This is a genomic window from Cellulophaga baltica 18 (genome assembly GCF_000468615.2).
GTDB classification, from domain to species: Bacteria; Bacteroidota; Bacteroidia; order Flavobacteriales; family Flavobacteriaceae; genus Cellulophaga; species Cellulophaga baltica.
The window spans coordinates 1,211,100-1,672,472 of the sequence record NZ_CP009976.1 but is presented as its reverse complement, the minus strand read 5'-3'; the positions used below and the strand labels follow the sequence as shown (position 1 = coordinate 1,672,472).

Below are 461,373 nucleotides of genomic sequence, written 5' to 3'. Positions count from 1 at the left end.
AGGCGGGACACTCACTTCCTATATCGCATATACCATAGATGCTACAGATCCTTCTGGCACCAATGTATACGGACGAGTTGTTTTCTGGAAAAACAGTCTAGAACAAACTTTAGTACAAATTTCTGTTTACAATACCGAAACAGCAGAAATCTACCCTGCCCTACTTTTAGAAGGAGCTATAGGCAGCGAAATAACAACTTTAGAAGATCTTGGAACCGTTTCCGGTGATACGGGAGAATTAAGTGATAGCAAATTTTATGTTATCAGCGATACTACATTTTATGACTCCATTTTAACCTTAGATGCTCACATAAGTATTTACCTAAACACCATAGATGGTACTCTTATAGCAGAAGGGGGCTTAGGATCTAATGCTGAGCCCGTAGAACAGAATTAATTTTTTAACTTAATAAGCACGTAATATGAAAACAACAGTAAACAGAAGAGATTGGCTCAAAAGAGGCGTTCTCACAGCAGCAGGAGTTGTAGCAGCTCCCTATTTATCCTATGGAGCATTTTCATCAGAACCTTTAAAATTAGATCCTCAAGGCAATTTACCGTACACTCCTTTTTTCAAAGAGTTTCTGCCCCTTAACGCAACACTACCCCTGGAGCTTGCTGCAAAACTAAATGCAAATGAAAACCCTTACGGCCCTTCCTCTAAAGCTATTGCAGCCGTAGGAGAAAATGCGTTCAGAGGAAACAGATATGCTTGGACAGAATTGTTTGATTTAATGGATAAAATTGCCCTACAAGAAGGGGTAAAGCAAGAAAATATAATGATGGGTCCTGGATCCTCTGATCTGTTAGAAAAAACAGCGATGGTATTCTTCCAAAATGGAGGAAACATTGTATCGGCAGACCCGTCTTACATGTCACTTATTAAAGTGGCTGAGGCCACTGGAGCAACTTGGAAAGCTATTCCTTTAAAATCTGATTGGTCGCATGATTTAGCGGCAATGGAGGCTGCAATAGATGCTGAAACAAAATTGGTATATATCTGTAATCCCAACAACCCTACAGGAAGTATGACAGAACATGCCGAATTGGTAGATTTCTGTAAAAGAGTCGCAGATAAGGTTCCTATTTTTGTAGATGAAGCCTACTTAGGCTTTTTAGAAGATAGTGCACAAAAAAGCATGGTTTCCTTAATTAATGAAGGAAAAAATGTAATTATAGCCAGAACATTCTCAAAGATTCATGGCATGGCAGGTTTACGTGTAGGATATGCCGTTGCTTTGCCGGAAACATTAGGTATCATTCAAAAAATTACGAGAGGCGGAATGGGGATTTCTTTTCCTTCTATCTATGCAGCTACTGCCAGCATGGATGATCTAGCCTTTCAAAACAAATCAAGAAAATTAAATAAAGAATGTAGAGAATATGTCTATAAAAACTTAGACAGAATGGGTTTCAAATATGTTCCTTCTTCTACAAGTTTTATCATATTCCCCATCGAAATGGATGGTAAAGAGTTTTTAGAAAAAATGACGGCACAGAAAGTTGGCGTTCGTGCATTTGAGTTCTTTGATAAGAATTGGTGTCGTGTTAGTATGGGCACGATGGACGAAATGAAATTATTTACTGCAGCCTTAGAAAAAGTGCTTATCTAAGTTAGTAAATTGGCCCGGGAGCCTGTTGTTACTTGCATTGCCTTGATTCAAGTAACACGTGCTCTTTAGGGCCTATTCTCTTTTAGTATTCAAAAAACAAACTATCAATTTTTTAAAATCCTTGTATATGAATATTGCATTTCAAAAAACACTGGAACTCTTGCTCATAATTGGCATCGGCGTTTTTTTACAAAAAAAAGTCGCAAAGAGTGATTTAAAAGGAATAAAGGTGTTAATCTTAAGCGTTGCTCTACCTGCGGTAATTTTTGTCGCCTTACTAAAAATTAAATTGGAAAGCTCGCTTTTAATATTTCCTGTTTTAGCACTTAGCTTTAACCTACTTATGCTACTTGCTTCTAAATATTACATTAGTAAAACGCTACCTACTAAAGACAATGCTAGGAAAAGAACTATGATGTTATTATTACCATCATTAGCTCCTGGACTATCCTGTTTTCCTTTCATTGTTGTTTATTTAGGTGATGATTATTTGGCTTTATCTGCCCTAGCCGACGTTGGTAATAAAATATTTGTGTTAATCATGTTATACATGCTAGCGATGCATTGGTACAACATAAGAAGCATTAAGGATGCCAAAACCTCCATGAAAAATAAGCTAAAAGGCTTGGTTTTATCGCTATTAAACGAGCCTATTAATCTTGTCATGATTATAGCGCTACTATTATTAGCATTTGGTTTAAACCTTTCTAGTCTTCCAGATTTTCTTGGAAACACTATAACCAGTTTAAGTACTATCATGGCCCCTCTGGTATTATTATTCATAGGAATGGCTGTTAGAATAAACGCAAGCGAATTTTCATTAATCCTTACCTTATTAGCCAGAAGAGCCGGAGTAACATTTCTAATTTCAGCCGTGGTTGTCTTAGCATTTCCTGTACTAGCCACAAGTATGATTCTTTTTATAATAGTCTTCCCTCAAAGTTCTTGTAGTTTTTGGCCCTTTGCTCATATGAGTGCCATAGCCAGTTTAGAAGATAAAGACAAACAAACAAAACCAACATTTGATATCGATTTTGCCGTAAATGTGCTTGCATGTTCTCTACCTTTTTCTACACTATTAATTATTGGTGTATTTTCTTTTAGCGAATTATTTGTCAATCCTTTCACTATTTTAATTTCTGGAGTTTCTTTGCTTGCTATTTCCTACACCCCTACTCTTTTCAAGGTGTTAAAAAAAGTGAAGTCTCATTCTGACAATCATATAGATGCAATGTCTTTAAACTTAGAAGCGCAGAACAATGAAAATAAAGACTGAGCCAGGAAACCAAGTATTAGAGGCAATAGAAGCCGTTGAAAATAGTATCTTTGAATTAGTTATTCAATTGTAAAACACAATAACTAATTCAAAGCTATTAAACTTACCATCATGGAACGCAACAACCTATACCCTATTTTTTTAAAAGTCTCTAATCTGAACATTCTTATTGTAGGTGGAGGAAATGTAGCGTTAGAAAAGCTTAGTTTCTTATTAAAATCTAGTCCTGATGCCAATGTAGAAATGGTTTCTCCTATGTTTAGAGAAGAGACTATTGCGCTTGCGGAGAAGTTCAATATAAAAATGCATCTTGATCTTTATAACAAGAAATACTTAGCACACAAACATATGGTGGTTGCTACTACAGATAATATACCCGTGAATGAACAAGTCTATCATGATTGTAGAGCGCAAAACATTTTAGTGAATGTAGCAGATAACCCTCCTTTTTGTGATTTTTACATGGGCGGTATTGTTACAAAAGGAAATGTAAAAGTTGCCATCTCTACAAATGGAAAATCGCCGACGACAGCCAAAAGATTACGTCAATTTTTTGAGGATGTTATTCCTGATAATATTGATGATTTAGTTAAAAACTTAAATGAATTCAGAAAAACAATTAAGGGCGATTTTGAAGAAAAAGTAGAAACCTTAAATGAATTTACCAAAGGCTTAGTCAACAATAAAGACGTAAAATAAAATTACAATTAATTAGAGGGTTGTATGGCCTCAACCAGAGCTTTAATTTTCACCGCTTTTTCAAAATGATCTAATTTATGTTCCATAATCCACCATTGGGCTACTTCTAGCAAGAGTTCTGGTTGGTCATTTTTATTGGCAAAAAACGCATAAAAAGAGAGTCCTACATTGCTGCCTTTTTTTTCAATTTTATCCGTACACACGGCTATTATTTTATTCTTTATCGCTGCTGTCATTTACTATTGTAATAAATTTAAAAGTAGGATGCCAAATCTGTATTCTCTTTGATGGCATCTATACACGTTACGGATAATGGCTTCTCTACAAACTTGAACACTTGCGGATAATCATCTGCTTTACCTCGATCAGAAGAATCAATGGAAGAGGTCAATATAACCACTTTATAGATGGCGGTAATAGACATTTTATGCAATGCATCTAGCAACTCCCAACCATTCATTACGGGCATATTTATATCTAAAAAGATTAAAAACAAAATGTCTTCGTCTTTCTTTTCAAGAATATAATCCAATGCTAGTGCCCCATTTTCAAACAGTAGTTGTTTTGGAAAATCGCATTTCGTAAGGATGTTGTTATGTAGATACTGTCCTACAGGATCATCATCTACCAGTAATATCTCCAAAATCATAATCCGTATTATTAATTTCTATTTTAGAAGCTTTATCAGAAATATCTCTTATAATATCATCTAACTCATCTGCAGAATTTAGCAGCTCTTTGTAAATGAAGTTCTTATCTTTTTCAGGAACATCATTACCACCATCCAAAATCTTAACAAGCCCCATTAGCCTAGCTAAAGGCGCCCTTACCACATGAGATTGCACCCATGCAATTTCTTTTAATTTTTCGTTCTGATCTATAATCGCTTTTATATACTGTACCCGATCTGTAACATCGTTGGCTAAAATAATCCGAACTGTTTTTCCTACACGTGAGACAAGATTACTGGTAATTTCTACTTCTATAACCGTACCGTCTTTCTTTTGATGCTTATAAAAACCTTTGATTTTCCCACTATGATTTAGTGGCATAGACTGCAACACTTTATTCAAAGTCGGTATTTCCTCTTTTGGTCTTATCTCCAAAATGGTCATGTCTAAAAATTCTTCATAGGAATAGCCATAATGCTTCGTTGCTGCATCATTAACGTCTAAGAATTTTAAGGTGTCTATATCATAAATCCACATAGGTTGTGGACTTAAATGAAATAAATCTATATATCTTTTCTCTGACTGTTCTAACTGAACTAGGTACTTGCCACGCTCAATATTATAACGTAAACTTTTATAAAGTGCTAAGGCCGTAAGTTCGTCTTTGATTAAATAATCTGAAACTCCCAAGTGTAAAGACTCTATACTAAATTGAATATCTGAATAGCCCGTTAACACTACAATGGGAACCTTTTTACCTATTTTAAGTATTTCATGTATTAAGGTTGCGCCTTTTTTATCGGGCAAGGACAAATCTAAAAATACAATATCAAATTTTTGAGTATCGTCCTTCAAAATCTTTGAAGCCTCCTCAAAACTATGCGCAGAAACAATAGTAGGATTCAAAATTTGATCTCTTAAATACTCCTGAAAAATAAAAAGATCTCCAGGATTATCCTCAATAATTAGAATAGAATAGTTTGATTTATCTTTAATCATAAATAATTATTATGGCAATTTCACAATGTTGATCCAGAAATTTTCTATTTGCGCTACTGCAGATAAAAAATCTGTAGGCTCAACAGGCTTGGTTATATAGCAATTCACGTAATGTGAATAGGCTTTTTTAATATCTAAGGTTGATGAAGATGTGGTTAGCATCACAACCGGGATATGTTTATAGGTACTGTCTGCTTTTAAAATTTGCAATACTTCGTGTCCGTTTTTCTTCGGAAGATTCACATCCAGCAAAATTAAATCTGGTGTTTTCTCCGTAGCAAATGGCCCTTTTTTGAATACAAAATCTAATGCTTCCTCGCCATCATTAACAACTTTTAGGGTGTTAGTGATTTTACAACTCTCTAGCGCTTCCGTTGTTAATAAAACGTCGCCCTCATTATCTTCTACTAATAATATGGTAATACTTTTCATAGGAGGATTAATTAATTTTCTTTTTTAATAGTGAAATAAAAGGTAGAGCCTTCACCCTTTTTACTTGTTACCCAAATCTTACCTTTTAAATTTTCAATAATTTTTTTCACTAGCGCCAAACCAATCCCGGTACCGTTGTATTGGTTTCTGCCGTGCAAGCGTTGAAATATAACGAATATTTTATCAAAATACTCAGAATCTATCCCTATTCCATTATCAGATACAGAAAATTTATGATGAGTGACTAACTCTTCATAGGTAACCTCAATGACAGGTTTAACTCCCTCCTTTTGATATTTTATAGCATTCCCTATAAGGTTTTGAAAAAGCTGTAGTATTAATAAACTATAACTATTAATGGTAGGTAGTTCTGGTATAATCAAAGTAGCCTCCTTATCTATAATTTCTTGTTGAAAAATTAAAGTTACTTCTGCTAAAATTTCATTTAAATCTAGAGCTACTAATTCCTCTTCTGATTTACCCACTCTAGAAAAATCCAGTAAATCTAGAATTATTTGTCGCATTCTTTTAGCGCCATCTACCGCAAAATGAATGTATTTTTTTCCTTCATCCTCAATGACATGATTGTATTTTTTTTCTAGCAACATTAGAAAACTAGAAATCATACGTAGCGGTTCCTGAAGGTCATGAGAAACCACATAAGCAAACTGCTCTAATTCTTCATTATACCGCAGTAATTCATCTGCTTGCTTTTCTAAATTTAAATTAAGCTTTTGTAATGATTCTTGATAATTTTTATTTTCCGTAATATCTTGCATGGCACCAACCATACGGACTACGTCTCCATCATCATTTCTAATTACACTACCCCGATCTATCACATAGGCATATGTATCATCAGATTTTAAATATCGGTATTCAGTTTTAAAATAAGTCCCCGTCTTCTGTTTTAAAAGGTTTTCCGTACTTGCAATGGCATGTTCTAAATCTTCTGGATGTACTTTAGTTCTCCAGAATTCAAAGGTTACATCGCCTTCAGAAGAATCATAGCCAAATAAGGTTTGATACCCTTTTCCTTGATACAGGGTATTATTTACCAAATCCCAATCCCAAATAGCATCTTGTGTTGCCTCTGCAATTTTTTCAAAACGCTCATTAGCATTCTTAATTTGGGTAGTATATTGCACCCTATCTGTGATATCTTGTGCAGCGCCAACAATACGAATCACATCTCCCTGATCATTTTTCATGACACTACCTCTGTCACTTACATGGGCATACTCACCATTGCTTTTTAGATAGCGGTACTCACAGTTAAAGTATTCCTCTGCTTTTAATTCTACCAAATCATTAACCAGTTTCAAAATTCTAGGTTTATCTTCTGGATGAATCCGACTTATCCAAATCGCAGGATCTGCTTTTCCTTCATTTTTAGGATAGCCGAATAATTCTGCATATCCTGGGCCATGGAATACAATATCATTAACAAGATCCCAATCCCAAATCCCATCATTAGTAGCTTCAGATACTTTTACAAAACGTTCATTAGATCTTTTAATATCTTCAATAGCTTGAAGTTTTTCCGTGACATCTTGCATGGAACCCACCATTCTTAAAGCTTCTCCATATTCGTTCCGAACAATGAAGGCTTTATCTACTACATTGGAATAGTCCTTATTCACATTAAGAAAACGATACTGTTCTTCCCAAAAGTAATCTCCTTTTTCAATGGATGAATTAAAAGAATTAACCACCCTATCATGATCTTCCGGATGTATATGCCGTTCCCAAAGATTAGTATCCTTGCTTGACATGTTTTCTTTAGAATAGCCAAAAAGCTTTACATAATTCTCACCTCTAAAAATTTCTCCTGTTTTAAAATCCAAATCCCAAATAGCATCAGAAGTGGCCTTCGTCACTAAATTATAGCGCTGAATAGTATCCTCTAGGCTTAGAGAAACTAATTTACTCTCAGTAATATCTTGAATAGTGCCTTCATAAAAAACGGGTACTCCATCTTCATTTTTCACATAAGTCCCTTTTTGTCGTATCCAAATAATAGACCCATCTGGTCGTTTTACTCTATTTTCCAGTATATATTCTTCACCTGTAGCAATAGACTTTTTTCTTTTTTCTTCTAATAAAGAAATATCTTCCTCAAACAATAAAGTTTTCAAAGACTCAAAAGATGACAATATAGAATCTTTACCTAAACCTAAAATACGATATACCTTGTCTGACCAGTAAGAAGTTCCTTCAATTAGATCAAATTCCCAATACCCGAGTCCCGCAATTTCTTGGGCTTGATTTAATTTTTTATTTAAATTACTAAGTTCCTCTTTTTTACTTTTTTGATCCGTAATATCTATAATTACGGTATCAATACTTACACTGCCATTTTTATTTTTAACAGGAACACCTTGGCCTTTATGCCAACGGATGCTGCCATCAGGATGCTGAATTCTCCATTCGGCTTCCCATTGCTCAAGAGTTATAATAGAAGTATCTAATATAGCTTTGATACGTGGTTTTTCTTCCTCAAGTAGTAAGTTCCAAACTGGATCAAAATTAGTATAAACTTCCTGGGCAGTTAAGCCCCACAATTTTTCAGTCCCTTTCGTTAAATGAACAATTTCCTGCGTCCCATCGGGAAAAAAAATATGCCGGAAAGCAACGCAATCTATATTATCAATAATAGAATTAAGCTGAAACTCTACTGTTTTAAAATCATGGATATCTAACATGGTACCTCCAATAACCTCTGGAGCTCCACTGGCGCTCCACTTGGTTACCTTCCCAATAATTGTCGTCCAACTCCAATACCCTTTTTTATGGCGTACCCTAATTTCATGAGTGTAGTCTTCAATTTCTTTATTTTTAATTTGATTTAAAAAGGAAATTGACTCTTGAACGTAATCTTTGTAAATAATTTTAAGGAAGGTCTTAAAACTAAAATCTTTAAAATCGTTCTTACCGTACCCCAAGATATTCATGGACACATCATTGAGCTTAAACTCAGATGTATTTACATTAAGCTCCCAAAGTCCTACCTTATTCTTTTTTAAACAGCTTTCGTAAAATGCATCTTCTGCCACAAGTAACGATTGAAATTGATTTTCTGGAATGAGCTTATTTTCAATTTGCCGAACTAAAGCCTTTAGCGCATTTAATTGCGACTCTTTAAGTTCTATATTCGACTCATGCCACAAACTTAAGACTCCAAAAGAATTTTGGTCTTTTGTTTTAAGGGGAATTCCTAAATAGAAATCAAAAACATTTGCGGCATCAGCTGCTCTTAAATTAGATTCTATGAGGATATCGTCGGTTGTATTGAATAGAATATTTTGATAGAAAGAACTTTCAAATCCTCTTTTCCCGTGGCTAGATTTTACCTGAATAATTTTACCATCCGTAAGACTTATTACCGCAGCAGAACAGTTTAAAAGTGAGGTTGCCATTAGTGCAAAATCAAACAATTCTGGATCAGGATTCTGAAAATTAAAGCTCACGGTTACTGAATTTAATTTAAAAAATAGAAAATAGGAAGTATCTTTAACCGTGTTACACTTTTAAAAATGAAGCTCTTATTTCTGTATCATGTAAATAGGAGCCTGCACAAAGCATGTTAAATGGTACTCTTATTAAGGTAAATTTAAGACTTAGAAACTACAATAACAATATTATATTTCTAAACCTGTAAGAATTTGGAATCAAAATTGACGCTTTTAACAATTACCCTTTAGCGTATTTACTTCTTTTTATTACAAGTTTCTAACCTTAAAAGCCTATAACTTAGTAAGGCCTTTTTAATTGTATTGTATATAAAATACCAAGAGTTACCGTATTCCATGCGGCTTCATCTAATTGTATTCCGGTATACGAAAAGTTTAATTCCGTACTAGGCCCCATTAAAAAACCTATTTGAGGTCTGTAATAAAAACCTCCGTCATTACCATCATTTAAACCTATGGCTGTACCTATATCTCCGCCGAAAGAAAAAGAATTAGACCCCCAGATGCGCAATGATGCTGCCACTGGTAAAAATTGGATACTCGGTAAGGTAATGCTAACATCCTCTGTTCCAAATTTTTCTGGAAAGCCATGTATATACCCGGTCATTACTCCTAAATCAACAGTTTCACTCAAAGCCCACATATGACCGAAATCTGCCCCCAAAACGACCCCCACTTGATCATTAAAATTCTCAAGAGGTAAACCGCCTTGAATTCCAATTTTTAACCCTTCCTGAGCGCTACTTGTTCCAAAACATATAATAGCTGCTAGTACTAATAATTTTTTCATCTTAATATTTGTATGGTTGATTATTATCAGACAAATCTAATATTGCTATGACATCAACTGCTATTTATGTTGTAAAACCCTACAAATTGGTTGTAGAAGAAATAAATTGCTTTAAAAGCAGCATAAGAATACATTAAACATGAACGCTTTGTTTAAAAAAAAGGCTCAAAATAGCGCCTGAACAAAAAAAAACTTACTCCACTGCGGTTTTCCGCAAGGAAATAAGTTTTAAGTCAAATATTTTTGTTCTCGAAAAAAAATAAACCATTAAGAAATTATCTACCACTGATATTGGCCTGCTTTTGAATACATGAATCCGGGGGGAACTTTCTATATTCTTAAGTATGGCCTTTATTTGTTTACTTTCGTATCTAAAGACCAGTAATTATAATTAATAACTAGCAAAAGCCCAATAAATATAAACGCGTGTATCAATTGAGAATCTATAATCCCCCAATTCTCAATCATAGTACTTCCAAAAACTAACATAATCATTAGAATTGCCCCTAATACTAATGCTTGCCTTGTAAACAATCCTATAATAAGTAAAATACCTACCATAAATTCTAAAATGGGTAACGTATAGGCAAAAGGTGTAACCAAAAATTCTGGAACCATAGAATTCTCAAAATTTTGAACCATGAAATTTTTGAACCCTTCCAATTTTGGAAGTCTTACCAAACCATGACCAAACATACTTACTCCTATTGCTATTCTAGCCAATACATACCCTAACCTATACTCCTTCATTGCTTTTATTGTTCAGTAGTTAATTACTCGTATTGTATAAATTTAATGCATTACCTCCGTAACTTACAAAACGGCAGTTATTACAGGTAGCAAAAAAATGGAAAGAATTAAGAATTAAAAAACCTTAATAAAATTCTACACCATCACATACTATATTGACGTTTTTGTCCTCTAGAACTTACAACTCATAAGTAAAAACATAAAGATCTCTTACTTCTTATTACGGCCACATAAAAAGAACCTAAGTACTTAGTAATCAGAACCAAAAAGACAATTCTAAGAGTTACAATCGATGAAAGTAGCAAAAAATCAGTTTGCTCATCGACAATAATTGTGTATTCAACGCTTGATACTTACGTTTCAGCTACAAACAGCAAGGCGCTAGAAAACCCTAAGATACCTTTGTCCTTTAATGTGAGCCCAACTCGCCTAAAAACCTACTTTTATGCTACAAATAAGACCCATAAAAATACGGGATAGTGTTATTGCACTATGCTGTGTTATGTTTTTTAATCTATATACCGCTTATAGTCAAAAAACCATAAAAGACAGTTTATATCAAAAAATAGCCTCTTTTAAATTAAAACCGAACTACCAAAAAGATACGCTTTACATCAATTCGTTGTACACGTATGGCAAAGCATATGGTTTTTACAATTTAGATAGTTTAAATAGTTTAGCCAACGAAACTATTGAACTTAGTAAGGCAATTAACTTTGCTAAAGGCGAGGCGAAAGGATATATTATCTTAGGAAATTATTATTCTGAAACGGGCAAAAAAGAACTTGCAATAGAAAATTATAGTAAAGCAAAAGCTATTGCAGAGGCAAATAGGTACATTGATGTAACCCTACTCTCAAAAAGTAGCTTAGCAACAGCTTACACCTATAATGACGAATACGCAAAAGGGCTCAAAGAATATCTTGGCGGAATTGAAATAGCCAAACAACATAAGGACGAAGCCACTTTAGCCATCTTATACATCAACATTACGGTTATTTATAGCTTGCAAAATGAATATAAGCAATGTATTCATTTTTTGACCAAGGCCATGGAGTTAAATAAACGGACGGGTAACGAAAGATTAACAGCTGTAACGCTAATTAATTTGGCAGCCACGTACATTGACAATAATGAGTTAGAAAAGGCTTCCAAAAAAATTGATGAAGGCCTACCCCTTTTAGAAAAATTAGAATTACAAGATTGGCTAACCTATGCCTATGAATTAAAAGCTAACATTTTTCTTAAACAAGATAAAGCCTCTGAAGCTTTAAAGTGGTTTCAAAAAAGTGAAGTTATTCATCAAGACATTGCCCAAACTAGATATAAAATATCTTTATACAACGGCATGTCTAAAACCTACCTACAACTTAGAGATTACAAAAAAACGGAAGCTTATGCCTTAAAGGCATTGACCTTGAGTACCGATTTAAATGTACTAGATGAGCGTGATGAAATTTTAAAAACACTTTATGAACTAAAAAAAGAAACGAATCAAGCTTTAGCTGCATTGGGATATTTAGAAGCATATAAAGCTATTTCTGACACCATAAACGAGAAGAACAACCAGAAGGAATTAAAAATTTTAAAATCCAATCTTGAGTTCGATCAAGAAAAAGAACGCTATATCTTAGAGAATGAGAAAGTAGCCGCAAAACAACGATTGTATTTTTATGGAGCACTTTTAGTCATCATCGCTTTTTCTATTATTATATATATTCTCAAAAGAAACAATAAAACTCAAAACACATTAAACCGAAGACTAACCATAAAAACAAAGCAACTGCAAAATAAGGAAAGACATTTGGTAAACTCTAATCATACAAAAACCAAATTGTTTGCCATAATTGCACATGATTTACGTGGCCCCATAAATTCTTTCAAATCGATGTTTGATTTGTTTACCAACAAGCAAATTAGTGATGCTGAATTTATTGAACTCGCACCCACCATGGGAGAGAGTATAGACAGTATTGCTTTTACCCTAAATAATTTGCTCTCCTGGGGACAAACCCAAATGAATGACATTATTACGGAACCAGAACATACCAATATAAGCGATTTAATAAATCAAAATAATTCGCTATTATCAAAAATGGCAGAAAAAAAATCGATTTCTTTTGAAAACAAAGTAACGGAAAGTGCATTGACTTGGTCTGGCAAAAACCAAATCAGTATTGTCATTCGGAACTTAACGAGTAATGCCTTAAAATTTACCCCTGAACATGGGAAAATTACCTTTGGAGCCACTGACAAACAAAACCATTGGGAGTTCTATATAAAAGATACCGGCGTAGGACTAACTGAAGAGGCTTTAGATAAGATTTTCAGCACCAAAGAGGCATTTACGACCTACGGAACAAATAATGAAAAAGGAACAGGCTTAGGCCTTGTATTGTGTAAGGAAATGATAGAAAAAAATAATGGTAGCATTTGGGCAGAAAGCACCATTAATGTAGGAACTAGTTTTTATTTTACACTACCAAAAGCAAGTTAAGAAGCCCTCATGTAAAAATTGCATCATTAACCATCAGGGAAATTTAAAAGAGAAACATGTTGCGGTTACCAAATACTTAGGTCTTAAAACCCAAGAAAGACCATTGTTTTCCTTAACTATAAAACAAAAAAAATCCTCAACTATATGTTGAGGATTTGTTGGCGGTCCGGACGGGACTCGAACCCGCGACCCCCTGCGTGACAGGCAGGTATTCTAACCAACTGAACTACCGAACCGTTGCTTTAAGCGGTTGCAAATATACGCCGCATATTTAATTACGCAAACTTTTTTGACTAAAAAATTCAGTTTATTTTAAAATAATTTTGAAAATAAATGATTCAACTTAATTATCAGATACTTACAAAATAAAAAAAATCAAACTTTTTCATCACCTAAAAACAAAACGTGCGTCTTTTCACTAAATATTTTAAAATCACTCGCACTTAATTGATCTGGATAAGGCACAAAAAAATGATTTTTAGAATCATTTCGCCATAAAAGCACCCAAGCGATACCCGTATTTGCGATGGTAGCATCAAGAATTGTGCTCCACCACAATGGTTCTAACACCCTATCTAATCCTATTTCTGTTAATGCATAAGGTTTTTTTACCGTTTCTGCCACCATTCTCAACACCTCAACATTGGTTTTTAATGTTTTTTGAAATGCTTTTGCTGTTCCATGTTGATACAGATCTAAACCTAACATATCTACCACATGATCTCCTGGATAATTTAAAAGATATTCTCCTGTGGTACCAACCAAATTAGGAGCATATACATATAGCAAGTTGTGAACTTCAAATTCTACGGATAGCAATTGCAATGTTTGCAACCACAAAGTCTTATATTCTTTTGGACTACAGTGAGGGTTTCCCCACCAAAACCAAGCACCATTCATTTCATGAAACGGACGAAAAGCAATCGGAATCAGCATTCCGTTTTCATCTTTTAATTGCAATACAAAATCGGCCACTTTTTTAAGCCATTCTTTATACACCTCAAAATAGCTACCTCCTTTTAAAATATGTTTCACAGCAATTGTAGTCTCCCAACTATCGCCTTTAGATACGGGATTATCGGCATGCCAACTTATTGTAATAATCCCACCTTCCTTATGCGCTTTCTGTATCAGTGCGCACATCGTATTAAAAGGCACATCATCTAAGTTCTTTTCTCTTCCGTGCTCTATCTGGCCAATATCAAAACCATAAACCAAAGGAAAGTCTCCTACCACTTTATACACATCACTCGTATACGAATCGTGGTTATGGCGCCACCCTACTCCATAGGACGTCGTATCTTGATGCCCAAAAGCATATCCTCTTTCTGAAAGATGTTCTATTTTTCGTTGTAAGGCAAAAACCTGAGGCAGTGCTCTCGTATCTGCTAAAGTGAGATTCGTCATAATTATGGGTTATAGGAATTTTTGCCTTTCCGTCATGTAGGTATTTAGAATTTTAGAAAAATCACTGCCCACATCTACTGAAACATACTTGATTTTGTATTGTGCACATTTTAATTTTAAGCCTTCTTGGTAATTCTGAACACGTTGTTGATACCCTTCTTTAACAGTATCAGCATAGAGATCTATTTTTTCTCCAGTTTCTACATCTACAAAGCGTTTAGGTGTATTATCAAAATCGAAATTCACTTCATGCTCCGCATCTAATACATGAAAAAGCACCACTTCGTGCTTGTTATATTTCAAATGGCGTAGCGCATCAAATAATTTATCATCTTCTGTTTCGGTTTGAAACATATCTGTAAATAGAAAAATTAAACTCCGCCGTTTCATTTTTTCTGCAATCAAATGCAAATAGGTATACGTTTCTGTTCTATTTTCCAGCCTAGAAGATGCGCTAATCTCATTGAGTTTAGCTAACAACATCTGATGATGGCGCTCACTACCTTTTTCCGAGGCGTAGTATTCGTAATGATCAGAATACACACTTAGACCCACAGCATCTCGTTGTTTCTTCAAAATAGCCATTAAAGCTGCAATAGCTAATACTCCAAAACCTATTTTATTTAAATGATCAATTCCTAGATTTTTTACCTCTGGATAAAACATAGAAGCAGAATTGTCTAAGATCATGTGGCACCGAAGATTGGTTTCTTCTTCATAGCGCTTGGTGTACAATTTATCAGTTTTCGCAAATAGCTTCCAATCTATATGCTTTGTGCTTTCGCCATTATTATATATTTTATGCTCTGCAAACTCTGCAGAGAATCCATGAAACGGACTCTTATGAATTCCGCTAATAAATCCCTCCACTACTTGATTAGCTAGGAGCCCAAGGTTTTGAAATAATGAAGATTTATGTAATTCTGATTGTACATTCATACCACTAAAGATAGGTGTAAATTAAAAAAATCCCATTTTTATGGGATTTTTGTTTAGATTTTAAAAATAAGAACTAGTTATAAACCTTATTGCTTAACTTCTATTCCATTACTAGGCTTTCCTACTATTTCTATATAACTATTTACATCTAAATTTTCTAATTCATCTTTACGATTAACTGGAGCAACCCATAACTGAGCCGTATCAAACGGTACAACAACACCTCCCACACTAACTCCTGTGTTGCCACTAAATATATCAACATAAGTTACTGTTATCGTATTCGTTAAAACAAAAGGACTAAAAACAGATGTAGACCCAACTGCACTATTACCAGATTTAATCAACTTTTTAAACACTCTATATGCATCTACACTTACAACTTCTTGCCAGTCGATTGTAACACTTGTATTATCAGCTGAATTTTCAGCATTTATTGTTTCTGTTCCTGAAAAACTAGAAATAGGCACCGTATAATTTAAAGTCCCCAAATCTGCAGAGCTAAGAACAACATCAACTCCTTTAGCAGCATCAATTTCTTCTAAACTCAACACATCATATTCGTTAAAAAAATCATTATACACCAAAGGCGTATCATTAATTTTAATTGATACATCGGTAATATTAGTGTCACTAGATTTATCCTTTAATTCAACTGAAAAATCCCATTTCTTTGAACTTATATTGTACAACGCATCTACTTTTAACAAAATAGACGAAGCATCTGTTGTTACATCTGCTTTAAAAACCGCCGTGACCTCATGGTCTTTATCCATAACCACAGTCAATTCTGAATTATCGCCAGACATTGAACCCGTCCATTTAGAAAAAGTATATCCGCTTTTTGGACTAGCAGTTAGTAGAACATCTTCACCACTATTATACCCATCTTTCATTGGCGAAATAGTTACAACTCCTTCACTATCATTAAAATTAACAGCCAATTTATAAGCCATTTCTTCTATCGCTGCCTCAAAAAGAGCTTTAATAGCTATATCAGCGTTTATCGTTACTATGATTTCTGTTTTTGTACTATCTTGATCATCTGAAAGTCCTTCCCAATTTAAAAAAGCATAGCCTTCTTTTTCCACTACAGTAATTGTAACGGTTTCTCCTGAGAGGTAAGCTTCTTTTTTTGGTGTAACTTCTACACTTCCTTGTTTCTCATCAAACGAAATATCAAGTTTAAACATTTCGCCATCTGTAGTGGTTTCATCTGTTTTATCACATGAAAATAAAAGAAACATTGAAACCACAGCTATTAATACTCTTTTCATCTTTTTAATTTATTTGGTTTAAGCAATAAACAAGCCAAAACGTAAATACCCTACTACAAAAACTTTATTTAACATTTTTTTTAGAAGTTATACCTACTAAAGCCCAACTTTTGAATATTACTTCCCCAAAAAAAAGAGGGTTTCACATTTGTGAAACCCTCTTTAAAATATAAAATATCTTTTTTTACTATAATGCAGCATCAATTGCATCTGTGTACACTTTCTTAGGAGAAACTCCTACTTGTCTACTTACAATTTCACCTCCTTTAAAAACTAATACTGTAGGAATGTTACGTACACCGTACTTAGCTGCAAATTCTTGATTTGCATCTACATCTACCTTACCTACAACAGCTTTACCATCATATTCAGTACTTACTTCATCAATAATTGGACCTACCATTCTACATGGTCCACACCATGCTGCCCAAAAATCAACTACTACTGGTTTATCACTTTTTAAGACTACTTCGTCAAAAGTTGCGTCTGTTATCTCTAATGCCATTTTTTTCGTATTTATTGTTATACAAATTTAGTCAAATATTATTCTTTTTCCTTACTAACGTTACATTCGTTTTAGCTATTGCCCTATCGAGAAACTTTATCAATTTAATTTAAACAAGATATCTTGTTTTTCTAAAAGATGCAACAATTCACTAGAAATCTGTACTTTTTGCTTCCTGCTCACCAAATCTACCTTAATCTCTTCTTCCATCTCGTAAATTACAAAGTTTAAAGAATGCTCTCCTCGGTGTGCATCAATAGTTTCTTTGAGCTCGTAAATTTTCTCTTCTTTTAATTCATCAATCTTTAAATTGATGGTAAGTTTTTTCGCATAGGTCTCCATTACTTCTTGCAGTAACATAAAACTATTGAATTGCATTCGCGGATCTCCTTTTTTACCCGTATCTCTGTTTACCCAACCTTCACGCACAAATAATTTAACATACGCAAAAGAGTTGATCATCAGGAAGTGGCGAAACTTTAGATACTCTTCTCCAAAAATTCTAAACTCAAAGGTATCCGTATAATCTTCCATAGTAAACATGGCCCAACCTTTTCCATTCTTAGAAACCCTATGCTGAACATCTGCTATAACCCCAGCAAAAGAAACTTCTCTATTTACAATACTTTCTAGATCATTTAAATTAGAAAGACTTGCATTGCAGAACGATTTGACTTCAGCCTTAAAATCATCTAACGGGTGTCCTGAAATATAAATTCCCACCACTTCTTTCTCACGACGTAATTTTTCCATCGTTCCCCATTCTTCACATGGCGGAACAACCGGCTCTTCAATTTGCACTTCGCTGGCATCACCAAACAAACTTACTTGGCTAGAATTCTCATTTTCTTGAAATTTAGAACCGTATTTCACGGCTTTCTCCAAAAAAGTAATTCCGTCTCCTTCATCCGCGAAGTATTGTGCTCTATGGGTGTCACCAAAAGAATCAAAACCACCAGCAACGGCTAAATTTTCAAATGCTTTTTTATTTGCTGCTCTTAAATCAATGCGTTTTGATAAATCGAAAACAGATTTAAAAGGACCTTTCTCTTTCCTATTTTCTACAATGGTTTCTACAGCACCACGACCTACACCTTTGACAGCTCCCATTCCAAAACGAACTGCACCCGCGTCATTTACCGCAAATTTGTAGTATGATTCATTTACATCTGGCCCTAATACATCTAAGCCCATACGCTTACATTCCTCCATAAAGAAGGTAACCTGCTTTATATCATTCATATTATTGGAAAGTACTGCAGCCATATATTCCGCAGGATAATGCGCTTTACAATAGGCTGTTTGGTATGCAATCCAAGCGTAACAAGTAGAGTGAGACTTGTTAAAAGCATAAGCTGCGAAGGCCTCCCAATCTTTCCAAATCTTCTCTAATTTATCTACCGCATGCCCTTTTGCTGAAGCCTGCTCAATAAACTTAGGCTTCATTTTATCGAGTACATGCTTCTGCTTTTTACCCATAGCCTTACGCAAAACATCGGCCTCACCTTTGGTAAAGTCTGCCAGTTTCTGCGATAGCAACATCACTTGCTCTTGGTATACGGTAATTCCGTAGGTTTCTGCTAAATATTCTTCATTAGCATCAAGGTCATAAATAATTTCTTCCGTTCCGTGTTTCCGCGCAATAAAGCTTGGAATATATTCCATTGGCCCCGGACGATACAAGGCATTCATGGCAATTAAATCCGCAAAAACTGTAGGCTTCAAGGCCCTCATATGTTTCTGCATTCCGGGAGATTCATATTGAAACACCCCTACGGTCTCTCCACGCTGGAAAAGTTCATATGTTTTAAGATCATCTAGAGGGAAATTCTCTGGATCTAATTCTACGCCGTGTTTTGCTTTTACAATTTTTACGGTATCTTTAATCAGGGTTAATGTCTTTAACCCCAAGAAATCCATTTTTAGTAAGCCCGCATCTTCTACCACCGAGTTATCAAACTGGGTACAATACATCTCAGAATCTTTCGCCAATGCTACCGGAACGAACTTGGTAATATCATCTGGCGTAATAATTACGCCACAAGCATGTATTCCCGTGTTTCTCACAGACCCTTCTAAAATGTATGCTTGGTTCAAGGTTTCTGATTCTAAGCCATCACCCTCAGAAATGGATAAAAGCTCATTAATTTTTAAAAGCTCTTCGCTGTTGAATTTAGCTTTTAGTACTTTTTCATCGATCCCTATAATCTTTTTTAGCTTAGACATGTTAGGAATCAACTTCGCCATACGATCCGCGTCACCCAAAGGTAAGTCTAAGGCACGGGCCGTATCTCGAATAGATGATTTTGCCGCCATGGTACCATACGTAATAATCTGAGCCACTTGGTTGGCCCCATATTTATCAATCACATAATCCATTACACGGCCACGACCCTCATCATCAAAGTCAATATCAATATCGGGCATACTTACACGATCCGGATTCAGGAAACGCTCAAAAAGCAAATCGTACTTAATAGGATCCAAATTGGTAATCCACAAACAATACGCCACTGCAGAACCTGCTGCAGATCCACGACCCGGCCCTACAGATACATCCATAGCTCTAGCAGCGCGAATAAAATCTTCTACAATTAAGAAATACCCAGGATATCCTGTTTTCTCAATTACTTGAAGTTCAAAATCTAGTCGCTCATCAATCTCAGGAGTAATTTCACCGTATCTTTTCTTAGCACCTTCATAGGTGATATGGCGTAAAAATTTATTTTCACCACGTTTACCACCATCCAATTTATCTTCTGGAAATTGAAATTCTTCAGGAATATCAAACGCCGGTAACAATACATCTCTAGCTAAGGTAAATGTCTCTACCTTATCTACCACTTCTTGAATATTAATAATAGCTTCAGGAATATCCTTAAAAAGCTCCTTCATATCATCAGAAGACTTAAAATAGTATTCTTGATTAGGCAAACCGTAGCGATACCCACGACCACGACCTATTGGCGTAGCTTGTTTCTCCCCGTCTTTAACACACAAGAGAATATCATGGGCATGTGCATTTTCTTTCTCTACATAATACGTATTATTGGTGGCAACCAATTTTACATCATGCTTTTTCGCAAATTGAATCAGAACTTGATTTACACGATCTTCATCTTCTTGACCGTGACGCATGATTTCAATATACAAATCATCTCCAAAGGTTTCTTTCCACCAAAGCAAAGCCTCCTCTGCTTGATTCTCTCCAACATTTAGTACCTTACTAGGCACTTCCCCATATAAATTTCCTGTTAAAACAATAATATCTTCCTTGTATTGTTCAACAACTTTTCTATCAATTCTCGGCACATAGTATTTACCGCTTACAAAGGCGATAGAAGACATTTTTGCCAAGTTTAAATATCCTTTTTTTGTTTTGGCCAGCATTACAATTTGATAGCCATTATCTTTCTGAGACTTATTGGTATGATCCTCACAAACCTGAAATTCACAACCAATAATGGGGGTAATTTCTACTTCCGGTTCTGGCAATTCTTCCAAAGGCTCTTCTCCTTCTGCTAAGGTTCCGTTTTTTGTTGCTTCAAAACGCTTTAAGTTTTCTTCATTGCGAGAAACAACTCCCTTATTATGATTTAGAACACCACTCACAAAATGAAATGCTCCCATCATATTGGCGTGATCTGTCATGGCTACTGCCGGCATTTTTGCTTTAGCGGCAGCAGAAATTAAGGCAGGGATACTGATGGTAGACTGTAATATAGAAAACTGGGTGTGATTATGAAGATGCGCAAAACTAGCATTCTCTAAGGTGGCTAAATTTTCTTTAATCTCTTCTTGAGAAACTCCACCTGTATCTTTATCCCAAAGGGCATCTGCTATTTTTTTAGAGGCCTTTTTTAGATTGATATGTTTTAAACCAATTAATTGAATTTCTTGCGGATTTGCCTCAGAGAAATTCTTAAAATAATCTGGCTGAACATCTAACTGTTCAATCGTATATTGCTGCTTACGTACAAGCTCTAAAAAACAACGTGTAGTTGCCTCCACATCGGCGGTAGCATTGTGCGCTTCTCCAAACGGCGCACCAAATAAGAATTGATGCAACTCTGTTAAGGTAGGAAGTTTAAACTTACCTCCACGCCCACCAGGAATCTGACAAAGTGTTGCAGTATGTTCTGTACACGTATCTAACACCGGAAGTTCTTGTAACGGGTTTTCTACCCCCATTCTATGAAACTCCGCTCCCATAATATTCAAATCAAACCCCACATTCTGGCCAACAATAAATTTTGTCTTTGCCATGGCCTCATTGAATTTCTCCAAAACTTCCGCTAAGGGGATCCCTTTCTGTTCTGCCAAAGCAGTAGAAATACCATGAATTTGCTCTGCATCGTAAGGAATGTTAAACCCCTCTGGTTGTACCAAGTAATCTTGATGCTCAATAAGATTACCCATATCGTCATGCAATTGCCATGCAATCTGGATACATCTAGGCCAGTTATCGGTATCGGTAAAAGGAGCATCCCAACGTTTAGGAAGTCCTGTAGTTTCTGTATCAAAAATCAGGTACATAAATAGGAGTTTTTCTTTCTAAAAAAGCAGTCTGTAAAAATACAAAAAAGAGGTGTTTCCTTGAAAGATAGTTCCAAAGAGTTATTAACGTATAATAACAGATACTGCAATCAAAAAAAAGTGTTGTTAATTTACCAAAAAAAGGTATATTTGCACCCGCTTAGCGATAAGCATGTTTTGGATTTTCATCATTATGGAAATGAAAACAAAATTTTGAATTAATAATCAAGGGTCGGGCACCCTACAAATTAATGTGATATGCCAGTAAAAATTAGATTACAAAGACACGGTAAAAAAGGAAAACCATTCTATTGGGTAGTTGCAGCAGATGCAAGAGCTAAAAGAGATGGTAAATTCTTAGAAAAATTAGGAATCTACAATCCTAACACAAACCCTGCAACAATTGATATCAACGTTGATAACGCAGTAACTTGGTTACAGAATGGTGCACAACCTACTGAAACTGCAAAGCGTTTATTATCTTACAAAGGTATTTTAATGAAGCATCATTTATTAGGTGGTGTTCGTAAAGGTGCTTTAACTGAAGAGCAAGCTGAAGAAAAATTCAACGCTTGGTTAGAAGAAAAAGGTAAAATAGTAGGATCTAAGCAAGATGGTTTAGACAAAGCTAAGGCAGAAGCTAGAGCAAAAGCTTTAGAAGCTGAAAAATTAGTGAATGAAAAGCGTGCTGCTGAAGCTGCTGCTGCTGCATTACCAGAAGAGGTAGTTGCTGATGCTGAAGCTGCAACAGAAGAAGCTGCTCCAGTTGCTGAAGAAGCTCCTGCTGCTGATACAGAAACAAAAGAGTAATAAATTAGGAACGGTATGCTAAAGTCAGATTGCTTCTACTTAGGTAAAATCGTTTCTAAATATAGCTTTAAGGGTGAGGTTCTAATTAAATTAGATACCGACGAACCCGAAGAATACGAAAATTTGGAATCAGTGTTTATTTCTTTAGGAAATAACCTGATTCCTTTTTTTATTAAAAAATCTAGGCTGCACAAATCGACACTTCTACGTGTTCGTTTTGAAGAAATAGCCGATGAGTCTGATGCAGACCGTATCATGGGCTCTGAAATCTACCTTCCATTAACGTTATTACCAAAACTAACAGGAGATAAGTTCTATTTCCACGAGGTTATTGGTTTTACATTACTAGATAGTGTTCATGGAGATATAGGTGTTATTGAAAGTGTGAATGACAGTACTTCTCAAGCATTGTTTGAAGCTTTAAAAGATGGTAAACAACTATTGATTCCTATCAATGACGAAATTATCACTAAAGTAGATCGGGAAAATAAAACTATTCATGTTACCACACCATTGGGGCTGGTAGATTTGTATTTAGAATAGTCTCCATCTCAAAAAAAACCATTCTTACATCAAAGAATGGCTTAGCAATTATACATAGCATAAACAGAATTAGTCGAAATCTATAGACTGGTTTTTAAGCATGGTATCTAAACGCAATTGAAAAATTGTTCCCGTTATTAAATCTTTAATTTTTTCAAGTTCAGCATAGGTCAGCGCAAAGCTTAATTGCCCTAATGGAGTTTGCAGCAAATAAGACTTGCAAGTTTCCTTATTTTGACAATCATAGCATAAACATAAATTATCTAAGGTATCATCTACTTTAGATGAAAAATGCATCAGCTCACCAGGAGTTAGATACATTCCTGTATCCTTAAAAACTAACTGCACTTTTTTAAAATCTTTACCTAGATTTCTTTTCCATTGGAATGCTATTCCAAAATCATTATAATAAATAGTGTTAATATCGTTCATGGGGCATCATTTTATTTATAAACATTCTAAATAACTAATTTATATAGAATCATTCTAAATAAAAAATGAATGGGCAATTAATTTTAAAAATAAATTAGTAACAATCTGATCGCACTAAATGTTTAAAGGACTCAAAATCAACCTTATTCATTTTACAAATCGCTTTAAGCACCTCCAAAACCCCTTGATACATCTTTAATGAACCACACACCATAAAGATTCCTCCCAAGGATAAGGTTTCAAATATAAAATCAGCATCACGCATTAAAAGATCTTGAACATATACCTTTCCTTGTTCTTGAGAGAGCGCCAAGTTAAGTTTCGTTAAATGCCCATTAGACAAACTAGCATTCAATTCGTACTCGTACAAAGCAAAAGATTGCTGGTTGCGCAAGCCACAATACAAATACGTTGGAATATTTTTTGTGTTCTGATCTAACATTCCTAAAAATGGCAATATTCCCGTACCATTACCAATCATCACAACACGATCAGATTTCTTAGGGAAATGAAAATTTTTGTTTTCTATAATTCGAGCAGAAAAACTATCATCTTTCCTCAAAGCATTTAAAAACCCAGAACCTAAACCATGCTCATGAAGCTTTACGCTTAGATGAATCGTATCCTGAAGCTTTCCAATAGAATACAAACGCTCTTGATAATCACCTTTAGGATAAATAGCTAATAAATCTCCCGATGTAAACTGGAGCCGCTTACGCGGCTTTAAAGCAAGTTTAAAAGTATCATCAGGATTATCCTTTGCGGCCGTAATAGAAACGACCTTAAATTCTTTTAATTGTTTAGGTTTTACGTCTAGACTACTGGAAGGCACCGCAATAGTTACTCCCGCAGCTTTAGACCACAGACTTACCCACTGCTCAAAACTGCTGAAAGATTTGTCATTAATAGTAAACACGGGTAACAACTGATGATTGCCCTGCTGCTGTAAGCTCGCATCCACATCAAATGCAAATTTGCAGAACTCAGGATATGCTAAAGACCCAAAACCAAGTACAGAAAAACTGTAATTCTTTTGTTGTGATGTAGTACTTAATAGTTTCAAAAAATTATTAGCATTTACAGGAGCTTCTCCTTCTCCATATGTAGAGGTCATGACTATGACGTGCTCCACATTTTTATAGGTAGCATACTTATTCAGTTCCGATAAAAACACGCTATGTCCAGAGGCAATCAGTTGTTCTTTTAACGCATTGGCAAAAACCAAGGTACTTCCATTTTCTGAACCTACTAAGATTACATAGGTGCTAGAATTTCTTGTAAATTTATTTTTAATGCGTGCTTGTCTTCTTTTAAACGTCATGACAAACCCTGAATAGATAAAAAACAAAATATTTATCGTTGCCACCGCTAAAATTAAAGACCAAACAATACTGCCTTTACCGGTATGTAATTGAATACTAAGATTGGACAATATAGCGGTAAGTGGACTCTGAACCTCACTTAAAATTTCTCCAGTAAACTGATTCACTAAGAACGCTCTGTCTTCTAATTTCACCGTATAATAATCTTCTACATCGTCTGAAAAAGGAAATTCTACGGAACTAAGCTCAGAAAGCTTAACACCTTGGAATGCAGGGAAATCATTTTCTGCTAAGATTGGCATAGCGGCGATAGACTCATAGTCTACATTATGTGACGTTTTATCTTCTGGAAAAACATTAAATTTTTCTAAGGACAAATACACTCCCGTAACTGTAATAATGATAATTGGAATTAAAGACCATCTCCCCAGCACTACATGCCAATATTGAGAAAAGTTTTCATTTACAATTTTAGCAAAGAATTTTTTAAATCCACGTTGCCTTTGCAACACCAAAACAGCTCCTGAAATAGAAATTAAAAATAAAATAAAAGAACAAAAACCCACCAAAAAACGCCCTGTGCTTTTTAAAAAAAGGGAACGATGCAAATTGGTTACAAACTGAAAAAACTTTGAAGGCTCGGGTTTTTCCCCAAGGAAAACCGCTGTTTTTGGGTTAAAATAACCCGACAAAGATTCGCCTTCCTCTGTAATAACGCTAGCTAATACAAACTCATTCGCATCTACTTCTAATTCTATAACTTCAGGGTATGCATCCTTAAATACCGTAACGGTTTCCCCGAGAGAAACTTCTTCAAGGTCTGCCATTTTATACGGCTGAGTTTGTTCCAAAATAGGCTCAAAAGCCAATATAATTCCGGTAACCGATGCCAATAAGATAAAAACAAAAGAAGATATAGCCAGGGTAAGGTGGCTATATCTCCAGATAGAAATTGTCATATACTTTATTTAATTAGGCAATAAACGTACATAACGTAAAAAACCCGTGCCTTCTACTTTACTCTTTACAGATGCCGTTGTAAGCTCAAATTGCACATCTTTTGTGTAATACTCTTGATCTTCTACGGCCGTTTCAAAACGAATACTGTAACCGCTATTTATTTTTGAATCATCAATTTCAATAACACTCACAATACGTTCTCCCCCAGCAATAGTTGCTCCAGTTATGGCATCAATTCCAGAGCGCTTTTTCCCATAAAACTTCCACCATTCTGTTAGATCATGATACCATTCACTATCATCTCCTTGCACGTAAAGCGTCTTTTCATAATCTCCTTTCGGGTTGATTAACGACACTACCACATAGGCACCTTCACCTGTGTAATTTACCATCTGCATCATACATTTATACTTTGTTGCAGAGGCTGCAGCACTAAAAGAATATACGGATAAGACTACAAATCCAACCAATGCTATTCCCGCTATTTTAAATACGTTTTTCATACTATTTTAAAAATTCAATTGATATATTATTTTCTTGTAACAACTCGTTCTCAGCTGCTAAATCATAAACAGATTCCTCAAAATCTGTTACTGCAGCTTTCTTTGCTCCTATACTCAATAAGTATTTTAAAATTTGATCATCTTTAGCTTTCATAGCAGCTAAATGCAAAGGAGCTATACCTTCTTTATTTTTGGCATTAACATCAACACCGTACTCATTTACGCGTTTTAGCAAAGCAACATCATTATATTCCAATGCTATATGAAATAAGGTATTTCCGTTTTTTTGTGTTTTAGCAAGATCAAAACCTGCCGCTTTTAACACGTTTAATTTTTCTTCAAAATCTGGCTTCTTATGAGCTTTTAAAAGATAATAAGCTAAGGTATTTCCGTCATTATCAGCACTAGATATAGCTGCTTTATTTTTAAGCAAGTAAGACACAACCTCTGGTGAATTGTACGCAACTGCCAATGCCAATGCAGACTCTCCTTTTTTATTCGCGTGATTGACATCATTTACCATAGGCAACAAATAAGAAATAATCTCCAATTTATTTCTCCCTGCAGCATTTAAAAAGGCAGTATTTCCATTAACATCCTCTAAGTTAACAGCCACACCTTTAGCCATAAAATAATCTAGCACCTCTTTGTTCTGTTCGTAAGATGCAAGATTATGTAAAGGCGTTTTCCCTTCCGAGTCTATAACATTAGGGTTTAAATCTAACGATTCTAAAAATTTGTAAAAGCTCAATGGTTTCGCTTTTGCTCTGCGCCCCGCTTGGGTCGCAAAAATAAAAGCATTATCTGTTCCTTTGATACCTTTCTGATGTAATTTTTTTAAATGTTCTATATTACCTGTTTTAGCTACATAATTAAAAGCATCATTCCCATCATAGTCAACACTAGTGATTGCTAAGCCTTTTGAAGAAAAATAATCTAGTAGTTTAAATTCTGGATCGTTTTGGGATGATAACAACAACGCATTTGCCCCATTAGGCGTTAGGTCTTTGGCCAAATCGGCTCCATTAGCTAAGCAAATATCATACACTTTAGTATTCTGTTGTCCTGAAGAAGCCGCAAAATTTAATATGGTACTCCCTTTATCATCGGTAATGGTTGTTTCTGCCCCTTTCGAGATTAGATAGTCCATAATTTCTGTATTCCCTATATAAGCAGCCCAGAACATATAAGTTCTACCATCATGCGTTAATTTATTTACATCATTGCCTTCCTTTGATTGCACGTATTTGATAACAGCATTATCATTTTCTTGCAAAATAGCATACACAACAGCATCAAAATTATTAGCTGTTTTTGCGGTAATATCATTCCCCTCTTTAATCTTTAATTCGATACTTTCGATAGTAGGTTTACTATTCCAATAATCCCGCTCCAAAAAAATATTTTCTTGCGCACTTAATTGAAGTCCAAATAAAAGCACTAGACCTAGTAGTAATTGTTTTTTCATCTTTATTTTATTTTACAAATGATTCTATAACTGGATTTATTTGTTCTGCCGTGTTGTAGTTTTCGTCATCAAACAAATATTTAAATAACACCTTATTGTCCACTTTTTCTTCTAATAACAAATCTTTATTCCTGGCAAAAACCTCATCCCATTTTATACGTACAATTTGCCATTTAGCTTCATGACTCGCCCAGTACTCCTGTGCCGCTTTACATTTGCTATCTGCCACCTTTACATACGTATTGTGTCCTTTTTCTTGCGCAAGTAAAACATCTTCCCTACCATCTTCGCGAATTACTTTGTTATTATCCTGGTCATGAATCCAACCATTAGCAACAATTTCCTGTCTGTTTGTTCTGGTCGTTACATTATAGTCACTACGCGTTGTATATTCTCTTCTTGGTAATGGCGCATCTGTTGTGTTCTCCCAATAACTTTTACCATCTACATGTACCCAAGTAGCTGTGCCCTCGTAACGCGGACTGTCATCTACCTGAAACACTTTCTGTGACCATTGCCCTTCTACTTCTTTTTTGGGCAAACTAACAAATTTCCATTTATTATCATGGTCAAACTCGTACAAATTAGTATTCTGATACTCCCAATCTTGTCTCCAATGTTTTACGATATAAGGTTGTTCTGACGGACCAACAATAAGCAAATGTTGTAACATAATCTTATCATCCGTATCCGTTACTAACTGTACCCATTCTAAACCTTTATCATGTTTTGTTTTGGAAGGCGTATAAGTAGAATCATTTGAATATTCAAAAGTTTCTGCAAAATTAAACGCCACTTCAAAACATCCACACATGCTTTTGATAGCCTTCTGGTCTTGCTTCTTTTTTTGTTGAGCCTGTAGCACCCCAACAAAGACAAAGCTTAATAGGACAAGAGAGATAGATTTTTTCATTTCATTAAAATTTAAATTGATTTCTTTTAAAAAACATTAATCTTATTTAGACTCAATTAAAATAAGATTCTATATTTGCCACAAATCTAATCAAGAATGAGTCTAAATAAAAATTATTGCTGCCTTTTTTTTACCCTAGTATTGACCGGATTTCTTTTTTCTCAAACTATAGTGAATGATACTGCACAAATACAAACCTTAAAAGAGGTTGTTATTACGGGGCAATATAATCCCACGACGATAAATAAGTCTATAAATAATGTAATCGTTATTACTAAAACACAAATAGAAAATCAAGCAGCAAATAACCTTGCAGACGTTCTAAATTTTAATTTGAACCTTACAATTTTACCAAGTTCGCAGACCGGAAAATCTACCATTTCTTTCTTCGGCCTAGATGGCCAATACTTTAATATTCTAATTGATAACATTCCATTAGTAAGTGATAGTGGAATGGGGAATAACATAGATCTAACCCAGATAAACCTTGATGATATTGAACGAATAGAAATTGTAGAAGGTGCCATGGGCGTAGAATATGGAGCCAATGCTGTTTCTGGAGTTATCAATATTATTACCAAAAAATATTCTGAGGAACCTTGGAAGATTCAATTTCTAACACAAGAAGAAACGGTGAGCAATGAATATGCTTGGTTTGATAAAGGAAGACACATTCAGGGCCTGAATATATCTCATAACCTAAGTGATAAGCTATATGCGCGCATTGGCTTTAACAGAAATGACTTTGCTGGTTTCTTTGACAACAAACAAGGGCAAAGTTATTATCAAAATGATGGTTTAAGAGGTTATGAATGGCTGCCTAAAATACAATACAACACCAATGCGTTTCTTACTTACAAACGGGATAATTTCACGCTATTTTATAAGTTCGAATACTTCAATGAAACTTTAAGCTATTACGATGAAACAGTACGGTCCAATATTGATGTAGAAAACCAAACAAGCAACCCTTCTTCAACAGATAAAATCTTTAAAACCAATAGGTACGTAAATAATTTAAGTGTCAATGGTACTTTTAATTCTGGAGCAAGGTATGACGCTTCTCTTTCCTATCAAGAGCAGAAAAGAGACCTAAATCAGTTTAACTATTACATCGTCACACAACAAAAAACCGATGAAACCGATGAAACCTATCAATCTAGCAAAGTATTGTTCTCAAAAGGAACTATAAATAATCTGGTTAAGAATGATCATTACAATTTTCAATTAGGGTATGAAGCAAGATATAATAAAGGATTTGACACACAAGCGTCTGGCGCAGTCACCCAAGAAGACAAAGAATACACGCAAAGCAACGTAGCGTTGTTTACTTCTTCTGAATGGAAAATAACAAATGATTTATCTGCTAGACCTGGATTTAGGTACGAGTACAATTCAAAGTTTAACAGCCAACTTTTGGCATCTCTAAGTCTTAGGCAGCAATTAAAAAATAGGCTTGAGTTACGAGGAAATATAGGCACTTCATACCGCACACCAAATTTTCAAGAACTCTATTATTATTTTGTAGATTCTAACCATGATGTACGGGGGAATGAAAATTTAAATCCTGAAAAAGGATATACCGCATTTATCAACCTAAAAAAAACAACTGCAATCCCTAATGGGGTAGTGACAAACACGCTAAAAACAAGCTATATAGATATTAATGACAAAATAGATCTTGCCGTTATTAACAGCACCCCTTTGCAGTATGAGTACATCAATATTAATGCCTATAAACTTTGGGGGGTAACCACCGAAAACCGTATTAAAAAAGAACAATGGAATTTTAATTTTGGAGCCACCATACAAGGCATCTCTAGAATAGCTGAAAACGAAGCAAATGCTTCTAATGATTTCTTATACTCCTTTCAAATAAATACAAGTGGCACCTATAGCTCCAAAAAATGGGACACTGCATTTAGTCTCTTATTTAAACATAATGGTGCACAATATGACTACACCGCTTCTGATGTAGATGAAGAAGGCAATTCTGTTTTCTCAAAATCTAAAACCAATGCCTATAGCTGGATGGATGCTTCCATTAGAAAATCTTTTTTGGACAAAAAAATCCAAGCAACTATAGGCGCTAGAAATATACTAGATGTAACCAGTGTAGCCATCAGTAATACCACTTCTGGAGGCGTACATTCTACGACTAACAATGGACTTTTACTTGGTTACGGTAGGTCTTTTTATCTCAAACTATTATACAATCTAAACTTTTAAAAATTACTCGTATGAAACACAATGCATTTACTTTTTTTGCCGCACTAGCCGTCCTATTATTTTCTAGTTGTTCTGATGACGATACTCCCGCAGCTCCTATTGAAATAGTCATTGAAGGAGCCGCTATTTCTCCCGAAGTTGGAGGGTCTAACGAACCTAACCAAGTCTATATAGACTTAAGTACCGAAACTAGTACCGTTGTAAAAAGAGACTCTTGGGATTTAGGTTTTTATAGCGGCTCAGAATTTCAAGTTACGATTAACGGCGCTATATACATGGCCGTCGCTGCTCTAACTACTACGGATATTGATGCCGTAAATAGCACTACCGAAGAGGTGATAAATTTGCAGCCACAAGTTGCCATTGGCACTTTTCAAGCAACAAATGCGGCCTATATAGACCATCCAAATGGAGCAATTACAGGTACCGCAATAGCCACAATAGAAGATGCAGATGAGAACAATCCTGTATACTTACTTAATTTAGGTGAAGCTATTGCTACTACACCGGCCACCACTGGTAATGTAAAAATTACTGAAGGTGATGGTGAAGGTAAAAGAGGTTGGAAAAAAATACGGATCTTAAAAGAAGGTGCTGATTATATTTTACAATATGCCAACTTAGAGGATACCACCCACCAAGAAGTGACCATTACCAAAAATTCTGCTTATAATTTCTCTTACTTTAGTTTTACCACAGAAACCATGGTTCCGGTTGAACCAGAAGCGACAAAGTGGGATTTAAACTTTACTGTATTTACCGACATTATAGAAGGTTTTGGCTCGTATGGTTATGCAGATTATGTGGTGAACAATACAAAAGCAGCTGTTAGTGTATATATGGTAGATACAGCAGAAGCTACTTTTACCTATGACAATTTTACACTGACCGACATAAACCCCGCTAATTTTTTAATTGACCAACGTGGTATAGGTAGCACTTGGAGAAACGGTGGCGGACCAAGCACATTACCTTCTTTAAAAGAAGATGTATTTTATGTGCTTAGAGATACGGATGACAATTACTATAAAATAAAATTTTTAGCCCTAACCAATGAAGCGGGCGAAAGAGGTAATCCAGAATTTATTTATAGCCTCCTTCAATAGTAGTCAAGATGCCATAAAATTAGTATAATTTAATTTTAGGTCCCTTAGCGTAATTGTTAAGGGATTTTTTTATGCCCAACAAATAAGCCTTAATTTTGAAATTAAATTTCTTTTATGAAACCTTTTCGCTTCAAACAGTTTACCGTTAACCAAGATAAATGCGCTATGAAAATAGGCACAGACGGAGTGCTTTTAGGTGCTTGGGCAAGCGTAAACAACTCCATGCATACTATCTTAGATATTGGAACAGGAACAGGCGTTATTGCCTTAATGCTAGCACAACGTTCTATTGCAGATACTATTGAAGCTATAGAACTTGACGGAGACGCTTTTGAACAATGTACCGATAATTTTGAAGCTTCAGATTGGAGAGATCGTTTATTTTGCTTTCATGCTGGTTTTGATGAGTTTGTTGATGAATATACGGAAGAGGAACCTGAGGAAGCTGAGCTGTATGATTTGATTGTTTCTAATCCGCCTTTCTACAGTGAAGAAGTTTCTAGTGGTAATGATGCTCGTGATCAAGCCCGTCAAAACTCATCACTCCCTTTTGACGAATTAGTTGCCGGAGTTTCCAAGCTACTTTCTCCTACAGGTGTATTTGCTACTATCATACCGTATAAAGAAGAAGAAAATTTTATCGCTTTAGCCTTAGAAAACAATTTATACCCAAACAGAATTACACAGGTTAGAGGAACAGAGAATACCGAAATTAAGAGAAGTCTACTTGAGTTTTCACTTACAGAAAGTGAGTACACACCTAAGGAGCTTATTATAGAATTAGAACGAAATGTATACACCAAAGAATACATAGAACTTACCAAAGACTTTTATTTAAAAATGTAACTTTTGAGCGTTGTCATGTTATAAATCTTTATTTATCTTTGGTAAAAACCCATAGCTATGCGACCAGATTTATTTGAAGCTCCTGATTACTATAACATTGATGATCTTTTATCAGAAGAACATAAATTAGTTCGTGACGCTGCACGACAATGGGTAAAACGTTCTGTTTCTCCTATTATAGAAGAATATGCTCAGAAAGCAGAGTTTCCTAAAGAGATTATTGGTGGCCTGGCAGAAATTGGCGCTTTTGGCCCTTATATTCCGCAAGAATATGGTGGCGCTGGTTTAGACCAAATTAGTTACGGCCTTATTATGCAAGAGATAGAACGCGGCGATAGTGGCGTGCGCTCTACAGCTTCCGTACAATCTTCTTTAGTCATGTATCCTATTTTTACCTATGGGAATGAAGCACAGCGTAAAAAATATTTACCAAAATTAGCGTCTGGAGAATTTATGGGTTGCTTTGGGCTAACAGAACCCAATCATGGTTCTAATCCAAGCGGCATGGAAACCAAGTACAAAGATATGGGTGACCATTATCTATTGAATGGTGCTAAACTTTGGATTTCAAATTCGCCATTTGCAGATATTGCTGTCGTATGGGCAAAAAATGAAGAAGGCCGTATTCACGGACTTATTGTAGAACGTGGTATGGAAGGTTTTACCACCCCAACAACACACAACAAATGGTCTTTACGAGCAAGTGCTACTGGGGAGCTTATTTTTGATAATGTAAAAGTACCCAAAGAGAACATCCTTTTGGGAAAAACAGGATTAGGTGCTCCGCTTGGATGCTTAGATTCTGCTCGATACGGAATAGCTTGGGGTGCTATTGGTGCCGCAATGGACTGTTATGATACTGCCTTACGGTATGCCAAAGAGCGTATACAGTTTGGTAAGCCTATTGCGGCAACACAACTACAACAAAAAAAATTGGCAGAAATGATTACCGAAATCACGAAAGCACAATTAATGGCACTCCGCTTAGGCCAACTTAAAAATGAAGGCAAAGCAACTACCGCTCAGATTTCTATGGCAAAACGCAACAATGTAGAAATGGCTATAAACATTGCTAGAGAAGCCAGACAAGTTTTAGGTGCTATGGGTATTACAGGCGAATACAGCATTATGCGCCATATGATGAATTTAGAAAGTGTAATTACCTATGAAGGCACGCATGATATTCACTTATTAATTACAGGTGCAGATATCACTGGGTTTCCAGCTTTTCAATAAACGTGCGATAGCTTTAACATAAACTTAGTACACTTGAAAAAACAAGTGCGCTAACTTTGCACGTATATAGATGAACTAAATATACAGAAAATGAAAACACTAAAATATAGTATACTTTTTTCTCTTCTTTTTGTTTTTGCAGGACAAGCACAAACCGTTAAAGATCAGAGAATTATTGATGACGCTCAAGAAGCAAAAGAACTTTTAATAAAAGCCGATGAAGGCTTAGATACGTTCTTTAAAGAATCTGCCGGATATGTTATTTTCCCTAATGTTGGAAAAGGCGGATTTATTATTGGAGCTGCCTCTGGAAATGGTGCCGTTTATGAAAGTGGTAACTTAATAGGAATGGCAGATCTTAAAAAATTAAATATCGGTTTTCAAGCAGGCGGACAAGCAATTATAGAAGTTATCTTTTTTGAAAATACCGCAGCTATGAACGACTTTAAAGAAGGGAAATTCTCTTTTGCGGCAGAAGCTTCTGCTGTAGCAGTACGATCAGGAATTGCATTTAACGCAAAGTACAAAGACGGTGTGGCTGTTTTTGCATTACCAAAAGCAGGACTAATGGCCGATGCTTCTGTAGGCGGACAAAAATTTAAATTCACTTCTTTTGAATAAGTATTTAAAAAAATAAAAGATAAAAAAAGGGAGCCAAATGGCTCCCTTTTTTATTTACTTAACTTTTTCTACCGTAACCACTACAGATTTACTAATAGGGGTATAACTCCTATCTGCAAAATGATTGTAAGGTACCAATACATTTGTTTCTGGATAATAAGCCGCAATATCTCCTTTAGGAATAGCATACGGCAAAACTTTAAAATTAAAAGCCACCCTTGGTGTATGATCGTAATTACTCCGTAGGTTCACCACATCAAGTTTTGTTAAGCCTTTTTCTTTCATGTCTTCTGCATTCATAAAGACCACTCGGCGTTCATTATATACTCCCCTGTAGCGATCATCTAATCCATAAATTGTTGTATTAAATTGATCATGAGAACGGATGGTCATCAACATAAATTCATCTGAGTTTAAATGATGTTCTGGTAATTTATTTAGGGTAATCTGTGCTTTCCCGTTAGGAAGCATACTAAAGTCTAAATTGCGCACATTATTAGGTAAATAGTACCCCACACCCTTAGATTGCTCATTAGTGTTTTTAAAACCTTTCACTACTTTATCTATAGTTTCACGCATCAAATCATAATCGGTCCCTAAGGCCAACCAATCAACAGCATGATTGCCTTTAAAATAGGCATCTGCAATACCCGCTATTATATCTGGCTCACTTTGTAAATTCCCTGAAGTTGGTTTTAGCACACCTTTAGATTGGCGCACACGTCCCATACTATTTTCAACCGTAATAAAACGTTCTTTCCCGTCTTTCACATCCTTTTCTGAACGCCCGTATGTTGGTAAAATTAAAGCTGTTTTACCTGTCACTAAATGACTTCTATTCAACTTAGTACTCACCTGTACTGTTAGACTACAAGCCTCAATAGCTTTTGCAGTATAGACCGTATCTGAAGCGGCCATTAAAAAATTACCTCCTAGACACATGAATACTTTGGCCTTACCATCATGCATGGCTTTCATCGCTTTAACCACATCATAACCTGGTTGATCAGGAGCCGTAAAACCTAAATGTTCTTGAATACGCTGATTAAGTCCTTCATCTACAAAATGCATAATCCCTACACTCCTATCGCCTTGCACGTTAGAGTGCCCACGAACCGGACAAGTACCGGCATTTGGCTTCCCAATTGCCCCTTTCAATAATAATAAGTTTATAAATTCTCTTATGGTTTCTACCCCATTTTTATGTTGGGTAAGTCCCATTGCCCAACAAACTACAATTTTAGATTTCTTAGCAAGAAACGATACTGCTACATCTATAAGCTTTTCATTAACTCCAGTTTGCTGTATTAAATCTTCAAGATCAAAATTTTCAATATCTGCAAGTAACGTCTCATACCCATCTGTATACTGGTTGATAAAATCATGATCAAAGACCGTAGTATCAAGCTGATCTAAAGCGGCTAATTTTTTAATTATCGCTTTCATTAAAGGTATATCTTGATTGATGCGCACTGGCAAATGTAAATCTGCAATATCTATAGGCTTGCCAATCCACCCCTCTACATGTTGTGGATTTTTAAAATTAACAAGACCTGATTCTTCTAAGGGGTTTATACTGATAATCTTTCCGCCATTTGCTTTACATTTTTCTAAAGCAGAAAGCATTCTAGGATGGTTTGTTCCTGGGTTTTGTCCCGCAACAATTACCACCTCTGCTTCATATAAATCCTCTAATTTAATAGACCCCTTACCAATGCCTAAGGTTTCTCCTAAAGCGACACCACTAGACTCATGACACATATTAGAACAGTCTGGCATATTATTAGTTCCTAAAGCCCTAGCGAACATACCGTATAAAAAAGCCGCTTCATTACTGGAACGACCTGAGGTATAAAAAATAGCTTCATTAGGATCTTCCATAGCTGCAAGCTCTTCTGCTACCAACTGATATGCTTTCTCCCAAGAAATGGGTTGATAATGTAAACTTCCAGGCTCCAATAGTAAAGGCTCTGTAAGTCGCCCAAATTTATTTAATTCGTAGTCCGTAAGTTGTGATAAATCTTCTATAGAGTTTTTCGCAAAAAAGGAAGCGTCTATCTTACTAGTTGTTGCTTCATCAGCTAAGGCCTTTGCGCCATTCTCACAGTATTCTGCAAATTTCGAGGATTTTTCTGGGTCAGGCCAAGCACAACTCGGACATTCAAATCCGTCTACCTGATTCATCTTCAGTAAGGTACCCATGGCACGAATTACACCCATTTCTTTGAAACCATGGCGCAATGCTTCTTTTACACCCAACGCCCCTGCTGCAACAGTAACCGGAGCTTCTACTTTAATATCATTAAATGCTAAACTTCCTGTTAACGATACTTTTCTTTGTGCCTTAACCTCACCCATGTTTCCTTTTTTTTGAACGATTAATTTATCTAGAATATCTCTACTTCTAAACAAGTAGTTAAATTTAAGGCTTTATCCACTATATGAATAGGATATGCCGTTCAAAAAATTGACTCCTTTAAAAATTATAGTAATTTTATCCTTCATTGATTAATGTTACGTTTATGAAATATTATGCATTGCTGATTGCGCTGCTTCTTCTAGGTTGCAAAAACGAGGTCAAGAAAGTTCCCGAAAAACCTATTACAGAAACTCCAGCTAGAGAACTCAAAATAATTACAGCTCCTGATGAGTTATTAGGAGATTTATTTGCTGAAATTCAATTAAATCAGGTTTTTGAAGATGGAAAAACATTTGTGGATTGTACCGCAAAATTTCCTTACGATGAAATTAAACGCAACTACGAACAAAAAAAAAATGATTCCACTTTTAATTTAACAACGTTTGTTCATGCTAATTTTGAAGTTCCTACAGCTATATCTTCTGATTTTAAATCCGACACTACAAAAACTGCCGTAGAACATGTAACTGCATTATGGCCTGTATTAACAAGAGCATCTGATCAAGAAAATGAACTGAGCTCTTTAATTCCCTTACCAAAATCTTACATTGTTCCTGGTGGGCGCTTTAGAGAAGTATACTATTGGGATAGCTATTTTACAATGCTAGGCTTAGTAGAAAGCGGCGAGTTTGAGCTTATTGAAAATATGTTAGATAATTTTGCCCACCTTATTGATACCGTTGGTCATATCCCAAATGGAAATAGAACATATTACATCACTAGGTCTCAACCTCCATTCTTTTCCCAGATGGTGAAATTATTAGCGGCGCATAAAGGAGAGCGTGTTTATCAAAAATATAAAGAACCTCTTAAAAAAGAATATGAATTCTGGATGGATGGTGCGGAATCTACTTCCTATGCTATCAATCATGCGGTACTAACCCCTGTTGGAGTTTTAAATAGGTATTATGACCAAGGAGACACTCCGCGGCAAGAATCATATAGAGAAGATTATACCCAAGTAGAAAAAACTTCTGGAGGAACAAAAATGTATCGTGATTTACGCTCTGGAGCAGAATCGGGCTGGGATTATTCTTCCAGGTGGTTTGCTGATGGAAAAACAATGGAGACCATAGAAACTACAGATATACTCCCTGTAGATTTAAATGCACTTATGTACGGTTTAGAAGAAGTGCTTCTTACCGCTTTTCAGGACAATTCTGAATTTACCACAACATTAAAAAAGAGCATGGAAAACCGCAAGGAATTTTTAAATAGATATAGCTATAATGAAACTTTGGGGGTCTTTGAAGATTATAATTGGGTTGCTAGTGAGCCTACTGGCGTAATTTCTTTAGCCACCGTTTATCCTTTATTTTTTAAAATGACTACGCAAGAACAAGCAGATGGAGTAGCCACTTATATCACTCAAAACTTCTTGAAACCAGGAGGTGTTGTTACGTCTGCTAACCATACAGGGCAACAATGGGATGCGCCAAATGGCTGGGCACCCTTACAATGGATGACTATTGTGGGTCTCGAAAACTACGGACATCATGAGTTAGCAAAAACTATTGCTACACGGTGGATTGCCTTAAATGAAAAAGTCTATGAAAACACGGGGAAGTTTGTAGAGAAATACAATGTAGAAGACATGACGCTAGATGCTGGTGGCGGAGAATACCCTGTTCAAGATGGATTTGGCTGGAGTAATGGTGTTTATTTAGCCTTAAAAAATCACTACAAAAAAGATAAAAACAAATTATAAGCAGTTCACCACAAGTTTTACTGCTTACGCATCAATTCTTTTAAAAAAGCAACTAACCGTCATACCTTTGACACGAGTTAGTTAGTTAATTATTTAATAATAATTTTTCATTTTCATATAGTGTTCTCGTAAAAGAGCCCAATCTTTATAGATTTGGGCTCTTTTCTATTTAGCATCATCTAGACTATTTATTACTAACTCTTTAACTTGTAAAAAATAAACTACAGTTGTCTTTCGTACACCCAATAATACCGTTATTTTTACCGTTATTATTTTATTTTACTGATGTAAACAATTATCGATTTAATTAATGTTAATCGCAATTACAAACATATCATGCTCCCGCTAAAGAATAGAATACACCATCCAATATTTGTGGTCCCATTGTCGCTTTTTTTATCGGTGTCTGGATATGTAATCAGTGATTTCTTTGCCCACTGGCAAAAATTCTGGCTCGGCATGTACTTAGCGGTACTCCTGCCTATCATTATATCTTTACCTCTCGCTTTAATCATGGACCGCTATTTCAAAAAATTTCAGTCTCAAAAAAAAGAATTAGAGCATTTAGATACGATCAATAAAAAGCTATTCCTATTAATTTCACATGATGTACGATCTCCGCTGGCAAGTTTAATTGGTACCATTGATTTAGTAACCGATAATGATTTAGATCCGCAAGAGGCTAAACTCTATTTTTCTGAACTCTCCCGTAAAATTAAAAATGTAAATTCCTTTTTAGACGGTTTGCTTAATTGGGCAAGGAGACAAACGCAAAACAAACCTTTAGAATTTTCATTATATGATAGTAGTGATATCATAAAGCTTACTCATGATTTATTGGAGCCTGCTGCCAAGCTAAAAAAAATTAGAATTGCCATGAACATTGGTACGCACAAAATATATTCGGACAAAGAGAGCTATTCTTTTGTACTAAGAAATGTTTTACACAACGCCATCAAATTCACTCCAATTGATGGAGAAATTACCATTGAAACTTTTGTGAAAAATAAACAGATCTTTACCACCATACAAGATTCTGGAATTGGCATCACAAAAAATGAAATCAAAAAAATTCTAGATGGTGAAAATTGGCACACCACCAAAGGCACCTCAAATGAAAATGGATCTGGCTTTGGTTTAAGAACCTGTCTATATTATTTAAAGCAAAACAACGGCGTATTATTAATTGATAGCGAAATAAATACCGGAACAAAAATAACTATTGTACTACCCGCTGAAAAATGAGTTTTTTAAAACATATTTAGGTTTCACCACAAGTTTTGATAGTTACACATCAATTGTTTTAAAAAAGAATATAACGGTTATACATTTGAAATGTGTTAGTTATTTATTGAGTAATAATAAAATTTTTCATTTTCATATAGTGTTCTCGTAAAAGAGCCCAATCTTAATTGATTTGGGCTCTTTTTTATGGTATCAAATTTAATTGAAGTCTTTACTCTCATTGAAGTAACAGCAAAATTGCTTATATTTAAACTACACTATCGTGACATTCACCGACCCAAAACTACAAGCTAACTAACTTGTAAGTTTTTTCTTTCAGTTTGATTCTATTTTTGTACTTATAAAGGGCTAGCGTTTTATTTAAGATGGCTATACTTTTCTTAAAACCCAAATTATGTACTTTTTAAAAAATAAATTACATCATCCTTTCATAGTAGTATTGTTGTGCGTTATTTTATCTGTTTCCGCATTTCTGATAACCGACTATATTGTGGCATGGGAAAAATTTTGGAAAGGACTTTACTTAAGTATTTTTCTACCCATATTCATATCTACACCTATAGCATTAGTTCTTGATCACAACTTCAAGAAGATTACAGCGCAAAATATTGAATTAGAACATCTAGATACGATTAATAAGAAGCTATTTTTATTAATATCTCATGATGTACGATCTCCTTTGGCAAGTTTAAAAGGATTGATAGATATGATTGCTAACAATGAGTTAGATGCAGAAGAAAGCAAAAAATACCTTAATCAACTTTCTACCAAATTAGACCATCTCAATGATTTTTTAAACGGACTCTTTGAATGGTCACAAAAGCAAACACAAAACAAACCTTTAGACTTTACCAACTTTGATCCTTTTGAGGTAATTAACCCAACTATTAACCTGCTAGAACATGCCATTGAAAAGAAGGACATTATCACAACCGTAAAAAGTACTAAAACCTATCTCTACGCTGATAAAGAAAGTTTCTCATTCATTTTTAGAAACATTCTACACAATGCTATAAAGTTTACCGATAAAGAAGGTGAAATTCACGTAGAAACAAAAGCTCACAATGGAGAAATACACATTACTATAAAAGACAATGGTGTTGGGATCACGGAAAAAGAAATTGATAAAATTTTAAATGGAAGTAATTGGTACACCACTAAAGGAACTTCCCAAGAGAATGGTTCTGGTTTTGGTTTACGCACCTGTTTTTACTACTTGGAAAAAAACAATGGGCGTTTAAAAATTGAAAGTGAAATTGGGAACGGTAGTACATTTACTATTGTGCTACCAGAAGCTTCATAATACTTAAATAATATAAAGAACAGCAATAAATAAGCCTTAACAACAAAATGTAACAGATAAACCACATGTTTTGCTACTTACACATCAATAGTTTTACAAAAGTGAGTAATCATACTATATTTGACATGAGTTAGTTAGTTAAATAGTAAATTTTCATTTTCATATAGTGTTCTCGTAAAAGAGCTCGGTCTTGATTGACTCTGGGCTCTTTTTTTTGCCCTAGAATCAGTCTTTTTTTAGACTACTAGGTAAAAAATTATAGACTTTTTTAAAAGCTACCGTAAAGTGTTGCGGGTTTTTATATCCTATTTCATAAGCTGCTTCGGCTATAGTAAAGCCCTCATCTACAATTAAACTCTTGGCTTTTTCCATGCGTAAATTTGTCACGTACGAAAAAATTGGTTTTCCAAAGATTATTTTAAAATGCTTCTTTAATTTAAATTGATTGACGCCTGACACCATAGCTAGTTGAGCAATAGTGAACGGGTTTTTAATATGATCTCTTAAGATGGTTTCCGCATGTATGATTTTTAGATAATCCTCTTTACATATACCCTCTGGACACTTATTTTCTTTATTTTTTAAACGATTAAAAAAAATAGCGAGAATCTCTGTAATTTTAGATTCTAAATAAGCTTTTTTTAAACCTCCTTCAAAATCACACGTCATAATTTCATTAATTATATTATGAAGTTGCGGTGTAATAGGCTTACTATTTTCCCACATCAAGAAGGGATGATTCTGTTCTAGGGCTATACCAAACTCAGAACATTCTTTCTTAAACGAAGTACCAAATACGCGCTTCAAATATTCTTTTGTAAATAAAATTTCTAAAGTTTCTCTTTGGGGTTTATCATAACGCAAAGTTCCATTTACTTCTGGTAAGAAAAAAAAATTATAATGCCCTCCTGGAATTGCGACCACAACACTTTTATCATTGTTGGGAGTATAAATACTGCTGCCTTCAATTTCAAAATGAATTTTTAAAAAAGGAAAATCATGAACTACATCAATACTAAGAGGCGGATTTATTTTCCCACTACGCATATTAACTTTAATCCCATCAAGTAGTATTTCTCGCGTTTTACCTACTATAAAAGGATTTTCTGAAACTAGCGTATGATCCTCAATCGCCTTCTTTTTAAAACCTTCTGTAAAAACCTTGGTGGTCACTTTATGAGGGTAAACGTGATTCCGATATACTGATTTCATAAAATACTTTTTACGGCTTTAATAATACTTTTCGCGTTACCCTAGTCGTGAAGCATTAGAATACTTTTGCAGCTATTATTATTTAAACTAAATATAAATAACGAAAATACTAGAATATTATGAAAATATCAAAACTATTAGGAGCAATCCTCCTATTGTTTTTTGCAGCTACATTAAATGCCCAGAACCAGACCGCCACTATATCAGGAAAAATTATTACATCAGACGGTGCTCCTGCCCCATTTATCAATGTCATCATAAAGGAGCTTAACGCAGGATCAATAACTAACGCATTAGGAACGTACGAACTACAAAATGTAGCCTATGGTTCTTACACCATTGAATATTCGCTTATCGGAATGGAAAAAAAGGCAATGACAATTCATGTAAATACCCCAAATATTACGGTACAAGATGTACTACTAAATGAAAGTAGTGAAAAGCTCAGTGAGGTGGTTGTAAGTGCCCAAAGACTGAATCAGTTTGCACATAAGGAATCTGAATATGTAGCCCGTGTACCCTTAAAAAACATCAATAACCCACAATCCTATTCTGTGGTAACCAATGCCCTTTTAAAAGAGCAAATTACAACTGATCTACCTTCCGCCTTTAAGAGTATCACAGGAGGAGGTTACGTGGAATCAAATGACGGAAATGTAAGCGTTTATTTAAGAGGATTTAGGTCTGATGTTCATTTGAGAAATGGAGGAATTGCATGGATAAAAGCCCCTTTAGATCCGCAAAACATAGAACGTTTGGAAATTGTAAAAGGACCAGGATCCTTATTACACGGTACAAATGTAAATAACATCGCAAACTTTGGTGGCGTTGTAAATAAAGTTACTAAACAAGCCTACGATGGTAAAAAGCTAGATCTTGGATTTGTTACTGGCCGTTGGGAACAAGAACGAGCAACAGTTGATTATAATACTGTTTTAAGTAAAGAAGATAGAGTGTATTTTAGATTAAATGCTGCTTATAATTCTGAAAATAGTTTTCAAGACCAAGGTATTATTAGAGAGTTTATGGTAGCACCATCTATAACAGTTGATGTATCTGATAAATTAAGTGTAAAAGCCAATTTGGAATACAACAAGAGTAAACGTAACTTAAACTTTGCTAGAGGCCTCGCAGGAAGTCTTATTTCAGATGACGTTAATTCTTGGGACGATTTAGGCTGGGACTACCACACCAACTATGGCACTAATGAAATGGCTGGTTACTTTTCTACTTTAGCTTCTCAAATAGCCATTGACTATACATTATCCGATACTTGGTCCTCAAAAACAAAATTTACGAAAGCCACCACCTTCACTGATGCCAATTACCTCAGAGTTGTTATGTTAGATGAAACATCAGTTGGCAGATATTACCTTCAACTAGATCCAAGAGAAACGGGAAATACTCACGTACAACAAGATTTTTTAAACATATTTGAAGGTGATAAAATTGAGAATAAATTTATTGCAGGACTAAGCTACTTACATAATTTTGACGATACACAACGTACAGGTGTTTGGAATACTATAGATGCTGTTGATACTACTAATCCAATAATTACAGGGCTAACAAATGAGCAATTTGAAGCTAATTTAGCTGATGAAACTAAAAATAAAACTATTACAAAGTTTCAAACCTTAGGTTTTTACGCTTTTGATGCCATCACGGTAAACAAGCAATTAACCCTTACGGGAGGTTTGCGCTTTGATCGTTTTATGGCAGATAATACTATCGCAAATGGTCTTGAAGGAACTAATGGGTGTAATCAAAATAGCTTGAGTACCAAACTAGGCTTAGCCTATAACCCTTTTGACGATAAAGCATCTGTATTTGTAAATTATATGGATGGATTGAGTAATAACGCTCCTTCTGACAATGGTAATGGGGAAATCATTACTTGGGATGCTGAAAGAGCTAAGCAATTTGAAGCAGGGACTAAACTCAACTTTTTTGATGGTAAATTAGTAAGTACTATTAGTTACTATAACATTAATATTGATAACGATATTATTGTAGATGAAAACGGAATAAGTTCGCAAACAGGGGAAACCTTAAGCAAAGGCTTTGAAATAGACTTAATTGCAAATCCCGCTCCTGGCCTAAATATTGTCGCTGGATATACTAAGAACAATGCTACTTTTGAAAAAGTTGATTTTGGGAATGAAGCTATTTTAGGGAACAGTTTAACATACACTCCCGAAACGGTATGGAATTTCTGGATGAGCTACCAAGCTTTAAAAGGTAATGCTAAAGGCTTAGGTTTTGGTTTTGGAGCCAATCATATGAGTGAAATATACAATAGCACCCTAAATAATTTTGGTTCAGAAGCATATACTACTGTTGATGCCACTGTTTTTTACAAAAAAAACAACTATAAAATTAGCCTAAAAGCTGATAATGTTTTTGACCAAGAATATTACAACGGTTACGGAATACCACAAAAACCTTTTAATTTTAGAATAGGCATATTTTATAGTGTATTCTAAACACATCATATCAAGAAAGAGGATACCAACCAGTATCCTCTTTTCTATTTCCTAAAAAAACAAAGCAATGAAACTATTATTTTACATCCTTTGTCTCTTTACTGTTTTTTCAAATGCTCAAAAAATAGAAATCGGAGACGTAAAAAAGATCCAGTCTACCATTTTAAATGAAGAGAGAACATATTGGGTATCCTTACCCGAAAACTATACAAATGAAAAATTTGAAACCCAAAACTACCCGGTAATTTATTTATTAGACGGAGAAAAATATTTTCATACGGTAACAGGCATGGTTAAAAATTTAGCTAATGGGTACTATCCTCAAATTCCAGAATGTATTGTTATTGCTATTAAAAACACCAATAGATCTAGAGATTTAACCCCAACAACCGTTACAGATCTATCTTATGAATCTGGTGGTGCAGATAAATTTGAAACTTTTATTACTGATGAGTTAATTCCTGAAGTAAATAAAAATTACAACACTTTAGATTATAAGATTTTAATAGGTCATTCTTTTGGAGGACTTTTTGCTTTTAACCTGGCACTAAAAACACCATCTCCCTTCAACGCTTATATCGTGATAGACCCCAGCTTATGGTGGGACAATAATACCACCGTACAAAAATTAGAGCGTACTTTAAAAACCAAGGATTTTAAAGGAACCACATTATTCTTTGCCAATGCTAATTCTATAGGAAACCAAAAAGAGCCTAGTACGCAACATTATGCCCATTTTGAAGCTAAAAAAATTAGCCTCAAATTAGTAGAAGAAAATCTTCCTAAAAAATTAAATTTTCACAGTAAATACTACAAAGAAGAAGACCATGGTAGTGTTGTACTACCTTCTTTAATTGATGGGCTTAGAACCGTCTTTGAAGGATTTAGACTTAATGTAAAGGAGCTGATTAAAAACCCATCTTTATTAGAACATAATTATCAATTATTATCAGATAAGATAGGGTTTGATTTTAAACCCCAAAGTTCTTACTTAGATAGGGTGGTTGATTTAGCCTTAAAACAAGGTGAAAAGGAAAACGCTGAAATTCTACATAATTTAAACAAAAAATTACATCCTCAGAACACGTATTTAGAACACAAATTTGATTTTTAAAATGAGAAGATACACTTTTAGAAAAATAATAAACGACATACACCTATGGCTAGGAATCATCAGTGGTATTGTCTTATTTATAGTTTGTCTAACAGGAACTATTCTAGCCTTTGAAGCCGAGCTAATTTTACTTTTTGATAAGCAAGATTATTATTCTGAAAAAACAGGAGAACCACTTTCGTTTGAAGAAATCATAACAGCTATTGAGAAAGAAAATCATGTAGTGAAAGATTTCATTTACTTAAAAGATGAAAATCAGAACTTACAATTTACTTTACTCACTAAAGATGAGGCACACTCTGGTAAACCAGCGAGAGGTAGATCTGTTCAAATCAATCCATTCACCGGAGCGGAAGTTAAAACAACAGGGAAAACAAAAGCTTTTATTCATTCCGTTGAAGAGTTACACCGTGTATTACTTCTTGATCAAAAAATAGGGAGGCCAATTGTTGGTATTTGTACTATTATTTTTATAGTGTTATGCATCTCTGGATTAATACTTTGGATGCCAAAAAAAATAAAACAATTCAAAAAACGGAAGTTTTGGAAACAGGGTTTTACTTTGAAAACAAAAGCTAATTGGAAACGCGTAAATTATGACATTCATAATACTTTTGGATTTTACGCACTTGCTCCTATGTTATTAATGGGGCTAACAGGTTTGCTATGGTCTTTTCAGTGGTATTATGACGGGCTAGAAAATGTACTGGGAGACAAATTGGGTAAATCAAGGTTTGATAAGACCCTACCCTTAAAAACAGCTTATGATCAAATTCCAACGATAGATTACGCAGCGCTACTAAACAAAACAGATAGCATCTTACCTCATAAAAATGCAGCTACCAGAATTACACTACCCTTAAAACCAAATGAAAGTGTCATGATCAGAAAAAAAAGTGATGGCTTTTTTGCTTATGACGCTGCAGATAAACTACAATTTAACCCATATACAAATACACTCATTTCAAAATCGCTTTTTAAAGATGAAAAGCTTGGCGGAAAAATAGCTAGTCTTATCAGAGGTATTCATGTAGGTTCTTTTGCAGGTACATTCACTAAAATTATTTACTTCTTAAGTTGCCTAATAGCAACTTCGCTACCCATAACAGGCATCTTAATATGGATTAATAAGATGAAAAAAAATAAGCCCTCGAAGTAACCTTATATCATTAATTTATATGGCATATATACCTGAAGTGTACACTTAATTTAGGTTTTCAGAGAGGCACTATCGCCCAAATGTGTTTATTCTAAACAGGATTGACTTAAACGAAGGAAGCTTTCTTCTTTCATTTAATAATCATCATACTTTACCCTTTCAATTTTTACTTCAATTAATACTTAAAAAGTAGCCTTATTTAAAAGCTACAATGCCTTTATATTCTCAATAGAATTACAAGGTACCTTTGAAAATCAATCTATTAAAAAACACTCAATTACGATAGCTTAATTCTGCCTTAAGTCTTTATTTACAAAACATTAATTCGTATGAAACTCCTTTAACTGGTATTTTCTTTTTATTTTGGAAGCTAGACAGACTAAGCAGGACTACTAAAAACAGTCTTGACTATTATGAATTCCGTAGTTGGTGCTAAAAAGACCGCAATTGAAATGCAATAGCGATTAAATAATACAACCCCATTTTTTATGAAAAGAAAAATACTTACCGTTCTTGTTATTTTTATATTGGGAAAAGCGGTTGCACAAGTAGACAGCACTAGCGTGAAACCAAAGACGAATCTGTTAAAGAAAAGTTTGGTACCCCTATCACTTATCGGTGCAGGGATCTTGTTATCTGATAGCGGCTTTGAGAAATCATTTAACACAAGCTCTAGAAATTGGATAGGAAACGATTTTGAAACAAACTTAGATGACTATACAAGATATGCACCCGTGGCCACCATATTTATGGCAGACGTTGCAGGAGTTCAAGCAAAAAACCATTGGTTTGATCAGACAAAAAATCTTACTATATCCATGATTCTGACAGATGTATTTACAAGGGCACTAAAAAAAAATATTTACAAACTTAGACCCGATGGCTCTAATGAAAATGCTTTCCCCTCTGGGCATACTTCCATCACCTTTGCCTCTGGTGCTGTCGTTTATGAAGAATATAAAGACACTAGTCCACTCTTAGCGTATTCTGGATACGGTTTTGCAACCCTTACTGGTGGTTTACGATTGGCAAATAACAAACATTGGATTTCTGATGTCTTAGCTGGTGCTGGCCTGGGTATTCTTGTCACCAAGTTAGTCTATCATTTTGACTACTTATTCAAATGGAATCCATTTATCTACTCAAAAGACATGTCTCTTATTCCAAGATATTCTGAAGGAAAAGTCGGAGTCTATTTTTCAAAAAGGTTTTAAGGTCGTTCCGTTCTTTGTTTGGTAGGATAAAAGAAGGTCAATAGTGGGCATATTTACCAAGATGATATACTTTTTAAGCCGTCTTATTGCCATTGCATTACCGATAATGGGTAGAAAAATGCAGGTTAACAAGATGAAAAAGAATAAGGTTCTCCAATTATTCGATCAGTTCATTGAGACTTACACCCTTAAAAAATAATATAAATCGACTAAAAAACTTAATATAAAGATCTGGAAATTCGTGAAATCAAAGTGTTCAAAAAAGATTATAAACACAAAAAACCCCTGTAAATACAGGGGTTTTTTACTTTCGTACTCGAGGTGGGAATCGAACCCACACTCCAGAGGAACTGGATTTTGAATCCAGCGCGTCTACCAATTCCGCCACTCGAGCTGTTAAGGAGTGCAAAACTATAAAATATATTTCTGTTTTTGACAAAAAATTTAAGAATAATCCTTTATCACGCCAAATAAATATCTAAATTTGCACTCCTTAAAGAAATTGAAGTCCAATAAACTAAAAAACAAGAGATTAACAATGTCTTATCAAGTTCCAGAACCTAAAATTTTTGGCTGCACTCAAAGTACAGCTTTAGCAGAACGAATTGCAAAGTCTTACGGTACGGAGCTAGGTAAAGTTATTTTCTCTAGATATAGTGACGGAGAATTTCAACCTTCTTTTGAGGAATCTGTAAGAGGGACACGAGTTTTTATTATCGGGTCTACGAATCCTAGTTCGGAAAATTTGATGGAAATGTTATTAATGCTTGATGCTGCAAAACGCGCATCTGCTAGACACATTACCGCAGTTATGCCTTATTTTGGTTGGGCTAGACAAGATAGAAAAGACAAACCTAGAGTTCCAATTGCTGCAAAGTTAGTAGCAAAAATGCTTGAAGCTGCTGGAGCAACACGTATTATCACCATGGATTTACATGCAGATCAAATACAAGGTTTCTTTGAAAAACCAGTAGATCATCTTTTTGCCTCTACGTTGTTTCTACCTTACTTAAAAAATTTAAAATTAGATAATCTAACCATTGCGTCACCAGATATGGGAGGTTCTAAAAGAGCTTATGCCTATTCTAAAGCACTAGAATGTGATGTAGTAATTTGCTACAAGCAACGTGAAAAAGCGAACATAATTTCGCACATGGAGCTAATTGGTGATGTAAAAGGTAAGAATGTTGTCTTGGTAGATGATATGGTAGATACTGCGGGTACATTAACCAAAGCTGCCGATTTAATGATAGAACGTGGCGCACTTAGTGTTCGTGCTATTACTACTCATGGTCTTTTATCTGGTGATGCTTATGAGAAAATAGAAAATTCTCAATTATCAGAACTAATTATAACAGATTCTATTCCTTCAAGAAAGGATAGTAAAAAAGTACGCGTGTTGAGTTGTGCAGATTTATTTGCTGATGTTATGGAAAGAGTACATAGCAACACCTCAATTAGTTCAAAATTTTTAATGTAGGTAAAACTACCAATTAAGTGCCCTTTATTTTAATGGCAGTTAACATAAAATAGAATAATTAATAGTTAAATATATATAATGAAGTCAATTACAATCTCAGGATCTAAAAGAGAAAGCGTAGGCAAGAAAGCAACAAAAGCCTTACGTAATGCTGGAAAGGTTCCTTGCGTACTGTACGGAGGGGAAACACCATTACACTTTTCAGCGGATGAACCAGCATTCAAAAACTTAGTGTACACCCCAAACGCTCACACTGCAGTGATTGAAATTGAAGGTGGAAATAAATTTGATGCTGTTTTACAAGATATTCAATTTCACCCAGTTACAGATGCTATCTTACACATAGATTTCTACCAGTTATTTGCTGATAAAGAAGTTACTATGGATATTCCTGTACGTTTGGTAGGTAACTCTCCAGGGGTAAGAAATGGTGGTCGTTTATTATTTAGAAAACGTAAATTAACAATCAAAGCTTTACCTGCTAAATTACCAGATTTCTTTGATATTGATATTTCTAAGTTAAAAATTGGAGCAAACATTGCTGTTGCGACTTTATTAAATGACGAATTTTCAATCTTACACCCGGAAAACACGGTTGTTGTTCAAGTTAAATCTGCACGTAATGCAGTTGTTCTTGACGAAGAAGAAGAAGAAGGTGCTGAAGGTGCTGAAGGAGCAACAGAAGCTGCTGCTGAATAAACTTTCAACAAAGAATCTTAAGAAGCATCTCAGCATATTTGTTGAGATGCTTTTGTATTTTTAGCCATTAATAAGCTAAAACCACATTGGATGTTTAAGTTATTAAAGTTCTTTTTTAAAAAACCTAAAAGCTATCTAGAAGAGCAGAATACTATGAAAAAATATTTAATCATTGGCTTAGGAAACATAGGTCCAGAATATGCCCAAACAAGGCATAATATCGGTTTTAAAGTCCTAGACAAATTTGCCCAACAAGAAGACTTAAGTTTTGAAACCGCCAAACTAGGAGATGTTACTACCTTCAAAATAAAAGGAAGAAGTGTTTTACTCTTAAAACCATCTACCTATATGAATTTGAGCGGTAAGGCATTACACTATTGGATGGAAAAAGAAAATATACCTTTAGAAAATGTACTTGTTATAACCGATGATATCAATTTAGACTTTGGCGTAATCAGAGTAAAAACTAAAGGAAGTAATGGCGGACATAATGGCTTAAAGGACATTCAAAACACCTTAAATTCCTCCAATTACAACCGGTTTAGATTTGGAGTTGGCGCTGATTTCGGAAAAGGTAGGCAGGTAGATTATGTTCTTGGAAAATGGAATGACGATGAAAGAGCCGCAATGCCAGAGCGTTTAGAGCGCTCAGCAGAAGTTATAAAGTCTTTTGTACTCGCGGGTATTACCATCACCATGAACCAATACAACAACACCTAAATTACTCTAAAACTTTAAAACTATACACGCCTGAGCTAGAAGAGTTCCCGGCAGCATCTATTGTCTTGATACGCCAGTAATACACTGTATTCTCGACTACAGAAACGTTTAACTCGCTTGTATTTTCAGGTAGCGTAGCCATAAGCGTTGGTGTACTATTCAATGAAAAATACACTTCATAACTCACAATGTCTGAATCTAAATCAGCTCCAGACCATGTTAATTTCACCTCATTATTTGTGTCTCTTATTACCGTTTCTCCGGAAATAGGCGACGTAATTGTTGCTGGAAAAGGAATATAGGAACGTACGGTTCCTGCATTATAAAAATTCCATGTCTCACTTTTAGCTGTAGCACTAGATTTAGCATTTTCAGAAACAACACTCCAAGAGTAAGGTGTACCCTTTGCCACTTGCACTTGCGCAGATGTCTGGTTTGTACTTACAATTTGCGGGGTACTCGTCAATAAATTCTCTACGGTTAACTTGTAACTCTGGGTATTATCTGAAGCCTCCCATTGAAAAGTAATTAATCTTGTGGTCTCATTAATATCTGCTCCTGTAGTGCACTCAGAATCTTGAAGTGGAAAAACAAGCAAAGCACTTGAAGGCGATTTTACTTCGTCTTTTGAACAACCAAACACTAATAGGAAAAAACCAAATGCAATTATTTTTCTCATTGTTTAATTAATTTAAAAGTCTCTGTTAAATGATCGCTTTGTAACTTTAAAAGATAGACTCCCGACGGTAAATCGTTCACCGAAATAGTCAATTCCGTAGTTCCCTCGGGAATGGTACTAGTTTTTACTAACCTTCCATTTAGAGCAAAGATATTTACCACATTATTTGTAGTGACGATTCCCGTAAATATTTGCACCTTATCACTTGCCGGGTTTGGATAGACAAATGGTTTATCAAGAACAATATATTCCATTTCAAAAGAGCCTTGACACGGAAGATTGGTCTCTACCTTTAAAGTATTAACACCATTGGCCAATGCCACTTTATAAGAAGGACTTATAACCGTCTGCGCTACGCCATTAAGACGAACTATATACTCCTCTGCTCCTAGTAAGTTTAAATCAACATTTTTTCCATCATCAGAAAGCACAGCAAAAACTTCCAAGTTATCTGGTTGCGTTACCACAGCATCAAAACAATATTCCTCGTACGTAACTACACCGTCTGTTCCTGTAATGCAAACTTCGTAAGCACCAGAAGCCAAATCTCCAAGAGTATAGGTTGTGGTAAAATTACTTGTTTCATCAACTCCATTTCCCGTAACCGCAATTGTATAGGCTAATGATGTATTTGCCGTGATCGCAATGGCACCATCGTCATTAGTTCTACAAGACTCACTATTTAAAGCAACCTCAAAATTAGAAGGTTCAAAGTAGTAAAGCGGACATCCTTGCGTATCTACCTCTAAGCCCTCTGGTGTTCCTAAGCACATATCATCTCCATCATCAAAAACACCATCATTATCTGCATCTGGCCTAAATAAACCCTCTACACATAATTCTAAAGAGAAACCATTTAAAGAGCCACCATCGCCTCCCGCACCGTCACTTATCGTCAAAACCCAATCTCCTTTAGAAGATTCTCCATTAAATGCATTTAAAGAACCTAAGGGCTTTACTAGTCCGCTTATCGCAGGGTTTGTTCCACAAACAAAACTGCTAGCACTTTGATCAAAGGTGGCATTAACATTCCTATTTTCTCCGCAAGAATTCGCCATTAAAACTACAGTCGTCCCTTCTGGAGAAGTCAATGTAACCGTAAGATCTGCCAAATAAGAGTGCGTAAGATCTAGCATTACATTCACATCTGAAAGTGGCAAATCTTCAATAAAAGAAATCGTTGAGGAAATGGTAGGAGAACCCGATGACGATATCGTAATCGGTAAACTTTTTGCCGAAACTATTTTACAATCAATATTAGTAGTCGTAAAACTAAATGCGTTTCCAAAAACTCCTTCACCACAATTATTCTTGGGCTTTACACGCCAATAATATGTAGTATTAGGTATGAACCCTAAGGAAGTATATGTTGTTACTAATACATTCGCAGATTCTACCACATTGGTAAATGCTGCATCTGTAGCAATTTCAATATCATAAGTGGTACCCGAAGGTTCTTCTTGCCATTCAAATACTTGATTAATACCAGCGTCTACCGCTGCATCGGTTGGTGCAATTAATAACACAGGAGTAAAACTTGTATTTTCAACAGAGACCGTTAAACTAACTTGCTTTGTAATACTAGCACTAGTCGCCACAACACCTAACTGATACACTCCAACTGCTGCCGCTCCACTATTACTAAAAGTAAGGTCTACTAGCGTGCCATTTGCTGTTGCCGTAGCAGGAGAAAAACTTGCTGTTAACCCTGTTGGCAATCCAGATACACTAAAAGTTGCTTCCTCGGAAAAACCTCCATTAGTTTCATAAGTAAATGGAATAATTAGGTCTGAAGGCTGACAAATAAAATATTCTAATTCTGAAAAGTTTAAAACGATAGCACTACTTGTAATCGAAAAATTAGCCTCATTTACCGCAAAGAATACATTGGAACTAGCTTTAACCATAATTCTAGCCTGAGTAGTAACCACATTAGGTAACAGTACAGTATGAGCACCATCATTAGCTACATCTTGCGCCAGAGTAGTCGTAAAAGTAAGTCCACCATCTGTAGATAATAAAATATCTACTAACTGAGCGTTAATGGTAGAGTTTGTAGTATTAGCTACATCCCATAAAATTTCTTGAGAGCTTCCCGCCTCAAAACTTGCTGTGGTATTTTGAGAAAGCACCAGAAAAGGTCCTGCCGTCTCTACGACACTAATTTTCATAAGGTCTGAAACAACTTGCCCTCCGCCAACACCGTTATCACGAACGGTAAGCGCAAAGTTCAAATCTCTTTCTACGGTAGACAAGGTTTCCCAAGCAGAATTTACAACAGGATTAGACTGTGTTAGGTTTCCACTAATTACACTTGATAACTTAGGAAAATAACGACTGGGCGACACACTAGGTTTTTGCGATCTAAATGTAGCTCCAGATGGATTTGTAGGCCCAAAAGTTGTATTCGTTACTACACCATCATCTACTTGCTCCCAGGTATAAGTTAAAATATCGGAGACATCCGTATCCGAAGCATTCCCTTCAAGCACAAATGGTGTTCCCATAGGAATGGTATAATCCGGAAGCCCTATTATAGAAGGCGGTGTATTTACAATTGGAATTTCTGTAGCACAACTGGTCGTAGCCAAATATTCAGAAATTTGTTTGATACTATAATAATGAAAATAATCTTGCCCGTTAGATGCTACATTATTCACTCCAGAAATACCTGCATACCCCATAATGGTAGTTCCACTTCCTGGTTCTGCTTGCACCTGTGTTCCTTCAGATTCAAAAGACCAGGTATGATTTGCCCCTAGTTGGTGCCCCATTTCATGGGCTACAAAATCTAAATCGAACAAATCTCCTTCGGGAGTTGTTCCCGAGGAATAAGCACTTCCTTTTTGAGCATCTTTACAAACAGACCCTATAAAGCCAGCATCTCCGCCATTTGTATCTTCATTTAGCAAATGTCCAATATCATAATTAGCAGCTCCAATAACACTCGTTAGAGTACTTTGCACTTGTGTGTTTAAGTTTCCTGTATAAGGATCAGTGGTTGCCGAAGTATAAATCACAGCATCTGTATTTGCTACTAGTTCAAGAGTGACTCCTAAATCTGTTTCAAAAACCATATTGATCCTAGTCAACGTTGCATTAATAGCCGCTAAAGCATCTGCTTTTGTTCCTCCATGGTATGCCGTGTATTCTCCAGTCGCAGAAATAGCCACCCTATATTTTCGCAATACCTGATCATCTACCAAACGAGCTGTAGACGCATTTTTACTACTTAAACTCAGTTCTTTGGTGTCGCAAATAAAATCAGCATCAACAACATCTGTAGTTTTTCTCGTATACAAGATATACTCCTCTCCGTCTGATTTCTGCATGAATGTAGCTTCAGAAGATTTGGCATCTACCATCATACTTTGTACACCTTTAGAAGACACACTAAACCGAATACTTTTAGAACGATCAGCAGCCCCTACACCTTTGTATGATTTTATATTTGGATATCTCTTAGCTAATTCTGGTGCCATTACAGAAGACTCCTGAACATTAAAAGGCATTAAGTTCCCATCTTCATCAGGAAAATAGAGCACTTGAGATTGTTTTGAGCTCGATTTATTTTCTAACCGCGCTAAAAAATCTTTATCGTTTAAGGTGTAAGTTTTAGCATCGAGCACAGATAGTTTCTGTAATTTACCAGAAACCTTTGAGGTAGTAGAAGTTGTTTGTTGCCAAAAAACATCTTGACCAAACCCAGAAAACGAGAGAAAAAATATGGGAATTGCAAAAAGTAGACGTAAGTTTGCTTTCATTAAAACGAATTAACAGATTATAAAAGTAAGGCTTTTTATTATTTAATTTTTGTGATAACGATTCAAAACATAAGTAAATTCGATGACCAACAACCTACAGCGGTTACTATTGGCACATTTGATGGTGTGCATATAGGTCACAGAAAACTATTAGATAGACTCATAAATGATGCCAAACTTTTAAATTTAAAAGCCACTGTACTTACCTTTTTCCCCCATCCTAGGATGGTCTTACAGCAAGATGCCAATATTAAGCTTTTAAATACTATTGACGAGAAAATAAAAATTTTAGAGCATATTGGACTAGACTATTTAATGATCTATCCGTTCTCAAAAGAATTTTCTAGACTATCCGCTACAGATTTCGTAGAATCAATTTTAGTAAAAGGCTTAAACAGTAAAAAGATTATTATTGGTTACGATCACCGATTTGGCAGAAATAGAAATGCAGATATTAAAGATTTAATATCGTTTGGCAAAACCTACAATTTTGAAGTAGAAGAAATACCTGCTCAAGAAATAGATGAAGTTTCCGTAAGCTCTACCAAAATTAGAAAAGCACTAGAGGAGGGTGATATTGCCACTGCTAATGCATATCTAGGGTATAATTACATGTTAACCGGTACTGTAATTCACGGAAAAGGTTTAGGCAAGCAATTAAGTTTCCCTACCGCAAACATTCTTATTGAAGAATCCTATAAATTAATTCCGTTAAACGGAGTGTATGTTGTTAAAAGTGAAATTAACAATCGTACGGTTTATGGAATGATGAACATTGGTTTTAACCCAACTGTCTCTGGCAAAGAAAAAAGCATCGAGGTTCATTTCTTTGATTTTGACCAAGACTTATACGGCAAGAAAATTCAAGTTGATATTCTAGAACGTCTTCGGGATGAACATAAATTTAGTTCTGTAGAAGAATTAAAGAAGCAATTAGATAAAGATAAAAAAACCTCTTTATCCCTTCTTTCTAAATAAGCGTTTCTTCTTTTAAAATATCCCAAAAAATAGAAATTGCAGGCATAACCAAAAGCTTCACAATAAATAGCCTCTACATCTTATCTATACTGAAAAAAACCATTAAATTTGTGCTCTTAAAATAGAAATCATGTTACAGCTAAATGTTATTAGAGAAAATAAGGATGCCATTATCGAAGCTTTAAAAAAGCGAAATTCTGATGCCGCTTCCCTTATTGATTCTGTACTAGTTCTTGATGAAAATAGAAGAGCTACACAAACTCAATTAGACAAAACTTTAGCAGATTCTAACAAGCTTTCTAAAGAAATTGGGATTCTATATAAAAGTGGTAAAGCTCAAGAAGCAAACGCGCTAAAAGAAGAGACTGCCAATTTAAAAGAAAGCTCAAAAGATTTAACAGAAGAATTAAATACTATTGCCACTGAACTTCAGCAGGCATTATACCTAATTCCTAACGTTCCTCACGACTCTGTTCCTACAGGCAAGTCTGAAGAAGATAATGAAGAAATATTTAAAGAAGGTGATATTCCTGTTTTGGCAGATGGTGCTTTACCACATTGGGAGTTAGCCAAAAAATACGATATCATCGATTTTGAATTGGGTGTTAAAATTGCTGGAGCAGGTTTTCCTGTTTACAAAGGTAAAGGTGCACGTTTGCAACGCGCCCTTATTAATTATTTCTTAGACAAAAACACAGCAGCCGGATACAATGAAATTCAAGTACCTCATGTAGTCAATGAGGCATCTGGTTACGGAACAGGGCAATTGCCAGACAAAGAAGGGCAAATGTATTATATGCCTGCAGATGATTTATACCTAATTCCTACTGCAGAAATCCCTGTTACGAATGTGTTCCGAGATGTAATTCTTAATGAGAAAGATTTTCCAATTACACATACCGCTTACACCCCTTGTTTTAGAAGAGAAGCAGGTAGTTACGGCGCTCACGTTCGTGGCTTAAATAGATTGCATCAGTTTGATAAAGTAGAGATTGTTAGGGTAGAACACCCAAGTAAATCATACGAGGCATTAGACGGCATGGTTGAGCATGTAAAAGGTATTTTACGCGAGTTAAAATTACCTTACCGAATATTACGCCTTTGCGCTGGAGATTTAGGCTTTACTTCTGCTCTGACCTTTGATTTTGAAGTATTCTCTACCGCGCAGGACCGTTGGTTAGAAATTAGTTCTGTTTCTAATTTTGAGACCTTTCAAGCAAATAGATTAAAACTTCGGTACAAAGATGAAGACGGTAAAAGCCAATTAGCACATACCTTGAACGGAAGTGCTTTAGCCTTGCCACGTGTATTGGCAGGGATATTAGAAAACTACCAAACACCAGACGGAATTATAATTCCAGAGGTACTAGTCCCTTATTGTGGATTTGATAAAATCGATTAAAAAAATTACAAGCGCTATAGGAAACTATAGCGCTTTTTTTATACCATCACTCTAAAAATTACTTCACTTAAAAATAAATAAGTTTCTGCGTATCTTTGAGTAAAAAGCGCCCTTGAAACTTTTCCTATCCTTATTTATTTTTCTATGCGTACAATGGTCGTCCGCACAAGAAAACTATGTTTTAGCCAAACAGTATTTAATTGATGGAGATTTTGATAAAGCAGTAGTATATTTTGAAAAGCTTGTCAAACAAAACCCCTACAGAAGCGATTATTCCGAAGATCTAATTACGTGTTATCAGCAATTAGAGCAATATGCCGATGCAGAAAGAATTCTTATCAGCAGATTAGAAAGCAAAAAATCACACCCAGTTTTAATTGTAGATCTAGGTTACAATTACACCTTACAAAAGGAAGACAGTAAAGCTACAGAAATGTATGAACAAGCATTAGCAGTGATTCCTAAAAACCCCAATTTCGCCTATAGTATTGGTTCAAGGTTCCAAAAATATACGTTATTAGACTATTCCGAGAAAGCTTTTTTAAGCGGAATGGAAGCGAGTCCGGAGTTAGATTTCAATTTCCCATTGGCTAAAATTTACGGAGAACAAGGGAAAATTGAAGAGATGTATTTGGCCTTTATCAACCTTCTAAAAAACGGCAGCACTTCTATGTCTAGCGTTTTAAGAAATATAGACGACTTTGTTACAGAAGACTCGCAAGCCGAAAACAATATCCTTTTTAAAAAATTACTTTTAAAAAATGCACAAAGAGACCCCGATATACTTTGGAATCAATTATTAAGTTGGCTATTTGTTCGCCAACTACAATACAGAAGTGCTTTCACCCAAGAAAAGGCTATCTACAAAAGGTCTGAAGACAGTTCTTTGTCAAGGATTCAAGATTTAGGGAAACTTGCTTTAACACATAAAGATTATGAAACTGCAGATGCCATTTTTGACTTTATCATATCCAATACCAGCAATAGTGAGTACAAATTAGATGCCCAATTAAATAGAATAGCTATTCAACTCTTAGAAACCGATGATAAAAAATTAGATGAACTAGAAGCATTATTTGAAAAAATGATAGCAGAATATGGATTTAAAAGCAATACACTACAATTACAAATTGCATATGCTAATTTTCTAATCTTCCAAAAAAACAATCCTGAAAAAGCCATAAGTATTCTAAAGGAAAGTTTAGAGCTTCCTTTAAATACATACGGTAAAGCGTATTTGAAAATGGCCTTAGGAGATATTTTAGTGTATGATCAAAAATTTAACCAAGCATTGATCTATTTTTCTCAGATACAGCAAGATTTAAAAAATGATGTCTTAGCACAGAACGCCCGTTTTAAAGTGGCACAAACAAGTTTTTACAAAGGAGATTTTGAATGGGCTTTAACACAGTTAAAAGTACTACGCAGTTCTACCTCACAACTTATTGCTAATGATGCCATGCAACTTAGCTTATTAATATCAGACAACTCCTTAGAAGATTCTACGCAAACGGCCTTAAAAATTTATGCAAAAGCAGATTTATTAGCCTATCAGAAAAAAAATAAAGAGGCCATTGCTACGCTAGATCTTATACTTAAAGATCATAAAGGAGAAAAAATTGAAGATGAAGCATTATTAAAACAAGGACAACTTCTAGAACAAATGAACGATTTTGATACTGCAAAATTCAACTATCAAAAAATCATTGAATTTTATGGTACAGATATTTTAGCTGACGACGCTTATTTTGCTATCGCACAATTGTATGAAAATAATTTTAATGATATGGAGAAGGCCAAAGAAAGCTACGAAAAAATCATATACAACTATCAGGACAGCTATTATTTCCCACAAGCTAGAAAAAACTACAGGCGTTTACGTGGTGATGCCATGGAGTGAGGTTTGTACATTAGTTCAAGACCGTCAAAATCACCAGATAATCCGCTGAAATACGAAAGCTTTTCTTAACTCATTTAAAAATAGGTTTAAAATAAGCATCGCGTATACTTGCGTTTGTTCGTGTACTTTTTAACTTCTACCTTTGCCATCAATACTTTACCTTAATACAGAAATCTCAATGTACATATACAACGTTACTTCAAACATAGATGAATCCATCCACGATCAGTGGTTAGGATGGATGAAAGAAACACATATTCCGGACATGCTTGCTACAGGAAAATTTAGTGCTGCCAAATTATGTCGTGTTTTAATCGAAGAAGAAATGGGAGGCGTTACCTACTCTGTTCAATATACCACAACGTCAAAAGATGAACTTGAAAAATATTACAAAGAAGATGCACCGAGATTAAGGCAAGAAGCGATGAAACTTTTTGCTGATAAAATACTAGCCTTCAGAACAGAATTAGAAATTATTAGTGAGCATTAACACCTATTTATTCTCCTACGGAAGTCTTCAAGAAATTGAAGTTCAACTTAAATTATACGGGAGAAAACTAATAGGAGTCAAAGATAGCTTGCAAGGATATCAGATTTCTGATGAAAAAGTTGCTGCTTTATATCCTATACTTATAAAAGCAACCGAAAAAAACAGTTCAGTGAATGGGCTTGTTTTTCAAATCAGCGCTAAAGAATTAGTAGTATCAGATGATTATGAAGGTCATGAGTACCACAGAATAGCGATAACACTTACATCGGGCAAAAAAGCTTGGTGCTATGTAAAGCCCCAATAAAAGTCTAAAATTATGGCTAAGAAAGATTTCAAAAAAAACAAAGCGATGTTTAATGCTAAGAAAGGCACTAAACCAAGCAGCCCTGTAAAAGCCAAAAAACATTTAGGACAACACTTTCTAAAAGATGAAGATATTGCCAGGCAAATTGCAGAAACACTAACTATAAAAGGCTATAAAAACGCTATTGAAATAGGCCCTGGAACAGGAGTACTAACTAAATATTTATTAAAGGAAGACGTAAATTTGGTGGCTATGGATTTAGATTCAGAATCTATAGTATACCTAAACAATAGTTTCTTTCTAGAGCATCCTGAATTTATTGGTAGAAAGCAAGAATTTAAGGTTATAGAGGCCGATTTTTTAAAGTATGATGTTACCACTTTGTTTGGTGATGAGCAGTTTGCAATAACAGGAAATTTTCCTTATAATATTTCTACGCAAATTGTATTTAAATTACTAGAAATACGGCATCTAGTACCAGAATTCTCTGGAATGTTCCAAAAAGAAGTGGCACAACGTATTTGTGAAAAAGAAGGCAGTAAAGCATATGGTATCCTATCCGTACTTGTGCAAGCATTTTTTGACGCCGAATATTTATTTACGGTACCGCCAACCGTTTTTGACCCACCACCAAAAGTAGAATCTGGAGTATTGCGTTTAACACGAAAAGAAAACCAAACATTGGCTTGCAATGAAAAATCGCTCTACAGAGTGGTTAAAGCTGCATTTGGGCAGCGTAGAAAAACAATTCGTAACAGTTTAAAAACATTCAACCTTTCTGATAGTCTTAGAGAAGATACTATCTTTGACAAGAGACCAGAACAGTTATCTGTTACTGACTTTATTTCACTTACAAACAAGATTGACAATGATACCGTTTAAACTCACTGAAGAGCTCATCGCTGACATAGAGAACTTTATCGAAACTAAAAACAATAGTGCTTTACTATCGCTTTTGGAAGATATTCACTATGCAGATATTGCTGAGATCATCAATGAGTTAAATGAAGACGAAGCTACTTACATTATCAAGCTTTTAGAGAGCGATAAAACATCTGATATTCTTACGGAATTAGATGATGATGTGCGTGAAAGTATTCTAGGAAATTTATCTGCGAAAGAAATTGCAGAAGAGCTAGATGAACTAGATACGGATGATGCTGCCGATATTGTTGGTGAGCTTCCAAAGGAAATGGTTCAGAGAGTTATATCTGAATTAGAAGACAGAGAGCATGCAAAAGATATTGTAGATCTTTTACGTTTTGATGAAAATTCTGCCGGTGGTTTAATGGCAAAAGAATTAGTAAAAGTAAACGAAAACTGGAATGTACTTACTTGTGTTAAAGAAATGCGGGTACAAGCAGAAAATGTGACACGCGTGCACTCCATCTATGTTGTAGATGACGAAGGTAAATTAAAAGGAAGACTCTCTTTAAAAGATTTATTGACCACCTCTACCAAAACACACATTAAAGACGTTTACATCGCAAAAGTAGATTATGTGAATGTAAATGAAAAACCAGAAGAAGTAGCTCGAATCATGTCTAAATATGATTTAGAAGCTATTCCTGTTATTGATGAAATTGGTCGTTTGGTAGGCCGTATTACTATTGATGATATTGTAGATGTTATCCGGGAAGAAGCAGAAAAAGATTATCAAATGGCTGCGGGTATTTCTCAAGATGTAGAAGCCGATGATAGTATTTGGGAATTAACTAAAGCACGTTGGCCTTGGTTACTTATTGGAATGATGGGTGGATTAGGAGCCGCTAGTATTATTAGTGGTTTTCAAGAAGCACTCACCAAATTTCCTGTCTTATTAATATTTATTCCCTTAATGCAAGCAACTGCTGGTAATGTGGGGGTACAATCTTCCGCAATTGTGGTACAAGGTTTAGCCAATGACACCATTAAAGGTGCTATTTGGGGCCGACTAGGAAAAGAACTTCTTTTAGGTTTAGTAAATGGCCTAGCTTTAGCCTTTGTTTTTCTAATCATCAGCCATTTTGGATTTAAAACCACGTATTTAGAATCTATTGCTGTAGGCATAGCCCTTGTTACTGTTGTTGTAAATGCCGCAGTAATTGGTACCTTTATTCCTATTTTCTTAAACAAAAGAGGCATTGATCCTGCTATTGCAACCGGTCCTTTTATTACCACCAGTAATGATGTTTTAGGGATTCTTATTTATTTTTCTATCGCCAAGGTTATTCTAGGGTTTTAAAAGCCAACAACTCTTTAAGCGTCAAGCAATCAGCGCATTTTATAGTAAATTTATATAAATAGCATTATTTATTAAATCTTTAATAAATACTATTGAAAAAAGTTGTAATCTTTGCGCAATAATTGCTTGCCTTATGATACGAAATATTGAAAATATAGAATTAGAATTCTTAACCATTGACGATTATCAAGCTTTGAAATCTGCAATGATTGAAACCTACCCCAATATGGAAAACTCCTATTGGAAAGAAAATTTAATTCAGAAGTTAATAAATGATTTTCCTCAGGGGCAAGTGGTCATAAAAGTGAATGGAAATTTAGCAGGCTGCGCGCTATCTTTAAGAGTAGATTACGCACAGTTTGACAGACCACACACCTATAGAGAAGTTACAGGTAATTACACCTTCAACACCTTAAAAAAAGATGGGGATGTGCTGTATGGGATTGAAGTATTCATAAAATCTGAATTTAGAGGCTTGCGCCTTGGAAGACGTTTATATGATTACCGTAAGGAACTTTGTGAGAGAGAAAACTTAAGAGGTATCATTTTTGGCGGTAGAATTCCTAATTATCACAAATACTCCAACGAACTTTCGCCTAAACAATATATTGAAAGTGTTAGACGCAAAGAAATTCATGACCCCGTTTTAAACTTTCAGATCTCCAACGACTTTCACCCTTCAAAAATCATGAAAGGGTACTTAGAAGGCGATGCACAATCTAATGAATATGCCGTTCTTTTAGAATGGGACAATATCTATTACCAAAAAACAAATACTAAAGCTGCTACCAATAAAAAAGTTATTCGCCTTGGACTTATTCAATGGCAGATGCGTAGCTATAAAAATCTTGAAGATTTAATGCAACAAGCAGAATTCTTTATCGATTCTGTATCTGGATACCGTTCAGATTTTGCTTTATTCCCGGAGTTTTTCAACGCTCCATTAATGGCAGAGAATAACCACCTAAAAGAATCTGATGCCATTAGAGAGTTGGCAAAGCACACCTCAGAAATAGTTAAAAAATTCTCAGAACTAGCTATAACTTATAACATTAATATTATTACAGGAAGTATGCCTGAAATTATTGATGACCGTTTGTACAATGCAGGTTATTTATGCAAGAGAGACGGTACTACAGAGCGTTATGAGAAATTACATGTTACTCCAGACGAAGCCAAAGTTTGGGGCATGCAAGGCGGCTCTGAGCTCCGCACGTTTGATACTGATTGTGGTAAAATTGGAATTTTGATTTGTTACGATGCTGAGTTCCCGGAACTAAGTAGACTTCTTGCAGATGATGGTATGGATATTTTATTTGTTCCATTTTTAACCGATACTCAAAATGGATACTCAAGAGTACGTCATTGCGCACAAGCAAGAGCTATTGAAAATGAATGTTATGTAGCCATCGCTGGTAGCGTAGGTAATTTACCTAGAGTAAATAACATGGACATTCAATACGCACAGTCCATGGTCTTTACTCCGTGTGATTTTTCTTTTCCTGCAAACGGAATAAAAGCAGAGGCTACGCCAAATACCGAAATGATATTAATCTGTGATGTAGATATAGATTTACTTAGAGAGTTAAATCAATTTGGAAGTGTAAAAAATTTAAGAGATCGCAGAAAAGATTTATTTGAATTAAGAAAAAAATAAATTAAAACACCGCACTATAGAAAGCATCAACATACTACAGTTGATGCTTTTTTTTATGCACCTTTATTAGCCACAGAGCCAATATTGTATAAAAAAATCGCTCTTATAAGCTCCCTGAACATTGCGCCATACTTTTACCATACAATCCAACAATTAAAATAATAATTTTTCATTAAATTTATACATCCTCCTATACCGCAATAACCAAAATACAAGCATTATATTTAAGGAATGTCTCTAGATCTTTTAAAGCAAAATATCACAAAAAACGTTCAACTCAATGATTCAGATCTTGAGACATTTTCTAATGCATTTTATCCCAAAACTATCGCTAAAAAGCAATTTTTATTAAAACAAGGGGAAATATGTAAGTTTGAAGGCTTTGTCACTAAAGGTTGTTTCAGGGTCTTCACCCTTGACTCTCAAGGTAAAGAACATGTATTATATTTCGCTATTAAAGATTGGTGGATTACAGATATTGATAGTTTCACTAATCAAAACAAATCTATATTATCCATACAGGCCATAGAGGATAGTGAAGCTTTATTGATAACTCACGAAAATAAAGAGCAGCTTTATCAGCAAATACCTTCCATTGAAAAACTTTTCAGAATCATGACACAAAAAACTTTAGTGTCATTACAGCGTAGGATGATTAGTAACTTAAGTCAAACAGCAGATGATCGCTACTTAAATTTTATTACCAAATACCCCCAAATAGCCCAAAAATTAACCAATCTTCAATTGGCCTCATATCTAGGAATATCGCATGAATTTTTAAGTAAAATTAGAAGTAAAACTGTTTCCAAATAATTTTTGTTTTTTCATTTATTGAACTTGTTCAATGTTTTCTTTTGTTCATCTATGCAATTTTGTAGCATCAAATTAAAACAACATACAATGAAAAATCTTATTTCAACAATAGTATTAACTACTTTAATTTTATGTAACATGGAAGCACAAGAAACACAAACAATTGCCACGAATAATTTTACACTACAGATTTACAATGCATCGGAAAATAGCTTTGGCGTTGCCTCTGTACTTGTTTCTGGCAAAAAAGATGCAATTTTAATAGATGCTCAATTTACATTGGCAGATGCAGAAAACGTTGTAAAATCTATTAAAGATTCAGGTAAAAATCTAAAAACAATTTTCATATCACACAGTGACCCAGATTTCTATTTTGGCCTGCAAGTATTTAAAAAATACTATCCAGAAATTACTGTATATGCAACACCTGCTACTGTAGACAACATTAAGGCTACCGCCCAAAAAAAATTGGATGTTTGGGGAGCTAAATTAGGTAGCGCAATCACTACAAATGTAATTTTACCTCAAGTATTAAAAGGAAGTTCTTTAGAATTAGAAGGCGAAAAACTAGAAATAATTGGCTTAGATAATTTCCCTGCAAAAACTTTTATTTATATCCCATCTAGCAAAGCTGTTCTTGGTGGCATCAATATATTTTCAGACAATTTTCATCTATGGATGGCAGACGCGCAAACTACAGAAGCTCGCAATTCATGGATATCAATTTTAGAAAAAATTGAGACCTTAAAACCAACAATAGTGATTCCAGCACATGGGAATTCTAAAACAACACTTAACTTATCTTCCGTAAAACACACTAAAGAGTACATTCAATTTTATGAAGAAGCACTCAAAACAAAACCTACTTCCACAGATTTAATTTCCATATTAAAAAAGCACTACCCAAAAGCTACTTTTGAAACGGCATTACAAATTGGAGCAAAAGTAAATACTGGAGAAATGAAATGGTAAGGTATCTAACAATAGGCATCTTGACAATGCTTTTATTCGCATTGTCAAGTTGTACTTTAAAATCTAAAAAGATGACAAACTTAGAAATAATTAGAAGTACTTACGAGGGTAAAACATCAGAAGAAAATGGAGCCAATTTAGAAAAATTTGTTGCGAGTGATATTCGTTGGACAGAAGCCAAAGGCTTCCCATACGCGGGTACCTATGTTGGAATAAAAGATATCACCAAAAATGTATTTTCAAGATTAGGGTCTGAGTGGGATGCCTATAAATTTACCCCAGAAGAATATGTGGCAACAGACAATACTGTTGTCGCTATTGGCACTTACTCAGGAGTCTATAAACAAACTAACAAGGCATTCTCTGCACGAGTAACACATATCTGGAAACTTAAAAATAGTAAAATTGTAAGTTTTGAACAGATTGTAGATAGTAAAACCGTCGTAGATGCTATGATTTAATTTAGCGCTATTATTGCGCATTAACAGCCACACCCTATAGTGGACCAACAACGATAGTCGATTTAGATCTGATTCAAACAGATTTAAATCGGCTATTGCTTTTTTCTCTTGTATTACAAATTTCATTTTTCATAGCGCTAAAATTATCGTATATTCTTATCCCACTTGCTTTATATTTAGAGATTATGACATCTATAGAACAGAACAAAAAAAATGCAGTAGCTTTCTATAAAACAGCATACGAAGGCAATCCAAAAATAGCTGTTGAAAAATATGTTGGAAAAGAATACATTCAACACAACCCTGCAGTTGCCAATGGTACTCAAGGCTTTATCGCCTATTTTGAAAAAATGCAATTAGCGTATCCAGAAAAATCTATTGAATTTGTTCGAGTGATCGCTCAGGATGATTTAGTAGCCCTCCACACCCATCAAGTATGGCCAGATAACGACCAATATGTTACGATGGATTTTTTTAGATTTGATCCTCAGGGTAAAATTTGTGAACACTGGGATGCTATTCAGCAAATACCCAAAACTTCAGAGAATCCAAATAAAATGTATTAGTCTATCGTTATTAAAAGAAGTATCGAATCTCAATTACGTATTTTAAGGTTGAAAAACAGCTTGACCTTACCAAAATCAGCAATTGTTGATTATATTTAGATTCTTTTTTCACGGAACTTAGTACTAAAAATATAACCAAATACAAGAATGCGCGTATTACATTTAGATGTGAATCACCCTTTAATTATCGAACAATTTAATGAATTAGGGTTTATAAACGAGGAAGATTACACCTCAAGCAAAGAAGAAGTAGAAGCAAAAATACATTTATACGATGGTATTATCATCCGCAGCAGATTTAGTCTTGACCACACTTTCTTAGAAAAAGCTACCCAGCTAAAGTTCATAGGAAGACTAGGCGCCGGCTTAGAAAATATAGACACAGCATATGCAAAGGATAAAAATATATTCTTAGCCGCAGCTCCTGAAGGAAATAGAAATGCCGTAGGAGAACATACTTTAGGCATGCTTTTATCTCTTTTCAACCATTTAAATAAAGCAGACCAAGAGGTAAGACACGGTAAATGGGACCGAGAAGGAAACCGTGGAATAGAATTAGATGGTAAAACCGTTGGTATTATTGGATACGGAAATATGGGGAAGGCTTTTGCCAAAAAACTCAGAGGGTTTGATGTAGAAGTACTATGCTATGATATTAAAGGCGGTGTTGATGATGATAATGCACGCCAAGTGGGGATTATGGAAATCAAACAAAAATGTGATATCATTAGTCTTCATGTACCGCAAACACCAAGTACCATAAATATGATAAACAAAGAATTTATCGATGGTTTTAGTAAAGACATTTGGATTTTAAACACCGCTCGAGGTAAGTGTATTGTAACGCAAGATTTAGTAGAAGCCTTAAAAAGCGGAAAAGTGTTAGGAGCAGGATTAGATGTATTAGAATATGAAAAAGCATCATTTGAAAACATGTTTTCAGAGAATGAGCTGCCCGAGGCGTTCAGCTATTTAATAAAAGCTCAAAATGTGATACTATCTCCGCATGTGGGCGGATGGACCGTGGAGTCTAAAATAAAACTAGCACAAACTGTAGTAGACAAAGTTAAAGCTAAGTTCAGCGCTTAGCTAGTGCTAAGGAAGAGCTTTCTAAACTCCCATATAGCGTAGTATTACAAAAACATCTTAAAGTGACGATCTAATAACAATTAATAATGAAAAATAGAGTTACAGGTTTAGGTGGATTCTTTTTCAAGACGAAAGACCCAGATGCTATTAAAAAATGGTACAACAACCATTTAGGATTAAATACAGATCAGTACGGCTGCACTTTTTGGTGGAAAGATAAAGAAGGTAATGATTGCAGTACGCAATGGAGCCCAATGAATCAAGACACCGATTACTATGAACCTAGCAAATCATCATTTATGATGAACTTCAGGGTAGAAAATTTAGTGGAGTTGTTAGCCATTTTAAAAGAGGAAGGAGTTACTATTGTAGGTGAAATTCAAGAGTTTGACTATGGAAAGTTCGGATGGATCCTTGATCCAGACGGCAATAAAATAGAACTTTGGGAGCCAATAGACGCTGAATTTCTGTGAGTTAGAAATTATTATTACATTTAGCACAGTTTAACAACAAATAACAATTCAACCAATGTCAGAAGAACAAAACAAATCAGAAAAAAATGCAAACGAGTTTGCAGATGAAGCCAACAAAACCGCTAATGAATTTGCAGCAGGTGCAAAAGAAGCTTTTTCAGGAGCAGCTGCAGGAGACGAAAACAAGAAAGTACTTGCTGGATTATTAGCAATATTTTTAGGAAGTTTTGGCGTACATAAATTTATATTAGGATACCAAAAAGAAGGTATTATACAACTTATTGTATCCGTAGTAACTTGTGGTTTCGGAGGCATTATTGGTCTTATTGAAGGAATCATCTATTTAACAAAATCTGATGAAGAATTTTACAATACATACCAAGTAGGAAGAAAGCCTTGGTTCTAATAGCACCACAACAGCTCAAAATAAAAAAAGCCAAATCGCAAGATTTGGCTTTTTTTGTACTATCCAAAAGATCTTAATTTTCAGGATCATTAGTAGTTAAATCTTGACCTGCCGCCATTTTTCGTTCTAGCTCTGCTTGAAACTCTTCCATTACTGGTCTAACCGTGTCTTCCGGTAAATCGGCTATCTTGATATACATCAATCCGTCTACAGAATTATTAAATAGCGGATCTACATTAAAAGCAACCACTTTAGCATTCTGTTTTATGTACTTTTTTATCAATACAGGCAAACGTAAACTTCCTGGTTCTACTTCGTCAATTAATTTATCAAACTTGTTTAAATCAGCCTGAGTTTCGTCAAACACAAATTCCTTATCAGCATCTTTAAGCTTTACCTTAAACTCCTTTTTAGGTCTTATGTACTGTGCCACATACGGATCCCAGTAGTTAGATTTCATAAACTCAATCATAAGAGATTTAGAAAAATTAGAAAACTGATTACTGATACTTACCCCACCAATTAAATACTTATATTCTGGAAAACGTAGTGTAGTATGTACAATTCCTTTCCAAAGCAAGAATAGCGGCATGGGTTTCTGTTGGTATTCTTTAACGATATAGGCACGTCCCATTTCTATAGACTCGCTCATCATCGCATACAGCTCTGGCTCTACTCTAAACAAATCTTGCAAGTAAAACCCATCAATGCCATACGCTTTGAATATTTCTGCGCCTAAGCCCATTCTATACGCTCCTACAATAGCTTTCTCTTGCTCGTCCCAAAGAAACAAATGATGGTAATAGGCATCAAACTGATCAAGATCAATAGAATTATTAGTTCCCTCCCCTATAGCTCTAAAAGTAACTTCTCTCTGTCTACCTATTTCTTGTAAAATGTTAGGCATATCACGCTCTACCGCTAAGAAAACTTCATAGTTTTTGCTCTGCAATAGCCTACATCCTTTGTCTCTTAATTTAATAATTTCTTCTTCCATCAGTTCTGGACTAATGGCCGAAGCAATTTTTCGAGGTGCCTTAGGCAATTTTAAAGAGGTGGGTATTTGCTCTCTTATTCTATCGGTTAAGCCTTCCTTTTCGTAGGCATTAGAAAGCATATAGGTTTTTCTACGAAGCAACTCCGTATACTCTTCTAAGCTCTGTTGTTCTTTCTGTACTTTGACCGCGATAGGTTGCCCTATTCGTACCTTTATAGGTCTATTCTTTTGTGTGAATACCTCTGATGGTATTTTGGCGGTTCTAAAAACATCATTCAATTTTGCCAAACGATAGAAAAGTCTACTGTTCTTAGCGTGAAAATAAATAGGCACAACAGGGACTTCTGCTTTTTTTATCAATTTTAAAGCAGCTTCTTCCCAAGGTCTATCTACAAGAAGTTTTCCATCTTTTAAGGTAGAAACTTCTCCTGCAGGAAATATACTTAAGGGATGGCCGTCTCTTAAATGCTGAAGCGCAGTTTTAAATCCTGACAAACTACTTTTTGCATTTTTATGAGACTCGAACGGATTTACAGGAACAATATAAGGCACTAAAGGCTCCATACGCTGCAGTAAGAAATTGGTCATGATTTTAAAATCAGGACGGTATTCCATCATTAACTTTATTAAGATAATACCATCAATAGCTCCTAACGGATGATTAGAGATAGTGATAAAAGCACCATCTTTTGGTAATCTTTTGAAATCCTCTTCGGGAATCTGAAAATCAATATCAAAATGTTTTAAAATAGCATCCGGATAGGCCTGACCTTCTAAATGTTTGATTGTGTCATAAAACCGATTAATACTAGAAATTCTAGTCACTTTCATAAGAACCCATCCTATAAAAGTGCCTAGAAAGCCATATTTATCTATATTTATTGCTTTTGCAACTTCTTTTGCGGTTACTAAACCCATATTATCTTACCCATTTTCCTGAATGCTAATATAGGAAAATCGTTACTTGGCAATTAAGTTTTAATTTCTTTTTTGAAAAAAGAAGACTTTTTACATGTTTACTATTGATAGTCAAAAGGTTACTTCACAACTAATTGCACCGTTTCTTTACCGCGCTGTTCTAATAAAATTTCCTTACCATTTTGCAAGGAGGTAATAGCCTCAGTATCAAAGTGACGAATCGTATATAAAGAAACCTCTTCTTGATGGTTTACTTTAAATTTTCTTTTTAAAATCTCTAGTAAATCATTTAAGCGCCCAAATTTATTATCGACACACACAGAAAAACTGATCGCAGAATTCTGAATAAGATCTACTTTCATTTTATGGTCATGAAATAATTTAAACAGCTCACTGATACTATCTTCTACAATGAATGAGAAATCTAAAGAAGATAACTTCATTAAAACTTGATTCTTTTTCACGATAAAACATGGTACTTTTGGCTCTATGCCAGGACCTTTCCCCACCGTAGTTCCTGCATTTTTAGGTTCTAAAAAAGACTTTACAAGTAAAGGAATTTCTTTTCGTTGTAAGGGCTGTAATGTTTTAGGGTGAATTACTGATGCACCATAAAAAGCTAATTCAATAGCCTCCCTATAAGAGATTTGATTTAATAATTGAGCATTATCAAAATATCTAGGGTCTGCATTCAACACTCCAGGTACATCTTTCCAAATGGTAACCGCAGTGGCGTTCAAACAATAGGCTAAAATAGCCGCAGAATAATCGGAACCTTCTCTACCTAAAGTAGTGGTAAAGTTATTGTCATCGCTGCCAATAAATCCTTGAGTTATATAAAATTTACTTTTATCAATTCCTTTTGAAATATTTTCCTGCGTTTTTTCCCAATTGATAGCAGCATCTCTATAATTATCATCCGTTTTAATATAATCACGAACATCTAACCATGTATTATTAATACCTACTTCATTTAAATACGCACTTAAAATAGTGGTAGAAACCAATTCTCCATACCCTATAACTTGGTCATAGACAAAGCTGTGCTTTGGCGATTTATTCCACGCAAGAAATCCTTGAACTTCATCAAAAAGTTCCTTTATTTTTTTAAATATAGGATGTTTGTCATTTTCAAACAAATCCATTAAAATATCATTGTGGTATTTAAGAACATCTTGGATTGCAGCAGCAACTTCAGATTTATCTCTAAAATAACTCGTAACAACCGTTTCCATAGCATTGGTTGTTTTACCCATTGCAGAAACTACTATTAGTGTATGCTCATAACCTACTTGCTCTAAAACACTCACTAAATTTTTTACCCCATCAGCATCTTTTACAGATGCACCTCCAAATTTAAAAATTCTCATATATTGGCTATATAATTTTTAATACCATTTTCATCTAATTGAACCACGTCCCAATCGCGCATTACATTTGCGCCTTTACTTTCGTAAAATTTAATAGCGGGTTCATTCCAATCTATAACTTCCCAGTTTATTCTTTTTACACCTAAGCCATGACCGTATGTAACCACCTCATTTAACAATGCAGTTCCCATACCAGTTCCACGCATAGACTCCGTTACTATTAAATCCTCTAAATGAATAATAGGTCCTTTCCAAGTAGAGTATCTATTATAGACCAATGCCATTCCTTTAATTTCATTACCTACTTCACCCACAAAACAGTGGAATAGTGGATTAGCACCAAAACCATCTCTAATTAAGTCGTCTAAAGTAACCTCAACGGCATTTTCTTCCTTTTCAAACACAGCAAGCTCGTTAATCAAGGATAAAACTTGATCCATGTCTTCTTTTTTTGCTTCTCTTATTGAAAATTTCATCACTCTTTTTTTTAGATTTTAATAATCATAGGCTAGATTTATTTCTCTATTCTCAATATAGCGCCCAACCTCTTTTTTATTGTTACAAATATAACATGAAGTTACAAATTTAAAAAACATAAATTGAACGAAAACGTTGTAGTATCACAAAAAAGACGATATTTGTAGGTAAATAAACACTACAATCATGACTAAACAATACAAAACTCTTGGAGAGTTTATTATTGAAAATCAAGACTCTTTTAAATACTCATCTGGTGAACTATCTAGATTATTAAACGGATTACGATTAGCAGCTAAAGTTGTAAATCACGAAGTTAATAAAGCCGGATTAGTAGATATTCTTGGAGAAGCAGGAGATCAAAACATTCAAGGTGAAAATCAACAAAAATTAGATGTTCTAGCTAATGAAAAGTTTATACAAACTTTAAAAAAGAGAGAAATTGTTTGCGGAATTGCTTCTGAAGAAGAAGATGACTTTATAAGTATTAATAGTTTTGACAATCAACATCAAAACAAATATGTGGTACTTATAGACCCACTTGACGGCTCTTCAAATATTGATGTCAATGTCTCTGTTGGAACTATATTTTCTATTTACAGACGTGTTACTCCAGTGGGCACGCCTGTAACCATTGAAGACTTTCTTCAACCAGGTGTAAACCAAATTGCAGCAGGTTACATTATTTATGGTACTTCTACTATGTTGGTCTATACTACTGGTGATGGCGTAAACGGATTTACATTAAACCCAGCATTAGGTACGTTTTATCTATCGCATCCTAACATGAGTTTCCCTGAGAATGGTAACATATATTCTGTAAATGAAGGTAATTATGTACATTTTCCACAAGGTGTAAAAGATTATATTAAATATTGCCAAAAAGAGGAGGATGACAGACCTTATACATCTCGTTACATTGGATCTTTAGTTTCCGATTTTCACAGAAACATGATCAAAGGAGGTATTTACATGTACCCTAAAAGTAGTGTTGCTTCTGAAGGAAAACTTAGATTATTATATGAATGTAACCCTATGGCTTTTATTGCAGAACAAGCTAATGGATTAGCTAGTGATGGAAAAAATAGGATTATGGAGGTAAAACCAACAGAACTACACCAACGTGTTCCTTTCTTTTGCGGTAGCCGAAACATGGTGGAAAAAGCAGAAGAATTTATGAAAAATGCAAATGCATAATTTAATAAGTTGAAACTAAAAAAGGGGCTAAAAGCCCCTTTTTTTTATTCCTATATTATCTTATTTCTTAACTAAATAAAGGTAATCTTCAAAATCTAATCGACCACCAAAAATCTGCACTGAGCGCTTAATTAATTTGGTTGCCGCTTCCGAAGAGTATCCTAAGCCAATAGCATACTTATTCACCAAGGTCATTTCTTCTTCATCTATCTCGTGATCTGCAAAAACAATTCGAAACAAATCATACAAACGCTCTAAACGTTCTTCTGATGTAGAAGGAGGATTAATAGGGTATTTATTATCAGACTTTAAAACCTCAGCATATTCTGCATCCGTAATATCTAATTTTCTAGCAAACCGATCTAATAAAACTTTTTCCTGAGGATTAACTTCACCATCTACAGCTGCTAAAGATGCAATTGATGAAAAATGAGCTAAATTTCTTCTATGCTCGCCACTGCTATATAAATCTACAAAAGACATAATCTATTTTTTATTTGAGCACAAATATAATTTTTTAGGAGTCATTTTTTACAATAAAACCGATTATTTTGGCTCTTAGTAAGTTGTACGGTGGTTTCCTCAACTATTTACTACCAATAGACTTTAAGTCAATTATCTAAATAATCATCAAAGAAATAATTTTGTAATTTCACAAGGCTATGAAAAATCCATTACTACAATTTACCGATAAAGGTATTTATTGCAGTGTCGCCAAAGTATATCTAGATCCTTGGAAACCCGTTGATAAAGCTATTATCACTCATGGTCATGCAGATCATAGCCGCTATGGACACAAAAGCTACATTACACATCATAGAAATGTACCAATTATAAGGCACAGACTAGGGGAAATAAATGTATCTGGAGTAGCATGGGGACAAACCTTTACTATAAATAATGTGAAATTTAGCCTACACCCAGCAGGACATATTATTGGTTCTTCACAAATACGCGTAGAACACAAAGGAGAAGTGTGGGTGTTTACAGGTGATTATAAAACTGAAAACGACGGAATATCTACACCCTATGAAGTCGTAAAATGTGATTCGTTCATTACAGAATGCACTTTTGGATTACCTGCCTTTAAATGGACACCACAAGAGGAAGTGATGGATTCTATTAACAATTGGTGGCTAGAAAACCAAGCAGAAGGAAAAACATCGATACTTTTTGGATACAGCCTAGGTAAAGCGCAACGTCTATTAAAATATTTGAATCCCGATATAGGCAAAATATACACCCACGGTGCCATAGAAAACATGACCGAAGTATTACGGCCACTGGTAGATTTCCCGGCAACAACACTAATCACTAAAGAAACCAAAAAACAAGATTTGCTGGGCAACATGGTACTAGCCCCTCCCAGTGCACACGGCAGTACGTGGATAAAAAAAATGGTGCCTTACGTTACAGGATCTGCCAGTGGCTGGATGACCTTTAGAGGGGCAAGACGCCGAAGAGCAATAGACAAAGGATTTGTCCTCAGCGATCATTGTGATTGGACAGGTTTATTAGAAAGTATAAAAGCTACTGGTGCCGAAAAGGTAATTTGTACACATGGCTATTCAGATATCTTTTCAAGATACTTGCGAGAACAAGGGTATGATGCCAGAACCGAAGAAACACAATACGGAGAAGAAGAAACCACAGAAATAGAAGAAAAAATAATTGCTTAGAACACCTTAGCTTGAATTTTACCGCATGAAGAATTTTGCATCACTTATTAAAACCTTAGACAGCACAACCAAAACAAATACAAAGGTTGCTGCTCTAGCTGAGTATTTTGCAAAAGCGAGTGATACAGATAAGGTGTGGACCATCGCTATCTTATCACATCGAAGACCTCCAAGACCGGTAAATACCACCTTGTTGAGACAATGGGCTTCAGAATTATCCAATATCCCTTTATGGCTTTTTGAAGAGAGTTATCATATTGTGGGTGATTTAGCAGAAACTATAGCCCTAGTAATTCCATCCAATCCTTTACAAACGGACAAATCGCTCACGGAATTTTTAGAAGAAATGATTCTTTTAAAAAAGAAGTCCGAAGAAGAGAAAAAAGAATACCTCTATAACAACTGGAAAGCATTAGATTATTATGAACGTTTTGTTTTTACCAAATTAATTACTGGAGGTTTCCGAATTGGTGTAAGTCAAAAATTAATGACAAAGGCCTTATCTAAAGCTACAGAAATAAATGAGGATATATTAGCCTATAAATTGATGGGGAATTGGGATCCTAAAACAATTACTTTTCAAGAACTGATATTAGAGGAAAATGAAAATGACTACCTATCAAAACCATATCCTTTTTATTTAGCTTATGCTATTGAAAATGAAGTACATGATCTGGGTGATGTGCAAGAATGGTCTGCAGAACATAAATGGGATGGTATACGCTCACAAACCATATTTAGGAATGACGAATTATTTGTATGGAGTCGCGGAGAAGAATTAGTAACCGATAAGTATCCTGAATTAGAAAAACTTGTTGGTATTATTCCAAACGGGACCGTCATTGATGCGGAAATTTTACCCTACGCCAATAACATCATCGGCACTTTCAATGATTTGCAAACTAGGATTGGAAGAAAAACGGTTTCTAAAGCACTGCTAAAAAAAACACCCGTAATCCTTAAAGCCTATGATATTTTAGAATGGGAAGGGAATGATATTCGCCAACTACCATTTATAGAAAGAAGGGAGCTATTAGAGAAATTATTTCAAACTATTATAACTATAGAGGGCCTACCTTTCCAAATTTCAGAAACAATAAATTGCTCCACTTGGGAAAAGGTTGCGAAAGAAAGGGAACGGGCACGAGAAATGCATAGTGAAGGTTTAATGCTCAAAAGAAAAGATTCTCCCTACTTGGTAGGTAGAAAAAAGGGCGATTGGTGGAAGTGGAAAGTAGACCCACTAACAATTGATGCCGTATTAACCTATGCTATGCGCGGACACGGAAGAAGAAGTAATTTATTTACCGATTATACTTTTGCGCTCTGGAATACAAACGAGGAAGGAGAAAAAGAGCTGGTCACTTTTGCAAAAGCCTATTCCGGACTTACAGATGCAGAGTTCCGTAAAGTAGATGCTTGGATTAAAAAGAATACACTTGAACGTTTTGGCCCCGTAAGAAGTGTTACCCCACATCATGTATTTGAAATTGCTTTTGAAGGAATCGCTTTATCAAAAAGGCATAAAAGCGGCATTGCTACGCGATTCCCTAGAATTATACGCTGGCGACATGATAAAAAAATAGAAGATGCCAATACTATTGAAGATTTAAAAAGCTTAATCCCAAGTACAAGTATTACGACTACCGAATAATTACAGTACCCTAACCGTACTATGAATAGAGACGAATTATATACTATTGCACAGAATTGGTTTCAAGAAAACAATTGGAAACCATTTAAATTCCAAAAAGATACTTGGAAAGCTTTTTTGCAGGGTAAAAACGGATTGTTAAACGCTCCCACAGGAAGCGGAAAAACCTATGCCCTATGGTTTCCTATAATTCTAAATTACATAAAATCTAATCCTGAGTACAAAACCAACCATAAAAAAGGTTTGAAAGCTGTTTGGATTACTCCCCTGCGTGCTTTATCTGACGAGATTAGACAATCTGCAGAACGAGTTGCTGCTGATTTAGGCACACAGATGACGGTAGGGATTAGGACTGGAGACACCAGCACAAAAGAGCGGACTGCTCAGAAAAAGCAAATGCCCGATTTGTTAATAACCACTCCCGAAAGTTTACAGTTACTCTTGGCTTCTAAAGGTTACGACAAACTGTTTAAAGGGTGTACCGCCATCGTCGTAGATGAATGGCATGAACTGTTAGGCACCAAAAGAGGGGTACAAATGGAACTGGCTCTTTCTCGTCTAAAAACAGTTTCTAAAGAACTTCGAATATGGGGAATCTCTGCAACGATAGGCAACCTAGACCAGGCACGAGAAGTGCTATTGGGCACCGATTCTAAGGCACTTGAAAATTCAGTTCTACTAAAAGCTAAACTGAATAAGAAAATTACGGTAAAAAGCATCATCCCTAAAAAAATGGAGACCTTTCCGTGGCGCGGACATTTAGGCTTGCATTTATTAGAAGAGATTATCCCTATAATTAACAATAGTAAAACCACCTTACTATTTACCAATACCAGAAGTCAGTGCGAAATCTGGTTTCAAAAAATTTTAGAAAAACATCCTGAGTATGCTGGCGAAATTGCCATGCACCATGGAAGTATTAATAAAGAAACCCGACTTTGGGTAGAACAAGCCATCCGTAATGCAAACTTAAAGGCCGTTGTCTGCACGTCTAGTTTAGATTTAGGCGTAGATTTTGCTCCCGTAGAAACGGTAATACAAATTGGAGGTCCCAAAGGGGTGGCACGTTTTTTACAACGTGCTGGTCGCAGTGGCCACCGACCAGGAAAAGAGAGCGTCATCTATTTTTTACCCACTCACGCTATAGAACTTATCGAAGCTTCTGCTTTGCAAGAAGCGGTAAAACATACCGTAGTAGAAGACCGGATTCCGTATTTGAATAGTTATGATGTGCTACTGCAATACCTCACCACGCTCGCTATTTCCGATGGCTTTTATCCGGATGAAATTTACCAAGAAGTAATTAAAACCTTTTGCTACCAAGCACTCTCCAAAGAGCAATGGCAATGGCTACTCAACTTTTTAGTCTTAGGAAGCCAAAGCTTGCAGACCTATGATGAATACAAAAAAGTAGCCCTTGAGGAAGATGGTAAATTTAAAGTCAATAATAAAGGTATTGCCATGCGGCATCGCTTTCAGATAGGAACTATTGTTAGCGATGCCAATTTAACGGTACGCTATCAAAAAGGAGGTTTTATTGGATCTATTGAAGAGTTCTTCGTTTCCAAATTATCTCCTGGAGATATCTTTACATTTGCTGGAAGAAATCTAGAGTTTATTCGGATAAAAGACATGCAAGTACATGTGCGCAATTCTACTAAAAAAACAAACAAAATACCAAGTTGGATGGGTGGGCGTCTCACTTTTTCTGCTCAAATGTCTGAATTGCTACGTGAAGAATTATACAAAGCATCGGCAAACCATTTAACCAAAAAAGAAATAGGCCCAGAGCTAATCGCACTAGAGCCTGTATTTACTCAACAACGTAAAGAAAGTATTGTTCCAAAACCCAATGAATTCTTAATAGAAACATTTAAAACTCGTGATGGTTACCACCATATTTTTTATCCCTTTGAAGGTAGGTTTGTGCATGAAGCCATGGGAAGCCTTTTGGGCTACCGCATAAGTTTGCTTTCACCGATAACTTTTTCGCTGGCGTTTAATGACTACGGATTTGAATTGCTCTCAGATCAAGAGATAGACATACAACAGGTTCTAGATAATGATTTATTTTCCACAGACTTTATGCTGAGTGACTTACAGAAGAGTTTAAATGCCACAGAAATGGCGCGTAGAAAATTTCGTGACATTGCCGTAATCAGTGGAATGGTGTTTACAGGATATCCAAATAAGGGTGTAAAAATGAAGCATTTACAAAGCAGCTCACAACTCCTTTTTGATGTCTTTAGAGACTATGAAGCTGACAATTTACTTTTTCAACAAGCCTTCACGGAAACATTTGAACATCAATTAGAAGAAGGGCGTTTACGACTGGCACTAGAGCGTATTTCACAACAAGAAATTGTCTGGAAAGCATGCCAGAAACCAACACCATTTTCATTCCCTATAATTACAGATAGATTACGAGAAAAATTATCTAGTGAAAAATTAGCAGACCGTATCAAACGTATGACCGCTATTCTTACCAAAAAGTAAAAAGCACTTCGCTTTTTCTTATTTTTGTCATGAATGACAGAATCTATACAAGTAAACAATCAGACATTTACCATGCATTGTTCGGGTGCGCTTTTTTGGGAAGAAAAAAGCACACTTATTGTTAGCGATATTCACTTTGGAAAAATATCGCATTTTAGAAAACACGGTGCTGCCGTTCCGCATAAAGCCATACAGAAAAATTTTATGCTTTTAGAGGCTATTGTTACTCAATTTAAACCTAAAAGTATTTGTTTTTTGGGTGATTTATTTCATTCCTCTATGAATACAGAATGGAATTTGTTTGAAGATTGGGTAGCGAAAACAACTGCAAAACTAGTTTTAGTTGCCGGAAATCACGATATTATATCGCCCTTAAAATATGAAGCTTTAAATATTGAAGTGATTCAAGAAATTGTAACGCAAGGGTTTCTATTTACACATCACCCTGAAGAACGCAAAGGACTATTTAATTTCGCAGGACATATTCACCCCGCTATAAAATTAAAAGGTAGTGGGAGACAGATTTTAAAATTAGCCTGCTTTTATAAATCAGACCACCAAATGATATTGCCTGCGTTTGGCGAATTTACAGGAACATTTTCATTACAACCTACTAAAGAACACGAGGTGTTTGTTATTACAAAAGACGAAATATTTAAAATAGATATTGCTTCTTACGTTATCTAAGTTCATTTTAAATTGGATATCATCAACAACTAAATTTCAAGGCACTTAATTTTATCCTATGGAAAAGAAATTAGCATTAGTAAACTCGGCCTCTGTACTCTTCGTGATTATCGTTAACTATGTATCACAAGCGTTAAAATTTAACGATACCACTATAGGCCAAATAAGTAAACAATACGACAATTTATTTACGCCAGCAGGTTTTGCATTTGCCATTTGGGGCCTAATCTTTTTGTCTTTAATAGGATATGCTATTTTTCAAGTGCGAAGAGCTTTTTTTAGTGTTAAGAAAACCGATTTTATCTTACAAACAGGATATTGGTTTGCTATCACTAATTTTCTAAACGGGTTATGGGTCTTTGCCTTCGTGTATGATTATACAGGGCTATCTGTTTTAATTATGTTTGGGATCTTATTTTCCTTAATAAAGATTATCCTAAATACCAATATGGAACGTTGGGATGCTCCGATAGAAATTATTGCCTTTGTATGGTGGCCTATTTGTTTATATAGCGGTTGGATTACTGTAGCGACGATTGCAAATATTACCGCCTATCTAGCGAAACTTGGCTGGTCTGGTGGGTTTTTATCAGAAGCTACTTGGGCCATACTTATGATTGGTATTGCTACAGTGATAAATCTTTTGATGACCTATAAACGAAACATGAGAGAATTTGCACTTGTGGCTGTTTGGGCATTTATCGCTATCTACGTTCGTCAAATTGAAGACTATCCTGAAATAGCATATACAGCCGTAGTGGCCAGTGTTATACTATTCTCATCTACTTTTTATCACGCCTACAAAAACAGGGCCACTGGCCCTGCTATCAAATTGAAGGAACGTTTACATAACTAATTTTATAACATTCTATTTACATCATAACCCCAAGAAGGATACGTAAATACGATAGCCTTCATATCATCTACGGTCATCTCTTTCCGGATGGCCAATGAAAATAAGTTAATAGTTTCTCCTGCATGCGGTCCAATAATATGCGCACCGACAATTGCTTTTGTACGTTCGTTGATTAAAATTTTATAAGCATATATCGGTGCGTTTATTCGCCTTGCGTTAAACCAATCTGCGGCAGACTCATGATTTACGAGTACGTTTTTATATCTTTTCTTAGCTTCTTCTTCACTCAAACCCACACTAGCTAGATTAGGTAAGGTATAGACTACCGAAGGAATCACGGGGGTATGTACCTTTACTTTGTTTCCTTTAATAATATTTGCCGAAACGGTATTTGCTTCTGGCCCCGTCATAGAAGTTAATGGTAATCCATGGTCTGTAACATCCCCGCACGCGTAGATATTCATATTTCCAGCGTTTTGAAGGTATTCATTTACGTCAATTCCTTTTTCGCTAAAAGAAACCTTTGCCTTCTCTAAATCAAGTTGGTCTATTGCAGGTACACGCCCAGCGGTATTAAAGACAATATTCGCCTTAATGTGTTTGGTTGTATCCTCATGCTCATAATATACTTTTAACTTATTTTTCCCTTCTTTTACTTTATTCACTTTCGCCTTAAATAAAAATTTAACCCCTATTTTTTTAGAATAAGCAACCAAGGTATCTACTAAGTCAGGATCAAAACCTTGCAATGGTCTTTCATGAGAGTGAATAACAGTCACCTTTGCTCCTGCCCTTGCCGCCATATGAGCAAATTCCATTCCTATATACCCCCCACCCACAAATACTAAATGTTCTGGAAGCTTTTTTAAATTAAGAAAGTCTTCACTGGTCTTCAGTAAGGCAGCGCCTTCAATTGGTAATTCAATGGGCTTCAGACCTGTAGCTATAACAAATTTATCGGCCTCAATAATTTCGTCGCCTACCGTAATTGTTGTTTCTGATAAAAAAGAAGCTGCACCAGAAAAAACTGTAATGCCCAACTCTTTTAAGCTGTCTTTTGAAGCCTTAGGAATGGGTTTCGTAAAGGTTTTTTTAAATTTTTGCATATCACTCCAAAGTAGTTTGGGTAATTTTACAATCCCATTTCCATTCATATGTTTAGCAAATTCTAAAACTTCTGTCGATGCTAAAAGTGCTTTTTTTGGATCACAACCACGCAATGGGCAAGTACCGCCATAATCACGGCGTTCCGTGATTGCCACACTCATTCCTGCTTCCGCACATGACTTTGCTACAGCTTGCCCTGCACTACCACCTCCTATTACAAATACATCAAATTTCTTGTTTGCCATCTTCTTAATTTTATAGAGCTACCAAGTTCTGCACTTTTTGAGACAAAAAGTGATTCATATTGATTAAAAATGAACGCAATGCATTTACGAGGTATGTTTATATTTGCACAAAAGTTTTAAGTTGAGCCAAAAAATCATTCAACAACTCTACGAACAGTCTCCGCAATTGCAGAAACTGCGCACTGCTATTTCCAATTTTGAACATACAAAAGGTACTATCAACATAAAAGGTCTCATAGGATCTTCCTTATCGTTTGTGTTAACCGATGCGTTTAAGACCGCAAAGCAGCCTTTTCTTTTAATTTTTAACGACAAAGAAGAAGCGGCGTATCATTTGAACGATCTGGAACAAATGATTGGTGAAAAAGATGTGCTATTCTATCCGGGAAGCTACCGTAGACCTTATCAAATTGAAGAAACCGACAATGCAAATGTTTTACTACGGGCCGAAGTTTTAAACCGAATTAATTCACGTAAGAAACCCGCAGTTATTGTCACGTATCCAGATGCCCTCTTTGAAAAAGTAGTCACCAGAAAAGAGTTAGATAAAAACACGTTAAAAATAAAAATTGAAGATTCTTTATCGCTCGATTTTTTAAACGAAGTGCTCTTCGAATATAAATTTAAACGAGTAGATTTTGTCACAGAGCCAGGAGAATTTTCTGTTCGTGGGGGTATCGTAGATGTATTCTCTTTTTCTAATGATGAACCCTATCGTTTAGAATTTTTTGGTGATGAAGTAGAAAGCATCAGAACCTTTGATGTAGAAACACAACTTTCGCTTGAAAAATTAAACAAGATTACCATTATTCCCAATGTAGAAAACAAATTTTTAGATGAATCTAGAGAGAGTTTTCTTCAATATATCGCATCAAACACTTTAATTTTTAACAGTGATATTGATATTTTACTAGACCGCTTAGATTCTTTTTTCGAGAAAGCCACAGAAGCTTTCAGCAAGCTCTCTACAGAAATTAAACATGCAGAACCAAAAGCCCTCTTTGTAGATTCTACCTTATTTAAAAAAGAATTAGAGGCTTTTAGTTTAATTATTGGCGGCAACCCTTCGCAAAAAAGTATCGAAGAAGAAATTCAATTCAACACAAGACCTCAGCCTTCTTTCAATAAAAAGTTCGATTTACTTATTGATAGTTTAAACGAACAAGAAAAAGCTGGGTTTACTAATTATATTTTTTGTTCCACAGAGCAACAAGCGCAACGTTTTCATGATATTTTTGATGAAGTTGGAAAAAAAGTACATTACAAAACAGTAGTCTATTCTCTTTTTCAAGGTTTTATAGATGTCGATTTAAAAATAACCTGTTTTACAGATCATCAAATTTTTGAGCGCTACCATAAATTTCATGTAAAAAATGGCTACTCTAAGAAACAAGCCATTACGCTTAAAGAACTTACTCGTTTAGACATTGGCGACTATGTAACCCACATGGATCATGGTGTTGGAAAATTTGGAGGCTTACAAAAAATAGATGTCGAAGGTAAAAAGCAAGAGGCTATAAAATTAGTATATGGCGAGCGTGATATTTTGTATGTCAGCATTCATTCTCTGCATAAAATATCTAAGTTCACAGGCAAAGATGGTACGCCTCCCAAAATATATAAGCTTGGTTCTGGTGCTTGGAAGAAAGTAAAAGAAAAAGCGAAGTCTAGAGTTAAGAAAATTGCTTTTGATTTAATTCAAGTCTATGCCAAACGTAGGTCAGAAAAAGGATTTCAATATGCTCCCGATGGCTACTTACAACATGAATTAGAAGCTTCCTTCATCTACGAAGACACGCCAGACCAGAGTAAAGCTACTGAAGACATTAAGCGCGATATGGAAAGTGAGCGACCAATGGATCGTTTAATTTGTGGGGATGTAGGTTTTGGAAAAACAGAGGTGGCTATTAGAGCTGCCTTTAAAGCGGTAGCAAATGGCAAGCAAGTAGCCGTTTTAGTACCCACAACAATTCTTGCATTTCAGCATAGTAGAACTTTCAGCGAACGGTTAAAAGATATGCCAGTAACGGTAGATTATTTAAACAGATTTAGAACTGCTAAAGAGAAAAAAGAAACACTTGAAAAATTAGCTGACGGTAAAGTTGATATCATTATAGGTACCCACCAGCTGGTAAATAAAAACGTGAGATTTAAAGACTTAGGCTTATTAATTGTTGATGAAGAGCAGAAGTTTGGCGTTGCCGTAAAAGATAAACTAAAGTCTATTAAGGAGAATGTAGATGTCTTAACCTTAACGGCCACTCCTATCCCGAGAACGTTACAATTTAGTTTAATGGCCGCTCGTGATTTATCGGTTATAAATACAGCACCACCAAACAGATATCCTATTCAGAGTGATGTTATTCGCTTTTCTGAAGAAACCATTCGGGATGCGGTTAGTTATGAAATTCAACGTGGAGGACAAGTATTTTTCATCCATAACCGTGTAGAAAACATCAAGGAAGTTGCTGGTTTATTACAGCGTTTAGTGCCTGATGCCAAAATTGGTATTGGTCACGGCCAAATGGATGGTAAAAAGTTAGAGAGCCTAATGCTTGCTTTTATCAATGGAGAGTTTGATGTCTTAGTGTCTACAACCATTATAGAAAGCGGATTAGATGTTTCTAATGCCAATACCATTTTTATAAATAATGCCAATAATTTTGGATTGAGCGATTTGCATCAAATGCGTGGTAGAGTTGGGCGTAGTAACAAAAAGGCGTTCTGTTACTTTATCACTCCGCCGTATGAGGTCATGACCTCTGATGCCCGCAAACGTATTGAAGCCTTAGAGCAATTTACAGAATTAGGTAGCGGATTTAATATCGCAATGAAAGATCTAGAAATTCGCGGTGCAGGAGATATTCTTGGTGGTGAACAAAGCGGATTTATAAATGATATTGGTTTTGATGCCTATCAAAAAATATTAGCAGAAGCTGTTGATGAACTAAAAGAAAATGAGTTTAAAGATCTATATGAGGAAATTGATGGGCGCGAACATGAAAAGGTCTTCGTAAAAGAAACTCAGATTGATGCTGATTTTGAATTGCTATTTCCTGATGACTATATCAATAATATTACAGAGCGTTTAAATTTATATACCGCACTAAATCAAATTAGCGATGAAGAAGGCTTAAAGAAATTTGAATTGGACTTAATAGACCGTTTTGGCGAGTTGCCAATTGAAGCAGAGGACTTATTAAATTCTGTTCGTATAAAATGGATAGCCAATGCTATTGGTTTGGAAAAAATTGTCATGAAGCAAGGAAAAATGATAGGCTATTTTATTGCTGACCAACAATCTGCATTCTATCAAAGCGCTAATTTTACTAGCGTTTTACAATTTGTACAAGCGCATCCTAAATTATGTAAGATTAAAGAAAAGCAAACTAGAAACGGACTCCGATTGTTATTAGTTTTTGAAAACATAAGATCTATAGACAAAGCATATTTAGCCATGCAACCTTTTGAAAAAGAAAATAAATTAGCTTCAAATTAATTATTGGAGTGATTTTTGTAAAATACAAAACATGAAAAAGATTCTTTTACTATTATCAACGTTCGTTGCTTTAAGCGCAAACGCACAACATACCATATCCGGGACATTTACGCCTGCTGAAGATTATACGTGGCTTATTGCATACCGCATAAAACCTGGAACACAAGCATATACCACAGATACAGCCATCCAATTTGGAAAAGCTACTTTAGATATGCCAGAAAATGCAGAACCGGGCATGTATCGATTAGTATATGCCGTACCACAGGAGGAATATAACTTTGATGTCATCTATAACGGAAAAGAAGATATTGTCTTTACCTTTAATTCAGATGATGGTGCAGCTTACACCAACTCTATAGAGAATAGTACTTTGAGTGACTATCTAGCAGAAATTAGCGCTGTGGAGCAGGATATTATTACCTTTTATAGCAAGCAAAAAACCAATAAAAAGGAATTTAATTCGCTTCTAAAATCTCTTACTAGTATTCAAAAAAACTACGAAACTAAATCTGAAGGTTTAATAGCCAATCATTTTATTACAGCTAACGCTCCTTATATTCCTGAGGCTTATAGTACTGCTGAGGCCTATGTTGCTGGTAAGAAAGAAAATTATTTCAAGGCAATAGATTTCAGTAACCCTGTCTTACAAAGTTCTGTTTTCTTGACCGATAAATTAACGAATTATGTTTTTACAGCATTACCACTTACCCTTAGCGGTACGGATGAATTAGAGCAAGAGGTAATCAAAAATGTAGGTAATATTTCTACTCCTTTAGGGAGTTTAACGGATGATTTTAAGTTTTATACATATTATGAATTATGGAATACGGCAGTAGCCTATGATTATAATACTGTATCAGACTATATCTATACTCATTACTTAAAAGACTTAGCTATTGCCACAGAAAACCTAGAGGCAAAGAATACTATTGAAGCACATAATAGACTCCGAATTGGAGAAGTAGCACCAGAAATTACTTGGAAGACGGGAAAAGAGCTTAATAAACTTAGCGGCTTAGCTCCTGCAAAAAACTATGTTTTAATTTTCTGGAGTAGTACCTGTGGGCATTGTTTAAAAGAATTGCCTGCACTACACAAGGAGTTTAAAAACCAAACAGATCTTACCGTTTTAGCCGTAGGATTAGAGGATGAAGTAGAAAATTGGGAAATTGAAGCTGCAAAATTGCCTAATTTCAAACATGCCATTTCTTTAGGAAAATGGGATAGTGAATATGCTGAATTGTACGATGTACATGCTACACCAACCTATTACATATTGGACAGCGAAAAAAGAATTATCGCCAAGCCAGAAGATGATAAAGCAGCCGTAGAATTTCTAAAGAAAATCTACTAACTGCTTTTAATAGCTATACGGTATTACGGTATTATAATGTTTTTAAATCTTTAATGGTTTTAAAAGCAATATCTACATGTTCATCATCTACTAAGATGGTGAACTCATTGGTAGTAGAGATTACTTCATAAAGTACAATCCCTTCCCATGCCAAGCGCTGGAAAATAAAATAGTAAATTCCAGGAACTGTAACGTTTTCCGAAGGTAACTTCACAGTAATCGAAGACAAGTTTTCTGCTTTTTGAGTACAGCGCTCTCCTTCAAATAACGCTTCAACAGTTTTATCTAAACTATTGCTCACTACAATGTTCAATTCATTTACACCCCTTGAAGAAGTATAAAAAACATCCTTGTCTTTATTTACTTCTTTCAGCAACAAGCGCTGATTTTCTAAAAGACTATCCGATAATAAAAAAGTAAAATCAGTTAAGGAAGAACGTACTGTAATCTCACCAATATTTTTAAGTACTTTGATAATTTTGTGAGTTGCCCTAAACTCTAAGTCATCCGATAACCTTTTTAACGCCATTACAATGGCGCCATTCCGAATGTCTTTCCCCAATTCGGCTTCAATCTCTGGCTTAACAATCCTAGATAATGAGGTAAGGTTAATAATTCCTTGTGCTAATGCACTTTGTAAAAAGGGTTTTTTCTTAATGTAATGTTCTACGACAGAAGATATTGTTTTCATGATTCCGGTTGTGAGATGCAAATATAACAAATTGTTATAAATAAAACAAATATTTAGAAATGATAAAAAGCACCTTCTATGTGATTGATTTCCAAGCCTCCTTTTTGTTGTACAACGGTAATAATATCAAAGCGTACCTCTACATCTAAATCATGGAAAGTGACATATTGATGTGCTGCAGCAATAAGCAGGTTTATTTTTTTTTGATGTATTAAATCAGATAGGTCGGCAATAAAGCCGGTATTTCTAGATTTCACTTCTACAATCACCAAAATATCTTTACTTCTCGCAATAATATCAACTTCAGCTTTTAGATAACGATAATTTTTTTCCAGTACCGTATATCCATTTTTCTCAAGGTGCTTTACCGCTTGTTCTTCCCCTAATTTGCCAAAATCGTTATGAATTGCCATAAATTTTATCACTTTATTTCAATAATTACGCACTTCATCGAAAATATAGGTACTTAGACGTCCAAAACACCTAGTGCTACGTAATTTTATTGCTATTGTTGAGTTATATGTAATATACATAACATTTTACATATATGAATTCCCCCAAAATAACCAATTTTAGAACTTCAGTATGGAATACTTTATAAATTGTAATACCGCTCCGCTTAGTCCCTACACAACGCCATTGGACAAGCAAAGAGCAGAACATTTTTACCGAAGAATAGGACTTAGTGCCTCAGTAGCTACTATTGAAAGTGCAGTAGGCCAAACAGCAGAGTCTTTAGTAAATGCGATTATTAATGAAGCTACTTCTATGCCAGAAAGTGCCGCTCCCATATGGGCAGATTGGACACGAGCAGATTATCCTGAAGACAGTGAAACACGTAACCCTATTGTAAACGCGCAATATGAGGAATGGCGACAAACATATACTAGGGCAATTTTATCTAATAATTTAAGAGATCGATTAAGCTTTTTTTGGAGCAATCATTTTGTTACCGAATTAAGAAAATACGATGCTCCTACCTATTTATACCATTATACAAATTGTCTACAGCGTAATGCTCTAGGGAATTTTAGAACATTCACAAGTGAGATTGGTCTTGACAATGCCATGCTGTATTATTTAGACGGTGTTTATAATAATGGAAACAACCCTAATGAAAATTATGGTCGTGAGCTTTACGAGCTATTTACCCTAGGAGAAGGAAACAACTATACAGAAGAAGACATTATAGAAACGGCACGTGCACTTACGGGTTACGTAGACAGGCCAGATATAGCTTGGTCTCCGGTAAATTTTGACCCAACAAAATTTGATGATACGCCAAAAACGATCTTTGGACAGACGGCTAACTTTGATTACGATGGCGTCATAGATAATTTGTTTACGCAAAGACCAAATGAAATAAGCTACTTTATCTGTAAAAAATTATATGAGTTTTTTGTGCATCCAGATTCTACAGACCAAGCAGGAAATGCTCAGGTTATTATAGATGGGCTGGCTGCTACCTTTCGAGCAAATGATTTTGAAATTGCTCCGGTACTATCACAATTATTTAAAAGTCAACACTTTTTTGATGACGAAGCTATAGGCGTAATCATCAAAAGTCCTTTTGATTTATTCTTGAGTTTAATTAATGAAACAAGTTTTAGCTATACTGATAGTATTATCGCTAATATGTATAGCACAAGTGAATTACTAGGGCAAGAGGTTTTTAACCAACCTGGTGTAGAAGGCTGGTACAGAAACAGACAGTGGATTAATAATAATTTTATGATTGGCCGTTGGTTATCTTGTGAAATGTTTTTAGAATTGTTCTATACCGCTGATTCAGAGCAGTTTTTTGATTTGGCTGTTTCGCTGGTTCCAAACGCAGTGTCTGTAAATAATCCAGATGATATCACCAATGCGCTTTTAGCAAAATTATTTCCAAAAGGTATTGCAGAAGATCAGTTACAAAACGCCTTAGATGTATTTAGAGATGCATCACTAGAACAGTATTATGCGCCAGATGGCGATGGTAGTTGGTCTGTTTATAATTATGCAGATTCAGCAAAACAACAACTGTACTTTTTACTACTCCACATCATTAGACAACCAGAATTTCAATTAAAATAAAAACCTACCACTATGTGTGATACTCATAATAAAACTCCCCATAAAGGACTAGAGCATGAAGGTCATGATCTAGAGCATAAAGCTTGGAGCAGACGTTCCTTTTTACAAGCTATGGGATTAGCTGGTTCTGGTTCTATTTTACTAGGAAGTAATCTTGTAAGTGCTTCAGCTCCTTCGCCCTTAGCCAATGCTATAGCAGACACGGAGACTGATAAAATTGTAATTTTAATACGATTGGCTGGTGGTAATGATGGTCTAAGTACTGTTATTCCTATAGAGCAATATGATTTGTATGCCAATGCAAGACCTAACATATATATTCCTGAAAGCAAAATATTACGTCTAACCGATGATTTTGGCGTTCCTACTTACATGAAATCTTTAGAATCCATGTGGGGTGAAGGCCAGTTCAAAGCGGTACATGGCGTAGGGTACGGAAACCAAAGTTTATCTCACTTTACCGGTGATGATATTTTTTCAAATACAGATCTAACGACTTCTGGATTTTCAGGAGAACGTACCGGTTGGATGGGAAGACATTTTGAAGATATTTATGAAGATTATTTAATAAGTCCGCCTGCATCTCCTGCTGCCATCCAAATAGGACAATATGGAAGTTTGGTTTTTCAAGGAAACGAGACCAACTATGCATTCGTAACTAGTAATATAGATCAGTTAGAAAAAATTGCAGAAACAGGAGAACAATATGCAATTTCAGATCCTACAAATACCATATTTGGTGATTGTATGTATGGAGATCAATTGCGTTTTTTACGAGGTGTTGCCAATACCACATATGAATATTCAGGCACCATCCACGAAGCACACGAACGTGGAAAAGATTTACAATGTGTAGAATACCAAGACAATAGTTTTGCCAAACAATTGGAAATATTAGCTCGCTTAATTAAAGGAAATTTAGGTACGAAAGTATACATGATCTCCATGGGTGGTTTTGACACTCACGGAAATCAGCCTTTAGTGCACGAACGCCTAATGTCTAATTTATCTATTGCTATTAATGATTTTTACGAAGATTTAAAGTGTACCAATCAAGATGATAAGGTTTTAAGTATGACCTATTCAGAATTTGGTAGACGTATATTTGAAAACGGTTCTAACGGTACAGATCATGGTAAGGCGGCTCCAACATTATTCTTTGGTTCTGGTTTAAATGGTAGTGCTTTTGTTGGCGAACACCCTTCATTAGAAGATCCAAATGAGCGTGGTAACTTAGAGTATACTATGGACTTTAGAGATCTTTACGGAACTGTTCTGGCAGAATGGTTGTGTGTAGATAGAACTTTGGTTGAACAACATTTATTAGGACACCCTTATAAAGCTGTTAATCTTGGTTTTAATTGTAGTGGTGAAGTTTTTGATGAAATTGTTTATAGTGATGGAGAACCTACGCCACCAACACCACTAGACCCAAGACCCGAAGATCCTGTAGCAGAAATTCCTACTCCAGAATTATTAGAGGCTATTATTCATAAACCTTATTACCCAACAGATAAAACCCCACATATCTATTTAGAGATGCCATTTACGGCCCATGTAGATATTCAATTATACAATATTATGGGACAAAATGTGGGTACGGTTTACAATGAAATAATGACCGAGGGTTCTTTAGAAATAAACATACGGGAGCGCATGAGTAATTTCATCGCCTCTGGAAAATATATATACAGAATTAGAGTGCAAAATAAAAAAATGAGCAAATCCGTAATGGTTGCTTAATGCCATATTACACACCCCATTAACACCTACTTACTATGGCATCCATTTCATCCGTTTTTAACAGATGAAATGGTTTTTTATTTTAATTAAGCAAGTTTAGGCTTATCTGCATCAGTTTTGAACGCCAAAGCCTTTTTGGTTTCATAGTTTTGATCTTTATAAACCCGCGTAACTTCTTCTTTTGTGGTTTCTTCTGGCTTTTGAGCATTAGAAGTGTCTAAGGTCATTTTCTTGAAAGGTTTTTGATTACTCATAAGATTGTCTTTAGTAAAGTAACGTAAGAAAAAACCTATAATTGTGATGATACATACATTTGTAGCTATAAACTCTTGTAGTTTTTAAAAACAAAGCATACCTCTCCATTAAAAATCTTTATTTTTGTGAGCTAATTACAGAAATAATGTCCGAGAATCAGAAAAACCCTTCTAGATATACGATTACCGCAGCTTTACCTTATACAAATGGTCCAATACACATTGGTCATTTAGCAGGGGTGTACGTCCCTGCAGATATTTATAGTAGATATTTACGCCTTATTGGTAAAGATGTCGCTTTTATATCTGGTAGTGATGAGCATGGTGTTGCTATTTCTATGAAGGCAAAAAAAGAAGGTATTTCCCCTAAAGAGGTGATTGATAAATACAATGCAATCATCAAAAAGTCTTTCGCTGATTTCGGAATCACTTTTGATAATTACTCTAGAACATCTGCAGAAATACATCATGAAACTGCTTCTGAGTTTTTCAAAACAATGTATGATCAAGGAGATTTTATTGAAGAAACTACAGAACAATTATACGATCCAGAAGCAAAACAATTTTTAGCAGACCGTTTTGTTGTAGGTACTTGCCCTAAGTGTGGCAATGAAGAAGCCTATGGAGATCAATGTGAGAATTGTGGTTCTACGTTGAATGCTACCGATTTAATCAATCCAAAATCTACTATTTCTGGTGCTGTTCCTACGGTTAAAGAAACCAAACACTGGTTTTTACCTCTAGATCGTCACGAGGCATTTTTAAAAGAATGGATTTTAGACGGACATAAAAATGATTGGAAGCCTAATGTTTATGGCCAATGTAAATCTTGGATTGATGACGGACTTAAACCAAGAGCAGTAACCCGTGATTTAGATTGGGGAATTCCTGTTCCTGTTCCCGGTGGCGAAGGCAAAGTATTATATGTATGGTTTGATGCACCAATTGGATACATTTCTTCTACCAAAGAATGGGCAGCCAGAGAAGGAAAAGATTGGGAACCATATTGGAAAGATGAAAATACCAAATTGGTTCATTTTATAGGTAAAGACAATATTGTTTTTCACTGTATTATTTTCCCTAGCATTTTAAAAGCACATGGTGGATATATCTTGCCAGATAATGTACCTGCTAACGAGTTTTTAAATTTAGAAGGCAACAAATTGTCTACTTCTAAAAATTGGGCCGTATGGCTGCATGAATATCTAGAAGATTTTCCAAACATGCAAGATGTGCTACGTTATACGTTAACCGCTAACGCTCCGGAAACAAAAGATAATGACTTTACCTGGAAAGATTTTCAAGCTAGAAACAACAATGAGTTGGTGGCTATCTTTGGTAATTTTATAAACCGCGTGGTGGTCTTAAGCAATAAATACTACCAAGGGGTTATCCCTGCCCCTGGAGCATTTTCTAAAATTGATTTAGAAACTTTAGCGGAAGTAAAAAAATATCCAGAGATTATAGCTAGCTCTATAGAACGGTATCGTTTTAGAGAAGCTGGCCAAGAACTAATGACTTTAGCGCGTTTAGGGAATAAATATTTAGCTGATGAAGAGCCATGGAAAGTTATCAAGCAAGATGAAGAGCGCGTAAAAACCATCATGTTTGTAGCCCTACAAATTGCTTCTGCATTAGCTGTATTAAGTGAGCCCTTCTTGCCTTTCACCTCTACCAAATTAAAAAATATATTAAATACGAGTTCTGGCGATGCCGTAAATGGTACTACTTGGAATGATGTAACCACAAAAGAGGTTTTAATTCCTGCAGGACATCAAATAGGACAAGCAGAATTATTATTCTCTAAAGTAGAAGATGACGCCATACAAGCACAGTTAGACAAACTAGAAGCGACTAAAAAAGCGAACGAAAACGCAAACAAAGAAGTTATGCCACAAAAAGAAACCATCACTTTTGAAGATTTTTCAAAATTAGACATGCGTGTAGGTACCATTATTGAAGCGGAGAAAATGCCAAAAGCAAAAAAACTATTAGTTTTAAAAGTAGACACAGGTATTGATGTACGTACCATCGTTTCCGGGATTGCAGAAAGCTTCACCGCAGAAGAGATTATAGGTAAAAAAGTTACCGTATTGGTTAATCTTGCTCCAAGAGCCTTACGTGGTGTAGATAGTGAAGGAATGATTTTAATGACCGAAAATGCAGATGGTAAATTAGTTTTTGTTAATCCTGATACTGAAGGTGTTGGTAATGGAGAAACTATAAATTAATTAGTAACTTTAAAAAAAAGAAAAACATGTTATCAAAAACTATAGAGAACGCATTAAATCATCAAATAAAAATAGAGGCAGAATCTTCTCAGATATATTTAGCTATGGCCTGTTGGGCTGAGGTTAAAGGTCTTGAAGGTGTTGCTGGTTTTATGTATGATCAATCTCAAGAAGAAAGAGACCATATGCTAAAACTGGTAAAGTTTGTTAACGAACGTGGTGGTCATGCACAAATATCAGAATTGAGCGCCCCAAATGTAACTTTCAATTCCTTTAAAGAAATGTTCGAAAAATTATTTGAACATGAAGTTTTCGTTTCAGGAAGCATCAATGAATTAGTACATATTAGCCTTCAAGAAAAAGACTATGCTACGCACAACTTTTTACAGTGGTACGTTGCAGAACAAATAGAAGAAGAGGCGATGGCCCGGACTATTTTAGACAAAATAAATCTAATTGGTGATGATAAAGGCGGACTTTATTTATTTGACAGAGATATACAACAACTTACAATTACCTCTGCCTCAATAGATACACCTCAATAATTTAACATTTAATCTTATTTAGATTAAGTAAAAATAAGTTAGCTTTGTCTCGCAATACTTATCACGTTTGTTGTGGGCAAAAAAAAGCAGAAAAAGAAAGAAGAAAAGGCATTGAAGAAATTATCGAAAATGACTAAGGTCAAAACCGATAAAGTTAAAAGTAAGTGCTGTTCTAAATATAAAAAGTCAGAAAGCAAGCGTTGTAAAAAATGCCCTTGTTTTGATTTGATGAAAAAAGTTGCTTAATCTATTTATAAAATTCACTTAAAACCTATGCAGTTTTCTATCTTGCATAGGTTTTTAATTTATAGACTTTATGCAACTTATTCCCTACTTATTAAAGCATACCCAACTCTTAGAGAAAAATATAGCCAATACGGTAGAACTTCTAGATCAGGACTGTACCGTACCTTTTATTTCTAGATACCGAAAAGAAAAAACTGGCGACTTGGATGAGGTTCAAATTGGTGAAATTGTAAAGTACAAAGAATTATATGAAGCTTTAGAAAAGCGAAAATTGGCAATCATTAAAGCTGTTGATGAACAAGAAGCTCTTACCCCAGAACTAAAAAAGAAATTTGAAGATGCTCCAGATCTAACTTCACTAGAAGATTTGTATTTACCTTTTAAGAAAAAGAGAAATACAAAATCTGAAGTAGCTATTAAAAATGGCTTAGAGCCTTTAGCTAAAATCATCATGGCACAGAAAAATGATGATATTGATTACATCGCATCGCAGTATTTGAATGATGCCGTAGTCAATGAAGATGATGCTATTGAAGGTGCCCAGCATATTATTGCAGAGTGGATTAATGAGCGCACCGATGTTAGAAATCAAATTCGTCATCAATTAGAAAAATTTGCGCAGATTACTACGAAGGTTGTTGGCACCAAAAAAGACGATGAAAAAGCTCAGAAATTCCGTGATTATTTTGATTGGAGCGAGTCTTTAAATCGCTGTCCTTCCCATAGATTACTTGCCATTTTACGGGCAGAGAATGAAAAATTTATCCGTGTAAAAGTTGTAATTGAAGACGAACGTACGATAGAAAAAATAGAAGACCGAATTATAAAAAATCGAAGTTCTAGTACTACGTATATAAAAGCAGCCATAGAGGATGCCTACAAACGTCTTTTATACCCTTCCCTATCTAATGAAACCTTAAAGCTGGCTAAAGAAAAAGCAGACGCAGAGGCTATAGAAGTCTTTTCTAAAAACTTAAAACAACTCTTATTAGGCGCTCCTTTGGGAGAAAAACGTATTCTCGCTATAGATCCAGGCTTTAGAAGTGGTTGTAAAGTAGTTTGCCTAAGCTCTCAAGGCGATTTAGTTCATAATGAGAATATCTATCCGCATGCCCCACAAAATGATAGTACAGGCGCTATAAAGAAAATAAGTAGTTTGGTAGATGCGTATAAAATTGAAGCTATTGCTATTGGGAATGGCACCGCATCTAGAGAGACCGAGCAATTGGTTAAACGCATCATTTTTAAAAACCCAATAGAAGTTTATGTGGTTAGTGAAGCAGGAGCCTCTATCTACTCGGCCTCTAAAATAGCACGTGATGAGTTTCCTAATTATGATGTTACCGTCCGCGGATCTGTTTCTATCGGAAGAAGACTAGCAGACCCATTGGCAGAATTGGTAAAAATAGATCCAAAATCTATTGGGGTTGGTCAATACCAGCATGATGTAGATCAGTCTAAACTAAAAACATCTTTGGACACCGTTGTAGAAAGTTGCGTAAATGCCGTTGGTGTAAATATTAATACAGCAAGCGTGCCTTTGCTGAGTTATGTTTCAGGAATTGGGCCAAAACTTGCAGAAAATATTGTTGCCTATAGAAATGAAAATGGGGCTTTTACCAGCAGAACAGCAATTAAAAAAGTACCACGCCTAGGCGGAAAAGCTTTTGAACAAGGGGCTGCATTTTTAAGAATTAAAGATGCCAAAAATCCGTTAGATGATTCTGCCGTACACCCAGAACGTTATGATTTGATTAAAAGCATGGCGAAAGACAAGGGTATTTCTATCAAAGAAATTATAGGAAATAAAAGTGTCTTAGAAAGCATAAATCTCAATGCCTATTGTAGCGAAGATATTGGTTTACCTACGTTAAAAGATATTATAAAAGAATTGGAGAAGCCAGGTTTAGATACCCGCGAAAAAGCCAAAGTATTCACTTTTGATCAACAAATAAAATCGATTACCGATTTACATGAAGGACTTGTACTTCCTGGTATTGTAAACAATATCACCAATTTCGGGTGTTTCGTAGATATCGGAATAAAGGAAAGTGGTCTTATTCATATTTCAAACCTATCTGATACTTTTGTAAAAGATGTAAATGAACATGTAAGTTTACAACAACAAATAATTGTAAAAGTGATGGAGGTTGATGTGGCTCGTAAACGCATTCAGCTAGCCCTACAGAAATAACAGTACATGCTTAAAATTGCTTGTCACCCGATATACAAACATCATTTGCCAGACGGACACCGGTTCCCCATGGCGAAGTATGATTTGTTGCCACAACAATTACTGTATGAAGGTACTTGCCAAAAAGAAAATTTCTTTGAACCAGAAATCCCCAATGATAAGTATATTCTAGCCGTTCATGACGCGGAGTATTATTATGATTTATTGAATATTAAAATAGATCCTAAAGCGGCACGAAAAATTGGTTTTCCGCTTTCCGAAGATTTGGTGGAGCGTGAACGGATTATTGCAGATGGCACTATGAAAGCATGTGATTATGCATTAATACATGGAGTTGCTATGAATATAGCGGGCGGCACTCACCATGCCTATTCTGATCATGGGGAAGCTTTTTGCATGCTAAATGATCAAGCCATTGGCGCCAGATATTTACAGGCAAAAAAATTAGCTATGCAAATATTGATTGTTGATTTAGATGTGCATCAAGGTAATGGTACCGCAGAAATTTTTCAAAACGATACTTCTGTGTTTACATTTTCCATGCATGGCAAGAGTAATTACCCTTTTAAAAAAGAGGTCTCTGATTTAGACATTGCATTAGAAACAGGTACTCAAGATAAAACCTATTTAGCCCTCTTAAAAAAAACCTTGCCAGAACTTATTGAAAAAGTACAACCTAATTTCATTTTTTACTTATCTGGAGTAGACGTGTTAGCCAGTGATAAATTAGGCACTTTAGCTTTGAGTTTAGAGGCCTGCAAAAAACGGGATGAAATTGTACTCCAAGCCTGTTTTGATCACAAAATTCCTGTTCAATGTAGCATGGGTGGTGGCTATTCTCCAGATATAAAAATCATAATTGAAGCACATGCTAATACGTTTAGAATGGCACAACGCATCTTTTTTTAACATTCTCTTTAGATTTCAAAAGCACCCGCACGCAATCAAAAGAAGTATCTTAGTTTCCGAATTAATTAACGGGAACATTATGAAAACAAACAACTTATTTACCGTACTCCTGTTACTCTTTTCTTTTACAGCGAGTACGGCACAAACTACAGATGCAATTGTAGAAAAAATGGTTACGGAAGCCAATGACAATTCTCAATTAGAGGTATTGGCCCATGAACTTATGGATGTAGTGGGTCCACGACTGGTAGGAACCCCACAAATGAAAAAAGCAAGTGACTGGGCTATTGCCACTTACAAAAAATGGGGTATAGATGCCCGTATGGAAGAATACGGCAAATGGCGCGGTTGGGAACGTGGTATTACACATGTAGATTTAATTGCTCCTCGCGTGGTAAGCTTAAGCGGTATGCAATTAGCCTGGAGTCCTAGTACCGGAAAGAAAGGAATTACGGCGAATTTAATTACGATACCAGAAGTAGCAGATTCTATTGCCTTTCAGAAATGGTTACCTAATGTAAAAGGTAAGATTGTTTTGGTATCTATGAACCAACCTACTGGTAGACCTGATTACAACTGGGAAGAATTTGCAACTCCGGAATCTTTTGAAAAAATGAAAAAAGATCGCGATGCATTAGAAGATTCTTGGCGTGACCGTATGCGTAAAACAGGGTTTACGTCCAGAACCATTAATCAAGAATTAGAAAAAGCTGGAGCTTTAGGTATCATTCAGTCCAGATGGTCTAATGGATTTGGTGCAAACAAAATTTTCAGTGCCAATACCAAAAAAATTCCAGTTGTAGATTTATCCCTAGAAGACTATGGGCTAATTTATAGAATGACTGAAAATGGGGATCAGCCAAAATTAAAAGTTGTTGCCGAATCTAAAGAACTAGGAACTGTCCCTACTTTTAATACACTAGCAGAAATAAAGGGAACAGAATTTCCTGAGGAATATGTAATTCTATCTGCGCATTTTGACTCTTGGGATGGTGCTACGGGAGCCACTGATAATGGTACCGGAACCATCACGATGATGGAAGCCGCTCGTTTGCTAAAAAAATTCTATCCAAACCCAAAAAGAACTATTTTAATAGGACTATGGGGAAGTGAAGAACAAGGTTTAAACGGGTCTCGTGCTTTTGTTGAAGATCATCCAGAAATTATTGCAAATGTACAAGCAGTATTTAATCAAGATAACGGAACAGGGAGAGTGGTGAAAATTTCTGGACAAGGTTTCTTACATGCCTATGATTATATTGGAAAATGGTTAGAAGCCGCTCCAAAAGATATTACAAAACAAATTGAGACTACTTTTCCTGGCGTTCCTAGTACTGGTGGCTCTGATTATGCTTCTTTCGTTGCTGCGGGTCTCCCTGCTTTTTCTTTGAGTTCTTTAAGCTGGAGCTATTGGAATTACACGTGGCATACTAACTTAGACACCTATGATAAAATTGTTTTTGATGATGTGCGAAATAATGCCATATTAACTGCTATAATGGCGTACAAAGCAAGTGAAGATCCTGAAAAAACTTCTCGAGAGAAATCGGTTTTACCAATAAACCCAAGATCAGGAGAACAACGTACATGGCCAGAACCACGATCTCCAGAACGCGATGGTGGCAAAATTGAATAACTATTGGATATAAAAAAAGCGGTCTATTTAGACCGCTTTTTCATTCCTGAAATTAATTATAAAATTCCAACTCCTACACGTACAGATGGCACTCGTACGCTAGTTCTTACGGTTGTCCTATTAGAAGGACGGTAATAATTTCTGTTGTAGCCATAATAGTAATAGGTAGCATGGCTGTAATAATGTGTGCTATGATGGCAATGATCATCACAATGGTTATAATGTTCTGCATACGCATCACGTTTGCCTTTCATATAGGCGCGGTATGCTTTTCTATCACGCTTCTTTAAATCTTTCTCATAAGCTTGTTGCTCATCCCAAAATTCTTCTTCAGTAATTTTATCGTCTGCCGTAAACTCTTGTTCGTATTTAGCATCTTCCAATGCCCGTTGCTCATAATAAGTTTTAGCAGCTATTTTTTCTTCTGTTTGTGCTTGTAACCCTAAAGTTGCGAATACCGCTAAAAAAGGTAGTAGGTGTATTTTTTTCATGCTTTAGTTATTTAAATTAAGAAATGGTTTAAATTTCCTGTTCTGCTTCTAAAACAATTGAAATGCAAAATACCCTACTTTTTATCTCTCACTGATCCACGATATGCAATAAAATAATAAAGGATTTGTTCTATGTTTAAGTAATATATAAATAGACTTTTTAAAATGGGATTCAACTTATCTGGTATTGCAATTAATAAAAATTTTGAGGCTGATTTTGATTACCTACAAGAAAAACTTGGATGGAATCTAGAAAAACAATCTGAAATTGACTTTGAAACTGCATCTTCCAATTGGAAAGATGAAGGAATCTGTGATGTGTATTTTTCTGAACAGGGTACTTTATTATTCATTAGTATGGATCGATGTACGGAATCTTTTTCTATTGAAAACCAGAATGTATTAACCTTTGCGCTCTCTGAAACTTCCATGGCATTTAATATTATTTACACGGAGAACTGCATCGAAAAAAGGTCTATCATGCAGGTTGAAGATCATAGAATGCATGATGAAGGAGAGAAATTAGCTGTAGAATCTACCTCTGAAGATCCTTCAGAAATAATTTGGAACCAAATGGGAGTAGTACTCGGCAAACCTTTTTGGGATATTGCACCCGATGCTAAAGCCACCCGATACATTTTTAGCATTTCCAAAACCCAATTAAAAAAAGAAGCAAAATCTACGAAATCAGAAATAACAGTTCCAAAAGACGGGAAAATCACTTATGAAAGTGAAAGTGACCAAGGATCAATAAAAACAAAAAAGCAAGCCCCCAATCCTATAAAGACACCAGCAACCGAAAAAAAATGGTGGGAGTTCTGGAAGTAAGGAACTTTTTATACTTTAGAGTGTAAACAACCAAACTATTAAAAACCAAAACTATGAATATAGCAGCTTACTTAATACTAGGAGGAATTATCTTAGCCTTAGTGATAAACTTCGCAATTAGCTCAAACAATATATTTAAAATAGTCTCATATTGTTTAGAACAAAATTCTGTTAGTAACTATTGGACTATGTTTTTTAAAAGTAGTTTCAGTTTTAGAGCTTTAATTTCTTCAACACTTGGATTAATCGTTGCTTTAATGATTTTTCTAGTAATTACACCCTATATTCTAATCCGTAGTTTTTCTAAAAAAGAATCCCTTATTAATGCCGCAGAATTATCTGAACCAGTAAAAGAGTCTTATTTAAATTCTGAAGTTCAAAAAACCAAAGAAGACCCTAACAGGTTTATGCCGAAATAAATAATTAGAACAAACTAAATAAAATAACACATGGGACTACTCAATAAAATATTAGGTAATGCAAGCGAAGTTTCGATAGACAAGCTTCAAGAAAAATATGGTCGACTATTATTAGACAATGAAATGGTAGAATTAGGGTTTAAACTCTTCCGCGATACGTTCATGTTTACTAACAAACGTTTAATTCTCATAGACGTACAAGGATTAACGGGTAGTAAAGTACAGTACCAATCTTATCCTTATAAAAGTATATCTAGATTCTCTTTAGAGACTGCAGGAACTTTTGATTTAGATGCCGAATTAAAAATTTGGATTTCTAGTGAAGACATTCCGTCTGTAAGTAAAAAATTTAATAAGAGTATTGATGTTTATGAAGTACAGAAATACTTGGCTAGTAAAGTGATGTAAAGCAAAGATGAATGTCCATTTTTACAGTTTTTATAATTGCCTATGAAAACTTGATGGGTTCGTAGTGAAAGAATTAAGATACTCAAATTATGGTAGCATTACGAGAATACACTTTAGACGTTGTAGAAGCTTATGCCTCTTATAGAAATAACAAAATCATTTTTGATAATGGGTATGATAAAGTACCTAATCCGTTTACCTTAAAAGACGCTGAAGATTTTATAAACCTACAAACTGATAAAGCGATACCCGAACGGAAATTAATTTATTGGAAAGATCAATTTGTAGGTGAAATTGGGATAACGATCAATACGGATGTATTTAGATTAAGTGCTGAAATGGGCTATTTTATTGCAGCGCCTTTTTGGGGCAATGGTATTGCTTCTGAAGCAATAAAATTGATGGTTGATTATAGTTTTAAAACCTTTGAAATTATAAGAATCGAAGCCGGAGTATTTTCATTTAACAAAGCATCAATGCGAGTACTAGAAAAAAATGGTTTTTACCTTGAATCCATTAAAAAAGACGCTGTAATCAAAAACGGTGTAATTCTCGATGATTATATCTGGGTACAATTAAAAAGAAAACGTAACTAAAAACATAAATTACCATGGAAAAATCTGAATCTGGATCTCCTATCTATAGGTATACAAACGAAGATAAAAACGAATTTAAAGGAGCCGGTGGCGATTCTTCAATGGATGAAATATCTGATCATATTGAAGCCCATATCGGTGAAATACATATGGTATTTCATGAAATAGTATCAGAACAAGTACATATAGATGTGCACTGGGTTAAACCTACAAAAGAACACCCTTTTCATACTTTAATTACTTCTGGAATGAGTGATAAACCAATGAATACCCCCGAAGGTGTAGAAGGATGCGATTATGCAGAATTGAGTATTTGCTTGCCAGAAGAGTGGAAAATATCAGAAGAAGATTTTAAAGATGAGAACAATTATTGGCCCATTAGGTTTTTAAAATATCTTGCTAGGTTTCCGCACGAATACAACACATGGCTTAGTTACGGGCATACCATACCTAATGGAAACCCACCCGAAGCCTTTGCCGAAAACACAAAGCTAAATACTATGATTTTATTGCCGTCCATACTGTTTGGCGATAAGTTCCCTATCCTTGAACTGGAAAATAAAACAATCACTTTTTATACTCTTATCCCTTTGTATGATGAGGAAGTTGCCTTAAAAATGGCCAAAGGAGTAGACGCACTTTTTGATGGTTTTGACAAATTTGGACTTACCGATGTACTTCAAATTAACCGGCCAAATACTATTGTTAAAAAGAAGTTTTTAGGACTCTTTTAAAAATAAGAGAGGAGCTATTTTCCTTAACTTTGGCACTAATTTAGTAATATCATTTTTTTGCATGTCTATTTATAAAAAGATCGCTGACATAGGAAGTAAATACATAGAAACCGCCACCCTATTTAAATATGGCTTTAATTTCTCTCCTATGTACCGAAGAACTACGGCGAGAATTGTTTTAATTTCTAAAGACTTGCTGCATATCCGTATCAAACTCCCAATTAGTTATAAGAACAAAAACTATGTAAGTTCTATCTTTGGCGGAAGTATGTTTGCTGCTGTAGACCCCATTCCTATGGTTCAATTAATGAACTTAATTGGAGATGATTATGTAGTTTGGGATAAAGCTGCAGAAATAAAATTTAAAAAACCAGCAAAAGAAAATTTATATGCGGACTTCAATTATACTTTAGCCGAAGTAGCAGAAATTAAAAAGCGAGTTAAAGCTAATAACGAAATAGAAATTGTGAAACATACCGCCTTGACGGACAAAGAAAATACGGTTACTTTTTGTGAAGTGACGAAGACAATTTACATTGCTGACAAAGCGTATTTTAAAGAAAAAAAAGAGCGCTTAAATCGCTAAATAATCATTAAGCACCTCTAAACTGCTTCAGAATTTCAGTTTTCAATAAAACAACAAGACCTTAGTCTTATACATCCCATGGTGAAACGAATTTTAAAAAAAATAATCATCATCGTTCTAGCCATCATCGGCTTCGCAATCGTATTCTATTTTTTATTCACGAACTTTTACCCAAGTTTTGGCGGTGAAGTTTCTAAGGCGCGTAAACTGGTCTATCAAAAGTCTCCCCAATTTAAAAAAGGAATATTTAACAATCATAGAGCAGTTCCTAAAGATTTAAATTTTTCTGAAACACTGAAGCTTAGCTATACGTTTTTAACTACAAAAGTGCCTAACGGCAGACCTAAGAAAGATTTAAAAGTTCACAAACTAGATTCGGCAGCAGTTGCTGATTATGCGAAAGAGGCGCGTTTGGTGTGGTACGGGCACTCCTCATTCTTATTACAACTACAAGGAAAAACTATTCTTTTAGATCCTATGCTAGGTAAAGTTGCAGCCCCTCACCCATTATTAGGAGAAAATCGGTTTAATAATAATTTTCCGTTAGCTGTAGACAAATTAGGAACTATTGATGCGGTTCTTTTTTCACACGATCATTATGATCATTTAGATTATGAAACTATTTTAAAGATAAAAGATAAAACCAAACAGTTCTATGTTCCCCTAGGCTTAGGAGTGCATTTAGAAGCATGGGGCGTTTCAGAAGATCGCATAACCGAATTAGATTGGTGGCAAGAAACCCACTTGGAAGAACTGACTCTTGTCTGCACGCCAGCGCAACATTTTTCTGGACGTAAATTTAATACTACCCAGAGTACACTTTGGAGTTCTTGGGTGATACAATCAGAAGATGAAAATATTTATTTTAGTGGCGATAGTGGTTATGCTTCACATTTTAAAGAAATAGGTGAAAAATATGGCCCTTTTGATATTGCATTAATGGAATGCGGACAATACGACAAAATGTGGCCAGATATACATATGATGCCTGAAGAAACGGCACAAGCAGGAATAGATATAGATGCTAGAAAAATAATGCCTATACATTGGGCAGGATTTAAACTAGCTTTACATGACTGGACAGACCCTGTAACGCGTCTGAAAGTAGCCGCAGACAAATTAAACTTACCTATACTTACCCCGGAATTAGGAGCCGAAATTAGGGTAAAGGATAGCATCAATACAACCTCAAACTGGTGGCAAGGCTTGTGAAAATTGCGGCTTCTTTAATTTAGTAAAATAAAAAGACATCTTTATAGCCTTATGTGACTTTAGTCACTTTATAAAACATATTCATTCGTGATCTTTGATAGTAACATTATCTACTAAATAATATATCATGAAAAAAAATATGGGAACTACAGACAAAACAATCAGAGTACTTCTTGCAGCTTTAATTGCTGTACTCTATTTTACCAATGTAATTACTGGTACACTTGGCATCATCCTACTAATTCTTGCCGGTGTTTTTGTCATCACAAGTCTGGTTAGTTTTTGCCCTTTATACCCTTTATTAGGCTTTTCAAGTTGCCCCCTAAAATCAAAAAAGTAACACGGTTACATGTTTCAACACTCCTTTAATTAGACGCTAATTATTTTATTCTACTTAAACTATAGGAATACTATTTTTTATACATTTGTTCCTATATTTAATATCGATGAAAATAGGAGTACGTGCACTACCCATAGTGCTATTCAGCTATCTCAATACCTTTTGTGCATTAGGACAGAAGCATATTATTAATCAAGATGCACTATGGACTAGCTATTCTTTAAAACTTAAGTTGAATGACAACTATCAAATTAGGCAAGAATTAGACCAGCGAAACTATCATAATCCTTGGCGCCAACAACAAGTGCTTTCTAGAACAAATCTAGAATATCAATTAGGTAACGGCTGGACAACCGCCGTTGGTATCACAGGTGTACTGCAAGCACTACCCAACGACCCTGAAGTGAAGGATTATTACACTCAAAAAGAAATCAGACCACAGATAGAACTTGCCTACAAACAAATACTATCTGAAAAGTTTCTAGTGCATCATCGATTTTGGTCAGAATTTCGATTTTTAGAAACAGAACCTGACTCTTATACCTATGCAAACGCTAGATTACGCTATAAACTTGAATTAAAATATATACCCCTAAAAAAAGTGAGCCTAAAAGCCTTTGATGAACTCTTTATAAACGCAGGTAGTTCTATTGTAAACAATATATTTGATCAAAATAGGATAGGTACTAGTATCCAGTTTATGCCTCTTGATCATCTAGGTTTTGAAATAGGCTATTTTAATCTATTTCAACAGCAGAAATCTGGTGTAGATTTCTATAACCGCGACATTATAAAATTTACCATACATCACACTATAACTGTAAAGAAAAATAAAGCCTAATCTGTAGTTACTAACTATTTTTTGTAGTATTGTTTAAACAATAGCATCCTCACGATACAACCATGACAGATTTAGTTCTTGATACTACTTTTAAAGGAGAAAACTACAGCATTACTAGATTGCCCAAAGCAGAATATGAGAATTGTATCTTTGAAAATTGCAATTTCTCCAAGGCAAACTTAAGTAATAGCACCTTTTCTGAATGTGAATTTATAGACTGTGATATTAGCAATGCTACTCTTGCGGAAGTAACTTTAAAAGAGACGCTTTTTAAAGACTGTAAATTATTGGGTGTTAACTTTCAATACTGCAATACCTTTATTTTATCCTTCAGCTTTGAAAATTGCAACTTAGACTTCGCATCTTTTTACAGCTTAAAAATTAGAAAAACACGGTTTACTAACTGTAAAATGAGTCAGGTAGATTTTACAAATACAGATGCTAGTGAAGCCATTTTTGATCAATGCGATTTGAGTGCTGCTATCTTCAGCAATACCATTTTACAAAAAGCAGATTTTTCTTCTGCCCTCAATTTTTCTATAGACCCCGAAGCTAATGTTCTAAAAAATGCAACGTTCTCCAAAGATAATCTTGCGGGCTTACTCACAAAATACCGTATTTCAATTCATTGATATTCAACATGTCAAATAAATTGTATATTAGATCTTTGTAAATAACACACTTATGAAACCATTCTACCTTCTATTACTCGTTACAAGTTTCTGTACGGCACAAAACACATTTTCTTTAGGAGAAGACGAAACGTCACCAAAAGCTACGCTTGAAGATGCTAGCTTTATGACGGGCCACTGGGTGGGTGAAGCCTTTGGAGGTATTAGTGAAGAAATCTGGACCAAAGCAGAAGGAGATTCTATGATGTTCTCATTTCGCTTAGTTATTGAAGGCAAAGTAGATTTTTACGAACTGGGCCATATTATTGAAGAAGGAGAAACCATTCATTTACAATTAAAGCATTTTTCAGGAGATCTTGATGGCTGGGAAGCCAAAGATGAATTTCAAGATTTTCCTTTAGTAAAAAAGGAAAAAAACAAACTGTATTTTGATGGTCTTACCTATGAAAGAATTAGCGACCAGGAAATGATAGCTTATGTACTTACAGAGGAAGAAGACGGCAGCACACAGGAACTAAAATTTACGTTTAAAAAACAATAATTTGGAGAAGCTTTGTCCTGAGTGTGGAGAAAAAATCATTGGTCGGGTAGATAAAAAATTCTGCTCTGACTATTGCCGAAACTCTTTTAACAATAAGTTGAACAAAGATTCTAAAAACCTGATACGCAACATTAATAATAGATTGCGAAAAAACCATCGTATCCTAGAAAGTTTTTCATTAAAAGACGGCAAAACAAAAACCACGCGCTACAAGCTCCTAGACAAAGGTTTTGACTTTGAAATTTTCACGAGTATCTACACTACAAAAAAAGGAACGATATACTATTTTATTTATGACCTAGGCTATTTGCCTTTAGACAATGATTACTATATGATTGTAAAAAGGGAATAAAAAAACCTCACAAGAAGCGTGAGGTTATTGCTAATGGTTACTACATTTTTTAATTACCAATTTTGTCCACTTAATTTAAGTGCAGCTATAACGATATCTTTTCTACTAATTTGACCTACTAACAACCCATTTTTGAGTACAGGCAACCTACGTCTATTATTCTTGTGAAAGATTCCTGCCGCATCAAAAATACTGATATCATTACTGATGGTTTCAACATTTTTAGTCATGTAATTATCTACTCTTTTATCTAATATAGGTTGATTAAAGTAACGACTTTCAGAAATGGTTTTCATACAATCAGCTTCAGAGATAATCCCAACCAGAAACCCATTAGAATCTAGAACAGGCCCACCTGAAATATTATGCTTAGTAAATAATTCCATTACTTCTAAAATAGATTGTTCTGGGGAAAAAGAGACTAGCTTTCTGGTCATGTAATCTTCGACCAAAATGGGTGCATCAAATTCTTTTTTAATGACTTTACGAATGCCTTGAAAACTTTTGATTCCCATATGTAGTATTTTTAGGTTGATCTTAAATATAACACTTATTCTTAATAAAACAATAACTACTTGACATATAATCGATTAAATAATCATAATTTTAAGAAATAGCTTGCCAAATTAGGATTCTAAACCTTAGCGACGGTCGTTCTGAACATCCCACTATATTTTTATACATTTACAAAACCCATAAGATAGCAACACAATTACTACCGAATGAAAACAAGCACTTCTACCCTAACTCTTATTTTAATAGGCTTCATAATATATTTTGGATTTAAATCCTCCATGCCAAGTGATGCTATCTCTGAAGCAGTAAATACGAACCAATTTGATACAGAACGCGCTTTGGCTCATGTAGAAAAAATGGCGAGCAAACCACATGCTGTTGGTTTTCCAGCTCATAAAGAAGTTCAAAATTACATCCGTAGAGAATTAGAAAAATTAGGTTTAAAAACAAGCTTACAAGAGGGCTACACGACAGGAGATTGGGCAAACCTAAGTAAGGCAGAAAATATTGTAGCCAAAATAGAGGGTACTGAAAAAGGCAAAGCATTAATACTTTTATCACATTATGACAGTAACCCACATTCTTCCTTTGGCGCAAGTGATGCTGGTAGTGGTGTGGCTACAATCTTAGAAGGTGTACGTGCCTTTTTATCCGAAAATAAAAAACCAAAAAATGACATCATAATCTTACTATCTGATGCAGAGGAATTAGGACTAAATGGCGCCGATTTATTTGTAAACAACCACCCATGGAGCAAAGATGTAGGGTTAGTTTTAAATTTTGAAGCCAGAGGTAGTGGTGGCCCATCCTATATGCTGATAGAAACCAATAGAGGGAATAGCACTTTAATCAAAGAATTTACCAAAGCAAATCCGGATTACCCTGTTGCAAACTCTTTAGTATATAGTATTTATAAGATGCTCCCGAATGATACAGATTTAACTATTTTTAGAGAAGATGGTGATATTGAAGGTTTAAATTTTGCATTTATAGATGATCATTATGATTACCATACTGCGAAGGACACTTACGAACGCTTAGATAAAAAAACACTAGCCCACCAAGGAAGTTACCTAATGCCGTTGTTGCATCATTTTAGTGAAGCCAACTTGACCAACTTAAAAAGTCTAAGCGATTACAATTATTTTAATGTTCCGTTTTTTAAACTCGTATCCTACCCTTTTGATTGGGTTTGGCCGCTTTTCTTTATCGCATTATTATTATTTACAGTCTTAACTATTTATGGTTTTAAGAAAAAATCTCTAGACCTAAAAAATAGTTTCTTAAGTTTTGTTCCTTTATTAATTACTATACTCATAAATGGTATCGTCGGGTATTTTAGTTGGACGGTTCTAAAAAGCATCTACCCTCAATATCAAGATATACTACATGGATTTACATACAACGGGTACACTTACATTACGGCATTTGTTCTTTTCTCATTAGCCGTATGCTTTTTTGTATACCATAAATTTAGAAAAATTAATACCGCGGCTATTTTGGTTGGTCCATTAGTATTTTGGCTTGCCTTATGTGCAGGCTTAACAGCATACTTACCTGGAGCTAATTTTTTCATTATTCCGGTGTACGCACTCCTAGCAGCATATCTTATCATCATACATCAAGAAAAACCCAATGCTTTATTATTAGTCTTCTTAATTATACCGGCTTTGTGGATTTTCACTCCCTTTATTAAAATGTTTCCTGTAGGTCTTGGATTAAAAATGATGGTGGCCTCTACACTCTTAACTACATTAGTTTTTGCATTAGGTTTACCCTTGTTTTCTTTCTACAAGCATAAAAACAGAATAGCGCTCGTTATGAGTTTACTGTTTATTATAGCCATGGTTTCTGCTCATATTAATTCTGGTTTTTCAGAAGAAAATGCAAACCCTACAAGCTTGGTCTATGTCTATAACAGTGACAAGAACACAGCACAGTGGGCCACATATGATCATGTATTATCTGATTGGACAGCACAATTTATAGGAGAAGACAAAGAAGATGCTTCCACGCTCGATAAAAATACTATTAGCAGCAAGTACAGAACAGCCTTTACTTATGTTGCAAAAGCTCCTACAAAAAACATCTTAGGCCCTAAAATTGAAAAGACTAGAGATACTATTGTTGGGAATGAACGCTTGGTTAAAATTTGCATCACCCCCCAACGAAATGTAAATAGGTTGGATATCTTTACACCACAAACCAATATTATAAAAGCTAGTGTTAATTCAGTTCCCTTATCAGACTATTTTCTAAAAGAAAGAACTGCAGGTAAATTAGTAACCCATTACATAAGTAACAATACGTATACAGAATTAAGTTTAACGCTGCCGGTAGGAGAAAAATTTGAATTCGAAATTTATGAAGCGTCCAACGATTTACTAAATAATGCTCTTTTTACGATACCCGTACGACCAAAAACTGCGATTCCGAAACCCTTTGTTCTTAATGATGCTATATTGGTAACAAAAACGATACATATTGAATAAGACAATTGGAATTCTAGGATGTGGCTGGCTTGGCCTACCCTTAGCTAAATCACTTATAGCAAACAACTACCCTGTAAAAGGAACGACCACTTCTGAGGCTAAATTAAAGCGCTTAGCTGAGCTTGGTATTGAGGCTTCTCAAATTGTCTTAGCTGAAAAAGGAATAACAGGTCCTATAGAAGGTTTTTTAGAAAATATTGAAACACTTATTATAAATGTGCCTCCAAAATTACGTGGAACAACTAAAGAAAATTACGTAGCAAAAATGGAACATTTGGTACAGAAAATTGAAGCCTCTGCTGTTCAGCATATTATTTTTGTCAGTAGCACAGCCGTATATGGCGAAGTTGATGGCATAGTTACTGAACAGACTTTACCAGCACCTGCTACAGAATCGGGCATTCAGATTTTGGCTTCCGAAAATATCTTTAAAAACCATTCTTCGTTCAAAACTACCATTATTCGTTTTGGAGGATTACTCAGCGAAGATCGGCACCCCGTTACAATGCTGGTGAAAAAGGAAGGTCTAAAGAATGGGGAAATGCCTGTTAATTTAATCCACAGAGATGATTGCATCCGTATTATTGAAAGAGTTATAGATGAGAATTGGGGTGCTGTAATTATTAATGGAGTATACCCTGAACATCCTACCAAAAAAGAATTTTATACTGACGCAGCACTACAAAGAGGATTAAATGTACCTGATTATGAGTATGATAAAACAAAAAAAGGGAAGATTATTAGTGCTGATTATCTCTTAAATGTTAAAAATTTCAAATTTCTTACCTCAATAAAGAAATAACTTACAACAACTTTAAGTGTTTTGACAACAAAAAATAAGGCAAACTGTTAATAACCTGTCGATTTTATCATTTAAACTATACATTTACGATATAATCTTAAATCGGTTAACATGGTAAATTCAAGTTTAAAAATGAGGATTATTTCCGAATTGGAAAGCCTTATTACTCAAAGTTGCCCAAATCAAAAAATTCAAAAAAAACAAAAAGACCTACACGTTGCACTATTAAAAAGGTACTATAATGCTTATGATGTTTCTATTGACTATTTCCGAAGAAGGATAACCTTAAATATTGTTATTGACGACACTGCTTATAATCCTAATATAATAAACACATATTTACCCACATTCCGCGCAGATATACACTTTATCAGTTTAAAATATTTTTTAAAAAAATGCCTAGAACAAGATGTAAGAAGTCTTGCCTTTTATGCAAGCCTACTCCGAATGTTCTCTAAAGAAGAAAGAGAATTATTGGTCGTTTAAAACTACTTAAACAAAAACAGAAAAGATGCCTAATAGGTATCTTTTCTGTTTTAAAGCTTTCCTTAACAGCACGCTATGAATAATTTTTATAGATTAGCGTTCCTAAAATTTAAGAGAAAGAGAAAAATGAAAAAAATATTAGTTGCTTTATTAATTGGTTTTTGCTTCGCAGGAACTGCACAAACCAAATCTGAATTACAAAAACATTATGAGGCATTCTATAAGCAGATGCGTTTGCAAGGAGATGTTGAGGGCATCATTAATGCTTTAACTCATTTAAACGTTCTTAACGCTTCACAACAAAGAAATGATACCCTAGCATATATTTATGCAAATGACAATAAGCATATGCAAGCTTTAAATACTATTGGTATTGAAAAGAATGATGCTGATTCTGATTTAGCCGTTCAAGTAAAGGCAATTTCTTTAAAAGCTTTAAACCAGCCAAAACGTGCTATTGAGCAATTTGAAGTTCTATTTAAAAGAAATCCTAATCCGTTTTTAGCGTATGAATTAGCCGATTTAAAAATACAAATTGGAGACCCTAATGGCGCCATGGGAAATATTGAATATGGTATTGCCAATGCAAAAGACGAAATGAAATATGCTTTTTATGAGCGCCAACAGCCTTACGAAGTACCTTTAAAAGCTGCTTTCTTACATTTAAAAGGTTTAGTAACTTTCAATTTAAACAGAGAAGACGTGGACGGGGCTTTAGTTTTTATGAACGAGGCATTACAATTAGACCCTAACTTTAATTTAGCTAGCTTAAGCAAACAAGCTTTGGAGAATAAGAAAAATCCTCCAGTAGCAGAACCTGCTCCAGTAGTTTCTGAAAAGAAAGGCAAAAAGAATAAACAATAGTATTTACGGCTATTGTATAAAAAAAGCGAGCCTAGGCTCGCTTTTTTTATATCATTATATTTTAGTGCGCTTTCAACTTTTTAGTAAGTAGACTGTCCGATTCCTTTTTTAAGGCAATCAAGGCATCTACCTTATCATTAGGCACGGCTATAGACAATACATAATGTGCTATTTTCCATTCGCCATTAATCTTCTTTAGGACCCCAGAACCCCGGCAAATTTTCATTTGCGTATCTAGCAACTCATCAAACCAAGCAAAATCTTCCGTACTGTTCACATATACATTACGTTCTAAAGCCGAAAAGCTCCAAGCTTTCCCTTTGTCAAAATAAGGTTTTGAAAATTCCTTAAAAGCATCGTTCTGCCAATTTTCAGTAGCATCTGTACCAATGAAAACTCCATCGGTTGTCATCAAATTAAAGTAAGCATCAAAATCTGCTTCAGCCGCAGCTTTATGCCATGCGTCCATTACTTTATTCACCTCTTTCTTTGCATCATTTTGTTGTCCAAAACTAAAGGAGAATACGAATATGAAAAGGAAAAGTAACTTATTCATCAAACAAAATTTCAGGTTTTAACGTACTTTTTATCACTACCGAAAATTGATTATTAAAAGCATTGTAAGCTTTGACTAATTCAATCACCGTTTTTCTCGGATCTTTATCATACTCCAAATCAAACTTAACCTGTAGCACTTTGGTCTTAAATACCTTCTGTCTACTTTTTATATCTGCCCTATCAAATACTTCAGGGTAGGCAGATGCTTCTAGCAATTTTTGCTTTTCTACTAAATCTTCTAGTACTACAATTAAATCCTCTTTGGTATCTATAGTATAAACCGCATTGACCGCAGCATTCAATGCATTGTACTCGGTCCAGTCTTTTAAAATTTCAGTAGCACCAAAACTTGCATTCACTTTCTTTGGAAGCTTTTTAAGTGCTACCAGTCCCGCAGCAGGATCTTCTTTGACATCCTCTGTCTTTTTTTCTCCACAAGCAATACATCCCAAAAAAACAAGGACAATTAAAAATGATTTGTTCATAAAGCTAAGGTACAAATTTTAGGTATTTACAACGATTCTATTTTTATTCTAAAGGAAAAAGGCTACTTTTCTACAAGCCAAAAAATCCATTTATTTAGCCGCTAGATTGAAGCTATATAACTATGAGAAATGATAAGTCCGTTTTACTATAAACTAAGAATCATTCAAAAGAGATGGCTATTTTTTAATCCGATTTATGATTCCTTTAAAAAAATGCCTATTGGATTAAAAATAATTTAATAGAGCTGCATAAATATTAAAATTTCTAACGATTTTTGCAGACCTATTTTCTGTATAGAATTAGGCAAACTATAACTTTTAAGATGTATTAAATGCAGAAGTCTATTTTAATTATTGGTGCGTGTGGGCAAATAGGAACAGAGCTTACCTTTGCACTACGGGAAAAACATGGAAATGAAAATGTAATTGCCAGTGATATACGTGAAGGCAAGGCCGATTTAATGGCTTCAGGACCTTTCGAAATTTTAGATGCTACTAATTATGAAGCCATTGAAAATGTGGTGATGCATTACGAAATTGAAGAAGTATATCTTATGGCAGCTATGCTTAGCGCTACCGCTGAAAAATTTCCGATGCGCGCTTGGAATTTGAATATGAATTCGCTTTTCAATGTATTAAACTTAGCTAAAGAGAAAAAAATTAGTAAATTATTTTGGCCCTCTTCTATTGCTGTTTTTGGTCCTAATACGCCAAAAGACAATACGGCGCAAAATACGATTATGGAGCCTAGTACCGTATACGGGATCAGTAAGCAATCTGGAGAACGTTGGTGTGAATATTACTTTAACAAATTTGGTGTAGATGTGCGTAGCGTGCGTTACCCTGGCTTAATAAGTTGGAAAACATTACCGGGTGGCGGCACCACTGATTATGCGGTAGAAATTTATCATAAAGCTTTAGAAGAAAAACAATATTCTTGCTTCTTGAAGGAAGATACTTTATTACCAATGATGTTTATGGACGATGCCATTAGAGCAACCATAGATATTATGGAAACCCCTGCCGAAAAAATCAAAATAAGATCTAGCTATAATTTAGCAGCAATGAGCTTTAATCCTTCAGAAATTGCGAAAAGTCTTCAACAGCATATTCCTGAATTTAAAATAAGCTACGCGCCAGACTTTAGACAACAAATTGCAGATTCTTGGCCTTCTAGCATTAATGATACCGAAGCCCAAGAAGATTGGGGTTGGAAACCGGCCTTTGATTTAGAAAAAACAACACACGAAATGTTGAAAAATTTAAAATAAATGTATGTAAAAAGCCCTTAACAAAATTGTTAAGGGCTTTAGTATTAACGGAGGTTATCACCTATTTAATAGTAACTTTCAGCTTAGATTCTATAGCCATAATCATACTATTCGCAATATCTTTTCCTGTAGCATTTTCAATACCTTCTAATCCTGGGGAAGAATTAACTTCAAGTAAAAGTGGCCCTTTATTAGAACGGATAATATCAACCCCTGCAACTGCTAAGTTCATCACTTTAGCCGCTTTAATTGCTAGTTTTTTCTCTTCTTGCGTAATTTTTATAATAGATGCCTTACCACCCTGATGAATGTTGGCTCTAAATTCTCCTTTTTCTGCTTGGCGCTGCATAGAAGCAATAACTTTGCCATTAACTACGAAACAGCGGATATCCTGACCGTTTGCTTCTTTAATAAACTCTTGTACCAAAATGTTTGTTTGAACGCTCTTAAACGCATTAATAACACTCTCTGCTGCTTTGTTGGTTTCTGCTAACACAACACCCTTACCTTGTGTACTCTCTAATAATTTAATGATTAATGGCGCCCCATTAACCATTTTGATTAGATCTTTTGTGTCCATAGGCGATTTTGCAAATCCGGTAATTGGAATATGAATATCGTTCTTAGAAAATAATTGAGAAGCAAATAGTTTATCGCGCGATTGCGTAATAGCCTCTGCTGAGTTTAAACAGTAGACTCCCAAATTGTCAAACTGGCGAATAAGTGCACAGGCATAAAAGGTAACTGCTGGTTTTATTCTAGGAATAATAGCATCAAATTCATTCAAAATATTTCCACCACGGTAGCGAATTTGTGGAGAATGGGCATCTAGTTTCATATACGCATGTTCCACATTTAAGAATACCATTTCATGACCACGTGCTTCTCCTGCTTCTACTAATCTTTTATTGCTATACAGTTCTGGATTACTAGCTAAAATAGCAATTTTTAGACCTGTTTTTTCTTTGAAATAATTAGAATATTTGCTGGTAACTTCTGCTGTTGTAAATTCTTGAATAATAAAATTCTTCGCAGGGTTTACCACATACCTATTGTTTAGAGCTTCTCTTCCTAAAAGCATTCTAAACTCCATCGTATCTCTACTAGCTAGAGTTAATTCTACTTCAAAAGAATCTTCACCAAGTGTCATGGGTGTTTTAATCACGAAGCGCTCTTCTGATATTCCTGAAGAACTCTTTACAGTTCTTCGGTCTATTAACTTTGCCTCACACTCTATCGTGATACTTCTGTTATCTTGAATTGGGTTTACTTCAAATTTCACCCATTCCTGAGCTCCTCTAATAAACACTTTCATGTTCGTAGCTTGTATAGACGAGGTTTTGGCGCCAGAATCTACTCTAGCTTTAATGGCAGGTATCCCTAGACCTTCAAAAACACACCACTCTTCACTACCAACTATTTTTAAATCTTCCAAATTAATATTATTTCCAATTAAATCTACATTCAATACAAAGACCAATCTTTTACAGATTGGTCCTGTTATTATCTAAAAGAATTATTCTTAATCCTCATCATCCAAATCTCCTTCTTCCGGAATAATATCTGGATCTACTACTGCATCTGGATCGTCATCTTCAAAGTCTTCATAATCATCCTCATCGTAATTAGCCATGGTAGTTTCTAATTTGGCACTAATTTTTACCAAATATTTCGTATCTTCTGTAGTCACTTCTACGGCTTCAATACGTTCTCCTTGTGCATTCTTAAACGTAATAATGTTTAAATCATCATAACCATCAGGATACTTCTCTACCAAAAGCTTTAATACTTCTGGCGTAAGCTTTTTAAAATCAACGATAACTCTTTTTAAATTGTCCATATAATTACTGGTCTAATAGGTATGCGAAAATTAATGGCGCCACAATTGTAGCATCACTCTCAATTATAAATTTTGGGGTATTTATATCTAGTTTTCCCCAAGTTATTTTCTCATTTGGTACAGCACCAGAATACGAACCATAACTTGTTGTAGAATCACTAATTTGGCAGAAGTAACTCCAAAACGGAGTTCCTGTGCGTTCCATATCTTGGTATAACATTGGTACCACACAAATTGGGAAATCTCCTGCGATACCTCCGCCTATTTGAAAGAAACCAATCCCGTTTTCAGAATTGTCTGTATACCAATCTGCTAAAAAGGTCATGTATTCTATACCAGATTTCATGGTACTCGCTTTCAACTCACCTTTCAATACATAAGAAGCAAAAATGTTACCCATAGTACTATCTTCCCAGCCTGGGCAGATAATCGGTAAATTTTTCTCTGCTGCTGCATACATCCAAGAATCTTTCAAGTCTATTTCATAGTACTCCTCAAGAACCCCTGAAAGCAACATTTTGTACATATATTCATGCGGCAAATAACGCTCTCCAGCCTCTTCTGCATCTTTCCAAATCTTGAAAATATGCTCTTGCAATCTTCTAAAAGCTTCTTCTTCAGGAATACAAGTATCTGTTACACGGTTTAATCCTTTTTCTAATAAATCCCACTCATCTTGCGGAGTTAAATCACGATAGTTAGGTACACGCTTGTAATGAGAGTGCGCCACCAAATTCATGATATCTTCTTCAAGGTTTGCGCCGGTACAAGAAATAATCTGAACCTTATCTTGACGAATAACCTCAGCAAATATTTTACCAATTTCTGCGGTACTCATGGCTCCTGCAAGAGAAACCAACATTTTGGCACCGTTGTTTAATTGGTCTTCATACCCTTTAGCTGCATCTACCAAAGCGGCTGAGTTAAAGTGTAAGTAATACTTTTCAATAAAATTAGAAATTGGTCCTTTAGTCTTCGTCATCTTCGAATTTTGAATTATTAGTGGAGCCAGCTTTGAAATCTACATCATACGTATTATCGTATGCATCATCCGCCGCTTCACCCATAAATTTATAGCTTAACATTTTATAATACAACTTAGCCGCTAAGAAATCTGATGATTTATCAACCTCATTAGGACAAAGTTCAACAATATCAAAACCAACAACGTTCTTCTCAGCAAAAACTCTCTTTAAAAATTCTAAAGTCTCATACCAAAATAAACCTCCTGGCTCTGGCGTACCTGTTGATGATAATATACTTGGATCTAATGCATCTAAATCAAATGTGATTAATACATTGTCTGTCAACAATTCAATAACGTTATCCATCCAATATTCATCATTAACCATATCGTGAGCAAAGAATGTTTTCTCCTCATCCATGAAGGTTTTTTCAATAGCATCCATACTACGGATTCCTACTTGAATAAGATTGGTAGTTTGGCTAGCTTCATGAACAGCACATGCGTGGTTACACGTAGTTCCATCGTAAGACTCACGTAAATCTGCATGCGCATCTATATGTAATACCGTTAGGTTATTAAAACACTCATTGAACGCTCTAATAGTACCTATAGAAATAGAGTGCTCTCCACCAAAAAGAGTTACAAATTTATTTCTCTTGATGTAGTCTTTAGTTACTGCATGAACGGCATCTACCATACTTTCTGGAGAAGCATTTTCTGTTACAGCATCTGCCAAATACACACCTTGTTGGTATACTTCAGTAGCAGTTTCAATGTCGTAAAGCTCCATGTTTTCAGAGGCTTTCAAAAAGGCTTCTGGCCCTTTATCTGCTCCTTTTCCCCATGTACTTGTTCCGTCATATGGCACAGGTATTAAAACCACCTTTGCCGTTTCCAATTGCGCATACTTATCAGGTATTCCCGCGTAATTGTTAGTTGTCATCATAGCCTAAAATTTTTAGCAGGTCTGCTGCTTTTTGTTGTTCGTTAAATAGTTTAGTTGTTATTGTTCCGTTTTCATCTCTGTCTATAAGAATATGCTTTGGCTGCGGTATCAAACAATGCTGCAAACCTCCGTAACCTCCTATAGATTCTTGATAAGCTCCCGTATTAAAAAAGCCGATAAACAAGGGTTTATCTCTTCTATATTTTGGTAAATAAATAGCGTTCATATTTTGTTCGCTATTGTAATAATCATCACTATCGCATGTTAAACCTCCTAAAAGAACACGCTCATACTCATCTTGCCAACGGTTAATTGGCAACATCACAAAACGCTTGTTAATTGCCCAAGTATCTGGCAAAGTGGTAATGAAAGATGAATCTATCATATTCCATTTCTCACGGTCGTTTTGTTGTTTTTGGTACAATATTTCATAAATAGCTCCACCACTCTCCCCTACAGTAAAGCTACCAAACTCGGTAAAAATATGAGGCACTGGTACTTCAGCTTCTTGACATGCAATATTGATTTGATTGATAATCTCATCAATCATATATTGATAATCATACTCAAAAGCTAAAGAGTTTTTTATAGGGAAACCACCACCAATGTTTAAACTATCTAAAGACGGACACATTTTTTTCAGTCTGATGTATACCTTTAAACACTTGACCAACTCATTCCAATAGTAAGCATTATCACGAATACCTGTATTGATAAAAAAGTGAAGCATTTTAAGCTCTACTTTTTCGTTATCTTTTATTTGATTCTCATAAAAAGGAACAATATTCTTATATCCTATTCCTAATCTAGACGTGTAAAATTCAAATTTAGGCTCTTCTTCTGAAGCGATACGAATACCTACTTTAAACGTGTCATCAATAACCTCCGATAACAAATCTATTTCTTCGTAGTTGTCAATTATAGGAATACAATTGCGGTGTCCTTCATTTATTAATCTACCAATATTATCTATGTATTCGTCTCTTTTGAAACCATTACAAATAACATAAGTATCGTCTTTAATCTTACCCTTCTTCTTAAGTTTTTCTACAATATTGATATCATATGCTGAAGAGGTTTCAATATGCACATCATTATTTAATACCTCATTTAAAACGGGTTGAAAATGTGAGCTTTTTGTACAGTAACAATAATGGTATTTACCCTTATAGTTATTTTTTTCCATGGCGATCTTAAACCAATCTTTTGCTCTGTTTATGTTTTCAGAGATTTTTGGTAGGTACGTAAATTTCATTGGACTGCCATACTTCTCGACCAAATCCATTAAAGGAATGCCGTGAAAGTTAAGGTTCTCTCCCTCCAAAGTAAATTCTTCTTGAGGGAAATAATACGTTTGATCTATTAAATTGATATATTTTGTATTCATTAAAATGGATTGTATCTGTTAAAACTAATAAACTGAATTAAAAACATTGCTGTTTTCACCAAATAAATTGACACAATCCCTAGATAATGATTTGACGTTGGGTAGTTGGAATAAAAAAGTAATCGTGCTGACTTCTCACGATTCTAGGTACTAAGGAAGAAACTAGTAGTATTCGATTGCCTTTTTTCAAAACTGGCATTGGATTCGCCTTCCCATTTTCCAATACCTCGAACATAAAATTAATACGCATTATATGTAGCTAAAAGCTTAGTTGCCAAACCGCTTATTTTATATTGGTTTGAGATGACAAATGAAAACAAAAAAAATGAAAAAACAAGAAATTATTTAAAAATTGAACGTTAAAAAATTAGTAATCAAAAATACACAACAACTATTTGAAATACAACGCTTTAAAATTAATTTAACCTTAAATTAATTTGACATCAATTTATAAGGAAAGCGCTATTTAAACGGAGTTTAAATAAACAAGAAAAAGAAAGCGTCATTTTATAATATGTAGGTGCTGAAAAATTTAAACCTTGAAGTGCATGCATCCCATTTTTTTGATATAGCTAGTCTACTTAAATATGATTTTCGTCGACAGTAAATGTCTTTTCACCTAAGGACTACAAAATATTTTACAGCGTAAGAATACCTTTACAATCAGAACCTTGAACAAGTACTAATGAAAAAAGATATGAACACACAAAAACACGGATCAGTAGACCTTAAAAGATTAGGAATTAGTATAGTTGTAACTATTTTATTCTTTATTATAGTAGTGGTATGTAGTTACTTCGCTGGACTTGTACTCTGCAGGTAAGCGATGCCTTTAGCACTTATTTATGGAATAAAACATCTTGTGCTTCCATAGCGCCTACCACAAGATTCACATATTCGTCTATAGACTTATCTATATTTTTAGGGTCTGTTAAATCTATACTGCCGCGCCAAACCATAGATTGCTCTTTACCTTCGCAAATGCAATACAAAGTGGTCTCTGTATGATACACTTTAAATTGATCATAACTCCCGTCATTATTATAAATATCTTGGTGCTGAAAATAGTCATCTCTGAATCTACCTGTATAATTCCCCCAATCAGAAATCTTTTTACGAAGTGTTTGCTTACTTTCGGACCCCAGAACCTTAGCAAATAAAACGGCATCAAAATCTTTGTCTAGCAATTGTCTTTCTACTGCTTTTAACTCCTCTTCTGTTTTAGCGGAAGCTGTAAAATTCACATCAAAAAGATCTATACTACGCATAGATTCTATTTTGCGTTTATCAAACTCTTCTTTCAATCGATTTTCAAAGGCAACTCTACTTTCCTCATTTGGCGTCATTCCTACCAAAAGAACTTTATATGCTGTAAAAACTACATTTTCAGGATTCTTATATTCATCTACTAACTTCGTAGTTTTACAACTAGCCAGTGCAAGCAAAACTACAAACAGGAGTATTTTTTTCATATTTCTTACGCTTTAAAAAAGCATCCGTATTTAAGGATGGTCTTACAAAAATACACTTCCCGGGATAAACCATCAATGACCATTATCACCTTTTAAGAACAGTCCCCCATTTATTGAAGAAATATATTATTTGATACAGTTAAGCTTATTAAAATTTCAAGAGTACATTTCGCCACAATTACTAATGCTCAGTACCTATGGCAGAAAATAACGAGAGAAAATTTAAACTTAAAGATTTACCGTCTTTAATCGTAGATACTTATAAGGCTTGGGACAAAGCAAACCCATGGCGCCTAAGTGCTGTTGTGGCCTATTACGCTGTATTGTCGCTCCCCGCTTTGCTTATTATTATCATAAATATAGTAGGCTCTATTTGGGGCACGGATATTGTTCAAGGCCGACTAACCTCTGAAATTTCTACGGCTTTGGGCAGTAATGCTGCAGAATCTATAGAAACCATCATCGCTGGAACTCAAAACAAGGAGGAAAACTTAATTTCTACCATCGTCGGCATAGGAACTCTTCTTTTTGGAGCCACTGGAGTATTTTATCAATTAAAATTATCCTTGAATGAGATTTGGCAGATTAAACCAAATCCGGATGCCAATTTTTGGAAATTGGTTACCGATAGGGCCAGAAGTTTTGCGTTCATTTTAGTTATAGGCTTTTTATTACTGGTAAGTTTTATAGTTACCGCGGGGATTTCTGCCTTAAATGAATACATACGAAGAGTTTTACCGGATATCCTAATCTACATTGCGTACTTCTTAGATTTTACGGTATCCGTAAGTATAATTACTGTCTTATTTGCTCTTATGTTTCGGTATATGCCAGACGCTAAGATCAGATGGAAAACTGTTTGGATAGGCGCACTCATTACGGCCGTCTTATTCGTCATCGGTAAATCGCTTTTAGGATTTTACTTTGGCGAGGCCAATCCTGGATCTACCTATGGCGCAGCAGGCACAATAGTCTTAATTCTTTTATGGGTTTCTTACTCCTGTCTCATCTTATTTTTCGGGGCAGAGTTTACTTATATCTATGCTAAAAGATACGGTCACAAGATTACCCCAAGCTACTTCGCATTAGACAACAACGACACAAATTCTGAACAACAATCTAAACCTTAATACCATGAATGCTATAAACCCCAAAGTAATTAGGCAGTTATTTATTATCCTGCTCATCTTATTAATGTCATCCTTAATCTTTAAAGAAATGCTGCCCTATTTATCTGGCGTTCTGGGAGCCATTACTTTTTATGTATTGCTGCGCAAGCCTATGAGTAAATTGGTGAAACGCGGTTGGAATCCAGATTTAGCCGTGAGTTTATTATTGATTGCCTCAGTGATAGGTATTCTCATTCCCGTCGGAGGAATCGCGATGATGTTAGCTAGCAAAATAGAAAATACAGTTGCCCATTCTGAAGAAGCTATTAAAGCGAGTAAAGAACAATTAGGAACCTGGGAAGATAAAATAGGATATGATATAACCTCTAAAATTGATGCTTCTGCTTTTTCTAATTGGTTGTCAGAAAACCTACAGTCATTTGCCGGTGGCACTTTTAATATTCTAATTGCCTTAGGCTTAATGTATTTTATGTTATACTACATGCTTACCAACCGTAGGCAATTAAGAGAATCTCTTTATGAGTATATCCCAATAGGAAATGATAATTTGAAGGTCATTGGTAAAGATGTACAAACTATGGTGCGATCAAACGCATTAGGCATCCCATTGGTTGCCTTGGCGCAAGGAATTGTAGCCTTAATTGGTTTCCTAATTTTTAATATAGAACAACCTTTCTTTTGGTCTATTGTTGTATTTATTGGGTCTATGATTCCGTTTGTAGGAACTTTTATAGGAACTTTACCCGTGTTTATTCTTACCCTATCCTCAGGAAATGATTTCCAGGCTTGGGGAATCTTAATTTATGGTATTGTAATTATAGGGTCTACAGATAACTTACTGCGTTTATTTATTTTAAAAAAAATAGATAACGTACACCCATTAATCACTCTTCTCGGAGTCATAGTAGGAGTTCCTCTCTTTGGATTTATAGGTTTAATTTTTGGCCCGCTACTAATTAGCCTCTTCCTAATTGTACTCCGTATTTATAAAGAAGAGTATGGGCAAGAAGTACACAATAAAGAGCAATTATAGTCGCTTTTTTTTAACATCTTGATTTTCAAAAGAATCAATGTAATATGGGTTAGCGTCAAGAGAAAAATGGCTGTTTTTGTAATTTTGGTAGTGAAAAAGAAAGTTAAAAAAAAGAAAGTTATGACATCACCGGAACAAATACAGTTAGAAAATATTGCAGAAAGTGATTACGAAATATTTGCACTTTTAAAGCAACGCTATAGCCCTAGAACATTTAAAGATGTAAGAGTTAAAAAACAACATTTAAATCAGCTATTTGAAGCTGTGCGATGGTCTCCTAGCAGTAACAATATACAACCTTGGAGATTTATCTATGCAGAACGTAATTCTGATGCATATCAAGATATATTATCCTGTTTAAGCGATTTTAACAAAGAATGGGCTACCAATGCACCACTACTGATGCTTACAGCGTATTACAAAAAGACTCAAGATGATAAAGATAATTTTCATGCTTTGCATGATTTAGGTCTTGCTGTTGGTAGCATGACCACACAGGCACAATACATGGGAATAGCCATGCACCAAATGGCCGGTGTAGATCATGAGAAAGCGGAAAAATTATTTGAAGTGCCAGAAGACTATCATATTACTTCTGCAATAGCCCTTGGATACTATGGCGGGGAATTAGATAAATTATCTCCTGAACTACAAGAGGCAGAATTAAAAGAACGACAACGAATTGATCAAAGTCAGTTTGCGTTTATGGATCGTTGGAAAAACATAAGACATGATGAAAATTAATCTATAAAAAAGGGTCGCAATTTGCGACCCTTTTTTAATAGTATAAGCTTACATCTATTTTAGGAATCAAATAAAATTCCAGAAACCACAATTCCTACGATTAGCACAAGCAAAAATGCGATGATGATTCCTGTGCCTAATTTTGTCTTTTTATTTTTCTGAAGTACGTAGTGTTCCGTATCCTCGTCAGATTCTTTTATAAATTTTGTCTTTGCGTCATTTTCCTTGATATCCATTTTATATTTTTTTAGTTGTTACTACCCACAATATACGCTCAAAATTAAGCGCTACTTGCTGCAATCCATTCTATTCTTAACGCTTTTAAAAACATAGCATTACAGTCAATCAAATACGTAATTAAGACAACTTTAATCATACTTATTACCTAACTTTGATATAGATGATTGAGATACAATTATCATATTAATTTAAAAACATGTAAAATGAATAATAACAGTAATACATTATTAGGAATATTAGCAGGTACCGCAATAGGAGCGACCTTAGGAATTTTATTTGCACCAGATAGAGGCGCAAATACAAGACAAAAAATAGCAGATCAAGCAGCGTCTACTAGAGACACACTTGCGGAAACGGCTTTAGATTTAAGAGATAGAGCAGCACATTCAGTTGCTTCTAAAAGAGAATCTTTAGATACACAAATAGAGCACATTGTTTCTGATGTTAGTCATAAAACAGAAGATGTGATCAATACATTAGAAAGCAAGCTATCTGAGTTAAAAGCAAAGAATAAGAAATTACAGAAATCATAACATGAGCATTTTAAAGTCTTTAGACGATACTACAAACAGCGCAGCCGAAGCAGGGGAAGCATATGTAAAATCTACTAAAAAATACTTTGAATTAAAAGTATTTCAACAGTTGACTACATTGTCTTCATACTTGTTGAAAATTGTTCTTTTTGGAAGCTTATGCGTTTTAGGTCTAATTTTTATAGCTGTTGCAGGAGCCGCCGCTCTTGGAGCCTATTTTGACAGTATGGCTTTAGGGTACTTAATTGTTGGAGGAATCTTCTTTCTATTGGTATTGCTTATCTATTTAGTTAGAAAACGCATTGATAGAATCATTATTCAGAAATTATCTAAAACGTATTTTGACTCATGAGAAATAAAAATTATACTTCATTCGAAGAAATTGAGCTTGACTTGAAGCTTTTGAGCTTAGAACGAAAAATTGCTATTGAGGAGTTAAAAGGTCTAAAGCACAAAGTTCAGGAAGATTTATCACCATTAAATTGGGTGCAAACCGGATTTAAAATGGCTAGTAAGTTTAGTACCTTACTGTTGGTGAAAAAGTTATTTAAATAAAGAGAATTAATTCTCCTCTAAAAGCCACAACAATTAATGTTGTGGCTTTTTTTTTGACATCAGAACAACTTTAATAACACTTCCTTATCCGCTGCGCTATCTATATGCTTAGCCACAGTAGTTTTGATAAGCATGAGTTCTGATACGATACTTTTCTTATTGTCTTCAGAGATATTTGGATTTGTCAAACAGTATTTTAAAGCTTTTATTAATTGATACAACACCGTACAATCTTCTTTTGCATAGAAGCGAATTGGCTGTACCACAATACGCATCAATTCTTCAATGGCTATATTATGCGATACCACAATCCATTTGGTATCTGCTATATTTTCTGAGGTTGCATTGGCAAATGCTACAGCTTGATACAAAAGCTTTCCTAATTTTGTTATGGCTTCAATGGCAGTACCAGGATCATTAATCCCCGGAGACATTGCTTTTACCGCTATTTCCATTAGTTTTATCATACCTCCAACACCTTCGTCTCCAGAATGTCTGTTAGTAGATAAGCTAAAACCGAATAATAAATCATCTACCTGTTGATCGGATAAATTCTTTGAGACCGTAGCTATCACATCTCCTTCCCACAAATGTTGATTTAAATAAGGCAGTACATTTATCTGTAACTCTTCATCTTTATAAGAATCTGATAATAACGAAACATCAAAACTTAAATAATAACCCGTCTCCTTAACCATTAAAGGTTTAAAATCATCGGTCTCTAAAACACTTAATGTTGTTTTTTGGTGCTGTTCATTATACGCCTTTTGTAAAGATTTTGAACTAGAAGTGTAAATACGATCTACAATAGTATTTATTTGAATGGAGGTTGATATATTGTGAATAAAATCAACAAAAAGTACAATACAAACCACACTAAAAACTGCAGCTAGCATCGTAGAAAAACCTATAGCATTAGAGTCTACCCCTTTTGCTCCTAATGTAATTAAAGAGAAAATACAATACAGTAAAGTTCCAATATAAAAGCCCAAAATTAATTGGTGTTTTTTATTAGATATTAAACTAGGCAATACTCTAGGAGAAAAGTTAGAAGAGGCTTGGTTGAGTACCACCATCACCATGGAAAAACTAAACACGGTTAACGATAAAATTCCGGCAACCAATGTATTTAAAATTGCTCTAGAAGTATCATAGTCCGATATGAAGAGATACGGTACCTTCTCTTTAATCTTTATGATGAAATCTAAACTCTCTACACGGTTGGTGATTGCCGCCACAATTAAAAACAATACACTTAATAAAACAGGGTAAAATGCAATACTATAAAGAACCTTATAATACCAAGCTCTTAATTTTTTTATTATAGATTTTATCATCGGTCAAAATTTTAAGTATGCAAAGCTCCTCTTTTCTCTTAACTTTTAAGATACGCAATACATTTATTATTAGCACTATCGTGAAATTTCATAACCGTTAATGATACAATGGATATAGCACATACATACCATATTGCTAAAGTATCTTTGAGTACATTTTATAATGTTGGTTGATGAAGCATGGTTTCAATGATCCTAAAAGTTGAAGCCATGTTTTTCTTTTTCTCCGTTTCACATCAACCAAACTAAACTAAGTAGTTTCAAATAAAATGCACCACTAATTAGTGCATTCAAAGAAAAATATATGAAAATTGAATTAGCAGATGCCTGGAACAAGATGGCCAGTAGATTAGAATCATGGTTAAATAATATCATTATTAATTTACCCAATATCATAATTGCCATAATAGTATTCACCATTGTTATTTTTCTTTCAAAATACATCAGTAGATTAACCTTAAAACTTCTTAGCAAAAGCAGCCTTCAAAAATCAATGAAGAATGTAATTGCAAAATTGATTTCTGTTTTAGTAATTCTTGCCGGTTTATTCTTGGTCTTAGGAATCTTAGATTTAAGTAAAACACTAAATACCATCTTGGCAGGAGCCGGAGTTGCCGGATTAGCAGTTGGTTTAGCCTTACAAGGAGCATTATCAAATACATTTTCCGGAATTGTATTATCCTATATTAAGCAGATAAAATTCGGAGATTGGATAGAGAGCAATGATTTTGAAGGTGAAGTGGTAGATATAGATTTACGCGCCGTAACCATACGACAGCCTGATAATAACTTGGTGTATTTACCTAATAAATTAGTATTAGAAAATCCTATTAAAAACTTCTCATCAACTGCACAGTCTAGAGTTATCTTAACATGCGGCGTTGGTTACTCATCAGATTTAGAATTTGTAAGAGATTTAGTTAAAGAAACCATTAGCTCCAATTTTGATCCTGTAGAAAATAAAGATGATGTTATCTTTTTGTATTCCGAATTTGGAGACAGCTCTATTAATTTTGAAACTAGATTTTGGATAGATTCTACATCAGCTCTAGAGGTAGCAAAAGCAAAGACAGAAGCTATGATTTATATCAAAAAAGCATTTGACGAAAATAATATAAATATCCCATTCCCTATTAGAACTTTAGATTTTCCAGAAAATTTTAAGTTCACTAAGGAGCAAAATGAAGCCTAACATTTTTTTAACGAAACAAATCTTTTAGCGGCAATCTAAACTTCTAATGCATTAATCGCAATGAAGTTATGAAAGTAACTTTGAGATATGCTAAAGGGGTAGCATTACATAACCCCATCACATTAATACAATAACTATGAGTACATATACAGAGGAAGTAGGAAACAAATTAAATGCATTACTAGAGAAAACTTATGATGCAGAAAAAGGATATAAGAAAGCAGCCGAGAACACAGATAATGTGGTTTTAAAATCTTTCTTCACTAGAAAAAGCCAGCAACGCTATGATTTTGGCCATAATTTAAAAACAGAAATCAATAGTTTTGGACAAAACATTGATAAAGGCGGAAGTATAGCTGCAGCTGCACACAGAACCTGGATGGATGTAAAGGCATTTGTATCTTCTAACACTGCAGAGTCTATGTTAGAAGAAGCTATTAGAGGTGAAAAGGCTGCCATTGATGAATATAAAGATGTACTATCGGAAACTAACTTACCATCTAGTACCGTTACCTTGCTTACACAGCAAATGAATCAAATTGAATTAGATCTAGCAAAAGAAAAAGTGATGGAGAACATCAGCTAATTCTTTAAGCATCAAAAATTTACCTAAAAAGGAATACCTTAAAGTATTCCTTTTTTTATGCGCTATATCCTAAAGAATATCAATTGTTTATGGAGCAACAAATTAACCGATTACGTTAATCAAAACTCTAAAACGGTTGCATCTTTGTATCAGAGAGTTGGCAAGGAGCTAACTTCTATTTAACCTAAAAACAAACACTATGTTACGTTGGACAATCACATTTATAATATTAGCAATAATAGCCGCAGTATTCGGCTTCGGAGGAATCGCAGCAGGTGCAGCAAGCATCGCTAAAATTCTATTCTTTATATTCTTAGTACTTTTTATTATCTCCCTATTAACTGGAAGAAAAAAAGTCTAAGCACTAAATACAAGTATTAACTTAAAATTAAAACAATGAAAAAGCCAGTAATACATACCCTATTAATTTTATTTCTTGGAGCTTCTTTTTTAACCGTTTCAAGCTGTAGAGATGAGGAAAAAACTACAGAAGACAAGATTGAACAAGTTGGAGACGATATCGAAGAAGGCGCTGAAGAAGTAGGAGATGAAATTGACGATCATACAGATGACAATTAATAAAGAGCATCTGAAACACTAATTATTTAAAAAGGACAGAACTCAATTTATTGATTTTGTCCTTTTTTTAAACCTTTAAAAACTACACTATGGAATATGCAAAAAGTGAAAAAGAATACATAAAGGAATATCAACAAAAAGGATATACACACAATTTTAGAGCCCAGGATAATGTTTTAATAGACTTAGAAACTAAAACAAACTACGCTCCAGAAAGTATTTTCATCAAGAAAGAGTTTCGTTTTGAAGGGATGAGTAATCCGTCAGACATGTCTATCTTATACATCATTGAAACAAATGATGGCGCTAAAGGTACCGTCTTGGCTAATTATAGTCCGTCTAGTGATACGGTCATGGCAGAATTTTTCAAAGAAATTCCTAAATCCAATTTTGAGCATAACTAATTAGCAAACTCATTTTTAGTGGTTAAATAAAACTTAAACAAAGAAAGGGTACATTCAAAAATATACGATATTTGTAAAACTCACCTTTGGCCTTAGTAAAGTTGCTTTTATGACAATAAATGTAAAGTTTGAATATAACACCTTATGCAGAAAAGTGCTCTGTGAGCAATTAGACGCTATGGGGTTCACCTATACTTTACTAGGTACTGGAGAAATAGATTTTAAGCAAACTCCTAGTAGTGCTCAAATGTTAGTTCTATCAGAAAAACTTTCAGCATACGGTATAGAAATCATCAGCAACCAACAAACAGCATTAGTACAGCGCATAAAAGATGCTGTTACTCTTGTTGTCAATGGCGATGAAGAAGCTCAAAAATATAATGTATCTACTTATTTGTCAGAAAAGCTAGACTATTCCTATGCCTATCTTTCAAATCTATTTTCTGAAATAACTCATACTTCCATTGAGAATTTTGTTATTTTAAAAAAGATTGATGTAGCCAAAACTTTAATTATTGAGAATAATCTAACCCTTACTGAAATTGCGTATAAGTTAAATTACAGTAGTGTTGCTCATTTATCAACACAGTTTAAAAAAACAACCGGACTAACTCCTTCTTCTTTTCAAAAAATTATCAAAAAGAGAAAAGAAAAGGCAATAGATAGAGACTAATAAATTATCCATGGCATTCCAAACACTGAACATTGCATTAGCAGATGACGATGAAGACGATAGACTTTTGTTTAAAGATGCTATCGAAGAAATAAAAATAAAGACAAAATTATCATTATTTACCAATGGTAAAGAACTTATGGATTACCTAGTGTTGCCCAATGTAATACTACCAGAAGTTATTTTTTTGGATTTAAATATGCCTATTAAAAATGGGATGCAATGCCTAAAGGAGATTAGAGAAAATCCTAAACTCAGTGACTTATCAGTTGCTATATACTCCACATCCTCTTCGGAGAGAGATATAGAAGACACCTTTATTAATGGTGCTAATGTCTATATCAATAAGCCTAATAGCTTTGGAGAATTAAAAACTGTGATTGAAAAAGTTTTGCAGCTTAATTGGCAATACCAAACATCTGCCTTAAATAGAGAGAATTTTTTATTAAGAATTTAAGAACAACATCGTGGCTAAAAAGCTAATATTATCCCCAAAACTCTATGTAGTATTACTAATTATTGCAGCGGCTTTACTCACCTTTATTGGTAGTATAAGCTACAAACAAATATCGGAGTTTAAACAAGCTGCCAATTCTGTAACACATACCCTCGAAGTAGAGACTGAAATAAATAACCTTTTCGCTATTTATTCACAAATGGAATCTGCACAGTTGACTAATTTACTGCGGAAAGATACTTTGGTTACTTCTATTTCTTTTCAAAAGTATATTGATGAATCTAATGCTACCTTTAAAAGGTTAAATGAATTAGTCCTAGACAATCCTATACAGGAGACACACTTGACGCGTATAGGAGAATTACAAAATAACTTGGTAACCGCATTGAAAGCAATTGCCGTTTCCCCTAAAGTAAGACTTAAGTATTCCGTAAATGAGCGCAACAAGCTAGACGAAGTTTCTCACATTATGGCAGAGCTTAATCAACGTAAAAATTTTATGTTGATTAAAGAAGAAAAGCTTTTAAAAGAACGTAAAGAAGAGTTTAATTCCTACGCTTTCCTATCTCCTTTCATGATTTTGGTTCTTGGAGCATTTGCCATGTTTGTATTTGTTTTATCTTTTATAAAAATAAATAACGAGCGTAAAAGTAGATCTAGAGCAGAAGCATTTCTTTCTAGCGTCATGGCCAAAACAGAAAATATAGTAAACTTTTATGAACCTATTTTTAATGATAATGGGGAAGTAACTGATTTTAAATTAGTCTATGCCAATGAACGTAATAAAACTGATTTTGGTTTAGATCCTGAAGTTATTGTTGGCCAACCGATTTCAAAAATATTTCCATTTACTGTTCTGAATGGGGAATATGACGTATTAGCGCAATCTTTTATAGACAAAAAAGAGGGTAATCTAAGTCGGCAAGTACTTTTAAATGGGAAAAAAATATGGTTAGATTCTTTAATCAGGCCTTTGAATGATGGTTTGTTGGTTATTGCTAAGAACACCACTCATGAAAAAGAGTCTGTTGCAAAACTTAACACCTTAAATTTAGAACTGCAGGAGCAATATGAAGAGATAAAAGAAACTGATGAGTTCTTACAAAATGTAATTAGAAGTACCAATAATGTTATTAGTTACTTTGAACCAATACTAGATAAGGAAGGTACTATTATAGATTTCTCTATCCTATACACCAATGAAGAAATTAAAAATACAACGGGTCAATCTCCCGATGAATTAGTACAAAAGAAGATCTCGGAAGCCTACCCATTTCTAATGGAAAATGGGGTTTTTGAATTCTTTGTAGAGGCGATTTTAACTGGTAAACCTGTGGAATTTGAAAGAGATTACATCTTTAATGGCGTTCATATGTGGTTTGACACCTATGCCATTAAAACTGGTGATGGGGTATGTGTTACGTCTAAGAACATTTCGAAACAGAAGCAAGATGAGCAGAAAATTTTAGAGGTGAACGACCAGCTGAAAATACAAAATGCTATTCTAAGAGATGCTAAAACATTGGCAAAAATAGGGAGCTACCGCTGGGATGTTTTAAGTGATGATGAAGATAATTCTGAAATATCAGATAACCTATACAGTCTCTTAGACTGCGAGCCTCAAGAATTTTTACCGACGCATGAAAATTATAAGAAATTTATACATCCAGAAGACCTTGCGGGGTACAAGAAAAATCTTAAGGAGGCTATTGATAAAAAGAAATCTGTAGATTTTTCTTATCGCATTATTAATAAGTCAAGAAAAATAAAACACTTTAGAACTACAGGTCACTTCCAAGACAATGCCTTAATTGGGGTAATACAAGATATTTCTACTCAAATAAAAGATGCACTCAAATTAAAAGAGAAAAATCAGGAGCTCAAAAGATCTAATGAAGAGTTAGAATCCTTTAACCGCGTTGCCAGCCATGACTTACAAGAGCCTATACGGAAAATTCAAATGTTTATCTCTAGAATAGAAGATAGTGATTATGAGAATTTGTCAGAGAAAGGGAAAGAGTTTTTTACCAAGATTAGTTCCTCTTCTGAACGTATGAGAATGCTTATCAAATACCTATTGTCTTATTCTCGGATCAATAAAACAAAAAGTGAGTTTACTTCTGTTAGTCTAGTAGAGATCATAGATAAAGTACAGGAAGATTTAGAAGCACGTATAAAGGAGTCGGGCGTAGAAATTATCGTAGATAACCTACCTACCCTTAATGCGGTTCCCTTTCAGATGGAACAACTATTTAATAATATTATTTCTAACGCTATTAAATACGGTGGCAAAGAAGACCCTAGGATCATCATTGATTGTAAAAAATTAAAACGGAATGAGATTCCAAACAATTTTATAAAAAAACACAAATCCTATTACCGCATATCTATTATAGATAATGGTATTGGTTTTGAACAAGAACATGCTGATAAGATTTTTGAACTTTTTCAGCGTCTTCATCAAAAAACAGAATATTCTGGCACCGGTATCGGTTTAGCCATCTGTAAAAAGATTGCTCAAAACCATGGCGGACATATATTAGCCGAAAGCGCACTAGGAAAAGGATCTACTTTTTGCGTTTTTTTACCTGCCTAAAGTGCTGAGAGAAATAACAATCCTATAATGATGTAAATCGTACATTATTTCAAAAACCCCTGTTTATAGCTATAAACAGGGGTTTTTCTATTTAGATAATAGCGCTTTCCAATAATTATATAACACTATCAAATAATTGTGTAACAAACAAGGCTCCCTGTTTGCCGAAATTTGTCATGTACAAAACAACCATGTACCACAATTGTTAACTCAATCAGAAAAACAACTACTATGAATCAGAATAACTATAAATATCAGACAAATTCCAGAGTTGGAAATATAAGAAGTGCCATAGGAACTACTATTGAATCTTTAAACGACTACATCTCTAACAACATTGGAAATAGTGTTGTAGACAAGAATATAGAACAAACAGATTAGCATGCTCAGATACTTTAAAATTCTAGCAGCAATATTATTAGCGCTGTGGGCCATAGGGTTTTTCTTTTTTGATTTCGGCCTATTAATTCATCTAGTATTAATAATGGCAGCAGTGCTTCTTATTATTAGTGTTTTAAAAGAGAACAATTATTAACGTAAAAACAGCATTATGAAAACGATACAACTAAAAACAAATACAATATCTCAAATGTTTAATGACCTACAGAATGAATTAGGTGGGAAATTAAATAAAACAAGTCAAGAATTTAAATTAGAATTGAATAGTGATTTAGCTATCGGTTCTATCTCAGGGATCACTTTTAAGAACGATATTACATTTATGAAATATGATGTTACTTTTAAGCAAGATACCATCATAAAAAGCACAACAAGCGCTACTAACCCAATTAACTTTATGTATTGTTCTAACGGACAATTATCATACGGGTTTAGTGAAACTTCTGTAAAAAAATCATTAAATCAGTTTCAAACAGGTATATTCTCAAGCGACCCAAATAGAGATTCTATTTTATTCTTCAGAAAAGACCAAGCTGTGAAATTTACCAACATAAAAGTTGATGCATTACAGGTGTCTGATGATGAAAGTATTGATTTATTAAAAAATCAGTTGATAAAAAACTTCATGCCTAAAAATGGTGAAGAAATGTATACGTATGTTGGTTCTTACAACTTAAAAATTGCTGAGAAAATTCAACAAATAGATGCAATTAGCCAAAAAGGTATTGTACGTAACTTATTAATAAATGGTACCGTACACGTAATTTTAGCTTTAGAAATTCAACAACATAAAGAAGATTTAAAGAATCTTAAAAACAACTTCGGTTCATTAACCAGAAGTGAAATGGAAGATATTAAAGAAATCTCAAGTTTTATTAAAAACTACCCAGAGATTCAATATAGCTTAAAATACTTGAGTAAAAAGTCTGGTTTATCTCCTTCAAAATTACAAGAAGGTTTTAAATTATTACATGATAGAACGGTGACTGATTTTATTAGAAACGTACGTGTAGAAACTGCTGAAAACTTAATTAAAACTACAGATCTAAATATTTCGGAGATTGTTTATACCGTAGGATTAACTAGCAGAAGTTACTTCTCTAAAATTTTCAAAGAAAAGTATGACTGTAGTCCAAAATACTACCAAGACAATCAACATAGATTAGGTGTTACTGCATAATCTAACACACATAGAATAGTAAAAGCCAGCTTATATAGCTGGCTTTTTTTATACGTTACATTTAATTCACGATCCTCGGCAGAAAAACTCCAGGTATTAAAATCACATAAACATGCTGATTGTAGTTAAATTCAATGAACGTCTATCTGTAATGCCCATAACTAAAGCTTATCAGCCCAGTAAGAGGCTATGAGAAATTCAATAATTTACAAGCGTACTATTCTTTACAGTACATTAATTCTAATTTGGAATCATATAACTGAAACCACCTTTTATGCTAAGGACGACCTTGGTAGGCTGTATTAAAAATTCAAAGCATAAAAAAAGCGTTAAGACTATCGTCTTAACGCTTTTTACTATTTTTTTTTAAGCTCTTAGAACTTCTTCACTGACGCTCTTAACATCCAAGCCATTTCCTCATGTTGTTGCATGATTCCTGTAATAAAATCTGCGGTACCTTCATCATTATGCTCTTCTGCATTTTCACCAATACTTTTTCTAATAAAAGTGATTACCTTTTGATGATCCTCTAATAATATTTCCATAAAACTAATACTATCATTTTGTTCTGGGCCGTTTTCGTCTAATTGAGACAACTCTATAAAACGTTTCATAGATCCTGGAGAATAAAATCCTAGCATACGGATACGTTCCGCTACGGCATCTAGAATAGTTTCTAATTTACCATATTCTTCTTCAAAATACACATGCTTGGTATGAAAGTCATGTCCTTCAACATTCCAGTGTGCATTTCTATATTTTGTATACATCAAATATTCATCTGCCAATAGTTGCTCTAACATTTCAACTACTGCTTTTCTATTTGATTTTTTAATTCCGATTTCTGCTGTTTCTGATTTCATTATATATATGTTTTAATTATTATCTACCACTAAATTAAGGGTTTACCCCTACTTTCATTAATGGTAATCAATGAATAATTAATCCAAAAGCGGCCCCGTATCCACCTGTTGCTAGAATTGCTTCAAAAGCTAAAATAATTGGCTCAAAAAAAACATAAACCCCTGATAATCTGCTTTTAATTGTAATTTGAGGTATAAAAAATTAAAACATGCAAAAACCTAATAATAGACTTGAAAATCAAACCTGTATTGTATCCGGATCTAGCTCTGGAATTGGTGCCGCTATAGCCAAATCAATTGCAATGGAAGGTGCCAATATGGTAGTCAACTATCACAGTAGCAAAGAAGAAGCCGAAGAGGTGGCTCATTGGATTGAGGAAAACTCTAATTGCGGAGACGCCATCGTTGTTCAATGCGATGTAGGAAAGGAAGCTGATGTAAAAAACTTATTCAAGCAAGCCATCTCAAAATTTGGTACGGTAGATATATGCGTAGCTAATTCAGGAATACAACAAGATTATGCTCTGCATGAAATGCCTTTAAGTGCTTGGCAACAAGTTATAGATACCAATTTAACTGGACAATTTTTATGTGCTAAAGAAGCGCTTAATGAATTTATGAGACGTGGTATGCGCCCAGAAGTTTCCAATTCTCTTGGTAAAATCATCCATATAAGTTCTGTACATGAAATTATTCCATGGGCAGGCCATGCCAATTACGCCACCACCAAAGGAGGTTTAAAAATGTTGATGGAAAGTATCTGTCAAGAATATGCTCCTAAAAAAGTACGTTGTAATTCTATTGCGCCAGGAGCTATAAAAACAGACATTAACAAAGAAGTATGGGAAACTAAAGAAGGCTTAGAGAACATCTTAAAACTTATCCCCTATGACCGCATGGGGTTGCCAGAAGATATCGGAAGCGTAGCCAGCTGGTTGGCATCAGATGAATCTGAATACGTAAATGGCACTACAATTTTTGTGGATGGCGGAATGACCTGTTACCCTGGTTTTTCTTCTAATGGATAATCAAAAAAAAGGGAGAATTACAAGTGTAATTTCTCCCTTTTCCAAACAGCTAACAATTATATTTTTTAATTTTTATCTTTCTTATTTTCTTTCTTAGAGCTCTTATCGGCCTCTTGCTCTGCATCCTCAAAAGTAATCTCATCATCTACAGTACCTTTAAACGCTTTAATCCAACCATTTTTTATAATATTGGTGAATGTGGGCCACACTTTAGACTTGACACTATTCAAATCGCCCTCCATAGGCACCTTTGTTGCTAAAGTATTATTTCCTTTATTCTTTAACACAAACTTGAAGAAGCCTACAAAGCCCTCCCAAAGAGTGTCAAAAAAATTATCTTGTTCTTTACTAATTAGCTTTGAATCCTTTAATAATGGTTTTACATACCCTTTCAAGTAACCATCTGCAATAGCTATTTCACTAAAAATATTGAAATTCCCAGAAGCAAAGTCTATACCTGCATAATGGTTCGTAAAATCATTTAATGCCGTAATAGAAGCATCTTCTAATGAAAAACCAATATCCACATCTGGAATAGGCTTTACTAAATTCATCTTTCCATTAAGGGTAAATTTTCCGTCACCTATAGAGACTGCTGTGGCATGCAAATCTGAGGGTAGCGTTCTGTCTTCTTGTACAATATTTCTTAGATTGGTAGCTTGGAGATTTACCTTATTCATATGCAGATCTATTGTTGGTTCTGCAGTAACCTCAACAAAGGCTACTTTTCCTTCTACAATCTCTAAATTATTAATATCAATAGGCACTAAGTCTGTCAAAGCCTTTGTCCAATCATCAATATCTGGATCTTCTGCAACCCCTTCTTTTTGATCTTCAAAAACATAAATAACTTCAGGATGTACCATAGTAATTTCACTCACCACCTTACCTTTTAAAAGCGATTTCCATTCTATAGAGATATCTGTCTTTTCAAAATTTAAAAAAGGCACTTCCGAACCTGCATTTACTTTATTTAAATATAGATCGTGAATTACATAGGCTCCTCGAATCAACGAAATATCTATTCCCTCTACATGGCCATAATATCCAGGAATATCTGCAAGGACATTGTTTACATATTTCTTAACGAAAACTGGCAAAAGTAGCCTAGCGATAATCACAACAGCGATTATAACTATAGGCACCACATACCTTTTCTTTTTATATACTTTTCTATGTTTTTTCTGATTCAAAATAAGTTGTTTACTTTTTTTCTATACCAGCGCTATTTGCTTCAAGATACTTTTTAAAATCAGCACCAGAGGTTAGTTGGTAATAGTTCTCACCAAATACTAAAACAGGAAATTGTACTAATTTTGGATTCTTATCTAAAATTTTTATCCAGTCATGAGCTTCCATGTCAATAGCTTTATCGCCATATAACTCTACAAAATCTGGGTGTTCTGTATCTATGAGTTGCTTTACAGGAATTTCTAGTTTCTCGGCCAGCTCTGCCCACTGTGTACCGGTAATATTTGTTTTAGAAATATCTATTCCTAGAACTTCTTTATCAGAAGCCTGTACATAGCCATAACATTGTTTCCCTATGCTATTTTCTGAATTGTAAAACAGCGTAATCTTATTTTTATTTGTTGAAATGACTCCCATATCTTCCATGTCTAGTATTTTGAATAAAGGTAGCTTAGAACCCTTATGGGTAGTATCTTGTTCCGTTTTATTATTAATCCGATTACATCTATTCTTTTTTACCGTTCCCCACCATGGTATGCAAGATTCCATCCTTTACATTAATCCATAAATAATTGAAGAATGATTTTGTAGGATCTCTTTCCACTTTTATTTGCCCATGTCTAAATCCGTATTGATCCGTATTAGAGCCATCATTTGTAAAGAGGTTTACCACTGTGGTCAAAAATTTATTCACCCCTAGACGGTCTTTTTTCAAGACAACAAAACTAAAATCGGAGTAATTCATTTTTATATCTCCAGAAGATACATATTCATCTCCGCTAATGGTAAAATATAAAGCATCAATGGTGCCCTTTGCCTCTGCTCTTAAGTTAGGTCTTAAAAAAGCATCTAATTCTTCGGTGTTGAAATTAGAAATAACCCCAGAAGCTTTAAACAGATGCTTACCGTTTTCTTCATAGAAAGACCAATTTAATTCAATAGGGGCTGCCCCCATAATTTTGGCCTTATTTTTAATAGTAAGTGGTTTTGAACCCACACTCGAGATGTTCTTCATTACAGAAGTCACCTCTGTAAAAATTAATTCTCCTGGTTTTGTAGTTGGCGCTACTAACTCTGAGTAAGAGACGCTCCCGTTCTCTATCATTAAGCAAGGAATAGTTAAACCAAACGGTAAGTTCCTGATTGTTTTTCCAAACATATCTGTTAGGGTATAATCATCGGGCATTAATTTATTTCTAAACATTTCTAAAGCCAATCCTTTTAATACAACAGAAGGTATATTTACATTAAGTGAATCTTGTTCCATCTTAAAATCGAACTTAGAGAGAGTCACCTCGGGTATTTTCAGGCAAATCCAATCGCGCTCTTTCGAAATATGCTTTTGCAACGCCACTTTAGTATACTTCGTCTTTAATTCTACCCCATTAAGCACTACTGCACCATCAGATTTAAGAGTATCTATATGCAAATTTTCATACGGCCCCAAAACTGTTTTAATAGAAGTTGCTGTTAAAGTATAAGAGGAATATGTAAAAGGAATTTTGTCCTGTAAGGTATTGGAAGACAACTTAATATCGCTCACCTCCATAGCAATAGCTTCTGCAGAAAATAACAAACTATCTGTTTGTCTATCTACAAGTCTCAAGTCTGCGTCCAATAATTGAAAATTCTGAACGGCTATTTTTTCTTTAAAATTTGATGCCGTAGATTTTTCTGTACCAGTGCTATCTCTCGTTTGGAATGCCGCAGTTACACCATCTATTATTATATGATCAACGGAAATAGTACCATGCCTAAAATATTCCAAATACCCAAAACCGTCTAAGCTTAGCCTACCAATTTTTGCAGTCTCCAACAAAGATTGATGCGCTAAAGTTATGTTTTCTAAACTAAGGTGACTAGAAAGTATATTCAAACTCAATTCGTCATACTCCACATTCAAAGTAGACTCAAGTTCATCCTGAAATACTTGTGCTATCTTGTTCTTAACATAGAAATGTACCGCACTATACACTAGAATAAGTAGCGCAATGGTTCCGAGTGTCCAGAAAATATGTTTTTTACTTACGATTGGTCTCAAGGGAAAATATGGTTTTATTTTAGGCTGTAAACTTCCTTAATTTATGTAGTAAACCACACCCCTATCCGTTTTATAATTAACTGTAATAACAGCAATAGCAGCAAATGTCCTTAAAAATTGAGTACTTTGATTTAGAATTTAAAATTCCAACCACTATATGATTAGAACAATACTTTTAATTGGTTACCTGATATTAACCCTCTGGGCATTTGGAAGCATTGTTCTGCATGGTTCTAGGCCTACAAAATCATTAAGTTGGTTATTAACAATTATAGCGATTCCTTTTGGAGGACCCATACTTTACTATCTTTTTGGTGTCAACAGGAGAAAATTCCGTTTTTTTAGACTAAGACAAACAGAAAGAAGGCGTTTGTATGATGAAAACTATCAAAGTCTGTCTACAACAGAAGATGACATACATGTTCATGAAAATAAATATAAAAAACTATCTAATTTAAATAAGGAGAATACCTTTTTCCCTTCCTATAAGGGGAACAATGTTACGGTGCTAAATGACGGAGAAGAGACTTTTGAGGCTATTTTTAAAGCGATAAAAAATGCAAAATCTTTTGTACACCTTCAGTATTATATTTTTGAAGAAGGCGAATTAACAGAGCGTTTTTATGAATTGTTTAAGGCAAAAATAAAAGAAGGGGTAGAAATACGTTTAATTTATGATTCTGTGGGAAGTTTTTCTTTTAGAGGTAAAACTATAAAACGCTTTAAAGATATTGGGGTCCAAGCTTACCCTATGATGCCCTTACGTTTTGGTAGCTTGCTTTTTACCTTAAATTATAGAAACCATAGAAAAATTCTAATTATCGATGGTTGTTTAGGATTTACAGGCGGTGTAAATGTATCTGATAAGTACATAAAAAAGAGTTCGCCACTTGGTATCTGGAAAGATTTACATGTGCGACTAGAAGGTCCGGTGGTCAATAGCTTACACCGTATTTTTATCAAAGATTATCATTTTGCCAGTAGTAAAGAGATGCTTATAAATGAGAAATACTTACCTAATCTTAAACCTATTGGGAATAGCACTGTACAGATTGTCGCTAGTGGTCCAGATTCTAAACAACCTGCTGTAATGCAGCAATATATTTCTATGATCAATAGCGCTACATCATCAATCTATATTGCCAATCCTTATTTTATTCCTGGTACCACGGTATTACAAGCTATCAAAATTGCTGCCCTAAGTGGAATTGAAGTAAGTCTCTTAATTCCGAATAAATCAGATTCGCTAATGGCAAAATATTCTATGTTTTCTAGGTTTGAAGAGCTTCTTGCTATTGGTGTAAATATATATTTACGAGAAGACTTCTCTCATAGTAAAGTTATATTGATTGATAATGAAGTTGCCTCTATAGGATCTGGGAATTTTGACTATCGCAGCTTCGAACATAATTTTGAAGCCAATGCCGTTATTTATGATAAAAAGATTACCGAGGCTATTTGTAAAGAATTTACAGAATATTGTGAAATTAATAAAAGCTTAGATTACAAAACGTTTAAAAACCGTCCATTTTATCAGCGTTTTATAGAAGGAATCGCTAAATTTTTCAGTCCGCTACTCTAAATGTAAAAAATGCATAAGAGTTAATATATTCGTTGAACTGAGCAATAGCCTATGCAAGTTTGCTATATATTTGTCTCGAATAATTTTTAAACAAACAACAATGAAAAAAATATTAGGTGTATTTGCAATCATTCTACTTGCCAGCATTTCTGCACAGGCACAAAGTATCTCTAAAAATGCTTTAGGTCTTAGATTAGGAGACAATGACGGATTTGGCGGTGAGATATCATACCAAAGATATTTGAAGGAAAACAACCGTTTAGAGTTTGATTTAGGATGGAGAGATTCTAACAATGTAGACGCGTTTAAACTAGTTGGTTTATACCAATGGGTAATGCCTATTGAAGGAAACTTTAATTGGTTTGTAGGTGCTGGTGCAGGTATTGGATCTTTTGATGCTGGCGAAAACGATGGTACTTTTGCTTTAATTGCAGGTGATATAGGTATCGAGTATAATTTTGATTTCCCTTTGATACTATCCTTAGATATGCGTCCTGAACTAGGATTCAATGACAATTATTCTGATGATTTAGATTTAGATATCGCCTTGGGGATCAGATATCAATTTTAAATACATGAAAAAGAGAATAAAAAATAAAAAGTGGCAATTTGCCACTTTTTTGCTTTTAGCACTAGCCACACTTATAATCTACGAAAATATGATAGAAAAAAATCCAGAACATATTATCCCAGATGCTATACGTAAGGAAGCGGAGTTTGCCTTATCTCATTATCCGGAATTAAAAAATACCCGAATTGAATTTAAATTTAAAAAGGATATTAAAAAATCAATCATGCAAGCTCAGCCTTCCTTTTTGAGCTTATTACTGCCTAAAAAGAAACGAAGCTACTATATTTTTATAAGTGAAAATTTTGAAATAGAAGGGCAGAAATTTGCTACCAAAGATATTCCTGAAAACGTTATGATAGGATGGCTAGGGCACGAGTTAGGACATGTCATGGACTATAGAAACCGCAGTAGTATAAATCTAATTTGGTTTGGCATAAAATATTACTTTATTGATGCATCAATCAAAGAAGCAGAAAGAGCTGCAGATTCTCATGCGGTTGCTAAAAATTTAGACGGATATATTCTTGACACTAAAAACTTTATACTGAACAACACTAACTTATCGGAAATCTATAAAGCTCGAATTAGAAAATATTATTTATCTCCAGATGAGATTATGATTCTTGTAGAAGAACGTGACAAAGCAAAACAATAGTTACGTATAACTACTGTTTTGCAACAAATTCTTCCCAAGTTTTAAACTTCTCTTCATTCATTACCCGCTCCATTTTTACTTGCCCACCTTTCTTCTTATTGGCTCCACTCCACTCATGAAAAACGGAAGGAGACACTACGGCCACTTTTACTCCTTTTAATGCCTTAGAACGGGCCACCCTATAGTTCTTATTAGCTTCTTTTAAATGTTCATCTAAAGCTGCAACAACCTCTTCCGTAACCAAATTGCTTTCACACCCCAGATACCAACTATGGTAAAAATCGTCCTCAAAACGTTTAGCACACAAGGTATATTCAGGTATTTTTACGTTAAACACTTCTTCTATATGATTAACGGCGTCGTCTAATTTATTTACGGACAACTGAGAACCAACAGTATTTAAAAAGAATTTAGTTCTTCCCGTAATTTTAATTTCTGCACGCGCTACGTCCGTAAATTCAATAGTATCCCCAATAAGGTAACGCCACGTACCCGAAACGGTACTTATAATTAAGGCATAGTCTTGATCTTTCGCTACTTCCGATAACCTTAAGGTAGGAGCATCACTGGTCAAGGAACCGTCTTGATTAATGTATTCTGGTTTAAAGGGTACAAACTCAAAATAAATTCCGTTGTTCGTTGCTAATTTCATTGCATCGGTTTCTGGTCTAGATTGGAAAGCTATAAAACCTTCTGAGGCCAAATAGGTATCTATAACCGTCATAGGTTTCCCCATTAAAGCCATAAAACTTTTTTCGTATGGCCCAAAAGCTACTCCACCAGAAGTATACACTTGTAAATTTGGCCAAATTTCATGTATATTTTTTAAGTTATGATCTGCTATGACCTTTTCCAACATTAATTCTATCCATGAAGGTATACCGCTTAAAGCACCAATATCCCAATTTTTGGCATTATCAGATATTTTCTGAACACGCTCATCCCAATCCTCTATTTGTGCAATTTCTTCCCCTGGTTTATAGTAATCTCTAAACCAAAACGGAATATTACTTGCACTTATTCCACTTATTTCGCCTTCCAGGTGTGTGTCTTTTTCGGTTAAATCTGTAGAACTCCCCAACATTAAAATTCCTTTTTCAAAAAATTCTGCCGGCAAATCAAAATTCGCTAACGCAGATACTTGATCAATACCTGTACTTTTTATAGCAGCAATCATGTCATCTGTTACCGGTATTTTCTTGCTAGATTTCCCCGTAGTACCAGAACTCAATGCATAATAATCTGGTCTTCCTGGCCATGTGATATTTTCACCACCTTCATGAAGTTTATGCCACCATTCTGCATTCATTTTGTTATAATCAAAGAAAGGAATAGTTTCTGAAAACTGCTTAGATGTATTTTCAGAAGCTAAAAGCTCATCAAATTTATAATGAATTCCAAACGCTGTATCCTTTGCTGTATCAAGCAAATCTTTCAATACTTGTTCTTGTTCTTCTATTGGGTTAGACTCTGATGTTAGTATATCTTTTAAATCTATAATCCCTTTTATTACTGCTCCTAAAATTGCCATGCTGTTTTTTTTTTATAATGTTGGTTAGAAAAAAATCGGTCAAGAAAACTCCCAGACCGATCCTTAAATACGTACGATATGTTAGTATCTAATACCTAAGCATTAGCAACTTGCTTATCATGCTTGCCCTCTCCAATTTCTTCAATTACTTTGCTGATAAAAGCTGGTAAATCGTCCGGATTTCTGCTGGTTACAAGTCCGCTGTCTACCACAACCTCTTTATCCAACCAAGTTGCTCCTGCATTTAAAACATCATCCTTAATGCTTTTAAAAGAAGTTACCTCTCTATTTTCTATAACTCCTGCGCTAATTAACAACCAAGGAGCATGGCAAATAGCTGCTACTGGTTTGTGACTCTTAAAAAAACTTCTAATAAATTCTAAAGAATTTTCATCTGTTCTTAAGGTATCTGGATTAGCAACACCACCTGGTAATACTAACGCATTGTAATCTGCTTCTTTAGCATCTTTTACAAGTTTAGTAACTGAAATGGCTTCACCCCAGTTCTTATCTTCCCAACTTTTTATTTCACCCTCTTTGATTGAAATTATATCGACAGATGCTCCTTCATTCTTTAAAGCATTTAGGGGCTCAAATAATTCAGATTTTTCGAATCCGTCTGTAGCTAGAATAGCTACTTTTTTGTCTTGTAGTTTCATAGATATATTTTTTAATTCATTAGTTTTTTACATACTACTCTTGCGAGTATACCACGTAAAATTACAACCGAAGCGAATAAAAAATGTGCTCTAATACATGTATAATGAACGCATAAGCAAAGAGTTAGCGTTAACAATTACTATAAACAACCAATAAATGTGCGTACTACTCTAAGGGCGTTCCTCTTAAACGCTTAAATTGCTTATAAGCTTCCTCTATTTGTTCTTGTGAGGCTTTCTCAAATTCTCTATCTGTGACCTTATATACTTTCTGAACACTATCTAACTTTTTGTGCATCATAGCACGAACATACCTATAATTAAAATCATTAATTAAATTATGAAGTTCTTTCGGGTCATTTTCAAGGTCATAGAGCTCCCATGCATCAATATCATCAAAAAAATGAATGAGTTTGTATTTTTGAGTTCTGATACCGTAATGCTTTTTCACCATATGAAAGGCCGGATAATCATAATAGTGATAGTAAACCACCTGTCTAAAATCATTTTCGTTCAAACTCCCGTCTAGCAAACCTCTAAATGATTCTCCTTGCATCTCTGACGCGTATTTTGATATCCCTGCAAAATCTAGAAATGTTGGCGCAAAATCTAAATTCTGTACCATAGCGTTAATAGTGGTATTCCCTTTTATCGTTCCTGGATGCTGAATTAACAATGGAGTTCCAAAAGATTCTTCGTACATAAACCGTTTATCAAACCAACCTTTTTCTCCTAAATAAAACCCTTGATCAGAGGTATAAACTACTATAGTATTCTCTTCTAGCTTATTTTCTTTTAGATAGTCTAATAACTGCCCTACGCCTTCATCTACAGCCGCAATCGTCCCCATATAATCTTGGAGATACCGCTGTCCTTTCCATCGTGCCAAAGCTTCTCCATGCAAGTTTGCCGTATGGAATGCATTATTTTTAGAGCGATAGGCCGCATCCCAAGCTTCTCTTTGCGACAAAGTCATCCGATCAAAATCTGTTGGCCATGGGTTGTGCGCCAAAGAAGCATTCCCATATTCTTGTGTCATTTTTAAATCATGGCCCTCATACATATCTTTATAAATGGTTTGCCATTGCGCCGCTCCTGCTAATTGATCCTCAAAAGTTGGAAAATACGTATGAGGTAGCGGAAAATGCACACTATCATATTTATTAGCATGACGAAGCGCAGGCATCCAATTCCTATGAGGAGCCTTATGCTGTACCATCATAAAAAATGGTGTGGTGTCCTGTTCTCTGTTCTTTAACCAATGTAACGCATCATTGGTAATTATATCTGTGGCATATCCTTCAATACGGGTCGTATCGCCATTCTGAATAAAATCTGGATTGTAGTAGTTGCCTTGATCCACAATTATTTTCCAATCATCAAAACCTTCTGGATATCCATGCAAGTGCCACTTACCAAATAAAGCAGTTTTATACCCTGCTTGTTGCATCATCTTTGGCAGGGTAGGCTGACTACCATCAAAATGATCTCCGTTTTGCCTGAAACCATTCATATGACTATGCTTCCCCGTTAATATTACTGCCCTACTGGGGCCGCAAATAGAATTGGTGACATAACTATGCTTGAAAAGCGCGCCATTCTCCGCAATCCTATCAATATTAGGAGTGGGTGCTATTTTACTTATGGGATGACCATAAGCGCTAATGGCCTGCATAGCATGATCATCTGACATGATAAATATAATATTTGGCCTTTTCTTCTCTTTAATTTTTTCCTTATCAGCACAAGATGCCAACCATACAACTAGAAAAGAAAAGACCAGATATTTCATTAAAATACTTTTAGTTCAAGCTAAACTTAGCGGTTAAAGTAGCCTCTGAATTTGTTCCTACATAGATCTCAAAATCTCCAGGCTCTGCAACAAATTCTAAATTGGAATTATAGAATTTCAAATCTTCGGGAGTTAGCGTGAGGGTTACCTGTTTGGTTTCTCCTTTTTTAAGCATTACTTTTTTAAACCCCTTCAACTGTTTTACCGGTTGCGTAATGCTTCTTACTACATCTTTGAGGTACAATTGCACCACTTCTTCCCCATCAAAATCGCCCGTATTTTTAACACTTACGGTAACGGTCAGGGGCTCATTTTGGTTTATTTGAGCAGTAGTAACTTTCAAATTACTATATTCAAATTCGGTATAACTTAGTCCGTAACCAAAAGGCAATAAAGGAGTATTCGGAGCGTCTAAATAGTTAGATTTAAACTTTTCAAATTCGGCCGTAGGTTGTGGTCTACCTGTATTCTTTATACTATGATAGATAGGAATCTGCCCAACATTTCGAGGCCAAGTAGCAGTTAATTTACCAGACGGATTGTAATCTCCAAACACCACATCTGCAATGGCATTCCCTGCCTCTACACCAGGAAACCACACTTGAAGAATACTAGCTGGTAAAGCAAGCTCTTCTTCTAAAACCAAAGGCCTACCACTCATTAAAACAAGCACCAAAGGTTTGCCTGTAGCTGCTAAAGCTCGTATTAATTTTTTCTGACTTTGAGGAATAGAAATATCTGTTCTACTAGAAGATTCTCCTGTAAACTCGGTGGCCTCACCCACAACAGCTACCACCACATCTGCTTCTTTTGCCAAGGCTATTGCCTCAGCAAGCATAACTTCTGCACTGCGCTTATCTATAGTTACGCGTTCACCAAATACATTAATTTTCTTTGCAAGTGCAGGATCATCCGTGATATTAGCCCCCTTGGCATGAGAAATTATTGCATTAGGAGCTACATTTTTAAATCCTTGAAGAATAGAAACAGAGAGTTGAGGGTCTCCGGTAGGTGCCCATGTACCTAACATATTATCTTTACTATTTGCTAAATCGCCTATCAATGCAATTGTAGCATTTTTTTGAAGTGGTAAATTTTTAGGCTCGTTTTTCAATAATACGAATGATTTTTTTGCCGCCTCTCTTGCTAGAGCTCTATTTTCATCTTTCAGAATATCTTTAGCAGGTCGTTTTTTATCTATATATTTATAAGGATCATCAAACAGTCCTAAATTAAATTTAGCCTCTAAAATTCTTCGGCAAGCAGTGGTAATTTCTTCCTCTGTAACTTTTCCTTCTTCTAAGGATTTTTTTAAGGTGGTCAAAAAACCTTCACCCACCATATCCATATCTAAACCCGCTTTTAATGATAAAGCAGAGACGGCTTGTAAGTCTCCCAAACCATGTGCAATCATTTCATTTACCGAAGTATAATCTGAAACCACAAAACCGTTGAACTCCCAATCATCTCTCAGCAAATCTGTTAACAACCATTTGTTTCCAGAGGCAGGAATACCGTCAATATCATTAAAAGAACTCATAACACTACCTACTCCCGCATCTATAGCTGCTTTGTATGGCGGTAGGTACTCATTAAACATTTTAAGTCGACTCATATCTACAGAATTGTAATCTCTACCTGCTTCTGCAGCCCCATAAAGGGCAAAATGTTTTACCGTAGCCAACATGGTATTCTTAGCCATAAGATCATCCCCTTGATACCCCGTCACCATTGCTTTGGCAATCTGAGAACCCAAGTAAGGATCTTCCCCAGCGCCTTCAGAAATTCTTCCCCAACGAGGATCGCGAGAAATATCAACCATTGGAGAAAAATTCCAGTTAATTCCGTCAGCCGTAGCTTCCAATGCCGCGATCTGTGCTGTTCTTTTCATTAGTTCCATATCCCAAGAAGATGCTAATCCTAAAGGAATGGGAAAGGTGGTTTTATAGCCGTGAATAATATCAGATCCAAACAAAAGAGGGATTCCTAAACGTGTTTTTTTTACCGCAAAATCTTGTGCTGTCTTAATTTTCTCAGGTCCAGAAATTCCGAATAAACCTCCAACTTGGCCGGCTTTAATTTTTTCCTCTACATTAGAACTCACTACAGAACCTGTAGCAATACCCCCACCTGGAGTAACGAGGTTGAGCTGCCCAATTTTCTCCTCTATGGTCATCTTTTTTAATAATGCTTCTACCTCTGGAATTGTACGCTGTGCTTGTATTGAAGGAACTGCAAAAAATGCCGCTAGTGCTAAAATATGTAAGACTTTTAATTTCATTTTTATTCTGCTATTTAAAATTGTAACTGACTTATTTTTTTTGTGCAAATAACCAAGGGAGTAATTCTGGCTCTGCGAATGTTGAATCCCAGCTATTATGATTAGCCTCACTATAGATGGTAACATTAGGATGCCCTCCATAGGCTATGATTTTCGAAGCCATTTCTAGGGATAATTGCGGGTCTACGACATCATCTTTAGCCCCATGGAAAATCCATAAAGGCACTTTCTTTGCAAATTCTTCAGAACCTTTCTCATCACCACCACCACAAATGGCAATTGCTGCTGCAAATGTATCTGGCTTTCTATGCAAAATTTCATAGGTACCCATTCCGCCCATAGATAAGCCCATGACATATATTTGATCTTCTTTCACAAAAGGTTTTCCTACCAACTCATCTACCAATTCCATCACCATATGCATGGCCTGTGTTGGTTTTCTATGATATTTAAATTTTAAAGAAACAGGTCTTGATTTTCTATTCACTTTAGCGTTTGACCAATAATCTTCTTTTGGGCATTGTGGAAAAACAACAATTGCAGGGTAGTTTTCTAAACTTTCTTCACTAGCGAACAATGCACTACCATGTGCCAATTGCGTTTCATTATCTGCACCACGCTCTCCTGCTCCATGTAAAAAAAACACGATAGGGTATTGATTGGTATCTATGAAATCTTTGGGGAACATAATGCGATACTTTAAAGTATCTCCATCTTGAATAAAACTTTCTTTTTGATAGTTCTCCTTTTGTGCTTGTGCATAAAAAGCAACAAACAAAAAAAGTACCGCGCAAGCTAATTTTTTAATTTCCATATGTGAATCCTAATTTAGTTAAGCCGACTTGTACCTCATCATTCTGCATGAATAACTGCCAAAGTAAACCGGTTCTATAATTCTCTATCATGATAATTTGTGGCCCTTGATCTATCGCTAAATAGGCATCTGCTACCCAATTGTATTGCGGACTAAAAGCATCATAAAAACCAGCAGTTCCTAAGAGCTCCTCTTTTTTTCCGTAGAAGTAATGTAATGCTTGTAAAGATTCCTCAGGGGTATACACTATTGAACTAATTGCAGCCGTAGGAGAAATAACGCCTAAATCATTATTAGGGGCATGAGCTGCATATCCTAAACTACCATCTGTATTTCTAGAATAGCTCGCCGTTAAACCCCAACAATCTTCACCGTAGTCTTTATAATTCTTAGGATTGGCAATGGCATAATTATAATTAATTTTACTATGGTTTATACTTAGCTCTCCATAATTCACATAGGTATCTGCCAGGCCATTTGGGTTTAAGCCTAAAAAGGAATAGTGTGAGAAAAAAAGTGGACCACCGAACTGTTCCGCCCCAGCATGATTCAACAATAAAGGGAATCCGTAAGCACTATTGGAAGATATAAACGTGCCGTTGGAAGCCCATCCGCCATCATACACAGATTTTGATATGCTGTAATCAGGAGAGGCTGCGGCTAATACATAGGTTATTAACGTTTCGTTATACCCTTTTAAAGCTAAGTTAATGGCAAATCCGTTCGCGGGACTCCAATGCCAAAACAAAGCATCTTCTCCTTGTGTGTACCAGTTCCATTCTACCCCTTTCCAAAGTTCTTCTGCTTTATTCGCTAATGCTTTTTCTGCTTCAGAGCCATCTTTAAAGTATTCTTTTACACAGATAAGTCCTTGTACCAAGAAAGCCGTTTCTACTAAATCTCCACCGTCATCTAAGGCGCTAAATGGCTTTACTTTTCCTGTATTCCCATCTACCCAATGCGGCCAAGCACCATGAAAACGATCTGCTGTATCTAGAAAAGCAACCATTTTAGTTAAGCGATTTAACGCCTCTGCTCTTGATACATAGTTTCGTTCAATACCCACTAAAATTGCCATTAAACCAAAACCTGTACCGCCAATAGTTACCGTATTGGCATCATTATCCGGATTACTAGGATGGTATCTTTCTTTAGCGGCTCCAGAATTTGGATGTGCATAATCCCAGAAATATTTAAACGTAGTTTCTTGAGTAATATCTAACAACTCTTCATCTGTAATTGAAACAACAGGTTCTTCTGGAGTTATTGGAGTTTCCGGTAATTCTGATATCCCCGTTGGACCTTGAGAATCGCTTTTAGAACAAGAGAAAACAAGGACTAAAAAAGAAGATAATATGATATATTTTATGTAACTCATCTGGATGAAATAAAAGTCTTAACCACAATGCATAATTAGCATAGAAGCTCCTTATAAATTTAACACTTATTCTTTAGGCATTACATAAGTAAACTCCAAAGCATTCAGGCCTCTATGTACATCTTCATTTTTCATGAAATAATACCATAACATACCACTTCTGTAATTTTCTATCATTACTGGAATTGGTCCTTGGTCTATGGCTAGATACCTAGGCAAGCTCCAATTATCTGTTAAGCTATACGCATCATAAGGGCCATATTTGCCAATAAGACTATCTTGTTCTGTATATAAATATCTTAAGAATGCTAAACTCTCTTTTGGAGTATATGGCATTGAAGATAAGGCTGCTGTTGGTGCAATAACCCCTAAATCATTATCTGGTCGATGGCCCGCATAACCTTTCATAGAATAACTAGAGGTAAAGCCCCACGCTTTTTCACCGTAACCTTTAAATTTATTTGGGTTAGCAACAGCATGCTTATAATGAATCAAAGCATGGTTTTGATTCAGTTTCCAATAATTTCCATACTTATCTGATAATCCTTTTGGGTTAAGACCTAAATATGAATAGTGTGCCCAAAATAAAGGCCCTACTGGAGACTTGTCATGCTCATAATGATTTAATTCTGTTTCTAAACCATAATAGGTTGTATCCTTGGCTATATTCCCATTTAAAGCCCAACCTTGATCGTACACTTCTTTTTTGATAGGATGTGTCGGTGATGCTGCCCCTAAAATATACATGATTAAAGCTTCATTATACCCACCTACCGGAAAATTCATATCCCAACCATGGTTTGGAGACCAATGCCAGTACAATACATTTTCACCTTTAGTATACCAGTCAAATTCTACTCCTTCCCAAAGTTTTTGAATTCGTTCTCTAATGGCTAATTCCTTATCATTAGATGAATTGAAATATTCTTTAGCCGTCAGCAATCCTTGAATCAAGAAAGCCGTTTCTACCAAATCTCCTCCATCATCTTTATTACTAAAAGGCGCTGTTTTTCCTGAAGGTTGCAACCAATGAGGCCAAGCCCCATGAAAACGATCTGCTTTCTCTAAAAAGCTCAGCATTTTTTCATAACGCGCTATAGCTTGTTCTCTAGTTATAAAACCTCTTTCTACCCCCACAAGAATAGCCATTAAGCCAAAACCAGATCCTCCAATAGTAATAATATTTCTATCATGAGATGGATAAATACTATCTAAATGAATACGCTCTCTTGCCAAGCCAGAGGTTGGTTCTGCGCCTTCCCAGAAATAGTCAAAAGTTTGTCGCTGTATTTTGTCTAGCAATTCATTATCAGAAATTACAACTTGTTCTTTTTCTGAAGTATTTATTTCTTTTTCATTTTTAGTCTTGCGGCCATTGCATCCCTCAACTACAGATACAATAGCCACTAACACTAAACTCACTATCAACTTTACTAAATTCTTCATATGTACTATCAACGTATATTATTATCGCTTTAACAAAAGCGTTCTAAACTTACTTTTATAGGGTACTTATTTTAATTCGCATTCATCACTGCGGTTACCTGTTCTGGCGTCAAGGCTTTATCAAAAAATCGTAATTCATCCATATAGCTTAGATCTGCACCATGACCCCACTCTGTAAATCTTGGTGCACCAGAACCTATGGATACCAAATCACAATTTGCCCAACTAATTCCTGTTTCTGCGTTAGCAACGGCTACACCGTTAATATATACCACGGTGGTCGTCTCGGAGATTGTAAATGCTAAATGCACCCATTCACCCGCCGCTGGATCAATATCTGCTGCTGTACCTCCGTCTGCCCATTCCTCTCCATCACCATTTCCAACATTAAGTTTAATACGTTGTAGGCCGTCAGCATTCTCCCTTAACAATCTAAACCCGCTTGTACGCAAGTTTTGAATCTCTGGAAAACCGGCATTTTCTGTATCCGGAGGTCCTACGGTTAGAATACCTGCTCTATCTGGAGTATCATTTACTTTATACCACATTGCGGCACTAAATTCTGAAGTAGTAAGCCCTGTTGTTGGCACTGTCAAATACGAATCTGTTGCTCCCGCATAGGCGTTGTCACCAACTTTAGCCTCGCCTGCAAAACCTGCGTTACCAACTATTGTAGCTTCATTAGTACTAAATAAATCTATATGATCACCATCAAATGGCATGTAAAACATTTCCCCATCAAAAGTACCGGTGTATGTATCTGGACTTATACCAGAATCATCTTGAATAATAGTTTCAATTTCTGCTTGAGAAAGCGATTTATTAAAGATCCTAAGTTCATCCATAAAACCTAAATCTGATTTATGATCCCAACCACTAAAATTAGGAGCTCCAGACATAATAGATAGCACATCTACATCGGTCCAATCTATACCGTTGAAAGGTACTTGCTGCACCAATTGCCCATCAATATAAACACTAGCCTCGGTGCCTGACACGGTAAATGCCATGTTCACCCATTTACCAGCAGAAGGATCTACGTCTGCTGCCGCACCACCATCTACCCAGGTATTATCTGCTCCTGATCCTGCATTTAATTTAAATCGCTGTAGACCATCAGCATTCTCTCTGAAAAAACGATATCCTGAAGTTAATACGTTTCCTCCTGAAGCATCTAATGGCGGACTCATAACCAACAAACCTGCTCTATCTGGAACAGCATTTAATTTTGTCCAAAAGACAGCACTAAATTCTTGTGATTTTAAATCCTCTGCTGGAAAAGTCAAATATGAATCTGTTGCTCCTGCATAGGCACTGGTTCCATTTAACGCATCGTCAGTGAAACTCGGTGTACCTACTATAGTTGCTTTTTGAAAACTAATTAGATCTACATAATCCCCATCAAAAGGCATATAGAATACCTCTCCGTCATACTTTTTAACGTAAGCAGGTACTTTTTCGAAGCTCACAGAACTTGTCGTATTTTTTCCTTCTATATCTGTAGCAGAAATTGTCATTACGTGAGTCCCATCTTCTAATCCACTATACACCAAATCATCAATTAAAACCCGACGATAATCTTTAAAAGAAGTAAACGTACCCACTACTACATCGTCTAAAAGAACCGTAATATCTTTTACCTCAATATCATCTGTAACTTCAAAATCTATTGTAATATCTGCCAACGTTGCTAATACGTTAACTTCAATGCCCTCTTTTGGGTAATTTATTTTTATAGCTGGAGCTGTAGCATCTACTCCGGGATCTACTTGCGTTATTCCGTCTATACCCTGATCACAAGAATAGATAAAAAGTACTGCAACCAAAGCCAATAGACTGTATCTTAATTTTTTCATGGTTTTTGTTTTTAGTTGGATATGTTACCTAGTATTGGAAATTCATCGATCTGATTTTGATGGTATGTGACAAATGCCTTATCTGGTGTAAAAGTTCTTCCTTCATAACTCAATTCATCATTTCTACCTAACCTTACCATGTCAAAAAATCGCTTTCCCCATTCCATAGCCAATTCTGCATACTTTTCATCTACAATTTGATCAAGAGTAACACCAGACAATGGAGGCATACTAGCACGAGCACGTACTAAATTAATCGCTTCATCTGCAGAAATTGAAGTTTGATTTGCTCCCTGCGTTATAGCTTCAGCATACATTAGTAGTGTTTCTGCATAGCGATAAACGATATAGTTTTTATTACTACCGTACTCAACACGACCAGGAATTAATTGATTTGTTGGCAAGTAGTGTTTTCCACTCGCAAAAATAGCTCTCGCATTATCTGTCAAATTATCACCATCTCTTGTAGTAGATGAAACAAATGAAGGTAATGTAGCTTCTGTATAGGTAGATGTAGAAATAATACTATCAATTCCTTTTTGAGTAAACAAAACTGTGGTTTCTAAACGGTTTGTTTCTCCTCTGTCTAACATAAATTTTACATATTTCATACTAGGTTCAAAAAAGCCCCATCCAGCACTCGCACCAGCTACGCTAGGTGTCCAACCGTTTGGACCATAAGGAGCATACAAATGACCTACTCTTTCGCCAGTACCGCTATTGAAATCTGAATATTGAAATTCATATAAGGTTTCATTACTTAATTTTCCAGGGGTTTTAAACAGCTCATAATAGTCATCCATAAGATTAAACTTTCCTGAACTTATAATTTCACCTGTAGCCTCTGCTACTGCTTGATAATTCTTCAATTCTTGATTTGCCAATGCTTTGATTTGTAATGCTGTATATTTAGTTACACCACCTGGCAAATCTGTTCTTTCATTAGGTCTAAGGTTTAATAAGAACGGAATAGCCTCATCCATCTGATCCGATAAATGTTGCATCACTTCGTCTTTAGAAGGTACAGACGTGACATCTGCAAAATCATTTAAATTAGAAGACTCTGGAATAAAAACAGATCCGTATACTTGCGATAATTGAAAAAGCAGAATGGCACGCAAAACTTTAGCTTCAGCAATATACTGGTTCGCCAAAGCTACGCCATCTTCATCTGCAAATTCTTGATATCTAGCTATTTGCTCCATTCCTGTATGCGCTTTAATGATATCATCATAATAGGTTTCCCATAAAGTTCTAGAACCAAAAAATGAATTATCATAAGAGTAACGATCTTGGTTTTTTAGGCCTTGTTGATCTCCGGCAGCATTTACATCATCACCTCTTGTAGAAACTACTAGCGGTTGTTCCCAACCTCTGTCTCCAACGGATTGATAAACTCCAATAAGGGAAAATATCATATCGTCCGTTTTAGAAAAATCTGTTCCACCAGCAAAATTATTATTAAGTTGTGGTTGATCTAATTCATCTGAACAACTTGAAATCACCATAGCTAATAGGGCAAAAAGTCCAAGTATTTTGTTTGTTTTTATATGCATCATAGCTGATTTTTTTAAATTTTAATATTAACTCCTAATGTATATACTCCAGGAATAGGATAGGTTTGGGCATCTACACCGTTTGACACCTCTGGGGTAAAGCCATTATATTTAAAGAATGTCAATGGCCTTTCTGCTGTCATGTAAAACCTAATATTAGGATTAAATTTTCCTTTTAAACTTGGCAATGTGTAACCTACAGTTATATTCTGTAATCGAATAAAATCCCCGTCTTCAACAAAAAAGCTATTCAAAAACTGATTGCTCCATGGATTACGTATACCTCTTGCAGAAGGATAGCTATTGGTAGTACCCTCACCGTGCCATCTATTTATTGCAAAATCGCTATCAATATTAGCATCCGGCGTTTGACGTATTGCAAATCGTTTTGAATTGGCAATAACATTACCCCCCTGACCAATAACATTTAATGAAAAGTCCCAAGCTTTATAGTTTAGACCTAGATTGAAACCAAAATTATAGGTTGGTAAATAAGAACCAAGATCTACTCTATCTTGTGCATCTATCACCATATCACCATTATGATCAACAAATTTGAAATCTCCTGGTTGTATGTAGTCAGGAATACCAGAACTTGCAATTGCCGCTTGTGCCGCTGGATCTGCCGCTATTTCTTCAGCTGTTTGATATACCCCTGCAACATCTAACCCAAAAAATGAGTTTATAGCACCTCCAACAACAGATCGTTGTTCGATATCACCGCCAGAAGTTAAATTCTCCTGCCCAGCTAAATCTAAAATTTCATTATTTAACGTAGAAAAATTACCTCCAATAGAATAGCTAAAATCTTCTGAAACTTGTTTTCTCCAATTGATAGCTACCTCTATACCTGAGTTTTTTATAACTCCAACATTTTGCCTAGTTTCTCCAGGTACTAAAAGTCTTGATACTGGAATAATAGCATCTCTAGTTTCTCTAGTAAAATAATCTGTTTCAATCGATAAATTATTATCAAATAATCTTGCTGTTAAACCCACGTTTGTTTCTGCAGTAACCTCCCACTTTAAAGCTTCAAAATCACTATTAGTTACTAAACCAGGATACCTTGTGTCTCCAAAAACTCCATTTACCTCGGTAGAAGTTATACCACCTGTACTAGCGTTTACATTAGCATTTCCTAATTCACCCCAGCTAGCTCTTAACTTTAAGAAATCAAAAACACCGTTAGATTTCATAAAAGACTCTTCTGAGATTACCCAACCTGCCCCTATAGTTGGAAAATAACCCCATTTCTCTTGATACTTGCTTGTACCATCTGCACGGAAAGTACCATACAAAAGGTATTTATTATCAAAATTATACGCTACACGGCTAAAATAAGAGAAGAAGTATTGACTTACTCCATCGTCACCTACATTATCTAAGTCAATACTCTTCGCTAAATCTAAATAATATGATTCATCACCAATTCCTGTACCATTCGGAAAATTTAATCCTTTCACTTCTAATTGCTCAAAAGATCTATTTCTGAAAGAAGTACCTGCTAATACCGTCAAATTATGCTTTCCAAAATCATCATTATAGGTCAATGTATTATCCCATGTTTGTTCAGAAAAAGTTTCATTTTTCTTCACTAACTCTGCATTCTCCCTAAAAGCATCTCCAATACCATAAAAATATGGAAGCCTAACCACTCTAGTTTCTTTAGCCTCAAAATTGTGAGAATAGGCTGTTCTTAAGTTCAGCTTATCTGGAATTAATTGATATTCTAAATTAAAATTTACTAAGTTGTTTCTAATTTTATCTCTGTATTCTGAATTTTCAAGTAAAGGAAAAGGGTTCTGTGGTTGTCTATATCCTAAATCCTGAGCATTTGCATATGGTCTTGGATACGCCTCTGTTTTTGATTCATCTAAAACTGGCATTATTGGCACAGCAAAATATGCCGAACTAAATGCTGCATTTTCAGGACGATACGTTGTAGAATTGCTGAAAATAGTAGAAACCCCAGCTTTCAATCGGTCACTTATATCTACACCAACCTTTGCGCGAATATTAAAACGTTCATAATCGTTTTTCATTTTTAATATGCCCTCTTGCTCAAACTGGCTAATTCCTAAAGAATATGTAACACTTTCAGTACCCCCAGTAACTCCTAGACTGTGATTTTGTATCAATGCATGTCTCAATATTAAATCATACCAATCTGTATTGACATCTGGTACATTAGGATTTATTCTGCTACGGCCATAACGTTGCATTGCATTGTCTATATAGCTAGCTTCTGCAGCAGAACCAGATTCTCTAGCCAGTGTAGAAAACTGCTCAGCATTTGAAAGTTTGACCAAATTTTGCGCTATTTGAACTCCTTGGTAACCACTATAGGTGATTTGTGCTTTCTGATTTACTTTACCTGATTTTGTTTCGATTAGAACGACCCCATTAGCAGCCCTTACTCCGTATATTGCCGAAGCTGATGCATCTTTAAGAACCGAAATTGTTTCAATGTCCTCGTTATTTAAAAAACCAATATCATCATAAAAAGTACCATCTACAACATATAAAGGATTAGAAGCCCCATCACCAGTGTAGGAACCTAGACCACGGACTCTAATTGTTGGTGCACTTCCAGGCGCACCGTTACTTACTACTTGTAAACCCGCAACTTTACCTTGCAACGATTGCATTGGAGCTCCAGATGGTGTCCTAGCAATATCTTCAGAGCTTACCGTAGTGATAGATCCTGTTAAATCTGATTTTTTTTGAGTTCCATACCCGACCACAACAATTTCATCTAATGCTTGCGCATCTTCTTGCAATGAAATAGTCAGCGTAGTCTGGTTGTTTACAGCAACCTCTTTCGACGTATACCCGATAAAGCTAATGACCAAAACACCATCAGCAGAAACATTATCTAAAGTAAAATTACCATCAAAATCTGTTTGAGTTCCGGTAGCGGTACCTTTTAATACTACCGATGCTCCTGGCAAGGGTATATTATCACTATCTGTTACTGTTCCTGATACAGCAGAAGCCTGACTGTATAAGAGCGATTGAAACAGCAAAAACGAAATCGTCAATATTACATTGCTTATTTTCATAGTTCTTTATTAAATTGAGTTAGAATGATGCTAAAGTATAAAACAAGCCTTGTTGTAGTGTTTGTTTCTAGATACATAATAACTACATCAAACTAATTTACAGCGTTAGATGCAGTGTTTACTAGGTAGTTGCTGTAGCGTGATGCACTGTTGAAGTTAAAATTTTAACACAATGATGTAGTAATGATGTAACTTTAAAAATGCAAATAAGCCATATTTAAAGCTTAAATATGCTATTTATAAATTATTACACCATAATAATTGAGGTATTGCTAATATAAAGCTCCTATATTTCGTATTTGGCTCCCAATCTTTAAAAAGTGATTAAAAAACTAGAAAGGTATTCTGATGTATCTATTTGTAGTTTTTTTCGCAATCGATACCTATGAATTTCTACTCCACGGAGTGATATTCCCATCAAAGGCGCAATCTCCTTAGATGACAAGTTCATTTTAAGATACGCACAAAGTTTTAGATCTTTAGGTGTTAGCTTGGGGAACTCTTTAAGTAACCGCTCAAAGAAATCTTCATGTAGTTCTTTAAAGTTGACTTCAAAGCGCTTCCAATCCTCAGAATCGTTCACCGATTTGTCTAACTTTTTTATAAATGCTCCGTAACGTGATGAACTTGGAAATTTATCCTTATTCATGACTACCATATTTTTTAACTCTAGAATAACTTCATTCTTTTTAGCAATATTTAACGTAGTACTTGTTAACTCTTGCTGTTTTAGTTTTATTTCTTTGGCCAGTTTTTCTTTTTCTATAGTAGCTAAATGCTCCTCTTGCTTGCGGTCCATTTTTTCTTCAAAGTTCTTCTGTTTACGTTCTAATTTCTTTCGATTATAGCGTCTAACAAGAAAAATTATCATCAGAAAAATGAATGCATACACCACTTTACTCACTACCGATAGATACCATGGAGGAGCTATCGTAAAAGAAATAACCCTTGGTTCTGAAATTTTACCATCAATACTCACCGTAGAAATCTTAACCATATAAGCTCCGTGTGGTAAATTTTCAAATTGAAGCGTACCAGTATCCACATAATTAATTTGCTCCTTAGCCCCTGATAATTCATAAAAATATCTAGGCTTTGTTAAGTTAGGAGAAGCTACTTGAAAGCTTATATGCTGAGAATTCTTGTAATCAACCTCAAAATTTTCTTGCGTTAGCGCAAAACGATGCTCTTGGTCTTTAAAATAACTAAGTTGCGGTTTAGGAACATCAAGATTTTCAAGGTAACTGTTTAATTTGGTCAAGTTTATTTTAGCAAATCCATCACTAAGGGTAAGCATAAAATTAGAGTCGTTTAATCTCACCACATTCTCTGCATCAGGTACCAAACGTTTTTTTAATGCATTCTCCGCAATAGAAAGATTATCCTCTCTTAAGTTTGTATAAAAAATTTCTTTACTATTCTCATTATCTATAAACCAAAAGTAATCGCCATCATTATACATAAGTTCATTGCCCTTATATTTTGTGAAATCATCAAATACTTCAATTTTATTTAGAATAGCATTATAGGTATACCAGATGCCATCTGCATATAACACAATCTGATTTTTCACATTGTATACCTTAACATTATAATTATTTGGGATGGCATCATGAGAAAACTCTTGAACTTCCTCTACGCTATCTAAGGCATCATTGAGCCGCAACCTAAAAAAACCTTTATAAGGGTGCGCTGCCCAAACAACATTTTTAGACTCAAAACACAATTGTTTTACCGGAAATTGTACGCCATTAATAGGCTGAACCTCCCAAGTACCTTCCGTATTTTTGGAGAATTTAGAAATCCCTATATATGTACCTTGAAGATAACTGTTCTCTTCTTCAGGAACTTTTACAATTTGATACCCTCCGGAAACCGAAGAAACCAATTCTAGCGTATTTTTAGACACCTTAAAGGTTCCGGTATTATGCCCAGCAAATAATTCGCTATCAATTACCTTTAAATCCCATACATGACCTTGAGAATTTTCTACGAATTGCAGCACATCGTCTTCAAAAAAATAAATTCCAGTATTGCTCCCTAAATACAAAACATCATCTACGTAAGCAATATCATAGGTAGTACCTACAGCACCCGAAAAATCTGTATAATAGGTAATTGGCGCATTTGTTCTTATCCGATCTATACCATTATCCAAGCCCAACCATAATTGGTTATCAAAATGAAAAATAGACAATACCGTATTGTTTTGCAATCCCGTTTCTCTATCTAAATTGATGTATGAGTCTTGTAATTTATCATAAAGAAACACTCCTTTCTTTATGGTTCCAAAAGCTATCTTGTTTTCTGGGTAAGGTACAATATCATTAAGTTGGTGCTTTTTTAACTCTCTATTTATAGGATGATCCCATTCTTGTAGAATCCCATTTTCAAATACAAAGCATCCATTAAGTTTTGTACCGATAAAAAGCTTATGGTCAATACTCGCCATGGCTATAATGGTCTTACCCAAAAGTGCTTCTAGATTTGGGATGGAAATAAACTTATTTTCATGAAATTTATAAATACCTGTTCCTCCGCCCGCAATATAGAGTTGGTTATTATATGCGGCCATATCTGTAACAACTCCATCCACATCAATCACCTCGATCTTATCATCTTTATACTTATAAACAGTAGAGAAAGATCTAAAAAAAATGGCATCATCAAATGAAATTATTTGCCAAAATTCCTCATTGGTGAAGGTGTAATTTTTAATTAAGTGGGTTAATGAAGTATAATCTAAAAGTCCAAATTCATTCTTCTGCCAATACCCAAATTCCTCATAAGAACCCGTGAAAATTTTATCATCCAAAACACTAACAGACCTAATAATGGTATTATTGGGTAATTTATTAAGTATCCATTCTTCACCATTGTAATAAAGAAGGCCTTTATTATTTGCGGCATAAAGAGCACCAGAATCATCTACTGCTACATCCCAATTCTGACTAGCCGCTTGATAGTCAAATATTTTATAATTGTAAATTGGAGGCAATACTTTTTGTCCAAAAAGTGCATTGGAAAATGATAAAAAGAATAAAATAATGCCGTAATAATCCTTCATTTTGCAATTAAATTATTTAATGGTAGTTCTAAAAATGGAGATAGGTATTGATAACACCTTAGATTACAAAAATACTAAATCTATAAACGACAAAAGACGCTTAAGTTAATTAGCGCCTTTACATCTAAATGCTTCTTATTCGTTAGTTAAATCCGAAGTTCTTAATGCCCTCATGACTAGTTTTAATAACCTCTAATGGCTTCATTCCGTCAAATGTCATATCTTGCTCTACCATATAATATTCCATCCCTGAAAGGTCTTTCTTTGCTAATATTTTAGCAAAATCTATTGTCCCTGTGCCAACAGGTGCAAACCTGCCTTGCTCATCCATATCTTTTACATGCCAGATTTTGAATCGTCCTGGATATTTTTCAAAATAAGCTAATGGATCTGCTCCTGCCTTTGTCACCCAAAAAAGGTCCATTTGAAAATTTACAAATTTAGGATCTGTATGTTCCAACATATATTCAATAGGCACAATCCCGTCCGCATCTTTCTTAAATTCAAAATCGTGATTATGGTATAACAGCTTAAGACCCGCTGCATGGGCCTTTTCGCCCAAGGTATTTATAATTTTTGTTAAATTTTCTGCTCCACCCGTCATACTCATAGTACTTGTGGCATCATCATAATGAAATAATCCCATTGGAGGAATTGGCACCACAAAATATTCAAAACCTGCGGCTTTTACATCAGCCATCATAGCATCAGCATTTTCTAATGTTACATCGCTATGGTGCGTACTTATAGGAACAAGTTCTAAGCTATCTAATAATGCTTTAAAATCTATTGGAGACATGTTGTAAAATTTACCTTGGCTATATCCGGCTGCCTCAATATTTTTATACCCTGCATCTGAAACTGCTTTCAAGGTAGCTTTGGCATCTACTCCCATATCATCTCTAACCGTATAAAGTGCTAGGCCGCCAAAATTACTTTCAATTACAACTTCCGGAGTACTTTCTGGAGTTTCTACTTTTTTTTCTTCCTTACAAGAAGTGAAAAATACGGTCAACGATACTAAAACCGTATAGATTGCTATTTTTTTCATGATTTAAATTTTGAGTTTATTTTTTAGTGTATAAACTAAGATAATTTATTATCAAGAGAACATGACGGTATTCTAAGAATAATACCAGAATAAATCTACTATAACGATTGATTAAGGGTATAGCTACTTTTGATAAGAATGGTGCTTATTTAAGCAATGAAAACGTTTTACTCCCTAGATAAGAAGGGCCAGAAATGAGACTAAAAAGGATCAATATCTAAAACCAAAAAAGCCTCTACATTTCTGTAAAGGCTTTCTGTCGCTCTGCTCCCCCTCTTGGGCTCGAACCAAGGAGAGTAACACTATGCCTTTCAACTAATTATCAATATTTAAAAGTAATGGGTAACCGAATTATATGCCTTATTAAAAATATACTATATAAAAAACATAATTAATATACAGCTATTTCGCCTGTAAATACAAATCTTATACAACTTATTGAAAATCCTATATTCAAATTAATAGATTGATTGTTACAAAAAATGTCAATTTTAGAGTATTTTAGCTTTGCCATAGCATAAGTAGGTTAAGTTTATGGTAAGATTTGGGATGAAAAGGGTGGAAGTAATTTCACCCTTTTCTATGTATTAAATTTTAATTTTGCAAAAAATAATATTTTAAGGTTTTAATAGTTATTTAAAATTATTTATTATAGTAAAGTCTTTTAAATAAACATCTAAACTGACATCATTTTTTTTAACAGCTATAATTAATCTATTGTCTTGTGTTATAATTGATTTTCCATTAAAATCTTTAAAACGGTCTCGTACATAATTAGGGAACTCTGACGATTGAAGTGTACATTGATAAAATGTAAAACCACAATCTTTTGTACTATTAAAATAATCTATAAACCCCTTTCTAAACTTCTTCTTAACATCACCTCTAAAAGACTTTAATTTATAGCTATTATATGCTGTATATGATTTTAAAACAAAAAGAAAATTTATTGAATATTGGTGAACAAATAACGTGTCTCTATCGAATAACCTATCTGACCAATGGTAGGATACTTCTGGTTTAACTGTTTTTTGAATTATTTTAGGATTTTCAAAGTCGTTAGGGTCTTCAATATGACCATAGATAAAAAAGTTGGGTGTAATATTGTAGCCTTCTGTTTCATCATCTCTATATCTAATACTTTGATTATGAAATTGACCTTTTGTGTTCCATAAGTCTATATTATATTGTATGATATTTTTAGCATAGGTAATTTGCTTGTATTTTGAGTTTTGACTCGCTGTATTATCGGATTTGTAGTATTTGGAATCACCAATAAAAAATATATTGCTTCTATCTATTAAAGATTTATCCTCATAAATATGGTCTATGATTTTACCATCCTTATTTTTCTTTAAATTTTGAATGTCTTCATCTACAGCTATTGTATCAGTAAACAGTTTATCAATCATATCCTCGAAAATAATATTGTAATTATTGGTACATAGAAACTCTTCTTTTTCTTTTTTGCTACTTGCATAATCATTATTAGAAAAATACAATTCGCATAACTGATACATTCGCTTTAAGGTATCATTAAAGTAGCGGTATTTTATTTTTTTAAGTTTTCTTAAACCATATTCATCTTCACATAAATTAATAAAAGCATCGTCTTTAAACAGCTTATAAGATTTATCTATTTTAAGATTTAAGTTATGATGATTATTCAAATGATTAAGGATTGAAAAGAAATATGTAATTAATTCTTCCTCTTTGTTAACCATCTTTTTTTTATTACGAATATTTAAGTAAATAGGTGTTTTAGAATTAGCCATAAAAGGCAATGACTTTCTAATAGTTTTTTCCCATTTAGGTTTTGATGCATTATTAGTAATCTGCTCTATGTGACAATATAAAATATGAGTTTTATTCTTTTTGTAGAAGTTTACAATACTCAAAAGTATATCTAAATATGAGTAATTATCTTCACCTAGATTGGAATTTAATTCAAAGGTACGAGATGGTGAGATTAAACCATTTTGATTCCATCTGTTGTTATACTCAACCAAACTATCATAAAAATGAATGCTCAACTCTCTTAACCATTGGTATTTTGAGTCGTGCTTAATTGATGAATGCTCAAGAGAATTATAAAGCTCATCTTTAGTACCCTTAAAAACAGTTTCAACCCCATTTTGCATAAAAACTTTAGGCAGCATTAAAACCAACTCTTTCTTTTTATAAGAGTGGTAATAACCTACCGTTTTTACAGTAGCCTTTAAACCATTTTGTTTGTAAAACTTTAAATCATCAAAGATACCTTCGAGTAAATCAATTGGATATTCTTCTTCCTCAATTAGTAACTTCATCTTCTACTGTTCCTGAATTTTCTGTTGAGATATTTACAGTAACTTCTACACGTTCTAATAATTCTATTAGCTTTTGTACCCCCTCTATTTTAATTGGGAAAAAAGATTCATAAGCTACTAATTTACCTTCCTCATCATAAAAGACAATATTTTTTTCATCTTTGAACACATCGTTCCATAGATAAAAAATAGCCTTATTTATAAAGGTATCAACATCTATAGTGGTTTCCCCTTTTTTCGGTTTTACAAAATAATTACCTATACATTTATCCATTCCCAAAACAGGGTTTTGTTGGATATGATTAAGGTTTACATTTGATATAAACTCATTCCATTTGAAAGTCGCTCCATTCCCTAAATCTATTATGTAATTATAAGATGGATTTGAATCTCCTTCATCAGTAGTCTCGTCATAACATATAGGTATATATTCCCAATCCCATCTTCTTTTAAAAGCACTATCCATAGGGAACAATGATTGGTCTGATGTATTCATTGTTGCATAAATAGTTAAGTTGTTTGGCAGTTTCAATTTACCACTTTCTAAACCTTTTTGTTCATCAGTAAGTACTGATTTTAAATGATTCTCAAGCTCTAATGCAGGTGTAATATTATAATTTGAATCTCTATCTAGCAATTGAAAAATATCGCCAAATATTTCCGCACAATTACCCCTATTAATTTCTTCAATTACTAAATAAAAATCCTTATGAGGATTATTCCATGCTTTTGTATAAATATTAATAAAAGCTTGAGGTACAAATTCATATTTTATATTATCTCCATCCATTTTAGGTTTGTAACTACCTATAAATGTGGCATAATCGTATTCAGGATGAAAAGTTATTCTCTGTACTCTATTATCTTTGCCTTTGACCAGATTATTTACTTTATGTGATTTACCTGTACCTGGTGCTCCATAAAAAATCTTATTAATAGGCTTAAAAAAATAGTTGCCTTTTGATATTAAATGAAACACACTTTCATTCTTAACAATCCGCAAATTGTCTTCTGTTACATCAGATAAGAATTTATTGAAAGAATTTAATGAGCGTGCATTATCGCCTTCTTCACTCCATTGATTACTTAAATAAGTATTGCTGTTACCGAGGATAGAAAAACTATTAGCAAAAAACCTTTTAATACCACCAGATTTTAAACTTTCATCATCCTTTTGAGATGTAAACTGTCCTAGTAAATGATTAGAACCAAAATATTGATCTATACAAATCCCTTGAAATGAATTACTGTTAATCCTAAACTCTCTAAAATTAATATTTTTAAACAAAACATCCTCTCTAAAGTTTTCATGTATATATACAAATGATTTATAAATTATTTGGTTTAAAACATTATCCGATAAAATTGTTAGGTCTTCAGGTTGCTCTTCATTGGTATTACTTTCAATAAGAGAAACTTCATGGTTTGAATTATTTAATAACAAGTGAAAAAAACTATAATTGCCAGATGATTGAGGAACAAATTTGAACTCAAATGATGTATCACTTCTTTTTTTAGTAAAAACTATTATATCATCTATTTGCGCATTTAAAAAATCTTTTAAAAATTGTTTTAATTCCCCATCAATTCTTGATTCACTACCTGCTGCATATAAACGTGTATTTATAAGTTTACCAGTAAAACTATAATTAGAAGAAGTAGAATCATCTTCTTTAAATTTAAAACTTATTTGTCTGTCAGAATCAGCTGGATTATAACTGAAGTTAAAAAATTGATTTGAAGGTTCTTTTGGAAAAGCTATTTGCTTTCCATCCCTTAAATCTTGTCTGAATATTTTTCTTATGTAAAGCATAAAATTAAAAGTTAGACCATTGTAGAGCTATTGCATCAGCAAAACCTTGGAAAGTTTTACTTCTTAAAGTTCTTCTCAACTCTGTTGGGATTGAAGTATGAAACGAATCTGAATACCATTTTGGTAGAGACCTACCGCTAGACAAAACAACTCTTTCTCCTTCACCCACAATATTAGTTGGAACTAAATCAGGTAAGTTTTTTAACCAAAGACAAGTTTTTTTTGATGCTTCATCACCAAACATCCATGGTTGAACAGTTTGGTCTGGTTTTCTATATTTAGTATTTACAGTACCAACAGGGTTTTCTACAGCTATCCTTTCAATTGGCGACTCACACAATTTTATAAAAAACTCTAAAGCCTCATCTCTTTTTTTTGCTCTGTCAGGAAACCTTGGATGAGGTCTTCTTTTTGAGGTAGGCAAATGTTTATCATCAGGATGATAAAACCATCTAGCTCCACTTACCGCTAAATAAGTACATGGAGGATGAGCAATCATTAAATCCCAATTACCATCAATAAAATGTTCTTCACCATTTTCTAATATGCCACCATTATTATCAATTATTTCAAAAACATTAGAATTAAAATGCCATTCAGGATAACCACCGCTAGACGGAAGAATATCACAACTAAAAGCTTCAATACCTAAATTTCTAAAAGCTTTACAAACAGTTTGACTTTCTTCACACGCTATCAATACATTCATATTCTTTATTTATTTCTTTATTTATTTCTTTATTAGAAAACACTTCATATATAGATTGACCAAGAGCTTTTGCAAAAGTTACAGGAACAGCATTACCTATCATCTTATAACAGTATGCGTTAGAGCCAATAAATTTATAATCAATTGGAAAAGTCATCAATAATGCTGCTTCTCTAATTGTAATACTTCTGGCTTGTTCTGCATCAGGATGGATAAATGTTAAACCATCCTTTTGTAAATGAGCTACAATTGTATATGACTGTTTGTCCCATTCTAAACTTCTATATTTACTATATAGAGTTTTCTTTTTAGTCATTTTATAGTAAAAATCAATCTTATCTTGATGAGGTATATAGTTCATCTTATTTCTAACCCACTCTTTAAAAATTTCTATATCCCTACTATTATTATATCTTGGAATATGTTGTAATATATTATTCTCAACAGCCCTATGAGATATATTTTTTTTACCTTCTTTAATTGATGTTTTTAAAGGATAAATCGCTGGTAAAAAGCCGATAGCATCTCTCACAGTTTTCTTATTATCTTTATTACTTCTCCTTTTTATGGACTCATAAAAATCATTCAATTCAAAGACTGAATCTTTTTTAACACCTATTATCAAGACTCTTTTTCGATTTTGTGGAACAGAATATTCAGAACAGTCAAATACTGAATTGTGAATATCAGTATTATCTAATATTTTGTAACCTATAGAATCAAAAGCTTTTGAGATTCTTTCTATAATTGGAATACCCCCAGGTTTTGAACTTAAAATACCTGGTACATTTTCAAAAACAAACAGCTCTGGCTTGAAATTTTCAACAATTTTTGCAAAACTTTCAAATAGATAATTACGATAATCATCTTTCATTGAATTTGGGTCTGTAGCTCTACCATGTATAGAATAAGCTTGACAAGGTGGACCTCCAACAATTATATCGATTTTCTTATCACCAATAAGTCCTTTCAGACCTTTATTGACAACTAACTCATCATTATCAGATGCAAATTTTTTTTTTGATTCGCTTCCCCAATCACCATTTATCAACTCTTTGGTTTTTTGAATATCAAAAAAAATAGCTCTTTTTCTTGCTTCTTCAAATGAGTGGTTCCAAGTGTCAACTAGTCTGTTTCTTAAGGTCTTAATCATTGGTAATTCCCATTCTACATGAGCTACCAAATCAAAATGTTCAAATTGCAGTAAACCTTCGCTTAAACCACCACAACCAGAAAATAAGTCTATAACATTCAATTTATCCTTCATGTTCACTTTTGATATTAGAAACTATTAAATCCTGTACCTCTATATTTAAAATTTTAGCTATTTCAAATAATACTTCCAAACTAGGTTGTGCTCTATTTTGTACATACCCATTAACCGTATTAAAACTTTTCCCTAACTTATCCGCTAACCAAACTTGTTTAATACCTTTTTCTTCAAGTACTTCTTTTATTCTGTTCATAAATAATTATGATTTAAAAATGTAAATATATATTAATTACTTTGTGTTTATAGAACGTATATCATTATATTTTTATAAAAAATTTATTGTAAAAAACACATTAAAGACAACTAATTATTTAACCCTATATATTTCCAAATAAAACCACTACTTTGATTTCTTTCTCCCCTACAACATCTAGCTATACAGGTTTTTGAAATGCCTGTTACTTTTGATGCTTCTGAAACTGAAGAATATTCTCCTACCTTATATCCAGTCATATTTGATTGAATAACAGGTTTTTTTCTTTCATCTTTATTCCAAGAATTTTCATCAACTAACCTATAACTCCAATAATACCCCTTATAAGTTTTATTGTTACCTAAACATGCATTGGAAACTGATTTTTTTCTCCCACACACCATCCATGCAGCATTATGTAAACCATGATGTTCCATAACCATCAATCCCCAAATTGTGTATTGATAAATTTTCTTATTGAACCCTCCACCCCTGTCACTGTTATATCCATTATTTCTACAATCGAACTTAGAAATAAAATAACTTTCCTTGTCGGCTAAATCATTTATAGATTCTGTTTCATAGATAACCTCCCATATGAAAGCCTCTGGACCAAATGTTCCGAGTGCTACTTGAAATACACTTCCTTTATTTTCTTTTGACTTCTGAATATGATCTATTTTACGAGCTTCTAATGACTTTGTTGTCGCACCAACATACACTTTACCATTTTCTCTATTTGTCGCTTTATATATTATTCCTATAGCCTCCATAACCCTTATCTAAATTATTTTACTTGTGTAAATACTCCATTATCAATTACCGCCTTATTCAAAATCTCTTTTACTATATTTTTATCACTCTTTTTACAATACAGTGCATCATAAACATATATGACATAAACATTTCGCTTGTTCAAAGCTTTTATACATTCCGTCATAATTTCTACTTCTTTATTGAATAATAGTTTTGAGGTATTCTTATAATTATTTCGATGCTTATCTTGTATTATTCTATTGAGCATTAGAGGTTCTTTACTAGAGTAGTACCTATAAAGAATACTTTTTTTCATCTCGTTAGGGTGTTTATTAAAAAAAGATAAGTGTTCAATTTTAACTTCTTGGACATTTTTGTCAAGATCTTTAGCAACTTGTTGATGGGTCAAAAATTGAGTGTTACCCTCAAAAATTGATAAAGCAATATTTGGATGAAAGGCTGAATAATCTAACTCAACAATTTCCTCATTATCAATTAAACACATTTGTCTAATCCATGATGGCATTAGATTAAAACTATCTACAACTCTACCTCCTGATTTAATATCTCCAATATTTGGAATCATATACCCACTAGACGTAAGATATTTGAACTGTTTTAAATTTTCCTCTATAAAACTTCTACTTTCAAAATCACTAAAGTAATCTTTCGATCTTTTATTTAGATAAGTTAGAAGTTTCCCTTTCTTTGTTCGATATCCTTCTTTAACTAGTCTCCTTCCTTCAATTAATATTTCATTTTCTGTTGGAAGTTCAATTCGACCGTACAGCGAAATCAAATTTTTTCCAATAGGGTTTTTTGAAGCTCTATTAAGCTTAGAATATAAATATCGAGTTCTCTTTTTTATACTATCACCATCTTTTAAATTGTACTTAACAACATTACTAAATTCATAATGTGATGAAAATTTATATTGTTTAGCGATAATACCTTTTTCGTAAGTATCAGTATTATAGCTGTTTTTTTTACATTCAATAATAGGTAATGTACTATTAGTATGATACTCTAAAGCTCTAATAATATGTTTGTATATATAGGTATTATCATTACCTCGCTTGGTTTGCTCATGTAAAACCTTAGAAGATAAACTTTTCCATTTGTTATCTTTAAAGATTGTTGGTGTTAAATTAGAAACGCTTATTAAGCATTTTTCAACGGCTACACTTTTCTCCTGATCAATTTTCTTAAGTATGTTTTTTGGTAATCTTTCTAAATCTCTTTTAATTCTCCTTGGAATTGTAATACTAGAACATTCAGAAAGGAATATCGGATAAGTGTCATCATTTTTCCATCGATAATAGTCACCTCCTTCGTTCGATACACCAGTAAATTCAGACACCTTATTGCCCACGTCATCTTCATCTTCATCAGTAACATAATTGATAGTATAATTATTAGTAATTGAATTAAATAAATAATATTCATCTTCTTTTTCTCTACTACTTAATTTCATTTTATATAATTTTTTAATAAAAAACCTTTTTTACTTCATTCTATCCTTCGTCATAACTTCGCTCTAGGTTTTATTAAGCGCTTACTTTAACTAACTTTATGTTAGAAATTGAGCTCCATGATAAATTACATTCAATTTTTTATGGAATTTTTTGACCTCTTATTTTTTCGTCAATTCATTGTTCAAAATATTTACTCATTCAGTTATCTAAATTGGATGCAGTTGATTTTACGTGAGTTTGAAGTACTGAAACAAAAAAGCCATACTCTCTGAATTTGAGTATGGCTTGTATTCTATAAATTAAGATGCAGTTATCTTAATCAGTTGTAATATGATCTACTAGTTGTGCAGTAATTATAATGTTATTCCTTCGGTTGTAATCTTAATTTATGGCTTCAAACCATTAATTCTTGCAACAATACGAAAAATAATTGGATTTTCCTAATTTTTTTAAACATATTTAACCGAAAAAGACTCTATTAACTATTATAAAACTTTTTAAATCCAAAAAAGATGCGAAATATTCAAAAAACTATCTCGCACCAATTTTGATTTAACTAGTAACATTTTCAGGGGATTTTCTTTAAAGAGTAAATCCGTCTCAAAACCTAATTGATTAGGGAAAATACAGCATAAAACTCTAAAAATTAATCAATCAAAATTTCAAAATGATTGTAGAAATAAGGTGTATCATCTATAATGTAAACGACATGAAGATTTGTAGATAGTTTTACATAAGTGACTATACACATTTCACCAGTAGGTATTTTACCCACATTCCTAATTGCTAAAACCATAAAAGGACATTTTAATTCAATTAATTTATTCTCAAATGTAACTACCCAAATACTCCATGGCGTAGAGTACCTGAGTAGTTCAACTAACTCACTATTTTTCATGTAAACGCTATGTATATATAATATGCAATGAAGTAATTTGGGTCCTTAAAACAATAAATATGGGCTTATATATTAAGTTCAATCTGAATTATTTAGAATTCTGAATCTGGTCAGAATTAATAATTTGATTTTTTAAAGCTTCTATTTCAGCCTTTCGCTGAAGTATGCGTTCTTTTATTTGATTTTTAAGATTTGGATATTTTGAATAAATATGTTGCAATCCTTCAAGCGCAGAACAGCTATCTATCTCAATAAAAATTTCAGATAAATTAATATTCTCTTTTGACCATTCTGCAAGCTTCTTTCCTGTAGTTGTATTTATAATAAAATCGTTCATTTCCTTAAAAAGTCCAGTTCTATCTTTTGTAACTCTGGCAAGATGCTTTTCATTTAGGAGTTCAAAATTGAGCGTTAAATCATATTCAAATCCATTTCGCATTTCTTCCTTTGTTCCTAGTTTGGTTACAGTCATTTTACCTCTACCATCCAAACCTGTAACATATTCTATTTTACGTCTAACGGTTGTTATAATATGCACATTAGAATGAATTATTTTATCAACAAACGCTTGATGTTTTGGCGTTACGGTGCTCCAATCTTGGAATCTCCCTCCTAACTTTCTGTGAATATCTAAACACCCACCAGACCCTTTCCATTCATTCGACACTGAATCAATGATAATAACTTCCATTGCAGCCTTTTCACAAGCTGTAATAGCTTCTATATACTTTTCTGGACTATAAGGTGCTATCAACGATAACACATTGAAATTACCTAAGTGAGCATACAGATTTGAGCTTCCATTTTCAGTATCTATAATTGCTACTTTGGACCAATCAGTTGTAATTCCATATGCTAATAGTAATGCTGAGTAAGTTTTACCTACCCCAGAAGCTCCACTTAAACCGATTTTAAGTTTTGTGTTACCCCTTTTCGCTTGATGTAATTGCATAATTATATTAATTAAATTTTATACTAATTTTAAATTGTTCAACTAACAAAAAAAGAGAGCTGATATAGCCCTCTTTAATTATTACTTAATATTTTTTTAAAGAACTTCGTCTTCTGGTATTAGATGCTTTTCAGTCATATCTAGTTCTTCATTCACATATTCATATCGAAATAAAAGTTCTACTGTTTCCCCTGTCTCCTTAAAAGTATAATCATAAGGTTCACATGGAACTTTAGCCACTTTACCTTCAAACGATGTTCCAATAAGTTGTTTACAAGTGTCTTCATCAAAAGTTGAAGGTACTGATGCCGTCCTCGTAGAAAAATAAACTTTTCCTGTAGTTCTACTTTTAATAGGTTCTACCCCACCTTGAACAATTAATACATTAAACTCCTTTCCTTGATCATTAGATCTTGTTCTGTAATCAATAATTTTTACCATGATTTTATTTTTAAAATTATAATTTGATATGTGGGGATATTCCCCCAATCCCTAGAAAGGGCGGGGATGTTTGTGGGTTGGTTTGACCAATAGGCTACACCAAAAAAAAATTCAAAAAAAATTCAAAATTTGAAGAAGAAAAATAGGATAAAATTTAAATTATCAATTGACACAACCTACACCTAACATTTAAAATTTAAGAAAATGAAAAATTTGAAATTTGAAGATTTACCGAACGCTGTAGAACTAATTTTGGAAAAATTAAATATGCTTCAAAGTGAAATCAATTCATTAAACGAAAATTTCCAACCAAAAGAACTCATTGAATTGATGTCAAGAGAAGAAACTGCTAACTTCTTTCAAATATCTTACCCCACTCTTAATAACTGGACAAAAAATGGGATTTTAACGGGGTATAGGGTCGGAAATAGAATTTATTATAAAAGGAGTGAGATTGAAAGTCAAGTTCAGAAAATTATCTAGAATTTTCTAATATAACTTTTTTAAATATAGACTTTGAGTTCCCATACTTGTATGAAAAATTAGCCCCCCATCTTTATTAATATAATTACTACCGTATCTATGATTTTTAAAAAATTGCTCAAAACCCATAACAAACCTGTTGGTAGCTTTAACATCCACAGGCAATAAATTATCATCATTTAAGCCAATTCTTATACTTCTAAATTTACTATCATGATCTCCTTGAAAGTATTGTAATAGTATTTGTTTAATAAACCCCCTATCCTTATCATTGACTAAAATAGTATTACCTAAGTCAATCAATTCGTTTTCTGAAATTAGTGATATTTCACAAACAATAAGATCATCAAAAGATTTTACTGATAAAATGTGAATGCTATAATTTAAATAATCTAGCAATTGATTCTTATACTTTCTTCTTAAAAAATAACCATTAAGCATAGCCCAAAATTTTATAGAAATACTACTTAACCCTACCAATGATGTAACCTATAATTCCCCAAAATATTGGTCCAAAAACAACTGCCGATGTTAAATTTCCTCTAACTAACTCAACTATGAAAACCACACCTCCTGGGAAAACAAATCCAAAAATTAAAATGCTAGAAATAATATTTGATTTCTGATTTTTATCGTTCATTACATATTTTTTACTAATAGAATCTACCAAAGATTTTTTATTGACTTAATAGTGTCATAATCCTTTTCCGTTTCAATAAATGATATTAATTTTTCATTAGATGCAGTACACGTTTTATTAAATTCTCCAGTATAGGAATATCTTATTGTTTTTATTTTAGTGAGCCTTAATTCTTCAATATTTTTAGCTGTTAAGGTATAAGTACCCATATTTGAATCATCAACATAATCTCTATTTCCATTTGAATAGATTCTAATTATCTCCCCGTTTTCAAGGTAAATTGTTAATTCGTCGGAAAAACGCATCTTAAAGGGTTTCCATATCTCCATTAATAATATTCCTGATGTATCATTTTTATACCTCCCTAATGTAATTTTTACCTTGGCAAATCCTTTTTCACAATTATCCATAAACTCCCAAGTATCAGAAGTATTATATGATTTATTACCTTCATATATTAACCCTTGAGCAATTGTTGAACCAGTTAAAAAAAACATTAGCATGATACTTAATTTGAATCCTTTCATTTTTTACGTCTATTTAAGTTAAAATTAATGAAAATAGGCATATTTGCCTATATACTAAATCTTATTCTCCACGAATTTTAAAACGTGGATAATTTAGATGAAAAAGCGTTTTTAATAGCATTTGGGAAAAACCTAAGACTTCTAAGAAAAGCCAGAGCTTTAACCCAAGAAGAGTTAGCAAATGAACTTGATATTGAAATATCTCAAATTAGTAGAATCGAAAGAGGAGTAATCAATACTTCTATTTCTAACTGTAATAAAATCTCCCAAGTATTAAAGATTTCTCTAGCTGATTTATTTACTATTAAAGGTTAGCTACTACCTAATTTTTTCGAAAGCCTAACCATTTCCCTTCCAATACTTTTCTGAACCACTTTACCATAATACTCTTGAGTAATATTCATGTTAGAATGACCTAATAGCTCACTAACAATTTCCATAGGAACATCATTATATAATAGTACTGTTGAAGCAAATGTTTTTCTAGCAGTATGATGGGTAATTTTTTTACTAATACCAACAATCCAAGCAATTTCTTTTAAATATGAGTTTATCTTTTGGTTACTAAACTTAGGAAGAACATAGTCTGAAATAGAATCATATTTGTTGATTAGAATTTTAACCTTCGGTAGTATTGGAACTGAAATCAACTTACTTGTTTTCTCTCTTTTAATTTGTATCCACTGATTTCCATCAAAACCATTTACCAAATGTTCTTTTTTAAGATTAGCCATTTCATGATATGCTAACCCCGTATAACAACAAAAAATAAATAGGTCACGAACCAATTGCAACCTAGCCTGTTCAAAATGATGCTTTTCTAATAAAATTAATTCCTCTGTAGATAGAAAAACTACTTCTTTCTTAGCTCTATTAGGCTTATGATTTACAAAAGGATCGTGATTTAGATAACCTTCTGATACAGCCAATTTAATAGGCTTTCTAAAGCGTTGAATTACTTTGTTGACAGTTACCTGCTTCTGATCTTTTTCAGTCTTTAAATAGTACTCAAAATCATTTAAAAATTGTTGGTTCAGTTTATTTAAAGGGAAGTCTTTTTTATGATATTTAAAAGAGATAAATGACGCTACATGATTACATACATATTCAAATTTCTTCCATGTTACAGGCTTAATATCCTTGTTGATTAGTTTATACTGCGCTAATAAGTACCTCTTAAAATAACTAACTACGTTGTCCTCTTTCTTTATTTTTTTGTTTGAATATTTATCTAAAATATCATCAACATTAAATTCTGTATTTTGAACTTGTAAAAATAAATAGGCTTGATTGATTTTTTGACTTATTAAAGATAGTTGCCCATTTTTATTTTGATTCTCAATATCTCGATCAAGCACTAATTGTTTCTTAGCACTCCAACAATCAGGAGCAACAAAAAGACTAGTGGAAAATGACTTTCTTTTATTTTCAAAAGTAATTCTGCATGAGATTGGACATAAGCCCCTTTGATTGAGTTTCGCTTTACTTATTACAAAGCGAATTGATAGTTTTTTTTGATTCATTACTAATTGATTTTTAGTTAAACAATTAGCATACTTTTCGATTTTAAAAATGGGAACCTTAAAGATTTAAGTAGGAACCTTCACGGGAACCTTTTTTCACCTAAAAACTTGACCAGTTGACTATAGTTGGAAGTGGAGTTACATAATAAAATTCAGCTAAAAAAAGCTATACTTGATTAAACCAAAAAAGCCTCTACATTTCTGTAAAGGCTTTCTGTCGCTCTGCTCCCCCTCTTGGGCTCGAACCAAGGACCCTCTGATTAACAGTCAGATGCTCTAACCAGCTGAGCTAAGGAGGAGTGTACTCTATCGCGTTAGCGGCTGCAAATATAATTGTTTTTTCAAACTAGCCAAACAAAAAAAATAGAAATTTTAATTTTTTTTTTAATTGCTCTAAAACATTAGAAAAAACGCTTGATAATATTCCAAATATCGTTTCCAAAAATAACTGCCATTAAGCCCATAATAATCACAAAACCAATTATTTGCCCACGCTCTAATGTTTTTTCACTCGGAGCTCGTCCAGAAATCATCTCATAAAGTAAAAACATTACGTGTCCGCCATCTAAAGCAGGAATCGGTAATAAATTTACGAATGCCAACCAAACAGAGAACATAGCCATAAAATTCCAGAAGAACATCCAGTTCCATTGTGGAGGCATCATTTCTACGATTCCAATAGGTCCTTTAACAGATTTATACGCTTCAGTTTTAGGTTTGAATATAATTTTAAATTGTTTGATCTGCTTTGTAAGCACGTTTATAGTTTCATTAAACCCTGCTGGTATTGCTGCAAGAAAACTATACTCATCTGTCACTATTAAATCATCTGCATTTAAATACACACCAATTATACCTTCTTCTGGCACTACTAAGTTTAAGTTCTCTATACGATCATCTCTATTTACTGCTAAAGCAATAGATTTTCCTTTTGAACTTCTAATTGCTGTTGTAAAATCGTTCCAATATTCACTAGGGGTATTATTGATAGATATAATTTGGTCTCCTGAAACTATACCTGCTTTAGCAGCTATGGAATTAGGCACTACACTATCTATAAGTGATTTTTGTCTGTACCTTAAAAAGTTTTTTCCTTGTGTAGATAATACTTGCTTAATTCCTTCATCAGGAACCGGAAAGGTAACTTTTTGCCCATCTCTCTCTACGGTAATCTCATCTCCTAATAAGATATCTAAAGTAGCATCTGTGAACTTCTTAGATTTTACACCATCAATAGATAAGATTTTATCTCCCGTTTTTAATCCAATACCTTCTCCTATAGAATCTACTAAAATTCCGTATTTTAAATTATCTGCAGGAATGTAACTATCTCCATTGGTCACTATAAGCATGGTATAAATAATCCAAGCTAGAAAAAAGTTAACGGTTACCCCGCCCAACATTATGATTAAACGTTGCCAAGCTGGTTTAGAACGAAATTCCCATGGTTGCGGTTCTTTCTCCATTTGTTCCGTGTCCATGCTTTCATCAATCATGCCCGCCATTTTTACGTAACCTCCTAATGGCAACCATCCAATACCATATTCCGTATCTCCTATTTTCTTTTTAAATAAAGAGAACTTGACATCAAAGAATAAGTAGAATTTTTCAACTTTAACTTTAAAATATTTTGCGGGAAGAAAATGCCCCAACTCGTGTAAAATAACCAGTATTGATATTATTAATATAAAGGTAAGTATCTGTGTAACTACGCCCATTTAGTGCTAATTTTAACTTTTTTGTGCGCCAAAAGTAAGCTTTTAGAAGGTCTAAAAAAAGTAAAGTATATTCCGCTCAAATGTTTTAAGAAATATTTAGCAGCAAAACTAAGGAATGTCTTGAATGGTTAAGAGCACGTTAGTATCTTTGCATAAAAAATATGCGTTCTTTTTTTGCAAAATATAAGTTATTCGGAATTGTTTTTCTCTGCTTGTCTGCCGTAATCATGTATTTGTTTTATAACGCCCTGCAACCAAAAAAAATACTTCCCATTTACCAACCTGCAGATTTTAATCCAGAATTGGTAGACACGTCATTACTCCACGTAAAAAAATACCACACTATAGCCGATTTTTCTCTGACCAATCAAAACGGAGCACTGATCACTAATGACGCCTACAAAGACAAAATTTATATAGCCGATTTCTTTTTTACCACCTGCCCTACTATTTGTCCAATTATGACAGATAATATGGGGACGATACAACAAGAAATTTTAGACGACGACGAGGTGATGTTGCTTTCTCATTCCGTAACTCCAGAAATTGATTCTGTTGCACAACTAAAAGCTTACGCTATTAAAAAAGGTGTTGTCGATAGAAAATGGAACTTAGTTACTGGCGATAAAAAACAAATTTACGACCTAGCCAGAAAATCGTATATGGCTGTCAAGACTGATGGTGATGGTGGGCCTTTTGACATGATTCATACAGAAAACTTCATGTTGATTGATAAAGAACGCAGAATTAGAGGCACTTATGACGGTACCAATCCTGAGGAAATAGAGAAACTTCTGAAAGATTTAAAGGTTTTAAAAGATTCCTATAGAGACAAAGAAGCTTCTAAATGAAATTAATACTCTTTTATGACTACAAAGGTCTCTATTTTATTGATTTTCCCTATTTTTGTTCTTAATTAAAATCAATCTAAATAAACATTGATCAAAACGGTAGCACAATTAAAGCGCGGAGAACGAGGCATCATCAAAGAATTTGCAGATGACATCTTGCCTATCAAGTTACTTGAACTTGGCTGCCTGCCAGGCAATGAAGTTGAACTATTGCAAGTTGCCCCTCTAAAAGATCCTATCTACATCAATGTAAACGGATCGCACATAGCCATACGCAGAGCAATGGCAGAACTCATCGATTTAGAAATCATAGATAATACTACCTTTTTATAATGAGTAAGCAAATTAAGGTAGCATTAATTGGAAACCCGAATACAGGAAAAACCTCTGTTTTTAATCAATTAACAGGCTTAAACCAAAAAGTAGGGAATTACCCAGGAATTACAGTAGAAAAAAAAGAAGGGGTTTGTAAGTTACCTCGTGGTGTTAAAGCACACATTATAGATTTACCCGGAACGTACAGCCTTAATACAACATCATTAGATGAGAGTGTTGCCGTAGAACTTCTTTTAAATAAGAACGACAAAGACTTTCCTGATGTTGCCGTGGTAGTAGCCGATGTTGAAAACTTAAAAAGAAACCTTCTTCTTTTCACACAAATAAAAGATTTAAAAATTCCGACCATATTAGTAATTAATATGGCTGATAGAATGTCTAGGAAAGGAATTACAATAGATATTCCCTTATTAGAAGAAAAATTAAACACCAAAATAGCTTTAGTAAGTACCCGAAAGAAAATTGGAATTGAGAAACTTCGCGAACTTATAACCGATTACAAATCGCTATCTATAGAACCAAATATAGATGCTACAGTTATTTCTCCAGAATATTTTGATCGCTTACGCAGTGCGTTTCCTAAAGAAGACATTTATAAGTTATGGCTTGTAATTACGCAAGACGTTAACTTTATGCCTATTGAAAAGACACTTTATCAAAACGCAGCTTCTTTCGCCACAAAATCTAAACCTGAGCTAAAACGCTTACAACAAAAAGAGACTATTTTAAGATATCAATTTATAAATGGTATTCTTAAACAAGCGCATAAAGTAGACTTAAATGCTGCAAAAGGCCTTAGAGCTAGCCTAGATAAGTTACTTACTCATAAAGTTTTTGGGTATCTTATTTTCTTCTTAATCTTACTTACCATTTTCCAAGCCATATACGTTTGGAGTGCGTACCCGATGGAATTTATAGAAAATTCTTTTGCAAGTGCTACAGAATGGGTAGAAAACTCACTACCACCGGGCGTATTTACAGATTTACTTGCCGAGGGAATTTTAGCCGGCATTGGTGGTATTGTAATATTCATACCACAAATTGCATTTCTGTTTTTATTTATATCATTGTTAGAAGAAACTGGCTACATGAGTAGAGTTGTATTTCTAATGGATAGGCTGATGCGCCCATTTGGATTAAGCGGAAAGAGTATTGTACCTCTTATCTCTGGAACGGCATGTGCCATTCCTGCAATTATGGCAACTAGAACCATTGAGAACTGGAAAGAACGCCTGATAACCATATTAGTAACTCCCTTTACCACCTGTTCTGCCAGACTACCTGTTTACCTTATTATAATTACCCTCGTAATTCCTGATGGCAGATTTTTTGGACTCAGTTATCAAGCATTAACCCTAATGCTACTTTATCTATTAGGTTTTTTTACTGCCATTATTTCTGCCATGATCTTGAATAAAATATTGAAGATTAAAAGCAAATCGTTTTTTGTTATTGAAATGCCTAACTACAAGCTACCGCTTCTAAAAAATGTAGCTTATACGGTTTTGGAAAAGACAAAAAGTTTTGTATTTGGTGCCGGTAAAATTATACTAGCGATATCTATTATCCTATGGTTTTTAGGATCAAACGGTATCTCTAATGAATTTAAGAATGCAGAAGAGATTGTTACAAACAAAATAAACACTTCTGGGTTATCTGACTATAACCAGCATGCCATTGCCTCAGAATTAGCTAGCTACGAAAGAGCTTTGAATGATAGCATCATTGAAAAAGTATACACCATTGACCAACTTGCCATAGCAGATTCTATTACTGCCAAGTCTGCAAATTTATTTGAGCATGCTAAGAGGCAAGAAATATCTAGCTTTAAATTAGAAAACTCCTATATGGGGTATATGGGTAAGGCCATTACACCTATTGTAGAACCTCTAGGTTATGACTGGAAGATTGGTATTGCCATATTAACTTCATTTGCTGCACGTGAGGTATTTGTAGGAACATTAGCAACTATTTACAGCGTTGGTAGTGATGAAGAAGAAACTATAACAAACCGTATGGCTGCAGAGATAAATCCTGCAACACAAATGCCCTTGTTTAACCTAGCTTCTGGGATTTCATTATTGTTATTCTACGCCTTTGCTATGCAGTGCGCAAGTACTTTAGCAGTAGTAAAAAAAGAAACAAATACTTGGAAATGGCCAATGGCACAATTAATTTTCATGAGTGTGTTTGCCTATATAGTTTCCTTAATCGCTTATCAAATATTAAAGTAGTATGGACCTATTACAAAACATATTAATGTATGCCACCTTACTCATCGCAGTAGGGTATATTGTGAAAAAATATTTCTTACCTAAAAGATTATTTTCCTCTAAAAAGCAAGCTACAAAAAGCTGCGGATCAAGCGACTGTGGTTGCCACTAACATCCTAATTAAAAAATAAATAGTCTTTTAGGCAACTATTTTAAACGTAGTTGCGTCTATTGTTTTAGAGAAGGTGATCTCATAAATACGCAGATCATTTCATTAGCCTATAAAACAGTTAAATAAGTATTAAATAGCTCACAAGAAAATCAAAAAGTTGCTTCTTTAATGCTTTTCTATTCCTTGTTTTGTTTTGGCTCACTTAAAACAACACTATGATCAAAACTACTACACTTGGATTATTTTTTATTTTATTACTTTCCGTAAACTACAACTTTGCGCAAACTATTAGCGCTAAAGTTATAGATTCTGTTACCCAAGAACCAATACCATTTGCAACTATACAATTTGCTGATGATATGGGCGTAATCACCAATGGGGAAGGCACTTTTACTATTCTTCTAAATACTAAAAATAAGGTAACAGATTCTTTATTTGTTTCTAGTATGGGCTACAAAACCTACAAAACTACCTTAGGAGAATTTAAAGATTCTATACTAACACTAAGTCCTCAGAATATTGAATTAAAGAACGTGGTGGTCTCTAATAAGAACTATTCTGCAGACGAGATTGTTGATTTTATAAAAGATAACGTAGATAAAAACTACACAAAATCATTTAGCAAAAAAAGACTCTTTTTTAGAGAGCACTACCACCAATATTTGAACAGAACTAATTATTCAAATTTTGAATCTACCATTGATGCTTTCAATAAGAATTTTGTTGATGAAATCATAAGCTCTATACCCCGTAGTGATGATTATTATGTAGAAGTACTTTGCGATCTATATGGCAATTACAACAGTGAAAAACAGAAGATTGATGTTATTAAGGCATCTAAAATGTATGATAAAAACAGTGAGATAAACCTTGATCAGCTAGAAGAGCGCATGGAGAAAATTCTAAAAGAGAATGTAAAGCCAGACTCCTATTTGAAAATTAAATCAGGCATATTCGGAACAAAAATTGACAATGAAGAACTTTTTAGAACACAAGTAGACTCTTCTGACGTAGCCGCATTAAATAAAAAATTAGAGGAAGACAAAAAACGTAAAGAAGAACAGAAGTTACATTTTGCGGCAGGTAGAGCGAATAAAATATCGACCCTTTATGAAGATCTGTTTTTTATGGATGATTCTAAGCTTAATTTCTTAACAAAATCTCGAAAGTATGATTTCTCCATTCGTGAACTCACATATCTAGGTCAAGATATTGTCTATATTTTAGATTTTGTTCCTAGCGGAAATGCAGATTATAAAGGAACACTCTACGTAAATGCCGATGATTTCGCTATAGTACGAGTGGATTATGAAAACGTAAAATCTTTAAAATCATTTAAACTACTAGGAGTATTCATGAATGATTATCTAGATAAAGGTAAAATGATATTTTATAAAGGGCCAAACGATAAATATAACTTAAGATACATTGAAAAAGAACACGGCGGAATGGGCGGTGCAAAAAGGCCTCTAAAAATAATTGAATTCAACAAAGTAGTAAAAGGAAAGAATAGACAAAACGAATTATCCCTAGATTTTGATTTTGCCGCTACGAATATAAATAGCTATGAAATTGTAATTTACGACACTGAAGAAATTAGCAGTAGCACCTTTGAAAATAAAAATTTTGACAATAAGATTACGCCTACATATTTAACACGTTATGACCCTGAGTTTTGGAAAGGCTACAACATTATAGAACCTAACCAAGCCATAAAGACGTATACGGCAAAAGAAGAATCTTCAAAATAAGTAACAATCTAAATGTTAAAGATGTCTTAAAATAAATACATTGCTGTAACGATTAAAAATACGATAAGTCTTTCATACATAATCATCAATCATGAAAGCCACCATCACCAGTATTTTTCTAATCGTTAGCGCGCAACTGTATGTGCATGCGCAAGATTCTACCACGGTAATCCCTAAACGGATATATACCACAAAAGCCTTGACCTCTGAAAACGGTCTATATATAGATGGCATTATTGATGAGGAAGCATGGAATACCGTGGACTGGGATAGTGACTTTATTGAACAGCAGCCCAATGAAAATACGGCACCAGACCATCAGACTAAATTTAAAATTGTCTATGACAAAAATTACATATATGTAGCTATCCGATGTATAGATGCTACTCCTGAAAAAATTGTTAAGAGACTTTCCCGTAGAGATGGCTTTGAAGGAGACTGGGTAGGTATATTCTTTGATAGTTATAGTGATAAACGAACATCATTTAATTTCATAGTCACAGCCGCGGGAGTAAAAGGAGACGAGTTTTCTACAAATAATGGAAATGATTCTGATGAAAGCTGGAATCCTATTTGGTATACAAAAACCAGTATTGATACTGAAGGCTGGTCTGCTGAAATGAAAATCCCGCTGAGCCAATTAAAATTTGGCAAATCTCAGGAACAAGAGTGGGGGTTACAATTAATGCGAAAATTATTTAGAGAAGAAGAACGCTCTATATGGCAAAGAGTACCACAAGACACCCCTGGTTGGACAAGTGAATTTGGTGTTTTAAAAGGATTAATAAATATCGAACCACAAAAACAGTTAGAAATACAACCGTATACAATTGCCAAATTTGAGACCTATGAGGCGGAACCTGGAAACCCGTTTAAAAAAGGAAATGACACCAAATTTACAGGAGGTGTAGATGCAAAAATTGGAATCACAAATGATCTAACCTTAGACCTCACTATTAATCCCGATTTCGGGCAAGTAGAGGCAGATCCTTCGGCTATTTCTTTAGATGGTTTTCAAATTTTCTTTGAAGAACAACGCCCCTTCTTTGTAGAAAACAAGAATATTTTTGACTACCGAGTGTCGCGTTCAGAAGCAGGAAATACGTTTGGCTCTGATAATGTTTTTTACTCAAGACGAATAGGAAGAAGTCCACAAGGCTACCCCAATACAACCGATGGAGAATTTGTAAATCATCCTGAAAATACCGAAATTATTGGTGCCGCTAAGTTCAGCGGAAAAACTAAAAATGGATGGTCTATTGGTGTTCTGGAGAGTGTTACTGCTAAAAAATATGCGGTTATTGATAACAACGGAGCTCAGAGAAAAGAACTTGTAGAACCACTGACTAATTATTTTATTGGGCGGTTACAGAAAGATTTTAATAACAGAAATACTTTTGTTGGCGGTATGTTTACTGCAACAAATAGAAACAACCTACCCGATAATTTAAATTTCTTACACGAAGCAGCGTACACCGGTGGCTTTGATTTTAAACACCAATGGAATGATAGAGATTGGTACCTAGGAGGCAATTTACTTTTTAGCCACGTCTCGGGTAGTACAGAAGCAATAACAAGAACCCAGCAATCTATTACCCACTTGTTTCAAAGAGCATCTACCAGTTATTTAAATATAGATGAAAATGCAACGTCACTAACCGGAACGGGCGGTAATATGCAATTAGGAAAAGTTGGTAATGGTCATTGGAAATTTGAGACTGGCGCTACATGGCGTTCTCCAGAATTGGAACTTAATGATGTGGGGTTTCAAAGGCAAGCAGATGATTTAAGACATTATACTTGGGTAGGATACCAAACATTAAAACCAGACAACACTTTTAGAAGAGTAGGTATTAACTATAACCATTGGAGTGTTTGGGATTTTGGCGGCAACCACAACAACTTGCGCTTTAACACCAATAGCTGGCAAAATTGGAAAAACAATTGGTTCTCAAACGTAAGCTTCAATTATGCTCCTACGCAATATGATAATTTTGCTTTAAGAGGCGGACCAAGGTTACGAAAGTCCTCTGAAATCAGCTATGCCAATGGGATAGAATCTGATGGCAGAAAAAAATTACAATTAAGCATTTTTCAATCAGGTACAAAAGGCGTAGACAACTCGTATAAAAATTATGAGATTGAATTTGGCGTTCGGTACCAACCCATAAATGCTTTGAGTATCTCTGCTTACCCTAGTTACGGCACCAATAAAGACCAATTGCAATTTGTAGATAATATAGCGTACAACGGCGGAACAAAATATATAAACGGCACCGTAGATCAAGAAACTATAAGCATGTCTTTACGTATAAACTATACGATAAATCCTAATTTATCTATACAGTATTGGGGCCAGCCTTTTGTCTCAAATGGTGTGTATTCTAATTTTAAAGAAATCGCAAATCCATTAGCCAAAAATTTTGAAGATAGAATAACATCGTACACTCCAAATCAAGTTTCATTTAGCGATAGTCGCTATAGTATTGATGAAGATATAGATGGCTCATCGGATTACAGCTTTGATAATCCAGACTTTTCTTTTACCCAATTTAGATCCAACCTCGTGGTACGTTGGGAGTATAAGTCTGGCTCAGAAATATTTTTAGTATGGTCACAAGATTTATCTAGTGGCGGAAACCCTAATGATGGCTTATTTGCTACTTTAGATAAAAATCTTTTCGGAGACTTACAGCCTAAGAATATTTTTCTATTAAAAGCAACCTACCGTTTTGTTTTTTAAACGCAAGGTTTAATCAAGGTATGAAAAAAGAAGCAATCCCCAGCCTATAACCAAAAATAAACCCCCAAGAGGTGTAATAGGCCCCAGCATTTTTATCTTTTTATTCTTCGCAGCACTTAGGCAGAGGCCATATATACTGAAAGAAAATAGCAAAGTTCCAATACTAAAGCAGTAGACAATATAAGGTTCTAAACTACTAGAAAAATCAAAATTATACCCAATTACAAGTAAAACAATGGCGTGATACATTTGATATTTAACGCCAGTTTCAAAACTCTTCAATTGCTCTTCTGTAAATATTTTTTTAAGGGCATGCGCACCAAAGGCACCAAATACTACTGCAAGCATTCCATAGAGCGCACCTATCACTTGTGTAAAAACAATCATCGTGTCAATTTTTCAACGAAGATAGCAAATACGGTAGAATCCGAATCCCTACCAACCATGTACTCTTTAAAAAAATAAATAGCGTTTAATATGAATTAACTAGCTAGCAGAATAAGTCGTTAAAATCATCTTAGAAAACAATAAGCCAATCTATGAATTAGATTATGTTTCTGATAATATTTATTACAGTAAAGGTAAAGAAGTAAGAATTTTCAAAGGAAAGTAATTCCTTTAAATTCATATTAAAAAAGGGATGCTAATAAGCATCCCTTTTTTATTTAATAGTTACCTTTATTTCTTTATCTTCTTGTATTACAAAGGAACAATCCTCAAAGCTAGGCGGACCGAAGGTTTTCATTTTAGAATTTGAAAAACCAACATGTTCTTTAGGAATTCCTAAAAAATTAGTGTCTAATTTCTCATTAGAATTCTCATCATGAAAAACGGCCAAAGCATAAGTACCTTCTAAAATTCCACCTATAACAATAGTAGTTTTCCCCTTTACAGCAGCTCCTGTTTTAGATGCATATACTTTATCAAAAGCCAGAAAACCATCAGATGAATTATACATAGCTATTCTAATATGTCCGTTAGAATTTGTTACATTTTCAACATGTACCTTTAAAGTATGTTGTGACCACATCGCCATAGGTAAAAAGAAAAGTGCAAATAAAATTTTTTTCATAGGGTTGATTTCTTATACTATATACTTCTGATAAACAATAGCCTTGCCAAATTTGAGAATATCTAAATAATTATGGAATACGTATGTACCTCTAATCGCATTTTACATATAAATTAGAAGCAATTAGGTGCGAGATCAAAATAGACCTATCATTGATATTGATTTGTAATGAGCCATCAAAATCTTCTTTATCAAGCACCGTAATTTTATCGCCTAAAGCAATACCATGTTTGTCTAAAAATTTTAAGAAAGGAGCCGAAGAATCTTTAACACCCACACAAATGCCTGTTTGTTTTAATTCCACTTCATTAAGCAATCGCTTAGTGGTTTTCATTAATTCCCCGTTTTTTGAAGGAATAGGATCTCCGTGCGGATCAAACTTGGGGTAATTTAGATGTTTATCTAAACTGTCTATTAATTTTTCGCTTTTAATATGCTCCAATTGTTCTGCGATTTCATGCACCTCATCCCAAGAAAAATCTAACTTATCGACTAAAAAAACCTCCCACAAGCGATGCTTCCTAACGATAGACAAAGCTTTTTCCTTCCCATCATCGGTTAAACTCACCCCTTGATATTTCTTATAAGAAACATATTCTTTTTCTGAAAGTTTACGAATCATATCTGTTACGGAAGAAGGTTTTGTATCCATCTGTTCCGCTATGGCATTTGTAGATACTGTTTCGTTCTCCGTACCTCCCAAATGATAAATCGCTTTTAAATAATCTTCTTCAGAATGTGTCATCAACAAAATTTACCCAAAAGTACATTTTTATTTCACACATCAAAATAATTTTTGTAATTGTAAATATATTTTTAGATTTGTCTAAAAATTAAATTAGTCTACAATAAATACATAAATGACAGCACCAAAAAACCTATTAATTGCTATTTGTTTGATACTATCATCTGCCGCAATAAGTCAAACCGCCAAAATATCAGGGGTAATTCTAGATCAAAAAACACCAGTGCCATTTGCTACTATTTTAATTGCAGGCACTACCCTGGGAACATCCTCTGATGCGGACGGAAAGTTTTCCTTTGATCTTACTCCAGGATCATACGTCTTTAAAGTTTCTGCCATAGGCTATACCTCAGCGATACAAAATGTTACACTAACAGAAAACAGTACTATAGTCATAAATCTAATAAGCCACTCTGAGCAATTAGAAGAAATGGTAGTCACAGGAACTTTAAAAGCTGTCAGCAGGTCAGACAGTCCAGTACCCGTAGAAGTATACAGTCCCACTTTTCTAAAACAAAACCCTACAGCCAGTATTTTTGAAGCATTACAAAATGTAAACGGAGTACGACCACAAATAAATTGTAATGTATGCAACACGGGCGACATACATATTAATGGTCTTGAAGGGCCCTATACTCTGGTTCTAATAGACGGAATGCCCATTGTTAGTGGTCTAAGTACGGTTTATGGTTTATCTGGGATTCCTAACTCCTTAATAGAACAGATTGAAATTATAAAAGGTCCTGCCTCCAGTTTATACGGGAGTGAAGCCGTTGGAGGTCTTATAAACATCATTACAAAAAACACTCGACAAGCACCAATATTTTCTATGGATGGTTTTACAACTAGTTGGGGTGAATATAATTTAGACGCTGGCGGTAAAATTAACATCGGTAAAAAAACAAACGTTTTACTTGGCATCAACTACTTTAATTTTAATTCCAAGATCGATAATAATGGGGATAATTTTACAGATCTAACGTTACAAGATCGAATTTCCGTATTCCAAAAGTGGAATTTTCAACGAGATGAAAATCGGGTTTTATCACTTGCCGGACGATTTTTCTACGAAGACAGATGGGGCGGAGAGTTACAATGGACTCCAGAATATCGTGGTGGAAATGAAATATATGGGGAAAGCATCTACACGCGAAGATTTGAAGTATTAGGAAAATATGAGCTTCCCATAAAAGAAAAAATGATGTTTTCTTTTTCCTATACAGATCATGATCAAAATTCTGTCTATGGAGATGTTGCTTATTTAGCAAAACAGCGTATTGGTTTTTCTCAATTAACTTGGGATCTAAGTAAAAACAAGCATGATATTTTAATAGGAACGTCTTTACGATATAACTATTATGATGACAATACTACTGCTACCGCAGAGTTAGATAAAAACAAGCCAGATGAAGTTGTAATCCCTAGTGTATTTGCTCAAGATGAGATAGCTTTTACAAGGCAACAATCCCTACTCTTAGGGCTTCGCTATGACTATGATAAACGCCATGGTGCAATTTTTACCCCAAGAGTGGCATACCGCTGGAAAATGACCGACAATGATATCTTACGTTTAAACGCCGGAACAGGGTTCCGTGTGGTTAATATATTCACAGAAGAACATGCCGCACTTACAGGATCTAGAGATGTTATTATAGAAGAAGCTCTTAAACCAGAGCAATCTTTTAATATCAACCTTAATTACCTAAAAAAAATATATAGTACCAGCGGGTTATTTCTCGGCTTAGATTTATCTGTATTTTATACCAACTTTAGCAATGCCATACTACCTGATTATGATACCAACCCCAATCAAATTATCTATGATAATTTAGAAGGCAAATCTATTGCACAAGGTATAAGCGGAAATATTGATATAGCCTTCCCAAATGGAATTAAAGTACTATTAGGAGCTACATTACAAGAGGTAACTACTACAGAAAACGGCATTAAGACACCACAAATTCTTACGGAGAAATATTCTGGTACCTGGAATATATCATACACTATACCTAAAAGTAAATTAAGCATTGATTATACAGGAACTATTTATGGTCCCATGCGCTTACCGCTTTTAGGTAATTTAGATCCGCGAAATGAATATTCTCCAACATGGAGCATACAAAACGTACAACTCACCTATAAAGGAATAGATAAATTTGAAATCTATGGCGGATTGAAAAATTTATTGAATTGGACACCCAACAAAGGAAATCCTTTTATTATAGCGCGAGCAGAAGATCCTTTTGATAAAAATGTAACTTTTGATCCTAACGGAAATGCCATGGCAACACCTGATAATCCATACGCATTAACTTTTGATCCCACCTATGTTTATGGACCCAATCAAGGTATCAGAGGATTTCTTGGCCTACGCTATGGAATAGATTAATAAAAGCTAGCGTATTGTTACTTTATTACGGATAATTTAAATTGGTATCTTTGAAAAAAATAGCTAATAATGAAACCTACATTTTACCTAATTATCTTTTTGATTGTTTTTAGCACCCAGGCACAAACCTCTAATAGCGAAATTGTAGCTATAGGTCCAGATGAAGAAAAAGAAATCTTGATTCCCGCTTATGAGAATGATGTGGTTACTATAAGTATAACACCTAAGAGTAAAAAAGCAAAAAAGAACAATTTTCTACTATACCAATACCCGAGCAAATTATTAGTAAAGGTAGAGGGCGAGAAAACCTTCTCGCAAACCATTACAATTTCTAACAACGGTATTTATAAGTTAGTTCTTAGAAATAATAATTCTAAGCTTAGTGATTATCAGCTTAACTATGAAATAGTATCCTCGCGGAAAAAGAAACCACAAATAGGCTATAAAGTAAAAAAAGATACTACCTACGGTTTTCCTACAGAGCGTTTGGTAGATAAGAAAAAACTAGAATCTGTTTCTATTCAAAATGAGAAGTTTTATTTGAATAGCACCTCCAACGCATTATTAAAAGGTGGTAAAAATAGAATTATTATGCCCGTAAGTTTACCAAAAAACACGGTAGAATGGTATTATGTATTTAGCGCCTCAAGAGAAGAAAATGACATAAAAAACACCTTGTCATCATTTAATTTTGCATCACAACTTACAAAGTTTATCAAAGAAGATAATGAAATACAGAGTGCAGTAAGCAATTTAAATCCTCCTCCTGGAGCTAATATTTGCGATATCTATGTGATAAATTCTGATAAAGATGCCGAATTATTTAAAGAAAAAGAAGATTTCAAATCTAATTTAGAAGGTACTCGTGAAAATTTCAAGTCTGGTATTGTAAAAGTATCTACAACAGATAAAAGCTACTTAGGCATCAGAAACCCTGATAATATTTATGGAATACATATAGCTATTGAAATAATAGCTTTGGTAGCAAAAACAGAAAAAGTAAAAGAGACTGTAAATATTCCAATCATTAAAAGTTACCAGATACCCTATTTAATAGACTAATGAATTCTTTTGATTACATAATCATTGGTGCAGGAGCAGCTGGTTTATCGTTAGCGAATGCTATGGGTAAGGATTCTTTTTTTTCTAAAAAGTCTATTTTACTTCTCGATAAAAATGCTAAGCAAACTAATGATAGAACATGGTGTTTTTGGGAAAAAGGTGAAGGAGATTTTGATGATATTCTACATAAAAAATGGAGCTCAATACAATTTGCTGGACAGCAGATTGATCAAAGATATCCGATTGCGCCCTATGAGTATAAAATGATTCAAGGGTTAGATTTTTACGCCTATATGTTCAAAAAGTTGGATGAATATCCGAACATTACTTTTTTAAACGAAGAGGTGATATCTGTAATTAATACTGCCACCGTTAATACGGTAAAGACTGCAAATAACACTTTTATAGCCGCTACCCTATTCAATAGTATCTTTGATTATAAAGAAGCTTTACAGCAGCAAAAATATCCTGTTTTACAACAGCATTTTATTGGTTGGTTTATTAAAACAGAGCAGCCTGTATTTGATCCTAAAGTGGCTACATTTATGGACTTCTCAATTCCTCAAAGAGGAAATACGCGTTTTATGTATCTGTTACCAACCACAGCACATGAAGCGTTAATTGAATACACTTTATTTTCTGAGCACTTATTAAAGGCATCTGAATATGAAGAGGCAATAAAAAAATACATCTCCCAGAAAATTGGAGTAAATAACTATGAAATTGTAGAAAAAGAACAGGGCAGTATCCCTATGACTTCTTATAATTTTACAAGCAAAAATACTTCGAAACAAATATTCATTGGTACCGCTGGCGGATGGACAAAAGCGAGTACCGGCTACACTTTTAAAAGCACACAGAAAAAAGTAACCTTATTAATCCAACATTTGAAAGATCAAAAGCCACTTCAAAATTTTGGAAGAAGAGATAAATTTTGGTTTTATGACCTTTTACTGCTAGATATTCTACACCGCAGAAATGATCTTGGTCAGTCTATCTTTGAGGCGCTCTTTAAGAATAGAAAACCACAACTCATCTTCAAGTTTTTAGATGAAGAAACAAACCTTTTAGAGGATGTAAAATTTATTTCCGCACTTTCTCCTATGCCATTTATTAAAGCCTTGCTACGTCGTATCTTTTAATTATACCTTTCGTTGCATTAAACTTTCTCCAAATTTCTTAAGAAGCAATTTCTTTTCTTCAGAAATCTCTAATTTGGTCAACACCACAAAAGCCTTTTCAGTATAGATAGCTATTTCTTCTTGAGTACGTTCTGCAGCACCGCTGTCTATAAAAATACTTTTTACTGTTTCAATTTTTTCGGTAGCATCTGCAGGTTGTATTGAAAATAAATGCTCTAATTCTTTTACTTGTTCTGGAGCAGAATGCTCTATTGCTTTTAAATATAAAAAAGTCTTTTTATTCTCTATAATGTCTCCTCCTACTTGTTTTCCAAATGTTTTTGGATCTCCAAAGGCATCTAAATAATCATCTTGTAGCTGAAATGCAATCCCTAAATTTCTTCCAAATTCATAAATACTATTTTGACCCTCTAAAGAAGCATTCGCGATAATGGCTCCCATTTTCATAGCTGCTCCTACCAGAACTGCCGTTTTGTACTCAATCATTTTCAAATACTCCGGAATTGTAACGTCATCTCTAGTTTCAAAATCCACATCATATTGTTGCCCTTCACAAACCTCAATAGCTGTTTTACTAAATAGTTTCGCTAGACTTCTAAATACCTCTCCTTCGTAATTTTCAAAAAGCTGATAGGCATTAATCAACATGGCATCTCCTGAAAGTATCCCGGTATTGATATCCCATTTCTCATGAACGGTAGCTTTTCCTCTTCGCAAGGGAGCATCATCCATAATATCATCATGCACCAGTGAAAAATTGTGAAAAACCTCAACAGCCAAGGCAGCATCTAATGCTTTTTTATAATCTGAACCAAAAATATCAGCAGTCATTAACGTTAAAATAGGTCTCAAACGCTTCCCTCCTAACGCTAAAATATAATTGATAGGTTCATATAAATTAATAGGCTCTTCAAGTTTGGTATGCGCTTCTAAGTAAGCTATAAATTCTTTACGGTAATCTTCTATGCGTTGCATCTGGCAATTTTTTATCAAAAATACATTAAACCTTCCAAATAGTACAAAAGTGTTTCTTAAAGGAAGCTTACCATAAATCAAATGTTAAATTATCGTAAATACTTTGGAAACTTTTTTTGTTTTTAAAGTTTCCGAATTACATTTGCAACCAATTATGAAAGAAAAAGTTTTAGATAAAGCAACTGAAATGTTTTTGACCCTAGGGTTCAAAAGCGTTACTATGGACGATTTAGCCCATGAAATGGGTATCTCTAAAAAAACCATATATGCTCATTATGAAAATAAAACCAAATTAGTAGAAGAGTGTACACTGCAATTATTTTGCTTCATATCAACAGGTATTGATGCTATTTGTACGTTACAAAAAAACCCTATTGAAGAGCTTTTAGAAATTAAGAAGTTTGTGATGCAGCACCTAAAGGACGAAAAATCTTCTCCTCAGTACCAATTACAAAAATATTACCCTAAAATATATGCTTCACTAAGATCTAAGCAATATGACGCGATGCGATCATGCGTCATTAACAATATCAAGAAAGGTATAGACCTGGGTATTTACAGACCTAATCTAAATATCGAATTTGTCTCTAGAATATATTTCACCGGAGTAACTAGTATAAAAGATTTTAGCTTATTTCCGCCAGATTTATTTCCTGTTAATAAACTACAAGATGAATATTTAGAATATCACCTTAGAGGAATTGTAACTCCGGAGGGAAGAAAAGTTTTAAATGAACTTATTAATTCAAATCAAGAATAAAACAAACAATAGTAGAAAACCCAATAACAATCAACGTATGAAAAATCATTTCTTAACCTTCCTAGCCTTACTATACCTTTCTATAGGCATGGCGCAGGAAACTAAAAATAGCTTTACGCTAGATGAGGCTATTAATTTTGCTCTAGAGAATAACTATAGCGCTATTAATGCCAATAGAGATATCGCTGATGCCAAAAAACAAAAATGGGAAACCATTGCTGCTGGCTTACCGCAAATTAATGGAGCCGTTAGTTATCAGAACCAATTGAAGCAACCAATATCTCTGATTCCGGCAGAATTTTTTGGAGGAGAAGAAGGTACTTTTGCCCCTGTAATTTTTAGCGAACCTCAAAGTTTAACAGCAACCGCTACCCTTAGCCAACAAATTTTTGACGGCTCGTATATCGTTGGGGTTCAGGCTACAAAAACCTTTATTGCTTATAGTAAAAACAATCAAGAGAAAACCAAATTAGAGGTTAAAAAAGCCGTAGTACAAGCTTATGGTAATGTACTATTAGCAGAAGAGAGTGTTAAAATTTTAGAAAACAACATTGCTACTTTAGAGAAGAATCTTTTTGAAACAAAGAAGATTTATGAAAATGGATTAGGAGATGAAGAAAGTGTTGAACAGTTACAGATCACCTTATCTTCTGTTGAAAATCAGCTCAAAAATGCCGAACGTTTAAAAATTATTACGCTTCAAATGTTAAACTTAACGATGGGTATTGCAACAGACAGCCATACGTTATTGTCTGACAATTTAGATGATTTGGCGCAACAAGAAACAGATTTAGCCTTTGCAGACACCTCGTTTAATCTCAATAACAATGTAGACTACAAAATGGCCTTAAATCTAAACGAGCAACGTGCTCTAGAGTTAAAGTTACAACGCAGTAAAGCATTACCAACCTTAAATGCTTTTATAAACTACGGTAGTTCTTCCTATAGTGATCAATTTAATTTTTTCAAAGACGAAACAGAATGGTTTGATTATTCCGTTGTTGGAGTAGACTTAAACATTCCTATTTTTAGCTCCCTAAAAAGAAGTGCAAGTACGCAGCGTGCTAAAATTGCTTTAGAGAAATCAAAAACACAATTAACAGAGGCCGAACAGCAAATAAAACTTCAGCTCAAAAAAGCACAAAGTGATTATATTTTAGCTATTGAACAATATGCAACATATAAAGAAAACTTAGCCCTTGCAGAACGCATCGAAAACAAAAATCAGATTAAATATTCTGAAGGTATTGCCAGTAGTTTTGAGCTAAGACAAGCACAACTACAACTATATGATGCTCAAAACACTTATCTACAATCTATGGTAGATGTTATTAATACCAAGACAGAACTAGAGGTAGTTCTTAACAATTAAGCCCATTACAATAAAACAATCAACTAGAAAAAATATACAATGAAAAAATTATTAATTGCAAGCGCAGCCGCCTTCCTACTTGTAGCATGTGGTGGAGATAAAAAGAAGTCAGTTGAAGATGTTATCGCAACTACAAACCCTGAAGAAATTAGAACTAAACGTGCTGAATTGGTTGGAGAGCAACAAACAATTCATGATAAAATTAAACAGCTAGATGAAGCTTTAACGCAATATGATACGGTTAAAAAGGTTCCTTTAATTACCACCATTACTGCTAAAAACGAAGTATTTAATCACTATTTAGAATTACAAGGAAATGTAACTACGAAAGACCTTTTAGTAATTACTCCTGAATATAACGGCATTCTAACTAACATATACGTTAAGGAAGGTCAAAATGTCCGCAAAGGTCAAATCTTAGGAAAAATTGATGATGGTGGCTTAAGTCAGCAAGTTGCCCAGTTAGAAATTCAAGCAGAATTAGCTAAAACTACTTTTGAGCGTCAAAAACGTTTATGGGATCAGCAAATAGGAAGTGAAATTCAGTACCTACAAGCAAAATCTACTTACGAAGCTCAATCTAGAGCAGTAGCGCAATTACAACAACAAATCGCTAAAACAGTTATTAGAGCTCCTTTTTCTGGTACTATTGATGATGTTATTACCGAGCAAGGTAGTGTTGTAGCTGCAGGGCAATCTCAAATAATGCGTATTGTTAATTTAGACCATATGTATATTGAAACAGATGTACCTGAAAATTACATCACCAATGTTTCAAAAGGCAAAAGCGTAGAAGTAGAGTTTCCTATTCTTGGAAAAACAATTAGCACTAAAATTAGACAAGCAGGAGATTTCATTAATCCATCTAATAGAACGTTTAAAGTAGAGGTTGGTATTCCATCAAAAGAATCTGGCGTAAAACCTAATTTAACAGCTCGTCTAAAAATTAATGATTATACAAATGAAAATGCCGTATTAATTCCTCAAAGTATTATTTCTGAAAATGCAGACGGAGAACAGTATGTGTATTTAGTAAGTGATAAAAAAGCGAATGAAGAAGGGGTTGCCAAAAAAATCATTATAAAAACAGGTAAAACTCAAGGTGATGTTATTGAGGTGTTAGAAGGTTTAGAAAATGGTGCTGAAATAATCAAAGAAGGTGCGCGTAGTGTTGAAGATGGCCAAACTGTTAAAGTAATTAATCTTTAAACCAAAAAACGAATGACTAAAAAGAAAAAACAAGTCGAAAAAGAGTTTGGATTATCCTCTTGGGCCATTAACAATAAGACAACCATGTATGTACTTATTGCTGTAATTTTCTACTTAGGTATTGCTGCATTTTTTAGCATGCCTAGAGAGAATTTTCCAGAGGTGAATGAAACTAAAATATACATCAGCTCTGTGTTCCCTGGAAATACCGCTGAAGATATAGAGAAACTTATTATAGATCCTTTAGAGGATAAACTTAAAACGGTAAGTAATGTTGTAGAAATAACTTCTACCTCCCAAGAAGATTACGGGATGGTCATTGTTGAGTTTGACGAAAACATCACTGTAGAGCAAGCAAAACAAAAGGTTAAAGATGAAATAGATACAGAAACTTCTAGTGAAGACTGGCCGACGTTTAATGGTGCCAAAGTAGAACCAGATGTTTTTGAGCTTAGTTTATCTGAAGAAATGCCTATTCTAAATATCAATATTACGGGTGATTATCCAATTGAAAAATTAAAAGAATATGGCGAGTTTTTACAAGACGAAATAGAAAATCTTTTAGAAATAAAAAAGGTAGACATTCGAGGAGCTCAAGAAAAAGAAGTAGAAGTAGCTGTAGATATCTATAAAATGATGGCTGCCGAGGTTACTTTTAATGATATAATTGGTGCTATTAATAACGGAAACGTTACGATGGCTGCTGGTAATTTAATTGCAAGCGGTCAAAGACGTACCATTAGAATTTTAGGTGAAATTGAAAACCCTAATGAATTAGAAAACTTTGTTGTTAAAGCGGAAAGTGGAAACCCTATATATTTAAAAGATGTTGCCACTGTTGCTTTTAAAGAAGAAGACAAAACCACTTTTGCTCGTGAATATGGTAAGCCTGTAGTGATGTTAGACGTTAAGAAACGTGCTGGTAAAAACATGGTTGCTGCTGTAGAGCAAATTCGCGTTATCGTAGATGATGCTATAAAAAATCAATTTCCTCAAGATTTAAAAGTAACGGTTACTAATGACCAATCTTCTGTAACCATCGGTCAAGTAGATGATTTGGTGAACAACATTATTTTCGGGGTTATCTTAGTAGTTACCGTATTAATGTTCTTTTTAGGATTTAAAAATGCCCTGTTCGTAGGTTTTGCAATCCCGATGTCTATGTTCATGTCATTAATGATATTAGGTTGGCTTGGTCAAAGTTTAAATACCATGGTATTATTTGGTCTTATTATGGGGCTAGGTATGTTGGTAGATAACGGTATTGTAGTCGTAGAAAACGTTTACCGTTTAATGGAAGACGAAGGTATGAGCAGAATAGAAGCTGCTAAAAAAGGAATTGGAGAAATTGCTTTTCCTATAATTATCTCTACTGCAACAACAGTAGCTGCCTTTATTCCATTAGGCTTATGGCCCGGAATTATGGGAGAGTTTATGAAAATCTTACCCATAACTTTATCGGTAGTATTGGGGTCTTCGCTATTTGTTGCAATCTTCTTTAACTCGGTATTGGTATCGCGCTATATGACGATTCAAGATAAAGACATGCCACTACAACAAATCATTAAAGTTACAAGCATCGTTGCTGCTGTTGGTATCTTAATTCTACTTGTGGGCGGTGCTTATCGTGGACTAGGAACTGTAATGATTTTTACCGCCGTGATGCTTTGGTTGTATCGTTGGTTTATCCGTAAGTGGGCCAATACCTTCCAAGATAAAACACTAGTAAAATTAGAGAATTGGTATGAACGCCAATTACGCGGTGCCCTTTCCAATAAAATGCCTTACATATTATCTATAGGTACTTTTGTGCTGTTGATCTTATCTTTTATTGCTTTCGGTGCTTCATTAGCTTCTCAACGAACTAAAGTAGAATTTTTCCCAGATAATAAGCCCAATCAGATTATTGTATATATAGAATACCCACAAGGTACTGATATTAAGAAAACCAACGCAATTACCAAAGAAATTGAAGAACGTGTGTACAAGGTTATCAATGACAATCAATATAAAGATGGAGATTATAACTTTTTGGTAGAAAGCGCAGTTTCTCAGGTTGGTGAAGGTGCTGGAAATCCTCAAACAGACGGTGGTTCTTCTGCAGAAATGCCCCATAAAGGGAAAATTACAGCCTCTATGCGCGAATATAAATTTCGTAAGGGAGAAGATAGTGAATTGCTGCGTCAAAAAGTACAAAAAGCCTTAGTAGGAATTTATCCTGGTGTTTTAATTTCTGTTGAGAAAGATGCTGCCGGACCTCCTGCGGGATCTCCAATAAACATTGAAATTCAAGGTGATGATTACAATGAGCTAATTAATACTGCTGAAAAAATGCGAGAGTTTATCAATACTAAAAACATTGCAGGTATTGATGAGTTGAAGATTGATGTAAATAAAGACAAGCCCACCATGCGTGTGGTTATTGATCGTGAAAAAGCTGGAGAATTAGGAATTAGTGCTGCTCAAGTGGGTACACAATTACGAAATTCTATTTTTGGTTCTAAAGCGGGTATTTACAAAGAAGATGGTGAAGATTATGACATCTATATTCGTTTTAATGAAGAAAACCGTTATAATACGAGCGCTTTATTCAATCAAAACATTACGTTTAGAGACAATACCGGACAAATGAAAAGTGTTCCACTTTCTACTGTTGCAAAGCAAGCTAATAATTCTGGATTTAGTGCTATTAAACATAAGGCTACTCAACGTGTAGTAACTGTTTATTCTGCCTTATCTCCTGGATTTACAGATGCCAGTGCTATTGTGGCTCAAGTTCAAAACGAAATGAAAAGTTATGAAGGGCTGCCTTCCAATATCAAAATTGATTATACAGGCCAGATTGAAGAACAAAATAAGCAAATGGCCTTTTTAATGGGCGCCTTTTTTACAGGACTAGGATTAATATTCTTTATTCTTATTTTTCAATTTAATTCTATTTCTAAGCCTACTATCATTATGCTAGCCATCTTTTTAAGCTTCATTGGCGTATTTGGGGGTATAGTAATTACAGGAAGTGCCTTTGTTATTATGATGACCATGGTAGGTATTATATCATTGGCCGGTATTGTTGTAAATAACGGAGTAGTATTGCTAGATTACGCGCAGCTGTTAATTGATCGTAAAAAGAACGATTTAGATTTAGAAGATGCTGATTATTTAGAGACTGAAGACCTTTATGAAAGTATTGTAAAAGCTGGTAAAGCACGTTTAAGACCTGTATTACTAACCGCAATAACGACCATTCTTGGTTTAATTCCTTTAGCAATAGGTTTAAACATTAACTTCTTTACCTTGTTTGCAGATTTTAATCCAAACATATACATGGGGGGTGATAATGTTATCTTTTGGGGACCTTTAGCGTGGACCGTTATTTATGGTTTATTAATAGCCACTTTCTTAACCTTAATTTTAGTACCCGTACTATTCTTTCTCGTTATGAAATTAAAGATGTGGTTGCACACTAAGTTCTCTAGTGACTCAGAAACACCAGCTTTAGAAGAAAACGTATCGTAGCATACACTTAACTAATTGAACAAAACACTCCCTTAAAAGCTGCGCTTTTAAGGGAGTGTTTTGTTTTACATCCTAGTTATTTATAACTGTACGCCATTAAAGCAGTAAGTTCCTTGTAACGAATAACTCTTCTTTTGACACTACTATCCTTAGATTCACAAGATAGCATACATGACTAGCCCTAAAAGGGGATGGAAGATTACTATGGCATACGTAGTTTTAATAAAAAACAAGGAGGTATATCTAGAAACAAAAAAAAGCCCTGATAAAAATTATCAGGGCTTTTACTATATCTTAAATAGTACTATTTGTTACTCACTACAGCTCCTTTTGAGTCTAATTTAGTAACACCAACTATTCTACTATCTTCAAAATCTACTTGTTGTAATTCTTCACCTTTCCAGAAGAACCAAGTACCTGTTTTTCTACCATTTAAATATTCTCCACTAGCAACTTTCTCACCAGCTTCGTCAAACATCGTCCAATCCCCATGTAATTTACCTTTTAGAAATTCTCCAGTTTGTGCTATTTCTCCATTATCATGAAAATACGTAGCAATTACTTTGTTACCATCCTTTGTAAAAGTTGGCTTAGTTTCTTGTGCAGATATGGCAACTGTTAAGAACAGTGCTAAAAAAAATGTGAATGTTTTCATGATATATATTTTTAATATTATTACTCCTTATTTATACTAACGTATCAAATATACAAATATTTTACCTTAAATACTCATTTTATTTACATTAACTTTACATTGCAGCAATAAACAATTGTAAACCAACGCTTTAACACATCAACAATTATAGTTTAATACAAAAATTCAAATATAAATCTGTACTAATTAAATTCTAATAAATAGAAGATACTTACTAAATTTGCCATCAAAATAATTTAGCATGTACAGAAGTCATAGTTGTGGCGAATTAAGAGCCTCAAACAATAATCAAGAAGTTGTTTTATCTGGTTGGGTGCAAAAAGTAAGAGATAAAGGTTTTGTCATATGGGCAGATTTACGCGATCGTTATGGTATAACACAATTAATTTTTGATGAAGAACGTACTTCTAAAGAACTATTAGAACAAGCAAGGTCTCTAGGAAGAGAATTTGTCATCCAAATAAAAGGAACGGTGATTGAACGTTCTTCAAAAAACCCAAATATTGCTACTGGAGATATTGAAGTTTTAGTAAAAGAATTAAAGGTTTTAAACAAAGCTTTAGTTCCTCCCTTCACCATTGAAGATAAAACAGATGGTGGTGAAGATCTAAGAATGAAATACCGGTACTTAGATATCCGAAGAAATCCTGTAAAAAATAACTTAATATTCAGACATAAAGTTGCCATGGAAGTGCGCAAGTTTTTATCTGACGAAGGCTTCATTGAAGTAGAAACGCCATATTTAATTAAGTCTACTCCAGAAGGAGCACGTGATTTTGTGGTGCCTAGTAGAATGAACGAAGGGCAATTTTATGCCTTACCACAATCTCCTCAAACTTTTAAGCAATTGCTTATGGTAGGAGGAATGGATAAATATTTCCAGATTGTAAAATGTTTTAGAGATGAGGATTTAAGAGCTGATAGACAACCAGAGTTTACACAAATAGATTGTGAAATGGCGTTTGTTGAGCAAGAAGACATTCTTAATGTTTTTGAGAACCTTACCAAATATCTTTTAAAAGAAGTAAAAGGCTTTGAAATAGAGAACTTTCCTAGAATGACGTATGACGATGCTATGCGTACATACGGGAATGACAAACCAGATATTCGTTTCGGAATGGAATTCGGTGAGTTAAATGAGGTTGCACAACATAAAGAATTTGGTGTTTTTAACGATGCTGAATTAGTAGTAGGTATTGCTGTTCCTGGTGCTGCTACGTATACAAGAAAAGAAATTGATGCATTGATTGATTGGGTTAGAAGACCACAAGTAGGCGCCAAAGGAATGGTGTATGCTAAATATAACGAAGATGGAAGCTTTAAATCTTCTGTAGATAAATTTTACGATCAAGAAGATTTAGCAAAATGGGCAGCAGCAACTGGTGCTAAACCAGGAGATTTAATCTGCGTACTTTCTGGTGATGCCAACAAGACAAGAACACAACTTAGTGCTTTACGTATGGAGCTAGCAGAACGTTTAGGGCTAAGAAATCCTGAAGAATTTGCTCCATTATGGGTTATTGATTTCCCATTATTAGAATTAGATGAAGAAACAGGGCATTACCATGCGATGCACCACCCATTTACATCCCCAAAACCAGGTCAATTAGAATTATTAGATTCAGATCCAGGTGCGGTAAAAGCTAATGCATATGATTTAGTATTAAATGGTAATGAAATAGGCGGAGGGTCTATTCGTATTCATGATAAAGACATGCAAGCTACCATGTTCAAGCATTTAGGTTTTACTCCAGAAGAAGCAAAAGCTCAATTTGGTTTCTTAATGGATGCCTTTCAATACGGGGCGCCACCACACGGAGGTTTAGCCTTTGGCCTAGATAGATTAGTTGCTATTTTAGGAGGACAAGAAACCATTAGAGATTTTATTGCGTTCCCTAAAAACAATAGTGGTCGTGATGTCATGATTGATGCTCCTGCAAAAATTGATAATGAGCAATTAAAAGAATTACATCTAAAACTAGATTTAAAAGCTTAAATTATAATCCCGAACTATTTCGGGATTCTTTATATAATGGAAAAACTTAAAAAAACTTGGTTTACCATATTTTTGGTTTGGAGGGTAAAGCACATTTCTGAACGCCAGTTTATTTATTTTTTAAGTATTCTTGTAGGATTTACATCAGGTGTAGGCGCTGTCATACTAAAAAACTTAACACACTTTTTTCAGCATTTGCTAGAAGGTAAGCTTGTTAATGACTACCACCAAGCTTTTCTATTCGTGTTTCCTATTATTGGGCTTATACTCGTTTACCTCGTTATAAAATTTATCATTAGACACAAGGTAAGCCATGGGATCCCTTCTACCCTTCATGCGATATCTCAGCATAAGGGTATTATGCGCAAATATCAAATGTTTGGATCACTCCTCACCGCGCCGTTAACGGTAGGTTTTGGAGGTTCTGTGGGGTTAGAAGGACCAACAGTAGCTACTGGAGCCGCTATTAGTTCCAACATTTCTAGGATGTTCCACATGAACCAAACCAACAGGAACCTCTTGATTGGTTGCGCGGCCGCAGGCGCATTGTCGTCTATATTTAAAGCTCCTATTGCTGCCATAATTTTTGCTATAGAAGTTTTTAGTTTAGATTTAACCATAGCCTCTATGCTTCCCTTACTTCTAGCATCTATATCTGCTATTATCACATCCTATTTTTTCTTTGGAGATGATGTATTACTTCCTTTTAAAACGAAAGATGCCTTTGTATTGGCTGATGTACCCTTCTTTATATTCTTAGGAATCATTGCTGGTTTGACCTCTATTTATTTTACAGAAGTATATGATAGAATTCAGAAATTCTTTGACAAGATTGGGTCTCCCATAAAGCGTTTGTTGATTGGAGGAATAGGAATAGGAATTCTTGTTTATTTTATCCCACCCCTGTATGGAGAAGGTTTTGATGTAATAAACAGCCTTGTACAAGGGAACCCTGAAAAAGTTTTAAAAAATAATATTTTCGAATTAGATCTTACCAATGTTTGGATGGTGATTATCCTTTTAATTGGTTTGGTTCTTTTCAAGATTATTGCAAGTGCACTCACATTTGGTGCAGGCGGAGTTGGTGGCATATTTGCTCCTACCCTCTTTATGGGAAGTATCATGGGAAACTGTGTCGCTAAAATTATCAACACCCTCAATCTCTTTGGCAGTAAAGTATCTGAGAGTAACTTTACCTTGGTAGGTATGGCTGGCCTAATGGCCGGAGTATTGCATGCTCCGCTTACCGCAATTTTCTTAATCGCAGAAGTTACGGGCGGCTATGAGCTATTTATCCCATTAATGATCACCGCAGCTATCTCTTATTCCATAACTAAATATGCACACCCACATTCCGTTTACAATATGGAATTAGGAAGAAAGGGCGATTTAATTACACATGATAAAGACCATGCAGTATTAACCTTGATGGATATTGATAAAGTAATTGAAGATAACTTTGCTATTATTCATCCAGAAATGTCTTTAGGAGACATGGTTCATAACGCGGTAGTAAAATCTAACCGAAATATTTTTCCTGTAGTTGACAAGGAAGATAATAGTTTATTAGGCGTGATATTGCTAGATGATATTAGAGCAATTATGTTTAATCAGAAACTATATAATGAAGTTTTTGCTAGTGATGTTATGCATACGCCGCCAGAAATTATAGAATTGGAGAAAGATAAGATGACAGAAATAATGCGTAAATTTCAAGATAGTGGCGCTTGGAATCTCCCTGTTATTAAAAACGGATCTTATATTGGATTTATTTCTAAATCTAAACTTCTTACCGCCTACCGAAGAAAACTAATAAATTTTACAAAATAAAAGGTCTAATGAAATTAAAATATTTTATCTCCCTTGTTTTACTAGCTTCCTTAGCATCAATCATCTATGGTTTTACTATAAAAGAAACCCAAGTTGCATTTGCGCATAAATGTATTGGCCTAGGCACAGTGGGAATTTTTTTAGTTGCTATGCCTTTATTTCTTATTAAAGAAAGCAAGGGGAAAAAAGTAAAAGACTACATGCTCACTGAGGAAAATATCCTTAAAATGCAAGGTAAAAAGCCCAAAAAGACTGATAACCAGTAGTCTATAAGGCTGTTTTTTTGTTCCGAATTGTAAGAAATTCGTAAAAAAGTATACATTTGTATATAATATTATTTTAATTTTTATACAAATGACTGGAACAGTAAAATTTTATAATGTATCTAAAGGCTACGGATTCATTACCAACGACAACACAGGAAAAGACATTTTTGTTCATGCAACTTCATTAAATGGTGCTGAACTTAACGAAGGAGATCAAGTAGAATACGAAGAAGAGGAGGGCAAAAAAGGTATTGTCGCAGGACAGGTACAAGTAATAGGCTAATCCCAACGTATTTTTAAAAAAATTAATAAGCTCTAAGTATTGCTCTTGGAGCTTTCTTATTTTAATTAAGATTTCTTCTTTGGGCAAAAAATCGCTTTAAAAGTGCAGAAGCTTCCGCTTCCAATATACCCCCTTCTATTTTAGTTTTAGGATGTAAGGTGGTCCCCATGGCCCCGCAACCGCGATTTACATCTGTTGCTGCATATACAATTTTAGAAATCTGACTCCAGTACAAAGCTCCTGCACACATTTGACAAGGTTCTAGGGTTACATATAAAGTACATTCTTTAAGATATTTACCTCCTAAGAAGTTAGCCGCTGCCGTAATTGCCTGCATCTCTGCATGTGCCGTAACATCATTGAGTTGCTCTGTTAGGTTATGTGCTCTAGCAATTATCTTATCTTGGATTACAATGACAGCTCCTACAGGGACCTCTCCCTTTTCAAAAGCATATTCTGCCTCTTGCAAGGCTTTTTTCATGTAGTAAGTATCATCAAAAGGTGCTATCATAAGTCAAAAGTATTAAAAGATAATTATTCAAGAACTATTTGAAGTTAAAACCTAAAAAGTAAGGAAAGAATTCAAATTAAAACATATAGTGCATAATTCAATCAAAATCTAACTGAAAGAGTATCGCAAAATAGGTATTTTTGCGTGATTTTATATATGATATGAATAGCTCCATTTTGCAACATATTAATTCTCCTAAAGAATTAAGAGAACTGTCTCCTAAACAGCTTCCTAAACTTGCCCAAGAATTAAGGGAGTTTATTATTGCTGCCGTGGCCGCTAAAGAAGGACATTTAGGAGCTAGTCTTGGTGTAATAGAATTAACTATTGCCTTGCATTATTGTTACAATACTCCCGTAGATAATTTAATTTGGGATGTAGGTCACCAAGCCTACGGACATAAAATTTTAACAGGCAGAAGAAATGTTTTTGAATCCAACCGACAGTTAAATGGTATCAGTGGATTCCCTAAACGAAGTGAAAGCGTGTATGACACTTTCGGAACAGGCCATAGCTCTACGTCTATTTCGGCAATTCTAGGAATGGCCATTGCCTCTAAATTAAAGGGCGACCTACATAAAAATCATATTGCCGTAATTGGCGACGCCTCTATTGCTAGCGGAATGGCTTTTGAAGCACTAAACCACGCAGGTGCCACAGATGCTAATGTTCTCATCATTCTTAATGATAATGCTATTGGAATTGACCCTAGTGTAGGTGCCTTAAAAAAGTACCTAACCAATGTTAAAAAAGGGACAGCAAAAGATGAAAACATTTTTGAATGCTTAAACTTCGACTATACAGGTCCAATAGATGGACACAATCTTGATGTAGTTATTTCTACGTTACAAAACCTACAAAATAAGAAAGGCCCTAAATTATTACACCTAATTACTACGAAAGGCAAAGGCCTTAAACAAGCTGAAGAAAACCAAGTGACCTACCATGCCCCTGGAAAATTCAATAAAGATACGGGAGATTTACTTCCAAAATCTAACGAGTTTCAGCCTTCAAAATATCAGGATGTATTTGGCCTTACCCTAGTAGAATTAGCACAACAGAATGAAAAAATTATAGGCATTACTCCAGCTATGCCTACGGGTAGTTCTTTAAAATACATGATGGAAGAGATTCCTGAAAGAGCTTTCGATGTGGGTATTGCAGAACAACATGCCGTGACATTAGCAGCAGGCATGACCACGGAAGGGTTTATACCTTTTTGCACTATTTATTCTACTTTTCTACAACGCGCCTATGATCAAGTAATTCATGATGTTGCCATACAAAACTTACCTGTAATCTTCTGTCTGGACAGAGCAGGGTTAGTAGGGCAAGATGGTGCTACACATCATGGCCTATATGATATTGCATTTTTAAGATGCATACCAAACTTAATACTCGCAGCTCCAATGAATGAACTGGAGCTTAGAAATATCATGTATACCGCACAATTGGGTTTAAACCATCCTATAGCCATAAGGTACCCTCGAGGACGCGGTGTATTAAAGGAATGGAAATTACCTTTTGAAAAAATTGAAATAGGAAAGGCGCAAAAACTAAAAACTGGAACGAAAATTGTGGTGCTTTCCATCGGTCATATTGGTAATATGGTCAGTAATGTTCTTGAAGAAGTTGAGGACATGGAAAAAATAGGACACTATAATATGCGCTTTATTAAACCCTTAGACCGCAAAGAATTGGAGCAGATTTTCACCTCTTACGATCATATTATTACGATTGAAGACGGGTGTAAAACGGGAGGTTTTGGAAGTGCGATTATAGAATTTGCCAATGAGAATTTATACCAAAAACCAATAACTGTTTTAGGGATAGAAGATAAAATTATCGAACAGGGGACCACCGAAGAACTGTATCAGATCGCTAAAATTGATGCTTTATCATTAAAATTGAAAATCAACACCATATTAAATGCAAGCAAATAACCTAAAATTAACTGCACTACTAGTCGTTTTCTTATGCTTTGCTAGAGTTAATGCGCAAGATAGTATTCCAGAGCCACAAGAAATAGATTCCATAGCTATAGACACCATTGTAATCCGTTCTTTTCAAGATCGGATTAAAAATATTCCGAGAGGCGCTAACTTAACTAACCCTGTCATCTCTTTTAAAAGAACAAAACCCCTAAAAAACAAATACAACCGGTTTAAAATTCCGTCTTTCTGGGATAATGAGAATAAAATTGGTTTTAATTTTAGTGAGGTAGCTTTTATCAATTGGAATGCCGGTGGAAATAATTCAATTGCCGGAGCTGCAAATGCAAAATTTGTTAGAAACTATAAATTTAGATACGTCCAATGGAATAATGATTTGGAAGTTCGTTACGGGTTAAATGCGCAGGAAGACCGGGAACTTAGAAAAACGGAAGATGTCATTAGATTCAGTTCTACTTTTGGTTATAGAAAAGACACCATTACCAATTGGTACTATTCTGTAAAAACCAATTTTAATACGCAATTTTCTAACGGATATAAGTATCCAGATACTGAAACCCCGATCTCTACTTTTATGGCACCAGGTTATCTATTTTTAGGTGCAGGTACCTCCTACATACCTGAAGGCAAAAAATTTAATCTTTATATTTCACCAATCACACAAAAAGCCACCTTTGTTTTAGATCAGGACCTTGCCAACAACGGTTCTTTTGGGGTTAAAAAAGCCGTAAAAGATGCGGATGGCGCTATTATTGAAGAAGGTGAAAACGTCTTTATGGAGCTCGGTTTTCTCATCACTAATACTTGGGAAAAGGAAATAATGACCAACGTACTGATGAATCACAGGATTAGTTTATACACGGATTACCTCAACAGCTTTGGGAATATTGATGTAGATTGGGAGCTAAATTTCAATCTTAAAGTCAATAAATACATCACGAGTAACATAGGAACACAAGTTATCTTTGATAATGATATTTTGTTTGACGAAGTTGTAGATGACGCTGGCGTGGTCACCTCAAAGGGAGTGCCTAAAATTCAATTCAAACAAATTTTAGGCATTGGTATTACATATGATTTTTAGATTCTTAAAGCTGTTTTCCCATAATTTTATTATGAATATGCACTGCAGCACTGTCTGATAAGCTAGCAACATAACAGCAGGTGTTTAATAAAATAGCATAGGCAGAACCATCGGTATCCTTATAGTTTCCAGGAAGTGTTTTAATTAAGAGCTTATCATAATTAGAAGCATTGTCTTCTTTCTTATTCATTAAAGCGGTGGTATACACCTGGAGTATATCAGAGATGATTTTATACCCTGCAATCTCTTTTTCTATGACCTCTTGTGATTGGTAAATTTTATCAATACTAAGTTTGATGATATCATCAATTTGCGCTTTATAATCGCTCTTATCTAATAAAGCTACATGAAACTCTCCTGCTAGAATAGCGGATTCATTTTCAACAAATATCCGCACAGCATCTGTAATAAGCGTATTAATCGCTAATGCTCTTAAATAACTCAAACGATCTTCCATGTGCCCCATGGAATTGTATTTTTTAGTATTGATACTGTTTTTAACCAACTTAATTAAGTACTCTAAAGCAAATTCTTCCGATATCAAACCTAAATTAATACCATCTTCAAAATCAATTATCGTATAACAAATATCATCTGCCGCCTCTACTAAAAAGGTCAAAGGGTGTCTAGAATAGCTAATAGATTCTCCTGCACTTGTTTGCACCAAGCCTAACTCCTGCGCAATAGGAATAAATTCATTTTTATCGGATTGAAAAAAACCAAACTTTTTATCCGCAATATGGCGCGTTGGTTTCTTAGGTAATGATTCTTTTGGATACTTCATAAAAGCCCCTAACGTCCCATAGCTTAACCTTAGTCCGCCTTCCACACCTTTTCTAGAAGCAGTAAGTAACCTAAAGCCATTAGCATTTCCTTCAAAATCTATAATATCTTGGTATTCTTTATCGGAAAGTAGTGGTTTAAACTTTTTGCCCTCGCCAGTTTTGAAAAATTCACCAATAGCTTTTTCTCCACTATGGCCAAATGGCGGATTTCCGATATCATGCGACAAGGCAGCTGCAGCAACAATGGCTCCAAAATCATTCATTTGATAGCCGTGAACCTCACTTAAATACGGATGCTTTTCTATTATTTTTTTTCCCGCTATTCTTCCCAAACTTCTTCCTACTACAGAAACCTCTAAACTATGCGTAAGCCTAGTATGCACAAAATCTGTTTTTGATAAAGGAATAACTTGGGTCTTATCTTGCAAGGATCTAAAAGCTGAAGAAAATATAATTCTATCATAATCTACCTCAAACCCTAATCGTGTTTCATCTTGCTCTTTACGCAATCTTTTATGATGATCTCCTTGTCGTTTCAATGAAAGTAGCTGCTCCCAGTTCATAAGCTCAATAATTTGATGCAAGATACATTTTTTTCAAAGCAAGCCCGCGTAGAAACGGAGCTCCTTTAAACCATAAACATAACATACTGGAAATATATCTTTAACTTGGTGGTAACTTTAAGTTTACATTCTGTCTTTTAATTTGCATTGCAATTTAAAAGCATTTAATCAGCGATGAACAAAGTACTTAGCATCTTACTATTTTTAGTTACAATAGCTAGCTTTTCACAGAACAGTGGAAAAATTATGGGGAATGTTTCTGATGCAGAAATAGAAAATGAAGCCTTATTATTTGCTTCTGTAAAAATTAAAGACACTCCAAATGTTGCCCAAACTAATTTTCATGGAAATTACGAATTTGAAAATATAGCTTCCGGAGAGTACACCTTGGTATTCACTTTTCTTGGATACGAGACAAAAGAAGTAGCTGTTTCTGTAAAAAATAATGAAATTTCTAGAGTAGATGGAGCACTAAAATCTAAAACTATAGCAATAGATTTACTTTCTGATGAAGAAATTGCCGCTACAGAAAAATCAAAAAATACTGTTTCCAGAAGAAATTCTTCCTTAAAATAAGCCCCTAAACGATTAGTTTTCGAATTTTGAACGACATTTAGGGCATTACAAATCGAATTTGCATATTTTAGCCCTAAATAAGGTAGGTCTTATATCATAACCTTATATTAACTTTAATACCAGATATTAATGGCATTTTTGCCGTTAGATACACGAATTAATGGGTGAAAATATTTATTTATTCATGATTGTTGCCTTAGCGGTATTGGCAATCACGGATTTAGTGGTTGGCGTTAGTAATGATGCCGTTAATTTTTTGAATTCAGCAATAGGATCTAAAGCAGTTTCTTTTAGAACCATTATGATTGTTGCCAGTGTTGGTATTGCACTTGGAGCAGTGTCTTCTAGTGGTATGATGGACATTGCAAAAACAGGTATTTTTAATCCGAATAATTTTGTTTTCTCAGAAGTCATGATCATTTTCATGGCGGTGATGATTACCGATATTCTGCTTTTAGATTTCTTCAACACCCTTGGAATGCCTACCTCAACGACAGTTTCTATTGTTTTTGAACTATTAGGAGCCGCTGTTGCCATTTCTATATTAAAAATCTTTGCTGTTGATGGTAGTTTATCTACCCTTGGTGAATACATTAATACAGATAAAGCTACCGAAATTATTATAGGAATTTTATTATCTGTAGTCATAGCATTTACCGTTGGAGCTATTGTACAATTCTTTTCTAGATTACTTATTACCTTCAAGTTTGAAAAGCAAGCCAAATGGGTAGGTGCCGTATTTGGTGGCTTTGCAATTACTGCCATTATCTATTTCATAATCGTAAAAGGATTAAAAAGTGCTTCCATATTAGATGGCCCTATCTCTGAATTTATAGCTACCCAAACCAATGCCTTTATCCTTATAAACTTTGTCTTTTGGACCTTATTATCACTACTATTAACCACCGTATTTAAAACAAATATTTACAAGTTAATTATCCTTTTAGGAACCTTTGCCTTGGCAATGGCTTTTGCGGGTAATGATTTAGTAAACTTCATAGGTGTGCCTATCGCTGCATTACAATCGTATCAAGATTGGAGTGCTTCAGGTGTTTTAGCTACAGAATACGGGATGTCTGGTTTGACCAACGCAGTACAAACACCTATACTACTCCTATTACTATCTGGCGCTATTATGGTTTTAACCATTTGGTTTTCATCTAAAGCTAAAAACGTTGTTAAAACTAGTGTAGACCTTTCAAGACAAGACGAAGGAGAAGAACGTTTTGAGCCTAACTTCATGTCGCGTCAAATAGTGCGTTTATCTGTAAAAGCATCAGAATCTTTTTCTGCTATTTTACCCAATAGCCTGCACAACCGTGTTAATGCACGTTTTGAAAAACCAGCACCATCTGTATTAAAGGTAAAAGAACAAGACAAACCTGCATTTGATTTAGTTAGAGCAGCCGTAAACCTTATGGTAGCAAGTATCTTAATATCATTGGCTACCTCTATGAAATTACCATTGTCTACCACGTATGTAACTTTTATGGTTGCCATGGGTTCTTCCTTAGCTGATAAGGCTTGGGGCGCAGAAAGTGCAGTTTACCGAGTTGCAGGGGTATTAAATGTTATTGGCGGATGGTTTTTTACTGCGATTATAGCTTTTGTAGCGTCTGCGATTATTGCTATTTGTATTAATTATGGTGGTACCATCGCTATAGGTATTTTCTTAACCTTAGCTTTTCTAATGATTTTTAGAAATTACTTTAAACAAAGCAAGAAAGCACAAGAAATTAAAGCAGAAGATAGCCTTAGAAAATCTGAAAGCAGCTCTATACAAGGAGTTATAGAAGAAAGTGCTAACAACATTTCTACGGTAGTTAAACGCAGTAACAAAATTTATACGATAGCTATTGATGGTCTCGCACGCCAAGACTTAGACTCTCTTAAAAAGAACAAAAAACAGGTCAACAAACTCTCTACAGAGATTGATGAACTACGAGACAATATCTTCTATTTTATTAAAAATTTAGATGAAGCTAGTGTAGGTGCGAGTAATTTTTACATCAGCATATTAGGCTACTTGCAAGATATGGCTCAATCTTTAGAATACATCAGTAAAGTAAGCCATAAACACATTCACAACAACCATAAGAAGCTTAAATACAACCAAATTAAAGAATTGAAAGAGATTGATTCAAAACTAGAAAGCGTTTTTAATGAAACTAAGCTAGCCTTTGAAACTAGATCTTTTGAAAAGATTGGAAATATTATCAAACATAAACATGAAGCTTTTGATTTGGTTTCTCAGAAAATTAAGAAACAAGTAGAACGAACTAGAACGGAAGAATCTAGCCCTAAAAACACTACGTTATACTTTTCTTTATTGCAAGAGACAAAAGACTTACTAACGGCTTTAATGAATCTTTTAGAACTGTATTACAATGAGCACGATAGCTCTGTTGAACCAGCTAAGGTTGATTTATCTAATCAGAACAATAAATAAGAATCACTTAGATTTTTTAAGCATATATAAAAAGGAAAGGGAGAAATTGTTCTAATTTCTCCCTTTCCTTTTTTGCTTATTTTGATGACGTATCTAAATACGTATCAATCCTTGCTATAGCATCATCATAATGATAGCGCGTTACGGTATTAACCCCTGCTTTTCTAGCAGTTTTGAGCTTAGAGCGTAAACTTGTAAGCTCTCCCCTGACCAATGCTCTTAGATCAGACGCAGCAACCTCATAATTTATAGCTCCTTCAAAACCTCCTCTATTAAAACGTCTTGGCGTATACTCCTCTTTTAGTAAATACCCCATCCGATCAATATAGGAACGCTGTAAGTTTCTCCTATATATAGCTACATTTTTTGCACTATTGGCCTCACTCCAAAGCCCAGTACGTAAGTCTTTCAACATCTCTAAAGCACTATAGTAATTTACAGCAGTAGTTTCTGCATCCATTAATCTACCAAGACGATCAAAACTCAAAAGCGAATTTAAATGACGTTCTTGTAGTTTTCTCACCTTTTCAAAATATCCAGCATGGTCAATATTCTGAAGGATACTTTTATCAATCAACCATTCTGGCGTAGCAAAAATATTTTTCTGCAACCATTGCATGGATGCCCTCTGTGATTTTTCATCTAAACGCGTATACACGAATCCGCCTTGTTCTGGCTTTTTTAGATCTTCAAAAACCCCACCAATATTGGTAACTACATGACCAATATAACGACTATAAACTCCTAAAAGCTCACCATACAATTCCTCTAAATCATCATAATTATTTGTTTTATCAGAAGTCCAAGCAGGTAAATTTGCGGCTACATATTTTAAGTTTTTTAATCCATAGGTACTCGCTGCAACAGGGTCATCCCCTACGCCTTCGGTCTGAGACTGAGGATCAAAAGTACTTGACTGTCTCCCAAATTTATACTTAGGGTCATTAGCCTTTTCTGCAATCCATTGATCTAAAACAGGAACTTCTTCTTCTGCAGAATTTGCTTCTGCAATGTACCGATATCCCCAATTGGCGGCGTAATGATCATAAGGTCCCATTTGACGTATAAAACGAATATTTTTATCTCCCGGTTGCGCTACATAATTGTACCGTGTATAATCCATTAAACTTGCAGCTAAACCAAATTCTTGGGTAAAAGCACCATCTCTTAAAGACTCTACCGGATAGGAATAACTAGCCGCCATATTATGAGGAAAACCTAACGCATGCCCCACTTCATGCGCAATTACCATACGCATCATCTCTCCAATTTCTTCCTCTGGTGTATCTAAGGTTCGTGCAGAAACATTTGCAGCTCCTGTCTCTAATAAATATCTATTTCTATAACTCCTTAAGTGATTGTGATACCAAATAATATCACTCTCTATAATTTCCCCACTTCTAGGATCAGAAACACTAGGACCTACCGCATTACGAGTAGTACTAGCTACATAGCGCACTACAGAATACCGAATGTCTTCTGGACTAAATTCTGGATCTTCTTCTGGAGTAGGTGCATCTTTTGCTATAATGGCATTTTTAAATCCTGCCGTTTCAAAAGGTTTTTGCCAATCTTCTATTCCTTGCTTCATGTAAGCCTTTAGGTTCTCTGGAGTACCAGGATCTAAATAATAAACAATAGGCTTTACGGGCTCTACTAATTCCCCACGAGCATACGCCTCAGGATCTTTTGGTTCTAACCTCCAGCGTCTAATGTATGTTTTTTCATCAGCCTTTAACTGCATACTTCCAAAATCATTCTGGCTTACCGTAAAAAATCCTACACGAGGATCATACAATCTTGGTTGCATAGGCACTTCAGGTAAAAGAATCATAGATTGATTCATTTGAAGACTTATTGATTCTGACTTGGCCTGGGTTGGAGGCTCTGAAGCACTATAGGTAAAATCTTGTTTAACTTCAATATTTTCAGGAAAACTCTTTACACTATTCACAAAACTCCTAGAGGCATCTAATTTTTTTACTTTGTATTCTTTTCGCAATCTACTAGACAGACCACTAATAGCAGGTACATCTTCAGAGAAGAACTTAGTTACATTAATAACAACGGCTGTAGAATCAGCATTGAAAGCTTCAATATTAAAAGCATATAAAGTGGGCTCATAATTATTTACCTGAACAGACTTAGCAATTGCTTTAGTATCTGGTGCAATATTCGAAAACGATTTTATTTTCAAGAGAATTTTATCCTGAAACCGCAACCAATGCACCACTTGCTCGTTGGTTTTAGAACCGGCATTCATATAACCGCCACCCAAACCTTCTGGAATCTGAGCAATTCTACTCACCCAAAGCATGTCTTTATTTAAAACATTGAAGGGTATTTAATAAAAATATTCTTTTTTAACTTGATGCGTTTTAAACAAACCATCATCTGTAATGGCTTCTTTTGTAATTACATCCGCATACGATTTAATGGCATCTTTATCTTTTGATTTTGCCGTAGGTGCCGCTACCGCTTTAGATTTTTTACCTTTCTTTTTTTGTGCTTGAGCATTTTCTAAGGAAATTACAGATAGACAAATGAACAGTAGTAGTAGTTTTTTCATATATAAGATTGATTATAGTTTCTAAATTTAGAAAAACACTATTCAAAACTTAAGGTTTTTAAAAAACCTTAACATTTTTAACCTGCAGTAGGCTAGCTAACACATCCAATATCCTAAACAAAAGTGCATACTATACACTATTTACTAAAAAGCATACATTTTAACGGGTCATCTATACGTCTATTTCTTAACTTAAAGTACGTTTACAATTACACCTATGACTTCTCAACTAAATAGAACATTAATTAAAAGATACCAACTAACAATTGGTACGTTTTATTTTTATGAAAATTACGTGGTCTCAGAAGTTAATGAAGGGATTGCATTATCTTTTGAGACCTCACAGGAAGCTATACAATTAGGAAAAGAACATTATGGAAAACATACACCCTTTGTTTTTATATCAAACCGCGTAAACTCTTATTCTTTTAATCCGACATCTCATTTCAAAACAGTGCCTATATTCCCAAACCTCAAGGGGTTCGCCGTTGTTGTCTATGATAGTATTAATAAAGAAATTGCCGAAATGGAACAAACATTTGTTCACAAGCCCGTACATATATTTGATGATTTAAGCGATGCTATAACTTGGGCTGAGAAGCTTATTATAGCAGATTAATCTATTTTTTGTAGAAATTCATTTCGTCTATATACTTCCAGACCTCTAGGGGTAATAGCGGCTTAATATTCTTCCCTTCTTTGTGTTTCTGACGTATAAATGTGGATGATATTTCCATAATAGGAGCATCATCAACAATAGTAATCTTAGGGTGCCCATCAAATTGATGTTCAATCTTACCCTCGGAAATTCGAGGGTAGACATGAATAGAATAGTTTTCTAAGATAACCTCATAATTTTTCCATTTATGAAACCCTTTTAGGTTGTCTTCACCCATAATCAACGAAAAATCATATCCGCTAGGATATTTTTCTGATAAATAAGCTAAAGTGGTTACTGTGTAATTTGGCTGCGGCAAATTAAACTCTATGGTACTTGGTTTTAAATGATCATAAGCTTCTATAGCTTCTAAAACCATTTGGTACCGATGCTGATTATCTACTAATGATTTTTTAGTTTTAAACGGACTCTGAGGCGTGATTACAAACCAAACCTCATCAAGGTCTGAAAATTCAACCATATGATTAGCGATAATCAAATGACCTATGTGTATTGGATTAAATGTTCCGAAATATAAACCAACTTTTTTCAAACTACTCCTCGTTTTTAGAACTCAAAAAATCTTGTACTAACTCATAAGATTCTGCCAATGCCGTATCTAAGTCATAGTTCTTGATAATCATATCAAACTGCGGTGCTGTTGCTAACTCTACAGAAGCCTTAGCAATACGCATGTTTATCTTATCATCACTTTCAGTACTACGCTTTTTTAAACGTATTTTAAGCTCATCTACACTTGGTGGCTTTACAAATACTGCCAAGGTTTGATCTGGAAATTTCTTTTTAATTCTTAAACCTCCAACAACATCAATATCAAAAATAACATTTTTACCCTCTGCCCATAAACGTTCTACTTCCGTTTTAAGGGTGCCGTAAAAATTATCTCTATACACTTCTTCCCACTCTAAAAAGTCATCATTTTTAATATGTCTTTTAAATTCTGAAAGCGACATAAAATAATAATGTTCTCCATTTTTTTCTTTCCCTCTTCTAGGTCTAGAAGTCGCTGAAATAGAAAATGCTAAGTTTAAATCGGTTTTTTCTAATAAATGTCTAACAATAGTTGTCTTTCCACTTCCTGAAGGAGCAGAAAATATGATAAGTTTTCCTCCCTTCATTACAATACGTTTAGCATTTGTTCTTTAATCTTTTCTAATTCATCTTTCATTTGCACTACTACTTGTTGTAATGGTGCAAAATTGGCTTTAGAACCAATAGTATTAATTTCTCTTCCTATTTCTTGGCAGATAAACCCTAATTTTCTTCCGTTAGAATCTACAGATTTCAAGGTAGTAATGAAATAATCTAAATGATTGGTCAAACGTACTTTCTCTTCTGTGATGTCGTATTTCTCTAGATAATAGATAAGCTCTTGCTCAAACCTATTTGCATCTAGATTTACAGCAAGGTCTGCCACCGCTTTTTCTAAACGCTCACGAATAGTACTTAAACGGTCTACGTCTAATTTTTCTACATCGATAAGCAAGTTTTTGATGGTTGTAATTCTAGTAACAAAATCATCATCTAAAACCTGACCTTCTTCAGATCTGAAGATATTAATTTCTTTCAAGGCAACAACTAAAGCTTCTTCTATAGCGACAAATTCTTGCTCGTCTATATCTTCACGCTCTGTTTTCATAGCATCTGGCATTCTAATTGCCATTTCTAACAAATGAGCATCTTCAACATTAGCTATAGCGCTAAGTTGCTTCATATATTGACGCACAACAACCTCGTTGATTACTGACGTAGTTTCATCTCCAGTATTCTCAACATACAAACTAAAATCAACCTTACCTCTAACCAGCGCAGTTGCTATAGTTTTTCTAAGTTGAAGTTCTTTTTCTTTGTATGAAGATGGTATTCTGGCGTTTAAATCTAAACTCTTACTGTTTAAAGATTTAATTTCGATGGTTATCTTTTTACTAGGAAGCTGTATCACATGCTTCCCAAAACCCGTCATAGACTGAATCATAAATAGCTATTAATTTAAGCAAAGGTAATTAAAAAATCACCTTTACTTATTTCCCATCTATGCAAAGTTCTAATCTGTTCTAAAAAACTGATTAGTTTAAGGCTCTAACCCAAATATTTCTAAAGCTAACTCCGCTTTCATCTCCATGATCTTGTAAGATGATTGGCGCTTTGCCATGTGCTTCGTTTTTAGGCCAACCAATATAAGGCGTAGTTCCTTTAATTTCCACATGATCTTGCACTAGAATACCATTGTGTAGCACTGTAATAGTGCCAGATTGTGTTTTTTGTCCATTTTTATTGAATTCAGGTGCGTGATAAATAATATCGTAGGTATTCCATTCACCACTAGGAACAGAAGCCTTGGCTAAGGGTACGTGCTGCTTATATATAGCTCCTACCTGCCCATTTACATAAGTATCGTTATCATTATTATCTAGGATTTGCACCTCATACCGTCCTTGAAGAAAAACCCCGCTATTTGCCCTACTTTGGTTCTTACCTTTTATAGTAGCAGGAGACTTCCATTCTAGATGCAATTGTATATCGCCAAATTCCTTAACAGTTTTAATATCTCCCGATTTATTCTTTACGGTAAAGCTACTATCCGGATTAATAATCCAATCTGCGAGTTTATCTTCATCCTTAGCGCTCACCCATTCATTTAAGCTATTGCCGTTAAATAGAATAATAGCATCACTTGGAGCCGTATTAGCATCAGAAGGTTTAACTACAGGAGGAACAGGAGTGTAAAATTCCGTTTGTTCAGGTTTAGTAGGTTCTTCTCCTGTGTATTCTTCATACGTAATTACAGCACTCTCTTTTTTAACCTTAGTTTCTTTAACCTGAGCATTACAAGAAAATAAAGTAAGCACCGTAATTAAATAAAAATATTTCATGGGTAGTTGTGTTAAGTTGCGTTTGATTAAAGTTTTTTGATTTTAATATTTCGATATGAAACCATGTCTCCATGATCTTGCAAACCTATTTTTCCTGTAGGATGCTTTCCAAAAGCTTCCCAATCCGCAAATTTCGATTTCGAAACCATAGTGCTCCATTCTGGATCATTAACAGCAAAGTCTACCAGATCAACACCATTAAGCACTACTTTACCAGTGTTTGTTTTATGGTTAATGGTTATCTCGCATAAATTCCATTCTCCAACAGGTTTGGTAACATCTTTAGAGGGTGCCACCATATCATACAAAGCCCCTGCTTGGTGTGTAGTTCCTGCTTTAGCATCAGGATGCTTTGTATTGTCTAAGACCTGTATTTCTGGACCTGTTTGGTAGGCTTCAGAAAATTTTGGATCTTCTTTTACTCCCCAAAAAATGCCGCTATTACCGCCTTCTGCTATTTTCCATTCTAAAGACAATACAAAATCTGTATATTCCTCCTTGGTCACTAAGTTGAAAGCATCTCCAGAAGGCCTTTCTTCCGGCGGATAAAATACCATGGCTGAACCTTCCAATTTCCAATGTTTAGAAACACCTTCTTTACCATACTCTTTCCAGGCATCAAAATTAGTCCCATCAAATAATACAACCCACTCTTCTTCCGCACTCTTTTCGGGAACCGGCTCTTCCGATTCTATTACTTTCTTTGCCTCTTCTTTACAACTGATAATTATCGTCAGAAAGGCAAGCATCATAACTTTTCTCATCGCACTGCAATTAAATTCCTAAAATTTTCTTTAATACCTCGTTGTCAATTTTTGAACCCGCAAAATCATCAAATGTTTTTTCTGTTGCCTCAATAATATGGTCTTGAATAAACTTAGCACCTTCTCTTGCGCCTTGTTCTGGACTTTTAATACAACACTCCCATTCCATAACCGCCCAAACATCACAACCATATTGTGTTAGTTTAGAAAAGATTGTTTTAAAATCTATTTGACCATCACCTAAAGACCTATAACGCCCTGCTCTATCTCCCCAATCATTGTAACCACCAAAAGCTCCTTTTTTCCCCGTTGGATTAAACTCAGAATCTTTAACATGGAATGATTTAATAAACTCATGGTAATGATCTATATAGGCAATATAATCTAGCTGTTGCAAAACAAAATGACTAGGATCATAAAGAATGTTTACACGCTTATGATTGTTTGTCGCCTTTAAAAAACGCTCAAACGTATCGCCATCATGTAAATCTTCTCCTGGATGAATTTCATAACATACATCTACCCCTTGTTCATCAAAATGATTTAAAATAGGCATCCAACGTTTTGCTAATTCTTCAAAGCCCATTTCTACTAAACCAGCTGGTCGCTGTGGCCACGGGTGCATGGTGTGCCAAAGTAAAGCTCCGGAAAAAGTAGCGTGGGTATTTATCCCTAAACGTCTACTAGCTGTGGCTGCTTTTTTTACCGTTTCTACCGCCCAAGCTGTACGCGCTTTAGGATTGTTTTTAACCTTATCTGGCGCAAAATTATCAAACATTATATCGTAAGCCGGGTTTACAGCTACTAACTGCCCTTGTAAGTGTGTTGAAAGTTCCGTAATCTCTAATCCATAAGAGTTAATCTTGCCTTTAAGTTCATCACAATAGGTTTGGCTTTCTGCCGCTTTATCTAAGTCTATTAAGAAATCTACCCAAGTTGGAATTTGAATTCCTTTATAGCCTAAATCTGCCGCCCATTTACACATTCCATCAAGAGAATTAAACGGTGCTTTACTATCTACAAATTGTGCTAAAAAAACTGCTGGTCCTTTTATTGTTTTCATCACTATTTTATTAATTATTTAAAAAATTACTGTTTGAATGATTTGATTACTAAAAATTTAAGAATTAATCTCTTATATTTAATGTTTGATATGCTACTACCATTTCAAATTGACAATGACTAAATATACTAATTACAATAGAATAATAACACATATACAGCAATGAATCAGCATGAGAAATACGACGCAATCGTTGTAGGAACAGGAATTACCGGAGGATGGGCTGCAAAAGAGCTTTGTGAGAACGGATTAAAAACATTAGTTCTAGAAAGAGGACCAATGGTAGCGCACATTAAAGATTATAAAACCATGAATGATGATAATTGGGATTATGATTTAAAAGGCGAACTCTCCAAAGAAGACAAGAAAAAATACCATATTCAGAAAAGGATTGGCTGGGCGCCCACCGAAGATTCAAAACATTTTTTTGTAAACGATTTAGAGCACCCTTATGAGGAAACCAAACGTTTTGATTGGATTAGAGGGTACCATGTAGGTGGTAGATCATTGACCTGGGGAAGACAGTCTTACCGTTGGAGCGATTTAGATTTTGAAGCAAACAAAAAAGATGGTCATGGTGTTGATTGGCCTGTACGTTATAAAGACATTTCTCCTTGGTATGATAAAGTGGAAGAATACATTGGTGTAAGCGGACAAAAATTAGGGCTCAAACAATTACCTGATGGAAAATTTCAACCTCCGATGGATTTGAATTGCGTAGAAGAAGACCTTCAAAAATCCATGACTGAAAAATTTGATGACGGACGTTTATTAACCATTGGACGTGTGGCTCATATTACAGATAAAGAAAAACCTATTGAAGGCAGACAACCCTGTCAATATAGAAATAGATGTTGGAGAGGTTGCCCTTTTGGAGGATACTTCAGCAGTAACTCTTCTACCTTACCCGCAGCAGAACGTACCGGAAACATGACCCTAAGACCTAATTCTATTGCGTACGAGGTTATTTATGACGACACTACGAAGAAAGCTACCGGGGTAAAAATCATAGATGCAGAAACCAATGAAAAAATAACATTTAATGCTGATGTGATTTTCTTATGCGCTTCTTCAATGGCTTCCGTTGGCATCTTGCTACAATCAAAATCTGAACGTTTCCCGAACGGATTGGGGAATGATTCTGATGCTTTAGGAAGAGGAATTATGGATCACCACTATCAACTTGGTGCCAATGCAAAAGTAGAAGGCTATTTAGATAAATATTATAAAGGCCGAAGACCTAATGGGTTTTACATTCCGAGATTTGTAAACTTAGATGAATCATCTGAAAAGAAAGATTACTTAAGAGGCTTTGGATATCAGGGTGGCGCAAGCCGTGGCAGCTGGACAGACGCTGTTGCAGAGATGGGATACGGTGCCGCTTTAAAAGAAAATATTTTAAAACCTGGACAATGGCAAATTGGCGCCACAGGTTTTGGAGAGTTTTTACCTTATGACGAAAATCGTGTTACGCTAAGTGTGAGCAAAAAAGATAAGTGGGGCTTACCGCAATTAAATTTTGATGTTGAATTCAAAGAAAACGAATACAACATGCGTGAAGATATTAAAACGCAAATCGCTGCTATATTAACCGAGGCTGGTTTCAAGGATGTAAACGTATATGACAAGGAAACAGGACCAGGATTAGGCATCCACGAAATGGGAGGCGCTAGAATGGGACACGATGCTAAAACATCTATGGTAAATAAATACAATCAAATACATACCGTACCCAATGTCTATGTTACGGATGGTGCTTTTATGTCATCTTCTAGCTGCGTAAATCCATCATTAACTTATATGGCTTTTACAGCAAGAGCTGCAAACCATGCTGCAGAACAATTCAAATTAGGTAAATTTGCATAAGTAATAGACAAGAATTTATGGACAATGCTTCAGCCCGAAACATGTGGGGCGATTATTTAGATAAACATTTAGAAGATGCTTTTGTTAGCGCACCAAAGACCATTCACTTTTGCGATAATGAAAAAGATGCTAACGAATGTGTAGAATTAGTTTTAAAAAACACGAAAAAAGCTACCTCCCCTTCACTCTTAGGGTTGCAATTACGAAATGAACCGCTGCCTAAAATAGGTGATTTCCTAGTAATTACAGATTGGGCTGGTAATGCTAAATGCATTGTAAAAACTACCGCCGTAAAACTAAAGCCATTCTTCAGCATAAATGAAGCGTATGCCCGTTTAGAAGGTGAGGGTGACAAGAGCTTAGCACATTGGAAAAAAAGCCATTGGGATTATTATACGCGAGAACTAGCTCCTTTTAAAAGAGAACCTAGAGACAGTATGATTGTCGTCTGTCAAGAATTTGAAAAAGTATACGAATAAAAAAAGCCGCATGATGCGGCTTTTTCTTTTACGGTATATTTCTTAATCTAATACCACCCATGTATTCCCATCTTTATGAGAAGCCACAGTGCTTTCTATGAAGTTTAGCCCTCTTACACCATCCATCATGGTAGGAAATTCACCATCGTTATATTCTTGCCCTCTAATAGCTTTTGCCACCCCTAAGTAGATATTAGCCATAGAATCAAAAATACCTTCTGGGTGTCCTGGAGGCAATTTTGTACCGTTTAAGGATAGTTCAGAATTATACGCATGACCTGGTTTGTAGACCTGTAACGGCTTGTCATCACTCATAACGTATAAGTAGTTAGGATTTTCTTGTTCCCATCTAAATCCGCCTTTATCGCCATAAATAGCAATTGCTAATCCGTTTTCTTCCCCTGTTGCAATTTGACTTGAACGAAGCACACCTTTTACATTTCCATCAAAACGGACCAATACCGTACCATCAATATCCATTTGATTGTCTTCATACAAGTAATTCAAATCGGCTAGGATAGATTTTACTTGCATTCCTGTGGTATATTCAATCATATTAAAAGCATGCACCCCTATATCTCCCATGCAACAGCTAATTCCTGCTTTCTCAGGATCTAATCGCCATGTAGAAGATCTTTTTTCCTTGTCGTGAATTACCGGATTTAACCAACCTTGGTAATAACGCACATCTACTTTCTGGATCTTACCCAAAGCACCTTGCTTAATCATTTCACGCATTTGACGCACCATAGGATACCCGGTATACGTATGTGTTACTGCGAAAATTGTTCCTGCTTTTTCTAAGGTAGCTTGTAAAATTTTAGCTTCTTCATACGTGGTTGTCATTGGTTTTTCACAAATAACGCTGAAACCGTTTTCCAACAATTTCTTCGCCATTGGAAAATGTAAAAAATTTGGCGTAAGCACAGAACATACTTGAATACGTTCTGATTCCGGAAGCTTTAGCTCTTCTTCTACCAAGGTATCAAAATCTTTATAAATACGATTTGTTGGTATATCTATTTCTTCTGCAAATGCAACACTATCTTCTAAATTTGGATTGAAAACCGCACCTACAATTTCATAATTATCATTAATCTGTGACGCAACTCTATGTAATATTCCAATAAGAGAGTCGCCACCTCCGCCTAAAATTCCTAATCTAATTTTCTTTGCCATTTTTGTGTTTTAATCTTTTCTACTAAATAATTCTAATTAATGTGCCGCTGCTTGGTTTACTCTTTTTTCTTCTATTTTTTTACGAATAACAAATAGAATTCCGAATAAAACTATCAAGGCTACTGGAAAGTATACCATAAACCCTAACACTGCTTTTCCTGCAGCAACTTCTGCCACTTTTCCTACCAAACCAGAAGCAATTGCACTTTCTTTTTCCGCATCTAATCTTGAACCAATGATTGGATTCCAAATAGAGGTTGCAAACATTCCTGCACCCCCTACCAATGACATTCCTAAAGCTCCTGTTTTAGGCGTATATTCTGATATAAACCCTATCATTGTTGGCCAGAAATAACAAACACCTAGAGCAAATAAAGCTGCCGCCACATAAATCATAGAACCGTCTGCGACACTCATAAAATAAATTGCTGTAGCCGTAATTATGGCAGACATTAGCAAAACGCCAATAGGATTAAGCCTATGAATAATTGGCCCTGCAAAAAATCTTCCTAAAGCCATAATCCCTGTAACTAAAGCTAATACTAACATTGGACTTGCTCCTGAGCTACCTAAAATTGTTTCTATCCATTGTTGTGGTATAAATTCTGAAGTTGCCGTAAGGGTCATACACACCATCATGAATAAAAATAATGGGTTTGCAAGCGCCTTTATATTAGATGATGTATTTGATTCAATATTCTCACTCTGAGGAAATTTCTGGGTAAATATTAAGAAACCATAGATAGCGGTTGGTATTAACATGGTTGCAATTTGTAACTGCCAATTTAAACCCCCGTCTGTCATGAATTTAGAAACTAAAGATCCTATTACTAGACCTCCAGGAAACCAAACATGAAATTTATTCAACATAGCTGTTCTATTGTTGGTATACATATCTGCAATCATAGGGTTACATGCTGCTTCTACAGAACCATTTGCAAAGCCAATAAAGAAGGTAGAGATAATCAACGTCCAGAAACCACCAGCAAATATGGTAAGTACCAATCCTAGTAAGTGACAAACAAAAGCCACAATTAATAATTTTTTAGCCCCTAAAGAATTAAACAAAAGTCCTCCAAGCAACATTGCCAAAGGAAACCCTAGGAATGCCATACTATTAATCCAACCCAACTCTTGATTGGTAATTCCAAAATCTTCTCCTAACTGCGTTAAAATACCCGCTCTAATTGCAAAAGTCATAGACGTTACAATTAATGCCATACAGGCCGCTAAGAAAACTTTACTCTTATTTATTTGTTCCATGTTGATAATATATAAATTGGTTGTTTGTTCTATTGTTCTCCTTTTTGAGTTTCTGCTTTCAATTCTTGTATCAAAATTTTCTGCCTAAGTAATTATATCGAAGGTAGTTCTTTGGTTTTGATAATGAATCTCTTCTAGCCCATCTAATTCATCTATCTAAATACATAGATCATTAGTATTATAACTCTTTAGCCACCTTAAGCAACAAATCTCTAGTCGCTATAATCCCTTCTTCTTCCGTCAATACATCTCCTTCATATTCTACGCCAACAAAACCTTCATAACCTGCCTCTTTTACAATTTTCATCATTTTATAAAAATCGATTTTAGTTTCATTTCCTTCCGCATCAAAATTGTAGGACTTTGCACTTACACCTTTCGCATAAGGCATTAATTCCTTCACACCTTTATACATATCATACTCTTCTGCACATTCACCGTTATAGATAGAACCATCTTTTCTTTTCATACAGAAGTTTCCAAAATCTGGAAGCGTACCACAATTTGGCATAGCAACAGTACTCATTACCGCAGCCAAATCTGACGCATTTGAAGAATACCCTCCATGATTTTCTACCAGTACATTTATATTTTTATCCTTCGCATAAGTTGCTAATTGGGTTAAGCCATCTACAGCACTTTCCAACCATTTTTCTTTAGTGGTTCCGCCAGCTAAATTTACACGGATAGAGTGGCATCCCATGGCCGCCGCAGCATCTACCCATTTGTAATGGTTTTCTACCGCCGCTTTACGTTCTTCGGCATCCTCCGTAGCAAGATTACCTTGACCATCAATCATGATAAGAAGATTTGTCATTCCATGTTTCTTACTTTCTGTATTACATTTTTCAACGAAAGCCGCCATTGCCTCTTCAGAAAAATTTTCTTTTTCTAATTCCTCATAATACAAACCGCTCACATATTCCAATCCAGAAAAACCTAAAGCTTTGGCTTTTTCTGCAAATGTATATGGGCTTACCTTATCATCAAAAACCATTTTATGCATGGACCATTGTGCTATTGATAATTTAAAAAATGGAGTGACTACAACCTCTTCTTCTATTTCCGGAATTACCTCCTCTTTTTTCTTTTCTTCTTTACACGATAAAAAGAATAAAAAAAGTGAAAAATAAATGAAAAGTAAACTGCGCTTATTAAAAATTAAATCTTTCATATTGTATAAAATAGTCATTTGTTAAATTATCAGCCCACTACAACGTTATAGTGAGATATCCTTGTATTCTAAGCGTTTAAATGTAAAAAATTTATTTTATATTTAATAAATTTACGAAATAAACAATTTTACTGCATGAGCAAATTTTTTTACAACGAAGAACAAGAGTCGTATGACGCGATTGTTGTTGGTACTGGTATAAGTGGTGGATGGGCTGCTAAAGAACTATGCGAAAACGGTCTTAAAACTTTGGTTTTGGAGCGTGGAAAAATGGTCACACATATTAAAGATTATCCAACAGCAAATATGGATGATTGGGATTTTCCAAATAATGGAGAATTACCTAAAGAAGAGCGAGACAAACAACTTAAACAAGCAAGAACAGGGTATACTGTTAAAGCACCGCACAACTTCTGGTTTGTAAATGATTTAGAACACCCATATAGCGAAACAAAACGATTTGACTGGATGCGTGGTTATCACGTAGGAGGTAGATCTATTATGTGGGGTCGTCATAGCTACCGCTGGAGTGATATTGATTTTGAAGCTAATAAAAAAGATGGTATTGCAGTAGACTGGCCTGTTCGTTATAAAGATATTGCTCCTTGGTACGATAAAATAGAATCTTACATAGGCGTAAGTGGTGAAAATTTAGGATTAGAACAATTACCTGATGGTCAATTTGGCCCTATGATGGAATTGAATTGTGTAGAACAAACCTTTAGAGAGAAGGTAGCAGAAAACTTTGACGGTAGAGTTGTTACCGCTGGTCGTGTTGCACATATTACAGGCGATAAGAAATTTGATGGCAGAAGTAAATGTCAATTTAGAAACCGTTGTATTAGAGGGTGTCCTTTTGGCGCTTATTTTAGCTCAAATTCTTCTACACTGCCTGCTGCAGAGAATACTGGAAACTTAACCTTACGTCCAGATTCTATTGTTTCTGAAGTTATTTATGATGATGCCACCAAAAAAGCAATCGGAGTTAAAGTTATTGACCGTTTAACAAAAGAAGAACTTGTTTTTAAGGCAAAAGTTATTTTCTTATGCGCTTCATCAATGGCTTCTACCCAAATTTTGCTACAATCAAAATCAGAACGTTTCCCTAATGGACTAGGAAATGATTCTGACCAATTGGGAAGAAACATCATGGACCACCATTTAGGTGTTGGTGCTAACGGTAAGTTTGATGGTTTTGAAGACAAGTACTATAAAGGCCGTAAACCAAACGGTGTTTACATACCACGTTTTAGAAACATTGGGGGCGATACCGACAGAAAAGACTATATTAGAGGCTTTGGTTATCAAGGTGGCGCAAGCAGAGGAAACTGGGAAGAATCTATTGCTGAAGTATCTTTTGGTAAAGACTTAAAAGAAACTATTTTGAAGCCTGGCGGATGGAATATGGGAATTATGGGCTTTGGAGAAGTTTTACCTTACGAGGATAATAGAATGACTCTTGACTATGATAATTTAGATAGTTGGGGCTTACCTACTGTTGTCTTTGATGCCGAATTCAAAGAGAACGAATGGAAAATGCGTGAAGACATTAAACAACAAGCAGTAGAAATGCTTGAAAAAGCTGGACTACGAGATGTTAAGGCTTATGATAGGCCTGGTGCTCTTGGATTAGGAATACATGAAATGGGAACTGCTCGTATGGGTAGAGATCCTAAGACATCTGTACTAAACGGAAACAATCAAGTACATGCAGTACCTAACGTTTATGTTACCGATGGTGCTTTCATGACATCAGCTAGTTGTGTAAACCCTTCATTAACCTATATGGCATTTACTGCAAGAGCTGCAAACCATGCCGCAGAACAACTTAAAAAAGGAAACTTATAATGGATAGAAGAATCGCCCTCAAGAACATAGGATTATCACTTGGTTATGTGGTAGCTACCCCAACATTAATAAGCTTAGTACAAAGTTGTAATGAGCAAACTGCTGTAGAATGGACACCGGACTTTTTATCTAAAGAAGAAGGTGCAGCATTACATAAGTTGGTGGACATTATTCTACCTAAAACAGACACACCTTCTGCATCTGAAGTAAATGTTCATGTATTTATAGACAAATTTGCTAAAGAAATCATGGAAGTAGAGGAACAAAATTTCCTAAGAATGTCTATGAGCAAATTCTTAAGCAAAGCAGTAGCTGATTCTGGCAAAGAAACTATTGCAGATTTAACTGCTGAAGATTTAGAGCCTGTATTAGCAAGTGCTTTTAAAGTAACTAAGGAAGATGAGGTTAAAAACTTCAAAATGATTAATACCTACAATAAAGCTATTGAAAACGGCGAAACACCAGAATTAGATGACACGGTATCTAGATTTGCCTTTGCTAATAATTTAAGAGGTATGGTTATTTGGGGATACAAAACATCTGAATATGTAGGTGAAGAAGTTTTAGCTTACTTGCCGGTACCTGGTGAATATATTGGTTGTGGAGATTTACAAGAGTTAACTGGGGGTAAAGCCTGGTCTATCTAGTAGAAACCACCTTTAAAATAAATAAAGCCCTATAATTTTAGACTTCTAAAATCATAGGGCTTTTTGCAACCTGCTCATTTTTAACTATGTATTAAAATCCAAGCCAGAATAAAGGCTCGTATATAAAGTAGAGGATTGTCAATGACGCACGACTATGGAAAAACACTATATACTTTTATCGATCTATATCATTGCTTTTATATCAATGGCGGTATTAAAGCCTTATTTTAAAAAATAAACACACATTATCACTAGTCATAAAAAAAGCCCTTAGAATTACTTCTAAGGGCTTTTTCGTACTTATATGTGGGCTATTAAGAACCACACATTAAACAATCATCATCTGCTTGGCCTTCTTTAGCCCTTGCGATCATCTCTTTCATCTCCTGAGGCGTCATTGGCTGAATATCTACCTCCTGCTGTACCGCAGGAGTGGCAGCCACCTTAATCTCTGGCTTAAGTACTGGTGTCGCCGCTACAGTTTCTGCGTCTGCAGCAACACTAACTGGAACTTCTTTCTTCTTGGTATTATCTAAGGTAAACTTAATAGCATCTACAGCAGATTTAGTTCTTAAATAATACATCCCCGTTTTTAAACCACTCTTCCAAGCATAAAAATGCATAGAGGTTAACTTAGAAAAGTTTGCACCTTCCATAAATAAGTTAAGAGACTGGCTTTGGTCAATAAAGTACCCTCTTTGTCTAGACATATCAATAATGTCTTTCATACTTAATTCCCAAACTGTTTTATACAATTCTTTAATATCTTGAGGAATGATATCTATGTGTTGAATAGAACCATTTGCTCTCATTAACTCTTGTTTTAAGTTTTCATTCCATAAACCAAGATTTACTAAATCTTCTAATAAATGCTTGTTTACCACAATGAACTCACCAGACAATACTCTTCTCGTATAAATGTTAGATGTATAAGGCTCAAAACATTCATTATTTCCTAAAATTTGAGAGGTAGAAGCTGTTGGCATTGGCGCTACTAATAAAGAGTTACGCACACCGTTTTTCTTCACTTCTTTACGAAGTTTATCCCAGTCCCAACGACCAGAAAGCTCTTCGTCTTTTATACCCCATAGGTTGTATTGAAACTCTCCTTGAGAGATTGGAGACCCTTCATAACTAGAATATGGCCCTTCTTCTTTCGCCATTTCCATTGAAGCGGTTACTGCTGCAAAGTATAAGGTTTCAAAAATCTCTTGGTTCAATGCCTTTGCCTCATCACTGGTAAAAGGTAAACGCAACATTATAAAAGCATCTGCTAAACCTTGCACCCCTAAACCAATTGGTCTATGACGTACGTTAGAATTTTCTGCTTCTTTAACTGGATAATAATTTCTATCAATAACCTTATTTAAGTTTCTTGTTACACGTTTGGTAACTTTAAACAATTCTTTATGATCAAACTCTCCATTCTTAATAAACATTGGCAATGCAATAGATGCCAAGTTACATACTGCAACCTCATCTGGAGAAGTATACTCCATAATTTCAGTACATAAGTTTGAAGATCGAATAGTCCCTAAATTCTTCTGATTACTCTTCCGGTTTGCTGCATCTTTATACAACATATAAGGTGTACCCGTTTCTATTTGAGATTCAAGAATTTTTTCCCAAAGCTCTCTAGCTTTTACTGTTTTGCGACCTTTATTTTCAGCTTCGTATTTTAAATACATTGCTTCAAAAACATCACTATGATGCTTAAATAAATCTGGACATTCATTAGGACACATTAGGGTCCACTCTTCATTAGCCTCTACTCTTCTCATGAATAAATCTGGAATCCACATCGCATAGAATAAATCTCTAGCACGCATTTCTTCTTTACCATGATTCTTTTTAAGATCTAAAAACTCATAGATATCTGCATGCCATGGCTCTACATAGATAGCAAAACTACCCTTACGTTTTCCTCCACCTTGATCTACGTAACGTGCGGTATCATTAAACACCTGCAACATCGGTACAATCCCGTTCGAAGTTCCGTTAGTTCCCGCAATATAAGAACCTGTAGCACGTACATTATGAATAGACAATCCTATACCACCCGCCGATTGAGAAATCTTTGCCGTTTGCTTTAAGGTGTCATAAATACCATCAATACTATCATCTTTCATTGCTAAAAGGAAACAAGAAGACATTTGAGGCTTTGGTGTTCCTGAATTAAACAGGGTTGGCGTAGCATGTGTAAAATACTTTTTAGACATTAATTCGTACGTTTCAACGACAGCATCTAAATCATCTAAATGTATCCCCACAGATACACGCATTAACATATGTTGAGGACGCTCTGCTATTTGCCCATTAATTTTTAATAAGTAAGAACGTTCTAAAGTTTTAAAACCAAAATAGTCGTAGCCAAAATCTCGGTTATAAATTATAGTTGAATCTAAAAATTCTGCATTTTCAGAAATTACTTTAAACACCTCATCAGATAATAAAGGTGATTTTTTACCATTTCTAGGGTTTACATATTCATAAAGATCTTTCATGGTATCTGCGAAAGATTTCTTTGTGTTTTTATGTAGGTTAGACACGGATATTCTTGCTGCTAATTTAGCGAAGTCCGGATGTGTAGTAGTCATGGTAGCCGCAATTTCAGCTGCTAAATTATCTAGCTCTGAAGTTGTTACTCCGTCATACAATCCTTCAATCACTCTCATAGAAACTTTTATAGGATCTACTAGCTCATTTAGTCCGTAACAAAGCTTACGAACTCTTGCCGTAATCTTATCGAACATCATTGGTTCTTTTCTACCGTCTCTCTTTAGTACATACATGGGCTACAATTATTTTTAGTGATACAATGGTCTGGTCATGCCTTTTTCAAAGCACAACAAGTGGTGTTTATAATTCCTTAGTTCTGCAAGAAAAGGCTGCGGAACTAAGGATAATTTATCGTTTATTTTTAGAAATCTGCGTCGAAGCTAATTTTCTGAGAATCACCATCTTTATCGTTATTTAAAACGCCGGCTTTTTGATACTCCGAAACTCTTTTTTCAAAGAAATTAGTTTTACCTTCCATACCAATCATATCCATAAAATCAAATGGATTGGTTGAGTTATAAACTTTATCGCACTCTAATTCTACCAATAATCTATCGGTTACAAATTCAAGATATTGGGTCATTAATTTAGAATTCATTCCAATTAGGCTAGCTGGTAATGATTCTGTAATAAATTCTCTCTCAATATTTAAAGCATCTACAAGAATCTCTGTAATACGCTCTTTAGGCACTTTATTTACAATATGTTTGTTATGAAGGTGTACTGCAAAATCACAGTGCATTCCTTCATCACGAGAGATTAACTCGTTGGAGAATGTTAATCCTGGCATTAAGCCTCTTTTCTTCAACCAGAAAATAGAACAAAAAGATCCAGAAAAGAAAATACCTTCTACTGCTGCAAACGCAATTAAACGCTCTGCAAAACTTGGAGAATCTATCCACTTTAAGGCCCAATCTGCTTTTTTCTTAATTGCAGGGAAGTTTTCTATCGCCTGAAAAAGAACTGTTTTTTCTTTTTCATCTTTAACATACGTATCAATCAATAAAGAATAGGTTTCCGAATGGATGTTCTCCATCATTATTTGAAAACCGTAGAAGAACTTAGCTTCAGAATATTGAACTTCATTTACAAAGTTCTCTGCTAAATTCTCATTTACAATACCGTCAGATGCTGCAAAAAAGGCTAAAATGTGTTTTATAAAATAGCGCTCATCATCATTTAACTTATTATTCCAATCGTTAGCATCTTCACTTAAATCAATTTCTTCCGCCGTCCAGATACAAGCTTCTTGCTTTTTATACCATTCCCATAAATCATTATGTTGGATTGGAAAAATTACAAATCTATCTTTATTCTCTTGCAAGATTGGCTCTATTGCTGACATATATTTCTTCTATTTCTAATTAAAAATTCGTAAGTGGAAAAACTCACGAGACAGGTTAACAAAGATTGGAAATAATCGGCTGTAAAGAAAGGAAGTTTACTCTTTTCTAACACAAAGTTTTTAACACAGATTGTTGAAATGTACTCTTAGAAGTGATGTTTGTTGAGCTTAGACAGGCTTTAGCTTTCTTCAAAAAAAAATCAATAATTCAACAAGAGTATCCTCCATAAAAAAAGACCGAAAAGTATTTAAAAAAACATACTCTTTGGTCTATTTCTAAAACCCGTAGGTTTCTATAAAATCCTGCCTAACCTAGCTACTCCTATGACCTTATTTTACAACAAAAAATTACTTGTTGGTTTAGGAAGTTCCCCCCGAAACCTAAAAACCTAACTAGAACAGAATTAAAAACTCAGTTTTATAATTAATTGTCGTCATAAATAATGTCCTTCCGCCGCATTTGCAGCAACACATATTCTAACTATTCATATGCATTAATAGAGTAGCACTATGGTCTGACAGTTTACTTTTATTCCTTTATTACATTAGCATTAAAATTGCCGGAAATTAAAATTTTATTATTTCGAAAATTTTCTAAGGTTAAATGTACAAAACCTTTGATATTATTCTCATTAATTTTAGAAATAATTATTTTTCCGTCAGTCGCGTAGTAGGGCAATTCATTAGAATTTAAAATATTAAAAAAGCCTAAAGCTCCTTCTTCCCTATATACAGAGCCTTCATTATTATAGGTGATTTTATACACCCCTTTCTCTATCGTATCACTCTCCAATTTCTGAGATATTAAAAATGAAAACATGCTATCTTCTACATCTTTCACTTCCGCCGTAAGTGTTATAAAATTCTCTCCAAGGCTATTTTTCTTGGAAGTGGTCTTAAAAGTCATTTCACCAGACACTTCATTGGTATAGTGCCCGCTAGTTTTTAATACATATTCTGAATTGCTTACAAAAGCGCTACTATCTAATGTAGCATCTGGAAGGTAAGAGGTCAGCAATACCAGCGCAAACAAACCACCTGCAACTAATTTGAAGTTGGAAATACTACGCCGTAAATAGTTTACTAGTAACACCCTTTATTGTTTTTTAATTTGTTCACTTGTCAAAGCCGCATAATCATCATTCTGATCATAATTGAGTTCTCGCTCTATTAATGCCGCTACCGTTATAACTATAATTAACACTACAAATAGAATAAATGATTTTTGCATGATTTCTGTTTTTTAATGGAACGCTTATAAATTTTCTATCAAATTCAATGAACCGAATAAAGATGATGAACCATCTTTAAGGGGGACTTCGTTTTATTAAACAACAGGACTAAATTATGACAATTACAGACCCTTCTAATCTGTAATGTACCAATGGTGAAGAAAACTGTATAAATGGTATATTTAACATTTTAGGCTATTTACAAGACTATAAATAACAATAGCTATTGAAATACCTTCAAAGATTTAAGACAAAGCATGATGAAAACATTTTATCCATATGTACTTAAAAATACACCATTGATACATTAAGGGTAGCCAACAAATGAATTTACTCGTATTTTTGATTACATTTAAGATCCTATGCTCGAAGCCGTAATTGTTGATGATGAAATTAAAGCCCTCCAAAGTCTAACTTGGGAGCTAACGAATTTTAGTGATGAGATTGAAGTTGTGGCGTCTTTTACAAACCCCATTGAGGCACTAGAATACCTTGAAAAAAAAGAAAACACCCCAGATTGTCTTTTTTTAGACATTGAAATGCCTACTATGGACGGTTTTCAATTTATCCAAAAATTAAAAAACAAGGAGTTCCCCGTAGTTATTACTACAGCTTACAACCAATACGCTATTAAAGCGATGAAACACGAGGCTATAGATTATCTTTTAAAACCGATAGACTCCGATGATTTAAGTGACACCATTGCAAAGATTAAAAAATTTAATGCCAGGACAATTACTAGTGAAAAATTAGAAAAAATCTTACTAAATTTTAACGCCACATCGCTTCAAAAGAAAATTACCATTAATACGGATGGAAAACTTGTTTTCTTACAGAGTGATCAAATTTTATATGTGGAGTCTGACGGCAACTACAGCACCATTTACCTTACCGACGGTCATAAAATTGTGCTCACCAAAAAACTAAAAGAAGTTAATGAAATTCTACCAAGCGAATGTTTTTACAGAATTCACAATTCTTATATCATTAACTTAAATAAAATTAAAGAATTTATTAAAACTGACGGCTATATTATACTAGAATCTAACCACAAAATACCAGTCTCAAGACAGAAGAAATCAGACTTCTTAGATTTAATATAACATGATTTTATGCAGGGGACAAAAAAAACCAAACCTAAATCCTTTCGTTCTTATTCTTGGAGTATTTTTAGTATAGCATGCTTTTTATTTACATGCTCATCTTTTTATGCTTACAGCCAAAATATTCCAGAAAAATTCATCCATACAACCGATAGCCTGATTGCAAAAGCACCATCAGAGTATAGAAGCATAGACAAAGCCTTAAGGCCTAGCCGGAAAGACACCTTGTTAATGTTATATTTTGCAAATAGCGCCTCCAAAAAAAAATATTTAGACGGGCAAGTTTACGCTCTAAATCAAATAGGGACAAGCTACCGCAACATTTCAAAATTTAACCAAGCAATTGAATACCATAAAGAAGCACTAGAGCTCGCCAAAAAATCAAACAACTTAGAACTCAAGGTGTACAGTCTAAACATGTTAAGCGTTGTATACAGGCGTATTGACGCTGTAAAAACAGCTTTAGATTACGCGCAAGAAGCCATAGAATTGGCAGAATCGGCCCCAGTTCTAACGGAAGGCTTAAAACACAGTAAAAATGTATCTTTAAATGGCATTGGAAACATTTACCAAAACCTGAAGCAATATAAAGTTGCTATTGAAATTTTTGAAAAATCTTTGCTTTTAGAAGAAGAACTCCATAACAAACTAGGGCAAGCTATTAACAACCAAAATATTGGAGAATGCTATGAAGAACTTGGAGATTTAAAAAGCGCTTTAAATTACTACAGAAAATCTTTGGCATTTAATGAAGAGATGGATAATGAAATGGGCCGCATTATCTGTAATAATAGTATCGCGCAAGTTTTTATAAAGCAGCACAAAACTTTAAAAGCCAGACAAATTTTAGAAACCACCTTATCTAAATCTATAGCTTTAGGTGATAAATTCATAAGCTCTTCGGTGTTTATAAATTTAGGTTGGGCGCAGATGGAGCTAGGAGCCTATGAAGAATCTGAAGAAAATTTAATCGAAGGTATACGCTTATCTGTTAAGTATGATCTGCCCCGCTCTCAAACCATTGGCTATAATCATCTTTCTAATCTTTACATTAAAAAAGGCGATTTTGAGAAAGCCTTGACCTTCTACAAAAAATCAAAGGAAATAGAAGATGCCATTACCAATGAAACCAATGTTAGGTATGTGAATGACGTTTTGTTCCGATATGATACTGAAAAGAAAAACAACCAAATTGAAGCGCTTGCTCGCGAGAATGAACTTGTAAGACTCAAGTTAAGAAAAAACGAAAACACCTTATTAATAAGTACCCTTTTACTTGCTCTTACCTCTTTAATACTTTACATCTTATACCGCCAATTTCAGCTCAAAAATGAAAAAAAACTACTGACTTTGGAGCAAAGTATGCTTCGAAGTCAAATGAATCCCCACTTTTTATTTAATTCCCTAAATTCCATCAAACTTTATATTATTAACAATGAAAAGAAAAATGCAGTTTACTACCTCAACAAATTTTCTAAATTAGTACGTAAGATACTAGAAGCCTCTTCCTTAAAAGAAATATCATTAGCCGAAGAACTAGAGACTATTGAACTCTATATGAATATTGAGAATATTAGATTCTCTAATGAAATAGATTTTCAGATAAAAATAGACGATGGTATTGATGCTAATGACATTAAAATACCTTCTTTGATCCTGCAACCCTTTTTAGAAAATGCTATATGGCACGGCCTTTCCACTAGAGAAGAGAATAAGAGCATTGTTATAGAAATAAAACAAGAGAATGATTATTTCACTACCATAGCGATAACAGACAACGGTATAGGGCGTGCCGCCGCAGAAGTTATAAAAGAAAATAAAGTGCTCAAAAGAAAATCTATAGGTATCGATATTACAAAAGAGCGTTTAGCCAATTTCTCTAAAGACTTCCAGAATACTTTTGAGGTTCAGATTATTGACCTTTATGATGACCAAAAAAATCCTGCCGGCACCAAGGTCATTGTTTCCATACCTACTATTTAGTATGTTCAGCTGCTGCAAGTTCTAGCTCTGTATACCATTGTTCTCCAAATTTTCGAATTAAAGCTTCTTTCAAAAATTTATAAACAGGCACTTTTAATTCTTCCCCTAAAGAACAAGCAGGGTCACAAATATGCCATTTATGATAATTTACAGCCGTAAACTCCGTATACTCACGGATACGCACTGGATACATATGACAAGAAACTGGCTTCTTCCAATCAGTAACCCCTGCATTATACGCATCTTCTAAACCACATTTAGCAGTACCGTTATCTGAAAAAACAACATAAGCACACTCGCTACCATTTACCAATGGAGTTTCCCATTCACCATCTTCACCTTTTACAAAAGCCCCCTCTTCTTCTATGACAGCGATACCTTCTGCCCTTAAAAAAGGTTTTACTTTTTGATAAATATCAACCAGTATTTCGGTTTCCTTGTCTTCCAGTGGTGCACCAGCATCACCATCTACACAGCAAGCACCTTTGCAAGCGGTTAGATTACAGACAAAATCGTTATCTATTATTTCTTCAGAGACTAAAGTTTTTCCTATTTGAAACATAACTGTATTTAAAAGCTCAAAGATACCCTTATCTTGATTTATTTTGTATTAAAACGGCTAATACTTGATTTAAACCGTAAATTTGCACATATTTTTAAGTTATGGAATTTCATTTCGATTTTAAAGAAATTGCTACAGCAACAATGGTTCTGTTTGCTGTCATTGATATATTAGGAAGCATCCCAATTATTATAGGTTTACGAAATAAAGTAGGTCATATACAATCTGAAAAAGCCTCTATTGTTGCGGCTATTATCATGGTAGCTTTTCTTTTTATTGGAGATGAGATCCTAAATTTAATTGGAATAGATGTAAACTCCTTCGCCGTTGCTGGTTCTTTCATTATCTTCTTCCTAGCTATAGAAATGATTTTAGGGATTACACTTTACCGAGATGATGCTCCAGAAAGCGCTTCTATCGTACCTATTGCTTTTCCGTTAATAGCAGGTGCCGGTACTATGACATCCATCTTATCATTACGTGCAGAATATTTTGTAGAGAACATCATAGTTGCTATTATCATCAACATTATCTTTGTATACTTAGTCTTGAAATCTTCTAAGAGAATTGAAAAACTACTAGGACAAACAGGATTAAGTGTCATCAGAAAAGTTTTTGGTGTTATCTTACTGGCCATTGCCGTAAAATTATTCGCAGCGAATATTAATGAACTTTTTTAAATAAATTTCAAAATTCTGAAACATGACTAAAATCGTAAGTATTGTATTGATCGTTATAGCTGTTGCCTTAATTGTTTATAATGCAACCGTTATAGATTTTAATAACCCACTACAAGGAGACAGCGTTATTGCGCTTATAGGAATCGTGGCAGCACTTTGCGCTATTGTTTTAATTGTAATCTTTATGATGTCTAAGAAAATTCAGCAAAAAGTAGAAGGCAATTAGTTTACCGCTTCTACTCTTTCCTCCTGATTTAAATTTCTATTTGGGTTATCCAAATCTAATACCTTAAGAAGCATACTATCATCTTGTCCTTTTATGATAGCGTATGCATTAGGATTAAATATTTGCTCTGCAATAGATGCTTTGATATACAGTTTTATTTTGCCTTCAAAATCTTTATAATTAAAAGCATTATATCCTTGTGCACCAAATTGAACCATATAATCCACAAATTTCTGAAATAGGATATCATCTACCTTAAAGTTTTTGATAAACTGATCTTCGGTATAATCCTTATAACGCCTTCTATCTTCTTCTAAATGAGTAAATGCAAACCTAGATAAGATGCCTACACTTTCTAAAGAAGAAATAGTTTCTTCATCATAATCTCCTATAGGCACAAAAACGTCTGGAATAATACCGCCGCCGCCATATACTACTTTCCCTTTAGGGGTTGTAAATTTCAAAGAATCGGCCACTTTAATACTATCTACAGATACCAACTCACCACTTGAATAACGATCTGTAAATTTCTGATAGTAATCTTTATGTCCTTTGGTATAATCTTTTTGAATAGAACGCCCTGTAGGGGTATAATATCTAGAAATGGTTAAACGCACTGCAGAACCATCACCTAATTCCATTTCTCTTTGCACTAAGCCTTTTCCAAAAGATCTTCTCCCTACTATAGTCCCCACATCATTGTCTTGCAACGCCCCTGCAATAATTTCACTAGCAGATGCGGAACGCTCATTAATCAGCACATAAATAGGCTTATTTTCAAAACTTCCTTTATCGGTTGCAAACGCTTTATCTATTTCTCCTTTTTTATTTTTAGTAAATAAAATTAATTTACCATCTACCAAAAACTCATCGGCCATTTGCTCTGCAATACCTAAGTATCCCCCAGGATTATCTCGCAAGTCTAACACTAGTTTCTTAGCCCCTTGTTGCTGTAACTTCCCTAATGCTTGCTTAAACTCTTTGAAGGTAGATTCTGCAAACCTATTTACTTTTATATACGCAATATCACCTTCTAGCATATAAGCGGCTTCTACACTCTTTAAAGGTATATTGCCTCGCTTTATGGTGATAGAAAATGTTTTATCGTCTTGCTTACGGTAAATTTTAAGCTTTACGGAAGTTCCTCTCTTTCCTTTGAGTTTTTCAATAATAACTTCATTCGGAATGTCTTTTCCAAACAAGGTGTCATTATCTGCCATTAAAATACGATCCCCTGGTTTTATGCCTTTATTAAAACTGGGTCCATCTTCTATAGTTCTCACTACAGAAATAGTATCTTTTTCCATAAAAAAGCTCACTCCGATTCCTACGAAATCACCTTTCATACTCTCAGATACTTTAGCCATATCTTTTTTAGGAATATAAACAGAGTGCGGATCTAATTTATCTAGAATATTATTTACAGCAACATCAACAATACTATCTGTATTTATCTCGTCAACGTACTCGTAATCAATATAATCTATTAACCTGTTTAGCTTATCTTTTTTTGAATTGGTTGAAAATAGTTTCTCTGGAGAGTCGTTAAAATGAAGTTTTCCACCAACAAAAACACCTATTGCAAGGGATCCGGCTACTATAATAGGCCATAAATACTGTTGTTTATTCTTCATTTAGTGCGTGATTACTTAGGATATATTTTCTTTAATTTCAGACAAATGAACTAATTCTACTCCTGCTTTTTGTAAAAATTGAAGCCCAGAATCGTCTTTATATCCATTTTGATATACAACACGTTTTATGCCAGATTGATGTATTAACTTACTACACTCCTTACAAGGTGATAAAGTAATGTATAATGTAGCGCCATTGCAAGACTGTGTAGATGAGGCTACTTTAGAGATTGCATTAGCTTCAGCATGTAACACATACCATTTTGTATACCCCTCTTCATCTTCACAATGATTTTCAAAACCAGTCGGGGTGCCATTATATCCATCGGAAATAATCATCCTGTCTTTTACGATTATAGCTCCAACTTGTTTTCTTTTACAGAAAGATAATTTTCCCCACTCACTAGCCATTCTAAGGTAGGCCTTATCGTATTTTTTTTGTTTGCTATCTTTCATAAATGCGGTAAAGGCTATTTAAATAAAGTACTAAGATACCTGCTTTGCGCTATCTCTACAACCACAAAGGGTTAATTTTAAGTGAAAATCAAAAAGGGAAAGTAGCTACCAACATTGGAATTGTGATTAAAAGTACGGCAATAGAAGCGATTATAATATATATTGACTGCTTTACCTTGAGCACATTCTGCATTAGCCAAGCTACTATTAAAACGGAAATAACAATTACTAATTGTGAAAGCTCTATACCAAATGCAAAACCCAGCAGGGGTGTTATTTTATCTTCTTCCTCTGCCATTAGCATTTTAAAATAGTTTGAAAATCCAAATCCGTGAATTAATCCAAAACAAGCCGTTGCTATACTATGCAAAAACATGCTTTTGTGCTGCACATCTGCTTTTACATATACTAAATTAAAAACAGCAGTAATAAAAATGGTCACAGGAATTAAAAACTCTATAAAACCTACATCTACAACTAGTATTTCATAAGTAGATAATGCCAAAGACAAGCAATGTGTTGCTGTAAAAATTGATGCTAAAAGCAATACTTTTTTCCAACTCTTAAAGCTAAAAGGAATGGTGAGCGCTGCCAGAAATAAAATATGATCATAAGCAGAAAGGTCTAATACATGCTCTAATCCCATTTTAATATAAAACCAAAAATCTCCCATAACCACATCTTAATAAGCGGCGAAATTACAATTTTTACTTTTTAATACTTACAGATTTGAGACATAAAAGAACTCAACTAAAAAAGGCACTAGGTTATTTCATTATACCTTTTTAAGATTTTTCCTTAGGCTATTCCTAGCTATTCATTAGTTAAGGCCACGTTCTTTTTGAATTGTTTCGTAGGCCATTTGCACTTCTTTAAATTTTTCTTCTGCCCCTTTTTTAATCGCTTGATCATCTGTAATCACCCGATCTGGATGGTATTTTTTAGCCATAGTTCTATAGGCCTTTTTAACATCATCATCTGTAGCAGACTTTTCTATTTCTAAAATCTTATATGCATTGTCTGCAGATTTGATAAACATAGCCTTGATACTCTCAAACTCATTACCGCCAATTCGTAAATAACCAGCAATTTCTTGAATTTTACTTACTTCTGCCCCACTTACATTACCATCTGCTTGTGCAATAGAGAAAAGAAAGTGAATTAATTGTAACCGCACCTCTACACGCGTTCTTTGATTCATGTAATCACAGATACGTTGTGCAGATACCTCTCTTTTTTTTATCACATCATTAAATGTTCTAAAAATGGCATTGGCTTTATCTTTTCCATAGGTAGCCACAAAGTAACGTTGCACATACTCCATTTCACTCGGACTCACCTTACCATCTGCTTTAATTACGATGGAACAAAGCGAAAGTAAATTAAGTTCAAAATCTGCAGGACTAACCGTTTTAGAAGTTGTAGAAAAAGTTGTTATTTTAGTTTTACTGAATACTTTTCGAAGGATATAAAATATAACGATAAGAAAAATCCACTTCATGCTTTCAAAAATTTAGGCCAAAGATATAATTTTCCATTACAAAAAATGCTGTAATGAAAAGTTAAGGAGTTAAGAAGAACTACGACAAATTGGTTATCTTTGAATAATTATATAAATAGATTAAAAAATAAGACTATGTATCCTGCAGAATTAGTAAAACCGATGAGAGAAGACCTAGCATCTGCTGGGTTTGAAGAATTACATACCGCTGAAGCAGTTGAAAAAGCTGTTAATGCAGAAGGCACAACATTAGTAGTTGTAAATTCTGTTTGTGGTTGCGCCGCAGCTAACGCAAGACCAGCAGCAAAATTTAGCTTAACCAATAGTAAGAAACCAGATCATATTGTAACGGTTTTTGCTGGTGTAGATTTTGACGCTGTTGATAAAGCAAGAAGCTTAATGGTTCCTTTTCCTCCATCATCACCATGTATGGCATTATTTAAAGATGGCGAATTGGTTCATATGATTGAGCGTCACCATATTGAAGGTAGACCAGCAGAAGTTATTGCAGATAATTTAATGGCTGCTTATAACGAATTCTGTTAATTTTAAAATGCGGTTTATTCCTGCATTTTAAATGAAACAATAAAATTTTATTTGAAAAACCGTTCTATATAGAGCGGTTTTTTATTTTTGTACCATGCAAAAAATTCTGGCATATCCGTTAAGTGCACTCTACCTCGTTTGTTTTGGGTTGACACTTTTATTTTTTCACCCCATACAGTGGCTCGCTAATAACCTGTTTGGTTATCCGGGGCTTAAAAGAGTGGTAAGTGTTCTGAACTTTAGTTTAATGAAATGTTCTCATATTATTGGAACAAGGTATAGCTTTAATAACCCCTACACACTGCCAACAGATCGTTCATTAATTCTGGTAGCAAACCATCAAAGCATGCTAGACATTCCACCTTTAATTTGGTATTTTCGAAAGAATCATCCAAAATTTGTTAGTAAAATAGAGCTAGGAAAAGGAATTCCTAGTGTCTCTTACAATCTAGTTCACGGGGGTTCTGTTTTAATAGACCGAAAGGATAGCAAGCAAGCACTTAGTCAGATTATAAAATTAGGAAAGTACATAGAAACTCATCAAAGAAGTGCCGTAATTTTCCCCGAAGGAACAAGGAGCAGAACAGGACATCCTAAACCTTTCCAAACTACAGGATTAAAATTACTAATGAAAAATGCACCTTCCGCATTGATCGTTCCTATTAGCATTAACAACTCTTGGAAAACCCTTCGTTACGGAAAATTTCCTAACGGATTGGGAAGTCATATTACCTTAGATGTACATCAACCTTTAGAAAACACAGGAAATCTTGATGAACTAATCGTACAAATAGAAAAAGTAATAACCACAGGAGTACATATTTAAATGACCAACACCACTATTGTAGAAGAAACTATTGCTTTTGTAAAAGAAACGTTACAAGGCGCAGAAGGCGGACATGATTGGTTTCATATTCAGCGCGTATTTAGAAACTCATTATTAATTGCTAAGGATGAAAAAGACATTGATATTTTGGTGGTGAGCCTTGGGGCCCTACTCCATGATATTGCTGATGCAAAATTTCACGATGGCGATGAGACAATTGGTCCTAAACTTGCCAAAGAGTTCCTTGACTCTTTAGGAGTTGACAAGGCTATTACAAAGCATGTGGTACAAATTATAGACAATATTTCCTTTAAAAAAACTTTAGAAAAAGGCGGCGTAAAATTCTCTTCTAAGGAATTGGACATCATTCAAGACGCAGATCGTTTAGATGCTATTGGAGCCATAGGTATTGCCAGAACATTTAACTATGGTGGGTTTAAAAACAGGGAAATTTATAATCCTGATATTCCTCCTAATTTACATATGACCAAAGAAGAATACAAAAAATCTAGTGCGCCTACCATAAATCATTTTTACGAGAAATTATTGCTTTTAAAAGATAAGATGAATACCAAAAATGGGAAAATCCTTGCAGAGCAGCGACATCAGTTTATGTTAGATTACTTAGAGCAATTTTCTCATGAATGGAATCCGCAATCGCTTTAACCTCAAATACAATCTTATCAATAAATAGATCTAAAATCTAATTTTATTCATATCTCGCATTTACAAATTGCATAATTAGCAAAATATCGTGTATTTTTAATACACATACTCAAACTAACTTATTATGCAAAGAAGAAAATTCATTAAAAATGCCGCTGCAACAACCGCTGCATTCTCCATTGTACCTAGTTTTGTTTTAGGTAAAAATCACATTCCACCAAGTGACACCCTTTACATGGCCGGTTTTGGAATTGGAGGTAGAGGTGGCGGTGTCATTAACGACTTAACCAATACTAAAAAAGTAAAATTTGTTGCGTATGCCGATGTAGATTACCGCCAAGTCAAAGACAGCCAAAAACTACATCCGAAAGCAAAATTATACAAAGATTTTAGAACTGTTTATGACAAGCATCTAAATGATATTGACGCCATCATGGTGGCCACACCAGATCATACCCATGCCACAATAGCCCTACCTTTTATGCGCGCAAAAAAGCACGCCTATGTAGAAAAGCCACTTACCCATAACATTCATGAAGCGCGTCTAATGACCACAGTTGCTAAAGAAAACGGTATCGTTAGCCAAATGGGAAACCAAGGCGCTTCTAGTGATGGTAGTAGACAAGCAAAAGAATGGATAGATTCTGGATTCATTGGCAAAATACACAAAGTAGATTGCTGGACCAACAGACCCGTTTGGCCACAAGGAATACCCTTGCCAAAAGGAGGAGACCCCATCCCAAAAGAATTAGATTGGGATCTATGGCTAGGCCCTGCCGCAGACAGACCTTTTTATTCGGGATACTTGCCTTTCAAATGGCGCGGCTGGTGGGATTTTGGCACTGGAGCTTTAGGAGATATGGGCTGCCATATTATGGAAACCCCGTTTAGCACATTAGGATTAGGATATCCCACAGAAGCAGAAGCCAGTTGTACCACTAATTGGGTAGGAGATTTTATAGAAGCAGATTACCACCAATCTTGTCCTGCATCATCTATCGTACGCTTAAAGTTTAATACAGAAGCACACGGTGATATTGCATTGAATTGGTATGATGGCGGACTAAAGCCAGACCTACCAGATGAATTAAAAACTGGAGAAACTATTGGTGATAATGGGGGTGGAAGCATTTTTTACGGTACCAAAGGCATCTTAGTTACGGATACGTATTCTAGAAATGCCAGATTATTACCGTCTGAAACCATGCGCATGTTTAATCCTCCAAAACCCACATTAGCCCGAATAGAAGGTGATACTGCAGGTCATGCGATGAATTTTGTAAATGGATGCATAGAAGGCACACCCACCTCATCAGATTTTGCAAAATCTGGACCCTTGACAGAGGCCGTTTTAATGGGCAACTTAGCCATTAAAGCTTACCAATACAAGGAGTTAATTCCCGGTAAAAAAATTGGTGACTGGGAACCATTTGCTTACCCTGGAAGAAGAAAAATTTTATGGGATGGTGCGCAAATGCGGGTCACTAATTATGACAAAGCCAATGAATGGATCAAAGGAAATTACCGTAAAGGTTGGGAGTTAAAATAATAAACTAAAAAAAGGCTTGGAGAAAACCCCAAGCCTTTTTCACCTAAACATAAAAACACTTAACTACAATTACCATCAACATCACAAGAACCACCAGTTTCACCAACAGGTAAAATAGTAAGTTTCTCTTCATTGTGTTTTTTCCATGCTTGGTCTAAAGCCTCAGCAAAAACTTCTGTAGGTTGTGCTCCTGAAATACCATATTTATGATCTAAAACAAAAAACGGCACTCCATTAATTCCTAGATTCCTAGCCTCTAGTTCATCCTGTCTCACTTCATAGGTGTAGTCATCAGAATTAAGCATTTCCCTTACCGCATCACCATCCATTCCTATCGCTTTTGCCAATGCAATAAGGTGTTCTTTATCGTCTATATTTTCAGCATCTACGAGCTGTGCTTTTAACAAAGCTTCTTTAGTCGCATCTGCATATCCTTCTTTCTTTGCATAATGCAATAATCTATGAGCATTTAAAGAATTAGCAATGACCCCATCTTTTATATTAAAAGCTAATCCAACCTCACGAGCCATAGTCGTTACATTATTAAACATACCCAAAGCACTGTCTCTGTCTACATTCTTATGCTCTATAAAATATTCGGTATAATCAACCTCCGGCTTTGTTTCTAAATTAGGGTCTAACTCAAAGCTTTTCCAGTGAACCGTTATCTGGTCTTTATGAGGAAAATTTACCAAAGCGGCTTCAAATTTTCTTTTGCCGATATAGCAAAAAGGACATCTAATGTCTGACCATATATTTATTTCCATTGTCTTATTTTTTTAGTGCTATTGTATTGGACGTGAAGATGTTTAAAACCTTTCTATGGCCTCGTGCCAATTTTATCTTAAAATAATTTAAGTTGCCCGTCCTTATGTAATTCATGTAAGTTAGTATTTAAAGGAAGTGTATTGCTATTCTTAAAATAAGTTCTTTTTGCTAAACGCATTAAATCATGAATTTGCGTCGCTATTATACCTTCTCCTCTGCTCCGTAAACCAAAGCGACTATCATTTAATGTTCCTCCGTGACATTCTTCTATCTGATGAAGCACTTTTGAAGCCCTATCTGGCATTGTTTTTTGTATCCAATCCGTAAAAATTTGTCCAATGGCGCCATTTAATCTCACAACAGTAAATCCAAAAGAGCTTGCCCCATTTTCTGCCACAGTCTTTGCCAGATTTAAAATTTCATGGCTATTTATTCCAGGGATAATGGGGGCCAACATAGCGTTTACTGGAATTCCGTTTTTACTTAATACCTTTATAGTCTCTAAGCGCTTTTTAATTGTAGTAGTTCTAGGCTCTAGAAGTCTTCTTGTTTCTTCAGACAAAGAAGTAACAGAAACATTTACGTATATTAAATTGTCTTTAGCTAAGGCTTTTAAAAGCTCTAAATCGCGCAGAATTAATGCATTTTTAGTAATAATGCTCACAGGATGTTTGTACTTCAAAAATAGCTCTAGACAAGATTTTGTTAATTCAAACTGCTTCTCCGCAGGTTGGTAACAATCTGTATTTCCTGAAAGAACAATAGTTTGTGCCTTCCAGTACTTATTCTTGAGTTTTGCCTCTAGGAGTTTTGGCGCATCTTTTTTAACTAAAATAGTTCGTTCAAAATCGAGCCCTGGACTATACCCCCAAAATTCATGCGTATTACGTGCATAGCAATAGATACAGCCATGTTCACATCCCTGATAGGGATTCATACTATATTCCATTCCAATATCAGGACTGGTGACCTTATTCACAATGGTCTTAGGAAAGATAGGAAGGTACTGAGTCTTGTTCGTATCTGCTTCCTCACCTTCTATGCGACAGAATTCAAGGAAATCATCACGCGTTTCATACTTAAATTCCGAAAATTTATTGGTGGCATTGTGCTGCGCACCTCTACCTTTAATATAGTTTTTTGAATGCAATGAATTGGATTTATTCCAAAATTATGGAATAAATCCAATATATAATTTTAATTGTTGTTAAAATTAGCCTTTGTAATTTGCTTTAAAAATTAACTTTAACCAACTGTTTCTTTGTGCCACGTTTTGCATAGAAAATTAAATTTTCATCAGCTTTGTTAATCAATGGCATAGACACCATTAAAGGCAGACGAGCTTCTTGGTTATCAATTACTTTTTCGTAACTCATTTTACCTTGTGCATCCAATTTGATCAGAAAAATGTTTCTGTTTCTTCCAAGACCTTGCTTAAACATGATACGTTCATCACTCAACAATTGTGGATTTTCACTAGCGGTACTGATAAAGAAAAAGGTATCTCCGTCTTTCGTATAAGAACAATAGGAGGTATATGCTGGATCTCCTTGTGTAACTTCGGTCTTATTAATATTTCTTGCCCATAGCATGGCGCCATCTGCTGCCAATTTTACACTTACAATATCATTATAGTGGTATCGGCTAATTTTAACACTAGAACCTGTAGGGTCTCTTTGTATGCTAGACGTCACAAAATACTCTTCTGCATTAAACAAAATATCATTCTCTTTAGTTACCTCAACACCTTTAAACACTAAATTTTTAATGTCTTTGTCTTCATCTCTACCAAATTTATCTAACATAAATTGTTCTGAGAACTCATGATATTTGTTGGTAGCGATTTCCATGGTAGCTGGATTGATATCAAAATACGCGATGCCGTTATAGCGGTTGTCTCTCCTGTTAGAATAAAAACCTACACACACCACTTTATCCGCAACAAGCAATGGCTGTAATGCTTCTGGAAACTTTCCTGGATCTGCAAAATTCTGAATTTTACCTCCATCATTGGTTACCTGTAATAATTCATACTGAAACTTACGCTCGTTTGCTGCAAAACGTTTCTTTTTAAAATACGCTTTGGCCGTTAAGTACACTTCTTGTTTATCTTTTGAAATCACTAAATTTTCAAAGGCATAGTTTTTTTCTTCTATTTCATCCGAAAAATCATAATGCATTAACTCTTTTAAACCAGCATCAAAGACATAAATATTATGTTTGTTATCTTTTCCTTTTTTATGATGCGCACTGATGGCGAAAGCAGATTTTGCTTTGTCAAAAAGAACAGTTGTTGTAAAACCTGAACCAAAATTTCTATTGTAATAATTACGATCTAAAGGCTGTTCTACAGGGTCAGATTCAATCTCTAGTATTTTCTGAGTTTTGAAGTCAAATTTTTCATATGGACTCTGATGGATAACATAATCATACGTTTTCTTGCCATGGTTATAATCCAAGAACAACAAGTAAACCTGACCATTTCTCACAAATGCATCAACATAATTTGCATCTTTAAGCTTATAATTAAATTCAGAAACCAATTCTAAATTAGCATTATAATGTTCTATAAAGTACCCTCTTGGTTTTAAAATAATACCCGTGTAATAAGACCGCACCATAATACTACCACCATTACCATCTGGAGCAATAGTTAATAAATTTGAATACTTGTACCGGTCATGGTATTTTTCTCCAAAGGTGTATTTAACCGGCATTTCTTGAGCATTCATGAGGCTGAAGAAAGCAAAAAAGAGCAATAAAAATATATTTTTAGTAGGCATACTATATATAATTAAGTTATTTGATACGCGGCTAGTTACTCAAAATGTGCTTTTCTTTTTTCTAAAAATGCTGTAGTTCCTTCTTTAAAATCATCGGTTCCAAAACATTCTCCAAAAGCCTTTATTTCTTTATCGAAGCCATCAGTATCAGTACTAAAACCAGCATTTACTGCTTTTATTGCGTAGCGGATGGCAACAGATGAATTATTCGTTATCTTACCTGCTAACTTCTCACAAAGTGGCATTAATTCTTCTGGTGTTACCACATAATTTACCAAACCATAAGAAAGTGCCTTTTGAGCATCAATCATTCCAGCCGTCATTATCATTTCATTAGCACGCCCTTTTCCAACCAATTGTGGTAAACGTTGCGTACCTCCATATCCCGGAATTACTCCTAACGAAACTTCTGGCAAGCCCATTTTAGCATTATCACTAGCTACTCTAAAATGGCAGGCCATAGCAAGTTCTAATCCGCCACCCAAAGCAAAACCATTTACTGCAGCAATCACAGGGGTCGCTAAATTCTCTACATAGTCAAACAATAACTTTTGACCTTTTGCAGCAAGCTTGCCACCTTCTTTTACTGAAAAATCTGAAAATTCAGCAATGTCTGCTCCAGCAACAAAAGCCTTTTCGCCACTTCCGGTTAGTATAATTACTTTGACTGATTTATCCTTATTCAGGGCTTTAAAAGCATCATGTAATTCTTGTATGGTATCTCTATTTAATGCATTTAATTTAGTAGGACGGTTAATGGTCACCGTAGCCATATTCTCTTGTTGATTTACTAATATATTTTCGAATTCCATAGGTAGTTATTTTAATAATCCATTTAAAGATAAGTGCTATATAGCATATGGTACAAATTTAGGCTAAGATTTTTGAAATAGCATTGAAACACAATCTGACTCCTACTCGTAACATTAAAATATATGTCATACGTAGGTATGACAAAGACCAGAAAACCTCTTAAAAACAAGGCTTAGCCGCTAAGAACACACTAACAAAATCTTAACGTTTTATTTTTGGAATCTTCTTTCTTTATGATATACTATAGCCTTAATCCATTACAATTTTATGAAGTTAATACACATTAAGAGAGAAACAAAAACAGAACAAAGACACACTACAAAAATGGGGAGTTTACAGACAAAAGTAACCTACATAAAAAAATACTTTTTAGGCTTTCCTGTAAAGACCCTACACAAATACAGAGAGACCTACTATGGGGAAATAAAAAACTGTGAAGACTGCTTTTTATTCGTTTAGAGGTTTCGCAATAAAATCAAAAAAAGCCAAGACACTTTAGTTTAAAGTATCTTGGCTTTTTTTATATAAATTAATGATCAATTATTTACGGATATAGATGCTTCTTTCTGTTTCCGTCTCTCCATTCGACTCATACTCATTGATAATTGTAAGTGTATTCCCATCAATGCTGTACATTCCTTGTTCTACATCTCCTTCGCTATATGTAATAGCTAACAAACCTTCAGAGAGAATAGCCCAAGTTCCTGTATCGCTATCACTATCTTTCTCACATTCATCGGGATCTCCAGTAATACTTCCATAAGCTTCAAGCTCAAAAGACATATCTTCTCTAAAAATCAATGTTAATTTTTTAGAACATTCATCTCCTTCTTCTAATTCTCCATTTGCATTTTCATCTTGAAAAAAGCCCCAAGAGCCTATTAATGGGTTTCCAGAATCATCATCATCGCTACTACAAGAAGTAAAGAAAATACCAAGTAATGCGGCTGATAGTACTAATAATTTTTTCATGCGTAAGTTGTTTAGGTTTGCTATAAATGCCTACTCATCTTTAAGGTCTTTTTCAGCTTATTCAGACCTTAAAATTCTTTATTTCATGACTTTAATTTGCCTAGAATTTAAAGAACTTTAAGTCTCTCTAACGCAAGTGTCCTAAAAATATTCTATTATAAAGTAGCCTAAAGTTTCAAAAAAAAGGTTCCGAATATTACATCCCAAACATTTTGCCATAATAAGATTCTCAGAATCAAATTATTATGCAGTATCTGAGGTAATTTGAAATAATGTATTTGCTATTTTTTTTATTTAAGGGAAAAATGCCACCAATTCATATCCCGTGTTAACTGATACCCTAATTTTTCATACAAGGGTATTGCCGCATTCCCTTTTGTAGTGTGTAGAATGGGTTTCTTATTATTTTTTAAAATTTGCTGAGTTACATGGTATACCAATTGCTTAGCCAACCCTCTTCGTCCGTAGTCTGAATGTGTTACTACTGCGCTTACCTCTACGAAATCATCGGTTTGCATGCGCTGCCCAGTAACGGACACTAATTTACCTTCTTTAAATATCCCGTAATATTCGCCCATTTCAAAGGTTCTTTTGCGGTAATATCCTGGCATTACAAGCCATACTAAATTATAAATATCCTCCATATCATCCTCTGTAAGGCGCACTATCGTTTCAGTTATTGGCGTTTCAATCAAAGAATTAAGTACCATTTGACAGCCTTCTATTTTTCGATTTAAAATAATATGATTGCTATCATAGGTAGGAATATCAAATTCAGAAACCAGAAAGAAACTATCACACGATTTCGCATAGGCATTTAAGGCTTCGGCTGTGTTGGCAGCATCTGTAAAGGCCCCAAACGGACAAACTTCTGGATCATAAAACTTAACTCCGTTATATGTAACCGATAATTTCTCATGTGCTTCACTAAGTGCAAACCACACCGGATTCTTCAACGTTTCTTTAAAATGACTCATGATAAGAACAAATAAGAAACAAATATAGGTATAGCAGAAAACACTTTAGTCTCACTATACCTATACTTCGCTTAAGAAATAGAATTATTTCTTTGCATTCCAATTTTTAATTTCGGTATGGATTTCTTTTGGTGTACGCTGTCTTCGCTTCGCTAAGTTTTCTATTATGGTATTGAAACTTCCTTTTTCATATTGAGTTTCAGATTCTAATATATCTGGATAGTGCGCCAAGTACTCATCGCGTACTGCTAACCACTGTTCTTCTAAATCAAAATCTAGGATTGATGCTTCTACTCCACCATTATTAACAGGCTGCGCCACATCTTCTCCTAAATTATTAGTAGATTCTTTATCCTCTAATGGTTGATCTAAACTATGGTTTTGCTGCACCGTATTATCTAGGCCACCGTATTTTCTGTCTTTATGTTGATTTTTATTTTCTGTGATCATCTGTTTCTATTTTAATTCTTAGAAATTAAAATTACAAAATGATGACACCGCTACTTGCTCTATCGGGTTTATAACTACCCTAAAAGCGTATGGATTGGCAACTAGCGGCTCTCCTTGTGATAAAGCATAAGGATTTACTCATGCATGTGCTTAGCTACCAACCACCAATTTTCTTACGTTCTGCTTGTTGTTCTTTTGTAGCTTCTGGCGTAGGTATATTGCTTGGATATAAGGGTTTAGGAAAACCTTCTGCCTTTCTGCGTTCAAAATCTTGCAACCTGTATTCATCAAAAGCAGTGCCTGGGGGTAAGGGTCTGTTTTTATCCATATACCAATTCATAAAACACCAATCTTCCAAAATATCTGCACCCATAACATCTGTACTTGTAAAACCATTAGGATGTAATAGTGATAGCATAGGTGCCGTAGAATTTTTAACGGACCATGCTACTAAGCAATCTTCAAAAGGCATGGTGAAAGGTTTGAAATAAAAATAATTTGGGAACGTAATCATCCCATTCATTCTATCTAAAATTAGTTCTTTTTTTGGGTGCCTGTAATCATAAAAAATAAACAGAATTCCAATTAAAAATAAAAGAAAGGATGAAAAAAAATTTATTTCTTCACCCACAGAAAATCTTAAAATGGTAGTAAATAATAATAATCCACAAAGTAGAAATCCAAAATATTTATAAATATCACTTCCTAGAGCTTCATTTTTTATAAAAAACTGATCATCTACTCGAATATAATATTCAGGGTTATTTGCCTCTTCTTTTTTTATGCGTCTAGTAATATCCCTGTCCACACAATGGGGTAAATAGCCACCATGTTTACCATATCTTTTTTTTATTTTCATTTTATGACTATTTAAAAAGCCCTTAGCCCGCTTACCGCTGCTGATCTCAATTACTAATTTTAAGCTTACTGTTGTTCTTCCACTTCAACATCCTCCACCCTGCGGGCACTCCCTTCAAAGGGGGAATTGTAGGTATTGAAAATGTATTTTGTAGTGAATAGAAAAATTAAGAAGCTTCATATATACTTAGGTATAAATTACACTATCCTAGGGAATTTCACCGTAAAAACAGTTCCTTTTCCCGGTTGCGAGGTAAGGTCAATAGACCCATTATAGGTTTCCACAATGGTTTTAACCATGCCTAAACCAAGACCCATTCCGCTAGATTTAGTCGTAAATTTTGGTTCAAAGATTTTTTCTTTAAACTCATCTTCTATCCCAATACCATTATCTGCTACAGCAATTTTTACATAATTACCTTCTGAAGATACGGTTACCAATATTCTTGGATCTACAACGTCTGGAACAGCTTGGATGGCATTTTTAACCAAATTAGTAAGCACTCTAATTAATTGCGTACGGTCTAGTTTAGCGATAATCTCTTCTTCATCGGCAATAAAATGAATATAGTTTTCATTAAATATATCTAAACCTAACTTCACAATTTTCACCACATTAAGGGTTTCATTTTGCTGTGCAGGCATTTCGGCAAAATTGGAAAATGCCCCAGCAATACTGCTCATGGTATCTATTTGCTGAATTAATGTTTTTGAGTATTCCGTTAGCTTAGACCTAACGTCAGGATCTTCAGGATCAAACTTACGTTCAAAGCTCTGCACGGTTAAACGCATTGGCGTAAGCGGATTTTTAATTTCATGTGCCACTTGCTTTGCCATTTCTCGCCATGCTTGCTCCCGTTCACTTTTTGCTAATTTTACAGCGCTAATCTCTAGTTCATCAATCATCGCATTATAGGCATTAATTAATTTCCCGATCTCTTCTGATGGATTACCGACACTAATTCTTTTATTCTGTTTGGTTAAGAATGTGGCATTCATCTTATCAGAAACGGTCTGTAAAGATCTGGTGATGTATTTTGAGATGATGTAGGATAAAAGAATTGCTATCAACAACATAAAAACATAAACACCTCCTAAACGCAATAAGAACTCTTTTAATTCGTGATCATTAAAAGAATTGTCTTCAAAATACGGCAGATTTAAAATCCCAATAGGCTTAAACTTACCATCTGTAATATAGGTGTATGAAGCTTGATATTTATCTCCTGCTGCAGATTTCTCTTCTAAATACCTAGAGTTTACGCTATTCTTAAGGTTATTTAAAACCTCTGGCGTTAAGCACATCGATATCGAATCGTTTTGGAATTTAGATTTTGGCCTAGAGCTTCTTATGAGTCCGCCTTCTAAATCATAAATATTGAAATTTACATTCAGCACATCGGCAATTTGATAAATTTCATCTTTGAAAATAAGATCTAAATTGTCTGTTGTAGGGACGTAGGTAGTACGCTGTAATGTATAGCGTATATTTTCTTTGATTTGCTCCTCTTTACGCTCTAAACGATCTTCATGGTAATCTTTAGATTGTTCCCCATATTGATAGATGGTAACCCCAGCAATTAGGACTGATGCCAATAACACCAAAACAATCATTGAAATAAAAATACGGGACCTGAGAGAAACTTTATTGAACACGCTTTATTGTTTGAATTTGCTGAATTTTAAAGGTAACAATAATCACACCAAAAGGCTTTTAAGGTCAAAACCAATTAAGCATCTGGATTTTTAGCTCTAATACGTTTGTATAATTTAATACCCAACATAAGTAATACCCCTAAAGCTATAATTCCTACAACGCCATAAACCCAACTAATCGTACTTTTTAAGACCACTAAAAAAACCACAGCAAATAAAATAATAGTAGCACCCTCATTCCAAATACGCATAAAGTTAGACGTATACCTTATATCGTCGCGCTGTAATTGTTTAAAAATTTGGTGGTTTTTAAGATGATACAAAATAAGCAGTACTACAAAAGCCAGTTTCACATGCATCCATGGTTGTTGTAACCAAGCCGGAAGGAGCACTAGCAACCAAATTGCGAATACTATGGCTAAAATGGCCGAAGGCCAGGTAATGATATACCATAGCCTTTTGGTCATTAATTTAAATTCTTTTGTTAAGATTTCTTTTTCTGGAGAAGGTCTTAAGGAAGCTTCTATATGATTTATAAATAGTCTTGGGACATAAAAAAGCCCTGCAAACCATGTGATTACAAAAATTAAATGCAATGCTTTTATATAACCGTATAGTTCTGTCATTATTCCTCTACAAATAAATAGTTAAGTTTTAGCTGATTGAATTCTTCATTAAACTGTTTCATCTCCTTACTTATCAGCGCATCAAAAGTACTTAATTGTGCTTTTATTTCGGCAGTCAATTCATTTTTAACTGCGATATCTTGCGCCGTAGGCGGAAAATCATCAATAGCTACCAAGCTATTTAAATGCCCAAGTTTATTGGTTAACTTAATTGGAAAGTTCAAAGGGTCTTGCCCGCTTCTGTTTTGCGTTTGATATAAGGCCTTTTCTACTTCGCCAAATTTCTCTTTCATTGCTTTAGCTTTCTCCAATAAAGCCTTTGTTTGCTCATTGCCTTTATATTGCTTTGAAAAAGCATCTAGCTGCTTCGTAATTGTTCTAATTTTTTCAATAGAGCTATGCGCTTTATCAATAGTAGCATTAATATCTGCTATAAAATTAAACTGTTCTTGCATAGCTGCTACTGAAGCTTCTGCTCTAGGATCTGGTAAAATTTTAAAGTCTTCCGTAGCTATTTTTCCATTCACCGATAGGCTTACTTTATAGGTTCCGGGAACTGCTTTTGCTCCGTCTAAATTAGCCCACCATAAAATCATCCCATCTAATTTCTTTGCTCCTTTTCCACGCGTATCCCAAACATGCGTATTCCCTCCTTTTTTAAGATCTAATTTTTGCTCTTTTTCTTTTGTTGTATTGGAAAAAGAAGCAAGGGTATCACCTTTCATACTCAAATAGGTTAAAGCAATACTATCTTTTTCATTTAAACTGTTTAAATAGAAATGTGTAATTACCCCGTTAGGATGGTTTTGGCCCGCAGTTTTAGATGGTTTTTTACTTGCACGCCCTTTTGTTCTGTAAGCGTCTTTAGGCTGAAATAAAATAGTCGCTTTATCTTTATCAGAAGTATTGAGTTGGTGCAGTACGGTTAAGTCGTCAATAATCCATAAGCTTCTACCCTGTGTGGCCACAATTAAATTATCATCCTTGATCGCTAAATCTGTAATAGGCACAATAGGCAAGTTCATTTGAAACGGATTCCAGTTGGCCCCATCATCAAAGGAAATATACATTCCTGTTTCCGTACCAGCATAGAGCAATCCTTTTCTTTTAGGATCTTCGCGCACTACTCTCGTGAAATGCTCTTCATCAATCCCGTTTGTAATTTTACGCCACGTTTTACCGTAATCTGTAGTTTTATATAAGTAAGGTTCAAAATCGCCCAATTTATATCGTGTTGCTGCAACATAGCATGTACCGGCATCAAATGCCGAAGGCTCAATGCTATTGATCATAGCCCATTCTGGCATATTCGCAGGAGTAACATTAGTCCAAGAAGTACCACCGTCTTTAGTGACATGCACCAAACCATCATCACTACCTACCCAAAGCAAGCCTTCTTTTAGCGGACTTTCATTAGCCGCAAAAATGGTACAGTAATATTCTACACTCGTATTATCTTGTGTTATGGGGCCACCACTAGAGCCTAGTTTCGTAGGATCATTTCTAGTCAAATCATCACTCAAAAGCGTCCAACTTTGTCCTTCATTTTCCGAAACATGCACATGGTTAGAAAAAGTATATAATTTTTTGGGATTATGCTTACTGAATATAATAGGGAAGTTCCATTGAAAACGATACTTCATGGCTTCGGCCCCAGCACCCATAGGATTATCTGGCCACACATTTATACCTCTTACCGTTTTTGTTTTATGATTAACACGCGTTAAAAAGCCATCATAACTACCTCCATACACAATATCATCATTGGTAGGATCTACGGCAATCCAAGCAGATTCTCCCCCTGCCGTTTCTTCCCAGTCATTTTCATCTATACTACGCCCATCACTTCTGTGATTGATGCGAAGTGTAGAATTATCTTGCTGCGCTGCATAAATCCGATAAGGAAAAGCGTTATCTGTTGTAACTCTATAAAATTGTGCGGTAGGTTGGTTGTAATAGGTACTCCATGTTTCACCGCCATCATAAGAAATTTGCGCACCACCATCATCTCCAATAATCATGCGATTAGAATTTTCTGGAGCAATCCAAAGATCATGATGATCACCATGCGGCGCATTAAACGTCGAGAATGATTTTCCGCCATCACTAGATTTATGGTAATTTACATTTAAAACATATACCACATCTTCATCTTCTGTATCCGCATAAAGACGCGTATAATACCAAGCACGTTGGCGTAATTTACGTTCATCATTAACTTGCGTCCATGTACTACCCGCATCATCGCTGCGGTACAAGCCACCTTTTTCCTTATTTTCTACAATGGCCCATACACGATCAGAATTTTTCGGTGAAACGGTTACGCCGATAATCCCTAAAGTATCTTTTGGGAAGCCTTCATTTTTAGAAATCTCTGTCCACGTCTCTCCACTGTCTGTACTTTTCCACAACGCAGAGCCATCACCACCACTACTTAAACTATAAGGTGTACGTTCTGCACGCCAAGTAGAAGCATACAAAATTCTAGGATTATTAGGATCAAATACCAGATCTACAGCTCCTGCTTGCTCATTAACAAAAAGTGTTTTTTTCCAATTTTTACCACCGTCTATACTTTTGTAGATACCCCGTTCTTGTGTTGGTTTATAAATATTACCTAAAACCGCTGCGTAAACAATATCAGAATTGGTTGGATGCACCCGGAGTCTAGGCACGTGCCTACTTTTTTCAAGGCCTACAGAGACCCATGTTTTTCCTGCATTTTCAGTTTTCCAAACGCCGTATCCAGAAGATACATTACCGCGAAGTGTTTTTTCACCACCTCCTACATAAATCACATTTGGGTCGCTTTTAGAAACCTCAATAGCCCCAATGCTCCCTCCAAAAAAGCCATCAGAAATATTCTCCCATTCCCGACCCCCATTTGTCGTTTTCCATACACCACCACCTGTTGCTCCAAAATAAAACAAATTTGGTTGCCCTGGAACGCCGGTTACGGCAGCAGAACGCCCCCCACGAAACGGCCCCAACAATCTATATTCTAAGCTAGAATACAAAGTCTCTGGAATTTGAATAGTAGCTTGTTTTGATTTTTTGTTTTTTTGTGCCAAGGCCGTAAGCGGCAGTACACAAAGTAATAGCAGGATCATGCTATTTTTGAGGTAGTTGGTTTTCATTGTATGTTCATTGAAATTAGTCGTTTCTAAATTAAGGAGATTTGAACGTAACTGAAAATATAATTTCCTTTATCGGTAACAAGACCGCTAAAAGATGTAACAATTGTGTACTTTTCACTACCTATATACTACATTAATAAATTACTGAACACATGTCAAAACTTATATCAAACCCTAAACTCACGGAAAACGATTTAAAGATTTTAACCAAGGCTAAGCAGCAGATGGAAGAAATTGGATGGGCCATGAAAGGATTAAATAGTGTTGGAAATATCATTCAAAATAAGGTAGAGCTGCTGCCACAAAAACAGCAAAAATGGTTACAAGAAGCAAGTTATAAGACCTTACAAAAAGTAGTTAAAACCAACTTGCTCTCTATGAAAACAAATAAGCCACTAACAACCCCATTGAATAACACCTATAAAGCACTCGTTACTTCTTCAGGTATTTTAGGAGGCACTTTTGGCATCGTTGCTTTTTCTGCAGATTTAGCGGTTGCTACTAAATTTATGATGCGTTCCATTATGGATATTGCTCGTAGCGAGGGTGAAGACCTTACGGAGTTAGACACACAACTTGCCTGCTTACAGGTTTTTGCATTAGGAGGAAAAAGCACACATGATGACCACCTTGAAACGGGATATTATGCCACCCGAATTACCCTAAACTCTACAATAAAAGGCGCAACAAGTGGCGCTGGAAAATTAGTAGGCGGAATGTTAAAGGGAAGTTCTAATCCGTTGTTACAAATTTTAGGAGCTATTGCCTCCCGATTTAGCATACAAGTTTCTGAAAAGTTTGTAGCGCAAGCCATTCCTGTCTTGGGCGCTGCAGGTGGTGGTGCTATAAATTTAGCCTTCATTCATCATTTTCAACGCATGGCGCATGCACATTTTGCTATCCGAAAGTTAGAACGTACATACGGCGAAGAACTAATTAGACAATCTTATGAGGAAATTACCATCAGCTAAAAACTAGCTCAATTCTCGTTTCATCTCTTTTCTTAAGTAGTATCCCGTGATCACAGTGGCCAAGACATCTGCTATAGGAAACGCAAGCCACACGCCTAATTCACCTAGATAATTAGGTAAAATTATAATTAACGGTATAAAAAAGAAACCTTGCCTTGTTAAGGTTAACAAAAGCGCAGGAATAGCTTTCCCGATTGCCTGAAAATAGGCAGCACCAATTAATTGTAAGGCGATAATTGGCGTTGCAGCAAATACCAAACGCATGGCCGTTGGCGTATGTTCTAAAACATAAGCATTAACAGCCAACTCACTAGCTGGAATACCCTCTTTAGAACTTAAAAATAAGGACGCTATCTCTCCCGGAAATATCATTAGACCAACAAACACAACGCTTGCCATAATAGCAGCATATTTAATGGCCGTGACAATACTCTCTCGTACCCTTTGGTATTTTTTTGCACCATAATTGAATCCGGCAATAGGTAAAAAACCTTGTGTTACTCCAAATACTGGGAACAGCGCAAACATCAGCATTCTACCTATTATAGCATAAACAGCTACCATAGCTTCTCCTCCTAAACCAAACAGTATATTATTCATTAATAAATAAACGATACTGGTAGTCGCCTGTCTTGCTAAGGTTACAAAACCTAGCGAACTGATTTCCTTTAAAACTGGAAAATCAAATTTTAAATGATGCCACCCAATTTTTAGTTCTGAATTTTTTGAAATAAAGAAATACAATACATAGGAAAAGCATAATAAATACCCAATGGTCGTAGCCCAAGCAGCACCGGCCATTCCCCAATCAAAAATGTAGATAAAAACATAATCCATCACTAAATTTCCGATAGATGGTATGATCATGGCAATCATGGCAAATTTAGGCTTCCCTTCTGCCCTAATCACGGTATTCCCCATCATACAAAGTGCCAAAAAAGGAACTCCGTATAACACAATCGTATAGTAAATTTTTGCGGGTTCAAAAATACTGCCTTTACCACCAAAGGCCGGGATAATGGCGTCTACATACGTTAACCCCAGTATAACCATACCGATAGTTATAAAAAGTGTTAACGCTATTTGATTCCCAAATGTTTTTAAGGCTTTTTCTTTATGATTACTCCCTAAAGCCCTAGAAATTATACTGGATCCGCCGATACCCACAGACATTCCGAGAGCTGCGATAAAGAATGAAACAGGTAATACTACATTAATAGCAGCAATTGCAATAGACCCAATCCAATTACCTACAAAAATAGAATCTACCAGAACATTAAGAGACATCACCAAAATACCAATAGAGGCAGGTACGGCTTGCTTGATAAGTAATTTACCTATAGGTTCTGATCCTAATTGATCTGCAGATACATTTGCCATTATGCTGGCAGTTTATCTGTTTTTTCCCAGTCTTTTAACCATGCTGCCATAACTGACACCCATGAATCATCATCATTTAAGCAGGGAATATGTTTATAGGTATCACCGCCTGCTTCCTGAAACTGTTCTTTCCCTTCCATAGCAATCTCTTCAAGAGTCTCTAAACAATCGGATACGAAGGCTGGTGTAATAACCGCCAGGCGCTTCTTCCCTTCTTTAGGAAAACGCTCAAACTCAAAATCGGTGTAGGGTTTTAACCATGGATCATTAGGCAGCCTAGACTGAAAAGATACACTAACTTTATCTTCTGGTAAGCCTAAGTATTTTTTTACACTTTCTGTGGTATCGTAACACTGATGGCGGTAGCAAGTGTGGTGTGCTACCGAATTTGTTTGACAACAGCTACCGTCTATTTTACAATGAAATTTTGTTGGATCTGATTTACGGATATGGCGCTCTGGAATACCATGGTATGAAAATAAAATATGATCGTACTCAAAGCCTTCTAAATGTTTGGCGATATTTTCTGAAAGCACCTTTATATATTCTGGATTTTTATAAAAAGCGGGTAAGGTGGTGATCTTCATTTCAGGAAAATACGCGTCCTTTACCTCCATTGTTTTAACCACCACTGTTTCAAAAGAAGACATGGCATAATGAGGATAAAGCGGCACTAAAATTACATCATCTACGCCTTTTTCTTTCAGTTCCTGCATTGCGTTTTTAATTGTCATCTTACCATATCGCATACCAAGAGCTACGGGCATTTGAATTTGCTTACTTACTTTTTCTGCAAATCTTTCCGAAATAACAACTAGAGGTGAGCCTTCTTCCCACCATATTTTGGCATACGCTTCAGCAGATTTTTTAGGTCTTGTTTGAAGAATAATTCCTCGTACAATAATGTTTCTAAGAATATTATTAACATCAATTACTCTTTCATCCATCAAAAACTCGTCTAAATACGGCTTAACATCTTTAGCCGTAGGACTTTCTGGTGAACCCAAATTAACCAATAAAACGCCTTTCATAATTTTAATTTTTCTTTTTCAGACCACAAAAATACTACATGCTGATTTCAAATCCTTTAAAACCACCAATTAGTTTATTTATGATATTATAGTTAAATTCAATTTTCACATCGATTTAACACCAAAAAAGTATCATTTTCTTATGTTGCAAGACCCGTAAATTAAACCTAAAACAATTATGCTTAAAAACTTATTAGAAAAGCCAAACGCCTTAGTGTATATAGTTGTTGCCATTTTAAGTCTATTTGCGTTACAATACATCACCGTTAAAATATTACGCCAATTTGGCAAGAACCCTAAATACCTGTTAGACCGACAGAGTATTTCGAGAATTACGAAACCCATATTTCTTCTTTTTATAGGTATTCTAATTCGGATTAAGGTTATTCATCAAAACCTTGGCATAAGTGAAGTAACCTTTGTGCTTCAAAAATTGAGTACTCTTCTCATAATTTTTGCCATTACGTGGCTGCTCATTGCCAGTATCAGAATTATCAAGAAAAAAGTAATTGAAAACTATGACGTTAGCGCATCGAACAACCTAAGAGCACGAAAAATATATACCCAGTTTAATATTTTAGAGCGAATTGTGATTTTCTTATTAATCATCTTTGCAGTTGGCATTGCTCTGATGAGCTTTGATAGCATTCGCGAAATTGGAGTAAGTATTTTTGCTTCAGCAGGAGTTGCAGGAATTATTCTTGGTTTTTCTGCTCAAAAGATGCTCGCTAGCATTTTAGCAGGAATTCAAATTGCCATAGCACAACCCATAAAAATTGATGATGTTGTTATAGTAGAAGGTGAGTGGGGCCGCATTGAAGAAATTACACTTACCTATGTGGTTGTCAACATTTGGGACAAAAGACGATTAATTGTCCCAACCACCTATTTCATTGAAAAGCCTTTTCAGAATTGGACCAAAACATCCTCAGATATTTTAGGAACTGTATTCTTATACACAGACTATAATGTGCCATTTGATGAAATGAGGGCAGAGCTTACCAAAATACTGCATAGTACGGAGTTATGGGATGGCGAAGTGAACGTATTGCAAGTAACAGACTCTAAAGAACACACGGTAGAAATTAGGGCTTTGATGAGCGCCAAAGACTCTCCTACTGCATGGGATTTACGTGTATTAGTCAGAGAGAAACTTATTTCATTTTTACAAAAAAACTATCCGGATAGCCTACCGCATACCCGCGTCATTTTAAAAAATTTAAACGACTCAAAAATACAAACGGAATAGTACCGTTATAAGTAGTAACCACAACGCTTACAAACCTTTTTAAACCAAAATTATCAATGCGTTTATTCTTTAGTCTACTATTTGTTATCTGCTATGTTACCTGCAATGCGCAAGAGAAAAATAGCCTTCTTTGGGAAATTTCTGGGAATGGCTTAAAACAAAGTTCGTATCTCTATGGCACCATGCACGTAAGCAAAAAAATTGCTTTTCGCTTAGATGACGTTTTTTACGAGGCTTTAAATAGTAGTGCGGTAATTGCCTTAGAATCAGACCCAAATACATGGTTAGAAAATGAAGACAGCATGGGTTTTGGCTTTGGAGAAAGCTTTATGGCAAAAGGGTTTTATACCAATGCGTTTAAAATTGACAATCCTCAAAAAGTAGAAATCTCAAGTTATTTAGGTTTTGAAGATCAGATGATTAACAACATCTTATACCGCTCTGATGGAACATCTCAAAATTTTGAAGAGGACACGTATTTAGATATGTTCATTTATCAGGCAGGGAAAAAATTTAATAAACCTGTGATCGCCTTAGAAGATCTTGAAGAATCTACAGCCCTTGTAGGCCGTGCGAGCTTTAACAGCCTAAAAGAAAAACCTGCAGAATGGCTTCAAAAGAAAATGCAACAACAAGAACCGTTGCAACTATTACAGGATGCGTATAGAGAACGAAACATTAATTTATTAGATTCTATTGATAAAGGCATGTACACCCCGTATTATTTGGAAAATATGCTGTACACAAGGAATAGCAACATGGCTACCAAATTAGATTCTCTCATTACCTATTCTAAAGTATTTGCAGGCATTGGCGCAGCTCATTTACCCGGGGAACATGGTGTTATTGCTTTGTTGCGTAAAAAAGGATACACGGTAAAAGCTCTTACTTCTAAAACGAGCTCTAAGGGAACTACATTAAAAGAAGAATTTGAAGACAAAATCAAAGAAAATAACTATATATACCAATCGGTAGATGATTCTTTATTCTCAGTATCGCTGCCTAATAAGCTATACCCAATAGCCGAGTTCTCTAATACGTTCTACGTCTCGCCAGATTTAGCCAACGGAAGTTTCTTTACAGTAAATAGAATTCCTACGTACTCTTATTTGAAAAAAGACGACCTCTACAGTATAGAAGATATTGACCAGCTCTTATTTGAAAATATACCCGGGAAAATTGTATCGAAAAGCAGAATTTCCAAAAATGGCTTTAAAGGAATTGATGTAAAGAATCTTTTAAAAAATGGCGAACACCAGCGGTACCAGATTTTTGTGACTCCTTTAGAGATCATCATTTTTAAAATGGGTGGTCAAGGTACTTTTGTACAGCAGTATTCTGATACAATATTCAATAGCTTACAATTTAAAACAATCACTAATACTATGAAGAAGGTTTCTTCTGTTTATGATGATTTTGAAGTAGCAATGCCCTCTAATTACACGTTTACCAATACCAAAAGAACTGGCAATAGATTTATACAAGGCGTAGATCTTAAAAATAATACCTATCGGTTTCTAAAAAAAGCTACGCTTCATGACTACAATTACATTGAAGAGGACAGTTTTGAATTGAAACAAATTCAACATCGTTTCTATCAGAACTTAGAACTAGAAGGAACTTATAAAAACTTTACCAATAACAGTTTAAAATCTTTTGCCGCAACCGATACTTTAAGTGGAGAAAAACTTCACTTAATGACAAAAATTAAGGGTGATGAATATTATTTATTGGGAATCTTAACTACAAAAGATGAAGACGCTGCTAGTTACTTTGATTCTTTTAAAATTAAACCTACTATATATAAAGAAACCTTTTCTAAAGTAAAAGATACCGCACTGTTTTTTACTACCGTTACTTCTATAAAGCCTCCCCTATTTGTAGTGAACAGTAATGGCTACAATAAAAAGGAGATTAAACCTTACAATGCATACACTAAAAGAAGCGTTTATCAGAACAAAAATAATGAAGCCATTACTGTTCAGTTAAATAAATCGCATGATTTTTTAATGTTTAGCAGTATTGACTCCGTTTGGTCTTTACGAAAAAAACTATACGCCCATAAAAAATTTAATACCCGTCATGAAAAAATCACCCATGGTGAAAATGGATATAGTGAATTTGAGATAACTTTAACCGATACTGCAAGTACACGAGGCATCTTAATCAAGAATATTCTTAAAGGGGGAGCTTTATATGAAATGCAAGCTGTGGTAGACACTGTTAGTAAACCCAGCAAGTTCATCCGTGAATTTTTTGACAATTTCAAACCTTTAGATACCATTCTAGGGAAAGATATTTTAGCAGATAAAACCAATCAGTTTTTTAAAGCTTTAAGAAATAATGATAGCATTGTAATCAATGGCTATCCTTTTATTCAATTTGAGAAAAAGCATATTGATTCACTGAAGAATATTATAACCGAATTTCATTTCAAAGAAAGTCAGAAAAACATCCAGAGTTACTTAATAGAACGACTAGCAGCCATTGATGAATCTGAAACCATTGATTTTTATACTAATTTTTATCAAAAATCTTACAACAACTCTTCTTCTCAGACTAAAGTGCTACAGGCTATAACAAAAAAAAGCACTACGGAATCTGCCGAGCAGCTTTTAGAGCTGATGGCGGTAGACCTCCCATTAGTTTCTAGTTCTTATGAAATTTATCAAATATTTAAACCTTATATGGACAGCTTGCCACTAGCCAAAAAGCTATATCCTGAAATTTTAGACTATAGTGCTATTGAAGAATACAAATCATCAATATTTTCTCTTTTAGCTAAATTGAAGGCAGAGGGCTTGGTAAAACCAAGCAGCTATAAAAAATACCGCAAGCAAATGTTGAATGATGCCAAAATTCAACTTAAAAGGGAATTAGGAAAAAACAGCAAAAGAAATACCAATCAGTATTATGATAATTTATACGTCAGTTCTAAAAGCTCTGTCTTAGAAGACTATGTACAGCTACTACATCCTTTTTCCAAAGAAAAAGATGTGCAGTTGTTTTTTGAAAAGTTAGACTTATTGGAAGATGCAGACATACAAACCACTAAAGCTGCACTTTTAGCCCATACACCTAATGCTATAAATAATGAAGCACTCCATGAGCTAGCAGAAAATATGGAGAGTAGAAATTTATTATTCACCAAATTAAAGGCAGTAGAAAAACTATCTTTATTCCCTTCTCCATACAAAACTCAAAAACACTTAGCCGAAGCACAATTATTTGATAGAAAGAATATTGACAAAGAGAAAGACTCTGTCTTATTTATTGCTAAAAAAGAAATAACCTACCGAGACAAAGCCTATGTTGGATATCTGTTTAAACACAGTGATGGTAGTGATTACGACAAGAATTTTAAAATGTATATAGCTGTATACGAACTTAGCGATCAATTAAAAGCGAAGCCATTTTATAAAAATAGCGGCTACCGTATTGAGGATACGGACACCGACCAGGAAATTGCAGACGTTGTGATAGAAGAGTTTCTTTTAAGAGAGCGCCCAAGAGCCGAAGTGTACAGACCCAACCAAGGAAATAACTTTGGTTATTATGATTATTAAAAATACTTATCTTTAAAGCCCCAAAAGCAACGTATTGCTTAGCACCAACAAAATGAACCAAGACCACGATACTATTACGCCTGAATTTATAGATGTATTGAGAAAAGAAGGAAACAAAGCCTGGAGTATTTGTCTTTCATTAAATGCTGATCATAAATTTAAAAGCGCTTTGAAAGGAATTACTGATGAAAGTTTTTCTGGAACACAATACAAAGTAGAACATTTGGTTCTGAGAGATATTGTTACTTTATACAATACCTTTACCTTAACTTATAATGCAAAATCAAGAATACCAAACAAGATAAAATTTACCCTTATTTTTCTTTATGAAAAGCTTCAAGGAAAAGATCTTGCTCAGTCTTTTGATATTCAAAAATTAGCAAAGTTACCCTTAGCGAAACATTTTGATGCTAATGTGCAGCTTATCCAGGACACCTCTTTTTTTCAGCCTAAAGAAGCCCTCAAAACAGAATACATTTCTACTTTAATTTTAGATAAAATAAAAAGTAATGAGTTTGATGCCATAGCTTCCTTTTTAAATAGGATTGCGTTATTAATGGCACAAGCTGATGGTGTGGTCGCCGAAAAAGAGGAGCTGTTATTAAAGACTATTTCTAAAAAAATTACCAACCCAAAAAGAAGCTTAGACCATTCTAACTACATAGAAGTTCCTGAAGATGATACGATAGAAAAAGTCTTAGAAGAGTTAAACGAACTTGTTGGTTTAGAAGAGATAAAGAAAGATGTAAATGATCTTATCAATTTCTTAAAAGTTCAAAAAATACGAGAAGAGAATGGTTTAAAAGCCAATAAAACGTCACTCCACTTTGTTTTTATGGGACCTCCTGGAACAGGAAAAACCACGGTAGCAAGAATGTTAGGAAGAATTTTTAAACATTTAGGGTACTTAAAGAGGGGGCATTTAGTAGAAACAGATAGATCTGGTATGGTTGCAGGCTACGTTGGGCAGACCGCACTAAAAGCCGATGAAATTATTAGCGCTGCTTCAGACGGAGTTCTTTTTATAGACGAAGCATATTCTTTAACCTCTGGCGGATTAAATGACTTTGGATCAGAAGCCATTGAAGTTCTTTTAAAACGTATGGAAGACTTAAGAGACAGCCTCGTTGTTGTGGTTGCTGGATATCCTGATGAAATGGAGATTTTTATCCAATCTAATCCTGGGCTACAATCTCGCTTTAATCGCTATTTAAATTTTGATCATTACAAACCAGATGCTTTATTAGCCATATTTAAGTTAATAACCAAGAAATCTGATTTTACACTTACCCCAGATGCTGAAGACAAACTTTCTGAAATTATCATAAGCGTTTATGATAAAAGACATAAAAGCTTTGGTAATGCTAGAACCATGCGTAATCTATTCGAAAAAATAATTCAAAGGCAAGCCAATAGAATTGTCAATATTACTCCGATAACTGAAGAAATCTTAATCACGATTACTGAAGAAGATATTCCTGAAATAGCTGTCGCCGTAAAAGAGATTAGCGTTTTTGATACTGAAAATTCCTAAAATATATGAGCATACAAGATATTATTACCTGGTTTGACTCGCACCATGCTGCTGTTCTCTACTATTTTGGGATAGCACTGGTGCTGGCGCTACTTTGCACCTACATCGTAAATGCAAAAAATATTAGTACGATAAAATATGTCATGTCTTTTTTAGTATATGCGGTGACTATTCCTGGCGTTTTAGCTTTATTCTTATTACTATATAATATTTTATTTCTGGGCTCAAGCATGTTTCAACTAGGTTTGGTTACCTATTTTTTACCCATAGTAGCCATGATATTAATTCTTCTAATTTTAAATAGAAAAATTAAAATGTCTAAATTACCAGGGTTTACGCGCTTATCTAGTTTAATTATTATCATAGGGATATCATTTGTCCTATTATTCATACTTCAGAGGTCATACTTTGGAGTGATATTCTTAGGAGGCTTTACACAACTTTTGCTAGTCTTTGCAGTTATAATGATAGTATTGAGAGTTGCTTGGAATAAATTTGCAAAATAATTTGTAACAAAGTTGAAATATCGAATACCTATAAAAAGAGAAGAAAATAGCATTTAACAAGTAGTAAATAAGCTATAATAGGTAAAATTACCTAATTTTATAGCCTAATACTGCAACAATACATATTTTAACAGTAAAAGATAACCACCCTTGCCATGGCAAAAGAAAAATTTAATTGGAAATCACTTTTTGTAAATGACGAAAATGCGTCAACGACCACTACTTCTAAATCAGAAGAAAAGATTGATTTTCCGAATGAACCAACACCAACATCATCTAGCACTCAGTTTCCACAAAGTAGTGCTCCTCAGCGCAGCCAAGTAACATCTTCTAACATCGATAACGCTATTTTAAATAGTGTTATTGAAATGTATGAATCTGGATTTGAATCATTAAACCTACCTGGTTATGATTTTTATGAATTTTTTAAAGCGATAAAAGCCGTAGGTTCTAACGACCCTAATGTATATAAAATGGCTTTTACTATGGCCCAAAGTGTTGATGCTAAAGTAACCAAAGAGTCGCTTTTAGATGGTGCAAATTTTTACATCAAAGAAATTAATGATGTGCACGAGCAGTACCACACCAAGGGGAATGCCAAAAAAGAAGAATTTCAATCTAGCTTATTACATCAGAAAGAAACCTTATCTACGGAGATAGCCGAATTGGAAAAACAAATTCTTCAATTACAAACTCAGGCTAGTGATAAGAAAAATCAGTTAAATGCGCTGGAAAATGGCACTTCTACTGAGATGACCGATATAGAACAAAAAATTACTGCGAATGATATCGCGAAAACAAAAATTCTGGAGATTATTACAACAGTAGCAGACGGAATTAAAATCAACCTATAAATACCCTTAAATGAATACTGAAGAATCAAAAAGTCATGTATTAGACTTACCTATTTTAAAGCATTTTGATGACGAAAAGGGTGAAATTTCATTAAACCCTAACAACTGGAGAAATGGTGAAAAAGGGTTAAATACCGCTATAAAACTAGCCTTGTTTGCTGCCGTTGGTTATGGCGCTTGGGTTTACATCCTACCACCGCTTTTCACTGCCTTAGGACAAATCATTGCCCTTGCCGGTGTTGCTATCTTTGTAGTATTCTTTATCCTTATGCTTCCTGTTATTTTCAAAGGGCTGCGTAGGTTAACAAGAGCGTTGCATAAATCGCTAATAAAATACGATCCATTTGGGGAGCTGCACGAGCAAAAGCAGAAGATGCTTAGAAACCGAAAAGTTTTTAAAGAGTCTAAAGCAAAAATAAAAGCTTTAAAAAGCAATATGGAAGCAGAGTCTTTCAAAGCTGAGAAAGAAGCAAAAGAATATCAAGACCGTGTTGTAACCTTACAGAAACAAGCTCAGAAGATTAAAACTGAGATGGAACGTTTAGTAGGAGAGAAAGGCTCTGCAGGAAAAGATACCGATGAGTATGTAGAATTACATAGTGCGTTGGCTAAGAAATTATCTGAATCACAACGTGTAACTCATCAACTAGAACAAAGCAAAAGCTTTATTCAAAAATATGGAAGCCGTGCTAATGTCATGGGGAAATTAGACCGCAAACTTACTTTAGCAGGAACAGCAATAGATATCAAGATATCAGATTTTGAAGTTACTATTCAGATGCTAGAGAAAGAGTATGCTTTTGCAAAATCTGCAAGAGAAGCTACAGAAGGAGCAAAATCTGCCATGCATTTTACAAAAGACTGGGAGTTAGAATATGCTTTAGACGTAATTACAGAAACTATTGCTATGGATATTGCCAGAACGCAAGAGAACTTATCAGACATAGATATGCTTACCAGTAAGTATGATATAGATAGTGATGAATTGTATTCTCAATTAGACACCTTAGCTGATAAAATAAAAACAGGAAAAGATTATGTTCCTGATTCTAAGAAATACAAGAATCCAAATTACAAACTAACACAAGAAGACAAGCAAGAGAGTGGCGGTTTTGGAAATATGTTTGATTAACTTTTAAATACTAAATAACTAAACACAATAACAATGGGTAAGATTTTACGAACAAAAAAACTCACCACCTTATCAGAATTATTAATCGTAGTCGTCTTATTAGGCGGTATATTAGGTGCAGTCTATTATTTTGCACCAGGATTGCGAGTTGGTGAAGCTAAAACATTAGACGAGCTAAATGTAGATAAGAATGAAGTAAACAATGTAATTACTTCTGCAAAGCTACCATTACCATCTACTAGTACCTCTAGTGATGTTAAGAATAAACCACTAGTACGTATTGCCGCTTATGCATGGAATGCACAATCTGGTATTATTGTAGCTAACGGAGGTCCTAAAACTACCAAAGGTTCTTTAATGGAGCGCAATGGGGTTAATCTTGAAATTATTCGTCAAGATTGGTTATCAGAATTACGTAACATGCAGATGAAATTCGTTGAAGAATTTGATCGAGGTGAAGAGTATCCTGATGCCGATAAAAGTGCTTTTGCTATTATCATGATGGGAGATGGTGCTCCATTTTACATCAGTACTATGCAACAAGCATTAGATGATAAATTTGGAAAAGATAAATACCACGTACAAGTAGTTGGTGCAGTAGGTATCAGTTATGGTGAAGATAAATTAATTGGCCCACCAAGCTGGAAAGTAGATCCTAAAAGCATGAAAGGTGCTTTAATTTCAACTGTTCTAGGTGATGGTGACTGGGTTACAGCACTTAACTATGCTTTTGCAAACGGACTTAAAGTAAATCCAGATTCTAATACGTATGATCCTGAAGCGGTAAACTTCTACCCTTCTCAAGATGATGATTATATAAAATCTGCTGAAGAACTTATTAAATCTCAAAAATCTGGATGGACAGTACCTTTAAAAGAGGTTAAAAACGGAAAACTTACCGGAAAAACAATCAACAAAAAGATTGATGGTTGTGCTACGTGGACTCCTGGTGACAAAATGGTTTTTGATGCTTTAAGCGGATTTACAGATGTTGCTTCTACCAAAGAATTCAATAACCAAATGGCTACTACAGTTATTGCGGTTAAAGAATGGTCTACTCAACATCCACAAATTGTAAGTAATATATTGAAGTCGGCCTTAACAGCTTCAAACCAAATGAAACAATATGACGAGTGGCAGGTAAGAGCTTCTGAAGCTGTTGCAGATACTTATGATCTTGAAAATGCCAAGTATTGGTATGACATGTTTAAAGGTCAGAAAGGAAGTAAAAACGGAATTGATTACAACATGGGTGGATCAAGAGTTTTTAACTATTCTGATGTTATGCAATATTACGGGATTACAGATGGTACAAACCGTTACAAGGCAGTATACAACCAAGTATCTACCTACTTAAAGGAATTAAATCCTTTTGGTTTCAATGAATCTGTAAAACGTATTGTTCCTTATGAGGAAGCTGTAAACTTGTATTTCATTAAAAACATTAATGACATTGAGTCTGGTACAGCGTACAAAGCAGATTATACGAAAGAAGCTAGTGAAGTAATGGCCTCTGGAGAATGGAATATTAGTTTTGATACGGGTAGCGCAAATATTTCTGCGTCTTCTCAAAGTACTTTAGAGACCATTTACAACCTTTTAATCCAAGCAGAAGACACCAAGCTTAGCTTAGAAGGCCATACAGATGACACAGGTTCTAGCGAAGCTAACTATGACTTATCACAACGAAGAGCACAAGCTGTCGTAAACTTCTTAAGAAGTAAAGGCATTCCTCAGTCACGTTTTCAAAACGTAATTGGAAAAGGAGAAGATGAGCCTGTTGAAAGTAATACAACAAATTCTGGAAGAGCTAAAAACCGTAGGGTAGTTATTGTTCTTTTAAAATAAAATAATTTTAAAATTCACAAAACCGCTCCAATATTGCAATAGTATTTTGGCGCGGTTTTATGTTTATACTAACTTGTAATCATCATGAAAAATATATTCACACCCTTTGAAAATGTAAGCAAGAACACCCGGCTTATGATTATTCTTGTTTGGGTATTAGCCCTTTTTGGAATTTGGTTTGCCTCAAGCATGGGCGATAGGCATTTATTCCCTTCTCCTCAACAAGTCCTACAGGGTTTTATAGAACTTTACAATGAAGGCCTGGTGGTACATATCGGAAGTTCTCTTCTATTGTGTTTTTCGGCTATTATTATCGCCATCCTTATCTCACTAACATTTAGCTACCTGTCTACCGTTCCGGTAATTCAACCCGTAGCAAAGGCACTGAGTAAATTAAGATATTTACCGCTTACCGGTATCACATTTTATTTAGCGATACTAATTAGTGATGCTAGAACCATGCAAATATGGGTTTTAGTTGTGTTTATGAGTACCTACCTAACCACCTCACTTTTGAGTATGGTAAATAGCATTCCCCAAGAAGAGTTTGACCATGCTAGATCTCTAGGATGTAACCGCTGGGAAGTTTTATGGGAAGTTGTCGTAAAAGGAAGAATAGATTATGTTATTGATGTTATCCGTCAAAACCTAGCTATTGTTTGGATGATGTTAGTTACGGTAGAATCTATATTGGTTGCCGCAGGAGGATTAGGTTTCCTAATTAAAAACTCTGATAAGTTCATGAATCATGGAAGAATTATAGCTCTACAAATTGTGATTCTAGCCGTAGGTCTATCTATTGATTTTGTATTAAACTATTTAAGAAAAAGCTTTTTCAGATATTCAAAAATATAATTAGAGATGAATTACAGCAGTGAAAATACATTACTCTATGTTGAAAACCTAAGCGTGGCTTATGGTGATAAAACAATCATAAAGGATATTAACCTTGTTGAAAAAGATGTTATTAGAACAGGTGAAGTTACAGGGCAAGTTATTGCCGTTGTAGGCCGTTCTGGAACAGGAAAATCTACCTTCTTCAAAGCTTTAACAGGTTTAGTAAAGCCTACTTCTGGAAAAGTATTAATTGCAGATACCACCACCGAGAATGCCCAAAATGATGCCAAAGAGGTACATGAAGGAGATATCGGTTTTGTAGATCAAAAATATACCTTGTTTAGAAACAAAACAGTCTATGAGGCCTTACTTTTTGCCTTGCGCAATAAAGAGATGCCTAAAGAAGCTAAACACGAGCAAATTCTCACCTATTTAAAAGACTGGGGACTTGAAAAAGCAAAGGACCAATATCCTTGTGAGCTTTCTGGTGGGCAACGCCAAAGAACCGCAATTATAGAACAGATATTTTCATCGGGGCACTACATGGTCTTAGACGAACCTTTTTCTGGTTTAGACGTTGGTAATATTGAAGATGTAAAAAATGCCTTTAAATTGATTACTAAGAGTCATGAATACAATACTATCATTTACTCTACGCACGACATTGAACTAGCAGTAGAATTAGCAGACAGTATTTATGTGATAGGATATCCTGAAATAGACGGTAAGAAAATGACGTACGGAAGTATCGTAAAGCATTTTGACATGAAAGAAATTGGTCTAGCTTGGAAAGAATTTGGACTAGGACATCTAGACATTGTTAAGCAAATAAAAAATATAATGCTTCAATCTTAGCATAGCGCAATGCAAGCTGCTTCAAGAGCAATGAAGGATATTTCAGCGCAAGCAGAGCAGATTATATAGGACAAACCGAATATTGTAGCCCTTGAAAAATTTGCCATCTATCCTACAGCTTTAAAAGCGTACTTAGTAAGCAACATAGATGATGCTTTTATCTTAAGTCAAGAAAATTACAGATTTAAAACTAGAAGCAGCTAAAGGAAGAATCGTTAGCGGTATGCTTCTGCATCGGTACTATTGAACAATTATTTTGAATAAATCATATTACATTATGAAGATACTATTTCTTATAGCGCTATTATTTACAAACTTCAGTTTTGCACAACAAATTACCTGCTCTCCTCAAAGCAAGGAAGCTGTTCATGCTAAGATTAAAGAAGTGAAGGCGCTTAAAAAATTAGAAATAGGCAATACCATAGTAGCTGTTGGAAAAACATTTCTAGGAACTCCATACGTTGCCAAAACATTAGAAATTGGAACCACAGAATCTTTAGTGGTGAATTTAGAAGGTTTAGATTGTACCACCTTTGTTGAAAATGTTTTAGCCTTCTCGCTCTTAAAGAGAAGTGATAGCACAAGTTTTGATGCATTTACCAAAGCTCTTGAAACCATTCGGTATAAAAATGGAACACTAAATGGTTACCCATCACGTTTACATTACTTTACAGAATGGATAGCAAACAATCAGTTTAAAGGATTAGTAACAGATATAACTGCTAAAATTGGCGGAACTCCTGTGCAAAAGGAAATAAATTTCATGAGTACACACCGAGAACTGTACCCTTTTTTAAAAGATGATAATGCCAACCTAGCGCAGATACAAGCTTCTGAACAGTATTTAAATAATCAGGAGTTTTGCATTTTAGAAAAGAACACTATTGCAGCCAATGAACACCTCATACAATCTGGAGATATCATAGCCCTGACCACTTCTATAAAAGGTTTAGATATTACTCACACCGGAATAGCTACTAGAGAAAAAGATGGTCGCATTCACTTATTACACGCTTCTACTTCAGGAGTGGTTAAAATATCTGAAAAGCCTTTAGTAGATTATTTAAAAGGGATTAAGAGCAATACTGGGATTATGGTTGTTCGGGTCAATTAACGCTCTTATTCACAAGAATAATTCATAACTAAGTTACAAGCAATTTTAATAACGAATAAATGAGACAGAATTTGTTAGAGAAATATATTGAACAACATCCTGATTTCAATTCAGAATTAGAAAAATTATCCGGCAAGAATAAAGAGAAGTTTATTCGATATTTTAAAAATGAAAAGCAGAAAGTAAACTTCCTATCATTACTTTCCGAATTTAGATTTGCTCAATTTTTAGAAGGAGAATCATTTGTCTATGAATATGAACCTACCATTGGACTAAAAACACCAGACTTTGCGTTTGAACTAACCAATAAGAACTTGGTTTATTTTGATGTCAAAAGATTTAACATCTCCGATCTCGATAAAAAAAACGATAAAAAATTATATGACTTAGCAGAACTTTTAAAAACGATAGAGAAACCATATTACGTGTATCTTGAGCAAATAGAAAAAGAATTAGACTTTGATTTAGAAATAACATTTGAAGTAATAAAAAAATGGCTACTTCACAACAATCTAAATAAAGGTGACTCTTTCAACTATGAAAACCTGTTCAGAGTGGAAATAGGTATTGAAAATAAAAATAGGAATCATGTGCTATATTCTTACATTTGTAAAAATCCAAACATACACATTAGCAAACTAGCATCTGATGTCTTATCTAAGGTGAGGACCTATCAGAAAGATATAATTGATAATGGACTTCCTTTCTTCGTTGGCATAGACCTAACGAGTGATACATTAAAAGACCCCTTAGACTATTGGATTCAATTCCTTGGAGGCTCTAGCATGAACAATGATACGAGTATAGACTCATTTTACACTAATTCAGAGTTTAATGGATTAACTGGTTTGTTGATAAAATATTGCGATCAATTTTATTGGCTTAATAACCCAAAAAACAATACGCAAATTAAATTTCAAAATGCTAAAACTAAATACAAATAAAAGCTAGTCTACAAGTATAATATTAATTGCTTTGGTTTTTCTGTAACCGTCATAACTTCCTAAATTTAAAAGCATTGAATAAACAACAGACTTCCTAAAACAAAATTCGGCATACTAATCAAGAGATGAGCACACCGAATTTATATATGGTATTAAACCGTTAATAGTTTATCGCTTCAAACACCATTCTATACCCCCTAATAAATGTTGTCTAAAATTAACGTCATCAAAAGCAGCATTGGTATGACCTAAACCAGTATAAAATGCTCTACCACCATCAAATTCGTGAAACCAGGCAATAGGATGATTATCACCATTTTTACCACCTTCGTAACTTGTTTCATCTAACTTAAGTAACACATTTAAAGATGGATTTATATTTTTAAAATTATACCACTCATCAAAATGGCTCCATGTACCCTCTAAATGTTGTGTTGCCGCATGATCACCATTGATAACATCTAATGTTGCTTGCTGTTGTTTTGGATGATTTAAAAAATACGCCCCCACCAATTTACCATACCAAGGCCATTCATATTCCGTATCGGTTGCAGCATGAATACCCAAGTAACTACCGCCGTTTTTGATATAATTCTCAAAAGCTACTTGCTGTTCATCACCTAAAACATCTCCAGTAGTGCTTAGAAATACAACTAATTGGTATTTTTTAAGATTTGCGGCATTAAACTGCAATGAATCATCGGTTTGGTAAACCTCAAATTTATTGGATAGACCTAATTCTTTAATAGTAGCAACCCCTTTTTCTATAGATCCATGCCTATAGCCCGCGGTTTTAGTAAATATTAAAACTTTAGGCTTTAATGCTTCTAATTTAGTTTTTGAAATTTTTAAAGGTTCCGGGTGATTTAGCACCACTTGCTGATCTACAACCTTCGTTGTAGCACAAGAACCTAAGATTAAAAATAGAGCTCCCAGAAGAATACCAGAAAAAACAGATTTCATAATGTGTGTATTTAATGAACTCTAAATATCGGTATTTCTAAGATACAAGACTATAACTAGTGTCCCAAAATGGAGCAAAATTGTGTTTATCCGGCCAATGCCATTAAATATTTCTTTGGTGTAGTACCATACTTCTTCTTAAAAGCCGCTATAAAGTGACTCGAAGTACTGTAACCAACTTTTAGACCTACTTCATTAACATTATGCTGACCGCTTTCTAACATTTTACGCGCATATTCCATTTTATAATCGAATAAAAAACTAAAAACAGAATCGCCATAAATTTGTTTAAAGCCTTCTTTTAATTTTTTTATAGGCAGCCCTATTTCATCCGAAAGTTCGGTGAGCGTAGGTGGTTCTGCCATTCTGGAAATAATAATTTCTTTTGCCTTACGGATTCTCCGTACATTGTCCTCGTCTACCAAGAAAGGACATTGTTCTAAATCTGCATCTGAACTTTTATTAAAATAGAGAGAAATAAGCTCATAGACCTTTCCTTTTATATATAGTTCTTTTATAGAAGGATGAAGATTGTAATTCATCATCTGACTAAGAATTACTGCTATTGCAGGACTAAAACCTTCTTGACTGTAATATTTTTTGTCTTTATTATCCTTATTCAAGAACGGAATGTAATCTGCTTCTTTAGAGAATAAAGAATGAAACTTACGAATGGTCATTACTACAGATACAATCCAAGAATTTGGACTCAGTTCTAAATTAAGAGGTAAATCTATTTGCGTGTTATAGAGCAAAAGCGAATTCTCCTCTGGCACTTCTAAAGCATAGCGCCCATCATTAAAAATAAACTTAGCACTACCCTTTAAACAAAAATGAAACTGAATAAAGGAACTGTCTATTTGCTTGCTAACTTTTTGAATATCAATGCTATCATTCTGAATTTTTAGTGCAAAAAAACCTTCATCAATTAACACCTCTTTAAATGAACCTTGAGCGTCATTTATTTCATCCATAACCGTATAAATTATATTTATCACCAATTTAGAAGTATTCTAAATTGGCAGACCTATGGTCATATATTCCCTATAAAATTAAGCTAAATAGTAGAATTAGCATGGAAAAAGCTGCAAAATTCTTGAAACGACACTAATTGTTCCGCTAGCGTTACTTTTATCAAAACCATGGAAGTACTTTTGCCACGATTGCAAAGATTACATGAAAGATTATCACATTTCTAAACACAACTCGTTTTATACGATTGGACTTAACTACAAAAAGGCGGATGCCAAAATTCGTGGTAAGTTCAGCTTAAACGAATTAGCTATAGACAGTTTACTGATACAGGCTAAAGGCCAAGGTATAGATGGACTCTTAGTTACATCAACATGTAACAGAACTGAACTATACGGTTTTGCACAACACCCTTTTCAACTTATAAAATTACTTTGCGACAATACTTTAGGTACTGTTGAAGAATTTCAAGAGGTAGCCTATGTCTATAAAAATAATGACGCCATAAGTCATTTATTCAAAGTAGGTACAGGATTAGATAGCCAAATTCTTGGAGATTTTGAAATTATAAGTCAATTACGACAAAGCTTTAATCGCTCTAAAAAATTAGAAATTGCCAATCCGTTTATAGAACGCCTTTGCAACTCTGTGATACAAGCTAGTAAAAAGATAAAAAACGAAACTGAAATTTCTTCAGGAGCTACTTCCGTATCCTTTGCTTCGGTTCAGTACATCATGAGAAATGTACCCGAAATTTCAACAAAGAATATTTTATTATTCGGAACAGGAAAAATAGGAAGAAACACTTGTGAGAACTTGATTAAACATACAGCAAACTCTCACATTACGCTTATCAACAGAACAAAAGATAAGGCAGAGAAAATTGCAGGCAAATTCAACTTAGTTGTAAAAGACTACGGGGATTTACAAACAGAGATTAGAAATACCGATGTATTGATTGTCGCTACAGGAGCACAATCACCGACAATTTCTAAGGAGTTAATATACACCAAGAAACCGCTATTAATTTTAGATTTATCTATTCCGAAAAATGTATCTGATGATGTTACTGAGTTACCAAATGTAACCCTAATACATCTAGATCATCTTTCGCAAATGACGGATGAAACACTAGAAAAAAGAAAGCAGTTTATTCCTGAGGCAGAAGCTATTATTGAGCAAATAAAAGAAGAATTTATCCAGTGGTTAGAAACTAGAAAATTTGCTCCCGTTATAAAAGCATTAAAAAAGAAGCTTAAAGTAATGAAAGATGAAGAACTCAACTTTCAAAGCAAGAAGTTATCTGATTTTAATTCCGTTCAAGCAGACATTGTTTCTGAACGTATTATTCAAAAAATCACCAAACAATTCGCAAATCACTTAAAAGGCGATGATATTGATGCTGATAACAGTTTGGCATTAATTCAAAAAGTGTTTCAATTAGAAGTAGAAAGTAAATGAGTAAGATAATCCGCATTGGAACACGTGATAGTGAATTGGCACTATGGCAAGCAAAAACCGTACAGAAACAATTAAAAGAACAAGGATACCAATCGGTATTAGTTCCTGTTAAATCTATAGGTGATTTGGTTTTAGACAAGCCACTTCATGAATTAGGTATTACGGGTGTCTTTACAAAAACATTAGACATTGCAATGCTAAAAGGTGAAATTGATATTGCTGTACATTCTATGAAAGATGTACCAACAGTATTGCCAAAAGGTATTGTACAAGCAGCTGTTTTAAAGCGCGGTAATTACATGGATATTTTAGCTTTTAAAAATAACGAAGAGTTTCTTGGACAGAAAGAAGCGGTTATTGCCACCGGAAGCTTACGAAGAAAAGCACAATGGCTTAATAGATACCCAAGTCATGAGATTGTAGACTTACGTGGTAACGTTCAAACACGAGCAGAGAAACTAGACAACAATGACTGGAACGGCGCCATATTTGCGGCAGCTGGTCTAGAACGTGTTGGTTTAGAATTTGAAAATACTATAGGATTAACATGGATGGTTCCTGCCCCTGCTCAAGGTGCAGTGGTTGTCGTTGCTTTGGAAGATGATGAGTTTTCTAAAAATGCATGTAAGGAATTAAACCATAAAGAAACTGAAATCTGTACTACTTTAGAACGAAAGTTCTTAAACCTTTTAGAAGGTGGTTGTACCGCTCCTATTGGAGCCTTAGCTATAATTAAGGATACCAACATAAGTTTAAAAGGAGTTTTACTAAGTGTTGACGGAAAGAAAAAAATTGAAGTAGAGTTCACCTCAAAATTAGGCAAACACGAAAACTTAGCCGAAGCATGTGTAGAACGCATATTTAGCCGTGGTGGAAAATTATTAATGAGTGAAATTGCAGGAATCACGAAAGAACCTATTGTTTTCTCTACTAAAAAATTAACTACGGAACAAGCAGAGCGTTTTGATTCTAAAATAGCGGTGGCTTCAGAAGATTTTATTCAAATTAGCTTAAATAGAATTCCAAGGCTTACCTTAAAGGCAGCGCATAAAAACGTAATAATTACAAGCCAAAATGCTGTTGAAGCGTTAATTGCTAGTATTAATCCTGAAGAGCTCAAATTTGAAAATATCTATTGCGTGGGTCGAAAAACCAAGCGCTTAATAGAAAGAAGACTTGGAAAGGTTACTCATTTTGAAAGCAGTGCAAAAGAGCTAGCAGACTACCTCGTAGAACACATAGATGGAACTACAGCAAGCTATTTCTGTAGCAATATACGCTTAGATGAATTACCTAGCATCTTAGCAGAGCATAAAATTGAACTTACCGAGATAGAAGCCTATAGCACCAAAAAATCACCCGTAAAAGTAGCAAACTCTATTAAAGGCGTGCTCTTTTACAGCCCTTCAACTATAGACAGCTATCTTCAAGAAAATAGTTCTGATGTAGTTGCTTATTGTATTGGAGACACTACAGCTACGGAAGCTAAAAAACATTTCTCAAAAGTTTACACCGCTAAAATGCCTACCTTAGAGTCTGTTATTGACTTAGTTAATAAAGACTACGAGTAATTTAGACCGTTTATCATGTGGAATAAAGTCAGGTTATCTAGCCTTGCCGTTCTATTTTTAGATCTTGGCTTGGTAATCTTTTTAATTTACGACTTTGGTTTTAAAGACTATCAGGATTTAAGACAGTACAAATTAATTGTGCTGCCAACCTTAGTATTAGCGTTAATCCTATTTAATCTCTATAAGTATAGGCTTTTTAAAAGGCAGCGCAAATCAAACATTAGCCCCAAAATAAATCTCTACTACCTCTCCCTACTCGTTATAGTAGAGGTGGTTACTATCATTAGCGATTTTGAAATCTCTTTGTTTGATAGCTTTTTTAATGTGCGTTATGTTATTGAGTACGGCCTTTTATTTTACTTTTTCATTCGAATCTCCTTTTTGGTACGTAAAATATATGCCATCTACTTTAACCCTGCGATTTTGTTTGTTGGAAGTTTTGCCATCATCGCATTAGGAGGAACATTTCTATTAATGCTACCAGCCTCTACTACTCATGGCATATCATTTATAGACGCTTTGTTTACCGCCACAAGTGCTACCTCTGTTACCGGATTAATTGTAGTAGATACTGCCAAAGATTTTACGTCTTTTGGGCAAACGGTTATCATGGTAGTTTTTCAATTAGGAGGCTTGGGGATGTTAACGTTTACTTCCTTTTTTGCTTATTTTTTCAAAACAGGATCCTCGTTTAGAGAAAGTCTTTATATGAAAGACATTATGGGAAATAATGATGAACTAGGCGGAATCATGAAAAGAGTAATGCAAGTTGTTGCTTTTTCATTGCTAGTTGAAGCATTGGGCGCTGTTTTGATTTACACCTCCTTACCCAATTCTGACACCATACCCAATCAAGGATTTTTTGCCGTATTTCATGCCGTATCAGCATATTGTAATGCAGGCTTCTCCTTAGAGTCAATGGGCTTGTACGATATTAATCTTAGGTTTAATTATTATTTACAATGGATACTAATGGCCCTCATCATTTTTGGAGGATTAGGGTACCACATTGCCTTTAATGTCATACAATACGTAAAAAGGTTTATCACCAACCTCTTTAGATCTAAAAACAAAATTTTTATCTCTAGAGTCATTCTACTGAATACCAAGATTGTTTTATACACATCCGCTCTGCTAATTGTTTGCGGAACCGGATTTTTCTTAATTTCTGAGCAACATACCAATTTAATAGAACATACCACTTGGTTTGGAAAATTAACTACCTCGTTATTCTCTTCTGTAACCGCAAGAACAGCGGGGTTTAACACCGTAGACTATGCTAATTTTAGTATTCCAGGCATCCTGTTTATGATATTTCTGATGTGGATAGGAGCATCACCCGCCTCTACCGGTGGAGGAATTAAAACCACTACGTTTGCCATTGCCACATTGAACGTGTTTTTTGTCGCTAAAGACCAACCACATATAGAAATAGGGACACGAAGAATCGCAGCACAATCTGTACGTAGAGCTTTTGCTATTATGGCTATTTCATTAGCTAGTATTGGAACAGGTATCTTATTTTTGCTCATATTTAACCCAGAATTTAGTTTGCTACAAATAGCCTTTGAAGTATTTTCTGCCTTTAGTACCGTTGGTGTATCTATGGGAATTACCGCTTCACTTTCAGACCTAAGTAAGTTGGTCTTAATTTTATTGATGTTTTTAGGAAGAATAGGTCTTTTAAATCTAATGATTGGATTATTGAAAAATGTGAGTCAGGCAGACTATAGTTATCCTGAAGAAAATATATTAATAAATTAACCAAAATTGCTCGTATGAAAATTATAGTTATCGGACTTGGAAATTTTGGAATGTCGGCCGCCATCAACCTATCAAACACTAACAATGAAGTGATTGCGGTAGATGTGGACCCTGAGAAAATCAGTCAAATAAAAGATCAAGTTGCACATGCAGTAGCCTTTGATGCCAAAAAAGAATCTGCGTATAACTCACTACCCTTAAAAAATACAGATTTAGTAATTATTGCTATTGGAGATAGAAACGGTACGGCTATTATGAGTACCGCCATTATAAAGAAATTAACCAATGCTAAAATAATTGCTAGGGCGTCTTCCCCTATTGAAGATACCATTTTACAAGCCATGGGTGTAGATCAAATTATACATCCTGAAAGAGAATTTGCAGAGAAATTCACAAAAACCATTAATTTAGATGGGAGCATTGATAATTTTGAAGTAGATGAGGACCATTTAGTTTCGGAAATTGAAGTCCCGAAAGACCTGATAGGCACAACTATACTAGCCTCTAAATTTAGAGAAAATTACGATGTAAATATTATTACAATCATACGGCAACAAAAAAAGAAAAACATTTTAGGAAGTACCTACACGAAGAAAGACGTACTAGGCACACCAGATCCTAACACCGTCTTACAAAAAGGAGATATCCTTGTTGTATTCGGTAAGGACAAAAATATCAAAAGAATATTAAAATAATTTATACCAATTGTTTTTTTCTAATAAATTGAACCTATGCTACACGCAATTCATCCTAAATTACCGATGCGCAATAAAACTGTAACAAAACAGTACTACATTGACCAATTAGGCTTTAATGAACTGGGCACTGTAGCGTATGATGATTATCTTATGATTAGTAAAGATGCTATAGAGATTCATTTTTTTAAGTTTGAAGCACTTAAACCTAAGGAAAATTACGGACAAGTATACATAAGAACAACTAACATTACTAAAATATACCAAACGTTTTTAAATAAGAAAATTTCTATTCACCCTAACGGTTCCTTAAATTTGAAACCTTGGGGCCTAAAAGAATTTTCAATCTTAGATCCTGATCATAATTTAATAACCTTTGGAGAACAACTATTAAAAAATAGCTTATAACATGATAAAAAACGATTTATTCTTACGCGCATTAAAAGGAGAAACAGTAGAACGTCCACCTGTATGGATGATGCGCCAAGCAGGTAGGTATTTACCTGAATTCATGGAAATTAAAAAAGAATATGATTTCTTTACAAGATGTCAAACTCCGGAGTTAGCCTCTGAAATCACCGTACAACCAATTCGCAGATATGGCATGGATGCCGCTATTTTATTCTCTGATATCTTAGTGATCCCGCAGGCGATGAATATAGAGGTACAAATGAAGCCAGACTTTGGCCCGTATTTACCAAACCCTATTCGCACACAAAAAGATGTAGACGCTGTTATTGTTCCGGATGTAGAGATAGCCTTAGACTATGTAATGAAAGCTATTAAGGCTACTAAAGAGAAATTGAATAACGAAGTGCCTTTAATTGGATTTGCGGGCTCTCCGTGGACTATTTTGTGTTATTGCGTTCAAGGCCAGGGAAGCAAGAATTTTGATAAAGCTAAAGAATTTTGTTTTATGCAACCTCTTGCAGCACACCAATTGCTACAAAAAATCACAGATACCACTATAGCCTACTTAAAAGCAAAAGTAAAGGCGGGTGTTAATGCCGTTCAGGTATTTGATTCTTGGGGCGGAATGCTATCGCCTACAGATTATACCGAATTTTCATGGAACTATATTCAACAAATCATAGATGCTTTAAAAGAAGAAACGCCAGTGATTGTTTTCGGAAAAGGTTGTTGGTTTGCCCTAGGTGATATGGCAAAATCCGGTGCAGCTGCCTTAGGTGTTGACTGGACCTGCTCTGCTAGAAATGCACGTTACCTAACAGGTGGGAATATTACCTTACAAGGAAATTTTGATCCTGCACGTTTGCTTTCACCACCAGCGGACATCAAAAGAATGGTTACCCAAATGATTAATGAATTTGGTAAAGATAAATATGTGGTGAATCTTGGTCATGGTATTTTGCCAAATGTTCCTGTAGATAATGCTAGAGCATTTATAGATGCCGTTAAAGAATACAAAGGATAAAATATTAGTTGCCATTATAATTGTTAGATTTATAGAACTGAACCTTAAAAAGTAAGCGTATGTTAAAAAATATTCTATTAGGTATAAAATCATATTCCGGCACATTTAAACTCATGAAAGAGCTTAAACTATGGAAGTATTTTTTTATACCAATGGTTATTAGTTTAATCACAGCATCGCTTATAGGAGTGGCTGCTTGGAGCCTATCAAGTAGTTTTGGAGAATTTATAGCTACTTTGTGGATTTGGGATTTTGGTAAAGATACCTTCACCTCTATCTCCACATTATTTAGTGGACTCATAATTCTAGTCTTAGGTTTTATCCTTTACAAGCATATTGTAATGGCGCTTTCCGCACCGTTTATGAGCCCTGTTTCAGAAAAAATTGAAGCACATTTAACAGGTGTTGAAAATCATGATCACAAAAAGACATCGTTTAATGAACAATTATGGCGCGGAATAAAAATCAATATTAGAAATTTAGGAAAAGAACTATTATATACTCTTCCGTTGCTATTATTGAAACTCATTCCGGTAGTCAACATATTTTCAGCAATAGCGCTCTTTCTGTTACAAGCCTATTATGCAGGTTTTGGGAGTATGGATTATACCTTAGAGCGTCATTTTAATTATAAAGATAGCATAGATTTTGTACGAAAAAATAGAGGAGCTGCCATAGGAAATGGAATAATTTTTATGCTGTTTTTATTTATACCTGTAATTGGTATCATCATCGTCCTACCACTTTCAGTTACTGCCGCATCAATAAAAACAATCGGTACAATACAAAAAAACCAATTAGAACAAAATATTATAAATAATTAAATTATAGTACGTTACATACATTTAATTAAATAACTAAATTATGATAATTGATTGCGAAACACATACTATAGAAAGCATTTCAATGAAGGATAATTGGAGAATTTGTAATTTTGCAGTAACGAATACAGACCGGCTAAAGCGCTATTTTCCGAAAACCCTAAAACAAAATCTGACACCAACCCTTTCAGAAATATTTGTTTCCCAAAAAGTTAAAGACTTTAAAGAAAAAACAGAATTTCTTTTTACTTTAAAAGAAAAAGAGAAGAGGACGATTATAGGTTTGGTTTACGTAAAAAATATAGATTACGAAATAAAGCGTGCAGAATTGGCTTATGGTATTGATTATGAATATGAAGGCAAAGGAATTACCTCTAAAACCGTACGGTATATTTCTGATTGGGCAAATAAAGAATTAGGAATAGAAACGTTACAAATAATTGCCCACAAAACAAATACAGGTAGCGTAAAGGTGGCAGAAAACAACCATTATGTTTGGGTAAAAACACTGCCAAAAGAACACACACCACCAAATGAAGCTCCATTAGATATGGAACTATATGAATTACATTATGAAAGATAAGTTTTACGCATATATTCAAACATTACAAGATACCATTACCTCAAAATTAGAAGAAGTAGATGGGGCTGTAAAATTTCAAGAAGATATTTGGGAACGTCCAGAAGGTGGTGGTGGCAGAACACGTGTCATAGAAAATGGCGCTGTTTTTGAAAAAGGAGGTGTCAATATCTCTGGTGTACATGGCGCCCTACCAGAAAGTATGCAAAAATATTTTGGCGTAAAAGATGCCGACTTTTTTGCTTGTGGACTAAGTTTAGTACTGCATCCTAAAAACCCAATGGTACCAACAGTGCATGCCAATTGGCGTTATTTTGAAATGTATGATAAAGAAGGTACTATTGTAGATCAATGGTTTGGCGGCGGTCAAGACCTAACACCTTATTATCTTTTTGAAGAAGATGCCGTGCATTTTCATTCGACATGCAAGAAGGCATGTGATGCTCATAATCCTGAATTTTACAGCAAGTATAAGAAACGATGCGACGAATATTTCTGGAACACCCACAGAGATGAAGGTCGTGGTCTAGGCGGACTCTTTTTTGATTACTGTAAAGCTACCGATGAGATGCAAATGCAAGACTGGTATAACTTTGTAACCGAAGTGGGCGATAGCTTCCTAGAAGCATATGTACCAATCGTTATAAAAAATAAAGAAAAAGCGTACACCCCTGAACAACGTACGTGGCAAGAAATTCGCCGAGGCCGTTACGTTGAGTTTAATTTAGTACACGATAAAGGCACCTTGTTCGGACTAAAAACAAACGGGCGTATTGAAAGTATTTTAATGAGCCTACCACCGCACGTTCAGTGGGTGTATGATCATCAACCCGAGAAAGGTAGTGAAGAAGAAAAATTATTAGCTGTGCTTAAAAATCCTAAAGACTGGATTTAACCTATTCATATATCAAAATAAAATTACATGCTTGAAAGTTTATTAGAAGCCTTAAAGTTTTCCCCGAATAATGTTGCTCTAAAATTGCAAATTGCCAAGTTGTATGCGCAAAATGGTGATTACACCAATTGTGAGAAACAGCTTTATGAATGTATTGATCTAGATAGTACGCATAAAGATGCTAAATATGAATTAGCCAATTGTTTTTACAAGCAAGGAAAAACCTCAGCAGCAGAAGTGCTATTAGAGGAAATTACCAAAAACTCCAATAACATTAAATACTTAGAGCTACTTTGCTATTGCCAATTAAAACAGGACAATTATAATGATGCTCAAGACACTTATAAAGACATTTTAACCATAGATCATTCTTACATCAACGAAGATTTTGATCGAAAACTCAAAATCACTACCACTTCTTCTTTTGATGACGATGACGACGATGATTTTGCAGACGAGGATGCTATTTCATTTATGAAAAAGCCAGAGGTTAGCTTCAAAGATATTGGAGGCATGCACAATGTGAAAAAAGAAATCTCCCTTAAAATCATTAAACCTTTAGAACACAAAGATTTATACAAAGCCTACGGAAAGAAAATAGGAGGCGGTATATTACTTTATGGTCCTCCAGGATGTGGTAAAACCCACTTAGCTAGAGCTACAGCGGGTGAAATCAATGCCAACTTTATTAACGTAGGAATCAATGATATCTTAGATATGTGGATCGGGAGCTCTGAGCGTAACCTACACGAGATATTTGAGACGGCACGAGAGAACACTCCTTGTGTAATCTTTATTGATGAAATTGACGCGCTAGGCGCCAATAGAAACGATATGAACAAAAATTCTGGCAGAACAGTAATCAACCAGTTTTTAGCAGAATTAGATGGTATTGATGCAGATAATGATGGAATTTTAGTGATCGGCGCTACAAATGCCCCGTGGTATTTAGACCCAGCGTTTAGAAGACCAGGGCGTTTTGACCGTATTATATTCGTTTCGCCTCCAGATACCGAAGCACGTGAAGAGATATTTACCATTCAGCTAAAAGACAAGCCTATTGAGACTATTGATTATTCTTCATTAGCAAAAGTAACCAAAGAGTTTTCTGGTGCGGACATTAAAGCTACCATAGACGTGGCCATTGAGAGCAAATTAGAAGAGGCTTTCAAAGACGGCATCCCAAAACCATTATCAACAAAAGATATTTTGAAGGCAGCAAAAAAAATGAAGGCAACCACTAAAGAATGGTTTAGTTCTGCTAAAAATTATGCATTGTACTCCAATGATGGCGGTCTATATGACGAAATACTGACATACTTAAACATCAAAAAATAATGGAATCAGTACATAAAGATAGAGGGATTCAATTATTTGAATTAGGACGCATTAAGGATGCCATTGATCACTTTAAAAAAGCAATTTCTGAAGATCATGAAGATTGGACGAGTAAGTTTTATTTGGCCATTTGTTACTTAAACGAAAAGCAATTAGAAGAAGCTGAAAAAATTACAGAACGCCTTTTAGAAGATACACCTAATGATGCCAATGTATTTTATCTAAAAGCAAAAATTAAGTTACAAAAAGATGAGTACGACGCATCTCGCAAATTCATAGACATGGCCATTGCCATAAACCCTTATGATGCAGATTACTTTGGACACAAAGCAGGCCTATTACTACAAAAGAAAAAATTTGAAGAAGGTTTAGAAGCGGTTAATGAAGGTTTAAGGATTGATGCAAAAAATGCTTATTGTCTAAACCTAAGAGCACAGATCTTAACCAAACTTAATAGAATACCTGAAGCAGACCAGACGGTTGAAGATATATTATATGACAATCCAGAAGACAGTTATTCTCACGCCAATATAGGCTGGGTGCAATTAGAAAATGGCAATCATAAAAAAGCTTTAGACCATTTTAAACAAGCCCTACAGTTTGACCCTAACTTTGAGTATGCCCGTGAAGGGATGACTACAGCCCTAAAAAGCAAGAATTTTATCTATAGATGGTATCTAAAATATTCTTTTTGGATGGCCAAGCAGTCATCAAAAAACCAATGGGTATTTATTATTGGTTTATACATTGCCTATCGCGTAGCGGTTAAATTATTGGATAGCGCGGGACTTTCGTACGTAGCGATTCCGCTTATCATAGCCTATTTGCTTTTTGCCCTTGGCGGGTGGATTATGGAACCACTTTCTAATACCATTCTTAATTTTGATAAGTATGGCAAATTTCTCTTAGATAAAAACGAAAAAATAAGTGGCTTTATTTTCGGAAGCTTAGCACTATTGGGAGTTATCTCCATTACCCTATTTTATGCATTTGGCTTTCAATACGGCTTAACTTTAGCCATAGCTTTCATCTGCACTTTGATACCGCTTCCAGGAGCATTTTTAATCACAAAAAAGAAGCCAAGAGTATTTGGCATTGCCTATGGCTGCACTATGTTAGCCATTGCCTTTATAGGCCCCTTATTTACCACCCTTATGTTCACACAGCTCATCATATTTTTTATGATGGTTGGCTATACTTGGATTGGTAATATTGGAAAATAATAAAATGATTACGCCTAAAGCACTTAAGATCTTTCTGCTTTAGGCTTCAGGTTAATGTAAACTACAGAGATTAATATTATCAGAATTCCCACCCACTGCAAAGAACTAATCTCTTCCTGCAAGATGAAGTAAGCACTCATTACAGAAATAGGAATTTCTAAAGCAGATATAATACTTCCTAAACCTGTGCCAATAACAGGGATGCCTTTATTAAATAATATAGGCGGTAAAATTGTACCAAAGAAACCTAAGAAAGCTCCCCATTTTAAATATACCCACCAATCAAATTCATTAATAATTTGAACATTCCAAAACAACATCGTAACCATCAAACCGCCCAAAATTAAATACTTACTTCTAGTAAATAACGGAAGCTCTAGCGCAATGCTACTCGTAGCATACAAGGTACCGGTATAACATATAGCAGCGAGTAAACCAAAAGCTAAACCCTTGAAATTTAAAGCGGCATCTACTTCAAATATTTTTGCTGCCAATAAGGTTCCAATAATAACCGCTATAGCACCAATAATTTTCTTTTGAGTAACTAAATGTCGCTTTATAAAAAACTCTAACACCACACCCATCCATATGGTTTGCATTAGAAGTATGATTCCAACAGATACAGGAATGTATTGTATAGACAAGTAGTAGAAACTACTAGTAAGTCCTAAAAAGCTACCAAATGCGACAAGTTTTAGCTTATTCTTTCTTGTTTGTTTTTTGTCCGTAGGCGCCACATTCTTTTTCGAAAATAAAAAAGACAACAAGCTAAGCACAACCACTCCAACAAAATATTGGGCAAAAGCAAGACCTGCAGTTCCAGATCCATTATTGTTAGCAAACTTTACAAAAGTGGCGAGTATTCCATAACTTGCAGCTCCAACACCAACATACAAGACCCCTTTTAAATGATTATTCATTTTAAATTTTTAAGGCTGCAAATCTCTGAATAATTAACCAATTACGACTGCAACAAAACAACTATTATGATAAAATGTCCTTGCGGATCTAACCAGGCTTATAGCAACTGTTGCGAAATAGCTCACCAACAGCTTTCTGCAGTAGAAACGGCAGAACAATTAATGCGATCTAGATATACGGCTTTCACTCTAGCCGATGGAGACTACTTAATGAAGAGTCACCATAGCAGTACACGCCCCGTAAAAGAAAAAAAGGCTATTGAAAAATGGGCTAAATCTGTGAATTGGATACGTCTTGAGATCATCAACAGCGCTAAAGGAAAGGCTAGCGATACCGAAGGTACCGTAACGTTTAATGCCTACTATTTTGATCAAGGAGCTGTTGAAGTAATCCATGAAAAATCTGCCTTTGTGAAGGAAGAAGGCAATTGGATGTATTTAGGCTTAGCTGAAAACGAATAAAAGCAAGGAACCTGTCCTTGCTTTTATGAAGCTATAACACTAATATTTCTACTATTCTTCTACAGATAATAAATTGTCATCTGAATTACGATCTATTAACTTATTATAAGGATCAATCCCGGCCTTTAATGGCTTTTCATCTGTAATAGCCGTAATAGTATTATCACCAGCTTTTAACCAATCTAACTTAAAATAAAGCGGATTCTTAATGGTCACCCCTTCATCATTGGTCGTGTCTTCCCCAAACAAACCAACATCAACTAGGTTCTTTTTGTCATCTACACTTTTTTCTTTACCATTGTCATCATAATAGATTTTTTTAGAATTAACGGTAAACGTTGTTTCCCACTTACCTGTCTCTAATTTTTTAGTTTTGGCGCTCATCACTCTATTTTCATATAAAACAATCTCTTTAAACCCATCATCAACTTTATACTTCAAAGAATCTGGAGTAACAGCATATAACGCATTGTATAAATCTTCCGAAGTAGCATAATACCCTTTTTGATTGTATTTATACGCTTCCAGAAAAGACTTAAGACCTCTGTTTACAACGTCTTCGCCTAATACATCCTGCAAATCATACATCACCATTGATCCTTTTTCATACCAAATATACTGACCGGTTTCTACATTCATTAAAGAGCGTTCTGGTTTAAAACTAAACTGCCTACCTCGCAAATACGTATCCAAAGAATTTTTCAAGAAAGATTTAATTCCGTTTTCTCCATACTCTTGCTTCATTGTCATTAAAGAAGCGTATTCTGCCAAGGTTTCAGAAATAATATTCGCACCTGATGTTTTACTAGGCGTTACAATATGACCCCACCATTGGTGCGCCACTTCATGAGAAGTAACTCTAAAGGCATAATTGTAGGTCTGCGCTCCAGAAAAATCTGCTACAAAACCGAAATCTTCAGAATATGGTATGGTCGTCGCAAAAGATTGCGCATAATTAGAATGAGCCGGAAATTCAATGATTCTTAACACGGAATAGGGGTATTCATAGAAATTCTCTGAATTATAGTCCAAAGCAACTTTTGCTCCTTTTATAAAATAACTCAAATTCTTCTTGTGCTTAGGAGAATGGTAAATTTCAATAGACACTTTTTTTCCACTAGGAGCAGTCCATGTACCTTTTTCTACGGCGTAAGCAGCAGATACAAAACTGAAGAAATAATCTGTTTTATCTTCTAATTTATAATTGTAATAAGCACGCTCACCTTTGTCCCATTTTTTTATTAAGGTACCTGGAGCAATAGCAATCTGATCTTTGCTCGTACTTACCGTTGCCTCAAAACTCATATAATCACCATCTTCATTAAAAAGGTTCTTCTTTAAAGCAATACTATCTGTTCGTGGTGCATTTAAATAATCTAATTCTTCTAAACCATATTTTTTTCTAACTCCATTATCCGTTAAAGCACGATCATAATGAAAAGAAGGAAAAATGGCATCTGTAAAAAAGGACCCATTATCTAAAATTGCTGTTTCCCTATCATTAGAAAAACCATGCGTACTAGCAGATGTTTTGATAACTAATTGCGCGGTATCTTTTGGTTGTAATGTAGCCGGCAACTTATACATAAATAAGCGGTAAGCTTCATCTTTTAGAAATGGTTTTAGCTCTTGTCCGTTATACAATACCTGCTCAATTTTTGTGTCAGCAATCGGGAATTTCAATTCCATTAAGAGCGTATCAATAGGTACATTAAATTTATTAGTCACGGTAAACTCTCCCTTAGCGTTAACACTTCGCTCCTTAGGGTAGATATCTATAAATGCTTTTAAGGCGATTACCTGAAGATGTGGCTTATCTATATACTTACCATATTTCTTTTCAGCTTCAGCATTAAGCTTTTCTGCATAATTACCATCTTCTAATTGGTTCAAGACTTTTAGGTTGTAATAGGCATACCCCCCAACAGCACCAAAAGCTAATAAAAAGAATACTGCTAGCGCTGTAATTTTCCCTGAAAAGCGCGACTTTGCTATTCGCAAGCGCTCTTTCGCAGAAGAATAGAACCCTCTATTCCAAAACACAATACCTATAGTAGCCAAAATACACGTAAACAAGATCCAGTATAGGTTTAACCAAAACTCTCCCACCATATAATGACCAAAGCCATTTAAATCGCTTAAGAACCCTCCGGGTGTTTCTCCAAAAATTACTAATGGATTGGAGGTTTTAAAGGCTAAGCCAAACAAGAGAGGCAATCCTATGTAAATGACAATGACTAAAAAGTGTCCTAAAAATTTATTATTCACTAGTACATGAATAAAAAAGGCCAACAATAAAGTCATCAAATAACTCGGGAATATATTACTAAAATTATAGGTTAAATACATCCCCAACTCATAGTTAAAATAACCACTAAAGGTTTGGTATAACATACCTACCACTACATTTAATAGCGTTAACACAATAGCCACACCTATTAATGCTACAATTTTAGAAACGTATAAGGTTAAGTTACTTACCGGTAATGCGTCATAAAATTCAAAAGTTTTATTTTTTCGTGTTCGATGAACCGCCTCGCCAGCATAAAGAACCAGTATAATCACAGAAAATAATGAGATACCCCCGGAAATTTGTGATACCATATACCGCGTTAGTGGTAGAGATGGCGTACCGTAAGTCTGGTTAGATTGGTAGGTAATAAAGCCAGCAACAATTACCCCGATTACAATTAAAATCACAAAAACAGTTTCTTTTACTATAGAAAGAAATTCTATTTTACTCAAAGACAAAAGATTTTCCCAACGTGATTTTTCTGTAAAAACCTGATTTATTTTTTCTGAAATAGCAGCGGGTACATATGCTTCGTTACTTTCAACAGATTTCTTCTTTTTTGAAGAATTTAAAAATCCTTTATATGAAAAGCGGAATAAGGTGGTAAAGAAAATAACTAATGAAATCCCCAACCAAAGTAATCTGTTGATCGCTAATTTTCCTGTAAGTGATAGTTGTGTGGTATTTAGTTCATCAATAGACCAGTATTTGGTCAAATACCCATGTGCAGTTTCCCCAAATGGATCTACATAAACACTTAACCATTCCGTATCCAGGCTAGCTAACAACTGAGAAGAAGCAATCGTTAAAATAAGTAATATAATACCGCCCAAGTATAAAATAGACATCCGCTTAAAAAAGGTCATCAAAGAGAAGAATAAGCTTCCTATGAAAAACGCGTTAAACATCATAAAATATAAGAAAGGCCAAAAATAGGAGGCAAAATTAAACGCCGTATACGTACCATAATCTGGCCTATCTAAAAGAGCTCCAAGAACAAAACCAATTATTGCACCTACCATGGCAGCAACATTCATAAGAGTAACAATGGCAAAACTACCAAAGAAACGACCTAAAATATAGCTCTTCTCCGTAATAGGAAATGTAAAATAGGTTTGTGCAGTTTTATGATCTTCATCTCTATACACCGCTACTCCCATTATCGCTGCATAAAAAAATAGCCCCAACATACTCATTCCTCCAAGAACACCTATAATTGCGTTTGGACTATTGGTGAACTGGGCAGTTGATGAATCTGAAAATACCGCTAATAATAACGGAATTACAAACATTAAAAAGATATAGATATAGGTAGCCGGTCTTCGCAATCTATATTTGAGTTCAAATAAGAATATCTCTTTCATAATTACACGGCTTGAGGTTGGTTAATACTGTAAAAATAGAAGTCTTCTAAATCATTATTTACTGGCTCAAACCCATCAGCTAAAGGTATATCACTAAACACATTTACATTCATATTACCGCTGCGCAAGTAGGAGGACAACACAGTATATTCCGATTGGTATTTTTCAACTTCACTTTTATCAATACTCTTTCTAAAAACTTTTCCGTTTAACGAATTTGATAACTCTTGCGGATGTCCTTGCACTACAACAGACCCTTCATTAAAGACAGCCATGTTAGTACATAAGTTTACCACATCATCTACAATATGCGTAGACAAGATAACAACCGCATCTTCACCTAATTCACTCAATAAATTATGAAAACGGTTACGCTCTAATGGATCTAAACCTGCAGTAGGCTCATCTACAATAATAAGCTTTGGATTCCCTATTAAGGCCTGAGCAATACCAAAACGTTGGCGCATACCTCCAGAATAATCTCCCAAATTTCGTTTTCTAAACTTATATAGGTTTACTTTATTTAATAAGTCCGACACATAGGCTTTGCGATCGCTGGTATTATGAATTCCTTTAATTTTAGCAATATGATTTAGCATCATCTCTGCTGAAACCTTAGGATATACTCCAAAATCTTGTGGTAAATATCCAAGCACTTTTCGCAACTCTTCTGGTTGATTAAAAACATTTATCCCATCAAATTCTATTGTCCCACTATCTGCAACTTGTAATGTAGAAATGGTACGCATTAACGTAGATTTTCCTGCACCATTTGGCCCTAGCAATCCAAACATACCCTTACTAATTTCAAGGTTTACATTATTAAGCGCCTTTGTACCGTTGGGGTAAGTTTTGTTCAAATCTTTGATAGAAAGCATAGGATATTGGTTTAAGTTAGTATTCTACTGATGTATCGTTAGTATCCTCCATGACAAAATTGTTACAGAAAAAATGCTTTTTTTAAAACCACGTATCTTAAGAATTATACTCTTGGTTACTTTATCTTTGTAGCTGTTTTAAAATTATCAGATTATGTACCCATTAATTAGAAATAGAAGACTTAGAACATCTGAAGCGATACGCAGTTTAGTTCGTGAAACCATCCTAACTCCAAGTGATTTTTTAGTACCACTTTTTGTTACGGAAGGAAAAGGTATAAAAGAAGAAATTTCATCCATGCCAAATTACTTTAGACTAAGCTTAGATCAATTAGAAAAAGAAGTAAAAGAATTATGGAGCATGGGCTTAGGTTCCGTGTTACTTTTTGTAAAAGTACCTGAAAATTTAAAAGACAATAAAGGTACAGAAGCATTAAATGCTGAGGGATTAATGCAACGCGCTATTAAAACGGTTAAAAATGCATGTCCAGATATGTTGGTAATGACTGATGTAGCTCTTGATCCTTATTCTTCTTACGGTCATGATGGAATTGTTGCTAATGGACAGATATTAAATGATGAATCTGCCGAACTATTAGCAGAGATGAGTGTTTCTCATGCAGCAGCAGGAGCAGATTTTGTAGCTCCTAGTGATATGATGGATGGCAGAATACTAACAATTCGTGAAGCTTTAGAAGATGAAGGTTTTATAAATACTGGAATTATGAGCTATAGTGCAAAATACGCTAGTGCTTTTTACGGTCCGTTTCGTGATGCTTTAGATTCTGCTCCTGTAGATCAAATAGATGTTCCTAAAGATAAGAGTACCTATCAAATGGATTACGCCAACCGTTTTGAAGCCATCAGAGAAACGCAAATGGATATTGAAGAGGGTGCAGATATTGTCATGGTAAAACCAGGATTGTGCTACTTAGATATTGTTCGTGAAATAAAGAATGAAGTAGATGTTCCTGTGGCAGTGTACCAAGTAAGTGGTGAGTATGCCATGCTAAAAGCGGCTGCCGAAAAAGGTTGGTTAGATCACGATGCGGTTATGATAGAACAATTAATGGCTATGAAAAGAGCTGGTGCTAACATAATAGCAAGCTACTTTGCAAAAGACGCTGTTAAATTAATGTAGTATCGGCAAAGCTAATTGTGATAAAATCAATTTTATCCTAATTAAAGCACAATTGAGTTTTTAAATAAATGGTATCTTAGTCTTTCAAATATAGTTTTATGGGTTTATTGATTTTTTATGCAGTAATATCAATCTTCTTTTCTTTTTTATGCTCTATTCTAGAAGCGGTGTTGTTGAGCATCACACCTACGTTTATCAACGTAGCAAAAAAAGATGGTAAGTCATACGCAGAAACCTTTGAAGAATTAAAGAAAGACGTAGATAAGCCACTAATCGCCATTCTTACCATAAACACTATCGCCCATACCGTGGGAGCCATTTTAGTGGGGGTTCAGGCAAAAGTTGCTTATGCTGAGCTCTACGGTAATACACAACGTTCTATTTTAGGCATTACATTTACAGAAGACCTTATGGTAGGTATCGTTTCTACTGTAATGACCATACTAATTTTAATTGCCTCAGAGATTATTCCGAAAACTATAGGGGCAACCTATTGGAGACAATTAGCAAACTTCACCGCAAAGAGTTTAAAAATAATGGTCTTAGGATTAAAATGGACCGGCCTCCTTTGGATTCTTCAATTGTTTACCAAGTTAGTAGGTGGAAAAGGGCATCACGGCAGTGTATTGAGTAGAGAAGATTTTACAGCGATGACTGATATTGCCCATGAAGAAGGGGTGTTTCAAAAATCAGAATCTACCATTATCAAAAATTTATTACGTTTTGATGAAGTTTTGGTAAAAGACGTAATGACCCCACGAGCAGTGATGAAAATTGCTTCAGACCAAAAAACAATTCGCACCTTTTTTGAGGAGAATCCTAAATTAAGATTTTCACGTATTCCGGTGTATACAGATAAAGTAGATAACATTACTGGGTTTGTTCTTAAGGACGTTATTCTTGAAGAGATTATCAATAAGAATGACGATATTCCTTTAGCTGAGATCCGCAGAGAACTTTTGATTACAAAAAGAGACACACCAATCCCGGAGCTTTTTGAGACCTTTATTGCCAAAAGAGAACACATAGCCTTGGTCGTGGATGAATACGGTTCTGTAAGCGGGCTAGTAAGTATGGAAGACGTTATAGAGACCTTACTAGGACTTGAAATTATGGACGAAAGTGATAATGTCGCAGATTTGCAATCTCTCGCTCGTAAAAATTGGGAGAATAGAGCAAAGCAAGCCGGCATATTAGATCCTGAAAATAATAATTAAATGGAAACTGCCTACATAAAGACCCCATTAGGAATAGCAAAGTTAGTAGGCGATGAAAAAGGGATATCAGAATTTATAGTTTTAAATACCGATGAGCCCCTTACCGATGTAATTCCGGAAGCATTGGAAGATGCCGTTTATCAAGTCAATGAATATTTTGAAGGTAAACGTGAGCATTTTAATTTAGATTTAAACCCAGAAGGAACCGATTTTCAAAAACGAGTTTGGAAAGGCTTACAGGATATTCCTTTCGGAAAAACTACCTCCTACTTAGAATTATCAAAAACTTTAGGAGATGCAAAAGCTATAAGAGCCGTGGCTAATGCCAATGGTAAAAATCCATTGTGGATTATTGTGCCTTGTCATCGGGTGATAGGAAGTGATGGTTCTCTCACCGGTTATGCAGGAGGATTGTACCGAAAACAGTGGCTTTTGGAACACGAAAGTCCGCTTAAACAAACATCCCTATTCTAAACTAAACAAACTAATTAGTTTGTACTTTCTTAAATATTACTCCTCGAAATACAAAAGATGTAGTTCATCGATACATAGCAGTAAACTAGCGATATCATCCGTACCTATTGATTGGTTTAAAAAACAAAAAACCGACTAACAAGTCGGTTTCTATAGTTATAATACCTTAACACAAATCTCTTTAATTTTTACACGTAATAGTACTTTTACTAACGGTATCTGAGGTAGCATCAGCCAAAGAAATGGCATCCGTAAACAACACGAACTCATCAATTGCATGTCCGGAAGAACGTGCAGAAATTTCCATAGTATAGGTTCCAGCAGCACTAAAAGTTACAAAAATATCATGCGCATTATTATCAAATGTACTAGACTGCCATTTGAAATCTAGATTACTCCCGCTTCTGTAAATCTTAAACCATCCATCTTTAGTCGCCCCTTCAGGATTAGGCGTTTTTCCAGAATCTGCAGGATACACAATACTTTCTCCTTTTTGAGCAAAGAAATCACTTGCATCATTAAAACGCAACCATGTATCATTATGATCAGAGCCACTATCGCCTGTTTTCACGGCAGACTTCCAAACGAATCTATAGGTGCCTGGCACAGTAACTTGAAGTGCATAAGTAGCTAAACCCATTCCCGGTGTACCCAAAGATTGGTCGCCCTCCCATACCATATAACCTTCACCAGAAGCTGCAGCATCATCGTTCTTTAATTTCCAATCGCTGTCAAAAACAGCGTCTTCGAATTCAACTCTTAGTAAGCCCCCATTTTCATTGAAAACATACTTAGCTACATCTGTACAATTCGTTGCACTTTCTCCAGGACCTTCCGGTGAAATAATATCAATATCTTCTTCGTTATCAGAAGAGTCATTAGTGCATGAAAAAAGGCCCATCGCTAAAAAAACAAAGGCAATATTCTTAAATTTCATTATAATAGATTTAGGTGTTTTCTTCATAACTTAAATCTTAATGAAATATTGAATTACAGCTGCTGTTTTCGATAAAATGCTATGAATTAATCATTTTTGAGTTACATTACTACAAAAGATAATAGTGTAGGCACTTTAGAAACCCCCTATTCAGGGTAGTGGTCTACTAACAAGATTCATAATTTTGACTTATATTTAACTGAATTATGCTTATGAAAATACCTTCTATCTCCGAAATTACTTCTAAAGCACAAAATGCGATTCTTCGTTTTCCATTAGCCCTTCTTTGGGCAGTTGGCGGAACCACATTTTTTATAAAGATTATAGAAGACGATAAGTATGATTATTTAAGAAATCATAACGATGAGATATTAACGTTAATCGTAGGATTAAGTTGGCTCATAGGCATACAGTTTTTTATAGAACAGTTTAAAAATCCAAAAAAATGGCAATGGCTAAAGCTTATAGTCCTAGCATTATTAGGCCTGTTTTATTGGTACCTTCCGGCTATACAGTATTACGGGGATTCTCCCATTTACCTCGTCAGATTTTTTCTTTATTTAATTGCGGGGCATTTATTTTTACTGTTTGCACCCTTTATATTTAAATGGGATAAAAATGCCTACTGGAACTACTTAAAAAATACAAGTGTCGCTATTATACGCAGCTTATTTTATTCTGGAATTCTCTACTTGGGTTTAATATTGGCCTTAGCTGCAATTAGTGCTTTATTTGATGTTCATATTAAAAGTAGTAGATACGGACAACTCTATATTTTCTGTCTAGGTACAGTAAACACTTGGATTTATCTTTCTGATTTTCCTAAAGACATTTTTCAAGAAACTACAATTTATTTTGAAAAAACACTAGAGGTATTGGTTAAGTTCATTCTAATTCCTTTAGTTATTCTTTACCTATTAATTCTGTATGCCTATAGTGCCAAAATAATCATAGAATGGGAACTTCCTAAAGGTTGGGTATCCTATCTGGTCATTGCCTTATCATTTTTGGGTTACATTATTCAAATTATCATAAACCCAATACAGAAAGAATTAAAATCCTGGACGATTAATAAATTTTACCCTTGGTTCTATATACTTCTAATTCCTTTAAACATTCTATTGTTTATTGCAATTTTACGAAGAGTAAGCGATTATGGCATTACAGAAAATAGGTATTTTGTATTAGCTATTGCCTTGTGGAATGTAGGGATTATCTTGTATTTGTTATTTAGCACTAAAAAAGCCCTAAAAGTACTTCCCATCTCTTTATTTATCATAGCCATAGTATCCTCTGTGGGCTTTTGGAGTGCCTTTTCGGTTTCAGAAAAAAGCCAAATACAGCAATTTGAGGAGATCTTTACCGAAGTTAAGAATAAGAATAATGTTGCCACAAATGAAGAAATAGGACGTTTACAAGATATTCTAGATTATTTAGAAAAACGTAAACAAGTCTCTAGTTTAAATAGTATTACAAAATTAGATTTAGAAAGTTTCAGAGATCCTGCGGTAGACGAAGATTATAAAGCCGGCTGGCTAAATACTACAAAAATATGGGATAGCATCGCTTTTGAAGTGGATGCCTCCTCAATACCAGAAAATGAGCATGATTTCTATTACAGCTTATACTCATCTGACCAAAGAAATACCTATACGGCTATAAACGATTTTGACTCTTTTGCTTACTTAAGCTTTTATATGAATTCTGAAAAGCGCATCGCATTGGATTCCCTTTATCTAGAACTTTATCCAGAAAATAATAGTTTAAAAATTTACTTCACAAAAGATGATACTGTAGCCTTAGAGATCCCTTTGACAGAAAAGCTTACGGAACTATCTAAATACGGAAATAATTTAAACAACGCTTCTTTAGACGACTTAACAATAGAAATTACAGGAACTACACACTCCTGTAAATTAGTATTGTCTGAGTTAAGTTTTAGAAAGACTAAAGAGGGTATCGAATTACAAAATATTAATGCCTTTTTATTTTTAAAGCAAAACTAGTATGCTCCAAAAACTAAACTTAGAACATATTTTGTTTTTAGACATTGAAACTGTTCCTGAAAAACAAAATTTTAATGATTTAGACGACGAAAAAAAAGACTTATGGGATCACAAATCTCAATACCAGCGCAAAGGAGAATTTACCGCTGAAGAGTTTTATGACCGCGCAGGAATTTGGGCAGAGTTCGGTAAGATAGTATGTATTTCTGTTGGATATTTTAAAATCAATGGCGAAACAAGGAGCTTTAGGGTTACCACGTTTCACGGAGATGAGGCGGAGCTTCTAAATGAATTTAAAAATTTACTGGATGGTCATTTTAGTGCTTCAAAATATATGCTTTGTGGCCACAATGCTAAAGAGTTTGATTTTCCATATATCGCTAGAAGAATGCTAATCAATAGCATAGATCTACCCTACAAGTTAAACCTGTTTGGAAAAAAACCATGGGAGATTACCCATTTAGATACTATGGAATTATGGAAGTTTGGAGACTTTAAACATTATACTTCTCTAAAACTTATGGCGAATGTTTTAGGGATACCCTCACCTAAAGGAGATATTGACGGGAGTATGGTTAAAAGTGTTTATTATGAGGATAAAGATTTAGACCGTATTGTAACCTATTGTGAGTTAGATGTCGTAACCACGGCTCAGGTATTCTTACGCTTAAGAAATGAGGACTTGTTAGAAGATAAAGAGATCAAAAAAATCTAAATAGAAAAGGGAAGCATCTTACTAAAAAGCCTCCCTTTAACTCCAAATCTAATTTAATCTAATCTAATTTTTTATAAACTTTACAGATTGTTGTTCACCGTCTTCAAAAATGGTTAATGAATAAAAACCAGAAGACAAATCATCAACCTTAATATCATTATACGCTGCTCTACCTTTTTTAAGTAATGTTCCTGTGCTAGACACAATGCTGTAATAAGCGTTATCTCCTAGTGGACCATCAATAGTAATTTGATCCGTTGTTGGGTTAGGATGTACTGAAAATTTTAATTTATCTGCGGCAACCACAACATCTTCTTTTTCTGTTTCTTGAAAAGGATCATCTGTGAGCACGCCATCAAAAATAAATTTGAAGGTATCAGAATATTCAGAAAAAATATTTGAGGTACAGTTAGTTCTAAGTTGTACCATGTATGTGCTACCCATTGCTAAATTATCTAATGCCACCGTATTTGTTTCAGAGAATGTAGTATTCCATTCTACATCATTTTCTTTTTTGTATTGCACTTCGAAGAAAGAATCTTCAATACCATCCCAACTAATAGTTATAGCAGCTTCAGAAGTAGCATTCATTGTTAATCCTGAAGGAATAACTGCTTTACAATTAGAAGTAGATGCCCCTGAAACAATTAATGAAAACATTTGATTTTCATTGGTTAAACTCCCTTTATGAGAGATTGTAATGGTATAAGTACCCGATGCATTTGGAATTTGTATTTGTTCAAACGGATCTACAAGGTTATCTCCTTTTACTGCAGGTGCATTAGCATTTCTTGGATCTAATTTCCATGGCAAAGAAACCACGTTATCTTTAGTTACTCTGATATCCAAGTCATTCACTAAAGCCGAAGTCATATCATTTAAACTTCCTTTATTTACAAAATTTCCTGCTGGGTCTGTCCAAGAAACAGATGCTAAAAACTCTTCTCCACTTCTGGCATCAACAGTAATACTGTAGGTCTCTCCTTGCGCTAAACTTTCTTCGATAATTAACGAGGAGTATTCATCATTTACAATCAGTTCCGCTGCTTTTTTAGCATTCATAACGCCCCATCCCATTTTATAGTCAGGACCCGGTGCCGCAACATCATCTGCACTGTGTAACACTAAACCTTTTAAAGTGGCTGCCTTCATAAAAGAACCATTTATTCTATCATAATATTCTTGCAATAAAAGCATTGCACTAGTAATACCTGGTGCCGCCATAGAAGTCCCAGAATATGTGTCATAATTTTTTTCTCCTGTAGACTGTGTAGATAAAATATTTGCTCCGCAACCCGCGATGTCTGGCTTAATACGGCCATCATCTGTAGGACCATGGCTGCTATAACTTGCTACAGCAGCATTTTTTAAATTTCCGTCCATATCTATTTCAGACTCTACTGCCGCTACATTCATTCCGTTTTTAGAAGTAGAAAAACCTAATAACAAATCAAACCCATCTACAGATTTTCCAGAAATAGGAGCGTCATTAAATTTCAATTTTTGCGAGTTTCCCGCTGCTGTCACCATTAAATAATAAGGTGCATTGTACATGATTCGATCCCAGTCTTTAGAAACTTGTATGTAAGCGCCAAAATACCAGTCTGGAACAAAATCTGGTCTGATACCATACGAGTGGTTGGATAATAATAATCCGTTTGCTGCAGCGTCTATAACTTCTACTTTATCTGCTTTCCAATCGCTAGAAATTGCTGTAGCATTGTAAGCCACGCCTTTAGCTTGTGTTTTAATTCCTTTGGCAATCATGCTTCCTAATACCATAGTGGCATGAGGACTTACAGATGCCGTATGATCTCCTTGCGTTGCTCTTGAATTATATTCTTGATGTGTAAGTAATGCTTTACCGGAATCCCATACCCCAACTTTCATTCCTTGTCCACTGATGCCTAAATCTAGTGCACCACCTGTATACAACGTATTTGCTCTTGAAACCATACTTGTATTATCACTAAACGTGCTATAGTACAAAGGAGTACCGTCTGCTCCTATGTCTACAAGTTCTATTTGATTGCCATCTTTTAAAGTACTAGATACCTCTAGCCCTCTTTCTTTGGCAAATGCTTTTAGCGTAATGCTTTTTTTTGTAAAATCTTTAGAAAATTCTTCTTGTACGGTGGTTAACGTACGCGCATCATACTTAGATTGAATATGTTGGATTTTAGACGTTGACTGTGCCTGAATTGTTGAAAGACTCAACATGGTGATGGTCATTAAAACACACGAATAAACCCGGTTTGGGAAAAGTTTACTGTAGTCCATAATAATTAGTTTAGTAAGATTTGGACTACAAACATACATCAAACCAATTGAACTATCGATAAGTAACGCATTTTATTCGACGAAATGCATTTATCGATTTTTTGTGCTTAATCTTCTTATTTATTGAATTTTAATTGTAAGTACACCGGAAAGTGATCACTATAACCGCCCATATATCGCCTACCCACATAGGTTCTAAAGGGGCTTCCTTTAAATTTACCTTTAAATTCTGTTAGAAAATGATCATCAAAAATATTGGAAGAATTATAGCTATGGGTCTTCTTCTCATAATTCAAAAAACTATGAGATATCAGGATTTGGTCAAACAGAGACCATTTAAATTTGTAGTTCGCACTACCTCTTTTAGGGGTTAAAAGCTTCTCCATAGGATTAAAAAGGTGCTTTTCTCCTACAAGTTTTTTAACGCTTGCGGTGTGGGGGCCATCATTAAAATCGCCCATAACAATATAATTAGGATTTGCATAAGTTTCCTCAAGCACATTCATAAACGCTACGATGGTATCTGCAGCTTTTATTCTTTTATATTCTGTTTCATCCCCACCATCACGACGAGAAGGCCAATGGTTAACAAAAAGGTGAACTTCCTCTCCGTTTAATACGCCACGAACGTATAAAATATCTCGCGTCATATCTTGTTGCCCATCCAAATTAAATACTTCAAGGGGTATCGCTTCTGAATGTAAAACCTTAAAAAATCGCTTATCAAATATTAATGCATTATCTATTCCACGCTCATCCGGAGAATCATAATGTATGAAATCATATTCGCAGGACGCCAACACGGGCTCCGCTAACAAGTCTTTTAAAACCTTCTTATTTTCTACCTCTACAACACCCACTAATACTGGAGGTTTACCAATAGCATCTACGCCAATTTTCGAAATAGTAGAGGCTAGTTTAAAAAGCTTGGATTTGTAGCGCTTAGGTGTCCATTGCAGTTTACCATTGGGTGTATAATCACTATCTAATTTATCGGGATGATCTTCGGTATCAAAAAGATTTTCTAAATTGTAGAATGCAATCGTGTGCATACTATCCTGTACTTTTTTCTTGAAGAATTTTGAGAAGAACATAAAAAGAAATGATGTTTTGTCTGCCTAGTGCAGTATCCTGTTATTGTATAGTTAAAGACATCATACAAAAGAGAATAGCAATTAATAATTTAATAGGCTCTTTTTCAAAAATACAAAATAGCTACACTAGTATTCCGTAAATTTGTACTTTAATTTGACATATGTTAGAACAAAAAGAAATAGATTATGAAAGAACGGTACTTATTGGTGTTATCAATAAGGATCAAAATGAACTTAAGGTTAAAGAATATCTGGACGAGCTAGAATTCTTGACCTATACTGCCGGTGGCGAAGTTTATAAAAGATTTGTTCAAAAAGTAGACTTGCCTAATCCTAAGACGTATATAGGAAGCGGTAAGATGAATGATGTGGAAGCTTATGTAGAAGAACACCAAATTGGTTGCGTTATTTTTGATGACGAACTGTCTCCTGCACAACAACGAAATATAGAAAAACAACTGAAGTGTAAAATTCTAGATCGTACACACCTAATTTTAGATATTTTTTCACAAAGAGCGCAGACTAGTTATGCTAGAACTCAAGTAGAGTTGGCGCAATATGAATACTTACTACCTCGCTTAACTGGTTTATGGACCCACTTAGAACGACAAAAAGGGGGTATAGGTATGCGTGGACCTGGTGAGACAGAGATTGAAACAGACAGACGTATTGTACGTGACCGCATCACTTTATTAAAGAAGAAGCTCCTAAAGATAGACCGTCAAATGGAAACCCAACGAGGTAACCGTGGCGCGCTTGTCCGTGTAGCTTTAGTAGGATATACCAATGTTGGTAAATCTACCTTAATGAATGTAGTGAGTAAAAGTGATGTATTTGCAGAAAACAAATTGTTCGCAACTTTAGACACTACTGTTCGTAAAGTAGTTATTGGAAACCTTCCGTTTCTTTTAAGTGATACTGTTGGATTTATTCGTAAGCTACCTACCCAATTGGTAGAAAGTTTTAAAAGTACCTTAGATGAAGTAAGAGAGGCAGATTTACTGCTCCATGTGGTAGATATTTCTCACCCTCAGTTTGAAGAGCACATTGCTTCCGTAAATAAAATTTTAGGGGAAATTGGAAGCGGAGATAAGAAAACTATTATGGTTTTCAATAAGATTGATCAATTTACACATGAAACTATTGATGATGATGATCTTATTACAGAAAGAACAGAAGAGCATTTTACCTTAGATGAATGGCGAAAAACTTGGATGCGTAAAGTAGGAGACCGCGCCTTATTTATCTCCGCATTGAATAAAGATAATTTAGACGAATTTAGAAAAAGAGTCTATGACGAGGTAAGAGATATTCATGTGACGCGTTTTCCGTATAACAATTTTCTTTACCCAGAGCATTTGGACGAATATTAGTGTAATTTTCCTACTTCATAAAAGTATGAAAATTGGTATTTAATCGAAGAAATGATACCGTTTACATTTTCGCAACAAAATAGTAGGGGTTGACAACATAAAAGTGGCACTTACGGTATTTGCTTCTATCTTTGACCTGTAGTTAACGTGTAGTGTTTACCCCAAGTTGCACTTTATGAATTAACCAAAAAGCATTGAGATTCCCAAATCATGTGCTTGACCTACGAAAGCTTATAAAAAATTATTAGTCCCCCAAGACTAGCTAAAAATGTAGCCTGTTTCGTTTAAGAAATTAAACGAAACAGGCTTTTTTGCATCCAAACATTTTAAGACTGCCCTTTTCGTTTGTAGGAAAAATAGACGCAATCTTACCGCTTGTCGGAAAAAATAAACCATTCATATGTTTTACAACAAAATAGGATAGCTTCACAACAAAATTTGCTCAAAATCTTAGCCTACTCACTACCTTTACATCATATTTAATAACGGAGTTTTTCCCCAAATTAATGAAGTTATTAAATTAAATAACCCGTGTAACGGTTCCCCAATCGAAGCACAGAATTAACAATAAGTATAGTTCCAAATCACCAAAGACCTACTTTACAAAGCAAAAAAACGCCCTTCTTACGAAGGGCGTTTTTTGTTATATTACGCTTTAAAGAAATACGTGTTTAGAACGAATAGTTCAAACCAGCCATCCAGTACGTTTGTAATTTATTGTCAACATCATCAAAGCTAGTTGCTGTTGCAGGATCTTGATTTAACGCATAATTAAGTGCTTCTTGTTTGTTGCTTCTTAAACCAAAGTCAAAACCAACTCCGATACCTTTCCATAATGTATAACCAAAAGAGTTTGTCCAAGTTACGTTAGACAAATCACTACTCTTGTAGCTTTGAAACATTGATAAGTTAGTCTTAAAGCTTATAGCACCAATTTTTCTAGTATAATCTGCTACTATTTTAGCACCTAAAGAAGATTCAAAAACAGAATCATCACCTTTACTAAATACAAAATTGTAGTTTAAAGGGTGAATTACCACTATTAAATCTTGAATTGGAGTCCATGTAGCACCAATACCTAAGTCCAAGTATCCTGGATCGTTAAAGTTGTTTAAAACCGTAGTTCTATACTCCGCTAACCCTGAAGCTGCTAAAGTTTTTGTAATGTTACGACCATATAATGACGTAAGTTGAAACACATCTGTAGTCGCTTCAAAGTTATCACTATCAGTTGGGTCATTCTTATCATCTAATTTTACCCAAGCAAAATTTACGTTTGCAGAGTTTCTCCAGAAGAATTTTTCTTCTTTAAGGTTTGCGAATGCATTAACTGTAAAGCCAATGTTTCCTGAGCTATTGTCTGGTGTTCCTTGTGCGTACCAGTTGCTAAAGCTAGAAATACTACCACCGATAGTACCAAAAGCACCAATTTTCCAACCTGGCATGGCATCAATTTGAGCTTGAAGCGCATCTACTTTACCTTGAAGGGCAGCAATAGAATCTTTTTTTGGAGCTTGTTCTGCTTTAAGCTCTTCAACAGTTTGCGAAAAACCTGCTGTGATTGCAAAACTTGCAACCAATGTGAATACTAATTTTTTCATAATTTAATGTTTAGTGTTTAAAATTTTGAAGCGCAAATTTACTAATAGAATCGATAAATCAGCGCTCAAACACCTATTTTCTTTTAAATAATGGCACAGAAGAGCAGGCCTCACCATACATTATACTCCTTGCAACGGTCTGTATTTTCGCAGTTGCTTGCAAGTATGCATTGGCAGGAACAGGTTTTTTACTACATCCTTTTATAATCACCGGAAGGTCTTTAAAAGGAGTAACATCTATATGCTCTATAATGGTTTGATAGAGGGAAGTTTCTAAATCTTCCAAACTACCTACCACCACCTTTTTAGCAAAAGGCTGAAGTCTCGTGGTAATAAGCATATAAGCCCAGCCAGGAATAATAGCGTCTGTTGAGCAGGTTAGTGCTACGAACACATCTTGATACTGGCTCCAATCATGTTGTTCTATTTCTGCCCTAAAATCTTTCTCACGAAGAATAAAACCTTCGTAAAGCCAATCTTTAATATCTAAAAGTACGCGCTCCCCTTTTGGGTAGAAATCTTCTAAATCAAAAGTTACAAGCTTACTCTCAGAAACCTTATTTATTATTTCATCCATAAAACTGAATTTAATACCATCACAGTGAAAAAAAAAGAATTAAATGCTTCGTAATCTTAAAGCATTCCTAATTCTAATTTAGCTTCTTCACTCATTAATTCTTGTGTCCATGGTGGATCAAAAGTAATTTCTACCTCTGCATCTTTAACAGCATCTAAAGATTTTACCTTCTCTTCTACCTCTGCAGGCAATGATTCTGCCACAGGGCAGTTTGGAGAGGTTAAGGTCATTAGAATCTTAACTTCATTGTCTTCATTTACAAAAACATCGTATATTAAACCTAATTCGTAAATGTCTACTGGTATTTCAGGATCATAGATTGTTTTTAACACAACGACTATTTGTTCTCCTAATTCTGCTGTATCTATTGTTGCTTCTTCGCTCATCTTTAAAATTTTAAGGTTTTATAATTAACCTACTTGCGTTTGATACGCAATTGCGTATAATTTTATTTGTTTTATCATGCTTACTAATCCATTGGCTCTCGTAGGGGACAAATGCTCTTTCAACCCTATTTCGTCAATAAATGCAGTATCTGCGTCGATAATATCTTTAGGCTTTTGGTTGCTAAATGCTCGGATTAGAATAGCAATAATTCCTTTGGTTATAATAGCATCACTATCTGCCGTAAAAACGAGTTTATCGTCCTCTAAATCTGCGTGCACCCAAACTTTACTTTGACACCCTTTGATAATATTATCCTCTGTTTTGTATTGTGATTCAATCAAGGGTAAAGATTTCCCTAAATCTATCATATACTCATAACGTTGCATCCAATCATCAAACATTGAAAACTCATCTACGATATCGTCTTGTATTTCTTTAATGCTCATGTTTTAATATTTAATTTGCCTTACCCTGAAAAGGGTAGCTTAAACTATTGTACAAAAATACAATAAGTATTCATTGGTTTCAGTTGCTTAATAAAATGATTAAAGTATTGCTACAAGCGCACTACTCCAACATAGATTTCGCTTTTTTAACGGCTGCTACCAAAACATCAACCTCTTCTTTGGTGTTATAAAAACTAAAGCTGGCTCTCACAGTGCCAGGTATTTTATAGAAGTCCATAATTGGCTGTGCACAATGATGCCCTGTACGAACTGCAACCCCTAATTTATCTAATATTGAGCCTATATCATAAGGGTGTATTTCCCCTACATTAAAAGAGATCACCGCTGTTTTTTCTTTGGCAGTACCATAGATTTTTAATCCGTCAATCGCTAACAATTCTTCTGTAGCATATTCTAAAAGCTCATGCTCATAAGCGGCTATTTCGTCAAAACCAATGGCATTCATATAATCTAAGCCTGCTCCCATTGCAATACCTCCACAGATATTAGGAGTGCCTGCCTCAAACTTATGCGGAAGATCTGCATAGGTTGTTTTTTCAAAAGTTACCTCAGCAATCATTTCCCCACCTCCTTGGTATGGTGGTAATTTATTTAGCCACTCTTCTTTTCCGTACAATACTCCTGCGCCCGTTGGTCCACAAATCTTATGAGCAGAAACCGTATAAAAATCTGCGTTTAATGCCTGTACATCTGCTTTAATATGTGGTGCCGCTTGCGCCCCATCTATAAGCACCGCTGCACCCACTTTATGTGCTGCATCGATAATTTCTTTTATAGGATTTACGGTTCCCAAAGCGTTAGAAACGTGGTTACAGAATACTAGCTTTGTTTTATCTGATAATAACTCATGATAAGCACTCAAAATAAGCTCCCCATTCAAGTTCATAGGAATCACTCTTAAAATGGCCCCAGTACGCTCACACAACATTTGCCAAGGCACAATATTAGAATGATGTTCCATAGCAGAAACAATGATTTCGTCTCCCTTTTTTATTAGCGATGAAAAACCATTAGCTACAATATTAATACTATGGGTGGTTCCTGAAGTAAAGATAACCTCATATGATTTTGCCGCATTAAAATGCTTTTGAATCTTTATTCTTGCTTGCTCATATTTATCTGTCGCTTCCTGAGATAAAGCGTGAACACCACGGTGAATATTTGCATTATAGTTGCTGTAATAATCTACAATCACATCAATCACCTGTTGCGGTGTCTGTGATGTTGCTGCATTATCAAGATAAACCAAGGGTTTTCCATTAACTTCCCGTTTTAAAATTGGAAAATCTTTACGAATTTTAGTAACGTCTATCATAGCTCAAATAATTGAATACAAAGATACCGACTAAAGCTTAGATAACATTAAAAATTGACTGGTTTCTAAGGAATATGGCCACAAAAAAAGGCTCAAGAATATACCTTGAGCCTTTTTAAATTATTGTATTGATTGTGGTTAAAACCTAAAACCTACACCTAATTTTAAGGTGCTAAATTCATTTATTTTATATTCTTTAGCATCTTCAAGAAAAATAACATCATATTGAATTTGAGCAAAAAATGATTTCGTAATGTCATAGCTAGTACCTAGTACAAAATTGAAGCCCTTATTGTCAACATCATAATCAAAATCACCAAAATTACTACTAGTACCCTCAATCTTTGTATTTACAAAAGAATAGCCAAGTCCGACACTAGGCCTAAGTTTTTCAAGCCCCGGAATACTTACCTCTCCAAAAATCTTAGGTTGTATAAAATAATTTTTAGTTTTAGAGGGGCTTCCAAAGGCATTATCTTCATCGTTTTCTGTAAATAGGCTACCATTAATACCCACGCCTATTTTTACTATTTGTAAATCAAGAAAACGATACTTTAAACCTATATCTAAAATACCATTACTAAGAAATCCATCATTCAGGGACGTTGGATAACTAGCCTCCACACTAAATTTTTGATCAGAATCATCTTGCGCGGTTAATGAAATTGAAACCAATGCAAACGAAATTAGTAGTAATAATTTTTGTTTCATGTTTTTTGTATTTAAGTTGTTTTTATAGTTCCCAAATTTGGATAATAAAACAACACAAATAGACTATATGCGCTATAAAAAATTGTTAATTGGCTAATTTTAAGAAAAAAGCCTCGCATCTTAAAAATAAGATACGAGGCCTGTAACGTATTATCTATTAAATCTAATTACAAATCAAATCCAAGATTAACTCCCAATTTGTTGGCAATTAGCTTATTAATTCTTGTTTTAAGCTCTGGAATGCGAACGCTTTCTAAAACATTATTTGCGAACGCATACATTAATAAAGCCCTAGCCTCCTTTTTAGGAATACCACGGGACTGTAAGTAAAACAATGCATCTTCATCTAACTGACCAATAGTACAGCCATGAGAACACTTAACATCATCTGCAAATATCTCTAGTTGCGGTTTTGTATTGATAGAGGCCTTATCACTAATTAAAATATTGTTGTTTTGCTGAAAAGCATTGGTTTTTTGAGCCAATTTTTCTACGATAATTTTACCGTTAAAAACTCCCGTAGAACTGTCTCCATAAATACCTTTATAATCTTGGTGACTTTCACAGTTTGGCTCTATGTGATGTACCAACGTATGGTGATCTACATGTTGTTTATCTCCTAAAATAGTAACCCCTTTCATGGTAGAATCTAAATATTCACCATTTTGATAAAAGTTAAGATTATTTCTAGTCAACTTTCCACCAAAGCTAAAAGTATGAAATTTCACATCACTCTTATCTTTCTGATCTACATAGGTGTTATCAATCAATGAGGCATTTGCTGCATCATTTTGAACCTTGTAATAATCAACAATAGAACTTTTAGCTGCAAATATTTCTGTAACACAATTGGTTAAAACTTCGTTTGAAGTTAAACTCTGATGACGCTCAATAATTTGAACCTCAGCATTTTCTTCTACGATAATTAAGTTACGTGGCTGCAACATTAAAGAAGCTTCATTACCGGTTGCAAAATGCACAATCTCAATGGGCTTCTTCGGCATTTTATTCTTAGGAATATAAATGTACGCCCCTTCTTTACTAAATGCTGTATTTAAGGTAGTAAGTGATTCATCTTTAGAAGCCACTTTATTAAAATACACATCAATAATTTGCTTGTACATTGGCTTATTTAAAGCAGAACTCATTAAGCAAATATCTACACCGTCATGGGTGGTTTCCGATAAATTTGAGCTAAAAATACCATCTATAAAAACAATTTTATAGGTATCAATTTCATTGATAAAGTACTTTTTTACTTCTTTGTATTCAAGCGCATTTAATTCTTTAGGAAAAATACTGAAATCTACTTTCTGTAAACTATTTAAAGAAGTGTATTTCCAAGCTTCTTCTTTTTTAGAAGGGAAGCCTTTTATCTCGAAATTCTTCATAGCTTCCATACGCACTTCATGAACAGGATGATCTACATCAACATTGTTCTCAAAGGCCATGAATGAAGAAATTAATTTATCTTTTAAATCCATTATTATAAGTATTAAGTATGGAGTATTAGGGTAATAAATGATAAGGACATTTACTAGGTAATACTATTTACTTCTTTAAACTACAGCTTCATTTTTAATCCAATCGTATCCTTTTTCTTCCAATTCTAGCGCTAATTCTTTACCACCAGATTTTACAATTTTTCCATTGTGTAGAACATGAACAAAATCAGGAACGATATAATCTAACAAACGTTGGTAGTGTGTGATTAAAATTACAGCGTTGTCTTTACTCTTTAATTTATTCACCCCATTTGCTACAATACGTAATGCATCAATATCCAAACCAGAATCTGTCTCATCTAAGATGGCTAATTTTGGCTCTAACATTGCCATTTGAAAAATTTCATTACGTTTTTTCTCTCCACCAGAAAAACCTTGATTTAGCGAACGAGATAAAAACTTACGGTCTATTTCTAGCATTTCAGATTTCTCACGAATTAATTTCAGCATATCTTTTGCTGGCATATCTTCTAATCCTCTTGCCTTACGCCCTTCATTAATAGCTGTTTTCATGAAGTTAGTTACAGATACTCCAGGAATTTCTACAGGATATTGAAAAGAAAGAAAAATACCTTTATGAGACCTTTCTTCTGGAGAAACATCTTCTAAATCTTCTCCTTCTAATATAACTTGACCTTCAGTAACATCAAACTCTTCTTTCCCTGCAATTACAGAAGATAAGGTGCTCTTACCAGAACCGTTAGGCCCCATAATTGCATGAACTTCTCCTGCTTTAACTTCTAAGTTAATTCCTTTTAAGATTTCTTTACCTTCTACACTTGCATGTAGGTTTTTTATTTGTAACATCCTGATTGTGATTTAATATCTTTTCCTAATTATTTTTTTATCCTACTGAACCTTCTAAACTAATTTCCAATAATTTCTGTGCTTCAACAGCAAACTCCATTGGTAGTTTATTTAAGACCTCTTTACTAAAACCATTTACGATTAACGCAATAGCCTTTTCTGTAGGAATACCTCTTTGATTGCAATAGAAGATCTGATCTTCACCAATTTTACTAGTGGTAGCTTCATGTTCTATTTGCGCCGTTTTGTTTTTAGCTTCAATGTATGGGAACGTATGTGCACCACATTCATTACCCATCAATAGTGAATCACACTGCGAGAAGTTACGCGCATTGTCTGCTCTACTATTAATTTGAACTAAACCACGATAGCTATTTTGAGATTTACCCGCTGAAATACCTTTAGAAATAATAGTACTTCTTGTGTTCTTCCCTAAGTGAATCATTTTTGTACCCGTATCTGCCTGTTGGTAGTTATTGGTAACAGCTATAGAATAAAATTCTCCTATAGAATTATCTCCTTTTAAAATACAAGAAGGATATTTCCATGTTACGGCAGAACCCGTTTCTACTTGCGTCCAAGAAACCTTTGCATTTTTCTCACACAATGCTCTTTTGGTGACGAAGTTATACACCCCACCTTTACCTTCTTTATTTCCAGGGAACCAGTTTTGTACGGTAGAATATTTAATTTCAGCATCATCTAAAGCAATAAGCTCTACAACTGCTGCATGCAATTGGTTTTCATCACGAGATGGCGCCGTACAACCTTCTAGGTATGATACATAACTACCTTCATCTGCAATTACTAAAGTTCTTTCGAACTGACCCGTACCTGCTTGATTAATTCTAAAATAAGTGGATAATTCCATTGGGCAACGAACACCTTTTGGAATGTAACAAAAACTACCATCTGTAAAAACAGCAGAATTTAATGCTGCATAAAAGTTATCTGTTGTGGGAACGATAGAACCCATATATTTTTTCACCAATTCTGGATGCTCTTGAATAGCTTCTGATATTGGCATAAAAATAATTCCTTTTTCTCCTAAGGTCTTTTTAAACGTAGTTGCTACAGAAACAGAATCTACAACAATATCTACTGCAACATTTTGAAGCTTCTTTTGCTCATCTACAGAAATCCCTAGTTTTCTGTACATCTCCAATAATTCAGGATCTACATCATCAAGAGATTTATTAGGATCATTTTTTTTGGGAGCAGAATAATACGATATAGCTTGAAAATCTGGCTTTTCATAATGAACATTTGCCCATTCTGGTTCCTCCATTTTTTCCCAAACACGATATGCTTCAATACGCCAATCAGTCATCCATTCTGGTTCGTTCTTCTTTTTAGAAATAGCACGAACAATATCTTCATTTAATCCGATTGGGAATGTATCTGACTCTATATCTGTATAAAAACCGTATTCATATTCTTTGGTTTCTAATTCTTTTTTTAGCTCTTCTTCTGTATATGCCATAAGCCCATTTTACTTCCCCAAGGGGAAATTTAATTTTCTATTCTATCTATTCTACACTTAGTTTATAATGAAAAACTTTCGCCGCAACCACAGGTGCGTTGTGCATTAGGGTTGTTAAAAACAAAACCCTTCCCGTTTAGTCCTCCAGAATATTCTAATACTGTTCCTGCCAAATAAAGAAAACTTTTCTTTTCTACAATAATTCTTACATTATTATCTTCAAATACTTTGTCTGTCTCCCCTATTTTATCATCAAATTTTAGCTCATAGGATAGTCCGCTGCAACCACCACTCTTTACGCCAACGCGTACATAGTCCTTTGTTGCATCAAAACCCTCATCTTCCATAAGCGAAATGACTCTTTTTTTTGCCGTCTCCGATACCTGAATCATATTAATTGGATTTGTTCTAAATAATTTACAAATATAAGGTATATGTCGCTTTTTTCCATATTAACTAACATATATATAATACATGACACCATAATGCTTCTCTATACCGAGTTTTATAAACGTTTATATCTCGCTAGTTTATCTGTAAAGCATTTTATTTTAAGGGAATACTATGTACTTTTGCAGCATGATAGAAGATAAAAATCAGAAAAAAACTTCATTAGAGGAATTGGGCGAATTTGGTTTGATAGAACACTTAACAAAATCGTTTGAGAGTAAACAAAAATCAACACTTAAAGCTATAGGTGACGATGCTGCAGTATTGGATTTAAAAGATAAAAAAACTGTCATATCTACTGATTTACTCATTGAAGGAGTTCATTTTGATTTGAGCTATATGCCCTTAAAACACTTGGGATATAAAGCAATCATGGTAAATTTATCTGACATCTATGCCATGAACGCAATTCCTACGCAAATTACAGTTTCCGTAGCAGTATCTAACAGGTTTCCACTAGAAGCACTAGAGGAACTTTATGCCGGAATTGAATTAGCTACAGCAACCTACAATGTGGATTTAGTAGGTGGCGACACAACCTCATCAAAAACAGGATTGCTAATTAGCGTTACCGCAATAGGTGTAGCTAATGAAGCAGACATTGCTTACCGTAATGGAGCCAAACCAAATGATTTGCTAGTAGTTACTGGAGATTTAGGTGGCGCGTATATGGGACTTCAAGTTTTAGAACGCGAAAAAGAAGTGTATAAAGTAAACCCAAACAGCCAACCAGATTTAGAACCGTACTCTTACATCATAGAGCGCCAATTAAAGCCTGAGGCGCGAAAGGATATCGTGGAACTTTTAGAACAATTAGAAGTTAAACCAACAGCGATGATAGACATAAGCGACGGACTCTCTTCTGAAATACTGCATTTGTGTAAGCAAAGTGCCGTGGGTTGTGATTTATATGAAGATAAAATACCTCTAGATCCTACTGTAATTTCGTCTTGTGAAGAGTTTGGAATAGACAGTACATTAGTTGCCTTAAGTGGTGGTGAAGATTATGAACTATTATTCACGGTAGATCAAAAAGATTTTGACAAAATAAAAGGCAATCCTAACCTAACCGTTATTGGTCATATGACCGACAAGAGTTTAGGAGCAAATATGGTGACCAGAAGCGGTTCTAAAATTGGCTTAACAGCGCAGGGGTGGAACTCTTTTAATGCGGAATAAAAGAAGAATTCCCGAGAATAAACGACATACTTTAGCTAGGTCTTAGGGCACAAGACAGATAGCGGTGTATCGAATACAATCAGGAATTACTTTTAAATTTCTAAGCCATTGAGGGCTGAAATTCATTTGCCAAGCATAATTACGCCACTTGTTGGTGTGACGTTCGATGTCTTTTTTGATATAAATTTTCTAAAGTTGCATTAATGTCTTTCATTTCCGGTGTTAATCGTGCTAATTTTCCGTTAGCATCTGTAGTCACCTGTTTTTCACAATGAAGACATTTGTATTCTTTTATATGAGAAGTTACTTTTCTTGACATGGTATAATGGTGCCCAAAAATTGAGCAGCAAAACGCATTGAATCTTGAGCCGCAGCTAAAAATTACTTTCTTCATAGTTAAGGTTTTTTATGACGCACGTAAGCTTTGGGAACTTATGATATTGCAATTAATTAATATAAAATGATGTAGCAAAAAACAAATTGTAATTGCTCTTTTCTTAGAACGATGTTCTTAGTGATTTATTGAATGCTACGCTATGAATTATTAGTAAAAACGACAAATCACATTATTTTTCGATTAAAAGCAATAATCATCGATAAAATGCATTCTGAAAACAATATTTTTTCTAGTATCTTTCCTCCATATATTTCCTACCTATGCAAAACACCAAAGAAACGTTAGTAACCGCCTTTGCGCTTTTCTCTTTATTTTTTGGAGCCGGCAATTTAATCTTCCCTCCCCTATTAGGATTTCAATCAGGAAACATGTGGTGGCTAGTAGCTTTAGGCTTTTGCGTATCTGCAGTTTTAATTCCTCTATTTGGAATTTTAGCACACGCTAAGATTCAAGGAACCATATTCGACTTTGGAAAGAAAGTATCCCGCACATTTAGTTTAATGTACTCTATTTTAATATATGCCATCTCCGTAAGCTTGCCTTCTCCGAGAACGGCATCTGTTACGCACGAAATAGCAGTACAACCATTTTTTGACTCCCCTTACATCGTCACTAGTATAATTTATTTTGCACTAGTATTTGTATTTGTCATGAACAGATCAAAGCTTTTAAATATTCTAGGGAAACTCTTGACCCCTGCAATTATTTTAATATTATTAGCGATTATAGGTATTACGGTATTTTATTTCGATTTTAATTTTGGAACTACTCATTTTGACAGCCCATTTACTCACGGAATTTTAGAAGGTTATCAAACATTTGATGCTATAGGCGCTGTGGTGGTAGGGGGCGTAATTATCGTTTCGGTAAACATCAGTAATAAAGAAAAGACATTTGAAGAAAAAAAATCTTTAATACGAAAAGCAGGCTGGTTAGCTGGTACTGCTTTATTTGTTATTTATGCGGGGCTTATATTTACTGGAGCTGTAATGCACAATGAGTTTGATGCAGATATTACTAGAACCACACTACTAAATAGCATTAGTATAAAAACACTAGGCAGCACGGCCAATTTGTTTCTAAGTATTTTAGTAAGTCTAGCCTGCTTTACCACCGCAGTGGGTATTGTTACAGGAACAGCCGATTTTATTAGGCATTTATTTAACGACTCTAAAGTAGCTTACACCGTTACAGCTATCTTAGGTTGTATTTTAGGTGTGGTAATGGGCCAGTTTAATGTCGCATATATAGTTACTGTAGCCCTGCCAGCTTTAATGTTTATCTACCCTATTACTATTGTCCTAATCTTACTAAACATTCTACCAGCAAAATATGCTTCTACACTAGTTTTTAGAAGCGTAGTAATTGTTACAGCCGTATTTAGTATCCCAGATTTTCTAAGCACCATAGGGTATGCCAATGAAGTAATCAGCATTAAAGAGTTAGTACCTCTAAGCACCTACAACATGGGATGGGTACTTCCTGCTTTTCTAACCTTCGCTATTGTAAATGTATTAGGCAGTAAAAAACCTATCCGTGAATAGTCTCAGACTTGCCATAATTTTTGATGATTTCGCCCTCTGCAACTAATAAGTCTTTCCAGAGTGCATCCACATCAATACCGCCACCATATTTACGAGCAAAACCAAGGAATGTGGTATAATGACCGGCTTCACTAATCATCAATTCTTTATAGAATTTTGAAAGCTCTTCATCTTTAATGTTTTCAGAAAGCACTTTAAAACGCTCACAGCTACGTGCTTCTATCATCGCAGAAAACAACAATCTATTTACCAAGGCTTGCTGACGACTACCGCCTTTCATTTGAATCTTGAATAGTTCATTCACGTAACTATCCTTACGCTCTCTTCCTAGCGTATACCCCCGCTGCTTAATAATATCATGAACCATTTGAAAGTGCTCTAATTCTTCTTGCGCCAACTTTAACAGCTCGGTAACTAATTCTTCGTGCTCAGAATTTAAAGAAATTATTGTAATAGCATTGGTGGCAGCTTTTTGCTCACACCATGCATGGTCTGTCAATATTTCTTCAATATTGGTTTCAACTAATTTAGCCCAACGAGGATCTGTTGCCAATTTTAAACCAAGCATAATTTTATTTTTTTGAATTAGATACTACCGCAAAGATACAGCATCAGAAGCGGAAAACCATTTGCAACCTAACATTACAGATATACTGAAATGGTTAAGGATACCATTGCCAGTAGCGTCAAAATTAATAGCAGGGGCCAAACAAATTTAAGCCACTTATCATAACCAATTTTAACCACAGAAAGTGCCGCTAAAATCATACTCGTAGGGTTTATAAAATAAAATAACCCTATCCCGTACAAATAGGCATTTACCACAACTTCACGGCCCACACCAACGGTATCAGCTAGAGGAGACATGATAGGCATGGTCAGTACAGCCATTCCTGACTGTGAAGGGATAAAAAATGCCAAGCCAGAATAGATAAACATTAATAAGTTCGCAAAGATTCCTTTATTCATACCATCTGTAGCTGTACTTGCATAAAACAATACGGTATCACTAATTAAGCCGTCATTCATAAGAATAGTTACACCACGTGCAATTCCAATAATAAAAGCAACACTCAATAATTCTCCCGCACCTTTAGCAAATGCAGCAACAAATTTATGTTCTTTAATTTTCCCAATAAACCCAATTACGATAGCCGCTACTAAAAATGTACTGGTCATTTCTACAAACCACCAATCTAAAAAAGACACACCTACAATCATAACCACAAACGATAATGAAAATACAAGGAGAATTAATTTTAATCTTGCTGTTAATTCTTTTTGATTCTCTGCCTTTAAGCCAAAAGCTTCATTCATTTCTTGCTTCTGATCATAAATCAAAGACTTTGTAGGGTCTTTTTTAACCTTCTTAGCATATTGCAGGATGTAAACAATACAGACGATTAAACAGAGTAATAGCATTATGGAACGTCCCGTCATCCCGGTGGTCCAACTAATACCGGCAGCATCAGAAGCAATAATGGTCGCAAAAGGATTGGTAATACTAAATAAACAACCAACAGCAGAACCAACAAAAATGCATGCCAGCCCCACTAAAGCATCGTATTTTGCTGCCAAAAAAACAGGAATTAATATAGGATAAAAAGCCATAGTCTCTTCAGACAGCCCAAAAGTTGTTCCGCCAATAGCTACTAAAGTGGTGACAACGATGATTAATATATACTCCCTACCATTCAGCGTTTTTGCCAAACTAGCGATACCCGCATCAAAGGCACCGGTATGATCCATAATCCCAATTAAGCCACCGATAATCAAAACAAGGAATATAATATCCGATGCTTCAATGATCCCTTTTATTGGCGCCTGCACAAATTCTGAAAAACCCTGGGGCTTTGAGGCCAACTCTTTATACGTATCGGGAATATTGATAGGCTTGTAAATAGCACCACTAGTAAATTTCACTAAAGGAATCTGAATGTTTAATTGATTTAGACTCTCTTGTGTTGCAGGTAGCGTATGTGTTTCTAAAGCACTGCTTATTTCAAATGTGGCATCCGCATCATTGTATTTTAAAGAATCATATTTTCCCGCAGGAATAAACCAGGTTAAAACAGCCACCAATAGCGCAATAACAATCAAGATAGTTTGCGCTGTAGGGAATTTTAGATTTTTCATTAGCTAACAGATTAATGCAGTATCGTAAAGAATTCTCTTAAACCTGTTAAAATACTTTGGATAGCATAAGATGCTAAGATCAACCCCATCACTTTACTAATTACAGTAATTCCGTACTCGCCAACTTTTTCTTGCACCACATTTGCCGCCAATAACAAAAGACACGTTAAGATGACCACAATAAGTACTAAAACGGTAGTTACCGCCTGTTGCTCTATGGAGTATAGATTATTATTCGTCATTAACACCACGGCCATAATTGCACCAGGAGAAGCAATAGAAGGTATGGCTATGGGAAAAATAGACACATGTTTATAATCTTTAATTTTACTTTTTTCATTCTCCGGCTTCCCATCGCCAAAAATCATGGTGAGAGCAAACAAAAATAGAATGACACCCCCAGAAATTTGAAAGGCATCTAAAGAGACCTCCATCCCTTCTAAAATAAACTGACCGATACCAATAAAGAAAAGTAATATAACAAAAGCTACTAATGAGGCTCTGACCGCTATTTTTCTTTTATGCCTTGTATCAAAATTTTTAGTTGCCTCTAGATACACTGGCACTGATCCCAAAGGATCTATTACAGCAATCAAAAAAAATATAGTCGTAATTATTTCTTTCATATTTTATAGATATAGTACATTAAATGCTGAACGCTCAAAATAAACAACTTTTTAGTAGGACTTCAAATTAAAAAAACATAATTTAAAGAGGTACTTCGCACATTGTTAAACTCTTCACAAAGGTAATTTAAATACAAACCTTAAAGAGAAAAACTCCGTAGATAAGACATAATCAAACAAAGTAGTTGTTCATGAAAACCAATTCATTTTTTAAATCTGCATTTTCGTCGGTCTTTATTCTAGCCACAAGTTTCTCTTTTGCGCAAGATATGCCAACCTCAAAAGATATAAAAATGGATGAGAACACAAAAATTGATAAAAGTACAGAGACCCACCCGTCTAAAGATATTGTTTTCAATACACAAAACACAAAAGACCTTACTACTTTAACTGCCGCTATAAAAGCCGCAGATCTTACAGAAAAGTTACAAGGAGAAGGACCATTTACTGTTTTTGCTCCAACAGATACTGCTTTTGAAAAATTAGCTCAAGGCACCGTAAATGGATTGCTCGAAATTGAAAACAAAGAGAAATTGCAAGCCATATTAACCTACCATGTTTTGGCTGGAAAATTTACTTCTGAAGACTTAATAAAAGCGGTAAAAAAAGGAAAAGGAAAAACAGAATTTAAAACCATCAACGGGAAAATTTTAAAAGTCATGTTTGACGGAAAAAATCTGAAACTTATAGATGAAACAGGTCATATGGCTACAGTAACTATTACCGATGCAGACCGATCTAATGGCATCCTACATATTATTAATACGGTATTATCCCCAGGACTTTAATACACTTATAAAAAAACGACCCTATCCGGGTCGTTTTTTATTTTTTCAATTTCGAAACATCAATTTTATACAATTCTGCCGCATTTTGCCACAGTATTAACTCTTTCTTATCCTCTGAAATATTCAAATGCTTCATAAACTTTAAATACGATTTCATATTAGAGATGGGCCAATCTGTACCATATAACAAGTATTTTGGATTTCCCGCATACGTAATCATTTCTTCAATACCTTTTTTCATGTATTTTTCGAACTTCGTAGAAAAATCACCTAACACAAGACCAGAAATATCTGCGTAGACATTCTTATTCTTGTAGACCACCTCCATACAATCTTTTATCCACGGATTTCCTACATGGCAAATAACAATCTTTAAATCTGGATAATCAACAGCCAAATCATCTATATGAATGGGGTGGGAGTATTTAATTCTGCCCGTTGGCGCATAAGTATCTCCTGAATGAAACATGACCGGAACATCATATTCTAAGGCCATTTCATAGACCACTTTTAACCGTATATCATTTGGATAAAAAGGCTCATACCCCGGATAAAATTTCAATGCTTTTATAAGGCCCTGTTCTAAATAATCTCCTATTTCTCTTAAATCTCTATAATTGTAATTCAAATAACTAATGCCCGCAACCACACCAAGATTATCTCTTCCTTTTATAGCCTCTACTACTTGTTTGGTACTTGGCCGATGTTCATTTACCTTATACGAAGTGAGCACCAAAGAATAATCTACCTGATTATCAATCATGGTTTGCGTGAGCTTATTCAAACACTCGTCAAGAGAAACTACCCGATCTTCGTGATAGTTATTTATATGGGTATGAACATCTATAATCATTGGCTACTACTTAATTTTTATTCATTAATTCTTCAATCTCATCTGCCTCGATAGGGATGTTTTGCATCAAATTAAAAGGAACTCCCTTTTCTTGAATCACCACATCATCTTCTAAACGAATTCCCATATTTTCATTTGGGATGTAAATTCCTGGCTCTACGGTAAAAACCATATTTGCTTTCATAGGAGTTTTAAGCGCTCCATAATCATGCGTATTTAATCCTATATGGTGACTAGTACCGTGCATGAAATATTTTTTATAGGCTGGCCATTCTGGATTTTCATTTTGAACATCTGCCTTATCTAACAAGTTGAGCCCTATTAATTCCGAAGTCATTATTTTACCCACTTCTTTATGATACTCTGCCCAGATAGTTCCCGGAACCAACATTTTGGTGGCTTCATTTTTAACACGAAGGACCGCGTCATACACTTCTCTTTGTCTTGGCGTAAATTTTCCGCTAACGGGAATTGTTCTAGATAAATCACTAGAATAGTTGGCATATTCTGCCGCAACATCCATCAGAATTAAATCTCCCGATTTACATTGCTGATTGTTCTCTATATAATGAAGTACGTTAGCATTATTTCCCGAGGCTATAATTGGGGTATACGCAAAACCTTTTGACCTATTACGAATAAACTCATGTAATAATTCTGCTTCAATTTCATATTCCCAAACATCTGGCTGAACAAACCCAAGCAATCTTCTAAAGCCTTTTTCTGTGATATTACACGCCGTTTGCATTAAGGCTAACTCCTCTGGTTCTTTTACACCTCTAATTTCCTGTAAAATAGGATTGCTTTTTGCATATTGATGTGCTGGGAATTGCAATTTACATTTTTGAATAAAACGATCTTCTCTTGTTTGTGTTTCTACCGCCTGCCTGTAATGCTCATTTGTATTAAAGTAAACCGTATTTGCTTCCGTCATTAGATCAAAGAAAATCTTATCAAAGTCGGTTAACCAATATACCGTTTCTATTCCCGACACAAGTGTAGCCTTTTCCTTCGTTAGCTTTTCTCCCTCCCATACAGCAATATGCTCATTGGTTTCTCTAACAAATAAAACCTCACGATGCTTTTTATTTATGGCGTCTGGAAATAATAGTAAAATAGTTTCTTCTTGATCTGCTCCTGAAAGATAAAAGATATCACGGTGTTGTTCAAAAGGCATGGTACTATCCGCACTTATAGGATACACATCATTAGAATTAAAAACAGCAATACTTTTTGGAAGCATAGCCGCCATAAATTTCTTTCTGTTTTTTATAAAAAGGGTATTTTGTATTAAATCGTATTTCATTTTGTAACCGGTGTTTTTTATTAAAATAAGCAATAAACGCTTTGCTAGCTTAATTCTGAAGATTATAGCGCTTAACGCATATCACATTAATCACCTCAAAAATAAGAATTAATACACACAAGCCTTATTAATGAAAAGGTAATATTTCCTCATTTACCAGAAAGACCCAAGAATCTTTCCGCTAGATTTCTTAACTTTCCGATGACTAATTACAACCAACACATCATGAACAAACTTATAGGCTTACCCCTACTACTTTCCGCTACATTTATCTTTGCTCAAAATGCCCCCTCAAGCTCAGAAGCTGTATTAAATGCATTACATCAAAAAGAACAATTAGCAAATAGCTCTATTGTTAAGAACATTCCTTTTACTAATGTAGGACCTACTGTAATGAGTGGGCGCGTAGTTGATGTTGACGTAAATCCTCAAAATCCAACAGAATTTTATGTCGGCTATGCCTCTGGAGGTGTTTGGCATACTAAGAACAATGGCACCACTTTTACTCCCATTCTAGACAACGCACAAACTCAGAATGTTGGTGATATTGCCGTAGATTGGAAAAACGGAATTATCTGGGTAGGAACAGGAGAAAATAACGCTTCTAGATCTTCCTATGCAGGAATAGGTATTCTAAAATCCTCAGACAATGGTGAAACTTGGAAAAATGTTGGCTTATTAGACGCACAGCATATTGGTAGAATATTAATAGACCCGAACAATTCCAATACTATTATTGTAGGCGCTACGGGCCACTTGTATTCCGACAATGAGGAACGCGGAATTTACAAAACTACTGATGGCGGTACCTCATGGAAAAAAACCCTTTATATAAATAGCAGCACTGGTATTATAGATGTAGCTTTTGCTCCTGACAATTTTAATACGATGTATGCTGCGGCATGGGAAAAAGGCAGAAAAGCATGGGATTTTATAGGCAATGGTAATGGCTCAGGAATTTATAAAAGCACAGATGCAGGAACCACTTGGACAAAGATTTCTACCCCCGAAAGCGGATTTCCGACAGGCGAAGGTGTCGGCAGAATAGGATTAGCTGTTTTTGACGAGCATACCGTATATGCGGTTCATGACAACCAATTTAGGCGAAAAAAAACAACATCTACCGCTACATCTAAAGGCTTAACAAAAGATGATTTTAAGTCGATGACGGCAGATGATCTTTTAAAAATAGAAGACAAAAAATTAAATGAGTTTCTGAAAACTAACGGATTCCAAGAAAAATACCGCGCAGCTAATGTAAAGCAACTGGTACGTAGCGGAAGCGTAAAACCTATAGATTTAGCAAAGTATTTAGAAGATGCGAATGCTATGCTTTTTGACACGCCTGTAATAGGAGCTGAAGTATACAAAAGCACAGATGGAGGAACCACCTGGAGCAAGCAAAATGAAAATTATATTGACGATTTGTTTTACAGTTACGGGTACTATTTTGCTCAAATAAATGTAGATCCTAGCAACGTAGATAAAATTTATTTAGCTGGTGTACCTATTATTAAATCTGATGATGGAGGTAAAACCTATACTTCTATTAACGGTGAGAATGTTCATGCAGACCACCATGCCTTGTGGATAAACCCTAAAATGTCTGGACATTTAATCAATGGAAATGACGGCGGCATAAATATCTCTTACGATGATGGCGCCAATTGGATTAAAAGTAACACTCCCGCAGTAGGCCAATTTTACGCGGTTAACGTAGACAATGAAAAGCCGTATAATATATACGGCGGACTCCAAGATAACGGTGTTTGGAAAGGAGTACATACCGCAAAAGAAGATGTTTCATGGCACCAAAGCGGAGACTACCCTTGGAAATCTATTTTAGGTGGTGATGGCATGCAAGTACAGATAGATAACCGCAACAGCAATATTGTCTATACCGGCTTTCAGTTCGGAAACTATTTTCGTCTAGATTTAGAAAATAAAAAAAGAGATTATATACAACCTAAACATGAATTAGGAGAAACACCATACCGTTTTAATTGGCAAACACCTATTTTATTATCCCCGCACAATCAAGACATTCTATATCTAGGAGGCAATAAATTACACCGTTCCCTAAACCAAGGAACAGACTGGGAAACCATTTCTGAAGATTTAACCAACGGAGGCAAAGAAGGCAATGTTGCTTATGGAACCATAACCAGCATATCAGAATCTCCTTTTAAATTTGGATTGTTATATACTGGTAGCGATGATGGTATGATATTCATGACACAAAACGGCGGAGGCAGTTGGGATAATATTGCTAATTCTTTACCTAAAAACCTTTGGGTAACAAGAGTGGTAGCTTCTAAGCATAAAAAAGAACGTATTTACGCTACCTTAAATGGCTACAGAAATGATGATTTTGAATCTTACATTTATACCAGCGATGATTTTGGAAAAACATGGCAAGATATTGCCAACAATATCCCTTCTTCTCCTGTAAATATACTTACGGAAGATACTGAAAATGAAAATCTATTATTCACAGGAACAGACAATGGATTGTATGTAAGCTTTAATCGTGGCGCATCTTGGGAAGTTTTCCAAAATGACATGCCCAATGTTGCCGTACATGATATTGTTATCCAACCCGAAGCAAAGCATTTAATTATTGGTACCCACGGCCGAAGCATTTATAAGGCTGATATTAGCAATTTACAAAGAATAACTCCCGAGATACTAGACAAAAACATTCATGTTTTTACACCCGAAACCATAAAACACTCTGCAAGATGGGGCTCTTCTTGGAGTACTTGGGGAACACCACAAACTCCAGGTTTAGATCTATATTTCTACACTAAAAACGAAGGAGTTTTAGAAGCTACAATTCTTACCAATAATGGAATTGAAATAAGCAGCACAACCTTAGAAAACATTAAAGGGTTTAATCTTTTATCATACGACTTGGCATTCTCAAAATCCGGAAAATCTGCGTACTTGAAGAAAGTTAAAACAGAACTAATAGAAGCCAATGACGGTAAAACATACTTACCCAAAGGAAACTACACCATTAAATTAACAGGAAAGGGTATCAAAGAAACCATCGCTTTTGAAATTGAATAGTATTCGAATACACTAAAAATGAAATTAACAAAAACAACCGCACTACCAGAGCTTGGAGTTTCTCATGATGCTGAAATTAAAAAGAAAGTTTTCATAGGCAAAGGAGAAATACCTCAGCTTATGATGTACGGTAGTGCTGTGTTTACTCCTGGACAATCTGTAGAATTACACCAACACGACACTATGTTTGAAGTTTTTTACATTCAAAGTGGCAAAGCAGAATTTATCGTGAACTCCAAAATTTTTATTGTAGAAAAAGGAGATTGCATTACCATTGAACCCGGTGAACTACATGCCCAAAACAATCCATTTGACGAAAATGTTACTTGGACATACTTTGGTATCGCAACCGACTAATTAGACAATTATGGATTTAACTTTAGGCATACCAGCATTACTTTTCCCTGCAATTTCATTGACTATGTTGGCATACAATGCTCGATATTTAGCCATTGCTGCTCTCATTAGACAGTTGCATCAAAAATATCAAGAAACCGGATCGTCATCGGTAAGTTTACAGGTTAAGAAATTGAGCAAGCGTTTAATAATCATCAAAAACATGCAGGCATCTGCTATTTTAAGCTTTTTACTGGCAGTTATTACGATGTCTTTAATTTATGTACAACTTGATTTTTGGGCAAATTTAGTTTTTGGCATCAGCCTTTTAGCTTTGATGATTTCTTTAATTTTATCTTTTATTGAGGTACAGCTTTCCACCAAGGCACTGTCCATTCAGTTGAAAGATTTGGAGTAATTAAAAAAGTAGCCATGCGGGTACCAGTGTAATGCTAACGCTAGCATGGAAATCCGATGAACTGCACGTTCCAAATATTCCATTTAAAGAAAATGTGACGTGTATTTACGTTGGTATCGAAATTGATACATTGCAAAAGAAAAGACCAAGTAGTATGTTTCTGAAATGCCTCAACCCCATATTTTTTAGAAAAGTATAGCTTAAAATCAAAATACATAGTCTAAATACTCTTTTCATCCTATTATAAGTATTTTAAGAAGTTAAGAACAGACTGGGTGGTTTATTTTTTTATAGGGTATTTTCAAGATTTTAAGTGTTGGCAAGTGTAAATTTCAAACGTTTTAGTAACTTTTAGTTTTAAATAGCCATACTGGTCAACCAATTACTTATTTTGATTCTAAATAAGAGTAGGATTTATTAGTAAAGTTTGTTAATAACTTGTTTGTACTGTAAATTTGTAAAAAAAACTAACAACTAATGAGCGGATTTTTCAAATCTTCGATTGGTAGAAAGTATGCGATGGCACTTTCTGCTTTCTTTTTAATGTTTTTTCTACTTCAGCATTTTGCAATTAATATTTTATCGGTTTTTAGTCCAGATGCATTTAATGAGGCATCTCATTTTATGGGAACGTTCTGGGCGGTACAATATGTGTTGCAACCCGTGTTAATTTTTGGGGTGATGTTCCATTTCATTATGGGTTTCATTTTAGAAATTAAAAACAGAAATGCTAGAGTAGCAAAGTACGCTAAAAACAATGGAGCAGCTAATTCTAGCTGGATGAGTAGAAACATGATTTATAGCGGATTGGCTATTTTAGCCTTTTTAGTGCTTCACTTTATTGATTTCTGGCTTCCAGAAATTAGTACTAAATACATTCAAGGCGATATGTCTGGATTATTAGCAGATGGTGAAGGCTTTCGTTATTATGAAGAATTAACGCATAAGTTTGTTAACCCTCTTAGGGTTGGTGCTTATGTAATTGCATTTGTATTTTTATCGTTACACCTTATGCACGGTTTCAGTTCTGCATTCCAATCTTCGGGTGTTTCGTCTATGAGAAAAGAGAAATTACAAATTTTTGGTAAAGTGTATGCTATTGCAATTCCATTAGGATTCATAGCAATCGCCCTTTTTCATCATTTTAATCATTAATACTATTACTTATGTCTGTATTAGACTCAAAAGTACCAAAAGGCTCATTAAAGGATAAATGGACCGATTATAAAAATCATATTGATTTAGTTAACCCTGCGAACAAACGTAATATTGATGTTATTGTTGTTGGAACAGGATTAGCTGGTGGTTCTGCGGCTGCTACTTTAGCAGAGCTAGGCTACAATGTTAAAACATTTTGTTATCAAGATTCTCCACGTAGAGCACACTCAATTGCTGCACAAGGTGGTATAAACGCTGCTAAAAATTACCAAGGTGATGGTGATTCTACTTACCGTTTATTTTACGATACCGTAAAGGGTGGAGATTACCGTTCTCGTGAAGCTAACGTTTATAGATTAGCAGAAGTATCTGCTAATATTATTGACCAATGTGTTGCACAAGGAGTACCATTTGCACGTGATTATGGTGGATTATTAGACAACCGCTCATTTGGTGGTGTATTGGTTTCACGTACTTTTTATGCCAAAGGACAAACGGGACAACAACTATTATTAGGTGCCTATTCTGCAATGAACAGACAAATTGCTCGTGGTAAAATTACCCCGTTCAACCGTCATGAAATGCTAGATGTGGTTAAAGTAGATGGGAAAGCGAGAGGAATTATTGCTCGTGACCTAGTTACCGGAAAAATAGAACGTCATTCGGCACATGCTGTTGTTATTGCTTCTGGAGGATACGGAAATGTATATTTCTTATCTACTAATGCAATGGGATCTAACGCTACTGCCGCTTGGAAAATTCATAAAAAAGGAGCTTTTTTCGCAAATCCATGCTATACACAAATTCACCCAACCTGTATTCCTCGTTCCGGAGATTACCAGTCTAAACTTACGTTGATGTCTGAATCTTTACGTAATGACGGGCGTATTTGGGTTCCTAAGAATTTAGAAGATGTAATGGCTATCCGTGAAGGAAAGAAAAAGCCAACAGACTTAACAGAAGATCAAAGAGATTATTATTTAGAACGCCGTTACCCTGCATTTGGTAACTTGGTACCTCGTGATGTGGCTTCTAGAGCTGCTAAAGAACGTTGTGATGCTGGTTACGGAGTAAACGCAACTGGTGAGGCTGTTTATTTAGATTTTGCCTCTGCTATAGAACGTTATGGAATAGAACAAGCAAAAATTCATAATATAGAAAATGCTTCGGCAGAAAAAATATATGATTTGGGTGCTGCTATCGTAAAAGCTAAATACGGAAACCTTTTCCAGATGTACGAGAAAATCGTAGATCAAGATCCATACAAAACACCAATGATGATTTATCCTGCTGTTCACTACACTATGGGTGGTGTTTGGGTAGATTATAATCTAATGACCACTGTTGAAGGTTTATACTGTATTGGTGAAGCAAACTTCTCTGATCACGGTGCAAACAGACTTGGAGCATCTGCCTTAATGCAAGGTTTAGCTGACGGTTACTTTGTATTACCTTATACGATTGGTGATTATCTTTCTCATGAAATTAGAACAGGAAAAATTCCAACAAATACACCGGAGTTTGATGAAGCTGAAAAGTCTGTAACTGCTAAGATTGATTTCTTTATCAATAATAAAGGATCTCACTCCGTTGATTATTACCATAAGAAGTTAGGTAAAATTATGTGGGATAAATGTGGAATGTCTCGTAACGCAGAAGGTTTAAAGGAGGCTATGGCCGAAATTAAAGCACTACGTGAAGACTTTTACAAAAACGTAAGTGTTCCAGGAAGTTCTAATGAATTAAATGCAGAACTTGAAAAGGCAGGTCGTGTAGCAGATTTCTTAGAATTAGGAGAGTTATTTGCTAAAGATGCACTTGAAAGAGAAGAATCTTGTGGTGGGCACTTTAGAGAAGAGTCTGTTGAACTTGATGGCGAACAAAAAGGAGAAGCAAAACGTAATGACAAAGATTTTGCATTTGTTTCTGCTTGGGAATTTAAAGGAGAGCCATCTGAAGCTGTTTTACATAAAGAGCAGTTAGAGTTTAAAGAGATAGAATTAAAACAAAGAAGTTATAAATAATAGTATTGAGCTATTACATGTGATTTACATCATGTTATAATACTCATTACTCAATACTTAAAATATGAATCTGACATTAAAAATTTGGAGACAGAAAAATGCTCAAGCTAAGGGCAAAATGGTCGATTATAAAGTGACAGAGATATCTGAACATATGTCTTTCTTAGAAATGATGGATGTTTTAAACGAACAATTGATCAATAAAGGTGAAGAGCCTGTTGCTTTTGATCATGATTGTCGTGAAGGTATCTGTGGTATGTGTTCTATGTTTATTAATGGTGAAGCTCACGGACCAGACAGAGGTGTTACTACATGCCAATTACACATGCGTATGTTTAAAGATGGTGACACAATTACTATTGAGCCATTTAGAGCAAAAGCTTTTCCTGTATTAAAGGATTTAACCGTTGATAGAAGTGCTTTTGACCGTATACAGCATGCTGGTGGATACATTTCTGTAAACACTTCAGGTAATACGCAAGATGCTAATGCAACTCCTATTTCTAAGCACGCAGCAGATGAAGCAATGGATGCAGCTACCTGTATTGGTTGTGGTGCATGTGTAGCAAGCTGTAAAAATGCTTCTGCAATGCTTTTTGTTGGTGCAAAAGTATCTCAATATGCATTATTGCCACAAGGACAAGTAGAGGCTGCAGATCGTGTTAAAAACATGGTAGCGCAGATGGACTTAGAAGGTTTTGGAAACTGTACAAATACTGGAGCATGTGAAATTGAATGTCCTAAAGGAATTTCTTTAGAAAACATCGCACGTATGAACAGAGAATTACTAAAAGCAAACGTTTAAAAAAGCTTTTTTATATACATAAAAAAACCCAAGCATTGCTGCTTGGGTTTTTTATTATCTTTTTTTAAGTCTTACATTTTTACAATTATAAATTCAGAACGCCTGTTCAACTCATGCTTCTCACGAGTACATCTCACGCTTCCGTCACAATCATTCAATAGTTTATCTTCACCATATCCAATGGCACTTTCTATACGGTCTGCATCGATACCTTGAGATATAATATAATCTCTTGAAGATTTAGCACGCTTATCTGAAAGATATCTGTTATAATCACTGGCACCTCTACTATCGGTATGTGATTCTATCTTAATCACCATTTCCGGATATTCAGACATTACCTCTACCAATTTATCTAACTCTTTAGAGGCATCCTCTCTAATAAACGACCTATCAAAATCAAAATAAATCATATCAGTCTTAAGCTTTCTTATCCCCTCTTCTATTACGATAAGTTCTTTTAGCTTTTTCAATGAAACATTGACCATCTCTGTTTCATTTAATGTAGTCATGACCTCCTTAACATCTTGAAAAAATTCTTTTCTATTGGTTTTGATACTATATTTCTTATCTCCATCAAGATCTTCAAAAACAAAACTACCATCTTCAGCTGTTTCTACTTCCTTAAGCTTAATATTGTTTTCATCCAAAAGCATCACTAGAGCTTTAGGCATAACATCTCCTGTCACCAATTCTGTTACCACACCAGCAATAGCTGTATGGGTTACCTCTTCCATCGTTAAACGCTCAAAGGAGTAAATATCATCATCACCTTTACCACCTGCACGGTTAGAAGCAAAATATCCCTTTTGACTCTCCTCACTCACGATATAAGAGAAATCATCTTTATTACTATTTACAGGAACCCCTACATTCTTAACCTCCTGAAAACCATCAACGTCATAAGAAGCTTCAAAAACATCTAAACCACCAAGACCAGCATGCCCATCTGATGAAAAGTAAATTTTCTTGTCTGTAACAAACGGAAACATTTCTCTTTTCTCTGTATTAATTTCTGGACCTAAATTTCTAGGAGCAGAATAAGTACCATCTTCCAAAACATCAACAACAAAAATATCTGAAGCACCTAAACTGCCTGGCATGTCAGAAACGAAATATAATAATTTACCATCAGGACTTAAGGCCGGATGCCCCGTAGAATAACTATCACTATTAAAAGGTAGTTCTTTAGGTTCTGCCCAATCATCGCCTACCTTAACAGACGTATAGATTTTCAAGTGATTGACACCATTTTTATCACGCTTTAACTTCTTACCGTAATTATTACGTGTAAAGTACATAGTTTCATTATCTGGAGAAAAAGTAACAGAAGCCTCGTGATATTTAGAATTTATCTTTTTGGAAAATTTAATAGCACTTTTTAAATCTGCAGACTCCTCGTTTATCTTAGAAACATATAAATCTAAAAACGGCTGATCATTCCATTTATACTTACGCGTAACAAAGACCGATGAATCTAATGAAGAAGAAAAAACCACCTTATCATTATCATAAAACATAGGCGAAAAATCTGAATATTCAGAGTTTATAGCCACATTATCTATCGTAAAGCCAGCATCACCATGAATAATTTTGTCTAAAGCAACCTCTTCTCTTGAAGCATTAAAAGCATATGCATTTTGAGTATCTTCCTTTTGCATTTTTTCATACAAACGCATAAACCTTTTAGCCTTACCATATTTACCAGTACCTTTCAGTGTATGAGAATACTTAAAGTAATTATCCGCCGTCATATTATCTTTATACTCCTTATATAAAACATCATACCATTGGTATGCCTTTTTCATATTAGTATTGTAATAATAAGCATCACCCGCCTTTTTTAAATTTTCAAAAGTATAGTTATCTTTATCCTTAAGAGCCAATTCATATAATGCGGCCGCTTCCGCATACCACATCTTGTTAAAATAAGCATCTGCTTTTTGAATAATTTTTGAAGCCTTAGGGTTGGACTTTTTTAATTCGCCGTCATCTCTTAAAGAGTTTAGCATATCAATAGTAACATCTTCAATAGCAACGGTATTGTCTTGAGAGGTGTCTAAGCTTTTGACGACAGTTGTATTATCTAAACTATTGGTTTTAGCAGATTGTGCATAAATCCCGAAGCCAGACAAAAACAAAACTGATAGTATAAGTTTTTTCATTGTAGGTTAATTTGAAGAATCTTGGGGTAGATTATAAGTCGATAATAATTTTAAATTCAAATAAATTTATAGGTTTGGTTCGTATTGATTACACAGCTAAATACCCATAAATTCGTTAATATGGATACTAATCTTGTTTATAGAAAACGAATAAATCCTTAGAATCGTATACTTCACAAAATCTCAGGTTGCATTCTACTACTGTTGCTTCCAATAGAAAATGTATAAAACAAGCACCTCGACCAAAATTAAAGTTGGCTATCAAAATAAGTGCTATAAATGTTGTGAAGGTGCGTATTCCTGTAGTGCCACTAGGAACTAAATGCTGTGTAACAATTAATATATGCTAAGAAAACCATAGCTTAAAACTAGGAGAGCATAAAAAAAGCCCTTAGTAAAATTAAGGACTTAGCTATTTTTTAAAAAAAATAAATATTCTATTTTTCTTCTATCTTATCTGGTGTATCCTCTTCTTTCGAGGCATCTTTAAATTCTTTAATTCCACTACCCAAACCACGCATTAATTCAGGAATTTTTTTCCCTCCAAAAAGTAATAGTACAAGAACTACTACAACCGCAATTTGCCATGGGCCGATCATTCCTAAAAAAATATTTGAAACTATCATAAACTAGATTTTAGAACCACAAATTTACTAAAAAAGTATTACACATGGTGTTAATATTTATATCGCCGAACCTTTTTTTTGAAAAAGTCCATAATAATTTACTAAACGTATACAAATTACAGTTTAGTATTTATAAATTCGATGTAAATATAAAAAGTATTTTATCGCAGTAAGATTGTAAGTTATATTTGTGTAGTATGGCAAAAAAGAAGAAAAAAGGAAAAGATATCAAAAAAAAACTGCTTCATAAGTATCGTTTAGTAATTCTGAACGAAAATACTTTTGAGGAAAAAATATCTTTCAAATTAAGTAGGCTAAATGTATTTATTACAGGCTCCTTATTTATCGTGTGCTTAATTGCTTTAACCACCTTATTAATAGCATTTACCCCATTGAGGGAATATATACCAGGATACTCCTCCACCAAGTTAAAAAGACAAGCGACAGAGCTCACCTATAAATCAGATTCACTGGTGACAGTATTAAATTATACCAATAAGTATTTAGATAATATTAGAAAGGTTTTGAATGGAGATATCACTAACAATCAAATTAATAGAGACTCCTTATTTGAACAGTTTAAATTAGACCCTTCTAGTGTAGATTTAACACCTATAAAAGAAGATTCTATTCTAAGGGCTCAAGTAGAATTAGAGGATAAATATAATTTGTTTGAGCGCACCGATAAGAATGTAAATCAAATATTATTCCCTCCTATTAACGGAAGCGTATCTCAAGACTATGACCCTAAGACAAAACATTTTGCAATAGATATAGTAGCTGCAAAGGGTACTCCAGTAAAATCAGTAGCAGATGGTACTGTTATATTTTCTGAATGGACTTCAGAAACTGGTTATGTTATTATTGTAGAGCATAAAGATGGGCTACTATCTGCCTATAAACACAATGGCTCTCTCAGTAAAGAACAAGGAGATTTAGTACGTGCCGGAGAAGTTATTGCCTCTGTTGGGAATACTGGTGAGTTAACTACCGGACCACATTTACACTTTGAATTATGGAATAATTCAAGTCCAGCAAACCCAAAAGATTATATTGATTTTAAATAATTCTGCATGTCTATAAAGTCTTTAGCCGCAAAAATTTTTGCCAAGAGAATTGCTAAAAAAACTCAAAAGTGGGTAGATAACCCTGTAGCCACACAGGAAAAATTGCTACAAAAATTGATTGCCACTGCTAAAAACACAAATTTTGGTAAGGATCATAATTTTGAGGCCATCAGAAACCACGATGATTTTGTAAAAAATGTTCCTATAAGAGATTATGAAGAACTAAAGCCATATGTAGAAAAAGTAGTTGCTGGCGCTGCAGATATCTTGTGGCCAAAAAAACCCATCTACTTTGCAAAAACCTCAGGAACAACATCCGGAGCAAAATATATTCCCATAACAGAAACCTCTATAAAACATCAAGTAGAGGCTTCTAGAAATGCTATTCTAAACTACATTGAAGAAACAGGGAATGCCGACTTTGTAAATGGTAAAATGATTTTTCTACAAGGTAGCCCTGTATTGACTGAAAAAAATGGTGTTAAATTAGGAAGACTCTCCGGTATATCTGCCCATTATGTTCCTAATTATTTACAAAAAAACAGACTCCCAAGTTGGGAAACTAATTGTATTGAAGATTGGGATACCAAAGTAAACACAATAGTTGAAGAAACTATAGATGAAGATATGACGGTAATAGCCGGTATCCCCTCCTGGGTACAGATGTATTTTGAAAAATTAAATACCGTTGGGAATAAAAAGGTGGGAGAACTATTTAAAAACTTCAACCTCTTTATTTATGGGGGCGTTAATTATGAACCGTATAGAGCAAAATTTGAAAATCTCATTGGAAGAAAAGTAGATAGTATTGAGCTCTTTCCAGCCAGTGAAGGTTTCTTTGCCTATCAAAACTCTCAGAAAGAAAAAGGAATGCTACTCCTCCTAAATTCAGGAGTTTTCTATGAATTTGTAAAATCGGATGAGTTCTTTGAAGAACATCCAAAACGAATCACGATAAAAGATGTAGAAGTTGGAGTTAACTATGTGATGATCATCTCAACAGATGCCGGTTTATGGGCGTATAATCTTGGAGATACCGTTCAGTTTATTTCATTAAAACCCTACAAAATTATTGTCTCTGGTAGAATTAAACATTTTATTTCTGCTTTTGGGGAGCATGTAATTGGTAAAGAAGTAGAATCTGCAATGCAGAAAGCCATTGAAGAAACAGATGCTCGTGTAAACGAATTTACCGTGGCACCTCAAATAACACCCGTATTAAATGAATTACCTTATCATGACTGGTTTATAGAATTTGAGAAAGAACCTACAGACCTTGCAAAGTTTATAGAAATATTAGACCTTGAATTACAGCAACAAAATAGTTATTATTTTGACCTTATCGATGGAAAAATACTCCAAAGATTAAAAATTACCAGCATTAAAGAAGGTGGTTTTAATGAGTATATGAAATCCATCGGAAAGTTGGGCGGTCAGAATAAAGTACAGCGATTATCAAATGATCGAAAAGTAGCAAATGAGTTAAATACCCTTAAACGCTAGGTTAGCTTAAAGTTTTCATTCAGTTAAGAATTATAAATCTGAATAATAAATCGTAGTTTTACAAGAATTTTTTAATACATGAGCAAGACAACAAATACCACTAGAGCGCAAGAATCTACCAATGCTATTGAGCGTTTGTACATTACAATGCGTCATTTATTCAATCGTGGTTTTTATAAACCTATGGGTGTTTCAGGAGAAACCCTACGTAATGCATTACTTCAATTAAGGCCAGAAATTTATGGAACCATTGCGGAGGAAAAAGCAGAACTAAGCGGGTTAATATATGTTTTAGAACGATTACCAGAAGGAATAGAGCAGTGTAGATTTATAAACCTTACTTCTGATGAAGGGTACGGGAAGTCTCATTTTGAAGCTATAGTTCCGCCAAAGAGAAGACGTAATTGTTACCGTATTGATGACGAACAAATGAATATTGAAATTACCAGAGGTAGATCTGATATTTATGATATTCTTACCCATTTAACCTTCTTATTTATAGAATCTTATAAGATTGCAACCCGAGTAATTATTGAAGATACCGGTACTACCATTCGCGATTGGGGGAAATTAGAAAATGCAATTAGCAAATCTAAGCTCACACAAGCAGAACGTGAAATTGCAATCATACATACCGCTAATATACTAGGCCGCTCTTTTGCAGAAATCATAGAAGTCTATGAGAAATTTGCTACTAAAAAGAATCCAGATCGTTTTCTGAAAATTATTTATTGGCTAGGAAAATTAGCTATTGAAGAAGAGTTAACTGGTGACAAACGTGCTATAACCTTTACGCCTCTATTAAGAGAGCGACTAGGACACCATATTCATGGAGAACGTTGGTCTGATGCAATAAAAGAAACCTTAAACACCGCTGGTTTATTAGATAGGCCCATTCATATTATTAGTGCCAACATGCACAGTGTAATGAATTCATTATTCGCTAGAAAAGCGCTGAAGAAGGAATTTCCGAATAATGATTCGTTAGAGATTTATGAAAAACTGAGTTCTTCAGAAAACTCAGCACTTAGAGATAAAGTGACTGCTGTAGCTAAGAAAAATGGTATGATTGCCATTGATGATATGTCCGGAACTAATATTGACGTTCAAATATTTGACACGGCTAAGTTTACTGATGATGTTTGTAGTTACACATTTAGCAAAGATATTCCCGGCGAGAAAAAACCTATTATCTTCGTAATGGACTATGCTTTTGGAGAACAAGCGTATGAAACTATTGATGAGCTATTAAAGCCGTATAAGGTTAAAAAGAATCAGCCCGTTTTCATAGATGTACATTCCATTTCAATTATGGGTAAAGCAGGAATTCTAGAAGGCGGAAAAGGAGATTTAATGATCCCGACAGCGCATGTATTTGAAGGAACAGCAGATAATTACCCTTTTAAAAATGAGTTAACTGCCGACGATTTCAAGGGCAATGGATTGAAGGTTTTAGAGGGCGCTATGATTACCGTTTTAGGAACTTCGTTACAGAATAAAGATATCTTGAAATTTTTTCACGCCTCTACGTGGAATGTTATTGGTTTAGAAATGGAAGGTGTCCATTATCAAAAAGCAATACAATCTGCTTCAAAAGTGCGTAAAAGTATTCGGGAAGATGTTAAAGTACGTTATGCATATTACGCTTCAGACAACCCTCTTGAAACAGGCAGCACTTTAGCTTCTGGCGGATTGGGTACTACAGGAGTAAAACCAACCTATTTAATTACAGATAAAATTTTAGAACAAATATTTAAGTCATAAGTAAACATGAACAACCAAACACCACAACAGCCTTCTTCCAATTCTGATGAAGTAGATTTAGGGCAACTATTCCAATTAATTGGAAATGGTTTTAGAAAGCTATTTCGGTTTATTGGAAATATCTTTAAGGGAATTTTTGGAGCCATTATTGTTTTTCTGCAATTCATACAAAAACACCTCATCAAATTTGCAATTGCCGCTATTGTTGGCCTAGCCATCGGTATATATCTTGACATAAATAAAGAGCCCCAGTATCTCTCAACTATGGTTGTGGAACCTAACTTTAATAGTGTTCAGCAACTCTACAATAATATTAATTTTTATGATGAGTTGGCTAAATCTGAGGATTCCATTGCCTTGGCGGAAGCCTTAGACATTACACTGAAAGAAGCTGGTTCTATAAAAAAATTCACAGTAGAATCTTATTCTGATGAAAATCAGAAGGTTCAATTATTTGATAAATTTGTAAAAAGTCTAGATACCACCACACAGAAAGCGATAGATATGGAAGCCTATCTGAAAAATTTCAATTCATTGGATGCTAGATTTCACACCATTGCATTGATTGCTACAAACAATGGAATTGGAAAAAAAATCCAAACCTCAATAATTAACTCCATCTCGAGAAATGATTATTTTAATTTACAGAAAGATATTAGTGATATAAATATTAAACTGCAAGATAGCATTTACAGCAAACAAATTACTGAAATAGACTCGCTTCAACTATTGTACAAAAGAGTTATGCTCAAAGAAGCAGATAAACCTATGCAAGGCACAAACATAAGTCTTGGAGAAGGCGGAAATAAAGATAACAAAGAACTTTCATTAATTAATAAAATGGAAGAACTAAAAGAAAGTCTTGTACTACTTAATGAGGAAAAAGCAAATAAATCGAGTATTTTAAATGTAATATCTGCCTTCCCTAGAAAAGGAGTAGAAGTTAAAGGAATATGGAACAGCTACAAATTTTTAGTGCCCACCCTATTCTTAGGTTTACTACTAATTATTTTAGCCCTTTTATCACTAAACACATATTTAAAAGAATACAATAAATAATAATTTATGAATATTCTTATTACGGGAGGTGCTGGTTTTATAGGAAGTAATTTTATTCCTTACTACTTAGAAAAAAATCCAAACGATACTGTAATAAATCTAGATTTACTTACGTACGCTGGAAATTTAGAAAATCTAAGTGAAATTAATAATGAAGCTAGATACAAATTTATACAAGGCTCTATTTGTGATGGAAAATTAGTAGAATCTATTTTTGAAGAATTCGATATCCAAAGCGTGATTAATTTTGCGGCTGAATCTCATGTTGACAATTCCATTTCAAGCCCTTATAGTTTTATCAAAACTAACATAGAAGGCACATTCGTTTTATTAGAAGCAGCAAAGAAATACTGGTTAAATTCATCCAATAATCGTGATATAGAATATAAAAATTCGAGATTCCATCATATTTCTACGGATGAAGTATATGGCTCTTTAGAGAATGATGGCTATTTCACAGAAGACTCTCCGTACGCTCCAAACAGTCCTTATAGCGCCTCTAAGGCTTCTTCTGACTTCTTAGTTAGAAGTTATTACCACACATACGGATTACCTGTTATAACCACGAATTGCTCCAATAACTATGGCCCAAAGCAACACGATGAAAAACTAATCCCTACCATAATAAGGAAAGCAATTAAAAATGAGGCTATACCTATCTATGGAAAAGGAGACAACATTAGAGATTGGCTATACGTATTAGACCATTGTAGTGGAATTGAACGAGCATTTAAGAATGGGAATTTGGGAGAGACTTACGTTATTGGTGGAAATAATGAATATTCAAATATAGACATAGCTAAAAAAATATGCAGTTTATTAGACGAAGTTCAGCCGAAAAAGATTGGATCTTATAAAGATCAAATTTCATTTGTTATGGATCGCTTAGGTCATGACTTTAGATATGCTATAGATGCCAAAAAAATAAAACGCGAATTAGGATGGACGCCTCAATTTAACATAGATGAAGGTTTAAGAACCACGATATCCTGGTACCTTAATAAGTATAACAAGTAACTTTATGAAAGGGATAATTCTAGCTGGTGGCTCTGGAACACGCTTACATCCATTAACCATTACAGTAAGCAAACAGCTTATGCCTGTTTACAACAAGCCAATGATATATTATCCGTTGGCAACTCTGATGTCCGCAGGAATAAGGGAAATACTTATTATAACCACTCCACAGGATGAAAATCTTTTCAAAAAACTTTTAAAAGATGGTACTCAATTAGGATGTAAATTCTCTTACGCTGTTCAAGAAAAACCTAATGGACTAGCAGAAGCTTTTATAATTGGAGAAGAGTTTATTAAAAATGATAGCGTTGCTTTAATATTAGGGGACAACATTTTCTACGGTTCTGGTTTTGCTAAATTATTACAGTCCAATACCACACCTAACGGCGGTATTATTTATGCCTATCATGTTAATGACCCAGAAAGATACGGAGTAGTAGATTTTGATAATTCGGGAAAAGCAATTTCCATTGAAGAAAAACCCCAAGATCCTAAATCAAATTATGCCATTCCAGGTATCTATTTCTATGATAATGAGGTTATAGAAATCGCAAAAAATATTAGACCAAGCAAACGAGGCGAATTAGAGATTACCGATATCAACAAAGTGTACCTTGAAAAAGGACTTTTAAAGGTTAGTGTATTAGATTCTGGAACAGCTTGGCTAGATACTGGCACATTCTCCTCCCTAATGCAAGCTTCGCAGTTTGTTGAAGTGATTGAGGAACGCCAAGGGTTAAAAGTTGGAGCCATCGAAGAAGTGGCTTTTAAAATGGGTTATATCACAAGAGAAGAACTTCATATCTTAGCTAAGCCATTATTAAAAAGTGGGTACGGAGAATATTTATTAAAACAGAAGTAAAAATTTGAAGATAACTGAAACTAATATTAAAGGATGCTTTATCATCCAACCTCGAATTTATGAGGATAACCGTGGATTATTTTTTGAATTATTTAAGAAGAAAGAACTTGAAAACGCAGTTGGAAAAGCTTTAAATTTTGTTCAAGACAATCAATCTACTTCAAAAAAAGGAACCCTCAGAGGATTACATTTTCAAAAGGGCGAATTTGCGCAATCAAAACTTGTGAATGTTCCCTATGGGGAGGTTTTAGATGTAGTTGTTGATATTCGTACAGAAAGCGCCACATACGGTAAATATTTTAAAATAAAATTATCATCAAAAAACCATACTAGTTTATATGTGCCAAGAGGTTTAGCTCATGGTTTTTTATCTTTACAGGAAAACACTGTATTCAACTATAAATGCGATAATTATTACCATAACGAATCAGAGGGAGGAATTTTATATAACGATTTAGAATTAGGAATTGACTGGGAGCATGACAATGAAAATTTAATTATTTCAGAAAAAGATCGTGGCCTCCCAAGCTTTAAAAATTTGTTGTTATGATTAACATTTTGGTTACTGGAGCATCTGGACAACTAGGCAAGACATTGAACGACGTTAAGCTTGAATACCCAAAATTAGATTTTGTATTTCTGGATTCAAAGCAATTAGATATTACTGATAACCTAAGTATTGAAAAAGCTTTTACACTAGCTAATTTTGACTTTTGTATTAATTGCGCAGCATACACTAATGTAGAACAATCGGAGAAGACTCCTGAGAATGCATTTAAAGTAAATGCAGAAGGTGTCAAGAATTTAGCCCTGGCATGTAAAGAAAATAATACTACTCTCATTCATATTTCAACAGATTATGTATTTGATGGCAAAAAATCAGAGCCTTATACTATAGAAGATACTCCAAACCCTATCAATGAATATGGAAAATCTAAGCTAGCTGGAGAAAAATATATTCAGGAAATATTAGATAGATATTACATTATAAGAACATCATGGCTGTATAGTAAAATTCATGGTAAAAATTTCTATAAAACGATTCTAGAAAAAGCAAAAAAAGGAGACCTTATAATAGTAACAGATAGGCAGATTGGATGCCCCACTGATACTATTAATTTGTCTAAATTTATATTAGGACTAATAATTAATCATTCGAGTAAATTTGGAATGTTCCACTACACTGACAATAAACCTTTGACCTGGTATGGTTTTGCTCTTAAAATTTTAGGATCAAATAAACTAGATGAGAGCACAACACTTGTGAAGACTAATAAATATCGTAGTTTTGCTAAAAGGCCAAAAAACTCGTGTCTTACCACAACATTGATCGAGTAAAAAAAATAAATGAAAAAGAAAAATATTCTAAATCAGAATTTTAATATATTCAAAAATTTTGGATACTTATCATTTATACAAATTTTTAATCTAATTTTTCCCCTAATTCTATATCCTTATATAATAAGAATAATTGGTGCTGAAAATTATGGAGAAATTTTATATGTTCAAAGTATTGCCATATACCTATCTTTGGTCGTAAATTTTGGCTTTAATATTTATGGTACAAATGAAATATCAAAAGGAGATACATCAGAAGATATCTCAAAAATTATAAGTAACATTTTCACTTGTCAAATTATTTTCTACTGTATAACATTACTAATACTAATTTTAATTGGTTGTATTTCTCAAATGAAAATAATGTTTTTCTTTTTAGCTAGTTATTTATGCCTAAATGAAATTATGATTCCAGTATGGTACTTCCAAGGTAAGGAAAATATGAAGTATATCGCAATATGCTCTTTCATATCTAAATTAACTGCTTTAATTTTTATTTTCATACTTGTAAATGATGGCACGGATAACCTATATATTTTACTTAGCTACGCAATTGGATCTATAGTATGTGGGATATTTGCTTTGTTTAAAATATTCAAAATTGACAAAAATAAAATACACATCCCAAAATATGAAGATATCAAAAAAGTTCTGATAGATAGCTTCCCTTTATTTGTATCACATTCCTTAGGAGGATTAACACTTAAGAGCAACGCGTTATTTATAGGAGCTTTGATAGGCAAAAAAGAATTAGCTTATTATGATTTAGCAGAAAAATTAGTTAATCTGTTATCTATATTCTTTCAGAATTTCTCGAATGCCATTTTTCCTAATGTAGCAAAAACAAAAAATCAAAAATTAACTAGAACAGCACTGAAAATAGCTTTAATTTCTTCTGTTTTTATAATTATAATAACAAATATAATATCAGAAGATCTTATAACAATAATAGGAGGTATAGATATGTTACCATCAATTGAAATCTTATATCTAATAAGCTTCACCTTAATATTTAGAGCGGTTGGCCCTATAATAAGCACCTCCATAATGGTCGTTAATAACCTAGGAAACAAACTAGGCACAAGCTTTGTATTCGGTTCTATTGTATATTTTTCTGGTATATTAATATTATATTTATGCAATGAATTTACCGTACCTTACTTAATTTACAATTTAACAATATCATTAGCTTTTGTAGTCATTTTTAGAATTTATTATTGCATTAAAAATGGATTGTCAAAATGGATTATTTAGGATAAAATTTTTGAAAATGCAAAAAAAAAAAATTACTCTAGTTGGATACTATGGATATGATAACTTAGGAGATGACATTATGTTAGATTGTATCTTAAAGGAGATTGCTAATCAAATACCAAACATTAAGGTTGAAATTATTTGTAAGAATTCAGAAAACCTAAGTTCAATACTTAGCAAATACGAATATGTAAATCATATTGAATTTAAATCAAAAAATAAATTTCAAAATTTCAAAATCTATATAAAATCCATTAGAAACTCTGACATTACTATTTGGGGTGGAGGGACCTGTTTTTCTGATGAGGATGGTATTGGAAATTTCAAATATTTTATATTTAATATATTATTAAACAAACCATTTGCATACTTGGGCATCGGGATTGGAAATTTAAATAAAGTTCGTTCAAAAATTAAAACGAAAATACTTTTCAAAACAATGTTATTTGCTACAATTAGAGATAACACCTCTTATAAATTTGCGAAAAGAAAGTATATTCAAAAAAACATATTTCTAACAAGTGATCTTTCTTATTTATTCAAAATCTCAAATAAAAGAATTGAAAAACCATATATTCTCATAAGTTTTAGAGATTTGCGTAATTTTTATTCCAGTTCAGAAATCGAAAAGCGGCATACAAACATATTAAACTTTGTTAGTGAAATTGCAATAAAAGAAAACTTGCAAGTTCTATTTCTACCGATAGATTCCGTAAAAGATAGCGCTATAAATGAGAGAAATTCTATTTACTTTAGTAATAATTATTCAATAAAATCAGAATATATTTTAGACAATAAACTTAATTCAAAAATAAATTATATCCAGAATGCCAAATATAATTTTTCAGAAAGATTACATAGTTTAGTCATATCTAAGTTTTGTCATTTAAATTGTGTCGGTTTAAGTTACAGTCCAAAGATTGATAGATTTTTTGAGGAAATCGATTCAAAATCATATATACCTTATGATAAAGAAATGAATCAAAAAGAAATTGAAAAAGCTTTTTCTTATGTTACTGAAATAAGTAACCTAGAAGAAATTGAAAAAAAAACAAAAACAGCAAAGCAGAATATCTCATATCTAAAAAAGTTCATATATGCTGAAGAAACCTAGTTATTTAGAATGGGGGTTTTTTTTTCTACATTTAATTTGCTTGTTATTCGGTTTTGGACTAGCAAGTTATGTAATAATATTTTGCACGTCTATATATTGCTTATTTGCCATACTAAAAAGAAGCTATTTCTCACTATATCTATTATTGATTTTCGGAAGTTATCACTCAATGTTCAACAACATTTATACAAGTGACATTTTCGGAATTAATATCATTTATATATTAATAGTTACTTACTTTTTTACAACTTTAATATATTTTAAATTTAACATCAAAACTATTTTAATAAGTACACCTTTTATTTTTATGTATTTATTAAATTTAATATTTGGATTTTATTATAAATATTCCGTAAACTGGTATTTAAATGAATTATTTTCGTTTACTTGTTTATCAATATTTATAATTAACATCTTTAACCTCTCCTACGAAAAATTTCAAAAGATAATAAACATATTAGCTAATTATGTTCTATATTTCTACCCTTTATTTACATTTTTTTCAATAATTTCCGCGAACGAGGAAAATTTATACTTTGATGAATTTGAGAAATTTTATTATGTATCTATAATACCAATAATGTTTATGAAGTTTAAGAATAAAAAAATTCTTATCCCATTTCATATATTAGTCTTTATACTCAAGTCTCAATTTACATACACCAGCAGTTTAAATATAATTTTACTAGTTATCTCTGCACTAACACTTTTCTTTTTAAGTAATTTTAATATTGCAAGAAAATTTATATTCATTCTTCTAATAAGTTTATTATCTATTTTAGTCTACAACTACAGTAGTCCACTCACAAAATTTAAAGTATTTCAAGCTCAAGAAGCCATTGCTAAGATCATCGAAGGAGATGTGACTATGGTTCCAAAATCACCAAGAGTAAGAGTATTAGAATTCATGATATCATTTAATAATTTAAAAGAAGAAAACATAATTGTGGTATTAGTTGGCAAAGGTTTCGGAAGTTATATAGACGACAACAGAACTCAGTACTTTAAAAAGTTTAAAACACCATTAAATGATGATGATTATTCCAAAGAAGAGGTAGATAGTTTAAAATTTAAAAAAGGGCATGGCGGTATTCCATATATACCAATAAAAATGGGGATTTTTGGAATGATCCTATTTGTCTCAATTTTTACAACTGGATTAACTCTAATTAAAAATAAAGAATTTTCTTGGTTAGCCATAGGAGCTCCATTCTACATAGTAACAACATTTTCATTTGGTCTGAAAAATTTTATTTTTGTTGGCATACTAGTAGGAATTATCTTAGCTTTAAGATTTAGAAATAAACAATTAATCTCGTGAAACAAAAAATAACTATAGTTGATTTATTGGCCGAAAAAGGACATATTCTATTTGTTAAAAGGTTAATTGAAATTCTTCAAGAAGACTACGATGTTCGAATTATTAGCTCTAATTCTTACTGCAAGAAACTAAAAGCAAATAATTTCATAGGGATAAGCGATAAGCTGTTTCTAAAAACCAACAAATATTCTTATGTATTGCGGCAGTTAAAAATTATTAAAATGGCGACTAAAAACATTGAGACAAATTCAATTATTTTAGTTACTAGTTTTGAAAATATATCATTCAGTATTGGTTGGAATATCAAATCATTCGCTTTTATTCATAACAATCTTGATAAAAAAGGAATTAGTCTCTTTTTCTTTAAAAAAATAAAGAAGAAAATAAAATTCTGTGTTTTTGAAAAATATATTTCTGATTATTTACAAAAGCAATGTCAGCAGTCTAGAATAAAGGTAATACCGCATACTATAAATTTTAAAAAAATTGATATTAGTAAGAACTCTGAAGAAAATTCATCTTACGTCTTTGCCGTTAATGTTGATACTACAACCGAAGAGTTTCGTGAATTTTCAGAATATTTTGCAAAACAGTCTATTAAAATATTTGTAAAAAGTAAGAAAAAATTTATTGACAATAAATTTTTAACTATAAAAACATATTATGAGAATTATGAAGAAATGATATCAAATTCATTATTTGTCGTTTTAGACATTAATTATAATTACAGAGTAAGTGGTGTTTTTTACGAGTGCATGTATCTTAACAAAAAAATATTTTTTATTAATTCAAATGGAATGTTCTCTACTGTAATGAAAAATAAATATTCTGAAAATTGTTTAAAAAATTATCGTAATGTCGGGACAAATAAAGCTAATAATAAAAAATTTCTAGACCTACACAACGATAAAAAATTATTGTCAATTTTCAAAAATGAAATTAAATTGTGAAAAAAAATATAATTATAATTGTTCTGATTTTACAATTAATCTTATGTATTCTACCTATTTTACCACATGGGATAATATCTGTTTGCTTAATTGCTTATAGTATAGGGGTTATAATATTATATTTGAAATCTCCAGAGGTTAATGTTTCAAAAAAAGATATCAAATATCTTTTTTCTCAAATTAGTTTTTATATTTTATTTTGTTTCTCAATTTTTTACTCTGAAAACATTACTACGTCCTTTAGAATAATTCAACATTCAATTTTACTATTAATTTTTCCCTTTCTCAGTGTTTTTGGACATTCAATCTCTAAAAAAAGGATATTTCTTTTAGGAATTTCTTTTGTGGTCTCCTCTTTGGTGCTTGCAATATACATTTGCGTTTATTTAATGTTAAATTATAATATCAGTTATATACTTTCAGGATCATTAGTTTATCATGTAATTAAAGCAAATAAATTAATATTTGAAATTCACCCCATTTATACCTCGGTGTTCTTTCTAATCGCCATATTATTAATACTAAATTATTTAATCATCGTTAGATTTGCTCTAAAAAAAAGTTTAATCGCAATTTTACCCATCACAATTTTCAGTTTAACCATTTTACTTTTAGCATCAAAAACAATAGTTTTTCTTGCGCTTATGACTTTAATAACTCTTTTTTTTTTAGATAAAAGGATATCCAAAATTCATAGAATTAGTTTAATAAGTTCACTAACATTGCTAATAATACTTGCTTCATTATCATTTAAAACTTTGAACAATAGAATTTCAGATTTTACTGAATACCTTACTACCAATAATAGAGTGGAAAAAAATCTAGAAAATTCTACAAATATCAGAGCAAACTTGTTTGTCTGTTCGAAAGATTTAATATATAACGAATTTTTGCTAGGGTATGGAATAGGGGATGTTCAGGCGGAGCTTGATAAATGCTTAGATTATTATGAAATTAAATCAAAAATAGTAAGTGCACACAATTTTTATTTGCGATTAGCTTTGAGTGCTGGAGTCCTATGTTCAATTCTGTTTATTTATTCCTTATTTTTCAACCTCAAAATCGCAATAATACAAAAGAGTATAATTTCAATTATAATACTATCAATTTTTATTTGTTTATGTTTGTTTGAAGACTATTTATTAAGAGCTTATGGTGTAACTCTTTACTCCGTATTTGTACATTTTTTATATTTGTATGATAAAAATTGTAATAATTTCTTTCTTAGCGAAGAATAAATATTAAAAATGCTTAAAAAGTTTCTAAAATTTCCATTTTACTTCTTCATAAAATATGTTCCTAATCATATTATAAATAAGATTCCATCTTATTCAATAAGAAATTTTTATTATCGCTATATATATAAAATAAAAATTGGCAAGGGAAGCAGTATTCATCTTGGCGTTTTTTTAAATAGAAATGATATAATAATTGGAAACAACACAACTATTAATAGAAATTGTTATTTGGACGGCAGAGATAAGTTGACAATTGGAAATAACGTCTCTATTTCTCCAGACGTGCAAATCATAACTGCAACACATGACCATAATAGTGAAACATTTAAATATATTACCCTGCCAGTAGAAATAAAAGATTTTGTTTGGATAGGCACAAGAGCCATCATTTTACCCGGAATAATTTTAGGAAGGGGTGCTATAGTTGCAACCGGAGCTGTTGTAACTAAAAACGTTCCAGATAATACTATTGTTGGAGGTGTTCCAGCTAAAATTATAGGTAAAAGAAATTCGAATTTAAATTACACTTGCAATTGGAAACCTCCCTTTTATTAAATATGAAAAAAATTTTGATAGTTGATTTCAATGGAACAGCTCCTATTTATACTCATTACTTCTCCCAAGGATTATCTAAATCAAATTGGGACGTAAAAATATTAGGCTATAAAAACAGTGAACACTTAAATTTTTCTAGCACACTTACACCATATATAGGAACTCAAATTTTTGGCAAGTCTATAAATTATCTAATCAATTGGATTTATTTATTGAAAATCTGTAAAAAATATGATATCATAAATATCCAATGGTTTCAAATGTTAAACAAAACTGGATTAGAATTATATTTAATTAGAATCTTAAAGTTTTTAAATCCAAAAATTTACTATACAGTTCACAATATTTACCCTCACAATTGTATAAATAAAAAATTGGTAAAGAGATATAATAGATTATACCAAATTATTGACAATTTTTTGATTCATACTCAAAAAAGTAAAAAACAAATTCAAGATATTGTCAACACAAAAAAAAAATATGTGAATATAAATCATGGTTATTTTTATAATGAATTTAGTGAAGATAAAAAAGAATTTTCACAGATTAAATTGTTAATGATCGGGTATATTTCAAAATATAAAGGAATTACAGATGCTATAAAGGTTGTTTCAATTTTAAAAAAAGATAATTATAATGTAATACTTTCCATCAAAGGACTCTGCAATAATGATAATGAATATCTAAATGAAATACACGAATTAATCACTGAATTAGATTTAGAAGAAAATGTACTAATTGAAAATAAATTTATTACCACCACTGAACTTGTACAAGCATATCAATCCGCAACATTTAGCATAATGCCCTATAAAAAAATTGAACAAAGTGGAGTTCTCTTTACTTCATTAGGGCTAGGAACCCCTGTAGTGGCGTATGATATAGGGGGGTTATCAGATATTATTATTAGTGGGCTCAATGGTTATCTAGCAAGACAAAATGACATTGATGATTTAAGTAAAGGAATAATTAAGTGTTTAAATAATTACGAAATGATTAAAACAAATTTAAGTAAAGGTTCTAAAAATAATCTTTGGGTTTTAAATGGCTCAATACTAAACGATATATAAATGAGCCCTATTGTTTCAATAATTACACCTGTCTATAATTCCGAAGAACATTTAAGACAATGCTTAGAATCTGTAATGTCTCAAAAATATGTTAATTGGGAACATATACTTGTTGATGATTGTTCTACAGATCAAAGCGCTGAGATAATTGAGCAATATTCTAGACGTGATTTCAGAATAAAATATATAAAGCTTGACTCTAATAGCGGTGCAGGTGTTGCAAGAAATACTGCAATGAAAAATGCCACTGGTCGTTTTATAGCTTTTTTAGATTCAGATGATTATTGGGATGAAAATAAGTTGTCAAAACAAATTACCTACATGTTAGATAATAAATACGCTTTTACATATACAGATTACTTTATTGTAGAAAAAAACAATCCTAATCCCAAATATATTATACAATCACCAAAAAAAATTGACTATAATAAAATGCTCAATAATGACTATATTGGATGTTTGACGGCAATTTACGACAAAGAATTATTAGGCTTAAATTTAATGCCAGACATAAGAAAAAGACAAGATTGGGTTTTATGGCTTAGACTACTTCAAAAATGCGATTACGCACATGCAATTAATGAACCGTTAGCAAATTATAGAATTGGCAATTCATCATTGAGTAATAATAAATTTAAACTTCTTAAGCACAATTTTAATGTTTACCATAAAGAATTAAAAATGTCTTTCTTGAAATCAGTTTTTATGATGATCAATTTTTTAATTCATTATTTCTATTTTAAATTAACATCAAAGAAAGTTCTACAGAATTAGAGTACATTAGCACAAATATTTAAATTTTGCATTTTCTAGAATCAGCCATAATATTATTTATAGGAGCCTTCCTTTTGACTTATTTGACGATACCAAAGATTATCAAAGTTGTTGAATACAAAAGGTTAATGGATCACCCTAATCATAGGAGTTCTCATAAAGGCCGAACTCCAACCCTAGGTGGTGTTGCATTTTTCTACACCCTAATTTTTGCTTTATTTTTCATAAAAAATTGGAATGATTATGACGAAGGTATGTTCATAATCCCCGGTCTTACGATTCTCTTTATTGTTGGATTAAAAGATGATTTAGTTGTTTTAGGACCTCTTTCGAAATTAATAGCTCAAGGGCTTGCCGTCTCTTTTGTATTAGCTAACGAAGGTTTTGTCATACACTCCTTAAATGGTTTTTTAAATATAAATGAAATCCCTTATTTTCTTTATTTAGCTATTGGAGGCTTTATGATGATTACCATTATTAATTCCTACAATCTTATTGATGGTATTGATGGTTTGGCTTCAATTGTAGGAATTGTTATTCTAGTGATATATACTACCATTTTCTATTTATCTGGAGAGCACTACTACGCCCTAATAGCATTAACCCTGAATGCGAGCTTAATGGCCTTTTTTGGGTATAATATATCCGGAGACAGGAAAATTTTCATGGGGGATACAGGCTCTCTTATCGTTGGTTTTATCATAAGTGTTTTAACCTTAAAATTTCTTTCTCTTACTCCTCAGGATTATACCGAGTTACCATTTCTCTTAGAAAACGCTCCACTAATTGCGATTTCTATATTAATAGTACCCCTTTTTGATACGGCTAGAGTATTTGCAATACGTCTAGCGAATAAAAGAGGGCCCTTTTCTCCAGACAGAAATCATACGCACCATGTATTAATTGATTATTGGGGCTTAAGTCATAAGCAAGCCAGTTTTCTAATTGGTTGTTTCAATTTAATTTTTGTAATGCTTTTTATTGTTTTAGGGAGTACTGCTAAAAATATAGGCATGGTGATTATGTTAGTTAGCGTAGTAGTAATTTTAGGCTATGTATTTTTCAGGTATAACTACAACTTTTCCACTTTAAAGCAAAAGATAAAGATTAAGCAAAAAGTTAACAACATTAAGACTAAAATGGAGAGCCCAAAAAAGAAGAAAAAAAACCCATGAAAAGAGTACTAATTACAGGAGCAGCAGGGTTTTTAGGATCTCATTTATGTGATCGCTTTATAAAAGACGGTTATTATGTCATTGGCATGGATAATCTAATTACTGGTGATTTAAAAAACATAGAACACCTTTTCCATCTAAAACAATTTGAATTTCATCATCATGATGTGTGCAATTTTGTACATGTTAGCGGTGAATTAGATTTTATATTACATTTCGCATCGCCCGCTAGTCCAATAGATTATTTAAAGATTCCTATTCAGACACTTAAAGTAAGTTCTGTAGGAACATTAAATTTATTAGGTTTAGCAAAACAAAAAAATGCAAGAATCTTAGTGGCATCTACCTCTGAAATATATGGCGACCCACTAGTACACCCTCAGAACGAGGAGTACTATGGTAATGTAAGCTCTATAGGTCCACGTGGCGTGTATGACGAAGCAAAACGCTTTATGGAGTCGCTTACTATGGCTTACCACAGATACCATGGCTTAGACACGCGTATTGTTCGTATTTTTAATACTTACGGCCCTAGAATGCGATTAAATGACGGACGTGTAGTTCCTGCCTTTATGGGGCAAGCACTCCGCGGTGAAGATATCACCGTATTCGGAGATGGATCTCAGACACGTTCTTTCTGCTATATAGATGATCAAGTCGAAGGTATTTATCGTTTACTAATGAGTGATTGTTCAGATCCTGTGAATATTGGCAATCCACATGAAACCACCATTTTAGAATTTGCACAAGAAATTATTAAACTTACTGGTACTCAGCAAAAAATTATTTTTAAGCCTTTACCACAAGATGATCCTTTGCAACGCCAACCTGATATCACTAAAGCCAAAGAAATCTTGGATTGGGAACCTAAAGTTCATAGAACAGAAGGCCTTAAAATAGTTTTTGATTATTTTAAATCTTTATCACCTGACGAACTTCAGAAAAAAGAACATAGAGATTTCTCTAGTAAAGCTTAGGGAATATATTTATCCTATAAAATTACTGGTATTATTCGTCTTCAATAGGTATTTTTGCCCAAACCTTCTAGTAGTATGAACATTCTTATTCTTGGAGCAGGTGGCCGTGAACACACCCTTGCTTGGAAACTAAAACAAAGTCCAAAATTATCTAATCTTTTTGTTGCACCTGGTAATGCAGGTACTGCAGCCATTGCTACAAACCTCAACATTGGCGTCAATGATTTTGAAGCTATCAAAACGGCTGTTCTTACCAAAAAGATAGAAATGGTTATTGTAGGTCCTGAAGATCCATTAGTGAATGGTGTTCATGATTTCTTTTTAAATGATAATGATTTAAAAAATATTCCTGTTATAGGCCCACAAAAGGCTGCTGCAACTTTAGAAGGAAGTAAAGATTTTGCAAAAGAATTTATGATGCGTCATAACATTCCTACTGCAGCATATGAGAGCTTTACCGCTGAGAGTCTTGAAAAAGGCTATACTTTTTTAGAAAGTTTAAATCCTCCTTATGTTTTAAAAGCAGATGGTCTAGCCGCCGGAAAAGGTGTTGTAATTTTGAACAACTTACAAGACGCTAAAGAGGAACTTAAATCTATGCTAGTGGATGCTAAATTTGGTACTGCCAGTACCACTGTGGTTATAGAAGAGTTCTTAGACGGTATAGAATTAAGTGTTTTTGTATTAACTGATGGCGAAAATTACAAAGTATTACCTACTGCAAAAGACTATAAACGCATAGGAGAAGGAGACACTGGACTCAATACGGGCGGTATGGGTGCTATTTCGCCTGTTCCTTTCGCTGGTGAGGTATTTATGGACAAGATACATGAGCAAGTAGTCATCCCTACCGTAGAAGGCCTTAAAAAGGATAATTTGCCTTACAAAGGATTTATCTTTATTGGATTGATTAAAGTTAATGATAATCCTAAGGTTATTGAATACAATGTTCGTTTAGGAGATCCGGAGACCGAAGTTGTTATTCCAAGGTTAAAAAATGATTTAGTAGAAGTTTTACAGGCAGTTGCTAATCAAACTTTGAACGAAATAGATTTACAGGTTGATGAGCGTACTGCCACAACTGTAATGGCTGTTTCAGGCGGATACCCTGAAGCCTACGAAAAAGGAAAGGAGATAACTGGATTTGAAATGATTAAAGATGCTACCGTTTTTCATGCAGGCACCACTTTAGTAGATGGAAAAGTACTAACTTCTGGAGGCCGCGTATTAGCGGTTACCGCTTTTGGATCGGACTTTAAAGAAGCTTTAAAATTATCGTATCAAAATATAGAAAAATTGAACTTTGAAAAGATGAACTATAGAAAAGATCTAGGTTTTGATCTGTAGTTTCTAAAGTTTAAACATAAAAAAAGCCCTTTGAAAGGGCTTTTTTTAGTTCTTACAAGTAAGAATGACCTGTAACGTCTTTACGTTCTTCACCAGAATCGTTATATTTTTTCAATTGTAACATCCAATATACAAAGGCTACAGCGCCAATAACCATGAAAATCCAATTCAATGTACTAGCACCCCACCAGCTATGCATAAAACGCAATGCATCAAGAGGTATAAATAATACATTTACAAATAAATCTTCAATCGCTCTAAAAAATGATTCCATCTTAATTATATTTACCATGCAAAAATATAAAAACCCAAGATGATTTCAAGCATTTTTGGAAAAACAAAACCAATAAATTACATCTTAATACTTTCTTTTCTGTTTGTATTCTACTGGTTTACTGTTTTCATCCTTTATTCTATTCCTTATAATTCTAACACTATTCTACTGCAAATAGTAGCTTTAGGGGTCTTACTGTTTGATATATTCATTATAAATTTTATCGTAAAACGCAATAAAATAACGGCAGATCACTCCTACACTATTCTTTTTTTTACCTTATTAATTTTAATATTTCCAGAGACATTACTGGATAACTACAGTATTATATGCTCGTTTTTTCTTTTAATTGCCTTAAGGAGGCTATTAAGTATAAAATCGCTTAAGGCTATAAAAATAAAAATATTTGATGCCTCCATGTGGGTAGCTATTGCCAGTTTATTTTATGATTGGGCCATTTTATTCTTAATCCTCGTCTATATCACCATTTACTTATACAACCCTAAAAACATAAGAAACTGGATCGTACCCTTCATTGGTGTAGCTACCGTGTTTTTAATAGCATCGGCAGTCTTTATCTTAATAGACCAACCCGAATATATTCTTAATCATTATAAATTTACGGTCAGCACCACTTCTGAATACCTATTAGAATGGCGGCATAGTTTACGGTTATTAACCTACATTTTTGCCATACTTTTCTTAATTATATTAATGTTTATTAAATTAAGCAGCTCTGGTCAAGGGAGAATTAATACCATGCGACTTATCAATATATTTTTCTTAATAGGGATTACCATTACTCTGCTTAATTCTAATCATGAGATATCTCCTATATTAATGACCTTCTTTCCAGCTACGGTTTTTATGTCTAATTATATTGAAACGATAAAAAAGCCCAATATTAAAGAGATTGCATTAATTGCGAGTATAATTATACCTTTTATCATCTTGTTGATACGGTTTATTTAAGTCAAATAGTATCTTTGCAAGAAAGCGTAATTTATGTTTAGCGAATTTGCATTCAAAATCTTCGAGGAAAGTATAGCCAAATATCATGTAAAGGATGATGTGTATCAATCTTTTGAAAATCCGTATCCAAAGGATGATATTGCCCACCTTCTTTATCGAAAAAATTGGATTGATGCCGTACAATGGCATTATGAAGATATAATTCGCGATCCCAATATAGATCCAGATGCGGCCTTAATTTTAAAACGTAAAATTGATGCTAGCAACCAAGATAGAACAGATCTTGTGGAATATATTGATAGTTATTTTTTAAATAAATACCAATCGGTTTCTATAAAAGATGGTGCTACAATTAATACCGAAAGTCCGGCTTGGGCTATAGATCGTCTGTCAATTTTAGCTTTGAAAGTTTATCATATGAAAGAAGAAGCCAATAGAGCTGGTGCTTCTGCAGCATATTTACAAAAATGTGGAGATAAACTAACTATCCTTTTAGAACAGCAAAAAGATTTGTCTACCGCTATTGATCAATTGTTAACTGATATTGAAAATGGTGAAAAATACATGAAAGTCTATAAACAGATGAAAATGTATAATGATGATGAGATGAATCCTATTCTTCGCGGCAAGAAATAAATTAGGCACCCCTTATGACACCTACCAAACATATTTTGGTCATACGATTATCTGCTATGGGAGATGTTGCTATGACGGTACCTGTATTACTAGCAGTACAAGAGCAGTATCCGGAACTAAAAATAAGTATTCTTACCAGAGCTTTTTTTAAACCAATGTTTTCTCAACTATCCAATGTTTCTGTTATTGAAGCAGATGTAAAAGGAAAACATAAGGGAATGATTGGCTTGTACCGTTTGCACAAAGAATTAAAAACACTAGAAATAGATGCTATTGCAGATCTACATAATGTTTTAAGAAGCAATATTCTAAGGCAGTATTTTAAGACTAGTAAAATCCCATTCATACAAATTGATAAAGGCAGAGCAGAAAAGAAGGCCTTAGTAGCCAAAACAAATAAAAAATTCGCACCCTTACCCTCTACGCATCAACGCTATGCTACCGTTTTTGAGAAACTAGGATATCCCTTAAATTTAGAAGAATCAAAACTCCTAAAAAAAGAATCTCTTAAAGAAAATACGCAAAAAGTAGTAGGTATAGGAACTAAAACGTGGATTGGAATAGCGCCATTTGCTGCTTTTACAGGTAAAATGTACCCTATTGCTTCTATGGAAAAAGTTGTTTCAGAATTGAATAAGACCAATAGGTATAAAATATTACTTTTTGGCGGAGGCGCTAAAGAAAAAGAAGTACTTTCTAAGTGGGAACATAATTACGATAATGCTGTTAATATCGCTGGCAAGATCGATTTGAGTCAAGAACTTGCTGTTATATCTCAGTTAGATATTATGATAGCTATGGATAGCGGTAATGCACATTTAGCTGCAATGTACGGCATACCAACCCTAACCTTATGGGGCGTGACGCATCCTTATGCAGGTTTCTATCCTTTTAGACAAAACGAAAATAATGCCTTGTTATCAGATAAAGAAAAATATCCATTAATACCTACTTCAATTTACGGTAACAAAGTACCAAGCGGGTATGATAAGGTTATGGAAACCATCACTCCTGAAATGGTATTAAATAAAATAGAAGAAATTTTACACTAAGCTGTTTGCTTATTTGCCATCGCTCTAAAGAAAAATTTCACTTGTTGCATATACCGGTATCTTAATGCTGTTGCACTTCCTTCTACCATCATGGTTCTTATTCCTATATAAGAAGAGATAATATAGCTAGCTGCACCTTCACAATCTACATGACGATCTACAAAACCATTGAACTTACCTCTTTGTAGGGCTGATACTAGATTAACTTCCCAAATTTTTAAAGTATCATTTAAATACTTCATAATTTCAGGATTCTTACCATTGAATTCTGTAATGAAATTACTCAATACAAAACCATAATCATTCTCATTATGTTCTGCCATTTGTAAGGATTCATCCAAACAAGAAGAAATTAAATCTAATGGGTTGTCATGACCCTCTATAGGCTCAATCAACATACTGTAGATTTTCCTAACAACCAATTGCTGCAAGATGCTGATAAAAAAATCTTCTTTTGATTTAAAGTGATAATAGAATGCACCCTTAGAAAGGCTAAGTTCTTTTAATATTTCATCGACACTTGTGTTGTAATATCCTTTTCTATAAAACAACTCAAGCCCTGTAACTTGCATTTTGTGCATGGTAGCCATGCGTTTTAAACTCTTTTCCATAAGATTTGGGTTTTTGGGTAAACAGACTGTAGGGTCTAATACAAAGATATTAAGTAGCTTTAATAATTATAAATATGAGAGATAAGTGGATAGAAAATTACGGTATAACACCAAAACCTGTCGATAAATGAACAATTTTGTAAATTTACCAAACCCATTAGTCGGTTTTATCGTAATTACACCGATGTATAGTTTTAAAAGTTAGGTACATTTACAATAAAAAAACCATCATAAATTAAGTTTCTAAGTATTTCATCGACCAACCCGAAGAATGACACCAAATAACAACAAAACAGTCTTATTCGTTTTTTCTCTTTCTGCTACCATTGAAGCAGAGAGAAAACCGTTGTTTGGTGCTCATAAAAAGAACACTTCTAAGGAATTTTTTAAGCTTTTAAATAAAAAAACGCGCCAGGTAGCTCAAAATAGTGGCGTTGATGTTCTTTGGATAGATGAAACACAGCAACAAGGAGATTCTTTTAATGAACGGTATGCTAATGCCTATCAGTCCTTATTTGATCAAGGATATGAAAACGTTATTTCTATAGGTAACGATACTCCTAATCTTACTACGCAGCATATTACAAATGCCATAAAAAGGCTTTCGCAGCAGCAACTTGTTTTTGGCCCCTCTAAAGATGGTGGTGTATATCTTTTAGGCTATTCTAAAAATACTTTTGATAAAGCAGCCTTTAAAAAATTCTCTTGGCTCACAAGCAAGGTTTCTAATGAAATAAAGGATTTCGCGATTCAAAACAATGTTTCTTTTTCGGTTTTAGAGACCTTGGAAGATATTGATTCAAAAAAAAATGCACTAGAATTTGCATATACTCATCTTAATTCTAGTATAAGTACCTACATATTGTTTCATTTAGCTACGGTTAAAACGAAATACGATAACAATACCAAAGCCTTAAGAACAAATATATTACTTCATAATTTTTTATTAAGAGGACCTCCTTCCCTATAGTTTTTCAGATTCATAAAAATCAACATAAAAAATCTGTCTAGCATCATGCTAGATTGGCGGCCTTATGTAACTATCTCATCCAACTTATATAAAACTATTATGAAAATAGCACTTATAGCTGTATTTCAGTTATTTGCCATAAGCGTATTTGCACAAACAAATACGTATCAATCTATTGTGGTTGATACTGATAATCTACCCGTACCTTTTGTTACGGTTCATCAGGTAGCAACAAATAATTACACTACTACTTCAGATGACGGAACCTTCCGTTTAGAAACTACTACAGATACTTTTGTTATCCACATTTCATCCATAGGATACAAAAGTCAAACCATTAACATTACTAGTGGTAATTTTCCTCAAAAAATACTATTAGAAACAGATACCGAACAATTAAATGAAATTGTAGTAACTGCTTTAGGTATAGAAAGAGAAAAACAATCTTTAGTCTCAGCAGTAACAACTGTTGCTCCAGAAAAATTAACAGATGTTACCTTAACCAACGTGGTAAATAGTCTTGCGGGTCAAGTTGCCGGGGTACAAATAACCAATGGCTCATCGGGGGTAGGATCTTCTTCCAGAATAGTAATTCGTGGAGAAAACTCTTTAAGCGGTAGCAACCAACCTCTATTTGTGGTAGATGGTGTTCCTATCAGTAATGAGCAAATTACGAGTAACCTAGTAAATAATGGGGCCTTGCAGGAAGTAGATTTTGGCAATGGAGGCTCTGAAATTAGTCCTGATGATATTGCGTCTATCTCTATATTAAAAGGAGCTGGATCTGCCGCCTTGTACGGAGCTAGAGCTGCAAACGGAGTTGTAGTTATTACCACTAAAAGGGGAAAAAACAAAAAAGGCTTTGGTGTTACAACGAGTAGTTCATTAACCGTTGAAACCTTATTAACCTTGCCAGATTATCAAAATGTATATGGTGGTGGTTCCAATGGTGCGTATTCTTTTCAGAATGGCGCCGGAGCTGGTGTTAATGATGGTGGCTTGAGTAGTTATGGTCCAAAATTAAATGAAGGGCTATTAATCAATCAATTTGATAGTCCCTCTACAGATATTAACGGCAATCCAGTGCGTGCCGGTGATGTACTTGCAAGAACTTTTGCAGATGGCTCCTACACACCTATCACGGCCACACCATGGGTGTCTAATCCTGATAACGTGCGTAACTTTTTTGAAACCGGAATAACCAAACAAAATAACATCGCAGTAAATTCTTCTGGGGAAAATGGCAGTAGCCGTTTATCTTACAGTAATCTTAGAAATGAAGGGATTATTCCAAACACAGATTTAGATAGAGATGGTATTTCACTCAGCGTACATCAAATTTTAAGTGATAAACTTAATGTTAATGCTTTTGTAAACTACATAAATACCAGAAGTGGTAATCGCCCAAACTTAGGTTATGGATATGAAAATCCGCTATATGGTTTTAATTGGACCGGCAGGCAAGCAAATGTAGCGTCCTTAAAAGACTATTGGCAAGCCGGCCAAACCAATGTTCAGCATTTTGATATTAATTACAATTGGTTGACTAATCCGTATTTAACCGTTTTTGAAAATACCAATAGCTTTAATAAAAACCGTTTTTTAGGAAACGCTTCCGCCATTTATAACATAACGAATAAGCTTGATGTCACGGTACGTGCAGGTATAGACACCTATAATGACAAAAGAGAGTTTAGGCGTGCCGTAAGTACCAATGCAAACCCTGATGGTTCATTTAGAGAAGACAATGTTTATTTTAGAGAATTGAATACGGACATCTTACTATCGTATAAAGACATCATCAATGATGATTGGAAGTATACCGTTGCTGCCGGTGCCAACCGTTTTGATCAAGACATTAAATACAGTTTTACAGAAGCATCACAATTAGCCATTCCAGATATCTATACCTTAGCTAATTCTAAATCTGCTTTAGTTGCAGAGAGCAACTTATTTACCAAAAGGATAAATAGTGTCTATGGAACAGGAAACCTATCCTACAAAAATTCCTTGTATATTGATTTTACCTATCGTAATGATTGGAGTAGCACATTACCAGAAAATAGCAACTCTTTTGGTTATTACTCTGCAGGGTTCAGTTATGTCGTTAGTAATATGCTTACCATGCCAGAGGCAATCAGTTTCTTAAACTTAAGATTTAGTGCAGCTAGTGTTGGTAATGATACAGACCCCTACCAAAACAAACAGAACTTTCTACTAAATCAAAATTATGGTGCAGATTTTAGAGTAACCAATGAAAATGTACTGAAAAACGCCAACCTAAAACCGGAAAGATTAAATGCGTTTGAAACAGGTTTAGAAGCTTGGTTTTTAGATGGAAGGCTACAAATAGATCTTGCGGGATACCAGAATACGAGTGTAGATCAAATTATATCTAGACCCATATCACAAGCCAGTGGTTTTGGAAATTTTAATGTAAATGGCGGCAAAGTCCGCACTAGGGGTTTTGAAGCCTTAGTAAGCGGAACTATTATAAAGAATGCCGATTTTCAATGGCAGAGTTCTGCCAATTTCTCTACTTCTAAAAGTATAGTCACAGAACTTCCTGAAGGCGTAGACCAATTTGTGACTGGAACAGCAAACATCTTCTCTGGAGGTGGTGGTTCTAACACCGTATTTTATATTGCTCGTGAAAATGGCCGCGTTGGTGATATGTACGGAACAGGTTTTGTAGAGGTTGATGGCCAAGTGGTTCACGATTCGAACGGGTTCCCTATTCAGGATCCCAACCTTCGACTATTAGGAAATTACAATGCCGATTTTCAAATTGGATTCAACAATAAATTCTCTTTTAAAAATTTAGATTTCACCTTTTTGTTTGATTGGAGGCAAGGCGGTACCATAGTTTCTAGAACAAAAGCCTTAGGTAGCACTTCTGGTGTTTTAAGAGAAACACTTGAAGGCCGGGAAACCGGTATTGTTGGTGCTGGTGTGGTTAACGTAGGTACTGCAGATACGCCACAATATGTAGCAAATACTACGGTAGTTTCCGCTCAAGATTACAACAACACTTTCTTTGATCGTGGTAATGAAGCCAGTGCTTTGTATGATGCTTCATATGTAAAATTAAGACAGGTAAGCATCTACTACAATTTTCCTGATCAATTGGTTAGCGCTATTGGTTTTAATAACATAAAGCTAGGATTAGTAGGAAGCAATTTATTGTTATTTACTGAAAACCCTCATTTTGATCCTGAATTAAATGCACTACAAGAACAAAGTATTACCTACGGGGTAGAAGATTTTTCATATCCGTCTACAAGAAGCTTTGGTATTAGTCTAAAAACTGAATTTTAAGAAAAATGAAAAATTATATAAAGCTACTTCTAGCACTATTGGTATCTGGCACCGTTATTACGGCGTGTACGGATGATTTTAATGAAATAAATGAAAACAATAATAATCCAGAAACGGTAAGTCCGCAATTTTTATTAACGAATGTACTATCTGTTTCATCAGATTTAAATGCCTACGAACAAGGGTTTAGACAGTCTAATTATTTAGCCCAATTCTCGGCAAGTATAGAATTTGAACGTATTGATCGTTATGAAATGGGCTCTAATAGCGAATACTGGAATTCCATTTTCAGATTACTTTCAGATATTCAATCTATAAAAGCCTCTACAGCCTCTAATGAAGCCTACAATGCGGTAGGTGATATTATGCAGAGTTATTTATTCTCACAACTCACAGATTTATGGAATGACGTACCTTATACAGAAGCTTTAGGTGCTTTAGATGGTGCATTTTTACCAAAGTACGATACACAAGAGAGTATTTATACAGATCCACAAACTGGGATTATTGCCGTGCTACAGAAATCGGTTGCTACCTTAGAAAATAGCAACGCCACTATTGAAGGTGATGTCTTATTCAATGGCGATTTAACCAAGTGGGTAAAATTTGCTAACTCTTTACAAGTGCGTTACCTATTGCGTATTAGCAAAAGGAGTACCGATTTTAGTACACTCCAAGCCTTGGCAGATTCTGGAAACCTAATGCAATCAAATGCAGATAATGCCGTAATACCTTATTTAAGTTCTGCCCCCAATCAGTTTCCTTTATTCAACGCCTCATCGGGTACGTATAATGAACACCGCATGACCGCAACAGTAGACTCTATTCTGAAATCCTGGAATGATCCACGCATGATGGTACTTTACAGTGCTTCTCCTGCTACTAGCAGCAATACAACACCAGAATATAATGGCTTAGTAAATGGGCAGTCCACAAACACCATTGCAAGTAGTGGCGTAGATTTAAATAACATTTCTTTATTTGGAAGTATTTTCCGCGATGCGCCAGATGGTGTAGATGCACAATACATGCAATACTCAGAAACACAATTTGCCTTGGCAGAAGCTGTTGCTAGAGGTTTTATCTCTGGAGATGTTAATACCTATTATGAAAACGCTATAACGGCAAGTTTTGATTATTACAACACTGTTGTACCTGCAGATTATTTTACAAGACCTGAAATAGCGTTAGATGGGAGTGAAACTGATCTTACTAAGATACTAGCTCAGAAATGGTTTAGTCTAATTTCTGTTGGGCACGAAGCTTGGTTCAATGTACGTAGAACAGGTATACCTAATTTAAAAGCAGGACCCGATAATTTTAATGAAGGAAAATATCCCGTTCGGTATTTATATCCAGAATCAGAACAAGCTTCAAACAATGCAAATTATCAAGAGGCATCGTCAAGAATTGGCGGAGACAATATAAACAGTAAAGGTTGGTGGGAAAAAGAATAAACTTATGAGAAATAAAATTAATCTAATCGGTATTTTATTAGTGGTTACAATGTTCAGTGCTTGTAATTCTGAGAAAAAGAAGGACGTTAAAGCAACAGAGCCTATTAAAACAGAAACCCAAACTGCAGAAAAGATTGAAGGCAAAAAAATGGTGTGGATTGATGCTGATCTAGCCGTTGGCAAGAAAAACATCAATAGACCTGGCTATTCTGATGTTGACGATGGCTATGCTGTGTTGCAATTATTAAATGCCGAAAATGTAGAAATAAAAGGGATGAGTACCGTTTTTGGCAATACCAATATTGAAAATGCGTTTAGCATAGGAAATTATATTAACCAAGAGTTTATGGAACAGAAAATTTCTGTCTTTAAAGGTTCGGGAGTACCTATTGACCTCAACAATGTAGAAACAAATGATGCTGTAGAGGCATTAGCAAGTGCTCTTAAAAAAGAACCTATGACCATTTTAGCCATAGGTCCTGCTACAAACATTGGTCTCTTAGTGTTGAAATATCCAGAACTGAAATCGCAAATCAAAGAAGTAGTTTTAGTGGCGGGTCGTAGAACTTCAAATGATATTTTTAATATTGGAACAAAAGGTGTTAAGGCTAAAGATTTGAATTTTGATTTAGACAATGCTGCATTTCAGGTCCTTTTAGATTATAAAGTGCCCGTAGTATTATGTCCGTTTGAAATTTCCAGTAAAGTTTGGATTGAACAACAAGATTTAGATACGCTCAAAACCTACAACACGCCTATGAATTGGTTGGCGACAGCATCGCAACCTTGGCTAGAACAATGGAAAACTCAAGGAGCAACAGGGTTTAACCCTTTTGACGCTTTGGCAAGTCATTATATTATAGCACCAGAAGATATTGTTTCTGAGCCTTTACTAGCACGTTTAGAACTACATCTTGATGATACCCTAAACGAAAATGACAAACAAGTATTCAAACAATACCTACTTTGTGATGACACCAAAGGAACCCCTGTAAAATATTGCTTTGATGTGGTACCTGATTACCATCAAAAATTAATAGCTAGTTATAAAAATAAGTAAGGTGATAAAACTCAATAATACTATAGCAGCACTAAGTTCATACCTTCATTCAAAGGAATGGCTTTATGAAGATGAAACTATTCTCTCTGCAGAAAAGCCAGGAGATGGTAATATGAATTTTACACTGCGGATTACCACCAACAGAAGGTCATTTATCATCAAACAAAGTCGGGAATATGTGGAAAAGTACCCACAAGTTGCAGCACCTTCTGAACGCGTTTTACGGGAAGCAGAATTTTATAAACTAGCCGGAACCGTACCTCAGCTTAAATTAATGATGCCTAACGTTATTGGTTTAGATCAAGAAAACAGCATTATGCTAATGGATGATTTAGGAAAAGGCCTAGACTACTCTTATCTTTATGAGGATGGAAAGGTTATTTCTGAAGCAGATTTACTAACGGTTATCTATTTTATTGCAAAACTACATACCGCTATAAATTCTGAAACTACATCCCAGAGAATAGTCAACAAAAATATGCGTGAGTTAAATCATGAGCACATTTTTAAGTATCCTTATTTAAAGGAAAACGGAATAAATTTAGATGATATTTTACCCGGTCTACAGGAAGAGGCTAACACTCTAAAACAAGACGATAAATTAAAAAAAGCAGTACTGGCTCTAGGTAAACTTTATTTAGCTAATGGCACTGTATTGTTGCATGGCGATTACTTTCCTGGCAGTTGGCTCAAAAGAGCTTCTGGAGTACGCATAATAGATCCCGAGTTTTGCTTTTTTGGAATACCAGAATTTGAAATAGGAGTTACTATTGCACATTTGAAAATGGCAGATCAACCAGAAGAGTTAATTAAAAAAGCTCTAAGACATTATAAAAATTCATGCAGCTTAGATGAAGAGTTATGCGAGAAATTTGTAGCGGTAGAAATCATAAGAAGAATTATTGGCCTAGCACAATTACCTTTACAAATACCGCTAAAAAAACGAGTTGAATTATTAAAAGAGGCACGAAAAACACTTATCAACTAGGTAACTAAAATTATTCCTAGCAGTACACCAAAACCAACTGATTAGTTGGTTTTGGTGTACTGCAAAAATGCTCATCTACACACATACCTCTGCGAGCACCTGTATTTCATCGATGAACCACCTATTTACTTCAGATAAATGGAATACTCCACATTTAACAAACCAAACGGTCTGAAAAAATTAAGTCTTAAACGGCTATTTTATAGTAAATTTGAACGAAGTGCTTTCAAATTATAGCTATTTATGACCAAAGAATTGTCAAGTAATCAATCAATCGGACTTGTATTATCAGGTGGAGGTGTAAGAGGCATGGCGCACATTGGACTTATTAAAGCCATGAAAGAATTTGACATAGAAGCAAAGTACGTTACAGGAAGTAGCGTAGGCGCCTTAGTAGGTGCTTTATATGCCAATGGAAACTCTATTGATGATATGCTGAGTTTTTTCAAAACGACCCCCTTATTTAATTATCAGTTTTTAACTATCGCAAAGGCCGGCTTCATGGATACGGATAAATACATTCGGTTTTTTAAAGCATATTTCCCAGAAGACACCTTTGAAGCTTTAGGAAAAGAATTACATATTGTAGCAACGAATATTCAAGATGGTGATGCGGAATTTTTTTCTACAGGAGAATTAATTAGACCATTATTAGCCTCTGCTGCGTTACCGCCTGTATTTAGCCCAATTGAAATAAATGGGCAATTATATGCAGATGGTGGAATCATGAATAATTTTCCATCAGAACCCTTATATGACAAATGTGATTATATCATTGGCAGTAATGTTTCGATCGTGAGTAAGCTTGAAAAAAAAGACCTAAAAAACTCTTATCAATTAACGGGTAGAGTAACGGGTTTGATGATTTATGCTGCTTCAAAAGCCAAGCTAAAATCATGTAATTTGTTATTTGAATCTTCAGAATTAGAACATATTGGCATGTTAGACCGTAAGGCCATCGAGAAAGCCTATACACTAGGGTATGATCATGCATGTAGGCAATTTGAAGCGCTAGTTAAAGCATAAAAAAACAGGAATAAAATGCAAGCATTCCTATTCCTGTTCACTAAAATTTTACAACTTAAAAGCTATACATCATCAAAATCTACTTTCAGTGTTGCTGTTAATGGATGCGCTTGGCAAGTAAGGATTAAGCCTTCTGCAATTTCACCATCAGTTAATATTTGATTCTTTACCATCTCTGCTTTTCCTTCTGTCACACGAGCAATACAACTACTGCAAACTCCGCCTTGACAAGAATAAGGAGCATCTATATTTTCTTTAAGTACCGCATCTAAAACTAACATTTTTTTGTCCATTGAGAACGAAAATGTTTCATCATCAACCACCACCTCTACCTTAGTAGCACCATCTAAGCTTTCCGCCATAGTATCTACGGTTTCTGAAGCTGTAAAAAGTTCAAAATGAATTTTATCTTTAGCAATGTTGGCGGCTTGCAAGGTTTCTGAAACCAGATCGATCATTTCTTCTGGCCCACATAAGTAGAAAGCATCAAATGAAGTATCTTTAAATTTATTCTTAACAATATAATTTACAGTAGAGCCTTCTATTCTACCAAAAAGAGCACCCTCTTGATTAACTCTACTAAACACATGTTGTACAAAAAAACGATTTGCATACTGTTTTTGTAAAGCCTCTAGTTCTTTGGAAAACATAACCTCGTCCGCATTTTGGTTTCCATACACCAACACAAAGGTGCTATTAAGGTGACTCTTTAATACGGTCTCCGCAATACTCATAATAGGTGTAATTCCACTACCCGCCACAAAACCAGCAACATGCTTAGCAGCATTGCTAGGTTGAAATATAAAACGACCTTCCGGAGGCATTACCTCTAAAACATCGCCGACTTTTATCTTATCATTCGCATATACCGAAAAGGTACCATCTGTTATCTTCTTAACACCTACGGTTATTTTTCCTGATGCCGGAACAGAAGATATCGAATAAGCTCTTCTAACTTCAACACCATTTATTTCCTTACTAATAGTAATATATTGACCCGCACTAAAAGTAAAGGTATCTTTTAATTCATCTGGAATAGCAAAAGTAATCGCTACAGAACTCGCAGTTAAGGGCTGTACATTAGAAACTTTTAAAGAATGAAAATCGCTCATGGATATTAATTTTCTGTAAAATTAAGCAAAGGCGAAACCATATAAAACTGAAAAAGCGTAAAATAACATACCTAAGAATCTTATACATAAGAAAATTATGTATATTTGAAATTAAAGGAGGTAATATAAAATGGGGAATTCAAAATTGTACAAAGGGAGTTTAAATACCATCATCTTAAAACTTTTAGATGAGCAAGGTAAGATGTATGGCTATGAAATAACGCAGAAAGTAAAAGCTCTTACCAAAGGGGAGCTAAACATTACAGAAGGAGCACTCTATCCGGCATTGCATAAATTAGAAGCTGAAGGCCTACTAGACGTAGAGGTCGCAAAAGTTGACAATAGATTACGCAAATATTATAGACTCACCAAACTTGGTGAAAAAGAAACCGTAAATAGATTAGCCGAACTAGAAGAGTTTATACGAAGTATGCAAAATTTGGTAAACCCAGACTGGAATATCACTTAACAGTTTTATTGTGAAATTAGAAAAGAAAGAAATACAATTCATAAATACCTACCTCCAAAACTCCGAAATTGAGTTTACGGATGTAAGAATGGAAATGGTAGATCATGTTGCCTCTGAGGTTGAAAATAAAATGAAAAGTGAAGATTTAGATTTCTACCATGCTTTCAAGAATTACATGATGCTGTATAAAAAAGAACATCAAAAAACTAACATCGAATTTAAGAAGGTAACAGATAAAAGAATACTAAAAGAAATCATATCATTTTACCAAACACCAGCGTCTATACTCCTATTAATTACCATGTTTAGTTTCTTAAAAATAGTAGGCGTTAATTATGATCTAAATTATTTTTTAAAATTTGGACCTGCAATTATTTTAATCGGCCTAACAATCTATTATTTCAGTATTCGCTTTTATTTAGGCAGAAAAGAACGCTATTCAGGTATAGAAAGATTAAGTATTATACTAAACTTATTTATACAGATGCATCAATTTTTACTCTACTCTTTAACCGAATTTGAAACGAATAGTAATTTAAATATTCTATTGCTCTCATTTGATTGCACTTTAGTCTACTTATTTATCGCACTCATAAATAAGTATAACCTAAAATACACCACTCTTTATAAAAAAATATAATATGAATTACTTAAGAGAAGACCAACTTTTAAACATAGAAACTTACTTGAATCAAAAAGACCTGACTCAAATTGATTTGAGAAATGAAGTTTTAGACCATATAGCCAATAGTATAGAAACCAAAATGGACTCTAAAAATCGCTCTTTTGAAGAAGCTTTTAGTAAAGAAGTAATAACATGGAATAAAGAATTAAGTAATTACTCAAGTTGGTGGCTGGGAATTGCGTGGATTGGCCCAAAAATCATGATGAAAAAATGTGTGGAGATTCTAAAACGTTTTTATTTCAAGATGCTTCTTTTCACTTTATTAAGTACTCTAATCTTGTATTTGCTCTTACAATTTGTTGGCGACGTCTTAGCTTTTAGCAATATTGATAAACTATTTGGACTATTATTTTTCGCAAGCAGTATGATCTTATGTTACTTTGGATATCAAATTAAAACCACTAAATATAAAACTTCATTTAGTTTTTTATTTAATAGACATTGTTTTCCTTTTATTTTGTTTTACTTAGTAATTAATCCATTTGTTCTTGAAACCCATTCTATTTTTATAGAAGATAGAATTAACATTATTGTACTAGCCTGCAATACTCTCGCTGTTTCCAATATGGCATTTTCTTATTTTCTATTAAAATCACATATGCAAGTCAAAAAAATAAAAATGGCCTAGCATGAATAAATTAACTGAAGAACAAATACAAGAGCTTTATTCATTTACACGCGATCATTTTGTGTATCACTTTGACCTACAAACAGAATTAGTAGACCATTTAGCTAACGGAATAGAAGTTTTACTTCTACAACATCCAAACTTGTCGTTTAATGAAGCACTACAAATGGAGTTTAAAAAATTTGGTGTGTTTGGTTTTCAAGAGGTAGTTGAAGAACGCCGAAAAGCCTTGAATAAAAAATACTTGAAAATTATTTTTAATTTTTATAAGGCATACTTTACAATACCTAAAATTATGCTTACTGTAATTCTGACGATACTACTTTATACAACACTCAGTAGTTTTACTCCAAACTACCAAAATTCAATAATTATGGGTCTATACTTAAGCTTTTTTGCAATAGCGTTTATAAGACTTATAAAGTATAATACAATCCTAAAAAAGAAAAAACACAAATGGATGTTAGAAGAAATATTACTTACTCAGATGGGATTATTCAGCTTATTTCAATTACCCATCCATATTTTAAATATGCCAGTTGAAATTGAAAGTTCATACTTCTTAGGCTTAATGAGCTTTTTTAATGTGTCCATTATAATTCTATTTTATGTGATGGTATTTCAAATACCATCAAAAGCAGAAGATTTACTAGAAAAAACTTATCCTGAATATAAATTGACAAAAACCTTGTAACATTTAAAGGTATTATAATACTTACATAACATAAATACACCATCATGTTCAAATATTTTATAACACTACAATGGAAATCATTCTTTAGAGCGGCTTCTTTAAAAAGTAGTATCGCCATTAAAATTCTAATGGGTTTTGCCGCTGTATACATGACTGCAATCTTTATTGGAATGGGTATTGGTGCCTACTTTGTTATTGAAGACATGAACATTGGTGATCCTTTTGATGTCATCAACAAATTCATAATTTACTACCTAATTATAGATCTTGTTTTTCGGTATATGCTCCAAAAAATGCCTGTAACCAATATAAAACCACTACTCTACCTACCGATTAAGAAAAGCCAAGTGGTAAATTTTTCGCTTGCAAAAACAATAGTATCTTATTTTAATTGGTCTCATGCGTTCTTTTTCATCCCTCTTTCTATAGTACTATTGACTAAAGGGTATTCTGCAACTGGAATTATTGGTTGGCATCTAGCCCTAATCGCTATTATCTATTGCAACAATTTCATCAATGTTCTCGTAAACAACAAGGATAGTATTTTTTATCCATTGGTGGGATTAATGGCTATTTTAGGATTATTTCAATATTTACAATGGTTTGATATAACGACGTATACTGCACCATTTTTCAATGCGCTCTACTCCTTACCATGGATTTCTATTATTCTTTGGTTGCTAGCCTTTGGCTTATACTATGCCGCCTTCAACTATTTTAAAAAGAACTTATACTTAGATGCAGGATTGCAGACCAAGCAAACCATCGCTAAAACAGAAGATTTAAGTTGGTTGAATAGATTTGGGAATTTAGGCACCTTCTTAAAAAACGACATCAAACTAATAAAAAGAAATAAACGCTCTAAAATGGCGGTGATTACGAGTTTCTTTTTCATATTCTACGGATTCCTATTTTTCACAGGAACTATAGAAGCGTATGATGGTCCAATCTGGCGCATATTTGCAGGTATTTTCATCTCAGGCGGATTCCTTTTTAGTTTCGGGCAATTTGTACCCAGTTGGGACAGTTCTTATTACCCCCTAATGATGTCACAAAACATTAAATACAAAGAATACCTAAATTCTAAATGGTATTTGATGGTGATTGCCACTATTATTAGCACCATCATTGCCTCTTTCTATTTGTACTTTGGTTTAGATGCTTATTTGGCTGTACTTGTCGGGGCCATTTATAATATAGGCGTAAATTCTTATGTAGTTCTACTAGGCGGCGCCTATACAAGGACTCCAATAGATTTAACCTCTGCAAAAAAAGCTTTTGGAGACAAACAGTCATTTAATTTAAAAACAGTAATGCTTACCATGCCTAAGCTTCTACTGCCCCTACTTATTTACGGAATAGGACATTATCTAATTAGTCCTACAGCAGGGTACATCTTTGTAGCTATGGCCGGTGTCTTAGGATTTGCTTTTAAAGGATTTGTCTTTAAAAAGATAGAAAAAATATACAAAAAGGAAAAATATAAAACGTTGTTAGCCTACAAACAAGTAAGCTAATTATAAAACTAAATACCACAACCGCATGATAACAGTACAAAACTTAACCAAGACCTACGGGAAGAATACCGTTTTAAATATACCCTCATTAGAAATCCCTAAAGGTCAGAGTTTTGGACTGGTAGGAAATAATGGTGCTGGTAAAACAACCTTATTTAGTTTATTATTAGACCTGATTCAGCCAACAACGGGGCATATTAATAATAATGGTGTGCAAGTAAATACAAGTGAAGATTGGAAACCCTTTACCACCGCTTTTATTGATGAAACGTTTCTAATTGGTTATTTGACTGCAGAAGAATATTTCTACTTTATTGGGGAACTAAGAGGCCAGAACAAAGCAGATGTCAATGCACTACTTTCTAATTTCCAAGACTTTTTTCATGGAGAAATTCTAGGGCAGACTAAATATTTGCGCGATCTATCAAAAGGGAATCAGAAGAAAGCAGGAATTGTAGCTTCTTTCATAGGAAATCCTGAAGTAGTAATATTAGATGAACCCTTTGCGAACCTTGATCCAACCACACAGATACGTTTAAAAGGTATTATAAAAGATTTGGCCGCAAACAATAGTGTAACGGTTTTAGTTTCTAGTCACGACCTAATTCATGTCACCGAAGTTTGCGAACGTATTGTAGTATTAAACAAAGGAGAACTGGTCAAAGATATTGAAACTTCTGAAGCGACTTTGAAGGAATTGGAGTTGTTTTTCGCTGGATAAGAGCTTAATTTTTGGTATTTAATTCACTACAATTGTTAAGAACTACACTTTAACGATAAAAAAAGCCGTTAACAAAATTTTAGCATCTTAAGATATAGATAATCAGGTGCTTATGTATTTAATCTATAATTAATTTAAAACCAACAACTTTGAGATGAACTACAAAGCAGATAAAAATATCAACAAGCTGTAGTTAAAAAAACCTAATATCATTACCGAGATAAAATAGTTTGAAGTCGGTGCAATTTATAGTTTGCGCCCTCACTAAAAAACTATTTTATTATGAAAACTTCAAGAACATTTTTATTAGCTTTAGCCATTGTAACCTTATCATTAGCATCATGTACAAATGACACTAGCGAGAATAGTGATGATAATATATACGAACAACAGGCATATGAAAGAACTGAAATCAAGATGGGAGACGTTTAATCTAAACATATGGAAAGCAATGGGTATTATTTTATGCGCATTGCTTCCTTTTGTTCATGACATCATTACTACTAGTTCTGGGGAATTACAAATATGGATTCCCAATTTAGGAATAGTTGAGGGAATAACAGATAATGATGGCCTTTTTTTAGGCTATTCCGCATACCGTATATTTTTAGCTTTAGTTGGAATGCAACTCAGTTCTTTTATTGCGTGGTTTCTTGTTTTAGATTTTTCTAAAGGTAAATCTTACAGATTTGTTTTCATATTTCCTACGGTAATAAATGGCTATCAATTACTACTTATGGTATTTAATCTACGTCAAACATCATTAAATAACTGGAATTATAAAATTTTTATCTTACTTTTGGTGGGAGTATTATTGATACTCAATTTTTACTTAACCGACAAGAATGCCAAAACCCAAACAAAAAATTAAATCTCTGAGTGCTGACTTCGTGACCTTTATGAAGTTTATCTCTAGTGAGATTAACCAAACCCTACTTAGTTTCTCTACGGTTGACCTACACCCGTCTATAGATGTAAATGATGCTGTTGAGAAGTTTAAGAAGTCTACTGCTTCTATAGAAGATTTTTGCAAGAGCTATATTCTTTCTAAAATGAATAATGATAAATCTTTTGAAGTGAATCATGATATGCTTTATGCTCAAGTTAGAATGCTAAAAAGGTCTCTTCAAAAGCAGACCAATAATTAAATGTCTACTTTCTTCCGCCTATTTTAGGATTATTTTTTTTTCTTTTTCATTACCGTTTATCGATAAAATATTTTAACCTAGAAAACAAACCAACCAGTTGGTCCATGTTTTAGAGCCAATACCATAATACTACCCATCTATCGATTTTAAAGTCAAAATCCTCGATAAATAACAAATATTTGCCCTACTAAACCCTAAAAAAATCAGTTTACAAACCACTTAGTTTGTGAAATTCGATATTTTTGACCTGATTCATTTCTATCTATTAAAAAATAAAGCGTCTTTTATCGATGAACTACATAATAATACGCATCTTTTTAAGTTTAGTAGTTAGATAAACTTAGAATATTGAAGCTTCAGTTTAAACTTATTGCCGCTCTTGTTTTTGGAGGCGTGCTTTTCAATGCATGTTCCACGAAGAAAGATGCTTTTGTAAACCGTAATTGGCACGCACTAAATACCAAGTACAATGTTTTGTACAATGGTAATATTGCCTTTGAAGAAGGTAGAGAAGAACTCAACGCCTCTTACCAAGATAATTACTGGGAGGTTTTGCCTATAGAACGCATTACCATTCGCGAAGAAATTATTTTAGATTCTGAGAATAAGAATCCAAAATTTGAAATTGCGGAAGAAAAAGCCACGAAAGCCATACAGAAACACAGTATGGAAATAAAGGATACAGAGCGTAACCCGCAAACCGACGAGGCTTTTCTTCTACTTGGAAAAACACGTTATTTTGAACAACGTTTTCTCCCGGCCCTTGAAGCCTTCAACTACATCCTAAGAAAATACCCAAAAAGCGATAAGCTTAATGAAGCTGCAATTTGGCGTGAGAAAGTTAATATTCGTTTAGAAAATGATGAGCTAGCTTTAAAAAATTTAAAAAGGCTATTTAAGTTTGAGGTTCTAGAAGACCAAGAATATGCAGATGCTAAAGCAATGATGGCACAAGCCTATATCAATTTAAGTAAAATTGATACGGCAATTCAGAATTTAAAAGTAGCCTCTTCGTACACTAAAAAAAATCCGGAAAAAGGACGCTACTATTACATTATAGGGCAACTTTACAATCAATTGGGTTATAAGGACAGTGCCAATTATGCTTTTGATAAGATAATTCACCTTAATCGTAAGTCTCCACGAGAGTATATGATCAATGCGCACCTTCAGAAAATAAATAATACCCAACTTACTCCTGAAAACAATTTAGAGATTTACGAATACTTGACTGATTTAGAAGAAGACCGTGAAAACAGACCTTTCTTAGATAAGATTTTTCGTCAAGTTGCCGAGTTTCATTTAGAAAATAAATCCGATAGTTTAGCCATAGCCTATTTTAATAAATCATTGAGAGCTACACTAAATAAGCCACAACTAAATGCGTTGAATTACGAAAATTTGGGAGAGTACAATTTTGATAGAAATGATTACAAAATTGCTGGTGCTTATTATGACAGTACCCTTGTAAACTTGCCCGAGAATACTAAAAAATTCCGCGCTATAAAGAAAAAGCTAGACAACCTAGAAGATGTTATTTATTATGAGGACGTAGTTCAGTACGCTGATAGTGTTATTACCATATACCAAATGCCAAAAGAAAAGCAATTGGTTTATTTTGGTGCTTACATAAAAGGTTTAAAAGAGAAAGATTCCCTGGCTGCTAAAAAAGAAATTGAACGTCAAAATAGAGGCATCAGTGCTTTTGCAGAGACAAAAGCCGGCAAACAAAACAAAGGCAAGTTTTATTTTTACAACATTACAAGTTTAGGGTACGGTAAAACAGATTTTAGAACCCGTTGGGGCGATCGTACGTTAGAAGATAACTGGCGCTGGTTAGATAAAGGGAAAACAACTATTTCTGAAGAAGAGTTAGTAGCAGATAATGCAGCTACTGGAAACACCGGACTTACAGAAGAGCAAAAATATTCCATAGATTTCTATATGGATCAAATCCCTACAGAAGTTGCTGTTATAGACAGTCTAAAAACAGAGCGAAATTTATCCAATTACCAATTAGGTTTAATTTATAAAGAAAAATTCAAAGAAAATCTTTTAGCATCGGGTAAATTAGAAACGGTATTAAAATCTAATCCTGAAGAACGTTTAATACTGCCTTCTAAATACAATTTGTATAAAATATATGAAGAATCTGGTAGTCCGCTTATGGCTCAGATGAAAGAAAACATTATTAACAATCACCCAGATTCTCGCTATGCAGAGATTTTACTAAATCCTAATGCGGTATTAGAAGGAGACACAGATAGCCCTGATGCTAAATATGCCGAATTATATAAGCGATTTACCAATCAGGAATATTTGCAAGTAATTACGGGTGCACAGGAAAATATTACGAAGTTTACAGGAGATCCTATTGTGCCTAAATTAGAAATGCTGAAAGCAAATGCAATCGGTAGAATTCAAGGTTATGACGCTTTTGAGGAAGCTTTAAATTATGTGGCCTTAAACTACCCTAACAATCCTGAAGGCAAAAAAGCAAAAGAAATTATTGCTGATCAATTGCCTAAATTAGCTCCTAAGGAATTCTTACAGCCCAATCCTGCTAAAAAAGCAGAAAACTGGAAGTTAGTATTCCCATTTAAAATGGACGCAACAGAACCCGTTGCTAAGCTAAAAGCAGCATTAGAAAAAGCCATAAAAGATTTAAAATATAGAAATACGGTATCTCTTGATATGTACAATTTAGAGAATAAGTTTGTTGTTGTACACGGATTTAAAACTGAAGAATACGCTCTTGGGTTTGCTGAATTAATAAAAAACAATAAAGACTATAGAATAGCGGATGAGAATTTCGTAATTTTATCTTCGAACTACAAAATTATTCAGGTTCATAAAAATTTAACGGCTTACAAAACACACACAGTAACAATCCCAAAACCGTAGAACATGTTTTCAGACAATAAAAAGCAAAAACCTAAAACAATGACAGAACTAGGAGGACAACCAAACAGAATTGAAAAAAACACTCGTATTAAAGGAGACATTATTTCTGAAGCAGATTTCAGAATTGATGGTAAGTTAGATGGGAATGTAAAAACTTCTGGAAAAGTTGTTATTGGTAAAGATGGCTATATCCACGGAAAAGTGGAATGCGTAAATGCAGATATTGAAGGAAGCTTCAATGGTGAGCTTTTAGTATCTGATCTATTATCTTTAAAATCCTCTGCCGTTATAGAAGGTGTAGTTTCTGTAGCAAAACTAGCTGTAGAACCAGGCGCAACATTTAATGCCGCTTGTACTATGGGAGGTGGTAAATTACCTTCTCAAAACAAAACAGCTAATACTGCAAATGGAACCGCAAAAGCCTCGTAAAAAAATTAACAAGGGTTTACAAACTGCAACAAAACTTTCAGGAATAGGGATCCAAATGGGCCTTACCATTTATTTAGGAAACTTATTAGGTTCTTGGCTAGACGAAAAATACGCAACAAATTATTTAGAAATTTCTATCACACTTGTTGCTATCTTTGTATCTATGTATTCCATGATACGTCAAGCCAATAACCTTAACAAATAAAGTTTTGCTCAAATCTATTTTACAATACATCATTGTATTTACCTTATTATTTCTAGTGGGTACATATACCCACTTAGCCATTCTAGACAACTCAATTCCTTTTCCTTTAGGGAAAATGTATCTTTTTCATTACCTCTTCTCCTTAGGAATCTGTATACTCTTTGCCTATCTTGCTTTTTCAGATATCCTGAAAGAACAATTAGGTTTAATATACCTAGCTGCACTTTTTTTAAAGCTAATTTTCTTTGCCATAGTATTTAAAAGCGCTGTTTTTAGCGAGACAGTTATACCCCGCATAGACCGGTTTTCTATGTTGATTCCTCTTATTCTATTTCTATTCGTAGAGGTACTATTTATCTCAAAAATTCTAAAGAAAATCTAGTTGAATAATTATTACATTAAAATTATTTGATTTTTATTTTTAATAACTACCTTTGCGCAAAATTTTAGGAAGTCAATTTTCGAAATATTTATAATGAATATAGCATCAAAATATATTACTAGAACAGCTTTATTAATTATCCTTACGTTCTCATTACAAGGGTTTTCCATGTCTGATCCAGAAAAGGAAGCTCATGTGGAGGCTACGGAAGGTAAGATAAATACTAAAGAAAGTATTGAGAACTATATTGCGCATCACCTTAAGGATGCTCATGATTTTCACTTGTATTCGTATACAACAGATGCTGGAGAAACAAAACACGTTGGCTTTCCACTACCTGTAATATTATGGTCAAGTAATGGATTAGTTACTTTTATGTCATCAGAATTTCATCATGATGATAACGGTCAAGTTATCGTAAATCGTGGCGGTTCTAAATTCACAAAATTACACAGTGTAATATATGAGTTAGACGCTAATGCAACAGCCATTAGCTTCGATGAACACCATCACCCAGAAAATGCACATAAACCTTTAGACTTCTCAATCACTAAAAGTGTTTTCGGAATGTTATTAGCTGGTTTGTTAATGATTTTAGGTTTTAGAGCCTTAGCTAGCGGTTATAAGAAAAGCCCAATCCCAACCGGATTCGCTCGTGTATTAGAGCCATTGGTATTATATGTACGTGACGAAATAGCAAGACCAAACATTGGCGAGAAGCATTACCGAAAGTTTATGGGCTTCTTATTGACCGTATTTTTCTTTATTTGGATTTTGAACTTACTAGGGTTAACGCCTTTAGGTTTTAATGTAACAGGACAAATTGCCGTAACAGTATGTTTGGCCTTATTTACCTTTTTAATCATTCAATTTAACGGAAATAAAGATTACTGGAAGCATATTTTTTGGATGCCCGGAGTTCCTGTACTTATGAAAATAGCGCTAATCCCTGTTGAGATATTAGGGATGTTAACAAAGCCATTCTCCTTATTTGTACGTTTATTTGCAAACATTACAGCAGGCCACTCAGTAGTCATGGGTATTGCAGCATTAATGATCTTATTAAAAGCACAATTTGGCACCGTTGGTGCTACAGGAATATCTGTACTATTAACCTTATTTTTAACTGTAATAGAACTATTAGTTGCCTTTTTACAAGCCTATATTTTCACCATGTTATCGTCATTATTTATTGGTATGGCTGTTGCAGAACATGATCACGAACACGAGCATGATGCTCATGGCCATGAAGTTGCCGATACAGAAGACGTAAGAGCAGATTTTATTTAACGAGAGTTTATTTTTTAATTTTAATATAAATCAATTTAGTATGTACAATTTAATTGGAGCAGGATTAATCGTAATCGGTGGTGGTATCGGTTTAGGGATGATTGGTGGTAAAGCAATGGAAGGTATTGCTCGTCAACCTGAAGCAGCTGGTAAAATCCAAACTGCGATGATCATTATCGGAGCATTATTAGAAGGTTTAGCATTCGGTGCTTTACTTTTAGGAAAATAATAATTCCCGATCAAAGCAAATTGAAGCACAGTAGTAACGGTTGGTTGCTATTGTGCTTTAAAAAATAAACTAATTAAAAACACAGAATAACATCGTATGGATATTTTTAATGATTTTCCGGTAGGCTTATTTTTCATGCAAACATTTATCTTATTAATCTTAATTGCATTAATGGTGAAATTTGCTTGGAAACCAATTTTAAATTCTTTGAACGAAAGAGAAACTGGTATTGCTGATGCACTTGCTGCTGCTGAAAAAGCCAAAAAAGAAATGCAAAACATCACTGCTGATAGTGAGCGTTTATTACAAGAAGCTCGTGCTGAAAGAGAATCAATGATTAAAGATGCACGTGAGATTAAAGATAAAATGCTAGCTGATGCTAAAGATCAAGCAAAAGCAGAAGGTGATAAAATGCTAGCCAATGCTCAAGAAGCAATTCTTAGTGAGAAAAAAGCAGCAGTTGCAGATATTAAAAATCAAGTAGCTACTTTATCTGTAGAAATTGCAGAAAAAGTAATTAAAGAACAATTAGCTAACAAAGACAAGCAATTACAATTGGTTGAGAATATGTTAGGTGATATCAAATTAAACTAGAAGCATGAGCGAATCTAGAGCTGCAATACGTTACGCAAAAGCTACCTTAGACCAGGCTGTTGAAAACAAAGCCTTAGAAGCTATGGAAGCAGACATGCGTTCTATTGTTGATACCATAAGCGAAAGCAAAGAGCTATCTGATGCTTTAAGCAGCCCTATTGTTAATAGCGCTGATAAAAAGAATATCTTGCTAGCGGTTTTCAAAGACACTAATGCAATTACAAAAGGCCTTATTGGTGTTTTAGTAGACAATAAAAGAATCTCGTTATTAAACGAAGTTGCTTTAAAGTATCTTATTATTAATGAAGATTTAAAAGGACAAGGTGTTGCGTTTGTAACTACTGCTGTGCCTTTAACAGCCGATTTAGAAAAAAAGATCCTTGACAAAGTAATAGAATTAACTGGAAAAAAAGTGGTGCTTAAAAGTACTATCGACGAAAAAATTCTAGGAGGTTTTGTTTTACGCGTAGGTGATTTACAGTACGATGCAAGCATCGCTAGTAAATTAGGAAATTTAAAAAGAGAATTTACAAACAGTTTATAATTATAATAACGTAGTCGCCGGTGTAAATTTGCGCTACAACTTATATCATTAATAACATGGCAGGAGTAAAAGCCGCTGAAGTATCAGCAATATTAAAACAGCAATTATCAGGATTTGAAGCTACAGCCTCTTTAGACGAAGTAGGTACAGTTTTACAAATTGGTGATGGTATTGCAAGAGTTTACGGATTATCTAACGTACAATATGGTGAGTTAGTAGAATTTGAAGGCGGGTTACAAGGTATCGTTCTTAACTTGGAAGAAGACAACGTTGGTGTTGTACTTTTAAGTCCTTCTAGAGACATCAAAGAAGGTACTGTGGTTAAAAGAACTCAGACTATTGCTTCTATTGAAGTTGGTGAAGGTATTGTTGGCCGTGTTGTAAATACATTAGGAAAACCAATTGATGGTAAAGGTGCTATTGCTGGTGAACTATACAAATTACCTTTAGAGCGTAAAGCTCCAGGTGTTGTTTACCGTCAACCGGTTACAGAACCATTACAAACAGGTATTAAAGCAATTGATGCTATGATTCCTGTAGGTAGAGGACAACGTGAGTTGGTTATTGGTGACCGTCAAACAGGTAAAACTACGGTTTGTATTGACGCCATCTTAAATCAAAAAGAATTTTACGATGCTGGGAAACCAGTATATTGTATATATGTTGCTATAGGTCAAAAAGCATCTACAGTAGCAAACATTGCACAAACATTAGAAGACAACGGAGCTTTAGCCTATACTACTATTGTAGCGGCTAACGCATCAGATCCTGCTTCTATGCAAGTTTACGCACCATTTGCAGGAGCTGCCATTGGAGAGTACTTTAGAGACACTGGTAGACCAGCTTTAATTATCTATGATGATTTATCTAAACAAGCGGTTGCCTACAGAGAAATTTCTCTATTATTAAGAAGACCACCAGGACGTGAAGCGTATCCAGGTGATGTTTTCTACCTACACTCTCGTTTATTAGAGCGTTCTGCAAAAATCATCGCAAATGATGCTATTGCAAAAGACATGAATGATTTACCTGATGCTTTAAAGCCTATCGTAAAAGGTGGTGGTTCTTTAACTGCATTACCAATTATTGAAACACAAGCAGGTGATGTTTCTGCATATATCCCAACAAACGTAATTTCTATTACTGATGGACAGATATTCTTAGAGCAAGATTTATTCAACCAAGGGGTACGTCCAGCAATTAACGTAGGTATATCTGTATCTCGTGTTGGTGGTAACGCCCAGATTAAATCAATGAAAAAAGTTGCAGGTACTTTAAAACTAGATCAGGCACAATTCCGTGAATTGGAAGCGTTTGCTAAGTTTGGTTCAGATTTAGATGCTGCCACATTAAACGTTATTGAAAAAGGACGTCGTAATGTTGAGATCTTAAAACAAGCACAAAACGATCCTTTTACAGTAGAAGATCAAGTTGCTATTATCTATGCGGGTTCTAAAAACTTATTAAGAGATGTTCCTGTAGAGAAAATTAAAGAGTTTGAGCGTGACTATATTGAGTTTTTAAATGCAAAGCATAGAGACACTTTAGATACTTTAAAAGCAGGTAAATTAACAGACGAAGTTATCGATGTATTAACTTCAGTTTGCAAAGATCTATCAGCGAAATATAAAAAATAATTTTAGGTATTAAGTACTCAGTATTCAGTACAAAGCGGTTCTGAACTAACATAATCACCTTGTACTGAATATTACATACTAAGAAATATGGCAAACTTAAAAGAAATACGTAACAGGATAGCATCAGTTTCTTCAACGATGCAGATTACCAGTGCCATGAAAATGGTATCTGCTGCAAAATTGAAAAAAGCACAAGATGCCATTACTGCAATGCGTCCTTATTCAGATAAGCTTACTGAACTTTTACAAAGTTTAAGTGCTAGTCTTGAAGGTGATGCTGGTAGTGTATATGCACAAAACCGTGAGGTAAATAAAGTATTGGTAGTAGCTATAACTTCAAACAGAGGTTTATGTGGCGCTTTCAATACCAACATTATCAAGCAGAGTATGCTTTTAGCAAACCAAACATATGCAGGTAAGCAGGTAGAATTTATGGCGATCGGAAAGAAAGCCAATGATATTCTTAAAAAGAAATATACCGTTATCGAAAATCATAGCTCAGTTTATGAAGATTTGACTTTTGATGCTATTTCTGCAATTGCTGAAGAATTAATGGCATTATTTACGAATGGCACTTATGACAAGATTGAAATTGTGTATAACAAGTTCAAGAATGCAGCAACTCAAATTGTAATGACTGAACAATTTTTACCGATTGTTCCTGTATCAGGAGAAGCGGCTACTGCGGCAGCTGATTATGTATATGAGCCTTCTAAGTTTGAAATTGTAGAACAATTAATACCTAAGTCTTTAAAAACACAATTATACAAAGGAGTAAGAGATTCTTTTGCTAGTGAGCATGGAGCACGTATGACAGCCATGCATAAAGCTACTGATAACGCTACTGAATTAAGAGATCAATTAAAACTGACGTATAACAAAGCTAGACAAGCTGCAATTACTAATGAAATATTAGAAATTGTTGGTGGTGCGGAAGCTTTAAGCAATTAGACGGTACGATAGTGAAGTCAAATTCAATCAATGCAAAAGCTTTAAGTAATTAGACGGAATCATAGTGAAGTCAAATTAAATTAATACAATAGCCTTAAGCAATTAGACGGAACGATAGTGAAGTCAAATTTAATTAATACAGAAGCTTTAAGCAATTAGACGGAACGATAGTGAAGTCAAATTTAACTATATAGACATCCTAAAAACACTGTCTATCAGAACAAACAAACACTTATAGAAAACCTCGCTTTTAGCGGGGTTTTTTTATACCCTAAAAATAAATACTATAAAATGATGTAACATTTTTAAACAAATGAATCTAAAGGGTACATAACTAAAACTATCACAATGAAATTAAAATTACTAGTTGCCCTTTTCGCTCTCAATTTAAACCTAAGCTTAAATGCTCAAGAATACCCATTTCAAGTGGAGGTTTCAGGAAAAGGAGAACCGATCTTGTTATTTCCAGGATTTACTTGTACAGGAGCCGTTTGGAACGATGTTATTAAAGACTTATCTAAAAATTACGAATGCCATGTATTCACCTTTGCAGGTTTTGGTGATGTGCCCGCTATAAAAACTCCATGGCTAGCTGAAATTAAGAATGGCGTTTCTAAATACATTATAGCTAAAAAATTGAAAAAACCCACCGCAATTGGTCATAGTCTTGGTGGCACCTTAGCCCTTTGGATGGCTTCAGAAAAAGATTATTTTTCTAAAATCATTTTAATTGATGCCTTGGCCTCTACCGGAGCCTTAATGATCCCCAACTTTAAAAGTGAATTTATCACCTACGACAATCCATATAATGCTCAGCTCTTAAAAATGAACGCTGAAGAATTTTCAACCATGGCACAACAAATGGCACAGGGAATGACTATGAATACCGAGAAAAGACAACAAATTGTAGAATGGATGGTACAAGCAGATAGAAATACTTATGTTAATGGCTATACCGATTTACTGAAGCTAGACTTAAGGGAAACTATCGCCACTGTAAAAACTCCAATTACAATTTTAGCCGCAACACAACCTTACGGCGAAGAAACCGTTAAGCAAACCTATCAAGCGCAATACAAAAACTTAGAGGACTATACTATAAAATTTGCACCTAAGTCAGCCCACTTCATTATGTTTGACCAGCCCGAATGGTTAATAAAAGAAATTAAGCTAGCATTATAATCCCGCATGAAGCATTTAGAGGACCATTTTAAAGCTATTTACCAAGATAACCACCCTAAGGTATACCGAATGTGCTTAGGATACGCGTCAGGTGATCTTATGCTCGCTAATGATTTTGTTCAAGAAGTATTTATAAAAGTTTGGGAGCATCTTCCCAACTTTAGGAATGATGCTTCTATTTCTACATGGATATACAGAATTACGGTAAATACCTGCTTGTTAAGTTTAAGAAAAAAAAAGAATATCCCATTGTCCAAAATACTGGGTACGGTAGAAATTCAAAATCCTGAAAATGAATTACAAGACAAGGAAAAAAAATTTCAAACACTCTATCAATGTATAGACCAACTCAGCAAAGACAATAAAAGCATCATTTTATTAGAATTGGAAGGAATACCGCAAAAAGAAATTGCTAGCATCATGGGAATAAGCCACGAAGCCATTACAATCCGAATTCACAGAATAAAAAATGAATTAACTAAATGTGTACAAAATGAAAGCATTTGAAGAACTAAAAACACAGTGGGCCGAGCAAGATATTATAGCCACTCCAAGCGAAGGACATAAAGCCATTTTAAAAAAGGTGAATTCCATAAAGAAAAAACAAAAACTAACCAATGGAATATTAACGACTACAGTAATTATACTTGTAGCGTTCTTCATATATATAGCAGCATATAATCAAAGTATGACAGCTATAGGCCTGGCCTTAATGATTACAGCATTAGTAATAAGAATACTAATTGAGCTGATAAGTACCAAAAAAATAAGAAACTTAGAAATCGCCGCAAAAGCAAGTGCATATAAGAAAAATGTAGCCTTATATTATCAAGAGCGCAAAAAAATACATTTTATATGGACTCCTATTTTAATAGTGGTTTACATACTGGGCTTTGTGCTTCTATTACCTTCTTTTAAAGAAAATTTATCTCCGGGATTTTTTCTTTACATAACAATTTCATTTCCCATTATAATGACTGTTTTAAGCACATTTATATACAAGAAAATAAGTTTTGAACTTAATCTATTGCAGCAATTGAAGCAGTAAGGTCCAAAAGAATTTAATACTGAAAATTTTAATTCCTTAACCAATTGGCATCACTTTTGAATATATTCGTGTCATAAGATAATTTAAACTGTTAGAAATGAAAAACTTAGTATACATCTATTTCATTGCATTACTTGGACTTGGAAGCTGTGCATCACAAAAGAACATGGAAGCTAAACCTCCTTTTGTTATTGATCATCCCACTTCTCAAAAATGGGTTGGAGGCAAAGAAGAAAGTGCTACTGGAATTGACGTTGTCTTACCAATCACGCAGATAATGGATGAAAATGTATCTTTTCAGCACCTCTATTTTAGAGGACACGTAACCACAGTAAAAAAAGAAATTATTGATGGCAAACAATTTGTAAGTGCTAAAATTACGATCAATAAAATTCCAAGGCCCGATATTATCCTGCATGCAGATCCAAGGAAAGAAGTAGGCAACCAACCTCCGCACTTGAAGAAAGAGCCTATAGCCGAATACCCTTATGAGTTAGACAATGATGAGGCGGTACTTTCTTATATAGAAAATGACGGTAAAAAAGTTAAATACACTAAAATTAGTAAGATTAAAGAAAAACAGCCCTTACTATATTCTAGCAAACCAAGGAACTAACTTTGTAGAGAGCGTTTAAATACCTACTTTTAACGCCTAATTTTCAACGGTTGAATCCATTTAAAAAACTTTTTAAACAGACCTTTGTATATGGGCTGGCAACAGTGCTACCCAGAATGCTATCGTTTATCTTGGTGCCGATATATACTGGTGTAATGCCTGACCCGGCATTATACGGTAGAATATCTGTTATTTTTTCTTGGATTGCCATTTTTAACGTGTTTCTAGCCTACGGAATGGAAACATCATTTTTTAGATTTTTCTATAAGGCTGAAGATAAAAATAAAGTGATTTCCACGTCACTGATTTCTATTCTTGCGTCTACCACCCTATTTTTTGTAGTTGCCTATATTTTTAGAAACTATTTTGCAGCTTGGAGTGATATTGATGTAACCTACATCAAATATGCTATTTACATTTTAGCCTTAGATGCTTTAGTAATTATCCCATTTTCATGGTTACGCGCCACCGAAAAATCGATGCGGTATGCCATCATAAAAATTGTAAATGTTGCCATAAATTTAGGACTGAATGTCTTCTTTCTAATTTACCTTCCAACAATCGTAGAACAGAATCCGTCTAGTGCATTAGCCTGGATGTATAAACCGGACTTTCAGATTTCCTATATTTTCATTTCAAACTTAATTGCTAGTGCTTTTACATTAGTGGTAATGTTAGAACTCTACTTTAAAAACAACTATATATTTGACAAAGAGCTTTGGCGAAAAATGATGAAATACGCTTGGCCAATACTAATTGCCGGAATTGCATTTACCATTAATGAAGTTTTTGATCGAATTTTATTAGAAAGTTTACTGCCGGAAAACATAGCCGAATCAGAAGTAGGTAAGTATTCTGCCTGTTATAAGTTGGCCGTTTTCATGACACTATTTGCTACAGGTTTTAGATTGGGTATAGAACCTTTCTTCTTCAGCCATTCAAATTCTGAAAACCCACAAAAAGCATATGCACAAATCACCAACTACTTTGTAATACTAGGAAGTATAATTTTACTTGGCGTGATTGTATTTGCAGACGTATTAAAAGTACTTATCGTACAAAATGAAGCCTATTGGGAAGCAATGCCTGCTGTGCCTTTATTAATTCTAGCAAGTTTCTTTTTAGGTATTTATCATAATTTATCGGTTTGGTATAAAGTAACAGACAAAACCCGCTATGGGGCTTTTATATCGGTAATCGGTGCTATCATTACCCTACTCATAAATTTCATCGCTATTCCCTATTGGGGCTATATGGCATCTGCATTAGCAACTTTATTGGCCTATGGTACCATGATGGTCTTATCTTATTGGATTGGAAAAAAACATTATCCAATTCCGTATAATATGCGAAAAATTCTATTTTATCTTGGGCTATCTATTCTTCTGTCTATTGTATCATTTTATATCTTTGACCAAAATTTAATTATTGGAATAATTTTACTTCTAATTTTTCTTGGTTTAGTATATAAGTTAGAGAATGAAAAGATTAGACAAATAATTTCAAACAAAAAATAGCTTTAAAAAATAATTACATCCAAATATTAAAAATGGAAATAAAAATACTTAACAAATCTACTCACGAGTTGCCGCATTATGAAACTGGGGCCTCTGCAGGTATGGATCTTCGTGCTTTTATACCGGAAGCCATTACTATTGCTCCTTTAGAACGTACGATTGTAAAAACTGGGTTATTTATAGAACTCCCTGTTGGCTATGAAGCACAAGTTAGACCACGAAGTGGGTTGGCTGCAAAAAAAGGAATAACTGTTTTAAATGCGCCTGGTACCATTGATGCAGATTATAGAGGAGAAATAGGTGTCATACTCGTTAATCTTTCCAATGAAGCATTTACCGTAGAAAATGGGGAGCGTATTGCACAATTAGTTATTGCTAAACATGAACGCGCCACATGGACACTTGCTGAAGAATTATCTGAAACCAAGCGTGGTGAAGGTGGGTTTGGAAGTACTGGCGTAAAATAAGCAGTAGCTTACGGTAGAATATTTAGACGAAGCACCCGTTATCACTTTAAATATTACATAAATAAAATATTAACTAAAAAATAAATTTCTTTTGTCTAAAAGGATTTAATATAGGATTATGAAAATTATTGTTCCCATGGCTGGTCGTGGATCACGACTAAGGCCACATAGTTTAACAGTTCCAAAACCATTAATTCCGGTAGCCGGAAAACCAATAGTACACCGTTTAGTATCTGACATTGTTGGTGTATTAAATCAGCCTATAGAAGAAATTGCTTTTATTCTAGGAGACCCCGCTTTCTTTGGCGATGATGTTGTGGAAAGTTTAAAAGCATTGGCTGTAGAATTAGGTGCTAAACCAAGTATTTATCGTCAATTAGACCCAAAAGGTACAGGTCACGCCATTATGTGTGCAGAACCTTCATTGAGTGGACCCGCGGTAATTGCTTATGCAGATACACTCATCCGTGCAGATTTTGATTTAGACAAAGAAGCCGATAGTGTTATTTGGACTAAAAGAGTAGAAAACCCATCTGCCTATGGTGTAGTTAATCTTAATGATAAAGACGAAATCGTAGAATTGGTTGAGAAACCAGAAACCTTTGTAAGTGATCAAGCTGTTATTGGAATTTATTACTTTAAAGATGTAGCCGTTCTTAAGAACGAATTGCAGTATGTTTTAGATCACAATATCATTAATGGTGGTGAATACCAAATTAATGACGGTATTAAGCGTATGATGGCTGATGGCAAAGTGTTTAAAACAGGTACGGTAACAGAATGGATGGATTGTGGAAACAAAGCTGTAACGATAGAAACCAACCAACGTATGTTAGGTTTTCTTGAAAAAGATGGCGAACCACTAGTTGCTGCATCTGCTACTTTAGAAAATGCAAATATCATAGCACCTTGCTTTATAGGCGAAAATGTAGTGCTAAAAAATACTACTGTTGGTCCGTTTGTTTCTATTGGAAACAATACGGTTATTGAAAACTCAACTGTTAAGAATAGCTTAATACAGACCAATACTAAAATTTCAAATGCTAACTTAGACAATGCTATGATAGGAAATCATGTTGTCTTTAATGGCAATTTTGAATCGATAAGTATTGGTGATTATTCGGTATTAGAATAATTGCATTAAAAATAAACAACACTAGCCTTCTCTTGAACACGGAAGGCTAGCTTGTACTAAAACATATGAAAAGAAAGTTTTTGCTTACTTATGGTATTATAGGGATTTTTATGATCTCGAACCTAAGTATTGCGCAAAAACAAATAGATAGCGTAGAAGAAAACGCTGAGCTATTCCTTGAAGAATACTCCGATGATTTTCAAGAAAAATTCTTTGAAGGCCTTAAACAAAAAGGCATTGAAAATTATGACAAAGCCATACATCTATTCTTAGATTGTAAAAATATAGATCCTAAAGTTAAAGCTGTAGATCATGAACTTGCGCAAGTATTTCGTGAGACAAAACAATTGGACTTTGCTCAAGAACATGCCATTAATGCCTTAAATAGTGACCCAGAAAACTATTGGTATTTACAGAATCTAGTGCGTATATTACAATTGAGAAGTGATGGTATCAGCTCGGTAGAATCTCAAATACCGTATGACAATATTGCCCTCAAGAAGAATTTAGCCCTTGTGTATTACCAAATGGAAATTTACAAAAGCGCCCTAACGGTTTTAAATTCTCTAGAAACATCAAAATTCACAGAAAACCTCTATTCAAAAATTAAAGCAGGCATAAAAGTTCAAGAGGAAAATAGCGAAACTTACAGTTATAGTACTACCGTTTCTAATAATACGAGAAACACAGAAAGTGGATCTATTGAGCATTATAAAAATTATATTTCTAATTTAATACGAAGTAAAAATTATATCATTCTAGACACCATCTCCAAAGAAGCATTGCAAAATTATCCTGCACAACCTTACTTCTATTACGCCAGAGGCTTAGCTTTAAACCATAAAAAAAGGTATAGAGAGGCTATTGCTGTATTGGAAGAATCTCTAGATTATATGCTAGATGACATCAGCTTATCTAACAAAATAAATAAAGAACTCTCTGTTGCCTATAATGGAATTAATAATACGGTTAAGGCAAATATATATCTCAGAAAAATTAAACCCGGATTTTAAAACAAAATAAGCGTGTTAAAAAAAATAATATTTAGTATTTCAATTCTCTTTGTGGTTTCATGTAAATCGACAAAAATAGTAACAAGTGGTGCTATTGATGAAAGTCTAAGCTCAAAAGCAATCATCAAGGCGCATTATGCCAATGCTTTAGATTTTGAAACAATTTCGGGTAAAATGAAAATAAATTATGAAGATAAAAATGCGTCACAGGGATTCAGTGTTAGTCTTCGTATGGAAAAAGACAAGGCTATATTAATTTTTGCATCTTTTAATATTTTTAAGGCGTACATCACCCCAAATAGAGTATCTTTTTATAACAAGCTTGATAATTCCTATTTTGACGGTGACTTCTCTTATTTAAGCAAATTATTGGGTACAGAATTAGATTTTGAAAAAGTACAGAGTTTACTTTTAGGTCAGGCTATTTTGGATTTACGCGATGCTAAATATGATGTAAATGTGGCTAATGAAAATTACCAACTACAGCCTAAAAAAGCATTAGAGTTATATAAAATCTTATTTCAAATAGAACCAAAATACTTTAGAGTTAGCAAAGAGCAAATCTCACAACCAAAAGAGCAACGTTTGCTGCAAATAAATTACACGAATTACCAGGAGATTGACAAAAAAATAATCCCTAATGAAATTGTCATTTCTGCCGCAATGGATGGTAATGAAAGCTTAATCGAAATTGAATATAAGAATATTGAGTTTGATCGTAATTTAAAATTTCCTTACGATATACCAAACGGTTTTAAAGAGATTAGCTTAGATTAAATATGAGTTCAATTAAAACATATCCACACTTTTTTGTTTTCATAGCGCTCTTAATCTGTGGCCTACAGGCAAGTTATTCTCAAACCACAGAACAAAAGAACTTAGAGGCCAAGCGTGAAAGGCTTCAAAATGAAATCCGAGAAATAAACCGACTTCTCTATGCCGAGAAGAAGGAAAAAGGAAATGTTTTAGATCAAATGAATGCGTTAGATAAAAAAATATCTGTACGCCAACAATTGATAAGAGTTACCAATGAGCAATCTAATTTGCTAAACCGACAATTAAACGCGAACGTCAGAAATATTTCTAAACTAAAGAATGAACTAACCACGCTAAAGGAAGACTACGCATTGATGATTCAGAAGTCGTATCAGAACAAATCTAAACAGAGTAGACTAATGTTCTTACTTTCTTCAGAAAGTTTCTTCCAGGGCTTTAAACGGCTTCAGTACATGAAGCAATACACCAAGTTTAGAAAAGAACAAGGAGAACAGATTCTTTCAAAAACAGAAGAGCTTAATTCATTGAATGAAACGCTTATTGCTCAGCGTAAAACTAAAGATCTTTTAATCGCAGAAAACACTGCTGCAAAAAAAGAGTTAGAAATAGAAAAGAAAACTCAAAATACACTTTTGAGTACCATTCGAAAAAACGAAAGCAAGTATACGGCTACAATTAAACAGAAAGAAAAAGAAGCCCGTAAAATAGATAAACAAATAGAGGGCTTGATAAAAAGCGCTATTGTTAGTTCCAATAAGAAAGCGGGAAACACAACCAAATCAGACAAATTTGTTTTGACGCCCGAGGCTACTGTCATTGCTAATAATTTCTCTTCGAACAAAGGAAAACTTATTTGGCCCGTAGAAAAAGGAATAAAAAGTATTGGATTTGGGGTCTATAATGACGCAGTATATCCAGGTATTAAACACCAGAACAATGGTGTCATCATCGCTACTGATCAGGGCGCTAAAGCACGTGCCATATTTGAAGGAGAAGTTATTGCTGTCATTAGTGTGCCTGGTGGTAATAAAGGAGTGCAAATAAAGCATGGTAACTACATAAGTACTTATTACAATTTATCTTCTGTATATGTTACAAAAGGAGATCATATAAAAGCAAAAGCGGCGCTTGGCGAAGTTTTTACAAACACTAGTAGCAATCAAACGCTGTTAAAATTTTATTTGTATCAAGATACCTCAAGGCTTAATCCTGAAGAATGGATTTATAAGCTTTAAGAACAAGGCATAAAAAAACCTCAACAAGTGAGGTTTTATATATTATTTAGTTGTTTCATCGGCTAAAAATAATGCTTTGAGTTCTGTAGCATCATGTGGTTTCATCTTACCCGCCAACACCAAGCTTAGTTGTTTTCTTCGTAAAGCCGCTGCAAAACGATCTTTTTCTAAGTCGGTTTCCGGAAGTAATTGTGGCACCTCTGTTGGTTTCCCAGTATCATCTACAGCAACAAAGGTATAAATGGCATCATTAGCTTTAGATTTAGTCCCAGTAAAACGGTCTTCCATCCAAACATCTATATACACCTCCATAGACGTCTTAAACGCTCTAGAAACAGCAGCCTCTACAGTTACAACACTCCCAACAGGGACAGATTGATTAAATGCTACGTGATTTACAGATGCAGTTACTGTAATTCTTCGGCTATGACGTCTTGCTGCAATACTTGCGGCACGATCCATTCTAGCCAATAATTCACCACCAAACAGATTATTTAAAGGGTTAGTTTCGCTAGGCAAAACCAAATCGGTTAAAATTGTTCTAGATTCACGAGGAGTCTTAGGCGTCATATCTTATTTTTTTGGCGAAGATACGTTCTTTAAATTGGCTTAAAAAACAGAATAATTTTATTCTTGAAACAACCAAGCATCACTAGATTCTGTCTGCTTAATTTTTCTCAAATAATTGATGGCATCGTTAGCTTCAGAAAAACTATCAAAAGCAACAACATGGAAACCAAACTTGTTTACCCCAATATAATTTGCATTATAGCCTTTAGATTGTAACTGCTCTATTTTCTTATCCGCATTCTCTTTCACCTTAAATGCACCCGCTACAATATGGTATTGTGTAGCTGTAATTGGAGCTTTAAATGATGCATGTAAGTTTACAACAGGCAATTCTAGTGGAGAAGCATCAAAGAAGGTAGCTTCCTCTATTTTTTTAGATACTTGCTTTTGAGCATCTTGTTGCACTAGCTGATCTATATTCTGATTTTCTTTATAAAAACGCAATCCAGATAAACCTAAAGATATTCCAAAGAATATAACTGCTGCATATTTCAGATAAGGTCTGAAAGAATGTTTAGCTCTTTGTTCCGGAGTGATGATAAACGGAATTTCTTCTTCTAATTTTACAACTTCTTCTTTTAGTACTTCTCTAGTAATTTTACCAGAAACACAAGAAGACAAACCAAATGAGGTCGTTAAGAAATTTACTTTTTCAAAAGGTTCAAATTGAATCTTACCTTCTTTATTTAACCAAAGCTTACCAATATTCCCTAAGAATAAACGCTCACCTCTTTGCAATTGAGTTTTCCAATTTTTACCAATCGTTGCTAACTCCGTTAACATGGTCTCATAACTTGCCTTTTCAATATCGGCAACATACGAAACCAACAAACCATCATTAGACGTAAGCAATTCATTAAATGAAATAAACTTTGACGGTGGGTAAAATGTATGGGTGTCTTGATCAATAAAAGCAGATTTAGTCTGACTTAAAAATGCTCCAAACTCAGGTACTATAACGCAATTATACCTGTAAAGTAATTCCTCAATATGGTGTTCTAATCTCATCGTGGCAAAGATTGCAAAAAAACAAGCGGCAGAAAACCCCTTAGATTACTTTTTATTAACATTTTAAAAGATGTACCTTGTAAAGCTATAAATACATATTACAAATGACTGATAGTGAGCTAATTTCATTATTAAAATTACAGCGAATTCCTAATATTGGTGATGTTACAGCCAAAAAATTAATTTCACATTGTGGTAATCCTGATGCTGTTTTTGAAGAAAAAAATCAAAACTTATTAAAAATTGATGGTATTGGCACACACACTATCAAGCACTTAAGGGAAAAAATATATCAAGAAGAGGCAGAAGCTGAATTTCTATTTGTAAAAAATGAAAATATTACTCCAATATACTTTCAAGAGAAAAACTACCCTAATTATTTAAAACATTGTATTGATAGTCCCATTCTACTTTTTGAAAAAGGCAAAATAAATTTAGCCGATCGAAAAATCATAGGCATCGTTGGCACAAGAAATATTACAAGCTATGGCACTTCATTTTGCGAAAAGCTTATAGAAGATTTAGCGCCTCTAAATCCTATAATTGTAAGTGGCTTTGCATATGGTGTAGATATTTGTGTTCAAAAAGCCGCGATTAAACATGGCTTACAAACTATTGGCTGTTTAGCGCACGGTCTAAATCAAATATATCCAAAAGTACATGCCAAATATATTTCTGACGTAGAAAAAAATGGTGGTTTCTATACAGAGTTTTGGTCTACAAGTAATCCGGAACGAGAAAATTTCTTAAAAAGAAATAGAATTGTGGCCGGTATGAGTGAAGCCACTATCGTTATAGAATCTGCCGAAAAAGGAGGAAGTCTAGTAACCGCAGATATTGCCCACAGCTACAATCGTGATGTGTTTGCTGTCCCCGGTCGTGCTGGTGACAAATATAGTACAGGTTGCAATACGCTTATCAAACAACAAAAAGCACAAATGCTTACCTCAGCAGCAGATCTAATCTATAATTTAGGTTGGGAATTAAAAGATAAAAAAGCAACAACGGTTCAAAAACAGTTATTTGTTGATTTGGATGATACAGAACAAGCAATACACAGTTATTTATTAAAAGAAGGCAAGCAAATGTTAGACCTCATCGCTTTAACCTGCAACATTCCTATTTTCAAAGCCTCTTCTACCCTACTGAACATGGAAATGAAAGGCGTCATCAGACCTCTACCTGGCAAACTGTTTGAAGCGCTCTAATGACGAATCATCAATAGAAATAAATACCACGCATACACGCATGAGCTTAGAAGAAATAATAAACCAAATTTACCCCTTGCAGGGTCCCTCTAAAAAGCAATTAATGGCTATTTTCGAAGAAGAGACCTATCCTAAGTCTCATATTTTAATAAGAGCCCAAAAAATAGAGCCTAAACTTTATTTTATGAAAAAAGGAATTGTCCGGGGATATTCAGAATTTGAGACCGGTGACATTACCTTTTGGTTCGGAAAGGAAGGTAACCCGATCCTTTCTATGAAAAGCTACGTTGAAAACGAAAGAGGGTATGAAAATATTGAACTTTTAGAACCAAGTACGGTCTACAGCGCAGATAGCCAAACACTAAAATTATTATTCAAAAAAGACATTGCTATTGCCAATTGGGGAAGAATACTGGCAGAACAAGAACTTATCAAAACAGAAGAAAGACTTATATCAAGGCAATTGAGAACAGCGACGGAACGCTACCAAGAGTTAATTAGTAATGAGCCAGATTTGATTAAAAGAGTACCCTTAAATCATATAGCTTCTTATTTAGGCATCACCCAAGTTAGTTTAAGTAGAATCAGAGCTGCTTTAAAATAAATTGTTTTTTATCATATGTAAAGTATTAAGCCAATCATTCTATCGAATTTTGCAAAAAATAAATACGATGAATTGGATTTTATTAGTCATAGCGGGCCTATTCGAAATAGCTTTTGCCTTTTGTTTAGGGAAAACGAAAGATACTACTGGCGCAGAAATGTATTGGTGGTACGTGGGATTTTTAATTTGTGCTACAACCAGCTTCTTATTGCTTATTTACAGCATCCGCAGCTTACCTATAGGAACTGCATATGCGGTCTGGACTGGAATAGGAGCCGTAGGAACGGTACTTATTGGAATACTCGTATTTAAGGAACCTGCTAATTTCTGGAGAATATTCTTTATTTCTACTCTTATTATCTCGATTGTTGGCTTAAAGGCTGTCGCTAAATAAAACTACATATATCCGCATCAATAACTATTGGAGCAATTTCAGAAGACATGACGTATAAGGATCAACAAGAACTTATGTCTTCTAAAGATAATGGACGTTAAAACGATAAGCTACTTGCGCTCGTCACCAAAAAAACTATACTAATGAGTCGTTTTTCCTTTTCTGAAGATTAAAATACACCCTTTACTTACAGACCACATAGTTTGTTCCTGTAACAAAATATGAGCTACCAGCATTAAACAGTGCTGTTCATCGACAAAATACATGCGAAAATCTGAAATAAGGCAGCCTTTCGAAATTCCGTAATATTAAAAAACCGACTCATGAGTCGGTTTTTATATTTTAAGTAAAAAAGAGTAAAATGTATTAGTACCCTACCTTTTCTCTAACACGACCTAACACTTCATTCGCAATTTTACGCGCTTTTTCTGCCCCAATTTCTAAAGCCTTATCTATTTCATCGGTATGATTCATGTAATAATCAAACTTCTCACGAGCCTCACCAAATTTAGCTACAATTACGTCATACAAAGCTTGTTTTGCATGCCCATATCCATAATTTCCGTTTAGGTAATTGGCCCGCATTTCTGCAATTTGCTCTTCACTTGCCAATATCTTATACAGCGCAAATACATTATCCGTATCAGGATCTTTCGGGTCTTCCATAGGTGTACTATCCGTTTGGATTCCCATAATTTGCTTACGTAACTTTTTATCTGTTTGAAAAAGGTTAATTAAATTCCCCTTACTCTTACTCATTTTAGCACCATCTGTACCTGGTATATACATGGTTTCTTCTTGAATTTTGCCTTCTGGCAATACAAAAGTTTCTCCCATTTGCGCATGGAAACGAGACGCCACATCCCGTGTCATTTCTATATGCTGTAATTGATCTTTACCTACGGGAACAATATTAGCATCATACAACAAAATATCTGCCGCCATAAGCATAGGATAAGAAAACAAACCGGCATTCACATCATCCAAACGATCTGCTTTATCTTTAAAAGAATGTGCCAAAGTTAAACGTTGGTATGGAAAAAAACAGCTTAGATACCATGATAATTCTGCTGTTTGAGGAATAGCACTTTGTTTGTAAAATACCGTTTTAGATATATCTAAACCAAAAGCCAGCCAAGTTGCAGCCACTGCATAGGTATTATACCTTAATTCTTCCCCATTTTTTATCTGAGTAAGAGAATGCATGTCCGCAATAAATAGAAAAGATTCATTTTTTGGGTCATTTGCCATTTCAATAGCTGGCATAACTGCTCCTAAAATATTTCCTAAATGTGGAGTTCCTGTACTTTGTATTCCTGTTAAAATTCGCGCCATTTCTTGTAAAAAATTATCCTGCAAAGATAAAACAAATAGTATAACCTCGTAAAATTGTTACTTTTGAATTTATGATTTCATTTTCGCAAAAAATAGGAAGTGTACTATACCAAATTTGGTTCTACATTCTAGTAGCAATTCCCATCCTTATCTTTCTACCTGTATTGGTAGTATTATCAGCCTCAGAAAAGTGGTATCCTCAGTTTTTCTGGGTAGCACGTAATATTTGGGCCAATTTTATTTTATACGGAATGGGTTGTATTCCTAAAATTAAGCGAGAAGAAAAGCTCGTAAAAGGAAAAAGTTATATGTTGGTAGCTAACCATACGAGTATGTTAGACATCATGATGATGCTTAAGGTTAGTCCTAATCCTTTTGTGTTTGTAGGTAAAAAAGAGCTCGTAAAAATTCCTTTATTTGGATTTTTCTATAAGCGTGTTTGTATTCTGGTAGATCGCGGTGACAGCAAGAGTAGAACGGCAGTATACAGAAGAGCACAAAAGCGACTGAGCCAGGGATTGAGTATCTGCATATTTCCAGAAGGTGGTGTTCCAGACGAACATATTATTTTAGATAGCTTTAAGGATGGCGCTTTTAAAATGGCAATTGCACATAAAATTCCGGTAGTGCCTATGACTTTTTATAACAACAAAACCCGTTTACCATTTACCATCACGAAAGGAAAACCGGGAATGAGTAAAGTTACCGTGCATCACTTCTTTAAAACCGAAAACCTAGACGAAGCCCATAAGGCAAGTTTACGAGACGAAGTTAGAACGGTTATTTTAAATGAATTAAATAAAACTTCTAAAATCTAAAACTCACACCACTATATACGCCCACGGAGAAAGGTTGAAAATCTCCTGCAGTATTAGAAAAGGTATTTAGTTGATATTTAAACACAGGTTCCAGGTTAAAAAGGAGCTTTTGTGTGAGCTTATAATTAAACCCGAATCCAAAATTTGTACTAAAGTTAATGTCGTTGATATTGTTTGCCTCCCCTACTTCCGTAGTTTGATCTCCTGAATTTAAAAACACATCATTATTCAACAAGAATAAAGAGCTTACACCTCCAATTACATTAATCCCGAAGCGTTTGTCCAATAAAGCATAGTTCAACTCTAAGGGCACTTCTAAATAACCAAACTGCTGTGATAAATCGCCATTTAAACTCGGAGACTTTGCCGTAACATCACTTGCTACAAATCCTGCTTTAGAATCAAGATTCAATTCGCTCTGAACCACAATATTTTTCGAAGTTGTTTTATAATCTATATTAGCTATTTGCACTGTTGCAGCACCATTTACAGAAGAACTAAATTCAATTTGATTGGTGTTATACCCATAATCTACTTTGTGAATCCCAGATCTTACTTTTAATCTTTTTGTTACCTCATAAGCAACAGCTACGCCATAACTTAAATTTACATTACCCGTCTTAGAGTTAGAAATAAAAGCGGAATGTATCGGAGATCCCTCCCCTAAACCATTAAAATAAACAGGCGCAATACTAGGGCTCACAGACCATTTATTTGCTTTATGTTCTGCTACAAGCACTTCCTCATCTTCTATTTCATCAAAAATAGACTTCTTCTTTTCTTTAGGATTATTTGCTTCTTTTTCCACGCTAGGCGTTATCGCAGCAACGTCAACCCTACTTTCATGAACGTTTGCATCTGTATGTTTCTCACGAAGAGGAGAATTATTTTGATTCTTCGTATTATTCGCAATACCCACTGCATTTTGAGTTGTACCACTAGATGTATTTTTAGGTACACTACCTAAGTTTGAAGCCTTTCCACCTGCACCGTGATTATTTTCTTGTTGATGATTCTCTGCCCGTTCAGTTGAAGCTTCTGCGTAAGACATAGTTGCGTTTGGAGCATAATTCCCAGCCCTTGTTGCTTTCTTTACCTTAGTACGTGTTTCATCACCCGCTACATAAGAAGGTACCGCAGAAGAATTGTTTTCTTTTACCGCTTCCGTATCAAAAACTTCCTGGTTCGTAGTGCCAGAAGTTTCTACTATTGGTGATTCTCCTGTTTTTTCAATAAGCTCCTTAGAATGTTCTTCTACTGGTTGTTCAATATCTACCACAGGAACACTATCTATATCATTTGAAAACGGATTTATTACATACAGCAATAGTAATGATGCCGCAGCAATGCCTCCCAGTTTCCACCACCACACCGGAATTAATTTGCGTGATTTCTTTTGATCAAGAGATGCTTCAATAGCGGTCCAGACTTTATCATCAGGAACTTCATCAAAATCTCTGAACTGTTCACGAAACAATTCATCTAAATTCTTTTTACTCATTTCTTACTAATTATCTTCAAAATTGGCAGTATCACAAACAAGATGGTTATAAAATAACCTCTCGTTTTATATCTGCTTCTATTTTTTCTTTTAAAATCATCCTAGCTCTCGCTAAGTTAGATTTTGAGGTCCCTAATGAGGTTCCTAACATTTCACTAATCTCTGCGTGAGAATATCCGTCTAGAACATATAAATTAAAGGTTAGTCTATATTTATTGGGCAATTCTTGTATGTATTGCAATAAACTGGCTAAACTAATCTCAGAAAAGCTACTAGACGCTTCCACTTCTTCTTCCTCAATATTATCATGCACAAGACTAAGATTAGTCTCTTTCCTGTATTTCTGAAGGATTGTATTTACCGTAATACGCTTTATCCATCCTTCAAAAGAACCCTTAAACTTAAACTGGCCTATCTTATTATAAATAACCATAAAACTATCATGCAAATTATCCTCGGCCTCCGTTTTATTGCGAGAATACTTAAGACAAACCCCAAACAATACCCGAGAGTAATCTCGATATAATTGCTCCTGGGCTTTTCTATTGCCTTTTTTGCAGTTGTTAATGAGTTCTTCTAGACTCAAAATTGAGTAGTGTATTTAAGGTTGATAACTTTATTGCTATTCGTTCACCGGCACTTCTATTTCTAAATACTCCGCTTCACCATTTGCATCTTCTCCTGTGTAAAATTTAAAAAGATAGGTGTCTGGATATAAAACAATAAAATTAAACGAAGTTTCTACTTCCTCCAAAACTTCTTTACAATCATCAGAATCACTTAACATAGAACCAATAGCTGCTACAGTTCTTATGGTAGTATCTTCTTTGACAATATCAAAACCTTCAAAAAAAGCACAATCTGATGTTCTCAGATACGTTACTTTAATTTCATAGGTTTCGTTTAAATCAAAAGATTCTGGAATTTCTACACTTTCTATTGGAAGCGTCACAAAGTGGAAATTTTCAGTTTCATCTAAGCTACATCCTGTAAAACTTAGTACTGCCAACAACATCGTGAAGAGCGCAAACAGATTTCTCATACTTATTTTTTTAATAAGATGTTAGAGCTCGTCAATGGTTGCGTTTAAAAAAAGAAAATCCCAATTTTTACATCGGGATTTTTAATTTAGCTTTTTACAGTTTTTATGGCTTCTCTAATTTTTGCGTCGAGTTCCTCTTGTAATTCAGGATTATCCTGCAGTAAGTTTTTAACGGCATCACGCCCTTGTCCTAATTTGGTATCGCCATAACTAAACCAAGAACCGCTTTTCTTAATAATCTCATATTCCACTCCTAAGTCAATTACCTCACCAACTTTAGAAATACCTTCTCCATACATAATATCAAATTCTGTTTGACGGAAAGGCGGAGCAACTTTATTCTTAACTATTTTCACTCTAGTCTTGTTTCCTTGAACATTACCATCTGAATCTTTTATTTGAGTAGATCTTCTGATATCTACACGTACTGATGCATAAAATTTCAATGCGTTACCACCAGTAGTTGTTTCAGGATTCCCAAACATAACTCCAATTTTTTCACGCAATTGGTTGATAAAGATTACCGTACATTTTGTTTTACTAATAGAACCGGTAAGTTTACGTAAGGCTTGAGACATTAAACGTGCGTGAAGACCCATTTTAGAATCTCCCATTTCACCTTCAATTTCACTTTTAGGCGTCAATGCCGCAACAGAATCTATTACTACAATATCAATAGCACCAGAACGAATTAAATTGTCAGCAATTTCTAAACCTTGCTCCCCGTTATCTGGTTGTGAAATAATTAAATTATCAATATCTACACCTAATTTTGCTGCATAAAAACGGTCAAAAGCATGCTCCGCATCAATAAATGCTGCAATACCGCCACTTTTTTGAGCTTCTGCAATAGCGTGTAACGTTAAGGTTGTTTTACCTGATGATTCTGGTCCGTATATTTCAATAACTCTTCCTCTAGGATATCCTCCAACACCTAAAGCTACATCTAATCCTAAAGATCCAGACGGAATTACTTCAACGTCTTGAACCACACTATCCCCCATTTTCATAACGGCACCTTTACCGTATGTCTTGTCAAGTTTATCTAGGGTTAGTTTTAATGCCTTTAATTTTGCTTCTTTTTCCGAACTCATTTTTTTTGTATTAAGGAAGGCTAAATTACCAATTCTTTTCGCATATAACAATTTGAGAAGCAACCTTTTTAGAAATCACACACCTTAGTATTAGTGAACGCTTTCACAGATGCTATTACTTTGTTGTAGTGCGCAGTGATGATCACTACATTTCTAATAAATTTCTATGAAAAAGATTATTTCAGTGATCTGGTAATGGCCTTGAAAATTTTCAAGGCCATTTTAGTTTTTAGCTCTAAGCGCAAATCTTAATTACAAGAACTTGATGCATAATTGCTTGGTATAACTTTTCAAAACCTTTAAATTTGCATTCTTTAAATAAATCTTTAACTCATAAAATTAGTATAGCATGCAACTGTACAATACGTTGAGCGCAAAAGAAAGAGAAGCTCTTATCGAAGAAGCTGGTAAAGAACGACTTACAATCTCTTTCTATCAATATGCGCATATTAAAAATCCAGAACTTTTTAGAAATCACCTTTTCATTACATGGAATGAATTAGATGTTTTAGGCAGAATTTATGTTGCTTTTGAAGGCATAAATGCGCAATTATCAGTGCCCGCAGAAAATTTTGAAGCCTTTAAAAAACATTTAGATAGCATAAGTTTTTTAGAAAATGTTAGACTTAACATTGCTATTGAACAAGACAACAAATCGTTTTTAAAATTAAAAGTGAAGGTCCGCGATAAAATTGTTGCAGATGGTCTTGATGATAATTTGTTTGATGTAACCCAAAAAGGGATACATGTTGATGCTGAAAAATTCAATGAGCTTATTGAAGATCCGGATACAGTTTTAGTAGATATGCGTAACCATTATGAAAGTGAAATTGGACATTTTAAAAATGCCATTACTCCAGATGTAGATACGTTCAGAGATTCTTTAGATATTATTGAAAACGATTTAAAAGACCATAAAGAAGATAAAAAACTAGTGATGTATTGTACCGGAGGAATTCGCTGCGAAAAAGCTAGTGCCTATTACAAGCATAAAGGCTTTAAACAAGTTTATCAGTTAGAAGGCGGAATTATTGAATATACGCGGCAAGTTCAAGATAAAAAATTAGAGAATAAATTTATGGGTAAAAACTTTGTTTTTGACCATAGAAGAGGCGAACGTATTACCGATGATGTTATTGCAAATTGCCACCAATGTGGTAAACCATGTGACAATCATGTAAACTGTGCCAACGAAGCTTGCCACTTATTATTTATACAATGTGAGGAATGCGCGACCAGTATGGATCAGTGTTGTTCTACAGCGTGCAAAGACATCCACGCGCTGCCTTTTGAGGAGCAAAAAGCATTGCGCAAAGGTAAAACTGTGAGTAATAAAATATTTAAAAAGGGTAGGTCGGAAGTTTTGAAATATAAAAAATAAGACTACAAATTACTTTAGTACTCTAAGTACCATAGGATAAAAACCTCATCATCAATATGGTGAGGTTTTTAATTCTAATTTCAAAGCCTCTGAAAAATTTATTACAGCTCTCCTTTTTTAAAATTTTCGTCACATCGAAAAATCACTATCTTTACGGTTATTAAATTTTAGTATGAACCTTTTTTCTTGCAGACTACTGGTTTTCAAGAAATCAATATAAAAAATATGGGTTGTAGCAGTTGTTCAACTGGTAAAGACGGACAACCAAAAGGCTGTAAGAATAATGGAACTTGCGGAACTGATGGTTGTAATAAACTTACAGTTTTTGATTGGCTCTCAAATATGTCACTTCCAAATGGAGAAAAACCATTTGATTGTGTCGAGGTCCGATTTAAAAATAGCAGAAAAGAATTTTTTAGAAATTCAGAAAATTTATCTCTTTCAATTGGTGATGTTGTAGCTACTCAAGCACAATCTGGCCATGATATTGGTATGGTTACTTTGACAGGAGAACTTGTAAAAGTTCAAATGAAAAAGAAAAATGAAGACCACACCAATCAAGAATTACCAAAATTATACCGAAAAGCCTCTCAAAAAGATATTGATATTTGGCAAAAATGTAGAGATCGCGAAGCAGAAATTCAGAAGCGTTCTCGAGAATTAGCTATTGCTTTAAATCTGCAAATGAAACTTTCTGATGTTGAGTTTCAAGGAGATGGGTCTAAAGCAACTTTTTATTATACAGCAGAGGAGCGCGTAGATTTTCGTCAGTTGATAAAAGATATGGCCAAGGCATTTGGTATTCGAATAGAGATGCGCCAAATTGGATACCGCCAAGAAGCTCAACGCTTAGGAGGTATTGGCTCTTGTGGTCGTGAACTTTGTTGCTCTACATGGCTTACAGATTTCAGATCTGTAAGTACCTCAGCAGCACGGTACCAGCAACTATCTCTAAATCCGCAAAAATTAGCAGGTCAGTGCGGAAAACTTAAATGTTGTTTAAATTACGAATTAGATGTTTATTTAGACGCTTTAAAAGATTTCCCTGCATCAGACACCAAAATCATCACAGAGAAAGGTGTGGCTTTATGTCAAAAAGTAGATATTTTCAAGGCTACTCTTTGGTTCTGTTACAAAGATGATTGGGCTAATTGGCATGCACTATCAAAAGAGCATGTAAATGAAATGCTCGAGAAGAACAAGCGTAATGAGAAAGTTACTAGTCTTGAGGAGTATGCTATTGAGGAGTCTGAAGAAAAAGAACAAGAGAAAGTTTTTGAAAATGTAGTGGGTCAAGATAGTTTAACCCGTTTTGACAAACCAAAGCAGCCCAAAAACAACAGAAACAAAAAACGTAGTCCGGCAAGAAAACAGCAACCGAATGCGAATGCAACTAAAACTGCAACGCCAGAAAGAAAGCAAAATAAGCCTGCAAACAATCAGAATCCTAATCAAAAGCCTAAACCAAATAGGAATAAACCAAGAAAACCTAGACCACCAAAGCCTGCAAACGCTGAAGGTAAACCAAGTGAACAGAAAAATCAGAATTCACCTAGTAAGGAGGCTACAGGACCAAAGAAAAATAACAAGCGAAGAACTAATAATAAAAAAAGACCTACCGACAATGGCTAAGTATTTGTTTTGTTTTTTATCTCTCGTACTCCTGGCATCCTGTGATACTACTACCGTAAGCTCTGAGTATAAGTCAACACCCAATGGGAATTGGGATAAAGATGATATCAAAGAATTTCAGATCACAGAACTAGATTCAACACAACATTATGATATTTTCATCAATCTTAGAAATGATGAAAAATATGCCTATAGCAATATCTTTTTAATTGCAGAGTTAGAATATCCTAATGGTGCATCTGTAAAAGACACCTTAGAATATGAGATGACTCTCCCTGATGGGCAGTGGTTAGGTAAAGGATCTGGAAGTATTAAAGAAAGTAAGCTTTGGTATAAAGAAAATATCGTTTTACCCGTCAAGGGCGTATATAATTTAAAAATTGCTCATGCCATGCGTAAGAATGGACGAGTAGAAGGAATCGTAGATTTAGAAGGCATTACAGATGTCGGTTATAAAATTGAAAAACACCAATAATTAAGGAATGGCAAGGGCTCCCAAAAAAAAACAAAAAAACAATTTTTTCAAATTCATTAAGTGGTTCTGGATACTATTTTTAACAGGATTATTAAGTGTAGTTTTAATTTTCCTAGCAGCATCGTGGGACTGGTTCGGAGAATTACCAACTTTTGAAAGGTTAGAAAATCCGCAAACCAATTTAGCGACAGAAATTATTTCTTCTGATGGAGAAACCTTAGGAAAGTACTACTTAGATGATAACCGTACGCCGATACCTTTTGAAGAATTACCAAAAAACTTGGTTGATGCTTTAGTCGCTACAGAAGATGCTCGTTATTTTGAGCATTCTGGTGTAGATGCCCGCGGGACACTCCGTGCTTTTGCCTATTTAGGTTCTAAAGGGGGCGCGAGTACTATTTCTCAACAATTAGCAAAACAATTATTTACTGGTACTGCTGCCCGAGGATGGGGACGTTATACGCAAAAAATAAAAGAATGGGTTATTGCTACACGTTTAGAGCGCCAATATACCAAAGAAGAAATCATAGCCATGTACTTTAACATCTATGATTTTGGGAATAATGCCGATGGGATTCGTTCTGCTGCAAAAATATATTTTACGAAGGAACCAAAAGACTTAAATGTCTCAGAATCTGCTATGTTGGTAGGAATGTTTAAAAACTCTTCTTTATACAATCCACGACCTAAACGTAATCCAGAAGGCACCAAAAATAGACGTGATGTTGTTTTGGCTCAAATGGCAAAATATGAGTTCATTTCAGAAAAAGTTAAAGACTCTTTACAGAAACTACCATTAGGTTTACGCTACTCTCCAGAATCTCACAGTGATGGTCTGGGTACGTATTTTAGAATGCACTTACAGAGTTTTTTAAATCAATGGATTTCTAAAAACCCAAAACCGGCATTAAAAGGAGAAAGAGATAAATGGAACATTTATTTAGACGGATTGAAAGTCTATACTACCGTTGACTCTAGAATGCAACAAAATGCAGAAGATGCTGTTCAAGAACATATGAAAAATTTACAGGCAGAATTTTTCAAACAAAACACGCCAGAACGCAATAAGACAGCTCCTTTTTTAGATATTAACACCAAAGAGATTAATAGCATTATGGAACGCGGTATGAAAGTTTCAGACCGTTGGAGAAAGATGAAAAAGCTAGGAAAGTCTGAAAAAGAAATCAGGGCCTCCTTCAAGGAACCTACGCCCATGGTAGTTTTTGACTGGAATAGTGAGGGTAACGAGAAAGATACCATTATGACTCCTTTAGATTCTATCCGTTATTACAAATCATTTTTACGTACAGCTATGATGTCTATGGAACCACAAACAGGTCATGTTAAAGCATGGGTTGGTGGTCTAAACTATAAGCATTTTCAATATGATAATGTAATTCAAGGTGCACGCCAAGCAGGGTCTACTTTCAAACCTTTTGTATATGCAGCAGCCATAGATCAATTACGTCTTTCGCCTTGCGAAACCTTGTATGATGATGAATATTGTATTGAGGCTGGGAAGCATGGCAACCAGGAAGCATGGTGCCCTAAAAACTCTGATGGTAAGTATACTTTAAAAAATATGAGCCTCAAGACGGCTTTAGCGGGATCTGTAAATACTGTTACTGCGCAATTGATGGACAAAGTAGGACCAAAACCCGTCGTGGCTATGGCTAAAAATATGGGGATCTCAAGAGATATTCCTGAAGTTCCTTCTATCGCTCTAGGTACTGCAGATGTAAATGTGTACGAAATGGTGGGCGCTTTTGGAACCTTTGCCAATGAAGGTGTCTATGTAAAACCAGTTCTTGTTACCAGAATTGAAGATAAAAACGGAACGGTTCTTTATGAATATGTACCTGAAACTAGAGATGTAATGAGTAAAGATGTTGCTTACGCTATGGTAGATTTAATGCAAGGTGTAGTACAATCTGGTTCTGGAGGAAGATTAAGACACAGCTACGCAAAAAATAATGCCGTTTACAAAGAAGTAGTTACAGGATATCCTTATAACTTAACTAATCCTATTGCTGGTAAAACAGGAACCACACAAAAAAATAGTGATGGTTGGTTTATGGGTATGGTACCTAACTTAGTTACTGGCGTTTGGGTTGGCGGTGAAGAAAGAGCTACCCACTTTAATAGAACAGCTTATGGTCAAGGAGCTTCAATGGCCTTACCTATTTGGGGGCTATATATGGTTAAAAATTATGCTAATAAAGAATTAGATATTTCAGATGGAAATTTCAAAAAGCCGTCTGGTATGAGTATCGAATTAGATTGTTCAAAATTTCAGGACGATAAAAAGGATAGTACCAGTCCTGAAGAAGATGATTTAGATGATTTAGATTTCTAATCTCAGAGAATCAATTTCAAAATGCCCTTAGCTTTTACTAAAAAGTTAAGGGCATTTTTCATTTAAAAAATAGTAATTTAGAGGCAACTCAATTTATATTAAAATGATTAAGAAAACTGTTTCTAATGTTCATGAAGCTTTAGAAGGTGTACAAGATAAAATGACTTTTATGCTTGGCGGCTTTGGCTTGTGTGGAATACCGGAGAATGCTATTGCGGAATTGGTGTCTTTAGAAGTAAAAGATATTACCTGCATTTCTAATAATGCTGGAGTAGATGATTTTGGCTTAGGTTTATTATTGCAAAAGCATCAAGTAAAAAAAATGATCTCCTCTTACGTAGGTGAAAATGATGAATTTGAAAGGCAAATGCTGAGTGGCGAACTAGATGTAGAATTAACCCCACAAGGAACACTAGCCGAGAAATGTAGAGCAGCTCAATCTGGATTTCCTGCATTTTATACTCCTGCAGGTTATGGTACTGAAGTGGCTGAAGGAAAAGAGACCCGAGAATTTAATGGGAAGATGTATGTTTTGGAAGAAGCCTATAAAGCCGATTTTTCTTTTGTAAAAGCTTGGAAAGGGGACGAAGCAGGGAATTTAATTTTTAAAGGAACTGCCCGTAATTTTAACCCTGTCATGTGCGGTGCTGCAAAAATTACGGTTGCAGAAGTTGAAGAGCTTGTTCCTGCAGGAGCATTAAACCCTAACGAAATACATGTGCCTGGAATTTTTGTTCAGCGTATTTTTCAAGGAAAAGATTATGAAAAAAGGATTGAACAACGTACCGTAAGAACAAAAAATTAATTCGTTTTCAAATTTTCAAATTAAAAAAATGTTAGACAAAACAGGGATAGCGAAACGTATCGCAAAAGAAGTAAAAGACGGATATTATGTAAACTTAGGAATAGGAATTCCTACGTTAGTGGCTAATTATGTTCGCGAAGATATAAGTGTAGAATTCCAGAGTGAGAATGGTGTTTTAGGTATGGGACCTTTTCCTATGGATGGCGAGGAAGATGCAGATATTATAAATGCCGGTAAGCAAACCATTACAACACTGCCAGGAGCGTCTTTCTTTGACTCTGCTACGAGTTTTGGTATGATTAGAGGTAAACATGTAGACTTAACCATTTTGGGCGCTATGGAGGTCTCTGAAGAGGGCGATATTGCCAATTGGAAGATTCCGGGTAAAATGGTCAAAGGAATGGGAGGCGCTATGGACCTTGTTGCCTCTGCAGAAAATATTATTGTAGCCATGATGCATACCAATAGAGCTGGGGAGTCTAAATTATTAAAGCAATGCAGTTTACCACTGACTGGTGTAGGATGTGTAAAGAAAATTGTAACCAACCTTGCCGTATTAGAAGTTACTGAAAAGGGTTTTAAACTTTTAGAACGCGCTCCAGGGGTTAGTGTGAATGAAATTATTGCAGCAACAGAAGGCACCCTAATTATTGAAGGTGATGTTCCTGAGATGAGCCTTTAACACACGCTTTCATTGAAAAAGCAACGATTGCCAACGTTTTTTTAGAATTTCACAACAATTATATTTAAAATTCTAATGTTTTTTATTAGATTTACGGAACAACAACTATAAACCCCAAGTTTATAAATTTAACAACCTTATTAGCACTATGGAAGCACAGATCAGTCATTCATCTCAACAAGAAGAAATTCAAGTTTACAGAAACAATTTTATTAGCGGAATTATCGTACTAGTTAAAAAACTATTTATGGTATAAATTGTTAATCAAAATTAGAAAAAGAGCAACTCAACAGTTGCTCTTTTTTTTGCACTAAACTTTAGGCATAAATACCTTATATAAGCAATTTAAAGCCCATTAGAGAACTTTAACGCCTTTTACTACACAATATACCCTATACTTAGAAATGATTTCGCAAAAAGGCGCTATTACACCCTTATTGTATGGTATATAATTATAACTCATAGAGAATAATAAGCTCCCGTTTAAAAACACCAAAATCTAGCTATCAGCCACTTAAACGATTAAAATTGCACTTTAAAGATAGAACGCAATCTCAGAAATCTCTACACCTGATTTATACCCATTTCAGCCATTATAATTTATTAAAGTACTGAATTATACAATATTGCGGTATTGTTAATTTATAATTTGGGGATTATGAGGAATATTTTACTCGTTAAAGAAATTTATTTTGAAGCTTTTAGGAATTTGGGGAATTTCCTAATCAAAAACTATTTGCAGATGTATGCATGGTTTTGTTTTGCATTAATCGGTGTAGCAATTTTTGCGTTCATATTTAGAGCGTCTACCGGTTTTGCGTTTCAATAATTAAAATTTCGACAAAAATTAACCCCTATTGCGAAAGCAATAGGGGTTTTTTATTGGTTGAAACTAAAAAAGTTTATGATTTGAGGAAGGTAATGGTTTTTAGAATAGCTTCTAACTCAAACATATTATCTCTTTTTCTAGAGGCAGGAGCAAAAGTAAAGCCTTCTATTATCAACTTCCTGTTGTTCTCCTTATCGTTTATGATATACATTAAGTAAGGGCCACCCATAGGATAATCACTCATTTCCCAAAGACCTCTTACTTCTACCGCTTTTTTACCCGCAATCTCTGCAGGATACACATGTGGCGCAAATATCTTTTCGGTAACCATGTGGTTCTTTTTGCCTGGAATATCTTCTCCTGGAATATAAACACTCCCAATAGAATCTCGCATTCTAAGAATATCTCGTACCAGAGTAGAATCGTTTTTAAAATAATCTTCTGGCATAGCATACATAATAACGTTCATAGTTCCCTTAGGAACTTGACGATCATACCAAACAAAATTATCTTCTTGTCTCCCTACTTTATAAGCCGATGGAATCTCTAGATTCACATTAAAGGTTTCTTTCAATACTCCTTCTCTATTAAGAGACCTTCTAAACCGTTTTTGTGCCTCAGTAATTTCTAAACCTCTAAAGGCTTCAATAATTTTACCTGCATTAGCATCAATCTCTTTTTTAATGTCCTGAACATTTTTACCAGATATAACCGCAACCTTTTGAGGCTTCGCATACACATCTGTTTTAATTAATGTTTTATTGGTACTGTCTCTAGTAACATACAGTACAGATCTTGAATGCTGTATACTCCCTGTAAAAACGGATGGAGGCATGTAGTTTATGGTAAAAAGAGGTTCTTCTAATGTAAGACCTACAACCGGTGCCGCAAAGTACTCTCGTACCTTATCACCTACTTCACCTTGCCATAACTCATTATCTATAACTACAGAAAGTGAATTTATGGCTCCAATAGATTCTGGAACATACTTAACACTTTTATCATCTTTGCAAGACAATAAGAGTAAGGAAATGACTAAAATACTTGCTATTTTTTTCATAGAAATGTTAATCGTTAGGGTTGACAATCACACAGCACAAGTTTCGTGCCTAATTTTAAATTGTTTCCACTAATTCCATTCCACTTCTTTAAATTATCGACAGAAATACCCGGATATTTTTTAGAGATTGTCCAAAGTGAATCGCCTGAGCGTACCGTATGTATTTTTGTACTTGCCGAAATAGCGCTTTTTGTGGTAGTCTTAGTACTTCTACTTGCTACACTAACAGGTTTTTTAGAATGAATAGTAAGACGTTGACCAATTTTTAAATTATTACTTCTAAGATTGTTCCATCTTTTGATATCACTTACCCGAACACCATGGCGCTCTGCAATCTTACCAAGAAAATCTCCACTACGCACCTTATACCGCACCTGGTTTTTTGTTTCTACTAACTGTGGTAATACTTTTTCTTCAACTTTTAACTGCTCTTCTACATGAGCATAAATAGCATCTTCATTAGCTACAAACTTACCAATAGCTGCAATAGGCAAACGAAGTGCATAATCTTCCCCATCTATGTAGGGAATAATATTTAGTTTATAAGAAGGATTTAGAACTTCTAGCTCCTCCATAGAAACGTCTACGAGTTCTGAAATTTGCTGGAATGTAATTAATCGTTTTACATGAATCGTGTCTGTTTCAAAATATGGACGTTCCGCGTTTTTAGGCTTCAGTCCATGCTCATCAGCATATTCAAACAAATACATAGTAGCTAGAAAGGCCGGTACATAACCTGCAGTTTCACGAGGCAAATTATTTCTAATGTTCCAATAGTTCGTAAGCCCACCAGACCTTCTTATGGCTTTATTTACATTTCCTGGTCCTGAATTATAAGCCGCTAAGGCAAGATCCCAGTCGTCATAAATATCATGTAATTTTAATAAGTAAGCACAAGCCGCTTTAGTGGCTTTTATAGGGTCACTACGATCATCAACGTAACTACTTACATCAAGATCATACATTTTACCCGTAGGATACATAAATTGCCATAGTCCTGTAGCACCAACTCTAGATCTTGCTCTAGGGTTTAATGCTGATTCTACAATAGCTAAATATTTTAATTCTAATGGAATATTATAACTGGCTAATTCTTGTTCAAACATTGGAAAGTAAAACTGACTCAGAGTAAGCATACGCTCCATTAAGCCTCTTTTTCTTTTTAAGAATGATTGAATTACACTCTCTAACGAAGGGTTGTACTCAACATTAAAAGGCGTTTTCTGATTAAGTTTTTCTAAACGAAGCTTAAGCGTTTCTGTATCTACAGAAGCTAAAAAGTTCTCATCTACTTCCAGAGTTGAAACCTCTTCATACATTTCATCAAAAAGAGAAGCATTATCTGCCATTTCCTTAAGCCAAAGACTGTCGTATTTAGCCGATTCCAGATTATCTAGTAGATTGTATTTTTCATCCTTTTTTACAATAAAGTTAGGATGTTCTATAGTGCCATTCGGAGCTACTTGAATGACATTGTTTTGGGTGTTTTTCAGAACTTTTACTGTAGTGTCTAAAGGAATATCTTTAGCTTCAATAATTCTGATAGTATTCTCCTTTGGTGTAGTTTGCGCATACATAGCTGTACTGCACACCGCTACAGAAAAAAGAGTTAGTATTTTACTGTGTTTATACATCATAAAAAGACCTTTATTAGAAAGCAATGGACGAAAATCGTCTTTTTTTTACAAAAATAAAATTTTTTACTCCTAATTTAACCTTTCTAACAAAGGTCTGTTTAACGATAAAATGTTAAATATTATAGTATTGCAGCTATACCTGGTAATGTTTTACCCTCTAAACTTTCTAACATGGCACCACCACCGGTAGACACATAACTAACTTTGTCTTCAAAGCCAAATTGTTTCACCGCAGCAACAGAATCTCCGCCTCCTACAAGAGAGAATGCACCATTTTCTGTAGCTTCAGCGATATAGTTACCTATAGCAATAGTTCCTTTTGCAAATGTTGGCATTTCAAAAACACCAATAGGACCATTCCATAAAATAGTTTTAGATTTTAAAATTACTTCTTTGAAGTTTTCTAAAGTTTTTGGTCCGGCATCTAAACCTTGCCAGCCCTCAGGGATTTCTGTTACAGGAACTACTTTTGTATTGGCATCATTGTTAAAATCATCTGCGGCTAAAACATCAACAGGAATATGAACCTCTACTCCTTTTTCTTTAGCTTTCTTTAAAATTTCTAATGCTAATTCTTGTTTATCATCCTCACAAATAGAATCTCCTACTTTTCCACCTTGTGCTTTTATGAACGTATACGTCATACCACCACCGATGATTAAATGATCTACTTTGTCTAAAATATTTTCAATAATGGTAATTTTAGAAGATACTTTAGAACCTCCTAAAATAGCACAAACTGGTTTTTCGCCAGTTGCCATTACTTTATCAATAGCTTCAATTTCTTTTGCTAACAAATAACCAAAACATCTATTTTCAGGAAAAAACTGAGCAACAACAGTTGTAGAAGCGTGTGCTCTATGCGCAGTACCAAAAGCATCATTTACATACACATCTCCTAATTTAGACAATTGTTCTGCAAATGCTTTATCTCCTTTTTCTTCTTCCGCATGAAAACGAAGGTTTTCTAATAAAAGCACTTCCCCACTTTTTAAATTAGCAGCAGCAGCTTCTGCCTTTTCGCCAACACAATCTTCAACAAACTTTACACTAACACCTACTATCTTAGAAACTTCATCACAAATATGTTTTAATGACATATCAGGATTAACCTTCCCTTTTGGCCTTCCTAAATGGCTCATAAGAATTGCGCTACCACCATCTTCTAATATTTTTATAATAGTTGGTTTTGCAGCTTCAATTCTACTGGTATCGGTTACCTTTAAATCCCCATCAAATGGTACATTAAAATCTACCCTTACTAATGCTTTTTTTCCTTTGAAATTAAAATTATCTACAGTCTTCATGTTAATTCGTTGTTTGAATAGCAACAAATGTAAAAATTTATGTGCTCCATGCAGTATCCTATTGCCGTAATTATCGTTGATTTAACAAATTACCTAAGATTTCGTAAATACATTATGAAATTTATAAATTTTACTAGAACGATGTAATTCAGTTTTAAAGCATTAGCATAGCATATAATTTAGAATTGATTGTGCCAAAATACCTTATATTTGACGCATGTTATTTGATTCTATTTTAGGCCTATCACACATAAAAAACCATTTGGTATCTAGCGCAAAAGCAGGAAGAATTCCGCATGCACAGCTATTTATTGGACCAGAAGGCTGTGGTACTTTACCTATGGCCATTGCCTATGCGCAACATGTTCTTTGTGAAACTTCTGAAAAAGCAACAGACCAAGAAAAACAAGCCTGCCACATTAAATGTAATACCCTTACACATCCAGATTTACATTTTGCTTTTCCTGTGGCCAATTCCGATAAAGTAAAAAGTCATGCAGTAAGTGATAATTATATTCAAGATTTTAGGCTTTTTGTAAAGGAGCAGCCCTATGGCAATTTATTTGATTGGTACCGGCTCATTGATATTGAGAAAAAGCAAGGACAAATTGGTGTTGATGAAGCACAAGAAATTGTAAAAAAACTCTCTTTAAAATCCTATGAAGGAGGGTATAAAATATGCATTATTTGGATGGCCGATAAGCTGAACATTTCCGCCTCCAATAAGCTTTTAAAACTTATAGAAGAGCCCCCAGAAAAAACGGTGTTTATATTAATTGCAGAAGATGAAGAGCAGATTATACAAACCATAAGGTCTCGTTGCCAAGTGCTACATTTTCCGCCACTTTCTGAAGACGCTATTGCTAATGGCCTTATAGATCTTGGTATTGCACAAGAACAGGCTTTACGTTTGGCTAATGAAGCTAACGGTAATTACAACAAGGCGCTAGATCTAATGAATAATGATTCTGAAGATTTAGTTTTTGAAAAATGGTTTGTTCAATGGGTACGAAGTGCGTTTAAAGCCAAGGGAAATAAAGCAGCTATTCATGATCTTATTTCTTGGAGTGCAGAATTAGCAAAAACAGGAAGAGAAACTCAGAAAAAATTTATTTTGTACTGTATTGCTATTATGCGTCAAGCCATGCTAATTAATTTTAATGCAAAAGAATTGGCTTATATGCGTATCCATGTAGATGGTTTTGATATTAATAAGTTTGCCCCCTTTATTCACGAAAATAACATTATTGAAATCACGGAAGAATTAGAGCGCGCCATTTATCATATTGAACGGAATGGAAATGCTAAAATTATTTTCACCGACTTATCTATCCGATTAACTCGTTTATTACATAAAAAAGCAGGCGTAGCCTAAAACCAACTTTATGATGAAACCATTTATGAATAATGCCACAGAAATAATTTTACTAATTTTTCTAATCATCACGTTTCTGCAGAGCGGCGTTGATAAAATCTTAGATTGGAAGGGAAACCTAGGTTGGCTAAAAGAACATTTTTCAAAATCGCCTTTAAAAAATAGTGTTCCCCTACTCTTAAGTATTGTATTAATCACAGAGATGATTGCAGCCTTCTTATGTATTGGAGGTATTTACCAACTGTTGGTAGAAAACAAAACAGGTTTAGCCTTTTACGGCGCACTGTTTTCTTGTATATCACTTTTGATGCTATTGTTTGGGCAGCGGATGGCTAAGGATTACGAAGGCGCAAAAACTATCGCGGTCTATTTTATTCCCGCTATGTTTTTGTTGTTTTTACTGCAATAAAAAAAGCCTCAACATATGTTGAGGCTTTTTTTATATGTACGTACTAAGTTTTAGTTCTTGTACTTATCGTTTAACGCTTTTACGATTGGCGCAGTAACTTCTTGTGCTTCTGCTCCGTAAAGAACACTACCACCGTCTCCACCACCTAAGATAAACGTATATCCGTTATCTTTACCGTAAGCCTTAACTTCTCTTTTTACTTTACTTACAATACTATCCATTTCTGTTTGGCTTTGTACTTGTAATTCTTGTTCTTGCTTTTGCAATTGCTGGCCCATAAACTGACCTTCTTGTTGTAATTGACCGTACTCTTCTTGTGCCTGTTTTTGCGGCATTTTTTGTGCTTTAGCCTGAAAAGCTTGTAATTTCATCTGAAACATTTGAGAAATACTATCTCTCTGTTGCGTTAAAGCATCTATTTTAACTTTGAATTTAGCTTCAACGTCAATTTTTTCTTGATACTCTTCCATTAGCTTTTGATTATCAACAAAACCAATTTTACTCTCTTGGCATGCAAAAACACTAAATAGTGCTAAAGCCATTACAATTTTTTTCATGTTTTATTTTTAAGTGTGTCGCAAAAATAGAAAAGGTTTTGGATTATTTGCAAAAAGTTAGCCTTAATGCGCTAATATCTGGTATTCTAATCCCTGTACCCTCTTTTTTTATGCTAGAATAACTAGAAGTTCTGGGGTTTTATCTATCACCGCTTTGGCGTAGGTACATAATGGTTTTATTTTAGCATTTTTTTCCCGAGCAAAATCAATAGCAGCTAGTACCAGTTTTTTACCAATACCTTGGCCTCCAAAATCTGGATTTACTTCGGTATGATTAATACTTAAGGTTTTGGGACCTAGCCAAGCATATTCCAAATGGCCAACCTCCTGATCTTCTATCACAGCCTTAAAAACTCCGTTTTTATCCTGTTCTGATTGTTTTATAGTCATAATAATTTTCGTCTTATTTTCCTTAAAAATAAGGTTTAGGTTTACTTTTTTGAACTTATTTTCAACTTTTTAGTTTTTTTATCCTTTTACATCCCCCGCCCTGCGGGCACCCCCTTCCAAGGGGGAATATCTGAGCTAACCATTGTTCTCTTGAGAGGACTACCGATAGGCCGGGGTGTTTTACGCTTGATTATTATTTTATTGTTTTATTTCAATTACACCAACTTACTGCTGCTGGCACCAGCGTGACGCTCGCGCTAGCGAGGAGCAACTAAAAACGAACTTAAGCCATGTTGTCTTTTTCTATTATTTTCAAATATGTACCATTATCCAATAAGTCAAGTAACGTATTTAAATTTATAAAGTCGTTTTTGTACCGTTCATAATCTATATCTACTCCTTTTTTATAAGCATTAAGTGCCCAATTTTTTAATGCATCATATTTTAGATTGTTACATAACTTCATAATTATTAATACTTTAAAATTCAACTCTCTAGGAAACCATTCAAAATAATCCTCCTCTGGCACTTTATTAATAATTTCTTGGTTAATGGCTTCCAATGCGGGGTATTTATTGAAAAACGGGGTCATGCTCAAATTCAGAAAATCCTAACTTTTCTAATTCAACTTGTACTAGACTAAATATTTTTTTATGCTGGTTTAAAATACTCATTATTCTAATTTTTTTTTAAAGCGGTTTTTAAGGCACCACCCTCATTAAACAATTTTATGAAACTTCCTTTTTTTGTAAATTCGTTATCTACTTTTTTATTCAAATCTGTACTGTGTATTAATATGTCTTCTACAGCTTTTATTGTTGCTGGGCACGAACGTGACGCTCGCGCTATTGAGGGGAATACCTGCGCTAACCATTGTCCCCTTGAGGGGACTGTCGATAGGCTGGGATGTTTTACGCTTGGTTATAATTTTACGCGGACATTTACATTCTTAAAAAAAAACCAATACAATACACACTCCCTAAAAATAGTAAAATTCAACCTTAAATAATCAACCTTAAAAAACAAAAAAGGCAACTACATGCCTGCAGTTGCCTTTTCTAATCATCAAAAAAAGGAAGCACCTTATGAGTACTTCCTTCTTTTGAAATTATACCTCTTCTGTACTTTCTATAAACTTCTTATCACGTGTGTTTTTTTGTACTGCAATAGCTGCAAATAAGCTTAAGGTGAATGACATTCCGTAAAATCCTTTTTCACTCAATTCTAAATCGGCATTCCATAAACCAATAACCAGTAAGGTTATAGATGCTAACGCAGCAAACCAGCTTATTCCATAGTACATATCTGTTACCTCTGTACCTTCTAATCGGTCTCGAACATTTTTTTGTACGGATACTGCAGAAAACAATCCGAACAATAAAATGGTTAAATAATACCCTTTTTCATTCAATAGCATTGCTGCATTGGACAACCCTACACAGAAAGCAAGCATACCTGCTACTAGTGCCACCCAAGAAGCGCCTATAAACGCAGGGGTTGGTTTGTTATCAAATTCTTTCTGAATTTTTTTCTTGTTCTTTTCTTCTCCGGTATCGTTACTAAAATTGTAATTCATACTAATTGATTTTTGATGATTAATTATTTTGTTGATTTAGTTTGTTTCAACGGTACAAAGATGGGGAGCCTACCCTATTTTCAAAAGTCTACTTTACAATAAAACTTATGATATAAATCTCATAAATATGATAAAAACTATTGTATTCATTATATTTATAGTACTTATACCTTACGATATAATGAATGTAACTACTGGATTAATAGCAACATTAACCACCGAAGAGCAAAAAGCTTTTGTTACCCGGCTACACCAAAGGAATAAAAGACACGATACTAAAAACGTGGCTTTATTCAAAATACTAGCAACGAACCCTAATGTTGAACATATTGATGTGCTCCTTTACGGTAGAAAGTCTAAAGGCGCCTACCACGCCTTGAGCAAACGCCTCTTTGATGGTTTAATAGATTTTATAGCGACTAAAAGTTTTGAAGGAGAACAATCTGAAGAAATGGAAATTATTAAGCTTTTGCTAGCGAGTAGAATACTCTTTGAGCAAAAAGCGTATAAGGTTGCTTTAAAAATCGTAAAAAAGGCAGAAATAAAAGCAAAACAGCATGAACTCTATGGGATATTAAACGAGATATACTACACCCGTATACAATATGCGCATTTGGATAGAAAAATTGACTTAGAAACGCTAATCACACAGTTCAAGACCAACAAGCTCTTATTTCAACAAGAAGAAAACTTAAACCTTTTCTACGCAACCATTAAAAACGAATTAATCACAAAAAGTAAAAATGTTACCCAAACTGTAGCCAAGACCTTATCTGATTTTGATATTTCTATTGAAAATGGATTAAGCTATCGGTCTTTATATAAAATTGTAGCGATTAATAACGAGGCAGCTCATATTACCCGTGATTTTTACACCCTACTTCCTTTTATAGAAAAAGTAAATAAAGAAATAGAACACAAACAAAATCTTTCTGAAAAACATTTATTCTATCACATACAAATATTGTATTACATCGCCAATTCACACTTCAGAAATAAAGACTTTGAGCAGTCCAGGAAGTACTTGGAGCGGATGGAGACAGAAATGAAAAAACAAAACAATTGCTACTACCAACGTTTCACACCTCAATACACTTTGTTGCTGGTCTTAAACTTAAACTACTCTGGTAAGTATGAAAAAGCCTTAAGGTGTTTAGAACAATTTGATTTTGAAAAACACAAACAGCAGATTGCTTATGTCATGGATTTAAAACTAACAGCTGTAGTTCTCTTATTTCAGCAAAATAGATGTAAAGAGGCGCTACAAATTTTCAAAGAATCGCGGCATAGCGATACTTGGTACGCAGAGAAAGGGGGAGAAATTTGGGTGGTGAAAAAGAACCTAACAGAAATAATGCTTTATATGGAAATGGAGCATTTGGATTTGGTGGAATCTAGAATAAAAAGTTTCCGTAAAAAATATAGCAAACGGTTAAAGGAAAACAAGGAACAAAGAGTTTTAGAATTCTTGAGTTTAGCAACCCATTATTTTTATCATAAAGAAACGATCAATCAAAATGAATTTATGTTGAAAGTGAAAAAATCATTACTGACCTCGCGGGAAGAAAAAGAGGATTTGTTTGTATTAAGTTTTTATGCGTGGTTAAAATCAAAAATTATGAAAACCGATCTGTATAAAACTACCTTGGAAATTATGAAACAAAAAAATGATAGGTAGTAAACTATTTTTAAAATCTCTCTAAGGCTTCAATAAATTAATATTGGGCACAAAAAATATTTTCAAGATTGACAAAACTTTCAGTTCAATATTTTCGTAAAATTCAAAAATAAACCTCCAAAAAACCACTATAAATAATATCTATCCTAAAATCAAAATCAATCAAGGGTTTCGATTAAAAACAGCCTATTTTAAATAGGCTCTGAATCGATTTTTAAAAATAAACAACTACTTACTCGATACAGGGGCAAAAACCCTCTCAAAAGAGCTTAAAATGATTATTTAGGCTTTTTTAGGACATATATTAGAGAAGAATACTCCTTAGTCCTCCATGCTTTGATATTTGAACGTAAACCCACAAAAAAAGCCGTTAAAAAGTTTTGCTTACCAGATTTATATTTTTCTGATAATAGGGAAACATAAAATGCATCAAAGACCATAGGATAGATTTTTGAAATTTTTAAATCTTCTTTTGAAAAAAGTTTAGTGATTGATGATTTAGAAAAATGCCAAAGATGTCTTGGCACATCAAAAGCAGCCCAATGCTCTTTATAGTATTTTGCATCGAAAGATTTATAATTCGGAACAGCCACAATTAAAATTCCATGGTCCGATAATAAACCAGATAACCTAGTTACCTGATCGGTTAAATTGGGTACATGTTCCAAAACATGCCACAAAGTAATGACATCAAATTTTTCATCAGTAAAATCTTCTAGAACAGTTTTTAACTCTAAGCCTTTTTCGAAAGCTTTATCTCGCGCTTTTTTATTTGGTTCTACTCCTACTCCGCTCCAACCATTTTCTTTTGCCACCACCAAAAAATCCCCAGTACCAGCTCCAACATCCAAAAGACGTTTTCCTTTTGCATGCTTAGACACAATTTTAAGCTTGTTCTTTAAATTAATCTTTTTTACAGTTTGGTAGATTTTGTCCATCAAGGATACATTAGCATCGGTATGAGAAATATAAACCTCGCTATCATAATACGAATCTAAAACCTGAGGTTCTGGTTTTGTAACTAACATATCTAATTCCTGATCCAGAAATAATTCAAAGGTTTCTTGACTAACAGAATAGTCTTTAGTTTTTAAATAAAATTTCATTGTAATTGTGTGTCGCTAAATATTCTTTCTTAGCTGACGAAGATACTTTAAAACTGAAGTAGCTAAAAAATAATTTTCAAACAAAAAGTATTTTCAAGAATTCGACAATACTTAAATGGCAATTTAAATTAAGGATTTATATGTTCCATTTATTTTTGAAAATACAAACTTCTATACTAATTCTTTGAGGATGTAATCAAATGAAAACTTAAACTAACCATCAAAAAAAATAGACCTAAAAAATATTAAACACAATCGCGCAATAATGAAATAAATGATTTTGTATCCTCTATTCAAAAAAAGAAAACATCTTTCAAATCCAAAATTGGAGAGCGCTCAGATTATTTCTAAAAAACTATTAACAACCTACATTGTTAGATTCAAAAAAAATCAATTTTGAAAAGATCAGCTAATTTTCTCCTCCACAATTTTATTGCAATCTATTCTGCTATAAATCCCAAATTATATTGCTTCCAGAAAGGGAGAAAAAATACCGAGTAAACAATTTTGTACTTACACCCTTTCACCAAAAAGTATTAATAAACGCAATAGCAATTTTCAACTTTAACCTTCCCACCACAATTTTTAGAATGCTCACAACATTTATTTGTACAACATATTTAATTAAACTACGGACCAAATATTTTATTTGAAAACCTAATTACCGAAACAATCAAATTGTTCCACGTGGAACAATTTGATTGTTTCATTAAAATAAAAGACATAATTGCATACATCTATAATGAACCCAGATAGACAATCAACCGATAACAACTACTAAAAAACAAATAGCTTTTTACATAAGAAATCAATAACCAGAATAAGAAAAATTAACACCGCTTAATAAAAATAAGCGGCCGAAACCAAAATATACTCCTAAAGAAAAGGCCTCTAAAAATGAATTTAGAGGCCTTATATGTTTTAGAAAAAGAAGCTATATTATCTTCCTAGAAATACTAAAAGCACACTTATATCGCTAGGAGATACTCCGCTAATTCTGGAAGCTTGAGAAATAGAAACCGGTTGAATCTTAGTTAACTTTTGCCTAGCTTCTGTAGAAAGGGACTTTAATTTAGTATAATCAAAATTAGCTGGAATCTTCACATTCTCTAAACGATGTAATTTATCTGCATTATTTTTTTCTTTAGCTATGTATCCAGAATACTTTACTTGTACTTCGGCCTGTTCTAAAACCTCTCTATTCAAATTGTTTTCAGTCACAAAATTAGCTACAGTATCTATAGACATCATATGGTCCATGGTAACATTTGGCCTTGAAAAAGCTTTAAACATTTTAAAGGATTGATCTACTATTGCCGAATTTACACTTTCAAAAATCGGATTAATTTGATCTGGAAGCACACTCGTATCTTTAAAGAACTGCACAAATTTTTCAGACTTTTCTAGCTTGTCCTCCATTCTTCTCAATCTATCTTCACGAGCCAAACCTATTTCATATCCTCGAGGAGTCAAACGCAAATCCGCATTATCTTGACGCAATAAGGTTCTATATTCTGCTCTAGAAGTAAACATACGATATGGCTCTTCTGTACCTTTTGTTATTAAATCATCAATCAAAACTCCAATATAAGCCTCATCTCTTTTAAGGATAAAATCTTCTTTTTCATTAATTTTTTGGTGCGCATTTATACCCGCCATAAGACCTTGAGATGCTGCTTCCTCATAACCAGTGGTTCCGTTTATTTGTCCTGCGAAGTATAAATTAGAAACCAATTTAGTTTCTAAAGTATGCTTTAATTGCGTTGGCGGAAAGTAATCATATTCGATTGCATACCCTGGTCTAAAGAATTTTACGTTCTCAAAACCGACAACAGAACGCAATGCTTTGAACTGAACATCTTCCGGCAAAGATGTAGAAAAACCATTTACATAGACTTCAACCGTTCTCCAACCTTCTGGCTCAACAAACAATTGATGACTATTTTTATCAGCAAAACGATTAATTTTATCTTCGATAGATGGACAATATCGAGGTCCTAAACTTTTAATTCTGCCATTAAACATTGGCGACCTATCAAAACCTTCACGCAATAAATCGTGAACTAATTCACTCGTATGGGTCATATGACAATCTCTCTGATGCTCTAAAGCCTTGGTTGGAGAGTAACTAAATTTCTCCGGAATAGCATCTCCAGGCTGCAAAATCATCTTAGAATAATCTAAAGACCTGCCATCAACTCTTGGCGGTGTGCCCGTTTTCATCCTTCCTGAATCAAAACCTAAGCCCAATAATTGCTCTGTAATTCCGGTTGCAGCACGTTCACCTGCTCTACCACCACCAAAATTTTTATCCCCTATATGAATTAAGCCATTCAAGAAAGTACCATTAGTAAGCACTACAGACTTTGACTTTATCTTAATGCCGAGTGACGTAGTGACACCAACTGCCCTATTATTTTCCACTAAAAGACCTGATACCATCTCCTGATAAAAATCAACATTTGGCGTATTCTCCAAAGCCAATCGCCATTCCTCAGCAAAAACCATACGATCATTTTGAGTTCTAGGACTCCACATAGCAGGACCTTTTGACTTATTCAACATCTTAAACTGTATCGCTGACTTATCAGAAATGATTCCACTATACCCGCCAAGGGCATCAATTTCACGAACAATTTGTCCTTTTGCAATACCGCCCATAGCTGGATTACAAGACATTTGCGCAATATTCTGAAGGTTCATTGTGACCAATAAAACTTTAGAACCCATATTTGCAGCAGCAGCAGCGGCCTCACATCCTGCGTGGCCAGCACCAACAACTATAACATCGTACTCTTTATCAAACATAATTTTCCTTAATGTTCCACGTGGAACAATTTAATTTTCTCCTCTTCTTTCTTACGCATAAGCGCAGCATCCATATCTGTTTTATCCTTATAGCCTGCTAAATGCAAAACTCCATGAGACATAACTCTATGTAATTCTTCTAAAAAATCTACATCATATTCTTTAGCATTCTCTAACACTCTATCAATAGAAATAAATAAATCTCCCGAAATAGTATCGCCCTCACAATAATCAAAAGTTATAATATCTGTATAGGTGTCATGATTAAGATACTTCATATTAATATCTAAAAGATAAGCATCATCACAAAAAATATAACTTAAAGTACCCAAGGATTTATCCTCAGAATCTATAACCCTAGTTAACCAATCTACATAATAGGGTTCTTTAGTTAACTCAAAATCTAACTCGTAATTAAATTCAATCATTTGTATTAAAATATTCTTTAATTCTATTCTGATAATTTTGCCGCAAAGGTAGTGCTTGTCTATTTAAAATTTCGTTCTGATTTTTGTAATTATCAAAGATTGCTGGTTGCGTAAGTACGGGGTTTGTAAACGAATTAGAATTAGTATTACTTTCTCGTTCTTTTTTCTCCCCTTGTTTCATAGCAGCACCTTCCAATTTTATCAATTCATACTGAATAATTGTTGCTTTGTCAATAGTACTTCTTGTAACTCCATTCTCTAATAAACTATTTTGAAAGTCATTCATTTGACGGATTAATTTTTGACCTAAACTTCGATCTTCCTTATTAATCATATTCGATAATTGCTGCTCTAGTTTATTCTTTAAAAGCTCTTGTTCCTTATAGATTTGATATATTTCCTTTAAGGCGTCTTCTGATAATCCGGTGTTGCCATTCCCCATAGCGCCACCATTACCATAACCTTTACCGTCACTTTGCCCATTTCCTTCACCATCTCCTTTAGAATCACCTTCGCCAGAACCAGAAGTACCCCCATTAGACTCTTTTCCATTAGACCCAGAAGAACCAGATTCACCATCTTTACCTCCCTTACCTTGTTTCCCAGAAGTGCCATTTTTACCTTGACTACCCTGCTGACCTTCTTGACCTTCTTGACCATTTTTACCAGATGAACCACTTTCGCCCTTAGTTGAATCTTTTCCTTGACCAGCCTGACCCATTTTTTTATTGAGATCTGATTGCCCTTTAATAATATCTGGCAATTGAAAATCTTCGCCAGAACCCTCACCTTTCCCAGACTTCATACTTTCCTGCATATTATCTAGAATATTAGCTAAAAGATCTGATAAGGTATTACCCGAATTCAACACATATTTTTGATAGGAAACACTTTGATAGATCCTAGATTCAGAAAGGTTTTCCACCACATTATCCAAATTATAATAGAGCTCCGTAACCTCTTTATTAATGGTTTCAGATATTTCAGGAACACGAAGCGATAAAGCAAAAAGGCTATCATCTACATGTTCAAATAAAGTTTTTAGTTCTTGCTGTTTTAGAATTACCTTGGAAGTATTTGTAAAAGCATTTTCCTTATCACTTAAATCATCAATCATAGCCTCTTGCTTAAATGTAAAAATGACTAGATTATCTAAAATTTGACGCAAAACCTCTGCGTCTTCAGTCACATTAGAACCACCAGATGTAGATGAAGATTCCGATAAAGCTTCCGATAATTCTTTAATTTTTTCAGCAGCAGATTTTTGCCTGGCACTACTGGATGATGATTTCTGCCCATTAGATTCCTTATCTAATTGTTCTGATATGTTATTTAACTCCTTATTTAAACTATCCGTATCCGATTTCTCAATACCTAAAGAAATAGGTTTTTTTAGATTATTATTATCTTTTTTAAGTTCTTCTAGTTTATTAGAAGCCGACCGAAAAAGCTCATTAATCTTTTCTTGATCTCCTTTTGAAGGTATATCATTCAGCTTAGATTTAGCTAAAGCCATCTCCTTCCTCGATAATTCGTCCAAATCTTTAGATAATTGTGAGGCCGCCTCAGTTACATAATAGCGCTTTGTCAATTCTAATAACTGCTCCAAATTACGTTGCCCGGTTTTTTGGTTTTTAGCTAAATCATCCAAACGTTTGGATAAATCTTCTTTATTAATCTTATCAGCAACCTTCTTTAAACTTTCTATTAATTCCTTATTTTTTTTGGCTTGCAATTCTTGTCGCACCAAACGTTCTTGCAAAAGTTTATTTAAACCATCATCCTTATTCGCCTTGTTTAGATTATCCTTAAGCTGTTTAGAAAACTTTTGCATTTGATTTTCCTGCAACTCTTGTTTCTGCAATAAAGAATTTAGTTTAGATTTATCATTAAAACTAAGACTAGATTTTTCCTTCTGGCTACCAGAAAGTTCTTCCATGGCTTTTGTATGATTTTTTAACTTTTCAACAGTCTTATCTAAAGAAGAAATAATAGTTTGCTGAGACTCTAACTCTTTGTTTTTCAATTGATTATCACCCAGAATCGTAGCAGTAAAGGTTTGCGACTTTGAATGCTTTGAACCATTAACTTGGTCATTATCAGATACTTGAAAATAATAAGCATATGAATTGTCTGAAACAATATTTACACCAGAAGGAAAAGTATAATAAAAAGAACTAACAGGACTATTAGGCTTAAGAAGTTCCAAACTCATAATACTATCAGGTGAAAGTAAATTATAATAATAAAGTTTTAAACTAGAGACCCCATAATCATCAGATAAATTACCACTATAATAAGCCTTATTGTGTACAAGACTATCCTTACGTTCTATTACCGTAATTTTTGGAAATTCATCTTTAATAACCTCAAAGGAATACTCTAAATTTTCAAAATCTGAAACATTTTTATTAGAAGTAGAAATACTATACTTCAGCGAATTATAAACAGCCTTAGACAAGGAAAACATACCAGCAGCACTAGACATAAAATCCTGAATAGTATCCACGCCTTTAAACAATAAACGATCTGTATCTGCTGTAGCCACCTTCCAAGATACTTTGGTTCCTTCTAATACAGTGGCCGATCCAACCCCAGAAAGCGTTTCCTTCTTTTTATGGGTATACTTTGGATAAGACAATTCTAATATAAAATCTAATATCGTAGGGGTTTTTATAACTTCAAAATTATAAGAATTTGAAGTAAACCCATTCGCACTAAAATAAAAAGTAAAGGATTCCTTAGGTGACTTAATTTCATACTGGAAAACACCATTATTATTTTTCATAAGGTACTCCTCCCCTGCTAAGTTAATTGCAATAGCTTCCGGTTGCAAATCTCCGATAGTTTCAACGGAAATTAGTGTAGATTCATTCTGTAATGCAAGCAAATCGTCATTTAATAAGACAAAATTAAAAGGAGCTGGTTTTGCATACGCCAAATCATAATTTATGACACGTTGATAACTTTGAAAAAATGATCTGATATCGCCAAAAAAATAAATAACCGAAAAGATGAACAGCGGAATCGCTATCCATTTAGCATAACTAAACGATTTACTAAAATCTATAGCTTTAGAAAAATTAAAAGGTTTTAACTCCTCTGCCCTTTGATGAATGCTAGCCACAAGCAATTCTGATTGCTCATCATTTGCTTCTAAATCTAATAAGTTAGACAATCTATCATCAATTTCAGGAAAATGCTTTCCTATACTATTGGCAGCCTGCTTATCTGTTAATCCGTTTTTAAGCTGAAATAAGTAAATAAGAGGCACTATAATAAAGCGATAAAGTAAATAAAATTCTACCAGGAGAATACTTATAAGAAAACCCAACCGAACCTTAGAACCCAACCACAAAAAATATTCAAATCCTAAAACAAAAAACAAAAAAAGACTGCCTAATGCAAGAAACAGAATAAAACCCCGTAATAACTGGGCAGTATAATAGCTTTTTACAAAGGCTCTAAGATTGTTCTTAATTTGATCTAATGCAGTCAATTGTAGGATTTTAATACCAAGATAGTCGAAAAAAAACCAGTTGTATACCTTGGTCCTGAATTAAGTACAAAGGTAAATATTCAAAAATAGAATAATACCATAACAATGTTAATTGTAAGCAGCTCACTATCTGATGCTTAAAATTAAATTACTAGCTAAGTTATTTAAACAATTAGTTCTAATTTTCACCTTTTAGTATCTTTACAACAAATACAAAAATATGAGTACAAAAGTTCGTGTAAGATTTGCTCCTAGCCCAACAGGACCCTTGCATATTGGTGGTGTAAGAACTGCATTGTTTAATTATCTTTTTGCAAAGAAAAACAATGGCGAATTTATTTTAAGAATTGAAGATACCGACCAAAATAGGTATGTAGAAGGTGCAGAACAATATATCATAGATGCCTTAAACTGGTGTAATATTCCTTTTGATGAAGGCCCAGGAAAAGAAGGGAAATTTGGACCCTACAGACAAAGCGAAAGAAAGCCCCTTTATGAGGAATATGTTAAAATTCTTTTGGAAAAAGGAAAAGCATACTACGCTTTTGATAGCTCAGAAAGCTTAGATACTCATAGAAAAGAACACGAAGAACAAGGAAAAACTTTTATCTATAACTGGCATAACAGATTAAAACTAGATAATTCTCTTTCTTTGATGCCTGAAGAAGTAACAAAAAGAATTGCCAATGGTGACGCCTATGTAATTCGGTTTTTAACCGCACCAGATGAAAAAATTGCCCTAAATGATATTATCAGAGGAAACATGACCATTGATTCTAATGTCCTAGACGATAAGGTTTTATACAAAAGCGATGGTATGCCAACCTATCATTTGGCGAATATTGTAGATGACCATTTAATGGAAATAACCCATGTAATACGTGGCGAAGAATGGCTACCTTCTTTAGCTTTACACCAACAATTATATGAGGCGTTTGGATGGCAAGCGCCAGAATTCGCGCACTTACCATTAATCATGAAACCTGTAGGTAAAGGAAAATTAAGCAAGCGCGATGGCGAAAAGTTAGGTTTCCCCGTTTTTCCATTAAATTGGAACGAGTCTGTTGGGTACAAAGAAGAAGGTTATTTCTCTGAAACTGTAGTAAATTTTCTTGCCTTATTAGGATGGAATCCTGGAACAGAACAAGAAATATTTAGCTTGGAAGAACTAACCAACCTATTTAGTTTAGAACGAGTAAATAAATCTGGCGCTAGATTTGATCCAGATAAGACCAAATGGTATAATCAACAATATCTACAACAAAAAACGAATGCCGAATTGGCAGAATTATACCTTCCAATACTTCAAGAAAAAGGAATAGAAACACCTATTTCCAAAATAGAAAAAGTAGTTTCGTTAATAAAAGAAAGAGCTGTTTTTGTAGCAGATTTTTGGGAGCTATCTGATTATATGTTTGTTAGCCCTAATTCCTATGATGAGAAAGCAAGCAAAAAACAATGGAAAGAAGATACTTCCAATATTATGTCTGAAGTACATGATGTACTAGCATCTGTGGCTGAATTTTCATCTGAAAAAACAGAACAAATTGTTAAGAAATGGATCGGGGACAAAGAATTATCTTTTGGAAAAGTAATGCCGCCCTTAAGACTAATCATCGTAGGTGAAATGAAGGGTCCTCACCTATTTGATATCTTGGAATTTATAGGAAAAGAAGAAAGCTTACAGAGAATAAAAACTGCAATTAACCAATTAAAATAAATTAATTGTAACAAAAGTAAGAGAATTGCTACCTATATTGTAAAGAACTATTAATCAACATAAAAATAAACGTATGAGCTACTTTTTAATACCCTTACTATTTCTTGGTGCAGTGATTTTATTTTCATCCTTTTTTACGGTGAAACAACAAACAGCTGCTATAATTGAACGATTTGGAAAATTTCATAGCGTAAGAACATCCGGTTTACAAATGAAATTACCGATAGTAGATAAAATTGTAGCCAGAGTTGGTTTAAAAATTCAGCAATTGGATGTAATTATTGAAACAAAGACATTGGATGATGTATTTGTTAAATTGAAAGTTTCAGTACAATATGTTGTATTGCGTGAACAAGTTTATGATGCTTTTTACCAATTAGAATATCCACATGAGCAAATTACCTCTTTTGTTTTTGACGTAGTTAGAGCTGAAGTTCCAAAAATGAAATTGGATGATGTTTTTGTTAAAAAAGATGATATTGCTATTGCGGTTAAAGGTGAATTGCAACAATATATGTCTGTTTACGGGTATGATATTATCAAAACTTTAGTAACAGATATTGATCCTGATGCACAAGTAAAACAGGCAATGAACCGTATTAATGCTTCTGAAAGAGAGAAAATAGCAGCTCAATTTGAAGGTGATGCCGCACGTATTCTTATCGTCGAAAAAGCAAAAGCTGAAGCAGAATCTAAAAGATTACAAGGTATGGGTATTGCAGATCAACGTAGAGAAATTGCTCGAGGTTTGGAAGAATCTGTTGAAGTTTTAAATAGAGTTGGAATTAATTCTCAAGAAGCTTCCGCCCTAATTGTTGTAACTCAACATTATGATACGCTACAATCTTTAGGAGAAGAAACTAACAGTAATTTAATTTTATTACCAAATTCTCCACAAGCAGGAAGTGATATGTTAAATAATATGGTTGCCTCATTTACTGCCAGCAATATGATTGGTGAAACCATGAAAAAGCAAAAGAAAGAAATTGCCGCTAAGAAAAAAACGGATAACCAATAGTTTTTAAAACTATAGATAATACCAATAGGTTTCGTTATTTATATTTTAAAATCTTATATAGAATTCTAAAAATAGACTGATTGGCATAAATTCTTATTTTAAGACGTTTTAAAACAAAAAAACCATCAATACATAAAATCGTATTGATGGTTTTTTTTTAAGCACTACAACTAATTTATGAAGGTTGCTTTTAATAGTTTACACCAATCATTATTTTTAAAACAATAGCAATAAACTATACTTCTATTTCTGTTGCATTTTGGCCCAAGTATCTCTTAAACCAACGGTCTTATTAAAAACTAATTTTTCCGCAGAAGAATCTTTATCTACATTAAAATATCCCAAACGTTGAAATTGGAAAAAATCTTCTGGTTGCGCTGTTTTTAAACTTGGTTCTAAATATCCCGTAATTACCGTTAAAGAATCTGGATTTATAAATTCCATAAAATCTTTGTCTTTATGTTGGTCAGGAGTTTCGTCTGTAAAAAGACGATCGTACAAACGCACTTCTGCTGGAATGGCATGTTTTATAGAAACCCAGTGCAATGTACCTTTTACTTTACGCAAACTTTCTTCCGTACCACTTCCACTCCTACTTTTAGGATCATAGGTACATTGTACTTCTAATATATTCCCATCGGTATCTTTTGTACAAGACTCAGCCTTAATAATATATCCGTTCTTTAGACGAACTTCATTTCCTAATTTCAAACGAAAGAACTTTTTATTTGCCTCTTCTCTGAAATCTTCTTTTTCAATATATAATTCTCTAGAAAAAGGTACCGTTCGGTATCCAGCACTCTCATCTTCCTGGTTATTTTCTGCTTCTAACCATTCTTCTTGATCCTCTGGGTAATTAGTAATCACCACTTTTAAAGGATCTAAAACAGCCATAACCCTAGGAGCAACTCTGTTTAAATGTTCCCGAATCGAGAATTCTAAGAGACTCACATCTACTACGTTTTCTCTTTTCGCGATCCCTATTGTATTGGAAAAATTACGAATAGCTTCTGCCGTATATCCTTTTCTGCGCAACCCTGAAATGGTTGGCATACGTGGATCATCCCAAGAGGTAACTACTTTCTCTTCAACTAATTGCAATAATTTACGTTTACTTACAACGGTATGACTAAAATTTCTTCTAGCAAATTCGCGTTGTTTAGGACGTACCTTATCTGAAGCAACAACTTGGTCTAAAAACCAATCATAAAGCTCTCTATGCATTGCAAATTCTAAGGTACAAAAGGAGTGAGAAACTTGTTCTAAATAATCACTTTCTCCATGGGTCCAATCATACATTGGATAAATACACCAATCGGTATTTGTTCTATGATGTGCTTTATGAAGTATGCGGTACATAATAGGATCACGCATAAGCATGTTACTAGAGGTCATGTCTATTTTAGCTCTCAACACATGTTCTCCTTCCGCAAATTTACCCTCTTTCATTTCGCTAAAAAGAGAAAGGTTTTCTGCTACCGATCTATCTCTATAAGGACTAGCAACCCCGTGTTCTGTAGGTGTCCCTTTTTGCTCTGCAATTTGAGCAGCACTTTGGCTGTCTACATAGGCTTTACCTTCTTTAATAAACGTTACTGCCCAGTCATATAATTGTTGAAAATAATCTGAAGCATAAACTTCCTCTGCCCAGTTAAATCCTAACCATTCTACATCTCTTTTAATAGCATCTACATACTCTTGTTCCTCTTTTGCTGGGTTGGTATCATCAAAACGTAGGTTTACAGGAGCGTTATAGCGCAATCCTAACCCAAAGTTTAAACAAATAGAACTTGCATGGCCTATATGTAAATACCCGTTAGGCTCTGGTGGGAAACGGAATCTAAGCTTGTTTTTAGAAAAACCATTGGCTAAATCATCCTCAATAATATGCTCTATAAAATTCAGAGACTTTGTATCATCGCTCATTGCAAAATTTTTGAAATACAAAGTTACTAAAAAAGGAATTGTTGCGCTCTATAAAAGATACAGACCATGCAATAATAGGGTTTCACAACACTTTTAATCAACGCTACAACATTAAATACAATTAGGAACAATTTAATAAGATATTTGATGTTAATTACTGTAGCTGTGTAAGATATGGATAGGAAGTACATAAATCCGACTAACGGTAAAAACTCCTAGAAGCAAGCTACAGACCCAAATAGTAACCTAAAGTTGCAGCAACATGAACAGACCTACTACACACTCAAAAAAAGCGTTCTTTTTCTTCACATTCTTAATGTGCAGTATAGGACTAATGGCTCAAACATTAAACAAACCTACCGCAATTGCGAATCCAAATTTTGGAACTGGCGGTAGCCCATGGACAGCAGTATGCGCATCATCTACTTTTAATGAATATTATGTGAATTTTAAATGGAGTGCATCACCTAGTGTACTAAGTGATAACACTTTTGTTTTGGAGTTATCAGATGCTACTGGAAGTTTTGCTTCTCCTACGGCATTAACTACAGTAACAGACAAGAACAGTACAACAGATTTTGACATACGTTTTGAGATTCCAATTACGTTGAGAGGCACTGGATACAAATTAAGAGTAAAAAGTACAAGTCCTGAACTATACAGTCCGGCTACTCAGGCCTATAACATGTACTATATTGATTATAAAAACCCTATTCAAATTACTGAAAATGGAAGCGGAAGTATCGGAGATGGTACAATATCTATTTGCAATGGTAGCACCGCAATTATAGCTGTTGATAACGTACCCAATTCAGAAACGTATCAATATATATGGAGAAAGAGTTCAACGATACTTTCTGAGACGGGCCCATCTTTAACTGTTTCTGAAAGTGGCATGTATTCTGTTGAGATCGATTATGGATCTGTTTGTTCTGGTTCTGCCGGTACACTTTCAAATATGATTACGGTAGAAACGGGTACTGCTTTAGGCGTAACGATAAATACACCAACAAAAACTTCTTATTGCGAAGGCGAAACAGCTAGCGCATTGGAAGCTACCATCGCAAATTCTGATATCTTTTATACTTGGTATAAAGATGGTACTGTTGTACAAGCTAAAGCTCAAGGAAGTTATACCTACGCCTTTGATACTAATGATCCTGATTTTGCAGGGGCCTATACTGTAAAAGTAGAAGGTGATGGTATCTGTGCAGAAACTACTCCTGCGTTAAGCATTTCTAAAACTGGAGCATTTACAGTAACAGAAAATACACCATTAGAAATGGTCATACTTCCTGGTGAATCAAAGACATTAAGTGTAACATCAACAGCCGTATCTCCAACATACCAATGGTATAAAAATAATACAGCAATTAGTGGTGCTACTACAAGTACCTTAACAATATCAGAAGAGGCAGAGTATTATGTGGCCGTTTCACAAGGTGGTGCATGTCCTTCATCCCTAAATTCTAATAAGATAAATGTTGTTGCTCCAAGTTCTTTTGAATTAATTGCAAACTATACTACTACCTATAGTGATTGTGACTACAGCGAAATAGTACTAGATGTAGCCACGATAAATGCTGTAGCTGCAAATGGCAGCAAAACAGATGTTACTGCCGATTTAAAGGCTTCTATGAGCTACCAATGGAAGAAAGATGGCACGGCTATAAGTGGAGCTACTTCGTCTAGTATCAGTTTAACCGATATATCAGAAAACGGATCATACCAAATTGATGCTACGATAGAATCTTTCAATACGAGTTCTAATAGCTTACCTGTAGTCCTTAGAAGTAATGAAGTAATTACAATAGAAGCAAGCAGCTTAGTAGCTTGTAACAGCACAGATTTTATTACCATAAGTACCAACGTAGATTTAACTGGAGCCACATTTGGTTGGGCTAAAGACGGAACTATTATAGATACAACTTCTTTAGACTTGAATACAACAGATGCTGGTACCTACCGCTTAATGGTGACTAGAAACGGATGTTCTATTCCTTCAAATGAAGTTACTATTAGTCCGTTAGACGAGTCTCTAATCACTTTAGACAGCCCTCTTAACATTGTATTTCCAGAAGGAGGATCTAAGACCATTACGGCAAGCGGAGGAACTGCTTACGAATGGAGAGATGCTAACAATACAAGTATTAGCAACAGCGCTTCTATAAGTTTAACTACAAAAGGTACCTACACCTTAACAGCCTATGTAGGAAACTGTGTAATTATAAAAGAAGTAAATGTGAGCTACAAAGACACATTTAAAATACCGAACGTTATAACAGTAAATGGAGATGGCATCAATGACCTATGGTTAATACCAAACAGTTATTCATACCAAGCCGATGTTAATGTGATAATCTATAATGATAAAGGAGAAGAAGTATATAATGTTTTTGAGTACCAGAACAACTGGCCAGAGTCCTCTACAGGCTTTACTTCACAAAATATGGTATTCTATTACAAGATTAAAAAAGGCTCCGACACAATAAAGCAAGGTACTATTACCGTTATTAAGTAACCAAGTTTTACCAACAAACCATTTTAACCACAACATGCTTAAAAAATATATCATATACCTGTTTCTGTTCATCTCAGCGCTTACCAAGGTAAGCGCTCAAGATGACAATCCATTCATCACTTATGATGTACCTTCTCAAAACCTATTGAAATTCAACAGATTCTTACTGAATCCTACATTTTCAACAGTTAGAGAGGATAAATCATATATCAACTTATTACACAGAAATCAATCGGCTACCTTTAACGATAACAACCAAACTTATTTCTTGAGTTATAGTGGTCGTATGAGTGATAGAACGGGTTTAGGTCTTAGCTTATATTCACAACAATCTGGAGCTATATCTAACTATGGTATATTAGCAAACTATGCATATGGAATTAAATTAAGTGATAAAAGTAACTTTACATTTGGAGCCAACTTTTCTTATTATAGAAGTGGGTATGACAGTAGTAGAGGAAATACAGTAGATCCGGATGATCCTTTATTAAGTGGGTTGCAGAATAGTAATTTAATTTCTTTTCAACCCGGTTTTAACCTTTCTTATGGTAGGTTTGACTTTGGAGTATTTGCAGAAAACTTATTTGATTATAATATTAAAACCAATGAATCTGTCACTGAATTTGGTGCTAAAACATATTCTGGTCACTTACAATATACCTATCCTTTTGATTCTGGTGATGGTGTATTAGAAGGTGCGCGTTTAATGCCTTTATTACGTGTAAAAAAAGGTGGAGAAAAATATGAGGTTGCCGGAAAAGACTTTATTCTTGGCGGAAGTTTAATCTTAGATTTACCAAAACTAGGTTGGGCACAAGCAGGCTATGATAGCTACTATGGTGCAGCTGCAGGTATTGGTTTTAACTTAAACAAAAGAATCTCTATTGGTTATACGATGGAGAAAGGGCTATCTAATACTTTTAATGATTTTGGCCTTACTCACGAAATATCTTTTGCCTATTCTATTACTCCTAATCTTACAGAAGATAGAGTATTGTTAGAAGATTCTGATGAGTTAGCAGATATAGAAGAATTGAAAAAAGATGTAGAATCGCTTACTTCTAGAGATGAAGAAATAGAAAAGTTAAAAGCAGCATTGTCAGAAAACGATGAAATTGTGGCAGAACTTATGTTTCGTCAAGATTCTATTGAAGCTAGTAGAAATAGTGATTTAGAGCGTCGTTTTGATATGGTGATGCGTATGGTACGTAGAGAAACCAATGGCGAAAATCCTGATTTAGAGGAAAAAGCAAAACAACTTTACTTATTAAATAACTTAAAAGAAAGAGATGCCACTCAAGTAGCTTCAAATACTACCAATGCCGAAACAGATCCTACGGTACGGACCGATGGTACTGAAAAGTACAATAATCCAAATGGTATAATTAATCCTTCTCAAGGGAAAGATACAGATGCTTTAGTGCAAAACATTAAAAATTCTGTTGATACTACTAATGATGGTTCAACAACTGGAACCTCTGGAACAAATGGAACCACTCGTGCAAACGGAAGCAACACGGCAGCAGATGCTACCGCTTCAAATACTACGGATGCAACAAATGGAAGCATAAAAACGCCTAAGCAAACCCAGACTACAGATGCTATTGCAAAGACAGATTATATAAAGACTCCTAAAACAAATACCACACAATCTGGGCAAACCAAAGATGCTTTTACAGAAATTGCTAAAAAGAATAATATCAAGAGTAGAAAGTTTAGAAACTTAGAAGGCGTAAATGATGGTTACTATGTTGTTGCTAATGTATATAAAAGCGAACATTACATGAACAAGTTTATAGACGAACTTAAAGCCAAAGGGATTAATGCAGACTACTTTGAAAATAAAAATAATGGTTTAAAGTATGTGTACTTAATTCATGAAGATTCTTGGGACAATGCACTAAGCTCTTACAAATATGAAAAAGAAGCGAATTACACAGGCGATTTATGGATTATGAATGTAGATAATGCTAATTATACAGATACGGCTTATGCAAACAACTCCACTAGATTAAAAGAAAAATCAGCAAAATATAATAATGTCAATTTAAGAAAGAATGTCATAGAGAAAGATAATGTTGCAGCTACGGGAACGCCAGCCTATAAAAAATATAATTTAAATGGGGTAGATGGGGGTTATTACATTATCGCCAATGTTTTTGCCAGTCCTAAAAACGCTAATAATTTTGTGAAACTTTTAAATTCAAAAGGCCTAAATGCAAGTTACTTTATCAACCCAGAAAACAATTATCGTTACGTTTACCTTAAGAAACATGGTTCTTGGAATAATGCTTTAATGTCTTATTATTCAAAAATAAATAATGCATACGACCAAAAAATGTGGATCATGAAAGTAAGTTCGGGCTTACTCACATAATAACACAAAACAAAAATATATAAAGGCTTTCAGGTTAATTCTGAAGGCCTTTTTCTGTATTATCAACTTTCAAAAAACATCACTTTTGGTGGCCAAATGGCTTAAAAATTCAAAGCATTAAAATTATGGCTAGAAAGTAGGTTAAAATCAGGGAGACCATCGATAAAATGCAGTACACCACATAAAAATAACAAGCCACAACAATAAATTCATCAACATATCAATTTATATCATATTTGTTATGCAGACCCTTTAGTTGCGCGTAAAAACGTGATTATTAGCAGATTTCAATCCATTTAAACGTGTATTGATCCCATTATATACCAAACTAAATAGCAAATGAAAACTTTGTTTCAAAGAAAATCTTTAATACTACTAGCACTCTTAAGTTTTGCTGGCGCCACCCAATTTGGATACAGTCAGGAGTATACGCCCTTTACAAGAACGTATCCGTCTGGTGATAACTTTAGGTATCAAAATAATATTAAAGGTGATTTAATTTTTATTGCAAACAACATTGTCAATAGAGATGGTGGTACTGCTACTACCGAACCAGAAGATGCCTACAACAACCAAAATGTACGTATTGATCAATGGTGGCTAAGACCCTCAAATTATTATGATAATGAAACAGGTGGTTTTAACAACTACAATGATTCTAAAAATATGCAATATATAGATGTTGATAGTGATACATCTACATTTAGTTCTAGTTCTGCAAGCTTAGATTTTCCAGAAGTTGATTGTAATTTAATACGTTATGCTGCTCTATATTGGTCTGCAACGTACCCAAGCGAACAAGCCAGCCAAACTTTAGGCACCAATAGACAAAATGATTTTAATAGTGTAAAATTAAAGATCCCTGGAGGCTCTTATGTAGACATTACAGCAGATGAAATACTTTATGATGGTTTTACTGCTGCAGACAATCAAAACCGGGCAAATAGCCCCTATGCGTGTTACGCAGAAATTACCAACTTATTAACACCTATTGCTGACCCTACAGGAGAGTATACTGTAGCCAACGTTCGTTCAGTAACAGGACAATTAGCAGGGGGAGCCTCAGGAGGTTGGACCTTAGTAATCGTTTATGAGAACCCAACACTTAGTGGTAAATTAATTACCACTTTTGATGGTTTTGCTAGAGTCAACTCAGGAAACCCAAATGTAGATATTAACTATTCTGGTTTTAAAACCATTCCTTCAGGACCTGTAAATGCAAATATTGGTGCAGCTGCCTTAGAAGGAGATTTTGCCATTACTGGAGATCGACTTAGAATTAGAGAAAAAACAACAGACCCTTTTACAACAATTAGTAACGGAGCCAACCCTTCCAATAACTTTTTTAATAGTAATATTTCTTCAAACGGATCTGTAACTACCAACAGAAACCCTAATAGTATAAATACCTTAGGATACGATACTGATATTTTTAAATTAACCAATAGTGGTAACTCCATTATTGATAATGATGCCACCCAGGCAACATTTAGATTTACCTCTAATGGTGATCAATATTATCCATTCTTCAACTCGTTCAATATTGAAATTATTGAACCTAAAATTATCCTTGAGAAAAAGGTAACCAATTTAGCAGAAACTGTAGATTTAACAGGATCCGGAGTTAATTTAGGAGATAATCTTAAATACATATTATCTTTTGAAAATGTAGGGAATGATGATGCTACTAGCTATACCATTCGTGATGTTTTACCTCAAAATGTTACTTTAGATGAAGCGGCTTTGTCAAATTCTGGAAACCTACCTCCAGGAGTTACGTATGTTTTTGATGCTGCTACACGAACTATTGTATTTACCATACCAGATAATTTAGTGGTCGAAGGGGCTCCAGTAGCATCTATTCGTATGCAAGTTAAAGTTGCAGAAAACTGCTTTGATTTTGTAAATGCATGTACCAACCAAATTCAGAATTTAGCGTATTCTACCTATCAAGGTGTAGATAATGATAACGTCATTACAGATGATCCAAGTGTTACGGATTTTGATTCTTGTGGATTTATTACTCCAGGTGCCACCAACTTTTTACTAGATGATTTATCTGATTGTGACTTTTCTAGAACCGTACAACTTTGCGGTGATAATGTGTTATTAGATGCCGGAGATAATTTTGATGATTACATATGGTATCGTGATGTTAACGAAAATAATGTCATAGATTTAGGGGTTGATACTGTTTTAAATGATGGGAACCCTGATGGAGATTTAAGTACCTTAACCGTTACAGAACCAGGAATTTATATTGTAGATAAAATTGTTGCAGATCCTTGTAAAGGCTTTCAAGAAATTATTACTGTTGAGTTTTTTGGAACCACACAAACAAATCCAATCATTGACTTTTTCAACGATAGAAATGGTGATGCAGACATCACAAATGATATTCAAGGAGAAATATTACGATGTTCTATTGATGGTGAATATCTAGCCAATATTTTCTTATGTGGCTCTACAGATACGGAGCTCATACAAGTCAACATTCCAGATGCGGTAAGTTTAGAATGGCAAGAATTAAATTCTAGCTGTACTTCTTCAGATCCATCTTGTCCTAATAAAGGAAATAGCTGTTATTCAACAGTTGCTACTGGAAATGCATTTACTTTAACAGATACAGGAGATTATAGATTAGTTATCAACTATTTAAACGGATGTTCTAGTCGCTATTATTTTAGTGCTTTTAAGAATGATTTACCGGTAACCACAACATCCACAGATATTTTTTGTGATACAGATGGAAATATTACGGTGACCAACTTAGGTTCAGGATACGGTTTTGAATTAATTAATTTAGATACCAATAGCATACAAGTACCTTTTAGTGCTAATAATGGCAATAGCTTTGATATTGATGTAGCCGGAAATTATAGAGTAGACATCCGCCAATTAGATGCTTCAGGAAATCCAATTGCAAATTCTTGTGAGTTTCAATCGCAAGAAATAGGAATTAGAGACCGAGACTTTACCGTTAACTTATCTACTACACCAGAAAACTGTTATGCTTTAGGAACTATAAATGTTCAAACCCTAAATGTAAGAGCAAATTACACCTATGATTTAAGGTTTAATGATGGAACAACACATGCTTATGGAACAGGAACACGCGTAAATCTTGTTACAGCGCAAACCACCAATAATTATACTTTCAACAATTTAAATCCGGATGATTATACCCTTATTGTTACCACCCAAGATGGGTGTACCAGTACACAAAATATAACCGTAACCAAAATTGATGATTTAAGATTAACCGCTGCTTTAACCGCTAATATTGGCTGTACAGCAGGTACTATAACCCTAACCCCTCAAGGCGGGTTCCCGAACCCTGAATATAGTTATGCTATTTGGAGTGTTAATGGGGTAGATTTATATAGCACATTAGGCGATGTTCCTGCATCTGAATATACCACAGATCCTATATTTAAATTTGGATATAGAGATACGGATGGTGATGGTATAGATGAATACTTTGCAGGTGAAGAAGGTACCTATGAATTTATTGTTGTAGATGCTAACAACTGTTTTATAGCCTCTAATAGTGTTACCATAGAAGACCTTGGTAATATGACCATTGGCATTACAGATGACTCTCCTGTAACATGTAGTGGAAACAATGATGCGAGTATTACGATAACTACCACAAATGGAGTTGGGCCTTTTCAATACAGTATTGATGCAGGAGCTACCTACCAAGATACTGCGTCATTTGTAGGTCTTGCTGCAGGAACCTATGATATTATTGTATCTGATGATTCTGGTTGTACAGTAGTAACTACGCATACCATAACAGAAACTGCAACCTTATCTGCTTCTGCAGGTGTTTCTAGAGACGTTACCTGTGATCCTGCCGGAGCAGAAGTACGTATTACCAATGTTGTTGGTGGTCAAGCACCATACACCTATAGTTTTAATGGTGGAACAACTTTTGGTACCGCAAGTACCGCTATACTACCTCCAGGAAATTATAATACTGTAGTAGTAAAAGATGCTCTTGGTTGTGAATTTGCAATGGATGTATATGTAGAAGATTATCCTGTAGAACCTGTAATAACTCCAGTCGTAGATTACAATTGCGATGGCTCAGGAAACATAACTTTAAACTCAGATATTAGTACTTATAATTATACATATGCTATAGATGGTGTGTTAAATACTCCAGATGCTGACTTAAATATTTTCTCAGATATAGCTGCAGGTACCTATACAATTACTACAAATTACACCTCTCAAACTCCGCCAACGCCGAGCTTATTATTGGTAGAGAATTTTGGGTCTGGTTCAACTACTTCTAGCACAAATACTGTTGGGTATACATATGAAGATCAAACGGGAAATGCACCAGGAGATAGTAATAGTAATATTAATGACTATGAATATACAGTAACAAGTCAGCTAGTTGCTCCTTACGGTTCATGGATTAACCCAATAGATCATACTACTGGTACCAGAACAGGTAATGGCCGTTATTTAGTTATTAACGTTGGTACACCAGCTACAGGACAAGTAATTTACACAAAAACCATAAATGATATTATCCCAAACCAACCTTTAAGAGTTTCCTTGTGGATACTAAACCTCTTGAAAAGTACTAGTTCTGGATTGGATCCTAACTTAATAATTGAAGTACAAGAAACTGGTACAGGAACTCCTGTCCAAACCATATATACAGGAGATATTGCTAAAAATACAGGGTCTAGTGATTGGACTGAATTTTCAGTAGATCTAAATCCAGGAAGTAATACCACATTAGAATTTGTTATAAGAACGGATAAAGTTGGTAATGATGGTAATGATTTAGCTATTGATGATATAGAAATTTTTCAAATACCAGAGGTTTGTGAATTATTTGTAGAAAACTTGGTCACTGTTGAGGATGATAAAGCTTTTGAAGCCAATTACTTATCTTCTACCAACGTAACATGTTTTGGAGATACCAATGGTACCATCACATTTGAAGTAGTAAATTTTGATCCTACTACTGGATTTGAGTATACTACAGATGGTGTAAATTATACCACATCGTTAGTTTCTCCTGTAACCACACCACAAGTATTGGGTGCTGGTTTGACTACTATTGATATTAGAAAAGTAGATGATGTTACGTGTGTTCAGCAAATAACAAGAACAATTACACAACCAAGCGCTGTGAATACCACAGCCGTTATATCCAATCCTTTTACCTGCTCAAACACCGGAGCCACTATATCTGCAAATGCAACAGGAGGTACACCAACATATGTCTATCAATTAGAAGATACCGCAGGAACAATTATAGGAACTTATGATTATGCGACCAACGGTGCTAATAAAATATTTACCAATGTTACCGCTGGTGATTATATCGTTAGAGCAAGAGATAATAGTGGTTGTGAAGATCCTATAGATACTGCAATTACAATTACAGCACCAACAGCATTAACGTTTACAGCAACACCTTCTGTATGTTATTCTGGAGCTAGTGATGGTACTATCACTGTAAATGCTTCCGGAGGTAATGGCGGCTTATTATTTAGTATTAATAACGGCCCGTTTGTAGCACCAACTCCTACCACAGCAAGTTCATATGTATTTAACAACTTAGCTTCTGGTACGTATATCATCAATGTAAAAGATGAATTAGGGTGTACAACCACTCCTCAAAATATTACAATTGCACCAGAACTAAGTGTTACCGCTTCTGCAAATGCTATTACTACGTGTGGTACAAGTACCGATGTTACTATTACCGCTACGGGTGGTGATGCTAATTATGTCTATGCTATTGTAGCAGATGGCGTAACTCCTCTAGCTAGTGATTTTGCTATAACTAATCCTATCGCTATTGCAGCAGCAGGTGATTATGATGTATATGTACGTGATCATGCAGGCGCAACAGGATTCTGTTTTGATATGTTTGATATTACCATCATCAAAAATGCACCGATTGCCATCACAGAAACACTAACAGATGTTACTTGTTTTGGTGGGAATGATGGCGCTATTGCTTTAGCAGTAACTGGTGGGAATGCACCGTATCGTTATAGTATTGATAATGGAACTACTTATCAAACAATATCTTCAAACTTTCCAAATTTAGCAGCTGGAACCTATCAAGTGCTAGTTCAAGATGCTGATTTATGTACACAGCCTTTAAGTGTTGTAATAAACGAACCGAATGCAATTACTGCAGAAGCCGTTCAAACAAAAGACTATACCTGTTTGCCTGCTGGTGAAGCAGAAATTACCGTAGGAAGCATAACTCCAACTGCTGGTGGTTCTGGTAATTACCAATACAGTATTAATGGAGGAACTTGGACTGCTTCAACTACCGGTGGAACTGTATTTACAGGGTTAACCGATGGAACTTATACCATTCGTGTAAGAGATGCAGCAGCAACCACCTGTGTTGTTACTTTAAGTGATGTTATTATTGATCCATTACCAATTGCACCAACATTAACAAGTAGTGTAACTTACAACTGTGAGGGAACAGGAAATATAACCATCAGTCCTTTTGATGCTTCTTATACCTATTCAATTGATGGAGCAACACCACAAACAGGAGCAACAGCAAATGTATTTAATACTGTTGCAACAGGAAACCATACCATTGAAGTAAACTACGGAAACGAGTGTACCACGCAAATTATAGTCAATGTAGCTAGCGGTAGAGCTTTTACAGCTTCTATTTCTACACCCATAAATATCAACTGTTTTGGAGAAAGTAATGGAGCATTTACCATTAATGCTTCTAATTTTGGAACAGCAGGTTTTGAATATTCTTTAGACGGTACCAATTTTGTAGGTCCGTTTACAAGCGCTGAAACCGTTACTGGTTTAACTGCTCAAAACTATTCAATTACCGTTAGAGATGTAAGTAGTCCAACAACATGTACTATTCCTTTAACACAAAATCTTACACAGCCTAATGCGATTACAGCAACTGCTAGTATAACAACACCGTTTACGTGTGCTAATACAGGTGCAACAATTACAGCAGTAGCGAATGGAGGTACTCCAACATATACCTATCAATTAGAAACTAATTTAGGTGCAATAATCAGAGCATACCAACCTACAGCTACATTTAACAATGTACCGGCAAATGCTAGTGGTGAAAATTATGTGGTACGTATCTTAGATAGTAGAAACTGTACCAATGTAACCTTACCAGCGGTAACCGTAGATGCTCCAGAAGTACCTACATTTACGGCAACTCCTACAGCTTGTTATTCAGGTGCTAGTGATGGTGAAATAGTAGTTAATGTAACTGGTGGTAATGGAAATTTAGTTTTCAGTATTGATAACGGTCCGTTTGTAGCACCAACACCTACTACGGCTTTTACCTATACGTTTACCAATTTAGCTTCAGGAGATCATATCATAAATGTTCAAGATGGATACGGTTGTTCTGCTGCAACGCAAACTATAACCATTAATCCAGAACTAAGTGTTACCGCTTCTGCAAATGCTATTACTACGTGTGGTACAAGTACCAATGTTACTATTACCGCTACGGGTGGTGATGCTAATTATGTCTATGCTATTGTAGCAGATGGCGTAACTCCTCTAGCTAGTGATTTTGCTATAACTAATCCTATTGCTATTGCTGCAGCAGGTGATTATGATGTATATGTACGTGATCATGCAGGCGCAACAGGATTCTGTTTTGATATGTTTGATATTACCATCATCAAAAATGCACCGATTGCCATCACAGAAACACTAACAGATGTTACTTGTTTTGGTGGGAATGATGGTGCTATTGCTTTAGCAGTAACTGGTGGGAATGCACCGTATCGTTATAGTATTGATAATGGAACTACTTATCAAACAATATCTTCAAACTTTCCAAATTTAGCAGCTGGAACCTATCAAGTGCTAGTTCAAGATGCTGATTTATGTACACAGCCTTTAAGTGTTGTAATAAACGAACCGAATGCAATTACTGCAGAAGCCGTTCAAACAAAAGACTATACCTGTTTGCCTGCTGGTGAAGCAGAAATTACCGTAGGAAGCATAACTCCAACTGCTGGTGGTTCTGGTAATTACCAATACAGTATTAATGGAGGAACTTGGACTGCTTCAACTACCGGTGGAACTGTATTTACAGGGTTAACCGATGGAACTTATACCATTCGTGTAAGAGATGCAGCAGCAACCACCTGTGTTGTTACTTTAAGTGATGTTATTATTGATCCATTACCAATTGCACCAACATTAACAAGTAGTGTAACTTACAACTGTGAGGGAACAGGAAATATAACCATCAGTCCTTTTGATGCTTCTTATACCTATTCAATTGATGGAGCAACACCACAAACAGGAGCAACAGCAAATGTATTTAATACTGTTGCAACAGGAAACCATACCATTGAAGTAAACTACGGAAACGAGTGTACCACGCAAATTATAGTCAATGTAGCTAGCGGTAGAGCTTTTACAGCTTCTATTTCTACACCCATAAATATCAACTGTTTTGGAGAAAGTAATGGAGCATTTACCATTAATGCTTCTAATTTTGGAACAGCAGGTTTTGAATATTCTTTAGACGGTACCAATTTTGTAGGTCCGTTTACAAGCGCTGAAACCGTTACTGGTTTAACTGCTCAAAACTATTCAATTACCGTTAGAGATGTAAGTAGTCCAACAACATGTACTATTCCCTTAACACAAAATCTTACACAGCCTAATGCGATTACAGCAACTGCTAGCATAACAACACCGTTTACTTGTGCTAATACAGGTGCAACAATTACAGCAGTAGCGAATGGAGGTACTCCAACATATACCTATCAATTAGAAACTAATTTAGGTGCAATAATCAGAGCATACCAACCTACAGCTACATTTAACAATGTACCGGCAAATGCTAGTGGTGAAAATTATGTGGTACGTATCTTAGATAGTAGAAACTGTACCAATGTAACCTTACCAGCGGTAACCGTAGATGCTCCAGAAGTACCTACATTTACGGCAACTCCTACAGCTTGTTATTCAGGTGCTAATGACGGTACCATACAAGTAGATATAACTTCTATACCAGGGAATGAAAATTTCCAATTTAGTATCAATGGCGGGGCATGGATTACTCCTTCTCCAGTGAGTGCAACAACCTATACCTTTACAGGTTTAGCGAATGGATCATATACCATTGATGTAAAAGATGGTTATGGTTGTGATGCCCTACAAGAAACAGTGGTATTGAGTCCACAATTAGTAGTAACCACAACTGTTGTAGATGTTAGTTCATGTAATGACGGTAGTATTACCGTAAATGCTACAGGTGGTAATGGAACATTAGTATATGCTATCGTTCCTGCCAATACTGATCCTACTGGCTTATATACCACAACAAATAACTTAACGGTAACCAATGCTATGGCAACGGCTAATCCTGCAGGTTATGATGTGTATGTGCTTGATAATAATGGTGTAAGTTCTTTATGCTCGTATACCGAAGAAGATATCATCGTCAATACAGCAGCCACATTAACTATTTCTGGAACGCCAACCGATCCTGAATGTTATGATGGACTAGGGTCTATTGATGCTCTTGCTGCTGGTGGAAACATGCCATATACCTATGCCTTAACAGATTTATCTCCGGCAGATGGTATTGATTACAGTGTAAGTTATTCAAACATCAATACAACAACAAACGCCTTTAGCGGAATTGGAGTTGGTGATTATGAAATTACAATAACCGATGCTAATGGGTGTGCTGTTACTTCAGCTACAATAACCATTAACAATGCGGTAGAAATTACAGCAGATATTGCACCTATACTACCAGCAGATTGTGTGGGTTCTTCACCAAACGATTATGGTTTCGAATTTCAAAACTTAATAACACCTACCGCTACACTGGTGGAATATAGCTTTGATAATGGAAGCACGTGGAATACGGATGGCGTGGAACAAAGAAATTTGGCTTCAGGAACAACCGTATACCCATCAATAAGAGTAACATTAGCTAGTGGAACAATATGTCAAAAAGATTTCCCTAGATATATCATTCCTTATCCATTAGATGACTTAGATATTAGTCTTAGTGCTATTGTAGTAGATTGTAATGATTTGCAAGTTACGGTTCAAGGTACAGCAGGATCTGCTCCATATGAGTATGCTTATTCTGAAGATCCATCAACGTTTAACCCTGCAACTGCAACATGGGTTCCAGGTGGTACTGAAGATGAATCATCAGGATCTACAGTAACTGTACCTGCAGGCCATGGAAATTATACTTGGTTAGGATTAACACCTGGTAGAACGTATGTATTCTATGTACGAGATGCAACAGGTTGTGTACGTCAAAGTCTTGAAAATGTAAATGATTTAGTAGCACCATTGCCAATTGATATTTCTACAGCTTTTTCTCCAACTTGTTTTGGAGCATCAACTGGTGAAATTACGTATACCTTAAACCCTAGTACACCTAACACGCATATGCGTTGGGAATTCTATGAATTAGGAAATCCAACTCCAATAGAAGTAAGTGGTGGTGGTGCAGTAGCTGCTAATATTATCTATAATAATACCATCACCCTAAGTAATCTTCCACAAGGAGAATATTATATAGAAGTGCAACAATCTGATGGAACTACAGATTCTTGTAGAGGTGGTAGTGAAAATGTTTTAATAGATCAACTGAGAGAATTAACTGCAACCGCTACACCCACAAGAGATATTTCTTGTAATTTACCTGGTTTAATTACGGTAAGCAATATTACTGGAGGCGGTGGAGCTCCGTACACTTTTGATGTAACTGGTCCTGCTGGATTTACAGCGGTAACTGACTTAACAAGTAATCCAATACAAATACCTGTAAATTCTCCTGCTGGAGATTATACCGTAACCTTAAATGATCAGTATGGATGTCCAGTAACACTAGCTCCTGTTACCTTAGGATTATCTCCTAATCCAACAATTGCAGTAACACAAGATAATTGTGCTGCTCCAATAAGCCTTACAGCTACAGGGACTTCAGCCGCTGGAAATTTACGTTATGCTATTGTTGCTGCAGGTGATCCTATGCCAACAAACTATTTAGATAATAATGGTTTATTTACCAATGTTACTCCTGGAACCTATGATGTTTATGTAATTGATGGTAATGGTTGTACCGCAGTAGAGCCTGCCTATATTGTAAACCCTGTGTTATCGGCGAAAGCAGAATTAACTAAATTACTAGATTGTACCGGCACGCCTGATGCAACTATTACGATAGAAGCCTTAACAGGTTCAGGAAATTATGACTATTCCATTTCAGGTGCGGCAACAGTTACGCAAACCACTTTAACAAGTCCGTTTGTTTACGATGCCTCTGTAGCTGGTGATTATGTAATTACTATTTATGATACTGCAACGCCTAATAGTACTAATTGTAATAGAGTATTTACAGTAAACGTTCCTGTTAGAGTAGAACCAGTAATCAGTGCAACAGCTGCTACACCAATAACGTGTATTGGTGATAATGATGGTACTATAACCATTACCGCAGTAGATAATGGAACAGGGCCTTATACTTTTGAAATTACCTCTTTAGATGGTGTTGCAACGAGTATAACACCAACAAGCTTTACGAATACCACAGCAGAATTTACAGGACTTGTGCCAACAACAACTGCAGATGGGTACGTGGTAACCGTTACAGGTGATGCTACTACAAATGCTTGTACAACAGATAGCGCTGCCATATTAATTGCAGAACCTGCAGCCGTGGTCGTAACTATTGATCCATTGGTAGATGTAGTACAGTTTACCTGTACACCAAGTACAAATACCGAGAACAATGCAAGTATTACAGTTAATTCAGTAACTGGTGGTTCTAACAATTTTGTACGATACGTATTTGTAAATAATGCCGCTCCTGGTACTCCAGTTCAAGACGGCAGCAATGCCTCGTATATTGAAACCAATAGAGCAGGAGGTACTTATACCATTACTGTTTATGATGATAACGGATGTATTGGAACTGCAACAGCAACCATTGATGCTTTTGATGAGTTATTAACTGCTGATGCTATTATTTCTAGTGCTATTACGTGTAGTCCTGGAAATGATGGAGAAGTAACTATTAATGTTACCTCAACCACCAATGACGTTTCTAAATTTGAATATAGTATAGACAATGGTGCCACATGGCAAACGAGTATTTCTCATACCAATCCAGAAATATTTACAGGATTAGGCGTAGGTACACATAACTTCTTAGTAAGGCATACGGATACCGATTGTGAGCTATTTACATCCATAAACATAACAGATCCAAATACATTTACCATAGCTACTCCGGTAACTACAGATGTAATATGTATAGGAACAGCAACAGGAACGGCAACGTTTACAGTCGCTGATGCTACGTACACTGGTACTTATTCTTGGGAAGTATTTGATGATAATGATACCCCTACAAACTATTTAGATGATACCTCTGTACAAACAGGTACTTCTGCAGATTTCACAGCAACAGCTTTACTTGCTGGTGGATACTATGTAACCTTCTCTCAAGATGGCGTGCCTACTTGTGATAATAGAGAGCCATTTAGTATTGCAGAACCTACAAGTGCTTTAGCGGCAGGTACTCCTATTGCATCGCCTATTACTTGTGTTCCAGGTAGCGATGGTAGTATTGAAATAGTTAATGTTACCGGCGGATGGGGTGGCTATGCATACTATGTAAGTACTACAGCCAATCCAGATCCAACAGATGCAAGCAACTATGTGGCTACTCCTAAGTTTGAAAACTTAACAGCAGGTACTTATGAAATTTGGGTGATTGATAGTCGTGGTTGTTCTTTACAATTAGCAGACATCACTTTAAGTGTACCAACTGCGATTACGGCAGACCTGCAATTAAACAATGAAAATTGTTCTAATTTTGAAGGAGAAGTACAGGTAATTAACCAAGCAGGTGGTCAAGGAACTAACTATAGCTACCAATTACAACGTTTTGATGGTACTGCTTATGTAAACGTAAGACCTATACAAACTACAGCTACCTTTAGCAACTTAGGAGCTGGAGAATATCAAGTAATCGTTAGTGATCAATGGGGTTGTTTTGCTCCAACTGCAAATGCTATTACGTTATACGAAGAAATGGTGCCTTTAGCTACTATTGTTAAAGCTATCGATTGTACGGTAAATCCTGGTGGACAAATCACCATATCACAAACAGGAGGTAACGGACCTTTTAACTACACAGGAACATTCCCTGACGGAACGCCTTTAACAGCAAATACAGACGGAATCTTCTCTGCTCTAACACAGAACGGAACGTATTCTTTCACTATAACAGATGCAACATTATGTTCTGTAGCTATTAGTCAAACACTAGAAGCTGCCGTTCTTCCTGCAACACCAACTATTGATGCCTTTACCAATGTAACGTGTTTCAATGCAGCAGACGGAACCATCTCTGTAAGTATTATAAATAATGGTTTTGATCCGTATACTTTCCAAATTACAAGTATGGATGGTACAGTAGCCACGATTAATCCAACAAGCACAACTAATACAAGTGCTGTATTTACAGGATTAGCAAATACTACAGGAACAGGATATGAAATTACAGTAACCGCTGCAAATAGTTGTACAACAACAGTAAGACAAACCATAGCACAACCTGCCATATTAGATGTGCCAGCACCAACTATTACACAATTTGTATGTGCTACAGGAAATACAGATAATAATGCAACTATAGATCTTACCGGATTAGTAACTGGTGGTTCTGGTAACTATGTACGTTACGTTTTTATAAATGATGCTACTCCTGGTACACCAGTACAAGATGGTAGCAATGCTATATATACCGAAACAAATAGAGCTGGTGGTACCTATACCATTACAGTGTATGATGATATGGGTTGTTCAGATACAACCACAGCAACTATTAATGCTTTTGACGAATTATTAACTCCAACTATTACTATTGATGAAGCAATATCATGTGTAAATGCTGGTGAAGATGTTACTATTAATGCTTTTGGTTCTATAACCGATTCTAGTACGCCTGCTGGTCTTGCCAACTATGAATTTAGAGAATTACCAAATGCCTTCGGGACGACCAATGTGTTTACTGATTTAGCTATTGGAAATCATGTTTTTGAAGTGAGAAACATAAATACCAATTGTGTGGTTACTATTTCTCATACTGTAGAAAATCCGAATACATTTACTATCGCTACTCCGGTAACTACAGATGTAATATGTGTAGGAACAGCAACAGGAACGGCAACGTTTACAGTCGCTGATGCTACGTACACTGGTACTTATTCTTGGGAAGTATTTGATGATAATGATACCCCTACCAACTATTTAGATGATACTTCTGTGCAAACAGGTACTTCTGCAGATTTCACAGCAACAGCTTTACTTGCTGGTGGATACTATGTAACCTTCTCTCAAGATGGCGTGCCTACTTGTGATAATAGAGAGCCATTTAGTATTGCAGAACCTACAAATGCTTTAGCGGCAGGTACTCCTATTGCATCGCCTATTACTTGTGTTCCAGGTAGCGATGGTAGTATTGAAATAGTTAATGTTACCGGCGGATGGGGTGGCTATGCATACTATGTAAGTACTACAGCCAATCCAGATCCAACAGATGCAAGCAACTATGTGGCTACTCCTAAGTTTGAAAACTTAACAGCAGGTACTTATGAAATTTGGGTGATTGATAGTCGTGGTTGTTCTTTACAATTAGCAGACATCACTTTAAGTGTACCAACTGCGATTACGGCAGACCTGCAATTAAACAATGAAAATTGTTCTAATTTTGAAGGAGAAGTACAGGTAATTAACCAAGCAGGTGGTCAAGGAACTAACTATAGCTACCAATTACAACGTTTTGATGGTACTGCTTATGTAAACGTAAGACCTATACAAACTACAGCTACCTTTAGCAACTTAGGAGCTGGAGAATATCAAGTAATCGTTAGTGATCAATGGGGTTGTTTTGCTCCAACTGCAAATGCTATTACGTTATACGAAGAAATGGTGCCTTTAGCTACGATTGTTAAAGCTATCGATTGTACGGTAAATCCTGGTGGACAAATCACCATATCACAAACAGGAGGTAACGGACCTTTTAATTACACAGGAACATTCCCTGACGGAACGCCTTTAACAGCAAATACAGACGGAATCTTCTCTGCTCTAACACAGAACGGAACATATTCTTTCACTATAACAGATGCAACATTATGTTCTGTAGCTATTAGTCAAACACTAGAAGCTGCCGTTCTTCCTGCAACACCAACTATTGATGCCTTTACCAATGTAACGTGTTTCAATGCAGCAGATGGAACCATCTCTGTAAGTATCTTGGCGAATGGTTTTGATCCATACACTTTCCAAATTACAAGTATCGATGGTGCCGTAGCCACGATTAATCCAACAAGCACAACTAGTACAAGTGCTGTATTTACAGGATTAGCAAATACTACAGGAACAGGCTATGAAATTACGGTGACAGGTACCAATAGCTGTACAACAACAATTACACAAACCATAGCACAACCTGCGGCTGCATTAACTGCTGGAACGCCAACAGTATCTCAGTTTGATTGTACTACTGGAAACACAACGAACTATGCAGCTATAGATCTTACCGGATTAGTAACTGGTGGTTCTGGTAACTATGTACGTTACGTTTTTGTAAATGATGCTACTCCTGGTACACCAGTACAAGATGGCAGCAACGCAAATTATATAGAAACCAACTTAGCAGGTGGTACGTATACCATAACGGTGTATGATGATATGGGTTGTTCGGATATAACCACAGCAACGATCACTCCTTTTGTAGGAATAAGTACGCCTACAGTAGTTATAGATAATACCGTAACCTGTAACGGTAATGATGAAGATATTACAGTAGGTGTCACCATCACACCAGCAACTGCATTACCTAATTTAACTTATGTGGTTACTAGTGCTAACGGATATACTCAAACTAGAAACACAACGAATAGTTCAGAACCGTTTGTTGGATTAGGAATAGGAAACTATACCATTACAGTTACCAATAATGATACTGGATGTTTTGTAAGCACAACACATAGTGTAAAAGATCCTAAAGTTATAGAAGTAACTGCGGTAAAAGTTACCGATGAAACCTGTATCAATGATGGCGTAAATGGTGGTAGCTTTAACGTTACTATAGCCAACTATACAGGAGGCTATGATTACCAAGTATTCTTAAGTAATGGCACTGCATATTCTGGAATTTTATCAGGAAATACAGGTACCGCACTTGTTATTGATGATTTACCAGGAGGTAGTTATTATGTACAGATTACAGAAACAGATGCTACAAGTACCTTATGTGCTGATAATTCTAACGTAGTTACAATCAACGCACCTGAATTTCCTATTACAGCAGTAGTTAGTGAACAAGCTAATGTAAGTTGTGATAACGATAGGGGTAGTATTTTAGTAGATCCTTCAGGAGGAAAAGGGCCTTATACAATTACGATAGCTTCTGCTACACAAACATTTACACAAGTAGGTGTACAGGCGTATATCTTCACAGGCTTATCTGCTGGTAATTTTGCAATTACTATTACCGATGCCCTTGGTTGTGTTAATGATACCTATTCTCAAACACTAGTGCAACCAGCACCATTAGTAGCAGCCATTTCTGCAGATATTGCTTTGGAGTGTTATGGTGATGATACTGGTTTTGTAACTGCTACAGTTACTTCTGGCGGACTTGGAACTTTACAATATCGATTAAATACTTACGATCCAACAGGAACTGTAATTGTAACGACTTCTGCAGCGCAGACGTCAAATACCTTCTTAGGATTATTCTCAGGATTGTACAGCATATCTGTTTCTGATACAGTAAGATGTTTTACAGAAACACCTATTGCAACCATTACAGATCCTGTAGATGTTTTTGGTTCATTGACCATGACACAATCTATCACATGTGTAGATGATTTAGAATTATTATTAACAGCAAATGGAGGAACTGCACCGTACAGTTTTAGTACAGATGGTACCACGTTTACTGCTTTTAATAATGGTAATGAACATATTTTTAATGCCCTACCTTCTGGTAACGCAGGTGCAGGAACGTATAGATACTATGTACAAGATTCATTTAACTGTACTTCTACACTTTCTAATGAAATACAAGCAGATCCTGTAGCACCAATTACTATAACTGTAGATGAAACTGCTGCAACAATTAGTTGTAACGGTGATAGTTCTGCACAGTTAATTGCTAGAGCAAGTGGTGGATTAGGAAATTATTTCTATGAATTATTAGATACCCCGGCAAGTACCACACCACTGCAAGGACCTAATACTAATGGAATCTTTAGAAACTTAGCCGCTGGGAATTACTACATTAAAGTAACTAGTGAAGATTGTGAAGAAACCACCACGGTAATTACTATAGCAGAACCAACGCCTTTAGTATATACAGATGATTATACTGCGGTAATTTGCGCGGGAGATACGAACGGATATATTAATGTTTCGTTAGCGGGCGGATCTGGTGATTATATCTATGCTATTTCTCCAAACTTAGCACAGTTTGATACTATCAATTCATTCACAGATCTTGCGCCAGGTACCTATACGGTTATTGCGCAAGACAAAAACGGTTGTTTTGTACAAACAGAGTATACTATTACTGCGGCAACACCGATAGTGATAGATGCTACCCCTACAGGAGAAACTTGTTTAGGTAGTGATGACGGTACCATAGATTTAATTCTTTCAGGTGGTACTGCTCCGTATAGTACACGATTAGAAAATACAAGCTATGTTGCAGATATGATCAGATATACTGATTTACCTTCTGGAATACATACCGTGTATGTCCTAGATGATTTAGGTTGTGAAACAAGTATTGAGGTGACAATTGCCGAAGGTGTAAACCTAAAAGCAACCGTACTTCCTGTATATGAATGTACTGGAGATACTCCAACTAATTATTTAGTAGTAACGCATGAAGATACAAGTGTAGAAGGTTTAGCCTTATATCAATTAGATGATGAAAATTCTGCTGATGTACGTCTAGAGCCTAATTTCACAAATATTGCGCCTGGAACACATACGTTGATTATCTCTTTAAATGGTTGTATAGAAATAATACCATTTACGATAGCAGATTTTGATCCGCTAGTATTGAGCTTAGAAAATAATAATATCAATGAAATTACAGCAATTGCTGCTGGTGGAGATGGTAATTATACTTTCTATTTTGGTGATAAAAACAATGAAGAAGACAATACAATGTACATCAATGAATCAGGTACATATACTGTAACTGTTGTAGATGGTAATGGTTGTGAGGCCATTGCAAGCATTGAAATGGAATTCATAGATATTGAAGTTCCAAACTTCTTTACACCAAATAATGATTTACAAAATGATACCTGGATTCCTGAAAATTTAGAAGGCTTCCCTAATATACTAATGATCATTTTTGACCGTTATGGTAGAGAGGTTTATAGAATGGGTGCAAACGACCCAGGATGGGATGGCCTTTACCAAAACACTGAGCTCCCAACAGGTGATTATTGGTACATAATAAAGTTACAAGGTGAAAACGATGAAAGAGAATTTGTCGGACATTTTACCCTGTATAGATAAAAAATTAACCTACAAGTGCAATGAAAAAAATTGGAATTACTTTAGTGCTCTGTTTGTGCAGTTTATTTG

The 461,373-nt window shown here is 34.6% G+C and carries 400 protein-coding genes, 3 tRNA genes and 1 pseudogene (2 of these 404 running past the window's edge); 242 read left to right on the top strand and 162 right to left on the bottom strand.

From position 1 onward, the window contains the following. The 4 genes from M666_RS07100 to M666_RS07085 all read left to right on the top strand — a co-directional run. Nucleotides 1-397, top strand: partial view of a hypothetical protein gene (locus M666_RS07100; protein ID WP_029447205.1) — the 3' portion only. It extends 101 nt beyond the left edge of the window; the window shows 397 of its 498 coding nt (coding positions 102-498); its start codon lies off the left edge, out of view; the stop codon is at nucleotides 395-397. Nucleotides 398-422: 25 nt separating this feature from the next. Continuing rightward, on the top strand, nucleotides 423-1,613 hold the full coding sequence (locus tag M666_RS07095) for a pyridoxal phosphate-dependent aminotransferase (RefSeq protein ID WP_029447206.1): 1,191 nt from the start codon (nucleotides 423-425) through the stop codon (nucleotides 1,611-1,613). Between the two features lie 127 nt (nucleotides 1,614-1,740). Continuing rightward, a complete protein-coding gene (locus M666_RS07090; RefSeq protein WP_029447207.1) occupies nucleotides 1,741-2,889 on the top strand; it encodes an AEC family transporter in 1,149 nt (382 codons plus the stop codon). Between the two features lie 111 nt (nucleotides 2,890-3,000). Beyond that, nucleotides 3,001-3,588 (top strand): precorrin-2 dehydrogenase/sirohydrochlorin ferrochelatase family protein, encoded by a 588-nt coding sequence (locus M666_RS07085; protein WP_024481971.1) that lies wholly within the window; start codon nucleotides 3,001-3,003, stop codon nucleotides 3,586-3,588. Nucleotides 3,589-3,596: 8 nt separating this feature from the next. On the opposite strand, the gene M666_RS07080 is transcribed toward M666_RS07085, so the two are convergent. From M666_RS07080 to M666_RS07050, 7 genes are all read right to left on the bottom strand, one after another. Continuing rightward, nucleotides 3,597-3,824 (bottom strand): DUF6500 family protein, encoded by a 228-nt coding sequence (locus M666_RS07080; protein ID WP_024481972.1) that lies wholly within the window; start codon nucleotides 3,822-3,824, stop codon nucleotides 3,597-3,599. 17 nt (nucleotides 3,825-3,841) lie between these two features. Continuing rightward, nucleotides 3,842-4,237 carry a response regulator gene (locus tag M666_RS07075; protein ID WP_029447208.1) on the bottom strand — a complete coding sequence of 132 codons (396 nt, stop codon included), beginning with the start codon at nucleotides 4,235-4,237 and terminating at the stop codon, nucleotides 3,842-3,844. After that, nucleotides 4,209-5,258: a response regulator gene (locus M666_RS07070; protein ID WP_029447209.1), complete on the bottom strand. Its 1,050-nt coding sequence runs from the start codon at nucleotides 5,256-5,258 to the stop codon at nucleotides 4,209-4,211. Before M666_RS07070 ends, M666_RS07075 begins: the two co-directional genes overlap by 29 nt. 9 nt (nucleotides 5,259-5,267) lie before the next feature. Continuing rightward, entirely contained in the window at nucleotides 5,268-5,690 is a 423-nt protein-coding gene (locus M666_RS07065; protein ID WP_029447210.1) for a response regulator, read from the bottom strand. An 11-nt stretch (nucleotides 5,691-5,701) separates the two neighbouring features. After that, nucleotides 5,702-9,160, bottom strand: a complete 3,459-nt coding sequence (locus M666_RS19950) for a PAS domain-containing protein (RefSeq protein WP_029447211.1) — start codon at nucleotides 9,158-9,160, stop codon at nucleotides 5,702-5,704. Nucleotides 9,161-9,443: 283 nt separating this feature from the next. Then, nucleotides 9,444-9,953, bottom strand: coding sequence for a hypothetical protein (locus tag M666_RS07055; RefSeq protein WP_029447212.1), 510 nt, complete (start codon nucleotides 9,951-9,953; stop codon nucleotides 9,444-9,446). A 351-nt stretch (nucleotides 9,954-10,304) separates the two neighbouring features. Beyond that, nucleotides 10,305-10,703, bottom strand: coding sequence for a DoxX family protein (locus M666_RS07050; RefSeq protein ID WP_029447213.1), 399 nt, complete (start codon nucleotides 10,701-10,703; stop codon nucleotides 10,305-10,307). 445 nt (nucleotides 10,704-11,148) lie between these two features. Here M666_RS07050 and M666_RS07045 point away from each other — a divergent pair, with 445 nt between their 5' ends. Beyond that, nucleotides 11,149-13,200, top strand: a complete 2,052-nt coding sequence (locus M666_RS07045; protein ID WP_082007892.1) for a tetratricopeptide repeat-containing sensor histidine kinase — start codon at nucleotides 11,149-11,151, stop codon at nucleotides 13,198-13,200. Between the two features lie 159 nt (nucleotides 13,201-13,359). On the opposite strand, the gene M666_RS07040 is transcribed toward M666_RS07045, so the two are convergent. From M666_RS07040 to dnaE, 6 genes are all read right to left on the bottom strand, one after another. Next, nucleotides 13,360-13,436, bottom strand: a tRNA-Asp gene (locus M666_RS07040). Between the two features lie 139 nt (nucleotides 13,437-13,575). Beyond that, nucleotides 13,576-14,607, bottom strand: a complete 1,032-nt coding sequence (locus M666_RS07035) for a glycoside hydrolase family 26 protein (protein ID WP_029447215.1) — start codon at nucleotides 14,605-14,607, stop codon at nucleotides 13,576-13,578. A gap of 9 nt (nucleotides 14,608-14,616) precedes the next feature. Continuing rightward, nucleotides 14,617-15,546: a DUF58 domain-containing protein gene (locus tag M666_RS07030; RefSeq protein ID WP_029447216.1), complete on the bottom strand. Its 930-nt coding sequence runs from the start codon at nucleotides 15,544-15,546 to the stop codon at nucleotides 14,617-14,619. Between the two features lie 86 nt (nucleotides 15,547-15,632). Then, complete coding sequence (locus M666_RS07025; RefSeq protein ID WP_029447217.1) at nucleotides 15,633-16,823, bottom strand: InlB B-repeat-containing protein; 1,191 nt, start codon at nucleotides 16,821-16,823, stop codon at nucleotides 15,633-15,635. A gap of 187 nt (nucleotides 16,824-17,010) precedes the next feature. Continuing rightward, on the bottom strand, nucleotides 17,011-17,328 hold the full coding sequence (trxA, locus tag M666_RS07020) for a thioredoxin (protein WP_024481982.1): 318 nt from the start codon (nucleotides 17,326-17,328) through the stop codon (nucleotides 17,011-17,013). A gap of 99 nt (nucleotides 17,329-17,427) precedes the next feature. Continuing rightward, nucleotides 17,428-21,864, bottom strand: coding sequence for a DNA polymerase III subunit alpha (gene dnaE, locus M666_RS07015; protein WP_029447218.1), 4,437 nt, complete (start codon nucleotides 21,862-21,864; stop codon nucleotides 17,428-17,430). Between the two features lie 258 nt (nucleotides 21,865-22,122). Between dnaE and M666_RS07010 the strand changes: the two genes are divergently transcribed. Next, the gene (locus M666_RS07010; RefSeq protein ID WP_024481984.1) at nucleotides 22,123-22,674 is read left to right on the top strand and encodes a 30S ribosomal protein S16; all 552 of its coding nucleotides are present in this window, start codon (nucleotides 22,123-22,125) and stop codon (nucleotides 22,672-22,674) included. Between the two features lie 15 nt (nucleotides 22,675-22,689). Then, nucleotides 22,690-23,217, top strand: coding sequence for a ribosome maturation factor RimM (gene rimM, locus M666_RS07005; RefSeq protein WP_024481985.1), 528 nt, complete (start codon nucleotides 22,690-22,692; stop codon nucleotides 23,215-23,217). A 69-nt stretch (nucleotides 23,218-23,286) separates the two neighbouring features. Here rimM and M666_RS07000 read toward each other — a convergent pair whose 3' ends face one another. The 5 genes from M666_RS07000 to M666_RS06980 all read right to left on the bottom strand — a co-directional run bounded on the left by M666_RS07000 (nucleotide 23,287) and on the right by M666_RS06980 (nucleotide 28,815). Further along, the gene (locus M666_RS07000; protein WP_024481986.1) at nucleotides 23,287-23,649 is read right to left on the bottom strand and encodes a hypothetical protein; all 363 of its coding nucleotides are present in this window, start codon (nucleotides 23,647-23,649) and stop codon (nucleotides 23,287-23,289) included. A gap of 94 nt (nucleotides 23,650-23,743) precedes the next feature. Next, complete coding sequence (locus M666_RS06995) at nucleotides 23,744-25,930, bottom strand: PepSY domain-containing protein (RefSeq protein WP_029447219.1); 2,187 nt, start codon at nucleotides 25,928-25,930, stop codon at nucleotides 23,744-23,746. Between the two features lie 9 nt (nucleotides 25,931-25,939). After that, nucleotides 25,940-26,434, bottom strand: coding sequence for a DUF2271 domain-containing protein (locus tag M666_RS06990; RefSeq protein ID WP_029447220.1), 495 nt, complete (start codon nucleotides 26,432-26,434; stop codon nucleotides 25,940-25,942). Between the two features lies 1 nt (nucleotide 26,435). Beyond that, nucleotides 26,436-27,902 carry an ankyrin repeat domain-containing protein gene (locus M666_RS06985; RefSeq protein ID WP_029447221.1) on the bottom strand — a complete coding sequence of 489 codons (1,467 nt, stop codon included), beginning with the start codon at nucleotides 27,900-27,902 and terminating at the stop codon, nucleotides 26,436-26,438. Between the two features lie 7 nt (nucleotides 27,903-27,909). After that, on the bottom strand, nucleotides 27,910-28,815 hold the full coding sequence (locus tag M666_RS06980; protein WP_029447222.1) for a DUF6607 family protein: 906 nt from the start codon (nucleotides 28,813-28,815) through the stop codon (nucleotides 27,910-27,912). A gap of 96 nt (nucleotides 28,816-28,911) precedes the next feature. Here M666_RS06980 and M666_RS06975 point away from each other — a divergent pair, with 96 nt between their 5' ends. The 5 genes from M666_RS06975 to M666_RS06955 all read left to right on the top strand — a co-directional run bounded on the left by M666_RS06975 (nucleotide 28,912) and on the right by M666_RS06955 (nucleotide 34,853). Beyond that, entirely contained in the window at nucleotides 28,912-31,044 is a 2,133-nt protein-coding gene (locus tag M666_RS06975) for a TonB-dependent receptor plug domain-containing protein (protein ID WP_029447223.1), read from the top strand. Nucleotides 31,045-31,055: 11 nt separating this feature from the next. Next, entirely contained in the window at nucleotides 31,056-32,150 is a 1,095-nt protein-coding gene (locus M666_RS06970; protein ID WP_029447224.1) for an HmuY family protein, read from the top strand. A 114-nt stretch (nucleotides 32,151-32,264) separates the two neighbouring features. Further along, a complete protein-coding gene (locus M666_RS06965; protein ID WP_029447225.1) occupies nucleotides 32,265-32,996 on the top strand; it encodes a tRNA1(Val) (adenine(37)-N6)-methyltransferase in 732 nt (243 codons plus the stop codon). A gap of 57 nt (nucleotides 32,997-33,053) precedes the next feature. Next, nucleotides 33,054-34,232, top strand: coding sequence for an acyl-CoA dehydrogenase family protein (locus M666_RS06960; protein WP_029447226.1), 1,179 nt, complete (start codon nucleotides 33,054-33,056; stop codon nucleotides 34,230-34,232). A gap of 90 nt (nucleotides 34,233-34,322) precedes the next feature. Then, nucleotides 34,323-34,853 carry a lipid-binding SYLF domain-containing protein gene (locus M666_RS06955; RefSeq protein WP_029447227.1) on the top strand — a complete coding sequence of 177 codons (531 nt, stop codon included), beginning with the start codon at nucleotides 34,323-34,325 and terminating at the stop codon, nucleotides 34,851-34,853. A 54-nt stretch (nucleotides 34,854-34,907) separates the two neighbouring features. Here M666_RS06955 and M666_RS06950 read toward each other — a convergent pair whose 3' ends face one another. Continuing rightward, entirely contained in the window at nucleotides 34,908-37,211 is a 2,304-nt protein-coding gene (locus M666_RS06950; RefSeq protein WP_029447228.1) for an FdhF/YdeP family oxidoreductase, read from the bottom strand. Between the two features lie 164 nt (nucleotides 37,212-37,375). Between M666_RS06950 and treF the strand changes: the two genes are divergently transcribed. From treF to M666_RS06930, 3 genes are all read left to right on the top strand, one after another. Further along, entirely contained in the window at nucleotides 37,376-38,980 is a 1,605-nt protein-coding gene (gene treF, locus M666_RS06945; protein ID WP_029447229.1) for an alpha,alpha-trehalase TreF, read from the top strand. A 336-nt stretch (nucleotides 38,981-39,316) separates the two neighbouring features. Beyond that, nucleotides 39,317-40,225, top strand: coding sequence for a sensor histidine kinase (locus M666_RS06935; protein ID WP_082007891.1), 909 nt, complete (start codon nucleotides 39,317-39,319; stop codon nucleotides 40,223-40,225). Between the two features lie 394 nt (nucleotides 40,226-40,619). Beyond that, entirely contained in the window at nucleotides 40,620-41,528 is a 909-nt protein-coding gene (locus M666_RS06930) for a sensor histidine kinase (protein WP_029447232.1), read from the top strand. A gap of 225 nt (nucleotides 41,529-41,753) precedes the next feature. Here M666_RS06930 and M666_RS06925 read toward each other — a convergent pair whose 3' ends face one another. Further along, the gene (locus M666_RS06925) at nucleotides 41,754-42,740 is read right to left on the bottom strand and encodes a helix-turn-helix domain-containing protein (protein WP_029447233.1); all 987 of its coding nucleotides are present in this window, start codon (nucleotides 42,738-42,740) and stop codon (nucleotides 41,754-41,756) included. Nucleotides 42,741-42,859: 119 nt separating this feature from the next. Between M666_RS06925 and M666_RS06920 the strand changes: the two genes are divergently transcribed. The 4 genes from M666_RS06920 (at nucleotide 42,860) to M666_RS06905 (ending at nucleotide 48,713) form a co-directional block, all read left to right on the top strand. Beyond that, nucleotides 42,860-45,226, top strand: a complete 2,367-nt coding sequence (locus M666_RS06920) for a TonB-dependent receptor (RefSeq protein WP_029447234.1) — start codon at nucleotides 42,860-42,862, stop codon at nucleotides 45,224-45,226. 67 nt (nucleotides 45,227-45,293) lie between these two features. Next, nucleotides 45,294-46,340: an alpha/beta hydrolase gene (locus M666_RS06915; protein WP_029447235.1), complete on the top strand. Its 1,047-nt coding sequence runs from the start codon at nucleotides 45,294-45,296 to the stop codon at nucleotides 46,338-46,340. A gap of 1 nt (nucleotide 46,341) precedes the next feature. After that, nucleotides 46,342-47,499: a PepSY-associated TM helix domain-containing protein gene (locus M666_RS06910; RefSeq protein WP_052206646.1), complete on the top strand. Its 1,158-nt coding sequence runs from the start codon at nucleotides 46,342-46,344 to the stop codon at nucleotides 47,497-47,499. Between the two features lie 488 nt (nucleotides 47,500-47,987). Next, the gene (locus M666_RS06905; RefSeq protein WP_029447237.1) at nucleotides 47,988-48,713 is read left to right on the top strand and encodes a phosphatase PAP2 family protein; all 726 of its coding nucleotides are present in this window, start codon (nucleotides 47,988-47,990) and stop codon (nucleotides 48,711-48,713) included. Between the two features lie 313 nt (nucleotides 48,714-49,026). Here M666_RS06905 and M666_RS06900 read toward each other — a convergent pair. After that, nucleotides 49,027-49,107, bottom strand: a tRNA-Leu gene (locus M666_RS06900). A gap of 144 nt (nucleotides 49,108-49,251) precedes the next feature. On the opposite strand from M666_RS06900, the gene M666_RS06895 reads away from it, so the two are divergent. From M666_RS06895 to pth, 3 genes are all read left to right on the top strand, one after another. Further along, nucleotides 49,252-50,193, top strand: coding sequence for a ribose-phosphate pyrophosphokinase (locus M666_RS06895; RefSeq protein WP_029447238.1), 942 nt, complete (start codon nucleotides 49,252-49,254; stop codon nucleotides 50,191-50,193). A 78-nt stretch (nucleotides 50,194-50,271) separates the two neighbouring features. Beyond that, entirely contained in the window at nucleotides 50,272-50,892 is a 621-nt protein-coding gene (locus M666_RS06890; RefSeq protein ID WP_029447239.1) for a 50S ribosomal protein L25/general stress protein Ctc, read from the top strand. Between the two features lie 90 nt (nucleotides 50,893-50,982). Further along, entirely contained in the window at nucleotides 50,983-51,612 is a 630-nt protein-coding gene (gene pth / locus M666_RS06885) for an aminoacyl-tRNA hydrolase (protein WP_024482004.1), read from the top strand. 1 nt (nucleotide 51,613) lies between these two features. Here pth and M666_RS06880 read toward each other — a convergent pair whose 3' ends face one another. After that, nucleotides 51,614-52,291: a fibronectin type III domain-containing protein gene (locus M666_RS06880; protein ID WP_029447240.1), complete on the bottom strand. Its 678-nt coding sequence runs from the start codon at nucleotides 52,289-52,291 to the stop codon at nucleotides 51,614-51,616. Next, a complete protein-coding gene (locus M666_RS06875; protein ID WP_029447241.1) occupies nucleotides 52,288-56,055 on the bottom strand; it encodes a zinc-dependent metalloprotease in 3,768 nt (1,255 codons plus the stop codon). Before M666_RS06875 ends, M666_RS06880 begins: the two co-directional genes overlap by 4 nt. A gap of 51 nt (nucleotides 56,056-56,106) precedes the next feature. Here M666_RS06875 and M666_RS06870 point away from each other — a divergent pair, with 51 nt between their 5' ends. From M666_RS06870 to M666_RS06800, 15 genes are all read left to right on the top strand, one after another. Continuing rightward, complete coding sequence (locus M666_RS06870; protein ID WP_029447242.1) at nucleotides 56,107-57,033, top strand: bifunctional riboflavin kinase/FAD synthetase; 927 nt, start codon at nucleotides 56,107-56,109, stop codon at nucleotides 57,031-57,033. Nucleotides 57,034-57,163: 130 nt separating this feature from the next. Further along, nucleotides 57,164-58,435, top strand: coding sequence for a serine--tRNA ligase (gene serS / locus M666_RS06865; RefSeq protein ID WP_029447243.1), 1,272 nt, complete (start codon nucleotides 57,164-57,166; stop codon nucleotides 58,433-58,435). Nucleotides 58,436-58,547: 112 nt separating this feature from the next. Continuing rightward, the gene (locus tag M666_RS06860; RefSeq protein ID WP_029447244.1) at nucleotides 58,548-60,335 is read left to right on the top strand and encodes a tetratricopeptide repeat protein; all 1,788 of its coding nucleotides are present in this window, start codon (nucleotides 58,548-58,550) and stop codon (nucleotides 60,333-60,335) included. Nucleotides 60,336-60,513: 178 nt separating this feature from the next. Continuing rightward, complete coding sequence (locus tag M666_RS06855; protein WP_029447245.1) at nucleotides 60,514-60,825, top strand: DUF4286 family protein; 312 nt, start codon at nucleotides 60,514-60,516, stop codon at nucleotides 60,823-60,825. Continuing rightward, a complete protein-coding gene (locus M666_RS06850; protein WP_029447246.1) occupies nucleotides 60,815-61,129 on the top strand; it encodes a gamma-glutamylcyclotransferase family protein in 315 nt (104 codons plus the stop codon). The genes M666_RS06855 and M666_RS06850 overlap by 11 nt, the downstream gene beginning before the upstream one ends. 12 nt (nucleotides 61,130-61,141) lie before the next feature. After that, on the top strand, nucleotides 61,142-62,011 hold the full coding sequence (rsmA, locus tag M666_RS06845; RefSeq protein ID WP_024482016.1) for a 16S rRNA (adenine(1518)-N(6)/adenine(1519)-N(6))-dimethyltransferase RsmA: 870 nt from the start codon (nucleotides 61,142-61,144) through the stop codon (nucleotides 62,009-62,011). After that, entirely contained in the window at nucleotides 61,998-63,353 is a 1,356-nt protein-coding gene (gene mgtE / locus M666_RS06840; RefSeq protein ID WP_029447247.1) for a magnesium transporter, read from the top strand. The genes rsmA and mgtE overlap by 14 nt, the downstream gene beginning before the upstream one ends. 133 nt (nucleotides 63,354-63,486) lie before the next feature. Beyond that, a complete protein-coding gene (locus M666_RS06835) occupies nucleotides 63,487-65,010 on the top strand; it encodes a carbon-nitrogen hydrolase family protein (protein WP_024482018.1) in 1,524 nt (507 codons plus the stop codon). Nucleotides 65,011-65,241: 231 nt separating this feature from the next. Further along, nucleotides 65,242-65,823 carry a Crp/Fnr family transcriptional regulator gene (locus M666_RS06830; RefSeq protein WP_024482019.1) on the top strand — a complete coding sequence of 194 codons (582 nt, stop codon included), beginning with the start codon at nucleotides 65,242-65,244 and terminating at the stop codon, nucleotides 65,821-65,823. An 87-nt stretch (nucleotides 65,824-65,910) separates the two neighbouring features. Next, nucleotides 65,911-66,795 carry an MBL fold metallo-hydrolase gene (locus tag M666_RS06825; RefSeq protein ID WP_039325304.1) on the top strand — a complete coding sequence of 295 codons (885 nt, stop codon included), beginning with the start codon at nucleotides 65,911-65,913 and terminating at the stop codon, nucleotides 66,793-66,795. Between the two features lie 71 nt (nucleotides 66,796-66,866). Then, nucleotides 66,867-67,256 (top strand): nuclear transport factor 2 family protein, encoded by a 390-nt coding sequence (locus tag M666_RS06820; RefSeq protein ID WP_024482021.1) that lies wholly within the window; start codon nucleotides 66,867-66,869, stop codon nucleotides 67,254-67,256. Nucleotides 67,257-67,441: 185 nt separating this feature from the next. Beyond that, nucleotides 67,442-67,822, top strand: a complete 381-nt coding sequence (locus M666_RS06815) for a nuclear transport factor 2 family protein (RefSeq protein ID WP_024482022.1) — start codon at nucleotides 67,442-67,444, stop codon at nucleotides 67,820-67,822. A 147-nt stretch (nucleotides 67,823-67,969) separates the two neighbouring features. Continuing rightward, nucleotides 67,970-68,911 carry a 2-hydroxyacid dehydrogenase gene (locus tag M666_RS06810; RefSeq protein ID WP_024482023.1) on the top strand — a complete coding sequence of 314 codons (942 nt, stop codon included), beginning with the start codon at nucleotides 67,970-67,972 and terminating at the stop codon, nucleotides 68,909-68,911. An 86-nt stretch (nucleotides 68,912-68,997) separates the two neighbouring features. Next, nucleotides 68,998-69,384 carry a VOC family protein gene (locus tag M666_RS06805; protein ID WP_024482024.1) on the top strand — a complete coding sequence of 129 codons (387 nt, stop codon included), beginning with the start codon at nucleotides 68,998-69,000 and terminating at the stop codon, nucleotides 69,382-69,384. A 55-nt stretch (nucleotides 69,385-69,439) separates the two neighbouring features. After that, nucleotides 69,440-69,790, top strand: a complete 351-nt coding sequence (locus M666_RS06800) for a TM2 domain-containing protein (RefSeq protein ID WP_024482025.1) — start codon at nucleotides 69,440-69,442, stop codon at nucleotides 69,788-69,790. A gap of 73 nt (nucleotides 69,791-69,863) precedes the next feature. Here the strand turns inward: M666_RS06800 and M666_RS06795 are convergent, their stop codons facing one another. The 3 genes from M666_RS06795 to M666_RS06785 form a co-directional block, all read right to left on the bottom strand. Further along, the gene (locus M666_RS06795) at nucleotides 69,864-71,705 is read right to left on the bottom strand and encodes a lysophospholipid acyltransferase family protein (RefSeq protein WP_029447249.1); all 1,842 of its coding nucleotides are present in this window, start codon (nucleotides 71,703-71,705) and stop codon (nucleotides 69,864-69,866) included. Nucleotides 71,706-71,824: 119 nt separating this feature from the next. Beyond that, entirely contained in the window at nucleotides 71,825-73,075 is a 1,251-nt protein-coding gene (locus M666_RS06790; protein ID WP_024482027.1) for an aspartate kinase, read from the bottom strand. Continuing rightward, on the bottom strand, nucleotides 73,072-73,551 hold the full coding sequence (locus tag M666_RS06785) for a GNAT family N-acetyltransferase (RefSeq protein ID WP_024482028.1): 480 nt from the start codon (nucleotides 73,549-73,551) through the stop codon (nucleotides 73,072-73,074). Before M666_RS06785 ends, M666_RS06790 begins: the two co-directional genes overlap by 4 nt. A 187-nt stretch (nucleotides 73,552-73,738) precedes the next feature. Here M666_RS06785 and fbp point away from each other — a divergent pair, with 187 nt between their 5' ends. Continuing rightward, a complete protein-coding gene (gene fbp, locus M666_RS06780; protein ID WP_024482029.1) occupies nucleotides 73,739-74,749 on the top strand; it encodes a class 1 fructose-bisphosphatase in 1,011 nt (336 codons plus the stop codon). A gap of 60 nt (nucleotides 74,750-74,809) precedes the next feature. Here the strand turns inward: fbp and M666_RS06775 are convergent, their stop codons facing one another. Further along, complete coding sequence (locus M666_RS06775; protein ID WP_024482030.1) at nucleotides 74,810-75,232, bottom strand: tellurite resistance TerB family protein; 423 nt, start codon at nucleotides 75,230-75,232, stop codon at nucleotides 74,810-74,812. A gap of 179 nt (nucleotides 75,233-75,411) precedes the next feature. On the opposite strand from M666_RS06775, the gene M666_RS06770 reads away from it, so the two are divergent. Genes M666_RS06770 through M666_RS06750 form a run of 5 tightly spaced genes read left to right on the top strand, consistent with a single transcriptional unit; the run spans nucleotide 75,412 to nucleotide 82,121 of the window. Next, entirely contained in the window at nucleotides 75,412-76,428 is a 1,017-nt protein-coding gene (locus tag M666_RS06770; RefSeq protein WP_029447250.1) for a ligase-associated DNA damage response exonuclease, read from the top strand. A 25-nt stretch (nucleotides 76,429-76,453) separates the two neighbouring features. Then, nucleotides 76,454-78,082 carry an ATP-dependent DNA ligase gene (locus M666_RS06765; protein WP_029447251.1) on the top strand — a complete coding sequence of 543 codons (1,629 nt, stop codon included), beginning with the start codon at nucleotides 76,454-76,456 and terminating at the stop codon, nucleotides 78,080-78,082. A gap of 21 nt (nucleotides 78,083-78,103) precedes the next feature. Further along, complete coding sequence (locus M666_RS06760) at nucleotides 78,104-80,578, top strand: ligase-associated DNA damage response DEXH box helicase (RefSeq protein ID WP_029447252.1); 2,475 nt, start codon at nucleotides 78,104-78,106, stop codon at nucleotides 80,576-80,578. A gap of 33 nt (nucleotides 80,579-80,611) precedes the next feature. Further along, nucleotides 80,612-81,265, top strand: a complete 654-nt coding sequence (gene pdeM, locus M666_RS06755) for a ligase-associated DNA damage response endonuclease PdeM (RefSeq protein ID WP_029447253.1) — start codon at nucleotides 80,612-80,614, stop codon at nucleotides 81,263-81,265. 58 nt (nucleotides 81,266-81,323) lie between these two features. Then, a complete protein-coding gene (locus M666_RS06750; protein WP_029447254.1) occupies nucleotides 81,324-82,121 on the top strand; it encodes a TspO-related membrane protein in 798 nt (265 codons plus the stop codon). Nucleotides 82,122-82,123: 2 nt separating this feature from the next. Here the strand turns inward: M666_RS06750 and M666_RS06745 are convergent, their stop codons facing one another. After that, nucleotides 82,124-83,473: a dihydrolipoyl dehydrogenase family protein gene (locus M666_RS06745; RefSeq protein ID WP_029447255.1), complete on the bottom strand. Its 1,350-nt coding sequence runs from the start codon at nucleotides 83,471-83,473 to the stop codon at nucleotides 82,124-82,126. Nucleotides 83,474-83,594: 121 nt separating this feature from the next. Here M666_RS06745 and mfd point away from each other — a divergent pair, with 121 nt between their 5' ends. Then, the gene (mfd, locus tag M666_RS06740) at nucleotides 83,595-86,972 is read left to right on the top strand and encodes a transcription-repair coupling factor (RefSeq protein ID WP_029447256.1); all 3,378 of its coding nucleotides are present in this window, start codon (nucleotides 83,595-83,597) and stop codon (nucleotides 86,970-86,972) included. A gap of 31 nt (nucleotides 86,973-87,003) precedes the next feature. Further along, nucleotides 87,004-88,329, top strand: a complete 1,326-nt coding sequence (locus M666_RS06735; protein WP_029447257.1) for a TlpA family protein disulfide reductase — start codon at nucleotides 87,004-87,006, stop codon at nucleotides 88,327-88,329. A 31-nt stretch (nucleotides 88,330-88,360) separates the two neighbouring features. On the opposite strand, the gene M666_RS06730 is transcribed toward M666_RS06735, so the two are convergent. Further along, nucleotides 88,361-89,020, bottom strand: coding sequence for an aspartate kinase (locus M666_RS06730; protein WP_024482039.1), 660 nt, complete (start codon nucleotides 89,018-89,020; stop codon nucleotides 88,361-88,363). 53 nt (nucleotides 89,021-89,073) lie between these two features. Next, on the bottom strand, nucleotides 89,074-89,433 hold the full coding sequence (locus M666_RS06725) for a YraN family protein (RefSeq protein ID WP_029447258.1): 360 nt from the start codon (nucleotides 89,431-89,433) through the stop codon (nucleotides 89,074-89,076). Between the two features lie 172 nt (nucleotides 89,434-89,605). Between M666_RS06725 and M666_RS06720 the strand changes: the two genes are divergently transcribed. Both M666_RS06720 and M666_RS06715 read left to right on the top strand, forming a co-directional pair. After that, nucleotides 89,606-91,096 carry a DUF1800 domain-containing protein gene (locus M666_RS06720; protein ID WP_029447259.1) on the top strand — a complete coding sequence of 497 codons (1,491 nt, stop codon included), beginning with the start codon at nucleotides 89,606-89,608 and terminating at the stop codon, nucleotides 91,094-91,096. A 12-nt stretch (nucleotides 91,097-91,108) separates the two neighbouring features. After that, entirely contained in the window at nucleotides 91,109-92,839 is a 1,731-nt protein-coding gene (locus tag M666_RS06715; protein WP_024482042.1) for a DUF1501 domain-containing protein, read from the top strand. Between the two features lie 86 nt (nucleotides 92,840-92,925). Here the strand turns inward: M666_RS06715 and M666_RS20485 are convergent, their stop codons facing one another. Next, nucleotides 92,926-93,093 carry a hypothetical protein gene (locus M666_RS20485; protein WP_155854741.1) on the bottom strand — a complete coding sequence of 56 codons (168 nt, stop codon included), beginning with the start codon at nucleotides 93,091-93,093 and terminating at the stop codon, nucleotides 92,926-92,928. 146 nt (nucleotides 93,094-93,239) lie between these two features. On the opposite strand from M666_RS20485, the gene metG reads away from it, so the two are divergent. From metG to M666_RS06690, 5 genes are all read left to right on the top strand, one after another. Then, nucleotides 93,240-95,324, top strand: coding sequence for a methionine--tRNA ligase (metG, locus tag M666_RS06710; RefSeq protein ID WP_025616061.1), 2,085 nt, complete (start codon nucleotides 93,240-93,242; stop codon nucleotides 95,322-95,324). A gap of 26 nt (nucleotides 95,325-95,350) precedes the next feature. Then, on the top strand, nucleotides 95,351-95,869 hold the full coding sequence (locus M666_RS06705; RefSeq protein ID WP_024482044.1) for a ferritin: 519 nt from the start codon (nucleotides 95,351-95,353) through the stop codon (nucleotides 95,867-95,869). A 316-nt stretch (nucleotides 95,870-96,185) separates the two neighbouring features. Continuing rightward, nucleotides 96,186-98,309 (top strand): Tex family protein, encoded by a 2,124-nt coding sequence (locus tag M666_RS06700; protein ID WP_029447260.1) that lies wholly within the window; start codon nucleotides 96,186-96,188, stop codon nucleotides 98,307-98,309. A gap of 6 nt (nucleotides 98,310-98,315) precedes the next feature. After that, on the top strand, nucleotides 98,316-99,218 hold the full coding sequence (locus M666_RS06695; RefSeq protein WP_029447261.1) for a histone deacetylase family protein: 903 nt from the start codon (nucleotides 98,316-98,318) through the stop codon (nucleotides 99,216-99,218). Nucleotides 99,219-99,297: 79 nt separating this feature from the next. Beyond that, nucleotides 99,298-100,854 (top strand): M20/M25/M40 family metallo-hydrolase, encoded by a 1,557-nt coding sequence (locus M666_RS06690; RefSeq protein WP_029447262.1) that lies wholly within the window; start codon nucleotides 99,298-99,300, stop codon nucleotides 100,852-100,854. 56 nt (nucleotides 100,855-100,910) lie between these two features. Here M666_RS06690 and M666_RS06685 read toward each other — a convergent pair whose 3' ends face one another. Next, on the bottom strand, nucleotides 100,911-101,345 hold the full coding sequence (locus tag M666_RS06685) for a hypothetical protein (RefSeq protein WP_024482048.1): 435 nt from the start codon (nucleotides 101,343-101,345) through the stop codon (nucleotides 100,911-100,913). Nucleotides 101,346-101,510: 165 nt separating this feature from the next. On the opposite strand from M666_RS06685, the gene M666_RS06680 reads away from it, so the two are divergent. From M666_RS06680 to M666_RS06625, 12 genes are all read left to right on the top strand, one after another. Beyond that, the gene (locus tag M666_RS06680) at nucleotides 101,511-102,173 is read left to right on the top strand and encodes a hypothetical protein (protein WP_029447263.1); all 663 of its coding nucleotides are present in this window, start codon (nucleotides 101,511-101,513) and stop codon (nucleotides 102,171-102,173) included. Nucleotides 102,174-102,226: 53 nt separating this feature from the next. Next, nucleotides 102,227-102,592, top strand: a complete 366-nt coding sequence (locus tag M666_RS06675) for a hypothetical protein (RefSeq protein ID WP_029447264.1) — start codon at nucleotides 102,227-102,229, stop codon at nucleotides 102,590-102,592. A 30-nt stretch (nucleotides 102,593-102,622) separates the two neighbouring features. Continuing rightward, nucleotides 102,623-103,000, top strand: coding sequence for a PH domain-containing protein (locus M666_RS06670; RefSeq protein WP_029447265.1), 378 nt, complete (start codon nucleotides 102,623-102,625; stop codon nucleotides 102,998-103,000). 89 nt (nucleotides 103,001-103,089) lie between these two features. Then, a complete protein-coding gene (locus M666_RS06665; protein WP_029447266.1) occupies nucleotides 103,090-103,596 on the top strand; it encodes a GNAT family N-acetyltransferase in 507 nt (168 codons plus the stop codon). Between the two features lie 14 nt (nucleotides 103,597-103,610). Next, the gene (locus M666_RS06660) at nucleotides 103,611-104,330 is read left to right on the top strand and encodes a suppressor of fused domain protein (RefSeq protein ID WP_029447267.1); all 720 of its coding nucleotides are present in this window, start codon (nucleotides 103,611-103,613) and stop codon (nucleotides 104,328-104,330) included. A gap of 61 nt (nucleotides 104,331-104,391) precedes the next feature. Next, the gene (locus M666_RS06655) at nucleotides 104,392-104,916 is read left to right on the top strand and encodes a DUF4442 domain-containing protein (RefSeq protein ID WP_039325292.1); all 525 of its coding nucleotides are present in this window, start codon (nucleotides 104,392-104,394) and stop codon (nucleotides 104,914-104,916) included. A 78-nt stretch (nucleotides 104,917-104,994) separates the two neighbouring features. Next, a complete protein-coding gene (locus tag M666_RS06650; RefSeq protein WP_029447269.1) occupies nucleotides 104,995-106,128 on the top strand; it encodes an MBL fold metallo-hydrolase in 1,134 nt (377 codons plus the stop codon). Between the two features lie 127 nt (nucleotides 106,129-106,255). Then, complete coding sequence (locus M666_RS06645; protein ID WP_029447270.1) at nucleotides 106,256-106,468, top strand: YgaP family membrane protein; 213 nt, start codon at nucleotides 106,256-106,258, stop codon at nucleotides 106,466-106,468. A gap of 106 nt (nucleotides 106,469-106,574) precedes the next feature. Next, nucleotides 106,575-107,309 carry a DUF2490 domain-containing protein gene (locus tag M666_RS06640; RefSeq protein WP_029447271.1) on the top strand — a complete coding sequence of 245 codons (735 nt, stop codon included), beginning with the start codon at nucleotides 106,575-106,577 and terminating at the stop codon, nucleotides 107,307-107,309. 62 nt (nucleotides 107,310-107,371) lie between these two features. Next, nucleotides 107,372-107,941: a pentapeptide repeat-containing protein gene (locus M666_RS06635; RefSeq protein WP_029447272.1), complete on the top strand. Its 570-nt coding sequence runs from the start codon at nucleotides 107,372-107,374 to the stop codon at nucleotides 107,939-107,941. Between the two features lie 52 nt (nucleotides 107,942-107,993). Next, complete coding sequence (locus tag M666_RS06630) at nucleotides 107,994-108,482, top strand: DUF6265 family protein (RefSeq protein WP_029447273.1); 489 nt, start codon at nucleotides 107,994-107,996, stop codon at nucleotides 108,480-108,482. Nucleotide 108,483: 1 nt separating this feature from the next. Beyond that, complete coding sequence (locus M666_RS06625) at nucleotides 108,484-108,834, top strand: hypothetical protein (protein ID WP_025616073.1); 351 nt, start codon at nucleotides 108,484-108,486, stop codon at nucleotides 108,832-108,834. 53 nt (nucleotides 108,835-108,887) lie between these two features. On the opposite strand, the gene M666_RS06620 is transcribed toward M666_RS06625, so the two are convergent. Beyond that, complete coding sequence (locus M666_RS06620) at nucleotides 108,888-109,349, bottom strand: CBS domain-containing protein (protein WP_024482060.1); 462 nt, start codon at nucleotides 109,347-109,349, stop codon at nucleotides 108,888-108,890. Between the two features lie 207 nt (nucleotides 109,350-109,556). Here M666_RS06620 and M666_RS06615 point away from each other — a divergent pair, with 207 nt between their 5' ends. The 4 genes from M666_RS06615 (at nucleotide 109,557) to M666_RS06600 (ending at nucleotide 113,994) form a co-directional block, all read left to right on the top strand. Continuing rightward, entirely contained in the window at nucleotides 109,557-111,842 is a 2,286-nt protein-coding gene (locus tag M666_RS06615; protein ID WP_029447274.1) for a M28 family peptidase, read from the top strand. Continuing rightward, the gene (locus M666_RS06610) at nucleotides 111,835-112,644 is read left to right on the top strand and encodes an NAD(P)H-binding protein (protein ID WP_029447275.1); all 810 of its coding nucleotides are present in this window, start codon (nucleotides 111,835-111,837) and stop codon (nucleotides 112,642-112,644) included. Before M666_RS06615 ends, M666_RS06610 begins: the two co-directional genes overlap by 8 nt. Nucleotides 112,645-112,755: 111 nt before the next feature. Beyond that, nucleotides 112,756-113,130, top strand: coding sequence for a hypothetical protein (locus tag M666_RS06605; protein WP_029447276.1), 375 nt, complete (start codon nucleotides 112,756-112,758; stop codon nucleotides 113,128-113,130). Between the two features lie 126 nt (nucleotides 113,131-113,256). Next, nucleotides 113,257-113,994 (top strand): hypothetical protein, encoded by a 738-nt coding sequence (locus M666_RS06600; RefSeq protein WP_029447277.1) that lies wholly within the window; start codon nucleotides 113,257-113,259, stop codon nucleotides 113,992-113,994. Between the two features lie 61 nt (nucleotides 113,995-114,055). On the opposite strand, the gene M666_RS06595 is transcribed toward M666_RS06600, so the two are convergent. Further along, nucleotides 114,056-114,550, bottom strand: coding sequence for a nuclear transport factor 2 family protein (locus M666_RS06595; RefSeq protein ID WP_029447278.1), 495 nt, complete (start codon nucleotides 114,548-114,550; stop codon nucleotides 114,056-114,058). After that, nucleotides 114,543-115,037 (bottom strand): hypothetical protein, encoded by a 495-nt coding sequence (locus M666_RS06590; RefSeq protein ID WP_024482066.1) that lies wholly within the window; start codon nucleotides 115,035-115,037, stop codon nucleotides 114,543-114,545. Before M666_RS06590 ends, M666_RS06595 begins: the two co-directional genes overlap by 8 nt. 332 nt (nucleotides 115,038-115,369) lie before the next feature. On the opposite strand from M666_RS06590, the gene M666_RS06585 reads away from it, so the two are divergent. Next, a complete protein-coding gene (locus tag M666_RS06585; protein WP_029447279.1) occupies nucleotides 115,370-116,308 on the top strand; it encodes an NAD-dependent epimerase/dehydratase family protein in 939 nt (312 codons plus the stop codon). 61 nt (nucleotides 116,309-116,369) lie between these two features. Here the strand turns inward: M666_RS06585 and rimK are convergent, their stop codons facing one another. The 6 genes from rimK to M666_RS06555 all read right to left on the bottom strand — a co-directional run bounded on the left by rimK (nucleotide 116,370) and on the right by M666_RS06555 (nucleotide 122,920). Beyond that, complete coding sequence (gene rimK, locus M666_RS06580) at nucleotides 116,370-117,743, bottom strand: 30S ribosomal protein S6--L-glutamate ligase (RefSeq protein ID WP_024482068.1); 1,374 nt, start codon at nucleotides 117,741-117,743, stop codon at nucleotides 116,370-116,372. 87 nt (nucleotides 117,744-117,830) lie between these two features. Continuing rightward, nucleotides 117,831-118,148, bottom strand: coding sequence for a hypothetical protein (locus M666_RS06575; RefSeq protein WP_024482069.1), 318 nt, complete (start codon nucleotides 118,146-118,148; stop codon nucleotides 117,831-117,833). Between the two features lie 4 nt (nucleotides 118,149-118,152). Beyond that, on the bottom strand, nucleotides 118,153-119,130 hold the full coding sequence (locus tag M666_RS06570) for a deoxyhypusine synthase family protein (RefSeq protein WP_029447280.1): 978 nt from the start codon (nucleotides 119,128-119,130) through the stop codon (nucleotides 118,153-118,155). Beyond that, nucleotides 119,117-120,061, bottom strand: a complete 945-nt coding sequence (gene speB, locus M666_RS06565) for an agmatinase (protein WP_029447281.1) — start codon at nucleotides 120,059-120,061, stop codon at nucleotides 119,117-119,119. The genes M666_RS06570 and speB overlap by 14 nt, the downstream gene beginning before the upstream one ends. After that, a complete protein-coding gene (locus M666_RS06560; protein WP_025616081.1) occupies nucleotides 120,048-121,448 on the bottom strand; it encodes a type III PLP-dependent enzyme domain-containing protein in 1,401 nt (466 codons plus the stop codon). The genes speB and M666_RS06560 overlap by 14 nt, the downstream gene beginning before the upstream one ends. Before the next feature lie 839 nt (nucleotides 121,449-122,287). Further along, nucleotides 122,288-122,920, bottom strand: a complete 633-nt coding sequence (locus M666_RS06555) for a hypothetical protein (protein WP_029447282.1) — start codon at nucleotides 122,918-122,920, stop codon at nucleotides 122,288-122,290. Nucleotides 122,921-123,117: 197 nt separating this feature from the next. Between M666_RS06555 and M666_RS06550 the strand changes: the two genes are divergently transcribed. From M666_RS06550 to M666_RS06540, 3 genes are all read left to right on the top strand, one after another. Next, nucleotides 123,118-124,050: a YihY/virulence factor BrkB family protein gene (locus M666_RS06550; RefSeq protein WP_025616083.1), complete on the top strand. Its 933-nt coding sequence runs from the start codon at nucleotides 123,118-123,120 to the stop codon at nucleotides 124,048-124,050. Between the two features lie 4 nt (nucleotides 124,051-124,054). After that, complete coding sequence (locus M666_RS06545) at nucleotides 124,055-125,083, top strand: AI-2E family transporter (RefSeq protein ID WP_024482075.1); 1,029 nt, start codon at nucleotides 124,055-124,057, stop codon at nucleotides 125,081-125,083. Nucleotides 125,084-125,203: 120 nt separating this feature from the next. Beyond that, entirely contained in the window at nucleotides 125,204-125,827 is a 624-nt protein-coding gene (locus M666_RS06540; RefSeq protein WP_029447283.1) for a nitroreductase family protein, read from the top strand. A gap of 59 nt (nucleotides 125,828-125,886) precedes the next feature. On the opposite strand, the gene M666_RS20535 is transcribed toward M666_RS06540, so the two are convergent. Then, nucleotides 125,887-126,063 carry a hypothetical protein gene (locus M666_RS20535; RefSeq protein WP_173399773.1) on the bottom strand — a complete coding sequence of 59 codons (177 nt, stop codon included), beginning with the start codon at nucleotides 126,061-126,063 and terminating at the stop codon, nucleotides 125,887-125,889. A 207-nt stretch (nucleotides 126,064-126,270) separates the two neighbouring features. On the opposite strand from M666_RS20535, the gene M666_RS06535 reads away from it, so the two are divergent. The 3 genes from M666_RS06535 to M666_RS06525 are packed head-to-tail and all read left to right on the top strand — an operon-like array spanning nucleotide 126,271 to nucleotide 127,155. Next, nucleotides 126,271-126,600, top strand: coding sequence for a YtxH domain-containing protein (locus tag M666_RS06535; RefSeq protein WP_024482077.1), 330 nt, complete (start codon nucleotides 126,271-126,273; stop codon nucleotides 126,598-126,600). A 1-nt stretch (nucleotide 126,601) separates the two neighbouring features. Next, nucleotides 126,602-126,952, top strand: coding sequence for a hypothetical protein (locus M666_RS06530; protein ID WP_024482078.1), 351 nt, complete (start codon nucleotides 126,602-126,604; stop codon nucleotides 126,950-126,952). Then, nucleotides 126,949-127,155, top strand: coding sequence for a DUF6327 family protein (locus tag M666_RS06525; RefSeq protein WP_024482079.1), 207 nt, complete (start codon nucleotides 126,949-126,951; stop codon nucleotides 127,153-127,155). The genes M666_RS06530 and M666_RS06525 overlap by 4 nt, the downstream gene beginning before the upstream one ends. Nucleotides 127,156-127,214: 59 nt before the next feature. Here the strand turns inward: M666_RS06525 and M666_RS06520 are convergent, their stop codons facing one another. Beyond that, entirely contained in the window at nucleotides 127,215-128,492 is a 1,278-nt protein-coding gene (locus M666_RS06520) for a DUF2254 domain-containing protein (protein WP_029447284.1), read from the bottom strand. 304 nt (nucleotides 128,493-128,796) lie between these two features. On the opposite strand from M666_RS06520, the gene M666_RS06515 reads away from it, so the two are divergent. The 11 genes from M666_RS06515 (at nucleotide 128,797) to M666_RS06475 (ending at nucleotide 136,558) form a co-directional block, all read left to right on the top strand. Next, a complete protein-coding gene (locus M666_RS06515; RefSeq protein ID WP_024482081.1) occupies nucleotides 128,797-129,684 on the top strand; it encodes a mechanosensitive ion channel family protein in 888 nt (295 codons plus the stop codon). Nucleotides 129,685-129,820: 136 nt separating this feature from the next. Beyond that, nucleotides 129,821-130,270: a ferritin-like domain-containing protein gene (locus M666_RS06510; RefSeq protein ID WP_029447285.1), complete on the top strand. Its 450-nt coding sequence runs from the start codon at nucleotides 129,821-129,823 to the stop codon at nucleotides 130,268-130,270. Nucleotides 130,271-130,469: 199 nt separating this feature from the next. Next, the gene (locus M666_RS20210; protein WP_024482083.1) at nucleotides 130,470-130,631 is read left to right on the top strand and encodes a DUF1328 domain-containing protein; all 162 of its coding nucleotides are present in this window, start codon (nucleotides 130,470-130,472) and stop codon (nucleotides 130,629-130,631) included. A 35-nt stretch (nucleotides 130,632-130,666) separates the two neighbouring features. Continuing rightward, entirely contained in the window at nucleotides 130,667-130,849 is a 183-nt protein-coding gene (locus M666_RS06500; protein ID WP_029447286.1) for a hypothetical protein, read from the top strand. An 89-nt stretch (nucleotides 130,850-130,938) separates the two neighbouring features. After that, nucleotides 130,939-131,253 carry a hypothetical protein gene (locus tag M666_RS06495; protein ID WP_024482085.1) on the top strand — a complete coding sequence of 105 codons (315 nt, stop codon included), beginning with the start codon at nucleotides 130,939-130,941 and terminating at the stop codon, nucleotides 131,251-131,253. A gap of 109 nt (nucleotides 131,254-131,362) precedes the next feature. Continuing rightward, nucleotides 131,363-131,926, top strand: coding sequence for a helix-turn-helix domain-containing protein (locus M666_RS06490; RefSeq protein ID WP_024482086.1), 564 nt, complete (start codon nucleotides 131,363-131,365; stop codon nucleotides 131,924-131,926). A 10-nt stretch (nucleotides 131,927-131,936) separates the two neighbouring features. Beyond that, on the top strand, nucleotides 131,937-132,383 hold the full coding sequence (locus M666_RS06485) for a response regulator (protein ID WP_029447287.1): 447 nt from the start codon (nucleotides 131,937-131,939) through the stop codon (nucleotides 132,381-132,383). Nucleotides 132,384-132,393: 10 nt separating this feature from the next. Continuing rightward, entirely contained in the window at nucleotides 132,394-134,979 is a 2,586-nt protein-coding gene (locus M666_RS06480) for an ATP-binding protein (protein ID WP_029447288.1), read from the top strand. Between the two features lie 231 nt (nucleotides 134,980-135,210). Then, the gene (locus M666_RS20480) at nucleotides 135,211-135,360 is read left to right on the top strand and encodes a hypothetical protein (RefSeq protein ID WP_155854742.1); all 150 of its coding nucleotides are present in this window, start codon (nucleotides 135,211-135,213) and stop codon (nucleotides 135,358-135,360) included. 1 nt (nucleotide 135,361) lies between these two features. Next, nucleotides 135,362-135,514, top strand: a complete 153-nt coding sequence (locus M666_RS20355) for a lmo0937 family membrane protein (RefSeq protein ID WP_139150184.1) — start codon at nucleotides 135,362-135,364, stop codon at nucleotides 135,512-135,514. A 15-nt stretch (nucleotides 135,515-135,529) separates the two neighbouring features. Then, nucleotides 135,530-136,558 carry an AraC family transcriptional regulator gene (locus M666_RS06475; RefSeq protein WP_029447289.1) on the top strand — a complete coding sequence of 343 codons (1,029 nt, stop codon included), beginning with the start codon at nucleotides 135,530-135,532 and terminating at the stop codon, nucleotides 136,556-136,558. A gap of 374 nt (nucleotides 136,559-136,932) precedes the next feature. Here the strand turns inward: M666_RS06475 and M666_RS06470 are convergent, their stop codons facing one another. Then, a complete protein-coding gene (locus M666_RS06470; RefSeq protein ID WP_025616088.1) occupies nucleotides 136,933-137,421 on the bottom strand; it encodes a Dps family protein in 489 nt (162 codons plus the stop codon). A 209-nt stretch (nucleotides 137,422-137,630) separates the two neighbouring features. Here M666_RS06470 and M666_RS06465 point away from each other — a divergent pair, with 209 nt between their 5' ends. Continuing rightward, nucleotides 137,631-138,449, top strand: a complete 819-nt coding sequence (locus M666_RS06465) for a glucose 1-dehydrogenase (RefSeq protein ID WP_029447290.1) — start codon at nucleotides 137,631-137,633, stop codon at nucleotides 138,447-138,449. Nucleotides 138,450-138,514: 65 nt separating this feature from the next. On the opposite strand, the gene M666_RS06460 is transcribed toward M666_RS06465, so the two are convergent. The 3 genes from M666_RS06460 to M666_RS06450 are packed head-to-tail and all read right to left on the bottom strand — an operon-like array spanning nucleotide 138,515 to nucleotide 141,681. Further along, entirely contained in the window at nucleotides 138,515-139,642 is a 1,128-nt protein-coding gene (locus M666_RS06460) for a DUF748 domain-containing protein (protein ID WP_029447291.1), read from the bottom strand. Nucleotides 139,643-139,652: 10 nt separating this feature from the next. Then, entirely contained in the window at nucleotides 139,653-140,189 is a 537-nt protein-coding gene (locus tag M666_RS06455) for an arsenate reductase family protein (RefSeq protein WP_226989957.1), read from the bottom strand. After that, on the bottom strand, nucleotides 140,146-141,681 hold the full coding sequence (locus tag M666_RS06450) for an AsmA family protein (protein WP_151198038.1): 1,536 nt from the start codon (nucleotides 141,679-141,681) through the stop codon (nucleotides 140,146-140,148). Before M666_RS06450 ends, M666_RS06455 begins: the two co-directional genes overlap by 44 nt. A gap of 157 nt (nucleotides 141,682-141,838) precedes the next feature. Between M666_RS06450 and cls the strand changes: the two genes are divergently transcribed. The 3 genes from cls (at nucleotide 141,839) to M666_RS06435 (ending at nucleotide 144,489) form a co-directional block, all read left to right on the top strand. Further along, nucleotides 141,839-143,263: a cardiolipin synthase gene (gene cls / locus M666_RS06445; protein ID WP_039325275.1), complete on the top strand. Its 1,425-nt coding sequence runs from the start codon at nucleotides 141,839-141,841 to the stop codon at nucleotides 143,261-143,263. Nucleotides 143,264-143,363: 100 nt separating this feature from the next. Then, nucleotides 143,364-143,834: a hypothetical protein gene (locus tag M666_RS06440; RefSeq protein WP_025616094.1), complete on the top strand. Its 471-nt coding sequence runs from the start codon at nucleotides 143,364-143,366 to the stop codon at nucleotides 143,832-143,834. 4 nt (nucleotides 143,835-143,838) lie between these two features. Then, nucleotides 143,839-144,489, top strand: a complete 651-nt coding sequence (locus M666_RS06435) for a hypothetical protein (RefSeq protein WP_029447295.1) — start codon at nucleotides 143,839-143,841, stop codon at nucleotides 144,487-144,489. Between the two features lie 10 nt (nucleotides 144,490-144,499). On the opposite strand, the gene M666_RS06430 is transcribed toward M666_RS06435, so the two are convergent. The 22 genes from M666_RS06430 to M666_RS06325 form a co-directional block, all read right to left on the bottom strand. Continuing rightward, the gene (locus M666_RS06430) at nucleotides 144,500-146,020 is read right to left on the bottom strand and encodes a GH3 family acyl-acid amido synthetase (protein ID WP_029447296.1); all 1,521 of its coding nucleotides are present in this window, start codon (nucleotides 146,018-146,020) and stop codon (nucleotides 144,500-144,502) included. Between the two features lie 95 nt (nucleotides 146,021-146,115). Continuing rightward, on the bottom strand, nucleotides 146,116-146,679 hold the full coding sequence (locus M666_RS06425; RefSeq protein ID WP_025616097.1) for a type 1 glutamine amidotransferase domain-containing protein: 564 nt from the start codon (nucleotides 146,677-146,679) through the stop codon (nucleotides 146,116-146,118). 166 nt (nucleotides 146,680-146,845) lie between these two features. After that, on the bottom strand, nucleotides 146,846-148,471 hold the full coding sequence (locus M666_RS06420) for a sulfatase family protein (RefSeq protein ID WP_039325271.1): 1,626 nt from the start codon (nucleotides 148,469-148,471) through the stop codon (nucleotides 146,846-146,848). 10 nt (nucleotides 148,472-148,481) lie between these two features. Continuing rightward, the gene (bglX, locus tag M666_RS06415; RefSeq protein WP_029447298.1) at nucleotides 148,482-150,752 is read right to left on the bottom strand and encodes a beta-glucosidase BglX; all 2,271 of its coding nucleotides are present in this window, start codon (nucleotides 150,750-150,752) and stop codon (nucleotides 148,482-148,484) included. A gap of 31 nt (nucleotides 150,753-150,783) precedes the next feature. After that, entirely contained in the window at nucleotides 150,784-151,566 is a 783-nt protein-coding gene (locus tag M666_RS06410) for a carboxylesterase family protein (RefSeq protein WP_029447299.1), read from the bottom strand. Then, nucleotides 151,556-152,944: a glucoamylase family protein gene (locus M666_RS06405; protein ID WP_029447300.1), complete on the bottom strand. Its 1,389-nt coding sequence runs from the start codon at nucleotides 152,942-152,944 to the stop codon at nucleotides 151,556-151,558. Before M666_RS06405 ends, M666_RS06410 begins: the two co-directional genes overlap by 11 nt. A gap of 66 nt (nucleotides 152,945-153,010) precedes the next feature. After that, nucleotides 153,011-154,390: a glucoamylase family protein gene (locus M666_RS06400; RefSeq protein WP_034660422.1), complete on the bottom strand. Its 1,380-nt coding sequence runs from the start codon at nucleotides 154,388-154,390 to the stop codon at nucleotides 153,011-153,013. Nucleotides 154,391-154,461: 71 nt separating this feature from the next. Continuing rightward, complete coding sequence (locus M666_RS06395; RefSeq protein WP_029447302.1) at nucleotides 154,462-156,246, bottom strand: LamG domain-containing protein; 1,785 nt, start codon at nucleotides 156,244-156,246, stop codon at nucleotides 154,462-154,464. A gap of 11 nt (nucleotides 156,247-156,257) precedes the next feature. After that, nucleotides 156,258-157,805 (bottom strand): RagB/SusD family nutrient uptake outer membrane protein, encoded by a 1,548-nt coding sequence (locus M666_RS06390; RefSeq protein ID WP_029447303.1) that lies wholly within the window; start codon nucleotides 157,803-157,805, stop codon nucleotides 156,258-156,260. Between the two features lie 11 nt (nucleotides 157,806-157,816). Further along, nucleotides 157,817-160,864: a SusC/RagA family TonB-linked outer membrane protein gene (locus M666_RS06385; RefSeq protein WP_029447304.1), complete on the bottom strand. Its 3,048-nt coding sequence runs from the start codon at nucleotides 160,862-160,864 to the stop codon at nucleotides 157,817-157,819. A gap of 313 nt (nucleotides 160,865-161,177) precedes the next feature. After that, nucleotides 161,178-163,931 (bottom strand): helix-turn-helix and ligand-binding sensor domain-containing protein, encoded by a 2,754-nt coding sequence (locus M666_RS06380; protein ID WP_029447305.1) that lies wholly within the window; start codon nucleotides 163,929-163,931, stop codon nucleotides 161,178-161,180. 142 nt (nucleotides 163,932-164,073) lie between these two features. After that, entirely contained in the window at nucleotides 164,074-164,982 is a 909-nt protein-coding gene (locus M666_RS06375; RefSeq protein WP_029447306.1) for a sugar phosphate isomerase/epimerase family protein, read from the bottom strand. Nucleotides 164,983-165,614: 632 nt separating this feature from the next. Next, nucleotides 165,615-167,291, bottom strand: a complete 1,677-nt coding sequence (locus M666_RS06370; protein ID WP_029447307.1) for a response regulator — start codon at nucleotides 167,289-167,291, stop codon at nucleotides 165,615-165,617. Beyond that, nucleotides 167,275-169,104, bottom strand: a complete 1,830-nt coding sequence (locus tag M666_RS19945) for an McrB family protein (RefSeq protein ID WP_029447308.1) — start codon at nucleotides 169,102-169,104, stop codon at nucleotides 167,275-167,277. The genes M666_RS06370 and M666_RS19945 overlap by 17 nt, the downstream gene beginning before the upstream one ends. A gap of 4 nt (nucleotides 169,105-169,108) precedes the next feature. Further along, nucleotides 169,109-169,813 carry a hypothetical protein gene (locus M666_RS06360; RefSeq protein WP_029447309.1) on the bottom strand — a complete coding sequence of 235 codons (705 nt, stop codon included), beginning with the start codon at nucleotides 169,811-169,813 and terminating at the stop codon, nucleotides 169,109-169,111. After that, nucleotides 169,791-171,080: a DNA cytosine methyltransferase gene (locus M666_RS06355; protein ID WP_029447310.1), complete on the bottom strand. Its 1,290-nt coding sequence runs from the start codon at nucleotides 171,078-171,080 to the stop codon at nucleotides 169,791-169,793. The genes M666_RS06360 and M666_RS06355 overlap by 23 nt, the downstream gene beginning before the upstream one ends. Beyond that, on the bottom strand, nucleotides 171,070-171,279 hold the full coding sequence (locus M666_RS06350) for a helix-turn-helix transcriptional regulator (RefSeq protein ID WP_029447311.1): 210 nt from the start codon (nucleotides 171,277-171,279) through the stop codon (nucleotides 171,070-171,072). Before M666_RS06350 ends, M666_RS06355 begins: the two co-directional genes overlap by 11 nt. A 110-nt stretch (nucleotides 171,280-171,389) precedes the next feature. Further along, nucleotides 171,390-172,052, bottom strand: a complete 663-nt coding sequence (locus tag M666_RS06345; RefSeq protein ID WP_029447312.1) for a GIY-YIG nuclease family protein — start codon at nucleotides 172,050-172,052, stop codon at nucleotides 171,390-171,392. 14 nt (nucleotides 172,053-172,066) lie between these two features. Beyond that, nucleotides 172,067-173,509: a hypothetical protein gene (locus M666_RS06340; protein ID WP_029447313.1), complete on the bottom strand. Its 1,443-nt coding sequence runs from the start codon at nucleotides 173,507-173,509 to the stop codon at nucleotides 172,067-172,069. Nucleotides 173,510-174,156: 647 nt separating this feature from the next. After that, nucleotides 174,157-174,408, bottom strand: a complete 252-nt coding sequence (locus M666_RS06335; protein ID WP_029447314.1) for a hypothetical protein — start codon at nucleotides 174,406-174,408, stop codon at nucleotides 174,157-174,159. Between the two features lie 88 nt (nucleotides 174,409-174,496). Beyond that, the gene (locus tag M666_RS06330) at nucleotides 174,497-175,360 is read right to left on the bottom strand and encodes an AAA family ATPase (protein WP_029447315.1); all 864 of its coding nucleotides are present in this window, start codon (nucleotides 175,358-175,360) and stop codon (nucleotides 174,497-174,499) included. A 96-nt stretch (nucleotides 175,361-175,456) separates the two neighbouring features. Beyond that, nucleotides 175,457-175,801, bottom strand: a complete 345-nt coding sequence (locus M666_RS06325; RefSeq protein ID WP_029447316.1) for a hypothetical protein — start codon at nucleotides 175,799-175,801, stop codon at nucleotides 175,457-175,459. A gap of 204 nt (nucleotides 175,802-176,005) precedes the next feature. Between M666_RS06325 and M666_RS06320 the strand changes: the two genes are divergently transcribed. Beyond that, nucleotides 176,006-176,284, top strand: a complete 279-nt coding sequence (locus M666_RS06320; protein ID WP_029447317.1) for a helix-turn-helix domain-containing protein — start codon at nucleotides 176,006-176,008, stop codon at nucleotides 176,282-176,284. Between the two features lie 6 nt (nucleotides 176,285-176,290). On the opposite strand, the gene M666_RS06315 is transcribed toward M666_RS06320, so the two are convergent. The 3 genes from M666_RS06315 to M666_RS06310 are packed head-to-tail and all read right to left on the bottom strand — an operon-like array spanning nucleotide 176,291 to nucleotide 177,451. Beyond that, the gene (locus M666_RS06315) at nucleotides 176,291-176,725 is read right to left on the bottom strand and encodes a hypothetical protein (protein ID WP_151198037.1); all 435 of its coding nucleotides are present in this window, start codon (nucleotides 176,723-176,725) and stop codon (nucleotides 176,291-176,293) included. A gap of 22 nt (nucleotides 176,726-176,747) precedes the next feature. After that, nucleotides 176,748-176,924 (bottom strand): hypothetical protein, encoded by a 177-nt coding sequence (locus tag M666_RS20475; protein ID WP_158400219.1) that lies wholly within the window; start codon nucleotides 176,922-176,924, stop codon nucleotides 176,748-176,750. Between the two features lie 23 nt (nucleotides 176,925-176,947). Beyond that, on the bottom strand, nucleotides 176,948-177,451 hold the full coding sequence (locus tag M666_RS06310) for a hypothetical protein (RefSeq protein WP_029447319.1): 504 nt from the start codon (nucleotides 177,449-177,451) through the stop codon (nucleotides 176,948-176,950). Nucleotides 177,452-177,535: 84 nt separating this feature from the next. Between M666_RS06310 and M666_RS06305 the strand changes: the two genes are divergently transcribed. After that, nucleotides 177,536-177,766, top strand: a complete 231-nt coding sequence (locus tag M666_RS06305; RefSeq protein WP_029447320.1) for a type II toxin-antitoxin system RelB family anti-toxin — start codon at nucleotides 177,536-177,538, stop codon at nucleotides 177,764-177,766. Here the strand turns inward: M666_RS06305 and M666_RS06300 are convergent. The 3 genes from M666_RS06300 to rseP form a co-directional block, all read right to left on the bottom strand. Continuing rightward, nucleotides 177,763-178,974 (bottom strand): site-specific integrase, encoded by a 1,212-nt coding sequence (locus M666_RS06300; RefSeq protein ID WP_029447321.1) that lies wholly within the window; start codon nucleotides 178,972-178,974, stop codon nucleotides 177,763-177,765. The genes M666_RS06305 and M666_RS06300 overlap by 4 nt on opposite strands. 225 nt (nucleotides 178,975-179,199) lie before the next feature. Next, nucleotides 179,200-179,273, bottom strand: a tRNA-Asn gene (locus M666_RS06295). Nucleotides 179,274-179,375: 102 nt separating this feature from the next. Further along, the gene (rseP, locus tag M666_RS06290) at nucleotides 179,376-180,692 is read right to left on the bottom strand and encodes an RIP metalloprotease RseP (protein WP_024482110.1); all 1,317 of its coding nucleotides are present in this window, start codon (nucleotides 180,690-180,692) and stop codon (nucleotides 179,376-179,378) included. A 161-nt stretch (nucleotides 180,693-180,853) separates the two neighbouring features. Here rseP and M666_RS06285 point away from each other — a divergent pair, with 161 nt between their 5' ends. From M666_RS06285 to M666_RS06265, 5 genes are all read left to right on the top strand, one after another. Continuing rightward, entirely contained in the window at nucleotides 180,854-181,543 is a 690-nt protein-coding gene (locus M666_RS06285) for an SCO family protein (protein ID WP_024482111.1), read from the top strand. A gap of 87 nt (nucleotides 181,544-181,630) precedes the next feature. Beyond that, nucleotides 181,631-181,876: a FeoA family protein gene (locus tag M666_RS06280; RefSeq protein ID WP_024482112.1), complete on the top strand. Its 246-nt coding sequence runs from the start codon at nucleotides 181,631-181,633 to the stop codon at nucleotides 181,874-181,876. Further along, nucleotides 181,876-184,113 carry a ferrous iron transport protein B gene (feoB, locus tag M666_RS06275; RefSeq protein WP_029447322.1) on the top strand — a complete coding sequence of 746 codons (2,238 nt, stop codon included), beginning with the start codon at nucleotides 181,876-181,878 and terminating at the stop codon, nucleotides 184,111-184,113. The genes M666_RS06280 and feoB overlap by 1 nt, the downstream gene beginning before the upstream one ends. Nucleotides 184,114-184,479: 366 nt before the next feature. After that, nucleotides 184,480-186,015, top strand: a complete 1,536-nt coding sequence (locus tag M666_RS06270; RefSeq protein WP_029447323.1) for a carboxypeptidase-like regulatory domain-containing protein — start codon at nucleotides 184,480-184,482, stop codon at nucleotides 186,013-186,015. Between the two features lie 91 nt (nucleotides 186,016-186,106). Further along, nucleotides 186,107-188,758, top strand: coding sequence for a DUF5916 domain-containing protein (locus M666_RS06265; RefSeq protein ID WP_029447324.1), 2,652 nt, complete (start codon nucleotides 186,107-186,109; stop codon nucleotides 188,756-188,758). Between the two features lie 9 nt (nucleotides 188,759-188,767). Here M666_RS06265 and M666_RS06260 read toward each other — a convergent pair whose 3' ends face one another. The 3 genes from M666_RS06260 to M666_RS06250 all read right to left on the bottom strand — a co-directional run bounded on the left by M666_RS06260 (nucleotide 188,768) and on the right by M666_RS06250 (nucleotide 190,575). After that, nucleotides 188,768-189,145 carry a DUF423 domain-containing protein gene (locus M666_RS06260; RefSeq protein WP_029447325.1) on the bottom strand — a complete coding sequence of 126 codons (378 nt, stop codon included), beginning with the start codon at nucleotides 189,143-189,145 and terminating at the stop codon, nucleotides 188,768-188,770. A gap of 274 nt (nucleotides 189,146-189,419) precedes the next feature. Then, nucleotides 189,420-189,830: a DUF2141 domain-containing protein gene (locus M666_RS06255; RefSeq protein WP_029447326.1), complete on the bottom strand. Its 411-nt coding sequence runs from the start codon at nucleotides 189,828-189,830 to the stop codon at nucleotides 189,420-189,422. 91 nt (nucleotides 189,831-189,921) lie between these two features. Then, nucleotides 189,922-190,575 (bottom strand): metal-dependent transcriptional regulator, encoded by a 654-nt coding sequence (locus M666_RS06250; RefSeq protein ID WP_025616114.1) that lies wholly within the window; start codon nucleotides 190,573-190,575, stop codon nucleotides 189,922-189,924. 115 nt (nucleotides 190,576-190,690) lie between these two features. On the opposite strand from M666_RS06250, the gene M666_RS06245 reads away from it, so the two are divergent. From M666_RS06245 to M666_RS06235, 3 genes are all read left to right on the top strand, one after another. Continuing rightward, on the top strand, nucleotides 190,691-192,964 hold the full coding sequence (locus M666_RS06245; RefSeq protein WP_029447327.1) for a TonB-dependent receptor: 2,274 nt from the start codon (nucleotides 190,691-190,693) through the stop codon (nucleotides 192,962-192,964). Between the two features lie 69 nt (nucleotides 192,965-193,033). Next, nucleotides 193,034-194,026, top strand: a complete 993-nt coding sequence (locus M666_RS06240; RefSeq protein WP_029447328.1) for a hypothetical protein — start codon at nucleotides 193,034-193,036, stop codon at nucleotides 194,024-194,026. Further along, nucleotides 194,026-195,168, top strand: coding sequence for a lycopene cyclase family protein (locus M666_RS06235; protein ID WP_029447329.1), 1,143 nt, complete (start codon nucleotides 194,026-194,028; stop codon nucleotides 195,166-195,168). The genes M666_RS06240 and M666_RS06235 overlap by 1 nt, the downstream gene beginning before the upstream one ends. Here the strand turns inward: M666_RS06235 and M666_RS06230 are convergent, their stop codons facing one another. Then, nucleotides 195,169-196,143, bottom strand: a complete 975-nt coding sequence (locus M666_RS06230; protein ID WP_024482122.1) for a polyprenyl synthetase family protein — start codon at nucleotides 196,141-196,143, stop codon at nucleotides 195,169-195,171. It abuts the gene before it with no gap. Between the two features lie 154 nt (nucleotides 196,144-196,297). Here M666_RS06230 and M666_RS06225 point away from each other — a divergent pair, with 154 nt between their 5' ends. The 4 genes from M666_RS06225 to M666_RS06210 are packed head-to-tail and all read left to right on the top strand — an operon-like array spanning nucleotide 196,298 to nucleotide 203,000. After that, nucleotides 196,298-196,903, top strand: a complete 606-nt coding sequence (locus M666_RS06225; protein WP_024482123.1) for a TetR/AcrR family transcriptional regulator — start codon at nucleotides 196,298-196,300, stop codon at nucleotides 196,901-196,903. A gap of 37 nt (nucleotides 196,904-196,940) precedes the next feature. Continuing rightward, a complete protein-coding gene (locus M666_RS06220; protein WP_029447330.1) occupies nucleotides 196,941-198,275 on the top strand; it encodes a TolC family protein in 1,335 nt (444 codons plus the stop codon). Nucleotides 198,276-198,314: 39 nt separating this feature from the next. Then, nucleotides 198,315-199,484 carry an efflux RND transporter periplasmic adaptor subunit gene (locus tag M666_RS06215; protein ID WP_029447331.1) on the top strand — a complete coding sequence of 390 codons (1,170 nt, stop codon included), beginning with the start codon at nucleotides 198,315-198,317 and terminating at the stop codon, nucleotides 199,482-199,484. 12 nt (nucleotides 199,485-199,496) lie between these two features. Then, the gene (locus M666_RS06210) at nucleotides 199,497-203,000 is read left to right on the top strand and encodes an efflux RND transporter permease subunit (protein ID WP_029447332.1); all 3,504 of its coding nucleotides are present in this window, start codon (nucleotides 199,497-199,499) and stop codon (nucleotides 202,998-203,000) included. 304 nt (nucleotides 203,001-203,304) lie between these two features. Here the strand turns inward: M666_RS06210 and M666_RS06205 are convergent, their stop codons facing one another. Further along, the gene (locus M666_RS06205; RefSeq protein ID WP_024482127.1) at nucleotides 203,305-203,655 is read right to left on the bottom strand and encodes a toxin-antitoxin system YwqK family antitoxin; all 351 of its coding nucleotides are present in this window, start codon (nucleotides 203,653-203,655) and stop codon (nucleotides 203,305-203,307) included. Between the two features lie 241 nt (nucleotides 203,656-203,896). Between M666_RS06205 and aspS the strand changes: the two genes are divergently transcribed. From aspS to M666_RS06185, 4 genes are all read left to right on the top strand, one after another. Continuing rightward, entirely contained in the window at nucleotides 203,897-205,651 is a 1,755-nt protein-coding gene (gene aspS, locus M666_RS06200; RefSeq protein ID WP_029447333.1) for an aspartate--tRNA ligase, read from the top strand. A 36-nt stretch (nucleotides 205,652-205,687) separates the two neighbouring features. Beyond that, a complete protein-coding gene (locus tag M666_RS06195; protein ID WP_029447334.1) occupies nucleotides 205,688-207,481 on the top strand; it encodes a chloride channel protein in 1,794 nt (597 codons plus the stop codon). An 8-nt stretch (nucleotides 207,482-207,489) separates the two neighbouring features. Continuing rightward, entirely contained in the window at nucleotides 207,490-207,747 is a 258-nt protein-coding gene (locus M666_RS06190; RefSeq protein ID WP_024482130.1) for a hypothetical protein, read from the top strand. A gap of 88 nt (nucleotides 207,748-207,835) precedes the next feature. Further along, nucleotides 207,836-208,030, top strand: a complete 195-nt coding sequence (locus tag M666_RS06185; RefSeq protein ID WP_024482131.1) for a cold-shock protein — start codon at nucleotides 207,836-207,838, stop codon at nucleotides 208,028-208,030. Between the two features lie 61 nt (nucleotides 208,031-208,091). Here M666_RS06185 and M666_RS06180 read toward each other — a convergent pair whose 3' ends face one another. Beyond that, nucleotides 208,092-208,541: a nucleoside deaminase gene (locus M666_RS06180; protein ID WP_029447335.1), complete on the bottom strand. Its 450-nt coding sequence runs from the start codon at nucleotides 208,539-208,541 to the stop codon at nucleotides 208,092-208,094. Between the two features lie 161 nt (nucleotides 208,542-208,702). Between M666_RS06180 and M666_RS06175 the strand changes: the two genes are divergently transcribed. Beyond that, nucleotides 208,703-210,484 carry a 1-deoxy-D-xylulose-5-phosphate synthase gene (locus tag M666_RS06175; RefSeq protein WP_029447336.1) on the top strand — a complete coding sequence of 594 codons (1,782 nt, stop codon included), beginning with the start codon at nucleotides 208,703-208,705 and terminating at the stop codon, nucleotides 210,482-210,484. Then, nucleotides 210,471-211,577, top strand: a complete 1,107-nt coding sequence (locus tag M666_RS06170; protein ID WP_024482134.1) for a DUF3078 domain-containing protein — start codon at nucleotides 210,471-210,473, stop codon at nucleotides 211,575-211,577. The genes M666_RS06175 and M666_RS06170 overlap by 14 nt, the downstream gene beginning before the upstream one ends. 4 nt (nucleotides 211,578-211,581) lie before the next feature. Here M666_RS06170 and dgt read toward each other — a convergent pair whose 3' ends face one another. Further along, a complete protein-coding gene (dgt, locus tag M666_RS06165) occupies nucleotides 211,582-212,925 on the bottom strand; it encodes a dGTP triphosphohydrolase (protein ID WP_029447337.1) in 1,344 nt (447 codons plus the stop codon). A gap of 174 nt (nucleotides 212,926-213,099) precedes the next feature. Here dgt and M666_RS06160 point away from each other — a divergent pair, with 174 nt between their 5' ends. Together M666_RS06160 and M666_RS06155 are read left to right on the top strand one after the other, a co-directional pair. Further along, nucleotides 213,100-213,501 (top strand): carboxypeptidase-like regulatory domain-containing protein, encoded by a 402-nt coding sequence (locus M666_RS06160; protein WP_024482136.1) that lies wholly within the window; start codon nucleotides 213,100-213,102, stop codon nucleotides 213,499-213,501. Nucleotides 213,502-213,661: 160 nt separating this feature from the next. Continuing rightward, nucleotides 213,662-215,950, top strand: coding sequence for an inorganic phosphate transporter (locus tag M666_RS06155; protein ID WP_024482137.1), 2,289 nt, complete (start codon nucleotides 213,662-213,664; stop codon nucleotides 215,948-215,950). A gap of 76 nt (nucleotides 215,951-216,026) precedes the next feature. Here M666_RS06155 and M666_RS06150 read toward each other — a convergent pair. Next, nucleotides 216,027-218,519, bottom strand: a pseudogene (locus tag M666_RS06150) (zinc-dependent metalloprotease). 217 nt (nucleotides 218,520-218,736) lie between these two features. On the opposite strand from M666_RS06150, the gene M666_RS06145 reads away from it, so the two are divergent. Then, nucleotides 218,737-219,138, top strand: coding sequence for a hypothetical protein (locus M666_RS06145; RefSeq protein ID WP_024482139.1), 402 nt, complete (start codon nucleotides 218,737-218,739; stop codon nucleotides 219,136-219,138). 1 nt (nucleotide 219,139) lies between these two features. Here the strand turns inward: M666_RS06145 and nadD are convergent, their stop codons facing one another. From nadD to M666_RS06115, 6 genes are all read right to left on the bottom strand, one after another. After that, nucleotides 219,140-219,730 carry a nicotinate (nicotinamide) nucleotide adenylyltransferase gene (gene nadD / locus M666_RS06140; RefSeq protein WP_029447338.1) on the bottom strand — a complete coding sequence of 197 codons (591 nt, stop codon included), beginning with the start codon at nucleotides 219,728-219,730 and terminating at the stop codon, nucleotides 219,140-219,142. Nucleotide 219,731: 1 nt separating this feature from the next. Beyond that, entirely contained in the window at nucleotides 219,732-220,316 is a 585-nt protein-coding gene (gene gmk, locus M666_RS06135; protein ID WP_024482141.1) for a guanylate kinase, read from the bottom strand. Continuing rightward, nucleotides 220,316-221,173 carry a YicC/YloC family endoribonuclease gene (locus M666_RS06130; RefSeq protein WP_025616127.1) on the bottom strand — a complete coding sequence of 286 codons (858 nt, stop codon included), beginning with the start codon at nucleotides 221,171-221,173 and terminating at the stop codon, nucleotides 220,316-220,318. The genes gmk and M666_RS06130 overlap by 1 nt, the downstream gene beginning before the upstream one ends. 91 nt (nucleotides 221,174-221,264) lie before the next feature. Then, nucleotides 221,265-222,071, bottom strand: a complete 807-nt coding sequence (locus M666_RS06125) for a 3-keto-disaccharide hydrolase (RefSeq protein WP_029447339.1) — start codon at nucleotides 222,069-222,071, stop codon at nucleotides 221,265-221,267. A 26-nt stretch (nucleotides 222,072-222,097) separates the two neighbouring features. Further along, on the bottom strand, nucleotides 222,098-222,835 hold the full coding sequence (locus tag M666_RS06120; RefSeq protein WP_024482144.1) for a 3-keto-disaccharide hydrolase: 738 nt from the start codon (nucleotides 222,833-222,835) through the stop codon (nucleotides 222,098-222,100). 10 nt (nucleotides 222,836-222,845) lie between these two features. After that, nucleotides 222,846-223,898 carry a sugar phosphate isomerase/epimerase family protein gene (locus M666_RS06115; RefSeq protein ID WP_024482145.1) on the bottom strand — a complete coding sequence of 351 codons (1,053 nt, stop codon included), beginning with the start codon at nucleotides 223,896-223,898 and terminating at the stop codon, nucleotides 222,846-222,848. A gap of 162 nt (nucleotides 223,899-224,060) precedes the next feature. Here M666_RS06115 and M666_RS06110 point away from each other — a divergent pair, with 162 nt between their 5' ends. Together M666_RS06110 and M666_RS06105 are read left to right on the top strand one after the other, a co-directional pair. Beyond that, complete coding sequence (locus M666_RS06110; RefSeq protein ID WP_029447340.1) at nucleotides 224,061-225,764, top strand: GMC oxidoreductase; 1,704 nt, start codon at nucleotides 224,061-224,063, stop codon at nucleotides 225,762-225,764. 17 nt (nucleotides 225,765-225,781) lie between these two features. Beyond that, a complete protein-coding gene (locus M666_RS06105) occupies nucleotides 225,782-226,243 on the top strand; it encodes an ASCH domain-containing protein (protein ID WP_029447341.1) in 462 nt (153 codons plus the stop codon). A 42-nt stretch (nucleotides 226,244-226,285) separates the two neighbouring features. On the opposite strand, the gene M666_RS06100 is transcribed toward M666_RS06105, so the two are convergent. From M666_RS06100 to M666_RS06090, 3 genes are all read right to left on the bottom strand, one after another. Continuing rightward, on the bottom strand, nucleotides 226,286-227,422 hold the full coding sequence (locus tag M666_RS06100; RefSeq protein WP_029447342.1) for a Gfo/Idh/MocA family protein: 1,137 nt from the start codon (nucleotides 227,420-227,422) through the stop codon (nucleotides 226,286-226,288). 36 nt (nucleotides 227,423-227,458) lie between these two features. After that, nucleotides 227,459-228,685 carry an MFS transporter gene (locus M666_RS06095; protein WP_024482149.1) on the bottom strand — a complete coding sequence of 409 codons (1,227 nt, stop codon included), beginning with the start codon at nucleotides 228,683-228,685 and terminating at the stop codon, nucleotides 227,459-227,461. A 178-nt stretch (nucleotides 228,686-228,863) separates the two neighbouring features. Then, nucleotides 228,864-229,859, bottom strand: a complete 996-nt coding sequence (locus tag M666_RS06090) for a sugar phosphate isomerase/epimerase family protein (RefSeq protein ID WP_024482150.1) — start codon at nucleotides 229,857-229,859, stop codon at nucleotides 228,864-228,866. Nucleotides 229,860-229,994: 135 nt separating this feature from the next. Here M666_RS06090 and M666_RS06085 point away from each other — a divergent pair, with 135 nt between their 5' ends. Further along, nucleotides 229,995-231,707: a GMC oxidoreductase gene (locus M666_RS06085; protein ID WP_024482151.1), complete on the top strand. Its 1,713-nt coding sequence runs from the start codon at nucleotides 229,995-229,997 to the stop codon at nucleotides 231,705-231,707. After that, nucleotides 231,707-232,354 (top strand): gluconate 2-dehydrogenase subunit 3 family protein, encoded by a 648-nt coding sequence (locus tag M666_RS06080; RefSeq protein ID WP_029447343.1) that lies wholly within the window; start codon nucleotides 231,707-231,709, stop codon nucleotides 232,352-232,354. The genes M666_RS06085 and M666_RS06080 overlap by 1 nt, the downstream gene beginning before the upstream one ends. A 314-nt stretch (nucleotides 232,355-232,668) precedes the next feature. Here M666_RS06080 and M666_RS06075 read toward each other — a convergent pair whose 3' ends face one another. The 4 genes from M666_RS06075 to M666_RS20790 form a co-directional block, all read right to left on the bottom strand. Next, entirely contained in the window at nucleotides 232,669-235,146 is a 2,478-nt protein-coding gene (locus M666_RS06075; protein WP_029447344.1) for a ribonucleoside-diphosphate reductase subunit alpha, read from the bottom strand. Between the two features lie 128 nt (nucleotides 235,147-235,274). Further along, the gene (locus M666_RS06070; protein WP_024482154.1) at nucleotides 235,275-236,258 is read right to left on the bottom strand and encodes a ribonucleotide-diphosphate reductase subunit beta; all 984 of its coding nucleotides are present in this window, start codon (nucleotides 236,256-236,258) and stop codon (nucleotides 235,275-235,277) included. 529 nt (nucleotides 236,259-236,787) lie between these two features. Continuing rightward, the gene (locus tag M666_RS06065) at nucleotides 236,788-237,351 is read right to left on the bottom strand and encodes a hypothetical protein (RefSeq protein ID WP_024482155.1); all 564 of its coding nucleotides are present in this window, start codon (nucleotides 237,349-237,351) and stop codon (nucleotides 236,788-236,790) included. Nucleotides 237,352-237,354: 3 nt separating this feature from the next. Continuing rightward, a complete protein-coding gene (locus M666_RS20790; protein WP_255352092.1) occupies nucleotides 237,355-237,489 on the bottom strand; it encodes a hypothetical protein in 135 nt (44 codons plus the stop codon). A gap of 363 nt (nucleotides 237,490-237,852) precedes the next feature. Between M666_RS20790 and M666_RS06060 the strand changes: the two genes are divergently transcribed. Beyond that, nucleotides 237,853-238,593, top strand: coding sequence for a LytR/AlgR family response regulator transcription factor (locus M666_RS06060; protein ID WP_029447345.1), 741 nt, complete (start codon nucleotides 237,853-237,855; stop codon nucleotides 238,591-238,593). A 231-nt stretch (nucleotides 238,594-238,824) separates the two neighbouring features. Continuing rightward, a complete protein-coding gene (locus M666_RS06055) occupies nucleotides 238,825-240,576 on the top strand; it encodes a tetratricopeptide repeat-containing sensor histidine kinase (protein ID WP_226989956.1) in 1,752 nt (583 codons plus the stop codon). On the opposite strand, the gene M666_RS06050 is transcribed toward M666_RS06055, so the two are convergent. Then, a complete protein-coding gene (locus M666_RS06050; protein WP_024482158.1) occupies nucleotides 240,569-241,138 on the bottom strand; it encodes a DUF3109 family protein in 570 nt (189 codons plus the stop codon). The genes M666_RS06055 and M666_RS06050 overlap by 8 nt on opposite strands. Before the next feature lie 101 nt (nucleotides 241,139-241,239). On the opposite strand from M666_RS06050, the gene M666_RS06045 reads away from it, so the two are divergent. Both M666_RS06045 and M666_RS06040 read left to right on the top strand, forming a co-directional pair. Continuing rightward, the gene (locus M666_RS06045) at nucleotides 241,240-241,818 is read left to right on the top strand and encodes a MarC family protein (RefSeq protein ID WP_024482159.1); all 579 of its coding nucleotides are present in this window, start codon (nucleotides 241,240-241,242) and stop codon (nucleotides 241,816-241,818) included. A 22-nt stretch (nucleotides 241,819-241,840) separates the two neighbouring features. Next, a complete protein-coding gene (locus M666_RS06040) occupies nucleotides 241,841-242,044 on the top strand; it encodes a hypothetical protein (RefSeq protein WP_024482160.1) in 204 nt (67 codons plus the stop codon). On the opposite strand, the gene M666_RS06035 is transcribed toward M666_RS06040, so the two are convergent. The 4 genes from M666_RS06035 to M666_RS06020 form a co-directional block, all read right to left on the bottom strand. Continuing rightward, the gene (locus M666_RS06035; protein ID WP_029447347.1) at nucleotides 242,041-243,678 is read right to left on the bottom strand and encodes a S41 family peptidase; all 1,638 of its coding nucleotides are present in this window, start codon (nucleotides 243,676-243,678) and stop codon (nucleotides 242,041-242,043) included. The two genes, M666_RS06040 and M666_RS06035, sit on opposite strands and share 4 nt — an antisense overlap. Nucleotides 243,679-243,693: 15 nt before the next feature. Further along, a complete protein-coding gene (locus M666_RS06030) occupies nucleotides 243,694-244,134 on the bottom strand; it encodes a deoxycytidylate deaminase (protein ID WP_024482162.1) in 441 nt (146 codons plus the stop codon). A gap of 88 nt (nucleotides 244,135-244,222) precedes the next feature. After that, nucleotides 244,223-244,807 carry a HupE/UreJ family protein gene (locus M666_RS06025; protein ID WP_029447348.1) on the bottom strand — a complete coding sequence of 195 codons (585 nt, stop codon included), beginning with the start codon at nucleotides 244,805-244,807 and terminating at the stop codon, nucleotides 244,223-244,225. A gap of 147 nt (nucleotides 244,808-244,954) precedes the next feature. Next, a complete protein-coding gene (locus M666_RS06020; protein WP_029447349.1) occupies nucleotides 244,955-245,635 on the bottom strand; it encodes a tellurite resistance TerB family protein in 681 nt (226 codons plus the stop codon). A 135-nt stretch (nucleotides 245,636-245,770) separates the two neighbouring features. Between M666_RS06020 and M666_RS06015 the strand changes: the two genes are divergently transcribed. The 4 genes from M666_RS06015 (at nucleotide 245,771) to M666_RS06000 (ending at nucleotide 249,222) form a co-directional block, all read left to right on the top strand. Next, entirely contained in the window at nucleotides 245,771-246,181 is a 411-nt protein-coding gene (locus M666_RS06015; RefSeq protein WP_024482165.1) for a BrxA/BrxB family bacilliredoxin, read from the top strand. A gap of 94 nt (nucleotides 246,182-246,275) precedes the next feature. Further along, on the top strand, nucleotides 246,276-247,007 hold the full coding sequence (locus tag M666_RS06010) for a lysophospholipid acyltransferase family protein (protein ID WP_029447350.1): 732 nt from the start codon (nucleotides 246,276-246,278) through the stop codon (nucleotides 247,005-247,007). Next, nucleotides 247,008-247,673: an HD domain-containing protein gene (locus M666_RS06005; RefSeq protein ID WP_029447351.1), complete on the top strand. Its 666-nt coding sequence runs from the start codon at nucleotides 247,008-247,010 to the stop codon at nucleotides 247,671-247,673. Nucleotides 247,674-247,797: 124 nt separating this feature from the next. Beyond that, nucleotides 247,798-249,222 (top strand): Gfo/Idh/MocA family protein, encoded by a 1,425-nt coding sequence (locus M666_RS06000; RefSeq protein ID WP_029447352.1) that lies wholly within the window; start codon nucleotides 247,798-247,800, stop codon nucleotides 249,220-249,222. 59 nt (nucleotides 249,223-249,281) lie between these two features. Here the strand turns inward: M666_RS06000 and M666_RS05995 are convergent, their stop codons facing one another. From M666_RS05995 to M666_RS05980, 4 genes are all read right to left on the bottom strand, one after another. Continuing rightward, entirely contained in the window at nucleotides 249,282-249,989 is a 708-nt protein-coding gene (locus M666_RS05995) for a DsbA family oxidoreductase (RefSeq protein WP_029447353.1), read from the bottom strand. Nucleotides 249,990-250,066: 77 nt separating this feature from the next. After that, nucleotides 250,067-251,140: a PA0069 family radical SAM protein gene (locus tag M666_RS05990; RefSeq protein WP_029447354.1), complete on the bottom strand. Its 1,074-nt coding sequence runs from the start codon at nucleotides 251,138-251,140 to the stop codon at nucleotides 250,067-250,069. Between the two features lie 82 nt (nucleotides 251,141-251,222). Beyond that, nucleotides 251,223-252,773 (bottom strand): hypothetical protein, encoded by a 1,551-nt coding sequence (locus M666_RS05985; protein WP_029447355.1) that lies wholly within the window; start codon nucleotides 252,771-252,773, stop codon nucleotides 251,223-251,225. Nucleotides 252,774-252,808: 35 nt separating this feature from the next. Next, the gene (locus M666_RS05980) at nucleotides 252,809-253,585 is read right to left on the bottom strand and encodes an enoyl-CoA hydratase/isomerase family protein (RefSeq protein WP_029447356.1); all 777 of its coding nucleotides are present in this window, start codon (nucleotides 253,583-253,585) and stop codon (nucleotides 252,809-252,811) included. A gap of 268 nt (nucleotides 253,586-253,853) precedes the next feature. On the opposite strand from M666_RS05980, the gene M666_RS20615 reads away from it, so the two are divergent. Then, nucleotides 253,854-254,045, top strand: coding sequence for a hypothetical protein (locus M666_RS20615; RefSeq protein WP_029447357.1), 192 nt, complete (start codon nucleotides 253,854-253,856; stop codon nucleotides 254,043-254,045). Nucleotides 254,046-254,126: 81 nt separating this feature from the next. On the opposite strand, the gene M666_RS05975 is transcribed toward M666_RS20615, so the two are convergent. From M666_RS05975 to M666_RS05945, 7 genes are all read right to left on the bottom strand, one after another. Further along, the gene (locus M666_RS05975; RefSeq protein WP_029447358.1) at nucleotides 254,127-254,558 is read right to left on the bottom strand and encodes a lipocalin family protein; all 432 of its coding nucleotides are present in this window, start codon (nucleotides 254,556-254,558) and stop codon (nucleotides 254,127-254,129) included. A gap of 290 nt (nucleotides 254,559-254,848) precedes the next feature. Continuing rightward, the gene (locus M666_RS05970; RefSeq protein ID WP_029447359.1) at nucleotides 254,849-255,535 is read right to left on the bottom strand and encodes a GNAT family N-acetyltransferase; all 687 of its coding nucleotides are present in this window, start codon (nucleotides 255,533-255,535) and stop codon (nucleotides 254,849-254,851) included. A gap of 84 nt (nucleotides 255,536-255,619) precedes the next feature. Further along, nucleotides 255,620-255,985 carry a hypothetical protein gene (locus M666_RS05965; protein ID WP_029447360.1) on the bottom strand — a complete coding sequence of 122 codons (366 nt, stop codon included), beginning with the start codon at nucleotides 255,983-255,985 and terminating at the stop codon, nucleotides 255,620-255,622. A gap of 154 nt (nucleotides 255,986-256,139) precedes the next feature. Further along, on the bottom strand, nucleotides 256,140-256,844 hold the full coding sequence (locus M666_RS20470; protein ID WP_029447361.1) for a hypothetical protein: 705 nt from the start codon (nucleotides 256,842-256,844) through the stop codon (nucleotides 256,140-256,142). A gap of 197 nt (nucleotides 256,845-257,041) precedes the next feature. After that, nucleotides 257,042-258,457 carry a sensor histidine kinase gene (locus tag M666_RS05955; RefSeq protein ID WP_024482182.1) on the bottom strand — a complete coding sequence of 472 codons (1,416 nt, stop codon included), beginning with the start codon at nucleotides 258,455-258,457 and terminating at the stop codon, nucleotides 257,042-257,044. A 116-nt stretch (nucleotides 258,458-258,573) separates the two neighbouring features. Next, entirely contained in the window at nucleotides 258,574-259,125 is a 552-nt protein-coding gene (locus M666_RS05950) for a CopD family protein (protein WP_024482183.1), read from the bottom strand. After that, nucleotides 259,125-262,262: a WD40/YVTN/BNR-like repeat-containing protein gene (locus tag M666_RS05945; RefSeq protein ID WP_029447362.1), complete on the bottom strand. Its 3,138-nt coding sequence runs from the start codon at nucleotides 262,260-262,262 to the stop codon at nucleotides 259,125-259,127. The genes M666_RS05950 and M666_RS05945 overlap by 1 nt, the downstream gene beginning before the upstream one ends. A 152-nt stretch (nucleotides 262,263-262,414) precedes the next feature. Between M666_RS05945 and M666_RS05940 the strand changes: the two genes are divergently transcribed. Beyond that, on the top strand, nucleotides 262,415-263,233 hold the full coding sequence (locus tag M666_RS05940) for an EcsC family protein (RefSeq protein ID WP_029447363.1): 819 nt from the start codon (nucleotides 262,415-262,417) through the stop codon (nucleotides 263,231-263,233). Between the two features lie 3 nt (nucleotides 263,234-263,236). Here the strand turns inward: M666_RS05940 and M666_RS05935 are convergent, their stop codons facing one another. Next, entirely contained in the window at nucleotides 263,237-264,613 is a 1,377-nt protein-coding gene (locus M666_RS05935) for an MATE family efflux transporter (RefSeq protein WP_029447364.1), read from the bottom strand. Next, nucleotides 264,613-265,644: a ferrochelatase gene (hemH, locus tag M666_RS05930; protein ID WP_029447365.1), complete on the bottom strand. Its 1,032-nt coding sequence runs from the start codon at nucleotides 265,642-265,644 to the stop codon at nucleotides 264,613-264,615. Before hemH ends, M666_RS05935 begins: the two co-directional genes overlap by 1 nt. A 178-nt stretch (nucleotides 265,645-265,822) precedes the next feature. On the opposite strand from hemH, the gene M666_RS05925 reads away from it, so the two are divergent. The 11 genes from M666_RS05925 to M666_RS05875 all read left to right on the top strand — a co-directional run bounded on the left by M666_RS05925 (nucleotide 265,823) and on the right by M666_RS05875 (nucleotide 280,083). Further along, nucleotides 265,823-266,893 carry a mechanosensitive ion channel family protein gene (locus tag M666_RS05925; RefSeq protein ID WP_029447366.1) on the top strand — a complete coding sequence of 357 codons (1,071 nt, stop codon included), beginning with the start codon at nucleotides 265,823-265,825 and terminating at the stop codon, nucleotides 266,891-266,893. A gap of 56 nt (nucleotides 266,894-266,949) precedes the next feature. Next, nucleotides 266,950-270,459 carry a TraB/GumN family protein gene (locus M666_RS05920; protein ID WP_029447367.1) on the top strand — a complete coding sequence of 1,170 codons (3,510 nt, stop codon included), beginning with the start codon at nucleotides 266,950-266,952 and terminating at the stop codon, nucleotides 270,457-270,459. A gap of 52 nt (nucleotides 270,460-270,511) precedes the next feature. Further along, on the top strand, nucleotides 270,512-271,993 hold the full coding sequence (locus M666_RS05915) for an AAA family ATPase (RefSeq protein WP_029447368.1): 1,482 nt from the start codon (nucleotides 270,512-270,514) through the stop codon (nucleotides 271,991-271,993). Nucleotides 271,994-271,998: 5 nt separating this feature from the next. Then, on the top strand, nucleotides 271,999-272,499 hold the full coding sequence (locus tag M666_RS05910; protein WP_029447369.1) for a hypothetical protein: 501 nt from the start codon (nucleotides 271,999-272,001) through the stop codon (nucleotides 272,497-272,499). A 155-nt stretch (nucleotides 272,500-272,654) separates the two neighbouring features. Continuing rightward, on the top strand, nucleotides 272,655-273,353 hold the full coding sequence (locus tag M666_RS05905) for a hypothetical protein (protein ID WP_029447370.1): 699 nt from the start codon (nucleotides 272,655-272,657) through the stop codon (nucleotides 273,351-273,353). Between the two features lie 10 nt (nucleotides 273,354-273,363). Next, nucleotides 273,364-274,485: an MgtC/SapB family protein gene (locus M666_RS05900; protein ID WP_024482193.1), complete on the top strand. Its 1,122-nt coding sequence runs from the start codon at nucleotides 273,364-273,366 to the stop codon at nucleotides 274,483-274,485. 33 nt (nucleotides 274,486-274,518) lie between these two features. Then, nucleotides 274,519-276,333 (top strand): OmpA family protein, encoded by a 1,815-nt coding sequence (locus tag M666_RS19935; RefSeq protein ID WP_024482194.1) that lies wholly within the window; start codon nucleotides 274,519-274,521, stop codon nucleotides 276,331-276,333. An 84-nt stretch (nucleotides 276,334-276,417) separates the two neighbouring features. After that, nucleotides 276,418-277,188, top strand: a complete 771-nt coding sequence (locus M666_RS05890) for an ABC transporter permease (protein ID WP_081690246.1) — start codon at nucleotides 276,418-276,420, stop codon at nucleotides 277,186-277,188. A 6-nt stretch (nucleotides 277,189-277,194) separates the two neighbouring features. Continuing rightward, nucleotides 277,195-278,025 (top strand): energy-coupling factor ABC transporter ATP-binding protein, encoded by an 831-nt coding sequence (locus M666_RS05885; protein ID WP_029447371.1) that lies wholly within the window; start codon nucleotides 277,195-277,197, stop codon nucleotides 278,023-278,025. Between the two features lie 277 nt (nucleotides 278,026-278,302). Next, nucleotides 278,303-279,139: an N-acetylmuramoyl-L-alanine amidase-like domain-containing protein gene (locus tag M666_RS05880; protein ID WP_029447372.1), complete on the top strand. Its 837-nt coding sequence runs from the start codon at nucleotides 278,303-278,305 to the stop codon at nucleotides 279,137-279,139. A gap of 59 nt (nucleotides 279,140-279,198) precedes the next feature. Further along, the gene (locus M666_RS05875; RefSeq protein ID WP_029447373.1) at nucleotides 279,199-280,083 is read left to right on the top strand and encodes a hypothetical protein; all 885 of its coding nucleotides are present in this window, start codon (nucleotides 279,199-279,201) and stop codon (nucleotides 280,081-280,083) included. A gap of 168 nt (nucleotides 280,084-280,251) precedes the next feature. Here the strand turns inward: M666_RS05875 and M666_RS05870 are convergent, their stop codons facing one another. Further along, nucleotides 280,252-281,046, bottom strand: a complete 795-nt coding sequence (locus tag M666_RS05870) for a ThuA domain-containing protein (protein WP_029447374.1) — start codon at nucleotides 281,044-281,046, stop codon at nucleotides 280,252-280,254. Between the two features lie 86 nt (nucleotides 281,047-281,132). Beyond that, complete coding sequence (locus M666_RS05865; protein ID WP_029447375.1) at nucleotides 281,133-282,020, bottom strand: helix-turn-helix transcriptional regulator; 888 nt, start codon at nucleotides 282,018-282,020, stop codon at nucleotides 281,133-281,135. A 202-nt stretch (nucleotides 282,021-282,222) separates the two neighbouring features. Here M666_RS05865 and hemA point away from each other — a divergent pair, with 202 nt between their 5' ends. The 11 genes from hemA to M666_RS05810 are packed head-to-tail and all read left to right on the top strand — an operon-like array spanning nucleotide 282,223 to nucleotide 293,801. Beyond that, complete coding sequence (gene hemA, locus M666_RS05860) at nucleotides 282,223-283,479, top strand: glutamyl-tRNA reductase (RefSeq protein WP_029447376.1); 1,257 nt, start codon at nucleotides 282,223-282,225, stop codon at nucleotides 283,477-283,479. Further along, nucleotides 283,476-285,050 (top strand): hydroxymethylbilane synthase, encoded by a 1,575-nt coding sequence (gene hemC, locus M666_RS05855; RefSeq protein WP_029447377.1) that lies wholly within the window; start codon nucleotides 283,476-283,478, stop codon nucleotides 285,048-285,050. The genes hemA and hemC overlap by 4 nt, the downstream gene beginning before the upstream one ends. 15 nt (nucleotides 285,051-285,065) lie before the next feature. Beyond that, complete coding sequence (locus M666_RS05850) at nucleotides 285,066-286,814, top strand: TrkH family potassium uptake protein (protein ID WP_029447378.1); 1,749 nt, start codon at nucleotides 285,066-285,068, stop codon at nucleotides 286,812-286,814. After that, nucleotides 286,802-287,509, top strand: a complete 708-nt coding sequence (locus M666_RS05845; protein WP_316932417.1) for a potassium channel family protein — start codon at nucleotides 286,802-286,804, stop codon at nucleotides 287,507-287,509. Before M666_RS05850 ends, M666_RS05845 begins: the two co-directional genes overlap by 13 nt. A 36-nt stretch (nucleotides 287,510-287,545) precedes the next feature. Further along, nucleotides 287,546-287,917 (top strand): bleomycin resistance protein, encoded by a 372-nt coding sequence (locus tag M666_RS05840; protein ID WP_029447379.1) that lies wholly within the window; start codon nucleotides 287,546-287,548, stop codon nucleotides 287,915-287,917. A gap of 1 nt (nucleotide 287,918) precedes the next feature. Beyond that, nucleotides 287,919-288,944, top strand: a complete 1,026-nt coding sequence (hemE, locus tag M666_RS05835) for a uroporphyrinogen decarboxylase (RefSeq protein ID WP_029447380.1) — start codon at nucleotides 287,919-287,921, stop codon at nucleotides 288,942-288,944. A gap of 59 nt (nucleotides 288,945-289,003) precedes the next feature. After that, the gene (locus M666_RS05830; protein WP_029447381.1) at nucleotides 289,004-289,768 is read left to right on the top strand and encodes an EI24 domain-containing protein; all 765 of its coding nucleotides are present in this window, start codon (nucleotides 289,004-289,006) and stop codon (nucleotides 289,766-289,768) included. 40 nt (nucleotides 289,769-289,808) lie between these two features. Continuing rightward, entirely contained in the window at nucleotides 289,809-290,348 is a 540-nt protein-coding gene (locus M666_RS05825) for a GNAT family N-acetyltransferase (RefSeq protein ID WP_029447382.1), read from the top strand. After that, on the top strand, nucleotides 290,338-291,240 hold the full coding sequence (gene hemF, locus M666_RS05820; protein ID WP_029447383.1) for an oxygen-dependent coproporphyrinogen oxidase: 903 nt from the start codon (nucleotides 290,338-290,340) through the stop codon (nucleotides 291,238-291,240). The genes M666_RS05825 and hemF overlap by 11 nt, the downstream gene beginning before the upstream one ends. Nucleotides 291,241-291,267: 27 nt before the next feature. Beyond that, a complete protein-coding gene (locus M666_RS05815) occupies nucleotides 291,268-292,578 on the top strand; it encodes an ATP-binding protein (RefSeq protein WP_029447384.1) in 1,311 nt (436 codons plus the stop codon). Next, nucleotides 292,578-293,801 (top strand): tetratricopeptide repeat protein, encoded by a 1,224-nt coding sequence (locus M666_RS05810; protein ID WP_029447385.1) that lies wholly within the window; start codon nucleotides 292,578-292,580, stop codon nucleotides 293,799-293,801. The genes M666_RS05815 and M666_RS05810 overlap by 1 nt, the downstream gene beginning before the upstream one ends. Before the next feature lie 23 nt (nucleotides 293,802-293,824). Here the strand turns inward: M666_RS05810 and M666_RS05805 are convergent, their stop codons facing one another. Continuing rightward, complete coding sequence (locus tag M666_RS05805) at nucleotides 293,825-294,721, bottom strand: EamA family transporter (RefSeq protein WP_029447386.1); 897 nt, start codon at nucleotides 294,719-294,721, stop codon at nucleotides 293,825-293,827. A 66-nt stretch (nucleotides 294,722-294,787) separates the two neighbouring features. Here M666_RS05805 and M666_RS05800 point away from each other — a divergent pair, with 66 nt between their 5' ends. After that, nucleotides 294,788-295,183: a YchJ family protein gene (locus tag M666_RS05800; RefSeq protein WP_029665127.1), complete on the top strand. Its 396-nt coding sequence runs from the start codon at nucleotides 294,788-294,790 to the stop codon at nucleotides 295,181-295,183. Nucleotides 295,184-295,234: 51 nt separating this feature from the next. On the opposite strand, the gene M666_RS05795 is transcribed toward M666_RS05800, so the two are convergent. After that, nucleotides 295,235-298,840, bottom strand: a complete 3,606-nt coding sequence (locus M666_RS05795; RefSeq protein WP_029447387.1) for a M1 family aminopeptidase — start codon at nucleotides 298,838-298,840, stop codon at nucleotides 295,235-295,237. A 2-nt stretch (nucleotides 298,841-298,842) separates the two neighbouring features. Next, nucleotides 298,843-299,718, bottom strand: a complete 876-nt coding sequence (locus M666_RS05790; protein WP_024482213.1) for an ABC transporter ATP-binding protein — start codon at nucleotides 299,716-299,718, stop codon at nucleotides 298,843-298,845. A gap of 154 nt (nucleotides 299,719-299,872) precedes the next feature. On the opposite strand from M666_RS05790, the gene hemB reads away from it, so the two are divergent. The 3 genes from hemB (at nucleotide 299,873) to M666_RS05775 (ending at nucleotide 302,550) form a co-directional block, all read left to right on the top strand. Then, nucleotides 299,873-300,859: a porphobilinogen synthase gene (gene hemB, locus M666_RS05785; RefSeq protein ID WP_024482214.1), complete on the top strand. Its 987-nt coding sequence runs from the start codon at nucleotides 299,873-299,875 to the stop codon at nucleotides 300,857-300,859. Between the two features lie 98 nt (nucleotides 300,860-300,957). Continuing rightward, nucleotides 300,958-302,076, top strand: coding sequence for a CNNM domain-containing protein (locus tag M666_RS05780; RefSeq protein WP_029447388.1), 1,119 nt, complete (start codon nucleotides 300,958-300,960; stop codon nucleotides 302,074-302,076). Further along, complete coding sequence (locus M666_RS05775; RefSeq protein WP_029447389.1) at nucleotides 302,077-302,550, top strand: methylated-DNA--[protein]-cysteine S-methyltransferase; 474 nt, start codon at nucleotides 302,077-302,079, stop codon at nucleotides 302,548-302,550. Nucleotides 302,551-302,731: 181 nt separating this feature from the next. On the opposite strand, the gene M666_RS05770 is transcribed toward M666_RS05775, so the two are convergent. Then, nucleotides 302,732-303,487: a hypothetical protein gene (locus tag M666_RS05770; RefSeq protein ID WP_029447390.1), complete on the bottom strand. Its 756-nt coding sequence runs from the start codon at nucleotides 303,485-303,487 to the stop codon at nucleotides 302,732-302,734. 212 nt (nucleotides 303,488-303,699) lie between these two features. On the opposite strand from M666_RS05770, the gene M666_RS05765 reads away from it, so the two are divergent. Both M666_RS05765 and M666_RS05760 read left to right on the top strand, forming a co-directional pair. Next, the gene (locus tag M666_RS05765) at nucleotides 303,700-305,493 is read left to right on the top strand and encodes a DUF4153 domain-containing protein (protein WP_039325232.1); all 1,794 of its coding nucleotides are present in this window, start codon (nucleotides 303,700-303,702) and stop codon (nucleotides 305,491-305,493) included. A 1-nt stretch (nucleotide 305,494) separates the two neighbouring features. Continuing rightward, complete coding sequence (locus M666_RS05760; RefSeq protein ID WP_029447392.1) at nucleotides 305,495-306,208, top strand: 3'-5' exonuclease; 714 nt, start codon at nucleotides 305,495-305,497, stop codon at nucleotides 306,206-306,208. 63 nt (nucleotides 306,209-306,271) lie between these two features. Here the strand turns inward: M666_RS05760 and M666_RS05755 are convergent, their stop codons facing one another. Together M666_RS05755 and M666_RS05750 are read right to left on the bottom strand one after the other, a co-directional pair. Continuing rightward, nucleotides 306,272-308,488: a S8 family serine peptidase gene (locus M666_RS05755; protein ID WP_029447393.1), complete on the bottom strand. Its 2,217-nt coding sequence runs from the start codon at nucleotides 308,486-308,488 to the stop codon at nucleotides 306,272-306,274. A 116-nt stretch (nucleotides 308,489-308,604) separates the two neighbouring features. Next, on the bottom strand, nucleotides 308,605-309,540 hold the full coding sequence (locus tag M666_RS05750) for an endonuclease/exonuclease/phosphatase family protein (protein WP_226989955.1): 936 nt from the start codon (nucleotides 309,538-309,540) through the stop codon (nucleotides 308,605-308,607). 203 nt (nucleotides 309,541-309,743) lie between these two features. Here M666_RS05750 and hflX point away from each other — a divergent pair, with 203 nt between their 5' ends. After that, the gene (hflX, locus tag M666_RS05745; protein WP_025616179.1) at nucleotides 309,744-310,955 is read left to right on the top strand and encodes a GTPase HflX; all 1,212 of its coding nucleotides are present in this window, start codon (nucleotides 309,744-309,746) and stop codon (nucleotides 310,953-310,955) included. A 671-nt stretch (nucleotides 310,956-311,626) separates the two neighbouring features. Here hflX and M666_RS05740 read toward each other — a convergent pair. The 10 genes from M666_RS05740 to M666_RS05695 form a co-directional block, all read right to left on the bottom strand. Beyond that, a complete protein-coding gene (locus M666_RS05740; protein ID WP_024482223.1) occupies nucleotides 311,627-312,556 on the bottom strand; it encodes a DUF3078 domain-containing protein in 930 nt (309 codons plus the stop codon). A gap of 73 nt (nucleotides 312,557-312,629) precedes the next feature. After that, a complete protein-coding gene (locus M666_RS05735) occupies nucleotides 312,630-313,133 on the bottom strand; it encodes a DUF2480 family protein (protein ID WP_024482224.1) in 504 nt (167 codons plus the stop codon). A gap of 56 nt (nucleotides 313,134-313,189) precedes the next feature. Continuing rightward, nucleotides 313,190-313,519 (bottom strand): SUF system Fe-S cluster assembly protein, encoded by a 330-nt coding sequence (locus M666_RS05730; RefSeq protein WP_024482225.1) that lies wholly within the window; start codon nucleotides 313,517-313,519, stop codon nucleotides 313,190-313,192. 24 nt (nucleotides 313,520-313,543) lie between these two features. Then, on the bottom strand, nucleotides 313,544-313,966 hold the full coding sequence (locus M666_RS05725) for a SufE family protein (RefSeq protein WP_024482226.1): 423 nt from the start codon (nucleotides 313,964-313,966) through the stop codon (nucleotides 313,544-313,546). 121 nt (nucleotides 313,967-314,087) lie between these two features. Beyond that, nucleotides 314,088-315,302 carry an aminotransferase class V-fold PLP-dependent enzyme gene (locus M666_RS05720; protein ID WP_029447395.1) on the bottom strand — a complete coding sequence of 405 codons (1,215 nt, stop codon included), beginning with the start codon at nucleotides 315,300-315,302 and terminating at the stop codon, nucleotides 314,088-314,090. Nucleotides 315,303-315,440: 138 nt separating this feature from the next. Beyond that, on the bottom strand, nucleotides 315,441-316,013 hold the full coding sequence (locus M666_RS05715; protein WP_024482228.1) for an outer membrane beta-barrel protein: 573 nt from the start codon (nucleotides 316,011-316,013) through the stop codon (nucleotides 315,441-315,443). A gap of 167 nt (nucleotides 316,014-316,180) precedes the next feature. Next, nucleotides 316,181-317,497 carry a Fe-S cluster assembly protein SufD gene (sufD, locus tag M666_RS05710; RefSeq protein ID WP_025616184.1) on the bottom strand — a complete coding sequence of 439 codons (1,317 nt, stop codon included), beginning with the start codon at nucleotides 317,495-317,497 and terminating at the stop codon, nucleotides 316,181-316,183. A 75-nt stretch (nucleotides 317,498-317,572) separates the two neighbouring features. After that, nucleotides 317,573-318,325, bottom strand: a complete 753-nt coding sequence (gene sufC, locus M666_RS05705; protein ID WP_024482230.1) for a Fe-S cluster assembly ATPase SufC — start codon at nucleotides 318,323-318,325, stop codon at nucleotides 317,573-317,575. 37 nt (nucleotides 318,326-318,362) lie between these two features. Further along, on the bottom strand, nucleotides 318,363-319,808 hold the full coding sequence (gene sufB, locus M666_RS05700; protein ID WP_024482231.1) for a Fe-S cluster assembly protein SufB: 1,446 nt from the start codon (nucleotides 319,806-319,808) through the stop codon (nucleotides 318,363-318,365). A 62-nt stretch (nucleotides 319,809-319,870) separates the two neighbouring features. Further along, nucleotides 319,871-320,200, bottom strand: a complete 330-nt coding sequence (locus M666_RS05695; RefSeq protein ID WP_024482232.1) for a HesB/IscA family protein — start codon at nucleotides 320,198-320,200, stop codon at nucleotides 319,871-319,873. A 187-nt stretch (nucleotides 320,201-320,387) separates the two neighbouring features. On the opposite strand from M666_RS05695, the gene thiL reads away from it, so the two are divergent. Next, complete coding sequence (gene thiL / locus M666_RS05690; RefSeq protein WP_024482233.1) at nucleotides 320,388-321,437, top strand: thiamine-phosphate kinase; 1,050 nt, start codon at nucleotides 320,388-320,390, stop codon at nucleotides 321,435-321,437. 139 nt (nucleotides 321,438-321,576) lie between these two features. On the opposite strand, the gene M666_RS05685 is transcribed toward thiL, so the two are convergent. After that, nucleotides 321,577-321,831 carry a DUF1660 family phage protein gene (locus M666_RS05685; protein ID WP_029447396.1) on the bottom strand — a complete coding sequence of 85 codons (255 nt, stop codon included), beginning with the start codon at nucleotides 321,829-321,831 and terminating at the stop codon, nucleotides 321,577-321,579. Between the two features lie 263 nt (nucleotides 321,832-322,094). On the opposite strand from M666_RS05685, the gene brnQ reads away from it, so the two are divergent. Further along, nucleotides 322,095-323,378 carry a branched-chain amino acid transport system II carrier protein gene (brnQ, locus tag M666_RS05680; RefSeq protein WP_029447397.1) on the top strand — a complete coding sequence of 428 codons (1,284 nt, stop codon included), beginning with the start codon at nucleotides 322,095-322,097 and terminating at the stop codon, nucleotides 323,376-323,378. Here brnQ and miaE read toward each other — a convergent pair. From miaE to M666_RS05665, 3 genes are all read right to left on the bottom strand, one after another. Next, nucleotides 323,365-323,946 carry a MiaE family protein gene (miaE, locus tag M666_RS05675; RefSeq protein WP_024482236.1) on the bottom strand — a complete coding sequence of 194 codons (582 nt, stop codon included), beginning with the start codon at nucleotides 323,944-323,946 and terminating at the stop codon, nucleotides 323,365-323,367. The two genes, brnQ and miaE, sit on opposite strands and share 14 nt — an antisense overlap. Nucleotides 323,947-324,020: 74 nt before the next feature. Further along, nucleotides 324,021-325,514 (bottom strand): YfcC family protein, encoded by a 1,494-nt coding sequence (locus M666_RS05670; RefSeq protein WP_029447398.1) that lies wholly within the window; start codon nucleotides 325,512-325,514, stop codon nucleotides 324,021-324,023. A gap of 11 nt (nucleotides 325,515-325,525) precedes the next feature. Beyond that, nucleotides 325,526-326,140, bottom strand: a complete 615-nt coding sequence (locus M666_RS05665) for a MarC family protein (protein ID WP_024482238.1) — start codon at nucleotides 326,138-326,140, stop codon at nucleotides 325,526-325,528. A gap of 191 nt (nucleotides 326,141-326,331) precedes the next feature. Between M666_RS05665 and M666_RS05660 the strand changes: the two genes are divergently transcribed. Then, entirely contained in the window at nucleotides 326,332-326,928 is a 597-nt protein-coding gene (locus M666_RS05660; RefSeq protein ID WP_029447399.1) for a fasciclin domain-containing protein, read from the top strand. Nucleotides 326,929-326,965: 37 nt separating this feature from the next. Here M666_RS05660 and M666_RS05655 read toward each other — a convergent pair whose 3' ends face one another. Together M666_RS05655 and M666_RS05650 are read right to left on the bottom strand one after the other, a co-directional pair. Continuing rightward, complete coding sequence (locus M666_RS05655) at nucleotides 326,966-327,781, bottom strand: amidohydrolase family protein (protein WP_029447400.1); 816 nt, start codon at nucleotides 327,779-327,781, stop codon at nucleotides 326,966-326,968. A gap of 10 nt (nucleotides 327,782-327,791) precedes the next feature. Next, a complete protein-coding gene (locus M666_RS05650; protein WP_029447401.1) occupies nucleotides 327,792-329,087 on the bottom strand; it encodes an aminopeptidase P N-terminal domain-containing protein in 1,296 nt (431 codons plus the stop codon). A gap of 225 nt (nucleotides 329,088-329,312) precedes the next feature. On the opposite strand from M666_RS05650, the gene M666_RS05645 reads away from it, so the two are divergent. The 6 genes from M666_RS05645 (at nucleotide 329,313) to M666_RS05620 (ending at nucleotide 336,900) form a co-directional block, all read left to right on the top strand. Next, the gene (locus M666_RS05645) at nucleotides 329,313-332,159 is read left to right on the top strand and encodes a VPS10 domain-containing protein (RefSeq protein WP_029447402.1); all 2,847 of its coding nucleotides are present in this window, start codon (nucleotides 329,313-329,315) and stop codon (nucleotides 332,157-332,159) included. Nucleotides 332,160-332,177: 18 nt separating this feature from the next. Further along, a complete protein-coding gene (locus tag M666_RS05640; protein WP_025616194.1) occupies nucleotides 332,178-332,516 on the top strand; it encodes a cupin domain-containing protein in 339 nt (112 codons plus the stop codon). 10 nt (nucleotides 332,517-332,526) lie between these two features. Continuing rightward, nucleotides 332,527-332,913, top strand: coding sequence for a DUF2721 domain-containing protein (locus M666_RS05635; protein WP_029447403.1), 387 nt, complete (start codon nucleotides 332,527-332,529; stop codon nucleotides 332,911-332,913). A gap of 477 nt (nucleotides 332,914-333,390) precedes the next feature. Beyond that, entirely contained in the window at nucleotides 333,391-334,068 is a 678-nt protein-coding gene (locus tag M666_RS05630) for a succinate dehydrogenase cytochrome b subunit (RefSeq protein WP_029447404.1), read from the top strand. A gap of 11 nt (nucleotides 334,069-334,079) precedes the next feature. Then, nucleotides 334,080-336,095 carry a fumarate reductase/succinate dehydrogenase flavoprotein subunit gene (locus M666_RS05625; protein ID WP_029447405.1) on the top strand — a complete coding sequence of 672 codons (2,016 nt, stop codon included), beginning with the start codon at nucleotides 334,080-334,082 and terminating at the stop codon, nucleotides 336,093-336,095. A gap of 64 nt (nucleotides 336,096-336,159) precedes the next feature. Next, nucleotides 336,160-336,900 (top strand): succinate dehydrogenase/fumarate reductase iron-sulfur subunit, encoded by a 741-nt coding sequence (locus tag M666_RS05620; protein WP_024482248.1) that lies wholly within the window; start codon nucleotides 336,160-336,162, stop codon nucleotides 336,898-336,900. Between the two features lie 71 nt (nucleotides 336,901-336,971). On the opposite strand, the gene M666_RS05615 is transcribed toward M666_RS05620, so the two are convergent. Continuing rightward, nucleotides 336,972-339,065, bottom strand: coding sequence for an OmpA family protein (locus tag M666_RS05615; RefSeq protein WP_029447406.1), 2,094 nt, complete (start codon nucleotides 339,063-339,065; stop codon nucleotides 336,972-336,974). Between the two features lie 437 nt (nucleotides 339,066-339,502). Next, nucleotides 339,503-339,691: a twin-arginine translocase TatA/TatE family subunit gene (gene tatA, locus M666_RS05610; protein WP_024482250.1), complete on the bottom strand. Its 189-nt coding sequence runs from the start codon at nucleotides 339,689-339,691 to the stop codon at nucleotides 339,503-339,505. Between the two features lie 197 nt (nucleotides 339,692-339,888). Between tatA and M666_RS05605 the strand changes: the two genes are divergently transcribed. From M666_RS05605 to purD, 19 genes are all read left to right on the top strand, one after another. Then, nucleotides 339,889-340,758, top strand: coding sequence for a M23 family metallopeptidase (locus M666_RS05605; RefSeq protein WP_029447407.1), 870 nt, complete (start codon nucleotides 339,889-339,891; stop codon nucleotides 340,756-340,758). Between the two features lie 6 nt (nucleotides 340,759-340,764). Beyond that, on the top strand, nucleotides 340,765-342,261 hold the full coding sequence (locus M666_RS05600) for a GH3 family acyl-acid amido synthetase (RefSeq protein WP_029447408.1): 1,497 nt from the start codon (nucleotides 340,765-340,767) through the stop codon (nucleotides 342,259-342,261). A gap of 78 nt (nucleotides 342,262-342,339) precedes the next feature. Further along, the gene (locus M666_RS05595; RefSeq protein WP_029447409.1) at nucleotides 342,340-344,025 is read left to right on the top strand and encodes a DUF6909 family protein; all 1,686 of its coding nucleotides are present in this window, start codon (nucleotides 342,340-342,342) and stop codon (nucleotides 344,023-344,025) included. A 6-nt stretch (nucleotides 344,026-344,031) separates the two neighbouring features. Continuing rightward, the gene (locus M666_RS05590) at nucleotides 344,032-345,084 is read left to right on the top strand and encodes a hypothetical protein (protein ID WP_029447410.1); all 1,053 of its coding nucleotides are present in this window, start codon (nucleotides 344,032-344,034) and stop codon (nucleotides 345,082-345,084) included. Nucleotides 345,085-345,090: 6 nt separating this feature from the next. Then, a complete protein-coding gene (gene rfbB / locus M666_RS05585) occupies nucleotides 345,091-346,101 on the top strand; it encodes a dTDP-glucose 4,6-dehydratase (RefSeq protein ID WP_029447411.1) in 1,011 nt (336 codons plus the stop codon). 4 nt (nucleotides 346,102-346,105) lie between these two features. Next, nucleotides 346,106-346,963, top strand: coding sequence for a glucose-1-phosphate thymidylyltransferase RfbA (rfbA, locus tag M666_RS05580; protein WP_029447412.1), 858 nt, complete (start codon nucleotides 346,106-346,108; stop codon nucleotides 346,961-346,963). A gap of 4 nt (nucleotides 346,964-346,967) precedes the next feature. Then, nucleotides 346,968-347,513 carry a dTDP-4-dehydrorhamnose 3,5-epimerase gene (gene rfbC / locus M666_RS05575; RefSeq protein ID WP_029447413.1) on the top strand — a complete coding sequence of 182 codons (546 nt, stop codon included), beginning with the start codon at nucleotides 346,968-346,970 and terminating at the stop codon, nucleotides 347,511-347,513. Then, on the top strand, nucleotides 347,510-348,301 hold the full coding sequence (rfbD, locus tag M666_RS05570; protein WP_029447414.1) for a dTDP-4-dehydrorhamnose reductase: 792 nt from the start codon (nucleotides 347,510-347,512) through the stop codon (nucleotides 348,299-348,301). The genes rfbC and rfbD overlap by 4 nt, the downstream gene beginning before the upstream one ends. 9 nt (nucleotides 348,302-348,310) lie before the next feature. Next, a complete protein-coding gene (locus M666_RS05565) occupies nucleotides 348,311-349,555 on the top strand; it encodes an oligosaccharide flippase family protein (protein ID WP_029447415.1) in 1,245 nt (414 codons plus the stop codon). A gap of 16 nt (nucleotides 349,556-349,571) precedes the next feature. Continuing rightward, nucleotides 349,572-350,669, top strand: coding sequence for a polysaccharide pyruvyl transferase family protein (locus M666_RS05560; protein ID WP_158400216.1), 1,098 nt, complete (start codon nucleotides 349,572-349,574; stop codon nucleotides 350,667-350,669). A 586-nt stretch (nucleotides 350,670-351,255) separates the two neighbouring features. Next, on the top strand, nucleotides 351,256-351,990 hold the full coding sequence (locus M666_RS20345) for a hypothetical protein (protein WP_151198036.1): 735 nt from the start codon (nucleotides 351,256-351,258) through the stop codon (nucleotides 351,988-351,990). Then, entirely contained in the window at nucleotides 351,987-352,940 is a 954-nt protein-coding gene (locus M666_RS05550; protein WP_029447418.1) for a hypothetical protein, read from the top strand. The genes M666_RS20345 and M666_RS05550 overlap by 4 nt, the downstream gene beginning before the upstream one ends. Further along, nucleotides 352,937-354,178, top strand: a complete 1,242-nt coding sequence (locus M666_RS05545; protein ID WP_151198035.1) for an O-antigen ligase family protein — start codon at nucleotides 352,937-352,939, stop codon at nucleotides 354,176-354,178. Before M666_RS05550 ends, M666_RS05545 begins: the two co-directional genes overlap by 4 nt. Before the next feature lie 9 nt (nucleotides 354,179-354,187). After that, the gene (locus tag M666_RS05540) at nucleotides 354,188-354,733 is read left to right on the top strand and encodes an acyltransferase (RefSeq protein WP_034660477.1); all 546 of its coding nucleotides are present in this window, start codon (nucleotides 354,188-354,190) and stop codon (nucleotides 354,731-354,733) included. A gap of 2 nt (nucleotides 354,734-354,735) precedes the next feature. Next, complete coding sequence (locus M666_RS05535; RefSeq protein WP_029447421.1) at nucleotides 354,736-355,803, top strand: glycosyltransferase family 4 protein; 1,068 nt, start codon at nucleotides 354,736-354,738, stop codon at nucleotides 355,801-355,803. After that, the gene (locus M666_RS05530) at nucleotides 355,804-356,577 is read left to right on the top strand and encodes a glycosyltransferase family 2 protein (protein ID WP_029447422.1); all 774 of its coding nucleotides are present in this window, start codon (nucleotides 355,804-355,806) and stop codon (nucleotides 356,575-356,577) included. It begins immediately after the preceding gene. A 128-nt stretch (nucleotides 356,578-356,705) separates the two neighbouring features. Next, the gene (locus M666_RS05525; protein ID WP_226989954.1) at nucleotides 356,706-357,752 is read left to right on the top strand and encodes an MraY family glycosyltransferase; all 1,047 of its coding nucleotides are present in this window, start codon (nucleotides 356,706-356,708) and stop codon (nucleotides 357,750-357,752) included. After that, nucleotides 357,749-358,729: a UDP-glucuronic acid decarboxylase family protein gene (locus M666_RS05520; protein WP_029447424.1), complete on the top strand. Its 981-nt coding sequence runs from the start codon at nucleotides 357,749-357,751 to the stop codon at nucleotides 358,727-358,729. Before M666_RS05525 ends, M666_RS05520 begins: the two co-directional genes overlap by 4 nt. A gap of 75 nt (nucleotides 358,730-358,804) precedes the next feature. Further along, on the top strand, nucleotides 358,805-360,076 hold the full coding sequence (gene purD, locus M666_RS05515) for a phosphoribosylamine--glycine ligase (protein WP_029447425.1): 1,272 nt from the start codon (nucleotides 358,805-358,807) through the stop codon (nucleotides 360,074-360,076). Nucleotides 360,077-360,128: 52 nt separating this feature from the next. Here the strand turns inward: purD and M666_RS05510 are convergent, their stop codons facing one another. Then, on the bottom strand, nucleotides 360,129-360,350 hold the full coding sequence (locus tag M666_RS05510; protein WP_024482268.1) for a DUF6341 family protein: 222 nt from the start codon (nucleotides 360,348-360,350) through the stop codon (nucleotides 360,129-360,131). 39 nt (nucleotides 360,351-360,389) lie between these two features. On the opposite strand from M666_RS05510, the gene M666_RS05505 reads away from it, so the two are divergent. From M666_RS05505 to M666_RS05495, 3 genes are read left to right on the top strand one after another with little or no spacing between them, the layout of a single operon-like run. After that, a complete protein-coding gene (locus M666_RS05505; protein WP_034657385.1) occupies nucleotides 360,390-361,322 on the top strand; it encodes a DUF6427 family protein in 933 nt (310 codons plus the stop codon). Between the two features lie 33 nt (nucleotides 361,323-361,355). After that, entirely contained in the window at nucleotides 361,356-361,958 is a 603-nt protein-coding gene (locus tag M666_RS05500) for a DUF4254 domain-containing protein (protein WP_029447426.1), read from the top strand. A 14-nt stretch (nucleotides 361,959-361,972) separates the two neighbouring features. Then, complete coding sequence (locus tag M666_RS05495; RefSeq protein ID WP_029447427.1) at nucleotides 361,973-363,010, top strand: glycosyltransferase family 9 protein; 1,038 nt, start codon at nucleotides 361,973-361,975, stop codon at nucleotides 363,008-363,010. Here M666_RS05495 and M666_RS05490 read toward each other — a convergent pair. Next, nucleotides 363,007-363,621 carry a TetR/AcrR family transcriptional regulator gene (locus tag M666_RS05490; protein WP_029447428.1) on the bottom strand — a complete coding sequence of 205 codons (615 nt, stop codon included), beginning with the start codon at nucleotides 363,619-363,621 and terminating at the stop codon, nucleotides 363,007-363,009. The genes M666_RS05495 and M666_RS05490 overlap by 4 nt on opposite strands. A 271-nt stretch (nucleotides 363,622-363,892) precedes the next feature. Between M666_RS05490 and M666_RS05485 the strand changes: the two genes are divergently transcribed. The 6 genes from M666_RS05485 to M666_RS05460 all read left to right on the top strand — a co-directional run bounded on the left by M666_RS05485 (nucleotide 363,893) and on the right by M666_RS05460 (nucleotide 372,440). Continuing rightward, entirely contained in the window at nucleotides 363,893-364,591 is a 699-nt protein-coding gene (locus M666_RS05485) for a TIGR04282 family arsenosugar biosynthesis glycosyltransferase (RefSeq protein ID WP_029447429.1), read from the top strand. 99 nt (nucleotides 364,592-364,690) lie between these two features. Beyond that, nucleotides 364,691-367,909 (top strand): SusC/RagA family TonB-linked outer membrane protein, encoded by a 3,219-nt coding sequence (locus M666_RS05480; protein ID WP_029447430.1) that lies wholly within the window; start codon nucleotides 364,691-364,693, stop codon nucleotides 367,907-367,909. A gap of 5 nt (nucleotides 367,910-367,914) precedes the next feature. Continuing rightward, nucleotides 367,915-369,366, top strand: coding sequence for a SusD/RagB family nutrient-binding outer membrane lipoprotein (locus M666_RS05475; protein ID WP_029447431.1), 1,452 nt, complete (start codon nucleotides 367,915-367,917; stop codon nucleotides 369,364-369,366). A gap of 4 nt (nucleotides 369,367-369,370) precedes the next feature. Further along, complete coding sequence (locus M666_RS05470) at nucleotides 369,371-370,426, top strand: nucleoside hydrolase (RefSeq protein WP_029447432.1); 1,056 nt, start codon at nucleotides 369,371-369,373, stop codon at nucleotides 370,424-370,426. Between the two features lies 1 nt (nucleotide 370,427). Beyond that, nucleotides 370,428-371,414, top strand: coding sequence for a phosphotransferase (locus M666_RS05465; RefSeq protein ID WP_029447433.1), 987 nt, complete (start codon nucleotides 370,428-370,430; stop codon nucleotides 371,412-371,414). A gap of 243 nt (nucleotides 371,415-371,657) precedes the next feature. Continuing rightward, complete coding sequence (locus M666_RS05460; RefSeq protein WP_025616226.1) at nucleotides 371,658-372,440, top strand: patatin-like phospholipase family protein; 783 nt, start codon at nucleotides 371,658-371,660, stop codon at nucleotides 372,438-372,440. A 62-nt stretch (nucleotides 372,441-372,502) separates the two neighbouring features. Here the strand turns inward: M666_RS05460 and M666_RS05455 are convergent, their stop codons facing one another. Beyond that, a complete protein-coding gene (locus M666_RS05455; protein WP_029447434.1) occupies nucleotides 372,503-373,552 on the bottom strand; it encodes a ferredoxin--NADP reductase in 1,050 nt (349 codons plus the stop codon). Nucleotides 373,553-373,682: 130 nt separating this feature from the next. Between M666_RS05455 and M666_RS05450 the strand changes: the two genes are divergently transcribed. From M666_RS05450 to M666_RS05315, 29 genes are all read left to right on the top strand, one after another. Next, nucleotides 373,683-374,021, top strand: a complete 339-nt coding sequence (locus M666_RS05450; RefSeq protein ID WP_029447435.1) for a PadR family transcriptional regulator — start codon at nucleotides 373,683-373,685, stop codon at nucleotides 374,019-374,021. A 10-nt stretch (nucleotides 374,022-374,031) separates the two neighbouring features. Then, nucleotides 374,032-374,661: a hypothetical protein gene (locus M666_RS05445; RefSeq protein WP_029447436.1), complete on the top strand. Its 630-nt coding sequence runs from the start codon at nucleotides 374,032-374,034 to the stop codon at nucleotides 374,659-374,661. A gap of 1 nt (nucleotide 374,662) precedes the next feature. Further along, the gene (locus M666_RS05440; RefSeq protein ID WP_029447437.1) at nucleotides 374,663-375,334 is read left to right on the top strand and encodes a hypothetical protein; all 672 of its coding nucleotides are present in this window, start codon (nucleotides 374,663-374,665) and stop codon (nucleotides 375,332-375,334) included. A 1-nt stretch (nucleotide 375,335) separates the two neighbouring features. Continuing rightward, nucleotides 375,336-376,028 carry a hypothetical protein gene (locus tag M666_RS05435; RefSeq protein ID WP_029447438.1) on the top strand — a complete coding sequence of 231 codons (693 nt, stop codon included), beginning with the start codon at nucleotides 375,336-375,338 and terminating at the stop codon, nucleotides 376,026-376,028. A gap of 44 nt (nucleotides 376,029-376,072) precedes the next feature. After that, on the top strand, nucleotides 376,073-377,545 hold the full coding sequence (locus M666_RS05430) for a DUF5687 family protein (RefSeq protein ID WP_029447439.1): 1,473 nt from the start codon (nucleotides 376,073-376,075) through the stop codon (nucleotides 377,543-377,545). Between the two features lie 25 nt (nucleotides 377,546-377,570). Next, on the top strand, nucleotides 377,571-378,266 hold the full coding sequence (locus M666_RS05425) for an ABC transporter ATP-binding protein (protein WP_029447440.1): 696 nt from the start codon (nucleotides 377,571-377,573) through the stop codon (nucleotides 378,264-378,266). A gap of 282 nt (nucleotides 378,267-378,548) precedes the next feature. Beyond that, nucleotides 378,549-378,698 carry a peptidase m28 gene (locus tag M666_RS20340; RefSeq protein WP_151198034.1) on the top strand — a complete coding sequence of 50 codons (150 nt, stop codon included), beginning with the start codon at nucleotides 378,549-378,551 and terminating at the stop codon, nucleotides 378,696-378,698. Then, complete coding sequence (locus tag M666_RS05420; RefSeq protein WP_151198033.1) at nucleotides 378,664-379,137, top strand: hypothetical protein; 474 nt, start codon at nucleotides 378,664-378,666, stop codon at nucleotides 379,135-379,137. The genes M666_RS20340 and M666_RS05420 overlap by 35 nt, the downstream gene beginning before the upstream one ends. Continuing rightward, entirely contained in the window at nucleotides 379,112-379,414 is a 303-nt protein-coding gene (locus tag M666_RS05415) for a hypothetical protein (protein ID WP_029447442.1), read from the top strand. The genes M666_RS05420 and M666_RS05415 overlap by 26 nt, the downstream gene beginning before the upstream one ends. 348 nt (nucleotides 379,415-379,762) lie before the next feature. Then, a complete protein-coding gene (porW, locus tag M666_RS05410; protein WP_029447443.1) occupies nucleotides 379,763-382,318 on the top strand; it encodes a type IX secretion system periplasmic lipoprotein PorW/SprE in 2,556 nt (851 codons plus the stop codon). A gap of 3 nt (nucleotides 382,319-382,321) precedes the next feature. Then, on the top strand, nucleotides 382,322-382,747 hold the full coding sequence (locus M666_RS05405) for a bactofilin family protein (protein ID WP_024482288.1): 426 nt from the start codon (nucleotides 382,322-382,324) through the stop codon (nucleotides 382,745-382,747). After that, a complete protein-coding gene (locus tag M666_RS05400) occupies nucleotides 382,725-382,952 on the top strand; it encodes an AtpZ/AtpI family protein (protein ID WP_013550338.1) in 228 nt (75 codons plus the stop codon). Before M666_RS05405 ends, M666_RS05400 begins: the two co-directional genes overlap by 23 nt. A 4-nt stretch (nucleotides 382,953-382,956) precedes the next feature. Beyond that, complete coding sequence (locus tag M666_RS20885) at nucleotides 382,957-383,334, top strand: DUF6168 family protein (protein WP_226989953.1); 378 nt, start codon at nucleotides 382,957-382,959, stop codon at nucleotides 383,332-383,334. A 93-nt stretch (nucleotides 383,335-383,427) separates the two neighbouring features. Then, nucleotides 383,428-384,624 carry a F0F1 ATP synthase subunit A gene (gene atpB / locus M666_RS05390; RefSeq protein WP_029447445.1) on the top strand — a complete coding sequence of 399 codons (1,197 nt, stop codon included), beginning with the start codon at nucleotides 383,428-383,430 and terminating at the stop codon, nucleotides 384,622-384,624. 40 nt (nucleotides 384,625-384,664) lie between these two features. Beyond that, the gene (atpE, locus tag M666_RS05385; protein WP_013550335.1) at nucleotides 384,665-384,853 is read left to right on the top strand and encodes an ATP synthase F0 subunit C; all 189 of its coding nucleotides are present in this window, start codon (nucleotides 384,665-384,667) and stop codon (nucleotides 384,851-384,853) included. A 96-nt stretch (nucleotides 384,854-384,949) separates the two neighbouring features. Continuing rightward, complete coding sequence (locus M666_RS05380; protein ID WP_029447446.1) at nucleotides 384,950-385,447, top strand: F0F1 ATP synthase subunit B; 498 nt, start codon at nucleotides 384,950-384,952, stop codon at nucleotides 385,445-385,447. Between the two features lie 4 nt (nucleotides 385,448-385,451). Further along, the gene (atpH, locus tag M666_RS05375; RefSeq protein WP_029447447.1) at nucleotides 385,452-385,991 is read left to right on the top strand and encodes an ATP synthase F1 subunit delta; all 540 of its coding nucleotides are present in this window, start codon (nucleotides 385,452-385,454) and stop codon (nucleotides 385,989-385,991) included. Between the two features lie 56 nt (nucleotides 385,992-386,047). After that, entirely contained in the window at nucleotides 386,048-387,628 is a 1,581-nt protein-coding gene (gene atpA / locus M666_RS05370) for a F0F1 ATP synthase subunit alpha (RefSeq protein ID WP_029447448.1), read from the top strand. Between the two features lie 87 nt (nucleotides 387,629-387,715). Continuing rightward, a complete protein-coding gene (atpG, locus tag M666_RS05365) occupies nucleotides 387,716-388,579 on the top strand; it encodes an ATP synthase F1 subunit gamma (protein ID WP_029447449.1) in 864 nt (287 codons plus the stop codon). A 348-nt stretch (nucleotides 388,580-388,927) separates the two neighbouring features. Next, nucleotides 388,928-389,761 (top strand): alpha/beta fold hydrolase, encoded by an 834-nt coding sequence (locus tag M666_RS05360; protein ID WP_029447450.1) that lies wholly within the window; start codon nucleotides 388,928-388,930, stop codon nucleotides 389,759-389,761. Between the two features lie 6 nt (nucleotides 389,762-389,767). Continuing rightward, nucleotides 389,768-390,268 carry an RNA polymerase sigma factor gene (locus M666_RS05355; RefSeq protein ID WP_029447451.1) on the top strand — a complete coding sequence of 167 codons (501 nt, stop codon included), beginning with the start codon at nucleotides 389,768-389,770 and terminating at the stop codon, nucleotides 390,266-390,268. Continuing rightward, nucleotides 390,255-390,809, top strand: a complete 555-nt coding sequence (locus M666_RS05350; RefSeq protein WP_029447452.1) for a hypothetical protein — start codon at nucleotides 390,255-390,257, stop codon at nucleotides 390,807-390,809. The genes M666_RS05355 and M666_RS05350 overlap by 14 nt, the downstream gene beginning before the upstream one ends. A 97-nt stretch (nucleotides 390,810-390,906) precedes the next feature. Next, nucleotides 390,907-391,425 (top strand): hypothetical protein, encoded by a 519-nt coding sequence (locus M666_RS05345; protein WP_029447453.1) that lies wholly within the window; start codon nucleotides 390,907-390,909, stop codon nucleotides 391,423-391,425. Between the two features lie 50 nt (nucleotides 391,426-391,475). Next, nucleotides 391,476-392,942, top strand: coding sequence for a lipopolysaccharide biosynthesis protein (locus M666_RS05340; RefSeq protein WP_029447454.1), 1,467 nt, complete (start codon nucleotides 391,476-391,478; stop codon nucleotides 392,940-392,942). Nucleotides 392,943-392,974: 32 nt separating this feature from the next. Beyond that, nucleotides 392,975-393,409 carry a dUTP diphosphatase gene (dut, locus tag M666_RS05335; protein ID WP_029447455.1) on the top strand — a complete coding sequence of 145 codons (435 nt, stop codon included), beginning with the start codon at nucleotides 392,975-392,977 and terminating at the stop codon, nucleotides 393,407-393,409. A gap of 118 nt (nucleotides 393,410-393,527) precedes the next feature. Next, complete coding sequence (locus M666_RS05330; RefSeq protein WP_024482301.1) at nucleotides 393,528-394,544, top strand: sugar nucleotidyltransferase; 1,017 nt, start codon at nucleotides 393,528-393,530, stop codon at nucleotides 394,542-394,544. Nucleotides 394,545-394,609: 65 nt separating this feature from the next. Then, entirely contained in the window at nucleotides 394,610-395,557 is a 948-nt protein-coding gene (locus M666_RS05325) for a tetratricopeptide repeat protein (protein ID WP_039325197.1), read from the top strand. Nucleotides 395,558-395,569: 12 nt separating this feature from the next. Beyond that, nucleotides 395,570-396,334 (top strand): lipoprotein insertase outer membrane protein LolB1, encoded by a 765-nt coding sequence (locus tag M666_RS05320; protein WP_316932437.1) that lies wholly within the window; start codon nucleotides 395,570-395,572, stop codon nucleotides 396,332-396,334. Between the two features lie 2 nt (nucleotides 396,335-396,336). Next, nucleotides 396,337-397,569 carry a murein hydrolase activator EnvC family protein gene (locus tag M666_RS05315; protein WP_029447458.1) on the top strand — a complete coding sequence of 411 codons (1,233 nt, stop codon included), beginning with the start codon at nucleotides 396,337-396,339 and terminating at the stop codon, nucleotides 397,567-397,569. 42 nt (nucleotides 397,570-397,611) lie between these two features. Here the strand turns inward: M666_RS05315 and M666_RS05310 are convergent, their stop codons facing one another. Both M666_RS05310 and M666_RS05305 read right to left on the bottom strand, forming a co-directional pair. Then, on the bottom strand, nucleotides 397,612-398,139 hold the full coding sequence (locus M666_RS05310) for an acyl-CoA thioesterase (protein ID WP_025616246.1): 528 nt from the start codon (nucleotides 398,137-398,139) through the stop codon (nucleotides 397,612-397,614). 57 nt (nucleotides 398,140-398,196) lie between these two features. Next, complete coding sequence (locus M666_RS05305; protein WP_029447459.1) at nucleotides 398,197-399,147, bottom strand: HU domain-containing protein; 951 nt, start codon at nucleotides 399,145-399,147, stop codon at nucleotides 398,197-398,199. A 104-nt stretch (nucleotides 399,148-399,251) separates the two neighbouring features. On the opposite strand from M666_RS05305, the gene dprA reads away from it, so the two are divergent. The 3 genes from dprA (at nucleotide 399,252) to M666_RS05290 (ending at nucleotide 401,353) form a co-directional block, all read left to right on the top strand. Beyond that, nucleotides 399,252-400,355, top strand: coding sequence for a DNA-processing protein DprA (gene dprA / locus M666_RS05300; protein WP_029447460.1), 1,104 nt, complete (start codon nucleotides 399,252-399,254; stop codon nucleotides 400,353-400,355). Between the two features lie 40 nt (nucleotides 400,356-400,395). Continuing rightward, nucleotides 400,396-400,959 (top strand): Crp/Fnr family transcriptional regulator, encoded by a 564-nt coding sequence (locus M666_RS05295; RefSeq protein WP_029447461.1) that lies wholly within the window; start codon nucleotides 400,396-400,398, stop codon nucleotides 400,957-400,959. Nucleotides 400,960-401,026: 67 nt separating this feature from the next. After that, entirely contained in the window at nucleotides 401,027-401,353 is a 327-nt protein-coding gene (locus M666_RS05290; RefSeq protein ID WP_024482309.1) for a DMT family transporter, read from the top strand. 366 nt (nucleotides 401,354-401,719) lie between these two features. On the opposite strand, the gene trpS is transcribed toward M666_RS05290, so the two are convergent. Then, complete coding sequence (gene trpS / locus M666_RS05285) at nucleotides 401,720-402,688, bottom strand: tryptophan--tRNA ligase (protein WP_024482310.1); 969 nt, start codon at nucleotides 402,686-402,688, stop codon at nucleotides 401,720-401,722. Between the two features lie 71 nt (nucleotides 402,689-402,759). Between trpS and M666_RS05280 the strand changes: the two genes are divergently transcribed. Further along, nucleotides 402,760-403,506, top strand: a complete 747-nt coding sequence (locus tag M666_RS05280) for a lysophospholipid acyltransferase family protein (RefSeq protein ID WP_029447462.1) — start codon at nucleotides 402,760-402,762, stop codon at nucleotides 403,504-403,506. Here the strand turns inward: M666_RS05280 and M666_RS05275 are convergent. From M666_RS05275 to recA, 4 genes are all read right to left on the bottom strand, one after another. Beyond that, nucleotides 403,496-405,007: a porin family protein gene (locus M666_RS05275; protein WP_029447463.1), complete on the bottom strand. Its 1,512-nt coding sequence runs from the start codon at nucleotides 405,005-405,007 to the stop codon at nucleotides 403,496-403,498. The genes M666_RS05280 and M666_RS05275 overlap by 11 nt on opposite strands. Nucleotides 405,008-405,053: 46 nt before the next feature. Beyond that, nucleotides 405,054-405,593 (bottom strand): RNA polymerase sigma factor, encoded by a 540-nt coding sequence (locus M666_RS05270; protein WP_029447464.1) that lies wholly within the window; start codon nucleotides 405,591-405,593, stop codon nucleotides 405,054-405,056. 36 nt (nucleotides 405,594-405,629) lie between these two features. Continuing rightward, nucleotides 405,630-406,049, bottom strand: a complete 420-nt coding sequence (locus tag M666_RS05265; protein WP_024482315.1) for a hypothetical protein — start codon at nucleotides 406,047-406,049, stop codon at nucleotides 405,630-405,632. An 86-nt stretch (nucleotides 406,050-406,135) separates the two neighbouring features. Beyond that, nucleotides 406,136-407,143: a recombinase RecA gene (gene recA / locus M666_RS05260; protein ID WP_024482316.1), complete on the bottom strand. Its 1,008-nt coding sequence runs from the start codon at nucleotides 407,141-407,143 to the stop codon at nucleotides 406,136-406,138. 349 nt (nucleotides 407,144-407,492) lie between these two features. Between recA and trhO the strand changes: the two genes are divergently transcribed. The 7 genes from trhO (at nucleotide 407,493) to M666_RS20845 (ending at nucleotide 415,303) form a co-directional block, all read left to right on the top strand. After that, nucleotides 407,493-408,524, top strand: coding sequence for an oxygen-dependent tRNA uridine(34) hydroxylase TrhO (gene trhO / locus M666_RS05255; protein ID WP_029447465.1), 1,032 nt, complete (start codon nucleotides 407,493-407,495; stop codon nucleotides 408,522-408,524). Between the two features lie 225 nt (nucleotides 408,525-408,749). Next, nucleotides 408,750-410,156 (top strand): PSP1 domain-containing protein, encoded by a 1,407-nt coding sequence (locus tag M666_RS05250; RefSeq protein WP_029447466.1) that lies wholly within the window; start codon nucleotides 408,750-408,752, stop codon nucleotides 410,154-410,156. Then, complete coding sequence (locus M666_RS05245; RefSeq protein ID WP_029447467.1) at nucleotides 410,149-410,631, top strand: gliding motility lipoprotein GldH; 483 nt, start codon at nucleotides 410,149-410,151, stop codon at nucleotides 410,629-410,631. The genes M666_RS05250 and M666_RS05245 overlap by 8 nt, the downstream gene beginning before the upstream one ends. Before the next feature lie 7 nt (nucleotides 410,632-410,638). Then, the gene (locus M666_RS05240; RefSeq protein ID WP_029447468.1) at nucleotides 410,639-412,987 is read left to right on the top strand and encodes a penicillin-binding protein 1A; all 2,349 of its coding nucleotides are present in this window, start codon (nucleotides 410,639-410,641) and stop codon (nucleotides 412,985-412,987) included. A gap of 103 nt (nucleotides 412,988-413,090) precedes the next feature. After that, complete coding sequence (locus M666_RS05235; protein ID WP_029447469.1) at nucleotides 413,091-413,792, top strand: CoA transferase subunit A; 702 nt, start codon at nucleotides 413,091-413,093, stop codon at nucleotides 413,790-413,792. A 28-nt stretch (nucleotides 413,793-413,820) separates the two neighbouring features. Next, nucleotides 413,821-414,474 (top strand): 3-oxoacid CoA-transferase subunit B, encoded by a 654-nt coding sequence (locus M666_RS05230; RefSeq protein WP_025616259.1) that lies wholly within the window; start codon nucleotides 413,821-413,823, stop codon nucleotides 414,472-414,474. Between the two features lie 658 nt (nucleotides 414,475-415,132). Beyond that, nucleotides 415,133-415,303: a DUF6747 family protein gene (locus M666_RS20845; RefSeq protein WP_306413743.1), complete on the top strand. Its 171-nt coding sequence runs from the start codon at nucleotides 415,133-415,135 to the stop codon at nucleotides 415,301-415,303. Nucleotides 415,304-415,376: 73 nt separating this feature from the next. On the opposite strand, the gene M666_RS05225 is transcribed toward M666_RS20845, so the two are convergent. The 3 genes from M666_RS05225 to M666_RS05215 all read right to left on the bottom strand — a co-directional run bounded on the left by M666_RS05225 (nucleotide 415,377) and on the right by M666_RS05215 (nucleotide 419,307). Next, complete coding sequence (locus M666_RS05225; protein WP_029447470.1) at nucleotides 415,377-416,363, bottom strand: DUF4837 family protein; 987 nt, start codon at nucleotides 416,361-416,363, stop codon at nucleotides 415,377-415,379. 14 nt (nucleotides 416,364-416,377) lie between these two features. Then, complete coding sequence (locus M666_RS05220; RefSeq protein ID WP_025616261.1) at nucleotides 416,378-418,000, bottom strand: LysM peptidoglycan-binding domain-containing protein; 1,623 nt, start codon at nucleotides 417,998-418,000, stop codon at nucleotides 416,378-416,380. A 119-nt stretch (nucleotides 418,001-418,119) separates the two neighbouring features. Then, on the bottom strand, nucleotides 418,120-419,307 hold the full coding sequence (locus M666_RS05215) for a phosphoglycerate kinase (RefSeq protein WP_029447471.1): 1,188 nt from the start codon (nucleotides 419,305-419,307) through the stop codon (nucleotides 418,120-418,122). Between the two features lie 217 nt (nucleotides 419,308-419,524). Between M666_RS05215 and M666_RS05210 the strand changes: the two genes are divergently transcribed. Next, nucleotides 419,525-420,682 (top strand): DNA polymerase III subunit, encoded by a 1,158-nt coding sequence (locus tag M666_RS05210; protein ID WP_025616263.1) that lies wholly within the window; start codon nucleotides 419,525-419,527, stop codon nucleotides 420,680-420,682. Between the two features lie 13 nt (nucleotides 420,683-420,695). After that, nucleotides 420,696-421,091, top strand: a complete 396-nt coding sequence (locus M666_RS05205; protein ID WP_025616264.1) for a hypothetical protein — start codon at nucleotides 420,696-420,698, stop codon at nucleotides 421,089-421,091. 50 nt (nucleotides 421,092-421,141) lie between these two features. Here M666_RS05205 and M666_RS05200 read toward each other — a convergent pair whose 3' ends face one another. The 4 genes from M666_RS05200 to yiaA form a co-directional block, all read right to left on the bottom strand. Next, nucleotides 421,142-421,648, bottom strand: a complete 507-nt coding sequence (locus M666_RS05200) for an OmpH/Skp family outer membrane protein (RefSeq protein WP_029447472.1) — start codon at nucleotides 421,646-421,648, stop codon at nucleotides 421,142-421,144. A 108-nt stretch (nucleotides 421,649-421,756) separates the two neighbouring features. Then, nucleotides 421,757-422,038 carry a GNAT family N-acetyltransferase gene (locus M666_RS05195; RefSeq protein WP_029447473.1) on the bottom strand — a complete coding sequence of 94 codons (282 nt, stop codon included), beginning with the start codon at nucleotides 422,036-422,038 and terminating at the stop codon, nucleotides 421,757-421,759. Nucleotides 422,039-422,321: 283 nt separating this feature from the next. Continuing rightward, nucleotides 422,322-422,630, bottom strand: coding sequence for a hypothetical protein (locus tag M666_RS05190; protein WP_029447474.1), 309 nt, complete (start codon nucleotides 422,628-422,630; stop codon nucleotides 422,322-422,324). A 516-nt stretch (nucleotides 422,631-423,146) separates the two neighbouring features. Then, nucleotides 423,147-423,614: an inner membrane protein YiaA gene (gene yiaA / locus M666_RS05185; protein WP_024482334.1), complete on the bottom strand. Its 468-nt coding sequence runs from the start codon at nucleotides 423,612-423,614 to the stop codon at nucleotides 423,147-423,149. Between the two features lie 127 nt (nucleotides 423,615-423,741). Between yiaA and M666_RS05180 the strand changes: the two genes are divergently transcribed. After that, a complete protein-coding gene (locus tag M666_RS05180; protein ID WP_052206644.1) occupies nucleotides 423,742-425,292 on the top strand; it encodes a hypothetical protein in 1,551 nt (516 codons plus the stop codon). Between the two features lie 278 nt (nucleotides 425,293-425,570). Here the strand turns inward: M666_RS05180 and M666_RS05175 are convergent, their stop codons facing one another. The 4 genes from M666_RS05175 to M666_RS05160 all read right to left on the bottom strand — a co-directional run bounded on the left by M666_RS05175 (nucleotide 425,571) and on the right by M666_RS05160 (nucleotide 433,133). Further along, nucleotides 425,571-426,398: a class I SAM-dependent methyltransferase gene (locus tag M666_RS05175; protein ID WP_029447476.1), complete on the bottom strand. Its 828-nt coding sequence runs from the start codon at nucleotides 426,396-426,398 to the stop codon at nucleotides 425,571-425,573. Nucleotides 426,399-427,337: 939 nt separating this feature from the next. Then, nucleotides 427,338-429,206: a tRNA uridine-5-carboxymethylaminomethyl(34) synthesis enzyme MnmG gene (mnmG, locus tag M666_RS05170; RefSeq protein ID WP_025616271.1), complete on the bottom strand. Its 1,869-nt coding sequence runs from the start codon at nucleotides 429,204-429,206 to the stop codon at nucleotides 427,338-427,340. Nucleotides 429,207-429,214: 8 nt separating this feature from the next. Further along, the gene (gene ybeY, locus M666_RS05165) at nucleotides 429,215-429,634 is read right to left on the bottom strand and encodes an rRNA maturation RNase YbeY (RefSeq protein WP_029447477.1); all 420 of its coding nucleotides are present in this window, start codon (nucleotides 429,632-429,634) and stop codon (nucleotides 429,215-429,217) included. Continuing rightward, nucleotides 429,627-433,133: a synaptonemal complex protein 1 gene (locus tag M666_RS05160; RefSeq protein ID WP_029447478.1), complete on the bottom strand. Its 3,507-nt coding sequence runs from the start codon at nucleotides 433,131-433,133 to the stop codon at nucleotides 429,627-429,629. Before M666_RS05160 ends, ybeY begins: the two co-directional genes overlap by 8 nt. 220 nt (nucleotides 433,134-433,353) lie before the next feature. On the opposite strand from M666_RS05160, the gene gltX reads away from it, so the two are divergent. Then, on the top strand, nucleotides 433,354-434,853 hold the full coding sequence (gene gltX, locus M666_RS05155; protein ID WP_029447479.1) for a glutamate--tRNA ligase: 1,500 nt from the start codon (nucleotides 433,354-433,356) through the stop codon (nucleotides 434,851-434,853). A gap of 73 nt (nucleotides 434,854-434,926) precedes the next feature. Then, complete coding sequence (locus M666_RS05150; RefSeq protein ID WP_029447480.1) at nucleotides 434,927-435,871, top strand: SPFH domain-containing protein; 945 nt, start codon at nucleotides 434,927-434,929, stop codon at nucleotides 435,869-435,871. A 243-nt stretch (nucleotides 435,872-436,114) separates the two neighbouring features. Here the strand turns inward: M666_RS05150 and M666_RS05145 are convergent, their stop codons facing one another. Then, the gene (locus M666_RS05145; RefSeq protein ID WP_029447481.1) at nucleotides 436,115-437,797 is read right to left on the bottom strand and encodes a glutamine--tRNA ligase/YqeY domain fusion protein; all 1,683 of its coding nucleotides are present in this window, start codon (nucleotides 437,795-437,797) and stop codon (nucleotides 436,115-436,117) included. 262 nt (nucleotides 437,798-438,059) lie between these two features. Here M666_RS05145 and M666_RS05140 point away from each other — a divergent pair, with 262 nt between their 5' ends. The 4 genes from M666_RS05140 to M666_RS05125 all read left to right on the top strand — a co-directional run. After that, nucleotides 438,060-440,318: a T9SS type B sorting domain-containing protein gene (locus M666_RS05140; protein ID WP_029447482.1), complete on the top strand. Its 2,259-nt coding sequence runs from the start codon at nucleotides 438,060-438,062 to the stop codon at nucleotides 440,316-440,318. Nucleotides 440,319-440,352: 34 nt separating this feature from the next. Next, complete coding sequence (locus tag M666_RS05135; RefSeq protein WP_029447483.1) at nucleotides 440,353-442,695, top strand: PorP/SprF family type IX secretion system membrane protein; 2,343 nt, start codon at nucleotides 440,353-440,355, stop codon at nucleotides 442,693-442,695. A 339-nt stretch (nucleotides 442,696-443,034) separates the two neighbouring features. Further along, nucleotides 443,035-461,304 carry a T9SS type B sorting domain-containing protein gene (locus M666_RS05130; protein WP_039325180.1) on the top strand — a complete coding sequence of 6,090 codons (18,270 nt, stop codon included), beginning with the start codon at nucleotides 443,035-443,037 and terminating at the stop codon, nucleotides 461,302-461,304. A 20-nt stretch (nucleotides 461,305-461,324) separates the two neighbouring features. Next, nucleotides 461,325-461,373, top strand: the 5' portion of a protein-coding gene (locus M666_RS05125; protein WP_024482347.1) for a PorP/SprF family type IX secretion system membrane protein. It continues 902 nt past the right edge of the window; 49 of the gene's 951 nt are visible here — the first part of the coding sequence; it begins with the start codon at nucleotides 461,325-461,327; its stop codon lies off the right edge, out of view.

Coding starts and splice junctions, on each gene's coding strand:
- M666_RS07095 (WP_029447206.1), top strand. CDS start 423: ATGAAAACAACAGTAAACAGAAGAGATTGGCTCAAAAGAGGCGTTCTC.
- M666_RS07090 (WP_029447207.1), top strand. CDS start 1,741: ATGAATATTGCATTTCAAAAAACACTGGAACTCTTGCTCATAATTGGC.
- M666_RS07085 (WP_024481971.1), top strand. CDS start 3,001: ATGGAACGCAACAACCTATACCCTATTTTTTTAAAAGTCTCTAATCTG.
- M666_RS07080 (WP_024481972.1), bottom strand. CDS start 3,824: ATGACAGCAGCGATAAAGAATAAAATAATAGCCGTGTGTACGGATAAA.
- M666_RS07075 (WP_029447208.1), bottom strand. CDS start 4,237: ATGATTTTGGAGATATTACTGGTAGATGATGATCCTGTAGGACAGTAT.
- M666_RS07070 (WP_029447209.1), bottom strand. CDS start 5,258: ATGATTAAAGATAAATCAAACTATTCTATTCTAATTATTGAGGATAAT.
- M666_RS07065 (WP_029447210.1), bottom strand. CDS start 5,690: ATGAAAAGTATTACCATATTATTAGTAGAAGATAATGAGGGCGACGTT.
- M666_RS07055 (WP_029447212.1), bottom strand. CDS start 9,953: ATGAAAAAATTATTAGTACTAGCAGCTATTATATGTTTTGGAACAAGT.
- M666_RS07050 (WP_029447213.1), bottom strand. CDS start 10,703: ATGAAGGAGTATAGGTTAGGGTATGTATTGGCTAGAATAGCAATAGGA.
- M666_RS07045 (WP_082007892.1), top strand. CDS start 11,149: ATGCTACAAATAAGACCCATAAAAATACGGGATAGTGTTATTGCACTA.
- M666_RS07035 (WP_029447215.1), bottom strand. CDS start 14,607: ATGACGAATCTCACTTTAGCAGATACGAGAGCACTGCCTCAGGTTTTT.
- M666_RS07030 (WP_029447216.1), bottom strand. CDS start 15,546: ATGAATGTACAATCAGAATTACATAAATCTTCATTATTTCAAAACCTT.
- M666_RS07025 (WP_029447217.1), bottom strand. CDS start 16,823: ATGAAAAGAGTATTAATAGCTGTGGTTTCAATGTTTCTTTTATTTTCA.
- trxA (WP_024481982.1), bottom strand. CDS start 17,328: ATGGCATTAGAGATAACAGACGCAACTTTTGACGAAGTAGTCTTAAAA.
- dnaE (WP_029447218.1), bottom strand. CDS start 21,864: ATGTACCTGATTTTTGATACAGAAACTACAGGACTTCCTAAACGTTGG.
- M666_RS07010 (WP_024481984.1), top strand. CDS start 22,123: ATGCCAGTAAAAATTAGATTACAAAGACACGGTAAAAAAGGAAAACCA.
- rimM (WP_024481985.1), top strand. CDS start 22,690: ATGCTAAAGTCAGATTGCTTCTACTTAGGTAAAATCGTTTCTAAATAT.
- M666_RS07000 (WP_024481986.1), bottom strand. CDS start 23,649: ATGAACGATATTAACACTATTTATTATAATGATTTTGGAATAGCATTC.
- M666_RS06995 (WP_029447219.1), bottom strand. CDS start 25,930: ATGACAATTTCTATCTGGAGATATAGCCACCTTACCCTGGCTATATCT.
- M666_RS06990 (WP_029447220.1), bottom strand. CDS start 26,434: ATGAAAAACGTATTTAAAATAGCGGGAATAGCATTGGTTGGATTTGTA.
- M666_RS06985 (WP_029447221.1), bottom strand. CDS start 27,902: ATGAAAAAACAATTACTACTAGGTCTAGTGCTTTTATTTGGACTTCAA.
- M666_RS06980 (WP_029447222.1), bottom strand. CDS start 28,815: ATGAAAAAATCTATCTCTCTTGTCCTATTAAGCTTTGTCTTTGTTGGG.
- M666_RS06975 (WP_029447223.1), top strand. CDS start 28,912: ATGAGTCTAAATAAAAATTATTGCTGCCTTTTTTTTACCCTAGTATTG.
- M666_RS06970 (WP_029447224.1), top strand. CDS start 31,056: ATGAAACACAATGCATTTACTTTTTTTGCCGCACTAGCCGTCCTATTA.
- M666_RS06965 (WP_029447225.1), top strand. CDS start 32,265: ATGAAACCTTTTCGCTTCAAACAGTTTACCGTTAACCAAGATAAATGC.
- M666_RS06960 (WP_029447226.1), top strand. CDS start 33,054: ATGCGACCAGATTTATTTGAAGCTCCTGATTACTATAACATTGATGAT.
- M666_RS06955 (WP_029447227.1), top strand. CDS start 34,323: ATGAAAACACTAAAATATAGTATACTTTTTTCTCTTCTTTTTGTTTTT.
- M666_RS06950 (WP_029447228.1), bottom strand. CDS start 37,211: ATGGGTGAGGTTAAGGCACAAAGAAAAGTATCGTTAACAGGAAGTTTA.
- treF (WP_029447229.1), top strand. CDS start 37,376: ATGAAATATTATGCATTGCTGATTGCGCTGCTTCTTCTAGGTTGCAAA.
- M666_RS06935 (WP_082007891.1), top strand. CDS start 39,317: ATGCTCCCGCTAAAGAATAGAATACACCATCCAATATTTGTGGTCCCA.
- M666_RS06930 (WP_029447232.1), top strand. CDS start 40,620: ATGTACTTTTTAAAAAATAAATTACATCATCCTTTCATAGTAGTATTG.
- M666_RS06925 (WP_029447233.1), bottom strand. CDS start 42,740: ATGAAATCAGTATATCGGAATCACGTTTACCCTCATAAAGTGACCACC.
- M666_RS06920 (WP_029447234.1), top strand. CDS start 42,860: ATGAAAATATCAAAACTATTAGGAGCAATCCTCCTATTGTTTTTTGCA.
- M666_RS06915 (WP_029447235.1), top strand. CDS start 45,294: ATGAAACTATTATTTTACATCCTTTGTCTCTTTACTGTTTTTTCAAAT.
- M666_RS06910 (WP_052206646.1), top strand. CDS start 46,342: ATGAGAAGATACACTTTTAGAAAAATAATAAACGACATACACCTATGG.
- M666_RS06905 (WP_029447237.1), top strand. CDS start 47,988: ATGAAAAGAAAAATACTTACCGTTCTTGTTATTTTTATATTGGGAAAA.
- M666_RS06895 (WP_029447238.1), top strand. CDS start 49,252: ATGTCTTATCAAGTTCCAGAACCTAAAATTTTTGGCTGCACTCAAAGT.
- M666_RS06890 (WP_029447239.1), top strand. CDS start 50,272: ATGAAGTCAATTACAATCTCAGGATCTAAAAGAGAAAGCGTAGGCAAG.
- pth (WP_024482004.1), top strand. CDS start 50,983: ATGTTTAAGTTATTAAAGTTCTTTTTTAAAAAACCTAAAAGCTATCTA.
- M666_RS06880 (WP_029447240.1), bottom strand. CDS start 52,291: ATGAGAAAAATAATTGCATTTGGTTTTTTCCTATTAGTGTTTGGTTGT.
- M666_RS06875 (WP_029447241.1), bottom strand. CDS start 56,055: ATGAAAGCAAACTTACGTCTACTTTTTGCAATTCCCATATTTTTTCTC.
- serS (WP_029447243.1), top strand. CDS start 57,164: ATGTTACAGCTAAATGTTATTAGAGAAAATAAGGATGCCATTATCGAA.
- M666_RS06855 (WP_029447245.1), top strand. CDS start 60,514: ATGTACATATACAACGTTACTTCAAACATAGATGAATCCATCCACGAT.
- rsmA (WP_024482016.1), top strand. CDS start 61,142: ATGGCTAAGAAAGATTTCAAAAAAAACAAAGCGATGTTTAATGCTAAG.
- mgtE (WP_029447247.1), top strand. CDS start 61,998: ATGATACCGTTTAAACTCACTGAAGAGCTCATCGCTGACATAGAGAAC.
- M666_RS06835 (WP_024482018.1), top strand. CDS start 63,487: ATGATACGAAATATTGAAAATATAGAATTAGAATTCTTAACCATTGAC.
- M666_RS06830 (WP_024482019.1), top strand. CDS start 65,242: ATGTCTCTAGATCTTTTAAAGCAAAATATCACAAAAAACGTTCAACTC.
- M666_RS06825 (WP_039325304.1), top strand. CDS start 65,911: ATGAAAAATCTTATTTCAACAATAGTATTAACTACTTTAATTTTATGT.
- M666_RS06820 (WP_024482021.1), top strand. CDS start 66,867: ATGACAAACTTAGAAATAATTAGAAGTACTTACGAGGGTAAAACATCA.
- M666_RS06815 (WP_024482022.1), top strand. CDS start 67,442: ATGACATCTATAGAACAGAACAAAAAAAATGCAGTAGCTTTCTATAAA.
- M666_RS06810 (WP_024482023.1), top strand. CDS start 67,970: ATGCGCGTATTACATTTAGATGTGAATCACCCTTTAATTATCGAACAA.
- M666_RS06805 (WP_024482024.1), top strand. CDS start 68,998: ATGAAAAATAGAGTTACAGGTTTAGGTGGATTCTTTTTCAAGACGAAA.
- M666_RS06800 (WP_024482025.1), top strand. CDS start 69,440: ATGTCAGAAGAACAAAACAAATCAGAAAAAAATGCAAACGAGTTTGCA.
- M666_RS06795 (WP_029447249.1), bottom strand. CDS start 71,705: ATGGGTTTAGTAACCGCAAAAGAAGTTGCAAAAGCAATAAATATAGAT.
- M666_RS06790 (WP_024482027.1), bottom strand. CDS start 73,075: ATGAGAATTTTTAAATTTGGAGGTGCATCTGTAAAAGATGCTGATGGG.
- M666_RS06785 (WP_024482028.1), bottom strand. CDS start 73,551: ATGAAATTTTCAATAAGAGAAGCAAAAAAAGAAGACATGGATCAAGTT.
- fbp (WP_024482029.1), top strand. CDS start 73,739: ATGACTAAACAATACAAAACTCTTGGAGAGTTTATTATTGAAAATCAA.
- M666_RS06775 (WP_024482030.1), bottom strand. CDS start 75,232: ATGTCTTTTGTAGATTTATATAGCAGTGGCGAGCATAGAAGAAATTTA.
- M666_RS06770 (WP_029447250.1), top strand. CDS start 75,412: ATGAAAAATCCATTACTACAATTTACCGATAAAGGTATTTATTGCAGT.
- M666_RS06765 (WP_029447251.1), top strand. CDS start 76,454: ATGAAGAATTTTGCATCACTTATTAAAACCTTAGACAGCACAACCAAA.
- M666_RS06760 (WP_029447252.1), top strand. CDS start 78,104: ATGAATAGAGACGAATTATATACTATTGCACAGAATTGGTTTCAAGAA.
- pdeM (WP_029447253.1), top strand. CDS start 80,612: ATGACAGAATCTATACAAGTAAACAATCAGACATTTACCATGCATTGT.
- M666_RS06750 (WP_029447254.1), top strand. CDS start 81,324: ATGGAAAAGAAATTAGCATTAGTAAACTCGGCCTCTGTACTCTTCGTG.
- M666_RS06745 (WP_029447255.1), bottom strand. CDS start 83,473: ATGGCAAACAAGAAATTTGATGTATTTGTAATAGGAGGTGGTAGTGCA.
- M666_RS06735 (WP_029447257.1), top strand. CDS start 87,004: ATGAAAAAGATTCTTTTACTATTATCAACGTTCGTTGCTTTAAGCGCA.
- M666_RS06730 (WP_024482039.1), bottom strand. CDS start 89,020: ATGAAAACAATATCTTCTGTCGTAGAACATTACATTAAGAAAAAACCC.
- M666_RS06725 (WP_029447258.1), bottom strand. CDS start 89,433: ATGGCAATTCATAACGATTTTGGCAAATTAGGGGAAGAACAAGCGGTA.
- M666_RS06720 (WP_029447259.1), top strand. CDS start 89,606: ATGGAATACTTTATAAATTGTAATACCGCTCCGCTTAGTCCCTACACA.
- M666_RS06715 (WP_024482042.1), top strand. CDS start 91,109: ATGTGTGATACTCATAATAAAACTCCCCATAAAGGACTAGAGCATGAA.
- M666_RS20485 (WP_155854741.1), bottom strand. CDS start 93,093: ATGAGTAATCAAAAACCTTTCAAGAAAATGACCTTAGACACTTCTAAT.
- metG (WP_025616061.1), top strand. CDS start 93,240: ATGTCCGAGAATCAGAAAAACCCTTCTAGATATACGATTACCGCAGCT.
- M666_RS06705 (WP_024482044.1), top strand. CDS start 95,351: ATGTTATCAAAAACTATAGAGAACGCATTAAATCATCAAATAAAAATA.
- M666_RS06700 (WP_029447260.1), top strand. CDS start 96,186: ATGCAACTTATTCCCTACTTATTAAAGCATACCCAACTCTTAGAGAAA.
- M666_RS06695 (WP_029447261.1), top strand. CDS start 98,316: ATGCTTAAAATTGCTTGTCACCCGATATACAAACATCATTTGCCAGAC.
- M666_RS06690 (WP_029447262.1), top strand. CDS start 99,298: ATGAAAACAAACAACTTATTTACCGTACTCCTGTTACTCTTTTCTTTT.
- M666_RS06685 (WP_024482048.1), bottom strand. CDS start 101,345: ATGAAAAAAATACACCTACTACCTTTTTTAGCGGTATTCGCAACTTTA.
- M666_RS06680 (WP_029447263.1), top strand. CDS start 101,511: ATGGGATTCAACTTATCTGGTATTGCAATTAATAAAAATTTTGAGGCT.
- M666_RS06675 (WP_029447264.1), top strand. CDS start 102,227: ATGAATATAGCAGCTTACTTAATACTAGGAGGAATTATCTTAGCCTTA.
- M666_RS06670 (WP_029447265.1), top strand. CDS start 102,623: ATGGGACTACTCAATAAAATATTAGGTAATGCAAGCGAAGTTTCGATA.
- M666_RS06665 (WP_029447266.1), top strand. CDS start 103,090: ATGGTAGCATTACGAGAATACACTTTAGACGTTGTAGAAGCTTATGCC.
- M666_RS06660 (WP_029447267.1), top strand. CDS start 103,611: ATGGAAAAATCTGAATCTGGATCTCCTATCTATAGGTATACAAACGAA.
- M666_RS06655 (WP_039325292.1), top strand. CDS start 104,392: ATGTCTATTTATAAAAAGATCGCTGACATAGGAAGTAAATACATAGAA.
- M666_RS06650 (WP_029447269.1), top strand. CDS start 104,995: ATGGTGAAACGAATTTTAAAAAAAATAATCATCATCGTTCTAGCCATC.
- M666_RS06645 (WP_029447270.1), top strand. CDS start 106,256: ATGAAAAAAAATATGGGAACTACAGACAAAACAATCAGAGTACTTCTT.
- M666_RS06640 (WP_029447271.1), top strand. CDS start 106,575: ATGAAAATAGGAGTACGTGCACTACCCATAGTGCTATTCAGCTATCTC.
- M666_RS06635 (WP_029447272.1), top strand. CDS start 107,372: ATGACAGATTTAGTTCTTGATACTACTTTTAAAGGAGAAAACTACAGC.
- M666_RS06630 (WP_029447273.1), top strand. CDS start 107,994: ATGAAACCATTCTACCTTCTATTACTCGTTACAAGTTTCTGTACGGCA.
- M666_RS06620 (WP_024482060.1), bottom strand. CDS start 109,349: ATGGGAATCAAAAGTTTTCAAGGCATTCGTAAAGTCATTAAAAAAGAA.
- M666_RS06615 (WP_029447274.1), top strand. CDS start 109,557: ATGAAAACAAGCACTTCTACCCTAACTCTTATTTTAATAGGCTTCATA.
- M666_RS06605 (WP_029447276.1), top strand. CDS start 112,756: ATGGTAAATTCAAGTTTAAAAATGAGGATTATTTCCGAATTGGAAAGC.
- M666_RS06600 (WP_029447277.1), top strand. CDS start 113,257: ATGAAAAAAATATTAGTTGCTTTATTAATTGGTTTTTGCTTCGCAGGA.
- M666_RS06595 (WP_029447278.1), bottom strand. CDS start 114,550: ATGAATAAGTTACTTTTCCTTTTCATATTCGTATTCTCCTTTAGTTTT.
- M666_RS06590 (WP_024482066.1), bottom strand. CDS start 115,037: ATGAACAAATCATTTTTAATTGTCCTTGTTTTTTTGGGATGTATTGCT.
- M666_RS06585 (WP_029447279.1), top strand. CDS start 115,370: ATGCAGAAGTCTATTTTAATTATTGGTGCGTGTGGGCAAATAGGAACA.
- M666_RS06575 (WP_024482069.1), bottom strand. CDS start 118,148: ATGGACAATTTAAAAAGAGTTATCGTTGATTTTAAAAAGCTTACGCCA.
- M666_RS06570 (WP_029447280.1), bottom strand. CDS start 119,130: ATGACGAAGACTAAAGGACCAATTTCTAATTTTATTGAAAAGTATTAC.
- speB (WP_029447281.1), bottom strand. CDS start 120,061: ATGATGACAACTAACAATTACGCGGGAATACCTGATAAGTATGCGCAA.
- M666_RS06560 (WP_025616081.1), bottom strand. CDS start 121,448: ATGAATACAAAATATATCAATTTAATAGATCAAACGTATTATTTCCCT.
- M666_RS06555 (WP_029447282.1), bottom strand. CDS start 122,920: ATGAAAAAAATACTCCTGTTTGTAGTTTTGCTTGCACTGGCTAGTTGT.
- M666_RS06550 (WP_025616083.1), top strand. CDS start 123,118: ATGGCAGAAAATAACGAGAGAAAATTTAAACTTAAAGATTTACCGTCT.
- M666_RS06545 (WP_024482075.1), top strand. CDS start 124,055: ATGAATGCTATAAACCCCAAAGTAATTAGGCAGTTATTTATTATCCTG.
- M666_RS06540 (WP_029447283.1), top strand. CDS start 125,204: ATGACATCACCGGAACAAATACAGTTAGAAAATATTGCAGAAAGTGAT.
- M666_RS20535 (WP_173399773.1), bottom strand. CDS start 126,063: ATGGATATCAAGGAAAATGACGCAAAGACAAAATTTATAAAAGAATCT.
- M666_RS06535 (WP_024482077.1), top strand. CDS start 126,271: ATGAATAATAACAGTAATACATTATTAGGAATATTAGCAGGTACCGCA.
- M666_RS06530 (WP_024482078.1), top strand. CDS start 126,602: ATGAGCATTTTAAAGTCTTTAGACGATACTACAAACAGCGCAGCCGAA.
- M666_RS06525 (WP_024482079.1), top strand. CDS start 126,949: ATGAGAAATAAAAATTATACTTCATTCGAAGAAATTGAGCTTGACTTG.
- M666_RS06520 (WP_029447284.1), bottom strand. CDS start 128,492: ATGATAAAATCTATAATAAAAAAATTAAGAGCTTGGTATTATAAGGTT.
- M666_RS06515 (WP_024482081.1), top strand. CDS start 128,797: ATGAAAATTGAATTAGCAGATGCCTGGAACAAGATGGCCAGTAGATTA.
- M666_RS06510 (WP_029447285.1), top strand. CDS start 129,821: ATGAGTACATATACAGAGGAAGTAGGAAACAAATTAAATGCATTACTA.
- M666_RS20210 (WP_024482083.1), top strand. CDS start 130,470: ATGTTACGTTGGACAATCACATTTATAATATTAGCAATAATAGCCGCA.
- M666_RS06500 (WP_029447286.1), top strand. CDS start 130,667: ATGAAAAAGCCAGTAATACATACCCTATTAATTTTATTTCTTGGAGCT.
- M666_RS06495 (WP_024482085.1), top strand. CDS start 130,939: ATGGAATATGCAAAAAGTGAAAAAGAATACATAAAGGAATATCAACAA.
- M666_RS06490 (WP_024482086.1), top strand. CDS start 131,363: ATGACAATAAATGTAAAGTTTGAATATAACACCTTATGCAGAAAAGTG.
- M666_RS06485 (WP_029447287.1), top strand. CDS start 131,937: ATGGCATTCCAAACACTGAACATTGCATTAGCAGATGACGATGAAGAC.
- M666_RS20480 (WP_155854742.1), top strand. CDS start 135,211: ATGAATCAGAATAACTATAAATATCAGACAAATTCCAGAGTTGGAAAT.
- M666_RS20355 (WP_139150184.1), top strand. CDS start 135,362: ATGCTCAGATACTTTAAAATTCTAGCAGCAATATTATTAGCGCTGTGG.
- M666_RS06475 (WP_029447289.1), top strand. CDS start 135,530: ATGAAAACGATACAACTAAAAACAAATACAATATCTCAAATGTTTAAT.
- M666_RS06470 (WP_025616088.1), bottom strand. CDS start 137,421: ATGAAATCAGAAACAGCAGAAATCGGAATTAAAAAATCAAATAGAAAA.
- M666_RS06465 (WP_029447290.1), top strand. CDS start 137,631: ATGCAAAAACCTAATAATAGACTTGAAAATCAAACCTGTATTGTATCC.
- M666_RS06455 (WP_226989957.1), bottom strand. CDS start 140,189: ATGGAATCTTGCATACCATGGTGGGGAACGGTAAAAAAGAATAGATGT.
- cls (WP_039325275.1), top strand. CDS start 141,839: ATGATTAGAACAATACTTTTAATTGGTTACCTGATATTAACCCTCTGG.
- M666_RS06440 (WP_025616094.1), top strand. CDS start 143,364: ATGAAAAAAATATTAGGTGTATTTGCAATCATTCTACTTGCCAGCATT.
- M666_RS06435 (WP_029447295.1), top strand. CDS start 143,839: ATGAAAAAGAGAATAAAAAATAAAAAGTGGCAATTTGCCACTTTTTTG.
- M666_RS06430 (WP_029447296.1), bottom strand. CDS start 146,020: ATGGCAATTTTAGGAGCAGTAATAAAAGGGATTATAGATTTAAAAGAT.
- M666_RS06425 (WP_025616097.1), bottom strand. CDS start 146,679: ATGAAACTACAAGACAAAAAAGTAGCTATTCTAGCTACAGACGGATTC.
- M666_RS06420 (WP_039325271.1), bottom strand. CDS start 148,471: ATGAAATATCTGGTCTTTTCTTTTCTAGTTGTATGGTTGGCATCTTGT.
- bglX (WP_029447298.1), bottom strand. CDS start 150,752: ATGAAATTAAAAGTCTTACATATTTTAGCACTAGCGGCATTTTTTGCA.
- M666_RS06410 (WP_029447299.1), bottom strand. CDS start 151,566: ATGGAAATTAAAAAATTAGCTTGCGCGGTACTTTTTTTGTTTGTTGCT.
- M666_RS06405 (WP_029447300.1), bottom strand. CDS start 152,944: ATGAGTTACATAAAATATATCATATTATCTTCTTTTTTAGTCCTTGTT.
- M666_RS06400 (WP_034660422.1), bottom strand. CDS start 154,390: ATGAAGAATTTAGTAAAGTTGATAGTGAGTTTAGTGTTAGTGGCTATT.
- M666_RS06395 (WP_029447302.1), bottom strand. CDS start 156,246: ATGAAAAAATTAAGATACAGTCTATTGGCTTTGGTTGCAGTACTTTTT.
- M666_RS06390 (WP_029447303.1), bottom strand. CDS start 157,805: ATGATGCATATAAAAACAAACAAAATACTTGGACTTTTTGCCCTATTA.
- M666_RS06385 (WP_029447304.1), bottom strand. CDS start 160,864: ATGAAAATAAGCAATGTAATATTGACGATTTCGTTTTTGCTGTTTCAA.
- M666_RS06380 (WP_029447305.1), bottom strand. CDS start 163,931: ATGAAGGATTATTACGGCATTATTTTATTCTTTTTATCATTTTCCAAT.
- M666_RS06375 (WP_029447306.1), bottom strand. CDS start 164,982: ATGAAAAAAATAGCAATCTATACGGTTTTAGTATCGTTGACCGTATTT.
- M666_RS06370 (WP_029447307.1), bottom strand. CDS start 167,291: ATGAAGTTACTAATTGAGGAAGAAGAATATCCAATTGATTTACTCGAA.
- M666_RS19945 (WP_029447308.1), bottom strand. CDS start 169,104: ATGCTTTACATAAGAAAAATATTCAGACAAGATTTAAGGGATGGAAAG.
- M666_RS06360 (WP_029447309.1), bottom strand. CDS start 169,813: ATGAATGTATTGATAGCGTGTGAAGAAAGTCAAACTGTTTGTAAAGCT.
- M666_RS06355 (WP_029447310.1), bottom strand. CDS start 171,080: ATGAAGGATAAATTGAATGTTATAGACTTATTTTCTGGTTGTGGTGGT.
- M666_RS06350 (WP_029447311.1), bottom strand. CDS start 171,279: ATGAACAGAATAAAAGAAGTACTTGAAGAAAAAGGTATTAAACAAGTT.
- M666_RS06345 (WP_029447312.1), bottom strand. CDS start 172,052: ATGGAGGCTATAGGAATAATATATAAAGCGACAAATAGAGAAAATGGT.
- M666_RS06340 (WP_029447313.1), bottom strand. CDS start 173,509: ATGAAATTAAGTAGTAGAGAAAAAGAAGATGAATATTATTTATTTAAT.
- M666_RS06335 (WP_029447314.1), bottom strand. CDS start 174,408: ATGAAAAATAGTGAGTTAGTTGAACTACTCAGGTACTCTACGCCATGG.
- M666_RS06330 (WP_029447315.1), bottom strand. CDS start 175,360: ATGCAATTACATCAAGCGAAAAGGGGTAACACAAAACTTAAAATCGGT.
- M666_RS06325 (WP_029447316.1), bottom strand. CDS start 175,801: ATGGTAAAAATTATTGATTACAGAACAAGATCTAATGATCAAGGAAAG.
- M666_RS06320 (WP_029447317.1), top strand. CDS start 176,006: ATGAAAAATTTGAAATTTGAAGATTTACCGAACGCTGTAGAACTAATT.
- M666_RS06315 (WP_151198037.1), bottom strand. CDS start 176,725: ATGCTTAATGGTTATTTTTTAAGAAGAAAGTATAAGAATCAATTGCTA.
- M666_RS20475 (WP_158400219.1), bottom strand. CDS start 176,924: ATGAACGATAAAAATCAGAAATCAAATATTATTTCTAGCATTTTAATT.
- M666_RS06310 (WP_029447319.1), bottom strand. CDS start 177,451: ATGAAAGGATTCAAATTAAGTATCATGCTAATGTTTTTTTTAACTGGT.
- M666_RS06300 (WP_029447321.1), bottom strand. CDS start 178,974: ATGAATCAAAAAAAACTATCAATTCGCTTTGTAATAAGTAAAGCGAAA.
- rseP (WP_024482110.1), bottom strand. CDS start 180,692: ATGGGCGTAGTTACACAGATACTTACCTTTATATTAATAATATCAATA.
- M666_RS06285 (WP_024482111.1), top strand. CDS start 180,854: ATGCGTTCTTTTTTTGCAAAATATAAGTTATTCGGAATTGTTTTTCTC.
- feoB (WP_029447322.1), top strand. CDS start 181,876: ATGAGTAAGCAAATTAAGGTAGCATTAATTGGAAACCCGAATACAGGA.
- M666_RS06270 (WP_029447323.1), top strand. CDS start 184,480: ATGATCAAAACTACTACACTTGGATTATTTTTTATTTTATTACTTTCC.
- M666_RS06265 (WP_029447324.1), top strand. CDS start 186,107: ATGAAAGCCACCATCACCAGTATTTTTCTAATCGTTAGCGCGCAACTG.
- M666_RS06260 (WP_029447325.1), bottom strand. CDS start 189,145: ATGATTGTTTTTACACAAGTGATAGGTGCGCTCTATGGAATGCTTGCA.
- M666_RS06255 (WP_029447326.1), bottom strand. CDS start 189,830: ATGAAAAAAATTTTATTTGCACTTTTCTTTTTACCTATGGCGATGTGG.
- M666_RS06250 (WP_025616114.1), bottom strand. CDS start 190,575: ATGACACATTCTGAAGAAGATTATTTAAAAGCGATTTATCATTTGGGA.
- M666_RS06245 (WP_029447327.1), top strand. CDS start 190,691: ATGACAGCACCAAAAAACCTATTAATTGCTATTTGTTTGATACTATCA.
- M666_RS06240 (WP_029447328.1), top strand. CDS start 193,034: ATGAAACCTACATTTTACCTAATTATCTTTTTGATTGTTTTTAGCACC.
- M666_RS06235 (WP_029447329.1), top strand. CDS start 194,026: ATGAATTCTTTTGATTACATAATCATTGGTGCAGGAGCAGCTGGTTTA.
- M666_RS06230 (WP_024482122.1), bottom strand. CDS start 196,143: ATGCAACGCATAGAAGATTACCGTAAAGAATTTATAGCTTACTTAGAA.
- M666_RS06225 (WP_024482123.1), top strand. CDS start 196,298: ATGAAAGAAAAAGTTTTAGATAAAGCAACTGAAATGTTTTTGACCCTA.
- M666_RS06220 (WP_029447330.1), top strand. CDS start 196,941: ATGAAAAATCATTTCTTAACCTTCCTAGCCTTACTATACCTTTCTATA.
- M666_RS06215 (WP_029447331.1), top strand. CDS start 198,315: ATGAAAAAATTATTAATTGCAAGCGCAGCCGCCTTCCTACTTGTAGCA.
- M666_RS06210 (WP_029447332.1), top strand. CDS start 199,497: ATGACTAAAAAGAAAAAACAAGTCGAAAAAGAGTTTGGATTATCCTCT.
- M666_RS06205 (WP_024482127.1), bottom strand. CDS start 203,655: ATGAAAACATTCACATTTTTTTTAGCACTGTTCTTAACAGTTGCCATA.
- aspS (WP_029447333.1), top strand. CDS start 203,897: ATGTACAGAAGTCATAGTTGTGGCGAATTAAGAGCCTCAAACAATAAT.
- M666_RS06195 (WP_029447334.1), top strand. CDS start 205,688: ATGGAAAAACTTAAAAAAACTTGGTTTACCATATTTTTGGTTTGGAGG.
- M666_RS06190 (WP_024482130.1), top strand. CDS start 207,490: ATGAAATTAAAATATTTTATCTCCCTTGTTTTACTAGCTTCCTTAGCA.
- M666_RS06185 (WP_024482131.1), top strand. CDS start 207,836: ATGACTGGAACAGTAAAATTTTATAATGTATCTAAAGGCTACGGATTC.
- M666_RS06180 (WP_029447335.1), bottom strand. CDS start 208,541: ATGATAGCACCTTTTGATGATACTTACTACATGAAAAAAGCCTTGCAA.
- M666_RS06175 (WP_029447336.1), top strand. CDS start 208,703: ATGAATAGCTCCATTTTGCAACATATTAATTCTCCTAAAGAATTAAGA.
- M666_RS06170 (WP_024482134.1), top strand. CDS start 210,471: ATGCAAGCAAATAACCTAAAATTAACTGCACTACTAGTCGTTTTCTTA.
- dgt (WP_029447337.1), bottom strand. CDS start 212,925: ATGAACTGGGAGCAGCTACTTTCATTGAAACGACAAGGAGATCATCAT.
- M666_RS06160 (WP_024482136.1), top strand. CDS start 213,100: ATGAACAAAGTACTTAGCATCTTACTATTTTTAGTTACAATAGCTAGC.
- M666_RS06155 (WP_024482137.1), top strand. CDS start 213,662: ATGGGTGAAAATATTTATTTATTCATGATTGTTGCCTTAGCGGTATTG.
- M666_RS06145 (WP_024482139.1), top strand. CDS start 218,737: ATGACTTCTCAACTAAATAGAACATTAATTAAAAGATACCAACTAACA.
- gmk (WP_024482141.1), bottom strand. CDS start 220,316: ATGAAGGGAGGAAAACTTATCATATTTTCTGCTCCTTCAGGAAGTGGA.
- M666_RS06130 (WP_025616127.1), bottom strand. CDS start 221,173: ATGATTCAGTCTATGACGGGTTTTGGGAAGCATGTGATACAGCTTCCT.
- M666_RS06125 (WP_029447339.1), bottom strand. CDS start 222,071: ATGAAATATTTTTATTTAATTACGGTGCTTACTTTATTTTCTTGTAAT.
- M666_RS06120 (WP_024482144.1), bottom strand. CDS start 222,835: ATGAGAAAAGTTATGATGCTTGCCTTTCTGACGATAATTATCAGTTGT.
- M666_RS06115 (WP_024482145.1), bottom strand. CDS start 223,898: ATGAAAACAATAAAAGGACCAGCAGTTTTTTTAGCACAATTTGTAGAT.
- M666_RS06110 (WP_029447340.1), top strand. CDS start 224,061: ATGAATCAGCATGAGAAATACGACGCAATCGTTGTAGGAACAGGAATT.
- M666_RS06105 (WP_029447341.1), top strand. CDS start 225,782: ATGGACAATGCTTCAGCCCGAAACATGTGGGGCGATTATTTAGATAAA.
- M666_RS06100 (WP_029447342.1), bottom strand. CDS start 227,422: ATGGCAAAGAAAATTAGATTAGGAATTTTAGGCGGAGGTGGCGACTCT.
- M666_RS06095 (WP_024482149.1), bottom strand. CDS start 228,685: ATGGAACAAATAAATAAGAGTAAAGTTTTCTTAGCGGCCTGTATGGCA.
- M666_RS06090 (WP_024482150.1), bottom strand. CDS start 229,859: ATGAAAGATTTAATTTTTAATAAGCGCAGTTTACTTTTCATTTATTTT.
- M666_RS06085 (WP_024482151.1), top strand. CDS start 229,995: ATGAGCAAATTTTTTTACAACGAAGAACAAGAGTCGTATGACGCGATT.
- M666_RS06080 (WP_029447343.1), top strand. CDS start 231,707: ATGGATAGAAGAATCGCCCTCAAGAACATAGGATTATCACTTGGTTAT.
- M666_RS06075 (WP_029447344.1), bottom strand. CDS start 235,146: ATGTATGTACTAAAGAGAGACGGTAGAAAAGAACCAATGATGTTCGAT.
- M666_RS06070 (WP_024482154.1), bottom strand. CDS start 236,258: ATGTCAGCAATAGAGCCAATCTTGCAAGAGAATAAAGATAGATTTGTA.
- M666_RS20790 (WP_255352092.1), bottom strand. CDS start 237,489: ATGCAAAAATCATTTATTCTATTTGTAGTGTTAATTATAGTTATAACG.
- M666_RS06060 (WP_029447345.1), top strand. CDS start 237,853: ATGCTCGAAGCCGTAATTGTTGATGATGAAATTAAAGCCCTCCAAAGT.
- M666_RS06055 (WP_226989956.1), top strand. CDS start 238,825: ATGTTATATTTTGCAAATAGCGCCTCCAAAAAAAAATATTTAGACGGG.
- M666_RS06050 (WP_024482158.1), bottom strand. CDS start 241,138: ATGTTTCAAATAGGAAAAACTTTAGTCTCTGAAGAAATAATAGATAAC.
- M666_RS06045 (WP_024482159.1), top strand. CDS start 241,240: ATGGAATTTCATTTCGATTTTAAAGAAATTGCTACAGCAACAATGGTT.
- M666_RS06040 (WP_024482160.1), top strand. CDS start 241,841: ATGACTAAAATCGTAAGTATTGTATTGATCGTTATAGCTGTTGCCTTA.
- M666_RS06035 (WP_029447347.1), bottom strand. CDS start 243,678: ATGAAGAATAAACAACAGTATTTATGGCCTATTATAGTAGCCGGATCC.
- M666_RS06030 (WP_024482162.1), bottom strand. CDS start 244,134: ATGAAAGATAGCAAACAAAAAAAATACGATAAGGCCTACCTTAGAATG.
- M666_RS06025 (WP_029447348.1), bottom strand. CDS start 244,807: ATGGGAGATTTTTGGTTTTATATTAAAATGGGATTAGAGCATGTATTA.
- M666_RS06020 (WP_029447349.1), bottom strand. CDS start 245,635: ATGAAGTGGATTTTTCTTATCGTTATATTTTATATCCTTCGAAAAGTA.
- M666_RS06015 (WP_024482165.1), top strand. CDS start 245,771: ATGTATCCTGCAGAATTAGTAAAACCGATGAGAGAAGACCTAGCATCT.
- M666_RS06010 (WP_029447350.1), top strand. CDS start 246,276: ATGCAAAAAATTCTGGCATATCCGTTAAGTGCACTCTACCTCGTTTGT.
- M666_RS06005 (WP_029447351.1), top strand. CDS start 247,008: ATGACCAACACCACTATTGTAGAAGAAACTATTGCTTTTGTAAAAGAA.
- M666_RS06000 (WP_029447352.1), top strand. CDS start 247,798: ATGCAAAGAAGAAAATTCATTAAAAATGCCGCTGCAACAACCGCTGCA.
- M666_RS05995 (WP_029447353.1), bottom strand. CDS start 249,989: ATGGAAATAAATATATGGTCAGACATTAGATGTCCTTTTTGCTATATC.
- M666_RS05985 (WP_029447355.1), bottom strand. CDS start 252,773: ATGCCTACTAAAAATATATTTTTATTGCTCTTTTTTGCTTTCTTCAGC.
- M666_RS05980 (WP_029447356.1), bottom strand. CDS start 253,585: ATGGAATTCGAAAATATATTAGTAAATCAACAAGAGAATATGGCTACG.
- M666_RS20615 (WP_029447357.1), top strand. CDS start 253,854: ATGAAGTTAATACACATTAAGAGAGAAACAAAAACAGAACAAAGACAC.
- M666_RS05975 (WP_029447358.1), bottom strand. CDS start 254,558: ATGAAAAAATTATTAGTACTATCAGCCGCATTACTTGGTATTTTCTTT.
- M666_RS05970 (WP_029447359.1), bottom strand. CDS start 255,535: ATGAGTCATTTTAAAGAAACGTTGAAGAATCCGGTGTGGTTTGCACTT.
- M666_RS05965 (WP_029447360.1), bottom strand. CDS start 255,985: ATGATCACAGAAAATAAAAATCAACATAAAGACAGAAAATACGGTGGC.
- M666_RS20470 (WP_029447361.1), bottom strand. CDS start 256,844: ATGAAAATAAAAAAAAGATATGGTAAACATGGTGGCTATTTACCCCAT.
- M666_RS05955 (WP_024482182.1), bottom strand. CDS start 258,457: ATGATTGTTTTGGTGTTATTGGCATCAGTCCTAATTGCTGGGGTTACC.
- M666_RS05950 (WP_024482183.1), bottom strand. CDS start 259,125: ATGACAGAACTATACGGTTATATAAAAGCATTGCATTTAATTTTTGTA.
- M666_RS05945 (WP_029447362.1), bottom strand. CDS start 262,262: ATGAAAACCAACTACCTCAAAAATAGCATGATCCTGCTATTACTTTGT.
- M666_RS05940 (WP_029447363.1), top strand. CDS start 262,415: ATGTCAAAACTTATATCAAACCCTAAACTCACGGAAAACGATTTAAAG.
- M666_RS05935 (WP_029447364.1), bottom strand. CDS start 264,613: ATGGCAAATGTATCTGCAGATCAATTAGGATCAGAACCTATAGGTAAA.
- hemH (WP_029447365.1), bottom strand. CDS start 265,644: ATGAAAGGCGTTTTATTGGTTAATTTGGGTTCACCAGAAAGTCCTACG.
- M666_RS05925 (WP_029447366.1), top strand. CDS start 265,823: ATGCTTAAAAACTTATTAGAAAAGCCAAACGCCTTAGTGTATATAGTT.
- M666_RS05920 (WP_029447367.1), top strand. CDS start 266,950: ATGCGTTTATTCTTTAGTCTACTATTTGTTATCTGCTATGTTACCTGC.
- M666_RS05915 (WP_029447368.1), top strand. CDS start 270,512: ATGAACCAAGACCACGATACTATTACGCCTGAATTTATAGATGTATTG.
- M666_RS05910 (WP_029447369.1), top strand. CDS start 271,999: ATGAGCATACAAGATATTATTACCTGGTTTGACTCGCACCATGCTGCT.
- M666_RS05905 (WP_029447370.1), top strand. CDS start 272,655: ATGGCAAAAGAAAAATTTAATTGGAAATCACTTTTTGTAAATGACGAA.
- M666_RS05900 (WP_024482193.1), top strand. CDS start 273,364: ATGAATACTGAAGAATCAAAAAGTCATGTATTAGACTTACCTATTTTA.
- M666_RS19935 (WP_024482194.1), top strand. CDS start 274,519: ATGGGTAAGATTTTACGAACAAAAAAACTCACCACCTTATCAGAATTA.
- M666_RS05890 (WP_081690246.1), top strand. CDS start 276,418: ATGAAAAATATATTCACACCCTTTGAAAATGTAAGCAAGAACACCCGG.
- M666_RS05885 (WP_029447371.1), top strand. CDS start 277,195: ATGAATTACAGCAGTGAAAATACATTACTCTATGTTGAAAACCTAAGC.
- M666_RS05880 (WP_029447372.1), top strand. CDS start 278,303: ATGAAGATACTATTTCTTATAGCGCTATTATTTACAAACTTCAGTTTT.
- M666_RS05875 (WP_029447373.1), top strand. CDS start 279,199: ATGAGACAGAATTTGTTAGAGAAATATATTGAACAACATCCTGATTTC.
- M666_RS05870 (WP_029447374.1), bottom strand. CDS start 281,046: ATGAAATCTGTTTTTTCTGGTATTCTTCTGGGAGCTCTATTTTTAATC.
- M666_RS05865 (WP_029447375.1), bottom strand. CDS start 282,020: ATGGATGAAATAAATGACGCTCAAGGTTCATTTAAAGAGGTGTTAATT.
- hemA (WP_029447376.1), top strand. CDS start 282,223: ATGAAAGATTATCACATTTCTAAACACAACTCGTTTTATACGATTGGA.
- hemC (WP_029447377.1), top strand. CDS start 283,476: ATGAGTAAGATAATCCGCATTGGAACACGTGATAGTGAATTGGCACTA.
- M666_RS05850 (WP_029447378.1), top strand. CDS start 285,066: ATGTGGAATAAAGTCAGGTTATCTAGCCTTGCCGTTCTATTTTTAGAT.
- M666_RS05840 (WP_029447379.1), top strand. CDS start 287,546: ATGCTACACGCAATTCATCCTAAATTACCGATGCGCAATAAAACTGTA.
- hemE (WP_029447380.1), top strand. CDS start 287,919: ATGATAAAAAACGATTTATTCTTACGCGCATTAAAAGGAGAAACAGTA.
- M666_RS05830 (WP_029447381.1), top strand. CDS start 289,004: ATGTTAAAAAATATTCTATTAGGTATAAAATCATATTCCGGCACATTT.
- M666_RS05825 (WP_029447382.1), top strand. CDS start 289,809: ATGATAATTGATTGCGAAACACATACTATAGAAAGCATTTCAATGAAG.
- hemF (WP_029447383.1), top strand. CDS start 290,338: ATGAAAGATAAGTTTTACGCATATATTCAAACATTACAAGATACCATT.
- M666_RS05815 (WP_029447384.1), top strand. CDS start 291,268: ATGCTTGAAAGTTTATTAGAAGCCTTAAAGTTTTCCCCGAATAATGTT.
- M666_RS05810 (WP_029447385.1), top strand. CDS start 292,578: ATGGAATCAGTACATAAAGATAGAGGGATTCAATTATTTGAATTAGGA.
- M666_RS05805 (WP_029447386.1), bottom strand. CDS start 294,721: ATGAATAATCATTTAAAAGGGGTCTTGTATGTTGGTGTTGGAGCTGCA.
- M666_RS05800 (WP_029665127.1), top strand. CDS start 294,788: ATGATAAAATGTCCTTGCGGATCTAACCAGGCTTATAGCAACTGTTGC.
- M666_RS05795 (WP_029447387.1), bottom strand. CDS start 298,840: ATGAAAGAGATATTCTTATTTGAACTCAAATATAGATTGCGAAGACCG.
- M666_RS05790 (WP_024482213.1), bottom strand. CDS start 299,718: ATGCTTTCTATCAAAGATTTGAACAAAACTTACCCCAACGGTACAAAG.
- hemB (WP_024482214.1), top strand. CDS start 299,873: ATGTACCCATTAATTAGAAATAGAAGACTTAGAACATCTGAAGCGATA.
- M666_RS05780 (WP_029447388.1), top strand. CDS start 300,958: ATGGGTTTATTGATTTTTTATGCAGTAATATCAATCTTCTTTTCTTTT.
- M666_RS05775 (WP_029447389.1), top strand. CDS start 302,077: ATGGAAACTGCCTACATAAAGACCCCATTAGGAATAGCAAAGTTAGTA.
- M666_RS05770 (WP_029447390.1), bottom strand. CDS start 303,487: ATGAAATTTAAGAATATTGCCTTTGTTTTTTTAGCGATGGGCCTTTTT.
- M666_RS05765 (WP_039325232.1), top strand. CDS start 303,700: ATGAAAATACCTTCTATCTCCGAAATTACTTCTAAAGCACAAAATGCG.
- M666_RS05760 (WP_029447392.1), top strand. CDS start 305,495: ATGCTCCAAAAACTAAACTTAGAACATATTTTGTTTTTAGACATTGAA.
- M666_RS05755 (WP_029447393.1), bottom strand. CDS start 308,488: ATGGACTACAGTAAACTTTTCCCAAACCGGGTTTATTCGTGTGTTTTA.
- M666_RS05750 (WP_226989955.1), bottom strand. CDS start 309,540: ATGCACACGATTGCATTCTACAATTTAGAAAATCTTTTTGATACCGAA.
- hflX (WP_025616179.1), top strand. CDS start 309,744: ATGTTAGAACAAAAAGAAATAGATTATGAAAGAACGGTACTTATTGGT.
- M666_RS05740 (WP_024482223.1), bottom strand. CDS start 312,556: ATGAAAAAATTAGTATTCACATTGGTTGCAAGTTTTGCAATCACAGCA.
- M666_RS05735 (WP_024482224.1), bottom strand. CDS start 313,133: ATGGATGAAATAATAAATAAGGTTTCTGAGAGTAAGCTTGTAACTTTT.
- M666_RS05730 (WP_024482225.1), bottom strand. CDS start 313,519: ATGAGCGAAGAAGCAACAATAGATACAGCAGAATTAGGAGAACAAATA.
- M666_RS05725 (WP_024482226.1), bottom strand. CDS start 313,966: ATGAGCATTAAAGAAATACAAGACGATATCGTAGATGAGTTTTCAATG.
- M666_RS05720 (WP_029447395.1), bottom strand. CDS start 315,302: ATGATAGACGTTACTAAAATTCGTAAAGATTTTCCAATTTTAAAACGG.
- M666_RS05715 (WP_024482228.1), bottom strand. CDS start 316,013: ATGAAACAAAAATTATTACTACTAATTTCGTTTGCATTGGTTTCAATT.
- sufD (WP_025616184.1), bottom strand. CDS start 317,497: ATGGATTTAAAAGATAAATTAATTTCTTCATTCATGGCCTTTGAGAAC.
- sufC (WP_024482230.1), bottom strand. CDS start 318,325: ATGTTACAAATAAAAAACCTACATGCAAGTGTAGAAGGTAAAGAAATC.
- sufB (WP_024482231.1), bottom strand. CDS start 319,808: ATGGCATATACAGAAGAAGAGCTAAAAAAAGAATTAGAAACCAAAGAA.
- M666_RS05695 (WP_024482232.1), bottom strand. CDS start 320,200: ATGATTCAGGTATCGGAGACGGCAAAAAAAAGAGTCATTTCGCTTATG.
- thiL (WP_024482233.1), top strand. CDS start 320,388: ATGATAGAAGATAAAAATCAGAAAAAAACTTCATTAGAGGAATTGGGC.
- M666_RS05685 (WP_029447396.1), bottom strand. CDS start 321,831: ATGAAGAAAGTAATTTTTAGCTGCGGCTCAAGATTCAATGCGTTTTGC.
- brnQ (WP_029447397.1), top strand. CDS start 322,095: ATGCAAAACACCAAAGAAACGTTAGTAACCGCCTTTGCGCTTTTCTCT.
- miaE (WP_024482236.1), bottom strand. CDS start 323,946: ATGCTTGGTTTAAAATTGGCAACAGATCCTCGTTGGGCTAAATTAGTT.
- M666_RS05670 (WP_029447398.1), bottom strand. CDS start 325,514: ATGAAAAATCTAAAATTCCCTACAGCGCAAACTATCTTGATTGTTATT.
- M666_RS05665 (WP_024482238.1), bottom strand. CDS start 326,140: ATGAAAGAAATAATTACGACTATATTTTTTTTGATTGCTGTAATAGAT.
- M666_RS05660 (WP_029447399.1), top strand. CDS start 326,332: ATGAAAACCAATTCATTTTTTAAATCTGCATTTTCGTCGGTCTTTATT.
- M666_RS05655 (WP_029447400.1), bottom strand. CDS start 327,781: ATGATTATAGATGTTCATACCCATATAAATAACTATCACGAAGATCGG.
- M666_RS05650 (WP_029447401.1), bottom strand. CDS start 329,087: ATGAAATACGATTTAATACAAAATACCCTTTTTATAAAAAACAGAAAG.
- M666_RS05645 (WP_029447402.1), top strand. CDS start 329,313: ATGAACAAACTTATAGGCTTACCCCTACTACTTTCCGCTACATTTATC.
- M666_RS05640 (WP_025616194.1), top strand. CDS start 332,178: ATGAAATTAACAAAAACAACCGCACTACCAGAGCTTGGAGTTTCTCAT.
- M666_RS05635 (WP_029447403.1), top strand. CDS start 332,527: ATGGATTTAACTTTAGGCATACCAGCATTACTTTTCCCTGCAATTTCA.
- M666_RS05630 (WP_029447404.1), top strand. CDS start 333,391: ATGAGCGGATTTTTCAAATCTTCGATTGGTAGAAAGTATGCGATGGCA.
- M666_RS05625 (WP_029447405.1), top strand. CDS start 334,080: ATGTCTGTATTAGACTCAAAAGTACCAAAAGGCTCATTAAAGGATAAA.
- M666_RS05620 (WP_024482248.1), top strand. CDS start 336,160: ATGAATCTGACATTAAAAATTTGGAGACAGAAAAATGCTCAAGCTAAG.
- M666_RS05615 (WP_029447406.1), bottom strand. CDS start 339,065: ATGAAAAAACTTATACTATCAGTTTTGTTTTTGTCTGGCTTCGGGATT.
- tatA (WP_024482250.1), bottom strand. CDS start 339,691: ATGATAGTTTCAAATATTTTTTTAGGAATGATCGGCCCATGGCAAATT.
- M666_RS05605 (WP_029447407.1), top strand. CDS start 339,889: ATGGCAAAAAAGAAGAAAAAAGGAAAAGATATCAAAAAAAAACTGCTT.
- M666_RS05600 (WP_029447408.1), top strand. CDS start 340,765: ATGTCTATAAAGTCTTTAGCCGCAAAAATTTTTGCCAAGAGAATTGCT.
- M666_RS05595 (WP_029447409.1), top strand. CDS start 342,340: ATGAGCAAGACAACAAATACCACTAGAGCGCAAGAATCTACCAATGCT.
- M666_RS05590 (WP_029447410.1), top strand. CDS start 344,032: ATGAACAACCAAACACCACAACAGCCTTCTTCCAATTCTGATGAAGTA.
- rfbB (WP_029447411.1), top strand. CDS start 345,091: ATGAATATTCTTATTACGGGAGGTGCTGGTTTTATAGGAAGTAATTTT.
- rfbA (WP_029447412.1), top strand. CDS start 346,106: ATGAAAGGGATAATTCTAGCTGGTGGCTCTGGAACACGCTTACATCCA.
- rfbD (WP_029447414.1), top strand. CDS start 347,510: ATGATTAACATTTTGGTTACTGGAGCATCTGGACAACTAGGCAAGACA.
- M666_RS05565 (WP_029447415.1), top strand. CDS start 348,311: ATGAAAAAGAAAAATATTCTAAATCAGAATTTTAATATATTCAAAAAT.
- M666_RS05560 (WP_158400216.1), top strand. CDS start 349,572: ATGCAAAAAAAAAAAATTACTCTAGTTGGATACTATGGATATGATAAC.
- M666_RS20345 (WP_151198036.1), top strand. CDS start 351,256: ATGAAGTTTAAGAATAAAAAAATTCTTATCCCATTTCATATATTAGTC.
- M666_RS05540 (WP_034660477.1), top strand. CDS start 354,188: ATGCTTAAAAAGTTTCTAAAATTTCCATTTTACTTCTTCATAAAATAT.
- M666_RS05535 (WP_029447421.1), top strand. CDS start 354,736: ATGAAAAAAATTTTGATAGTTGATTTCAATGGAACAGCTCCTATTTAT.
- M666_RS05530 (WP_029447422.1), top strand. CDS start 355,804: ATGAGCCCTATTGTTTCAATAATTACACCTGTCTATAATTCCGAAGAA.
- M666_RS05525 (WP_226989954.1), top strand. CDS start 356,706: ATGGATCACCCTAATCATAGGAGTTCTCATAAAGGCCGAACTCCAACC.
- M666_RS05520 (WP_029447424.1), top strand. CDS start 357,749: ATGAAAAGAGTACTAATTACAGGAGCAGCAGGGTTTTTAGGATCTCAT.
- purD (WP_029447425.1), top strand. CDS start 358,805: ATGAACATTCTTATTCTTGGAGCAGGTGGCCGTGAACACACCCTTGCT.
- M666_RS05510 (WP_024482268.1), bottom strand. CDS start 360,350: ATGGAATCATTTTTTAGAGCGATTGAAGATTTATTTGTAAATGTATTA.
- M666_RS05505 (WP_034657385.1), top strand. CDS start 360,390: ATGATTTCAAGCATTTTTGGAAAAACAAAACCAATAAATTACATCTTA.
- M666_RS05500 (WP_029447426.1), top strand. CDS start 361,356: ATGTTTAGCGAATTTGCATTCAAAATCTTCGAGGAAAGTATAGCCAAA.
- M666_RS05495 (WP_029447427.1), top strand. CDS start 361,973: ATGACACCTACCAAACATATTTTGGTCATACGATTATCTGCTATGGGA.
- M666_RS05490 (WP_029447428.1), bottom strand. CDS start 363,621: ATGGAAAAGAGTTTAAAACGCATGGCTACCATGCACAAAATGCAAGTT.
- M666_RS05485 (WP_029447429.1), top strand. CDS start 363,893: ATGACACCAAATAACAACAAAACAGTCTTATTCGTTTTTTCTCTTTCT.
- M666_RS05480 (WP_029447430.1), top strand. CDS start 364,691: ATGAAAATAGCACTTATAGCTGTATTTCAGTTATTTGCCATAAGCGTA.
- M666_RS05475 (WP_029447431.1), top strand. CDS start 367,915: ATGAAAAATTATATAAAGCTACTTCTAGCACTATTGGTATCTGGCACC.
- M666_RS05470 (WP_029447432.1), top strand. CDS start 369,371: ATGAGAAATAAAATTAATCTAATCGGTATTTTATTAGTGGTTACAATG.
- M666_RS05460 (WP_025616226.1), top strand. CDS start 371,658: ATGACCAAAGAATTGTCAAGTAATCAATCAATCGGACTTGTATTATCA.
- M666_RS05455 (WP_029447434.1), bottom strand. CDS start 373,552: ATGAGCGATTTTCATTCTTTAAAAGTTTCTAATGTACAGCCCTTAACT.
- M666_RS05450 (WP_029447435.1), top strand. CDS start 373,683: ATGGGGAATTCAAAATTGTACAAAGGGAGTTTAAATACCATCATCTTA.
- M666_RS05440 (WP_029447437.1), top strand. CDS start 374,663: ATGAATTACTTAAGAGAAGACCAACTTTTAAACATAGAAACTTACTTG.
- M666_RS05435 (WP_029447438.1), top strand. CDS start 375,336: ATGAATAAATTAACTGAAGAACAAATACAAGAGCTTTATTCATTTACA.
- M666_RS05430 (WP_029447439.1), top strand. CDS start 376,073: ATGTTCAAATATTTTATAACACTACAATGGAAATCATTCTTTAGAGCG.
- M666_RS05425 (WP_029447440.1), top strand. CDS start 377,571: ATGATAACAGTACAAAACTTAACCAAGACCTACGGGAAGAATACCGTT.
- M666_RS20340 (WP_151198034.1), top strand. CDS start 378,549: ATGAAAACTTCAAGAACATTTTTATTAGCTTTAGCCATTGTAACCTTA.
- M666_RS05420 (WP_151198033.1), top strand. CDS start 378,664: ATGAAAGAACTGAAATCAAGATGGGAGACGTTTAATCTAAACATATGG.
- M666_RS05415 (WP_029447442.1), top strand. CDS start 379,112: ATGCCAAAACCCAAACAAAAAATTAAATCTCTGAGTGCTGACTTCGTG.
- M666_RS05405 (WP_024482288.1), top strand. CDS start 382,322: ATGTTTTCAGACAATAAAAAGCAAAAACCTAAAACAATGACAGAACTA.
- M666_RS05400 (WP_013550338.1), top strand. CDS start 382,725: ATGGAACCGCAAAAGCCTCGTAAAAAAATTAACAAGGGTTTACAAACT.
- atpB (WP_029447445.1), top strand. CDS start 383,428: ATGAATATAGCATCAAAATATATTACTAGAACAGCTTTATTAATTATC.
- atpE (WP_013550335.1), top strand. CDS start 384,665: ATGTACAATTTAATTGGAGCAGGATTAATCGTAATCGGTGGTGGTATC.
- M666_RS05380 (WP_029447446.1), top strand. CDS start 384,950: ATGGATATTTTTAATGATTTTCCGGTAGGCTTATTTTTCATGCAAACA.
- atpH (WP_029447447.1), top strand. CDS start 385,452: ATGAGCGAATCTAGAGCTGCAATACGTTACGCAAAAGCTACCTTAGAC.
- atpA (WP_029447448.1), top strand. CDS start 386,048: ATGGCAGGAGTAAAAGCCGCTGAAGTATCAGCAATATTAAAACAGCAA.
- atpG (WP_029447449.1), top strand. CDS start 387,716: ATGGCAAACTTAAAAGAAATACGTAACAGGATAGCATCAGTTTCTTCA.
- M666_RS05360 (WP_029447450.1), top strand. CDS start 388,928: ATGAAATTAAAATTACTAGTTGCCCTTTTCGCTCTCAATTTAAACCTA.
- M666_RS05355 (WP_029447451.1), top strand. CDS start 389,768: ATGAAGCATTTAGAGGACCATTTTAAAGCTATTTACCAAGATAACCAC.
- M666_RS05350 (WP_029447452.1), top strand. CDS start 390,255: ATGAAAGCATTTGAAGAACTAAAAACACAGTGGGCCGAGCAAGATATT.
- M666_RS05345 (WP_029447453.1), top strand. CDS start 390,907: ATGAAAAACTTAGTATACATCTATTTCATTGCATTACTTGGACTTGGA.
- dut (WP_029447455.1), top strand. CDS start 392,975: ATGGAAATAAAAATACTTAACAAATCTACTCACGAGTTGCCGCATTAT.
- M666_RS05330 (WP_024482301.1), top strand. CDS start 393,528: ATGAAAATTATTGTTCCCATGGCTGGTCGTGGATCACGACTAAGGCCA.
- M666_RS05325 (WP_039325197.1), top strand. CDS start 394,610: ATGAAAAGAAAGTTTTTGCTTACTTATGGTATTATAGGGATTTTTATG.
- M666_RS05315 (WP_029447458.1), top strand. CDS start 396,337: ATGAGTTCAATTAAAACATATCCACACTTTTTTGTTTTCATAGCGCTC.
- M666_RS05310 (WP_025616246.1), bottom strand. CDS start 398,139: ATGACGCCTAAGACTCCTCGTGAATCTAGAACAATTTTAACCGATTTG.
- M666_RS05305 (WP_029447459.1), bottom strand. CDS start 399,147: ATGAGATTAGAACACCATATTGAGGAATTACTTTACAGGTATAATTGC.
- dprA (WP_029447460.1), top strand. CDS start 399,252: ATGACTGATAGTGAGCTAATTTCATTATTAAAATTACAGCGAATTCCT.
- M666_RS05295 (WP_029447461.1), top strand. CDS start 400,396: ATGAGCTTAGAAGAAATAATAAACCAAATTTACCCCTTGCAGGGTCCC.
- M666_RS05290 (WP_024482309.1), top strand. CDS start 401,027: ATGAATTGGATTTTATTAGTCATAGCGGGCCTATTCGAAATAGCTTTT.
- trpS (WP_024482310.1), bottom strand. CDS start 402,688: ATGGCGCGAATTTTAACAGGAATACAAAGTACAGGAACTCCACATTTA.
- M666_RS05280 (WP_029447462.1), top strand. CDS start 402,760: ATGATTTCATTTTCGCAAAAAATAGGAAGTGTACTATACCAAATTTGG.
- M666_RS05275 (WP_029447463.1), bottom strand. CDS start 405,007: ATGAGTAAAAAGAATTTAGATGAATTGTTTCGTGAACAGTTCAGAGAT.
- M666_RS05265 (WP_024482315.1), bottom strand. CDS start 406,049: ATGAGAAATCTGTTTGCGCTCTTCACGATGTTGTTGGCAGTACTAAGT.
- recA (WP_024482316.1), bottom strand. CDS start 407,143: ATGAGTTCGGAAAAAGAAGCAAAATTAAAGGCATTAAAACTAACCCTA.
- trhO (WP_029447465.1), top strand. CDS start 407,493: ATGCAACTGTACAATACGTTGAGCGCAAAAGAAAGAGAAGCTCTTATC.
- M666_RS05250 (WP_029447466.1), top strand. CDS start 408,750: ATGGGTTGTAGCAGTTGTTCAACTGGTAAAGACGGACAACCAAAAGGC.
- M666_RS05245 (WP_029447467.1), top strand. CDS start 410,149: ATGGCTAAGTATTTGTTTTGTTTTTTATCTCTCGTACTCCTGGCATCC.
- M666_RS05240 (WP_029447468.1), top strand. CDS start 410,639: ATGGCAAGGGCTCCCAAAAAAAAACAAAAAAACAATTTTTTCAAATTC.
- M666_RS05235 (WP_029447469.1), top strand. CDS start 413,091: ATGATTAAGAAAACTGTTTCTAATGTTCATGAAGCTTTAGAAGGTGTA.
- M666_RS05230 (WP_025616259.1), top strand. CDS start 413,821: ATGTTAGACAAAACAGGGATAGCGAAACGTATCGCAAAAGAAGTAAAA.
- M666_RS20845 (WP_306413743.1), top strand. CDS start 415,133: ATGAGGAATATTTTACTCGTTAAAGAAATTTATTTTGAAGCTTTTAGG.
- M666_RS05225 (WP_029447470.1), bottom strand. CDS start 416,363: ATGAAAAAAATAGCAAGTATTTTAGTCATTTCCTTACTCTTATTGTCT.
- M666_RS05220 (WP_025616261.1), bottom strand. CDS start 418,000: ATGATGTATAAACACAGTAAAATACTAACTCTTTTTTCTGTAGCGGTG.
- M666_RS05215 (WP_029447471.1), bottom strand. CDS start 419,307: ATGAAGACTGTAGATAATTTTAATTTCAAAGGAAAAAAAGCATTAGTA.
- M666_RS05210 (WP_025616263.1), top strand. CDS start 419,525: ATGTTATTTGATTCTATTTTAGGCCTATCACACATAAAAAACCATTTG.
- M666_RS05205 (WP_025616264.1), top strand. CDS start 420,696: ATGAAACCATTTATGAATAATGCCACAGAAATAATTTTACTAATTTTT.
- M666_RS05200 (WP_029447472.1), bottom strand. CDS start 421,648: ATGAAAAAAATTGTAATGGCTTTAGCACTATTTAGTGTTTTTGCATGC.
- M666_RS05195 (WP_029447473.1), bottom strand. CDS start 422,038: ATGACTATAAAACAATCAGAACAGGATAAAAACGGAGTTTTTAAGGCT.
- M666_RS05190 (WP_029447474.1), bottom strand. CDS start 422,630: ATGACCCCGTTTTTCAATAAATACCCCGCATTGGAAGCCATTAACCAA.
- yiaA (WP_024482334.1), bottom strand. CDS start 423,614: ATGAATTACAATTTTAGTAACGATACCGGAGAAGAAAAGAACAAGAAA.
- M666_RS05180 (WP_052206644.1), top strand. CDS start 423,742: ATGATAAAAACTATTGTATTCATTATATTTATAGTACTTATACCTTAC.
- M666_RS05175 (WP_029447476.1), bottom strand. CDS start 426,398: ATGAAATTTTATTTAAAAACTAAAGACTATTCTGTTAGTCAAGAAACC.
- mnmG (WP_025616271.1), bottom strand. CDS start 429,206: ATGTTTGATAAAGAGTACGATGTTATAGTTGTTGGTGCTGGCCACGCA.
- ybeY (WP_029447477.1), bottom strand. CDS start 429,634: ATGATTGAATTTAATTACGAGTTAGATTTTGAGTTAACTAAAGAACCC.
- gltX (WP_029447479.1), top strand. CDS start 433,354: ATGAGTACAAAAGTTCGTGTAAGATTTGCTCCTAGCCCAACAGGACCC.
- M666_RS05150 (WP_029447480.1), top strand. CDS start 434,927: ATGAGCTACTTTTTAATACCCTTACTATTTCTTGGTGCAGTGATTTTA.
- M666_RS05145 (WP_029447481.1), bottom strand. CDS start 437,797: ATGAGCGATGATACAAAGTCTCTGAATTTTATAGAGCATATTATTGAG.
- M666_RS05140 (WP_029447482.1), top strand. CDS start 438,060: ATGAACAGACCTACTACACACTCAAAAAAAGCGTTCTTTTTCTTCACA.
- M666_RS05135 (WP_029447483.1), top strand. CDS start 440,353: ATGCTTAAAAAATATATCATATACCTGTTTCTGTTCATCTCAGCGCTT.
- M666_RS05130 (WP_039325180.1), top strand. CDS start 443,035: ATGAAAACTTTGTTTCAAAGAAAATCTTTAATACTACTAGCACTCTTA.